The 430,950-nt window shown below is 61.3% G+C and carries 474 protein-coding genes and 11 tRNA genes (1 of these 485 running past the window's edge); 284 read left to right on the top strand and 201 right to left on the bottom strand.

Annotated elements, in window-relative coordinates; all coding sequences use genetic code 11:
- Positions 1-20 precede the first annotated feature (20 nt).
- The 3 genes from SIB46_RS11105 (at position 21) to SIB46_RS11095 (ending at position 1,705) form a co-directional block, all read left to right on the top strand.
- Positions 21-920: a phycobilisome rod-core linker polypeptide gene (locus tag SIB46_RS11105; protein ID WP_413296194.1), complete on the top strand. Its 900-nt coding sequence runs from the start codon at positions 21-23 to the stop codon at positions 918-920.
- 417 nt (positions 921-1,337) lie between these two features.
- Positions 1,338-1,607: a hypothetical protein gene (locus SIB46_RS11100; RefSeq protein ID WP_413296193.1), complete on the top strand. Its 270-nt coding sequence runs from the start codon at positions 1,338-1,340 to the stop codon at positions 1,605-1,607.
- Between the two features lie 25 nt (positions 1,608-1,632).
- Positions 1,633-1,705 (top strand) — tRNA-Phe (locus SIB46_RS11095).
- Between the two features lie 29 nt (positions 1,706-1,734).
- Here the strand turns inward: SIB46_RS11095 and SIB46_RS11090 are convergent.
- Positions 1,735-2,163 carry a hypothetical protein gene (locus SIB46_RS11090; protein ID WP_413296192.1) on the bottom strand — a complete coding sequence of 143 codons (429 nt, stop codon included), beginning with the start codon at positions 2,161-2,163 and terminating at the stop codon, positions 1,735-1,737.
- Between the two features lie 70 nt (positions 2,164-2,233).
- Here SIB46_RS11090 and SIB46_RS11085 point away from each other — a divergent pair, with 70 nt between their 5' ends.
- From SIB46_RS11085 to SIB46_RS11035, 11 genes are all read left to right on the top strand, one after another.
- Positions 2,234-2,869, top strand: coding sequence for a chromophore lyase CpcT/CpeT (locus tag SIB46_RS11085; RefSeq protein ID WP_413296191.1), 636 nt, complete (start codon positions 2,234-2,236; stop codon positions 2,867-2,869).
- 33 nt (positions 2,870-2,902) lie between these two features.
- Entirely contained in the window at positions 2,903-3,355 is a 453-nt protein-coding gene (locus tag SIB46_RS11080) for a hypothetical protein (protein WP_413296190.1), read from the top strand.
- Complete coding sequence (locus SIB46_RS11075) at positions 3,352-3,942, top strand: phycobilisome polypeptide (protein WP_413296189.1); 591 nt, start codon at positions 3,352-3,354, stop codon at positions 3,940-3,942. Before SIB46_RS11080 ends, SIB46_RS11075 begins: the two co-directional genes overlap by 4 nt.
- A 66-nt stretch (positions 3,943-4,008) precedes the next feature.
- Positions 4,009-4,782, top strand: a complete 774-nt coding sequence (locus tag SIB46_RS11070) for a phycobilisome rod-core linker polypeptide (protein ID WP_413296188.1) — start codon at positions 4,009-4,011, stop codon at positions 4,780-4,782.
- 38 nt (positions 4,783-4,820) lie between these two features.
- Positions 4,821-5,534, top strand: a complete 714-nt coding sequence (locus tag SIB46_RS11065; RefSeq protein WP_413296187.1) for a pentapeptide repeat-containing protein — start codon at positions 4,821-4,823, stop codon at positions 5,532-5,534.
- Positions 5,535-5,650: 116 nt separating this feature from the next.
- Positions 5,651-6,529, top strand: coding sequence for a phycobilisome rod-core linker polypeptide (locus SIB46_RS11060; RefSeq protein ID WP_413297782.1), 879 nt, complete (start codon positions 5,651-5,653; stop codon positions 6,527-6,529).
- Between the two features lie 73 nt (positions 6,530-6,602).
- Positions 6,603-8,252 (top strand): phycobilisome rod-core linker polypeptide, encoded by a 1,650-nt coding sequence (locus SIB46_RS11055; RefSeq protein ID WP_413296186.1) that lies wholly within the window; start codon positions 6,603-6,605, stop codon positions 8,250-8,252.
- Between the two features lie 82 nt (positions 8,253-8,334).
- Positions 8,335-9,069 (top strand): phycobilisome rod-core linker polypeptide, encoded by a 735-nt coding sequence (locus tag SIB46_RS11050; protein ID WP_413296185.1) that lies wholly within the window; start codon positions 8,335-8,337, stop codon positions 9,067-9,069.
- A 30-nt stretch (positions 9,070-9,099) separates the two neighbouring features.
- Positions 9,100-9,636 carry a phycobiliprotein lyase gene (locus tag SIB46_RS11045; protein ID WP_413296184.1) on the top strand — a complete coding sequence of 179 codons (537 nt, stop codon included), beginning with the start codon at positions 9,100-9,102 and terminating at the stop codon, positions 9,634-9,636.
- 13 nt (positions 9,637-9,649) lie between these two features.
- Complete coding sequence (locus tag SIB46_RS11040) at positions 9,650-10,270, top strand: chromophore lyase CpcT/CpeT (protein ID WP_413296183.1); 621 nt, start codon at positions 9,650-9,652, stop codon at positions 10,268-10,270.
- Positions 10,267-10,578, top strand: coding sequence for a CpeR family transcriptional regulator (locus tag SIB46_RS11035; protein WP_413296182.1), 312 nt, complete (start codon positions 10,267-10,269; stop codon positions 10,576-10,578). The genes SIB46_RS11040 and SIB46_RS11035 overlap by 4 nt, the downstream gene beginning before the upstream one ends.
- On the opposite strand, the gene SIB46_RS11030 is transcribed toward SIB46_RS11035, so the two are convergent.
- The 3 genes from SIB46_RS11030 to SIB46_RS11020 all read right to left on the bottom strand — a co-directional run bounded on the left by SIB46_RS11030 (position 10,575) and on the right by SIB46_RS11020 (position 11,477).
- Entirely contained in the window at positions 10,575-10,808 is a 234-nt protein-coding gene (locus tag SIB46_RS11030) for a Nif11-like leader peptide family natural product precursor (protein WP_413296181.1), read from the bottom strand. The genes SIB46_RS11035 and SIB46_RS11030 overlap by 4 nt on opposite strands.
- Positions 10,809-10,878: 70 nt before the next feature.
- Positions 10,879-11,154 carry a Nif11-like leader peptide family natural product precursor gene (locus tag SIB46_RS11025; RefSeq protein WP_413296180.1) on the bottom strand — a complete coding sequence of 92 codons (276 nt, stop codon included), beginning with the start codon at positions 11,152-11,154 and terminating at the stop codon, positions 10,879-10,881.
- Positions 11,155-11,156: 2 nt separating this feature from the next.
- Complete coding sequence (locus tag SIB46_RS11020; protein WP_413296179.1) at positions 11,157-11,477, bottom strand: hypothetical protein; 321 nt, start codon at positions 11,475-11,477, stop codon at positions 11,157-11,159.
- Between the two features lie 289 nt (positions 11,478-11,766).
- On the opposite strand from SIB46_RS11020, the gene SIB46_RS11015 reads away from it, so the two are divergent.
- The 7 genes from SIB46_RS11015 to SIB46_RS10985 all read left to right on the top strand — a co-directional run bounded on the left by SIB46_RS11015 (position 11,767) and on the right by SIB46_RS10985 (position 18,675).
- Positions 11,767-12,963 (top strand): HEAT repeat domain-containing protein, encoded by a 1,197-nt coding sequence (locus SIB46_RS11015; protein ID WP_413296178.1) that lies wholly within the window; start codon positions 11,767-11,769, stop codon positions 12,961-12,963.
- 178 nt (positions 12,964-13,141) lie between these two features.
- The gene (locus SIB46_RS11010; protein ID WP_413297781.1) at positions 13,142-13,678 is read left to right on the top strand and encodes a bleomycin hydrolase; all 537 of its coding nucleotides are present in this window, start codon (positions 13,142-13,144) and stop codon (positions 13,676-13,678) included.
- 45 nt (positions 13,679-13,723) lie between these two features.
- Positions 13,724-14,221: a class 2 C-phycoerythrin subunit alpha gene (gene mpeA, locus SIB46_RS11005; protein ID WP_413296177.1), complete on the top strand. Its 498-nt coding sequence runs from the start codon at positions 13,724-13,726 to the stop codon at positions 14,219-14,221.
- Between the two features lie 356 nt (positions 14,222-14,577).
- Positions 14,578-15,459, top strand: a complete 882-nt coding sequence (locus tag SIB46_RS11000; RefSeq protein WP_413296176.1) for a phycobilisome rod-core linker polypeptide — start codon at positions 14,578-14,580, stop codon at positions 15,457-15,459.
- Positions 15,460-15,628: 169 nt separating this feature from the next.
- Complete coding sequence (locus SIB46_RS10995) at positions 15,629-16,534, top strand: HEAT repeat domain-containing protein (protein WP_413296175.1); 906 nt, start codon at positions 15,629-15,631, stop codon at positions 16,532-16,534.
- Positions 16,535-16,639: 105 nt separating this feature from the next.
- Positions 16,640-17,680 carry an AraC family transcriptional regulator gene (locus tag SIB46_RS10990; RefSeq protein ID WP_413296174.1) on the top strand — a complete coding sequence of 347 codons (1,041 nt, stop codon included), beginning with the start codon at positions 16,640-16,642 and terminating at the stop codon, positions 17,678-17,680.
- The gene (locus SIB46_RS10985; RefSeq protein ID WP_413296173.1) at positions 17,677-18,675 is read left to right on the top strand and encodes a helix-turn-helix transcriptional regulator; all 999 of its coding nucleotides are present in this window, start codon (positions 17,677-17,679) and stop codon (positions 18,673-18,675) included. The genes SIB46_RS10990 and SIB46_RS10985 overlap by 4 nt, the downstream gene beginning before the upstream one ends.
- On the opposite strand, the gene SIB46_RS10980 is transcribed toward SIB46_RS10985, so the two are convergent.
- A complete protein-coding gene (locus tag SIB46_RS10980; protein ID WP_413296172.1) occupies positions 18,653-19,804 on the bottom strand; it encodes a HEAT repeat domain-containing protein in 1,152 nt (383 codons plus the stop codon). The genes SIB46_RS10985 and SIB46_RS10980 overlap by 23 nt on opposite strands.
- 172 nt (positions 19,805-19,976) lie before the next feature.
- Here SIB46_RS10980 and SIB46_RS10975 point away from each other — a divergent pair, with 172 nt between their 5' ends.
- Both SIB46_RS10975 and SIB46_RS10970 read left to right on the top strand, forming a co-directional pair.
- On the top strand, positions 19,977-20,315 hold the full coding sequence (locus SIB46_RS10975) for a Nif11-like leader peptide family natural product precursor (protein ID WP_413296171.1): 339 nt from the start codon (positions 19,977-19,979) through the stop codon (positions 20,313-20,315).
- Between the two features lie 93 nt (positions 20,316-20,408).
- A complete protein-coding gene (locus SIB46_RS10970) occupies positions 20,409-21,797 on the top strand; it encodes a HEAT repeat domain-containing protein (protein ID WP_413296170.1) in 1,389 nt (462 codons plus the stop codon).
- Here SIB46_RS10970 and SIB46_RS10965 read toward each other — a convergent pair.
- Both SIB46_RS10965 and SIB46_RS10960 read right to left on the bottom strand, forming a co-directional pair.
- A complete protein-coding gene (locus SIB46_RS10965; protein ID WP_413296169.1) occupies positions 21,787-22,431 on the bottom strand; it encodes a HEAT repeat domain-containing protein in 645 nt (214 codons plus the stop codon). The two genes, SIB46_RS10970 and SIB46_RS10965, sit on opposite strands and share 11 nt — an antisense overlap.
- A 103-nt stretch (positions 22,432-22,534) precedes the next feature.
- Positions 22,535-23,854 (bottom strand): HEAT repeat domain-containing protein, encoded by a 1,320-nt coding sequence (locus tag SIB46_RS10960; RefSeq protein ID WP_413296168.1) that lies wholly within the window; start codon positions 23,852-23,854, stop codon positions 22,535-22,537.
- A 219-nt stretch (positions 23,855-24,073) separates the two neighbouring features.
- Here SIB46_RS10960 and SIB46_RS10955 point away from each other — a divergent pair, with 219 nt between their 5' ends.
- Positions 24,074-24,307, top strand: coding sequence for a hypothetical protein (locus tag SIB46_RS10955; protein WP_413296167.1), 234 nt, complete (start codon positions 24,074-24,076; stop codon positions 24,305-24,307).
- 23 nt (positions 24,308-24,330) lie between these two features.
- Here SIB46_RS10955 and SIB46_RS10950 read toward each other — a convergent pair whose 3' ends face one another.
- The 3 genes from SIB46_RS10950 to cpeB form a co-directional block, all read right to left on the bottom strand.
- The gene (locus tag SIB46_RS10950) at positions 24,331-24,756 is read right to left on the bottom strand and encodes a DUF2656 family protein (protein ID WP_413296166.1); all 426 of its coding nucleotides are present in this window, start codon (positions 24,754-24,756) and stop codon (positions 24,331-24,333) included.
- 176 nt (positions 24,757-24,932) lie between these two features.
- Complete coding sequence (gene cpeA / locus SIB46_RS10945) at positions 24,933-25,427, bottom strand: class 1 C-phycoerythrin subunit alpha (protein ID WP_186548366.1); 495 nt, start codon at positions 25,425-25,427, stop codon at positions 24,933-24,935.
- Positions 25,428-25,480: 53 nt separating this feature from the next.
- Entirely contained in the window at positions 25,481-26,035 is a 555-nt protein-coding gene (gene cpeB, locus SIB46_RS10940) for a class 1 C-phycoerythrin subunit beta (protein ID WP_186548368.1), read from the bottom strand.
- A 362-nt stretch (positions 26,036-26,397) separates the two neighbouring features.
- Here cpeB and SIB46_RS10935 point away from each other — a divergent pair, with 362 nt between their 5' ends.
- The 6 genes from SIB46_RS10935 to cpcA all read left to right on the top strand — a co-directional run bounded on the left by SIB46_RS10935 (position 26,398) and on the right by cpcA (position 30,037).
- A complete protein-coding gene (locus SIB46_RS10935) occupies positions 26,398-26,625 on the top strand; it encodes a hypothetical protein (RefSeq protein ID WP_186548369.1) in 228 nt (75 codons plus the stop codon).
- An 85-nt stretch (positions 26,626-26,710) separates the two neighbouring features.
- Positions 26,711-27,292 (top strand): phycobiliprotein lyase, encoded by a 582-nt coding sequence (locus SIB46_RS10930; RefSeq protein ID WP_413297779.1) that lies wholly within the window; start codon positions 26,711-26,713, stop codon positions 27,290-27,292.
- Between the two features lie 2 nt (positions 27,293-27,294).
- Positions 27,295-27,999: a 15,16-dihydrobiliverdin:ferredoxin oxidoreductase gene (locus tag SIB46_RS10925; RefSeq protein ID WP_413296165.1), complete on the top strand. Its 705-nt coding sequence runs from the start codon at positions 27,295-27,297 to the stop codon at positions 27,997-27,999.
- Entirely contained in the window at positions 27,996-28,784 is a 789-nt protein-coding gene (locus SIB46_RS10920) for a phycoerythrobilin:ferredoxin oxidoreductase (protein WP_413296164.1), read from the top strand. Before SIB46_RS10925 ends, SIB46_RS10920 begins: the two co-directional genes overlap by 4 nt.
- 203 nt (positions 28,785-28,987) lie before the next feature.
- The gene (locus tag SIB46_RS10915; protein ID WP_413297778.1) at positions 28,988-29,506 is read left to right on the top strand and encodes a phycocyanin subunit beta; all 519 of its coding nucleotides are present in this window, start codon (positions 28,988-28,990) and stop codon (positions 29,504-29,506) included.
- 42 nt (positions 29,507-29,548) lie between these two features.
- Positions 29,549-30,037 carry a phycocyanin subunit alpha gene (cpcA, locus tag SIB46_RS10910; RefSeq protein ID WP_186548379.1) on the top strand — a complete coding sequence of 163 codons (489 nt, stop codon included), beginning with the start codon at positions 29,549-29,551 and terminating at the stop codon, positions 30,035-30,037.
- 92 nt (positions 30,038-30,129) lie between these two features.
- Here cpcA and SIB46_RS10905 read toward each other — a convergent pair whose 3' ends face one another.
- Positions 30,130-30,351 (bottom strand): hypothetical protein, encoded by a 222-nt coding sequence (locus SIB46_RS10905; RefSeq protein ID WP_413296163.1) that lies wholly within the window; start codon positions 30,349-30,351, stop codon positions 30,130-30,132.
- 57 nt (positions 30,352-30,408) lie between these two features.
- On the opposite strand from SIB46_RS10905, the gene SIB46_RS10900 reads away from it, so the two are divergent.
- The 3 genes from SIB46_RS10900 to SIB46_RS10890 are packed head-to-tail and all read left to right on the top strand — an operon-like array spanning position 30,409 to position 32,356.
- Entirely contained in the window at positions 30,409-31,233 is an 825-nt protein-coding gene (locus SIB46_RS10900; RefSeq protein ID WP_413296162.1) for a HEAT repeat domain-containing protein, read from the top strand.
- On the top strand, positions 31,230-31,886 hold the full coding sequence (locus SIB46_RS10895) for a HEAT repeat domain-containing protein (RefSeq protein ID WP_413296161.1): 657 nt from the start codon (positions 31,230-31,232) through the stop codon (positions 31,884-31,886). Before SIB46_RS10900 ends, SIB46_RS10895 begins: the two co-directional genes overlap by 4 nt.
- A complete protein-coding gene (locus tag SIB46_RS10890; protein WP_413296160.1) occupies positions 31,883-32,356 on the top strand; it encodes a low molecular weight protein-tyrosine-phosphatase in 474 nt (157 codons plus the stop codon). Before SIB46_RS10895 ends, SIB46_RS10890 begins: the two co-directional genes overlap by 4 nt.
- Here the strand turns inward: SIB46_RS10890 and SIB46_RS10885 are convergent.
- Complete coding sequence (locus SIB46_RS10885; protein WP_413296159.1) at positions 32,340-33,878, bottom strand: bifunctional pantoate--beta-alanine ligase/(d)CMP kinase; 1,539 nt, start codon at positions 33,876-33,878, stop codon at positions 32,340-32,342. The genes SIB46_RS10890 and SIB46_RS10885 overlap by 17 nt on opposite strands.
- Before the next feature lie 25 nt (positions 33,879-33,903).
- Complete coding sequence (locus SIB46_RS10880) at positions 33,904-34,344, bottom strand: septal ring lytic transglycosylase RlpA family protein (RefSeq protein WP_413296158.1); 441 nt, start codon at positions 34,342-34,344, stop codon at positions 33,904-33,906.
- A 325-nt stretch (positions 34,345-34,669) separates the two neighbouring features.
- Between SIB46_RS10880 and purM the strand changes: the two genes are divergently transcribed.
- Positions 34,670-35,704, top strand: a complete 1,035-nt coding sequence (gene purM, locus SIB46_RS10875) for a phosphoribosylformylglycinamidine cyclo-ligase (RefSeq protein ID WP_413296157.1) — start codon at positions 34,670-34,672, stop codon at positions 35,702-35,704.
- Positions 35,705-35,770: 66 nt separating this feature from the next.
- Positions 35,771-36,382, top strand: coding sequence for a histidine phosphotransferase (locus tag SIB46_RS10870; protein ID WP_413297776.1), 612 nt, complete (start codon positions 35,771-35,773; stop codon positions 36,380-36,382).
- Here the strand turns inward: SIB46_RS10870 and SIB46_RS10865 are convergent.
- Both SIB46_RS10865 and SIB46_RS10860 read right to left on the bottom strand, forming a co-directional pair.
- On the bottom strand, positions 36,366-36,557 hold the full coding sequence (locus SIB46_RS10865; RefSeq protein ID WP_413296156.1) for a hypothetical protein: 192 nt from the start codon (positions 36,555-36,557) through the stop codon (positions 36,366-36,368). The genes SIB46_RS10870 and SIB46_RS10865 overlap by 17 nt on opposite strands.
- The gene (locus SIB46_RS10860) at positions 36,557-37,528 is read right to left on the bottom strand and encodes an aldo/keto reductase (protein ID WP_413296155.1); all 972 of its coding nucleotides are present in this window, start codon (positions 37,526-37,528) and stop codon (positions 36,557-36,559) included. The genes SIB46_RS10865 and SIB46_RS10860 overlap by 1 nt, the downstream gene beginning before the upstream one ends.
- Here SIB46_RS10860 and SIB46_RS10855 point away from each other — a divergent pair.
- Together SIB46_RS10855 and SIB46_RS10850 are read left to right on the top strand one after the other, a co-directional pair.
- The gene (locus SIB46_RS10855) at positions 37,527-37,709 is read left to right on the top strand and encodes a hypothetical protein (protein ID WP_413296154.1); all 183 of its coding nucleotides are present in this window, start codon (positions 37,527-37,529) and stop codon (positions 37,707-37,709) included. The two genes, SIB46_RS10860 and SIB46_RS10855, sit on opposite strands and share 2 nt — an antisense overlap.
- Before the next feature lie 33 nt (positions 37,710-37,742).
- A complete protein-coding gene (locus SIB46_RS10850; RefSeq protein ID WP_413296153.1) occupies positions 37,743-38,231 on the top strand; it encodes a hypothetical protein in 489 nt (162 codons plus the stop codon).
- An 8-nt stretch (positions 38,232-38,239) separates the two neighbouring features.
- On the opposite strand, the gene SIB46_RS10845 is transcribed toward SIB46_RS10850, so the two are convergent.
- Entirely contained in the window at positions 38,240-38,575 is a 336-nt protein-coding gene (locus tag SIB46_RS10845; protein WP_413296152.1) for a hypothetical protein, read from the bottom strand.
- A gap of 98 nt (positions 38,576-38,673) precedes the next feature.
- Positions 38,674-38,744, bottom strand: a tRNA-Cys gene (locus SIB46_RS10840).
- A gap of 44 nt (positions 38,745-38,788) precedes the next feature.
- Here SIB46_RS10840 and SIB46_RS10835 point away from each other — a divergent pair.
- Entirely contained in the window at positions 38,789-40,003 is a 1,215-nt protein-coding gene (locus SIB46_RS10835) for a lipid-A-disaccharide synthase-related protein (RefSeq protein ID WP_413296151.1), read from the top strand.
- Between the two features lie 5 nt (positions 40,004-40,008).
- On the opposite strand, the gene SIB46_RS10830 is transcribed toward SIB46_RS10835, so the two are convergent.
- Positions 40,009-40,662, bottom strand: a complete 654-nt coding sequence (locus SIB46_RS10830) for a ribonuclease D (protein ID WP_413296150.1) — start codon at positions 40,660-40,662, stop codon at positions 40,009-40,011.
- Positions 40,663-40,769: 107 nt separating this feature from the next.
- On the opposite strand from SIB46_RS10830, the gene SIB46_RS10825 reads away from it, so the two are divergent.
- From SIB46_RS10825 to SIB46_RS10815, 3 genes are all read left to right on the top strand, one after another.
- A complete protein-coding gene (locus tag SIB46_RS10825) occupies positions 40,770-41,189 on the top strand; it encodes a Pex protein (protein WP_011936494.1) in 420 nt (139 codons plus the stop codon).
- Between the two features lie 25 nt (positions 41,190-41,214).
- Positions 41,215-41,769 carry a cofactor assembly of complex C subunit B gene (locus SIB46_RS10820; RefSeq protein ID WP_413296149.1) on the top strand — a complete coding sequence of 185 codons (555 nt, stop codon included), beginning with the start codon at positions 41,215-41,217 and terminating at the stop codon, positions 41,767-41,769.
- 61 nt (positions 41,770-41,830) lie between these two features.
- Positions 41,831-42,676 carry a dehydrogenase gene (locus SIB46_RS10815; RefSeq protein WP_413296148.1) on the top strand — a complete coding sequence of 282 codons (846 nt, stop codon included), beginning with the start codon at positions 41,831-41,833 and terminating at the stop codon, positions 42,674-42,676.
- On the opposite strand, the gene hemF is transcribed toward SIB46_RS10815, so the two are convergent.
- Positions 42,587-43,576: an oxygen-dependent coproporphyrinogen oxidase gene (gene hemF / locus SIB46_RS10810; RefSeq protein ID WP_413297775.1), complete on the bottom strand. Its 990-nt coding sequence runs from the start codon at positions 43,574-43,576 to the stop codon at positions 42,587-42,589. The two genes, SIB46_RS10815 and hemF, sit on opposite strands and share 90 nt — an antisense overlap.
- 144 nt (positions 43,577-43,720) lie before the next feature.
- On the opposite strand from hemF, the gene SIB46_RS10805 reads away from it, so the two are divergent.
- From SIB46_RS10805 to SIB46_RS10770, 8 genes are all read left to right on the top strand, one after another.
- Positions 43,721-44,791: a P-loop NTPase gene (locus tag SIB46_RS10805; protein ID WP_413296147.1), complete on the top strand. Its 1,071-nt coding sequence runs from the start codon at positions 43,721-43,723 to the stop codon at positions 44,789-44,791.
- 4 nt (positions 44,792-44,795) lie between these two features.
- Positions 44,796-46,076: a rod shape-determining protein RodA gene (rodA, locus tag SIB46_RS10800; protein ID WP_413296146.1), complete on the top strand. Its 1,281-nt coding sequence runs from the start codon at positions 44,796-44,798 to the stop codon at positions 46,074-46,076.
- On the top strand, positions 46,073-47,410 hold the full coding sequence (locus tag SIB46_RS10795; RefSeq protein ID WP_413296145.1) for a sensor histidine kinase: 1,338 nt from the start codon (positions 46,073-46,075) through the stop codon (positions 47,408-47,410). Before rodA ends, SIB46_RS10795 begins: the two co-directional genes overlap by 4 nt.
- A 56-nt stretch (positions 47,411-47,466) precedes the next feature.
- Positions 47,467-47,901, top strand: coding sequence for a photosystem I reaction center subunit II PsaD (locus SIB46_RS10790; protein WP_413296144.1), 435 nt, complete (start codon positions 47,467-47,469; stop codon positions 47,899-47,901).
- A gap of 74 nt (positions 47,902-47,975) precedes the next feature.
- On the top strand, positions 47,976-49,478 hold the full coding sequence (gene trpE, locus SIB46_RS10785; RefSeq protein WP_413296143.1) for an anthranilate synthase component I: 1,503 nt from the start codon (positions 47,976-47,978) through the stop codon (positions 49,476-49,478).
- The gene (gene gshA, locus SIB46_RS10780; RefSeq protein WP_413296142.1) at positions 49,475-50,608 is read left to right on the top strand and encodes a glutamate--cysteine ligase; all 1,134 of its coding nucleotides are present in this window, start codon (positions 49,475-49,477) and stop codon (positions 50,606-50,608) included. Before trpE ends, gshA begins: the two co-directional genes overlap by 4 nt.
- The gene (ppc, locus tag SIB46_RS10775; protein ID WP_413296141.1) at positions 50,605-53,580 is read left to right on the top strand and encodes a phosphoenolpyruvate carboxylase; all 2,976 of its coding nucleotides are present in this window, start codon (positions 50,605-50,607) and stop codon (positions 53,578-53,580) included. Before gshA ends, ppc begins: the two co-directional genes overlap by 4 nt.
- Positions 53,581-53,590: 10 nt before the next feature.
- A complete protein-coding gene (locus SIB46_RS10770) occupies positions 53,591-54,046 on the top strand; it encodes an N-acetyltransferase (protein WP_413296140.1) in 456 nt (151 codons plus the stop codon).
- 24 nt (positions 54,047-54,070) lie between these two features.
- On the opposite strand, the gene SIB46_RS10765 is transcribed toward SIB46_RS10770, so the two are convergent.
- Positions 54,071-54,144, bottom strand: a tRNA-Arg gene (locus SIB46_RS10765).
- Positions 54,145-54,196: 52 nt separating this feature from the next.
- Here SIB46_RS10765 and recF point away from each other — a divergent pair.
- Entirely contained in the window at positions 54,197-55,291 is a 1,095-nt protein-coding gene (recF, locus tag SIB46_RS10760; RefSeq protein ID WP_413297774.1) for a DNA replication/repair protein RecF, read from the top strand.
- Here the strand turns inward: recF and SIB46_RS10755 are convergent.
- The gene (locus SIB46_RS10755; protein ID WP_413296139.1) at positions 55,260-55,457 is read right to left on the bottom strand and encodes a hypothetical protein; all 198 of its coding nucleotides are present in this window, start codon (positions 55,455-55,457) and stop codon (positions 55,260-55,262) included. The two genes, recF and SIB46_RS10755, sit on opposite strands and share 32 nt — an antisense overlap.
- A 55-nt stretch (positions 55,458-55,512) precedes the next feature.
- On the opposite strand from SIB46_RS10755, the gene speD reads away from it, so the two are divergent.
- A complete protein-coding gene (gene speD / locus SIB46_RS10750; RefSeq protein ID WP_413296138.1) occupies positions 55,513-55,980 on the top strand; it encodes an adenosylmethionine decarboxylase in 468 nt (155 codons plus the stop codon).
- Here speD and larE read toward each other — a convergent pair.
- From larE to SIB46_RS10735, 3 genes are read right to left on the bottom strand one after another with little or no spacing between them, the layout of a single operon-like run.
- Positions 55,956-56,807: an ATP-dependent sacrificial sulfur transferase LarE gene (larE, locus tag SIB46_RS10745; protein ID WP_413296137.1), complete on the bottom strand. Its 852-nt coding sequence runs from the start codon at positions 56,805-56,807 to the stop codon at positions 55,956-55,958. The genes speD and larE overlap by 25 nt on opposite strands.
- 16 nt (positions 56,808-56,823) lie before the next feature.
- Positions 56,824-58,029 (bottom strand): cation:proton antiporter, encoded by a 1,206-nt coding sequence (locus SIB46_RS10740; RefSeq protein WP_413296136.1) that lies wholly within the window; start codon positions 58,027-58,029, stop codon positions 56,824-56,826.
- Positions 58,030-58,083: 54 nt separating this feature from the next.
- Complete coding sequence (locus SIB46_RS10735; RefSeq protein WP_413296135.1) at positions 58,084-58,395, bottom strand: hypothetical protein; 312 nt, start codon at positions 58,393-58,395, stop codon at positions 58,084-58,086.
- A 216-nt stretch (positions 58,396-58,611) separates the two neighbouring features.
- On the opposite strand from SIB46_RS10735, the gene SIB46_RS10730 reads away from it, so the two are divergent.
- The 3 genes from SIB46_RS10730 to SIB46_RS10720 are packed head-to-tail and all read left to right on the top strand — an operon-like array spanning position 58,612 to position 60,685.
- Complete coding sequence (locus tag SIB46_RS10730; protein WP_011936512.1) at positions 58,612-59,754, top strand: cob(I)yrinic acid a,c-diamide adenosyltransferase; 1,143 nt, start codon at positions 58,612-58,614, stop codon at positions 59,752-59,754.
- Positions 59,755-59,803: 49 nt separating this feature from the next.
- A complete protein-coding gene (locus SIB46_RS10725) occupies positions 59,804-60,295 on the top strand; it encodes a hypothetical protein (RefSeq protein ID WP_413296134.1) in 492 nt (163 codons plus the stop codon).
- Positions 60,296-60,304: 9 nt separating this feature from the next.
- Entirely contained in the window at positions 60,305-60,685 is a 381-nt protein-coding gene (locus tag SIB46_RS10720; protein ID WP_413296133.1) for a hypothetical protein, read from the top strand.
- Here SIB46_RS10720 and SIB46_RS10715 read toward each other — a convergent pair.
- The 3 genes from SIB46_RS10715 to SIB46_RS10705 are packed head-to-tail and all read right to left on the bottom strand — an operon-like array spanning position 60,682 to position 64,523.
- Positions 60,682-62,838 carry an ATP-binding cassette domain-containing protein gene (locus SIB46_RS10715; protein ID WP_413296132.1) on the bottom strand — a complete coding sequence of 719 codons (2,157 nt, stop codon included), beginning with the start codon at positions 62,836-62,838 and terminating at the stop codon, positions 60,682-60,684. The genes SIB46_RS10720 and SIB46_RS10715 overlap by 4 nt on opposite strands.
- A gap of 48 nt (positions 62,839-62,886) precedes the next feature.
- The gene (gene moeB / locus SIB46_RS10710) at positions 62,887-64,059 is read right to left on the bottom strand and encodes a molybdopterin-synthase adenylyltransferase MoeB (protein WP_413296131.1); all 1,173 of its coding nucleotides are present in this window, start codon (positions 64,057-64,059) and stop codon (positions 62,887-62,889) included.
- A gap of 41 nt (positions 64,060-64,100) precedes the next feature.
- Complete coding sequence (locus tag SIB46_RS10705) at positions 64,101-64,523, bottom strand: M67 family metallopeptidase (protein ID WP_413296130.1); 423 nt, start codon at positions 64,521-64,523, stop codon at positions 64,101-64,103.
- A gap of 86 nt (positions 64,524-64,609) precedes the next feature.
- On the opposite strand from SIB46_RS10705, the gene SIB46_RS10700 reads away from it, so the two are divergent.
- The gene (locus SIB46_RS10700; RefSeq protein WP_413296129.1) at positions 64,610-65,008 is read left to right on the top strand and encodes a CAAD domain-containing protein; all 399 of its coding nucleotides are present in this window, start codon (positions 64,610-64,612) and stop codon (positions 65,006-65,008) included.
- 3 nt (positions 65,009-65,011) lie between these two features.
- Here SIB46_RS10700 and SIB46_RS10695 read toward each other — a convergent pair whose 3' ends face one another.
- Positions 65,012-65,848 carry a fructosamine kinase family protein gene (locus tag SIB46_RS10695; RefSeq protein WP_413296128.1) on the bottom strand — a complete coding sequence of 279 codons (837 nt, stop codon included), beginning with the start codon at positions 65,846-65,848 and terminating at the stop codon, positions 65,012-65,014.
- 62 nt (positions 65,849-65,910) lie between these two features.
- Here SIB46_RS10695 and crtD point away from each other — a divergent pair, with 62 nt between their 5' ends.
- A complete protein-coding gene (gene crtD / locus SIB46_RS10690; protein WP_413296127.1) occupies positions 65,911-67,395 on the top strand; it encodes a C-3',4' desaturase CrtD in 1,485 nt (494 codons plus the stop codon).
- Here the strand turns inward: crtD and SIB46_RS10685 are convergent.
- Entirely contained in the window at positions 67,368-68,234 is an 867-nt protein-coding gene (locus SIB46_RS10685) for a prephenate/arogenate dehydrogenase (protein ID WP_413296126.1), read from the bottom strand. The genes crtD and SIB46_RS10685 overlap by 28 nt on opposite strands.
- Positions 68,235-68,290: 56 nt before the next feature.
- On the opposite strand from SIB46_RS10685, the gene SIB46_RS10680 reads away from it, so the two are divergent.
- The 3 genes from SIB46_RS10680 to SIB46_RS10670 all read left to right on the top strand — a co-directional run bounded on the left by SIB46_RS10680 (position 68,291) and on the right by SIB46_RS10670 (position 70,419).
- Entirely contained in the window at positions 68,291-69,736 is a 1,446-nt protein-coding gene (locus SIB46_RS10680; RefSeq protein WP_413296125.1) for a helicase, read from the top strand.
- A gap of 9 nt (positions 69,737-69,745) precedes the next feature.
- Positions 69,746-69,988: a DUF2839 domain-containing protein gene (locus tag SIB46_RS10675; RefSeq protein WP_413296124.1), complete on the top strand. Its 243-nt coding sequence runs from the start codon at positions 69,746-69,748 to the stop codon at positions 69,986-69,988.
- Between the two features lie 101 nt (positions 69,989-70,089).
- Positions 70,090-70,419, top strand: coding sequence for a DUF1815 family protein (locus SIB46_RS10670; RefSeq protein ID WP_413296123.1), 330 nt, complete (start codon positions 70,090-70,092; stop codon positions 70,417-70,419).
- A 6-nt stretch (positions 70,420-70,425) separates the two neighbouring features.
- On the opposite strand, the gene recA is transcribed toward SIB46_RS10670, so the two are convergent.
- The 6 genes from recA to SIB46_RS10640 all read right to left on the bottom strand — a co-directional run bounded on the left by recA (position 70,426) and on the right by SIB46_RS10640 (position 75,510).
- Positions 70,426-71,547, bottom strand: a complete 1,122-nt coding sequence (gene recA / locus SIB46_RS10665) for a recombinase RecA (RefSeq protein ID WP_413296122.1) — start codon at positions 71,545-71,547, stop codon at positions 70,426-70,428.
- Positions 71,548-71,674: 127 nt separating this feature from the next.
- On the bottom strand, positions 71,675-72,445 hold the full coding sequence (locus SIB46_RS10660; RefSeq protein WP_413296121.1) for an HAD family hydrolase: 771 nt from the start codon (positions 72,443-72,445) through the stop codon (positions 71,675-71,677).
- 15 nt (positions 72,446-72,460) lie between these two features.
- Positions 72,461-72,532: transfer RNA gene (locus tag SIB46_RS10655), tRNA-Gln, on the bottom strand.
- 62 nt (positions 72,533-72,594) lie between these two features.
- Entirely contained in the window at positions 72,595-74,007 is a 1,413-nt protein-coding gene (locus SIB46_RS10650; protein WP_413296120.1) for an AAA family ATPase, read from the bottom strand.
- Positions 74,008-74,036: 29 nt separating this feature from the next.
- Positions 74,037-75,059 carry an LdpA C-terminal domain-containing domain gene (locus SIB46_RS10645; RefSeq protein ID WP_413296119.1) on the bottom strand — a complete coding sequence of 341 codons (1,023 nt, stop codon included), beginning with the start codon at positions 75,057-75,059 and terminating at the stop codon, positions 74,037-74,039.
- The gene (locus tag SIB46_RS10640; RefSeq protein WP_413296118.1) at positions 75,049-75,510 is read right to left on the bottom strand and encodes an NAD(P)H-quinone oxidoreductase subunit N; all 462 of its coding nucleotides are present in this window, start codon (positions 75,508-75,510) and stop codon (positions 75,049-75,051) included. Before SIB46_RS10640 ends, SIB46_RS10645 begins: the two co-directional genes overlap by 11 nt.
- Positions 75,511-75,861: 351 nt before the next feature.
- On the opposite strand from SIB46_RS10640, the gene rplC reads away from it, so the two are divergent.
- The 30 genes from rplC (at position 75,862) to prfA (ending at position 92,245) form a co-directional block, all read left to right on the top strand.
- On the top strand, positions 75,862-76,509 hold the full coding sequence (rplC, locus tag SIB46_RS10635; protein WP_011936530.1) for a 50S ribosomal protein L3: 648 nt from the start codon (positions 75,862-75,864) through the stop codon (positions 76,507-76,509).
- Positions 76,510-76,523: 14 nt separating this feature from the next.
- Positions 76,524-77,156, top strand: coding sequence for a 50S ribosomal protein L4 (gene rplD / locus SIB46_RS10630; RefSeq protein WP_413296117.1), 633 nt, complete (start codon positions 76,524-76,526; stop codon positions 77,154-77,156).
- Complete coding sequence (locus SIB46_RS10625; protein WP_186548448.1) at positions 77,149-77,451, top strand: 50S ribosomal protein L23; 303 nt, start codon at positions 77,149-77,151, stop codon at positions 77,449-77,451. Before rplD ends, SIB46_RS10625 begins: the two co-directional genes overlap by 8 nt.
- 12 nt (positions 77,452-77,463) lie before the next feature.
- Positions 77,464-78,327: a 50S ribosomal protein L2 gene (gene rplB, locus SIB46_RS10620; protein WP_413296116.1), complete on the top strand. Its 864-nt coding sequence runs from the start codon at positions 77,464-77,466 to the stop codon at positions 78,325-78,327.
- A 35-nt stretch (positions 78,328-78,362) separates the two neighbouring features.
- The gene (gene rpsS, locus SIB46_RS10615; RefSeq protein WP_011936534.1) at positions 78,363-78,638 is read left to right on the top strand and encodes a 30S ribosomal protein S19; all 276 of its coding nucleotides are present in this window, start codon (positions 78,363-78,365) and stop codon (positions 78,636-78,638) included.
- A 1-nt stretch (position 78,639) separates the two neighbouring features.
- The gene (gene rplV, locus SIB46_RS10610; RefSeq protein WP_413296115.1) at positions 78,640-78,996 is read left to right on the top strand and encodes a 50S ribosomal protein L22; all 357 of its coding nucleotides are present in this window, start codon (positions 78,640-78,642) and stop codon (positions 78,994-78,996) included.
- A 6-nt stretch (positions 78,997-79,002) separates the two neighbouring features.
- Positions 79,003-79,731, top strand: coding sequence for a 30S ribosomal protein S3 (rpsC, locus tag SIB46_RS10605; protein ID WP_413296114.1), 729 nt, complete (start codon positions 79,003-79,005; stop codon positions 79,729-79,731).
- 14 nt (positions 79,732-79,745) lie between these two features.
- Positions 79,746-80,210, top strand: a complete 465-nt coding sequence (gene rplP, locus SIB46_RS10600; RefSeq protein WP_413296113.1) for a 50S ribosomal protein L16 — start codon at positions 79,746-79,748, stop codon at positions 80,208-80,210.
- Positions 80,211-80,213: 3 nt separating this feature from the next.
- The gene (rpmC, locus tag SIB46_RS10595) at positions 80,214-80,429 is read left to right on the top strand and encodes a 50S ribosomal protein L29 (protein WP_413296112.1); all 216 of its coding nucleotides are present in this window, start codon (positions 80,214-80,216) and stop codon (positions 80,427-80,429) included.
- Between the two features lie 14 nt (positions 80,430-80,443).
- Complete coding sequence (gene rpsQ, locus SIB46_RS10590) at positions 80,444-80,695, top strand: 30S ribosomal protein S17 (RefSeq protein WP_011936539.1); 252 nt, start codon at positions 80,444-80,446, stop codon at positions 80,693-80,695.
- Positions 80,696-80,707: 12 nt separating this feature from the next.
- Positions 80,708-81,073, top strand: coding sequence for a 50S ribosomal protein L14 (gene rplN, locus SIB46_RS10585; protein ID WP_413296111.1), 366 nt, complete (start codon positions 80,708-80,710; stop codon positions 81,071-81,073).
- 31 nt (positions 81,074-81,104) lie between these two features.
- Positions 81,105-81,416, top strand: coding sequence for a 50S ribosomal protein L24 (gene rplX, locus SIB46_RS10580; protein WP_413297773.1), 312 nt, complete (start codon positions 81,105-81,107; stop codon positions 81,414-81,416).
- A gap of 64 nt (positions 81,417-81,480) precedes the next feature.
- Positions 81,481-82,020, top strand: a complete 540-nt coding sequence (gene rplE / locus SIB46_RS10575) for a 50S ribosomal protein L5 (protein ID WP_413296110.1) — start codon at positions 81,481-81,483, stop codon at positions 82,018-82,020.
- Between the two features lie 23 nt (positions 82,021-82,043).
- Positions 82,044-82,445: a 30S ribosomal protein S8 gene (gene rpsH / locus SIB46_RS10570; protein WP_413296109.1), complete on the top strand. Its 402-nt coding sequence runs from the start codon at positions 82,044-82,046 to the stop codon at positions 82,443-82,445.
- A gap of 15 nt (positions 82,446-82,460) precedes the next feature.
- On the top strand, positions 82,461-83,000 hold the full coding sequence (rplF, locus tag SIB46_RS10565) for a 50S ribosomal protein L6 (protein WP_413296108.1): 540 nt from the start codon (positions 82,461-82,463) through the stop codon (positions 82,998-83,000).
- 30 nt (positions 83,001-83,030) lie between these two features.
- Positions 83,031-83,393 carry a 50S ribosomal protein L18 gene (gene rplR / locus SIB46_RS10560; protein ID WP_413296107.1) on the top strand — a complete coding sequence of 121 codons (363 nt, stop codon included), beginning with the start codon at positions 83,031-83,033 and terminating at the stop codon, positions 83,391-83,393.
- Positions 83,394-83,405: 12 nt separating this feature from the next.
- Positions 83,406-84,062: a 30S ribosomal protein S5 gene (gene rpsE / locus SIB46_RS10555; RefSeq protein ID WP_011936546.1), complete on the top strand. Its 657-nt coding sequence runs from the start codon at positions 83,406-83,408 to the stop codon at positions 84,060-84,062.
- Between the two features lie 8 nt (positions 84,063-84,070).
- Positions 84,071-84,523, top strand: a complete 453-nt coding sequence (gene rplO / locus SIB46_RS10550) for a 50S ribosomal protein L15 (RefSeq protein WP_413296106.1) — start codon at positions 84,071-84,073, stop codon at positions 84,521-84,523.
- A gap of 31 nt (positions 84,524-84,554) precedes the next feature.
- Complete coding sequence (gene secY / locus SIB46_RS10545) at positions 84,555-85,874, top strand: preprotein translocase subunit SecY (protein ID WP_413296105.1); 1,320 nt, start codon at positions 84,555-84,557, stop codon at positions 85,872-85,874.
- Positions 85,871-86,419, top strand: coding sequence for an adenylate kinase (locus SIB46_RS10540; RefSeq protein WP_413296104.1), 549 nt, complete (start codon positions 85,871-85,873; stop codon positions 86,417-86,419). Before secY ends, SIB46_RS10540 begins: the two co-directional genes overlap by 4 nt.
- Before the next feature lie 44 nt (positions 86,420-86,463).
- Positions 86,464-86,577 carry a 50S ribosomal protein L36 gene (rpmJ, locus tag SIB46_RS10535; RefSeq protein WP_011936550.1) on the top strand — a complete coding sequence of 38 codons (114 nt, stop codon included), beginning with the start codon at positions 86,464-86,466 and terminating at the stop codon, positions 86,575-86,577.
- Positions 86,578-86,677: 100 nt separating this feature from the next.
- Positions 86,678-87,043 (top strand): 30S ribosomal protein S13, encoded by a 366-nt coding sequence (gene rpsM / locus SIB46_RS10530; RefSeq protein ID WP_413296103.1) that lies wholly within the window; start codon positions 86,678-86,680, stop codon positions 87,041-87,043.
- A 108-nt stretch (positions 87,044-87,151) separates the two neighbouring features.
- The gene (rpsK, locus tag SIB46_RS10525) at positions 87,152-87,541 is read left to right on the top strand and encodes a 30S ribosomal protein S11 (protein WP_011936552.1); all 390 of its coding nucleotides are present in this window, start codon (positions 87,152-87,154) and stop codon (positions 87,539-87,541) included.
- 54 nt (positions 87,542-87,595) lie between these two features.
- Entirely contained in the window at positions 87,596-88,534 is a 939-nt protein-coding gene (locus SIB46_RS10520; RefSeq protein ID WP_413296102.1) for a DNA-directed RNA polymerase subunit alpha, read from the top strand.
- Between the two features lie 31 nt (positions 88,535-88,565).
- Entirely contained in the window at positions 88,566-88,916 is a 351-nt protein-coding gene (gene rplQ / locus SIB46_RS10515; protein WP_011936554.1) for a 50S ribosomal protein L17, read from the top strand.
- Between the two features lie 11 nt (positions 88,917-88,927).
- On the top strand, positions 88,928-89,803 hold the full coding sequence (truA, locus tag SIB46_RS10510; protein ID WP_413296101.1) for a tRNA pseudouridine(38-40) synthase TruA: 876 nt from the start codon (positions 88,928-88,930) through the stop codon (positions 89,801-89,803).
- Between the two features lie 113 nt (positions 89,804-89,916).
- Entirely contained in the window at positions 89,917-90,369 is a 453-nt protein-coding gene (gene rplM / locus SIB46_RS10505; protein WP_011936556.1) for a 50S ribosomal protein L13, read from the top strand.
- Entirely contained in the window at positions 90,366-90,773 is a 408-nt protein-coding gene (gene rpsI / locus SIB46_RS10500) for a 30S ribosomal protein S9 (protein ID WP_011936557.1), read from the top strand. The genes rplM and rpsI overlap by 4 nt, the downstream gene beginning before the upstream one ends.
- An 8-nt stretch (positions 90,774-90,781) precedes the next feature.
- Positions 90,782-91,060, top strand: a complete 279-nt coding sequence (rpmE, locus tag SIB46_RS10495; RefSeq protein WP_413296100.1) for a 50S ribosomal protein L31 — start codon at positions 90,782-90,784, stop codon at positions 91,058-91,060.
- A 90-nt stretch (positions 91,061-91,150) separates the two neighbouring features.
- Positions 91,151-92,245 carry a peptide chain release factor 1 gene (gene prfA / locus SIB46_RS10490; protein ID WP_413296099.1) on the top strand — a complete coding sequence of 365 codons (1,095 nt, stop codon included), beginning with the start codon at positions 91,151-91,153 and terminating at the stop codon, positions 92,243-92,245.
- Here the strand turns inward: prfA and SIB46_RS10485 are convergent.
- Entirely contained in the window at positions 92,242-92,739 is a 498-nt protein-coding gene (locus SIB46_RS10485) for an HNH endonuclease (protein ID WP_413296098.1), read from the bottom strand. The two genes, prfA and SIB46_RS10485, sit on opposite strands and share 4 nt — an antisense overlap.
- Positions 92,740-92,800: 61 nt before the next feature.
- Here SIB46_RS10485 and alr point away from each other — a divergent pair, with 61 nt between their 5' ends.
- From alr to SIB46_RS10470, 3 genes are all read left to right on the top strand, one after another.
- Entirely contained in the window at positions 92,801-93,979 is a 1,179-nt protein-coding gene (gene alr / locus SIB46_RS10480; protein WP_413296097.1) for an alanine racemase, read from the top strand.
- An 18-nt stretch (positions 93,980-93,997) separates the two neighbouring features.
- Positions 93,998-94,086, top strand: a tRNA-Ser gene (locus SIB46_RS10475).
- A 118-nt stretch (positions 94,087-94,204) separates the two neighbouring features.
- On the top strand, positions 94,205-94,390 hold the full coding sequence (locus tag SIB46_RS10470) for a hypothetical protein (protein ID WP_413296096.1): 186 nt from the start codon (positions 94,205-94,207) through the stop codon (positions 94,388-94,390).
- On the opposite strand, the gene SIB46_RS10465 is transcribed toward SIB46_RS10470, so the two are convergent.
- Positions 94,369-95,298 (bottom strand): serine hydrolase, encoded by a 930-nt coding sequence (locus SIB46_RS10465; protein ID WP_413296095.1) that lies wholly within the window; start codon positions 95,296-95,298, stop codon positions 94,369-94,371. The two genes, SIB46_RS10470 and SIB46_RS10465, sit on opposite strands and share 22 nt — an antisense overlap.
- A 17-nt stretch (positions 95,299-95,315) precedes the next feature.
- On the opposite strand from SIB46_RS10465, the gene SIB46_RS10460 reads away from it, so the two are divergent.
- Positions 95,316-96,065: an NlpC/P60 family protein gene (locus SIB46_RS10460; RefSeq protein WP_413296093.1), complete on the top strand. Its 750-nt coding sequence runs from the start codon at positions 95,316-95,318 to the stop codon at positions 96,063-96,065.
- A gap of 12 nt (positions 96,066-96,077) precedes the next feature.
- On the top strand, positions 96,078-97,055 hold the full coding sequence (locus tag SIB46_RS10455; RefSeq protein WP_413296092.1) for a glycosyltransferase family 2 protein: 978 nt from the start codon (positions 96,078-96,080) through the stop codon (positions 97,053-97,055).
- Here the strand turns inward: SIB46_RS10455 and SIB46_RS10450 are convergent.
- Positions 96,986-97,471, bottom strand: coding sequence for a hypothetical protein (locus SIB46_RS10450; RefSeq protein ID WP_413296091.1), 486 nt, complete (start codon positions 97,469-97,471; stop codon positions 96,986-96,988). The two genes, SIB46_RS10455 and SIB46_RS10450, sit on opposite strands and share 70 nt — an antisense overlap.
- A 98-nt stretch (positions 97,472-97,569) precedes the next feature.
- Between SIB46_RS10450 and SIB46_RS10445 the strand changes: the two genes are divergently transcribed.
- The 3 genes from SIB46_RS10445 to SIB46_RS10435 all read left to right on the top strand — a co-directional run bounded on the left by SIB46_RS10445 (position 97,570) and on the right by SIB46_RS10435 (position 101,446).
- Complete coding sequence (locus SIB46_RS10445) at positions 97,570-97,686, top strand: photosystem I reaction center subunit VIII (protein ID WP_011936567.1); 117 nt, start codon at positions 97,570-97,572, stop codon at positions 97,684-97,686.
- 45 nt (positions 97,687-97,731) lie between these two features.
- A complete protein-coding gene (locus SIB46_RS10440) occupies positions 97,732-98,223 on the top strand; it encodes a photosystem I reaction center protein subunit XI (protein ID WP_413296090.1) in 492 nt (163 codons plus the stop codon).
- 94 nt (positions 98,224-98,317) lie between these two features.
- Positions 98,318-101,446 carry an efflux RND transporter permease subunit gene (locus SIB46_RS10435; RefSeq protein ID WP_413296089.1) on the top strand — a complete coding sequence of 1,043 codons (3,129 nt, stop codon included), beginning with the start codon at positions 98,318-98,320 and terminating at the stop codon, positions 101,444-101,446.
- 109 nt (positions 101,447-101,555) lie between these two features.
- Here SIB46_RS10435 and SIB46_RS10430 read toward each other — a convergent pair whose 3' ends face one another.
- The 3 genes from SIB46_RS10430 to psaA all read right to left on the bottom strand — a co-directional run bounded on the left by SIB46_RS10430 (position 101,556) and on the right by psaA (position 106,395).
- A complete protein-coding gene (locus SIB46_RS10430; RefSeq protein WP_413296088.1) occupies positions 101,556-101,759 on the bottom strand; it encodes a hypothetical protein in 204 nt (67 codons plus the stop codon).
- A 96-nt stretch (positions 101,760-101,855) separates the two neighbouring features.
- Entirely contained in the window at positions 101,856-104,069 is a 2,214-nt protein-coding gene (psaB, locus tag SIB46_RS10425) for a photosystem I core protein PsaB (protein ID WP_413296087.1), read from the bottom strand.
- A 22-nt stretch (positions 104,070-104,091) separates the two neighbouring features.
- The gene (gene psaA, locus SIB46_RS10420; RefSeq protein WP_413296086.1) at positions 104,092-106,395 is read right to left on the bottom strand and encodes a photosystem I core protein PsaA; all 2,304 of its coding nucleotides are present in this window, start codon (positions 106,393-106,395) and stop codon (positions 104,092-104,094) included.
- A 355-nt stretch (positions 106,396-106,750) separates the two neighbouring features.
- Here psaA and SIB46_RS10415 point away from each other — a divergent pair, with 355 nt between their 5' ends.
- Both SIB46_RS10415 and cobJ read left to right on the top strand, forming a co-directional pair.
- Complete coding sequence (locus SIB46_RS10415) at positions 106,751-107,893, top strand: hypothetical protein (RefSeq protein WP_413296085.1); 1,143 nt, start codon at positions 106,751-106,753, stop codon at positions 107,891-107,893.
- Positions 107,890-109,692, top strand: a complete 1,803-nt coding sequence (cobJ, locus tag SIB46_RS10410; protein WP_413296084.1) for a precorrin-3B C(17)-methyltransferase — start codon at positions 107,890-107,892, stop codon at positions 109,690-109,692. The genes SIB46_RS10415 and cobJ overlap by 4 nt, the downstream gene beginning before the upstream one ends.
- 20 nt (positions 109,693-109,712) lie before the next feature.
- On the opposite strand, the gene SIB46_RS10405 is transcribed toward cobJ, so the two are convergent.
- A tRNA-Pro gene (locus SIB46_RS10405) sits at positions 109,713-109,786 on the bottom strand.
- A 24-nt stretch (positions 109,787-109,810) separates the two neighbouring features.
- On the opposite strand from SIB46_RS10405, the gene lipA reads away from it, so the two are divergent.
- Together lipA and SIB46_RS10395 are read left to right on the top strand one after the other, a co-directional pair.
- Positions 109,811-110,680, top strand: coding sequence for a lipoyl synthase (gene lipA, locus SIB46_RS10400; RefSeq protein ID WP_413296083.1), 870 nt, complete (start codon positions 109,811-109,813; stop codon positions 110,678-110,680).
- A gap of 52 nt (positions 110,681-110,732) precedes the next feature.
- The gene (locus tag SIB46_RS10395; RefSeq protein WP_413296082.1) at positions 110,733-112,397 is read left to right on the top strand and encodes a SulP family inorganic anion transporter; all 1,665 of its coding nucleotides are present in this window, start codon (positions 110,733-110,735) and stop codon (positions 112,395-112,397) included.
- Positions 112,398-112,402: 5 nt separating this feature from the next.
- Here the strand turns inward: SIB46_RS10395 and gltB are convergent, their stop codons facing one another.
- The gene (gltB, locus tag SIB46_RS10390; protein ID WP_413296081.1) at positions 112,403-116,986 is read right to left on the bottom strand and encodes a glutamate synthase large subunit; all 4,584 of its coding nucleotides are present in this window, start codon (positions 116,984-116,986) and stop codon (positions 112,403-112,405) included.
- A gap of 122 nt (positions 116,987-117,108) precedes the next feature.
- Here gltB and SIB46_RS10385 point away from each other — a divergent pair, with 122 nt between their 5' ends.
- The 9 genes from SIB46_RS10385 (at position 117,109) to SIB46_RS10345 (ending at position 125,599) form a co-directional block, all read left to right on the top strand.
- Positions 117,109-118,797, top strand: a complete 1,689-nt coding sequence (locus tag SIB46_RS10385; protein ID WP_413296080.1) for a phosphodiester glycosidase family protein — start codon at positions 117,109-117,111, stop codon at positions 118,795-118,797.
- A 5-nt stretch (positions 118,798-118,802) separates the two neighbouring features.
- Positions 118,803-119,141: an AIR synthase gene (locus SIB46_RS10380; RefSeq protein WP_011936580.1), complete on the top strand. Its 339-nt coding sequence runs from the start codon at positions 118,803-118,805 to the stop codon at positions 119,139-119,141.
- Between the two features lie 66 nt (positions 119,142-119,207).
- Positions 119,208-119,582 carry a 30S ribosomal protein S12 gene (rpsL, locus tag SIB46_RS10375; protein WP_413296079.1) on the top strand — a complete coding sequence of 125 codons (375 nt, stop codon included), beginning with the start codon at positions 119,208-119,210 and terminating at the stop codon, positions 119,580-119,582.
- 45 nt (positions 119,583-119,627) lie between these two features.
- Positions 119,628-120,098 (top strand): 30S ribosomal protein S7, encoded by a 471-nt coding sequence (gene rpsG / locus SIB46_RS10370; protein WP_011936582.1) that lies wholly within the window; start codon positions 119,628-119,630, stop codon positions 120,096-120,098.
- Between the two features lie 93 nt (positions 120,099-120,191).
- The gene (fusA, locus tag SIB46_RS10365; RefSeq protein WP_413296078.1) at positions 120,192-122,267 is read left to right on the top strand and encodes an elongation factor G; all 2,076 of its coding nucleotides are present in this window, start codon (positions 120,192-120,194) and stop codon (positions 122,265-122,267) included.
- A gap of 42 nt (positions 122,268-122,309) precedes the next feature.
- Entirely contained in the window at positions 122,310-123,509 is a 1,200-nt protein-coding gene (gene tuf / locus SIB46_RS10360) for an elongation factor Tu (protein WP_413296077.1), read from the top strand.
- Between the two features lie 122 nt (positions 123,510-123,631).
- Positions 123,632-123,952: a 30S ribosomal protein S10 gene (rpsJ, locus tag SIB46_RS10355; protein WP_011936585.1), complete on the top strand. Its 321-nt coding sequence runs from the start codon at positions 123,632-123,634 to the stop codon at positions 123,950-123,952.
- Positions 123,953-124,010: 58 nt separating this feature from the next.
- Positions 124,011-124,658, top strand: coding sequence for an LON peptidase substrate-binding domain-containing protein (locus SIB46_RS10350; RefSeq protein ID WP_413296076.1), 648 nt, complete (start codon positions 124,011-124,013; stop codon positions 124,656-124,658).
- Positions 124,655-125,599: a methyltransferase domain-containing protein gene (locus SIB46_RS10345; protein WP_413296075.1), complete on the top strand. Its 945-nt coding sequence runs from the start codon at positions 124,655-124,657 to the stop codon at positions 125,597-125,599. The genes SIB46_RS10350 and SIB46_RS10345 overlap by 4 nt, the downstream gene beginning before the upstream one ends.
- Here the strand turns inward: SIB46_RS10345 and pheA are convergent.
- On the bottom strand, positions 125,574-126,431 hold the full coding sequence (gene pheA, locus SIB46_RS10340) for a prephenate dehydratase (protein WP_413296074.1): 858 nt from the start codon (positions 126,429-126,431) through the stop codon (positions 125,574-125,576). The genes SIB46_RS10345 and pheA overlap by 26 nt on opposite strands.
- Before the next feature lie 56 nt (positions 126,432-126,487).
- Between pheA and SIB46_RS10335 the strand changes: the two genes are divergently transcribed.
- Positions 126,488-127,033, top strand: a complete 546-nt coding sequence (locus SIB46_RS10335; RefSeq protein WP_413296073.1) for a DUF1997 domain-containing protein — start codon at positions 126,488-126,490, stop codon at positions 127,031-127,033.
- Here the strand turns inward: SIB46_RS10335 and SIB46_RS10330 are convergent.
- The 3 genes from SIB46_RS10330 to SIB46_RS10320 all read right to left on the bottom strand — a co-directional run bounded on the left by SIB46_RS10330 (position 126,966) and on the right by SIB46_RS10320 (position 132,370).
- A complete protein-coding gene (locus SIB46_RS10330; RefSeq protein ID WP_413297772.1) occupies positions 126,966-127,619 on the bottom strand; it encodes a ribonuclease HII in 654 nt (217 codons plus the stop codon). The genes SIB46_RS10335 and SIB46_RS10330 overlap by 68 nt on opposite strands.
- Positions 127,571-129,487 carry an Rne/Rng family ribonuclease gene (locus SIB46_RS10325; RefSeq protein ID WP_413296072.1) on the bottom strand — a complete coding sequence of 639 codons (1,917 nt, stop codon included), beginning with the start codon at positions 129,485-129,487 and terminating at the stop codon, positions 127,571-127,573. The genes SIB46_RS10330 and SIB46_RS10325 overlap by 49 nt, the downstream gene beginning before the upstream one ends.
- Positions 129,488-129,754: 267 nt before the next feature.
- Complete coding sequence (locus tag SIB46_RS10320) at positions 129,755-132,370, bottom strand: TIGR03936 family radical SAM-associated protein (protein ID WP_413296071.1); 2,616 nt, start codon at positions 132,368-132,370, stop codon at positions 129,755-129,757.
- Positions 132,371-132,384: 14 nt separating this feature from the next.
- Between SIB46_RS10320 and SIB46_RS10315 the strand changes: the two genes are divergently transcribed.
- From SIB46_RS10315 to SIB46_RS10305, 3 genes are read left to right on the top strand one after another with little or no spacing between them, the layout of a single operon-like run.
- Entirely contained in the window at positions 132,385-133,611 is a 1,227-nt protein-coding gene (locus tag SIB46_RS10315; RefSeq protein ID WP_413296070.1) for an LL-diaminopimelate aminotransferase, read from the top strand.
- Positions 133,612-133,642: 31 nt separating this feature from the next.
- Positions 133,643-133,963, top strand: a complete 321-nt coding sequence (gene clpS / locus SIB46_RS10310; protein WP_413296069.1) for an ATP-dependent Clp protease adapter ClpS — start codon at positions 133,643-133,645, stop codon at positions 133,961-133,963.
- Entirely contained in the window at positions 133,960-134,730 is a 771-nt protein-coding gene (locus SIB46_RS10305; RefSeq protein ID WP_413296068.1) for a CPBP family intramembrane glutamic endopeptidase, read from the top strand. Before clpS ends, SIB46_RS10305 begins: the two co-directional genes overlap by 4 nt.
- A 6-nt stretch (positions 134,731-134,736) precedes the next feature.
- Here the strand turns inward: SIB46_RS10305 and SIB46_RS10300 are convergent, their stop codons facing one another.
- Positions 134,737-136,329 (bottom strand): photosystem II high light acclimation radical SAM protein, encoded by a 1,593-nt coding sequence (locus SIB46_RS10300; RefSeq protein WP_413296067.1) that lies wholly within the window; start codon positions 136,327-136,329, stop codon positions 134,737-134,739.
- A gap of 152 nt (positions 136,330-136,481) precedes the next feature.
- On the opposite strand from SIB46_RS10300, the gene psbA reads away from it, so the two are divergent.
- The 5 genes from psbA (at position 136,482) to SIB46_RS10275 (ending at position 140,441) form a co-directional block, all read left to right on the top strand.
- A complete protein-coding gene (gene psbA, locus SIB46_RS10295) occupies positions 136,482-137,561 on the top strand; it encodes a photosystem II q(b) protein (protein WP_011935857.1) in 1,080 nt (359 codons plus the stop codon).
- A 125-nt stretch (positions 137,562-137,686) separates the two neighbouring features.
- Positions 137,687-137,890: a hypothetical protein gene (locus SIB46_RS10290; protein ID WP_186548508.1), complete on the top strand. Its 204-nt coding sequence runs from the start codon at positions 137,687-137,689 to the stop codon at positions 137,888-137,890.
- A gap of 69 nt (positions 137,891-137,959) precedes the next feature.
- On the top strand, positions 137,960-138,844 hold the full coding sequence (locus SIB46_RS10285; RefSeq protein ID WP_413297771.1) for a metal ABC transporter substrate-binding protein: 885 nt from the start codon (positions 137,960-137,962) through the stop codon (positions 138,842-138,844).
- A complete protein-coding gene (locus SIB46_RS10280; RefSeq protein ID WP_413296066.1) occupies positions 138,844-139,602 on the top strand; it encodes a metal ABC transporter ATP-binding protein in 759 nt (252 codons plus the stop codon). The genes SIB46_RS10285 and SIB46_RS10280 overlap by 1 nt, the downstream gene beginning before the upstream one ends.
- A complete protein-coding gene (locus SIB46_RS10275) occupies positions 139,599-140,441 on the top strand; it encodes a metal ABC transporter permease (protein WP_011936601.1) in 843 nt (280 codons plus the stop codon). The genes SIB46_RS10280 and SIB46_RS10275 overlap by 4 nt, the downstream gene beginning before the upstream one ends.
- A 9-nt stretch (positions 140,442-140,450) precedes the next feature.
- On the opposite strand, the gene SIB46_RS10270 is transcribed toward SIB46_RS10275, so the two are convergent.
- On the bottom strand, positions 140,451-141,350 hold the full coding sequence (locus SIB46_RS10270; RefSeq protein WP_413296065.1) for an SMP-30/gluconolactonase/LRE family protein: 900 nt from the start codon (positions 141,348-141,350) through the stop codon (positions 140,451-140,453).
- A 135-nt stretch (positions 141,351-141,485) separates the two neighbouring features.
- On the opposite strand from SIB46_RS10270, the gene aroC reads away from it, so the two are divergent.
- Positions 141,486-142,568, top strand: a complete 1,083-nt coding sequence (aroC, locus tag SIB46_RS10265; RefSeq protein WP_413297770.1) for a chorismate synthase — start codon at positions 141,486-141,488, stop codon at positions 142,566-142,568.
- A gap of 11 nt (positions 142,569-142,579) precedes the next feature.
- Here aroC and SIB46_RS10260 read toward each other — a convergent pair whose 3' ends face one another.
- Genes SIB46_RS10260 through SIB46_RS10240 form a run of 5 tightly spaced genes read right to left on the bottom strand, consistent with a single transcriptional unit; the run spans position 142,580 to position 147,841 of the window.
- Positions 142,580-143,185 (bottom strand): hypothetical protein, encoded by a 606-nt coding sequence (locus SIB46_RS10260; RefSeq protein ID WP_413296064.1) that lies wholly within the window; start codon positions 143,183-143,185, stop codon positions 142,580-142,582.
- 48 nt (positions 143,186-143,233) lie between these two features.
- A complete protein-coding gene (locus tag SIB46_RS10255) occupies positions 143,234-143,893 on the bottom strand; it encodes a bifunctional 4-hydroxy-2-oxoglutarate aldolase/2-dehydro-3-deoxy-phosphogluconate aldolase (RefSeq protein WP_413296063.1) in 660 nt (219 codons plus the stop codon).
- Positions 143,893-145,749, bottom strand: coding sequence for an ATP-dependent zinc metalloprotease FtsH3 (ftsH3, locus tag SIB46_RS10250; protein WP_413296062.1), 1,857 nt, complete (start codon positions 145,747-145,749; stop codon positions 143,893-143,895). The genes SIB46_RS10255 and ftsH3 overlap by 1 nt, the downstream gene beginning before the upstream one ends.
- Before the next feature lie 44 nt (positions 145,750-145,793).
- Positions 145,794-146,951: a sulfate adenylyltransferase gene (gene sat / locus SIB46_RS10245; RefSeq protein WP_413296061.1), complete on the bottom strand. Its 1,158-nt coding sequence runs from the start codon at positions 146,949-146,951 to the stop codon at positions 145,794-145,796.
- 59 nt (positions 146,952-147,010) lie between these two features.
- Positions 147,011-147,841 (bottom strand): photosystem II manganese-stabilizing polypeptide, encoded by an 831-nt coding sequence (locus SIB46_RS10240; protein WP_413296060.1) that lies wholly within the window; start codon positions 147,839-147,841, stop codon positions 147,011-147,013.
- A gap of 83 nt (positions 147,842-147,924) precedes the next feature.
- Between SIB46_RS10240 and SIB46_RS10235 the strand changes: the two genes are divergently transcribed.
- Positions 147,925-148,248 (top strand): hypothetical protein, encoded by a 324-nt coding sequence (locus SIB46_RS10235; RefSeq protein ID WP_413296059.1) that lies wholly within the window; start codon positions 147,925-147,927, stop codon positions 148,246-148,248.
- Here SIB46_RS10235 and coaBC read toward each other — a convergent pair.
- Together coaBC and SIB46_RS10225 are read right to left on the bottom strand one after the other, a co-directional pair.
- Positions 148,227-149,504: a bifunctional phosphopantothenoylcysteine decarboxylase/phosphopantothenate--cysteine ligase CoaBC gene (gene coaBC / locus SIB46_RS10230; RefSeq protein ID WP_413296058.1), complete on the bottom strand. Its 1,278-nt coding sequence runs from the start codon at positions 149,502-149,504 to the stop codon at positions 148,227-148,229. The two genes, SIB46_RS10235 and coaBC, sit on opposite strands and share 22 nt — an antisense overlap.
- Positions 149,504-149,719 carry a DUF2555 domain-containing protein gene (locus SIB46_RS10225; RefSeq protein ID WP_413296057.1) on the bottom strand — a complete coding sequence of 72 codons (216 nt, stop codon included), beginning with the start codon at positions 149,717-149,719 and terminating at the stop codon, positions 149,504-149,506. Before SIB46_RS10225 ends, coaBC begins: the two co-directional genes overlap by 1 nt.
- A gap of 28 nt (positions 149,720-149,747) precedes the next feature.
- Here SIB46_RS10225 and SIB46_RS10220 point away from each other — a divergent pair.
- The 3 genes from SIB46_RS10220 to SIB46_RS10210 all read left to right on the top strand — a co-directional run bounded on the left by SIB46_RS10220 (position 149,748) and on the right by SIB46_RS10210 (position 150,476).
- Positions 149,748-149,820, top strand: a tRNA-Ala gene (locus tag SIB46_RS10220).
- Between the two features lie 5 nt (positions 149,821-149,825).
- Positions 149,826-150,209 carry a hypothetical protein gene (locus tag SIB46_RS10215; RefSeq protein WP_413296056.1) on the top strand — a complete coding sequence of 128 codons (384 nt, stop codon included), beginning with the start codon at positions 149,826-149,828 and terminating at the stop codon, positions 150,207-150,209.
- A 66-nt stretch (positions 150,210-150,275) separates the two neighbouring features.
- The gene (locus SIB46_RS10210; protein WP_011936613.1) at positions 150,276-150,476 is read left to right on the top strand and encodes a hypothetical protein; all 201 of its coding nucleotides are present in this window, start codon (positions 150,276-150,278) and stop codon (positions 150,474-150,476) included.
- Positions 150,477-150,595: 119 nt separating this feature from the next.
- On the opposite strand, the gene SIB46_RS10205 is transcribed toward SIB46_RS10210, so the two are convergent.
- The gene (locus tag SIB46_RS10205; protein WP_413296055.1) at positions 150,596-151,105 is read right to left on the bottom strand and encodes a hypothetical protein; all 510 of its coding nucleotides are present in this window, start codon (positions 151,103-151,105) and stop codon (positions 150,596-150,598) included.
- Between SIB46_RS10205 and SIB46_RS10200 the strand changes: the two genes are divergently transcribed.
- Together SIB46_RS10200 and SIB46_RS10195 are read left to right on the top strand one after the other, a co-directional pair.
- The gene (locus SIB46_RS10200; RefSeq protein ID WP_413296054.1) at positions 151,104-151,535 is read left to right on the top strand and encodes a DUF565 domain-containing protein; all 432 of its coding nucleotides are present in this window, start codon (positions 151,104-151,106) and stop codon (positions 151,533-151,535) included. The genes SIB46_RS10205 and SIB46_RS10200 overlap by 2 nt on opposite strands.
- A 66-nt stretch (positions 151,536-151,601) precedes the next feature.
- A complete protein-coding gene (locus SIB46_RS10195) occupies positions 151,602-153,089 on the top strand; it encodes an NAD(P)/FAD-dependent oxidoreductase (RefSeq protein ID WP_413296053.1) in 1,488 nt (495 codons plus the stop codon).
- Here the strand turns inward: SIB46_RS10195 and SIB46_RS10190 are convergent.
- Entirely contained in the window at positions 153,064-154,104 is a 1,041-nt protein-coding gene (locus SIB46_RS10190; protein WP_413297769.1) for an aspartate carbamoyltransferase catalytic subunit, read from the bottom strand. The genes SIB46_RS10195 and SIB46_RS10190 overlap by 26 nt on opposite strands.
- A 33-nt stretch (positions 154,105-154,137) precedes the next feature.
- Entirely contained in the window at positions 154,138-154,707 is a 570-nt protein-coding gene (locus SIB46_RS10185; RefSeq protein ID WP_413296052.1) for a DNA-3-methyladenine glycosylase, read from the bottom strand.
- 50 nt (positions 154,708-154,757) lie between these two features.
- Here SIB46_RS10185 and SIB46_RS10180 point away from each other — a divergent pair, with 50 nt between their 5' ends.
- The 3 genes from SIB46_RS10180 to gatC are packed head-to-tail and all read left to right on the top strand — an operon-like array spanning position 154,758 to position 155,944.
- Positions 154,758-154,880 (top strand): hypothetical protein, encoded by a 123-nt coding sequence (locus tag SIB46_RS10180; protein WP_011936619.1) that lies wholly within the window; start codon positions 154,758-154,760, stop codon positions 154,878-154,880.
- Positions 154,881-154,883: 3 nt separating this feature from the next.
- Positions 154,884-155,654 carry a creatininase family protein gene (locus SIB46_RS10175; protein WP_413296051.1) on the top strand — a complete coding sequence of 257 codons (771 nt, stop codon included), beginning with the start codon at positions 154,884-154,886 and terminating at the stop codon, positions 155,652-155,654.
- Positions 155,651-155,944: an Asp-tRNA(Asn)/Glu-tRNA(Gln) amidotransferase subunit GatC gene (gatC, locus tag SIB46_RS10170; RefSeq protein ID WP_413296050.1), complete on the top strand. Its 294-nt coding sequence runs from the start codon at positions 155,651-155,653 to the stop codon at positions 155,942-155,944. The genes SIB46_RS10175 and gatC overlap by 4 nt, the downstream gene beginning before the upstream one ends.
- A gap of 1 nt (position 155,945) precedes the next feature.
- On the opposite strand, the gene crtR is transcribed toward gatC, so the two are convergent.
- From crtR to SIB46_RS10155, 3 genes are all read right to left on the bottom strand, one after another.
- Positions 155,946-156,905 carry a beta-carotene hydroxylase gene (gene crtR / locus SIB46_RS10165; protein WP_413296049.1) on the bottom strand — a complete coding sequence of 320 codons (960 nt, stop codon included), beginning with the start codon at positions 156,903-156,905 and terminating at the stop codon, positions 155,946-155,948.
- Positions 156,906-157,018: 113 nt separating this feature from the next.
- Entirely contained in the window at positions 157,019-157,621 is a 603-nt protein-coding gene (locus SIB46_RS10160) for a hypothetical protein (protein ID WP_413296048.1), read from the bottom strand.
- A gap of 74 nt (positions 157,622-157,695) precedes the next feature.
- Positions 157,696-157,777: transfer RNA gene (locus tag SIB46_RS10155), tRNA-Leu, on the bottom strand.
- Positions 157,778-157,815: 38 nt separating this feature from the next.
- Between SIB46_RS10155 and SIB46_RS10150 the strand changes: the two genes are divergently transcribed.
- Together SIB46_RS10150 and ileS are read left to right on the top strand one after the other, a co-directional pair.
- Positions 157,816-158,715: a Ycf66 family protein gene (locus SIB46_RS10150; protein WP_413296047.1), complete on the top strand. Its 900-nt coding sequence runs from the start codon at positions 157,816-157,818 to the stop codon at positions 158,713-158,715.
- A gap of 23 nt (positions 158,716-158,738) precedes the next feature.
- Positions 158,739-161,618 carry an isoleucine--tRNA ligase gene (gene ileS / locus SIB46_RS10145; protein ID WP_413296046.1) on the top strand — a complete coding sequence of 960 codons (2,880 nt, stop codon included), beginning with the start codon at positions 158,739-158,741 and terminating at the stop codon, positions 161,616-161,618.
- Between the two features lie 4 nt (positions 161,619-161,622).
- Here the strand turns inward: ileS and SIB46_RS10140 are convergent, their stop codons facing one another.
- Positions 161,623-161,907 (bottom strand): hypothetical protein, encoded by a 285-nt coding sequence (locus SIB46_RS10140; RefSeq protein ID WP_413296045.1) that lies wholly within the window; start codon positions 161,905-161,907, stop codon positions 161,623-161,625.
- A 1-nt stretch (position 161,908) separates the two neighbouring features.
- Positions 161,909-162,523, bottom strand: coding sequence for a DUF3177 family protein (locus SIB46_RS10135; protein WP_413296044.1), 615 nt, complete (start codon positions 162,521-162,523; stop codon positions 161,909-161,911).
- A gap of 61 nt (positions 162,524-162,584) precedes the next feature.
- Here SIB46_RS10135 and SIB46_RS10130 point away from each other — a divergent pair, with 61 nt between their 5' ends.
- Genes SIB46_RS10130 through SIB46_RS10115 form a run of 4 tightly spaced genes read left to right on the top strand, consistent with a single transcriptional unit; the run spans position 162,585 to position 166,751 of the window.
- Positions 162,585-163,826, top strand: a complete 1,242-nt coding sequence (locus SIB46_RS10130) for an FIST N-terminal domain-containing protein (RefSeq protein ID WP_413296043.1) — start codon at positions 162,585-162,587, stop codon at positions 163,824-163,826.
- A 5-nt stretch (positions 163,827-163,831) separates the two neighbouring features.
- On the top strand, positions 163,832-164,503 hold the full coding sequence (gene trmB / locus SIB46_RS10125; RefSeq protein ID WP_413296042.1) for a tRNA (guanosine(46)-N7)-methyltransferase TrmB: 672 nt from the start codon (positions 163,832-163,834) through the stop codon (positions 164,501-164,503).
- Positions 164,500-165,807 carry an IctB family putative bicarbonate transporter gene (locus tag SIB46_RS10120; protein WP_413296041.1) on the top strand — a complete coding sequence of 436 codons (1,308 nt, stop codon included), beginning with the start codon at positions 164,500-164,502 and terminating at the stop codon, positions 165,805-165,807. The genes trmB and SIB46_RS10120 overlap by 4 nt, the downstream gene beginning before the upstream one ends.
- The gene (locus tag SIB46_RS10115; protein ID WP_413296040.1) at positions 165,804-166,751 is read left to right on the top strand and encodes a BadF/BadG/BcrA/BcrD ATPase family protein; all 948 of its coding nucleotides are present in this window, start codon (positions 165,804-165,806) and stop codon (positions 166,749-166,751) included. Before SIB46_RS10120 ends, SIB46_RS10115 begins: the two co-directional genes overlap by 4 nt.
- Here the strand turns inward: SIB46_RS10115 and glmM are convergent.
- Positions 166,733-168,112, bottom strand: coding sequence for a phosphoglucosamine mutase (glmM, locus tag SIB46_RS10110; protein WP_413296039.1), 1,380 nt, complete (start codon positions 168,110-168,112; stop codon positions 166,733-166,735). The two genes, SIB46_RS10115 and glmM, sit on opposite strands and share 19 nt — an antisense overlap.
- Positions 168,113-168,193: 81 nt before the next feature.
- Positions 168,194-168,418 (bottom strand): hypothetical protein, encoded by a 225-nt coding sequence (locus SIB46_RS10105; protein WP_413296038.1) that lies wholly within the window; start codon positions 168,416-168,418, stop codon positions 168,194-168,196.
- Positions 168,419-168,487: 69 nt separating this feature from the next.
- On the opposite strand from SIB46_RS10105, the gene SIB46_RS10100 reads away from it, so the two are divergent.
- Positions 168,488-170,221: a transglycosylase SLT domain-containing protein gene (locus SIB46_RS10100; protein ID WP_413296037.1), complete on the top strand. Its 1,734-nt coding sequence runs from the start codon at positions 168,488-168,490 to the stop codon at positions 170,219-170,221.
- Here the strand turns inward: SIB46_RS10100 and SIB46_RS10095 are convergent.
- Entirely contained in the window at positions 170,185-170,718 is a 534-nt protein-coding gene (locus tag SIB46_RS10095) for a hypothetical protein (protein ID WP_413296036.1), read from the bottom strand. The two genes, SIB46_RS10100 and SIB46_RS10095, sit on opposite strands and share 37 nt — an antisense overlap.
- Entirely contained in the window at positions 170,718-171,122 is a 405-nt protein-coding gene (locus SIB46_RS10090) for a 4Fe-4S binding protein (protein WP_413297768.1), read from the bottom strand. Before SIB46_RS10090 ends, SIB46_RS10095 begins: the two co-directional genes overlap by 1 nt.
- A 55-nt stretch (positions 171,123-171,177) precedes the next feature.
- Between SIB46_RS10090 and SIB46_RS10085 the strand changes: the two genes are divergently transcribed.
- A complete protein-coding gene (locus SIB46_RS10085) occupies positions 171,178-171,741 on the top strand; it encodes a thioredoxin domain-containing protein (protein WP_413296035.1) in 564 nt (187 codons plus the stop codon).
- On the opposite strand, the gene SIB46_RS10080 is transcribed toward SIB46_RS10085, so the two are convergent.
- Positions 171,738-172,820 (bottom strand): UDP-N-acetylglucosamine--N-acetylmuramyl-(pentapeptide) pyrophosphoryl-undecaprenol N-acetylglucosamine transferase, encoded by a 1,083-nt coding sequence (locus tag SIB46_RS10080; RefSeq protein ID WP_413296034.1) that lies wholly within the window; start codon positions 172,818-172,820, stop codon positions 171,738-171,740. The genes SIB46_RS10085 and SIB46_RS10080 overlap by 4 nt on opposite strands.
- 50 nt (positions 172,821-172,870) lie before the next feature.
- Between SIB46_RS10080 and SIB46_RS10075 the strand changes: the two genes are divergently transcribed.
- Positions 172,871-173,599: a hypothetical protein gene (locus SIB46_RS10075; RefSeq protein ID WP_413296033.1), complete on the top strand. Its 729-nt coding sequence runs from the start codon at positions 172,871-172,873 to the stop codon at positions 173,597-173,599.
- Here the strand turns inward: SIB46_RS10075 and SIB46_RS10070 are convergent.
- On the bottom strand, positions 173,565-174,461 hold the full coding sequence (locus SIB46_RS10070; protein WP_413296032.1) for an NAD(P)-dependent oxidoreductase: 897 nt from the start codon (positions 174,459-174,461) through the stop codon (positions 173,565-173,567). The genes SIB46_RS10075 and SIB46_RS10070 overlap by 35 nt on opposite strands.
- Positions 174,462-174,519: 58 nt before the next feature.
- Between SIB46_RS10070 and SIB46_RS10065 the strand changes: the two genes are divergently transcribed.
- A complete protein-coding gene (locus SIB46_RS10065) occupies positions 174,520-174,738 on the top strand; it encodes a hypothetical protein (RefSeq protein WP_413296031.1) in 219 nt (72 codons plus the stop codon).
- Positions 174,739-174,838: 100 nt separating this feature from the next.
- Here the strand turns inward: SIB46_RS10065 and SIB46_RS10060 are convergent, their stop codons facing one another.
- Positions 174,839-176,047 (bottom strand): phosphoglycerate kinase, encoded by a 1,209-nt coding sequence (locus SIB46_RS10060; protein WP_413296030.1) that lies wholly within the window; start codon positions 176,045-176,047, stop codon positions 174,839-174,841.
- Positions 176,048-176,150: 103 nt separating this feature from the next.
- On the opposite strand from SIB46_RS10060, the gene SIB46_RS10055 reads away from it, so the two are divergent.
- From SIB46_RS10055 to SIB46_RS10045, 3 genes are read left to right on the top strand one after another with little or no spacing between them, the layout of a single operon-like run.
- On the top strand, positions 176,151-176,534 hold the full coding sequence (locus SIB46_RS10055) for a universal stress protein (RefSeq protein WP_413296029.1): 384 nt from the start codon (positions 176,151-176,153) through the stop codon (positions 176,532-176,534).
- Positions 176,531-177,394, top strand: coding sequence for a ribosome biogenesis GTPase YlqF (ylqF, locus tag SIB46_RS10050; protein WP_413296028.1), 864 nt, complete (start codon positions 176,531-176,533; stop codon positions 177,392-177,394). Before SIB46_RS10055 ends, ylqF begins: the two co-directional genes overlap by 4 nt.
- Entirely contained in the window at positions 177,391-178,341 is a 951-nt protein-coding gene (locus SIB46_RS10045; protein ID WP_413296027.1) for an RluA family pseudouridine synthase, read from the top strand. The genes ylqF and SIB46_RS10045 overlap by 4 nt, the downstream gene beginning before the upstream one ends.
- On the opposite strand, the gene SIB46_RS10040 is transcribed toward SIB46_RS10045, so the two are convergent.
- Together SIB46_RS10040 and SIB46_RS10035 are read right to left on the bottom strand one after the other, a co-directional pair.
- Positions 178,338-180,920 carry a cellulose binding domain-containing protein gene (locus tag SIB46_RS10040; RefSeq protein ID WP_413296026.1) on the bottom strand — a complete coding sequence of 861 codons (2,583 nt, stop codon included), beginning with the start codon at positions 180,918-180,920 and terminating at the stop codon, positions 178,338-178,340. The two genes, SIB46_RS10045 and SIB46_RS10040, sit on opposite strands and share 4 nt — an antisense overlap.
- 109 nt (positions 180,921-181,029) lie before the next feature.
- Positions 181,030-182,658 carry a dipeptide ABC transporter ATP-binding protein gene (locus SIB46_RS10035; RefSeq protein WP_413296025.1) on the bottom strand — a complete coding sequence of 543 codons (1,629 nt, stop codon included), beginning with the start codon at positions 182,656-182,658 and terminating at the stop codon, positions 181,030-181,032.
- Positions 182,659-182,678: 20 nt separating this feature from the next.
- Here SIB46_RS10035 and SIB46_RS10030 point away from each other — a divergent pair, with 20 nt between their 5' ends.
- From SIB46_RS10030 to mnmE, 3 genes are read left to right on the top strand one after another with little or no spacing between them, the layout of a single operon-like run.
- Positions 182,679-185,000, top strand: a complete 2,322-nt coding sequence (locus SIB46_RS10030) for a RelA/SpoT family protein (RefSeq protein ID WP_413296024.1) — start codon at positions 182,679-182,681, stop codon at positions 184,998-185,000.
- A 42-nt stretch (positions 185,001-185,042) separates the two neighbouring features.
- A complete protein-coding gene (locus SIB46_RS10025; protein ID WP_413296023.1) occupies positions 185,043-185,438 on the top strand; it encodes a hypothetical protein in 396 nt (131 codons plus the stop codon).
- Positions 185,435-186,799: a tRNA uridine-5-carboxymethylaminomethyl(34) synthesis GTPase MnmE gene (mnmE, locus tag SIB46_RS10020; protein ID WP_413296021.1), complete on the top strand. Its 1,365-nt coding sequence runs from the start codon at positions 185,435-185,437 to the stop codon at positions 186,797-186,799. The genes SIB46_RS10025 and mnmE overlap by 4 nt, the downstream gene beginning before the upstream one ends.
- A gap of 4 nt (positions 186,800-186,803) precedes the next feature.
- On the opposite strand, the gene SIB46_RS10015 is transcribed toward mnmE, so the two are convergent.
- Positions 186,804-188,405, bottom strand: coding sequence for an NCS2 family permease (locus tag SIB46_RS10015; protein ID WP_413296020.1), 1,602 nt, complete (start codon positions 188,403-188,405; stop codon positions 186,804-186,806).
- 51 nt (positions 188,406-188,456) lie between these two features.
- Between SIB46_RS10015 and nadC the strand changes: the two genes are divergently transcribed.
- The 3 genes from nadC to SIB46_RS10000 are packed head-to-tail and all read left to right on the top strand — an operon-like array spanning position 188,457 to position 192,230.
- Positions 188,457-189,320 (top strand): carboxylating nicotinate-nucleotide diphosphorylase, encoded by an 864-nt coding sequence (gene nadC, locus SIB46_RS10010; RefSeq protein ID WP_413296019.1) that lies wholly within the window; start codon positions 188,457-188,459, stop codon positions 189,318-189,320.
- Positions 189,321-189,366: 46 nt separating this feature from the next.
- A complete protein-coding gene (gene argS, locus SIB46_RS10005; RefSeq protein ID WP_413296018.1) occupies positions 189,367-191,139 on the top strand; it encodes an arginine--tRNA ligase in 1,773 nt (590 codons plus the stop codon).
- A complete protein-coding gene (locus SIB46_RS10000) occupies positions 191,139-192,230 on the top strand; it encodes a pyridoxal phosphate-dependent aminotransferase (protein WP_413296017.1) in 1,092 nt (363 codons plus the stop codon). The genes argS and SIB46_RS10000 overlap by 1 nt, the downstream gene beginning before the upstream one ends.
- 129 nt (positions 192,231-192,359) lie before the next feature.
- Here the strand turns inward: SIB46_RS10000 and SIB46_RS09995 are convergent, their stop codons facing one another.
- From SIB46_RS09995 to prfB, 6 genes are all read right to left on the bottom strand, one after another.
- Positions 192,360-193,079: an MBL fold metallo-hydrolase gene (locus SIB46_RS09995; protein WP_413296016.1), complete on the bottom strand. Its 720-nt coding sequence runs from the start codon at positions 193,077-193,079 to the stop codon at positions 192,360-192,362.
- Positions 193,080-193,130: 51 nt separating this feature from the next.
- Positions 193,131-193,724, bottom strand: coding sequence for an anthranilate synthase component II (locus SIB46_RS09990; protein ID WP_413296015.1), 594 nt, complete (start codon positions 193,722-193,724; stop codon positions 193,131-193,133).
- Entirely contained in the window at positions 193,724-194,194 is a 471-nt protein-coding gene (locus SIB46_RS09985) for a diacylglycerol kinase family protein (protein ID WP_413296014.1), read from the bottom strand. The genes SIB46_RS09990 and SIB46_RS09985 overlap by 1 nt, the downstream gene beginning before the upstream one ends.
- Before the next feature lie 49 nt (positions 194,195-194,243).
- A complete protein-coding gene (ybeY, locus tag SIB46_RS09980; protein ID WP_413296013.1) occupies positions 194,244-194,726 on the bottom strand; it encodes an rRNA maturation RNase YbeY in 483 nt (160 codons plus the stop codon).
- Positions 194,723-194,899 (bottom strand): DUF3285 domain-containing protein, encoded by a 177-nt coding sequence (locus SIB46_RS09975; protein WP_011936660.1) that lies wholly within the window; start codon positions 194,897-194,899, stop codon positions 194,723-194,725. The genes ybeY and SIB46_RS09975 overlap by 4 nt, the downstream gene beginning before the upstream one ends.
- Positions 194,896-196,021, bottom strand: a protein-coding gene (prfB, locus tag SIB46_RS09970) for a peptide chain release factor 2 (protein ID WP_413296012.1) whose coding sequence is annotated in 2 segments (ribosomal slippage) — positions 194,896-195,945 and positions 195,947-196,021 — 1,125 coding nt in all. Because the reading frame shifts where the segments join, the coding sequence is not laid out codon by codon here. The genes SIB46_RS09975 and prfB overlap by 4 nt, the downstream gene beginning before the upstream one ends.
- Positions 196,022-196,085: 64 nt before the next feature.
- Here prfB and grxC point away from each other — a divergent pair.
- Positions 196,086-196,343: a glutaredoxin 3 gene (gene grxC / locus SIB46_RS09965; protein WP_413296011.1), complete on the top strand. Its 258-nt coding sequence runs from the start codon at positions 196,086-196,088 to the stop codon at positions 196,341-196,343.
- 18 nt (positions 196,344-196,361) lie between these two features.
- Positions 196,362-197,285 (top strand): glutathione synthase, encoded by a 924-nt coding sequence (gshB, locus tag SIB46_RS09960; RefSeq protein ID WP_413296010.1) that lies wholly within the window; start codon positions 196,362-196,364, stop codon positions 197,283-197,285.
- Here gshB and SIB46_RS09955 read toward each other — a convergent pair.
- The gene (locus tag SIB46_RS09955; RefSeq protein ID WP_413297767.1) at positions 197,257-198,639 is read right to left on the bottom strand and encodes an isochorismate synthase; all 1,383 of its coding nucleotides are present in this window, start codon (positions 198,637-198,639) and stop codon (positions 197,257-197,259) included. The genes gshB and SIB46_RS09955 overlap by 29 nt on opposite strands.
- A gap of 61 nt (positions 198,640-198,700) precedes the next feature.
- Here SIB46_RS09955 and menA point away from each other — a divergent pair, with 61 nt between their 5' ends.
- From menA to SIB46_RS09940, 3 genes are read left to right on the top strand one after another with little or no spacing between them, the layout of a single operon-like run.
- Positions 198,701-199,636, top strand: a complete 936-nt coding sequence (menA, locus tag SIB46_RS09950) for a 2-carboxy-1,4-naphthoquinone phytyltransferase (protein WP_413296009.1) — start codon at positions 198,701-198,703, stop codon at positions 199,634-199,636.
- Positions 199,621-200,592, top strand: coding sequence for an o-succinylbenzoate synthase (menC, locus tag SIB46_RS09945; RefSeq protein ID WP_413296008.1), 972 nt, complete (start codon positions 199,621-199,623; stop codon positions 200,590-200,592). The genes menA and menC overlap by 16 nt, the downstream gene beginning before the upstream one ends.
- Entirely contained in the window at positions 200,589-201,713 is a 1,125-nt protein-coding gene (locus tag SIB46_RS09940; protein ID WP_413296007.1) for an AMP-binding protein, read from the top strand. Before menC ends, SIB46_RS09940 begins: the two co-directional genes overlap by 4 nt.
- Here SIB46_RS09940 and SIB46_RS09935 read toward each other — a convergent pair.
- Together SIB46_RS09935 and SIB46_RS09930 are read right to left on the bottom strand one after the other, a co-directional pair.
- Entirely contained in the window at positions 201,704-202,135 is a 432-nt protein-coding gene (locus SIB46_RS09935; protein ID WP_413297766.1) for an acyl-CoA thioesterase, read from the bottom strand. The two genes, SIB46_RS09940 and SIB46_RS09935, sit on opposite strands and share 10 nt — an antisense overlap.
- Entirely contained in the window at positions 202,132-203,316 is a 1,185-nt protein-coding gene (locus tag SIB46_RS09930) for an NAD(P)H-quinone oxidoreductase subunit H (RefSeq protein WP_413296006.1), read from the bottom strand. Before SIB46_RS09930 ends, SIB46_RS09935 begins: the two co-directional genes overlap by 4 nt.
- Positions 203,317-203,378: 62 nt before the next feature.
- On the opposite strand from SIB46_RS09930, the gene rsmH reads away from it, so the two are divergent.
- On the top strand, positions 203,379-204,278 hold the full coding sequence (rsmH, locus tag SIB46_RS09925; RefSeq protein WP_413296005.1) for a 16S rRNA (cytosine(1402)-N(4))-methyltransferase RsmH: 900 nt from the start codon (positions 203,379-203,381) through the stop codon (positions 204,276-204,278).
- On the opposite strand, the gene SIB46_RS09920 is transcribed toward rsmH, so the two are convergent.
- Complete coding sequence (locus tag SIB46_RS09920) at positions 204,250-205,389, bottom strand: cysteine desulfurase family protein (protein ID WP_413296004.1); 1,140 nt, start codon at positions 205,387-205,389, stop codon at positions 204,250-204,252. The genes rsmH and SIB46_RS09920 overlap by 29 nt on opposite strands.
- 30 nt (positions 205,390-205,419) lie before the next feature.
- On the opposite strand from SIB46_RS09920, the gene SIB46_RS09915 reads away from it, so the two are divergent.
- From SIB46_RS09915 to SIB46_RS09905, 3 genes are read left to right on the top strand one after another with little or no spacing between them, the layout of a single operon-like run.
- Complete coding sequence (locus tag SIB46_RS09915) at positions 205,420-205,965, top strand: hypothetical protein (protein ID WP_413296003.1); 546 nt, start codon at positions 205,420-205,422, stop codon at positions 205,963-205,965.
- Between the two features lie 29 nt (positions 205,966-205,994).
- On the top strand, positions 205,995-206,729 hold the full coding sequence (locus SIB46_RS09910; protein WP_413296002.1) for a response regulator transcription factor: 735 nt from the start codon (positions 205,995-205,997) through the stop codon (positions 206,727-206,729).
- 5 nt (positions 206,730-206,734) lie between these two features.
- Entirely contained in the window at positions 206,735-207,706 is a 972-nt protein-coding gene (locus tag SIB46_RS09905; protein WP_413296001.1) for a pseudouridine synthase family protein, read from the top strand.
- Here SIB46_RS09905 and bchM read toward each other — a convergent pair.
- Positions 207,654-208,364, bottom strand: coding sequence for a magnesium protoporphyrin IX methyltransferase (bchM, locus tag SIB46_RS09900; protein ID WP_413296000.1), 711 nt, complete (start codon positions 208,362-208,364; stop codon positions 207,654-207,656). The genes SIB46_RS09905 and bchM overlap by 53 nt on opposite strands.
- A gap of 26 nt (positions 208,365-208,390) precedes the next feature.
- A complete protein-coding gene (locus tag SIB46_RS09895) occupies positions 208,391-209,539 on the bottom strand; it encodes an N-acetylglucosamine-6-phosphate deacetylase (RefSeq protein ID WP_413295999.1) in 1,149 nt (382 codons plus the stop codon).
- Positions 209,540-209,577: 38 nt separating this feature from the next.
- Between SIB46_RS09895 and purE the strand changes: the two genes are divergently transcribed.
- Complete coding sequence (purE, locus tag SIB46_RS09890) at positions 209,578-210,096, top strand: 5-(carboxyamino)imidazole ribonucleotide mutase (protein ID WP_413295998.1); 519 nt, start codon at positions 209,578-209,580, stop codon at positions 210,094-210,096.
- Complete coding sequence (locus SIB46_RS09885; protein ID WP_413295997.1) at positions 210,096-211,166, top strand: AI-2E family transporter; 1,071 nt, start codon at positions 210,096-210,098, stop codon at positions 211,164-211,166. Before purE ends, SIB46_RS09885 begins: the two co-directional genes overlap by 1 nt.
- Here SIB46_RS09885 and cysC read toward each other — a convergent pair.
- Both cysC and SIB46_RS09875 read right to left on the bottom strand, forming a co-directional pair.
- Entirely contained in the window at positions 211,123-211,746 is a 624-nt protein-coding gene (cysC, locus tag SIB46_RS09880) for an adenylyl-sulfate kinase (RefSeq protein ID WP_413295996.1), read from the bottom strand. The two genes, SIB46_RS09885 and cysC, sit on opposite strands and share 44 nt — an antisense overlap.
- Before the next feature lie 32 nt (positions 211,747-211,778).
- Positions 211,779-212,105: a translation initiation factor gene (locus SIB46_RS09875; RefSeq protein ID WP_413295995.1), complete on the bottom strand. Its 327-nt coding sequence runs from the start codon at positions 212,103-212,105 to the stop codon at positions 211,779-211,781.
- A gap of 28 nt (positions 212,106-212,133) precedes the next feature.
- Between SIB46_RS09875 and SIB46_RS09870 the strand changes: the two genes are divergently transcribed.
- Genes SIB46_RS09870 through trpB form a run of 3 tightly spaced genes read left to right on the top strand, consistent with a single transcriptional unit; the run spans position 212,134 to position 214,625 of the window.
- The gene (locus tag SIB46_RS09870; RefSeq protein WP_413297765.1) at positions 212,134-213,111 is read left to right on the top strand and encodes a class I SAM-dependent methyltransferase; all 978 of its coding nucleotides are present in this window, start codon (positions 212,134-212,136) and stop codon (positions 213,109-213,111) included.
- A gap of 41 nt (positions 213,112-213,152) precedes the next feature.
- Positions 213,153-213,344 (top strand): hypothetical protein, encoded by a 192-nt coding sequence (locus SIB46_RS09865; protein WP_413295994.1) that lies wholly within the window; start codon positions 213,153-213,155, stop codon positions 213,342-213,344.
- A 24-nt stretch (positions 213,345-213,368) separates the two neighbouring features.
- Positions 213,369-214,625 carry a tryptophan synthase subunit beta gene (gene trpB / locus SIB46_RS09860; protein ID WP_413295993.1) on the top strand — a complete coding sequence of 419 codons (1,257 nt, stop codon included), beginning with the start codon at positions 213,369-213,371 and terminating at the stop codon, positions 214,623-214,625.
- On the opposite strand, the gene SIB46_RS09855 is transcribed toward trpB, so the two are convergent.
- Positions 214,606-215,598: an HrcA family transcriptional regulator gene (locus SIB46_RS09855; RefSeq protein ID WP_413295992.1), complete on the bottom strand. Its 993-nt coding sequence runs from the start codon at positions 215,596-215,598 to the stop codon at positions 214,606-214,608. The two genes, trpB and SIB46_RS09855, sit on opposite strands and share 20 nt — an antisense overlap.
- A gap of 34 nt (positions 215,599-215,632) precedes the next feature.
- On the bottom strand, positions 215,633-215,977 hold the full coding sequence (locus SIB46_RS09850) for a rhodanese-like domain-containing protein (protein WP_413295991.1): 345 nt from the start codon (positions 215,975-215,977) through the stop codon (positions 215,633-215,635).
- A 33-nt stretch (positions 215,978-216,010) separates the two neighbouring features.
- On the opposite strand from SIB46_RS09850, the gene SIB46_RS09845 reads away from it, so the two are divergent.
- From SIB46_RS09845 to SIB46_RS09800, 10 genes are all read left to right on the top strand, one after another.
- A complete protein-coding gene (locus tag SIB46_RS09845) occupies positions 216,011-217,567 on the top strand; it encodes a DUF3352 domain-containing protein (protein WP_413295990.1) in 1,557 nt (518 codons plus the stop codon).
- 10 nt (positions 217,568-217,577) lie between these two features.
- Positions 217,578-218,081 carry a phosphohistidine phosphatase SixA gene (gene sixA, locus SIB46_RS09840; protein WP_413295989.1) on the top strand — a complete coding sequence of 168 codons (504 nt, stop codon included), beginning with the start codon at positions 217,578-217,580 and terminating at the stop codon, positions 218,079-218,081.
- 49 nt (positions 218,082-218,130) lie between these two features.
- The gene (locus SIB46_RS09835; protein ID WP_413295988.1) at positions 218,131-219,300 is read left to right on the top strand and encodes a citrate synthase; all 1,170 of its coding nucleotides are present in this window, start codon (positions 218,131-218,133) and stop codon (positions 219,298-219,300) included.
- 23 nt (positions 219,301-219,323) lie between these two features.
- Complete coding sequence (gene nuoH / locus SIB46_RS09830) at positions 219,324-220,448, top strand: NADH-quinone oxidoreductase subunit NuoH (RefSeq protein ID WP_413295987.1); 1,125 nt, start codon at positions 219,324-219,326, stop codon at positions 220,446-220,448.
- A 71-nt stretch (positions 220,449-220,519) separates the two neighbouring features.
- The gene (gene ndhI / locus SIB46_RS09825; protein WP_413295986.1) at positions 220,520-221,119 is read left to right on the top strand and encodes an NAD(P)H-quinone oxidoreductase subunit I; all 600 of its coding nucleotides are present in this window, start codon (positions 220,520-220,522) and stop codon (positions 221,117-221,119) included.
- The gene (locus SIB46_RS09820; RefSeq protein WP_413295985.1) at positions 221,119-221,718 is read left to right on the top strand and encodes an NADH-quinone oxidoreductase subunit J; all 600 of its coding nucleotides are present in this window, start codon (positions 221,119-221,121) and stop codon (positions 221,716-221,718) included. The genes ndhI and SIB46_RS09820 overlap by 1 nt, the downstream gene beginning before the upstream one ends.
- 3 nt (positions 221,719-221,721) lie before the next feature.
- Positions 221,722-222,042 carry an NADH-quinone oxidoreductase subunit NuoK gene (gene nuoK, locus SIB46_RS09815; RefSeq protein ID WP_011936692.1) on the top strand — a complete coding sequence of 107 codons (321 nt, stop codon included), beginning with the start codon at positions 221,722-221,724 and terminating at the stop codon, positions 222,040-222,042.
- A 10-nt stretch (positions 222,043-222,052) separates the two neighbouring features.
- Positions 222,053-223,000: an NAD(+) kinase gene (locus SIB46_RS09810; RefSeq protein ID WP_413295984.1), complete on the top strand. Its 948-nt coding sequence runs from the start codon at positions 222,053-222,055 to the stop codon at positions 222,998-223,000.
- Between the two features lie 3 nt (positions 223,001-223,003).
- Positions 223,004-223,501: a CYTH domain-containing protein gene (locus tag SIB46_RS09805; RefSeq protein ID WP_413295983.1), complete on the top strand. Its 498-nt coding sequence runs from the start codon at positions 223,004-223,006 to the stop codon at positions 223,499-223,501.
- Positions 223,502-223,538: 37 nt separating this feature from the next.
- Complete coding sequence (locus tag SIB46_RS09800) at positions 223,539-223,709, top strand: hypothetical protein (RefSeq protein ID WP_413295982.1); 171 nt, start codon at positions 223,539-223,541, stop codon at positions 223,707-223,709.
- Here the strand turns inward: SIB46_RS09800 and SIB46_RS09795 are convergent.
- Both SIB46_RS09795 and SIB46_RS09790 read right to left on the bottom strand, forming a co-directional pair.
- Positions 223,697-224,923, bottom strand: coding sequence for a DegT/DnrJ/EryC1/StrS family aminotransferase (locus SIB46_RS09795; protein WP_413295981.1), 1,227 nt, complete (start codon positions 224,921-224,923; stop codon positions 223,697-223,699). The two genes, SIB46_RS09800 and SIB46_RS09795, sit on opposite strands and share 13 nt — an antisense overlap.
- A 20-nt stretch (positions 224,924-224,943) precedes the next feature.
- Positions 224,944-225,471: a thioredoxin family protein gene (locus tag SIB46_RS09790; RefSeq protein WP_413295980.1), complete on the bottom strand. Its 528-nt coding sequence runs from the start codon at positions 225,469-225,471 to the stop codon at positions 224,944-224,946.
- A gap of 82 nt (positions 225,472-225,553) precedes the next feature.
- Between SIB46_RS09790 and SIB46_RS09785 the strand changes: the two genes are divergently transcribed.
- Entirely contained in the window at positions 225,554-226,087 is a 534-nt protein-coding gene (locus SIB46_RS09785) for a hypothetical protein (RefSeq protein ID WP_413295979.1), read from the top strand.
- Here SIB46_RS09785 and SIB46_RS09780 read toward each other — a convergent pair.
- Together SIB46_RS09780 and SIB46_RS09775 are read right to left on the bottom strand one after the other, a co-directional pair.
- Positions 226,077-226,511, bottom strand: a complete 435-nt coding sequence (locus SIB46_RS09780) for a hypothetical protein (RefSeq protein ID WP_413295978.1) — start codon at positions 226,509-226,511, stop codon at positions 226,077-226,079. The two genes, SIB46_RS09785 and SIB46_RS09780, sit on opposite strands and share 11 nt — an antisense overlap.
- Positions 226,511-227,419, bottom strand: a complete 909-nt coding sequence (locus tag SIB46_RS09775; RefSeq protein WP_413295977.1) for an FAD-binding domain-containing protein — start codon at positions 227,417-227,419, stop codon at positions 226,511-226,513. The genes SIB46_RS09780 and SIB46_RS09775 overlap by 1 nt, the downstream gene beginning before the upstream one ends.
- 40 nt (positions 227,420-227,459) lie before the next feature.
- On the opposite strand from SIB46_RS09775, the gene fabI reads away from it, so the two are divergent.
- Genes fabI through SIB46_RS09755 form a run of 4 tightly spaced genes read left to right on the top strand, consistent with a single transcriptional unit; the run spans position 227,460 to position 230,712 of the window.
- The gene (gene fabI, locus SIB46_RS09770; RefSeq protein ID WP_413295976.1) at positions 227,460-228,242 is read left to right on the top strand and encodes an enoyl-ACP reductase FabI; all 783 of its coding nucleotides are present in this window, start codon (positions 227,460-227,462) and stop codon (positions 228,240-228,242) included.
- 51 nt (positions 228,243-228,293) lie between these two features.
- A complete protein-coding gene (hisB, locus tag SIB46_RS09765) occupies positions 228,294-228,905 on the top strand; it encodes an imidazoleglycerol-phosphate dehydratase HisB (protein ID WP_011936702.1) in 612 nt (203 codons plus the stop codon).
- A 3-nt stretch (positions 228,906-228,908) separates the two neighbouring features.
- Complete coding sequence (locus tag SIB46_RS09760) at positions 228,909-229,229, top strand: YciI family protein (protein ID WP_413295975.1); 321 nt, start codon at positions 228,909-228,911, stop codon at positions 229,227-229,229.
- Between the two features lie 22 nt (positions 229,230-229,251).
- Entirely contained in the window at positions 229,252-230,712 is a 1,461-nt protein-coding gene (locus tag SIB46_RS09755; RefSeq protein WP_413295974.1) for a carotenoid oxygenase family protein, read from the top strand.
- Here the strand turns inward: SIB46_RS09755 and SIB46_RS09750 are convergent, their stop codons facing one another.
- From SIB46_RS09750 to SIB46_RS09720, 7 genes are all read right to left on the bottom strand, one after another.
- Positions 230,713-232,254 (bottom strand): BCCT family transporter, encoded by a 1,542-nt coding sequence (locus SIB46_RS09750; RefSeq protein ID WP_413295973.1) that lies wholly within the window; start codon positions 232,252-232,254, stop codon positions 230,713-230,715.
- Positions 232,238-233,425, bottom strand: coding sequence for an FAD-dependent oxidoreductase (locus tag SIB46_RS09745; RefSeq protein WP_413295972.1), 1,188 nt, complete (start codon positions 233,423-233,425; stop codon positions 232,238-232,240). The genes SIB46_RS09750 and SIB46_RS09745 overlap by 17 nt, the downstream gene beginning before the upstream one ends.
- Positions 233,422-234,477 carry a Glu/Leu/Phe/Val dehydrogenase dimerization domain-containing protein gene (locus SIB46_RS09740; RefSeq protein WP_413295971.1) on the bottom strand — a complete coding sequence of 352 codons (1,056 nt, stop codon included), beginning with the start codon at positions 234,475-234,477 and terminating at the stop codon, positions 233,422-233,424. Before SIB46_RS09740 ends, SIB46_RS09745 begins: the two co-directional genes overlap by 4 nt.
- Entirely contained in the window at positions 234,474-235,514 is a 1,041-nt protein-coding gene (locus SIB46_RS09735) for an SAM-dependent methyltransferase (protein WP_413297764.1), read from the bottom strand. The genes SIB46_RS09740 and SIB46_RS09735 overlap by 4 nt, the downstream gene beginning before the upstream one ends.
- Before the next feature lie 77 nt (positions 235,515-235,591).
- On the bottom strand, positions 235,592-236,194 hold the full coding sequence (gene rdgB / locus SIB46_RS09730) for an RdgB/HAM1 family non-canonical purine NTP pyrophosphatase (protein WP_413295970.1): 603 nt from the start codon (positions 236,192-236,194) through the stop codon (positions 235,592-235,594).
- Complete coding sequence (locus SIB46_RS09725; protein WP_413295968.1) at positions 236,191-237,642, bottom strand: phosphoglucomutase/phosphomannomutase family protein; 1,452 nt, start codon at positions 237,640-237,642, stop codon at positions 236,191-236,193. Before SIB46_RS09725 ends, rdgB begins: the two co-directional genes overlap by 4 nt.
- Complete coding sequence (locus tag SIB46_RS09720) at positions 237,642-238,385, bottom strand: MBL fold metallo-hydrolase (protein WP_413295967.1); 744 nt, start codon at positions 238,383-238,385, stop codon at positions 237,642-237,644. Before SIB46_RS09720 ends, SIB46_RS09725 begins: the two co-directional genes overlap by 1 nt.
- Positions 238,386-238,425: 40 nt before the next feature.
- Here SIB46_RS09720 and SIB46_RS09715 point away from each other — a divergent pair, with 40 nt between their 5' ends.
- Entirely contained in the window at positions 238,426-239,865 is a 1,440-nt protein-coding gene (locus SIB46_RS09715) for a TM0106 family RecB-like putative nuclease (RefSeq protein WP_413295966.1), read from the top strand.
- On the opposite strand, the gene SIB46_RS09710 is transcribed toward SIB46_RS09715, so the two are convergent.
- On the bottom strand, positions 239,802-240,641 hold the full coding sequence (locus tag SIB46_RS09710) for an aminomethyltransferase (RefSeq protein WP_413295965.1): 840 nt from the start codon (positions 240,639-240,641) through the stop codon (positions 239,802-239,804). The two genes, SIB46_RS09715 and SIB46_RS09710, sit on opposite strands and share 64 nt — an antisense overlap.
- Complete coding sequence (pyrE, locus tag SIB46_RS09705; RefSeq protein WP_413295964.1) at positions 240,638-241,207, bottom strand: orotate phosphoribosyltransferase; 570 nt, start codon at positions 241,205-241,207, stop codon at positions 240,638-240,640. The genes SIB46_RS09710 and pyrE overlap by 4 nt, the downstream gene beginning before the upstream one ends.
- A gap of 59 nt (positions 241,208-241,266) precedes the next feature.
- On the opposite strand from pyrE, the gene SIB46_RS09700 reads away from it, so the two are divergent.
- The gene (locus SIB46_RS09700) at positions 241,267-241,749 is read left to right on the top strand and encodes an Occludin/ELL family protein (RefSeq protein ID WP_413295963.1); all 483 of its coding nucleotides are present in this window, start codon (positions 241,267-241,269) and stop codon (positions 241,747-241,749) included.
- Between the two features lie 28 nt (positions 241,750-241,777).
- Positions 241,778-241,850 (top strand) — tRNA-Ile (locus tag SIB46_RS09695).
- A gap of 156 nt (positions 241,851-242,006) precedes the next feature.
- On the opposite strand, the gene SIB46_RS09690 is transcribed toward SIB46_RS09695, so the two are convergent.
- Entirely contained in the window at positions 242,007-242,369 is a 363-nt protein-coding gene (locus SIB46_RS09690; RefSeq protein WP_413295962.1) for a DUF3307 domain-containing protein, read from the bottom strand.
- Positions 242,370-242,446: 77 nt separating this feature from the next.
- Here SIB46_RS09690 and SIB46_RS09685 point away from each other — a divergent pair, with 77 nt between their 5' ends.
- From SIB46_RS09685 to SIB46_RS09665, 5 genes are all read left to right on the top strand, one after another.
- Positions 242,447-243,070, top strand: coding sequence for an adenylate/guanylate cyclase domain-containing protein (locus tag SIB46_RS09685; RefSeq protein ID WP_413295961.1), 624 nt, complete (start codon positions 242,447-242,449; stop codon positions 243,068-243,070).
- A 75-nt stretch (positions 243,071-243,145) separates the two neighbouring features.
- Positions 243,146-244,168 (top strand): cyclic nucleotide-binding domain-containing protein, encoded by a 1,023-nt coding sequence (locus tag SIB46_RS09680; RefSeq protein ID WP_413295960.1) that lies wholly within the window; start codon positions 243,146-243,148, stop codon positions 244,166-244,168.
- Between the two features lie 6 nt (positions 244,169-244,174).
- Positions 244,175-246,886: an ATP-binding cassette domain-containing protein gene (locus tag SIB46_RS09675; RefSeq protein WP_413295959.1), complete on the top strand. Its 2,712-nt coding sequence runs from the start codon at positions 244,175-244,177 to the stop codon at positions 246,884-246,886.
- Positions 246,883-248,004: an HlyD family efflux transporter periplasmic adaptor subunit gene (locus SIB46_RS09670; RefSeq protein WP_413295958.1), complete on the top strand. Its 1,122-nt coding sequence runs from the start codon at positions 246,883-246,885 to the stop codon at positions 248,002-248,004. Before SIB46_RS09675 ends, SIB46_RS09670 begins: the two co-directional genes overlap by 4 nt.
- Before the next feature lie 5 nt (positions 248,005-248,009).
- Positions 248,010-250,229 (top strand): NHLP family bacteriocin export ABC transporter peptidase/permease/ATPase subunit, encoded by a 2,220-nt coding sequence (locus tag SIB46_RS09665; protein ID WP_413295957.1) that lies wholly within the window; start codon positions 248,010-248,012, stop codon positions 250,227-250,229.
- 5 nt (positions 250,230-250,234) lie between these two features.
- Here SIB46_RS09665 and SIB46_RS09660 read toward each other — a convergent pair whose 3' ends face one another.
- From SIB46_RS09660 to SIB46_RS09645, 4 genes are all read right to left on the bottom strand, one after another.
- A complete protein-coding gene (locus SIB46_RS09660) occupies positions 250,235-251,026 on the bottom strand; it encodes a GNAT family N-acetyltransferase (protein WP_413295956.1) in 792 nt (263 codons plus the stop codon).
- Positions 251,027-251,383: 357 nt separating this feature from the next.
- A complete protein-coding gene (locus tag SIB46_RS09655; RefSeq protein ID WP_413295955.1) occupies positions 251,384-251,947 on the bottom strand; it encodes a hypothetical protein in 564 nt (187 codons plus the stop codon).
- Between the two features lie 215 nt (positions 251,948-252,162).
- Positions 252,163-252,759: a hypothetical protein gene (locus SIB46_RS09650; RefSeq protein WP_413295954.1), complete on the bottom strand. Its 597-nt coding sequence runs from the start codon at positions 252,757-252,759 to the stop codon at positions 252,163-252,165.
- 285 nt (positions 252,760-253,044) lie between these two features.
- The gene (locus SIB46_RS09645) at positions 253,045-253,608 is read right to left on the bottom strand and encodes a hypothetical protein (RefSeq protein ID WP_413295953.1); all 564 of its coding nucleotides are present in this window, start codon (positions 253,606-253,608) and stop codon (positions 253,045-253,047) included.
- Positions 253,609-254,018: 410 nt separating this feature from the next.
- On the opposite strand from SIB46_RS09645, the gene SIB46_RS09640 reads away from it, so the two are divergent.
- From SIB46_RS09640 to SIB46_RS09625, 4 genes are all read left to right on the top strand, one after another.
- Positions 254,019-254,597 (top strand): glutathione S-transferase family protein, encoded by a 579-nt coding sequence (locus tag SIB46_RS09640; protein WP_413295952.1) that lies wholly within the window; start codon positions 254,019-254,021, stop codon positions 254,595-254,597.
- A gap of 73 nt (positions 254,598-254,670) precedes the next feature.
- Positions 254,671-254,856 (top strand): hypothetical protein, encoded by a 186-nt coding sequence (locus SIB46_RS09635; RefSeq protein ID WP_413295951.1) that lies wholly within the window; start codon positions 254,671-254,673, stop codon positions 254,854-254,856.
- A gap of 34 nt (positions 254,857-254,890) precedes the next feature.
- Positions 254,891-256,192 (top strand): hemolysin family protein, encoded by a 1,302-nt coding sequence (locus SIB46_RS09630; protein WP_413295950.1) that lies wholly within the window; start codon positions 254,891-254,893, stop codon positions 256,190-256,192.
- A gap of 33 nt (positions 256,193-256,225) precedes the next feature.
- Positions 256,226-257,221: a Gfo/Idh/MocA family oxidoreductase gene (locus SIB46_RS09625; protein WP_413295949.1), complete on the top strand. Its 996-nt coding sequence runs from the start codon at positions 256,226-256,228 to the stop codon at positions 257,219-257,221.
- On the opposite strand, the gene SIB46_RS09620 is transcribed toward SIB46_RS09625, so the two are convergent.
- A complete protein-coding gene (locus SIB46_RS09620) occupies positions 257,218-260,409 on the bottom strand; it encodes a glycoside hydrolase family 15 protein (protein ID WP_413295948.1) in 3,192 nt (1,063 codons plus the stop codon). The two genes, SIB46_RS09625 and SIB46_RS09620, sit on opposite strands and share 4 nt — an antisense overlap.
- 33 nt (positions 260,410-260,442) lie before the next feature.
- Between SIB46_RS09620 and SIB46_RS09615 the strand changes: the two genes are divergently transcribed.
- Entirely contained in the window at positions 260,443-261,216 is a 774-nt protein-coding gene (locus SIB46_RS09615; protein ID WP_413295947.1) for a WecB/TagA/CpsF family glycosyltransferase, read from the top strand.
- On the opposite strand, the gene SIB46_RS09610 is transcribed toward SIB46_RS09615, so the two are convergent.
- Positions 261,155-261,298, bottom strand: a complete 144-nt coding sequence (locus tag SIB46_RS09610) for a photosystem II reaction center protein K (RefSeq protein WP_413295946.1) — start codon at positions 261,296-261,298, stop codon at positions 261,155-261,157. The genes SIB46_RS09615 and SIB46_RS09610 overlap by 62 nt on opposite strands.
- Positions 261,299-261,328: 30 nt before the next feature.
- The gene (gene tgt / locus SIB46_RS09605; RefSeq protein WP_413295945.1) at positions 261,329-262,462 is read right to left on the bottom strand and encodes a tRNA guanosine(34) transglycosylase Tgt; all 1,134 of its coding nucleotides are present in this window, start codon (positions 262,460-262,462) and stop codon (positions 261,329-261,331) included.
- Positions 262,463-262,528: 66 nt separating this feature from the next.
- On the opposite strand from tgt, the gene cobS reads away from it, so the two are divergent.
- Complete coding sequence (gene cobS, locus SIB46_RS09600; protein WP_413295944.1) at positions 262,529-263,284, top strand: adenosylcobinamide-GDP ribazoletransferase; 756 nt, start codon at positions 262,529-262,531, stop codon at positions 263,282-263,284.
- On the opposite strand, the gene SIB46_RS09595 is transcribed toward cobS, so the two are convergent.
- Positions 263,241-264,383, bottom strand: coding sequence for a sensor histidine kinase (locus SIB46_RS09595; RefSeq protein WP_413295943.1), 1,143 nt, complete (start codon positions 264,381-264,383; stop codon positions 263,241-263,243). The genes cobS and SIB46_RS09595 overlap by 44 nt on opposite strands.
- A gap of 399 nt (positions 264,384-264,782) precedes the next feature.
- Here SIB46_RS09595 and SIB46_RS09590 point away from each other — a divergent pair, with 399 nt between their 5' ends.
- Positions 264,783-265,151 carry a DUF3155 domain-containing protein gene (locus tag SIB46_RS09590; RefSeq protein ID WP_011936726.1) on the top strand — a complete coding sequence of 123 codons (369 nt, stop codon included), beginning with the start codon at positions 264,783-264,785 and terminating at the stop codon, positions 265,149-265,151.
- Positions 265,152-265,160: 9 nt separating this feature from the next.
- On the opposite strand, the gene SIB46_RS09585 is transcribed toward SIB46_RS09590, so the two are convergent.
- Complete coding sequence (locus SIB46_RS09585) at positions 265,161-265,730, bottom strand: alpha/beta hydrolase (protein ID WP_413295942.1); 570 nt, start codon at positions 265,728-265,730, stop codon at positions 265,161-265,163.
- A 62-nt stretch (positions 265,731-265,792) separates the two neighbouring features.
- Between SIB46_RS09585 and purH the strand changes: the two genes are divergently transcribed.
- The gene (gene purH / locus SIB46_RS09580) at positions 265,793-267,334 is read left to right on the top strand and encodes a bifunctional phosphoribosylaminoimidazolecarboxamide formyltransferase/IMP cyclohydrolase (RefSeq protein WP_413295941.1); all 1,542 of its coding nucleotides are present in this window, start codon (positions 265,793-265,795) and stop codon (positions 267,332-267,334) included.
- Between the two features lie 49 nt (positions 267,335-267,383).
- Positions 267,384-267,842, top strand: a complete 459-nt coding sequence (locus SIB46_RS09575; RefSeq protein ID WP_413295940.1) for a DUF4079 domain-containing protein — start codon at positions 267,384-267,386, stop codon at positions 267,840-267,842.
- A 3-nt stretch (positions 267,843-267,845) separates the two neighbouring features.
- Here the strand turns inward: SIB46_RS09575 and SIB46_RS09570 are convergent, their stop codons facing one another.
- From SIB46_RS09570 to SIB46_RS09560, 3 genes are all read right to left on the bottom strand, one after another.
- A complete protein-coding gene (locus SIB46_RS09570) occupies positions 267,846-268,451 on the bottom strand; it encodes a DUF1997 domain-containing protein (protein WP_413295939.1) in 606 nt (201 codons plus the stop codon).
- A 41-nt stretch (positions 268,452-268,492) separates the two neighbouring features.
- The gene (locus SIB46_RS09565; RefSeq protein ID WP_413295938.1) at positions 268,493-269,713 is read right to left on the bottom strand and encodes a 4-hydroxy-3-methylbut-2-enyl diphosphate reductase; all 1,221 of its coding nucleotides are present in this window, start codon (positions 269,711-269,713) and stop codon (positions 268,493-268,495) included.
- Positions 269,714-269,815: 102 nt separating this feature from the next.
- The gene (locus tag SIB46_RS09560) at positions 269,816-271,270 is read right to left on the bottom strand and encodes an ammonium transporter (protein WP_413295937.1); all 1,455 of its coding nucleotides are present in this window, start codon (positions 271,268-271,270) and stop codon (positions 269,816-269,818) included.
- A 351-nt stretch (positions 271,271-271,621) separates the two neighbouring features.
- Here SIB46_RS09560 and SIB46_RS09555 point away from each other — a divergent pair, with 351 nt between their 5' ends.
- Positions 271,622-271,834, top strand: a complete 213-nt coding sequence (locus SIB46_RS09555; RefSeq protein WP_413295936.1) for a DUF4278 domain-containing protein — start codon at positions 271,622-271,624, stop codon at positions 271,832-271,834.
- A gap of 271 nt (positions 271,835-272,105) precedes the next feature.
- Here the strand turns inward: SIB46_RS09555 and sfsA are convergent, their stop codons facing one another.
- Positions 272,106-272,855: a DNA/RNA nuclease SfsA gene (sfsA, locus tag SIB46_RS09550; RefSeq protein WP_413295935.1), complete on the bottom strand. Its 750-nt coding sequence runs from the start codon at positions 272,853-272,855 to the stop codon at positions 272,106-272,108.
- 84 nt (positions 272,856-272,939) lie between these two features.
- On the opposite strand from sfsA, the gene murJ reads away from it, so the two are divergent.
- Positions 272,940-274,574, top strand: a complete 1,635-nt coding sequence (gene murJ, locus SIB46_RS09545; protein WP_413295934.1) for a murein biosynthesis integral membrane protein MurJ — start codon at positions 272,940-272,942, stop codon at positions 274,572-274,574.
- Here the strand turns inward: murJ and SIB46_RS09540 are convergent.
- The 3 genes from SIB46_RS09540 to SIB46_RS09530 are packed head-to-tail and all read right to left on the bottom strand — an operon-like array spanning position 274,567 to position 275,414.
- Positions 274,567-274,818: a hypothetical protein gene (locus tag SIB46_RS09540; protein WP_011936737.1), complete on the bottom strand. Its 252-nt coding sequence runs from the start codon at positions 274,816-274,818 to the stop codon at positions 274,567-274,569. The genes murJ and SIB46_RS09540 overlap by 8 nt on opposite strands.
- A gap of 50 nt (positions 274,819-274,868) precedes the next feature.
- Positions 274,869-275,159: a DUF3181 family protein gene (locus SIB46_RS09535; protein WP_413295933.1), complete on the bottom strand. Its 291-nt coding sequence runs from the start codon at positions 275,157-275,159 to the stop codon at positions 274,869-274,871.
- A gap of 24 nt (positions 275,160-275,183) precedes the next feature.
- Positions 275,184-275,414, bottom strand: coding sequence for a hypothetical protein (locus SIB46_RS09530; protein WP_413295932.1), 231 nt, complete (start codon positions 275,412-275,414; stop codon positions 275,184-275,186).
- Between the two features lie 88 nt (positions 275,415-275,502).
- On the opposite strand from SIB46_RS09530, the gene SIB46_RS09525 reads away from it, so the two are divergent.
- From SIB46_RS09525 to SIB46_RS09495, 7 genes are all read left to right on the top strand, one after another.
- Positions 275,503-275,576, top strand: a tRNA-Arg gene (locus tag SIB46_RS09525).
- A 129-nt stretch (positions 275,577-275,705) separates the two neighbouring features.
- Positions 275,706-276,977, top strand: a complete 1,272-nt coding sequence (glyA, locus tag SIB46_RS09520; protein ID WP_413295931.1) for a serine hydroxymethyltransferase — start codon at positions 275,706-275,708, stop codon at positions 276,975-276,977.
- A gap of 35 nt (positions 276,978-277,012) precedes the next feature.
- The gene (locus SIB46_RS09515; RefSeq protein ID WP_413295930.1) at positions 277,013-278,158 is read left to right on the top strand and encodes a glycosyltransferase family 4 protein; all 1,146 of its coding nucleotides are present in this window, start codon (positions 277,013-277,015) and stop codon (positions 278,156-278,158) included.
- Complete coding sequence (locus tag SIB46_RS09510) at positions 278,155-279,408, top strand: competence/damage-inducible protein A (protein ID WP_413295929.1); 1,254 nt, start codon at positions 278,155-278,157, stop codon at positions 279,406-279,408. The genes SIB46_RS09515 and SIB46_RS09510 overlap by 4 nt, the downstream gene beginning before the upstream one ends.
- A 29-nt stretch (positions 279,409-279,437) precedes the next feature.
- Positions 279,438-280,847 (top strand): 3-isopropylmalate dehydratase large subunit, encoded by a 1,410-nt coding sequence (gene leuC, locus SIB46_RS09505; protein ID WP_413295928.1) that lies wholly within the window; start codon positions 279,438-279,440, stop codon positions 280,845-280,847.
- A gap of 4 nt (positions 280,848-280,851) precedes the next feature.
- The gene (locus SIB46_RS09500) at positions 280,852-281,475 is read left to right on the top strand and encodes a 3-isopropylmalate dehydratase small subunit (protein ID WP_413295927.1); all 624 of its coding nucleotides are present in this window, start codon (positions 280,852-280,854) and stop codon (positions 281,473-281,475) included.
- Between the two features lie 39 nt (positions 281,476-281,514).
- The gene (locus tag SIB46_RS09495) at positions 281,515-282,000 is read left to right on the top strand and encodes a pentapeptide repeat-containing protein (RefSeq protein ID WP_413295926.1); all 486 of its coding nucleotides are present in this window, start codon (positions 281,515-281,517) and stop codon (positions 281,998-282,000) included.
- Here SIB46_RS09495 and SIB46_RS09490 read toward each other — a convergent pair.
- The gene (locus SIB46_RS09490) at positions 281,997-285,200 is read right to left on the bottom strand and encodes a DUF3769 domain-containing protein (protein WP_413295925.1); all 3,204 of its coding nucleotides are present in this window, start codon (positions 285,198-285,200) and stop codon (positions 281,997-281,999) included. The two genes, SIB46_RS09495 and SIB46_RS09490, sit on opposite strands and share 4 nt — an antisense overlap.
- A gap of 94 nt (positions 285,201-285,294) precedes the next feature.
- Complete coding sequence (locus SIB46_RS09485; protein WP_011936747.1) at positions 285,295-285,414, bottom strand: photosystem II reaction center protein I; 120 nt, start codon at positions 285,412-285,414, stop codon at positions 285,295-285,297.
- 77 nt (positions 285,415-285,491) lie between these two features.
- Between SIB46_RS09485 and SIB46_RS09480 the strand changes: the two genes are divergently transcribed.
- The gene (locus SIB46_RS09480; RefSeq protein ID WP_413295924.1) at positions 285,492-288,407 is read left to right on the top strand and encodes an alpha-mannosidase; all 2,916 of its coding nucleotides are present in this window, start codon (positions 285,492-285,494) and stop codon (positions 288,405-288,407) included.
- Here SIB46_RS09480 and psbN read toward each other — a convergent pair.
- Positions 288,395-288,535: a photosystem II reaction center protein PsbN gene (psbN, locus tag SIB46_RS09475; protein ID WP_011936749.1), complete on the bottom strand. Its 141-nt coding sequence runs from the start codon at positions 288,533-288,535 to the stop codon at positions 288,395-288,397. The two genes, SIB46_RS09480 and psbN, sit on opposite strands and share 13 nt — an antisense overlap.
- 84 nt (positions 288,536-288,619) lie before the next feature.
- Here psbN and psbH point away from each other — a divergent pair, with 84 nt between their 5' ends.
- Genes psbH through SIB46_RS09455 form a run of 4 tightly spaced genes read left to right on the top strand, consistent with a single transcriptional unit; the run spans position 288,620 to position 289,914 of the window.
- Entirely contained in the window at positions 288,620-288,820 is a 201-nt protein-coding gene (psbH, locus tag SIB46_RS09470; RefSeq protein WP_011936750.1) for a photosystem II reaction center phosphoprotein PsbH, read from the top strand.
- Positions 288,821-288,825: 5 nt separating this feature from the next.
- Entirely contained in the window at positions 288,826-289,095 is a 270-nt protein-coding gene (locus SIB46_RS09465; protein ID WP_413295923.1) for a TatA/E family twin arginine-targeting protein translocase, read from the top strand.
- Positions 289,061-289,666, top strand: a complete 606-nt coding sequence (gene pth, locus SIB46_RS09460; protein WP_413295922.1) for an aminoacyl-tRNA hydrolase — start codon at positions 289,061-289,063, stop codon at positions 289,664-289,666. The genes SIB46_RS09465 and pth overlap by 35 nt, the downstream gene beginning before the upstream one ends.
- A gap of 2 nt (positions 289,667-289,668) precedes the next feature.
- On the top strand, positions 289,669-289,914 hold the full coding sequence (locus SIB46_RS09455; protein WP_413295921.1) for a DUF3146 family protein: 246 nt from the start codon (positions 289,669-289,671) through the stop codon (positions 289,912-289,914).
- Here SIB46_RS09455 and SIB46_RS09450 read toward each other — a convergent pair.
- The 3 genes from SIB46_RS09450 to ntcA form a co-directional block, all read right to left on the bottom strand.
- Positions 289,892-290,317, bottom strand: coding sequence for a resolvase (locus SIB46_RS09450; RefSeq protein ID WP_413295920.1), 426 nt, complete (start codon positions 290,315-290,317; stop codon positions 289,892-289,894). The two genes, SIB46_RS09455 and SIB46_RS09450, sit on opposite strands and share 23 nt — an antisense overlap.
- Positions 290,314-291,438, bottom strand: a complete 1,125-nt coding sequence (locus tag SIB46_RS09445) for a DUF3084 domain-containing protein (protein ID WP_413295919.1) — start codon at positions 291,436-291,438, stop codon at positions 290,314-290,316. Before SIB46_RS09445 ends, SIB46_RS09450 begins: the two co-directional genes overlap by 4 nt.
- Positions 291,439-291,500: 62 nt before the next feature.
- The gene (gene ntcA / locus SIB46_RS09440) at positions 291,501-292,175 is read right to left on the bottom strand and encodes a global nitrogen regulator NtcA (protein ID WP_011936756.1); all 675 of its coding nucleotides are present in this window, start codon (positions 292,173-292,175) and stop codon (positions 291,501-291,503) included.
- 180 nt (positions 292,176-292,355) lie between these two features.
- On the opposite strand from ntcA, the gene SIB46_RS09435 reads away from it, so the two are divergent.
- Both SIB46_RS09435 and dcd read left to right on the top strand, forming a co-directional pair.
- Entirely contained in the window at positions 292,356-292,898 is a 543-nt protein-coding gene (locus SIB46_RS09435; protein ID WP_413295918.1) for a cob(I)yrinic acid a,c-diamide adenosyltransferase, read from the top strand.
- The gene (gene dcd, locus SIB46_RS09430; protein WP_011936758.1) at positions 292,892-293,485 is read left to right on the top strand and encodes a dCTP deaminase; all 594 of its coding nucleotides are present in this window, start codon (positions 292,892-292,894) and stop codon (positions 293,483-293,485) included. Before SIB46_RS09435 ends, dcd begins: the two co-directional genes overlap by 7 nt.
- 3 nt (positions 293,486-293,488) lie before the next feature.
- Here the strand turns inward: dcd and thyX are convergent, their stop codons facing one another.
- Both thyX and cobD read right to left on the bottom strand, forming a co-directional pair.
- Positions 293,489-294,211 (bottom strand): FAD-dependent thymidylate synthase, encoded by a 723-nt coding sequence (gene thyX, locus SIB46_RS09425; RefSeq protein WP_413295917.1) that lies wholly within the window; start codon positions 294,209-294,211, stop codon positions 293,489-293,491.
- A 25-nt stretch (positions 294,212-294,236) separates the two neighbouring features.
- Positions 294,237-295,328, bottom strand: coding sequence for a threonine-phosphate decarboxylase CobD (gene cobD / locus SIB46_RS09420; protein ID WP_413295916.1), 1,092 nt, complete (start codon positions 295,326-295,328; stop codon positions 294,237-294,239).
- Positions 295,329-295,384: 56 nt separating this feature from the next.
- Here cobD and SIB46_RS09415 point away from each other — a divergent pair, with 56 nt between their 5' ends.
- A complete protein-coding gene (locus tag SIB46_RS09415; RefSeq protein WP_413295915.1) occupies positions 295,385-296,161 on the top strand; it encodes a pentapeptide repeat-containing protein in 777 nt (258 codons plus the stop codon).
- Here the strand turns inward: SIB46_RS09415 and SIB46_RS09410 are convergent.
- The 13 genes from SIB46_RS09410 to gloA all read right to left on the bottom strand — a co-directional run bounded on the left by SIB46_RS09410 (position 296,109) and on the right by gloA (position 307,129).
- Positions 296,109-296,813: a hypothetical protein gene (locus SIB46_RS09410; protein ID WP_413295914.1), complete on the bottom strand. Its 705-nt coding sequence runs from the start codon at positions 296,811-296,813 to the stop codon at positions 296,109-296,111. The genes SIB46_RS09415 and SIB46_RS09410 overlap by 53 nt on opposite strands.
- Positions 296,810-297,484 carry a PilN domain-containing protein gene (locus SIB46_RS09405; protein WP_413295913.1) on the bottom strand — a complete coding sequence of 225 codons (675 nt, stop codon included), beginning with the start codon at positions 297,482-297,484 and terminating at the stop codon, positions 296,810-296,812. Before SIB46_RS09405 ends, SIB46_RS09410 begins: the two co-directional genes overlap by 4 nt.
- Positions 297,481-298,407: a type IV pilus biogenesis protein PilM gene (pilM, locus tag SIB46_RS09400; protein WP_413295912.1), complete on the bottom strand. Its 927-nt coding sequence runs from the start codon at positions 298,405-298,407 to the stop codon at positions 297,481-297,483. The genes SIB46_RS09405 and pilM overlap by 4 nt, the downstream gene beginning before the upstream one ends.
- Before the next feature lie 38 nt (positions 298,408-298,445).
- Entirely contained in the window at positions 298,446-299,600 is a 1,155-nt protein-coding gene (locus tag SIB46_RS09395; protein ID WP_413295911.1) for a quinone-dependent dihydroorotate dehydrogenase, read from the bottom strand.
- On the bottom strand, positions 299,597-300,340 hold the full coding sequence (locus tag SIB46_RS09390) for a ribonuclease H family protein (protein WP_413295910.1): 744 nt from the start codon (positions 300,338-300,340) through the stop codon (positions 299,597-299,599). Before SIB46_RS09390 ends, SIB46_RS09395 begins: the two co-directional genes overlap by 4 nt.
- Positions 300,341-300,584: 244 nt before the next feature.
- Positions 300,585-300,977 carry a 50S ribosomal protein L7/L12 gene (rplL, locus tag SIB46_RS09385; RefSeq protein ID WP_413295909.1) on the bottom strand — a complete coding sequence of 131 codons (393 nt, stop codon included), beginning with the start codon at positions 300,975-300,977 and terminating at the stop codon, positions 300,585-300,587.
- A gap of 39 nt (positions 300,978-301,016) precedes the next feature.
- Positions 301,017-301,541 (bottom strand): 50S ribosomal protein L10, encoded by a 525-nt coding sequence (gene rplJ / locus SIB46_RS09380; RefSeq protein WP_413295908.1) that lies wholly within the window; start codon positions 301,539-301,541, stop codon positions 301,017-301,019.
- Between the two features lie 243 nt (positions 301,542-301,784).
- Positions 301,785-302,492 (bottom strand): 50S ribosomal protein L1, encoded by a 708-nt coding sequence (rplA, locus tag SIB46_RS09375; RefSeq protein ID WP_413295907.1) that lies wholly within the window; start codon positions 302,490-302,492, stop codon positions 301,785-301,787.
- A gap of 72 nt (positions 302,493-302,564) precedes the next feature.
- Positions 302,565-302,990 (bottom strand): 50S ribosomal protein L11, encoded by a 426-nt coding sequence (gene rplK / locus SIB46_RS09370; RefSeq protein WP_011936770.1) that lies wholly within the window; start codon positions 302,988-302,990, stop codon positions 302,565-302,567.
- 87 nt (positions 302,991-303,077) lie between these two features.
- A complete protein-coding gene (gene nusG, locus SIB46_RS09365; RefSeq protein WP_413295906.1) occupies positions 303,078-303,734 on the bottom strand; it encodes a transcription termination/antitermination protein NusG in 657 nt (218 codons plus the stop codon).
- Between the two features lie 5 nt (positions 303,735-303,739).
- Complete coding sequence (gene secE, locus SIB46_RS09360) at positions 303,740-304,039, bottom strand: preprotein translocase subunit SecE (protein WP_255445412.1); 300 nt, start codon at positions 304,037-304,039, stop codon at positions 303,740-303,742.
- 38 nt (positions 304,040-304,077) lie between these two features.
- Positions 304,078-306,738 (bottom strand): ATP-dependent Clp protease ATP-binding subunit, encoded by a 2,661-nt coding sequence (locus tag SIB46_RS09355; protein ID WP_413295905.1) that lies wholly within the window; start codon positions 306,736-306,738, stop codon positions 304,078-304,080.
- Positions 306,725-307,129 (bottom strand): lactoylglutathione lyase, encoded by a 405-nt coding sequence (gloA, locus tag SIB46_RS09350; RefSeq protein ID WP_413295904.1) that lies wholly within the window; start codon positions 307,127-307,129, stop codon positions 306,725-306,727. Before gloA ends, SIB46_RS09355 begins: the two co-directional genes overlap by 14 nt.
- A 74-nt stretch (positions 307,130-307,203) precedes the next feature.
- On the opposite strand from gloA, the gene eno reads away from it, so the two are divergent.
- Complete coding sequence (gene eno / locus SIB46_RS09345) at positions 307,204-308,502, top strand: phosphopyruvate hydratase (RefSeq protein ID WP_413297762.1); 1,299 nt, start codon at positions 307,204-307,206, stop codon at positions 308,500-308,502.
- Here eno and SIB46_RS09340 read toward each other — a convergent pair whose 3' ends face one another.
- From SIB46_RS09340 to argJ, 8 genes are all read right to left on the bottom strand, one after another.
- Positions 308,503-310,164 (bottom strand): ABC1 kinase family protein, encoded by a 1,662-nt coding sequence (locus SIB46_RS09340; protein WP_413295903.1) that lies wholly within the window; start codon positions 310,162-310,164, stop codon positions 308,503-308,505.
- Positions 310,164-310,463, bottom strand: a complete 300-nt coding sequence (locus tag SIB46_RS09335) for a hypothetical protein (RefSeq protein WP_413295902.1) — start codon at positions 310,461-310,463, stop codon at positions 310,164-310,166. Before SIB46_RS09335 ends, SIB46_RS09340 begins: the two co-directional genes overlap by 1 nt.
- The gene (locus SIB46_RS09330) at positions 310,460-310,996 is read right to left on the bottom strand and encodes a hypothetical protein (protein ID WP_413295901.1); all 537 of its coding nucleotides are present in this window, start codon (positions 310,994-310,996) and stop codon (positions 310,460-310,462) included. Before SIB46_RS09330 ends, SIB46_RS09335 begins: the two co-directional genes overlap by 4 nt.
- Positions 310,997-311,031: 35 nt before the next feature.
- Positions 311,032-312,078, bottom strand: coding sequence for an SGNH/GDSL hydrolase family protein (locus SIB46_RS09325; protein WP_413295900.1), 1,047 nt, complete (start codon positions 312,076-312,078; stop codon positions 311,032-311,034).
- Between the two features lie 11 nt (positions 312,079-312,089).
- Complete coding sequence (locus SIB46_RS09320) at positions 312,090-312,737, bottom strand: ParA family protein (protein ID WP_413295899.1); 648 nt, start codon at positions 312,735-312,737, stop codon at positions 312,090-312,092.
- A 67-nt stretch (positions 312,738-312,804) separates the two neighbouring features.
- Positions 312,805-313,236 carry an alternative ribosome rescue aminoacyl-tRNA hydrolase ArfB gene (gene arfB / locus SIB46_RS09315; RefSeq protein WP_413295898.1) on the bottom strand — a complete coding sequence of 144 codons (432 nt, stop codon included), beginning with the start codon at positions 313,234-313,236 and terminating at the stop codon, positions 312,805-312,807.
- Positions 313,237-313,313: 77 nt separating this feature from the next.
- Positions 313,314-314,303 carry a hypothetical protein gene (locus tag SIB46_RS09310; protein WP_413295897.1) on the bottom strand — a complete coding sequence of 330 codons (990 nt, stop codon included), beginning with the start codon at positions 314,301-314,303 and terminating at the stop codon, positions 313,314-313,316.
- Positions 314,304-314,414: 111 nt separating this feature from the next.
- Positions 314,415-315,650 carry a bifunctional glutamate N-acetyltransferase/amino-acid acetyltransferase ArgJ gene (gene argJ / locus SIB46_RS09305; protein WP_413295896.1) on the bottom strand — a complete coding sequence of 412 codons (1,236 nt, stop codon included), beginning with the start codon at positions 315,648-315,650 and terminating at the stop codon, positions 314,415-314,417.
- On the opposite strand from argJ, the gene coaE reads away from it, so the two are divergent.
- Entirely contained in the window at positions 315,628-316,284 is a 657-nt protein-coding gene (gene coaE, locus SIB46_RS09300; RefSeq protein ID WP_413295895.1) for a dephospho-CoA kinase, read from the top strand. The two genes, argJ and coaE, sit on opposite strands and share 23 nt — an antisense overlap.
- 43 nt (positions 316,285-316,327) lie before the next feature.
- Positions 316,328-317,194, top strand: a complete 867-nt coding sequence (locus SIB46_RS09295) for a hypothetical protein (protein WP_413295893.1) — start codon at positions 316,328-316,330, stop codon at positions 317,192-317,194.
- Positions 317,195-317,239: 45 nt separating this feature from the next.
- On the opposite strand, the gene gatB is transcribed toward SIB46_RS09295, so the two are convergent.
- Positions 317,240-318,706: an Asp-tRNA(Asn)/Glu-tRNA(Gln) amidotransferase subunit GatB gene (gatB, locus tag SIB46_RS09290; RefSeq protein WP_413295891.1), complete on the bottom strand. Its 1,467-nt coding sequence runs from the start codon at positions 318,704-318,706 to the stop codon at positions 317,240-317,242.
- Between the two features lie 122 nt (positions 318,707-318,828).
- On the opposite strand from gatB, the gene SIB46_RS09285 reads away from it, so the two are divergent.
- A complete protein-coding gene (locus SIB46_RS09285; protein WP_413297760.1) occupies positions 318,829-319,920 on the top strand; it encodes an FAD-dependent oxidoreductase in 1,092 nt (363 codons plus the stop codon).
- On the opposite strand, the gene ndk is transcribed toward SIB46_RS09285, so the two are convergent.
- Positions 319,896-320,354 (bottom strand): nucleoside-diphosphate kinase, encoded by a 459-nt coding sequence (ndk, locus tag SIB46_RS09280; protein ID WP_413295889.1) that lies wholly within the window; start codon positions 320,352-320,354, stop codon positions 319,896-319,898. The two genes, SIB46_RS09285 and ndk, sit on opposite strands and share 25 nt — an antisense overlap.
- Before the next feature lie 133 nt (positions 320,355-320,487).
- On the opposite strand from ndk, the gene speA reads away from it, so the two are divergent.
- Entirely contained in the window at positions 320,488-322,410 is a 1,923-nt protein-coding gene (gene speA / locus SIB46_RS09275; protein ID WP_413295887.1) for a biosynthetic arginine decarboxylase, read from the top strand.
- A 9-nt stretch (positions 322,411-322,419) separates the two neighbouring features.
- On the opposite strand, the gene SIB46_RS09270 is transcribed toward speA, so the two are convergent.
- Positions 322,420-324,999 carry a 4Fe-4S binding protein gene (locus SIB46_RS09270; protein ID WP_413295885.1) on the bottom strand — a complete coding sequence of 860 codons (2,580 nt, stop codon included), beginning with the start codon at positions 324,997-324,999 and terminating at the stop codon, positions 322,420-322,422.
- Between the two features lie 89 nt (positions 325,000-325,088).
- On the opposite strand from SIB46_RS09270, the gene SIB46_RS09265 reads away from it, so the two are divergent.
- On the top strand, positions 325,089-325,679 hold the full coding sequence (locus SIB46_RS09265) for a cyclic nucleotide-binding domain-containing protein (protein ID WP_413295883.1): 591 nt from the start codon (positions 325,089-325,091) through the stop codon (positions 325,677-325,679).
- Here SIB46_RS09265 and alaS read toward each other — a convergent pair whose 3' ends face one another.
- The gene (gene alaS, locus SIB46_RS09260; protein WP_413295881.1) at positions 325,680-328,328 is read right to left on the bottom strand and encodes an alanine--tRNA ligase; all 2,649 of its coding nucleotides are present in this window, start codon (positions 328,326-328,328) and stop codon (positions 325,680-325,682) included.
- Positions 328,329-328,425: 97 nt separating this feature from the next.
- Between alaS and SIB46_RS09255 the strand changes: the two genes are divergently transcribed.
- The 8 genes from SIB46_RS09255 (at position 328,426) to SIB46_RS09220 (ending at position 337,675) form a co-directional block, all read left to right on the top strand.
- Positions 328,426-331,476, top strand: a complete 3,051-nt coding sequence (locus SIB46_RS09255; RefSeq protein ID WP_413295879.1) for a DEAD/DEAH box helicase — start codon at positions 328,426-328,428, stop codon at positions 331,474-331,476.
- Positions 331,473-332,318: an SWIM zinc finger family protein gene (locus SIB46_RS09250; protein ID WP_413295877.1), complete on the top strand. Its 846-nt coding sequence runs from the start codon at positions 331,473-331,475 to the stop codon at positions 332,316-332,318. Before SIB46_RS09255 ends, SIB46_RS09250 begins: the two co-directional genes overlap by 4 nt.
- Positions 332,315-332,791 carry an MEKHLA domain-containing protein gene (locus SIB46_RS09245; RefSeq protein WP_413295875.1) on the top strand — a complete coding sequence of 159 codons (477 nt, stop codon included), beginning with the start codon at positions 332,315-332,317 and terminating at the stop codon, positions 332,789-332,791. Before SIB46_RS09250 ends, SIB46_RS09245 begins: the two co-directional genes overlap by 4 nt.
- A gap of 122 nt (positions 332,792-332,913) precedes the next feature.
- Positions 332,914-333,306 carry an Hsp20/alpha crystallin family protein gene (locus SIB46_RS09240; RefSeq protein ID WP_413295873.1) on the top strand — a complete coding sequence of 131 codons (393 nt, stop codon included), beginning with the start codon at positions 332,914-332,916 and terminating at the stop codon, positions 333,304-333,306.
- Between the two features lie 69 nt (positions 333,307-333,375).
- Entirely contained in the window at positions 333,376-333,729 is a 354-nt protein-coding gene (locus tag SIB46_RS09235; RefSeq protein WP_413295871.1) for a hypothetical protein, read from the top strand.
- A gap of 61 nt (positions 333,730-333,790) precedes the next feature.
- On the top strand, positions 333,791-335,533 hold the full coding sequence (locus SIB46_RS09230; RefSeq protein ID WP_413295869.1) for a diflavin flavoprotein: 1,743 nt from the start codon (positions 333,791-333,793) through the stop codon (positions 335,531-335,533).
- Positions 335,533-337,317: a flavin reductase gene (locus tag SIB46_RS09225; RefSeq protein ID WP_413295867.1), complete on the top strand. Its 1,785-nt coding sequence runs from the start codon at positions 335,533-335,535 to the stop codon at positions 337,315-337,317. The genes SIB46_RS09230 and SIB46_RS09225 overlap by 1 nt, the downstream gene beginning before the upstream one ends.
- Before the next feature lie 106 nt (positions 337,318-337,423).
- Complete coding sequence (locus SIB46_RS09220; protein WP_413297809.1) at positions 337,424-337,675, top strand: hypothetical protein; 252 nt, start codon at positions 337,424-337,426, stop codon at positions 337,673-337,675.
- Positions 337,676-337,734: 59 nt separating this feature from the next.
- Here the strand turns inward: SIB46_RS09220 and SIB46_RS09215 are convergent, their stop codons facing one another.
- The 4 genes from SIB46_RS09215 to SIB46_RS09200 all read right to left on the bottom strand — a co-directional run bounded on the left by SIB46_RS09215 (position 337,735) and on the right by SIB46_RS09200 (position 342,636).
- Positions 337,735-337,959 carry a hypothetical protein gene (locus SIB46_RS09215; protein ID WP_043737462.1) on the bottom strand — a complete coding sequence of 75 codons (225 nt, stop codon included), beginning with the start codon at positions 337,957-337,959 and terminating at the stop codon, positions 337,735-337,737.
- Positions 337,960-338,077: 118 nt separating this feature from the next.
- Positions 338,078-340,951: an aminomethyl-transferring glycine dehydrogenase gene (gene gcvP / locus SIB46_RS09210; RefSeq protein ID WP_413295865.1), complete on the bottom strand. Its 2,874-nt coding sequence runs from the start codon at positions 340,949-340,951 to the stop codon at positions 338,078-338,080.
- Entirely contained in the window at positions 340,948-341,340 is a 393-nt protein-coding gene (gene gcvH, locus SIB46_RS09205) for a glycine cleavage system protein GcvH (protein ID WP_413295863.1), read from the bottom strand. The genes gcvP and gcvH overlap by 4 nt, the downstream gene beginning before the upstream one ends.
- 24 nt (positions 341,341-341,364) lie before the next feature.
- A complete protein-coding gene (locus SIB46_RS09200) occupies positions 341,365-342,636 on the bottom strand; it encodes an aminotransferase class I/II-fold pyridoxal phosphate-dependent enzyme (RefSeq protein WP_413295861.1) in 1,272 nt (423 codons plus the stop codon).
- A gap of 164 nt (positions 342,637-342,800) precedes the next feature.
- On the opposite strand from SIB46_RS09200, the gene SIB46_RS09195 reads away from it, so the two are divergent.
- On the top strand, positions 342,801-343,664 hold the full coding sequence (locus SIB46_RS09195) for an acyl-CoA desaturase (RefSeq protein WP_050815562.1): 864 nt from the start codon (positions 342,801-342,803) through the stop codon (positions 343,662-343,664).
- Here SIB46_RS09195 and SIB46_RS09190 read toward each other — a convergent pair.
- Positions 343,652-344,344 (bottom strand): hypothetical protein, encoded by a 693-nt coding sequence (locus tag SIB46_RS09190; protein ID WP_413295859.1) that lies wholly within the window; start codon positions 344,342-344,344, stop codon positions 343,652-343,654. The two genes, SIB46_RS09195 and SIB46_RS09190, sit on opposite strands and share 13 nt — an antisense overlap.
- A gap of 236 nt (positions 344,345-344,580) precedes the next feature.
- Between SIB46_RS09190 and SIB46_RS09185 the strand changes: the two genes are divergently transcribed.
- The 7 genes from SIB46_RS09185 to SIB46_RS09155 all read left to right on the top strand — a co-directional run bounded on the left by SIB46_RS09185 (position 344,581) and on the right by SIB46_RS09155 (position 351,209).
- Positions 344,581-345,357 (top strand): acyl-CoA desaturase, encoded by a 777-nt coding sequence (locus tag SIB46_RS09185; RefSeq protein WP_413297759.1) that lies wholly within the window; start codon positions 344,581-344,583, stop codon positions 345,355-345,357.
- A 67-nt stretch (positions 345,358-345,424) separates the two neighbouring features.
- Entirely contained in the window at positions 345,425-345,883 is a 459-nt protein-coding gene (gene rplI / locus SIB46_RS09180; protein WP_011936808.1) for a 50S ribosomal protein L9, read from the top strand.
- 57 nt (positions 345,884-345,940) lie between these two features.
- Positions 345,941-347,338 (top strand): replicative DNA helicase, encoded by a 1,398-nt coding sequence (dnaB, locus tag SIB46_RS09175; protein ID WP_413295857.1) that lies wholly within the window; start codon positions 345,941-345,943, stop codon positions 347,336-347,338.
- 40 nt (positions 347,339-347,378) lie between these two features.
- Positions 347,379-349,310, top strand: a complete 1,932-nt coding sequence (mnmG, locus tag SIB46_RS09170; protein ID WP_413295855.1) for a tRNA uridine-5-carboxymethylaminomethyl(34) synthesis enzyme MnmG — start codon at positions 347,379-347,381, stop codon at positions 349,308-349,310.
- Between the two features lie 117 nt (positions 349,311-349,427).
- Positions 349,428-350,036, top strand: a complete 609-nt coding sequence (locus SIB46_RS09165) for a hypothetical protein (protein ID WP_413295853.1) — start codon at positions 349,428-349,430, stop codon at positions 350,034-350,036.
- 57 nt (positions 350,037-350,093) lie between these two features.
- Complete coding sequence (locus tag SIB46_RS09160; protein WP_413297757.1) at positions 350,094-350,690, top strand: chorismate lyase; 597 nt, start codon at positions 350,094-350,096, stop codon at positions 350,688-350,690.
- A 54-nt stretch (positions 350,691-350,744) separates the two neighbouring features.
- Entirely contained in the window at positions 350,745-351,209 is a 465-nt protein-coding gene (locus SIB46_RS09155) for a hypothetical protein (RefSeq protein ID WP_413295851.1), read from the top strand.
- Here the strand turns inward: SIB46_RS09155 and SIB46_RS09150 are convergent.
- Entirely contained in the window at positions 351,160-351,375 is a 216-nt protein-coding gene (locus SIB46_RS09150; RefSeq protein WP_413295849.1) for a hypothetical protein, read from the bottom strand. The two genes, SIB46_RS09155 and SIB46_RS09150, sit on opposite strands and share 50 nt — an antisense overlap.
- A gap of 118 nt (positions 351,376-351,493) precedes the next feature.
- Between SIB46_RS09150 and SIB46_RS09145 the strand changes: the two genes are divergently transcribed.
- A complete protein-coding gene (locus SIB46_RS09145; protein ID WP_413295847.1) occupies positions 351,494-353,608 on the top strand; it encodes a PhoX family protein in 2,115 nt (704 codons plus the stop codon).
- On the opposite strand, the gene SIB46_RS09140 is transcribed toward SIB46_RS09145, so the two are convergent.
- The 3 genes from SIB46_RS09140 to SIB46_RS09130 form a co-directional block, all read right to left on the bottom strand.
- Entirely contained in the window at positions 353,601-354,122 is a 522-nt protein-coding gene (locus tag SIB46_RS09140) for a DUF1269 domain-containing protein (RefSeq protein WP_413295845.1), read from the bottom strand. The two genes, SIB46_RS09145 and SIB46_RS09140, sit on opposite strands and share 8 nt — an antisense overlap.
- 60 nt (positions 354,123-354,182) lie before the next feature.
- Positions 354,183-354,578 carry a hypothetical protein gene (locus SIB46_RS09135; protein WP_413295843.1) on the bottom strand — a complete coding sequence of 132 codons (396 nt, stop codon included), beginning with the start codon at positions 354,576-354,578 and terminating at the stop codon, positions 354,183-354,185.
- 111 nt (positions 354,579-354,689) lie between these two features.
- A complete protein-coding gene (locus tag SIB46_RS09130) occupies positions 354,690-355,229 on the bottom strand; it encodes a SprT family zinc-dependent metalloprotease (protein WP_413295841.1) in 540 nt (179 codons plus the stop codon).
- An 81-nt stretch (positions 355,230-355,310) separates the two neighbouring features.
- Here SIB46_RS09130 and SIB46_RS09125 point away from each other — a divergent pair, with 81 nt between their 5' ends.
- Positions 355,311-355,730, top strand: a complete 420-nt coding sequence (locus SIB46_RS09125; RefSeq protein WP_413297756.1) for a hypothetical protein — start codon at positions 355,311-355,313, stop codon at positions 355,728-355,730.
- Positions 355,731-355,741: 11 nt separating this feature from the next.
- On the top strand, positions 355,742-357,787 hold the full coding sequence (gene ligA / locus SIB46_RS09120; protein WP_413295839.1) for an NAD-dependent DNA ligase LigA: 2,046 nt from the start codon (positions 355,742-355,744) through the stop codon (positions 357,785-357,787).
- Between the two features lies 1 nt (position 357,788).
- Here ligA and SIB46_RS09115 read toward each other — a convergent pair whose 3' ends face one another.
- The gene (locus SIB46_RS09115) at positions 357,789-359,174 is read right to left on the bottom strand and encodes a hypothetical protein (protein WP_413295837.1); all 1,386 of its coding nucleotides are present in this window, start codon (positions 359,172-359,174) and stop codon (positions 357,789-357,791) included.
- An 87-nt stretch (positions 359,175-359,261) separates the two neighbouring features.
- Here SIB46_RS09115 and SIB46_RS09110 point away from each other — a divergent pair, with 87 nt between their 5' ends.
- From SIB46_RS09110 to SIB46_RS09100, 3 genes are read left to right on the top strand one after another with little or no spacing between them, the layout of a single operon-like run.
- A complete protein-coding gene (locus SIB46_RS09110; protein ID WP_413295835.1) occupies positions 359,262-360,203 on the top strand; it encodes a bestrophin family ion channel in 942 nt (313 codons plus the stop codon).
- Positions 360,204-360,216: 13 nt separating this feature from the next.
- The gene (locus SIB46_RS09105; protein WP_413295833.1) at positions 360,217-360,315 is read left to right on the top strand and encodes a DNA ligase; all 99 of its coding nucleotides are present in this window, start codon (positions 360,217-360,219) and stop codon (positions 360,313-360,315) included.
- Positions 360,312-360,476: a hypothetical protein gene (locus SIB46_RS09100; protein WP_413295831.1), complete on the top strand. Its 165-nt coding sequence runs from the start codon at positions 360,312-360,314 to the stop codon at positions 360,474-360,476. Before SIB46_RS09105 ends, SIB46_RS09100 begins: the two co-directional genes overlap by 4 nt.
- A gap of 40 nt (positions 360,477-360,516) precedes the next feature.
- Here the strand turns inward: SIB46_RS09100 and SIB46_RS09095 are convergent, their stop codons facing one another.
- Positions 360,517-361,140, bottom strand: a complete 624-nt coding sequence (locus SIB46_RS09095; protein WP_413297755.1) for a TVP38/TMEM64 family protein — start codon at positions 361,138-361,140, stop codon at positions 360,517-360,519.
- Positions 361,141-361,291: 151 nt separating this feature from the next.
- Between SIB46_RS09095 and SIB46_RS09090 the strand changes: the two genes are divergently transcribed.
- Positions 361,292-362,374 carry a mechanosensitive ion channel family protein gene (locus SIB46_RS09090; protein ID WP_413295829.1) on the top strand — a complete coding sequence of 361 codons (1,083 nt, stop codon included), beginning with the start codon at positions 361,292-361,294 and terminating at the stop codon, positions 362,372-362,374.
- Here SIB46_RS09090 and SIB46_RS09085 read toward each other — a convergent pair whose 3' ends face one another.
- Together SIB46_RS09085 and SIB46_RS09080 are read right to left on the bottom strand one after the other, a co-directional pair.
- Positions 362,375-365,104: a valine--tRNA ligase gene (locus tag SIB46_RS09085; RefSeq protein WP_413295828.1), complete on the bottom strand. Its 2,730-nt coding sequence runs from the start codon at positions 365,102-365,104 to the stop codon at positions 362,375-362,377.
- 42 nt (positions 365,105-365,146) lie between these two features.
- Complete coding sequence (locus tag SIB46_RS09080) at positions 365,147-365,605, bottom strand: protein phosphatase (RefSeq protein WP_413295827.1); 459 nt, start codon at positions 365,603-365,605, stop codon at positions 365,147-365,149.
- Between the two features lie 56 nt (positions 365,606-365,661).
- Between SIB46_RS09080 and SIB46_RS09075 the strand changes: the two genes are divergently transcribed.
- Together SIB46_RS09075 and SIB46_RS09070 are read left to right on the top strand one after the other, a co-directional pair.
- Complete coding sequence (locus SIB46_RS09075) at positions 365,662-366,339, top strand: LuxR C-terminal-related transcriptional regulator (RefSeq protein ID WP_413295826.1); 678 nt, start codon at positions 365,662-365,664, stop codon at positions 366,337-366,339.
- 19 nt (positions 366,340-366,358) lie between these two features.
- Complete coding sequence (locus tag SIB46_RS09070; RefSeq protein WP_413295825.1) at positions 366,359-366,619, top strand: hypothetical protein; 261 nt, start codon at positions 366,359-366,361, stop codon at positions 366,617-366,619.
- Here SIB46_RS09070 and SIB46_RS09065 read toward each other — a convergent pair.
- Entirely contained in the window at positions 366,568-367,344 is a 777-nt protein-coding gene (locus SIB46_RS09065; RefSeq protein ID WP_413295823.1) for a dienelactone hydrolase family protein, read from the bottom strand. The two genes, SIB46_RS09070 and SIB46_RS09065, sit on opposite strands and share 52 nt — an antisense overlap.
- A 105-nt stretch (positions 367,345-367,449) precedes the next feature.
- On the opposite strand from SIB46_RS09065, the gene SIB46_RS09060 reads away from it, so the two are divergent.
- Positions 367,450-367,794, top strand: coding sequence for a hypothetical protein (locus tag SIB46_RS09060; RefSeq protein WP_413295822.1), 345 nt, complete (start codon positions 367,450-367,452; stop codon positions 367,792-367,794).
- Positions 367,795-367,805: 11 nt separating this feature from the next.
- Entirely contained in the window at positions 367,806-368,189 is a 384-nt protein-coding gene (locus tag SIB46_RS09055) for a putative quinol monooxygenase (RefSeq protein WP_413295821.1), read from the top strand.
- Positions 368,190-368,218: 29 nt separating this feature from the next.
- On the opposite strand, the gene SIB46_RS09050 is transcribed toward SIB46_RS09055, so the two are convergent.
- Positions 368,219-368,290, bottom strand: a tRNA-Val gene (locus SIB46_RS09050).
- Positions 368,291-368,337: 47 nt separating this feature from the next.
- On the opposite strand from SIB46_RS09050, the gene SIB46_RS09045 reads away from it, so the two are divergent.
- Positions 368,338-368,832 carry a metal-binding protein gene (locus SIB46_RS09045; RefSeq protein ID WP_413297753.1) on the top strand — a complete coding sequence of 165 codons (495 nt, stop codon included), beginning with the start codon at positions 368,338-368,340 and terminating at the stop codon, positions 368,830-368,832.
- Positions 368,833-368,870: 38 nt separating this feature from the next.
- Entirely contained in the window at positions 368,871-369,632 is a 762-nt protein-coding gene (gene mazG, locus SIB46_RS09040; RefSeq protein WP_413297752.1) for a nucleoside triphosphate pyrophosphohydrolase, read from the top strand.
- Here the strand turns inward: mazG and SIB46_RS09035 are convergent.
- A complete protein-coding gene (locus SIB46_RS09035; protein ID WP_413295820.1) occupies positions 369,609-370,343 on the bottom strand; it encodes a carbonic anhydrase in 735 nt (244 codons plus the stop codon). The two genes, mazG and SIB46_RS09035, sit on opposite strands and share 24 nt — an antisense overlap.
- Before the next feature lie 70 nt (positions 370,344-370,413).
- Between SIB46_RS09035 and speE the strand changes: the two genes are divergently transcribed.
- The gene (speE, locus tag SIB46_RS09030) at positions 370,414-371,262 is read left to right on the top strand and encodes a polyamine aminopropyltransferase (RefSeq protein WP_413295819.1); all 849 of its coding nucleotides are present in this window, start codon (positions 370,414-370,416) and stop codon (positions 371,260-371,262) included.
- A 3-nt stretch (positions 371,263-371,265) separates the two neighbouring features.
- Entirely contained in the window at positions 371,266-372,135 is an 870-nt protein-coding gene (speB, locus tag SIB46_RS09025) for an agmatinase (protein ID WP_413295817.1), read from the top strand.
- On the opposite strand, the gene SIB46_RS09020 is transcribed toward speB (SIB46_RS09025), so the two are convergent.
- Positions 372,116-372,271 (bottom strand): hypothetical protein, encoded by a 156-nt coding sequence (locus SIB46_RS09020; RefSeq protein ID WP_413295816.1) that lies wholly within the window; start codon positions 372,269-372,271, stop codon positions 372,116-372,118. The genes speB (SIB46_RS09025) and SIB46_RS09020 overlap by 20 nt on opposite strands.
- A gap of 193 nt (positions 372,272-372,464) precedes the next feature.
- Between SIB46_RS09020 and gcvT the strand changes: the two genes are divergently transcribed.
- The 4 genes from gcvT to SIB46_RS09000 are packed head-to-tail and all read left to right on the top strand — an operon-like array spanning position 372,465 to position 377,115.
- Positions 372,465-373,544 carry a glycine cleavage system aminomethyltransferase GcvT gene (gene gcvT / locus SIB46_RS09015; RefSeq protein ID WP_413295815.1) on the top strand — a complete coding sequence of 360 codons (1,080 nt, stop codon included), beginning with the start codon at positions 372,465-372,467 and terminating at the stop codon, positions 373,542-373,544.
- Positions 373,545-373,590: 46 nt separating this feature from the next.
- Entirely contained in the window at positions 373,591-375,405 is a 1,815-nt protein-coding gene (aspS, locus tag SIB46_RS09010; protein ID WP_413295814.1) for an aspartate--tRNA ligase, read from the top strand.
- A 60-nt stretch (positions 375,406-375,465) separates the two neighbouring features.
- Complete coding sequence (locus SIB46_RS09005) at positions 375,466-376,578, top strand: RNA polymerase sigma factor, RpoD/SigA family (protein ID WP_413295813.1); 1,113 nt, start codon at positions 375,466-375,468, stop codon at positions 376,576-376,578.
- 51 nt (positions 376,579-376,629) lie between these two features.
- Positions 376,630-377,115 (top strand): Dps family protein, encoded by a 486-nt coding sequence (locus SIB46_RS09000; protein WP_413295812.1) that lies wholly within the window; start codon positions 376,630-376,632, stop codon positions 377,113-377,115.
- A 2-nt stretch (positions 377,116-377,117) separates the two neighbouring features.
- Here SIB46_RS09000 and SIB46_RS08995 read toward each other — a convergent pair whose 3' ends face one another.
- Positions 377,118-377,825: an SDR family NAD(P)-dependent oxidoreductase gene (locus SIB46_RS08995; RefSeq protein WP_413295810.1), complete on the bottom strand. Its 708-nt coding sequence runs from the start codon at positions 377,823-377,825 to the stop codon at positions 377,118-377,120.
- A gap of 53 nt (positions 377,826-377,878) precedes the next feature.
- Between SIB46_RS08995 and SIB46_RS08990 the strand changes: the two genes are divergently transcribed.
- The 6 genes from SIB46_RS08990 (at position 377,879) to SIB46_RS08965 (ending at position 383,245) form a co-directional block, all read left to right on the top strand.
- Entirely contained in the window at positions 377,879-379,513 is a 1,635-nt protein-coding gene (locus tag SIB46_RS08990) for a CTP synthase (protein WP_413295809.1), read from the top strand.
- Complete coding sequence (locus tag SIB46_RS08985; protein WP_413295808.1) at positions 379,510-380,118, top strand: 7-carboxy-7-deazaguanine synthase QueE; 609 nt, start codon at positions 379,510-379,512, stop codon at positions 380,116-380,118. Before SIB46_RS08990 ends, SIB46_RS08985 begins: the two co-directional genes overlap by 4 nt.
- Positions 380,119-380,127: 9 nt before the next feature.
- On the top strand, positions 380,128-380,796 hold the full coding sequence (gene queC, locus SIB46_RS08980) for a 7-cyano-7-deazaguanine synthase QueC (RefSeq protein WP_413295806.1): 669 nt from the start codon (positions 380,128-380,130) through the stop codon (positions 380,794-380,796).
- On the top strand, positions 380,793-382,082 hold the full coding sequence (locus SIB46_RS08975; RefSeq protein ID WP_413295805.1) for an anthranilate synthase component I family protein: 1,290 nt from the start codon (positions 380,793-380,795) through the stop codon (positions 382,080-382,082). The genes queC and SIB46_RS08975 overlap by 4 nt, the downstream gene beginning before the upstream one ends.
- 1 nt (position 382,083) lies before the next feature.
- Positions 382,084-382,875 carry an aminotransferase class IV gene (locus SIB46_RS08970; protein WP_413295804.1) on the top strand — a complete coding sequence of 264 codons (792 nt, stop codon included), beginning with the start codon at positions 382,084-382,086 and terminating at the stop codon, positions 382,873-382,875.
- A gap of 124 nt (positions 382,876-382,999) precedes the next feature.
- A complete protein-coding gene (locus tag SIB46_RS08965) occupies positions 383,000-383,245 on the top strand; it encodes a DUF1830 domain-containing protein (protein ID WP_413295803.1) in 246 nt (81 codons plus the stop codon).
- A 9-nt stretch (positions 383,246-383,254) separates the two neighbouring features.
- Here SIB46_RS08965 and urtE read toward each other — a convergent pair whose 3' ends face one another.
- The 7 genes from urtE to SIB46_RS08930 form a co-directional block, all read right to left on the bottom strand.
- On the bottom strand, positions 383,255-383,962 hold the full coding sequence (gene urtE / locus SIB46_RS08960) for an urea ABC transporter ATP-binding subunit UrtE (protein ID WP_413295802.1): 708 nt from the start codon (positions 383,960-383,962) through the stop codon (positions 383,255-383,257).
- Positions 383,962-384,711 (bottom strand): urea ABC transporter ATP-binding protein UrtD, encoded by a 750-nt coding sequence (gene urtD / locus SIB46_RS08955; protein WP_413295801.1) that lies wholly within the window; start codon positions 384,709-384,711, stop codon positions 383,962-383,964. Before urtD ends, urtE begins: the two co-directional genes overlap by 1 nt.
- Positions 384,708-385,835 carry an urea ABC transporter permease subunit UrtC gene (gene urtC, locus SIB46_RS08950; RefSeq protein WP_413295800.1) on the bottom strand — a complete coding sequence of 376 codons (1,128 nt, stop codon included), beginning with the start codon at positions 385,833-385,835 and terminating at the stop codon, positions 384,708-384,710. The genes urtD and urtC overlap by 4 nt, the downstream gene beginning before the upstream one ends.
- A gap of 4 nt (positions 385,836-385,839) precedes the next feature.
- Complete coding sequence (locus SIB46_RS08945) at positions 385,840-386,994, bottom strand: ABC transporter permease subunit (RefSeq protein ID WP_413295799.1); 1,155 nt, start codon at positions 386,992-386,994, stop codon at positions 385,840-385,842.
- Positions 386,995-387,103: 109 nt separating this feature from the next.
- Positions 387,104-388,396, bottom strand: coding sequence for an urea ABC transporter substrate-binding protein (gene urtA / locus SIB46_RS08940; protein WP_413295797.1), 1,293 nt, complete (start codon positions 388,394-388,396; stop codon positions 387,104-387,106).
- Between the two features lie 99 nt (positions 388,397-388,495).
- Positions 388,496-389,113 (bottom strand): urease accessory protein UreG, encoded by a 618-nt coding sequence (gene ureG / locus SIB46_RS08935; protein WP_413295796.1) that lies wholly within the window; start codon positions 389,111-389,113, stop codon positions 388,496-388,498.
- A gap of 14 nt (positions 389,114-389,127) precedes the next feature.
- On the bottom strand, positions 389,128-389,286 hold the full coding sequence (locus SIB46_RS08930) for a hypothetical protein (RefSeq protein ID WP_413297808.1): 159 nt from the start codon (positions 389,284-389,286) through the stop codon (positions 389,128-389,130).
- Here SIB46_RS08930 and SIB46_RS08925 point away from each other — a divergent pair.
- A complete protein-coding gene (locus SIB46_RS08925) occupies positions 389,249-389,983 on the top strand; it encodes a sulfite exporter TauE/SafE family protein (RefSeq protein ID WP_413297751.1) in 735 nt (244 codons plus the stop codon). The two genes, SIB46_RS08930 and SIB46_RS08925, sit on opposite strands and share 38 nt — an antisense overlap.
- Before the next feature lie 5 nt (positions 389,984-389,988).
- On the opposite strand, the gene SIB46_RS08920 is transcribed toward SIB46_RS08925, so the two are convergent.
- Both SIB46_RS08920 and ureE read right to left on the bottom strand, forming a co-directional pair.
- Positions 389,989-390,666 (bottom strand): urease accessory protein UreF, encoded by a 678-nt coding sequence (locus SIB46_RS08920; RefSeq protein WP_413295795.1) that lies wholly within the window; start codon positions 390,664-390,666, stop codon positions 389,989-389,991.
- Positions 390,663-391,109 (bottom strand): urease accessory protein UreE, encoded by a 447-nt coding sequence (gene ureE, locus SIB46_RS08915; protein ID WP_413295794.1) that lies wholly within the window; start codon positions 391,107-391,109, stop codon positions 390,663-390,665. Before ureE ends, SIB46_RS08920 begins: the two co-directional genes overlap by 4 nt.
- A 93-nt stretch (positions 391,110-391,202) precedes the next feature.
- On the opposite strand from ureE, the gene SIB46_RS08910 reads away from it, so the two are divergent.
- On the top strand, positions 391,203-392,135 hold the full coding sequence (locus SIB46_RS08910; RefSeq protein WP_413295793.1) for an urease accessory protein UreD: 933 nt from the start codon (positions 391,203-391,205) through the stop codon (positions 392,133-392,135).
- Here the strand turns inward: SIB46_RS08910 and SIB46_RS08905 are convergent.
- Entirely contained in the window at positions 392,092-392,973 is an 882-nt protein-coding gene (locus SIB46_RS08905; RefSeq protein WP_413295792.1) for an AEC family transporter, read from the bottom strand. The two genes, SIB46_RS08910 and SIB46_RS08905, sit on opposite strands and share 44 nt — an antisense overlap.
- A gap of 92 nt (positions 392,974-393,065) precedes the next feature.
- Between SIB46_RS08905 and SIB46_RS08900 the strand changes: the two genes are divergently transcribed.
- Genes SIB46_RS08900 through SIB46_RS08885 form a run of 4 tightly spaced genes read left to right on the top strand, consistent with a single transcriptional unit; the run spans position 393,066 to position 396,153 of the window.
- Positions 393,066-393,368 (top strand): urease subunit gamma, encoded by a 303-nt coding sequence (locus tag SIB46_RS08900; protein WP_413295791.1) that lies wholly within the window; start codon positions 393,066-393,068, stop codon positions 393,366-393,368.
- A gap of 3 nt (positions 393,369-393,371) precedes the next feature.
- The gene (locus SIB46_RS08895; RefSeq protein WP_413295790.1) at positions 393,372-393,686 is read left to right on the top strand and encodes an urease subunit beta; all 315 of its coding nucleotides are present in this window, start codon (positions 393,372-393,374) and stop codon (positions 393,684-393,686) included.
- Complete coding sequence (gene ureC / locus SIB46_RS08890; RefSeq protein ID WP_413295789.1) at positions 393,686-395,395, top strand: urease subunit alpha; 1,710 nt, start codon at positions 393,686-393,688, stop codon at positions 395,393-395,395. Before SIB46_RS08895 ends, ureC begins: the two co-directional genes overlap by 1 nt.
- An 8-nt stretch (positions 395,396-395,403) precedes the next feature.
- A complete protein-coding gene (locus tag SIB46_RS08885) occupies positions 395,404-396,153 on the top strand; it encodes a type 1 glutamine amidotransferase (protein WP_413295788.1) in 750 nt (249 codons plus the stop codon).
- On the opposite strand, the gene SIB46_RS08880 is transcribed toward SIB46_RS08885, so the two are convergent.
- Positions 396,138-396,620 carry a hypothetical protein gene (locus tag SIB46_RS08880; RefSeq protein WP_413295787.1) on the bottom strand — a complete coding sequence of 161 codons (483 nt, stop codon included), beginning with the start codon at positions 396,618-396,620 and terminating at the stop codon, positions 396,138-396,140. The two genes, SIB46_RS08885 and SIB46_RS08880, sit on opposite strands and share 16 nt — an antisense overlap.
- Before the next feature lie 205 nt (positions 396,621-396,825).
- Between SIB46_RS08880 and SIB46_RS08875 the strand changes: the two genes are divergently transcribed.
- Genes SIB46_RS08875 through SIB46_RS08865 form a run of 3 tightly spaced genes read left to right on the top strand, consistent with a single transcriptional unit; the run spans position 396,826 to position 400,087 of the window.
- Positions 396,826-398,265, top strand: coding sequence for a circularly permuted type 2 ATP-grasp protein (locus tag SIB46_RS08875; protein WP_413297750.1), 1,440 nt, complete (start codon positions 396,826-396,828; stop codon positions 398,263-398,265).
- The gene (locus SIB46_RS08870; RefSeq protein WP_413295786.1) at positions 398,250-399,200 is read left to right on the top strand and encodes an alpha-E domain-containing protein; all 951 of its coding nucleotides are present in this window, start codon (positions 398,250-398,252) and stop codon (positions 399,198-399,200) included. The genes SIB46_RS08875 and SIB46_RS08870 overlap by 16 nt, the downstream gene beginning before the upstream one ends.
- Positions 399,191-400,087 carry a transglutaminase family protein gene (locus SIB46_RS08865; RefSeq protein WP_413295785.1) on the top strand — a complete coding sequence of 299 codons (897 nt, stop codon included), beginning with the start codon at positions 399,191-399,193 and terminating at the stop codon, positions 400,085-400,087. Before SIB46_RS08870 ends, SIB46_RS08865 begins: the two co-directional genes overlap by 10 nt.
- Here SIB46_RS08865 and SIB46_RS08860 read toward each other — a convergent pair.
- Positions 400,049-400,525, bottom strand: coding sequence for a redox protein (locus SIB46_RS08860; RefSeq protein WP_413295784.1), 477 nt, complete (start codon positions 400,523-400,525; stop codon positions 400,049-400,051). The genes SIB46_RS08865 and SIB46_RS08860 overlap by 39 nt on opposite strands.
- Before the next feature lie 64 nt (positions 400,526-400,589).
- On the opposite strand from SIB46_RS08860, the gene SIB46_RS08855 reads away from it, so the two are divergent.
- Genes SIB46_RS08855 through SIB46_RS08845 form a run of 3 tightly spaced genes read left to right on the top strand, consistent with a single transcriptional unit; the run spans position 400,590 to position 402,236 of the window.
- Positions 400,590-401,204: an alpha-ketoglutarate-dependent dioxygenase AlkB family protein gene (locus tag SIB46_RS08855; protein WP_413295783.1), complete on the top strand. Its 615-nt coding sequence runs from the start codon at positions 400,590-400,592 to the stop codon at positions 401,202-401,204.
- Between the two features lie 22 nt (positions 401,205-401,226).
- Positions 401,227-401,400 (top strand): hypothetical protein, encoded by a 174-nt coding sequence (locus SIB46_RS08850; RefSeq protein WP_186548885.1) that lies wholly within the window; start codon positions 401,227-401,229, stop codon positions 401,398-401,400.
- Positions 401,397-402,236 (top strand): sugar phosphate isomerase/epimerase family protein, encoded by an 840-nt coding sequence (locus tag SIB46_RS08845; RefSeq protein ID WP_413295782.1) that lies wholly within the window; start codon positions 401,397-401,399, stop codon positions 402,234-402,236. Before SIB46_RS08850 ends, SIB46_RS08845 begins: the two co-directional genes overlap by 4 nt.
- Here the strand turns inward: SIB46_RS08845 and SIB46_RS08840 are convergent.
- The 9 genes from SIB46_RS08840 to SIB46_RS08800 all read right to left on the bottom strand — a co-directional run bounded on the left by SIB46_RS08840 (position 402,191) and on the right by SIB46_RS08800 (position 409,821).
- Positions 402,191-403,246, bottom strand: a complete 1,056-nt coding sequence (locus SIB46_RS08840; protein ID WP_413295781.1) for an aromatic ring-hydroxylating oxygenase subunit alpha — start codon at positions 403,244-403,246, stop codon at positions 402,191-402,193. The two genes, SIB46_RS08845 and SIB46_RS08840, sit on opposite strands and share 46 nt — an antisense overlap.
- Positions 403,246-404,013: an ABC transporter ATP-binding protein gene (locus SIB46_RS08835; RefSeq protein ID WP_413295780.1), complete on the bottom strand. Its 768-nt coding sequence runs from the start codon at positions 404,011-404,013 to the stop codon at positions 403,246-403,248. Before SIB46_RS08835 ends, SIB46_RS08840 begins: the two co-directional genes overlap by 1 nt.
- 3 nt (positions 404,014-404,016) lie before the next feature.
- Positions 404,017-404,835, bottom strand: coding sequence for an ABC transporter permease (locus SIB46_RS08830; protein ID WP_413295779.1), 819 nt, complete (start codon positions 404,833-404,835; stop codon positions 404,017-404,019).
- Positions 404,835-405,833: an aliphatic sulfonate ABC transporter substrate-binding protein gene (locus SIB46_RS08825; protein WP_413295778.1), complete on the bottom strand. Its 999-nt coding sequence runs from the start codon at positions 405,831-405,833 to the stop codon at positions 404,835-404,837. The genes SIB46_RS08830 and SIB46_RS08825 overlap by 1 nt, the downstream gene beginning before the upstream one ends.
- 35 nt (positions 405,834-405,868) lie before the next feature.
- Positions 405,869-406,567, bottom strand: a complete 699-nt coding sequence (gene hypB / locus SIB46_RS08820; RefSeq protein WP_413295777.1) for a hydrogenase nickel incorporation protein HypB — start codon at positions 406,565-406,567, stop codon at positions 405,869-405,871.
- A gap of 30 nt (positions 406,568-406,597) precedes the next feature.
- The gene (locus SIB46_RS08815) at positions 406,598-406,999 is read right to left on the bottom strand and encodes a hydrogenase maturation nickel metallochaperone HypA (protein WP_413295776.1); all 402 of its coding nucleotides are present in this window, start codon (positions 406,997-406,999) and stop codon (positions 406,598-406,600) included.
- A 4-nt stretch (positions 407,000-407,003) separates the two neighbouring features.
- Positions 407,004-408,194: an agmatinase gene (gene speB, locus SIB46_RS08810; protein WP_413295775.1), complete on the bottom strand. Its 1,191-nt coding sequence runs from the start codon at positions 408,192-408,194 to the stop codon at positions 407,004-407,006.
- 191 nt (positions 408,195-408,385) lie between these two features.
- Complete coding sequence (gene cobA, locus SIB46_RS08805; protein ID WP_413295774.1) at positions 408,386-409,198, bottom strand: uroporphyrinogen-III C-methyltransferase; 813 nt, start codon at positions 409,196-409,198, stop codon at positions 408,386-408,388.
- On the bottom strand, positions 409,195-409,821 hold the full coding sequence (locus SIB46_RS08800) for a hypothetical protein (protein ID WP_413295773.1): 627 nt from the start codon (positions 409,819-409,821) through the stop codon (positions 409,195-409,197). Before SIB46_RS08800 ends, cobA begins: the two co-directional genes overlap by 4 nt.
- Positions 409,822-410,223: 402 nt before the next feature.
- On the opposite strand from SIB46_RS08800, the gene SIB46_RS08795 reads away from it, so the two are divergent.
- From SIB46_RS08795 to SIB46_RS08780, 4 genes are all read left to right on the top strand, one after another.
- Positions 410,224-411,771: a ferredoxin--nitrite reductase gene (locus tag SIB46_RS08795; protein ID WP_413295772.1), complete on the top strand. Its 1,548-nt coding sequence runs from the start codon at positions 410,224-410,226 to the stop codon at positions 411,769-411,771.
- An 81-nt stretch (positions 411,772-411,852) separates the two neighbouring features.
- Positions 411,853-411,987, top strand: a complete 135-nt coding sequence (locus tag SIB46_RS08790; protein WP_413295771.1) for a ferredoxin--nitrite reductase — start codon at positions 411,853-411,855, stop codon at positions 411,985-411,987.
- A 57-nt stretch (positions 411,988-412,044) separates the two neighbouring features.
- Entirely contained in the window at positions 412,045-412,926 is an 882-nt protein-coding gene (locus SIB46_RS08785) for a formate/nitrite transporter family protein (protein ID WP_011936895.1), read from the top strand.
- A 3-nt stretch (positions 412,927-412,929) separates the two neighbouring features.
- Complete coding sequence (locus tag SIB46_RS08780) at positions 412,930-413,673, top strand: hypothetical protein (protein WP_413295770.1); 744 nt, start codon at positions 412,930-412,932, stop codon at positions 413,671-413,673.
- A gap of 49 nt (positions 413,674-413,722) precedes the next feature.
- Here the strand turns inward: SIB46_RS08780 and cynS are convergent, their stop codons facing one another.
- Entirely contained in the window at positions 413,723-414,205 is a 483-nt protein-coding gene (gene cynS / locus SIB46_RS08775; protein WP_413295769.1) for a cyanase, read from the bottom strand.
- A gap of 194 nt (positions 414,206-414,399) precedes the next feature.
- On the opposite strand from cynS, the gene SIB46_RS08770 reads away from it, so the two are divergent.
- Positions 414,400-415,461, top strand: a complete 1,062-nt coding sequence (locus SIB46_RS08770) for an anthranilate phosphoribosyltransferase family protein (RefSeq protein WP_413295768.1) — start codon at positions 414,400-414,402, stop codon at positions 415,459-415,461.
- Here the strand turns inward: SIB46_RS08770 and SIB46_RS08765 are convergent.
- Positions 415,452-415,655 carry a hypothetical protein gene (locus SIB46_RS08765; protein WP_413295767.1) on the bottom strand — a complete coding sequence of 68 codons (204 nt, stop codon included), beginning with the start codon at positions 415,653-415,655 and terminating at the stop codon, positions 415,452-415,454. The two genes, SIB46_RS08770 and SIB46_RS08765, sit on opposite strands and share 10 nt — an antisense overlap.
- 240 nt (positions 415,656-415,895) lie before the next feature.
- On the opposite strand from SIB46_RS08765, the gene SIB46_RS08760 reads away from it, so the two are divergent.
- Complete coding sequence (locus SIB46_RS08760) at positions 415,896-416,351, top strand: nitrate reductase associated protein (RefSeq protein WP_413295766.1); 456 nt, start codon at positions 415,896-415,898, stop codon at positions 416,349-416,351.
- Here the strand turns inward: SIB46_RS08760 and SIB46_RS08755 are convergent.
- Positions 416,332-418,551, bottom strand: coding sequence for a molybdopterin oxidoreductase family protein (locus SIB46_RS08755; protein ID WP_413295765.1), 2,220 nt, complete (start codon positions 418,549-418,551; stop codon positions 416,332-416,334). The genes SIB46_RS08760 and SIB46_RS08755 overlap by 20 nt on opposite strands.
- Positions 418,552-418,616: 65 nt before the next feature.
- Positions 418,617-420,176, bottom strand: a complete 1,560-nt coding sequence (locus SIB46_RS08750) for a NarK family nitrate/nitrite MFS transporter (protein ID WP_413297748.1) — start codon at positions 420,174-420,176, stop codon at positions 418,617-418,619.
- Positions 420,177-420,385: 209 nt separating this feature from the next.
- Between SIB46_RS08750 and SIB46_RS08745 the strand changes: the two genes are divergently transcribed.
- The 3 genes from SIB46_RS08745 to SIB46_RS08735 all read left to right on the top strand — a co-directional run bounded on the left by SIB46_RS08745 (position 420,386) and on the right by SIB46_RS08735 (position 422,445).
- A complete protein-coding gene (locus SIB46_RS08745) occupies positions 420,386-420,976 on the top strand; it encodes a molybdenum cofactor guanylyltransferase (protein WP_413295764.1) in 591 nt (196 codons plus the stop codon).
- Positions 420,951-422,003, top strand: a complete 1,053-nt coding sequence (moaA, locus tag SIB46_RS08740) for a GTP 3',8-cyclase MoaA (protein ID WP_413295763.1) — start codon at positions 420,951-420,953, stop codon at positions 422,001-422,003. Before SIB46_RS08745 ends, moaA begins: the two co-directional genes overlap by 26 nt.
- A 70-nt stretch (positions 422,004-422,073) precedes the next feature.
- Complete coding sequence (locus SIB46_RS08735) at positions 422,074-422,445, top strand: hypothetical protein (protein WP_413295762.1); 372 nt, start codon at positions 422,074-422,076, stop codon at positions 422,443-422,445.
- Here SIB46_RS08735 and hrpB read toward each other — a convergent pair.
- Genes hrpB through moaB form a run of 3 tightly spaced genes read right to left on the bottom strand, consistent with a single transcriptional unit; the run spans position 422,403 to position 426,139 of the window.
- Positions 422,403-424,922: an ATP-dependent helicase HrpB gene (hrpB, locus tag SIB46_RS08730; protein ID WP_413295761.1), complete on the bottom strand. Its 2,520-nt coding sequence runs from the start codon at positions 424,920-424,922 to the stop codon at positions 422,403-422,405. The genes SIB46_RS08735 and hrpB overlap by 43 nt on opposite strands.
- Before the next feature lie 3 nt (positions 424,923-424,925).
- A complete protein-coding gene (locus tag SIB46_RS08725) occupies positions 424,926-425,639 on the bottom strand; it encodes a sulfite exporter TauE/SafE family protein (RefSeq protein ID WP_413295760.1) in 714 nt (237 codons plus the stop codon).
- Positions 425,636-426,139 carry a molybdenum cofactor biosynthesis protein B gene (gene moaB / locus SIB46_RS08720; protein WP_413295759.1) on the bottom strand — a complete coding sequence of 168 codons (504 nt, stop codon included), beginning with the start codon at positions 426,137-426,139 and terminating at the stop codon, positions 425,636-425,638. Before moaB ends, SIB46_RS08725 begins: the two co-directional genes overlap by 4 nt.
- 37 nt (positions 426,140-426,176) lie before the next feature.
- On the opposite strand from moaB, the gene SIB46_RS08715 reads away from it, so the two are divergent.
- Both SIB46_RS08715 and SIB46_RS08710 read left to right on the top strand, forming a co-directional pair.
- A complete protein-coding gene (locus SIB46_RS08715; RefSeq protein WP_186548920.1) occupies positions 426,177-426,425 on the top strand; it encodes a MoaD/ThiS family protein in 249 nt (82 codons plus the stop codon).
- 4 nt (positions 426,426-426,429) lie between these two features.
- The gene (locus SIB46_RS08710; RefSeq protein ID WP_413295758.1) at positions 426,430-426,876 is read left to right on the top strand and encodes a molybdenum cofactor biosynthesis protein MoaE; all 447 of its coding nucleotides are present in this window, start codon (positions 426,430-426,432) and stop codon (positions 426,874-426,876) included.
- 1 nt (position 426,877) lies between these two features.
- Here SIB46_RS08710 and SIB46_RS08705 read toward each other — a convergent pair whose 3' ends face one another.
- Positions 426,878-428,131 carry a molybdopterin molybdotransferase MoeA gene (locus tag SIB46_RS08705; RefSeq protein ID WP_413295757.1) on the bottom strand — a complete coding sequence of 418 codons (1,254 nt, stop codon included), beginning with the start codon at positions 428,129-428,131 and terminating at the stop codon, positions 426,878-426,880.
- Positions 428,124-428,615 carry a cyclic pyranopterin monophosphate synthase MoaC gene (moaC, locus tag SIB46_RS08700; protein WP_413295756.1) on the bottom strand — a complete coding sequence of 164 codons (492 nt, stop codon included), beginning with the start codon at positions 428,613-428,615 and terminating at the stop codon, positions 428,124-428,126. Before moaC ends, SIB46_RS08705 begins: the two co-directional genes overlap by 8 nt.
- A gap of 50 nt (positions 428,616-428,665) precedes the next feature.
- Between moaC and SIB46_RS08695 the strand changes: the two genes are divergently transcribed.
- The 3 genes in view from SIB46_RS08695 to ppk1 are tightly spaced (at most 33 nt apart) and all read left to right on the top strand, a layout consistent with a single transcriptional unit that may run on beyond the window.
- On the top strand, positions 428,666-429,157 hold the full coding sequence (locus SIB46_RS08695; protein WP_413295755.1) for a nucleoside deaminase: 492 nt from the start codon (positions 428,666-428,668) through the stop codon (positions 429,155-429,157).
- A gap of 1 nt (position 429,158) precedes the next feature.
- Entirely contained in the window at positions 429,159-430,373 is a 1,215-nt protein-coding gene (locus SIB46_RS08690; protein WP_413295754.1) for an MFS transporter, read from the top strand.
- A 33-nt stretch (positions 430,374-430,406) separates the two neighbouring features.
- Positions 430,407-430,950, top strand: partial view of a polyphosphate kinase 1 gene (ppk1, locus tag SIB46_RS08685; RefSeq protein ID WP_413295753.1) — the 5' portion only. 1,589 nt of this gene lie beyond the right edge of the window; 544 of the gene's 2,133 nt are visible here — the first part of the coding sequence; its start codon is at positions 430,407-430,409; the stop codon falls past the right edge of the window.

Genomic DNA, 430,950 nt, shown 5'->3' with positions numbered 1-430,950 from the left:
ATTCCTTTTCCGGATCAGTAATGGTTGTCATCAAACCGAAGCGCGATTTCACTAGCCAAAATCGCGTCTCGTACGCAGCGAGCAATGCCTCCAAGATCCGACTGGGTACCGCAAGCAATGTGCATAGAGAAGAGATTGGCCTAGGGCAGCTGCTTGAGCGCAATGGCCTGCCTGCTTCTAGCGTTCACCAATACAAAGAAAACCTTTGCTCAGCCATGGGCATCGGCATTGGCCCTCGCCACCATGAGGAATGCCCGTTTTCATCGGTTAACGACCAGTTCGCCGCTTCCGGCAGCACAGCGCTTGAAGGCACAATTGCGGCTGCTTACAAACAAGTTTTTGGCAACCTGGGGCCCACAGACAGCCAACGTTGCAACGAGCTTGAGTCGCAGCTCTGTAATGGTGACATCAGCGTCCGAGACTTTGTCGCTGGCCTAGCCAAGTCTGATCTTTACAAGCAGAACTACTTCTCCAAGGTCTCCCCCATCCGTGGGGTGGAGCTCAACCTGAAGCACCTTCTTGGCCGCCCGCCAGTGAATCAAGCCGAGGTCAGCGCCTGCATTGCCTTAATTGCCGAACAGGGTTTTGACGCACTGGTTGACAAGCTCACCCACTCGGGCGAGTACCTCGAAGTGTTTGGCACGGACACCGTTCCTTATGCCCGTGCCTTCAAATCAGAAGCGGGTTTCTACTGCTCCACGTTCGTGAATATGGGCGAAGTCAGCCCAGCAAACGCGGCTTCAGACACCACCATCCAAAGCCGCAGCCTGCTGGTGGTGGCACTGAACAACGCGCGGAAGATCAGCTCCGCAACTGGCTTTGACGTATCGGCCTTCGTGTACTCCAAGGCCATCAAGGATCCCAACTCCGGAGCCTTCCAGCGCATGTACCAGCCCAAAACCGCCAAAACCTGGGTCTGAACAACTTGAAGTAGGCAGGGGAAGGCTGGATTCAACAGCCCAAATGCCATGGCCTTGATTGGCTGGCCAGCCCTCTTGATCCATCCCATATGCCCGCTCTGCCATCAGGCCTGGAGCGGGTCTTCTTTTTGCCCGTCCTGCCGCGATCAACTCAAACTCAATCAGCCCAGGCCCCAGGGAAGCCAGCCCATTCCTTGGCATTCTTTAGGCCGTTATGACGCGATCTGGCGACGGCTCATCCTCAGCCTGCGCCAGCAGAGTGCCAGCCCAAACCTGATCCGCACGTTAGCCAGCGAATGTCTCGCGCTACTACCTAAGCCCAAGGCAGGAGTTGTGCTGTGTTCCATCCCGCCGCGCCAAGGACATCAGCCAGGTCCTCCACAGTGGATCGAAAAGGAGCTCAGCCGCCAAAGCAGGATGCGAGCTCAGCCGTTGCTGAATCGCCGTAGGGCTTGTCTTGGCCAACACCATCTCCGCGGCAGCCAACGCCGGCAAAACCTCCACGGTGTGTTCACAGCTGAGCCACTGAAACACCCCTCAGCCAAGGTGATGCTCTTCGATGACGTTGTGACCACAGGCGCCACCACCCAAGCAGCAGCAGAAGCGCTGAAAGCAGCTGGATATGGGGTTGTTGGAGTCCTCTGCCTGGCCCATAGCCAAAGCCTTTGCGAGGCCCCGATGGCTTAAGCTTTGCCCTTGCCCAATAGGGCTTGCCGGGATAGCTCAGTTGGTAGAGCAGGCGACTGAAAATCGCCGTGTCCCCAGTTCAAATCTGGGTCCTGGCATCGGCAATCGTTCAGGAAACTATTGGCCCTTAAGCCGATAGCAAAGGCATCTGGGAGTCGTCGTCTTCAGCTGAGAACTCCCCATCGTCGTGATGCTCTTGGTGCTCATCGATGAACGGCTCATGCTCAGCCTCGATGGGCTCAGCTTCAGGCTGAGCGAAGGCCTCAGCAGGTGATTCCACCACTTCGGATTGGGGTTCGGGCTCGGGTTCGGCACCCTCGGCCTCGGGGTTGAGCAAGAGGTGCAAGTGACGGACTTGTTGCTGACCTTCCTCGAGCAGCTGGTCCACCTCTGGTTGATGCTCACCACCACGAGCATCAGGAGCGGTCTCCAACGCCAGGAGTCGTTCCTCTGTGGCAAGCAGACGCTTGGTTAACTCGGCTGTGAGATCAATCAAGCCATGGAGCTGCTGACTGAGACGTTGCTCAACTGACGCCGCGGATTCGTTCTCAAACATTCCGGCAAGCCCCAAAGGAAGGACGCGCCGATCGTATCGATGCTGTTTGGCCTGTCCATCCCCCGAAGCCATGGCAGCATCGCCTTGGCTTCAACGGGTCATGAACGACAGCTTGGATCGCCTGACCCGCTGGTTATGCGGGAGCTTCAGCAACCAGCAACAAGCATTTGAAAATCCTCCTCTGTATGGGCACATCCATGTGCGCTATAGGCCCTTGGGGCAGCTTGCACCACGCTCGCTTCTGATTGAGCAGGCCTACGCCATTGCTCCCAAAGAGCCCTATCGCATTCGAGTGGTCAGACCCTTGCTCTGCTCAGAACAAGGGCTCAAAGTCATGAACTACACCCTGGCTGAGCCACAACGTTTTTTTGGCGCTATCGACGATGCTGAGTTGCGCGCCGAAATTCGTGAAGACGATCTCACCCACCTCGAGGGATGCAACTACCTGGTGAGCGATCAGGGCAACCATTTCAGCGGCAGCGTCGAGCCGGGATGCCGCTGCAAGGTTCGCCGTAAGGGGCGCGATTCCTACTTAGTCAGTGAGTTTGTTCTCAGTAACGGCTCGATGGAAACGATTGACCGCGGCCACGACCCTGACACCCATGAGCAGTTGTGGGGGTCTCTGCCCGGTCCGTTTCTGTTTGAGCGCAAAGAAGACTGGTCAGATGAACTTCTTCCGTTATGGGGTGGACTGATGCAGGGATAGCGGCCATAAAGTCTTGACTCTTGGGCTCACCCCATGCCGCCAGCCCTGGAAAATGAGCTCAAGGATCTGCTGAGCAGGGCAGGACAGCAGCGCGAAGTGCTGCTCGATTCCGGCGCAGGAATGGTGCGCATTGACCTCAAGGCCGACAACGTTGCGTTGTGGAGCAACACCCTCACTGACGTGGGCGCTGACACCAACCTGCTGCTGGCTTGCGAAAGCAGCACTGGGGAGCTGAGCTCCACCCGTTTGACCTGGGTTGTCGGCGCCGCCATCCGTCCCGCTGTGATCGAAGACAGCAGTCACGCTCAAAAACTGCTGCAATCCCTTGGCGCGTCGTCTGCCCAAACAGCCTTGGTTGCTCAGCAGTGCCCTGGCCTTGGGGAAGCCGTGACCTGGGCCCTTTGGCTGGACCGCCATGGCTGGCTGAGCGCCTCACCGGTGCCTCGCTCTGGTGAGCTGACCTGGCTGATGCCAGCCCAACCGTGAGCGCACCAACTAACGACACCATTCGCCAGCTGGCCGCCAAGGCACAAGTGCTGGGCTTGCCGCAACATCCCAACCTGAGCGAGAGCAGCCGCCAGCTGCTGCAACACGCTGATCAAGAGCGGCGCCTGCTCAGCAGCAGCGAAATCCAAAGCCTGTGCCAACTCAGCGGAGTGATGGCAGCACCGCTGGAGCAACTTCAAGGTAAAGCCCAGCCGTTGGTGGACCAAGCACGACGTGACCTATTGGAAGCCCAACCCCACTTGGTGAAAACGGGAGGGGCGCTCTACCCAGAGCATCGTGCTGAAGCTTGCTGGCGCGACTGCTTCCATTTCTTGCGCGTCTGCTGCTACGCCGTCGCTGTCGCCCAGCCCAAGTTCACCAATCCCCAAGGCATGGCAGCCCTGGGCGAGTTGTATGCAGTACTTGGTGTACCTGTCGATGGGCTCCTGCTAGCCCTGGCCCGTCTGCAAGAACTCGCGTGTCAGAGCTATCGCCAAGCAGCCCCATCGACGGATGCGGAGCTATTAGATGCCGCCTTCTCTGAACTGCGATCCCAGATCCACTCCTGCGTCGTTACGAGCTGCTAAGTCAAACCAGTAGCCCTCCTAGGCAGCTCCAAAATGAGCTTCCTCTAAATCACTCAAGCCAACGCCATGGCGATCCCGCTGCTGGATTATCCGCTTACCTCGCAGAACGCCAGAGTTAGCAATTTGGCCGGAGATCTTCATGACAACGGCCTAGCAACCATCAGCTATGGCGGGGCAGGGCATGACTCATACAACGCAGAAGTCGATGGATTAATCGAAAAGGCTTACAGGCAAATTTTCTTTCACGCGATGCGGAGCGATCGCGATGTTTTTCTGGAGTCACAACTACGCAACGGCAACATCACTGTTCGCGATTTCATCCGCGGCCTGTTGCTCTCCAAGCGCTTTCGCGACGACTACTACCAGTGCAGCACCAACTACCGGATGGTGGATCAGGTGGTTGGCCGGGCCCTAGGCCGCCCAGTTCATGGCGATGCGGAACGGCGGGCCTGGTCGATCGTGATTGGCGAGAAGGGCTTCAACGCCTTTATTGATCAGCTGCTCGACAGCGATGAATACATGGGCAGCTTCGGCTACGACCGCGTTCCAGAGCAGCGCTCACGCAAACTTCCTGGTCGAAGCACTGGTGAAGTGCCGATCTATCAGCGTTTTCCCCGCTATGGCGCTGACTGGAGAGACAGCATTCAAAAGCGAGCTCCTAGTGCGAACTTTCAATCAGGCAGTACTCGTCCGCTGCAAGCCTCGGCTGTATGGGTTGGAGGCAAACCTCCAGCGTGGGCCCTCAAACTTTGGCTGGGCCTGTTTGCCGTTGGTGGATTCGAATTGGGTCGAATCCTGCTGACTGTTGCCGCTGAAATGCTGAGCACGTCAGGGACGTAAGCACAATGGGTGAACAGCCCTGACAACAGAGAACGTCTTTGAGTACGAACGCCCAGCCTCTGGCTTTGCAGCAGTGGGAGCCTCCAGAGCTGACCAAGCCTGATGCAATCAAGCCTGGACCCATTGATGCCCGTGGGGCGGATTGGAGTGCTCAGGCACTGCCGGCACTGGATCTCAGCAAAGCCAAGTTATGCCGCAGCGATCTGCGAGGAAGCGACCTCAGCCAATGCAATCTTGATGGCGCTGATTTGCGGTTAGCCCGCTACGACGCAGCCACCCGCTGGCCTGAAGGTTTTAACCATTGCGAAAGCGGGGCCGTTGGTCCTGGGGCTCGACTCAGCGGGGTGTACCTGAATAACGCTGATCTACGCGGCATGGATCTACGCGGCTCAGTGCTAATGGGCACTTATCTCAGTGGATCTGACCTCAGCGGAGCCCTTTTGGATGGGGTTCGGCTCGCTGGGGCAGACCTCAGACAAGCCGTACTCAGGGGTGCTAGTTGCCTCGGGACACGCTTTGGCAATGCTCAACTGGACTTTGCAGATCTACGCGGCGCCGAACTGACCGATGCATCACTGGAAAACGTTGAGTCTCTACGTGGAGCCGATTTCACTGGAGCCCATGGGGTGGAGGCCTTCCGTGGAGCGCTGCTGCAACGGGAGCCAGAGGAGCTGGACGCCTGGAACCCTCTGACACGGTCCACAACACGTTCCAGCCTGGAGCTGCCAGAACAGGCTGGCTCTATGGATTGATCATCTCTTATCCCTGACAGCGCAAGGGAAGCGAGAGATTGAGCTTTATAAACAAATGCCTGGGGTTGCGGGCATTTGTTCGACGATACGTCGGCGCGTTGTACCGGAACACCCGTATGCCCTTTGGTCCCGCTTCGCTATTGGGTGTGGAGCGCTTCGACACCGAAGCACCCGTTGAGCTCATTCCAGGCGATGCCGACGCCGAGAAAGAGCAGATCATTCGTGCGATCTATCGACAGGTTCTCGGCAACGCCTATGTGATGGACAGCGAGCGACAGGTCGTTCTCGAGTCCCAGTTCAAGCTCGGCGAAATCAGTGTGCGGGAATTTGTCCGCCGCCTCGCCAAGAGCGATCTCTATCGCAGCCGTTTCTTTGAAAGCTGCTCCCGATATCGCTATATCGAATTAGCTTTCCGCCATCTTCTTGGTCGTGCCCCGGCTGATTTTGAAGAGATGAGAGCCCATGCCGAACGGCTCGATTCCAAGGGCTACGACGCCGATATCGACAGCTTTTTGGACTCTGGGGAATATCAGGATTACTTCGATGAGTGGACTGTTCCCTATCAGCGCGGCTGGAAAACCGAAAGCTGCGCCACGATGCAGGAATTCACGTGGAGCTTCCAACTTCTGCGTGGCAACAGCAGCAGCAGCCTGAAGGGCAGCCTCTCAGGCAATCGCTCCAAACTCGGTGGTGCGGTTTATCAAAACAACCCCATCCCAGTCATTCCGCCTTCCTCGCAAGAGGCGCAGGGATGGAGCTTCCGCCCTGCAGGCAACATGCAGGACGCCGCCACCAGACTCGGTTCCAGCGCAGGAGAAGAAGGGCGCACCTACCGCGTTGAGGTCACCTCATACAAGGCCAACAACGTTCGGCGTATTTCGCGTTATGTGAAATCCAACCGTGTGTATTACGTGCCTTTTGAAAAGCTCTCAGAGCAGTTCATCAGGATTCACCGAGAGGGAGGAAAGATCTCAAGCATCACCCCTGTTACGTAAGACCAATCCCGTCAGTTCACTCTGATCTGACCTCATCGATCCTCACCTACACCACCCCCAGCCCACTGAACCCATGTCCGGCAACCAATCCACCTCCCTCGGTTTCGGCGCCACCACCAAATGGAGCCAGCCTGTTTCATTCCAGCGCAAGGGCGCCGGAAACAAGGGTGCAGCTCTCACCATCGGTGAATTTCTGAAGCAGTCCTGCGATCAGATGCAGATCGGGGTGGGGCCGCGTAGTCATGAGGACTGCCCTCATCGCGTCACCACCGAGTGCTACAGCCCAGACGACGCGGCTGCTCTTGATCAGGTCATTGCTGCTGCATACCGCCAGGTGTACGGCAACGCTCATGTCATGGACTTTGAGCGCTCGGCAGAACTCGAGGCCCAGCTCTGCAATGGGGACCTAGATGTCCGCAACTTCATCCGCGGTCTGGCCAAGTCGAGCTTCTACAAGAGCCGCTTTTTCTCAGGCGTTGCCCCCCAACGCGGCATCGAACTGAACTTCAAGCACCTGCTGGGACGCGCGCCCCATTCCCAGGCTGAGGTCTCAGCCAAGGTGGCTCTGATGGCTGAGCACGGCCATGACGCCGTCATCGACAGCCTGGTTGATTCCGCTGAATACCTGGAAGTCTTTGGCAGCGACATCGTTCCTTACGCCCGCGCCTGGAGTTCCCCTGCTGATCTGGCAACAGCAGCTTTCCCAATGTTGGCTGCCATTCAAAGAAGTTTTGCTGGCAGCGATAGCGCCCGTGGCGGCAGCAGCTCACTGACCAAGAGCTTGGCCTCTGGATTGGCTCCCCGTATTTCCGTTCCAAGCCAAGCCGTTGGGGTCCGTCCTTCGGTCAGCTACACCACTGGCCGCTTCAGCAGCAAGGACCCAGGAGTGACCTCTGGTCAGGATTCAGCCCCAATGCGCGGCGATGCCTACGTGTTCTTTGGCTTAGGCCAGCGGGAACAAGAGACCTATCAACGCTGCCCCGGTGATGGCCCAGATCAACTGAATGCACTGATTCGTTCCACCTATAAGCAGGTGATGGGTAACCCCCACCTCATGGAGTTCGAGCGTGCCATCTCTGCTGAGAGCAAGTTCATCGATGGGTACCTGAGCACACGCGAATTGGTTCGCGCCATTGGCCTGTCAGCTGAATACAAGCGTCGTTTCTTCGAAACAAATGCGCCTTATCGCTTCATCGAGTTGAACTTCAAGCACTTCCTTGGACGTGCTCCTCAGTCCCAGGCTGAAATCAGCGAGCACACCAAGATCCTTGCTGAAGGTGGATACGAGGCTGAAATCTGCAGCTATGTGGATTCAGAGGAATATCAAACAAACTTCGGGGAGGACACGGTTCCCTTCGCCCGCATCCTCAGCGAAAACGGCCGTGCTCAAGTTGGATTCAACCGCCACCTCAGCCTTGCCGAGGGCTTTGCAGCCAGCGACACCGTGCTCAGCAGCTCCTCCTTGGTGAACTCTGTCGCTACCGGCATGGTGCCAAGCGGCTGGAGTGCAACCACCAGTCGGATCAACCGCACCGGCACCCAGTCCGGCGCTCCTGATCCCACCAAGAAGCGTTTCCGCATTGTGGTGGCTGCCCAAACAGCTCGCTCCCGTCAGCGCACGGCAAACTCCACCTATCTGGTCTCCGGCAAGGACATGAGTGCTCAGATGAAGTACATCCACTCTCGGGGCGGAAAGATCCTTTCCGTCACTGAGGTGATGTAGGCCAAGCAAGCCAATCCAAAGCCCTCTCCTCGCTATGTAGACAGGAGGGGGCTGAATCCATGCACACTCCATTCCCAGCCCAATGACTGAAATCACAACGCTGTCAGCACAAGCAAATACAGACCTTGGTCATGCCGCTGATGTGATTCGAAGGGTTTATAAGCAGGTTTTTGGCAACAAACACCTGATGGAATTGGATGTCAACGAATCACTTGAGGCCCTCTTCATCAACGGGGATCTCAGTGTGCAGGGCTTGGTAACAGCCCTGGCTCAATCTGACACCTACAAACGTTTATTTCTGGAGCCCAACAGTCCTTATCGGTTCGTCGAGCTGAACTTCAAGCATCTGCTGGGACGACCGCCCCATGACCAGGCTGAACTCATGGAGCATGTGCGTCTCTTCGCGGAAGAAGGCTACGAGGCTGAAATTACGAGTTACACCTACAGCGAAGAATATTTAGCTGCTTTTGGTCTGGACCAAGTTCCCTACAACCGTGCAATGGGAACAACTGCCGGTGGCAGAACAGTGAACTACCAGCGAGCAAGTGCACTTGACGTTGGCTTTGCTGGTTTTGACGGCAACAAGACTTCCCGCCTGTTGAAGAGCTTGGGAACTGACAGCGTTCCTGCCTTGAATGAGCGCAAAGCCATTGGCACAGCTGGTAGTTTCACGATTAGCTGGACTTCACGGGTGCAAGTTGGTGCAAACCGGCGCGCGGTCCAGAAGTCCGTCGCAAGCCAAACATCCCTCTCAGCAACGATCAGGGGAATTCAGGCTCAAGGTGGACGCATTCAGACAATCGAACCGAACACCTAAAATTCGGCATTACGGCAAGACCAGAACTGAATGGATATATCGACATTTGTCGAGCTGAGCCATGGTGAGTGGCGCTCCATGCGGAGTGGACACTCACTTGCTTTTCAATATTTCGAAGAGGTGCTCAGCGAAGTCAAAATTCAATGCCTTGACATAGATGATGAAGCCGTCAGCAAACTTGCCAACTCAGTCAAGGCACTAAAAGGAGAATTAACCGCACCATTCAGCATGGAGTGGGAAGCAGAAAGTGACTGGGAGCCAGATGACCCAACTGCTGTTTCTGCCGGTCACTGTATTTTGATTCCCTACCAAATTGATCATTCACACGGACAAATCATCCGAAGTGTTGGCTATGCCGAAGCTGAGCAAGCCATCACTGATTATTCATTTAGCTCAGACGGGACTCTAGTTTTAAGAACGGTCTACGGACAATCCATTGCTGAAGAGAGAATTTGGTTTGCCTCCGACAATGTCCGCTGCAGATCCTCAGTTTTAAAAACCTCAGAAGGAAGCGGAATACTACAAACATCCTTTGCCTCGGAAGTTAGAAAAATCAGCAAGGTATAAACCACTAACTTTAATGTTGAGCACTGCAGAACTAATCCTCTTTGCCAAAACGCTTGGAGGCATCTACGACAATCTGGAACAATCGCAGGCAAACCCAAAAGAGTTTGCCAGGATCAATATTTTTTTCCGCCCCCTCCCATGGTGTGTCTTTGAAGGGCCTGGTTTTTACTCCGAACAATGCTATGACTATGCACCGTGGGATCCATACCGGCAAGGCATACACCGACTAACACTTCGCGAAGATGTTTTTCTCGTTGAAAATTATGGCTGCACTAATTTCAGACGACTTGCAGGAGCAGGACGCGAGCAAGATCTACTAAAATCTTTAAAACAGTGTGATCTTGAAGCACGATGCGGCTGTGACATGCATTTCAAGCTAGAAAAGCCAGGCCATTACGTTGGATCAGTAGAGCCAGGCAAGAAATGCCTTGTGCCCAGAGATGGGAAAATGACCTATCTAGTTAGCGAAGTAGAAGTTGATCAAAATCGCTGGATCAGCCGAGATCGAGGGTTTGATCCCGAGACGGATGCACAATGCTGGGGTTCAGAACATGGAAAACTAAGATTCAAACGCGTTGAGTGGCTCAATGAAACCATTGAAAACGAATGGCTTTCAAAACTCCATAACGGATGACAGCCGATGACCATAAAAAGCAGATGAAATGCTGGATCAGGTCCCAACATCTGATCTGCGAAGGAAGTGATTTTATTTTTGAGACTGTCGACCAGACTCAATTGGAAAAGTTTGAGATCTGCCTTGAAGCACTTGGGGGCCGGCTTAGGAGTATCAAAGCCGTTGGCAATTGGCCTATGGGACCAAAAAGATCATTCAAAATTCTTCGCGCAACAGCTAGTGTGCCGAGACCTGGTGGCGAAGATCTTGTTACTTACTGGGCGAAAAGAGGTAGCAAATCAACCCGCTACTCTGAAATCAACAGCTAATCGCTAAACCAGCCCATCCAAGTATCCTTAGAAAAATCAGTGTGCTTGCTCCATCGCCTCAAGATCGTGAGTGAATCAAAGGCATAGCCATGTGATGTGGCAATATCAATCACCTGATCCTGGTTAAGAGCAGCTTTGATCTCATCTCTCACCTCTTGATTACCACGAGCAAAAGCAATGAAAGATTCCAAAATCGAATCTTTTTCGGCATCCGAAGCGGAAAGCGTCATGGGCTGCTGTTAAATCAGAAGCATCTGATCATCTTAGGCAAAAAATCCTGATTGCGACTGCCCGAGGCGATCATTCCATCAACATCGCTCTCCAAGTGGGTGTCTGGCGAAAAGCCCAGGACCAATGAGAAGTCTCGCACTCACGAATCTTGCTTTGCGCAGCAGGATCGAGCGTTAACCAATCAGCATCCACATGAGCCTGCCATTCACCCAAATCAACAGAAAAGCCTTGAGAGTTGGCATAAGCCACGATCTCCGCGTGCGTCGTACAGCGCTTCAGGCCCGTTGCGATGGCGTGGTCATAGACAACCGCTTTTAGAAAGACCTCTAACTGAGGAGTGTTCATCCTCAGCAGGCCTCAATCCAAAGGGCAAAGTTCACGTTCTTGCAAATCATCTGCAGAACCAAGGGTCCTCCGGGGCAACGCAGAAGGCGCCAAGGGATATCGGCAGCTAATACGCCTGAGTCAATCGTGATCTTCGGAGGACTCGTCGCTTGCTCGTAGGGAATCAAGGCTGATCCTGTGAGCGCAGGCTCAATGCGTTGCACCAGGGCTTTCAGGTCATCAATCGTGTTGAGCGCATTGAGCTGAGTTTGATTGTCAGGGCTGGCCTCAATGGCTTTGACAAATCGAGGCAACGCTTGTTCTTGCTCTGGAGATACAGGCATTGATTGACCTAATGTTGATCTCAGCAGGCGAGCATACCAGGACTAATGCACCCTCAATAATATGTAAAGATCAAATGATTAATACAGAAACAATCAAAGATACTTAGAAACCAGGACGCAGAATACTGATTGCAGATACCAAGACCCCTTGGCATGGCATTGACATGATAAAATGTGGCTACAAGGTCAGCCAACGGCTCTTGGCGCAGATTCCAGCCCGCGTCGACCCAAGATTTTGACCTCTGGCGAGTCAATCGCCAATTGGAACTATTAATCAAAAGGCTCATCAATGCCTGAACGTTTTGACAATCTTGTAGAAGGCCTTACTGAGGAACGTGCGATCAGCGTCATTCTGGCTGACCCGGACTCACTGGAGCGACCCGTTGATAAATACATGGCAGCAACACGGCTTGGTGCCAGTGACAGCGAACAGTCCCTGAACACACTGATCGAAGCCGCACAACTCAGTCCTGACAATCTGTTTGATCGGATTACCAGAAGAAAAGCCCTCGACGCCTTGGGACGGCGGCGTCACCCCAAAGCACTGCCTGTTCTGTTTGCAGCATTGAACTGCAGCGACGAATCGGCTGTGATCAACGCAGTGGACTCGATCACAAAAATCAGCTCCGAGCTGGATACCGAGCAGAAAAAGCAGCTTCTTCAGGCCCTGGGAGGAGAGGACATCCAAAAGCGGGCCGTGATCCAAGCCCATACACGGCTTGGAATTGAAGGCGCAGACCATGCCATCAAGCCGTTTGACGAAGACCCAAATCCACTGGTGTCGGGCGCAGCCAGGGCCTATGGGTCAAAAGTTCATGGCAGAACAGCAGCGTTGGATCCTTTGGTCCCCCAACTGGTGGACCAAATCGCTGGTCGACGTCGATCTGCTGTGATTGATCTTGGCGATGCAGGGGACGTCAGTCGACTCGAGTCACTAGTGACAGCGCCGGTCTCAATGTCCCTACGAGCCAGAAGTGCCTTTCAACTGGTTGACCCGGGAAAAACCTGTGTTGTCCCTCGGGAATACGAAGCACTGATCACTCAATTACTCCAGGACAATCCACAAAATTTAAAACTGAGAACGGAATGGATCTGTGATGTGAATGCCGATGAGATCGAAAATAATCTTCAACACAGGGATGAAGCACGTCAATACGGTGGCGCTGCAAGCCTGATGTCGATGGAAGAAGAGGAAAAACTCGCCCTGATTGATCGAATCAAAGACAAGTTATGGAGTGATTACGTCACGCATTACTACCTCACTGCCGTGGTCAGCCTTCAAAAGATTGATTCCAGAAGCGAACTGGTCCGACTGGCCCTGGCTGAAACCATTCCTCAGTACACCAAATCCAGGATTGCCGCTGCTTGGGGCTGCTTGGCGATGGGCCTGAACGATCAAGCTGAACTGTTGGAGCAACTCGCGGCACAGGCTCAGTGGTTACCACTGAAATGGACGTGCATGCAGGTGCTTAAAAAGTTGAAATAAGCAGGAGGAAATACTTAATCCCAGCCAGAGCAAAAAGCTCCTACTGATTTGCTTCAGGTTTTGAGTTTGTCAACTTGTGTGTCCTGACGATCTACTCGAGGCGTTGAGCTCGAAAAGCAGGGTTAAGGTCACTCGTGATGCGGATTGCATCCCCTCCCAAACACGTAATCGCTCAACCATGCTCGACGCATTCTCCAGGAAGGCCGTCTCGGCCGACTCCAGCGGCGCCTTCATTGGCGGAGGCGAGCTTGCCTCTCTGAAGTCTTTCATCGCAGACGGCAACAAGCGCCTTGACGCTGTGAACGCCATCTCCTCCAACGCCAGCTGCATCGTCTCTGACGCCGTTGCAGGCATCTGCTGCGAGAACACCGGCCTGACCGCCCCTAACGGTGGTGTGTACACCAACCGCAAGATGGCTGCTTGCCTGCGCGACGGTGAAATCGTTCTCCGTTATGTCAGCTACGCGCTGCTCGCCGGTGACGCTTCTGTGCTTCAGGACCGCTGCCTCAACGGCCTTCGCGAAACCTATGCCGCCCTGGGCGTGCCTACCGGTTCCGCTTCCCGCGCCGTCGCCATCATGAAGGCTGCTGCTGCTGCTCTGATCACCAACACCAACAGCCAGGCCAAGAAAATGGCTCTCACCTCCGGTGACTGCTCCAGCCTCGCCGGTGAAGCTGGCAGCTACTTCGACATGGTGATCAGCGCCATCAGCTGAGCCAGAGATCATTTTCTGAACACCTGAAAACCCTTCTTCAAAATCATGAAGTCCGTCATCACCACCGTTATCGGCGCTGCCGATAGCTCCTCCCGTTTCCCCTCCGCCTCCGACATGGAGTCGGTGCAGGGTTCCATCCAGCGCGCTGCTGCACGTCTGGAAGCCGCTGAGAAGCTGGCTGGCAACTACGACGCCGTGGCTCAAGAAGCTGTCGACGCTGTTTACGCTCAGTACCCCAACGGTGCCACCGGCCGTCAGCCCCGTAAGTGCGCCACCGAAGGCAAAGAGAAGTGCAAGCGTGACTTCGTTCACTACCTGCGTCTGATCAACTACTGCCTGGTCACCGGCGGCACCGGCCCCCTCGATGAGCTGGCCATCAACGGTCAAAAAGAGGTCTACAAGGCCCTCAGCATCGACGCTGGCACCTACGTTGCTGGTTTCTCCCACATCCGCTCCCGCGGTTGCGCTCCTCGCGACATGAGCGCTCAGGCTCTGACCGCCTACAACCAGCTGCTGGACTACGTGATCAACTCCCTGGGCTGATCATTTAGCTTCAAGCTGATTGATTGTGTCGATCTAATCAGCGGGGTGGGCATAGTGCCCACCCCTTTTTTTACCCTTATCAAACTGTGCAGCATAAAATGCAGCACCCATGGCTTCATTTAGTAGTCAGAGTTATGAGGGCATAAATGATTAGGTTGCAAGACATAGCTCGCATCAACGCTCGGATGAAGTGGTCAAAGAAGCCAAGGTTCAGCAATTGCTAGCCATTGAAAACTGTGACCGTCAATCCATCTGCGGATTCATCTCTCGACAGGCTAAAGATTGCCTATCAGTTCAATGATTGGGCCGGCATGTTTGAGAGGTGATTAATAGTCCACCTCACCCCTTCCCTCATCATGCTCAGCACTCAAACGAGTCCCGAAGGGCTCGCAGCTGCAAGTCGCACCAAGCCTGCGTCCTACTCCATGACGAGTAAAGCAGGAAAGAACACTGTGCACCGCACGGTCGCTGGTGCCATCGCTGAATACAAGCGCAACACCTGCGCAGCGATGGGTCTTGGTATCGGACCTCGCCTTCATGGTGAGGTGCCCTATGCAGTCACCTTCGACGAATACGCCCCTAGCAGCAGCGAAGCTCTGGAGCGGACTATCAACGCTGCCTACCGCCAAGTCTTTGGCAATCTGCCACCGACCGAAGCTGAGCGTTGCACTTCCTTGGAAGCGCGCCTAATGAACGGCGAGATCACCGTCCGTGACTTCGTCAATGGACTGGCAAAGTCACCTTTTTACAAGGACAACTACTTCCACTCCGTTGCACCTCAGCGCGGGATCGAGCTCAACTTCAAGCACATCATGGGACGCGCTCCCCTGAATCAGGCTGAAGTGCAAAACAGCATCAAGCTGCAGGCCGAGGAAGGCTTTGACGCCCTCATCGACAGCATGACTGACTGTGCTGAGTACGCCGAGGTCTTCGGTTCTGACATCGTTCCGTATACCAGAACTGCAGATTCCTACGCTGGAATGTACACCTCGTCCTTCAACTTGAGCCGGGAGTTGGGTAGCACCAAGGTGGCTATCAGTGATAACGCTCAAGGCAAAAAGGCTCGTACCACGACCCCCTTGGCAACAGCAGCGGCTAAGGCTACTCAACCTGTGACCTTCACCTACCGGTCTGTGGCCAAGACACCAGTCAGGCTGCCTGAACAGCAGTACAGCGGTCATAAGCCCCCTGCTGTAACTGACTATGTGCCCTTCCGTCCCTTTGGTGTTCACTTCTGATTTCAAGAAGCTGGAAGGATCCCATTAAATTGGGAAATCAAAAGTGCCCCTTCACTGAAGGGGCACTTTTTTATTGCATGCCGACGAAAGTAAAGAGATAGTGCCTGGAAAATGATGAGTAAATCCAAGCCACCCTCGATCAATTAGATTGGCATGCAACTCAATGGCCATGGATTTGAGTCAGGGCGTAGAAGATCTAAACACAATCAGTAACAGCAAGCTCACAGAAGAGGAAGCTTCAAAGCTGGCTGATGAACTGAGCCTAAAACTGAGTGAAGGCGTGATTCCAGGCGCCGATAGCGATTCATTAAAAAAAATGGTTGCTGGACTTGGAGATCAACGAGGAGCTCTTCGCTTAACGTTTGCAAAAAGCCTCGGGGCAGTTGGTGAGGCAGCACTTCCAATCCTGTGCAACTCCTTGCGAACTCACGAAAACGTTGTCGTCAGACGGGCATCTGCCAAAACCCTGAACCTAATAGGCAGCAAAGCAGCATTGCCATTCCTATTGGAAGCCTTTCTCGAAGATGATGATCCAGTTGTACTTGGCTCATCTGCCGGGGCAATGGCAACGATTGGCCCAGATGCATTGGAATCGTTATTAGGAATTTTAGCTAATCCGGAATGTACGCCATTTCAAGTTGGGCTAATCAATCTAGCCCTCACATTCATAGGAGCAAAAGCCCCTGAAGCATTACTAGAGGCGTGTGATTCACCCCATGCAGAAGTACGTGTAGCTGCAATCTCAGCACTGGGTGATCAAATCCAGGCATTAGGGGATGCCAAAGCAATGCAGCGACTACTGAATGCGATGGATGACGAGTGCAGTGAAGTTAGGGCAGAAGCAGCTACCTTAATTGGAAAGTCTTGTGATGCAGAGGATGTGCAACATTTACTTGTTGCGAAACTAGTTGATGACGACCCACAAGTAAGAAAGAATTCTGCTTTATCACTTATGAAGCTGACAGCCCGTGAGTCAATCGAAGGACTTTCAAAAGCGGCCGAAAGCGAACAAGACGAAGGCGTCAAGAAAGTGATTGAAGTTGCGATCAAAATACTGAAAGCGGATGACGAGTGAATAGGAAGCAGAAATCCAGGGAAGGAATGCTATCGACACCAAAGAGAAAACTAGTCAACAGAAAGCAACTGCAGTAGAGTGCAAAGAGAAGTAGTCGGTAGCTCCGTGCTGCGAAAGCCAGCTAGTCACTACAGCTTCACTGACACCTTGGAAATGGAGGAGTGCTGCAAAGCACACTTCTCAGAGTATTACCAAGGCTCGGCCTTTGACTGTAATGTGACTCAGCTGACTAGCGGCAGTCTGCTAACAAAAACAATCTGCTCTCCAGTAAAAGACATACACCTGGAGATTTTTGAGAGTAACCAGGCTCTGCTCTATGAAGAGGAAGCAAATATCAACTCAATTTCGTTCTGCTGGGTAACCCCTGAAAAGCGCAAAGAAAACAAATATGCAACCACCATGAGTGGTTACAGAATGAATAATCAGAGTGTCGCAGGATTCAATAGGATCAGCAAAACTGGAGGTAATACCTGGAATCTTTTAGCCTCAAACAACAAGCTGTATTGCATGAGCTTGAGATGGGAGCGGCTCAAGAAAAGAATCCAATCACTAAAAGCCTATGAGGCCTACGCAAGGCTTGAGAAATCAATTGGATTTGACTCCTGCAACTCCGCTACAGTCCAACTGAAAAGACTAGTCAAAGAGCATTTTAATGGGAAATTAATTACCCAGCCGGCAAAAGCCTTTGATCTTGCCATTGCATGTCTAGAAGAAGGGGCAACCGGCAAGTCAATCGAAAGAGAAAGGAGTGAGTCAAGTGAACTAGTCGAAGATTTGGTGAAGCTCATTCACGAAGACAGGAATGGATTGCCACCAATTACCCTGAGCGAAATAAGTGATTATCTGGATACTGGAAAAAATTCTCTCAATAAAGCATGCAAAGAGACATTTGGGATGAATGTCTTAGAGCTAACAAAGGTAGTTCGACTAGAACAAGCCAGAAAATCTCTATCCAATCCAACCATAAGCTCAGGGTTGCGGCTGTTCACGAAAGAGCGAATTGCTGAATACTATGGATTTTCCAAATGGACGACATTTGAAGAGCTGTACTTCAGAACCTACTTAGAAAATCCAGAAGACACAGTCGAGAAAACACGAGGTATCAACATCGGGGTCTCAGCTCTTGGTGGAGAGGAGAAAATATGAGCATCATCATTGAGTATAAGGACCCTCTCAATCTTTCAGAAGAGCTCCAAAAGCTAGGGCAGAGCACACGAATCACACAATTTGAAAATGGTGGTGGAACTTACAAGATTTCTCCTCTTCAATATAAATCAGTATCTGTGGCGGAAATAGAGTCCACTAAAACGCTGCTTTATGAGGGCTGGGGAAATGGTGAAACTATTGATTTCAACTGGATTACTCCACTTGGCAGGGAAGTAGAAGGGTTAGGCAGGTGTGATGGTTACAAAATGACGCCGAATAGCCTCGCTGGATTTGCGACAATAAGCCCACAACCAAGGAACTCATGGGGACGATATACAAACAATTGCACAAGCACAGCCTGCATGGTGAGGAAGAGTGATTTTATTGATTACCTGCACGAATGCAAAGCTTACAACGCGCTTGAAAGGATCAATGGCGACATTGGAATGGAGTGCATGCCAAAACATTTAGCACAATTAAAGAGGCTGGTTGAGAGGAATATCCGAAGGCAAGAAGAAGGTATCGATAACAAATACTTTGAAATTCTGACTGCATGTCTAGAACAGCCAATTACAGTCAGTGACTCAAGCCAATCACCCAAGAATATTGACCTGTTGCGGGAGATTGTCAAACTTGCCCATGACTCAGATGTCATGACGAAGCCTCTAACCTTGGCAGAAGTATGTAGACAAATTCATACAAGCCAAGCCTCACTCTATCGAATCTGCCAAGAAAGCTTTGGCATGGGAATCATTGAAATGATGACCCAAATCAGATTAGAGGAGTCAAGGCGAGTGCTTTTGAATTCAGAACTAAGGTATGAGCTGAAATTACGTTCTATCAGGGAGATAGCCATCCATTTTGGCTTCAAGCATCAAGGCAGATATGCCCGTCGTTACGCCACAGCATATGGCGAGTTGCCAAGTCAAACATTAGAAAGAGCTCGGTTTTATCAGATTGGGTATAGCCCTATTAAAGTCGCTTCAATACGCTAAAGCAGGTCTGTTTTAATGCATCCCAGTAAGTTTCCAAAAATAGGCGCTCAATGGTTGGCCTGGCATCTTGGAGCCCAAGACTGAGGCAAGCCCAGACCGCAGCAATTCTTGATTTAGCATATTGGGGTTCACTGTTACTTAAGGCTTCAACAACAAGGTCAGATAGAGAGTGCAAACGTAATTGTCCGATGATATTTGTGATTAAATAATGCACACCATAGTCAGATCCATGTTGGTTCCAGATATCAATAATCGCTTGGTGTTGATCAGCAGACTCTAAGTTTAGAAGAGCCTTCGCACCAAGATATTGCTTGCCTTCATCTCGATGGCGCAAATAATCACAAATGGAATCCAAAGATGATGGAGACGACAGCTCTGATGGATAAACCAACAGGCGTGGATCATCAATCAAAATGGACTGAAGGAAGGTGTTCAAATAATATTGATGGTTTTTACCAAGGATGCGGAGCGCACTTTTAGCGCGCAAAGGCATGGAAACAGCAGATGAAGATAATGCAGAAAGTGAGGCTTCATGCCCCGCATCGCCGAGATCGATCACGGCCGCACGACGAATCCCAACCGTATTGTCTGATAGGCGTTCACTCAAACTCTCTAAGCGTTCCAGTGAGCCTGTATATCGAACCGAATAGGCAAGGGCAGCCCCACTAACCAAATAATCAGAGTGGGATTCAAACGGTGAAATTTGCGCAGCACAATCGTCAACATCAAGCCTGCTAAAGCACTGGATTGACACACGCTGAATGGCTGCAGAGCGTTGGTGTAATAGGTTCAATAAAGTGGTCTTGATATCTGTTGTTAAAGGCAAGCCAATTGTTATTAGAGCATCAACAGCATTGACAACAGTGGGGTCATCATCGCTAGACAAAGCTTCCTGAATGACAGGCAATGTGGAGAGATTCTTACGCCGCCCTAATGCTTCAATAGCTTTTCTACGAGTAATGCGATCAAAAATATCCTCTCTCTCTCCAGAAGACGCTGAGATTAAGGCTTCCAGAGACTCGTGCGAGCTACAAGCACCAAGCCGAGTAGCGGCAATATATTTAACACCTGGGTTATCAAGCTCGCCAGAGGGTTGATTGAGAAGGTCAACAGCATTTGACTCAGACATGCCTGCAAAGAGCCCATCAAATCGCTGACTATTTACCATTTAATTTGAGCAATTCTTTTTAGTTGTTCTAACAGCTGGCTACACAGATCGGGTAAGCATGATAAAAAGCAAAGCCAGATTGAGGAGATGGGGATCCTGCTGATAAAATCTGGATAGAGCTTGGGCTTAGCGCATGTCGAGAGCTGAATTCATTCGCTTCATTGGCGTCCTAAGGGAGGACACCGAGCTGAGAAGCAAGTTTGCGGACGCGCAGCCTGAAGAAATACTCAGACTGGCCAAGGCCAACGGATTTGATTTCTCGGACGAAATTCAAGGGCGATTCCTAAACCGCTGGGCCGGTGTGTATTTCTGCCCATTTGCCAACGACATTGGCGAATTGTGTCCAAAACTTGTGCCACCTGGCTTTAAAACGCTGCTGGAATATTCACAAACCACTTGCAGCAAAGAGGACGAAGTTGAACGCTATGACTTTCGTGCTGGGGGCTATTACGAAGGCCTTAAACCAGTCTGAAGCGTACCTCGAAAACCAGAACATAACGGTCTTCATTCTCCCGTCTCTGAAGGGAGCACTGCGTACTAGCTCTACAGCTCTGAAAAGTTCTTTATGACTACGATTAATTCAGTGCCTGTAGCCATTGATATAATCAAAACTAGCAACGACTTAGCACTGAAATACCACGCGATCTGGTGGTTAGGCAAAAACAAAGAGCAGCAGGCAGTTGCCGTTCTCTCTGAAGTCCTCAATGAAGACAATGATCAAACGGCATTGGGTGGGTATCCATTGCGCCGGCAAGCTGCTCGATCACTAGGAATGATCGCCAACCCGCAGGCGATCGCGCCGTTAATTCAATCACTCAATTCAAATGATTTACGACTTCAAGAAGCAGCTATCCTTGCATTGAGGTCTATTAATGACCCAGTCTGTGTTCCAAGCTTAATTGAATATCTATATGGAACATCATTGTCCAAGCCTATGGAGGCTTTAATTGAAGCCTTGGCTGCATTTGAGATATGGGAAGTATCAGAAGTAATCAGAGATTATTTGAATGACAGCTCCAAACGCATCCAAGGGGCTGCTGGAATTTATTTTTACAGAATGACAAGAGAACGAAAATATCTAGCAACCATCAACAGCAATCTATCGGACCAGAATGCATTCTTGAGGCAATCAGCTGCGTTTGATCTGGCCCAATGCCATGACGCAAATCTAAGCGAAAATATAACAGCTGCCAATCTTCCCAATAATGTAAAGATGGCAGCACTAAAGCAAATTCTAGAGACGCATGCCCGTTGTATTCATTCAGGAAATTCTAAGAACTCAATCCTCGACAGCGTAGTGAAGGAACTCATCTCCAAGATTGACTCACTCGTTACAGATGCCATTCAGGGCAATCTTCCATCTTCAAATCTACTAGCAAATAACAACAGCACTGAGCTATCCCCTCTAGAACTTAGCAAGGGGCATTTAATCAAGCTCATTCAGCAAAATCCAACGAACAATGAGCAGCTATTAAAAACACTTCAGGCCAGTGAGACAGACTGCTGCATGGAGCTTTGCGCGAGCTGCATTGAGAGCGAAGATCAAGATATACGTGCTGCGATTGTGCAACTCCTCTATTTCATGAGGTGTACTCAAGCTGTCACTGTTCTACAGCATGTCATCGGCCTTGAAATTGCTAACCATTGTCAAGGCAAGCTAAGACGTGTAGCACTCTTGGCTCTAGGGAAGCTGTACCATGATTTTGAAGACTGCAGTGAGACTAAAACATCCATTCAGTCAACGCTGCATTGGGCATTAGCTAAACCCGAGGATTGGGGCCTGCGTTATTCAGCTGTAATGGCCTATGAAGAGATGGCCTTAATCAAGCCAATAGATTTTGAACTATTCTCAAAAGCCAATAAAGCCTGTCAAACTGATCTAATTATTGATTTAAGACTGGCCATAGCTGAATCCGTCCTGAAAGAATCAGCAGAGGACTTGGTCAAGACTTAGAAGTTGCAACCAGGTTTTCATGCCGGGCCAATCCGGACTCAGCGGCTTCCTTGATCAAGGGATCAGTGGATGATTCCATCAGCGATTTTAAAGAGCTCGCCACAAGGGGATGATTAATATCTGCTAATGCTTGAGTGGCACTGTAGACCAAAGCAACGTTCTCATTTGTGAGCACATTGACTAGAAGCTGAACGGCTTCATCTCCACCAAGTTGCTGTTTACCGAGCTGCCCAAGGCACATCAATCCGCCTTGGACAACAACCATGTCTGAATCGTCAATCGCATCCCTAAGTAAATCCATCACCTCATCAGGAAACGGCTGGTTAGGAAAATTTTTGAACAACTGAACAAATGCCTTTGGACAGCATCTTTTTGCCGTTTGATTTTTGGTTCGACCATAAAGCTCAATGACAGGCAGGAATGCTTCATAGCCAAAGAATCCAACACCCTTTACAGCGCCACGATAAACCTTGGGGTCTTCATGTTCAAATAAATCGAGCAGCCGAGGCAATGCTTCCGATGCATATTTCTCTGCCATTTCACGACATGCATCCTCTTGGATCCGAGGATTTGGATGCATCAAATCTTCGAATAAGGAATTAAGGTTGGTATTGCAATCCGCAGCAGCTTCCATTTAGATATCTAAATGACAAGTCCTGATGATATCACCCAGGAGTCGTACAAGGACCTTATTGAGATGATGGGAAATGAATGCTTTTCAGACCCATCTAGGCATCCTAATGCTTTAGAAGTTCTTGGGCCTTTAAACGGACGATGGGCTCAGGGTCAGAAGCGACAAGCTGCACCAAAAAAGGCTCAATGGTCTCAGGCCAACTTGATTGCGGAAGGAACCCCAATGCTTCAAGACAAGCAAAACGTTTTTGCCAAGAAAAATTCGTGTAATCCGATCGAAGAGCATCCATCTGGTCCATAAATAAATCAGGGAAACGCATAGAAAGAGATAGCAGTGCAGCTGGAGGTGATTTTTTGAATTGTGGGCGTAGGTCTTGTATGGCATCAAGAAGGAGTTCTTTGATGAAAGGCAAAGAGTCATCAGGCCAGGTATCTACAAATCTAAATAAATGCATAAAAAAGTAATGTACTCCATAATCATTATGAGCACGATCAGACCATGATTTTTGCAAGAATGGCCAGATGAGTTGGCCATCCGTAGCAACAAGATGCTGCATCGCTAAATAGCAACGACTGAAATCCGGACAAAACAGCTCGTTGACCAAAAATGCAGGGTCTTGAGCATCCTCATAGTGATGTAGAACAACAATTTCTTCTGGACGGTCAAGAATCACTCTCTTGACCAAGTCAATCCCATAGGGAGCCTCAAGCTGCTCATCATTAAGCAACAGCTTTAAAGCCCTCATTTTGAATGCAGGGGAAACAGGAGCCTTGGTGACATCAGCCAGAAGATCAACTTGCCTGGCATCAATAATGTCTTGAACAGCACTTTGCCGATCCATCTGATTTGGCAAAAACAAATTCTCTGAAAGCTTTTCAAATTCATCCTTAGAAAGTTGTCTTTGCTTTGCAAGTGCCGCAATAGCAGCACCAGCCACTGATGGTTTGTCATCTCTCTTTAGCTCTTCGAAATGTGGGATAGCTTGATCAACATCTAACGAAGAAAGAGTCTGAATTAAAACTCTCCGATTTTGACTGGGCTCTGCCAACAGCGAAATCATTTGCTCATGAAAAGCACTGTCCTGACAGATCAATTGCCCCAATGCCCAGGCAGCATTTTCAACCATGTAGATATCTTTGCTGGCAAGGCATTGGCCAATAACTGTTTGCGCCTCCTGGCAGTGCAGGCGTCCTAGGACTTCAACAGCTTTACGTTGAGCCAACAACACACTGGAATCTTGCGAACTAATTTGCAAAAAGCCAATCAACCCATTCACCGTGTCCTCACCCGGAAAATTAATTAGGTGGGAAGCCGCCATATAGAAGTCACTTTTAGAATCAAGCTCTTCTACACTGCTTTTCAGTATTTTTAGCGCACCAAGTTGGGTTAATCCTTGGTGAATATTATCAAATTCTCCTGCCATCTATCGAGGATTCATTGGATCAAAAACTAGCACTAAGTAGGCAGAAGATACCCGCCGCAATGTTGATCAATAAGAAAAGTTTGAGCAGCTTTTCTTTTGAGGTGGCCTACGGCAGAATTTACTGGCATTTGCTTCATGAGCATGGGCCCCTCTGCTGGTCGTGATATCTGCCTGACAGTGCGGAGACTAGAAGGTCCAGCGTCCCAAACCATCCATACAGTGCGCATTCCTTTTTCTCGGATGCAGCAATGGATGCAAATGGCAAGCAAATCCGGAATCACCGTTCTTGACGTTTCAGCCAGCGGATCAGCATCTGTTGTCACCAAGCAGAAGGACCAGCCTGCTGCGAAAGCACAGCCCAAGAAGAACGCACCTAAACCTGCAACAGCAGCAAAATCAGAGAGCAAGTCTTCAAATCCACCAAAGCGTCGTGGACGCAGAAAGGCTTCCTGACACAGGTCAGGATCTGGATGGATTCAAGCCGAAATCTCAAATACTGCCTCTTGAGGCCGAGTGGATTTCAGTCCATCCCAGTTAATAGCAGCAAGGAATGCTTTGGGGTCTTGAGTCTCGACAACATCTACCCCCCAAAAACCTTCTTGCAAAGGTGAGCCTGGCGCCCCTGCAGAATCTTTTCTTCCACCCAGGGCTAACACTGTATGGGAGTTAGTGTGCCCCTTTGTTTGGCGGTAAGTTTTCCAAGCTTTGACAAGTTCATGAGCGAGCTGAACAGGCTCGAGTGAGGACTCGCAGGTCAAGGCCCAGTGCGGATGATCAAGAACTTGGGCAGCAGTAATTGCTGAAGAGTTAACAACCAAAGATTCAGCAAGATCTTGCATATCTATGGCAGGAACACTGTCACTTGTTATCTGCAGATTATGAGAGAGAACAAATGTGGTCATGGATTGGTTTGTTTGGCTCAAATTAAGGGTTCTCTTTGCTAGCCAGAGGCTTCGAGCGAGTAGGGATACCCGGACCAACGACGGTGTTTGAGTCAGTCTTTTCTAAGCCACAAAAAAAGGAGGGGCGATGCCCCTCCTTTGATGAACTGATTCAGTTCAGCTAACGAATCAAGTGCTCAGGAGAGAGCGTTGATCAGATAATCAAGGTAGCTCTTGAACTCATTGAGAGCCTGAGCACTCATGTCGCGAGGAGCGCATGCGCGATCGCGGGTGTAGGTCAGAGCTTCGATGTAAGCGTTGGTCGGCAGACCCAAGGTGCGATACACCTCACGGGCGCCAGCAATACCCCACTCATCGAGGGGGCCAGTGCCACCAACGATCAGGCAGTAGTTGATGAGGCGCAGATAGTGGCCGAGGTCGCGATAGCACTTGTCAATCTTGACCTGGCTGTCACCAGCTTCACCGGGTTGCTTCAGATAGGAGTACTTGTTGAAGCAGGCATCGCCCGCTTCACGAGTGACGTTATCCAAGCCGGCAGCCAGCTTTTCAGCGGCTTCCAGGCGAGCTGCGGCACGCTGAATGTTGCCCTGAACAGCCTCAAGGTCGTTCTGGGAAGGGAAGCGACCTGCTGCATCGGCAGCGGTCACGACGGTGGTCACAACGGATTTCATTTGAGATCCTTAGGAATGGTGGTGCTGTGAGTAGGGAAAGAAGTCGGGACCGATCAGCTGATGGCGCCGATCACGCGGTCGAAGTAAGAACCAGCTTCTGCAACCAGAGCAGAGCAATCGCCCTGAGTGGTTTCCATCTTGCGGTACTTGGCACCGCCGCTGGCAGGGGAGTTGGTCTGACCAATCAGAGCAGTCGCGGCGGACTTCATGATGGCCACAGCACGGGCAGCGGACTGGGTGGGAACACCCAGAGCGATGTAGGTCTCTTTCAGGCCGTTGAGGCAACGATCATCGAGCACGGAAGCATCGCCAGCCAGAAGGGCATAGCTGATGTAACGAAGCACGATCTCGCCATCGCGCAGGCATGCAGCCATGCGGCGAGTGGGATAGCAGTTGCCACCGGCTTGAATCAGGCCGGTGTTTTCGCAAATCATGCCGGTGACTGCATCAGAAACGATGCAGTAGGCGTTGGAGGTGATGGCGTTAACAGCATCAAGGCGCTTGTTGCCATCACGCACATAGGAGCGGAGGCTAGCGAGGTCGCTACCACCCACCGGTGCAGTTTTGGCGTCAGCGCTGACGACTGTGCGGGAAAATGCGTCGAGCATTGGGGGCCAGACAGTTTTAGGGGAAAAGCTTCTAATACCGCTGGGGGTAACCACACCGAATGGAATGGAGTCCCCAAGTGGGAAGCGCTCTGCAAAGCTAAGCCCATCAACCGAGGGCCCCACTGGGATCCAAGGGTTACGCAAGAGTTTGTCACCTTGGCCCTTGGGACGACCTGGACCACAGCGTTGCCTGCAAACCACAAAGCGAGGGCAAAGCCCAGTGCTCAACGGCAGTCTGAGCTGTTGAAGCTGGGCTCTGATCACGACATCAGCCAATGCGTGCAGCTACCGACCCAAGACTGAATAATGTTTCGAGCGCCAACGCTCGAGGTTTAAGCTTCAAAAAATCGATCACCTAAAGGATGACGAACGTTCCATCTGACACGCCAACAGCTCAGGAACTTCAAGAATCGATTGATGAGCTCTCTGCCTACCGCAATCGCCTTTATCAAGATGTTGTCAATCTGGGGCAAAAGCTTCGTCTTTCCCAGAAAAAAATTGATGCAACAGTTGCTGAGCACCCTGAATTACAGAAAATTGACGCCATCCTTGATCAGCTAGCTACCCAAAAGAAGGCTACTGAATCTTGAGCTTCCAGCCGCATATACCAGCGACCTTGCATTGGATTAAAAGCAACTGGCAAACATGAAATCCATCCCCTTACCACCCATGACGATGGCTGACTTCTTTGAAGCCAGCAGGGGAACATGGCTAAACAGAAGAGCAGTCCATCATTTGGATTTCCAAGATGATGAAGCAGCCGACTCTAATTTAATTATTGAACCCTTTAATGCAGATGATCCTGCCGTAGAAAGCATCTGCGCAGCTCTCAACATCAGTTCTACTGAAAGCAGTGGCGGAGCAAGATTCTGGTGGGAAAGCAACATTAAAAAAGGAGTCAGGAATGACGACTACGCGGCTGTTGTGATTGACGTGCCAAATACAAGCAATCCAAGAAAGGGGTATTTGCTCAGAGACGTGGGATATGTTGAGAAGCAATCTGTACTTAGTACTTACGACTTTGCAGACGATGGAATTCTAACAATCACAACTCGTTATGATACCAACGTAGGGGTTGAGAGATGCTGGTTTGTCACTGACCAAGTACGCATGCGCGTCAGCTCTGTTCAGTGCCTTGACGGAGTTTCAATGACAACTTACTGCACTGAATTTCGCTGTCCAAGCGATGAAGACATCCGATCAATTGCCATGCAAGCACAAAGCTTGAAGGCCAATACTCCTGCACCCATCATCTGAAGATGTTCGACCCATTCCTGGATCAGCTACACAGCGACTTAATGGAGAAAGGTGCTACGGCCCTTGAGATTCCTTCAGGATTAGAACGCTCTGAATCCCAAAACGGCAAAAGCACAATACAAAGCTGGCTTTGGCAGCTCCCTGGATTCAGGCGCTGGCGGGTCACCAGAATGGATGCAGGCGACAGCCTCCAAGTCCTCAATTCAGTTGCCTACCCAGACCTTAATAATGATCAACCCTTGATGGGTGTGGATCTGCTGTGGTTTGGCGCCAGAAAGAAACTTGTTGCTGTTCTGGATTTTCAACCACTTACTCAGAAGCCAGATTATCTAGATCGTCACCTGGTGGAATTAAAAAATCTCCACCAGCAGTTCCCAGAACTAAGCGGGGAAGAAACGATGCGTTCCTTCGACCCAAATCAATATTTCTCCCCCTATTTACTGTTCTGTCGTGGTGGAGCAGAACAAGCTGAGCAATCACTCCCTCAAGCTTTCAATGCCTTTTTAGATAGCTACTGGCAATTGACAGCTCGATCGCAAGCTGGGCAATCAGAGATTTCTCCTGCAGAAGTCCAAGAACTCCAGTGTGCTTACAACAAGTACAGCGCTGAGCGGGATCCTGCCCATGGACTGTTCACAAGCCACTTTGGTAATGAATGGTCAGACCGCTTTCTTCACGAATTTCTCTTCCCCACATCAACGCAATGAGCCCGTCACGCCTGAGCAGCCTTGAGCCTCTCACGATCGATCACTGGCGCTGGCAACCATTTTTGGATCATGCATGCGCAGCGTTAGAACCTTTTGGGTTGCAGCCTTACCCAATTGAGCCGGAGTTTCTGCTGCAAACAAGTGAAACGGGTTCTAAAAGCAAGCCGATCCATGTGACGACAGCAACCTGGGCCTGCAGCAGCAGAAAACTGCGACAAATTCGTGCTGCTTGCGTGGAGGCAGGGTCAGCAGCCTCAGTGCTGAATTTTGTGGTCAATCCGAGCACCAGCTACGACCTGCCGTTTTTCGGTGCCGATCTGGTGACCCTGCCAGCGGGTCATCTGCTGGCCCTCGACCTTCAGCCAGCCTTGAAAACAGACGCCCAGCACACCAAGGCTGTTTGGGAAAGGCTGATGCCGATTTTCGAGCGCTGGCAACAACGCCTCCCTGGCGGCGGCCCCATCCCCGAAGAAGCGCAACCGTATTTCTCTCCTGGCTTCCTCTGGACTCGCATCCCGCTCGGGGATGAGGGCGATGCCCTGATCGAGGAAGCCGTCAAGCCAGCCTTCCGCGACTACCTCGAGCTCTACCTCCAATTGGTGCAGGAAGCGGAGGAGGTGAGCCAAGAGCGCAGCGCTGAACTCCTGGCTGGGCAAAAGCGCTACACGACCTACCGAGCCGAAAAAGATCCCGCCCGCGGCATGTTGACTCGCTTCCACGGCTCTGAATGGACCGAGGAGTACATCCATGGGGTGCTTTTCGATCTGGATAAGAACCGGACATAACGCGTCAAACGAGGCCAAAAACAAGGCCCAGACAGCAATGTTGGCTGCCGACATCAATTAAACATTGTGAACAGGCTTCCAGTGTCAGAGGAGTCATTGGTCAGAATCCCCCCTGTGACGGGATGGGTACGCCCCCCGGCCGTCCCCACCCCAAAGTCGCTAAGACTTCCTCTCCAGAAGTAGCCCCCAAGGAGTTTCCCCAAATGTTCGACGCCTTCACCAAGGTCGTTGCCCAGGCCGACGCCCGGGGCCAGTTCATCGGCACCGGTGAAATTGACGCCCTAGCCGCAATGGTTGCTGACAGCAACAAGCGCCTGGATGCAGTGAACCGCATCAGCAGCAACGCTTCCGCCATCGTCGCCAACGCTGCTCGCGATCTGTTTGCTCAGCAGCCTGCCCTGATTGCTCCTGGCGGCAATGCCTACACCTCTCGCCGCATGGCTGCTTGCCTGCGTGACATGGAGATCATTCTCCGATACGTCACCTATGCAGTCTTCTCCGGGGATGCATCCGTCCTTGAGGACCGCTGCCTCAATGGTTTGCGTGAAACCTATTTGGCCCTTGGCACTCCTGGTGCTTCGGTTGCCTCAGCCGTGAACCTGATGAAGGAAGCCGCTGTGAACCTCGTCAATGACCGCGATGGAATCACCCAGGGTGACTGCACCGCCCTCGCTAGCGAAATCGGCACCTACTTCGACCGTGCTGCCGCTGCTGTGGCCTGAGCCTGAGCTGATTCATCTCTCTCACAACGCCTTTCCCTAATCATGAAAACCCCCCTCACCGAAGCCGTCTCAGCTGCTGACTCCCAGGGCCGCTTCCTCAGCAACTCTGAAATCCAGAGTGCTTCTGGCCGCTTCAACCGTGCCAAGGCCAGCCTTGAAGCTGCCAAGGGCCTGACCGCCAAAGCTGATGCTCTGGTGAACGGTGCTGCCCAAGCGGTGTACACCAAGTTCCCCTACACGACTCAGATGCAGGGTGCGAACTATGCAGCCTCTGCTGAAGGCAAGGCCAAGTGCTCCCGCGACGTGGGCTACTACCTGCGGATGATCACCTACTGCCTGGTGGCTGGTGGCACCGGCCCCATGGACGACTACCTGATCGCTGGTCTCGACGAGATCAACCGCACCTTCGAGCTCTCCCCCTCCTGGTACGTCGAAGCCCTGAACCACATCAAGGCCAACCACGGCCTCAGTGGTGATGCCGCTACCGAAGCCAACAGCTACATCGACTACGCCATCAACGCTCTGGTCTGATCACCACAGCCCATCGGCACAACAAAGCCCCCCTCGTCGAGGGGGGCTTTTTTTTTATGGGTCGGCAGATTCAAGCGGGACCAAGCGAAGCGCTAGGCCTCCGGCACGCCATCCACCGTGGCCGAGAGCAGCGGAGCCACCTCACCACGGCCAAGGGCCATCCAATCGCCCAGCTCTTGCATCAACGCCAGGCAGTCCCCTGAGCGCCCTTGCTGCGCCAGGCTGGTCAATCGGACTTGCATGTCATCCATGCTGAGATGCAGCGCCAGGCACAAGCGCTGCTCCCGGTCCAGGGGAGTGGACCGCTTCGCCATTGGGTTACTTAACTCGTTATCTCAACCTTAAGGACATCTCCGCCTGACTTCCACCCCATGAACGACAACGCCTCAGCAGGCCAACCCATTTCGGAAGCTGAGGCACTTGAGCGGCTCGAGCAACGCGAGGATCCCAGCCAGCGCTATTACGCCGCCTGGTGGCTGGGGCGCATGCGCTGCCAAAACCCCAAGGCCATCAGCCTGCTGATCGACGCCCTGGGCAGTGTGTTGGGCCAACCTGCTAGCCCCGACGACTTGATGGTGGCCCGCAACGCCGCCCGGGCCTTGGGGAAGCTGCAATCACAAGCCGCAATGACGGGTTTGCTGCAGGCGCTGGAGCACAGCGATCACGATTTAAGGGAAGCCGCGGCCCGCTCCCTCGGTGAAAGTGGCGACGCCAAGGCGCTACCCGCCCTGCTGAGCACGCTCAATCGCAGCAGCATTGAGCCCGGTGCAGCGAGCCAGGCGCGCTTGGATCAACCCTGCGAGGCCCTACTCGAGGCGATTGGCTGCTTGGCCAAGGGCAGTCAGGATCCCAGCACCTGCCAAGCACTGCAGCGCTTTTGCCAGCATCCACGGCCGATGGTGCGGAGCGCCGCCTGCCGCGCACTGGTGCTGGTGAGTGGAGATAGCCAGTGGGCCGAGGGAATGTTGAACCTGCTCAACGATCCAGAGCCACTCATTCGCCGCGGCGTCGTAGTGGATTTAGGGGCCAGCGGCTGGCGAGAGGCGGGCGACGCCATCGCCGGCTGCGCAGCTGAAAGCAACATCAAGCTGCTGGCCCTACGGCAATTGCTGGAGCAACCGCTCCACGGCACCGCGCCCTCAGCGCTGGGCGAGCACGAGCGCCACTTGTTGAACCTGATGGATGGTTTGCTGTGAGTCAGGGCAACGCCGAAGCACTGCAAACCCAGCTGCTGGCCATTGAGCAGGCCGCCACCCGCCAGGCCTTGGCCGATGCCAGCGCCCAGCTGGTGGCCTTGATGCCGCAATTGGGCAGCGAACCGGAGCTGCAGGCGCAAGCGATCAGCTGCTGCATCGATCTGCTGAAAGCCAACAACCCCGCTGCCGCCCTGCAGGCCCTGCGCGGCTTGATCGGCTGCGGAGCAGCTGCGGTTGAACCGTTGCTCAACAGCCTGGATGAACGCAACTACGGCGCCCGCGCTTGGACGGTACGTGCCCTCTCCGCGATCCAAGACCCCCGTGGCCTTGAGGTGCTGCAACGGGCCGTGGCCAATGACATCGGCCCCAGCGTTCGCCAAGCCGCGGCCTATGGCCTGGGCCGCTTGCAAGGCCATGACGAGAACGTGCTGCGGCCATGCATGGAGAGCCTGGAGCTGGCCTGCAGCGATAGCGAGTGGTCGGTGCGCTACGCCGCGGTGGCCGCCCTTGAGCAACGGCTTCAGCAGGGCTTGCCCTCCGATCTGGAGCGCCAGGCACGTGCCCTGCTGCAGCACAGGAGCCAACAGGACATGGACGATACGCTCGTCGTTCGTTTGCGCGCGCTTCTCGCCCTCGAGCGCCTGGCTGCATGAGCTCCCAACCCACCCGCGTTCTGTTTGTTTGCCTCGGCAACATCTGCCGCTCACCGGCTGCTGAAGGGGTGTTTCTCGATTTACTGGAGCGTGAAAACCTCAGCGCTGCCTTTGAGGTGGATTCCGCTGGCACCGGGAACTGGCATGTGGGCAAACGCGCCGACCCTCGGATGCGCGCTGCGGCCGAACGCCGCGGCATCGAGCTACCGAGCCGCGCCCGTCAAATCGAGCCCGAAGACCTGAGCCGCTTTGATTGGATCATCACCATGGATGACAGCAATCTGGCCAACGTGCGGGCCCTCGATCCCAGTGGCAGCAGCCACGACCGCATCGTGCCGCTCACCAGCCACTGCAGCCGCCACGAGGCCAGCGAGGTGCCCGACCCCTACTACGGCGGTGAGCAGGGCTTTGAGCATGTACTCGATTTGCTCGAAGATGCCTGCAGCGGCCTGCTCAAGCGCCTGCGTTGAGCGCCTCCACAGGCACGCGCTCGCGGAAGAGGGCCACGATCTGAGCCACCACCTCATCAATGCTGAGGCCATCACTGAGCAACTCCACCGCGTCACTGGCTTGACGCAACGGAGCTACCTCGCGGGTTGAATCCTGGTGGTCGCGATCAGCGATCTCCTGCTCCAGCTGGCTGAGCTCCGGCACCGGTAACCCGCGGGTCGTTAGATCAGCCGCGCGCCGGCGTGCCCGCTCCGCCACGGTGGCCGTCAAATAGATCTTCAACTCGGCATCGGGGAACACGGCGGTGCCGATGTCGCGGCCTTCGGCCACCAGCCCACCTTGTTGACCCAATTGCTGCTGCTGCTGCGTCAGGGCTCCGCGCACTGAGGGCAGGGCGGCGACCGCTGACACCGAGGCCGTCACCTCGGCGGTGCGGATCGCACTGGTGGCATCGATGCCATTGACCAGCAGGGTTTGCTCCGCGCCGCTGGCAGGGCCAAAGCGCAACTCCAATTCAGCCAACAGCGCTTGCAGGGCCTCACCCTCTTGGGGCGCGACGCCCCGTTGTTGCAGCAGCCAGGTCACACCGCGATACATGGCGCCGGTGTCGAGGTAGGTGAGCCCCAACTGGCGAGCCACCTGACGGGTCACGGTGCTCTTACCGGCACCGGCGGGACCATCGATAGCAAGGATTGGCAAACGGCTCATGAGGACGCGGTGATCGATCAGGCGGGCCTCGCCGCAGCGGACAGCAGCCGCCAACAACGCAGGTCCTGTGACCTGCTCCAGCACTTGCAGCCGGGGCAGATCCACCAGCTGCAGATAATCCACAGCCAAGCCGCCATCTTCCATCAAGGCGCGCACGACCCGAAGCAAGGGCTTCGCCTGCCGCTGGCCGGCATCCAACAGTTGTTGCCCCCGCGCCAAGGCCTGCGGCAGTAGCGCGGCCTGCTGACGCTGCGCGGCGCTGAGATAGGCGTTGCGAGAACTCAAGGGCAACCCATCGCGCTCGCGCAGGGTGGGGCAGGGAACGATCTGCACTGGCCAGCGCAGATCACGCACCAAGCGGCGCAGCACCTGGAGCTGCTGCCAATCCTTTTCACCGAGATGCAGATGGCTGGGCTGCACCAGAGCCAGCAAGCGGCTCACCACGGTGCACACCCCTTCGAAATGGCCTGGACGGCTTGGACCGCAAAGATTGGCCACCAGCTCGGGCGCCGGGGCCAATTGAGTTAATCCCGCAGCCCCAGCAGGGAAGAGGTCCTCAATCTGGGGTGCCCACAGGGCATCGGCACCAGCCTCCAACGCCAGGGCATGGTCGTCCTGCAAGCGGCGCGGGTAGCGGGCGAAATCCTCGTTCGGAGCGAACTGCAGCGGGTTGACGAACACGCTGACCAACACCCGTCCGCCCTGCTTCCTGGCGGCTCGAATCAAGGCCGCATGGCCCTGGTGCAACGCCCCCATGGTGGGAACCAAATGCAGTGGGCCCGGCGCAGTCGACTGCAGCCACTGCTGCAAATCCGCTGAGGTTTGAAGCTTCAACGCTCACATCAGCGCTTGGGCGCCTCTACTGCAGCACCTCGAGTTTGACCTGGGCAATGCCGCTGTGGAACAGGCCCAACTCTTCAGCGGCGCCATGGCCTAAATCAATCACGCGCTGACCGACATAGGGACCGCGGTCATTAATCCGCACCACAGCGCTGCGGCCATTCCAGAGGTTGGTCACCCGCACACGGGTGCCAAAAGGCAAGGTGCGGTGGGCGGCCGTCATCGTGCCGGGGCGATAAATCTCACCATTGGCGGTGAGATTGCCGAAAAAGCCAGGGCCATACCAACTGGCCTCACCTTCACTGGTGGAACGCACCAGGGGCTGCTGGACAGCAGCTTCTCGCGCTGCGGTGAGCTTCAGCAGGGGCTCGGTCAGCTCCTGAGCAAGCGCAGCCGGCTGCAGCGGCAGGGCGACCAGGGCCGCTGAAACAACCAAGCGATGGAGCGTCAAGACAGTCATTACAAACGGAACCGGAGCGCATGCAGTAGCCGCCTGAAAAGGCGCATTTGCAAAACAACTTCCCTGAGCTGAATCGGTGATTCAGCGATTCCTCAAGGCGGTAAAAAGCGATCAAAACGTAATGGAGAGCAGCACACGGTTCCACACACCCAACCGAATCAGTCGTTGATCAGAAAATCCAATCTCCTCCCAGTTCCCTTGCCACCGCAGACAACTCGCCGAAAAAACGGAGCGCCTCTGATCAGCAACAGCAATCTCCCAAATCAGCCAGCCTTATCGGACAGGCCTTGCGCGACGATGGGATTAACGGCAGCAGCCTGAGGAGATGGATTACAAGAGCGCCGGCGTTGACGTTGAAGCCGGACGCCATTTCGTTGAACGCATCCGCACCAGCGTGGAGGCCACCCACCGCCCAGAAGTCCTTGGAGGACTAGGGGGCTTTGGGGGCCTCTGCCGCCTGCCGGCCGGGCTGGAACAACCCTTGCTGGTGGCTGGAACCGATGGCGTGGGCACCAAGCTGGAACTCGCCCAGGACTGCGGCCGCCACCACGGCGTGGGGATTGACCTGGTGGCGATGTGCGCCAACGACGTCATCACTTGCGGCGCCGAGCCGCTGTTTTTTCTTGACTACATCGCCACAGGCAAGCTCAGCCCGGCCGCCATGGCCGAAGTGGTGGAAGGAATCGCCAGCGGCTGCAGCCAAAGCGGTTGCAGCCTGCTGGGGGGCGAAACCGCTGAAATGCCTGGCTTCTATCCGGCCGGTCGCTACGACCTGGCGGGCTTCTGTGTGGCCGTTGTCGATGAGCCGCGACTGATTGATGGCCGCACCATTCAGGCCGGTGATCAGCTGCTGGCCATCGCCAGCAGTGGCGTTCACAGCAATGGCTTCAGCCTGGTGCGGCGCATCTTGGAAGCCAATCAGGTTCCGCTGGAAACCAGCCAAGCGGCCCTGGGTGGCCGCAGCGCAGCAGAAGCCCTGCTGGAGCCAACCCTGCTGTACGCCCCACTGGTGAAGGCCCTGCTGCAGAGATCAGAGCTGGAGCTTCGGGGCATGGCCCACATCACAGGCGGCGGATTGCCCGAGAACCTGCCGCGGGCCCTGCCCCAAGGGCTGGCCGCTCAAATCGATCCGGGCAGCTGGCAGAGGCCAGCACTGTTCCGCTGGCTGCAGGAGCTGGGATCGGTGCCGGAGCGCGACCTCTGGCACACCTTCAACCTGGGTGTTGGCTACGTGGTGGTGCTGCCTGAAAGCAGCTGCCAGCAGGCGCTTGAAGTGGTGCACAACAGTGGCTTTACAGGCTGGATTTGCGGCGAAATCGTTGCTGGTCAGGGGGTTCTTGGCCTGCCGGCAGGGGCCTAAAGAAGGCTGCAGCTCGACAGGGCTGGCAAGATGGGCGGCAAAGAGAAAAACAGTCGTCTTTGTTACGTGCCTTTTAACGAGTCCAATCGCTTAACCCGTCGCCGTAGTTCTGCTGGTCCAACCCCCCCGAATCGCCCTCAACGCTTCGGAGCCGAGGGGTATCACCGCAGCGGTCCACGCGCCACTTACCTAACGCTTCCCGACCACGGCAAAGTCTTTGTCGCTGATCTGCCGCAGATGTCGGATGGTCAGCTGCAAAACGTCGGCCGCGAAGCCGCCGATGTGTTCGAAAGCCTCGAGCGCCGCATCGCTGATCTCGAGCAACAACTCGGCAGCAACCCCAGCGACGACAGCATCATTCGGGCGCGCACCAAACGCGATGTCACCGACCGTTTTCTGCGAGCGATCAGCCAAGAGCAGGAGCGTCGCCGCGAAAACCCCCACTTGCAAGCGGCAGCTGGCGAGTCCCTGGCACGGGCCTTTCTGGAGCTGGCGCGCCACCGCCTGCCCGGCGCCACCTTTGATTCACTGCTGCAAGAAGCGCTGAACGCCTGCGAGACCCAGCCCGCTGCAGCGCCTCCCCAAGCCAGCCTGCAGAGCATCCCTTCGGAAGCCCTCAGCGAGCCCACCGGAGATGATCCGATGGTGCTGCCTGTGGTGCTTAGCCCCGATCTTTGAGATCGAGCAAACGCGATGCCAGCAGGGCATCAAGCACCGCCACGAGCGCCCCAACACACCAAATCACTCGCCAGAGCTGCTGATCAGCCATCAGTGACAACCCCAGCATCAGCAGGGTGAGCACCACATCGAGGATCAGGGCGCGGCGCAATAGGGGTGGGGGGATCGGCGCCATCAGGAACTGCTGAAGGGGTTGGCCGGCATGCTCACCTTCAGCATGGCAGCGACTTCATCGAGGCGCCGCCGCTCGTCATCGCGCAGCGAGCAGCCCAGAGCTTCACGCACCGCATCCACCTGCTCAACGCGGCGCAATCCCGGAATCGGCATGGCCCCATGGCTGCGGCACCAGCTCAGGGCCAAGGCCGTCTGTGAGATCTGATGGCGCGCAGCCAGTTCAGCCATGAGCGTTTGCAAGGGCTTCAACGCCGGCAATAAACGCCGAAACAAGGTGCCCCGCGGCCCGCTGGGCAGCGGCCCATCGAGGCTCCAGCGGCCACTCAACAGCCCCAAGGCCAAGGGGCTGTAGGCAATCAACTCAATGCCCAGCTCGCGGCACACCTCCAGCACACCACCAGGCGCCAAGGGTTCGGTGGCCAGCAGCGAAAACTGAACCTGAAGGCTGCTGATGCGCAAGCCCCGCTGCTGCAACAGGCCATGCCAGCGGCGCAAACGGCGGGGACCCATGTTGGAAATCCCCAGCTCAGGCACCACGCCCGCCTCGACAAGATCACCGAGACCTTGCAACAGCGGCCCCTCTTGCCACGGGGCATAGCGGGCGGTGCTCCAATGCAGTTGCACCCGATCCAAACGGCCCTTGAGGCGAGCGCGGGAGGCCGCCAAGCCACGGTCAAAGCCGCGACGGCCCCAGCGCCAAGGGAAGGGAGCGAGCTTGGTGGCCACCGTGAGGCCTTGGCGTTGATCGGGGGGCAAGGCAGCGATGGCTTGTCCCAACAAGCGCTCGCTGCGTCCGGCGTAGGCGCCGGTCCCATAGGAATCAGCACTATCGAAAAAACGCACGCCAGCGGCAACCGCCGCGGCCACCGTGGCCTCAATCACCGGATCGTCCCTTTGGGGTTCATACCCCCAAAGGAAGCGATTTCCCCAAGCCCAAGTCCCGGCCCCCACTCCAGGCGCTTCAACCGCCATGATCAACTCCGATCCCGGCACCACCATGCAGGAACCAGCGGGCGCCCCCTCACCAACGCAGCAACCAGCTAGCGATGCCACCGCGAGCGAAGGCGATCGCGTGCTGTGTCAGCACTGCGGACGCACGGCCAACAATGGCCTGAGCTGCATTGGGATGTGCGTCGCTGACAACGACTACTGAGGCGGCCACAATGCAGCACCTGAGCCGGTTGTTGTGAGGAACCAATGGGCCATCGCCATGGCGCTGATGGCGAGTTTGATCGGCCAACCCGCCGCCGCCAAAGGGGACGGTCAACTGGTGCTGGAACCCAAGAGCTGCCAGCGCAGTCGCATGATGAACAAGCTCAAGCGGCAACCCAACCAAGGCCCCTGCGCCCGGGTTGTGATTGAGCAGGTTGATGGCAATTACATCACCATTTCCTTCTTGGCCCGCGGCAGCGAGCGCGGCAGCAGTAACAGCCTCAGCTTGGGGGGAACCACCAGCACACCATTGAGCTGCCGGCTGAACAAATGCCGGCTCACCCAATCGCTGAAGCTGGAGCTCGATAACGCCAAAGAGGTGGCGTACGACAGCGAAGGAAGCGAGAGCTCTCTGCCCAGTGCCTGGCCGGCCGTGGGGAGCTGTCAGCTGAGCCCCACAGCCGTCAGCTGCACAGCTCGGTCCATGTTTAAGGCCAAATGGCAGGCCGAAGCGAGCTTCTAACGCCGCCCCTACTGCTGGGACAGCCCCTCGCCATACCAGGCTTCGCCGAGCTGCCAGCGCAGCAGGGGCCCATCAGAGCTGGCCACCACTTTGAGGTTTTGCCCCTGGCGGCTATAGCCATAAGCGCAATAGCCCGAACCGGTCCCACTGCAAGTGATCAAGGCGGGGATCCGCTGCTTGAGATGGCTCTGGCGAGGCGAGAGCGGCTCACTATCGTTCGCCTCGCTGGACACGCTCCAACCGGTTGTGAGCAGCTGCTGATGCACCTGAGGCATCGGCGTCCCCACCTGCAACGCAGGCGCTTGAGCCATCAACAGCGGGGCCACCAGAACGAGCAGGTCCACGGATGATCCTCATGAGACGCATCCCATTGATGGCCAGGATTTCCGCTAGCTGAAGGGAAAAACAGGTTTTTGTCGCAATTCGGGTCTCAGCTGACCCAAGGCGGCACCCAGATTCGAACTGGGGATAAAGGATTTGCAGTCCTCTGCCTTACCACTTGGCCATGCCGCCGGCCGGGGAGCAAACTCCCGAAAACGGATCGTATCAGCCGCTCCATGCCCACCAATCGCCTGCTGGTGCTGAGCAATGGCCATGGGGAAGACCTCATCGCCCGCCGCATTCTCGAGCCGCTGCAACGGCTCGAGCCCAGCTTGGCCATCGCCGTGCTGCCCCTCGTGGGCCAGGGCAGTAGCTACCGGGAGCTGGACGGCATCAGCGCCATTGGCCCTCGGCTCACCTTGCCCAGCGGCGGCTTTAGCAACCAAAGCGCTGGCGGCTTGGCGCAAGACCTCAAAGCTGGGCTGCTGGGCAACACCTGGAAGCAGTGGCAAAGCCTGCAGCAGTGGAGCCATCAAGGCGGCCGAATCCTGGCGGTGGGCGACCTGCTCCCCTTAGCCATGGCCTGGGCCAGCGGCGTGCCTTACGGCTTCATTGGCACCCCGAAAAGCGATTACACCTGGTGCAGCGGACCAGGATCCGCCTGGCCAGCGGACGCTTACCACCGCTGCAAAGCCAGCGAATGGGATCCCTGGGAATGGGCCTTGATGCAGGGCAGCCACTGCCGGCTGGTGATCTGCCGCGACCGGCTGACGGCGCGGGGCTTGCGTCGCCATGGCGTGCGCGCCCTGGCTCCTGGCAATCCAATGATGGATGGCTTCCTGCCCAGCTCGATCCCCGCTTCGCTAACAGGCCTGCGGCGCCTGCTGCTGCTGCCGGGCTCGCGGGCACCGGAGGCCCGGCGCAACCTGCGGCGCCTGCTCAAAGCGCTGCCGCCATCGAGCGAACATGTGCTGCTGCTGGCCTGCGGACAACAGCCCGATGACGCCAGCCTGCGGGCCCTGATGGAGCCCCTCGGCTACCAAACAACCGAGGTCCCCACCGGCAGCGATGCCGATGCCGCCTGGCGCGGACCCGGCGGCTTGCTGCTGCTGGGCCGCGGCCGCTTTGAAACCTGGGCCCCCTGGGCCGAGCTGGGCCTGGCCTGCGCCGGCACCGCCACCGAACAGTTGGTAGGCCTGGGCTGCCCGGCCCTCTCGCTGCCAGGCCAAGGCCCGCAGTTCAAGCGCGGCTTTGCTGAACGCCAAAGCCGCCTACTGGGCGGGGCCGTGCGGGTGTGCCAGAGCCCCGATGCCTTGGCTACCGGGATGCAGCTCTTGCTCAACGAGCCTCAGCTGCGTGAGGAGCTCGGGCGGATTGGGCGCCGCCGCATGGGGCCAGCCGGCGGCAGCCTGGCCAGCGCCCAAGCGATTCAGCGCCACCTCTTGCCCTAGGCCACTCAGGCGCGGTGCTCAAAAATTGAGCCGTACTGGAAGCGGTCAAGATCGGAGAACACCGGAATGCAGAGGAAGCAGCGCTGCGCCAAGCTCCAGCGCTCCTCGCGCACCAGCATCTGCTCGAGACGGTCACGGGCCGGCAGCAAATAACGCACGTCATTGGCGGCGTAGGCCAGCTGTTGCTCGCTGAGCTCCTCAACCCGGCCCCAATCACTGCTTTGGGCCTGCTTATCGAGGTCCACCCCCACCAGCTCACTCACCACAGCCGCCAACCCATGGCGAGGGCTGTAGGTGCGGGCCAAGCGGCTCGCCACCTTGGTGCAGAAGATCGGATTCACAGCAATCCCTAGACCACTGGCCATGGCCGCCACGTCAAAGCGGGCGTAGTGGAACACCTTCTCGATGCCGGTGGCTTCCATCAGCTCTTTGAGCAGGGGAGCGTCGCTCTGGCCACGGGCAATGCGAATGCAGCACACACGGTCCTGGTCATCGCAGATCTGAACCAGGCAGAGGCGGTCGCGGCCGTGGATGAGGCCCATGGCTTCGGTGTCCACCGCCAAAGCCTTTGCATTTTTGTAATGTGCGAACCACTCAGGGCTGAGATCCCCGTCAAAGACAGCGAAGTGGGTGGGCGAAGCGGGGATGTCTTGAGGCATCGGCAGGGCAAATCAGCCCCAATCTGCCCGATGACCCGGCTATCTCACTTGAAAATCAAAACGAGACTGAGTTAGTGCTCGTTCAGAGCAAAACCACAGGATCGGCCATGTCGCATCGGCGAGCCCAAGCCAACCATGGCTTGAACGACATCAAGCGCTTTTTTGATCAGCCCCCACTGCAGTACCTCGGCCTGGAATTGGCCGTCTGCTGGATCCTCGACTGCCTCTTGGCCGCCGATTCCTATCCAACAGCCCTAATGAATCTGCTGGCTGAGCGCCATCCGCGCCTGCGCCTGTCGGAAACCGTGCTGCAGCAAGCCATTGCCTTCCTTGATCAGCAAGGCGCCATTGGCAGCTACTCCCAGCGCTGCCCCAGCCGCGGTCGCCCCCGCCGCATGCTGCACCTGGAGGAGTCCTACCGCGCAGAAGCTGAAGAGCTCATGCCCGCCTGGCATCGCTGGCTGAAGGACACCGAGTCCACCTCGGCTGCTCCCCAGAAGGTCACAGCTGAAGTGCTGAGCCGTTGAGAATGGCGGGGCTCAAAGCCCCGCAATGGATCCTGTTCTCAGTTCCACCCTGTTGCTCACCTCGCTGATGGGCATTGGCCTGGGTTTCTTTCTCAGGGCCGCCAGCAAGGACCGCACCACCACGGTGGATGTCAACAGCTCCCGGCCTCCTGTGGAGGTTCTCGATGGCCTCAACCACTGGCTGCTAGCCCGCGGCTGGCAAGCCAGTGGCGGCGACCCAGAACGCCAGGTGATGCGCTTTGAAGGCGCTGTGGCCTCCAGCCTGCCGCTCGCTGTGCTGCTAAGCAGCCTGGGTGCCGTGGGTGCCGCGAGCCTGGGGCTTGTGTTGCGTCAGCTGCTCCCCCAACTCGGCTTTTGGCCGCTGCTTCTGGCTCTACTAGGACCCATGGCTGGCCTGCTGTATCGCCGCAAGGCCGAGCGGGTTGAAACCTTTGAACTGCGGCTGATGCCGACCCAGGACTTCTGCCCCACAACCTTGCGGCTCAGGGGGCACCGGGATGAATTGATTGCCGTTGAGCAAGAACTCGGTCGCCCACTGAATCTCCACAGCGACGGCAAGCTGCTGAGTTCACCGGTTTAGCGACACTTCCCTTTGCAAATCAGATTTAACCGGGCAGCATGGGGAACCCATTTTGATTCCCATGGGTCGCATTGCCCTGCTGTTGGGCGGCTTTCTGTTGCTAGCCACCCCTGCCCAAGCAGGACTGATGGACTTGCTCGAGAGCATCGAATCGCCACTGCAAGAAAGCCCAGAGTTGCCGCCGTTGCCGGATGAACCCGGCGAAGGCAAAAACTGGGTCGGCACGGAAATCCCCAAGCCCGATCTGCCGATCCTGGTGCTGGCCGGCCACGCTGATTCCCAGCGCATGGCGGGCTCTGGCACCCCTGGGCGCGCCGTTGGCATCGGCGGTGCCCGGCCGATGCAGCCAGGCATCACCGATGAGTTGTTCTGGAACCTGCTCACCGCCAAGGCCGTGGTGGCCGAGGGCCAGCGGCAAGGTTTGAAGATGCGCTTCTACGACCCTGGCGTGCGCACCATTCGCGATTCCGATGATCCCCGCACCAACTGGAGCGTGGGTCGTGAGCATGTCTCCAACGGCGGCTACGCCGTTGAAATTCACTACGACGCCTACTCACCCCATGGCATCGGGCCCGGCATCATCCCGGCGGTGCTCTACGGCTTCTCGGTGATGGATGAAGCCTTAGCTGAAGAATTTGGCGCCTACCCCTACGACTACCGGGGCATGCTTGGCGGCCCCCGCCGCGGCGTGGCGATGCTGGAAATTGGCCAGCTGGAGGGGGCGCTGGAACGAGGCCTCCGCAATCCCTCCACGCGCCAACAAACACTTCAAACCATTGCTCGCCGCGTGGTGCGAGCGCTGCGGCAGGGAATGGTCTTAGCCAACAGCCCCGTGGGGGGCACAACGCTGCTCAAGGGCAGCATCACCGAGCCAGTCTTGGGGCCGGGTGAAGACGTCAGTGAGTAGGGCCTCACGGCTCCCCTCTTCTGCGCTGTATCCGTATTCCCAACGCACCAGCGGGGGCAGCGACATCAAGATTGATTCGGTGCGGCCATTGGTCTGCAGACCAAAAATCGTGCCGCGGTCAAACACCAGGTTGAACTCCACGTAACGGCCGCGCCGGTAGAGCTGGAACTGGCGCTCGCGATCGCCATAGCTGAGCCCTTTTCGCCGCTCAGCAATCGGCACATAGCTGGGCAAAAAGGCGTTGCCACAAGCCGACGCCAACTGGAACAGGCTCTCCCAATCGCGCTCAGGCACCTGCTCGCTGCCCACAGCAGCTGCTGGACCCTGGGCATCAGGGCCTTTGTAAATGGCACCACCGGGGGATTGGTAGTCGTAAAAAATGCCGCCAATGCCGCGGGTTTCATTGCGGTGCTTCAAGAAGAAGTACTCGTCGCACCAGGGCTTGAACACCGGGTAGTAGGCCGGATTCACGCTGTCGCAAGCCCCCTTGAGGGTCTGGTGGAAATGCTTGGCGTCCTCCAGGAAGGGGTAATAGGGGGTGAGATCGGCGCCGCCGCCAAACCACCACACCGGACCGGCTTCGAAATAGCGGTAGTTGAGGTGAACCGTGGGGATGTAGGGGTTGCGGGGGTGCAACACCATCGACGTTCCCACCGCATACCAGGGATGGCCCGCCGCTTCAGGCCTCTGGTTGAGAATCGAGGGGGGCAGGTTTTTGCCCTGCACCTCGGAGAAATTCACGCCGCCTTGCTCGAGCAGGGCGCCTTCGCGCAGCACCCTGGAGCGGCCGCCGCCGCCTTCGGGACGAACCCAGCTCTCCTCTTGGAAGCGTCCTTCGCCATCAAGTTGCTCCAGCCCAGCACAGATGCTGTCTTGCAGCCCCATCAACAGGGCCTTCATGCGGCTGCGGGAGTCAGCAGGCGGGGTAACGGCGCTCAAAGGAACCTGCACAGCAGTAGCCCAACACCTTTTCAGTTGACCGGTGCCGCCGGCAAGTGTCTGTAAGGGGCTGTCACTAGGATCCGGCGCCAGTGAGGGAAGCCCATGGCCAGCCAGCAGGACGCGCTCAGCCAGCTCGCTGAGCTGACCGATGCCGGCAGCGGCCGCAGCTTGGTGGAGCTCGGTTGGATTCAAGGACTCCGGCTAGAGGGCAGCCGGGCGGTGTTTCGCCTCGCGCTGCCGGGCTTTGCCCAAGGTCAACGGGACAGCATTGCGTCCAAGGCGCGCAGCCGCCTGGAGGCCCTCGACGGCATTGACAGCGTTCAAATCGAGCTGGCCCAGCCCGGCGAAGGAGCGCCCATCGGAGCCGCCGGCCATGGCCAAAGTCAACCGCGCCAACCCATCGAGGGCGTCAAGCAGGTGATCGCCGTGAGCAGCGGCAAAGGCGGGGTGGGCAAAAGCACCGTGGCCGTCAACTTGGCCTGCGCCCTGGCGCAACAGGGCCTGCGCGTTGGCTTACTGGACGCCGATATCTACGGGCCCAATGCCCCCACCATGCTGGGCGTTGCCGATCGCACCCCCGAGGTGGAAGGCGAGGGCGAAAGTCAACGGCTCACACCGATCGAAAGCTGCGGCCTCGCGATGGTGTCGATGGGTCTGCTGATTGGCCCCGATCAGCCAGTGATCTGGCGCGGCCCGATGCTCAACGGGATCATCCGCCAGTTCCTTTATCAAGTGGATTGGGGCGAACGCGATGTGCTGGTGGTGGACCTGCCGCCAGGCACCGGTGATGCCCAACTGAGCCTGGCCCAGGCCGTGCCCATGGCCGGCGTTGTCGTGGTGACCACGCCCCAGCAGGTGGCGCTGCAGGATGCGCGCCGCGGCCTGGCGATGTTCCAGCAGATGGGCATTCCCGTGCTGGGGGTGGTGGAGAACATGAGCTGGTTTGCTCCCCCGGAGCAACCGGAACAGCGCTACCCGATTTTTGGCAGTGGCGGTGGGCGCCAACTGGCCGATGAAAGCCAGGTGCCCTTGCTGGGCCAAATCCCGATCGAACTACCGGTGCAACAGGGGGGAGACAGTGGCCGCCCTGTCACGATCAGCCAGCCAGACAGTGTCACTGCGGCAGTCTTCAAGGACCTGGCCAGCGGCCTGATGGCTGCGCTCAAGATCTGACCCGATGCCCACCTACCAGGGGACCCGAGCCACGCGACTGGGAGCCAAAGCGCGGGGCAAGCGGCGCCAACGGATTCAATTTGATCCGGTTCTCTGGGGCATCCCCGTCTTTTTGACCCTGCTCGCTGGTGTTCTGATCGCCAGCACCCAACGGCAATCACCGTTGGCCGACTGGGAAAACCACTGGATCACCGCCGTTGTGGCCATCGGCGCAGCCGTGGGCCTCTCCCGCGTTGCGCTCAAGCATCTGCAGCAACTGCTGCTGCCGGTTTATATCGCCACGCTGGTGAGCTTGCTGGCGGTGAAGCTGGTGGGCACCAGCGCCCTAGGTGCCCAGCGCTGGATCTCGATCGGCGGCTTCAACATCCAGCCATCGGAGTTCGCCAAGCTCGCCGCGATCCTGTTGCTGGCTGGAATCTTGGCCAAACACCCGATCGAGCGGCCCGTGGATCTGCTCCGCCCCATGGCGGTGATCTCGGTGCCCTGGGCGATGGTGTTCATCCAGCCCGATCTCGGCACATCGCTGGTTTTTGGCGCCGTGCTGCTGGCGATGCTCTATTGGGCCGGCCTGCCACTGGAGTGGCTGGTTCTATTGATCTCGCCATTGCCCACAGCCCTGATTGCAGGCCTGCTCCCCTGGGGATTGATCCCCTGGTTTGCCCTATTGGCGCTGCTGGCCTGGCGCAGCCTTCCCTGGAAAGCCATCGCCGTGGCGGTGAGCCTGGCCATCAATGGACTCTTTGCCTGGATCACTCCCCTGCTCTGGGAGCACGGCCTCAAGGACTATCAGCGCGATCGCCTCATCCTGTTTTTAGACCCCACCAAAGACCCCCTCGGCGGGGGCTATCACCTGCTGCAGAGCACCGTTGGCATCGGCTCTGGGCAAATTTTTGGCACGGGCTTGATGCAGGGTCAGCTCACCAAGCTGCAGTTCATCCCTGAGCAGCACACCGACTTCATCTTCAGCGCCCTGGGCGAAGAGGCGGGCTTCATCGGTTGCGTGGTGGTCTTGGTTGCTTACCTCGTTTGGGCCTGGCGACTGCTGCAAATCGCGGGCCAAGCCCGCAGCGATTTCGAGTCGCTGGTGGTGATCGGTGTGCTGGCGATGGTGATGTTCCAGGTGATCATCAACATCAACATGACCATCGGCCTGGGCCCTGTGACGGGAATTCCCTTGCCCTGGCTCAGCTATGGGCGCTTTGCCCTGCTGGTGAATTTCATGGGCATTGGTCTGGTGGCCTCCGTTGAGCGAGAGGCCCGGCGGGCTCGCATGCGTTTGCAGTGAGCGCCAATGATTCCCTGCAGACGCTGCGGCAACGCCTAGCGGCAGGGGTTCCCGCCTCAGGTGGCGATGACGCCAGTGCCAGGCGCCAGTGGTGGGCAGCGCTCACGGTTGTGCAGGAGCTGCTGCTGGAGCAGGGCTGCCAGCAGGGGCTGTGGCTCGCAGCCCCACTTCCGGCCTTGCATGAACCCCTGCTGATCAGCCGCTTCCATGGCTGGGTGTGGACTCCGCCGCAATGGAGTAGCCGGGCCCCTGAGCTCCCCGGCAGTGCCGCCAACCACCCAGCCAGCGAGCGCAGCCTGTGGCAGCTGCCCCTGCAAGCAGGGGACGGCACCGATCCTTTACTGCTGCTGATCACGGGCCCACTGCAGGTGGCGATGGCCCTCCATGGCAGCGGCGCCCAGCGCCAGCTCTTGGTTCGTTTTGAGCAACCCTTGATTGCCGAACTGCTGCAATCGCTGGGCAATCGCTTGGCCAGCGAGCAGGGCGACGCCGCCAGCGACCTCAAGCACCAAATCCAACAACTCGGCAGCCTCGAAAATTCGCCGCAATTGGCTGAGCAATTTTGGCCGCGCGTGGCCGCCCAATTGGCCAAGGCCACTCCGAGCCTGACCCTGGTGAGTGCCGCCAGCAACGCAACCGACGACTCCGATCAACAGCTGGGGCTCTTAGAGGCCATTGCCCATGAAGTGCGCACGCCGCTGGCAACGATCCGCACCCTGATCCGCTCACTGCAACGGCGCTCAGACCTATCGCCCCCGCTGCAAAAGCGCCTGGGACAAATCGACCACGAATGCAGTGAGCAGATCGATCGCTTTGGCTTGATTTTTCAGGCCGCCGAACTGCAGCGTCAACCCAGCCAACAGCGGGCCCTGGCGCGGACCGATCTAGGCGCCTTGCTGCCCGGGCTCGAGCAGATCTGGCAACGCCAACTGCAGCGGCGTGACTTGTCCCTGGAGCTGGAGCAACCCGAGCAGCTGCCTGCCGTGATGAGCGATCCGATCTTGCTCGAATCGATGCTGATTGGCCTGATGGATCGCTTTAGCCGCGGACTGCGCCGGGGCGAGAGCGTTCGGGTTGAGCTGGCCTCAGCCGGAGAGCAGCTCAAGCTGCGCTTCAGCGGCGGACGTGATGACGACGACAGCCCCGGCGACACCGCCAGCGTCGGTCCGGTGCTGAGCTGGGACCCAGCCACCGGCAGCCTGCAACTCAGTCAAGCCGCCACCCAGAAGCTGTTCAGCAGCCTTGGCGGGCGCCTTACCGAACGTCCTGGCAGCAGCCTGACGCTCTATCTGCCCCTCGCCAATGTTGAAGGCTGTGAAGAGAACGGCGCTTGAGGCAGGCAGATCGCAGATGAGTGCTAGCTTCCAGCCATACCTAAACAAGTGGCTGAATGTCCACGGCATCCACTCTCAGCGGCCAGCTCCCCCAGTTCATTGGCAGCACCGGCGGCCTTCTGAACGCTGCTGAAACCGAAGAGAAGTACGCCATCACCTGGAACAGCGACTCAGCTCAGGCTTTCGAGTTGCCCACCGGTGGTGCCGCGATGATGAACTCTGGCGAGAACATCATGTACTTCGCGCGCAAAGAGCAGTGCCTGGCCCTGGGCACCCAGCTGCGCACCCAGTTCAAGCCCCGGATCGAGGACTACAAGATCTACCGGATCTACCCCGGTGGCGACATGGAATTCCTGCACCCGGCCGATGGTGTGTTCCCTGAAAAGGTGAACGAAGGTCGCGCCATGGTGGGGCACAACCCCCGCCGGATCGGCCAAAACACCAATCCCGCCACCATCAAGTTCAGCGGCCGCAACACCTTCGACAGCTGAACCCACGGCGCTTAGCGCTACATCCTTTAGAAAGGCGGGTCAAACGACCCGCCTTTTTTTTGCCAAGCCCTGTGATGGCCAGCCCCGATCCGACGACCAACTTCGAGCCGCTATGGCGGCGTTGGCCGGCGGACCTGGACACACCTCTGAGCACCTGGCTGAAGGTGGGCCAGGGCCGTCCCTATGGCGTGCTGCTGGAGTCGGTCGAGGGCGGTGAGCATCTAGGCCGCTGGAGTTTTGTGGCCAGCGACCCGCTCTGGGTGCTGAGTGTGCGCGGCGATCAAGCCTGGCTGGAACACCGCGACGGGCGGCGCGAATCACTCCAAGGCGACCCCTTTGAACTGCTGCGCCAACGCCTCGCCCCCTACAAGAGCGCCCCAATCCCAGGACTTCCCCCGGTGGGTCAGCTGTTTGGCTTCTGGGGTTACGAACTCATCCATTGGGTCGAGCCCAGTGTTCCGGTGCATCCCCGCAGCGATGACGACCGGCCCGATGGCTGCTGGATGTTCTGCGACACCCTGCTGGTGTTCGACCAGGTGCGGCGGCAAGTGACGGCTGTCGCCTATGCCGATCACAGCCAAAACGACGATCCAATAGCTGCCAGAGCGGAAGCTGAACGGCGGCTGGATGAGCTGGAAACCCAATTGCAGCAGCCCCTTCCGGCGGGCCTGACGCCACTGGCCTGGAGAGAGCAAGACGCCCAATCGCTCAAGGTGGTCAGCAATACCTCCCAGAGCGCTTTTGAAGACGCTGTCCGCCAGGCCCGCAACCACATCGGCGCTGGTGATGTCTTCCAACTGGTGCTGTCGCAGCGTTTGGAAGCGGAGGTCAGCCATGACCCCTTCGATCTGTACCGCAGCCTGCGGATGGTGAACCCATCGCCCTACATGGGCTTCTTCAGCTTCAACGGCTGGCATCTGATTGGCTCCAGCCCCGAGGTGATGGTGAAAGCCGACCCCCAAGACGACGGCCGGGTGGTGGCCTCGCTGCGGCCGATCGCCGGAACTCGCCGCCGCGGCAGCACAGCCGCCGAGGATCAAGCCCTCGAAGCGGAGCTGCTCGCCGATCCCAAAGAACGGGCCGAGCACGTGATGTTGGTGGATCTCGGCCGCAACGACCTGGGCCGGGTCTGCCAGCCCGGCAGCGTTGAGGTCAAAGAGCTGATGCTGATTGAGCGCTATTCCCACGTGATGCACATCGTTTCCCAGGTGGAAGGCGATCTGCAGCCGCAGCACGATGTGTGGGATCTCCTGCGGGCGTCCTTCCCAGCAGGCACCGTCAGCGGGGCACCCAAGATTCGGGCCATGCAGCTGATCCATGAGCTTGAGCCCGATGCCCGCGGCCCCTACTCCGGGGTCTATGGCTCGATGGACCTCAGTGGTGCCCTCAACACCGCCATCACCATTCGCACGATGGTGGTGCAGCCCGGAAAGAGCGGGGGCTGGCGCGTGCAGGTGCAAGCCGGAGCCGGAGTTGTGGCCGACTCTCAGCCGACCGCCGAGCACGAGGAAACCCTCAACAAAGCCCGCGGCATGCTCAAGGCCCTGGCTTGCCTCGAGGCTGCTCCACAGCCATGAGCCACAGCTTGCTCAAGGGCTTTGAAGTGGAGATGTACACCGGCCGCCCCGACGGCACGGTGGTGGGCTGCTCCAGCGAAGCCGCCGCGGCCATCGACGGGATCGTGACCGAGCCCGACCGCCGCAACCTGGAATACATCACACCGCCTGAGGCCTCCTATGCAGCGCAGCTCCAGCACTTGCTCGAGCCTCGCCAGCGCCTACGCCAGTGGTTGCAGCAGCGCCAGCTCACCTTGCTGCCGGGGAGCAGCCTCAGCCTTGGCGATAGCCAACGCTTTGAGCGCTCCGATCCCGACAACCCTTATCACCAGTTCATCGAGGACAGCTACGGCACCCGTGTGGTGACCGCCAGCGTTCACATCAACTTCGGCCTGGAGAGCAGCGAAACGATCATGGCGGCCTGCCGCCTGCTGCGCTGCGAAGCCGCACTGCTGCTGGCCCTCAGTGCCAGCTCCCCATTTCTTGATGGCCAAGCCACAGGGGCCCACTCCCAACGCTGGCGGCAATTCCCCATCACCCCACAACAGGTGCCGCTGTTTGAAAACCATCAGCACTACATCGATTGGATGCACGCCCAGCTAAAGCAACGGCAGATGCGCAATGTGCGTCACTTCTGGGGATCGGTGCGTCCCAATGGACCGGAGCGCCCGCAGCAGCTCAATCGCGTCGAGTTGCGGGTCTGCGATTTGGTGAGTGATCCGCGCGATCTATTGGCCATCACAGCATTGGCGGAATTGCGGCTGCTGCAACTGATCGATCGGGGCCGCAGCGAAGATCCCCTGTTCAGCAGTGAGCTCAGCGCCGCTGAGCTGGCTGAGCTAGCCGACCACAACGACCAGCAGGCCGCCCTAGCCAGCCTCGATGCTGAGCTGCGCCACTGGCGCGATGGCCGCACCATCAGCGCGCGGCAGTGGATCCAAGACCAACTCCAAGACCTCAAGACCTGGGGAGACGGGCAGCCCGCCATGGCCTGGCTTGATCGCCTGCCAGCACTGCTGGCGCGCGGCAACACCGCCATGCAATGGCTGCAGCGCCAGCAGAGCGGTGAGAGCATCTCCGCCATCCTGAGGGCCGATAGTGCCGCCATGGCGGCCCTTGAGCAGGACTTGCTGAAGGGCGGTTTGGGATGATCGAAACGTCTTCCACTGCTTCGACCTCGCGCATGCCGGCTTCGCAGACCGAGACAGTCCAGCCCGTCGGTCGCCGCACCCTGCGTCAACTGAACGAACGCTTGGAGCTGGTCGAAGAGCTGTGGGGCAATGTGCTGCGCAGCGAATGCCCGCCTGAGCAGGCCGAACGGGTGCTGCAGCTCAAGCAGCTCTGCCGCGAAGACGAGACCTCCGATCAGATCATTGACCTGATCGTGGCGATGGATCTCTCGGAAGCGATCGCCGCTGCCAGGGCCTTTTCCCTTTATTTCCAGCTGGTCAACATCCTCGAGCAGCACATCGAGGAAGACCGCTACCTGGCCACGATGAGCCAGGACAACATCGCGGAAGCCGCGATCAGCGACACCCTCAATGGCCACCTGGCCAACCACGACCAGCCCGCCACCTTCCAACGGCTGTTCCAGCGGCTGCGCGCCCTCAACGTGCCCCCCGGGTTGCTCGAGCCCCTGCTGCGGGAGCTGGATGTGCGGCTGGTGTTCACCGCGCACCCCACCGAAATTGTTCGCCACACGGTGCGCCACAAGCACCGCCGCGTCGCCCATCTGATTCAGCGCCTGGAAGGGCTGAACGACGAAAACGACAGCTTTGATGATCGTCAGGGGTTGCGCCAGCAGCTGCTCGAAGAGATCCGCGTCTGGTGGCGCACCGATGAACTGCACCAGTTCAAACCGTCGGTGCTCGACGAGGTGGATTACGCCCTCCACTTCTTCCAGCAGGTGCTGTTCCAGGCGATGCCGCTGCTGCATGAGCGCATCCGCAAGGCGCTGCAGGACTCCTATCCCGATGTGACACCGCCGGAGGACGGGTTCTGCACCTTCGGCTCCTGGGTGGGCTCCGACCGCGATGGCAACCCCTCCGTGACCCCGGAGATCACCTGGCGCACCGCCTGTTATCAGCGCCAGTTGATGCTGGAGCGCTACCTCAGCTCAGTGCGCAACCTGCGCAACCAACTGAGCATTTCCATGCAATGGAGCCAGGTGAGTCCGGCACTGCTGGAGTCCCTGGAAATGGACCGGCTGCGGTTCCCGGAGATCTACGAAAAACTGGCGGCTCGTTACCGCCTTGAGCCCTACCGGCTAAAGCTCTGCTATGTGCTGCAGCGCCTGGAGCTCACGCATGAACGCAACGGGCAACTGTCTGAATTGGGCTGGGAATCTCCCCCCAGCGCCACGGAACCGGAGGAGCAGACCCTCAGCAGCCTGACCCCACAGCAGGAGCTGCACTACAGCACCTACCAGGACTTCCGCAGTGATCTGGAACTGGTTCGCACCAGCCTGGAAGCCACCGGCTTGAGCTGCGAACCGCTGAATCGCCTGCTCAGCCAGGTGCAGATTTTTGGGTTCTGCCTGGCCTCCCTCGATATTCGCCAGGAGAGCACCCGCCACAGCGAAGCCCTCGCCGAGCTCACCCGCTACCTGCAACTGCCTCAGGACTATGAGGCCATGGAGGAGCCGCAGCGGGTGGAGTGGCTGCTGGAGCAGCTGCAAACCCGGCGCCCCCTGATTCCCACCGGTCCGCTGTGGAGTGATTCCACGGCGGAAACCTTTGCCGTCTTCCAAATGCTGCGGCGGCTTCAGGAGGAATTCGGGCAGCGGATTTGCCGCACCTATGTGATCTCGATGAGTCACACGGAGTCGGATCTGCTGGAGGTGCTGCTGCTGGCCAAAGAGGCCGGCTTGGTGGATCCAGTGGAAGGCACCACACGCCTGCAGGTGATCCCCCTGTTTGAAACGGTGGAGGACTTGCGCTGCGCCCCTGAGGTGATGGGCGCTGTGATGGCTCGCCCCTTCTACAAGCGACTGCTCGCTAACGAGGAGGTGCCGCTGCAGGAGGTGATGCTCGGCTACTCCGATAGCAACAAAGACTCCGGCTTCCTCTCCAGCAACTGGGAAATCCACCGGGCCCAAATCGCCCTGCAATCGCTGTGCAGTGAGCACAACATCAGCCTGCGCATCTTCCATGGACGCGGCGGCTCGGTCAGCCGTGGTGGCGGCCCGGCCTATCAAGCGATCCTGGCCCAGCCCAGCGGCACCCTCAAAGGCCGGATCAAGATCACCGAGCAAGGGGAGGTGCTGGCCTCGAAGTACGCCCTGCCGGAACTGGCGCTCTACAACCTTGAGACGGTGACCACCGCCGTGCTGCAAAACAGCTTGCTCTCCAGTGGCGTGGACGACACCCCCAGCTGGAATGAGCTGATGGAACGGCTGGCTTCACGTTCGCGTCAGCACTACCGCGCCCTGGTGCATGAGCACCCAGATTTGGTGGCCTTCTTCGAGCAGGTCACCCCGATTGAGGAAATCAGCAAGCTGCAAATCAGCTCGAGGCCGGCGCGGCGCCGCACGGGCGCACGGGATCTGTCCTCACTGCGGGCCATTCCTTGGGTGTTCGGCTGGACCCAAAGCCGCTTCCTGCTACCGAGCTGGTTTGGTGTGGGAGCCGCCATCCGCGAGGAACTGGGTGACGACGGTGAGCAGCTCGACACCCTGCGCACCCTCTACCAGCGCTGGCCCTTCTTCCGCATGCTGATCAGCAAGGTGGAGATGACCCTGGCGAAGGTGGACCTGTCCTTGGCGAAGTACTACGTCGACTCCCTCGGCAGTGCTGACCGCGCTGATGCCTTCCAAGAGATCTTCGCCACCATTGCGGCTGAGTACAGCCTCACCAAGGAGCTGGTGCTCAAGATCACCGGCCATGAACGGCTGCTCGATGGCGACCCACCGCTGCAACTCTCGGTGGAGCTGCGCAATCGCACGATCGTGCCCCTGGGCTTTTTGCAAGTGGCCTTGCTCCGGAGGCTCCGCAACCAGAACCGCCAGCCCCCCATGAATGAATCCGATCTGAGCGATACCCGCACCTACAGCCGGGGTGAGCTGCTGCGCGGTGCCTTGCTGACCATCAACGGAATTGCCGCTGGCCTGCGCAACACCGGTTGAGGCAGCAGCGATGATGCCTTACTTCCGCAGTCAACCGCCGGCGCCTCGCCTGCCTGAGGGGTTTGTCTTGGTGATGGAAGATCAGCCCGCTGATGCCCCTGCAGTCAACCGTTTCTTGCAGCAGTGCGGCGCTCCGGTGCGCAGCGACAACACCATCGCCCGCGCCTTGGAGGCCAGTGCCTGGACCGTGCGGCTGCTGCGCAACGAGCAGCTGGTGGGATTTGTGCGCGTGACCAGTGATCAAGCCCTCAATGCCAACCTTTGGGATCTTCGCGTTGTGCCGGACGAGCCGCAGGCCAAGCGGTTGCTGGCCGTGCTGGTGCACGCCGCCTTGAGCCGCCTGCGCAAAGAGCTCCCCGGTTGCAGCATCTCGCTGGCCTCACCACCGCAAGCCATTGAGGTGCTGGAGACGTTTGACTTCATTACGGACCCCAATGGGATCCGTGCCATGGGCCTGGATCTTTAGCGAAAGATCAGAGGAAAAGGCTCACGAGCATGGAGGGACTCGAACCCCCGACATTCAGAACCGGAATCTGACGCTCTATCCAACTGAGCTACATGCCCTCATTGCTTACGTTAGCTGCTTAGTGGCCCTGCCCTCATCCTTCTCCACCGCCTGGAGCTGAGCTGTTTTCGCAACTACGCGGAGCTGCATCTGGAGCTGGATGCGCCGCGGCTGCTAGTGCTCGGCAATAACGGCGAGGGCAAGTCCAACCTGCTGGAAGCTGTTGAGCTTCTGGCCAGCCTGCGCTCTCACCGCTGCAGCCAAGATCGCGATCTGATCCAACGCGGACAGACCAGCAGCAGGCTCAAAGCCTGGGTGGGAGAGGAAGCCGGCGATGAGTTGGCGATTGAACTCAGGCGCCAGGGGGGGCGGCGGGTTCAGCGCAACGGAAAGCTGCTGGAGCGCCACGCTGATCTGATTGGGCCGCTGCGCTGCGTTGGATTTAGTGCCCTTGATCTGAGCTTGGTGCGCGGTGAACCATCGGGCCGGCGCGATTGGCTCGACCGTGTCGTGCAACAACTCGAACCCGTCTACGGCGAATTGCTGAGCCGCTATGGACGGCTCCTGCGGCAGCGCTCACAACTGCTCAAACGCCAACTCAGCAACCGCGATGAGTTGTTGGATGCCTTTGACCACCAGTTGGCGGTGATCGGAACCCGCCTGCATCGCCGCCGCCACCGCGCCCTCAAACGGCTGGAGCCCTTGGCTGCCCCTTGGCAAGAACGGCTCAGCGGCGGACGCGAACAACTACAGCTGCTCTACCAACCCGGCACCCAGCTCAACGGCGACGAAGACGAGCAGGTGTGGCAGCAATGCCTGCTGGATCAGCTGCAAGAACAACGGCCACAGGAAGCCCGTTTGGGATATTGCAGCGTTGGACCCCAACGGGATGACGTGGCCCTGCTGCTCGGGGGCGAGCCGGCACGGCGGCTCGGTTCCGCTGGCCAGCAGCGTTGCCTGGTGCTCGCGCTCAAGTTGGCCGAACTGGAGCTGGTCACCAGCCTCAGTGGGGTGCCGCCACTGCTGCTGCTCGACGATGTCTTGGCCGAACTGGATCCCCAACGGCAACAACTGCTGCTGGAAGCCGTTGGCGAAGGCCATCAATGTTTGGTGAGTGCCACGCACCTACAAAGTTGCGTCGCCGACTGGCAGCAACGGGCGCAGCTGGTGGAGGTCAGGGCTGGGGTTGTTCTTCCTGCGGCGTAAGCGCGGGGGCCGCCTGCTGCTCAGCCGGCGGCGAGGAGAAGCCAAGGAACGCCAGCACCGTGCCGCCGACAGCTACGCCTGCAACCAACAAAATCAAGAGCAGCTCCCCAACGGTCAACCCAGCGCTGGTGGCAGAGGTGCGGCGGCTGTTGGCTATTGACAACACAATTTTGCGCTGAGCTGCAGGTAAGGTTATTAGCCCTTTTGTCTGCCCGAATCAATTGGCACAACCGTCCGTTCTGCACCCTGATCCAGGACGCCTCTCCAGCACCTCCCCCAACACGCAGCCTGTCCCCATGGACATGGTGGGAAAACACTGCATTCTCGAGCTCTACGACTGCGACTCCAGCAAGCTCGACGACGAAGTCTTTCTCAGAAGCGCCATCACCCAAGCAGCCGAACGGGCTGGCGCCACACTTCTGAATCTCATCACCCACCAATTCCAGCCCCAAGGCGTCACGGGCCTGGCCCTGCTGGCGGAGTCCCACATTTCCATCCACACCTGGCCTGAAGCGGGTTATGCCGCTGTGGATGTGTTCACCTGTGGTGACCACACCATGCCGGAGAAAGCATGCTCGGTTCTCAGTGAGGAGCTGGGCTCCGGCCATCAAAGCCTGCGCAGCTTCAGGCGCCGCACTCCCGCCAGCCTGGTGGACAGTGAGCGTCAGACGTCGGTGCCAATCGGCTGAAGGGAGCGGTTGAGCTTGCCGCTCACCAACCCTTCCAAATCCAAGCTCACGGCGGTGAATCCCAGTTGCAGGAAGACTTGCACCAACTCTTGGCGCAAGTCTTCCTGCATCAGCTCGGCTAAACGCGCCGCCGGCACTTCGATGCGGGCGGTCTCCCCTTGGGAGCGAACCCGCACGCGATCAAACCCCCGCTGTTGCAACCAGCGTTCAGCCTGGGCCACCCGGCTCAGGCGCGAGGCCGTAATGCCTTCGCCGTAGGGGAAGCGGGAGGCCAAACAGGGCTGCGCTGGCTTATCCCACCAGGGAAATCCAAGCGCTTTTGAGAAGCGCCGCACCGACGCCTTATCAATCTGCAGCTCCGCAAGAGGGGAGCAAACGCCCGCTTCGCGGGCGGCATCAATGCCGGGGCGATGGTCGCCGAGATCATCGTGGTTGACACCATCGAGCACCTGCGCGCCTGCGGCCGCGCGGCTGATCTCAGCGAGGTGGCGGTGCAACTCGCGTTTGCAGGCGTAACACCGGTCCGTGGGATTGCTGGCATAGGCCGGATCCTGCAGCTCAGCGGTCAACACTTCCTGGTGGGCGATGCCGAGCCATTGGGCTTGCAGCCTGGCTTCCTCTCGCAAGTGAGGCGCCAACGCCGGTGAGATGCCCGTGACGGCAAGGGCCGCTTCAGCCAGTTGCTCCTGGGCAATGGCGGCCACCAGCGCGCTATCGACACCGCCGGAATAGGCCACACAAACGCGGCCAAATTGGCGGATCCGTTGCCTGAGCCGATCGAGCTGGCCTTGATCCGCTGCGGTCAGTGATTCCAGCTGCCGAAACACCACAGGAGCCTGCTGGTCAAATCAGGCTAGTGACTTGGGCATTGGGCTGGTCGGGCGGGGTGCAACGGGCCAACAGCGCACTCGCCAACGCCGGAAAGACGAGCACGGTGGCCATCGCCGCAGCAATCAGCAAGGTGGCAAATGACATCTCAATCACCCCCTGGCGTTCCGCCAACACCACCACAGCCAACAGCAGCGGCAACTGGGTGGCGATATCCAACCCCAGCGCGAGGCGGGCCCGGAGATCAGGCAGGTGCTTGCGGGTCATCACCACCACTGGCACCCCACGCACGAGCAGCATCAAGAGCATCAAACAGGGGATCCAAACCAAGCGCCCGGGCTCTGCCAGCACCGGGGCAAAGTCGAGGCTCATGCCGGTGACAACAAAGAAGATCGGCACCAAGAAGCCAGCGCCCACACCATCAATGCGGGCCTGCAATCTGTGCCAGATATCGGCATTGGTGCTGAAGCGAAGCAGCACCCCCGCCACCAAGGCGCCCAGCACAACATCAATATTGAGCAGATGGGCAAGGGCCACCATGGCCACCAACAAGCCAATGGCGTAGCGCATGGGCAGTTGGGCGCTGCCATCCATGGTGCGCACCAACAAACGATTGAGGCTGCCGCGGTAATACGCTGCCACCCCCATCAACGCCAAAGCAATCAGCAAATAACCCAAAAAGTGAATCAGGGTGAAGCCCATCTCGGAGCGGCGGCCCTCAAGGATGCTCAGCAAAACAATGGGCACCACCTCGCCAATTCCGGCGTGCACCATCACCAACGAGCGATAGGCCTTCGGCAACAACTCGCGATCCCGCAGCAGGGGCTGCACCATCCCCATTGAGGTGGTGATCACCGCCAGTGACACCCAAGGCAAGGCTTGGTGGGAGATCTCACCAAGCACAATCAAGAGCCCCGCAACCATCAGGGCCAGGGGAATCGACAACAGCCAACTGGTGAGACCAAGACGCAGCCCACCAGACAAAAAGGCCTTGGGATCAAGCTCAAATCCGGCCTGGAGAAATAGAAATCCCAAGCCCAAATTGGCCAGCAATTGCAATGCCGAGCCTGGTTGATCAAAGTTGAAGCCGTGGGGGCCTAACACAGCACCCAGAACAATCTCGAGCACCGAAGTTGGTAGTCGCAGCCAAGGCAATGTTGCGGAAACCCAAGCAACAACCGCAATCGCCACAAACAACAGCGCTTGGTGCTCAAGAGGCATCAAAATAACTGACCCCCGATATCAACCAAGAGCTCCCGAAGGCGAACCCTGAGGTCAATCAAGTTTCTGTAAAACAATCTCGCAATTACCGCTCATTTTAATCTTCCATTTCTGGTTCTCTTTGATCGCATCAAACTCATACAACGGCCGATCAATCTCCTTGTCAGTCACAAAAAAGCCTTGGCCGCGCAACACATCAGCGCAGGCCGAAAGTCCTTGTTTTGTGAGCTCGGCGGCTCCAGCAGTAGCTGGAGCCGGGGCGGGGGCTGGTTGAGGGGCGGGAGCCACCGCCTTGGGAGCGGGCTGATTGCAGGCCGCCAGCAAGGCCACTGGGCTCAGCAATCCCAGCAGGGTCAAGCGCTTCATCCAGGCAGCCAATCGCAGTCCAAGTAGTACGAAATCAAAGCGAAGCGCAAAGCGCTGTTAACCATCTCTGCAGGTCCTCAAGCCCACAGCTGCTGGCGCTCCGAGCGCCTGGACGTCCCGGATGTTTTTGGCGCAAGGAGAATCAAAAATCACGGCAGGCCCCAAGAGGCCCGCTTAGGCTCGCGAAGCCAACCCAGGTCATCGACAAAGGGCGCTGTGACAGCAACCACCGGCCGGGGCATCGGCATTCGCACAGCAGCCGGTGGCGACGAGCGCCTACGCGGTCAACTGCACGTCTACGACGGTGAGGGCAAAGGCAAAAGCCAAGCCGCTCTTGGCGTGGTGCTGCGCACCATCGGATTGGGCATCTGCGAGAAAAAGCGCACCCGCGTTTTGCTGCTGCGCTTTCTCAAAGGGCCAGGCCGGGCCTACGCCGAAGACTCCGCCATTGAGGCGCTGCAACAGGGTTTCCCCCACCTGATCGACCAGGTCAGAACCGGCCGCGCCGACTTCTTCACCGCCGATGAAGTCACCCGTTTTGACCGCCAAGAAGCCCAGCGGGGCTGGGATATCGCCAAAGGGGCCCTCGCCAGTGCCCTCTATTCGGTGGTGGTGCTCGATGAGCTCAACCCCCTGCTGAACCTGGGGCTGCTCGATGAAGAAGACGTGGTGCGCACCTTGGCGGCCAAGCCACCGGGCCTTGAGGTGATTGCCACCGGCCGCGGAGCTCCGCGCTCGTTGGTCAACCTGGCCGATCTGCACTCTGAGATGCGGCCCCATCTCCACGAGGGGCCCAGCCAGCTGGGCATGGAGGGCATTGAGATCTACACCGGTGAAGGCAAGGGCAAATCCACCAGTGCCCTGGGCAAAGCGCTGCAAGCCATCGGCAAAGGCATCAGCCAAGACAAGAGCCACCGCGTGCTGATCCTGCAGTGGCTCAAAGGCGGCAAGGGCTACACCGAGGACAGCGCCATTGCAGCGCTGCGCGAGAGCTATCCCCACCTCGTGGATCACCTGCGCTCTGGCCGTGATGCCATCGTCTGGCGCGGTCAGCAGCAGCCAATCGACTACGTGGAAGCCGAGCGGGCCTGGGAAATCGCCCGCGCCGCCATTGCCAGCGGGCTCTACAAAACGGTGATCCTCGACGAACTCAATCCAACGGTGGACCTGGAGCTGCTGCCGGTTGAACCGATCATGCAAACCCTGTTGCGCAAACCACGCGACACCGAGGTGATCATCACGGGCCGCTGCAAAAACCTGCCGGCCTACTTCGATCTGGCCAGCGTTCACTCCGAGATGGTGTGCCACAAGCACTACGCCGAGCGCGGCGTCGACCTCAAACGGGGCGTCGATTACTAAACGCCAAGGTTCTGTCACATCTGAGCAGCTGCCCAGTCACACCTTGGCCATGACTGTGGGCAAGGCTCTTTTGATGCGCGTTGCTCTCTCTCTGCTTGCCGTTCTCGCTGTTGGTGTCAGCTCAGCGGCACCAGCCCACAGCCGCAACTGGCAGGCCATCGATGCGCTGCGTCAACGCCTTGAGGCCAAGGGCGCTCGCGTCGTGCAGCGGGACTGCGATTCCCTGCCCAGGGTGCAGGGGCTGTATCACCGGCCCAGCGATCAAATCGTGATCTGCCGGGTGCACCAGAACCCAGCCGCAGTGTGGGACACCTTGGCCCACGAAGCCGCCCACCGCATGCAGGCCTGCTACGGGCGCTCGCTGACCCGACCAGCCCTGCATCGCCAAATGGCTCGCACCCTGGCCCGCCGCTATCCGCACGAGTTGGCCTCCCTGCAGCTCTATCCGGCCTCGCGCCGGCTCTCCGAGCTGGAGGCGCGCTACACCGCCAAGCTCGACCCGGACCAGGTGTTGAACCTCTTCCAGCGCTACTGCGGTTGACCTCGATCCATGCTCACCATGCGTTTTCTGCCCGCTCTGCTTACCCCGGCGCTGTGGCTCCCAGCCCAGGCCATGGCCATGCCCCAGGAAGCCGCCGTTGATTTAGCCCTTGGCTATTGCCTGCATTCGGTGGGACGGGCCACCCAAATGCAGTCCTACCGCTTTGTGCAGGCGTTGGGTGCCAAGCAGGGTTGGCCCAGTGGTTGGTACCAACAGATTCGGCCCAATCAAATCCAAGCCGCCATCAACAACGCCGGTGGCTGCGGCCGCTTGCTGCGGCGCGCCTCTGGCGGCCAGCCACTGCAACGGCAACCCCGGGTGGTGCAGCGGGCTCCACGATCGGGGTCGCGCAGCGCTGCCGAAGGCTTTGGCCTGGCGCCTTACCGCTAAACGCTGGCCTGCGCTGAGTGGTTAAAAAAGCGGCGGTAATCCGGATCGCGCTCCAACAGATCCAAAAAGCGGTCGCGATCGAGCCTCAGCAGCAGCCCCTCGCCGCGAGCCCGCACCGTGACCGCCCGCGGCCGGTCCTCCAGCAGCCCGGCATCGCCAAAGAAATCCCCTTCTTCCACAACCCCTTGCTTGATGGGCACGCCGCCCCAGAGATCGTCTTGCAGCACCTCAAGGATGCCCGCCACCACCACATAAAAGCTGTCGGGGGGATCGCCCTCGCGAAACACCTCCTCACCAGGCCGCACCCGCTCGCTCACAAATTCCGCGGCCAGCCAGCGCAACACCGCCTTCTCCACCCCATGGAAGAGGGGAATTGAAGCGAGCCGTTCGGCCGTGATGCGCACCCGATGGCTGGAGCTGATATCGAAGCCACTCATCTGGCGGTGCCAGAAGTTGGCGTAGAGGCCGCCTTCGGCCAGCAGCGCGTTGTGGTGGCCTAGCTCAACAACCCGGCCATCGGAGATGACGGCCACCTGATCCATCGCCGCAGCCGCCCGCAGCCGGTGCAACACCGACACCACCGTGCGCCCTTGGCCCAAGCGGGCCAAGGTGCGATTGATGGCCTCTTCCGTTCCAGGATCCAGGGCGCTTGTGGCTTCATCAAGCAGCAGCAGCTTGGGGTCGCGCACAATCGCGCGGGCAATGGCGATGCGTTGACGCTGGCCGCCTGAGAGCCGTCCGCCGCCAGGGCCAACCACGGTGTTCAGGCCCTCGGGCAAGCTCGCCACAAAGCTGCCCAACTCGGCTGCTTCGGCAGCGGCCGCCACCTCGGCATCACTGGCCTCAAGCCGCCCTAGGCGAATGTTGTCAGCAATGCTGAGATCAAACAAATCGCTCTCTTGGGGCACCAGCGCCACCTGATGCAGCCACTGCTCGCGATCGGTGCTGTGGAGATCGATGCCATCGACTTTGAGGCTCCCAAACTGGGGCTGCAGCTGGCGCAGCAACAAACGCAGAACGGTGCTTTTGCCGCCACCGCTGGGGCCTACCAGAGCTAAGGAACTGCCAGCGGGGATGGTCAAACAGAGGTCGGTCAAACCGCCACCGTCTGGGTAGCGGAACTGAACTTGATCGAGCAGCAATCCCTGGCTGAGCGGCGGCGGCGCCGGCAAGACGCTGGCGGCCTGGGCCCGTTGCGCGCTGGCCTGCTGCAACTGCTCTTGCAACAGATCCAGGGCGGTGCTGCCCGCTTGCAGCGGCAGCAGGGAGGTGCCCAGTTGCCACATGCCACTCACCATCGCTGTGGCGATGCCCATGGCCGCCACCAACTGGCCAACACTCAGTTGGCCGGCGAGCATCAACCAACAACCCAACGCAAAAACGCTGACCAAGGTCAGCAACGCCGAGGCCGTCAGGGCGGCGCTCTGCACCCCCGACACCATGCCGACGCGGCGGGCCGCGCGCATCAAGGCGCTATTACCAGCAGCAAATCCATCGCTGGTGCTGGCTTTCAAGCCAAACAAATCCACCACTTCGCGGCCACGCAGGCGCTCCGCGGCATAGGCCAGCAGCAGTGCGGCCCGGCTCACCCGCTGCTGCTCACGCCTGGCCAAGGCGGGATTAAACGCCACCTGAGAGATCAGCAGCAACGGGGTCAAGACCACCGCCACCAGGGCCAAGCGCCAGTCGGTTTGCAGCAGCAGCACCACCCCCAGCACGATCTGCGCCACGGTCCAAATGAACAGGGGCAGCTGCACCACTACAACGTTTTCCAGGGTGGGAATTTGCTGGGTCAGCAGGGCCTGTTCATCTCCAGGGGTCCAGCGGCGATCGAGCGGTTGCTCGAGCAGGTGGTTGAACAAGCGCTGACGAAAATCCGTGCCGAGGCGACTGCCCAGGGCCGCAAACAGATTCACCGACGCCCCATTGCAGGCGACCGCCACCAGCAACCAGGCGCAGGGCAACAGCAGCAGCGGCAGGATGTCGATGCCGCCTTGATCAGCCAGCACCCGATCGATCACCAGCTGCAACAGAACTGGAATCCCCACCATCAGCAAGGGATCCGGGAGCACCGTGAGCACAGCCAAGACCACCCGCCAACGCTGACGGCGCAGGTGGGGCCAAAGGCGCAGTGGCAGCAGCAGAGGAAACACAGCCGCAGGCAACCATCTCCTGCTTAACCCAACCCCGGTCCGGCTGGCTCAGTAGCGCTGGACCGAGGGATCAATCTCCTGGCTCCAGGCATCAATGCCGCCTGTGACGTTGATGCCTTCGATGCCTTCGCGCTTGAGGGCAATCAAGGCCTTGGCACTGCGGCCACCCAACTTGCAGTGGGCGTAGAGGCGTTTGCCGGCTGCCAGCTCGCGCACCTGCTCAATCGCCGTGCCATTTTCGATCTGATCGAGGGGCACCAACACCGCCCCGGGGATCGTGGCGATCTCGGCCTCCTGGGGCATGCGCACGTCCAGCAGCACGATGTCATCGCCGCCGGCATCAAGCAGTGTTTTGAGCTCACCAACGCTGATGGTTTCCACAGCACCTGCCTCCTCTTGACCGGGAGCGGTTCCACCCACCCCACAGAACTCCTGATAGTCGATCAGTTTGTCGATCACCGGCCTCTCAGGGCTGGGCCGCAACTTGAGCTCGCGGAAGCTCATCTTGAGGGCATCGAACAGCAGCAAACGACCGCTGAGGGTGGTGCCGATGCCGGTGATGATCTTGACCGCTTCAGTGGCCTGGATCACTCCAATGATTCCCGGCAACACCCCCACCACACCGCCTTCGGCGCAGGAGGGGACCAAGCCCGGCGGTGGCGGCTCAGGGAAGAGGTCCCGGTAGTTGGGGCTTTCCGCATCCAGGTTGAACACCGTGGCCTGACCTTCAAACCGGAAGATCGAGCCATAGACATTGGGCTTGCCGAGCAGCACGCAGGCGTCATTCACCAGGTAGCGCGTCGGGAAGTTATCGGTGCCGTCACAAACGATGTCGTAGGGACGAATGATCTCCAGCGCATTCTCACTGGTGAGGGCGGTCTCGTAGAGATCCACCTGACAGTGGGGATTGATCTCGTGGATGCGGGCCTTAGCCGATTCGATCTTGGGCTTACCCACCCAGCTGGTGCCATGGATCACCTGCCGCTGCAGGTTGCTGTGATCCACCACATCGAAATCCACGATGCCGAGGCGGCCGACACCAGCTGCTGCCAGATACAGCAACAGCGGTGAGCCCAGTCCACCAGTGCCGACACAAAGCACCGAGGCACCTTTGAGCCGCTTCTGACCCTCCATGCCCACTTCCGGCAGGATCAGATGCCGAGAGAAGCGGGCGATTTCGTCGGGACTGAGCTCGACGCCGCTGATATCAGGGGGAAGCATGGGGGGTGGATCTCAAGCGCTGGAGCGACCCAGCGGATCCTCTACTTTCCCAAATGCCCGTCACCGGTGAGCTGCAAGTGCAGCGCTTGGGGCTGCAAACAGCCCAGCTCACCCTGCAGAGACCAGGCGCCCCAGGCCAATGGGGCATAACCGCGAATCAACATCAGCGCCCCGGGCCAGCCCCAATGGAGGTCTTCGGCGGACGGCATGACCGGTCCGGTGGGGTGGCTATGGGCCGCCCCAAGCAGCTGCCAGTGGCGATCACGGCACCATCGCTGGGCTGTCACCAACTCGGCAGGGTCAATGCTGAAACGGTTGCGGCGGCTCAACTCTGTCGGTTCCGGCTCAACCGGCTGCCAGACATTGAGGCAGGGCCAAACCCAATGCAACCGCCCGGGCTCGCCGAGCAGCAGGGCACACCCCTCATGGGGCCAGGCGCTACGCAGATCTCTGTCAAGAACCATCAGCCAATGCCCATGGAGCACCAACAGAGGTGGTGAAACGGGTTGGGGCTCGATAACTTGGCGACCAGAATCCATTGCCCGCCTCCATGATGACGGAGACCACCGAAGTCAAAACTGAAGCGCAGGAGGTGGCCGCTGAAACGACAGCTGACAGCGGCGTTGACCTGCAAGCCAAAGCAGGCGAATTCAAGGAGCGCTACGCCGAAGTGCTCGGCAAGGTCAACTCGACCCTCGACGGCGTCGACTGGAACCAGATGGGCCGTATCGGCAAAGCAGCCGGCATCCTGATTGCGGTGATCGTGGCTCAGATCCTGATCAAGGGTGTTCTCGACACCATCAACCTGCTGCCTGTGGTTCCTGGATTGCTGGAGCTACTGGGCCTGGTGGTGGTTGGCAGCTGGAGCTGGAGCAACCTGCGCACCAGCACCAAGCGTGAGGAGCTGGTCCAGAGCATCACCAAACTGCGTCAGGAGTACCTGGGCTGAGGCTCAAAGCATCCGCAACAACGCCTCAATGCTGCGGCGGCTCTGTTCGATATAAGAGCCGCCAAAGAGATTGGCGTGGTTGAGGAGATGGAAGAGGTTGTATGCGATGAGCCGCTGTTCAGCTCCCGCTGGCAGCGGCCATTCGTCGTTGTAGGCCTCAAAAAAAGCCTCAGGCAACCCGCCAAACATCCGGGCCATGGCCAGGTCCACCTCGCGATCGCTGAAGGACACCGCCGGGTCATAGAGGCAGGGGCGACCATCACGCAGCACGCTCGCGTTGCCAGGCCAAAGGTCGCCATGGACCAAACAAGGATCCGGTTGGTGCTGCTCAAGCCAAGGCGGCAACAGCTCCAGCAGCCTCTCGCTCTGGGGGCACCGCACGCCTTGGGCCGCAAGCCGCTGGAATTGATCGGCCAAGCGCTGCTGAGCAAAGAAAGTTCCCCAGCTGCGTTGCCAGCCGCCGCGCTGGATCCCAGCGCCGATCCAACGGTCGCCCTGCCAACCAAACAATCCAGGGGCGGGGGTGAGCTCCAAGCTGCGCCGGTGCAGCTGGGCTACGCCGCGACCAAGTCGCTCCCAGCCGGCGCGATCGCCGCCAGCCAAATCGAGCCAATCGAGCACCAACAGGGCTCGCCCCTCGGCCACACCCAGGGCCAAGGGTCTTGGCAACACCACCGAGCCAGCGCAGGGGATCAAGGCATCCAGGCCTTCGGCTTCGGCTTGCAAACGCTCGAGCTGATCAGCCGCCAGCCATTTGCAAAACAAGCGACCACTGGCTTGCTGGGCACTAACCCCTTGCTGCTGCAGCCAGGACTGCAGATCAAAGCTGCTCTCGCTCAACGCCCTGAGTTCCCAGACTGTGCTGCAGCAAGCCTGACGGAACGACCCTGAGCTCAACAGATGTGGTGGTGTTAGGGGCCGGAATCGCCGGCCTCACCGCGGCAGCGCTGCTGGCCCGTCAGGGCTGTGGTGTGGTGCTGCTGGAAGCCCACCACCAAAGCGGTGGCTGCGCCGGCACCTTTCGGCGTGGCCCCTACACCTTTGATGCCGGAGCCACCCAGGTGGCTGGCTTTGAGCCTGGCGGCAGCCATCAACGCCTATTCACCGAACTGGGGGTGCCGCTGCCGCAGGCCACACCCCTCGACCCCGGCTGTGTGGTGGATCTCGCCGATGGGCACCCGCCCGTCCGGATTTGGAGGGATCCAGAACGTTGGCGGCAGGAACGGGAGCAGCACTTTCCAGGCAGTGAGCGCTTCTGGCAGCTCTGCCAGCGCTTGCACGCAAGCAACTGGGCCTTCGCCGGGAGGCGACCGGTGCTACCGCCGCGCAACGGCTGGGACCTCAGCCAGCTGCTGCGCGCCATTGGCCCCGGCAATGTGCTCAGCGGGCTGCTCTGCACGGCCACGATGGCCGACCTATTGGGGCTCTGCGGCTGCAGCGGCCCTGGGCACCAGCGGCTGCGGCGGTTTTTGGATCTGCAGCTGAGGCTGTATTCCCAAGAGCCGGCCGATCGCACCGCAGCGCTCTATGGGGTCACGGTGCTGGCGATGGTGCAGGAGCCCCTCGGGCTTTGGCACTTGCACGGCTCAATGCAAGAGCTCAGCACCAGCCTGGAAACCGCGCTGCACCAAGCCGGCGGTGAACTGCGCCTGCGGCATCGGGTGAACACGCTGCAAGCCACCAATGGCGGCTGGCATGTGCAGGGGATGGGACCCAAGGGGCAGACCTTTTCGATCGGGGCTGCCGATGTGGTGTGCAGCCTGCCGCCCCAAGGTTTGCCCCAGCTGCTGGGCGATCAAATGCCAGTAGGACTGCAGCGGCGTGTGGAAGGGCTGGATGATCCCTCTGGAGCCCTGGTGCTCTATGGCGCCGTGGCGCGCGACGCCCTGCCAGCTGACTGCCCATCGCACCTGCAATTGGATTGGCAGCAGCCCGGCTCACTGTTTATCTCCATCAGCCAGGAGGGCGATGGCCGCGCTCCAGCAGGGCAAGCAACGGTGATCGCCAGCGTGTTCACCGGCGCCAAGCGCTGGTTTGACCTTGAGCCAGCGGCTTACACAACAGCCAAAGCCGAAGCGCAACAGGGCATTGAGGCCGGCCTTCATCAACTGCTCGGCCTTCAAGAGAGCCACTGGCTGCACCGCGAGCTCGCCACACCACGGAGCTTTGCGCGCTGGACAGGTCGCCCCTTTGGCTTCGTTGGCGGCATCGGTCAGGCGCCAGATCGCTTTGGCCCCTTTGGCTTAGCGAGCCGCAGCCCCCTCGCCGGGCTCTGGCTCTGCGGTGATGCGATCTATCCCGGCGAGGGAACCGCTGGGGTGAGCCTCTCAGCGGAGATGGCGGTGCGCCAGTTGCTCGCTCAAAGAAAAGTGGGCCGAGCGGCTTGAGCTGTAGCCAACGCCTGCTGTAACCCCGTCCAGTCCTCCGCCTCCACCTGCTCAGCCAAGTGGTGCAACGCCTTGCTGTAGGCGGCCAAGGCCTGCTGAACGGCCTCACGGTTGCAGCGGGCCATCAGGCTGCCCAGCTCCGGATTGCCCCCACCGATGCGGGTGGTGTCGGCAAAACCCGATGAAGCCAACGCTTGCAGCAGTCCCTGGGGCTCGGCTGCCGCGGCGCTCTGCAACAGGGCCGCGCTCACCAAGACCGGCATGTGCGAGATGAAGGCCACCGCCCGGTCGTGATCAGCCGGGTCGCACTCGAGCACGGTGCTGCCCAGGTCTCGGCCAAGGGCGCGGGCCATCTCCAGATCAGCGGGGCTCTCCTGCCCACTGGGGGTGATCACCCAGGGGCGCCCCTGGAACAACCCAGCCACACCAGCCTCAACACCCGCTTCGGCAGTCCCGGCCATGGGATGACAACCCACAAACCGTGGCAACTGGGGCTGCCAGGCCGCCAGCACCGGCTGCTTCACCGAACCGGTATCGAGCACCAACGCCTCCGGTGGCAGCGCCTGCAGCAGGGCCGCAGCGGGCTCCACCAACTGATTGAGCGGCAACGCCAGCAACACCAAGCCGCAGCCGTTGAGGCAGCTCAAATCACTGGAGGCCTCATCCGCCAAGCCCCGTTCCAAGGCGCGCTCCACCGTGCTCTGGCGATGGGCCACTCCCACCACCCGATGGCCGCGCTGCCGCAGGTCCAGTCCCAACGAGCCACCGATCAGCCCAAGGCCCACAACACCAATGGCTTGACCAGCCAGACAGTCGGCCAAGGACCTTGCAGTTGTCATCAAGCGCACCTCCAGCTCAGATCAGCTTCCTACGATCCGGCAACCCACAGTGGCGGATGCAGGAAGCCCAGGCCCACCACAAGCTCAAGCAGCTGCTGGGCAGCCGGGCTGGCTCCGGGTGGCCCCATGGGCTGACGCTGACTCGGTTGGTTGCCCGCAGCCTGCGGCGCTCTGACCACAGCCTCTTCCCGATTCGCGAAGGGCAACGCAACGAGTGGATGCTGAGCCTGCTGCTGCCAGCGGTCCTGAGCGAAGCGCCGATCGCCCTGGTGGCCAGCAAACCGCTGCAACGCCGGTTGCTGCAGCACGAGCTGCCGCTGCTGCGCAGTGCTGGCTTGGTGCGCCCCGTTTGGCAAGGCACAACAGCTCCCGCCAGTCCCTGCCTCTGGATGCTCTCGCCTGGGGACTTGGTGCAGGTGTGGCAAAGCAACCAGCTCGGCGAGCACCAGCTGCTGTGCGCAGAAGCCGAACAACTCGAAGAACTGCTTGGGGACGGGCAAGCGGTCCGCATTGAGCCTGAGCACTGGGATCAACTCTCCGCTAGCCAACCGCCCTTGCGCGAGGCCTTGGTGCAACTGCATGAGCGCCTCAGCCGGCAACTGCTCAACCGCCCCCTGGCCCGGCAGCCCAAGCTCGCCATCAGCCGCGAGCAGGAAGCCCCCTTGCGCTTGCTGCTGCAAGGCCGAACTGATCTGCCCAGCCCCTGGCAACGCTGGCTTGATTGCGGCGATCACAGCTGGACCAGCTGGGCGATCCCCGATGCCGAGCAACTGCGCTGGAGCTTGGTGCGCCAACCGCTTCGGCCATTGCAAAGTCTCCACGGCGTGCTGGAGCAGCGCGGTGCCGTACTCGCTGGCAGCTGGGCACCGGAAGGGGTTCGTCTCGACGCCTTAGGGCTGCACGAGCCTGTGGTGATCAGCCTGGGGGACGCCCAACGGGAGGAGGCGCTGCCGCTGTTTGCTCCACGCCAACAACCCTTCCCCAACAGCGCCGACTACGCCGGCCACCTGCTCGATCAATGCCGTCGTTTGGTCTTAGGGCAGGGGGGCTTGAGCATTGTGGTGATCGACGACAACCCACTGCGGCAATGGCTCACCAGCGCCTTGGCAGCGGAATTTGGGCGGCGTGTCGACCATGAACAGACAGCGCCAGAGAGCAATGGCGTGCTCGTCTGCCGTTGGCAGTGGTGGTTGCAAAACCATGAGCAACTTCCTGTGCCATGCCAGTTGGTGGTGGGATCGCTGCCGATAGCGAGCCTGGAAGACCCACTCACCGCAGCCAGGGTGGAAGCCCTGCGCCGCGCGGGCCGCGATTGGTTCCGCGAATGGTTGTTGCCCGATGCCTGTGATCGCTTGCAGCGCAGCGTGGCGCCCTTACGCGGCCAGCAACCTCAACCTCGCCTCGCCATCCTCGATGGCCGCTTGCGCAGCCGCAGCTGGGGGCAACAGCTGCTCAGCGCACTCGAGCCCTGGGAGCGGCTCGAACAACTGAGGCCCGACTAGCCTGGTTCCATGGGAGAAGCCAAACGTCGCGCTCAGCAGGGATTGCCGCCGCGGGAGCCAAAACGCGAGAGCCCCAAAGACACCTCACCTCGGATCGTCAGCTGGTTTCCGCTGACTCGAAACCAGGCCAATCAGTTCGTCAAAGTCACCACCCGCGGCGCCTGGGTTGGCATTGGAGCCCTCGTGGTGTTTTGGATTGTGCTGCGCTTCATTGGCCCTGCAGCGGGCTGGTGGACCCTCGCTGACGGCTAACCCAATCCGTCAGCGCTCGCTAACAAGGCTCGAACCAGTAGGTATTTACACCTCCCCAAAAGGGAAGCAAACCTTAGAATCTGATCAATAGTCTTAATCCTGTGTTCCTGCGACTGGCTGCCCAGTACCAAGACCTGGTCAAGGATTTGGTGCTTACCCTCGAAGCCTTAGCCGAGGGCCTGAAACAGCAAGGCGTCGCTGCAAGCTGTTACAGCTGCGGCACCGACGGAAGCCACGGCGCTTCATTCGTCGCCGACATGACTGATGGCCATGCCGTTCGTTTCTTAGTGACTGGCCTCGGCATCTCCTGGGTTGAGATGCGCAATGGCGTTGAGCTGGTGAAGCTCGAAGGCGCTGAGGCGATCCAAGAGCTGGATCGCCTCAGCTGCCACCTACGCAGCCTTCAGCGCAACGAAGCCGTCGAAGCCTGATCCAGCTCAGCTGGCTTCAGCCAAGGGCTTGGGAGCTTCAGCCGGACGCTCAGCTCCCTGCTTGCGCTTGGCACCAACCGCCGCCAGGGGCTTCATCGAATTGGCCGTCACATCAGCGCCAGCAGTGAGCTTTTCGCGGGTGAGCTGCTCAATCTCTTGGCAGGCCTCGGGGTTTTGCTCGAGCCAAGTGATCGTGTTGTCGCGGCCTTGGCCAACGTTGTCGCCGTTGTAGCTGTACCAAGCGCCTTTACGGACCACCACGCCGGTTTCCTCAGCGAGGTCCAACAGGCATCCCAAGGTGCTGATGCCGCGGCCAAACAGGATGTCGAACTCGGCGATGCGGAACGGTGGTGCCACCTTGTTTTTGGCCACCTTGACCTTGGCCCGAATGCCGTACTCCTCCGTGGCGCGCTTGAGGGTCTGCATGCGGCGGATATCGAGACGCACCGAGGCATAGAACTTCAGTGCATTACCACCAGTGGTGGTTTCTGGATTGCCGTAGGTGACGCCGATCTTGAGCCTGAGCTGGTTGAGGAAGATCACCGTGCAACCGGACTTGCCGATGTTGCCGGTGATCTTGCGCATCGCCTGGCTCATCAGACGGGCCTGAGCGCCCACAGCCAGATCACCCATCTCCCCTTCAATCTCAGCGCGAGGAGTCAACGCCGCCACCGAGTCGACGACCACCAGATCGACAGCCGCTGAACGCACCAGCTGATCAACGATCTCGAGGGCCATTTCGCCGGTGTCGGGCTGAGACACCAATAGGTTCTCGATATCCACCCCCAACGAGGCGGCATAAACAGGATCAAGCGCGTGCTCAGCATCGACAAAGGCCGCCACACCACCACTCCGTTGCACCTCAGCAATGGCATGCAGGGTGAGCGTGGTTTTACCGGAGCTTTCCGGGCCGTAAATCTCAACAACGCGGCCTTTGGGATAACCGCCGCCCAGGGCGAGATCCAAGGTGAGCGCACCGGTGGAGATGGTTTCAACCCGCATGCGGGAGGCATCCCCCAAGCGCATGATCGAACCCTTGCCGAAGTTGCGTTCGATCTGATTCAGCACCAGACCCAGGGCCTTTTCACGCTCAGCAGCGGGAGCTTGGTTGGACTTGGGATCGGCCATGGAGAAAACGGATTAGCAGCGGTTAAAGAAGGCGCCCGAAGACGGAATTACCGGGCATCGTGCGATGACAAAAAGCAAGATGCCACGATCGTCGCCCGGTGTTTCGATCGGCGGAGCGCCAGGGAAATTAGTTCGCTTGTACTATAGCGGCTGCGGGCCATTGCGCCAGGGGTTGAGTCACCACTTCTGGATCGAGCAGCTTGATGCCAGCCGGCAAATTTTGGGCATCACCGGGGCGGAGATACCCCCAGGTGGCCAGCAAGCAGTGCACAGCATCCAGCGCTGGCAGCGCCCGAACAGCCTCCAAGGTCAGGCGCCTGTCCTCTAAGAAGCGCCACGGGCCACTGGCCGGTGCCTGGGCCAGGAGGCGCTGCAAAACCTCGGGCTTGGGGCCGTCCTCACGGCCATAGATCACCTGGGGATGCAACCGATGGCTGCTCAACAAGTCCGCCGTAAAACCAGCACTTTTGGTGGTAAGCACACCCCAAGGCACGCCTTCAGCATCAAGACGTTGCAACGCCTTCAGCATCCAGGGATAGGGGCGGTGCAGCGCCAGCCAGGCTTGACGATCCGTGGCAATGGCCTGCTGGCGAACAGTATCCAAGGCCTCTGTGAGCTGCGGCTCAGACCAGGCCAACTGCTGCAGGCTGGCGGCCAACGCTGCGGCGTAATCCACGTGGAACGCCGCTAGGGGCTGGCCATAACCAGCGATGACAGCGGCCAGCAGCGGCATCTCCCAGCCGTGGTGCACCTGGGGGCGCAGTTGGCGAAACGCCTCAGGGGCCGCCTGGGGCAACGGCACGCCAGAGGGCAGCAACTGGGCGGCAGCCCGGCGGGCAGACCACCAGTACTCCTCCATGCCATCGACGATGACGCCGTCAAAATCCGAGATCAGCACTGGGATCTAAAAAAACTGGGCCGCTAGGATTCGAACCTAGGAATGGCGGGACCAAAACCCGCTGCCTTACCACTTGGCGACGGCCCATCGAAACGCGCGCGGCCATGGCTCGCGCGAGCCCTTATCTAGCCACAACGACCCGCCAAACGTCAAACACCCTGGGCGATTTCGGCTTCTCCATGACGGCGCAGCAAGCGCTCCAAAGCGCGCTGCACCTGGGGAAGGCTGTCGGCTTTGATCACGTGAATGGGCACAGCACCATCGCGGGCACGCTTGCGCAGCTCGGGATGGCGGCCCAATTGATGGCGGCCCGCCAAAACAGCATCAGCGCGCAGCAATTCATCGGTGAGCTGAACAGGCCAACGGCGCATGCGCGCTGCCTGCAACACCAGGCGCGGCGCGATGCCGCAACAGAACACCCGCAGCGGGCGTTCAGGAGCTGTTGCTGGGGCCGGCAGCGGAACCACCTCGGCGGCCAAGGGCGGACGTTTGGGGCCGCCACGCCTGGGCCCCTGCAAGGTCGGCCGTTCCACCACCAGCACACCATCAGGGCCTACGGAGCGCACCTCTGGGGCCGATGACTGTCCGCGCAAAAGCTGATCCACCGTGGCCGCCACATCGCCATGGACCATCCAGCGGCTGCGGCTGTGCATCTCAACCGCCAAGGGGAACGTGGGTTGAGCGGCCCGTTCCAGCACAGCCTTTTGACTGCCGCGGCGCCGGGCTTCGTCGTCGCCAAGGGTGACGGCCTGCACACCGCCAACCAGATCACTCAAGGTGGGATTACGCACCAAATTGGCGAGGGCGTTGCCATGGGCTGTCGCCACCAACTGAACCCCACGCTCAGCGATGGTTCGGGCGGCATGGGCCTCCTGCTCAGTGCCGATTTCATCGATCACGATGACCTCGGGCATGTGGTTTTCCACCGCCTCGATCATCACCCGGTGTTGCAGCTGCGGCCGGGCCACCTGCAGGCGCCTGGCCCGGCCAATGGCTGGATGCGGGATGTCTCCATCTCCAGCAATTTCATTGCTGGTGTCGATCACCATCACGCGACGACCTAAGTCATCGGCCAACACCCGGGCGATCTCACGCAACGCCGTGGTCTTCCCAACCCCTGGCCGGCCCAGCAGCAGCAGGGATTCACCCGTATCCAGCAGATCTCGCACCATGGCCACGGTGCCAAACACAGCCCGCCCAACCCGGCAGGTCAGACCAATCACGCGGCCCGAGCGATTACGCACAGCACTAATGCGATGCAGGGTGCGCTCGATGCCAGCGCGGTTGTCGCCCCCAAAAGGACCCAGCCGTTCAATAACCCCTTGCAAGTCATCGCTGCTGACGGGCTGATCACCCAGATCTTCCGTGCGATCGGCATAACGGGCCGCCGGCAAACGGCCTAAATCCAGCACCACCTCCAGCAAGTCAGCCCGGCGCTCGGGCGCCGCCAAACAGACCTGCAAGCGTTCCGGCAGCAGCGCTAACAACCGGTCCAAATCGTCGGTGATGCATTGCTCACTGACGGTGATCGACGGATGCAGGGGTGGAACCTTCTCCAACAAGGTGCAACATCCAGCTCCCTGTCTGGGTTCTAGCAGTTTCCGGCCAGCTCAGGGCGGCTGAAGAGGCTCTGCAACTGCGCCAGGGCCTGGCCCCACAGATCAGGGCAGGCGCGCAACGCCTGCCCACGGGCTTGCGCCTGCTGCAAGAGCGGTTGAATCAGTTTGCGCGCACTGCCGCCATAGGCAATCCCAGCCACCGCATCAGCCAACCCCTCGCGCTCCAAGCGACGCCTGCTGTCGTGATTGGTGCCGCCCGCCAGCTGCAGTGGCCCAGGCGGCAACTGGCCCAGGCGGCGCTGCAGCAGGTTGACGGCCGCCTGGGCGGTGCCAGCGCCAATATCCCCACTCATGGGGCGGCCATCGAGCTGCCAGAGCCAGGGCCAGCGGCTGCCCTGCAGCAGCTGATGCAATTGCCAAAGATGGTGCGGCATGGCGTCGCCCGAGCCCTCAGGGCAGCTCACCGAGAGCAGCTGCAGAGCCACGCCACTGCGCTCAATTTGCTGCAGGCGCTGAGCAAAGTCAGCGGCCCGGCCTGGATGGGTGTGAAGCTCAATCGCATCGGGCTGCAACTGCTGCAACAACGCAGGCAAAGCCTGCGGCGATAGGGCCATGCTGCGCTCCTCAATCAACCCCAGGGGGCAAACCGGCAAACAGCGGCCGCAGCCATAACAACGCTCGTCCAAGACAGGCCCCTGAGCGGAGATCGCCAGCGGCGGGCAGACCTTGGCGCAGGGCCGGGGGCAGTCAGATGGACAGCGGCTGGGATCAAACCAGGCCTTACGGAAATGGGGGTCCTCGCCATCGCTCAGGCTCACCATCAGCCAGGGCCGAGTTGGGCGCCCGTGTTGCTGGGCCCAATCCATGCCACGGCGCACAGCAGCGACCACCGCCCCATCGGCTGCCACATCGAGGCAATCCGCTCCAGCCAGGGCCGCTAATGCGGCCAAATCCTCGAGGGCCGCCAGATCGTGATTGCTGGCACCACCAATCCATTTGACCCAACGGCCAGCGGCGAGAGCGCGCCGCGGCCCGGAGGGCTGGTTAGGCCGCAAGCGCAGCTCTGAGCGGAGTCCAGCGCAAGCTGCGACTACCGCCGAGTTCCACAACCATGTGAAGGCGGGGCTCCCGCTCACACAGGGCCAACAGGCTGGCTTGCTCCGCCGACGAGAGCACCTGTCCTTCCAGCATCCAGAGCACAACCGGTGCACCACTGGCCAAGGCAGGGCCGAGCTGGGGCATCACCAGCTGCACCTCTCCAACAGCGGCATCACGGCCAACGCAGTGGTGGCCTAGATGGGGCGGGCGCACACCATGAAGCCCAAGCAGAAAGGCTTCTGGATCTCCCAGCCCGCGGGCTGATGTCAGCTCTGTGCGATAGCCAGCAGCGCGCAGCCGGCGCAGCAAGCGTGTCTCAGCTCCGCCCTCGAGTGGGGCATACACCGCCAAGGCCCGTTCGCGCTCGAGGTCCCGGCGGAAAGCGCGGCCGGTGAGCAGCAGGGGCATGGAGCGACTTCAGCAGATACAGCAAAGTTTGGCAGGAACGGCGCCTGCCATTCCAGGAAAGGGTGATGAGTTAGGGTCTTTGCTTGCGCATTTATTGCTGTGCCCGACCGTCAGCCGGGCCTCCAGCGGAAATGCCAGGAGTCATCACGGTTGATGACTTCTCCTTTGGCCAGTGCCGCGACTCGCTTCGGCGAGGTGCTGCCGGGAAACTAGCGCTGCTCAGTCCACACGACCAGCGGTGATCAGTCCCAGCCAAACCTGAAACGGAACACACGTTTCGCTTCAGTCATCCACCCCCAGTTGGCCTTGTGCTGCTGCGGGGTTGTCCAGCTGGCGTCTTTCCCCTCCCCAATGTCCATCGGCATTCTCGGGAAGAAATTGGGCATGTCCCAATTCTTCGACGACGAGGGCAGGGCCGTTCCGGTCACCGTGATCGAAGCGGGCCCTTGCCGCATCACTCAAGTCAAAACTCCCACCAACGACGGCTACAGCGCTGTTCAGGTGGGTTTTGGCGACGTGCGCGAAAAGCTCGTCAATCAGCCCGCCAAGGGTCACCTCAAGAAGTCAGGTGAAGACCTGCTTCGCCACCTCAAGGAGTACCGCGTCGATTCCACCGACGGCGTCGAGCTCGGCAGCAGCGTCACCGTTGATGCCTTTGAGCCCGGCCAGAAAGTGGACGTCAGCGGCGACACCATGGGTCGTGGTTTTTCGGGTTACCAAAAGCGTCACGGCTTCAGCCGCGGTCCCATGACCCACGGCTCCAAGAACCACCGCGAACCGGGTTCGACTGGCGCCGGCACCACGCCCGGCCGCATTTACCCCGGTAAGCGCATGGCTGGTCGTTACGGCGGCACCAAAACCACGGTCAAAGGCCTGGTGGTGCTCAAGGTCGACAGCGAGCGCAATCTGCTCGTGGTCAAAGGGTCCGTACCCGGCAAGCCGGGTGCCCTGTTGAGCATTCGCCCCGCGGTGCGGGTCGGTGCCAAGGCCACGGCTTGAGGAGGGACTGAACCATGAATTGCGTCATCCAAGACTGGCAAGGCAAAGAGGCAGGCAAGGCCTCCCTCGATCTGAAAGTGGCCAAGGAGACTTCGGCCGCTGATCTCATCCATCGCGCCGTGGTGCGGCAGTTGGCGAACGCCCGTCAGGGCACCGCCAGCACGCTGACCCGCTCTGAGGTGCGCGGTGGTGGCCGCAAGCCTTACAAGCAGAAAGGCACCGGCCGGGCCCGTCAGGGTTCGATCCGCACCCCCCTGCGTCCCGGCGGCGGCATCGTTTTCGGTCCCAAGCCCCGCTCCTATGAGCTGGACATGAACCGCAAAGAGCGCCGTCTGGCCCTGCGCACGGCTCTGATGAGCCGTAGCGAGGACATGGTGGTGGTGAAGGCCTTTGGCGACAAGCTCGCCAAGCCCAAAACCAAGGAGGTGCTGTCCGCCCTTGAGCGCTGGGGGGTTCCCTCTGGCAGCAAGGTTCTGATGGTGCTCGCTGACATCAGCGACAACGTCAGGCTCTCGGTCCGCAACCTGCCCCAGCTCAAGCTGATCGCTGCCGATCAGCTCAATGTTTTCGATCTACTCAACGCCCAAAAGTTGGTGGTGAGTGAAGACGCTCTCACCAAGATTCAGGAGGTGTACGGCAATGGCTGAGCGCTTCAGCTCTCGCCTGGCGGATGTGATCCGCAGGCCCCTGATCACCGAGAAGGCCACCCGAGCCCTCGAGCTGAATCAGTACACCTTTGAGGTGGACCCTCGGGCTGCCAAGCCCGACATCAAGGCCGCCGTTGAGCATCTGTTCGACGTCAAGGTCATTGGGGTTAGCACCATGAATCCGCCCCGGCGCACCCGCCGAGTCGGTCGCTTTGCCGGACGCCGCTCCCAGGTCAAAAAGGCCGTGGTGCGTCTTGCCGAAGGCAACAGCATCCAGCTTTTCCCTGAGTCGTAAGGAGCGTTAGTCATGGGAATTCGTAGCTTCCGCCCTTACACCCCCGGCACTCGCACCCGGGTGGTCAGCGACTTCAGTGAAGTCACCCGGCGCAAGCCGGAACGCAGCCTTGTGGTGGCCAAGCACCGCCGCAAGGGCCGCAATAACCGCGGTGTGATCACCTGCCGCCACCGTGGTGGTGGCCACAAGCGGCTCTACCGGATCGTTGATTTCCGTCGCGACAAGCACGGTGTGGTGGCCCGCGTGGCTGCCATCCAGTACGACCCGCATCGCAATGCGCGGCTGGCGCTGCTCTATTACGCCGACGGCGAAAAGCGCTACATCCTTCATCCCGCCGGCGTGCAGGTGGGTCAGGAGGTGGTGGCAGGACCTGAGGCCCCCATTGAGGTGGGCAATGCCCTGCCGCTTTCAGCGATTCCTCTGGGTTCAGCAGTTCACAACGTTGAGCTCTATGCCGGACGCGGCGGCCAAATGGTTCGCACCGCTGGTGCCAGCGCCCAGGTGATGGCCAAAGAGGGGGACTACGTCGCCCTCAAGCTGCCCTCCACCGAGGTTCGCTTGGTGCGCCGCGAGTGCTACGCCACCCTCGGCGAAGTGGGCAACTCTGAAGTCCGCAACACCAGCCTGGGCAAGGCTGGTCGCAAACGCTGGCTGGGTCGCCGCCCCGAGGTGCGCGGCAGCGTGATGAACCCCTGCGATCACCCCCATGGTGGTGGCGAGGGTCGCGCTCCCATCGGCCGCTCTGGTCCTGTGACTCCCTGGGGCAAACCCGCCCTGGGCCTCAAGACCCGCAAGCGCAACAAGCCCAGCAACAAGTTCGTCCTCCGCAAGCGTCGCAAGACCTCCAAGCGGAGCCGTGGCGGACGGGATTCCTGATGAACCAACACCTCTTGCTGATCGCTTAAACCGCCATGGGACGCTCACTCAAAAAAGGACCTTTCGTCGCCGACAGCCTCCTCCGCAAGGTGGAGAAGCTGAACGCAGCCGGCGAAAAGCCCGTGATCAAGACCTGGTCTCGGGCCTCCACCATCCTGCCGATGATGATCGGCCACACCATTGCCGTGCACAACGGCAAGGCCCACGTGCCGGTCTTTGTGACCGAGCAAATGGTGGGTCACAAGCTCGGGGAGTTCGCGCCGACTCGCACCTTCAAGGGCCACATCAAAGACAAGAAAGGAGGACGCTGAGATGGCCACCACCGCATCCCCCCAGGCCCTGGCCCATGCCCGCTTCGTGCGCGGCTCGGTTTCGAAGGTTCGCCGGGTGCTCGATCAGATCCGCGGTCGCAGCTATCGCGACGCGCTGATCATGCTCGAGTTCATGCCCTACCGCTCCACAGGGCCGATCACCAAGGTTCTGCGCTCAGCTGTGGCCAACGCCGAGCACAACATGGGACTCGATCCCAGCAACCTGGTGGTCACCCTGGCCAGCGCAGACATGGGACCTGCCATGAAGCGCTATCGCCCCCGGGCCCAGGGCCGCGCCTACCAGATCAAAAAGCCCACCTGTCACATCTCCATTGGTGTGACTCCCCAAGACGCCTAACGACCGATGGGAAACAAAATCAACCCGACCGGCGTGCGCCTGGGGATCACCCAGGAACACCGCTCCCGCTGGTACGCCCCCGCCCGGACCTATCCAACCCTGCTTCAGGAGGATGAGCGGATCCGGAAGTTCGTCACCAAGAAGTACGCCTCCGCCGGCATCAGCAGCGTGCTGATCGCCCGCAAGGCCGACCAGCTTGAGGTCGAGCTCAAAACCGCCCGTCCTGGCGTCCTGGTGGGCCGTCAAGGCTCTGGCATTGAGGAGCTTCGCTCCGGCATCCAGAAGACCCTGGGCGACAAGAGCCGCCAGGTCCGCATCAACGTTGTTGAGGTGGAACGGGTCGACGCCGATGCCTTCCTGCTGGCTGAGTACATCGCTCAACAGCTGGAGAAGCGCGTTGCGTTCCGCCGCGTGATTCGCATGGCGGTGCAGCGGGCCCAACGGGCTGGCGTTCTGGGTCTCAAGATCCAGGTGGGCGGTCGCCTCAACGGCGCTGAAATCGCCCGGACGGAATGGACCCGCGAGGGCCGCGTTCCGCTCCACACCCTGCGTGCCGACATTGATTACGCCACCAAGGTGGCCAGCACCACCTACGGGGTGCTGGGCATCAAGGTCTGGGTCTTCAAAGGTGAGGTACTGCCGGGCCAGAAGCAGCAACCCCCCGTGGGTGCTGCGCCCCGTCGTCGGGCCAGCCGACGACCCCAAGAGTTCGAAGATCGCTCCAACGAGGAATGAGGGAGGCCTGAACCATGCTGAGTCCACGTCGCGTCAAATTCCGCAAACAACAGCGAGGCCGCATGCGCGGTGTCGCTACCCGCGGCAACACCATTGCCTTCGGTTCGTTTGCACTGCAGGCCCAGGAATGTGGCTGGATCACCTCCCGCCAGATCGAGGCCAGCCGCCGAGCCATGACCCGCTACACCAAGCGGGGAGGAAAGATCTGGATCCGGATCTTCCCCGACAAGCCCGTCACCATGCGGGCCGCCGAAACCCGCATGGGTTCCGGTAAGGGCAACCCGGAGTTCTGGGTCGCCGTGATCAAACCAGGTCGCATCCTGTTTGAGATCGGCGGTCCTGAGATCACTGAGGAGCTGGCCAAAGAGGCCATGCGTCTGGCCCAGTACAAGCTGCCGGTCAAGACGAAATTCCTCGTCAAAGAAGAGCAGGAGGCCGCTGTCGAGGCCACCGCGCAAACCGCAGCAGTGGAGTCCTGACCCATGGCCCTTCCTGACATCGCTGAAACCCGCAAACTCAGCGACACCGAGATCAATGAGCAGATCAGCGGCACCCGCCGCGAACTGTTCGATCTGCGTTTTCAGCAGGCCACCAGCCGGCTGGAGAACCCGCACCGCTTCCGTCATGCCCGCATCAAGCTGGCCCAGCTGCTGACGGTGCAACAGGAGCGCGAGCGCTCCGCCGCCCCCGCTAACTGACCCTAGGAATCACCATGGCAGTCAAAGAAAGGGTCGGCACCGTCGTCAGCGACAAGATGGAAAAAACAGTGGTGGTGGCGGTTGAGAACCGCTTCCCTCACCCCATCTACAAGAAGACGGTCAGCCGCACCACCCGTTACAAGGTCCACGACGAGGACAACCGTTGCCAAGTTGGCGACCGGGTCCGAATCACCGAGACCCGTCCTCTGAGTCGCAGCAAGCGCTGGGCAGTGGCCGAAATCATGACCACCAAAAGCGGTAGCTGAGGAGATCACACCATGATTCAGCAGGAAACCTTCCTCACCGTTGCCGACAACAGCGGCGCCAAGCGCATTCAGTGCATTCGCGTCCTCGGCACCAACCGTCGTTATGCCCATGTGGGCGATGTGATTGTGGCGACCGTCAAAGACGCCATGCCCAACATGGGCGTCAAGAAATCGGACATCGTCAAAGCCGTTGTGGTGCGCACGAAGCACACCATGCGGCGCGAAACCGGCAATGCCATTCGTTTTGACGACAACGCCGCCGTGATCATCAACGACGACAAAAACCCACGCGGCACCCGGGTCTTCGGCCCCGTTGCCCGTGAGCTGCGCGAGCGCAGCTTCACCAAGATCGTGTCCCTCGCTCCGGAGGTGATCTGAAATGGCTACCGCTTCACCCACCCGCACCAAGATGCGGATTCGTAAAGGCGACACCGTTCAGGTGATCGCTGGCAAAGACAAGGGCAAGACCGGCGAAGTGCTGCGCACCCTGCCCTGGGAAAACCGTGTTGTGGTGCAGGGCGTCAACCTGCGCACCCGCCACGTCAAGCCCGCCCAAGAAGGCGAGACCGGCCGCATCGTCACTGAAGAAGCATCACTGCATGCCTCCAACGTGATGGTGTATTCCACCGACAAAAAGGTGGCCAGCCGCGTTGAAATCGTTGTCGACAAAGACGGCAACAAAAAGCGCAAGCTCAAGAAAACAGGTGAATTGCTCGACTGAGCCCAATCAACCTGTTCACCCCCGTTTCTGACACCGACCAGAAACACTTCCCCCAACCCCCGCCATGTCACTCAAAAAGCGCTACCGGGAAGCGATCCAGCCAAAGCTGCTGAAGGATCTCAACTTCTCCAACCTGCACCAGGTTCCCAAGGTGATGAAAGTCACCGTGAACCGTGGTCTTGGTGAAGCAGCCCAGAACGCCAAGTCTCTGGAAGCTTCCGTTGAAGAGATCGCCACCATCACTGGCCAAAAGCCGGTGGTGACCCGAGCCAAAAAGGCCATCGCCGGCTTCAAGATCCGCCAAGGGATGCCAATCGGCGTTGCCGTGACCCTGCGCGGGGATCGCATGTACGCCTTCCTCGAGCGCCTGATCAACCTCGCCCTGCCTCGTATCCGCGACTTCCGCGGTGTGAGCGAGAAGAGCTTTGACGGCCGCGGGAACTACACCCTGGGGGTTCGCGAACAAATCATCTTCCCCGAGATTTCCTTCGACAAGATCGACGCCATCCGGGGCATGGACATCACCATCGTGACCAGCGCCCGTAACGACGAAGAGGGCCAAGCCCTGCTTCGCGAGATGGGGATGCCGTTCCGCAACAACTGATCGCTCACGTTCCGGACACCGTTATGGCCAACACAGACCCGATTTCCGACATGCTCACTCGCATCCGCAATGCGTCTGAGAAACGTCACCAAACCACCAACATCCCGCTTTCCCGGATGAACCGCAGCATCGCCAAGGTGCTGGAGCAGGAAGGCTTCATCGATCAGTTCTCCGAGGCTGGCGAAGGGGTTCAAAAGCACCTGGTGCTGTCGCTCAAGTACAGCGGCAAGCAAAAGGTGCCCACCATCCGTTCCGTGCAACGGGTGAGCAAGCCTGGCTTGCGCATCTACAGCAACCGCCGCGACCTACCCAAGGTGCTCGGCGGACTCGGAGTCGCCATCATCTCCACCTCCAAAGGTGTGATGAGCGACCGCGACGCCCGTAAAGAGGGCGTGGGCGGCGAAGTGCTCTGCTACGTCTACTGATCGGAGGTCAGAACCATGTCACGCATCGGCAAAAATCCGGTCCCCATCCCTGAGAAGGTCTCGGTGGAGATCAGCGGTCTGACCGTCAAGGTCAAGGGCCCCAAAGGGGAACTCGAGCGAGTGCTCCCCGAAGGCGTCAGCGTCAGCCAGGCCGACAACGCCGTCACCGTCAGCCCCATTGACACCAGCCGCCGTTCCCGTGAACGCCACGGCCTGTGCCGCACCCTGGTGGCCAACATGGTCGAAGGGGTCTCCAAGGGGTACAGCAAAAAGCTGGAGATCATTGGCGTGGGTTACCGCGCCCAGGTCAAAGGCAAAAAGCTGGTGGTGAGCGCCGGCTACAGCCACCCCGTTGAGATGGATGCTCCCGAAGGCGTCACCTTTGCGGTGGAGAACAACACCTTGGTCACCGTGAGCGGGGCCGATAAGGAGTTGGTGGGCAATGAAGCCGCCAAGGTGCGCGGCATCCGTCCGCCCGAGCCCTACAAGGGCAAAGGGATCAAGTACGAGGGGGAACGCATCCTCCGCAAGGCCGGAAAGACCGGCAAGAAATAAGGCCGCTCTTCAGCCCACCGCTATTCCGCTATGTCCACTCCACGCAAGGAACAAACCCAGAAGCGCCACCGGCGCCTGCGCCGTCACCTCGAGGGCACACCCGAGCGTCCGCGCTTGGCTGTGTATCGCTCCAACGAGCACATCTACGCCCAGGTCATCGACGATGCTGCCCAGCACACCCTGGCTGCGGCTTCAAGCCTCGATAAGGACCTGCGCACCAGCCTCAAGAGCGGTGCCAACTGCGATGCTTCCACCGCAGTCGGTCAGTTGGTCGCCAAGCGCGCCATCGCCAAAGGCATCCAACAGGTGGTCTTCGACCGCGGAGGCAACCTGTACCACGGTCGGGTCAAGGCCCTGGCCGAAGCTGCCCGGGAAGCGGGCCTGCAGTTCTGATCCCGAGCAACCATGACTCAAGCAACTAACCAGACTCCCGGCCAGGACGTTCCAGGCGCCGCCGATGTTCCAGCCGCTGCTGAAGGGCAGGGCCAGGGCCAAGGCGAACGCCGTGGTGGCGGTGGTGGTCGCGGCGGTGATCGCCGCGGTCGCGGAGACCGTCGTGGCCGCGGTCGCGACGAGCGTGACTCCGAGTGGCAGGAACGCGTGATTCAGATCCGCCGCGTTTCCAAGACCGTGAAAGGCGGTAAGAAGATGAGCTTCCGGGCCATCGTTGTCGTTGGCAACGAGAAGGGCCAAGTCGGCGTCGGCGTCGGCAAAGCCGGTGATGTCATCGGTGCGGTCAAAAAGGGGGTTGCCGATGGCAAAAAGCACCTGGTCAAGGTGCCCCTGACCCGCTCCAACTCCATCCCCACCATCAGCACCGGCCGCGATGGCGCTGCCAGCGTGCTGATGCGCCCAGCCGCCCCCGGTACCGGGGTAATTGCCGGCGGTTCGATCCGCACGGTGCTTGAGCTGGCTGGCATCAAGAATGTCTTGGCCAAGCGCCTGGGCAGCAAAACCCCCCTGAACAACGCTCGGGCTGCCATGGTGGCCCTGCGGGACCTGCGCACCCACCAGGACACCGCCAAGGAACGGGGTATCACCCTCGAGCAGATCTACTCCTGAGCCCTGTCATGAGCCTCACCCTGCAATCCCTCAAGCCCCAGAAGGGGGCCCGTCGTCGCAAGATGCGCAAGGGCCGCGGCATCGCCGCTGGCCAAGGCGCCAGCTGCGGCTTCGGCATGCGCGGCCAGAAGTCCCGCTCCGGCCGGCCCACCCGGCCTGGCTTTGAAGGCGGTCAGATGCCTTTGTATCGCCGCGTTCCCAAGCTGAAGCACTTCACCTTGGTGAACCCCAAGCGCTTCACCGTCGTGAACGTGGGCGAACTTGCCGAGCTCAAAGCCGGCACGGTCGTCACCCGCGATTCACTGATTGAAGCTGGCATCCTCACCTCTCCAAAGCATGCGCTTAAGGTGCTGGGCGATGGGGAGCTGAAGGTGAAGCTCACCGTTCATGCTGCGGCGTTCACCGCCTCAGCCCGCGAGAAGATCGAAGCCGCCGGCGGCAGCTGCGAACTGATCGACTGATCCCCCCGGTCCACTTTCAACTTCGCGAGTCATGCTTGTCAGTCGGGGGCGCACCCCAAGCGCCGGCGAAGTCGTCACGCAACTGTTTCAAGCCAAAGGGCTCAGGGATCGTGTGCTCACGACCCTGGGCCTTTTGGTGTTGGTGAGGCTTGGCATCTACATCCCCATTCCAGGGATTGACCGCGAAGCCTTCCAACAATTCATTCAGCAAGGCGGCCAACTAATTGGCTTCCTCGACATCTTTACCGGCGGCGGCATCTCGGCCTTGGGCATCTTTGCCCTGGGGATCCTGCCGTTCATTAACGCCTCGATCATCCTGCAGCTGCTGACCGCAGCCCTCCCGAGCTTGGAGGATCTGCAGAAGAACGAAGGCGAGGCAGGGCGGCGCAAAATTGCTCAAATCACCCGCTATGTCGCCCTGGGCTGGGGTGTTCTGCAGAGCATCGTCTTCGCGATGATCCTGCGCCCCTACGCCTTGGAATCGGTTCCCCAGGTGGTGTTTGTGATCCAAACCGCCCTGGCGCTGGTCACCGGTTCGATGGTGGTGATGTGGATCTCAGAAGTGATCACCGAACGGGGCATTGGCCAAGGCGCCTCCCTGGTGATCTTTTTGAACATCGTGGCGACCTTGCCACGGGCCTTGGGTTCCACCGTGGAATTGGCCCAGAGCGGGGACCGCGGCACCATTGCCGGCATCATCGTGCTGGTCCTCGTGTTCCTGATCACGATCCTGGGGATCGTTTGCGTGCAGGAAGGCAGCCGTCGCATTCCGATTGTGAGCGCCAAACGCCAGGTAGGCGCTGGAGCCATGCTGCCTGAGCGGCAAAGTTATTTGCCCTTAAAGCTCAATGCCGGCGGCGTGATGCCGATCATTTTTGCCTCGGCGGTGATCTTCCTACCTCTCACCATCGCCAACCTCACCAAGAGTGAGCTGCTCGTCAGGGTGGCTGGTTACCTCAACCCCAACAGCAGCACCCCCTGGCTGTATGCCCTTGTGTTCTTTGGCTTGATCTGCGGGTTCTCGTTCTTCTACGCCACCTTGACGATCAACCCTCAAGACATCGCCTCCAACCTCAAAAAAGGTGGCGTTGCCGTTCCTGGCGTGAGGCCTGGCACGGCTACAGCTAAGTACCTCAGCGGTGTGCAAAACAGGCTCACCCTGCTCGGTGGCATCTTTTTGGGCGCCGTCGCCATCATCCCGGCCGCCGTGGAAGGGGCCACCAACGTCAAGACCTTCCAAGGCCTTGGTGCCACCTCTCTACTGATCCTGGTGGGCGTTGCCATTGACACCGCCAAGCAGGTTCAGACCTATGTGATCTCCCAGCGTTACGAAGGAATGGTGCGTCAATGAGTCATCGACTGCTGTTTGTCGGCCCACCTGGTGCCGGCAAAGGAACCCAAGCCGAACGCCTGGCAGCCAGCCATGGGCTGCTGCATCTCTCCACCGGCGACCTGCTGCGCGCAGAGGTCAAAGCCGGCAGCGACCTAGGCAAAGAAGCCGAAGCGGTGATGAACCGCGGTGAACTGGTGAGCGATGCGCTGGTGCTGGCGATCGTGCGCTCACGCCTGCAAAGCCACAGCGGCGGCTGGCTGCTGGATGGATTCCCCCGCAACCTGGCCCAGGCCGAAGCCCTTGATGCCCTGCTGAGCGAGCTCGACCAACCGCTGCAAAGCGTTTTGTTGATGGAGCTGGACGACGAAGAGCTTGTGCAACGTCTGCTGGCCCGTGGCCGCGCCGATGACAACGAAGAGGTGATTCGCCATCGGCTCAGCGTTTACCGGGAGCAAACCGCGCCTTTGATCAACCACTACGAGCAGCGCGGACAGCTGAAAAGGGTGGTCAGCACTGGCACGATCGAAGCCGTCGCCGAGCGAATCACAGCGGCCTTGGCTTAAGGCGCCGTGATAAGTTGTTTGTTTGTCAATAGGAGAGCCCACCCATGAAGGTGCGCGCCTCAGTGAAGCGCATGTGCGACAAGTGCCGGGTGATTCGTCGCCACGGCCGCGTCATGGTCATCTGCGCCAACCCCAAGCACAAGCAACGCCAGGGCTGAATCGATATCGGTTTCAATCTTGGCGGGCACATTCGTGCCTCGCAACCTCATTTCCCGGTGAAGTCTGTCTTCACCTCTTGTCCCAACAACCTTTCCCTCAGTGGCTCGGATTTCCGGTGTTGATATCCCCCGCGAAAAGCGTGTGGAGATCGCACTCACCTACATCTATGGCGTCGGCCTGACCCGTTCCCAAAAGATTCTTGCCTCCACAGGCGTGAATCCCGACACCCGCGTCAAGGACCTCAGCGACGCTGATGTTCAAAAACTGCGGGCGGCCGCGGAAACTTTCACCCTCGAAGGCGACCTGCGCCGTCAGGAAGGCATGGCCATGAAGCGCCTGCAGGACATCGGCTGCCTGCGTGGTCGCCGTCACCGCATGGGCCTGCCCGTGCGCGGACAGCGCACCCGCACCAATGCCCGCACCCGTCGCGGCGCCCGTAAGACCGTGGCCGGCAAGAAGAAGTAAGTCCTGACTTGCCTTCCCTCTGCTTTGCCGCTGGCCATCGCCAGCGTCACCAAGGCAGACCCCCATTCCGTTCTTTGATCACCTCGCTGCACCTGCGGCACCTTCTCCATGGCGAAGACAGCAAAAAAAGGGCCCAAAAAGGCCAAACGCAACGTCCCCAACGGCGTTGCTCACATCCAGAGCACCTTCAACAACACCATCGTCTCGATCACCGACACCGCGGGTGAAGTGATCGCTTGGTCTTCCGCTGGTGCCAGTGGCTTCAAAGGCGCTCGCAAGGGCACCCCGTTTGCCGCCCAAACCGCTGCTGAAGCAGCAGCCCGCCGCGCGCTCGAGCAGGGCATGCGTCAGATCGAAGTTCTGGTCCGCGGTCCTGGCTCCGGCCGGGAAACCGCCATCCGCGCTCTGCAGGTGGCCGGCCTGGAAATCACCTTGATCCGCGACGTGACTCCCCTGCCCCACAACGGCTGCCGTCGCGCCAAGCGACGCCGCGTCTGATCGCCTCTTTCACCTTCCGCCTTCGGGCTTCTTCCCTTTACAGCTCTTCCGGCCGTGCTGCAGTACCAAATTGACCGCGTCGACTATCAGATCGCTGACGATCAGTCCCAATCTGGTGTCTTCGTCATCGGCCCTCTCGATCGAGGCCAGGCCACCACTCTTGGCACCGCCCTTCGGCGCGTCCTGATGAGCGGCCTTGAGGGCACCGCCGTCACGGCTGTCCGCATCGCTGGCGTCAACCACGAATACGCCACCGTTCCCGGCGTGCGTGAAGACGTCCTCGACATCCTGCTGAACTGCAAAGAACTGGTTCTCAGCAGCCGCTCCCGCGACACCGAAATTGGCCGCCTCGTGGTCAATGGCCCCGCCTCGGTGACCGCCAGCGATCTGCAGTTCTCCTCCCAGGTGTCGGTGGTCAACGCCGACTGCCCCATTGCCACCGTGGCCGATGGCCATGCCCTGGAACTCGAAGTCCATGTGGAGCGTGGCGTGGGCTACCGCCCCGTCGAGCGCACCAGCGAAGACGCTGCCGCCCTGGATTTGCTCCAAATCGACGCAGTGTTCATGCCCGTGCGTCGCGTGAACTTCACAGTGGACGAAACCGCTGTGGGTGAAGGCGGCTCAGCCCGTGAGCGTCTGCGCCTGGAGATCAACACCAACGGCTCCATCACCCCCGATGACGCCCTGGCTTATGCGGCCAACCAGCTGATCGCCCTGTTCCAGCCTCTGGCCACCGTGACCCTGGCCGAAGAGCCCGGTCAGGAGCCTGAGCCCAGCGCTGAGAGCCAGATCCCCCTGGAGGAGCTCAACCTCTCAGTGCGGGCTTACAACTGCCTCAAGCGTGCCCAGGTCAACTCCGTTTCGGATCTGATGGGCTTCAGCTACGAGGATCTGCTGGAGATCAAAAACTTCGGTGCCAAGTCGGCGGATGAAGTAATCGAAGCGCTTGAGCGCATCGGCATCTCCTTGCCCCAGAGCCGCACCACCGCCTGACGGCCACCATCCCCACACCTCCTTTCGACCCATGCGCCACCAGTGCCGAGTCCCCCAGCTGGGACGTCCCGCCGACCAACGCAAGGCCATGCTCCGTGGCCTCACCACCCAGCTCATCCGCGAAGGCCGGGTGACCACCACCAAGGCCCGTGCCAAGGCACTCCGCGATGAAACTGAGCGGATGATCAGCTTGGCCAAAGACGGCAGCCTGGCTGCCCGCCGCCGGGCCCTGGGCTACATCTACGACAAGCAGCTGGTGCATGCCCTGTTTGACAAAGCCAGCGAGCGCTACGGCGACCGCAACGGTGGCTACACCCGCATCATTCGCACCGTGCCCCGCCGCGGTGACAACGCCGAGATGGCCATCATCGAACTGGTCTGAGCTCCAGCCCATTGACCGGCCAGCGCATCGCCCTCTGTCTGCAATACGACGGGGGGCCTTTTTGTGGCTGGCAGCGGCAGCCCCAGCACCGCAGTGTTCAACAAATCCTCGATGAAGCGATTGAGGCCCTCGACCCACTCCCCGCTGGCGTTGGCGCCAAACTCAGCCGCACCATTGCCGCCGGCCGCACCGACACCGGCGTCCATGCCGCCGCCCAAGTGGTGCACTTTGATTGCCATGGGCCCATCCCGGCGCCCCGCTGGGCCCCAGCCCTCAATGGCCGGCTGCCCGGCAGCATCCGGGTGCGGGCCAGTGCAGCCGTGGCACCGGATTGGCATGCCTGCTTCAGCGCCACATATCGGCGCTACCGCTACTGCATCTACAACGCCCGGCGGCCGAATCTGTTTTTGGCCCCCATCAGCTGGCACCGCTACCAATGGCGCCTGCAAGACCACCTGATGCAGGAGCTGCTGCAGGAACTGCTCGGACACCACGACTTTTCGGCCTTTCAGCGGGCGGGCAGCCAGCGCGCCCACGCCCGCACCACCGTGCAGGAGGTGAGCCTGCAGCGGGAGGGCGACATCCTCACCCTGGAGATCCAAGCCAGTGGGTTTCTCTACGGCATGGTGCGATTGCTGGTGGGGCAACTGGTGGCCGCTGGAGAGGGCCGCATCAGCCCTGAGCAATTCCGCCAACGCTGGCGTGAGCAACGCCGTGACGAGGTCAAAGAAGCCGCTCCACCACAGGGACTTTGCCTGCTGCGTGTGGGCTACCCAGAGCCCGTATTCCCAAGGGGTGCGTGGTACGATTGCCAACCGCGGTATCGGCTGGAGACTTCCGATCCGCCCCCTGAGATCACCAGCAATCCGACAGGCGAAGTTCTCTGAACTAGCTTCGGAATTGGTGGAGATTTCAGACTTTTTGATCTGGATTCCAGCTCCAGCCAAGTCCAGTCCCTGCACATGCAGGGCCCGTCCCGTGATTCCGGCCTGCCGGCGCGATGAACAAAACAGTCGTCCCCTCTCTCAATACCGTTGAACGCCACTGGTACGTGGTGGATGCGGAAAACCAGTGCCTCGGTCGCCTCGCGACTGAAGTGGCCTCGGTTCTGCGCGGCAAGAACAAGCCGACCTACACCCCTCACCTGGACACCGGTGACTTTGTGGTGGTGATCAATGCCGACAAGGTGAAAGTCACCGGCAACAAGGCGAGCGACAAGCTCTACCGCCGTCACTCCGGCCGCCCGGGCGGGATGAAGGTGGAAACCTTTGCCGCCCTGCAGCAGCGCATTCCCGAGCGCATCGTGGAGAAGGCCATCAAGGGCATGCTTCCCCACAACGCCCTCGGTCGGCAGTTGTTCCGCAAGCTGAAGGTCTACAAGGGTGCCGAGCACCCCCATGGCGCCCAGCAGCCCCAGCCTTACCAGCTCAACCCCTCCGCCAGCATCAAATGACCAGCAGCAGCAAGCGCGTCGTCTACTGGGGCACCGGTCGTCGTAAGACCTCCGTGGCACGGGTTCGGGTGGTGCCTGGCGATGGAACGATCACCATCAATGGCCGCCCTGGCGATAACTACCTCAACTACAACCCCAGCTACCTCAACGCGGTGCGTGCACCGCTCGACACCCTGGGGCTCTCCAAGGAGTACGACATCCTTGTGAATGTCCGTGGTGGCGGGCTCACCGGCCAGGCCGATGCCATCAAGCAAGGAGCGGCACGCGCCCTGTGTGAGCTGTCCCCCGACAACCGCAAACCGCTCAAGAGCGAAGGTCACCTGAGCCGCGACCCTCGCGCCAAGGAACGCCGTAAGTACGGCCTCAAGAAAGCTCGTAAAGCTCCTCAGTTCTCCAAGCGCTGATTTTCGTCATGCCCAAGGCCGACATTCACCCCACCTGGTATCCCGACGCCAAGGTGATCTGCAATGGAGAAGTGGTCATGACCACTGGCTCCACCACCCCCGAGCTGCACGTCGATGTGTGGAGCGGCAATCACCCCTTCTTCACGGGTACCCAGAAGATCCTCGACACCGAGGGCCGCGTGGACCGCTTCATGCGCAAGTACGGCATGGGCAGTGCCAATCCCGAAGCCGATGCACCCGCGCCCAAGAAGGATGCCAAGAAATCCGACACCAAAGCCGACAGCTGAACTTCTCAGCTGCAATGACGTCTGACATGGCCGGGTGCTCCCAACGGGGCATCCGGCTTTTCTATCGGCGCTGCTCAACCCGCTGAATCTGTGGATCAGTCCTTTGTCACCGAGCGGCTAGAAGCCACTTGCCGCACCTTCAACGCCCTTGAGCGTCAGCTGGCTGACCCCAGCGTGGTGGCTGACCCTGAACAGCTGCTAACCCTGGCCAAAGAGCGCTCGAGGCTTGAGCCGCTGGTGCTCGATTACCAGCGGCTGCAACAACTCGACGCCGAGCAACAGCAAGCCCAGCAATTGCTCAAAGAGATCAAGGGTGACGCTGAACTGGAGGCGTTGGCTCAAGAGGAACTGCAGCAACTGAGCTCAGAGCAGGAGCAGCTCAACCAACGCTTGAAAGTGGCTCTGCTGCCCAGCGATCCGCGCGATGAGCGCAGCGTGATGCTGGAAATTCGCGCCGGAGCCGGCGGCGATGAAGCCTGCCTATGGGCAGGTGATCTCGCCCGCATGTATGAACGCCACGCCCAAACCTGCGGCTGGCAAGTGAATCCCGTCAGCGCTTCAGAAGCCGAGCTTGGTGGATTTAAGGAATTGATCCTGGCGATCCGCGGTGATGCGGTGTTCAGCCAACTCAAATACGAGGCCGGTGTGCACCGGGTGCAGCGGGTACCCGCCACGGAATCGCAGGGCCGCGTTCACACCTCCACAGCCACGGTGGCGGTGATGCCAGAAGCCGATCCGGTGGATGTGCAAATCGATCCCAAGGATCTGGAGATCAGCACGGCCCGCTCTGGCGGTGCTGGCGGGCAAAACGTCAACAAGGTGGAAACAGCCGTCGATCTGCTGCACAAGCCCACCGGGATTCGGGTGTTTTGCACCCAGGAGCGCTCCCAGCTGCAAAACCGCGAGCGGGCCATGGAGATTCTGCGGGCCAAGCTGCTGGCCAAAGAGGAAGAGGAAGCGGCAGCAGCCGAGAGCTCAGCGCGCAGGGCCCAAGTGGGCAGCGGTGATCGCAGCGAAAAAATCCGCACCTACAACTACAAAGACAACCGCACCACCGATCACCGCCTGGGCAAAAACTTCCCGCTGGAAACCGTGCTCAACGGCCAGCTCAGCGACCTGATCGAGGCCTGCACCCACGCGGATCAACAGCAAAAACTCGAAGAGCTGGCGGCCAGCGAGGGCTAGGCGCCGATCACGTATTTGCGCCACTCTTCGCGGCGACCGCTGCGAATCTGGCGGGTGGCTTCGAAATACAAGGTGCTTACCGGGCGTCTTGGCACCGAGTTCAAGGGCATGTCCGCTTCTTTCGGGGTGCGATTGCCCTTGCGGACATTGCAGCGAATGCAAGCGGTGGTCACGTTCTCCCAGGTGTCTTGGCCGCCGCGGCTGCGGGGAATCACATGGTCGATTGAGAGTTTGTCGCCGCGATAGCCGCAGTATTGGCAGGTGTGGTGATCGCGCTGGAACACATTGCGGCGCGTGAGCGGTAATTCCTTGAACGGAATGCGAACAAATTGCCGCAACCGAATCACGGTGGGAGCTAAAAAATCTTGACGGAGAGTACGTTCTTCGTGCTCAAGGCCTTCCGCTTTTCCCTTCAACACCATGACGACAGCACGTCGCCAGCTGGTGATATTGAGCGGCTCGTAAGACGCATTGAGAACGAGGACGTGGCCCATGCCAGCTTCCCGTATTGCAGGCATGCTATCTGGGTCAACCAGTGACTCGCCGTCGTCCCTGATGCATCACGAGTCCCTGCCAGGGCTGACGCGGGAAACAATCCCCTCGGTGCAACCGCAGCAGCGGGCTTGGCTGGAGATTGATCGCGACGCCATTCGCCACAACACAGCACAGCTGAAGGGCTCATTGAAGCCCGGGTGCGCCCTGATGGCGGTGGTCAAAGCCGATGGCTATGGCCATGGCGCGGTGACCGTTGCTGAAGCTGCACTCGATGGTGGTGCCAGCAGCTTTGGGGTGGCCACCCTCGCTGAAGGCATCGAACTGCGCCAAGCCGGAATCGAGGCACCGATCCTGGTGCTGGGGAACCTGCAGCAGCCCGAGGAATTCCGCTGCTGCCTGCACTGGCAGCTCAGCCCCACGATCAGCAGCCTCAGGCAGGGGTTGATCGGCAGCAATGTGGGCGTCGCCGGGGGCAAGCCACTGCTGGCCCATCTCAAGCTCGACACCGGCATGGCCCGGCTGGGTATCGACTGGCAGCAGGGCCCCAAGCTGCTGGAGGAGCTGCAACAGCTCGATGGCCTCACGATCGCCGGGGTGTATTCCCATCTGGCCGATGCTGACAACCCCGATGGCCTGCTCAACGCCACCCAGCAGGAGCGTTTTGAAGCGGTGCTGCGCCGCTTCCATGAGCTCGAACTGCAACCTGGCCTGCGGCATCTGGCCAACAGCGCCGGCACCCTCAGCAGCCCAGAGCTGCACTACGACATGGTGCGGGTGGGGTTGTCGCTCTATGGCCACACGCCAGCTGCACATTTGAAGCAACTGCCGCTACGGCCCGCCATGAGTGTGCACGCCAAGGTCACCCTGCTGCGTGATGTGCCCGCCGGCGCCGGAGTGAGTTACGGCCACCAGTTCCACAGCACGCGGCCGAGCCGACTGGCCGTGCTGGGCATTGGCTACGCCGATGGCGTCAGCCGCCGCCTCTCGGGGCAAATGGAGGTTCTCGCCGAGGGGCGCCGCCTGCCCCAGGTCGGCGCCATCACCATGGATCAGATCGTGATCGACGCCACGGATTTGCCGGAATTAGACATTGGCGATTCGGTGACGTTGCTGGGCAGCAGCGGCAGCGAAACCATTGGTCCGCAGGCCTGGAGCGATGTCTGCCAGAGCATTCCATGGGAGGTGCTCTGCAGCTTTAAACACCGCCTGCCACGTCTGCCCCGCCGGCCGGAGCACTGATAGGCTTGGCCGACCGCTGGAGAGGTGGCTGAGCGGTTGAAAGCGGCTCCCTGCTAAGGAGTTACAGGAGGCAACTTCTGTCGAGGGTTCGAATCCCTCCCTCTCCGTTCCAACCTTTGAGGCCCTTGGTGTCCGGCTGCTAACAGGCCGCCGAGTCGGTTACCAATGACACGTCAAGAGGCTGTGACAGACCGCAACAATTGCGGCTAGATCGCCCGAATCGCCATGGACGACATCGTCGCCACGTTTTCGTACGACATTCACGCCTTGCGGCTGGAATACAAAACCACCTGCGATGCCCTGGAGCACTGGCGCGGGGGAGATCCCACCGAACAGGAGTTTCTGATCTGGAAGAAAGATCAGCTGTTCCGCTCGCTGTTGGAGCAGTCCTATGAGAGCGCTGAAGCCTGAATCAGGCGCTGGGTTAGCTCAGGAAGCAACGATTCATCGGCAGCCCGCTCAGGCCCTTCACTGAAGGCCACCACCAAAAAGGGCAGGCAGCCTGGGGTTTCGATATACGCCGCATCGTGGCGGGCCTGGCTCATCCAGCCGGCCTTGCTCCACAGGCGGCTGCCCACCGGCAAGCCCCCGCCTAAAAAGCCATCCACCTGATTTTCAGGATCCGCTTTGCGCTCCTCCAGATCAAGGCTGCGGCTCAACAGATCACGCAGGCGCGCTGACGCCAGGGGCGAAACCCATGCACCCGTCAGTACCGCATGCAGCATGCGCGCAGTGATGTCGGTACTCAGCCGGTTGCGGTTCTCCAAGTCAGCGCCATAAAACTGCCGCTCGCGGCCATAGGGACCTTCCCCCCAGGTTTTTTGGCAGGCGTTCGAGCCCTCCCATTCAGGCCAGCCGAGGGAGGCAAACCACTGGTTAACCAACTGGCGCTGCCGCGCCCAACTGGAGAATGGATCCGGCGGCAACTCAGGGCCACTTGTGGTGCCGCTCAGCAGGTCCATCACCAGGGAGGTGGCGTCATTGCTCGAATCGCCAATCATGTCCTGCATGGCTCGCCGCAACTCAGGGCTCTCCAGCAGCAAATCCCTGGCCAGCCACTGCTCGATAGCCATGGCATAGGCCAGCTTCACCACACTGGCCGGGTAGCGCTGCTGATCACTGCGGTGCGCAGCGCCGCGAATCGGCAGTGACCACACATCATTGGACTCCAGGCCTGCGGCCAGATCGATGGGGGAGGAGTCGTAGAGCAGCCAGGTGATGCTCAGCTGCTCCTCTAAGCCAGGCCGTGTGGCCTTTAACTCGTCAAGCACCCCATGAAGGGCCTGGGTCAGGTCCGAGTCGGGGCGGTAGAACGCCATCAAGCAGGGCAACAAGCGTGGCGACCTTAAACGAGCTAAACGAAGCAACCCCGGCTGCCCTGGAGTTGTTGCAACCCCTCAGCCACTGGCGCTTGAGCCAAGGGCTTGATCTCTACAGCAGCCCCCTGGGTTCGGGCCTGGCCACCCAAGCCTGGGCCGGTCGCGAGCTGCAGCTGCTGGATCAACCCGCCCGCCATGGACGCTTGCCGATTGAACTAGCTGAAGATGGCTACCGGGCCTGGGTTGAGCCGCAGGACTTGCTGGGTCGTGCCTGGCGTTGCCGCCCCTATCAGCCGCGCTTGCTCAGCGCTGAGCTAATCCAACAGCGCCTAGCCGCGGTGTTGCGCTTCTGCCAGAGCGCGGCTGAACAGAACAACACTTACTTGTGGGGAGGCAGCCTCGGCCCCAATTACGACTGCTCAGGCCTGATGCAACGGGCCTTTGCCAGTGCCGGAATCTGGATTCCCCGGGACGCCTATCAGCAGGAACGGTTCTGCCAGAAGGTGGCGATCAGCGCTGATCAGCTGCAACTGCTGCGTCCGGCCGATCTGGTCTTCTTTGGCCGGCCCCAACGCTGCACCCATGTGGGCCTCTATCTCGGCGGTGGCAGCTATTTGCACAGCTCTGGCCAAGAGCATGGCCATAACGGCATCGCCGTTGACACGTTGCACAGCTGGGACAACAGCCCAGTGGCCACCCACTACCGCATGGAACTGCGGGGTGCTGGCAGAGTGCAGCGCTGCCACGATGGCAGCCACCTTCCTTGAGTCGAGACGGCCGTGACCCTTTCTGTGGTGATCCCCCTCTACAACGAAGAGGAGAGCCTCTCGATGCTCGTGGCTCAGCTACTCGGCAGCCTGAGGCCTTTGGGGGAACCTTTTGAATTGGTGTTGGTGGATGACGGCTCCAGCGACCGCACCGCTGAACTCCTTCAAGAGCTGAGCCGCACCACACCCGAACTGGTGGCTGTGTTGCTGCGCCGCAACTACGGCCAAACCGCCGCCATGTCCGCTGGTTTTGATGCCTGCCGCGGCGATGAGATCGTCACCCTCGATGGGGATCTCCAGAACGATCCAGCAGACATCCCAATGATCGTGGAGAAGCTGCGCCAGGGCTACGACCTAGTGAGTGGCTGGCGCCACCAGCGCCAGGACGCGGCCATCAGCCGTTTGCTGCCATCGAAGCTGGCCAATAAGTTGATTGCCCGGGTTACCGGGGTGAGGCTGCACGACTACGGCTGCTCACTCAAGGCGTACCGCCGCGAGTTAGTGGCCGACATGAACCTCTACGGAGAGCTGCATCGCTTCCTGCCAGCGCTGGCCTACATCGAAGGCGCCCGCATCAGTGAAGTGAAGGTGAACCACAAGGCGCGCCAGTTTGGGGAAAGCAAATACGGCATCGACCGCACCTTCCGGGTGCTGATGGATCTACTGACGGTGTGGTTCATGAAGCGCTTCTTGACCCGTCCCATGCACGTCTTTGGCTTCTGGGGCCTGATGGCCCTAGTGGCTGGCGGCCTGATGGGCAGCGTGTTGGTGGTGCAAAAGCTGCTGGGCGCTGATATCGGCACAAGGCCGCTCCTCACCCTCTGCGTGCTGCTGCTGCTCACCGGGGTTCAACTGTTCTGCTTCGGACTGCTGGCTGAAGTGATGATGCGCACGTATCACGAAAGCCAAGGGCGGCCGATCTACCGCATCCGCGCCACGTTGCGGGGCAGCGACGCCTTGCCCGAGCCGGTGGTGGCTGCCTTGCGGTAACCACCGAGGGGTTCACCTCGAAATGCTTCCAAAGCGCAAGCCGCCTGGCGAGCGACAGCAACCGTGGCATCGCGCTGACCGCGGCGCAGCAGCGGCAAACAAAGGCGATCTCCCCAGCGCTGGGCTTCTTGCATGGCCTGCAGGCGCTCAGCGGCAGAGCCACGGCTGAGTTGCTCAAGCCATTTGAGATGCTCCCTGGCCTGTTGCGGCGTGCTGGGCAACGCCACCAGCGCCATGGCGGCCTCTGAGTTGCGGCGCTGCGCCAATGCTTGCTTGCGATCGCGGTTCAAAGCGGCAATCGCAGCCCCATCGAGCAAATTGGCGTCCATGCCTGGCACCACGGGGCGAAACACCAGTCGCCGCCAGAGAAGAAGCGACAAAACCAGGGTGAGGAAGGCTGCGATCGGGGCGCCCATGGAGCCAGCTGGATTGAATTTTTATGTCACCGATGGCCTTCAGAACTGAGGGTCCGATCAGCGCTACCTACAGTACTGGCGGACCTTTTGGCACCGCCATGACTGGAGAATTTGCCGCCGCCTGGTTGCCCGCGGTTTTCGTGCCCATCGTCGGAATCGTCTTCCCTGCGGTGTTCATCGTTCTGGTTGGAAGCCAAATCACCGCCAGCGAGTGACGGCCCCCTGGCCTTTGACCGCCACCTGAACATTCCTTTCCACTCATGACTGTGACTCCCGCCGCCGACCCCTGCGTCGGCAACCTCGCCACACCGGTGAACAGCGGCTATTTCATCAAAGCCCTGATCAACAACCTGCCCTTCTATCGGGCTGGCATCTCCCCGAACTTCCGTGGTCTTGAGACCGGTGCCGCCTTCGGCTACCTGCTCTACGGCCCCTTCACCATCTGCGGCCCGCTGCGCAACAGCGAGTTCTCCGCAACCGCTGGCCTGCTGGCTGCGATCGGAGCGGTGCACATCCTCACGCTGCTGTTCCTGCTCTACAACCAGCCCGGTAAGCAGCCCCACATCCCCATGGCGGATGTGACCATCGACAATCCTCCCTCCGATCTGTTCACCCGCACCGGCTGGGCTGACTTCACCAGTGGCTTCTGGCTCGGCGGTTGCGGCGGCGCTGTTTTTGCGTGGTTCCTCTGCGGCACCCTGCACGTCAGCACCCTGCTGAATCTTGCCGGTGGCGTTTGGAGCGTTGGCTGAAGCCAACCGCTTTCTCTGACTTCTCAAGCCCTCGCCTCGGCGGGGGCTTTTTTAATGGCAGGATCCCCCACACCAGGGGCCATAGCAGCGCTCGATGTCGCTCAGCGATCCGTTTCTCAAACGACCGCTGCTGACGCTGGTGGTCAGCCTGCTGATTCTGTTGGCGGGCTTGCTGAGCTTGGCCAGCCTCGATGTCGAAAATTTGCCGCCGATCGCCCCCAGTCGGGTGAGCGTGAGCGCCAACTACCCCGGCGCCAGCGCCGAAGTGGTGGAGCAAGGCGTCACCAACTTGATGGAGCGGCAGCTCAACAGCTTGGAGCGGCTGGAAACCATCACCTCCAGCAGCAGTGCCAATGGGGCCCGGGTGCAGCTCGGGTTTCGCGGCAACAAGGGCGAGCTGGATCAAATCAATGTCCAGAACGAGGCGTCGTTAATCAGCAGGCAATTGCCGCAACCGGTGAGCCGTCAAGGGCTGCGGGTAAGGCGCAGCAGCAGCGATCTGTTGATGGTGCTGAGCTTCAGCGACAGCAGCAACACCTACACGCGTGCCTTCATCAGCAGCTGGGTGGACCGGCAGGTGCGCGAACCGCTGCTGCGCATCAACGGCGTTGGCGATGTGGTGCTGTTTGGCAGCAGCGATTTGGCCTACCGGCTGTGGCTGGATGCCACCCAGCTCAGCCGTTTTGAACTCACGATTGAAGATGTCAAAACCGCCCTGCGGCGGGAGAACGTGCTGGCAGCCCTCGGCCAGGTGGGGGATAGCCCAGCGCCGGAAGGCCAGCAATACACCCTGCCCCTGCGGATGGAAGGGCGACTGCGCAACCAACAAGAACTCGAGAACCTGATCATCAAACCGTTGGGCGGCGGCAACAGCGTGCGGCTGCAGGATCTCGGCACGGTGCGCCTTGGCGAAGAGCGCTACGGCTCGATTGCTCGCAATCTCGATGGCCAAGCCGCCGTCGCTGTGGGGGTCTTTCAGCGCGATGGCAGCAATGCCTTGGCGGTAAGCCGCGCAGTGGACGAGCTGCTGAATCAAGCCAGCCTCGACTTCCCTCCAGGACTTGAGGTGGAGACGATCGTTGATTACGCCAGCAATGTGCAAGAGAGCATCAACCAAGCGATCGCCGCCCTGCGTGATGCCGTGCTGCTGGTGTTTGCCGTGCTGCTGCTGGGACTCGGCAACTGGCGCCTGGCACTGATCACAGCAATTGCCATCCCCGTAGCCCTGGTGGGGAGCTTCACAGTGCTGAAGCTCAGCGGCGGCACCCTCAATGCCTTCACCTTGTTTGGCCTGGTGCTGGCCACCGGGGTCGTGGTCGATGACGCCATCGTCGTCAGCGAAGACATCGGCCGGCGGATCAGCGGAGGGGCCAAACCCTTCCGCGCCGCACGCGAGGCCATGGATGAGCTCAGTGGAGCGGTGATCGCCACCTCTCTGGTGCTGATCGTGGTGTTTCTGCCGGTTTTGGTGATGCCTGGGTCCTTGGGGCGGCTCTATCACCCCCTGGCCGTGGTGATCAGCAGCACGATCCTGTTCTCCACCATCAATGCCTTGAGCTTCACACCGGTGGCCTCAGCGGTATTACTCGGCAAGTCGTTTCGGCCCGCACCGAAGCCAATGGAACGTCTGCGGCGCGGATTAGCGAAAAGCTCGCAATGGCTCGACGCGCTGCAGCAGCCCTACCAACGCCTACTGGAGCGAGCCCTGAAGCGGCGGCGGCTGGTGTTGAGCCTGCTGGGGGCAGGGCTGCTGATCACCGCCATCGGACTACGAGCACTGCCCACCGGCTTTGTGCCCCAAGAGGATGGCGGCCAGATCCGTGGTGTTGTGGTGCTGCCGGAAGGAACCTCACTGGAGCGCACCCAAAGCGCCATGCAACGGGTGCAGCAGGCGGTCGCCGCCGAACCCTTGGTTCGCTACGGCAACTTTTATGCCGGCCGTTCCTTTGGCGATAGCGCACCCAACAAAGGAATCTTTTTCCTGAGGCTCAAGCCGCTGGAAGAACGCTCCACCAGCACCAGCGATGTGGTGGAGCGATTGAATCCAGCACTGCAGCAGGCCATGGCCGGTGATGGCCGCGTGATCTTGAGCCAACCGCAACCGGTGCGCGGCTTTGGCTCAGAAGGAGGCATCAGCCTGAATCTGCTCGATGTCAGTGGCGGGCGCTTGAGCCTGCAGCAGTTTGGCGATGAAGCCGACGACTTCATCGCTGCGGCCAAGGCCAGCGGGCGGTTTGAACGGGTCGGCACCCGCTTCAGTGCCAATGCCCCCTCGCTTGAGGTGGTTCCTGATCGCCAACAGCTCGCCGCCGTTGGCGTCAGCTTGGAGGAGGTGGTGGCCGTGATTGGCGACAGCTTTGGCAGCACCTACGTCAACGACACCTTCAGCGATGCCCGCGTCCGGCGCGTGATCGTTCAACTGCAAGGGAGTGATCGCAGCAGCCCCGGCGATGTGTTGCGCCTGCTGGTGCGCAATCGCGACGGCAGGCTGATCCCCCTGAGCAACTTGGTGCGGCTGGAGCCAACAACCGGACCCACCAGCATCAATCACAGCGAACTCAGCCGCGCGATCAGCATCCGTGCCAAACCCAAACGGGGCGTCAGCAGCGGCCAAGCCATGGCCACCCTCGAGCGGGTGCAACAGCAACGCAACACCCCCAGCACCGAGCTGGAATTCACAGGCCTGAGCCTCGAGGAGCAACGGGCAGGAGGCGGCACCTGGAAACTGTTTGGCTTGGGGCTGCTGGTGGTCTATCTGCTGCTAGCTGCCCTCTACGAAAGCCCTATTGATCCTGTGGTCATCTTGATCACGGTGCCCTTGGCCTTACTGGGGGTCGTGCTGGGGCTCGCTGCACGTGGTTTGTTTCTTGATGTCTATGGCCAGGTTGGAATTTTGGTGTTGATCAGCCTGGCGGCGAAGAACGGCATCTTGATCGTGGAATTTGCCAACCAGCGCGTCAAACGCGGCGTTGCCGTACCGGTGGCGGTCCGAGAGGCAGCCAGCCTGCGGCTGCGCCCGATCTTGCTCACCGGGGTGTCGTCGCTGGCTGGATTTTTGCCTCTGGTGCTCGCCAGTGGTGCTGGCGCTGCGCGCAGCATCAGCATCGGCACGGTGGCTTTCAGCGGTCTATTGGCCTCAACAGCCCTGAGCCTGTTGGTGTTGCCCGTGGTTTACGAGATCGTCAAAACATGGGAAGTGAAACGGACACAAAAACTTGGTTAAGAGCGGATTGCATCCCGGTTTGTCTGGTCAGGATTCTGAGGCGATATCCCATCGGTCTGCCGGCATGAAAGCCCTCTCCGAAATACCCCACACCCTGAAGTTTGAAGAATCAACCCTGCGGGCCGCCGCCGCGGTGTTGCATCGCCGCCTCATCGGCCAAGGCCTCAGCCCTCAAGCTGCCGCCGACATATTGACCAGCGAACTGGCTGCCAATCTCATTGCCGAGCACAGCAGCGATTTGGAGTGCCTTGTGGGCCGTTAGCGCCCTGCAGCAAACCAGGGAATTCAGCCCCCAATTGGGGGCTTTTTTCATGGGCCCAATCCAAATGATCCTGCAGCCATAAAAAAACCCCCGCCGAAGCGGGGGTCAGTGGAACGTCGAAGTGAAATCAACCCATTGATCGTTGGATCAACCGAACTTGCCGGAGGTCGAAGCGATCAAGAAGGCGGCGTAGGTGAGGACATAACCCACTGAGAAGTGAGCCAGACCAACCACGCGGGCCTGAACGATGGACAGAGCCACCGGCTTGTCGCGCCAGCCCATCATGTTGGCGATGGGGCTGCGCTGGTGAGCCCAAACGATGGTTTCAATCAGCTCCTGCCAGTAACCACGCCAGGAGATGAGGAACATGAAACCGGTGGCCCACACCAGGTGACCGAAGAGGAACATCCAAGCCCAAACGGCGAGGTTGTTGGTCCCCATCGGGTTGTAGCCGTTGATCAGCTGAGAGCTGTTCAGCCACAGGTAGTCACGGAACCAGCCCATCAGATAGGTGCTGGATTCGTTGAACTGAGCCACGTTGCCCTGCCAGATGGCGAGGTGCTTCCAGTGCCAGTAGAAGGTGAGCCAGCCCACGGTGTTCAAGGCCCAGAAGACAGCCAGATAGAAGGCGTCCCAGGCAGAGATGTCGCAGGTACCGCCACGGCCGGGGCCGTCGCAGGGGAAGGAGTAACCAAAGTCCTTCTTGTCAGGCATCAGCTTGGAGCCACGGGCATCCAGAGCACCTTTGACCAGGATCAAGGTGGTGGTGTGCAGACCCAGAGCGATGGCGTGGTGAACCAGGAAGTCACCAGGGCCGATCGGCAGGAACAGATCGGTGTTGCCGTTGATGGCATCGAGCCAGTAGTGCTCACCAGCGATGTTGGCGGAAGCCAAGCTGGCGGAGCTCGCCGGGTTGGAGAGCAGCACGTCCATGCCGTACATGGCCTTACCAGAGGCGGCCTGCACGAACTGGGCGAACACAGGCTCAACCAGGATTTGCTTCTCGGGCGTACCGAAGGCAACGACCACATCGTTGTGGACGTAGAGGCCCAGGGTGTGGAAACCGAGGAACAGTGACACCCAGCTCAGGTGGCTGATGATCGCTTCTTTGTGCTCGAGCATCCGAGCCAGGACGTTGTCCTTGTTGGCTTCGGGGTCGTAGTCACGGATGAAGAAGATCGCACCGTGGGCGAAGGCACCGCACATCAGGGCGATGGCGATGTACTGGTGGTGGGTGTAGAGGGCGGCCTGGGTGGTGTAGTCCTTCGCGATGAAGGCGTACGACGGCATCGAATACATGTGCTGTGCCACCAGGCTGGTGACCACGCCCAAGGAGGCGAGAGCCAGACCCAGCTGGAAGTGCAGCGAGTTGTTGATGGTGTCGTACAGACCCTTGTGACCACTGCCCAGATCACCAGGGGTGTTGCTGGGGGGGTTGTGGGTGTCGAGGATCTCGCGAATGGAGTGACCAATACCGAAGTTGGTCCGGTACATGTGGCCGGCGATCACAAAGATGCAACCGATGGCCAGGTGGTGGTGGGCAATGTCGGTCAGCCACAGGGCTTCGCTCTGGGGGTGGAAACCGCCGAGGAAGGTGAGGATCGCGGTGCCCGCGCCATCTGCACTGCCGAAAGCCTGGCTGAGGCTGTCGGGGTTCTGGGCATAAACGCCCCAATTACCAGTGAAGAAGGGAGCCAAACCTGCCGGGTGGGGCAGGGTCGTCAGGAAGTTGTCCCAACCGACGTGCTGGCCACGTGCCTCAGGAATGGCGACGTGAACAAGGTGACCGGTCCAAGCGATGGAGCTGAAACCGAACAGCACAGCCAGGTGGTGGTTCAGACGCGATTCGGCGTTCTTGAACCAGGCCAGGGAGGGACGGAACTTGGGCTGCAGGTGCAGCCAGCCGGCGAACAGGGCCCAAGCCGACAGGATCATCATGAAGATGGAGCCCTGATACAGCTCGGCGTTGCTGCGCATGCCGATCGTGTACCACCAGTGGTACAGGCCGGAATACGCAATGTTCACCGGTGATGAAGCGCCCGCTTGGGTGAAGGCGTCAATGGCGCCTTGACCGAAGTGAGGGTCCCAGATCGCGTGAGCGATGGGACGGATGTGCAGAGGGTCAGCAACCCACTGCTCGAAGTTTCCTTGCCAGGCGATGTGGAACAGGTTGCCCGACACCCACAGGCCAATGATGGCCAAATGTCCGAAATGGGTGGAGAACAGCTTTTGGTAAAGCTTCTCCTCGGTCATGCCGTCGTGGCTCTCGAAATCGTGAGCCGTGGCGATGCCGTACCAGATGCGGCGGGTGGTCGGGTCCTGGGCCAGACCCTGGCTGAACGAAGGGAATTTCGTTGCCATGAGAGAGGTCAGAGGGTTGAGATCAGCCCACCGCGATGATGCGGGCCAAGAAGAAGGACCAGGTCGTCGCGATGCCACCCAACAGATAGTGGGCAACGCCGACAGCACGACCTTGCGTGATGCTCAGGGCGCGCGGCTGGATAGCCGGAGCAACCTTGAGCTTGTTGTGAGCCCAGACGATGGACTCAATCAGCTCCTGCCAGTAGCCGCGGCCGCTGAACAGGAACATCAGGCTGAACGCCCAGATGAAGTGGGCACCCAGGAACATCAGGCCGTAGGCGCTGGTAGCAGAGCCATAGCTGTTGATCACCTGTGAAGCCTGAGCCCACAGGAAGTCACGCAGCCAGCCATTAATGGTGAGTGCACTGGTGGCGAAGTTGCCGTTGGTGATGTGCTGGACGGTGCCGTCAGCGTTGACGGTCCCCCAGATGTCGCTCTGCATCTTCCAGGAGAAGTGGAAGATGACAACCGACAGGGAGTTGTACATCCAGAACAGGCCGAGGAACACGTGGTCCCAACCCGACACCTGGCAGGTGCCGCCACGGCCGGGGCCGTCGCAAGGGAAGGCAAACCCGAGGTTGGCCTTGTCGGGGATCAGACGTGAGTTGCGGCTGTAGAGGACGCCCTTCAGCAGGATCAGCACGGTGACGTGGATCGTGAAGGCATGGATGTGGTGGACCATGAAGTCCGCCGTACCCAGGGTCATCGGAGCAGCAGCAACCTTGCCGGCAACGGCCACAACCTGACCACCAAAGACCTCGCTCACACCCGAAAGGGCGTTAGGAGCAGTGGAGCCGGAGGCTGCAGCGTGCAGACCTTGGATCCACTGGGCAAAGATCGGCTGAATTGAAATCGCCGAGTCACTGAACATGTCCTGGGGACGACCCAGGGCACGCATGGTGTCGTTGTGGATATAGAGACCGAAGCTGTGGGCGCCAAGCCAGATGCAGACCCAGTTGAGGTGACTGATGATGGCGTCGCGTGCCTTGAGCACTCGATCCAGAACGTTGTCGATGTTCTGAGCAGGGATGTAATCGCGAACCATCGCGATTGAGGCGTGAGCGCCAGCACCCACAACCAAGAAACCGCCGATCCACATGTGGTGGGTGAACAGCGACAGCTGGGTTGGGTAGTCGATCGCGATGTACGGATACGGAGGCATCGCGTACATGTGCTGGGCCACGATGATCGTGACGGAGCCACCAAGGGCGAGGTTCACAGCCAACTGGGCATGCCAGGAGTTGGTCATGAACTCGTAGAGACCGTCGTGACCACGAGTGGCAGGGAACAGCAGGGGATCACCCTTTTGACCCTCGAGGATCTCCTTGATGGAGTGACCAATGCCCCAGTTAGTGCGGTACATGTGACCGGCCACCAGGAACATGATCGCGATCGCCACGTGGTGGTGAGCGATGTCGGTCATCCAGAGGCTGCCCGTGATCGGGTTCAGACCACCTTTGAAGGTCAGGAAGTCGCTGTAGGCCGCCCAGTTACCGGAGAAGAAAGCACCGATGCCTTCTTTGATGCCGGGATAGAGCTGACCCACCAGGTCCTGATTGAAAAAGGCATGGGGCAGAGGGATGTCCGCCACAGAGGCAACGGCCTTGCCATCCAGACTCAGGGGCTTGCCAGCGTCGATGGCATCCATCAGCGCTGTGGTGGGCAAGGAGATGTGAATCAGGTGACCAGCCCAGGCGAGTGAGCCCAGACCGAACAGGCCAGCCAGGTGGTGGTTGAGCATCGACTCAACGTTCTGGAACCACTCCAGCTTTGGAGCTGCCTTGTGGTAGTGGAAGACGCCAGCGTTGAGCATCAAACCAGCCATGACGAGGGCGCCGATGGCGGTGGCGAGCAGCTGGGTCTCATTGGTGTAACCCCAGGAGCGCCACATGTGGAACAAACCTGAGGTGATCTGAATGCCGTGGAAGCCGGCACCGACATCACCGTTGAGAATTTCTTGGCCAAACACGGGCCAAACCACCTGAGCACTGGGCTTCACGTGGGTGGGGTCGGCAAGCCAACCGGAGTAGTTGGAGAAGCGAGCACCGTGATAGAAGGCGCCGCTCAGCCAAATGAAGATGACGGCCAAGTGGCCGAAGTGAGCGCTGAAGATCTTGCGCGAGACCTCTTCCAAGTCACTGGTGTGACTGTCGAAGTCATGAGCGCGGGAGTGCAGGTTCCAGATCCAGGTTGTGGTCTTGGGACCCTTGGCCAAAGCGCGATCGAAATGCCCGGGCTTACCGAGCACATCGACATCGACTGGCACCGGGTTCCGATCAACCGAGACCTTGGCCTTGCCCCCACGTTCTGGTGGGCTGATGGTCATTCGAGACGTTCCTCGAGGGTTTGGGTCGTGACCTCTGCCAAAGCCCGAAGGCCATGACAGAGACCGCTGGGGTGCTGGGCCGCATACCGGCCAGGCGAAAAGCCTTGCCAGCACTAGGCCACGGACCCCAGCTAGGGGGACCGCTGGACGGAGTATAGGGGCCAGAAATGGCAGGTTCCCAACGGAGTTACAAAGGTTCAATCCCTGTGCTGGACAGGGCTCTTAGCAGGCCTAAGTAACAACTTAAAAACAATAATTTGGCGAAAAAAATGATACTTAACCTTGACAGATGGCGATGCTGGGTGCACAGCTTTGCGCTTCACTGGAGTCATCTCCTGTGCGGCCTGCCGCCCCGATGCCCCGCGTTTTCATCCGTCGACTGTTGCGGCATGGCATGGCCATGCTGATCGGCCTTGCTCTGCTAATCGGCCCCGTCTCGCCAAGCCTGGCGGCTCCTTGGAGCAAGCAACGCGCTGAGCCCAGTAACGCCAGCGGAGCCGCGAGCGTGTTGCAAGAGGTGGCACCACCGGGGGCTGCCCAGCAACTCAGTGATCAACTGCGGGGCAAGCAGCCACAGCTCAGCGTGGTGAGCCCCAAACCTGGAAGCCAAGTCCCCACAGGGGAGTGGACCCTGCAACTGCAGCTTGACGACTGGCCAGTGCTGGAGTCCAGCGAGCTGGGGGCAGGCCCCCACGTGGTGGTGCAACTGGATCAACAGGAGCCCCAGCGGATCTTCGCTAGAGACAGCAAGGGGCTGATCAGCGTTGTGATGCCAGCCCTCACACCAGGCAGCCATCACCTCAGTGCCTTTGCCGCTTTGCCCTGGGGCGAAGCCGCCGCCGGCAAAAAAGCGCGCGTTCAATGGCAGCTGTATCGGGGCCTAGCCACCCTGGAAGCCCTGCCAGATCTAGACGCCCCGCAATTGGTGGCGGTGGCACCGCAGCAGCTGGCCGCTGGCGCCGCTGTGCCCATCAACTGGTTTTTGTTCAATGCGCCCCTGCAGCACCTGCGCGATGGCGATGAGCAATGGCGGCTCCGGCTGAGCCTTGATGGCAGCAGTGTGGTGCTCGATCGAGCCCAATCGCTTTGGCTCAAGCCGCTGAAAGCAGGCGAGCACTTCCTCAAGCTCGAGTTGCTCGATGGCGACGGCAACCCGCTGCAGCCAGCCTTTAACAGCCTTGTCCAAGAGCTCGATGTTCCCGTCTCCAGGGCGGGAGCACCGGCCCTCTTCAGCAGCCGCCTCAGCGCTGAGCAATTGGCTGAGCTCAGCGATCCCAATTACCAACCCACACCAGAACCAGAACCAGAACCCGAGCCGGAGCCCGCAGCGGAACCCGAGCCGGAGCCAACCCCCGAGCCAGCGCCTGAATCTGAACCTGAAGCGAACGTGCAGCCCGTGCCTGCGATCGAACCGCCAACGGCCGCCAGCGAGCTGGAAGCACCAATCAGAGATAACGCCGAACGCAACGCTTCCGACGTGAGCGGAGATCCTTCTTGAAACGCCTTGGTCTTTGCGCCAGCCAGGCCGGCCTCCAACTGATCGAACCGCTGCTCCAGGCGGGTGAACTCGAAGCCATCGCTGTTCCTGCTGGCCTGCTCAATCCCCAGCGGCCTGAGTTCATTCGCCATGCGGACGGGCCCAAAGGCCTGCTGCAAGAGCACTGGGGCGAATTGGAGCTGCTGGTGGGGGCACTGGCCGCCGGTGCCCTGGTGCGACTGGTGGCTCCACTGCTGCAACACAAGCTGCAAGACCCAGCCGTGCTGCTACTGGCCGCCGAGGGACCAACGCTGCTGCCCCTACTGGGGGGCCATAGCCAGCAGGCCGACACCCTGGCCGAGCAATTGGCACCTCTACTGAAAGCCAGAGTGATCCAAAGCGGCTTCAGCAGCAGTAAGGGACTGCCCGCCCTCGATGCATTTGGCGAGGCCTGGGGCTGGCGCCGCGGCCAAGGCAACTGGGATGCCCTGATGCATCGGGCGGCCCGCAGTGAGCCGCTGAACCTGGAGGTGGCTGCAGGACAACCAGAGCCAAGTGCTTGGCTGCTGGCCAGTGCCTTACCTCTGAATCGAGCCACAGCGAGCTCAGCTGATCTCTGCATCAGCAGCAGCACGGGTGCTGGTTGCCGCTGGCACCCACCGGTGCTTTGGCTGGGGGTGGGCTGCGAGCGCGGCAGCAGCCTGGAGTTGCTGCGCAAGGCCATCGATGGCGCCTTGGAAGCCGCGGAGCTGGCGGCAGAAGCCGTGGCCGGACTGGCCAGCATCGAGCTGAAAAATGATGAGCCCGCCCTGCTGGCCCTGGCGAGCGAGCGCAACTGGCCGCTGAAGTTCTTCAGTGCCGATGAGCTCAAAGCGCTATCGGTGCCCAACCCATCGGCCGTGGTGGCTGCTGAGGTGGGATGCCCGAGCGTGGCGGAAGCCGCCGCCCTTTGCGCCGCCGGATCAGGAGCTGAGCTGCGCTTGGAGAAACAAATCAGCCGCGGCCAACCGGGCGAAGGGGCCGTCACCGTGGCGATTGCTGCCGCCCCACAACCCTGGGCACCGCAACGGGGACACCTGCATCTCATTGGAGCTGGCCCAGGAGCGCTGAATCAACTCACTCCAGCGGCCCAGCAAGCGTTAGCCAGCAGCAGCGCCTGGGTGGGTTACGGCCTTTATCTCGATCTTTTGGAGCCGTTGCGCAGGGCGCATCAAGTGCGCTTTGACGGCCAGCTCACCAAAGAGAAAGAGCGCTGCCAGCAAGCCCTAGAGCTAGCCCGCCAAGGGGTTGCGGTGGCCCTGATCTCCAGCGGCGAGAGCGGGATGTATGGCATGGCCGGCCTAGCCCTTGAGCAATGGCTTGCCCTGCCAAGCGATGAGCAACCGAGCTTCAGCGTGCACCCAGGCATCTCCGCCTTCCAGATGGCCGCCGCACGGCTGGGAGCCCCTTTGATGCACGACCTCTGCACCATCAGCCTCAGCGACCGGCTGACGCCATGGGCGTTGATCGAACAGCGACTCAAAGCGGCCGCTCAAGGGGATTTTGTGGTGGCCCTCTACAACCCCCGCTCCAGGGATCGCCATTGGCAATTGGGGCGTGCCGTGGAATTGCTGCTGGAACACAGGCCCGCCAACACGCCAGCAGCCATCTGCCGCCAACTCAGCCGCAGCGATGAAGCCCTGCAGATCCATCCCTTAGCTGAGCTGCCACTCGAGGCCGTCGACATGTTCAGCCTGGTGCTGATCGGCAACAGCACCACCCGCTTTGAGGACGGCCGCATGGTGACCCCGCGCGGCTACCCCGGCGCGGAGCTCAGTTGATGCAGGATTCAATGGTCAAGTCGGGATGACAGGATTCGAACCTGCGGCCCCTTCGTCCCGAACGAAGTGCGCTACCAAGCTGCGCTACATCCCGATGGACCCAGTTTAGGAGACCAACTTGCAAAAGCCTGATTGGCTGCGTGTGAAAGCCCCCCAGCGTGAGCGGATCGGCGCGGTGGCCGATCTGCTGCTGGATCTCAAGCTCAACACGGTCTGCCAAGAGGCGAGCTGCCCCAACATCGGCGAATGCTTTGCCGGCGGCACGGCCACTTTTTTGATCATGGGCCCGGGCTGCACGCGCGCCTGCCCCTATTGCGACATCGACTTCGATAAGAGCGTGCGGGAGCTGGATCCCACCGAGCCCGAACGGCTCGGCGAGGCCACCCAGCGCTTGGGCCTCAAGCATGTGGTGATCACCTCGGTGAACCGCGATGACCTGGCCGATGGCGGGGCCAGCCAATTTGTGGCCTGTATTGAGCAGATTCGCCAGCGCTCACCAGGAACCACCATTGAGCTGCTGGTTCCAGACTTCTGCGGCGATTGGGATGCCTTGGCCGCTGTGATGGCAGGGGCACCTGATGTGCTCAACCACAACATCGAAACCGTGCCGCGGCTCTACAAGAAGGCCCGCCCCCAGGCCATCTATGAGCGCTCACTGGAGTTGCTCCAGCGCGTTCGCGAAGGCTGGCCGCGCTGCTACAGCAAATCCGGCTTGATGGTGGGGCTGGGTGAAACCGATGAAGAAGTGATGGAAGTGCTGGCTGATCTGCGCCGCCATGCCGTCGACATCGTGACGATTGGCCAATACCTCTCACCGGGCCCCAAGCATCTGCCGGTGGATCGCTTTGTCAGCCCCGAGCAATTCGATCAGTTCCGCAACCAAGGCGAATCGGAGCTGGGGTTTTTGCAGGTGGTGAGCACGCCGCTCACCCGCAGCAGCTATCACGCCGGTGAAGTGCAGCGGCTGATGCAGGAACACCCACGCTGATCAATTTTTTTTGGTCAACCGCTTAAGGTTTCGGGCCAGTCTGACCTTCTTAATGCCAGCGGCCACGGCGGTGTTCAACCGAATCAGCGCCAACAATCTGCGCGGTGACCTGTTTGGTGGCCTCACCGCCGCTGTGATCGCCTTACCGATGGCCCTGGCTTTCGGTGTAGCCAGCGGTGCTGGCGCCACGGCAGGCCTCTGGGGTGCGGTGCTGGTGGGTCTCTTTGCGGCCCTCTTTGGCGGCACGCCCACGCTGATCTCCGAGCCCACGGGCCCGATGACGGTAGTGATGACGGCAGTCATCGCTGGTCTGACAGCCCGCAACCCCGAGCACGGCCTAGCCATGGCCTTCACGGTGGTGATGCTGGCCGGGGTCTTCCAGATCGGCTTTGGCCTTTTGCGTCTGGGGCGGTACGTCACCCAGATGCCTTACACGGTGATCTCCGGCTTCATGAGCGGGATCGGCCTGATCCTGATCATCTTGCAGCTGGGTCCTTTCCTGGGGCAGGCCAGCCCCAAGGGGGGTGTAATTGGCACCTTGCAGTCGCTGCCTGAGCTGATCACAGGAGCCCGGCCCCTGGAGGTGTGCCTAGCGCTGATCACCCTGGCCATCCTCTGGTTCACCCCCAAACAACTCAAAAAAATTGCCCCGCCGCAGTTAATCGCGCTGCTGGTGGGAACCCTGGTGTCGCTGCCACTGATCAGTGGCTTTGGCTCTGACGACATTCGCCGCATTGGCGAAATTGCCTCCGGCTTTCCGCAGCTGCAGCTGCCGATGTTCAGCGCCGCTGAACTTCAGCTGATGGTGGTGGATGCCGCTGTGCTTGGCATGCTCGGCTGCATTGATGCTCTGCTCACCTCGGTGGTGGCCGACAGCCTCACCCGCACTGAGCACAACTCCAACAAAGAACTGATTGGCCAAGGCCTGGGCAACCTGGTGAGTGGCCTGTTCGGGGGCCTGCCTGGCGCAGGCGCCACGATGGGCACGGTGGTGAATATCCAGAGCGGCGGCCGCAGTGCCCTCTCCGGCATCTTCCGCGCCGTGATCCTGATGCTGGTGATCCTGGTGGGAGCACCACTGGCTGCCGAGATTCCTCAGGCGGTGCTGGCTGGCATTGCCCTGAAGGTGGGTGTCGACATCGTCGACTGGGATTTCATCAAGCGCGCCCACCGCATCTCCCTCAATGGGGCGCTGATCATGTATTTGGTGATCGCCCTCACCGTGCTGGTGGATCTGATCACCGCGGTGTTTGTTGGCGTTTTCATCGCCAATATCCTCACGATCGACAAGATGAGCGCGCTGCAAAGCGAGGCGATCCAGTCGGTGAGCACCGGCGATGGCGACTTAGAGATCAGCGACGATGAGCGCGAACTGCTGAATCAGGGCCACGGCAAGGTGCTGCTGTTCCAGCTCAATGGCGCCATGATTTTCGGCGTTGCCAAGGCCATCAACCGCGAGCACAACGCGATTAGCGACTGCAGGGCGGTGGTGTTTGATCTCTCGAAGGTCTCGCACCTGGGTGTGACCGCAGCACTCGCCGTGGAAAACGCGGTGGAAGAAGCGATTGAAGTGGGCCGGCAGGTGTTTGTCGTTGGTGCCAGCGGCACCACACGCCGGCGCTTGGAAAAGCTCGGCCTATTCAGCAAGCTGCCAGCAGAACGCACCGAAATCGACCGGCGAGAAGCCCTACGCACCGCCGTGGCTGGGATGGCCTAAATCGATCAGGCCGCCACCGCCTCCTTCTCAGCCAAGCCAACGTTGCCGCGCTCGCTGGGGGGAACCAGCAGCTTGAAGCGGCCCTTCCAGGTGTTCCAATCGGCAAGGATTGCCGAGGCTTTGGTGCTGCCGGTTTCGGCCACATAGGCCTCGAGCAATGGCTTGAGCAATGCCTCCTGCTCTGGAGTCGTCAGAGGGCAGATCGCCACGATCTCAGGATTCACCCGAGCGGTGAGGCGATCGTCTTCATCGAGCAGGAAGGCCACACCACCGGTCATGCCAGCAGCCACGTTGCGGCCAGTGCTACCCAGCACCACCACAACGCCACCGGTCATGTACTCACAGCAGTGATCGCCGGCGCCTTCAACAACGGTGCGTGCACCGCTATTGCGAACGCCGAAGCGTTCCCCAGCACGGCCGTAGGCAAACAGCTCACCGCCAGTGGCGCCATAGAGGCAGGTGTTCCCGAGAATCACCTGGCTGCCAGGGTCGTTGCCGCTGCTGGGGGGCACCACGGTGAGACGTCCACCGCATAGACCTTTACCGACGTAGTCGTTGGCCTCGCCCACCAGGCGCACATTCATGCCCTGCACGTTGAAGGCACCAAAGCTCTGACCAGCAAACCCTTCAAAGGTGAGGTTGAGCTGACCGTTGAACCCGGTGTTGCCATGGCGTTCAGCGATCTCGCCGGCCAGGCGCGCGCAGACGCTGCGATCGGTGTTGATGATCGGCACGGTGCGCGCCAACTGACCATGGCCCTCGATGGCCGCCATCAGTTCGGCATCGGCGAGGAGCTGATCCTCAAGGATCGGCCCATTGGTGTGGGCCTCAATGGCGTGCTGCAACCAGGAGCGATCTTCAGCACCAGCGATGGGAGCCAACAGGCAGGACAAATCCAGGGCCTGGGTCTTGGCCAACTGCACCTGACGGGCCTGAAGCAGCTCCGTGCGTCCAATTAACTCCTGCAGGCTGGCGACACCCAGCACGCTGAGCAGCTGGCGCACCTCTTCAGCGACATAAAGGAAGAAGTTGACCACCTGCTCCGGCAGACCGGGGAAACGCTTGCGCAGGTTTTCCTTCTGCGTTGCCACGCCCACCGGGCAGTTATTGGTGTGGCAAACGCGGGCCATGATGCAGCCCTCAGCGATCATCGCGACGGAGCCGAAGCCGTACTCCTCAGCGCCCAGCAGAGCAGCAATCACCACATCCCAACCGGTCTTGAGGCCGCCATCGGCGCGCAGCAGCACGCGATTGCGCAAACCGTTTTCCAGAAGGGAGCGATGCACCTCGGTTAAGCCCATTTCCCAGGGGCCACCGGCATGCTTGATCGAGCTCAATGGCGAGGCGCCCGTGCCGCCGTCATGGCCTGAGATCTGAATCACATCGGCATTGGCCTTGGCCACACCAGCAGCGATGGTGCCGATGCCGATCTCAGCCACCAATTTCACGCTGACGCGAGCCGCTGGGTGCACCTGGTGCAGGTCGTGAATCAGCTGCGCTAGATCCTCAATGGAATAGATGTCGTGGTGCGGCGGCGGCGAGATCAGCGCCACACCCGGCTTGCTGTTGCGCAGCCAAGCGATGTATGGATCCACCTTGGGACCAGGCAGCTGACCCCCTTCACCTGGCTTGGCGCCCTGAGCCACTTTGATCTCGAGCTGCTTGCCGCTGCGCAGGTATTCCGGTGTCACACCGAAGCGACCAGAAGCGATCTGCTTGATCGCCGAGCAGGCGGTATCGCCATTGCGCAGGCCGCCAATGCTGGGGAGCACCTTGGAGCGCCCCTCGCCATCGACATCGTTGAGCACGTTGAAGCGGGCAGGATCTTCGCCGCCCTCACCGCTGTTGCTCTTACCGCCGATGCGGTTCATGGCAACAGCCAACACCTCATGAGCCTCGCGGGAGAGCGCCCCAAGGCTCATGCCACCGGTGCAGAAGCGGGCGCAGATGCTTTCAACGCTTTCAACTTGATCAATCGGCAACGGCGTTGGGGCCTGCTTGAGCTCAAGCAGGTCGCGCAGGGTGGTGACGGGCCGGTTTTCCAGCAGCGTTTTGTAGGTGGAGAAGTGGTCATAACCGGGTCCAGCCTTCACCGCAGCGTGGAGAGCCTTGGCCATCTCCGGGCTGTTGAGGTGGTACTCACCGCCCGTGCGGTACTGCACAAAGCCCATGAACTCAAGCTTGGTGCGGTTGAGTTCGGGAAACGCCTTGGCATGCAGGCTGAGAGTTTCACTGGCCAGATCAGTGATCGAGAGACCAGCCACCCGGCTGGTGGTGCCAGCGAAGGCCAAATCGATCAGATCGGCGCCAATACCAATGGCCTCAAAGATCTGAGCACCGTGGTAACTGGCCAATAAGGAGATGCCGATCTTGGAGAGGATCTTGCGCAGCCCGTTTTCCAGCGCCACGCGCACGTTGGCCTGAACCTGATCCACGCTGAGGGCAGGCAGCTTGCCCAGCTCGATCGCCTTGCGCACCTTGGGTTGATCCAGCCAATGGCGGCTGGTTTCCCAGGTGAGCCAGGGGCAAACAGCGCTAGCGCCAAAACCGATCAAACAGGCGAGGTGGTGGGTGCTCCAGCACTGGGCTGTGTCCACAACGATGGAGGTTTGCAGGCGCAACCCCAGCCGCAGCAGATGGTGGTGCACCGCACCAACTGCGAGCAGGGCGGGGATGGTGGTGTGGCTCGCGGTAACCCCGCGATCGGAGAGCACCAGAATCGTTTTGCCCTCGCGCACGGCGGCTTCCGCAGCGCTCTGCAGGCGCGTCACCGCCTGCTGCAAGCCGGCGGGACCATCGGCCACAGCCACCAAGGTGGAGAGGGTGGTCGCTGGCAGGCCTTGGGAGGTGGCGGCAGCGAGCTCGGCTTCGTTGAGGATCGGGCTGGGCAGATGCAACATCCCAGCGGCGCTGGCCTCCGGCTTCAGGGAGGAGCCCCGGCGGCCCAAATGCATCTCCAGGCTCATCACCAGTTTTTCCCGCAGCGGATCGATCGGCGGGTTGGTGACCTGGGCGAAGCGCTGCTTGAAGTAGTCGTAGAGCAGGTGCGGCTTATCGGAGAGCACAGCCAAGGGGATGTCATCCCCCATGCAGTAGGTGGGCTCTTTGCCCGCTGAAGCCATGTCCTCAATGACCAGCTCAAAGTCTTCTGCGGTGAAGCCAAAGGCGGTCTGCTGCTGCAGCAACTCCAGATCTCCCAGCTGCTTGCTGGTGGACCACGGCTGGGGCTCAAGGTTGCGGCGATGGTCCTTCAGCCACTGGGCATAGGGGTAGCGGCTCGCCACCTCGCGCTTGACATCCCAATTGCGCAGCAAGCGGCCGTTTTCCAGATCAACGGCCAGCATTTGGCCGGGGCCAAGCCGGCCCTTTTCGATGATGCGGCTTTCATCGAGCTCCACCACACCGGTCTCTGAGCCCATCACCACAAAGCCGTCGTTGGTGAGGCAGTAGCGAGCCGGGCGCAGGCCATTGCGATCCAAGGTGGCGCCCACGCTGCGGCCATCGGCAAACACCAACAACGCCGGGCCATCCCAGGGCTCCTGGGTGCAAGCGGCATATTCGTAGAAGGCTTGAACTTCTGGCTTGTCCTCCAGCTCGGGCTGGTTACGGAAGGCCTCAGGCACCAAGGTCAGCAAGCTTTCGGTGATCGGACGACCACTGCGCACCAACAGCTCGAGGGTGGCGTCGAGGTTGGCGGAATCACTGAAGGCTGGATTGACCACGGGCTTGAGGTCAGCGGCATCGGCGCCCCAAACCGCATCGAGATTGCTCTCGGATGCTTTGGCCCAGTTGAGGTTGCCCAACAACGTGTTGATTTCACCGTTGTGCCCCAGCAGACGCATGGGCTGAGCCAGAGGCCAACGGGGCAGGGTGTTAGTGCTGAAGCGGCGGTGATACACCGCAAAGCTGACCGCAAAGCGTTCATCGCTGAGATCGCCGTAAAAGGGCGCCAGCACCTCCGAGCGCACCATTCCCTTGTAGACAACAGTCCGACCACTCAACGAGCAGAAGTAGAGGTCGCTGGCCTTGGCGCCAAAGCTGACGCGGGCACGATCACCGCAACGCCGGCGAAGGCGAAACAGCAACGCTTCCAGCGCATCACCGTCGACATCAGCGCCCAGCAGCCACTGCTCAATCTGAGGCGCATTGCTGCGTGCCAATGGGCCGAGCACCTCATGGTTGGTGGGCACCACGCGCCAACCGAGCGGACGCAAGCCGAGCTTGGTGGCCGCCTCATCACAAAAGGCCCGGGCCTGAGCCGCACGCTCAGGCTCCCTGGGCAAAAACACCATGCCCAAGCCACGGGCCTGACCGGCTGAGTCAGCCGCTTGCGGCCAAACAGCTTCTAGATAGGTCCAGGGGATACCGCTGAGCACACCAGCGCCATCGCCGGAGTCGCCATCACCACCGCAACCGCCGCGGTGTTCCATGCAACCGAGGCCTCGCAGGGCCTGCTGCATCAGCCAATGGGACTCCTGCCCCTGAAGCTGCGCCAAAAAACCAACTCCACAAGCATCCTTTTCCCCAGCAACAGCCGCCGGAGCCGGGCTGTCGAGATGGGGCCAAGTAGCAGAGAGCTGGGTAGACATGTACGGAAATTCACGACTTGGTTTGCCAGCTCAAGCCCAAAGGCTTGAAGAAGCACACCGAATAAAGATCCTAAAAGTTCGAGCCCTGGCTAAGTTGCATCGACCACGTCGGGGGGTTTGAGGTGCTGCCAGTCAGTCCGCCCCCACCGCCGAGCCCACCTGCCCTGCTGCAACTGGTTGAAAGCCCAGTCAGCGATGGCGATCAACTCTTAATCAACGGCCAGCCGCTACCGGTGCGCTGGCGCTTTGAGTCCGGCAATCCAGACCGGTTGTGGCTGCCTCTGGATCTACTGGAAGCCGAGCTGGGCGTGGAAGCCAAGCGCATCGCCGGCGGCAACCTCGAATTGAGCTGGTTTGGCCAAGAGCAAACCGTCAGCACCGGCGAGCAAATCAGCCTCGACGATGAGGTGGCCGTGGAGGTGGGCGCTCTGTTGCGGGGTGGCGGCATGCGCCTGCAGCTGGAGCCCGGCAGCGACGGCAACACACAACTGGCTCTGCAATTGCCGGCTCCACGATTTTTGCGGCTGCGGGAATCAATCCGTGAGGGCAGCCAGCGCCTGGTGCTCGATCTCAGTGGGCCAACCCTCCTGCCACGCAGCGATGGGCAACTCCAACTGCCGCTGAGCAACCCAACGGCGGCGGCCCGCGCCCTCCGGCAGCGCGGCCTGGAAGCAGGCATTGATGGCTGGCGTGTGCTGCTGCCCATTGAGGGCTGGAGCCAATTCAGCCTCGGGAGGCCCGCCCGGCTGGTGCTCGATGAGCGCAGCCATCAGCTGGCGCCGATGGCCAAGCGGCCGCAACCGTTGCTGCCAGCTGGCAGCGGCTTGCAGATGGAGCAGCGGCGGCTGGGAATCCGCCGCCAGAACTACAGGGTCAGCTTTGTGCGGTTTGATCCCACCGCCGAAACCTTCAACTTGGTGCCCCTGAGCCGCCAAAACATGGTCGGGCTTGGGTCGTTGCTGGGCCTCGCCCGCTCCCAAGGTGCCGTGGCCGCCATCAACGGCGGATTTTTCAACCGCATTCAGGCCCTGCCCTTAGGCGGCTTGCGCGACGATGGTGATTGGCTCTCGGGCCCCATCCTCGATCGCGGCGCCATCGCTTGGGCACCACAGGAACTTCCCCGCTTCAGCCGGGTGCGGCTCAACGAAACCTTGGTGAGCGATGCGGGCGAGCGCATTGCGCTCAACGCCATCAATAGCGGCTGGGTCAGCAAGGGCGTGGCCCAATACAACAGTCTCTGGGGGCCTCGCTACCAAGCGATTACGGGCAGAGAAGAGGCGGTGTTGGTGCAGGGCCAAACAGTGGCGCGCCGCTTTAATCATGCAGAACTGCGCCGCGGCGTTGGCCTGCGGCGCGGCGAGACCCTGGTTGTGGCCAGGGGCGGCGCCCCCTTGCCGCTCAAGGCAGGCGATGGCGTCAGCCTGGAGCGGGCCATGGTGCCCAAGGCCTTTGCTGATCTACCCAACTTGATCCAAGGCGGCCCCTTGCTGCTCAACCAAGGGAAGGTGGTCCTCAATGGCAAAGCCGAACGTTTCAGTTCAGCGTTTATGCGCCAAAAAGCGCCCCGCAGCGTGGTGGGCACCGATGGCGAGCTGATTTGGCTGCTCGCCGTGGAAGGCCAGGGCAACGCCGGCCCCACCTTGCGTGAAACCGCTGAACTGATGCAAAAACTGGGCCTCCAACAAGCGCTCAACCTCGATGGCGGTAGCTCAACGCGCCTGATGGTCAGAAATGGAGGGCGATCCAGTGGACGTGGCTTTGGCGCTGCCATTCACAATGGACTGGGCATCGTGCTCAGCCCCAATCGCTAAGTCCCATGGAGCCCAAGGCCGGCTTTTTGATCACTCCGCGCGCTGCAGCTGAGCTGTGCCGCCTTTCGCTGCGGGCCGGCCAGCCCGGTTTGGCCTATCTGAACTTGGTGGAAGGCAGCTGTGAAACCTGGGCGCTGCAATTGCGCGGCGGCACGGGCTCTGGTGTGGCGCTGGCACGCGCCGATGGCATCACCCTCTATGGGCGGCGCGAACAGCTGGCGCTGCTGAAAGACATGCAGCTTGATTACCAGGGGGATCTCAGCGGCGGCGGGTTCCTTTTGCGGGGCGGCGATGAGATCCGCAGTTGCGCCTGCGGTAGTGCCTTCAGCCGTCTGGAGAGCTGACGAGCGCTCAGGTACTCTGGTCGATTGTCGAATCCGGTTGGCCCAGCGGCCCGCCCCCGGTCTTAGATGCCCACCATCCAGCAACTGATCCGTAGCGAGCGGCAGACCCTCTCCCGCAAGACCAAGTCTCCTGCTCTGCGGTCCTGCCCGGAGCGCCGAGGGGTCTGCACTCGCGTGTACACCTCCACACCCAAAAAGCCGAACTCGGCCCTGCGGAAAGTGGCTCGCGTGCGCCTCACCTCTGGCTTTGAGGTCACCGCCTACATCCCTGGCATTGGCCACAACCTGCAGGAGCACTCCGTGGTGCTGATCCGCGGCGGTCGCGTGAAAGACCTCCCCGGTGTCCGCTACCACATCATTCGCGGCACGCTCGACACAGCTGGCGTGAAAGACCGCCGTCAGAGCCGCTCGAAGTACGGCGCCAAAGCTCCCAAGGAGTGATCTCCACTCCGTTCTGTACCTCCCACCCGCTGATCCCCACTCTCCATGTCACGCCGTAACGCCGCCGTCAAGCGTCCGATCCTGCCCGACCCCCAATTCAACAGTCGTCTGGCATCGATGATGGTGGCCCGGCTGATGAAGCACGGCAAAAAATCCACGGCACAGCGAATCCTGTCCGACGCCTTTGGTCTGATTGGCGAGCGCACCGGCGCTGACCCTCTGGAAGTGTTCGAAACCGCCGTGCGGAATTCCACCCCGCTGGTGGAAGTGCGTGCCCGCCGGGTGGGCGGCGCCACCTATCAGGTGCCCATGGAAGTGCGCCAGGAGCGCGGCACCGCCATGGCCCTGCGCTGGCTGGTGAACTTCTCCCGTTCCCGCGGCGGCCGCAGCATGGCCCAGAAGCTGGCCGGCGAATTGATGGACGCTGCCAACGAGGCAGGTAGTGCCGTCCGCAAGCGCGAAGAAACTCACAAGATGGCTGAAGCCAACAAGGCTTTCGCCCACTACCGCTACTAATCCAAACCTCCCTTTTGCGGGTCAACGGCTGCCTGAGGTCAGCCTGTAGAGTTGCGCCCGCTTTTTAGCAACATTCCCCCTTAGGAGCATCACGTGGCTCGCGACTTTCCCCTCGATCGCGTCAGGAATATCGGCATTGCCGCTCATATCGACGCTGGCAAAACCACGACCACGGAGCGCATCCTGTTTTATTCAGGTGTGGTGCACAAGATCGGTGAGGTGCACGATGGCGCCGCCGTGACCGACTGGATGGCCCAGGAGCGCGAGCGCGGCATCACCATCACTGCTGCGGCTATTTCAACCGCGTGGAATGACCACCGCATCAACATCATTGATACCCCTGGCCACGTGGACTTCACCATTGAGGTGGAGCGCTCCATGCGTGTGCTCGATGGCGTGATCGCCGTCTTCTGCGCCGTGGGTGGTGTCCAACCTCAGTCGGAAACTGTCTGGCGTCAGGCGGATCGTTACAGCGTTCCCCGCATGGTGTTCGTCAACAAGATGGACCGCACCGGGGCCGACTTCCTCAAGGTTCACGGGCAAATCGTTGATCGCCTGAAGGCCAAAGCTGCCCCCATTCAGCTTCCGATTGGCGCCGAAGGTGAACTAAGCGGAATTATCGATTTGGTGGCCAACAAGGCCTACATCTATAAGAACGATCTGGGCACAGATATCGAAGAAGCTGAGATCCCTGCCGACATGGCAGAGGAAGCAGCTGAATGGCGCGCCAAGCTCATGGAGAGTGTTGCTGAAAACGACGAAGAACTGATTGAAAAGTTCCTCGAAACCGGTGAACTTACAGAAGCTGAACTCAAAAAAGGCATCCGTGATGGCGTGTTGAAGCACGGCCTGGTTCCGATGCTCTGCGGTTCTGCGTTCAAGAACAAAGGTGTTCAGCTGGTACTCGACGCTGTTGTCGATTACCTGCCGGCCCCCATCGACGTGCCCCCGATCCAGGGTGTTCTTGCTGATGGCAGCGAAGCCGTTCGTCCTTCTGACGACAACGCTCCCTTCAGTGCACTGGCCTTCAAGGTCATGGCTGATCCCTACGGAAAGCTCACCTTCGTGCGGATGTATTCCGGCGTGCTGACCAAGGGCAGCTACGTGATGAACTCCACCAAGGACGTCAAAGAGCGCATCTCCCGTCTGGTGGTGCTGAAGGCAGACGATCGTGAAGAGGTCGACCAACTGCGCGCTGGTGACCTGGGCGCTGTGTTGGGTCTGAAAAACACCACCACCGGCGACACCCTCTGCGATCCCGACAACAGCATCGTTCTAGAGACCCTGTTCATTCCCGAGCCGGTGATCTCCGTGGCGGTGGAGCCCAAGACCAAGGGCGACATGGAGAAGCTCTCCAAAGCGCTGACCTCCCTGTCCGAGGAAGACCCCACCTTCCGCGTCTCCACCGATGAGGAAACCGGCCAGACCGTGATCGCCGGCATGGGCGAGCTTCACCTGGAAATCCTGGTGGACCGCATGCTGCGGGAGTTCAAGGTGGAAGCCAACATCGGCGCCCCCCAGGTGTCGTACCGCGAAACCATCCGCTCCTCCTCCAAAGGAGAAGGCAAGTTCGCTCGCCAAACCGGTGGTAAGGGCCAATACGGCCACGTGGTGATCGAAATGGAGCCTGGTGAGCCCGGCACCGGCTTCGAATTCATCAACAAAATCGTTGGTGGCGCCGTTCCCAAGGAATTCATCAAGCCCGCTGAAATGGGCATGAAGGAAACCTGCGAATCCGGCGTAATTGCCGGTTTCCCGTTGATCGACGTGAAATGCACGATGGTCGACGGTTCGTATCACGACGTCGACTCTTCGGAGATGGCGTTCAAGATCGCCGGCTCCATGGCCTTCAAAGACGGCGTCAAGAAGTGCAATCCCGTACTGCTTGAGCCGATGATGAAGGTGGAAGTCGAGGTGCCCGAGGATTTCCTCGGTTCCATCATCGGCGATCTCTCCTCCCGGAGAGGCCAGGTCGAGGGTCAATCCATCGACGATGGCATCTCAAAGGTCTCTGCAAAAGTGCCTCTGGCCGAGATGTTCGGCTACGCCACGCAGCTCCGATCCATGACCCAGGGGAGGGGTATATTTTCAATGGAATTCAGCCGTTACGAGGAGGTCCCTCGCAACGTGGCCGAAGCCATTATTTCCAAGAATCAGGGAAATTCCTGATCCTTCCACCCTCTTCATTTACCCCCCGATTCTTCCTTAACAATGGCCCGCGAGAAGTTTGAGAGGAACAAACCTCACGTCAACATCGGCACCATCGGCCACGTTGACCACGGCAAAACAACCCTGACCGCCGCGATCACCAACGTCCTGGCCAAGAAGGGGCAGGCAGAAGTTCAGAACTATGCCGATATCGACGGCGCTCCTGAAGAGCGTGAGCGCGGCATCACCATCAACACCGCTCACGTTGAGTACGAGACCGACACTCGTCACTACGCCCACGTGGACTGCCCCGGTCACGCGGACTACGTGAAGAACATGATCACCGGTGCTGCCCAGATGGACGGCGCCATCCTGGTTTGCGCCGCCACTGACGGCCCCATGGCCCAAACCAAGGAGCACATCCTGCTGGCCAAGCAGGTGGGCGTGCCCGCCCTGGTGGTGGCCCTCAACAAGTGCGACATGGTCGACGACGCCGAGCTCATCGAGCTGGTGGAAATGGAAATTCGCGAGCTGCTCTCCAGCTACGACTTCCCCGGCGACGACATCCCCGTTGTCCAAGTCTCTGGCCTTAAGGCCATCGAAGGCGAAGCTGAGTGGGAAGCCAAGATCGAAGAGCTGATGGCGGCTGTTGACGCCAACATCCCAGAGCCTGAGCGCGAGGTCGACAAGCCCTTCCTGATGGCTGTGGAGGACGTGTTCTCCATCACCGGCCGCGGCACCGTGGCCACAGGCCGTATTGAGCGCGGCATCGTCAAAGTCGGCGAAGAAATCGAAATCGTCGGCATCCGGGACACCCGCAAGAGCACCGTCACCGGCGTTGAAATGTTCCGCAAGCTGCTCGATGAGGGCATGGCTGGCGACAACGTTGGTCTGCTACTGCGCGGCATCCAGAAGGAAGACATCGAGCGCGGCATGGTGCTGGTGAAGCCCGGCTCCATCACCCCTCACACCAAGTTCGAGGGTGAGGTGTATGTGCTCAAGAAGGAAGAAGGCGGCCGCCACACCCCCTTCTTCGCCGGTTATCGCCCGCAGTTCTACATCCGTACAACTGACGTGACCGGCCAGATCACCGCTTTCACCGACCGCGAAGGCGGCAACGTGGAAATGGTGATGCCTGGTGACAACATCAAGATGACCGGTGAGCTGATCTGCCCCGTGGCTATCGAACAGGGCATGCGCTTCGCCATCCGCGAAGGCGGCCGCACCATCGGTGCTGGCGTTGTGACCAAGATCATCGAGTGATCGAACTGGGTTGGGTCCTCAGCCTCTCGGGGCTGGGGGCTCAACCTCCGTTTCATCCCCGCCACTAGTGCGGCTGCACCTCGACAACCCATCCCCCCTCAGCGTTTCGACGCTCTTTCACCATGTCCACGGCTATTGCTCAGCAGAAGATCCGCATTCGCCTGAAGGCGTTTGACCGCCGCATGCTGGATCTGTCCTGCGACAAAATCATTGAAACGGCCGACCACACCGCTGCAACAGCGATCGGCCCCATTCCGCTGCCAACCAAGCGCAAGATCTACTGCGTGCTGCGCTCGCCTCACGTCGACAAGGATTCCCGTGAGCACTTCGAGACCCGCACCCACCGCCGTTTGATCGACATCTTCAACCCCTCGTCGAAAACCATCGACGCCCTGATGAAGCTGGATCTTCCCAGTGGTGTTGATATCGAAGTGAAGCTCTGATTCAGCAGGCCCGCTGGCCCTGAATGCTTCTTAGGATGGCTTCCGTTCTCCCCACGCCATGACTGAGCTGGCCGTACGGGAGCTTCCTCTCTTCCCATTGCCAGACGTGGTGCTCTTCCCCCAGGAAGTGCTGCCACTGCATATTTTCGAGCACCGTTACCGCATGATGTTGCACACGGTGCTCGATAGTGACCGCCGCTTTGGGGTGGTGCGTTGGGATCCCGAATCCAAGCAAATGGCGCAGATCGGATGCTGCGCCGAAGTCCTCAAATGTGAAACCGGTGACGACGACCGCAGCAACATAGTCACCATGGGCCAACAGCGCTTCCGCGTGTTGGAAATCGTGCGAGAAGCCCCCTTCATGGTGGGATTGGTGAGCTGGATGGAGGACGAGCCTCCGGTGGATGACATCCAACCGCTCGCCTCTGATGTGCAAGTGGCTCTCAAGGATGTAGTGGATCTCTCCGCCAAATTGCTGGGTCACAAAACCGTGCTCCCCGATGACCTCCCAGACCTCCCTAGAGAGCTGTCGTTCTGGGTAGGTGGCCACCTCGGTGGTGCTGTTGCCGACCATCAACAGCAGCTGCTGGAACTCACCTCCACCGGCGAACGGTTGCAGCTCGAATTTGAGCTGTTGGACCACACCCGCCGCCAACTGGCTGCCCGCACGGTGCTGAAAGACACCTTCAAGGATCTGGAGGGATGAGCCTGCTTGTCACGGGGCTGGTGCTGCTCACCGGCCTGCTGATCGTGGGACTAGTGGTTTGGTATGTGCTGCCTCGGCGCTTTCGCGGCAGCGAAAGCGTGGCCTCTGCCTACGACAACTGGACCCAAGATCAATTGCTGGAACGCCTTTGGGGAGAGCACATCCACCTCGGCTACTACGGAGATCCTGCGCAAGGGCGCGATTTTCGCGGTGCCAAACAAGATTTCGTGGATGCCCTGGCCCAATGGGGCGGCCTGGAAGATTTACCCGCAGGCACCAAAGTGCTTGATGTGGGCTGCGGCATCGGTGGCAGCAGCCGGCGCTTGGCCAGCCGCTATGGCTTTGACGTGCTGGGCGTCAGCATCAGCCCTGGGCAGGTGGAGCGGGCCCGGCAGCTCACAGACCCCGATCTGTCCTGCCGCTTCGCAGTGATGGATGCCCTCAAGCTCGATCTACCCGATGCCTGCATGGATGTGGTGTGGACCGTGGAGTGCGCTCCCCACATCGCTAACAAGCAGGGCTTTGCCAATGAACTGCTGCGGGTGCTCAAGCCTGGCGGGCAGCTGGTCGCCGCTGATTGGAACCAGCGCGATCACGTCGGGCGCCCCTTCAACCAAGCTGAAAACTGGGTTCTCGAGCAGCTGCGGGTGCAATGGGCCCACCCCGCCTTCTCCTCCATCAACTCCTTCCGCCGCAATCTGGAGCAAAGCGGCGTGCCGCTTGAGCAGTTGCAAACCGGTGATTGGAGTCGCCAAACCCTGCCCTCCTGGTGGGCCTCCATCGAAGAGGGCATTCGCCGTCCGATGGCGGTGCTCAGCCTTGGACCAGGCGCAGTGCTCAAAGGGCTCAGGGAAGTGCCCACGCTGCTGCTGATGCAATGGGCCTTCAGCTGCGGACTGATGCAATTCGGCCTGTTCAGGGCGAAACGGTGTCGTCCGTAATCGGATAGGAGCCAAAACAGCTCAACCGTTCACACAACGGTTGCAGCGCAGCGCACACCTCCTCCACTGGCGGACCAGCCGCTTCGAGATCCACGAAGAACACGTACTCCCCCAGCTCGCGTTTGGAGGGCCGCGATTCGATCCGGCTCATGTTCAAACCACGGGCCGCAAAGATCTCCAGGGCCTGCAACAACGCGCCAGGGGCGTTGGCATGCAGTGAAAAGGCCAGGCTGGTGCGGCTGGCCTGGGCTTGCTTGGGCTGCGGGCCGCGCCGCAGCAGCAAAAACCGGGTGCAATTGCCAGGCTGATCATTGATGGGATAGGCCAACTCAGCGACCCCCTGCTCCTGCCCCGCCTGGCGCGATGCCACGGCAGCGCGGAAGCGAGAGCCCCGCACCAAGCGGGCGGCTTCGGCGGTGGAACTGGTGGGGAGCTGCAGCGCTTGGGGCAGGTTCTGCTGCAACCAGCCGCTGCACTGCGCCAAAGCTTGGGGGTGGGAGAGCACCTCAGTGATCTGCTCGAGGCTGCCGTCAGCAAGCAAGGCATGGCGAATCGGCAGGATCAAGGCATGCTCGATGGCCAGAGCGCCATCGCCCTGCTGGCCGGATTGCCACAGCAAATCCGAACAGCTGGTCACACCGCCTTCCACCGAGTTCTCCACCGGAACCACAGCGGCATCCACCCGCTGCTCCAACAACGCCATCACTACCGCACGGATCGTGGCCTGAGGGCAGCGCTCTGCTTCAGGCGACCCACACAGCGCTGCCAGGCGACGGCAGGCTTGCTCGCCGTAGGTACCCGCTGGCCCCAAAAAGGCCATAGAAGTCAACATCGCAGGACGGGACCAGGACACACCGATAGGATCCCACCGCGTCCAGGTCAGTGGGAATGGTTCTGGCCTTCCGTGCAACGCAAAGCCTGAATCTGGCGGTCCGCCAAGGCGCTGACGACCTGCCGGCTTACTTGCAAGAACAACAGCGTGTCGTGGGCGCGTTGCTGAGCCCTGAACAGCTGGAACCGCTGGGAGAGGGGCGCTACCGCTACAGCGTCAGCCCCTTGCAACTCTTTCAGTTGCGCATCATGCCCACCGTGGAAATCCTGGTGGAGCAACAGGCCAGCCGCCTGGAAATGCGTTCACTGCAATGCAATCTCGATGGGGTGCCGGGGCTTGACGACGATTTCCAGCTCTCGCTTAGTTCCTGGCTAGAAGCCACAGCCCATGGCCTGGTGGGAGAGGCCAAATTGGGGGTTCAAGTCACCCAGCCAGCCGTGCTGCGCCTGATTCCAACCCGCCTACTGGAGAGCACGGGGGAATCGCTGCTCAATGGCATCCTGCTCACCATCAAAGGCCGTGTGGGCCAGCAGCTCATTCAAGATTTCCAGAGCTGGCGCCAGCAGGTGAGCCGCCCTTCAGTTCTGGCGCCAGAAAGCTAAGCCGGTGTAGGGGGGTGGGCCCCCACTCCAGCAGCGCCGTGCGGTGCGCTTTGGTGCCATAGCCCTTATGCGAGGCCAGCCCATAGCCAGGCCAGCGCTGATCGAGTCGCTGCAGCAGGGCATCACGGCCCTCTTTGGCCAGGATGCTGGCGCAGGCAATCGCCAAGCAATGGCTATCGCCGGCCACCACCGTCTCCTGGGAACCAGGCCAAGGCCGCAAGGGCAGCGAACCATCCACCAGCACATGATCCGCTGACGGGCAGAGGCGCTGCAGGGCCCGACACATGGCCAGCTCGGTGGCAGCGCGGATGCCTACGGCATCAATGCAAGCCGCCGAAGCCTGACCCAGCCCATAACTCAGGCAGTAGGCATGAATCTCAGGCAACAACGCCTGCCGTCGTTTGGCGCTGAGCGCCTTGCTATCGGTGACACCGAGGGCCGGTAAACGGTCAAAGGCTTCGGCTTTCAAAATCACTGCAGCAGCCCAGACAGGGCCGAACAAGCAGCCCCGCCCCACCTCATCGACACCAGCAACGATCACCCCGCCGAACGGCGGCGGCGGCGGCGGCGGCCCTCTCCCTCGGATTCGGCCTCCGGCTCAGCAGCGGTGGGCTCAGCTTCGGTGGCAACAGCAGCTTCGGCGGGCTCGCTCTGCGGGGTATTGACGACGAGCGGTGCGATCTCCACCAACGCGGGTTCAGAAGCGGTGGGTTCTGGCTCGAGCAGCGGTGTGATCTCCACCGGGATGGATTCGCTCGTCTCTGCGGCAGGGGCCGCTTGGCCATTGCCACTGCCGCGGCCACCACGGCGGCGGCGGCGGCCACCACTGGAGGCCAGCTCTTGCTTGGCGGCTTCCAGCACCGCATCGGCGTCGTCGCCAGGACGAACAACGCGGGACACCACGTTGTCGAGATCCTCTGGGGCGGGATCAGCCAGCAGCGCTGGATTGAGGCCAAGCCAGCCGAACACCAGCTCTTGGCTTGAATCCATCGGCACAGCCACCACCTGGGGATCTTGGCGGCGTGGTTCAGCGCTGGCCTGGGCGGCCGAGCCACTGAACTCCTGATCGGAATCCACCTGATCCACAGGCTCGGTGGCAGCCCGTCCACCACCACCGCGGCGGCGGCGGCGGCCACCTCCACCGTCGCCATTGCTGGGACTGGACACCTCAGCTCGCGCGGACGCGGCAGAACGCACCAAACCAGGCAAGGACGCCAACGGCTGCAGGGTGTCTTTCCCGGGCAGGGTCACCACATGACCCAAGCCTCCGCAGCTGGGGCAGGCGCGGCCAAACAGCTCATAGATGTTTTGCCCCTGGCGCTTACGGGTGAGCTCCACCAAGCCCAATTCAGTGATCTGGGCAATCTGTGGCCGGGCCTGGTCATCCCGCATGGCCTGGGTGAAATGCTCCAGCAACATCAGCTGGTCGCGGCGCGACTCCATATCGATGAAGTCGATGATCACCACGCCGCCGATGTTGCGCAGCTTGAGCTGGCGAGCAATCTCGGTAGCGGCTTCACAGTTGGTCCAGAGCACCGTCTCGCGGGCATTGGCCGAGCGGGTGAAGGAACCGGAGTTCACATCCACCACCGTGAGGGCCTCGGTGGGTTCGATGATCACGTAGCCGCCGGAGGGCAGATCCACCCGGGGCTTGAGGGCATCACGGATGGCCGCGTTGACCTTGTAGTGCTCAAGGATTTCGCTGGCATCCTCGTGGTGCTCAACGATCAAGTTGGCTTGGTCGGGGCCAAGGAAGCGATTGACGCGCGCCACCGCGTCCTCGGAATCCACCACAACCCTCAGCACATCCGTGCTGTAGAGGTCACGCAGGACCCTATGAATGAAGTCTTCGTCCCGGTTCAACAGAACCGGCGGATGGGCTGTTTCAGCCGCCTGTTGGATCGCTTCCCACTGGCGCAGAAGGGATTCGAGGTCGTCAATGATCTGCTCTTCACTGACGCCATCGGCCTCGGTGCGCACTAGTAGGCCCGTGCCTGGGGGCTTGATCAACACGGCCAAGGCACGCAGCCGGTTGCGCTCGGTTTCACCACCGATGCGCCGTGACACATTCACCCCTTGGCCGTGGGGTTGCAGCACCAGGAAACGACCTGGCAGCGAGAGGTTGCCGGTGAGCCGCGGGCCCTTGGTGCCCGTGGGCTCCTTCATCACCTGAACCAGCACCTTCTGGCGCGGTTCCAGCAACTCGGTAATCCCAGCGCCGCCTTTCTTCAGGCGCAACGGGCCGAGGTCGGTGATGTGAATGAAACCGTTTTTTTCGCTTTCGCCGATGTTGACGAAGGCGGCATCGATGCCGGGGAGGACGTTTTCAACGGTGCCGAGATAGACATCACCGATCTGGTGACGACCTTGCGCAACGATTAATTCATCAACCCGTTCGTCGTTGAGAACTGCGGCAATGCGCAGCTGCTCAGCGATGACGATCTGCTGTGGCATGGGCTGAGGCCACCCCTGACGGGGTCACCGAAGAGGACAGGGAAAGGAACAAAAATGCTGTGCAGCAATCAGCTGTTGGGGGCTGAGGCGGCGTTTCAACGAATGAACCTGGAGATATCACGACATTGGCCTTCCAGTGGAAAGCCACACCCTGGGAAAACCGTGCTGTAGAGCCCTTGGGTCTGCTGCAGGCGCAGGGGAAGGACAGTGTTCAAAGCCCTTGGACGACTCGCATCCCGCGGGCGGATCCACCACCTTGACTTGAAACTAGCACGCAAGTTTCAGGGCCACGCGCCGCAGCTGCGTTTGCTGCAGCTCACAGCCGAGGCGTTGGCCAAGCAGCTGACGCAACTGATCCGGTTTCAAGCTGCGGCCATTGGCCTGCACCAGGGTTTCCAGCCCCAGCTCCAGCTGCTGGGGACTCCAGTGGTGCCAATGCAAATCCAGCAGCAGCGGCCGCAAATCCCGGCGACGGCGGCGACCCTGACGATCCAGCTCCTCTAAGGGAAGTGCCTCTGCACCCAGCAACTCGCCTAGCGCCTCTTGGCAGCGCCGTTCAGCAGGCAACCATTCAGCACCACTGGGCTGCAAAGACAAGCGCCAATGGGCTGAATGCAGCATTTGCGAAAGGGCTGGCGACCTCACCGGCACCCCATGGGCCTCGAGCAGCGAAAACCCCTCAGGCAGCAGGGGCGCCAAACGCTCCATCAACTGCGCAGGCTGCACCACTTCGGTGAAGCTCAAATCCAGCCAATCGGAATCGGCTTCAGCCCCCAGGGGCAAAGCCAGAGCCAATTGCAGCCGGGGCAGCGGATGGAACCCCCCGGTGAACGACACCGGCAGCTGACTGCGGCGCAAGGCCCGCTCCAGCATCCGCACCAAATCGAGATGGCTCAACAGCGCCATCTCACCGGTTTTGGCAAAGCACACCCGCAAACGCCCCACCTGCTCACTGGGGGGCTTACGCGGCGGATCGATGGCAGGAATCGCCGGCGGTGGCACCACCACGTTGTGCCCCAGCCCTTCGCCGCACACACCGCAGTGACTGCAGCCATCAAACGAGCAATCAGGAACCACCACGGCCTCCAGGGCACGCTCAAGGTCTTCCTGCAACCACTGCTTGCTCACCCCGGAATCGATGTGATCCCAGGGCAAGGGTTCAGCGCAGCGCTGCCGGCGTTGCTCGAGCGTGAGGGCCTGAAGCTCAGCCCAACTGCCAAGTTCCAGCTCGCGATAACGGCCGCCCAAGCCGGCTGCGTCAATCGCCTCACACCAGGCGCCATGGGTTCGCTCGATGTTGTCGAACCAGGCGTCCATGCCGGCGCCAGAGCGCCACGCGGCTTCGATCACCGGGGCGAGACGCTGGTCCCCACGCCCGATGAAGTCCTCCATCGCCGAGAGGCGCACATCGGTGTAGTTGACCTTTAAAAACCGCATGCCCGCAAAGCGCTGGCGCAAGATCCCCTGGCGCCGCTTGAACTCAGCGGTGGAAACGCTGTGCCACTGAAATGGTGTGTGGGGCTTGGGGGTGAAGTTGCTGATCGTCAGATTCAGCTCCAGCCGGCCGATATCGCGCATTTCAAAGCGCAACCGCTCCACGGTGTCGGCGATGCCATGCACATCGGCATCGGTTTCACCCGGCAAGCCGATCATGAAATAGAGCTTCACCTTGCGCCAGCCGTTGCGCATCGCCGTCTCGATGCCAGCGCTGAGCTCCTGATCCGTCAGGCCTTTGTTGACGATGTCGCGCATGCGCTGGGTGCCTGCTTCCGGGGCAAACGTGAGTCCGCCCTGGCGCGTGCCGCCCAGGATGTGGGCGATGTTGTTGTCAAAGCGATCGATGCGTTGGCTCGGCAGCGAGAGGCTGACGTTGTGGTCCTGCAGGCGGTTGCGCAGCTCCACCCCCACGGCGGGCAAGGCGAGGTAGTCGCTGCAACTCAGCGACAGCAACGAAAAGTCGCTGTAACCGGTGCGCACCATGCCGGTCTCCACAGCTTCCACCACCTCCTCGGGATCCACGTCGCGGGCCGGGCGGGTCAACATCCCCGGCTGACAGAAGCGGCAGCCGCGGGTGCAGCCCCGACGAATCTCCACGGTGAGCCGGTCATGCACCGTTTCCACATGGGGAACCAAGCCCATGGCGTAATGCGGCATGGGCGTCGCCACCCGGCGCACCACGCGGCGATGGCCCAACGCCGGCACGTAGACGCCGGGTACCTCCGCCAGGTCGCGCAGCAGCTCTGAGCGAGGCAGGCCAGCGGCCTTGGCCTCCTCCAACACCAAGCCAATCTCTGGCAACAGCTCTTCGCCATCGCCTAGGGCGATGAAATCGAAAAATGGCGCGTAGGGCTCTGGATTGCTGGTGGCCGTCTGGCCGCCGGCAAAGATCAAGGGCCGTGCATCTGCAGAACCAAGCGGTGCATCGCCGCGATCACGGGCGTAAAGCGGCAGCCCGATGAGATCGAGCATCTCCAGCACATTGGTGGCGCTGAGCTCGTAGCTGAGGCTGAAGCCAAGGATGTCGAAGCTGTTGAGGGGCCGGCGGCTCTCAACGGCAAACAATGGCGAGCCCGTGCTGCGCAGCCGCTCGGCCAGATCGGGGGCCGGCAAGTAAGCGCGATCGCACAACTGCCGCGGCTGGGCGTTGAGGATCGAATAGAGAATGATGTGGCCGAGATTGCTGGCGCCAACCTCGTAAACCTCGGGGTAGGTGAGGGCCCAGCGGATCGATGCCGCCTGCCAATCCCGTGGCTCCACCCCCAGTTCATTGCCGAGATAACGGCCGGGGCGGGAGATTCCGGCATTGACCAGCTCAGCGAAAGCGGTCATCGGCGCGGCAGCACTGCCTTGAGTATGGAGCTCCGCATAGGACAATCCCGCCATCGCGCTACTCCCCTATGGCCCTCGTCAACGGCAATTACCTCAAGCTCAAAGCGGGTTACCTGTTTCCTGAAATTGGTCGCCGGGTCAAGGCCTTCAGCGAAGCCAACCCCGACGCCGCCCTGATCCGCCTGGGCATTGGTGATGTCACCGAGCCTCTGCCGCAGGCTTGCCGGGACGCCATGAAAAATGCCATCGATGAGATGGGAACCCGCGACGGCTTCCACGGCTATGGGCCGGAGCAGGGCTACGCCTGGCTGCGCGAAGCCATTGCCAAACACGATTTCCAAAGCCGTGGCTGTGACATCAGCGCCGATGAGATCTTTGTCTCCGACGGCTCCAAGTGCGATAGCAGCAACATCCTCGACATCCTTGGCGAAGGCAATCGCATCGCTGTGACCGATCCGGTCTATCCGGTGTATGTCGACAGCAACGTGATGGCCGGCCGCACCGGTGATGCCAATGAGGGAGGGCAATACGGCGGCCTCAGCTACCTGCCCATCACCGCTGCCAACGATTTCACCGCGCCGCTGCCGAGCAGCCCGGTTGATCTGATCTATCTCTGTTTCCCCAACAACCCCACCGGAGCTGTCGCCAGCCGCGAGCAACTGAAGAGCTGGGTGGATTACGCCCTCGAGCACAAGGCGCTGATCCTGTTCGATGCGGCCTATGAGGCCTTCATCCAAGATCCGGCCATCCCCCACTCGATCTTTGAAATCGAGGGGGCGCGCCAATGCGCGATCGAATTCCGCTCCTTCTCCAAGAACGCCGGCTTCACGGGCACCCGCTGCGCACTCACCGTGGTTCCCAAAGGCCTGATGGGCACCAGCGCCACAGGGGAGCAGGTGGAGCTCTGGGGCCTCTGGAACCGCCGCCAAAGCACCAAGTTCAATGGCGTCAGCTACATCGTTCAGCGTGGTGCTGAAGCGGTGTACTCCGAGCAAGGCCAAGCCGAGGTGAAGGCGCTGATCAGCTTCTACATGGAGAACGCCGCGATCATTCGCAGGGAGCTGTCCGCCGCTGGGCTCACGATCTATGGCGGCGAGCATGCCCCCTACGTGTGGATCAAAACCCCTGAAGGCATGGATTCCTGGGGTTTCTTTGACCACCTGCTCAACAAAGCCAATGTTGTGGGAACCCCCGGCAGTGGCTTTGGTGCCGCAGGTGAGGGCTACTTCCGCCTCTCGGCCTTCAACAGCCGCAGCAACGTGGATGAAGCCATGCGCCGCATCCGCGCTCTCTAGATTGCCGTCGGTTCTGCGATCTGCCCCCGCCATGACGCACGCCAGTGAAACTCCGGTGCGCTCCCCAGGTGGTGCCGCCGTGATGGAGCGGCAACCCGAGACGGTGCGAAAACCATCGCCCCGCTACCGAGTGCTGCTCCACAACGATCCGGTCAACTCCATGGAATACGTGGTCACCTCCCTGCGGGAGGTGGTGCCGTCGTTGAGCGAGCAGGATGCGATGGCCGTGATGTTGGAAGCCCACAACAGTGGGGTGGGCTTGGTGATCGTCTGCGATATCGAGCCAGCTGAGTTCTATTGCGAAAGCCTTAAGGCCAAAGGTCTCACCAGCACGATCGAGCCGGAGGAGTGAGGCCCCACTGGCGCGGCACGCTCCTCTACCCCGCCTCCTTGGTGGCGTTGTTTCTGGGTTTGCAAGGCCTCCTAGGCCTGATGGGTGTTCCCGCTTCCCAGCAGGCTTCCTTGGCCGCGCTGCCCAGCGTTGCTGCACTGCTCATCTCACTGCCTTGGCGCTTGCAGCGGGCCTGGGGTGAACCCCAAGCCTGGAAACGCCTCGGTCTGCGCTGCAGCTGGGGGGAACTCATTAAGGCCTTGAGCCGTGGAGTGCTGTTGGCCGCAGCACTGCTGCTGGTCATTGTGGTGGCCTTGCTGCTCGGCGGCGCCCAGAGCGAGCTGCGTCTGACGCCGGCCCTGGTGCTCAATGCCGTGGTGCTGGGCTTGGGGGTGGGCTTTGCCGAAGAGTTGCTGTTCCGCGGCTGGTTGTTCGGCGAGCTGAGCCTGCTGCTGGGCCACCGCCGCGCCCTCTATCTGCAGGCCGTGATTTTCAGCCTTGTGCACACCCGGTTTCACCTCCCCGGCCTGGAACTGCTTCTGCTCCTTGGTGGTCTCGCTCTCTTCGGCGTACTGCTCGCTGAACAACGCGATGGCGATCGAGGGGTTCTGTGGGGTGCCGTTGGCCTGCATGGAGGAGCCGTCGGCGGCTGGTTCCTGCTCAGCCAAGGGGTTCTCAATCTGCAAAGCGCTGGACCGAACTGGCTCTTAAGCCCGGCCAATCCCATCGGCGGCGTGGCGGGCTGGATCGCCTTGATGGTTTTGCTGCTGACTTTGAAACGCTCCTAACCGGCGTCAGGCGGTTGCCGTGGCCATGGCCTTGCGGCCTTCCACTGGGGCATGCAGTGCTTCATCCAGGGGAGCGCAGCCGTAATCGCGCTCCAGCAGGTCCATCACGGTGCGGCCGAAATCGGCGGGGTTGCGCTCAAAGGCTTCCAAACACACCCGGCCGAAGGTTTGGCCCATGGGCTCGGGGTTCCACAGCAATTGGCGAGCTGTCCAAGGCAGCATGCTCATGGGGTTGTAGCCGGGCTTGATCAAGCCCTGGTCGAAGCCGTACTGCTCCAGGTGAGTGTGGGGCTGCAGGCCAATGAAGAAGATGGCGGGCTCCACCTTGTCGGCACCAAAGGCCGCCTCGAGTGCGCGGTGATAGGCAACGGTTTGGCGGATCGTCTCAGGCCGCTCGTCGATCACGTTGAACGAGTAATTGACTGAGACGTGATGGCGGAAGCCAGCTCGCGCCAGCAAGCGGCAGTTCTCCAAAACGGTGCGCAGGTTGTAGCCCATACGCATCTTGCGGACGAGCTCCTGGGATCCGGAGGTGATGCCGATCTCGAAGTACTCCATCCCTGTGGCCACCATCAGCTCAGCCAGTTCGGCATCGAGGTTGTCGGCACGGATGTAAGCCGCCCAACGGATGTCATTCCAGCCCTGCTGCTGCACCGCGCGCAGGAGCTCCTTGGCATCTTCGATGTAACGCCGCGCTGGGATGAACTGGGCATCGGTGAACCAGAAGCCGCGCACCCCGCGCTCGTAGAGCTGACGCATCTCGGCGATGACTTCATCAACGGGATTGACCCGCACCGCCTTGCCTTCAACAACGGTGTAAACGCAGTAACAGCAGTTGTGGGGACACCCTCGTTTGGTCTGCACGCCGACGTAGAAGTCACCCGCTTCGAGATACCAGTTGAGCTGCGGCCAAATCGATTCGATGTAGTCGTAATCGCAGGCGGTTTTGATCAAACCCGAGGGCTGCTCGTGAATTAAGCCAGGGCGGGGCGCTTCCCCGGCGCGGAAGCAACGCTCACCAGCGAGTGACTCCCCGCGCAGCAGCTTTTCCAGCAGCGGCTCGCCTTCGCCAACGGAGACCACCGTGCCTTTGGGCAGCAACGGCGCCAGTTGCTCGTAAAACACGCTGGTGGCACCACCACCCAAAACGGCTTGCGCCTGGGGGCAGTGGTGCCGAGCACGCTTGAGGCCTCGCCGAATCAAACGCAAGTTGCGCCAAAGCTCGCCATAGAACGAGCCCATCAACTTCACACCGCCTAAGGCACCACGCAGGCGCCTGAGTGGATTGCGGGCATAAAACACTTCAAACGAGTGCTGCAGCGGATTGCCGCCGCGCCCATCCACAGGCGCATAGATCTGAATGTCTCGCCAGGAAAACACCAACAAGGTGGGGCGAAAGGCATCGACCGTGGCCCGCAGCACCCGGTCAACATCCAGCAGGGGAACGGCAGCTAGGTCGAGCAGCCGCTGCTGCAACTGGGGAAATTGCTTGTGGAGGTGATCGGCCAGGTAAATCGGCCCGATCGGGAAGATGGGATTACAGGGAAGGCGTACCAGCAGGACGCGATCAGCCGAGGTCGGTGTTGGGGACTCAGACACCGCTCCAGCACAAGGAATCGGACCCTAACAAGGCCATTGCCGCTGCGGAGTCTTAAAGCGTTGGTTTACATCCCGCAATGTTGCTTTACAATTGGGGGACCGGACATTGATCCGGGAATTCATACCGCCTTCGGGCACACCCCAACGCACTCATGCAAACCACCATTCAGCAGCGCTCCGGCGCCTCTGCGTGGCAGCAGTTCTGCGAGTGGGTCACCAGCACCGACAACCGCCTCTATGTGGGTTGGTTCGGTGTTCTGATGATCCCGACTCTGCTGGCTGCCACCACCTGCTTCATCGTTGCCTTCATCGCCGCTCCCCCGGTTGATATCGACGGCATCCGCGAGCCTGTCGCCGGCTCCCTGCTCTACGGCAACAACATCATCTCCGGTGCTGTTGTTCCTTCCAGCAACGCCATTGGCCTGCACTTCTATCCCATCTGGGAAGCCGCTTCCCTCGATGAGTGGCTGTACAACGGCGGTCCTTTCCAGCTGGTGATCTTCCACTTCCTCATCGGCATCTATGCCTACATGGGCCGTGAGTGGGAACTCTCCTACCGCCTGGGCATGCGCCCTTGGATCTGCATTGCTTACAGCGCCCCTGTGGCTGCTGCTTCCGCAGTGTTCCTGGTCTACCCCTTCGGTCAGGGTTCTTTCTCTGACGCGATGCCCCTGGGCATCTCTGGCACCTTCAACTACATGCTGGTGTTCCAGGCCGAGCACAACATCCTGATGCACCCCTTCCACATGCTGGGTGTGGCAGGCGTCTTCGGCGGCAGCTTGTTCTCCGCCATGCACGGCTCCCTGGTGACCTCCTCCCTGGTGCGTGAAACCACCGAGAGCGAGTCCCAGAACTACGGCTACAAGTTCGGCCAAGAGGAAGAGACCTACAACATCGTGGCTGCCCACGGTTACTTCGGTCGCCTGATCTTCCAATACGCCTCGTTCAACAACAGCCGCAGCCTTCACTTCTTCCTGGCTGCCTGGCCTGTGGTTGGCATCTGGTTCACCGCCCTTGGCGTGAGCACCATGGCCTTCAACCTGAACGGCTTCAACTTCAACCAGTCCATCCTGGATTCCCAGGGTCGTGTTCTGAACACCTGGGCTGACATCCTCAACCGTGCCGGCCTCGGCATGGAAGTGATGCACGAGCGCAACGCTCACAACTTCCCCCTCGACCTGGCTGCTGCCGAGAGCGCCCCTGTGGCTCTCCAGGCTCCTGCCATCGGTTGATCTGGAATCAACAAACGGTTCAGATCAACTGAATCGGAAAGCCCCCTCCTCGGAGGGGGCTTTTTGTTGTGGATAGAGCTCCCTTACGCCACGTTTAACTAGAGCCAGAGAGGTGGACGGAATCCATGCCAGAGGAGGACCCGACGCTTCAATTTGAACTCAATGAAGAAGCCATTGGGCTAATGCTCAAGTCGGTGAGCTTCTATCTCGAGCGTTGGCCCGGCGGGCCGGATCCCAGCGAGCAAGAAGGCTTGATCAAGCTCAAATCTCTTTTTGCTGCAGCTCTCCTGGAATACAACTTCAACCGCTCAGGCGGCGAATTAACTTAATTAGCGGCTCATCGGCAGCTCTTGGCACGCGGCAAACAGCTGTTGATGGCGCTGCTGAGCTCAGCTCTGATGGCGAGCTGCACCACCAGCCCAGAGCTTGAGACAACCAAGCAAGGCAACAACAAGCCGGTGGTGCTCACCACCTTCACGGTGCTGGCCGACATGGCCCGCCAGGTGGGCGGAGATCGCCTTCAAGTGCGCTCGATCGTGAAGCCTGGAGCTGAAATCCATGGCTATGAGCCCACCCCCAGCGATCTGGAACAAGCCTCAGGCGCTGATCTGGTGGTGGAGAACGGCCTGGGACTGGAGCTATGGGCCGACCGCTTTCTACGCGCAGCAGGAGATGTGCCCCGCCTCACCCTCAGCCAGGGAATGGAGCCCCTGTTGATTGAGGGCGATGCCTACGCCGGCAAGCCCAACCCCCATGCCTGGATGTCGCCGCAACGGGCGATGGGCTACGTCGATGGCTTGGTGGCGGGGTTCAGCCAGCTCGATCCTGAGGGTGCTGCGGACTTCCGCCGCAATGGGGCGACCTACAAACAACAGCTGCAGCAACTGGATCAAGAACTGCGCAGCGCCCTTGCTGAGCTGCCTCCAGAGCAACGGTTGCTGGTCAGCTGCGAAGGAGCGTTCTCCTATTTGGCCCACGATTACGGCCTAGAGGAGGCCTATCTCTGGCCTGTCAATGCTGAAAGCCAAGTCACCCCAAGACGCATGGCGCAGCTGATCACCACCATCAAGCAGCGCCAAGTGCCGGCGATTTTTTGTGAAAGCACGGTCAGCGATAAGGCCCAACGGGAAGTCGCCAAGGCCTCAGGCGCCCGCTTTGGCGGTACGTTCTATGTGGATTCCCTTTCGGGCAGCGACGGCCCGGCCGCCAGCTTGCTTGATCTGCAACGCCACAACGTCAATCTGATCCGGCGCGGACTCGGCAGCGAAGGAGGTGAGCGCTGATGCGCATCGAAGCCGATCAGGTCTGCGTTGATTACAACGGCCGAGTGGCCCTCTATGACGCCAGCCTGCATCTCCCCGCTGGCAGCATCTGCGGCCTTGTGGGCATGAACGGGGCTGGTAAGTCGACCCTGTTCAAGGCGCTCACCGGTTTTGTGCGGCCATCCCGCGGCCGCATCCGCATCAATGGGCAGCGCGTGGCCCAAGCCCAGCGAGAGCAGGCGGTGGCCTATGTGCCGCAAAGCGAAAGCATCGACTGCGGCTTCCCCGTCTCGGTGTGGGATGTGGTGATGATGGGCCGCTATGGCGCCATGAACCTGCTGCGCATTCCGCGCCAATCTGATCGCGTCGCCGTGCGCGATGCCCTCGAGCGGGTGGAGCTGCTGGAGTTACGCCATCGGCCGATCGGCTCCCTCTCCGGCGGCCAGCGCAAGCGCGCCTTTTTGGCCAGGGCCATCGCCCAAAGGGCCTCGGTGCTGTTGCTTGATGAACCCTTCAACGGGGTGGATGTGCGCACCGAAAAGCTGATGGCTGAGCTGTTCCTGCAGCTACGCCGCGATGGGCGCACGATTTTGATCTCCACCCACGACCTCAGCCATGTGCGCGACTTCTGCGATCTGGTGGTTCTGATCAACAAAACCGTGCTCGCCTACGGCGAGACATCCGAGGTGTTCACGCCGGAGAACCTGGCACTCACCTTTGGCGGCATGCCTCCCAACCTGCTGACGGGGCCCAGTTCAGCTGAGGAACCCGAGCCATGATCACCTGGCTGCTGGAGCCCTTAAGCCACGACTTCATGGTCAGGGCCCTGTTGGTCAGCGCTCTGGTTGGCGGGGTCTGCGGCCTGCTGTCTTGTTACATGACCCTCAAAGGCTGGGCCTTGATGGGGGATGCCGTCTCCCATGCGGTGCTGCCTGGGGTGGTGTTGGCCTATGCCCTGGGGTTGCCGTTCTCGCTGGGGGCTTTTGTGTTTGGTGTTGGCTCGGTAACGGCGATCGGTTTTGTCAAACAGAAATCCAGGGTGAAAGAAGACACCGTGATTGGACTGGTGTTCACCGGATTTTTTGCCTTGGGCTTGGTGCTGGTCTCCAAAACCCGCAGCAACATCGACCTCACCCACATCCTGTTTGGCAATGTGCTCGGCATCTCCCAGGCCGACATCCAGCAAACCCTGCTGATCTCGGCGCTGGTGGTGGCTGTGCTGCTGCTACTGCGGCGCGACCTGTTGCTGTTCTGTTTTGATCCCACCCACGCGCGCTCGATCGGGATCAACACTGGGCTGTTGCACTACGTGCTGCTCTCGGTGCTGTCGCTGGCAGCGGTGGCGGGCTTGCAAAGCGTGGGAATCATCCTGGTGGTGGCGATGCTGGTGACCCCTGGCGCCACGGCCTACCTGCTCACCGACCGCTTTGATCGCATGACCCTGCTGGCCATCACCAGCAGCGTGCTCGCCAGCCTGCTGGGGGTGATCATCAGCTATTGGAGCGATAGCTCCACCGCCGGCTGCATCGTGCTGGTACAAACCGGCTTGTTCTTGTTGGCTTTCCTGTTCGCACCGCGTCACGGCATCTTTCGCCAACACCCAGAAATTGGCGCCTGAGGCCAGGCGTCACCCCGCAAACGTATGGGCTGGCAAGCCAGCCACACCCACCTCAGCCACAAACAAGCCTCCAGCTAAGGGTTGCTGCTCCAGTTGATCGGGAGCGAGCTGGTGACGGGCCGTGGTGATGAACAACTGATCAAGATCTGCTCCGCCAAAGCAGCAGGAGGTGACTTTGCTGCAGGGCATCTCCACGCTGGCCAGCTGCTCACCACTGGCTGGATCCCAACGGGTGACCGCCGAACCGTCGTGCAGGGCAATCCAGAGCATGCCCTCAGCGTCGATTGTCATGCCGTCAGGCACACAGTTCCAGGCTGCCGGGATCTCCACGCACACCGTGCCCGCATCGATGGGATCACCCTGCTGATCCAAGGCGAATCGCAACACCTGCAGCGTTGGTGAATCAATGAAATACAACCAGCGTCGATCAGCGCTCCAAGCCAACCCATTGGAGATCGTCACGCCAGAGCGCATCAGGCGTGATTGCAAGTTGGTGTCCAAACGCCAAAGCGCCGCAGCACCGGGCACGAACTCGTAGTGCATCGTTCCGGCCCAAAGCCGGCCCCAGGGGTCGCACTTGCCGTCATTGAAGCGGTTATCGAGGCAGTGGGCCTCGGGGTGGTGCAGCAGTGAGCGCTTAGCACTGGTGGGCTCCACCCGCAAAAAACCGTCTGCTGTCGCCGCCAGGAGATCGCCACTGGCTGTAGGCACCACACAGCCGACATGGCACCCCACATCGATGAAGCTGTTGTGGCCACTGCGGGGATCAAAGAGTCCGATCCGCGACGCCTCGATATCCACCCACAGCAGCTGGGAACGCTCGGCCCACCAGTGGGGCCCTTCGGCTAAGTGGGCTCCAGCCGGCAGAACACAGTGCGCCTGAAGCGGGTGGACAACGGAGACATCCATGAGCGAAGCCCGCTGGATCTCATTCCATTGTGTCCAGCCTTGGACAAGCCCTTGGAGGCTCTCCAGAAGGATTCAGGAAACAAACAAACCCATGACGCGCTCTGGCCCGTACGCTCGGTGCAGTTTCAGCTGGCCATGGGCAGCAGTTTCGGCCATCTCTTCCGCATCAGCACGTTTGGGGAATCCCACGGCGGCGGTGTTGGCGTGATCGTCGATGGGTGTCCTCCGCGCTTAGCCATCGACATCGAGGCGGTCCAAGCCGAACTGGACCGGCGTAAGCCTGGTCAGAGCAAGATCACGACCCCGCGCAAAGAGGATGACCGCGTTGAAGCGCTCAGCGGTCTGCTCGATGGGGTCAGCCTCGGCACCCCGATTGCCATGGTGGTGCGCAACAAAGACCAGCGGCCTGGCGATTACAAGGAAATGCAGGTGGCCTTTCGGCCCTCCCACGCCGATGCCACCTACCAAAGCAAGTACGGCATCCAGGCCCGCAGCGGCGGCGGCAGGGCTTCAGCGCGTGAAACCATCGGCCGCGTGGCCGCTGGAGCCATTGCCAAGCAAATGCTCCAGCAGCTGCATGGCACCGAAGTGCTGGCCTGGGTGAAACGCATCCACACCCTGGAAGCCACCATCGATCCAGCCGTGCCCACGCTGGAGGCGGTGGAGTCCAACATCGTGCGCTGCCCTGATGCCGCCATGGCAGAGCAAATGATCGAGCGCATTGAGTCCATCGGCCGTGATGGCGACTCCTGCGGCGGGGTCATCGAATGCGTGGTGCGGCGTCCGCCCACGGGACTGGGAATGCCCGTGTTCGACAAGTTGGAGGCCGATCTCGCCAAGGCCGTGATGTCACTGCCGGCCACCAAAGGCTTTGAGATTGGTTCGGGCTTTGCAGGCACCACCCTGCTGGGAAGCCAGCACAACGATGCATTCCTGCCCACCAGCGACGGCAGCTTGCACACCGCCACCAACAATTCCGGTGGGATCCAAGGCGGAATCAGTAATGGGGAGCCGATCGTGCTGCGGGTGGCTTTCAAGCCAACCGCCACGATCCGCAAGGAACAACAAACAATCAACGCCAGTGGCGAAGCCACAACACTGGCAGCGAAAGGACGCCACGATCCCTGCGTGCTGCCCAGGGCCGTTCCCATGGTGGAAGCCATGGTGGCCCTGGTGCTCGCTGATCACGCTCTACGCCAACGCGGCCAGTGCGGTTGAGCTGAACTGATTCAGCTCAGGGTTGCGGTTGCGCTGCCCACTCCATTGCTGGAGGCAGCGGCGCCAGAACCCAACTTGCTGGCTGCTTTCGCCATCCGCTTGGCAACCGAACCGGTGGAACGCTTGGCCTTTGCAGGCGATGCGGCCCGTGCGGTCTTGCGAGCCGCCGGCTTAGCGGCGGCCTTGCGGGTCACCTTGGTGGTGGTTGCCTTTTTGGCTGTTGTCTTTTTGGCTGTTGTCTTTTTGGCGGCTGCCTTTTTAGGAGCTGCTTTCTTGGCAACAGCTCGGCGGGTGGTTGTGGTTTTGGCCTTCACATTGCCGGTCTTGGCCGGACGGGTGCGATGGCTCAACACCATGGCCCATTCCTCATCGCTGAGGTTGTTGGGCTTGCTGCCGTGCTGATTGGCCAACTTGGCGGCCTTTTCGATATCAACAACAAGGTTTTTCCACGATGTGGCGAAACGCTTGTCGCTTTGAGACTTCGCGGCGGACTCCACAAGAGTCTCAACCACTCCTGAGGGGGTCACCTTCTTACGGCGACGATTGAAGATCTCTTTCTGGAGCTGAGCGATCAGAGAGAGAGCCTTGTCGCTGAGCTTGACTTTGAGCTCTGCCATGGCTCGCAGATATAGGTCATTCCCAGATGTAACACCTGAGACTCAGAACTACAACGTCTCCTGATTGGTGGTGATGCCGCGCAAGTACGGCTCAAGCTGCTCGGCATGCCCCGCATGCAGCCGGTCTTGTTGATCAAACAGCGTGGATCCCAGAGCCACGGCTTCCACCCCAGATGCAAACCAGGCACTGAGATCTGCAGGGCGAAGCCCACCGGCAGCAATACAAAACGGCATTGGTGCCATCGGCCCGCGAAGCTGACGCCAATAAGAGGGTCCCAGGCTGGCCGCGGGAAACAATTTCACCGCTCCGCGAGCGCCCGCGCGATGCACCTCAGTTGGACTGAACACCCCGGGCACCAGGGTTAACTCCAACGCATCGGCTTGCTCCCACATCAGCGGGCAGCTGATCGGCGACATCGCAAAGCGCAAACCCTGCGCGTGGGCGACCACTAACTGCTCTGCCCAACGCACGCCGGCTACGCCAAAACGCAGTTCAGGCCATTGGTTTGGCAGGGTCTGCAGCAGCTCTAACCACCAAGGCTCCTGGCTCCAAGCCAGTTCGACGTGATGAAAGCCAGCGGCGGCAACAGCATCAATCTGACGGTGCGCTTGCGCTGGTGAGCCTGGTCGCAACACCGCGAGCAAGGGCGATTGCCGCAGTGAATCACACAGGCCAGAGGGGTCGCCGCGGCGCACCCCAGCTTCCATCAGACGTAGTCGGCGACTTTGGCGTCGCGGCTGATCAACAGCTCTTGAAGCTGCTCAGCATCCACGGTTTCCATCTCAACCAGCATCTCTGCCAGTTCATCAAGAAGAGCACGGTTTTCGCTCAGCACCTGCACGGCACGGGTGTAAGCAGCATCCACCAAGGTCGACACCTCTTTGTCGATGGTGGCTGCGGTGTCTTCTGAGAAATCACGCTCAGATGCAATGTCGCGCCCGAGGAACATGCCGCCTTGGGAGCGGCCTAAAGCCACAGGCCCGAGCTTGTCGCTCATGCCGAAGCGAGTCACCATCTGGCGCGCCACACGGGCCACCTGCTGGAGGTCATTGGATGCACCGGTGGTGACTTCGTCTTCGCCGTACACCAGCTCCTCGGCAACACGGCCGCCCAAGGCCACCGCCATCTGATTTTGCAGATAGGAGCGGGAGTAAAGACCCGATTCCATGCGCTCTTCACTTGGGGTGAAGAAGGTCAAACCACCAGCCTGACCGCGGGGAATGATGCTGATCTTCTGAACGGGGTCGTAGTCAGGCATCAGGGCACCGACCAAGGCATGACCTGACTCGTGATAAGCCACCAAACGCTTGCGCTTTTCGCTCATCACGCGGTCCTTCTTCTCAGGACCAGCCATGACGCGCTCAATGGCGTCGTTGATCTCATCCATCGAGACCTCGCTGAGCTGACGGCGAGCAGCAAGGATGGCGGCCTCATTCAGCAGATTGGCCAGGTCAGCACCGGTGAAGCCAGGGGTACGCCGGGCCACTTTGTCGAGGTCAACATCTTTGGCCAGGGTCTTGCCGCGGGCGTGAACGCCAAGAACCTGGAGACGGCCGCTGTAATCAGGGCGATCCACCACCACCTGACGGTCAAAGCGACCAGGACGCATCAGGGCTTGATCCAGCACGTCGGGGCGGTTGGTGGCCGCAACGATGATGATTCCGGTGTTGCCTTCAAAACCATCCATCTCCGTGAGGAGTTGGTTCAAGGTCTGCTCACGCTCGTCGTTGCCGCCGCCAAGGCCGGCGCCGCGTTGGCGACCGACCGCATCAATCTCATCGATAAAGACGATGCAAGGCGCGTTTTTCTTGGCCTGCTCGAACAGATCGCGAACGCGGCTGGCACCCACACCGACAAACATCTCGACGAATTCCGAGCCGGAGATCGAGAAGAAGGGAACGCCAGCTTCACCAGCGACAGCTTTGGCCAGCAGGGTTTTGCCGGTACCAGGAGGGCCCACCAGGAGCACGCCTTTGGGGATCTTGGCGCCGACAGCGGTAAAGCGATCGGGGTTCTTGAGGAAGTCAACAACCTCGGTGAGCTCGAGCTTGGCGCCTTCAATGCCAGCGACATCTTCAAAGGTCACCTGGGTTTGGGGTTCCATCTGAACCCGCGCTTTGCTCTTGCCGAAGCTCATGGCGGGGTTGCCACCACCGCCCTGGGCGCGGCGCAGTAGGAAGAACAATCCACCGAGCAGCAGCAAGGGGAAGAGCAGGCTGCCCAAGGCCGATTGCCACGCCGGCGACTGGCGGCTGGGCTGCACGTCAATGTCGACGTCGTGCTCGCTGAGCAGATTCAGCAGGTTCTTGTCGGGAGCCAGGTTCACCTGGGCGCGCTGGCCATCGCTCTTAACAGCCAGTGCAGTGCCCCGATCAGGAGCAATCAGCACCTTGGAGATTTCGTTGCTCTGAACGGCCTCAACGAAGTCGCTGTAGCGGAGGTTGACCGGTGCGTTGTTGGGTGTGTTGGAGCGCCCGCCGACAAAGGCAGTGCCGAGGGCGATCAACACCACCATCAACAGGACATACAGCCCCGCATTGCGCCAACTCTTCTTTGCAGCCAAGGCTCTACCCCTCGAGATTACGGAATGTTAACTGCAGTCGCCCTTCAGGCGGCACGCAGCACGTCAACCACGCTGCGGAAGGCAAACCACTCGGGAATGTCCTCGCCACTGCGCAGCATCTTGCGGAACTGAGTGCCGCTCAGCTTTTTGACGTGCAAATTGCTGGCTTCGGCGTGCTCAGCGGTGACATAACCCTCTTCATCGGTATAGACGAGGTTGAGCGAAGGAACGGTTTGCATGCCCAGTTCGGGGGCGTTCTCGCGGGCGAAATCTTGGGCTTGATAGGGGCCGTAGAAGTCATCGCCACTCACCGACGACTTACAGCCAGCCATGTCGCGGCCAATGATGAAGTGGGTGCAGCCGTAGTTCTTGCGGATGATCATGTGCTGCAGCGCTTCGCGCGGGCCAGCCATGTGCATCGAGTAAGGCAGATAAGCCCAACGAATGCGGGAGTTGTCGACCTCCTCAGCCAGACGCTCATAGGTCTGGAAGCGAACAGCCCCGGGGATGTCATCACCTTGGGTGGGGCCGCAGGTGGGATGGACGAGCACAACGCCGTTCTCACTGACGTTCTCGGCATGCAGAGCGCGGGTGAAGAGCTCGTAGTGGGCGCGGTGAATGGGGTTGCGGCACTGGAAGGCCACCACGTCTTCGCCCGAGGGCAGGCCAGCACGCACTTCAGCTGGCGTCTTGCAGGGGAAGGGGCGCTGGGGGAGCTCCATGCCAACGATGGAACCGCCCAGATAAAAGCGGCCTCGTTCGGTGGCGATCATGCGCACGGCTGGGTGCTCCAAGGAGCTGGTGCCGTAGCAACCGAGAGCCTCACGGGCTTTATCGGGCTCCCACTTGCTCTCCACCGTCATCACGGCGAGGTTGCGGCCTTGATAAGTGAGCAGCAGGCGCTGACCAACGGCAATGTCATCCCGATCGGTGTCCATCACGATCGGCAGGCCAAACAGCAGGCCTGAGGTGGTGCGGTTGCTCTCAACAACCGAGCGGTAGTCCTCCTCGCCCATGAAGCCGCGCAGGGGGGAGAAACCTCCCACCATCAACAGCTCCACATCGCACGCGTTGCGATCACTGCACTCAACGCGGTGATCAACTCCTGCGATGGCCGCATCCCACTGGTCAGCAGGCAAGCGCAGATCCACCAGCGTGCCGCCGTGGGGTGCAATCAGTGCCTGGGGAGCGGTGCTGGTCATCGAGCCGGGGGCGAAATGCGGTGGAATTCTTCCAGATCAACGGCCCCCGGCGGGAGCCATCAGGCCTGCTCGAGGCGGCCGTAGAGCTCACCAGAGACCTGAACGTCAACCACCTCACGGCCACCCATGTCGGAGTCGGAAGGCTGAACGGCGGTGAAGACACCAGCGAATTCGCCGGTCTCGGCATCAACCCGGGTGATGGAGAAGGACATGGTGCCGGTGCCATCGATGTAGCGCTTGACGTTCTCGCTGTTGAGTTCGTCCTCCCCGATGTCCTGAGCGGCCACCAGACCCTGGGCGTAGCCAACACCGGTGGTCAGCGCACGACCTTTGGGATCGAGGAAGTTGCTAGTGCGGTAGCTGGGGGTGCGGTATTCGCCGTTGAAATCGGTGCTGGTGGTGATGGCAGCGCCATCGGCCGTGGCCAGAAGCTGCTTGCTGGAGAAGGTGAAGGGAATCTCCTCACCACCGGGGAGCAGCACGGTGATCGGCTGGAAGTCGATGCCGCCTTTCTCTTTGAACTCGAGACCGCTATCGGTGACAGCCAGATCGCCGTAAACAGAGTCGAGGCTGGAGGTGTAGCGGGTCAGGATCCGGCCTTCCACGAACTGGGCTTCCTGACGCTTGTTGGTGGGCTCACCTTTGACCGCCACGGTGCTGGGGTGGAAGCACATCTCCTGCAAGGAGTACTTGCCACCAGCAGTGAGGCTGATGCTGCCGCGGGCCGACTCCGGCAAGGAGAAACAGTCGTTGGCCAAGCCAGTGTTGTGAATGTCGTCGTAGGTCAGATCGGCGCGATCGATCGATTTGGCGTCACCACTGCAGGCGGTCAGCAGTGCCAGACAGGCCGCCAAACAAAGAGCAACGGTTGTCCGCAGCAGGGAGCGCATGGGCCAGCAGTACATCGTGAGCGCGATCGTACAACTGAAAACCACCGTCCCTCGTAGGATGTCGCGGCTCTCAACATGGTTCGATGTCTGCCCCCCAAAGCGACTGGACGGCGCGCCTCCAACGCTGGTGCACTGAAGGGGCTGAGCTCTGCGAGCAAGCCGGCAACGATCCTGAACAGCTCCTGGCGGTGCTGAGGCAGCTCGAACAGCTTCACCGCGACCTGCAGGACGGCTCGTTCCGCAACAGCCTGCCCTCCGATCGCCACCAGCTCTACAAGTTGCTACAGGCCATGGAGCAAAACGGCGGCTGGCCTTACATCCCCCGGCTTCAGCTCAAAACGTTTATGGAGCTGCTGGAACCTGGCCATGAGCCCGGCACGCCGGATCAATCAGCACTGGCCGCCTGAGGCAACCTGAGCCTCAGGCGATCCAACAGGCCATGGGCCAAGGCCAACTTGCTGCAGGGGCCCATAGCTTCTGGGCTGGCCCCTTGGCTGAGCAGCCATCCCTGATTGGCTGAGGCAGCAAAGCCAACTCCTGGTTGATCAATGGGATTAGCAAACAACAGATCACAGCCTTTGCGCTGAAATTTGGCCTCTGCTTGGGTGAGCACATCGCCGCTGTGGGCTGCAAAACCCATCAACACCTGATCGGCGGAGCGGCGCTGCACCATCTGCTGCAGCAGATCCGGAACCATTTCCCAACTCGCGGGGCTGTGCAGCACCTCCTGCAACTGCTGTTTGCTGAGCTTGCTGCTTAGGGGCTGCCGCAAACGCTGATCCGCCACAGCGGCCGCCATCACCACCGCTGCAGCCCGGGGCTGATGGCGCTCTAGAAGCTGCTCCAACTCAGCGGCCGTGCCAAACCGCTCGCTGTTCAACCCTTCAAGCAACCCAGGCTCCAGCTGCAGCGAACCGTGCAACAGGCGAACCTGCGCCCCGCGCCAGCGGGCCGCCTGGGCCAGCAGCACCCCCATCAACCCAGTGGATGGATTGCTCAGAACCCGGGCGGGATCGAGGAACTCCTGGGTAGGGCCAGCTGTGACCAGCAGCTCCAGACCCTCGAAATCGCGCTGAACGCCATGCAGCGCCAAGGAGGCAGCCGCCTGCAAGAGCAAGCTCGGCTCCACCATGCGGCCACTGCCCCGCCGGTCACAGGCCAGCAAACCTTCGCTCGCTGGAGGCAACGCCAACAGCGAGTGATCGCGCTGCAATTGCTGCCAATTGCGCTGCACCGCAGGCGATTCCCACATGTCGGTGTTCATCGCTGCCGCCGCGAGCACAGGAACCCGTGTGGCCAGCAGCGTGGAGGCCAGCAGGGTGTCAGCCAGGCCATGCACCAAGCGCGCCAGCGTGCTGGCGCTCAATGGCACCAACAACACCAGATCAGGCCATTCGGCGAGCTCAATGTGGAGCGGCCTGGGCTCGTGATGGCTCCATTGATCAGCGTCGAGATAGCAGCGGTGGCGCGACAGGCTGGCCAACGCCACAGGGCTCACCAAATCGGCAGCACTGGGTGAGAGCACACAACGCACCTCAGCCCCCTGCTTCACCAGGGCGCTCACCAGCTGCGGCAACTTCACCGCCGCGATGCTGCCGCTTCCTGCCACCAAAATGCGCCGCCCAGCGAGGGGCTCAAGCGGATCGAGAGGAGCGCTGGTCATCAGTCCTCGTCAAAGGGTTCCTGATCAACCAGATGCACATAGGGGCGAACCAGCTCAGGGCGATGGATGGCCAGGGCCCTGAGTAGGTGCCAGTCGCCAAGCCCATCAAAGGGAGAGGCGTAATCGTCGTCCTCCAGGCGCTGGGCGAGGACCGCCACGCTGGCTTCGGTCTGGGCGGCCAGCAGTTCTTCAGTGATCAGGCCGTTTGAGGACATGTTTGGTAGCTTCGAATCAAGTCCCCCAGGGGAATTAGCTCAGCTGGTAGAGCGCTGCGATCGCACCGCAGAGGTCAGGGGTTCGAATCCCCTATTCTCCATCGCCATGATGGCCTGGCCGCTGCTCCTGGCTCCCCTGCCCCTGCTGCAAACCGCGCAGGAGCGGATTGTCTTGCTGGAGGTGGGTCCGCTGCAACCGCTGCCGGCTTGGGCCCGAACCAGTAAGCAATCAACAGAGGATCGCCCGGCCACCATGCGTGTGGCTTGGACCGAACGCCAGCAAATCGACGGCCCTGGCCGCTGGGCTGTGGCCTATGGAATCGACTGCGAGGGCAGGCGCATCCGCCGCTTGAGCGCTCCGTTGGATCTCAACGCAGGCAGCTTTGCCAAACAAACTGCCATCACTGGTGAAGCGGGTTTTTGGTATCCCGAACGGCCCTTCACGCTGCTGAGCCGCCTATTGCAACGAGCGTGTGCAACCCAGCGATGAGGAGCGGGAGTTTATCCCTCAGCACCTCAATGGGGTACAAAGGGTCACCAACCTCAATGGTGAGCGATGTCGCAGTCCAAGCGTGAACAGGTCGTCAGCCACCTCCGTTACATCCGCCAAGAACTGCGCGAAATGCATCAAGGCGTGATGGATGACGGCCTGCTGCCCGAAAGCGGTGAAGTCCGTGGTGTGATGGCGCAAATGGAAGCACTACTCGAACTGCTGGAAGGCAAAGGCAGCCGCAAGGCCAAAGAAGTCAAATCCTGAGCTGGCACCACCTGTAGTGGTTGAGGCAACCACTAGGACCAGATGTTGTGTATAAAGGGCCTGGCGGAGCTCCGGGCCAGGTGATGGGGATCCCAGGCTCGCTTCGCCAGATCTTCCAATTACCCGAGCACGACCAAATAGCGGGCTCCCACCTTCTTGACCCAGCGGGTGACCTCTTCGGTTAGGGCGCGACCAGCCAGACCGATGCAGCCTGCCGTGCCATCCAGGCTGACGTCCTCATGGATGCCGAAATGGCCCCGGGTCGTGCCAAATAGAGGGTCAACAGGAATAAACCAACTGCGGCCGATCTCATAGAGATCACCGGAATGCAGCTTGATCGGAGATCCCACGCTGTAGGCGCCCGGAGGCAGTGGCGCGTGGTTGCCCGGCCTCCAGAACCGATCCAGGCGCTCAGTTTCAGGGCGCCCAGTCACCGTCGTCCAGCGGCGCAGGGGCTCCTCACCACGCCAGAGGGTGAGATCCCAAAGACGATTGCCGCGGCGATCGCGCTGCGCGGTTGGAGCCAACTCAAGCCAGGGCTCCTCGGTTTCAGCAACGTGCTTGGCAAACACAGTGGGCAGCGCTGGATCCGGCAGCTCTTGCGGTTCCCCCAAAAAGAACGGAAGCATGGGTCACGTTCGAGGTGGCGCCGAGCTTCGCGGATTTCCGCTCACCAGCGGAAAACAACAGGACAGCGCGCAAACCGAATCCCACGCGACTCAAGCGATGCAAGCGACGCGACTCAACCGGCTCAGCGGACAGCTGCTCAGCCGCCTCAGCCAATGGGCCGAGAACCCATGGCGCCGCTTCTCGCTTCTGCTGCTGGTGCTGTTGGCCGGCTTCAGTGCCGGCGTCAGCATCGGCTCGGTCGCCGGTGTGCTGATGGTGATCGACCCGGTCGGAGCCCTGGTGGTGGTGGCCGCCTCAGAACTCGCCATCAAGGCACGACGGCCCCTGCTCAAGCGCGGCGGCGACAAACTGCCACTGGGCCTGTTGGACATGGCCCGCATGGGAATCGTTTATGGCCTGCTGCTCGAAGGCGTCAAATCGAGCATTTAATCCCTACGTCGCGGCCGAAATTGAACAGCGTTCATACCTTGTGGAAGTTGATCGCTACCAGGGCCGATGACTGCCACCCGTGAGCGTTTCTTTCTTGAACTCGAGCCTCCGATGGAGGAGCTGCGCGGCAAGCCCCATGTGGTGATCGTCGGTGGTGGATTTGCCGGCATCAAGGCCTGCAAGGCCTTTAAAGGCGCTGATGTGCGCGTCACGCTGATTGACAAGCGCAACTTCAACCTGTTCCAACCGCTGCTCTATCAAGTGGCGACTGGCTTGGTCTCCCGCGGCGATGTGGCCACCCCATTGCGCCAATTGGTGGGGGCCCAGCGCAATGTGCAGGTGCTGCTTGGTGAGGTCAGCGAGATCCAAACCGAAGCCAAGCAGGTCATCTTCAACGGCAAGGCCATGGCCTATGACCACCTGATCCTGGCCACCGGATCAGGAAGCAGCTTCTTTGGCCATGACGACTGGCGCGGCATTGCCCCGCCGATGAAGATCCTCGAGCACGCCGAAGAGATTCGCCGCCGGCTGCTGATGGCTCTCGAGCAAGCCGAGCAAACCCCCAATGGCGACGAGCGCGCATTTCTACAAACGGTTGTGGTGGTTGGCGGCGGTCCCACCGGCTGCGAAATGGCCGGCGCCATCAACGAGCTGATGCGGCGCTCGATGGCTAAGGACTTCAACCAACTCGACCCAGGGGCCACACGGATCATGGTGGTGGACCCCGGCGATCGGCTGCTCAAGGCCATGCCGGAAGCCTGCTCAGCAGCTGCCGCCAAACAATTGCAAGACATGGGTGTGGAGCTCTGCTTCCACAGCCGGGTTCAGTCGATCGTGCCCGGTGAAGTGCTGATCACCACGCCTGAGGGTGAGCGCACGATCAAGGCGGCCAACGTGTTCTGGACCGCTGGTGTGCGCGCCTCCCATCTCGGCAAAAAGCTGGCCGAAGCCACCGGCTGTGAGGTGGACCGCGGCGGGCGGGTGCTGGTGGAGCCTGATTTCTCCATCGCCAATCACCCTGAAATCCGCGTGGTGGGCGATCTCTGCAGCTACAAGCACACCGCCGATGGCAAACCCTTGCCGGGCATGGCCGGTCCAGCGGTGCAGATGGGCGGCTGGGTTGCCAAAGACATTCGCGCCCAGCTGGAGGGCCGCGGCCACAAATCCTTTGCCTGGTTTGATTTCGGCAGCATGGCGGTGTTGGGTCGCCTTGGCGCCGTGGCCGACCTGCGCGGGATCAAGCTGGCGGGCCTCCCGGCCTGGGGGCTGTGGGCCGTGGCCCACCTGGCCTTCATGCCCGATGAAGAGAATCGCCTGTCACTGCTGGTGAAATGGCTCTGGGCCATCCTCACCAGGCAACGGGGATCGCTGTTGCTGACCGGGATGCCCAGCCAGCACGTGGGGCTGGAAGGGGGTTCAGCGCCCTTCCCCATGGGCCTGCACAGCGAGCCATCCATCGCTGAAATGGACGGAACCATGGAGAAGGCCATGGAGAACTTCCGCGACCTAGAAAGCCCGGCCGAGCCTGCTAGCTCAACCCAGCAGCTGAGCTAGCAGGCTCACTGGCCGCCATCAGATAGAGCAGGGCCATGCGCACCGGAATCCCGTTGCGCACCTGCTCTTCCACCAGCGAACGGCTGGGGTCATCGAGCAGCTCTCCGCTGAGCTCAACGCCGCGATTCACTGGTCCGGGATGCAGCACAGGCACCGGCTTTCCGCAGCGCTCCAGCCGGCGGTGGCTGAGTCCATAGCGCCGGTGGTAGGCCTCCAGGCTGGTGATCAACTGCTCCTTCATGCGCTCCTGCTGCAAGCGCAGGGTCATCACCGCATCAGCGCCCTCAAGGGCACGATCGAGATCGCGCTCGATGCGCAAACTGCCGCGCTGCGCCACCAAATCCTGGGCCTGGCCGGGCGGGGGAGCTTGGATGAATTGGGCAAAGGCATCCGGCAACAGGCTGGCCGGACCGCAAAGCACCACATCGACACCACAGGCGGTGAGCGACCACAGGTTGGAGCGGGCCACACGGGAATGCAGCACATCGCCAACGATCACAATCCGCTTGCCGACCAGACCCTCAAGCGTGGGGGTGTCCGGGTTGAAATGGCGCGCCAGGGTGAAGAGATCCAGCAGGGCTTGGCTGGGGTGGCTATGCAAGCCATCACCGGCATTGAGCACGGCTGTGCGGCAGCCAGCCGCCTCAAGATCTCGGGCCAACTCAGCCGGCACGCCAGCGCAGCGGTGACGCACCACCAGCACATCGGCCCCCATGGCCACATAGGTGCGGGCGGTATCGAGCAGGCTTTCGCCTTTGGCTAAGGCGCTGCTGGCTGGCGAAAAGCTCTGCACATCAGCCGACAAGCGCCGCGCCGCCAACTCAAAACTGCTGCGTGTGCGCGTGCTGGGCTCAAAAAACAGCGTTGTCACCAACCGGCCCTGCAGAGCAGGCAAACGCCGGGGGCCACTCATGGGCAAGGCCCGAAAGCGATTGGCGAGTTCCAACACGGTGGCGTAGTCCTCCTGGCTGAAGGCAGCCAGGTCGAGCACATGGCGGTAGCTCCAGCGGCTCAGGGGGGGACGGGCGATCACCTCCAAAGTAAGGGTTCAATCTGATCTGGGCTGTAGCGGCACCACCGGTTTGCTGAGACTCGGATGTCCCGCCAACATCCAGCGCCAGGGCAGATCCAGCCCCTGCTTGATGCCAACTCGGGCGCTCTCAACCAACACACCGGGTGGCCCTGACGCTTCGCTCAGCCACAAGCCGGTGTCTTCCGCCACCGGTTGAGCGTTGTGGCTCAGATCAATCCCGAATCGGCGCGCCAACAATCCAGGACCTGCCGCGATCCGCGGCGGCTCTGTGGGCAACGCGATGGCGCGCAACAACACCCCATTGGCCCAGTCATCGCGGTCTGTGACCACATTCACGCAGTGGTGGATGCCATAGGTGAGATAGACGTACCAATGGCCCGGCGGGCCAAACAAGGTGGCGTTGCGTTTGGTGCGGCTGCGGAAGCCGTGGCAAGCGGGCTCCGCTTGGGAATAGGCCTCCGTTTCCACCACCACCCCCCACAGCAGGCTGCCGCCTGTTTGGCGTTTGACCAAGCGGCAGCCGATCAGCTCAGGGCCCACTACCTCAGCGGGACGCGCAAAAAAGCTGGAAGAAAGAGCTCGCACCAGGCCAGAAGCCGCCAGACTGGTCTTATACCCATTCGGCGCACCAGCCCATGACCCTGGCCCAGCTGCTGATTCCCTTGGCCATCCTGTTCAGTGTGTCGCTGGTGTTCTTCGGCATGAGCGGTGGCTACTACGACACCGACGCCTACGACGGCAACGGCACCGCCCACTAAGCCATGACCACAACCGAAGCGATCAGGCTGCAGCTGCGCAGCTGGCCTGAGGTGGAGGCCTATTTAGACCGCTGCAAAGGGGTGATCGTGCCCCTCGGCTCCACCGAGCAGCACGGGCCAACCGGAGCCATTGGCACCGATGCCCTCACCGCTGAAGCTGTGGCGCTGGAAGTGGGTCGCCGCAGTGGAGTTCTGGTGACTCCGGCTCAAGCCTTTGGCATGGCTGAGCACCACCTCGGCTTTGCCGGCACCGTGAGCCTGCAGCCCAGCACCCTTCTGGCGGTGTTGCGGGATGTGGTGCTGTCCCTCGCCACCCATGGCTTTGAGCGGGTCTTTGTGATCAATGGCCATGGCGGCAACATCGCCACCGGGCGGGCGGCCTTTGCCGAGGCCTATGGCGAGGCGCGCCGGCGCCAACTGCCCGTGGCCCCCAAGCTCCAATGCCGCATGGCGAATTGGTTCATGGCTGGCCCGGTGATGCAGGAAGCCCGCAGCCTCTACGGAAACCGTGAGGGGCATCACGCCACCCCTAGCGAAATCGCCCTCACCCTGCATTTGGAGCCAAGCCTGCAAGATCTGCAGCGGCCCCTGCCTGAGCCAGCACCCGCTGGCCCCATCCACGGCCCCGATGATTTCCGCCGGCGCCACCCCGATGGCCGTATGGGGTCTGACCCCTATCTGGCCAAGGCCGATCACGGCGAACGCTTCTTGGACCTGGCTGCCACGGCGCTCTGCAAGGATCTGGAGCAGTTTCTGGCCAGCGACGCCCCATGAGCCACATCTCCGCCGACGACGTGCGCAAGGTGGCCCAACTGGCGCGGCTTGATCTGCCTGAGGACAGCATCGCAACCTTCACGCCGCAGCTCGAGCGCATTCTTGATTTTGTGGCTCAGCTCGAAGCCATCGACACCGAGGGCTTACCGCCCACAACCCGAGCAGTGGAAGTGGTCAATGTCACCCGCGAAGACGGGGTTGAACCCACACCAGTGCGTGAAGAGCTACTCAACCAAGCCCCTCAGCGGGAAGGTGATTTCTTCCGGGTGCCGCGAATCCTGAACAGCTGAGTCAGCGGGGGCCGACGCTGGTGCGGTGCAGCAGACCAATCACGCGCCGGCGGTTCTGAAAACCAGGCACAAAGTGGGCGACCCAACGCAGTTTGGAGCGCGTGCGGCTGTGGCTGCGGATGCCAAGCAACACGTCGTAGAAGAAGTTGCCGCAGTCGTGCAGGGTCTCGAAGATCCCTAACCGCTGAGGTGAACCCTTGCGATCCAGCAGAGGCTTGGTGGCCTGGTACGCCGCTTGGTATTGGAACCAGGGAATGGAGGGCCAGAGGTGGTGAACCAGGTGGTAGTTCTGCCCCATGATCAGCAAATTCATGGTGTTGCCCGGATACACGCGGGCATTGGTCCAGCGGTTGCGTGAATCAAACGGCCGGTGGGGCAAGTAATCGAAGAACAAGCCCAAGGTGACGCCCACCAACAGGGCAGGGGCAAACCAACAGTTGAAGATGAACGGCAGGAAGCCACCACGGGCCGCCCCCACGATGATCAGCACAAAAATGGTGCGGGCCAACGCCCACTCAAAGAGCTCATAACGGCGCCAGAGCCGGCGCTGGAAGAAGAAATACTCGTGATAGAAAAAGCGCGGGGCAATCAACCACAGCGGTCCAAAGGTGGAGACGATGTGGTCGGGATCGTGCTTGGGGTCGTTGACGTGGGCGTGGTGCTGCAGGTGCACCCGCGTGAACACCGGGTAACTGAAGCCCAGCAGCAGCGCAGCGCCATGGCCCATCACCGCATTCCAAAAGCGGTTGGGATGGGCGGCGTTATGGCAGGCATCGTGAATCACGGTGCCCTCGAGGTGCAGGGCCAAAAAGCCAATCAGCACCAGCAAGGGCAAGGGCCACTGGCCCACAAACCAGCCCCAAATGGTGAGCGCCGCCAGGGCATAACCACCCAGGAACAGGCCAACGGTGGGGTTGAGCGCCGCTGGTGGTTCAACGAAATGGCGGGGCACCGAGCTCACAGCAGGGCGCTCAGCCGCTCCTGATGCCAGAGGCGAGGTCCGGACAGGGGTTGCCGTCACTGCTGCCGAACCTCCTGACCTGAGAACCGCGCCAGCCTAGGGAAAAGCCCTGATCAGAGGTTGGTCTTGCTCAGCAACGCCGGCAGCAAACTCTGGGTGGCGGGGCGGTTGGCCGCCGCCATGCAGCTGTCCTTGAGCAGGTTGATCACCGCAGGCGGCTCGAAATTGTTGGCCACCCAGCGGGCCTCCAGCTCAAACAAACGCTGCTCAGGTGGGTAGGCCGAAAGGATGTACATCTTTTCCTGCTGCGGCGTGTCCTCGAGCATTTCGCGCTGAATGCCCTTCAAGCCCATGGAGAGAGGGCTGGCATTGCGGCACACCTGCATCACGTGGACCGACTCGTGGGCCAGGGTGTTCCAGTAGTTGGCTGATCGGTCCGGCATGGTGTTGGTGCACATCAACACCTTGTTCTGCCGCGGGTCGTAGAGGCCCTCAAGACCGGCAGGGCAGTTATCGCGGTACTCCACCGGAACACCTTGCAGGGCCAACACCTGCTCGAGCTCTTGCACCTGCCCCCAGCGCGCCGGAACGGGCGCAGCGCTGATCTGAGGGCCCCACTGGTGGAAGGCTTCCCGCGCTGTGCCTTGGGCCACCGGAACGGCCGAAACCAAAGCGCCGAACACCGCAATCGATACCGCCAGAGCCCGAAACACCATGGCTGGGTCTTACGAGTCCCAACCATGGACACAATTGGAACTGGGTCAGGCCCAGTTCCAATTGATTGCGGAAGTGCCCACCACGAGACTTGAACTCGTACAGCCGAAGCCACTGGTACCTAAAACCAGCGCGTCTACCAATTCCGCCAGGTGGGCAGACGACAACTGTAGGCAGCGCTTGAATGTGGCCAGTCATGACAGGGTCTGTGCTGGCCGTTCTGATCGGATCCCTCGCCCTTGTCGCCGGGCTGCTGCTGATGCTGCTGCCCCTGGTGGCGAGTGAACTGGCGCGGCCGCGCGACAGCTTCTGGGCCGCAGTGGTGCTGCTTCTGGGCCTGGTGCTGGTGACGGCATCGGACCGGCTCACCGGCGCTCCGATGTTGGGAGTGCTCTGCGGCGGCCTATTAATCGGCCGCCTGGGATCGGAAGTGGGGCAGCAGCGCTGGGGGGCGCTCGAGCCGGCCAAGCAGCAGCGCTTCAGCGAAACCAGCTATTGGACGCAGCAACTGGAGCAGTTGCGTGGTGCCGCGGCCAAGCTCCTGGCTGCTGGCGGAATCATTGCGAGCTGGCTGCAAGAACGGCTCAAGAAACCCGAAGTCAGCAAGCGCTGGGTGCGCGCTGATGCCACTGGCGAAGCCGCGCTCACCGAAACCGAGCCCACCACCACAGACCCCAGCGCCGATGCGGGAAGCAGCGAGGAAGCTGCAGAGATCAGTGCCGAAGTCGTTCCCGAGCCTGAAGCAGAGCCAGAGCCCGAAACCGAGCTGGAGCCTGCGCCCGAGCCAGCCGCTGAGCTCACGGTGGAGGTTGAGGCCACCAGCCAGGTTGATCCTGAGGCGGAAGCAGAACCAGAACTCACAGCCGACCCCGAACCCGAGATCGAGATCGAGATCGAGATCGAAACCAAAACAGAGGCAAACACTGAGCCGGAAAGCATCGCTGCCAGCTCAGAAGAAGAGCCCAACAGCGACGAGCTGCCCACCGTGGAAGCCGAAGTACTGGATCCAGCGCCCCAGGTTGAGCAACCGGTTGCCGCTGTGATTCAGTCGCTTGATGAGGTCGACGCGCTCCTCGCGGACGGCCGCCACGGATAATCGCCAGCAGACGTCGAACCCTGGTGAGCGCGAGCGAGACCTCTTACAAGGACACCCTCAATCTGCTCAAAACCGATTTCTCGATGCGCGCCAACTCGCGCCAACGGGAACCGGAATTGCAGGGGTTCTGGGCTGAACTGAATCTCTACAACCGGCTGAGCCGGGAGAACCCGGGGCCGGTTTTTACCCTCCACGACGGGCCTCCCTATGCCAATGGGGCCCTGCACGTGGGCCATGCCCTGAACAAGACCCTCAAAGACATCATCAACAAAGTTCAGTTGATGCAGGGCAAGAAAGCCCGCTACATCCCTGGCTGGGACTGCCATGGCCTGCCAATTGAACTCAAGGTGCTGCAGAGCCTCAAGGCTGAGGAGCGGCGCGAACTCAAACCCCTCGAGCTGCGCCGCAAAGCCCACGCCTACGCCGAGCAGCAGGTGGAAGGCCAACGCCAAGGCTTTCGCCGCTGGGGCATTTGGGGGGAATGGGACACCCCCTATCTGACCCTGCAGAAGCGCTATGAGGCGGCCCAAATCGATGTCTTCGGGCGCATGGTGCTGGCCGGCCACATCTACCGGGGGCTCAAGCCGGTGCACTGGAGCCCCAGCTCCCGCACGGCGCTGGCTGAAGCCGAACTGGAATACCCCGATGGGCACACCTCACCCAGCGTGTTTGTTGCCTTCCCGGTGGAGCAGCTCAGTCCGGCCTTGGTCGAGGCTGGAGTGAGCGCCGAAGGCTTGGCGGTTGCCATCTGGACCACCACCCCTTGGACCCTGCCGGCCAATTTGGCGGTCGCCGTCAATGGCCGGCTCGACTACAGCATTTGCCAAAGCAGCAGCGGCGGGCAGCTGATCGTCGCCAGCGACTTGGTGGCCAGCCTGAGCCAGCAGCTGGAGCTCAAGCTGGAGCCGCTGCAGCAGGTCAAAGGCGAAGCACTGGAGGGCCTGACCTATCGCCATCCACTGCTCGAGCGCAGCAGCCCGGTGGTGATTGGCGGCGATTACATCACCACCGAAGCCGGCACCGGCTTGGTGCACACGGCGCCTGGCCATGGCGTCGACGACTTCAACACCGGCCGCAAATACGACTTGCCGGTGCTCTGCCCGGTCGATGAGGGGGGATGGCTGACCGAAGAGGCCGGCCCCTTCGCTGGGCTGAACGTGCTCAAAGACGCCAACACCACGATCATCTCGGCTCTGCAGGAGGCCAAGGCGCTGCTAGCTGAAGAGCGCTATGAACACCGCTACCCCTACGACTGGCGCACCAAAAAACCGACGATCTTCCGCGCCACAGAGCAGTGGTTTGCCTCGGTGGAGGGCTTCCGCGACGACGCCCTCAGCGCCATCGACTTGGTGGAATGGCTGCCGGCCAGTGGCCGCAACCGCATTGAAGGGATGGTGCGCGAGCGGGGCGACTGGTGCATCAGCCGCCAGCGCACCTGGGGGGTGCCGATCCCGGTCTTCTATCACCGCAGCAGTGGCGAGGTGCTGCTCAACGCCGACACCCTGCAGCACATCCAGGCCTTAATCGCCGAGCACGGTGCCGACATTTGGTGGGAGCGCGACGAGGCGGATCTGTTGCCACCGGCCTATCGCGATCAGGCCGATCAATGGCGCAAGGGCACCGACACGATGGACGTGTGGTTTGACTCCGGCTCCTCCTGGGCTGGGGTTCTCGGCGGCCTAGAGGCTGCGACCGACAGCTCGCTGAACTATCCAGCTGACCTCTACCTCGAAGGCTCTGACCAACACCGGGGCTGGTTCCAAAGCAGCCTGCTCACCTCCGTGGCCGTCAACGGCAAGGCCCCCTATAAGCGGGTGCTCACCCACGGCTTCACCCTCGATGAAAAGGGCCGCAAGATGAGCAAATCCCTGGGCAACGTGGTGGATCCAGCCGTAATTGTTGAAGGGGGCAAAAACCAAAAGCAAGAGCCTCCCTACGGCGCCGATGTGCTGCGCCTCTGGGTGAGTTCTGTGGATTACTCCGCCGATGTGCCCCTCGGCCCGGGCATCGTCAAACAGCTGGCCGACGTCTACCGCAAGGTGCGCAATACGGCCCGCTACCTGCTGGGCAATCTGCACGACTTTGATCCCAGCCGTGACGCGGTTCCGCTCGCTGACTTACCGCTGCTGGATCGCTGGATGCTGCAACGCACCGCCAAGGTTCTCGAGGACGTCAGCGGCGATTTTGAGCGCTACGAGTTCTATCGCTTCTTCCAAACCCTCCAGAACTTCTGCGTGGTGGACCTCTCCAATGTCTACCTCGACATTGCCAAGGATCGTCTCTATGTCAGCGCCGCTGATTCCTTCCGCCGCCGCAGCTGCCAAACCGTGATGGCCCTGGTGCTCGAGCGTTTGGCCGGCATGATCGCGCCGGTGCTCAGCCACATGGCGGAAGACATCTGGCAACACCTGCCCTATCCCGTTGAGGAGGCCTCGGTGTTCCTGCGGGGTTGGCCCCAGGCCGATTCAAGCTGGAGTGGCCTCAGCAACGCCGAAAGCGAGGCGATCGATGCCGCTGTGCAATTGCGGGCTTTGGTGAATCGGCAATTGGAGAGCTGCCGCAGCAATGGCGACCTCGGGGCATCTCTGGAGGCTGCTGTGCAGCTGGAGCTGGGTGCTGGCCTCTTGGCAGACGCCCTGCGACAGGCTCTAGAGCAACTGCAGGCCAGCCCCCACCCAGAGGTGGACAACCTGGCGGATTGGCTGCTGATTAGCCAACTGCAGTTGGGGGGGCAGCCACCAGAAAGCCCCTTGGCTGAGATCACAGAGGAGGGGGTGACGCTGCGCATCTCCAAAGCCGCTGGCGAAAAGTGCGCCCGCTGCTGGCACTACGAAACCGACATCGGCAGCAACGCTGAACATCCTGAGATCTGCGGGCGCTGCGTCGCGGCGATCGGGGCCTAACGCTTCAGCCCCACAGGGCCCTATCGAGGAAATCTTGCGCTGGTCGCGGGCCGGCCAGCACCTGTTCAGCGGCGGGATTGAGGGGTGCCTTCAGCAGCACGGCGGATTCAATCCTCGCTTCGCTGGGCAGCAACGGCTGATCCGGATCAAAGGCGGTGGGGTGGGTGAGGCTGCTACTGAAGCCCCGAAAAATCACCACTTCCAACGCTTCGCCATCCCCCATCCGCCCTTGCAGCCGCAAGGCGCGATCGGGGCGATCACGGCTGATGCTCTCCAGCTCAGCGAGCACCTCAGAAGCCCCCGGCCAAACGACCCTGCTTGGGCAAACGCACCACCAAGAATTGGATCAGGCCAACGCCATAGGCCGCCAAGCCCAGATAGCCGAGGAAGGCGGAGATGGTGGCCGTCCAGCTGCCACCAAACAGAAAACTCAGCACCACCGCCAAACGGTCGTGGAATTGCTGCGGCGCCTCCAGCCACAGCTGGCACACCTCGCCAGCGCTCCCAGCACCTGCGCAGCCCAAGGCTGGAACTGTGAGCACCAGGCCCAAAACGCACAGCACGGTCATCGCCCAGCGCCAGCAGCGCACCGTGAGGGGCAAGGGGCGGTAGGGGGGCAAATCGGCTAACTCCTCATTGAGATCCGACCAGAACCACAGGGCAATGAGGATGAACAGGTTGGCCACAGCCGAGGTGATGTAGGCCACCGGACGGGCATCCACCATGAGCAGCACCGTGATCCCCAGCAAGCTGGCCACCTGCCAGTACAGGGTGAGCAGCCGCACCAAGGCTTGCTCACGCCGGGAGAGAGCCCAGAACAGCAACACCAGGGGCAGAGCCACGGTAAAAAGCACTGCGAGCCGGTAATCCAGCCAGATCAGACTGCGCAGCAAGGGGAGTGGCATGCCGGGGCAAAAGGGTGCCTCATTATCCGCGCTGCAGCTGTAGCGTCCAATCAGCACAGCCATGGTCATGCTGCCCTGGTTCAAGAGCAGTGGTCCTGATGCGCTCGCCCGCACGGCCCTCTCCTCTCAACCCTCCCTGGAGCAAGCCATCGATGAGGTGGCTGGCAGCCTCAAGGGCATGGGCCAGGCGAACTTGGCGCTGGTCTTTTGCAGCAGCAGCTTTGCCAGTGATTTGCCTCGCCTGCTGCCGCTGCTGCAGCAAAAGCTGCAAGCGGATCATTGGTTGGGTGCCTGCGGCGGCGGCGTGGTGGGCACCAATTCAGGAAACCAGCCCTTGGAATTGGAGCAGGGGTGCGGCCTCAGCGTCACGCTGCTGAAACTGCCGGGCGCGCAGATCAACTGCTTTGCGCTCGATGCCAACCAACTACCCGATCTCGATGGCCCGGCGTTGCCATGGCAGCAGGCCGTGGGGGCCGACCCGGCCGCCGGTGGGGCGATGTTGCTGTGGCTGGACCCCAGCATCAGCAACATCAACGATCTGATCAGCGGCCTGGATTACGCCTATCCAGCCATGGCAAAGCTCGGCGGGATCGCGGGGAACCACAGCGCGAACCATGGCTCGCTGCTGTTCGCCGATCAGGTGCACCACAGCGCCGTGGGCTGCGTAATCTCCGGGGCCTGGACGCTCGAGCCGGTGGTCGCCCAGGGCTGCCGCCCCATCGGGCCGGTCTTTGAGGTTGAGCAAGCCAAACGCAATGTGGTGCTGGAGCTGCGCCAAGGAGATGAGCTCGCCAACCCGGTCACGGCGCTGCAACAGGTGATTGAAACCCTGCCTGAACCCGATAAAGAGTTGCTGCGGCACTCCCTGTTTGTTGGCTTGGCCCGCAACAGCTTTTCACTGCAACAAGAGCGCAGCAGCAACCCCTTCTTGGTGCGCAATTTGATGGGGGTGGACCCGCGCCATGGCGCCATGGCCGTGGCCGACAGCCTCCAGGTGGGGCAGCGCTTGCAATTCCAACTGCGCGATGGGGCCACCTCACGGCAGGAACTCGATGGCCTACTGGACGCTTCTCAACAGAACTGCCAGCAGCCACCGGTTGCAGCGCTGCTCTTTGCCTGCCTCGGGCGAGGGCAAGGGCTCTATGGCGAAGCCCACGTGGATACGGGCCTCTGCCGCAAGCACTTCCCAGAGCTGCCCATCAGCGGCTTGTTCTGCAATGGTGAAATCGGCCCGGTAGACGGCAGCACCCAGCTGCACGGCTACACCGCATGCTGGGCCTTTGTGGTTCCCACCCAGTCCTGAGGTCCTTGCGGCAGCACGTCAATCCACTCAGCAGCTTCTTCCAGCAGGAGCGTCCATTACCCGGCTTAGCCGAGCTTTTCGCCACACCAGAGCAGCCGCTCCACCTCGACATCGGCTGCGCCCGCGGCAAATTCCTGCTGCAGATGGCAAGCCGCTACCCGCAGCGCAATCACTTGGGCCTGGAGATCCGCCATCCCTTGGTGAAGCAAGCGGAAGCCGAGCGCCTGCAACTGGAGCTCACCAACCTGCACTTTCTGTTCTGCAACGCCAACATCAGCCTGCGGAATTGGTTGGCGCAACTGCCCATTGGGCTGTTGGAGCTGGTCACGATTCAGTATCCCGACCCCTGGTTTAAAAAGCGGCATCAAAAACGGCGCATGGTGCAGCCCGAGCTGATCCGCTGGGTGGCTGCAGCAATGGCACCGGGGGCTCAGCTCTTTTTGCAGAGCGATGTTCCCGATGTGATCGACCAGATGCTGGAGGCCACAACCAGCGGTCCCTGGTTTGAACCCGCCGATGGCGGCCAATGGCTCAGCGACAACCCCTTGCAACAGCCCACCGAACGTGAGCTGTATGTGCAGAAACAAGGCCTGCCGGTTTACAGACGGCTCTTCGCTCGAACCACAGCAGCCATTCAAGCCCATAATCCGTGCGCCGCCGACGCTGCGACGCCATGAGTCCCTCTCCAGCCGCCCCTTGGCTGCTGTGCTGGCAGGGACTGCTGGCCAGCGAGGCAACGAGTCGCCTGCGCAAGCTGCTGCCCCAAATAGCCGGCGGCATGCTTTGCGCCCTGCTGCTGGTGCTGCCGATGGCAACCCGCACGGGCCTTGGCTTGCTGATTGCCGCCTGCGGGTTGCTGTGGCTGGTGTGGGGACTCGCCACACCACCGGTGCAACGCCCCCTGGGGGCTATTAATGGCTGGTTACTGCTGTACGTGGCCATCGCCGTGGTGGCCACGGGCCTATCACCCGTTCCAGCCGCCGCGGCCAAAGGACTGCTGAAGCTGTTGAGCTACCTCGGGGTGTATGCCCTGATGCGGCGGCTGCTGGAGGGGGCACCGCAATGGTGGAACCGACTATTGGCCGCCCTGTTGCTGGGGCAATTGATCACCGCCGTGATCGGGCTGCGGCAGCTCTATGCCCCCATCGAAGATCTTGCCCTCTGGGCTGATCCCAACTCCGTTGCCGATGGCACGCGGCGCATCTACAGCACCCTGGGCAATCCCAACTTGCTTGCGGGTTATCTGGTGCCGATCCTGCCGCTGGCGGTGATCGGCCTGCTGCGCTGGCAATGGATTTGGCCGAAACTGTTGGCCCTCAGCAGCCTGGGTTGCGGCTTGGCGGCGGCCCTACTGAGCTACAGCCGAGGCGGCTGGATTGGCTTGCTGCTTGCCCTGGGCAGCCTGGGGCTCTTGCTGCTGCTGCGGCAATCCCGCCGGCTTGGCCCTTTGTGGGGAAAACTGCTGCCGCCGCTGGTGATCACTGCCGTGGTGGTGGCACTGGTGCTGGCGGCCATCAAGGTGGAGCCGCTGCGCATTCGCCTCACCAGCATGTTGGCCGGTCGCGGCGATAGCTCCAACAACTTCCGCATCAACGTTTGGCTGGCTGCGCTGGAGATGATTCAGGCGCGGCCCTGGATTGGCATTGGCCCTGGCAACAGCGCCTTCAACCTGATCTACCCGCTCTTTCAACAACCGGGCTACACCGCCTTGAGCGCCTACTCCGTGCCCCTTGAGCTCGCTGTGGAAACCGGCATCCCTGGGCTCCTGGCGGCCACCGGACTGTTGTTCAGTTCGCTGCGGCTTGGGCTGCAGCAGCTGCAGCGGGACCTGGTTTTGAGCTTGCCGGCCCTTGGCGCGGCTGCTGCCGTGATCGGCCTGGCAGGGCATGGCGTGGTGGACACCATCTTTTTCCGCCCGGAAGTGCAGATCACGGGCTGGTTTGCCCTGGCCACCCTTGGAGCGGCTCGCCAACTGCGATGACGTTCACCAGCCCCACCGGTGGACTGCTCGCTGGTTTTGATGCCGGCCAAACCCACACCCGCTGCCGTCTGAGCCAGCGCGATGGCCGCGTGGTGGCCGAAGGCGAAGGCAGCGGCGTCAGCCACCTGGGCAGCGAGCAAGGGCCGGAGCGCTTTAGGCAGGCGCTGCAGAGCAGCCTGGAGGCTGCCAGGCGGCAGGGGGGACTAGCCCTGGAGCCTTTGGCCGCCGCGGCGATTGGGGCGAGCGGCATCGAGCAGGACAGCCCCACCCAACGCCTGGGCACCGACTTAGCCCGCCAGGCCCTGGGACTTGAGGCAGTGTTGGTGACCGGAGATGAGCGCACAGCCCTGGCCGGCGCTTTTGCCCCCGGGCAGGCGGGCATCAGCCTGATCAGCGGCACCGGTGCGATTGCCCTGGGCCAAAACGAGCAGGGCCGGCAGCATCGCTGCGCTGGTTGGGGCTGGCTGGTGGATGGGGTGGGCAGCGCCATGGACATTGGCCGCGATGGCTTGGCGATCAGCCTGCGGATGGTCGACGGACGCCTGCCCGAAACAGGTTTCAAAGCAGCGCTGTGGCAAGCCCTCGGCGTGCAGCAGGCCCACGAACTCAAGGCCCTGGTGGTGGACCCAGGCTTTGGCGCGGCGGGCTTTGCCCGCTTGGCACCGGTAGTGCATCAGCAGGCCTTGACCGGCGATGCCCATGCCCAAAGCGTGCTTGAACACGCCGGGGATGAACTGGCCGCCATGGTGATTGGCGTTGCCGAAGCACTCGAGCTGGAGGCCCCGGCCCTGTGCTGCTCAGGGGGAGCCATCAGCCATCTGAGCCTGCTGCGGCAAGCCATGGATCGTTTGCTGCTGGAACGTCTCCCCGGGCTGCGTCATGTGCAGCCCCAAGGCGATGCCTGTGATGGGGCCTTGCGCCTGGCTCAGGCGTTGAGCAACTGATCGGCGAGCTCAGAGAGGTGATCGGTCCAGTGGTCCACTTGCTCCTGGCAGGAGGCCTCCACCATCACCCGCAACAAAGGCTCGGTGCCGGAAGCGCGCACCAACACCCGGCCCTCATCGCCCATGGCGGCCTCAGCGGCAGCGATTGCCGTGGTGAGCCCATCGCATTGCTGCCAACCCTTGCGGCGGTCACGATCCGGCACACGCACATTGCGCAACCGCTGGGGGAACGAGCGGAAGCTTTGATCCACCCGATCCGACAGCATCTCGCCAGGTTGCAACAGCGCTGCCAGCTGCAAAGCAGTTAAAACCCCATCGCCACTCATGCCGTGATCGGCGCTGATGATGTGGCCGGACTGCTCGCCGCCTAGCACCGCACCAAGTTCGGCCATGGCGGCATGGACGTGTTGATCACCCACCGCGGTGCGTTCCAACTGACCGCCCCGTGCCGTCCAGGCCCGCTCAAAACCGAGGTTGCTCATCACCGTGGCCACAAGCCGTTGTTGCGGCAGGGCATCGGCATCGGCGAGGGCCGAGCCCCAGAGATAAAGGATGTGATCGCCATCCACCAAGCGGCCCTGGCCATCAACAGCCAGCACCCGGTCGGCATCCCCATCAAAGGCAAAGCCCATCTCAGCGCCGTGCTCCATCACGGCCTGGCGCAGGGGCTCGAGGTGAGTACTGCCGCAACCCACGTTGATGGCCGCACCATCAGGCTGGTTGTGCAGGGCAATCACCTCAGCCCCAAGGCGCCGGAACAGGGACTCAGCGCAGGAGGTGGCTGATCCCCAGCAGAGATCGAGCACGATCCGGCGGCCATCAAGGCGCCGGCCTTCCAGGCTGTTTTCCAGCAAGGCGGTGTAACTCTCCAAGAGCTCAGTGCGCCGCTGGGTGGGACCACAGCTGGTGAGCGCTGGCCGCACCTCACCGCGCAAGCCGGCTTCGATCGCTTGCTGCTGATCGCGGCTGAGCTTGGCCCCTGAAGGGCCAAACAATTTGATGCCGTTGTCTTCTGGGGGGTTGTGGCTGGCCGAAACCATCAAGCCGCCAGCCGCCTGGAACTGATTCACCAGCCGGGCCACCGCCGGGGTGGGGCACAGACCAAGGGTCCACACCTCACGGCCCGCAGCAGCCAGGCCAGCCTCGAGGGCGGCCACGAGCATGGGCCCACTGCTGCGGGAATCCATCCCCAACAGCACCGGGGCATCGCTAGGGAGCACCTGACCGCTCCAGTAGCCCACCTGCATGGCAAGAGCCGGGGTCATCACGGTGCCCACGCGGCCGCGAATGCCATCGGTACCGAAGCTGACGCCACCACCTCCAAGGGGTTGGCCCACCGGATGGGACGCCAGATCGGCCATGCCAGAAACTTCGTTCCTGCAGAGATTAAACGGGTTTTCCAGGCCTGCCTGGACGCAGGAGACTCATGGACAGCCGTCTGCCTAACGCCAGCGCTGGGGCCGCCATGCCAAGAGCCACAACTCAATCGCTCCCCACAGCAGCAAGCCCCCGACCACCCAACCCGGCAGCCAAACCAGAGGGGGCCAAGGCCGCAACAGCCAACTGAACAATCCCAAACCCACAGCCAGCGCAGCGCGCCGGCGTTGCAACTGCCAGGGAGGCATCTGGGCCAGAGCAGATCGAAAGCGCTCCCATCGCTTGACCATGGTTCCCGCCGGTCTGCAGCCGCGCCATTGTGACCTCCATACGATGCCGGCAAGGGACAACAGAGGTTGATGCCGCTGCGGGGTGGAGGAGTTCTGCTGATCACCATCGCCGCGGCTGGCACCGTGGTGATCAGCAGCGCCTTGCAGCAGCGCCTGCAACAGATCCGGCCTGAACTCGACCGCCACAGCTCAGCCACCCTGCTGCGGCGAACCGCTCGCTTTGATCCCGATCCAAGCCGGCGACGCCTCGCCCGGCTGATCCTGGCCAACCAGGGCGATGTCAGCGCCGCCAGGCAGCAATGGTTGCTGCGCGCTCAAGGCTGGGGCGAGAGCCCACTGAGCCCCGTGGTGCTCAAACAACAAGCGCTGGCGGCGCGGGCGCTCGGCCAACAGGAGCGATCCGAGCGCCGCTGGCAGGAGCTATTGCGGCGTTTCCCTGAAGCGGCCCCCAGCGCCGACGCCCTCTATTACCTGGGGCAGCCAGGGGATGACCAGCACCAGCAACTGCTGCAGCGCTTTGCGGCCCACCCCGCGGCTCTGGCCGCTGCGGTGGATTGGGACCGCCAAACGCAAGATCCCCGCGCCGGCTTGCATCTGGCCGCTTGGGGAGCGCGCTGGCCTGGGGCCGATACAGCACTACTGCGCGCCTGCGGTAGCGATCTGGCTGATCAACAGCGCGAGCAAGTTGCCGCAGCCCTGGCGCAACAAGGGGATCTCGATGCAGCCCTGGACTGCCTTGGTGATCTCAAGCCCACAGGGCCCAAGAGCATGGAATGGCTTGGGCTGGCCGATGAGGCGCCACTGAGCCCGGAACAACAGGCCTGGGAGCAGATCCGATCCCTGCTGCTGGAGCGCGATTGGCGTGGCGCCCAAGAGGCGCTGCAGCAACAGCTGGAGCAACCCCTCACACCGCCATTGCAAGCGCGGGTGCGCTTCTGGCTGGGTCTCAGCACCTGGGAGCTGGGGGAAACCAAGCGGGCGCAGCAAATCTGGCAGCAGCTCTTGAGCGAGCACCCTTTTGGGTACTACGGCTGGCGCGCCAGCGAACGGCTGCAGCAGGCCCCTGAGACGCTGCCGCCCGCGAACCCTCCAGCCGGCGGACTACTGCCGGAGGAATTCGATCAACTCCTTGCGCTGGGGATTCCGGTTGAGGCCTGGGAGCAGTGGCGCACGCAACGGGGCGGCCAACCACCGGAATCGCCCCGAGAGCTTTGGCAAGAAGGCCTGCTGCGCCTGGAGGTTGGTGATCGCTGGATCGCCTTGGAGCAACTGGACCGGGCCCAGCGGCTTGGCGCCGCTGAAGGCTTGAGCCAACAGGTACTGCTGGAGCAACACCGCCATCCGCGCAACTTCGAACCACTTCTCGAGGAAGCCGCAGGCAACGAGCAACTCGACCCTGACCTGCTCTTGGGCTTGGCCCGACAAGAGTCACGGCTGACGCCCACGGTGCGCTCCAGCGCTGGTGCCATCGGCCTGCTGCAGCTGCTTCCCAGCACCGCTGCTGAGCTGGATGATCCAGCCCCGAGCGAAGAGGAGTTACTGCAACCAGAGCGCAATGCCCCCTTGGGCGCCCGCTATCTCAAAGAGATGCTGAACTGGGCAGACGGCAATCCCTTTCTGGCAACTGCCAGCTACAACGCAGGACCCGGTGCTGCTGGCAGCTGGCGCAACGATGACCTCGATGCCATCCCTGAACTCTGGGTGGAAGCCATCCCCTATCCCGAGACCAGGATCTACGTAAAAAAAGTGCTGGGTAACCGCTGGACCTATGCCTTGCTCGGCGACAGGTTGACCAGCCACTGAAACCATTCCATGCCGCCCAACTGGTTGTGGATGGAGTGGCCGTAGGTCATGAACAACAGGATGTAGACGTTGAAGCCAATCAAGCCGAGCCAAGCCGGCGGCCAGACGCGCAATCGCACCAAATCAAGGCGTGCCAGCAGCAGCGCTGCGGTGAGCACCAAAAGATCAGCAAAACCAGGCATGTAGAGCAGGTACATCCCGCCCACCACCACCACCAGCAGGGTCACCACCAAGGTGAGGGCTTTGCTCGCCGCCATGAACAACGAGATCTGGCGCAGAACCAGCTCCGGCAGGGTGCAAAACGACACCACGATCACCACCTGGGAGAGCGAGAGCACCCAGTAGGCCTCATCCACCAAAGACTGATCGGCCACGCTGGAGCGGATGTCTGCCTGCAGCAGGCCCCAGTGGGCTCCCAGATAAACGCTGATCAAGGCGAGCAGGATCAACATCGGGGCCCGGGCGGGCAATGTCAGCCAACGAAGGAAGAAAGACATCAGAGCTTCAGGCTGATGGCATCCAGCGGGCAGACAGCGATGCACTGCTCGCAGACGACGCAGCGGCGCTGATCAAACTGCAGCCGCCAGTCTGGTGTGCTGCAGCTCAAGGCGCCACTGGGGCAAACGCTGGAGCAGATGCCGCAATCGACGCAGCGCTCAGGGTCAATGGCGATCTCCCCAGCCGCTGAGCTGATCGACAGCCCAAGGCTCATCAACCACTCCTGGGCGGCATCGAGCTCATCGATATCACCGGAGAGCTCCACCACCAACGTGCCGCTTTGGTTGGGAGCAACCTGGGCGCGAATGATCCGCGAAGCCACGTCGTAATCGACAGCCAACCGATAGGTGATCGGCTGGTGCACGGCTTCCCGAGGGAATTGCAGCGTCAAGCGACGCTTCACGGCACACAGGGGAGCTTCGCTGCCAGCATGGCAGCGCCCCAACAGCGCCGCAGCCATGAGCAGCACCCCAGCCGGCCCCGAATTCCCTGGGAAGAGGCTCCCTCAGCTGGTGCTGCTGCTGGTGGCCATCGTTGTAGTAGCGGTGGTTTGGCTGGAAGGCGGGCGCCCGGAGGGCGACCTGCTCGATCAGATGGCTCGGCGCTCACTGCCTTTGGAGCAAGCCCTGGGCAACGGCAAGCCAACCGTGATCGAGTTCTATGCGGACTGGTGTGAGTCGTGCCGCACCATGGCTCCCGGCATGGAGCAAATGGTCGAAGACCATCCCCAAGTCGATCTGGTTTTGCTGAATGTCGACAACCCCAGCTGGCAGCCGCAAGTGCAGCGCTGGAACGTCAATGGCATTCCCCATTTGCAGCTCTTTGATGCCAATGGCGAGAGCCGTGGGCAATCGATTGGCCTACGCCAACCGCAAGAGCTCAGCGCCATCGCCGTTGCCCTGGAAACCGGCGAACCCCTGCCCACCCTGGCGGGCATCGGCGCCATCAGCAGCTTGGATCCGACTAGTGAGCCGAGTCGGCGCGACATCAGCAGCAACGTGGGCCCGCGCAGCCACGGCTAAGCCTCAGCGGCCAGATCTTGAAGCAGCTCAGCAAGCAAGCGATCGGCATCACGAACCGCCAAGCGCTCCATGCCTTGGCGCAACAAGCGCAGCGGATCAGCCGCTGGATCACAGCCCCGCAAGCGGGGGCCCAGCAGGTTCCACAGCATGCGCCGCAGGCCGGGCTCATTCGGCCCATGCTGGGCCACGATCACAGCGGCTCCAACGGCAGCCGCAGCAGCGGCATTGGCGCTCTGATGGTCATCGGCAGCCTGCGGGAAAGGCACCAACACCGCTGGGGTTCCGCAGACAGCCAACTCGCTGAGGCTGCCGGCACCGGCCCGTGAGATCGCCAGATCCGCGTGCTGCAGCAGCGCCGGGATCTCATCACTAAACGGACGCTCGCGATAGGCGGGGTGCTGCAGCTGGCCTTGATCCGGATCGACGCTGCCGCTGAGGTGCACGATGCGGCATCCCATGGCGAGCAACGCAGGCGCTGCCTCACGCACCATCCGGTTCAACCCAACCGCGCCTTGGCTACCGCCAATCACCAGCAGCAGGGGGCCGTCACCAGCAGGCACCCAATCCGGACAGGCGGCTGGCTTGAGAAAGTTCTCCCGCACCGGAGTGCCGGTGACTTCTGGACGGCAACCACTCAGATAATCCGCCGCCTGCGGCAGCCCAAGGGCCACACGGGTGCAAAAGCGGCCAAACAGGCGGGTTACCTGGCCAGGGATTGCATTGGATTCATGCAGCACCACCGGCCGGCGGCAGAGGCGCGCCGCCAAGATCGCCGGGGCTGCGATGTAGCCGCCCGTGGTGAAGACCACCGAGCACTCCTGCTTGCGAATCAGGCGCGCCACAGGCCAAGCGCTCCAAAGCAACTGAATCAATTGCTTGAGCTTGCGCAGACCTCGGCCCTGCAACCCGCCAGCCCGCACAGTGAACAGGGGGTAACGGCTGGGGACGAGTTGGCGTTCAAGGCGATCGGGAACCCCCAACCAGCGCACACTCCAGTCGTCTGGCATGCGGTCAGCGACCGCCAAGGCCGGAAACAGATGGCCTCCAGTGCCGCTGGCTGCAATCAGAAGCCGAGGCATGGACGCACAAGACGGGGCGCCTAACTTAAGGATCCCTGCGACGGCGTGCCGTGACTGCAACACCCTGGCTCTCCCTGCTGCTCGGGGGTGTTTTGTCTTGCCAAATCCCAGCAGCCCATGCCCAGTTGAGTGGAGCGCTGTTGGACCAACTGGAGAGCGCACTGAATAACGGCGATACGAGTGCACTGGCGGACTTGGTGGCCAGCAGCGATGAAATCGGCGGCAGCGAGTTGGAAAACCGCTACAGCCAACTGCGCCGTCAGTTTCCTGATAGCCAATGGTCCTTGGCCGCGGGCCAAGACCTCGCCGATGGGCGCAACACCCTGAACGTGAGCGTGGTGGGCAACGGCAGCCAAGACGGCCGCGATTTCCGCCTGCAGGCCAGCCAAATCCTGGCGGTGCGTAGTGACGGGCTCACCCTCGGCAGCCAGGAGGTGTTGAAGGAAGAATCCATCGTGCGCAGCGGTGAACGCGATTTAGCCGTGAGTGTGCTGGCCCCCGACACGGTGCTAACCGGTCAGCGCTACGACCTCGATGTGCTCATGGATGATCCGCTTACGGATGCAACCTTGGCGGGCGGTTTAACCGAGCTCACCGAAGCCGATCTGCTGCAGGAGGAGAGCCCTGAGATTGAACTGGGCGCGCTCAATGCCGGCGGCATTTTCAAAACAATCCAGGCCCCGTACCAAGCCGGGCGCCAAGCCTGGGCAGCCCTGCTGCTGCATCCCGAAGGCACCGTCAGCATTAGCCGCACGGTGCGGGTGGTGAATCGTCTTTGAACCAGCGCAGCAACGCTGAGACATCCTCCTGGCCGTGGCCTTGCTGCATCAGGCTGTCTTCCATCGCTGCCACCTGCTCGCTGATCGGCAACTGAAGCTCACAACCCTCCGCTGCCGCCAGGGCGATGCCGAGATCCTTGCGGTGCAGCTCAAGCTTGAAACCAAGCGGGAACTGCTGCTCGAGCATCGATGGGGCGCGATGGCGCAGGGCCCAAGAGCCTGCCGCCCCCTCCTGCAGGGCAGCCACCAAATCGCGCATCGGCAAGCCCAACCGCTGACCCAACGCCAGCGCTTCAGCCACTGCTGCATAGCTACCGGCCACCAGCACTTGGTTCACAGCCTTGGCCCGCTGGCCTGAGCCCAAGGGACCCAGGTGGGTGATGGTGCCGCCCACCACCTCCAGCACAGGGCCAGCACGCTCCAGATCGCTGGCCTCACCGCCCACCAACACCGAGAGCGTGCCGCGGCGTGCGCCCTCGGTGCCGCCGGTCACCGGGGCATCCAACCAGCTCACCCCGCGCTGGGCCGCCGCGGCCGCCAGACGCTGCGTGCTGGCCGGATCAATCGTGGAGAAATCAACGATCAAGCCGCCAGGCTCAACCCCTGCCAGGAGCCCAGAAGGTCCCTGCAGAACCGCCTCCACAGCTGCTGCATCGGTGAGGCAGAGCGCATGGATCTGGGCTGAGGCGGCCGCCTCAGCTGGGCTGGCCGCAACCCGGGCTCCGGCGGCTTGCAAGGGCTGTTGCCGCTCAGGACTGCGGTTGTGAACGGTGAGCGGAACACCGGCAGCCAGGAGGTTGGCGGCCATCGGTTGGCCCAGGGCCCCAAGACCGATGAAGCAAACCGGAATGTTTGCAGCCATGGCTTGCCGGCTCCAGGCCGAATCGCGACACTGCGGCCATCGTGCTGCAGTCGGTGCCGTGGCCCCAACTTGGGTCAATAGTCCTGTGCTGATGGAGGCGCTAGAGCGCTACCAGCAAGGGCGGTTGCCGCAGCAGATGCGCCACTGGATTCGCGCCCTCCTCGAGCTTCCAGCCGACGCTCCAGAACTGGGAGCAGAACTCTTGGTTCAGCGTCCGAAGAGCAGCCACAACAGCAGCACCACAACAATGGTGATCACCCACCAGGGCAATCCCTGACGGCGGCGGCTACCGCCAGAACCAGGCCGGCGCCCATGGCGTTTGTCCCAGAACTGACGGGAAAGATCTCGCTCGCGATCGGTGACCACCGGGTCTGGCCTCAGGCGGCTTCGTCGAGGGCAGCCACACCGGGCAGCACCTTGCCCTCGAGCAGCTCGAGGCTGGCGCCACCACCGGTGGAGATGTGGGACATCTGGGCGGCCAGGCCAGCCTTCTCAACAGCAGCCACCGAGTCGCCGCCGCCAATGATGGTGCAGCAGCCCTTGGCGCTCAGGTCAGCCAGGGTGGTGGCGATGGCGTTGGTGCCAGCGGCAAATTTGTCGAACTCGAACACGCCCATGGGGCCGTTCCAGATCACGGTCTTGCAATCACCCAAAGCGTCCTGGAAAACCTTGATGGAGTCAGGACCGATGTCCAGGCCCATCCAGCCGTCGGGGATGGCATCGATGGACGCCACTTGGCTGTTGGCATCGGGCGCGAAGTTGTCAGCCAGCACCACGTCGGTGGGCAGCAGCAGCTGAACGCCCTTGGCCTTGGCCTTGGCTTCAAGCTCCTTGGCGAGCTCGAGCTTGTCTTCTTCCACCAAGCTCTTACCCACCGACAGGCCGCGGGCTTTGTAGAAGGTGAAGATCATGCCACCGCCGATCAGCACCTTGTCGCACTTGTCGATAAGGGCCTCCAGCACGCCGATCTTGCTGCTGACTTTGGAGCCACCAACGATGGCGGCCAAGGGGCGCTTGGGATCGTCAACAGCACCTTGCAGGTACTGCAGCTCCTTCTCCATCAGGTAGCCAGCCACGCTCGGGCTCAGGTACTTGGTCACGCCTTCGGTGGAGGCATGGGCGCGGTGAGCAGCGCCGAAGGCGTCGTTCACATAGACCTCAGCCAGGGCAGCCAGCTTTTCGGCGAAGCCAGATTCGTTCTTCTCTTCTTCCGCGAAAAAGCGCACGTTCTCCAGCAGCACCACATCGCCATCGGCCATGGCGGCCACCTTGGCCTCGGCATCGCTACCGATGCAGCTATCGGTCTTGGCAACCGGGGCGCCAAGCAGCTCGCTCAGGCGCGCAGCCACTGGGGTGAGGCGCATGTCCTCGTTGACTTTGCCCTTGGGACGGCCGAAGTGGGCCGAAAGGATCACCTTGGCGCCCTTGCCGGTCAGATCTTTGATGGTGGGCAGGGCTGCACGGATGCGGGTGTCATCGGTGATGGCGCCGGCATCGTTGAGGGGAACGTTGAAATCCACGCGCACCAGCACACGCTTGCCGCGCAGGGCCTCACTGTTCAGTGCCGACAAGGAGCGCTTGGCCATAGTGCGTGGGAGGTGGAAGCGCGGCGAGTTTACCCTTCAAGCCTCGAGGCATGGATCGATGCCCGCGGCGAGCTAAGACAAAGGCAGGGCCCTTGGCAACGCCATGTTCCGCACCGTTCTGTTTCCCTTCGACCAAAGCCGCGCAGCCATGGACACCGCGGCGACGGTGTTGCAGCTGGTGCAACAGCACGACAGCAAGCTGGTGCTGCTCTCGGTGGTAGAGGAAGGCAGCAGCTCCATGGGGGATGTGGATGCCGTGGCGCAGCTGCTGCAAAAAGCGCACGACACCTTTGCCGAAGCAGGCATCGAATGCGAACTGATCGAGCGGGAGGGCAAACCAGCGTTTGTGATCGGCGATGTGGCCGATGAGATCGAGGCCGACCTGATCGTGATGGGCACCCGCGGCATCAACCTGGAGCAAGCCAGTAGCAGCACGGCAGCACGGGTGATCCAGCTGGCCCCCTGCCCTGTCCTGGTGGTGCCGTGAGCGCCCCTGCGATCCAGTGGTATCCGGGCCACATTGCCAAGGCTGAACAGCAGCTCACCCAGCACCTCAGCAAGGTGGATTTGGTGATCGAGGTGCGCGATGCGCGCATCCCGATGGCCACAGGCCATCCCCACCTGCAGCGCTGGATCAAAGGCAAACAACATCTGTTGGTGATCAACCGGCGCGACATGGTGTCGGCGCAGGCGCGGCAAGCCTGGGATGAATGGTTCCGCAGCCAGGGGCAGACGCCCTGGTGGTGTGACGCCAAAGCCGGCACCGGCGTCAAGCAGGTGCAACAGGCCGCCATCCGCGCTGGCGATCAACTCAATGAGCGGCGCCGCAAACGGGGCATGCGGCCCAGGCCCGTGCGGGCCTTGACCCTGGGGTTCCCCAATGTGGGCAAATCAGCCTTGATCAACCGGCTGGTGCGCCAAAAGGTGGTCGACAGCGCCCGGCGAGCCGGGGTGACCCGCACGCTGCGCTGGGTGCGGCTGGGCCAAAGCCTGGATTTATTGGATGCACCCGGTGTGCTGCCGCCGCGGCTGGATGACCAGCAAGCCGCCTTGCATCTGGCCCTCTGCGATGACATTGGCCAGGCCGCCTACGACGGCGAAGGCGTTGCGCTGGCCTTTCTCGAGATGTTGGTGGCGCTGGAGCAGCAACCTGCCGCTGCCGTGCCGCCGCAACTGCTGGAGCAGCGCTACGGCATCGCGGTGGAGGCTGGGCCTGGGGCGGCCAACGCCTGGTTGAGCGCAGCGGCGCTGAAGCACACCTCAGGCCAGAGCGACCGCATGGCCCAACGGCTTCTCGATGACTACCGCCGTTCGGTGTTGGGGCCGATTGCCCTGGAGCTGCCATGAATGGCTTTGGCGAAGGAGAAGGCGAGTTGCTGACGCTCCACTACCCGAAGCCCCTGCCGATGCGTCTGGACCGTTGGCTGGTGAGCCAGCGGCCTGAGCAAAGCCGCGCGCGGATTCAGAAATTCATCGAAGCCGGCTATGTGCGGGTCAATGGCACCACCGGCCGAGCCAAAACGCCCCTACGCACCGGCGATGAAATCAAGCTCTGGATGCCGCCTCCAGAGCCGCTGCCCTATCTGCAGCCTGAGCCGATGGATCTCGATGTGCTCTTCGAAGACGAGCACCTGATCGTGATCAACAAACCAGCTGGCCTGACGGTGCATCCAGCCCCAGGGAATAAAGACGGAACCCTGGTGAACGGCCTCCTTCACCACTGCCCCGACTTACCGGGCATCAGCGGCAAGCTGCGGCCTGGGATCGTGCATCGCCTGGACAAAGACACCACCGGCTGCATCGTGATCGCCAAGAGCCAGCAGGCCTTGGTGAAACTACAGGTGCAAATCCAAAAACGCGTGGCCTCCCGCGAATACCTGGCCGTAGTGCATGGGGTGCCGGCCGACGAGAGCGGCACGATCGTTGGAGCCATTGGCCGCCACCCTGTCGACCGCAAGAAATATGCGGTGGTGAGTAGCGAGAACGGGCGTTACGCCTGCACCCACTGGAGCCTGCAGGAACGACTCGGCGACTACTCGCTGCTGCGCTTCAAACTCGACACCGGCCGCACCCACCAAATCCGGGTGCATTGCGCCCACCGCAACCACCCGGTGGTGGGGGATCCCACCTACAGCCGCTGCCGCAAGTTGCCAATCGAGCTGCCAGGGCAAGCCCTCCATGCCGTGCAGCTGGGCCTGGATCACCCAATCACTGGCGAGCGGATGGTGTTCGAGGCCCCACTGCCTGAGGTGCTGGAGAAACTGCTGGCGGTGCTGCGCAAGCGAACCGCTTAGAGCACGGTGAAGTCCGTTCCCGCCGCCAGCAGGGTGTCTTCGCTGAGGCTTCCGTCACGGGCCAGGTCGGTGCCCGCCAAGGCGTTGAAGCCAACGGTTCGCGATTCACCCGCTCCGATCGACTGCCCCCAGTCCGCGCCATTGAGCTGATAGCGATACAGGTCTGCCGAGAGCTGCTCGGTGACCACCTCGACGCCCCAGGCTTCGCCATAGAAACGGTGAGCGCTGGTGAAACTCAAGGCCCAATCATCCAGGGTTTGATCGCTCTGGTTAATGACGGTCAGTGAGGCCGTGAAACCACCCCACCAGAGATCACCACTGACCTCAACATCCACAGGTGCACCGACCACCGGATCAATCTCCGCAGGCCCATCGTCAGGCAGCAATGGACCGGGGAACGGCACCGGTTGTGGTTCGGGAGTGACCGCGCCGCCACCGGTCAAATCCTCCAGGTTCTGACTCAGCGGATCGCCCAAAGCCACGATGCCTTGGTAGTAGTTGATCACCGTTTGATCAGATACATCCAAGGCAGGCCATTGCGGCCAATCAAAGGTGTCATTCATGAACGGCTGGCTTTGATCCCAACCCAGCACCGTGAGGTGGTTGATGTCATGGGCAATCGCCACACCTTCAACATCTAAAAATCCGTGGGTACGCCCATGCATCCAGCCCCCGTAATGGGGTTCCATCTTCAAGGTGTTGATGAATGCATCCTGCAGGCCGCTCTGCTCGATGTAATCGGCAAATCCTTCGTGACCAAACTCACGAACCATCGCCATCACGCCGGTTTCTGAGCCAAGCCGTGCCGTGCGCTGAATGTCAGCCAGGATCTGCGGGTCGTAGGCCTCATCAGCAATCCAGCCCACCTTCGCGCCTTGCATCGCGTACCAAAGGCCAACACCTTTGGTGTCATTGCCCCAGGCTTGGGAGTTATTGGTCAAGCCCTGGGCAAAGGCCCACTCACCCACCGCCTCAATCTCCACAGCCTCGAGCCCTGCAAAGGCCCGTAGGCCGTTGTAGGCCACAAGGGCTTCAGTGGTAATCGCCGTGCGACCTCCCACCAACTCATCGTGCTCGGAGTTGTGATTGGAGCCATGAAAAGTGCCCCAACTGGTGATATCGATGTAGTCACCTGAACTCGGCGGAGCCACCATGCTGTGGTCATGCCCGCTGTGATCCATCCCGGAGTGATCCTCAGGGCTGTGGTCCATCACCGGCTCCTCCATCACGGGAGCATCAACCTCAACGATTGGGGCTGGATCCACAGCTTCAACAACCTCAATCGGCTCTAGCTCTGCAGCAATAGGCTCAGGCTCGGGGTCAATAACAGGTTCAGGAGTCACCACTCCCACACCCGCCAAATCCTCCAGGTTCTGACTCAGCGGATCGCCCAAAGCCACGATGCCTTGGTAGTAGTTGATCACCGTTTGATCAGATACATCCAAGGCAGGCCATTGCGGCCAATCAAAGGTGTCATTCATGAACGGCTGGCTTTGATCCCAACCCAGCACCGTGAGGTGGTTGATGTCATGGGCAATCGCCACACCTTCAACATCTAAAAATCCGTGGGTACGCCCATGCATCCAGCCCCCGTAATGGGGTTCCATCTTCAAGGTGTTGATGAATGCATCCTGCAGGCCGCTCTGCTCGATGTAATCGGCAAATCCTTCGTGACCAAACTCACGAACCATCGCCATCACGCCGGTTTCTGAGCCAAGCCGTGCCGTGCGCTGAATGTCAGCCAGGATCTGCGGGTCGTAGGCCTCATCAGCAATCCAGCCCACCTTCGCGCCTTGCATCGCGTACCAAAGGCCAACACCTTTGGTGTCATTGCCCCAGGCTTGGGAGTTATTGGTCAAGCCCTGGGCAAAGGCCCACTCACCCACCGCCTCAATCTCCACAGCCTCGAGCCCTGCAAAGGCCCGTAGGCCGTTGTAGGCCACAAGGGCTTCAGTGGTAATCGCCGTGCGACCTCCCACCAACTCATCGTGCTCGGAGTTGTGATTGGAGCCATGAAAAGTGCCCCAACTGGTGATATCGATGTAGTCACCTGAACTCGGCGGAGCCACCATGCTGTGGTCATGCCCGCTGTGATCCATCCCGGAGTGATCCTCAGGGCTGTGGTCCATCACCGGCTCCTCCATCACGGGAGCATCAACCTCAACGATTAGGTCCGGCTCAGGTTCATCAACAACCGGTTGTAGTTCGGGCTGGGAGGCAGCCTCCGGTGATGTTGAATCACCAGCCATTAACAGCTCTTGATTCAAGGAGCCAGTAACACCCAGATCAACGCCTTGCTGGCCATTAAATCCAACCGTGACGGAACCACCTGCTGGAATCGCAGCTCCCCAATCTGCCCCACTGAGGGTGTAACGAATCAGGCCATTATCCAGGGGCTCAGCCTGCAACGTGGCACCCCACGGAGCTGAGTTCAATTGATGCGGACTCTCAAAGCTGTAGCTCCAACCACTGAGGGCAGATCCTGTGGTGTTAGCAATCGTGATTTCAGCTGTAAATCCACCCCACCAAATCTCTCCAGCCACAGCGACACTGAGGCCTGATGGTGTTGATAGCGCCATGGCTTAAACCTGAGATTCAGCAACAACAGCAACCTAAAAATGAGCCGTTGCTGAATGAACCCGTCAGCTGAAGGGTTTCACCTGAGGATTCACTGAGTGTTGCCTGAGATCACCTGGGCTGCGGCAAGCGCGGACAGGCCTCCACCAATTCACGGGTGATGGCCGCCGCTGGTGCCTTCAACATCACATCACCCGGCCCCTCTTCCACGATGCGGCCCTGGTCGAGCACCACAACGCGGTGACAAAAACCACTGGCCACCCCAAGGTCATGGGTGACAAACAAAATCGCCACACCGAGCTGTTGCTGCAGTTGGCGCAGCAGTTGCAGTACTTCGGCCTGCACCTCGGCATCGAGCATGCTCACCGATTCATCACAAAGCAGCACTGCCGGTTGCAGCACCAACGCCCGAGCAATCGCGACCCGCTGCTGCTGACCCCCGGAGAGCTGCCGGGGTAGGCGTTGTGCCAACGACGCATCGAGCCCTACCGACGCCAACACCGTGCGGGCCTGCTCACGGGCTTGGCTCTGTGATGCCAAGCCATGGATCAACAACGGATCGGCCACCGCATCGATCACGGTCATGGCTGGATTAAGGCAAGCCAGCGGGTCCTGAAACACCATCTGCAACCGCTGGCGGGCCTGGCGTAAGTCCTGCCCCTGCAAGCGCCGCAAATCCCGGCCCTGCAGCATCACCTCACCACCGCGAACAGGGTTAAGCCCCATCAAGGCGCGGCAGAGGGTGCTCTTGCCGCAGCCCGAGGGGCCAACAATGCCCAGGGTTTCCCCGGCATGGAGGCGCAGGCTGATCCCATCAACCGAGCGCAACCACTGCGGCTGCCAGGGCCAACCACCAAGGCGATGCCAACAGCGCAGTTGATGCAACTCAAGAACCACCGGTGTAGCAGGGGCCTGAGGGGTCGCCCCTCCCTCCCGTTGCCGGGCCGCCGCCACCAAGCGTTGGGTGAGCGGTTGCTGCGGCTGAAGCAATACCTCTGAGGCCGATGCCTCCTCCAGCAAGCGTCCGTCTTGCATCACCGCCATGCGCTGACACCAGCGGCCCGCCATGGCCAAATCGTGGGTGATCAGCAACAGCGCACTGCCAGCCTCTTGGCACAACGCCGTGAGCTCAGCCATCACCTGGCCGGCCACCGCCACATCGAGGCTGGTGGTGGGCTCATCGGCGATCACCAGTGGCGGTTGCAAGGCCATGGCCAAGGCGATCGCCACCCGCTGGCGCATGCCACCGCTGAATTGGTGCGGGTAACTGTTCATCCGCTCTGGCCCAATGCCCACGCGCTGAAGCAGTTCCTCAGCCCGCGCCGCCTGAGCCCCATGGGCCGAGAGGGTGTCGCGCAGGTGGTCGCCAATGCTGATCAGTGGATTGAGGCGGGTCATCGGGTCTTGAAAGACCAGGCCAACCGCCTCACCCCGCAAACGGTTCAGCGCCCCGCGCCGCAGGCGCCGGGGATCGCTGCCCATCAATTCCAAGCGCCCCTGACTGCGGCTTCCTTCCGGCAGCAAGCCCAAAACGGCTCTAGCAACAGTGCTTTTGCCGCAACCAGAGGGCCCCACCAAGGCCAAGCGCTCACCGCGCTGGAGGCTCAAGGTCAGCCCATCGAGGGTGGGATCAGCGGAGCCTGGGTAGGCCACCACCAAATCCTCTAGCTGCAGCACGGGGGCTGACTTCATGGCGAGCTGCTGACCACGGTTGGGATTCTGCTCGCCGCTGAATACCATGGCCTCAGTCTGACGGGGCCATGCTGGACGCCGCCGACCGGTTTGCCACCTCAGCAGCGTCAACGCTGCCTGGTCGAGCCGAGTGCGATGCGCCCCAACTCAGGCAAGAGATCGCTGGCCCTGATGACTACGCCATCGATCTACCCGCATGGCTGAGGCAGTGCATCGAGCATGTGCCCCCTGGTCAGGGCGAAACCTGCCCCACCGACCCCGAGGGTCTGCTGGCGTCAGCCTTTGATTTCGCCTACCAACTCCACCGCCAGCAGGTGCGAGCCACCGGTGAGCCATACATCATTCATCCGGTGGCCGTGGCGGATTTGCTGCGCGACATCGGCGCCAGCGCTGCGGTGATCGCCGCTGGGTTCCTCCACGACGTGGTGGAAGACACCGATGTGAGCTTGGAAGAAATCGAGGGGCACTTCGGGGCTGAAGTGCGGCAACTGGTGGAGGGTGTCACCAAGCTGGGCGGCATCCATTTCACCAACCGAACCGAGGCCCAGGCTGAAAACCTGCGCAAGATGTTTTTGGCCATGGCCAGCGACATCCGCGTGGTGTTGGTGAAGCTGGCCGACCGGCTCCACAACATGCGCACCCTGGGGGCGCTGCGCCCAGAGAAACAACAGCGCATCGCCACCGAAACCCGCGACATCTACGCGCCCCTGGCCAACCGCCTTGGCATTGGCCGCTTCAAGTGGGAGCTGGAGGATCTGGCCTTCAAGGTGCTGGAACCCGATGACTTCCGTTCCATCTCCCAACAGGTGGCCAGCAAACGCAGCGACCGCGAAGAACGCTTGGGCGTCACCGTTCAGCTGCTGCGCGACCGGCTGGAGAACTCAGGCGTGCGTGAGTGCGAAGTGGTGGGGCGCCCCAAACATCTCTATGGCATCTGGAGCAAGATGCAGCGCCAGGAGAAGGAGTTCCACGAAATCTTTGATGTGGCGGCGGTGCGGATCGTGGCCCCATCGGTGGAGACCTGCTACCGCGCCTTAGCCGTGGTGCACGACACCTTCCGGCCCATCCCAGGTCGCTTCAAGGACTACATCGGCCTGCCCAAACCCAACGGCTACCAATCGCTGCACACCGCGGTGATTGGTCGGCATCGGCCGATTGAAGTGCAGATCCGCACCGGCGAGATGCATGAAGTGGCCGAGTACGGCATTGCGGCCCACTGGAAGTACAAAGAGGGCGGATCTCCAGCTGACGGAGATGAGATGGCCCGCTTCAACTGGCTCAGGCAGCTGGTTGATTGGCAAAAAGAAGAGGGGGGACAAGACCACAACGACTATTTGCGTTCGATCAAAGAAGACCTCTTTGACGACGAGGTGTTTGTGTTCACCCCCAATGGCGATGTGATCGGACTGCGCAAAGGGTCCACCGCCGTGGACTTTGCCTACCGCATTCACAGCGAGGTGGGGAACCACTGCCAGGGCGTACGCATCAACGATCGGCTCTGCCCGCTCGCCACCCCCCTGCAGAACGGCGACTTCGTTCAGATCGTGACAGCCAAAACCGCTCACCCCAGCCTGGACTGGCTGAATTTCGTCGCCACACCAACGGCGCGCGAGCGCATCCGCCAGTGGTACAAGCGCAGTCACCGCGACGACAACATCACACGCGGCCGCGAAATGCTGGAGCGGGAGCTCGGCCGTGATGGCTTCGATGCCCTGCTCAGCAGTGACCCAATCCTGCGCGTCGCCCGCCGCTGCAACCTCACCGGTGTTGATGACCTGCTGGCCTCCCTCGGATTTGGCGGCGTCACGGTGCATCAGGTCACCAATCGACTGCGCGAAGAGATGCGGCTGGAGGAGGAATCCAGCAACGAGGCCCCCAGCAATGAAGAGCTCGCTCGCAATCTCAGCGACCAAGCCAACACCAGCACCACCGACCCCAGCGGCAGCCCAATTCTTGGCGTTGAAGGACTGGAATACCGGTTGGGGGGCTGTTGCAGTCCCTTGCCGGGCGAGCCGATTGTTGGCGCCGTTGCCCTTGGCAATCACGGCATCACCATTCACCGCCAGGACTGCGCCAACGTGGCGCAAACCCCGGTGGAACGGCGCTTGCCGGTGCGCTGGAATCCGGTGGTGAGCGAACACCGCCGGCGTTATCCCGTGCTGCTTCGCATCGAGGTGCTCGATCGCGTCGGCATCCTCAAAGACATCCTCACCCGGCTCTCCGACAGCAGCATCAACGTCAGTGATGCGCGGGTTCGCACCGCCTATGGCAAACCAGCCCGCATCGATCTGAGGATCGAATTGAGCAGCGCTGATCAGCTGCAAGCCACCATGAACCAAATCCGCTCGATGGCGGATGTGCTGGACCTGGCCCGCTGCGGCAGCGCCTGAGCAGGACTCCGAGCAAACTGGAGCCACATTGCGGAATCGCCGATGAGCAGGCCTGTCTTCACGCCTCGCGACCGCTGGTTGGCTGTGGTGGGGCTGGCGGCCAATCTGCTCGGATTGATTGCAGCCTCGGTGGTCATCGGCTTGCCTGACCCTTGGCACACCGCCAATTTGGTGCTGGCCATTTCCGCCTGGATCCCCACCGCGGTTGTCGGGATCATCGCCTGCATCGCTCTCATTGGCCGGCGGGGTTGGGGCATGGTGCTGGCCTTGGTGGCGCTGAGTCTTCAGCTCTTGGTGCTAGCGCCCTACGGCATCGTTCGCCTCAGCCTGCTGGCCTCTGAGCGATCCCAGGGTCTTGTGGCCGTCATCTCCCTGGTGGTGGCCGATGTGCTGCTGATCGTCTATTGGTCGCGAGCCCTGAGGCGGCAACGTCCATGAGCCTGGCGGGGCGCGACGACACCATCGCAGCGATCGCCACGGCGGTTGCCGCCGGCGCCGGCAGTGTGGCCATCGTGAGGGTCAGCGGCCCCCAAGCCGAAGCCATTGGCCGCCAACTGTTTCAACCGGCTGGCCAGCAGAGCTGGGAGAGCCATCGGGTGCTCTACGGCCACGTCAACGATCCAGCCAATGGCGATGTGGTGGATGAGGTGCTGCTGCTGTTGATGCGCGCGCCGCGCAGCTTCACCCGCGAAACGGTGGTGGAGTTCCACGGCCACGGCGGACTCGTGGCGGTGCAACGGCTGTTGGAGTTGGTCTTGGCGGCAGGTGCTCGCCGCGCCCTGCCCGGGGAATTCAGCCAGCGGGCCTTTCTCAATGGACGCCTTGATCTCACCCGCGCTGAGGCCATCAGCGAATTGGTGAGCGCCAGGAGCCGCCGGGCCGCTGAGCTGGCCATAGCCGGGCTCGATGGCGGATTGCAGCAGCGCATCGATGCACTGCGCCATCAATTGCTCGATCAGCTCTGCGAGCTCGAAGCACGCGTGGACTTCGAAGAAGACCTCCCAAGTCTCGATGGAGCAGCGGTCTGCAACGCCTTCCAGGAGGTGCAGCAGGCGTTGGATCAGTTGGTGCGCGATGGCCAGCAAGCCCAGTTGCTGCGCGATGGCTTGCGGGTGGCGATTATCGGCCGGCCCAATGTGGGCAAAAGCAGCCTGCTCAATGCCCTCAGCGGCCAAGAGCGCGCCATCGTTACCGACCTACCGGGCACCACGCGCGACCTGTTGGACTACGACCTGGTGCTCCAAGGGGTGCCGATCACCTTGGTCGACACCGCTGGCATTCGCTCCACCGCCGATCGCGTTGAACAACTCGGCATTGAACGCAGTCGCGCTGCCCTGGCCAGCGCCGATGCGGTGGTGCTGCTCTATGACCTCAGCAGCGGCTGGAGCCCAGACGACAGCGAGCTGCGCAACGAGGTGCCAGACGGCACACCCCTGTTGTTGGTGGGCAACAAATCAGATCTTGGTGGGACTGCTGCTGAGACAGCAGGACTGGCCATCAGCGCCCGCAGCGGGCTGGGGTTAGCAGAACTCAGCAGCGCACTGCTCAAACTCTGTGGCCTCAGCGGCGAGGGGCAGGGGCTGCTGCTGGCGCTCAATCAACGTCAATGCGATCTGGCCGCCACGGCCTCAGCCGCCTTGGGCCGCAGTCAGCAGGCAGCGCGCGATGGCTGCTTGCCCTGGGATTTTTGGACCATTGATCTGCGCGAAGCGATTCGCGCTCTGGGTGAGATCACCGGTGCTGAGATCACCGAAGCCGTGCTGGATCGCGTCTTCTCACGCTTCTGCATCGGCAAATAAAGCCCTAGGGCTCACTGGCACCTTCCGCCTGACGCGGCATCACGCGTGCCACTAACAACAGCGCGGTGACCACGGCATAGGCCAGCGCCCATGGCGCCCCAGTGCCCCAGCCCAAGTGCATGACCGTGTCGGCGGTGGTGAACTGCCAGGCATTGATCACACCAAACCAAGCCAGCAGCGCCGCCAAACCGCTGCACAGCGCAGCGGCCAAAAAACGCCCCTCAATGGCGAAGACCAACAGCGCCGCGAGCAGCATCGCCGTGATGATCTGGCCTTGCTCCAAGGCAAAGGCGCCTGCCGCCCAAATGTCGGCAGCATTGAGCGCCGCCAGCAGATCAGCATTGAAGGGATTGCTGGGAGTTCCCAAACCACCGCTTCTCAGGCCTGCTTTGAGCAGCAGGGTGCCCCAGCCAGCCAACCCCGGAAGGATGCCAAGCACCACCGCCGGTGCATGGCGTGAGGGTGTGGCCTGGAAGGCCTGGGCTGTGATCGTCAAGCCTATATAAAGCAAAATCGCCATCCCCGCATCGATGGGGATCAACAGAGAGGCCAACCCAAACAGGCCAAAACAACAGGCCGCCGCCAGCACCACCCCATTCATCCAGGAGTAGCCGGAGCGGGCCCCCAAGGTCTTAAAGCCGGGATGGCCGATGTAGATCGTGGTGGGAAAGCACGAACCCAAGGCGGCCGCGCTCAACGTGCCCAGGCCATTGATCAGCAAACAACTACGGGTTGGGTAGCGATCACCGGCCGCCTCAGCGCTATCGAGGTTTTGCAGCGAACCGATCACGTTGAACAGGCCCATCGGAATGATCACTCCGAGCCAGGGCACCAACTCCCCCCGGGCCTGCCACAGCCCAGCGAGCTGAACCATCGGCGCCTGCCAACCCACCAGAGACCAGCTCTGTTGCCAGGCGCCAGGCGCCACCTCCATCAACCCACTGCCCCAAGCGAGCACCAGCCCCAGCAACAGGGCAAACAAACCCGTCGGCAGTGGCCAGCGCACTCGGCCGTAGTAGCCCAACAAAATCACCGCCAAACTCGCCAAACCCACCAGAGGGTTGGCATAGGTGCGCAGCAGAAAGCCAAGCGAGATGTAGCCCAGGGCAATCCCGGCGAGGGTGGAGAGCAACGCCGCCCGCGGCAACCACAACCGCAACTTGTGGGCGCAAAAGGCTCCGGCGGTTTCAATCAGGCCGGAGCCCAAGCAGGCCACCATGCCGGCCTGCCAGGAGCGCGTGATGGCGGTGCTCTCATCCAGCCCTGCCCCCAGAGCGGTGAGCTTGACCGGCAGCATCACCAAAAAGATGTAGGCGAACAGGCTCACGGTGTTGATGCCATAGGGCAACGCCGTGCAGTCCTGGCGCCCTTCCTGAAGCTCCAAGACACGGGCTTGGCGGGCATAAGCCAAATTGCCCAGCAGCAAGCTGATGCCGGTAGCCGGCAGGATCACCCCGAACACCAAGCTGTCGGGGTAGCCCAGCACATCCCTACAGAGGCCAATGATCAGCAGGATCGTGATCAGGTTGTTGAGGGCTAAAGCCAGGAAGCCGTCGAGATCACCTGGCCTCCAAACCAGACCAAATCCTGGTTGCTGTGTTGCCATGCCCCTGCCTGATCACGGCCCATCATGGGATTGATTTAGCCAGCTCCTGCCGTGGCAATCCCCCCTCTGGCGATGACGCCAGCGCTGCAGCAGCACTTGCAGGCCTGGCTGCAGGAAGACCTGGGCCGCGGTGATCTCAGTGCCGCGGCGCTGCAGGGCTGCCGCGGCCAAGCCCACTGGCTCAGCAAGGCCAATGGAGTGTTCTGCGGTGGGCAGCTGGCCGCAGCCGTATTTGGCCTGATGGATTCCGGGGTAACAGCGCAGGTGCTGGTGAACGACGGTGAGGCCATCAGCGCTGGAACGCGGCTGCTGGAGCTCGAAGGGCCCGCCGCGGCTTTGGTGGGAGCTGAACGCACCGCTCTCAACCTGGCGATGCGGCTCTCCGGCATCGCCACAGCAACGGCAGCGCTGGCCAGCCAACTGCAGGGCAGTGGGGTGCAGCTGGTGGATACCCGCAAAACAACCCCGGGCCTGCGGGTGCTCGAGAAATACGCCGTGCGTTGTGGTGGCGGCGGTAACCACCGCATGGGCCTCGACGATGCCGCGATGCTCAAGGAAAACCACCTGGCCTGGGCGGGTGGGGTGGCTGCCGCCGTTGCGGCCGTGCGCGCCGCAGCCCCTTGGCCCAGCCAAGTGATCGTGGAAGCAGAAACCATTGAGGAAGCCAAAGCCGCTGTGGCCGCTGGCGCCGATGGGGTGTTGCTCGATGAATTCAGCCCCGATGCACTCCAGCAACTGGTGCCCGAGCTGCGGGGCCAGGCCCAGCAGCGGGGCAAGCCCGTTGTGCTGGAAGCCAGCGGCATCCAGCCGGATCAATTGAGGCTCTATGTCAGCAGCGGCATCGATCTGATCTCCACCAGCGCCCCGATCACCCGCAGCTCCTGGCTGGATCTGAGCATGCGGTTCACCGGCTAAGAGGGATGATCAGAGGCTGTGTCCACCGCTGCGGCGGTCCCTGTTCATGCTGCGCATTGCCCAAACCCTGGAGGCTCAGCTGCGCGCAGCCATGCAGCAGGCCTTCCCTGAGGCCGACGGCGAGCTGAATCCAGCCCTGGGCCCAGCCAGCAAACCGGAGTTTGGTGATTTCCAAGCCAATGGAGCCCTCGCCTTGGCCAAGCCGCTCAAGCAGGCACCACGGCAGATCGCAGCGGCCATCGTTGAACAGCTGCAGAACAACCCAGCGTTTTCAGCACTGGCTGAGGCGCCAGAGATCGCCGGCCCGGGGTTCATCAACATCACCTTGAAGCCCTCGGTGCTAGCCGCTGAGGTGCGCCAGCGAATCGGCGATCCACGCCTGGGCGTTGCGGCGGTTGAGCAGGCCGAAGCACCGGTGATTGTTGATTTCTCCAGCCCCAACATCGCCAAAGAAATGCATGTGGGGCATCTGCGCTCCACGATCATTGGCGACTGCCTGGCCCGCGTTCTGGAATTCCGCGGCCACCAGGTGCTGCGGCTCAACCATGTGGGTGACTGGGGAACCCAGTTCGGAATGTTGATCACCCACCTCAAGCAGGTGGCCCCAGAAGCGCTCAACACCGCTGATGCCATCGATCTGGGTGATTTGGTGGCCTTCTACCGGGAGGCCAAAAAACGCTTTGACGACGATGAAGCGTTCCAAACCACCTCCCGCGAAGAAGTCGTCAAATTGCAAGGCGGCGATGCCACCTCACTGAAGGCTTGGGGCTTGCTCTGCGACCAATCGCGCCGCGAATTCCAAAAAATCTACGACCGACTTGATATCCGCTTGAGCGAGCGGGGGGAGTCGTTCTACAACCCACAGCTCGCGGCGGTTGTCGACGACCTTCGCTCCAGCGGCTTGCTGGTGACCGATGACGGGGCTGGCTGCGTCTTTTTAGAGGGCGTAGTGGGCAAAGAAGGCAAACCCCTTCCTTTGATCGTGCAAAAAAGTGATGGGGGGTTCAACTACGCCACCACCGATCTGGCGGCGATTCGCTACCGCTTGGGCTCAGCGGGCGATGGCGCAGGACGGGTGATTTACGTCACCGACGCGGGCCAGGCCGCGCACTTCGCTGGGGTGTTCCAAGTAGCCAAGCGGGCGGGCTGGGTGCCCGCGGCGGCCAGCCTGGAGCACGTGCCCTTCGGCTTGGTGCAAGGGGACGACGGCAAAAAACTCAAAACCCGCGCTGGCGACACCGTGCGGCTCAAAGATCTGCTGGATGAAGCCGTTGAGCGGGCCCAGGCTGATCTGCGCCGCCGCCTGAAAGAAGAGGAGCGCCAAGAAAGCGACAGCTTCATTGATCAGGTGGCGACCACCGTTGGTTTAGCGGCGGTGAAGTACGCCGATCTGAGCACCAACCGGATCACCAACTACCAGTTCAGCTTTGAGCGGATGCTGGCCTTAACGGGCAACACAGCCCCCTACCTGCTCTACGCGGTGGTGCGCATCAGCGGCATCGCCCGCAAGGGGGGCGCCCTCGATGGTGAACTGCCCGAGCACTTGGTGTTTGAAGAACCTCAAGAATGGGCCTTGATCCGCCAGCTGCTGCAACTCGATGCGGTGATCAGCGAAGTCGAGAGCGATCTGCTGCCCAACAGGCTCTGCACCTACCTGTTTGAACTGAGCCAGAGCTTCAACCGCTTCTACGACCAGGTGCCTGTGCTCAAAGCTGATGAGCCGATGCGCAGCTCGAGGCTGGCCCTCTGCCGTTTAGCGGCTGACACCCTCAAGCTGGGTCTAAGCCTGCTGGGCATTCCCAGCCTGGAGCGGATGTGATGCCGGATCCACGCCCCCAGTTCCCCCCGGCCCGCAGCGAGGTGGAGCAATTGCAGAGCTACAGCGCCCCGCTGGAGGGACGCCGGGGCCTGCTGCGCTTGGACTTCAACGAGAACAGCGTCGGCCCGAGCCCCAAGGTGGTGGAGGCGATTCGCGGCATCCCAGCCGAGCACTACGCGATCTATCCCGAATACGACGGCCTACGCGAGGCCTTCAGCCAATCCCTCGGCGGCCTGCCGTGCAAGCAGATCGGACTGTTCAACGGCGTTGACGCAGCCCTCCACGCCATCTGCCAGGCCTACGGCAACCCAGGCGATGTGATGCTCACCACCAGCCCCACCTTTGGCTACTACCAGCCGTGCGCCCGCATGCAGGGCATGGTCGTCAACGCCATTCCCTATGAAGGCGACGACTACCGCTTCCCTTTGCAAGACATGCAGCGGGCCTTGGCGCAACTCAACCCGCGCCTGCTGCTGCTCTGCAACCCCAACAACCCCACAGGCACCCGGCTAGAGGCTGAGGCGATCTGCCAGCTGGCGGCCGGCGCACCCAGCACGCTGGTGGTGGTGGATGAGCTCTATGAGGCCTTCACCGGAGACAGCGTTCTGCCGCAAGCCGATTTCAGCCAAATGCCCAACTTGGTGGTGCTGCGCTCACTATCTAAAACAGCTGGCATCGCTGGGCTGCGCCTTGGCATTGCCGTGGGATCAGCTGCAGTGGTGGATCGCATCAGCCGGGTCACCGGCCCCTACGACATCAACAGCTTCGCGGTGATCGCTGGCATGGCGGCACTGCAGGACCAGGCCTATGTCGATGACTACGTCCAAGAGGTTCTCAAAGCCAAAGCATGGCTTGTGAACAAGCTCAACAAACACCAAGTCCGCCACCACAGCGCCGGCGGCAACTACCTCCTGATTTGGCCCAGCCAAGGGGCCGCCAGCTGTGAGGCTGCGCTGCGGCAGGACGGAATCCTGGTGCGTTCGATGGCAGGCAAAGCCCTGATCGATGGGTCCCTACGGGTGAGTATCGGAACCAGCAAACAAATGAAGCGGTTCTGGAAAGCGTTCAGCGCGCAGCAGGAGTTGAGCTGAACGCGCATCAGTGCCGATCAGGCCCACGCAGGCCAAGGTCAGCGCCCCTTGCAGGGCAAGGCAAACGCCGATGGCTCGCCGTTGATGCCAAATCATGCCCATGACAGCCCCTGCGAAGGAGCCGGATTGTCATGGCATCAGGTCGATTCGGGTTGTATCGCCCAGAGGGGGTGTCAGCTTCAACACACGACCCACCGGTTTGGACGGCACGCCAGGTAGGGCCTCCAGAAAATCCTTGGCGCCGGTCTGATCGCAGTCGGCAGGGGGTTCGCCGCTACGGACGTACTGCACAGGGATCACCACTTTCGGGTTGAGCTGCTTGACCACCTCAGCAGCTTCCGCACCGTCGTAAACCTTGGCACCACCACCAACGCCGAGGATCAACACATCAGGCCGGCCCAGCAAGACCTTGTCTTCCGGTTGGAGTGTTGCGGCGGTGCCGCCAAGGTGGGCGAAGTCCAAACCACCTTGCTGCCAGCGCCAAATCACGCCATTGCCAAAACGGCGGCCACCAAGGCGGTCGTGGGGAGCGGCAAAGCCCTCAAAGCGCAGGCCTTTGATGCTGTAGCCACCCGGGCTGGCCAGAAAACGGCCCTTGGCCACAGGCGCACCCTCATCGAGCAGGAGGCTGCTGGCCAAGACCACATCGGCCTTGATCCGGGGCTCCTTCAGACCAGCCGCGCAAGCCACGGCTTTGAACGGATTCACCAACACGCTGGCGCCACCGCCATTGATTAGCAGGGCGCTATGGCCATAGCTGGTGATCGTGACCCCATCAGCCAAAGCCGCCGCGGGCAGCGCAAATGCAGCCGTCGCCGCAGCCAAAGGCAGCAGAGAAGAACGCAGCATGGGGGTGGCCCAGATCAGAGCCGGGAACCTAGCAGTGAAACCCAGCCGAACTCAGGCCGAGGCACTGGTGAGGAAATTGGCCAAAAGCGCATGGCCGTGCTGCGTCAGCACGCTCTCGGGGTGGAATTGCACGCCCTGGAGATGGGGATGATCGCGATGCCGCAGCCCCATCACCATGCCGCTATCCAACCAGGCGGTGATCTCCAGACAATCCGGCAGTGAATCCCGTTCGGCGATCAGCGAGTGATAGCGGGTGGCCGTGAAGGGATCAGGCAGCCCAGCGAACACCCCAGATCCGGTGTGATGCACCGGCGAGGTTTTGCCATGCATCAACTCAGGTGCCCGCACCACCTTGCCGCCAAACACTTCGGCAATGGCTTGATGACCGAGGCAAACGCCAAGGGTGGGGACCTTTGGGCCCAACTCGCGGATCACCTCACGGCACACGCCGGAATCAGCTGGTGTTCCAGGTCCAGGTGAGATCAACACAGCCGCAGGGTTGATCTCCTTGATCTGCTCGAGGTTCAAGGCGTCATTGCGCTCCACCCGCAAGCTGGCTGCCAAGGGGTGATCAGCAGCCAACTCGCCCAAATACTGCACCAAGTTGAAGGTGAAGCTGTCGTAGTTATCGAGGACCAGCAGCATCAGCTTCCCAAGCGCGCCATCAGCGGTGGCAGCAGCAACAGCAAAGCGATCATCAGCGATGAGAGTGCTGCCACCAGCACCGCCGCCGCCGCACAGTCTTTGGCAATGCGGGCCAAGGGGTGAAACCGCCGGCCCACCGACAAATCCACCACCGCTTCGGTGGCCGTATTCAGCAGCTCCAGCACCAACACCGCTGCCACGGTGAGCACCAGCACCGCCAAGCGATCAACTGAGAGCTGTAACCACAGCCCCAGGGCGAAGACCACCACCCCGGTGAAGACATGGATGCGGAAATTGCGCTGGCTCGCGAAGGCATAGACCAGCCCCTGGGCCGCATAGCGAAAGCTGGCCGGCAGATCACGGGCCACTTGCCAAGCTCCAACCCGCAGGCGACGGGCGCGGCCGTCGACCGGGAAGCCCACGGGAGTGGATTCACTGGAATCGAGCTCTGAGGTCACCAGAGGCGCCATCCGCGGGAGCTCTGAGGCTCTCATGAAGGTTTCCGGAACCCTACCGCCATCAGTGGGCAGCAGCACCCTGCACCAAGGCGTCCTGCCGGCTGAGCATGGCGGCCAAGGAGGCCTCATCGGGGTGGTCCCAGCCCAGCAAATGCAGCAGCCCATGGCTGGCCAAAAACATCAATTCCTGCTGCAGCGAATGGCCCTGCTCCGGGGCTTGGCGCTCAGCGGTGGGAATGGAAATCACGATGTCGCCCAACTCAATGGGCATGCCCTGCAGGGGCTCAGGGGAATCTTCTTGGGCCGCAAACGAGAGCACATCGGTGGGCTTGGGTTGCTGACGCCATTGGCCGTTGAGCTCAGCGATTGCAGCGTCATCGCAGAACTGCAGGCCCAGGCTGTAGGCATCGGCCTTTAAAGGGCTGGGTAATTCGGCCTGGAGTTGCGCCAACCAGCTACTCAGCAACTCAACCCAGCGGTCTTCCCCCAGCGGGTCAGGGCCGGCGTAGGCCAGATCCAGCTCAATCTCCGCCAAGGGGTTCACGCCCCCGGCACGGAGGGGCGACCAAACCAGGCCAGCAACAGCAACACACCGGTGAAACCAACCGCGGTCAGGCCGAAGTGGAACAGGCTCTGGCGACCTTTGCGCACCATGTTGCGCATCGCCAGCTTGACGAAACTCGGCTTGGCTTCAGCCGGTGCAGGGGAGTCGCTCATGCGGCCTCGTCGGAAACAGCGTCCACACCCTGGCGCAAAAGCGACTGGATGAAGGGGTCGAGATCGCCATCCATCACCCCCTGCACATCGGTGGTCTCCTCATTGGTGCGCAGATCTTTGACCATCTGGTACGGGTGAAACACGTAATTGCGGATCTGATTCCCCCAGGCCGCCTCAACGATGTCGCCGCGGATGTCGGCGATCTCAGCAGCACGCTGTTCCTGGGCAATCACCAGCAACTTGGATTTGAGCAGTGCCATGGCTTTCTCTTTGTTCTGCAGCTGCGAGCGCTCCTGGGTGCAGCGCACCGCCAAGCCGGTCGGGATGTGCAAAATCCGCACGGCGGTCTCCACCTTGTTGACGTTCTGACCGCCAGCACCGCCTGATCGGCTGGTGGTGACCTCCAAGTCCTTATCGGGGATCTCGAGATCGACCTCCTCCTCGAGCTTGGGCATCACCTCAACACCGGCAAAGCTGGTTTGACGCTTGTCGTTGGCATTGAACGGTGAAATGCGCACCAAACGGTGGGTGCCCTTCTCATTGCGCAGGTAGCCATAGGCGTAGCGGCCCTCCACCTCGATGGTGCAGCTCTTGATGCCCGCTTCTTCCCCTTCTGAAAGCTCATCCACGGTCACCTTCATGCCGCGGTCTTCCGCCCAGCGGGTGTACATGCGCATCAACATCAAGGCCCAGTCCTGGGCATCGGTGCCACCGGCACCGGCATTGATGGAGATCACCGCACCTTCTTGGTCGTAGGTGCCGCTCAGGAGCCGCTCCAGCTCCCAGCGATCGAGCGCCAGGCGCAACTCCTGCAAGCCGCCATTGGCTTCTGCCAAGAGCGCGTCATCGGGCTCGAGGTCGTAGAGCTCCAGGGTGGCGGCAGCGTCATCAACACTGGCGCGCCAAGTCCGGAGCTGCTCGAGCTGGGCTTTGACGTCATCCAACTGCCGCATCTGCTTGCGGGCATTGTTCTGGTCATCCCAGAAATCAGGCTGGGCCGCAAGTTGCTCGAGATCCTGCTGCCGTGCTGTCAGTGCAGGGACGTCAAAGACAGTCCTGGGCTTGGCCCAGGCGGTCAGTGAGCTCGGAGAGATCGCGCTTGAAGTCGGTGAGATCCAGCACAGCGAAAGGACTTGATCGTTTGACCGTAGCCACCCGTAAGATCCATCCAACCAAGATCAATCGGATGGCCGCCAGCGTCGAGATCTACACCTGGCGGGCCTGCCCGTTCTGCATCCGGGCCAAGGACCTCTTGAACCGCAAAGGGGTGAGCTACACCGATCACGCCATCGATGGCGATGAGGCGGCCCGCGACCAGATGGCGACCAAAACAGGCGGACGCCGCAGCGTTCCCCAGGTGTTCATCAACGGGCAACACGTGGGTGGCTGCGATGACCTCTATGCCCTTGAACGCAGCGGCCAACTGGATGGCCTGCTGGCCTGATCACGGAGCCAGATCAGCGTGGGGCGCCAACTCTTTCTGATTGATCCGATTGGGCGCCTGCGCCCTGAAAAAGACAGCAGCGTTGCACTGATGCAGGCCGGACAGCGCGCCGGCGAGGAGATCTGGGCTGCTCAACCCAGCGATCTGGCAGGCGGGGAAGGCGGCCCCCGCGTGCTGGCCGCGCCGATCACTGCCGAGCCTTGGTACAGCGCAGGGGAAGCCCGCTGGCAGCCCCTCAGCCAGTTCCAGCGGGTGTGGATGCGCAAAGACCCACCGGTGGATGAGGCCTACCTCTATGCCACCCACTTGCTTGAGCTGGCGGAGCGCCAGGCCGTGCAGGTGCTCAACCGCCCAGCCAGCCTGCGGGCCTGGAACGAAAAGCTGGGGGCGCTGCAGTTCCCAGAGCTGATGGCCCCCACCCTGGTGGCCAGCGATGTGGAGCTGTTGCGTCAATTTGCCGCCACCCATGGAGAGGTGGTGCTCAAGCCCCTCGGTGGGCGGGCTGGTCAGGGGGTAATCCGCTCCAGTGGCGAGGCTCCAGGGCTAGGAGCCCTGCTGGAGCTGGTCACGCAGCAGCAGCAACTGCCAGTGATGATTCAGGCGTTTTTGCCCCAGGTCAGTGAGGGCGATAAGCGCATCTTGCTGGTGAACGGCGAGCCGCTGGGCGCCGTCAACCGCAAACCGAAGGCGGGCGAATTCCGCAGCAACCTGGCTGTGGGCGGCCAACCGGAAGCCACCGACCTCAGCCCCCGCGAGCGGCAGATCTGCGATGTGTTGCGGCCCGCCTTAATTGAGGCCGGACTGTTCTTTGTCGGCATCGATGTGATCGCTGGTCACCTCAGCGAGATCAATGTCACCAGCCCCACCGGCATCCGCGAAGTGGAGCAGCTCGGGAAGATTCCCCTGGCTGATCTCACCCAGCAGCGTTTACTGCGGGGCTGACGGTGAGCTGCTGCTGCAGCACCTCAAGCTTGAGGGCCACCTCCTGCAATTCCCGCTCAGGCACCGAGCCCTTGACCAAACCAGCTCCTGCGGTGAGCTCAAGCCGAGAGCCCCGCAGCACGCCGCTGCGAATCGCCACCCGCAGCTCCGCATCACCGGCGCTGTCGATCCAACCAATCGGAGCGGCATAGGCGCCCCGCTCAAAGGGCTCGAGCTGCCGCAACCAGGCCATCGCTTCGCGGCGGGGCAAGCCAGCAACCGCCGGGGTGGGATGCAACGCCGCTGCCAATGCCAGAGGGTCTTGGCCGGCTAACGATGCCGTGATCGGGGTGTGCAGGTGATGCAGGGGGCCATGGCTGGCCAAGCGGGGATGACGCGGCTGGCGGGGCACCAGCCCCTGCTGTTGCAGCACGGCTGTGATTGCTTCCACCACCAGCTCATGCTCATGGCGATCCTTGCTGGATTGCAGCAACTGCTCGGGCGGCTGATGCTGCGACGCCGTGCCAGCCAGGGCATCACAACGGAGCTGCCCCTGGCGCACAGCCAACAACCTCTCTGGGGAGGCCCCCACCAGATCGCCGCCATCGGCCAGCCCCCAGAGGAAGCGGCAGCTGCCGCGATGGCGTTGGCGCAAGCCCTTGAGCAGCAACTGGGGATCCAGAGGCGCCTCCAGCTGCAGCTGCTGACGCACCGCCAGCACCAATTTGCGTAGCTGGTTGTCGCCCACCAGATGCAGGGCCTGATCCATGGCCTGGCGGTAGGCCCCATGCCAAGGGCTACGGCTCAGCAAACGGGGAAACGCTGGTGCTGGCGCAGGGGGCTCAGCCTGCTGAAGCGCGCGCGCCTGCTCCCAAAGCTCTTCGGCCACCAAGCGCGGGGTGATCTCACCGCCGAGGCTGCGCGACAAGCGCAACCAGCACTGGCGGCCCTGACGGCTGAGCTGCCAGCGTGGCAGCACCGCCCGCACCCCAGGCAGGGGCTCAGAGGCCTCGAGCAGCGGCGCATCAAAAAACGAAAACCCGAGAAGCACGCGCGGGCGCGCCAACGCAGGAGCCTCAGGCGCGCCGTCCTGCAGGCGCGAGAGGCTCAGCTGACAGAAGCGCTGGGCCAGCTCAAAGCGGCGCGGACCACTGAGCTCCAGCTGCTGAGACACCCCCGTGGCGGCAAAACAGAGGCCCGGCTGGCTATCCCACAACGCCCGGAAGCGATCACCCCCTGGAAGCAGCGGCATGGCCTGGAGCGGGTCCAATGGCGCCAGGGGCAGCGCCAGGCTGAGCACAGCACCGTCCTCCAGGGACTGCCCATGGGCGGCAGCCTGGCTAAGCAAGTCGGTGAAGCGGGGGGCCTGGTGCACCACACAACCGGGGGACTGCTCAAATGTATGGGTCTCTCGTGGCCCGTAGTGCCGGGCAGCCATGGCTGAGCCCCAGGTCGTCGCAAGCCGTTACGCGCTCTGGAAGGCGGCCATGAAATGGCCGATGTACTCCGTGGCAGTGATGCCAGCGCTTTTGGCCAGTGGCTGGCTGCAAAGTCAGGGGTTAGACCCCCGCTGGGGCCAGCTCGGCCTCTTTCTGCTCGCAGCGGTGCTGCTGCTGGGGTGGGAAAACCTCAGCAACGACGTTTTTGACGACGACACCGGTGTCGACACCATCGGCAAACCCCATTCCTTGGTGGCCCTAACCGGCCGCCGCGATCGCATCGCCTGGATAGCCAACAGCCTGCTGGCGGGCGGCCTGCTGCTGATGGCGCTGGTGGCCCTGCGCAGCCAACCGGTGGTGCTGCTGCTGGTGCTGATCTGCTGCGCCCTGGGATACCTCTACCAAGGTCCGCCCTTTCGTTTGGGCTACCGCGGCCTCGGCGAACCGCTGTGCTGGCTGGCCTTTGGCCCCTTCGCCACGGCCGCTGCGCTGATGGCGCTGCAGCCACCAACGAGCCTGCCGGCTGCTGTTCCTTGGCAGGTGGCACTGAGCCTGGGCTCCGGCCCGGCGCTGGCCACCACCTTGGTGTTGTTCTGCTCCCACTTTCATCAGGTTGAGGAGGACGCTGCCCACGGCAAACGCTCCCCGGTGGTGAAGCTGGGCACAGCCAAAGCCGCGGCCGTAGTGCCCTGGCTTGTGGCGGCGAGCTTGGCCTTGCAGTGGCTGCCGGTGCTGGAGCGACAGTGGCCCTCCACCGCGCTGCTGAGCGTGATCGGTTTGCCCGCTGCAGCGCAGTTGATCCGGCTGCTGAGAGAGCATCACCACCAGCCTGAGCGAGTTAGCGGCAGCAAGTTTTTGGCCTTGCGCTTTCAAGCCCTCAGCGGCCTTGGGCTGGCCATCGGCCTGGGCATTGCCCCTTGGCTGGGACGTTGATGCGCCTGCACTGGCGCCCATACCGCTGGGTGCTGCACCCACCTTTGATCACCGCCAGCGGCCCTTGGAGTGAACGGCGCGGCTGGCTGTTGCGGCTCGAGGAGCCCGCCAGCGGTGCTGTGGGCTGGGGAGAAGCCGCACCCTTGCCGGCTCACCACGGCCGGTGCGCCGACGCGCTCGCTGCCCTGCCGGCTGAATGCAGCGCCGAACACCTGGAGCCAACGCTCAGGACACTGCCTGGACCAGTGGCCTTTGCCATCGGACTGGCCTTAGCCGAGCTGGAAGGACTGCATGGCGGGCCATGGCTGCCGGCCCCGGCTTCAGCGGCCTTGCTCCCCGCCGGCAGCGAGGCCATCGCAGCGCTGCAGAGCGCGCTCAATCAATCCACAGGCCAGCCAGCGGAGTTTGCTGCCAAATGGAAGGTGGGGGTGCTGGATCCAGACACCGAACTGCAGCTGCTGGAGCCGCTCTTGGAGCAACTGCCCAGCTGCGCCCAGCTGCGCCTCGATGCCAATGGCGGCTGGGATCGCGCCACCGCGGGGCGCTGGGCCATGCGATTGCAAACCGAAAGCAAGCTGCAATGGCTCGAGCAACCCTTGCCGCCCAGCGACCATGCCGGCTTGCTAGCCCTCGCCCGCCGGCTGCCGGTGGCCCTCGATGAATCGCTCCGCCATCCCAGCGGCATCCCCAGCGGATGGAGCGGCTGGCTAGTGCACAAACCAGCTCTCGAAGGTGATCCTCGGCCAATGCTGCAGCGGCTCAAGCAAGGAGCCCCAAAACAGATGGTGAGCAGTGCCTTGGAGAGCGGCATAGGAGCCCGAGCGGTAGCCCACATGGCGGCCTTAGCGAGCCGCGGGCCAACACCATGCGCCGCTGGACTAGCCCCAGGCTGGGGTGCCTCGGGGGATCTCGCCAGCGCAATCCCCCAGCAGGTCTGGGAGGCTGCCGGCCCATGAACCGCTGGGAGCTACGGGCCAGTGCGCTGGAGCACGAAGCGGGCCGCCAAGCGATGGCCTGCTGCCAGCAGTGGCCAGAAGGCAGTGGCGTGGTGATCGGCAGCGGCGGCAGCAGCGGCGGGCGCAAGTGGTGCTTGCAGAGCTGGGAGAACCTCGAGCAGTCGGCCAGGAGCTGCGCGAACTGGCTGCAAGCCATTGGAGTTGATCCCAGCAGCGTGCGGCTGGTGAATCCGCTGCCCAGCCATCACATGGGGGGGCTGATGCCCCAGATCAGGGCGCAGCACTGGCAAGCACCGCTGGTGGCCATCGCACCTGAGCTGATGAAATCCGCATCTGCGCTGCTGGAGCAACACGGCCACCTCACCCGCAGCGGCCGCGATGCGGTGATCTCGCTGGTGCCCACCCAATTGCAGCGGCTGCTGAGCGATCCCTCAGGCCGCAGCTGGCTGCAGCAATTCCGGCTGCTTTGGATCGGCGGCGGCCCCCTCAGCCAAGAGCTCGCTGATCAAGCCCGCCAGCTGCAGCTGCCGCTGAGCCCCTGTTACGGCAGCACCGAAACAGCCGCGATGGTCTGCTCCGCAGATCCAGCCCAATTTCTGGTAGGGCACAACAGTTGCGGTGAACCGTTGAGCGATGTGGAGCTGCAGCTCGAACCAACCAGCGGCGCCGTGGCCATCAAAACCAAGCGGCTGAGCCCCGGCTGGCTGAAGGGAGAGCAGGTGCAGCCCTTCGCCGATGCCGGCGGCTGGTGGCAAAGCGGTGATGCAGGCCGCCTCGGGCCAGCGGGCCTGGAACTGCTCGGGCGGCTCGATGGCGCCCTCAACAGCGGCGGGGCCACGGTGTTTCCAGAGCAAATTGAAGCGGCCTTGGCCGGCCTTGCAGGAGTCGAAGCGCTCCTGGTGGTGGGCCTACCGGATCCGCAATGGGGCCAGCGGCTGATTGGCCTGATCAAGCCCTCACCAGGCGCCAATGCTGATGAGGTGATGGCGCAGCTACTGCAGCGCAGCGCCGGCCTGCCGCCAGCGCAACGGCCCAAGCAATGGCAGCTTTGCCCTGAGCTGGCGCCCAACACCCAGGGCAAGTGGGAGCGGCAACGCTGGCAGCGCTGGGCTCAAGACTGAGCTGAGGCATCCAGCCAACGCTGCACCCCCTCCGGCAGCGGCGCGCGGCGGCGATCCGCAGCGGCGATGCACTGATGCCGCGTCAATCCGCGGGCCACCGGACGCCCCGCAGAAGAAAAGTCGTAGCCCACCTCAAAAGAGGTGGAGTCCAACGGCTCGGGCTTCAACGCAATCGCCAGCGGATCACCGCAGATCAAAGGCGCTAAAAAATCAGCGCTGCAATGGGTGATGGGCAGCAACAGATCGAGCTGCTGACCTGGAGTTGGAAACAGCGCGGCCGGCTCAAGCCCAAAGCGCTCGAGGCTCTCTTCATAGGCCTCATGGCACCAGCGCAGCAGCTGCTGAAAATGCATCACACCAGCAGCGTCCGTTTCACCGAAACGCACGCTGCGGCACAGCACTAGCCAATCGCTGGAGTTCAGCGGTCGACAGAACCCATGATCACGTCGATCGAACCCAGGATCGCCATGATGTCGGCCACCTTCACACCCTTTAAAAGGTGAGGAAGGATCTGCAGATTGTTGAAATCAGCAGCGCGAATTTTCCAACGCCAAGGGGTGACGTCGTTGTTGCCCATTAGGAACACGCCAAGCTCGCCTTTGCCGGATTCCACACGGGTGTAGAGCTGCCCGTTGGGGATCTTGAAGGTGGGGGCAACTTTCTTGGCGACGATTTGATAATCGAAGCCATAAAACTCGCTGTCTTTTCCTTCCAGCTGACGCTTGGCTTCCAGATTTTCGGTGGGCCCGCCAGGAATCTGCTGGGCGGCTTGTCGCAAAATCTTCAGCGATTCGCGCATCTCCTGCAAACGCACGCGATAGCGGGCGAAGCAGCAGCCCTCTTGGGCCGTGGCCACCTCCCAATCGAAATCGTCGTAGCACTCGTAGTGGTCAACCTTGCGCAGATCCCAGGCCACGCCTGAGGCCCTCAGCATCGGACCCGACAAACTCCAGTTTATGGCTTGCTCGCGGGTGATCGTGCCAAGGCCCTCAATCCGCCGGCGGAAGATGGGGTTGTTGGTGATCAGCTTTTCGTATTCATCGATCTTGGGGCCAAACCAATTGCAGAAGTCGTCCAACTTCTCCAGCCAGCCATAGGGAAGATCCGCGGCAACACCACCAATGCGGAAATAGTTGTTGTTGACCATCCGCTGACCGGTGGCCGCTTCCCAGAGGTCGTAAATCATCTCCCGTTCACGGAAGATGTAGAAGAACGGCGTTTGAGCGCCCACATCCGCCAAAAATGGGCCCAGCCACAGCAGGTGATTGGCGATGCGATTGAGCTCCAGCATCAACACGCGGATGTAGCTGGCGCGGCGCGGAACTTTCACATCAGCCAGCCGCTCCGGTGCATTCACCGTGATGGCTTCGTTGAACATGCCAGCGGCGTAATCCCAGCGGCTGACATACGGCACGAACATCACATTCGTGCGGTTCTCGGCGATCTTCTCCATGCCGCGGTGGAGGTAACCGATCACCGGTTCGCAATCCACCACGTCTTCCCCATCCAGGGTCACCACCAGACGCAACACCCCATGCATGGAGGGGTGATGGGGCCCAAAATTGAGCACCATCGGCTCGGTGCGCGTTTCCAGCTGCGTCATGGGGGCCGGGGGCCGAAGCTGCGCTGATCCTAGGAAGGACCCTGTGCCATCCCCGTGCGGACTTGAGCAGTTCCTTTCATCACCAGCCGGTGTTGCCGCAACAGGTGCTGGAAGCCCTGGCCGAATTGCCCGAAAAAGGCGTGCTGCTCGATGCCACCGTGGGCGGCGGAGGCCACAGCAGCCTGCTGCTCGATGCCCACCCGGGCTGGCAGCTGATTGGACTGGATCAAGACCCCGCTGCCCGCGCTGCAGCGGCCCAACAGCTAGAGCGTTTTGGTGAACGGGCGGAGCTGGTAGCCAGCAACTTCGCGGCCTACACCCCAGCCCAGCCGGTGCTTGCGGTGCTGGCTGATCTAGGTGTCAGCAGCCATCAGCTCGATGTGCCCGAGCGCGGCTTCAGCTTCCGCGCCGACGGCCCCTTGGACATGCGCATGAACACCGAAGGCGGCGGAGAAACCGCCGCAGCGCTGATCGACCGCCTCGAGGAAAACGCCCTGGCTGATCTGCTCTTTCACTACGGCGAGGAGCGGCTTTCACGGCGGATTGCACGCCGGCTCAAAACCGAAGGCCCATGGGATGACGGCAAGCGGGGCACCGCCGCTCTGGCCTATGCGATCGCCGGCTGCTACCCGCCCAAACAACGCCATGGCCGCATCCATGCCGCCACCCGCAGCTTCCAGGCCTTACGGATTGCCGTGAACGATGAGCTGGGCGTGCTGGAAACCCTGCTCAACGACGCTCCCAACTGGCTCGAACCTGGCGGGCGGATCGCCGTGATCAGCTTTCACTCACTCGAAGATCGGCTGGTCAAAAACCGCTTCAAGGCTGACGAACGTCTTCGGGTGATCAGCCGCAAGCCCTTGATCGCCTCAGAGCAGGAAGCCGAGGCCAACCCCAGGGCCCGCTCCGCCAAGTTGCGCGTTGCCCAGCGCCTCAGCGCAGAGCCTGGACCTGCTCAGTGAACCAAGCCAAGGCCTGATCCACCTGCTCGGCCGTGTTGGCGCGCCCCAAACCAAACCGCACCGACGCTGCGGCCTGCTGCCGGCTGCGGCCCAAGGCGAGCAACACATGGGAGGGCTCACCGCTGGAGCTGCTGCAGGCTGAGCCGCCACTCACGGCCAACCGACGCCGCAGGGCGCTGTGCAGGCGCGCGCCATCAACCCCGCCCACGCTGACGTTGAGATTGTGGGCCAAGCGCTGATCCAGGCAGCCGTTGAGCACCACTCCCTCCACCAGTTGCAATCCCTTCCAGAGGCGATCGCGCAAGCCCGCAAGCTGCTGGGCGCGCTGGGGGGCATCGGCGAGCGCCCGCTCCAGGGCTTCGGCCAGACCAACGGCCAAAGGCAGCGGAACACTGCCGCTGCGCAGCCCCCCCTCCTGGCCGCCGCCATGGAGCTGGGGCTTGAGCTCCACACCCGGTGCCACCAGCAGAGCGCCAACACCCTTAGGGCCATAGAACTTGTGGCCGCTGAGGCTGAGCAGATCAATGCCCATAGCCAAGGGCTCAAGGCGTTGATGACCCACCAACTGGGCGCCATCGACATGCACCGCGATCCCCTGAGGCCGGCACAGGGCAGCAATGTCGGCGATTGGCTGCAGCACGCCGATCTCGTTGTTGGCGGCCATCACGCTCACCACCACCGTGTCAGGCCTTAGGGCGGCGGCCAGGGCCTCCAGATCGAGCAAACCATTGGGCTGCACTGGCAGCACCGTGAGCTCAAAGCCGAGGCTTTGCAGATAACGGCAGGGGTCGAGCACCGCCCGGTGCTCGGTGGCCACCGTGACGATGTGGCGCCCCCGCGTGAGTCGCGCCTCACACAGGCCCTTAATGGCCAAGTTGTTGGCTTCAGTGGCGCCGCTGGTGAACACCACCGCATCGGCAGGAACCGCCAAGCAACGCGCCAAGCGTTCTCGGGCGAGGGTCAGCTGGGCTGCCGCCTCCAGGCCAGGGCGATGGCTGCGGCTGGAGGGATTGGCAAAGGCATCACTCCACCAAGGCGCCATCGCCTCCACCACCGCCGGATCACAGGGCGTGGTGGCCTGATGGTCGAGGTAGATCGGCGCAGCGGCCACGGAGGCTCCTCACCCAACGCAATTCATCCCATGCTGGCGGGACTCCGCTGGATTTCAGTGATGGTGCGCCCCACCTGGCTGCTGGCAGCACTCGCCGGCCTGTTGAGCTCGAGTGCGGCAGTGGCTCAGGGCTTTGTGTTTGAAACCAAGCAACAAAACCCAGCCAACTACCGCCCCCCTGGCCTGAAGATCCTCACCCAGCGCGCCGTTCCCTACGGCGAAGAGGTGGTGGGCATCTATGCCATTCGCGATGCCGAGGACATCCCCGATGGCAAGCGCATCAAGATTTGGCGGGAGCGCGCCAATGACGTCAAGGTCGCCAACGAAACCATCCGCTGCGACACCACTGCGCCGATGCGGATCACTGGCCGTGGCGACCAGATGCTGATGCTGGAACTCAACCCCGGTGGAGCTGTTGGGCCCCACAACGAGGAATCCCATCTGATCTGGTGGGCCGCCTGCGTGCCCGAGCAGACCGGCAACGACCCCAACACCCTTCAAGCGATTGCCCAAGAGCTGGGTTTCAGCGGACTGCTGATCGAACGTCAGCATGTCTTGCCTGGACGGCCTCGATAAAGTCCAGGCGCTGCGTGAGATCTCTGCCCATGGATGGCTCTCAGGAGAAGGACCACGCCGAAGAACTGCTGAATGCTCCACCGCGGGTGTTGCTGGTGGACGACGAGCCCGGCCTGCGCACAGCGGTGCAGGCCTACTTCGAAGATGAAGGCTTCATCGTTAGCACCGCCGCCGATGGCGAAGAGGGCTGGGAAAAGGCCCAAAGCCAACTGCCCGATGTGGTGCTCAGCGACGTGATGATGCCGCGGGTCGATGGCTTCGGGCTGCTCAAGCTGTTGCGCGAAGACGAACGCCTCGGCGGAACCCCGGTGATCTTCCTTACCGCCAAGGGCATGACCGCCGATCGCATCGCCGGCTTCCGCGCCGGGGTGGACGACTACATCCCCAAACCGTTTGACCCCGACGAGCTGGTGGTGCGGGTGCGCAACGTGGTGCAGCGCCAGGAACGTCTGCTCAAAGAAGCCGCCCGCTACGCCGATACCGACCTGGGCCAAATGGCCAAACAGATCGGCGAAATTCGCACGATGTTGCAAGGCGGTGGCGGCAGAACCGCGGGGCAAAGCGTGGAGCATTCCTTCACGCCGCGAGAAGCCAGCGTGCTGCAGCTGGTGGCCGAAGGCTTGATGAACAAAGAAATCGCCCGGCAGCTCGAGACATCGATTCGCAACGTCGAAAAGTATGTGAGCCGTTTGTTTGCCAAGACCGGCACCGCAAGCCGCACGGAGCTGGTGCGCTACGCCCTTGAGCACGGCTTGGTGCAGTAGCTGCGGTGCAGGGCTGGCGCGCGGCCGCGCTCAACCAAGGCTGGACCTACCGCCATCGGGTGCAGCCAGCCGAAGCTGGCCAAGCCGCCCTGGAGCTGCTGGGGCAACGCTGGCAGCACTCCGATCGGGGCACCTGGGAGCAGCGGCTTCTGGCCGGTGAATGCCAACTGAATGGCACACCCCTGCGGGCCGATCAGGTACTGCAACGGGGCGATGAGGTGATCTGGCAGCGGCCTCCTTGGCTTGAACCCGCCATCCCCGACCAGTGGGAGACGATCGCTGATGACGGCGACCTGCTGGTCATCAACAAGCCCTCAGGACTGCCGGTGATGGCCGGCGGTGGGTTTCTGCAGCACACGCTCACGGCTCTGCTGGAGCCCACAGGGGCCAAGCCCGTGCACCGCTTAGGCCGCTTCACCTCAGGGCTGCAGGTGTGTGCTCGCACTCCCGAAATGCGGGCGCAGCTCAGCAGGCAAATGCAGCCACAGGGCAGCTGCCGCAAGCTTTACCAAGCCTGGGCGCAGCGCGTGCCCGCTCTGAATGCAGGGCAATGCCTTGCGATCACAACCCCTGTTGTGGAACGCCAACATCCCCTGCTGGGCTGGATCTGGGGACCGCAACCCCAAAGCCCGGAATTGCTGCGCCGTCAGCTCAGCGCCCACTCAGAGATCCGCCTGGGGGAGCGCACCGCCATCGGCGACCGGCTGGACGTGGTGATCCACACCGGCCGGCCTCACCAGATCCGCATCCATTTGGCTCAAATCGGCAGCCCCCTGCTGGGCGACCCGCTGTATCTGGCCGAGCAACGCATCGCCGAAAACGCCACCCCAGGCGATGGGGGCTACCGGCTGCATGCCCATCAGCTCAGCGGGCTTGAGCACAACGGGGAGCAGCTGAACCTGATGGCAAGCACGCCGCAGGACTTCAGCCCCGCACGAACTCAATCAGACGCGAGAAATAGAAGGGAGCTTGGTTGAGCTGCCGCCGCTTGGGCACAAAGCCATGGGCCTTGGCCGCCGCCACGATGCCGCTCTCTTTGAGCGTGTAAGCACGCGTGGTTTTGCTGGGGCCGGGGAACAACTGGCCAATGCCCTTGAGCAGGGCCAGCAGCGGCGTGTAAGGAGCAAAACTCACGATCAAGCGCTGCTCAGCCATGGCGGCCAAATGGGCCACCATCAGCTCGGCCTGGGGCTGCGGGTAGTGGATGAACACATCAAGGCAGATCACCGTGTCGAAGCGGCCTTCCAAGCGCTCCAGATCACTGGCCTGAAACTGCAGCCGGCCATCGTTTAAGCCAGCACTCTGGGCCCGGCGTGCAGCCTCAGACACCATCGCTTCTGAGAGGTCACTGGCAGCGATCGATGCCGCGCCAAGCTCAGCCAACGGCAGGCTCAAGCTGCCCACACCACAGCCGGCATCACAGAAGCTGCGGCTGGCCACATCACCGTCATCGCGGAGCCAAGCCAGCACGTTATCCACCGTTTTTTGGTGGCCGATGCGGATGTTGCGCTGCACCCGGTTGACGTCGTCGCTTTCGCTGTAGATGCGATTCCAGCGATCAAAGCCCGTGGTCTCGAAATAGCCCTTGACCTCGCTCTTCTCCTGCGCGGCGTCTTGGCTCGGGGCAGCACTCATCGCTTGCAGCGAAACAGGAGCGGACCTTACCCGTTCCGCTGCCAGGCCAATGGCGCACCTGGGCTCTGGTGCCAGCGCAGCGTGTGCTGGAAGTCCACACCCAACAGCTGCTGCGTGAGAGAGCGTTGATCCCCAAGCACCTGACGCGGCAGCACGGTGGCCGAACGGATGGCAGCACCAACGGCACCGGTCCATCCAGCCAGACGAACCACGCCATCCAGCAGCGTCAGCGTGGTGCCCGCCAAGGTGCCGTCTTCCAAACGGCAGGTGCCATCCGCCACCGCGATGCTGCGCTGATCCCAGGGGTAGGTGCCTGGCGGCAGGCCGTAAGGAGCCAGCGCATCACTCACCAACACCACCTGTTCAGGGAACAACCGCTGCAACAAAGCCGCCATGGCCGGAGCGATGTGGATGCCATCGGCGATCACACCCAGGGCCACCGGCGGGCTTCCCAACAAAGCTCCAACCGGACCCGGTGCCCGGTGGTGCAAGCCAGCCATGGCGTTAAAGCAGTGGGTGATCATCCCCACGCCCTGCTGATAGGCCAGGCGCGCCGCCCGTTCATCGGCAGCGCTGTGGCCGAGGCTCACCACCACGCCGCGCTGGCGTAACGCCGCAATCACCTCCTCAGCGCCCGGCAACTCCGGCGCCAAGGTGACCAGCGCAATGCCGTCTTCAAAGCCGCTGATGCGGCGCTCCAATTCAGCGAGCGAGGGCGCACACAAATGCTCACGGGGGTGGGCACCGCGTTTTTCAGGAGCCAAAAACGGGCCTTCCAAATGGGCCCCCAACAGGCGGCAGCGCCCAGGCCGATGCTGCCGGCCCGCTTCAGCCAACACAGCCAACGACTGCCGCAAGGACTCGACGCCGCAGGTCACCAGCGTTGGGGCAATCGCCTCCACCCCATCACGCCAGAGCAGATCCAACAGCTCAAGCAAACGCGGCAGCTGCGCGAGCTGCAGTTCAGGAAACGGCAGCCCCAAACCACCATTGATCTGCAAATCAACGCCCGCTGGAGAGAGCCAATCCCCCTGCCAGTTGTGGCCACTAGCACTGGTCCCAGCGGCCAAAGGCTCCAGTGCCGCAATGCGGCCATCGTCATCAATAGCCAGGCGCCAGTGGCGCTCCGGCACACCGATCGGTTCGGGCAAGCGCAGATTCGTGTGCCACTGCATGCCGATGTGGTGAAAATGCCCGCAGTTGCAGTCTGCCGATGACAGCCCCGGCACGGGTGGGAGTGGTGATGGGAAGCGATTCCGACCTGCCCTGCATGCACAAGGCTGTGGAGATACTGGAGACCTTCGGCGTGGCCCATGAAGTGCGGGTGCTCTCGGCCCACCGCACGCCACTCGCCATGACGGAATACGCCCAACAAGCCGAAGCGCGTGGCCTTCAGGTGTTGATCGCTGGCGCCGGCGGCGCCGCCCATCTGCCCGGGATGGTGGCGGCCCTCACCACCCTGCCGGTGATTGGCGTGCCGGTGAGCAGCAAAGCGCTCTCCGGGGTGGATTCGCTGTATTCGATCGTGCAGATGCCGGCCGGCATCCCGGTGGCCACCGTGGCCATCGGCAATGCGGCCAATGCGGGGCTCTTGGCCCTGCAAATCCTGGCCATCAGTGATCCAGCCCTGCGCGAACAATTGCACAGCTATCGCCAGGGCCTGGCCGAGATGGTGACCGCCAAAGATGCCCGCCTACAGGAGTTGGGCAGCAGCAACTACCTGGCGCAGTGATGAACCTGCCGCGCTGGTTACGCCTGAGCCTGATCCTGCCCTTACTGGGCTTGAACCTGTTTGTGTTGCGCCAGGCGCTGCTCCGCCTAGCGCCTTTTCCGGCTCTGTTCATCAGCGCGGCTCTGATTGCCTTCCTGCTGGATATTCCGCGCCGCTGGTTGCAGCACCGGGGCGTGCCGAGGCCGCTGACGATGGTGCTGGTGCTGGGCGTCACCATTGGGGTGGTGGTGCTCAGCGGCCTGTGGCTGGTGCCGCGGCTAATTGAACAGCTCGGCGAACTGATCAACGCCGCTCCCGGCTGGCTAGAGCAAGCCCAAAACCAGCTCGATCTTCTACAAGAGAAGGCCTTGGAGCGGGGCATCCCCACCGACCTCAGCCCCCTGACCGACGATCTGCTCGCCCGCAGCACTCGCCTGGCACGCAGCCTGAGTCAGCAGCTGCTGGGCCTACTCAGCGCCACCTTGGGCCTCACGGTGAACAGCATCATCGTGCTGGTCTTGGCGGTGTTCCTACTGCTGGGCGGTGAAACCATCTCTGCCGGTCTGGCGCGCTGGATCCCGGATGACTGGCGCGAGTTGGTGGTGGGCAGCTTGAACCGCACCTTCCGCGGCTATTTCGCCGGCCAGGTGCTGCTGGCGCTGATCCTCAGCGGCCTGCAGGTGGTGGTCTTCACGCTGCTGCAGATCCCCTACGGAATTTTGTTTGCCCTGCTGATTGGCTTCACAACGCTGATCCCCTACGCCAGCGCCCTGACGATCACTCTGATCAGCATGGTGTTGACCGTGGAAGATCCACGCACTGGGCTGGAGGTGCTGGCGGCAGCCATCTCCGTGGGCCAGGTGGTGGATCAGGTGATCGCCCCACGCTTGGTGGGCACGATCGTGGGACTGCATCCAGCCTGGGTGCTGTTCAGCCTGCCGGTGGGCTCACGGCTGGGCGCGCTGCTGGGCTGCGGGCAACTGCTGGGATTGCTGCTAGCCGTGCCGCTGGCCAGCGTGCTCAAGACCATCCTCGATGAGCTTTACCTCAGGCTGCAGCCTTCAGAACCCCCCGCTCCTCCAGCAGATTGATCACAGCAGCAACGCACTGCTCCAGGTTTTGGGCGCCAGTGTCGAGGCAGAGCTCGGGCTTCTCCGGTGCCTCATAGGGGCTGGAAATACCTGTGAACTCCTTGATCTGCCCAGCGCGGGCCTTGGCGTAGAGCCCCTTGGGATCGCGGGATTCACACACCGCCAGATCAGCAGCGCAGTGAATCTCGAGGAAATCACCATCTGCCACCAGGGCGCGCGCCTTGTCACGGTCAGCGCGGAAGGGAGAGACGAAGGCGGTGAGCACGATCACTCCCGCATCGAGGAACAGCTTGGCCACCTCCCCGATGCGGCGAATGTTTTCCTCGCGGTCGGCATCCGAGAAGCCCAAGTCTTTGCAGAGGCCATGGCGGATGTTGTCGCCATCGAGCACGTAGGTAGCAAGGCCACGCTCAAACAAGGCCGCGTTCACCGCGTTGGCCAACGTGCTTTTGCCTGATCCCGACAGGCCGGTGAACCACAGGATGGAGCTGCTATGACCGCGCTTGCTGGCCCGGGCCTGACGATCCACCGAGGCTTCATGCCAAACGATGTTGGTGGCCTTGGGGGTGGTTGCGGTCATGACCACGGGGTGAAGTGGGGGCCCATTGTCCCCTAGCCGCCGGCCCGCTTCGGGCGATACCCCTCACTGGCCAATAACTCCAGGGCCAGATCCACCTGATCACCCTGCAGCTCAATCACACCGTCTTTGGCCGTGCCGCCACTGCCGATACGTGTTTTGAGCTTTTTGAGCAGTGCCTTGAAGCCAGCCCCATCAAGCTCCAAGCCGCGGATCACCGTCACGGTCTTCCCGCCCTTGCCGCCCCGGGTGGGCTGCACCCGCACCACTTGCTGGGCCTTGGGCAACGGCTCGGAGGCAGCGGCCGCTGGGCGCTGCAAACTGGCGTCGCTACTGAATTCCTGCCAGCCCCCCTTGGGCATGGACCTCCCGCAATCCCCTGCATTGTCGATGAACACCGCCTCCCAGGCGCCCCAGTGGGCGGACTCCAGCCGCGGACTGGGCCGGCTGATCGAGTCGCTGATCAGCATTGGGCTGCTGCGGCGTCCGCTGTTTTTTCAGGCGCGGCAACTGATCATTCGCACCGCCGAGCGCAACGGCATTCCCTGGCGTGCACGGCGCCAAGAGCTTCAGCAAGCCGCCGAACTACTGCTCGAGCAAAGCCGCACAACGGATCTGAGCATTCCGGAGTACTACCGGGTTCGCTTCCATGCCTACGAGCAGGGCAATCTCTGCTGGCAAGCCGCTGCTGAAGCTGAGCAGGCCACCGATGCCATGGCGCTGCGGGTGTGGCCCGATGAGCAACTCAACCCGCAGCAAGCCCAAGAGCGGCTGCGTCTGGCGATCCACCGCTGCGCCGAGCCGCTGCTGGAGCAACCGATTGCGCGGGTGCTCGACATCGGCTGTTCCGTCGGCGTGAGCACCCAAGCGCTGGCCCAGTGGCTGAATGCCCGCGCTGAAGCGCACGGTGTGGCCAAACCGGAAGTGATGGGCCTCGACCTCTCGGCGGAGATGTTGGCGGTGGCGCGGGTGCGCGATCAGCAAGGGCTCGTGAGCCAGTGGCGCCATGGCGCTGCCGAGGCCACCGGGCTGGGGCCCCTGAGCCTGGATCTGATCAGCCTGCAATTTGTTTGCCATGAGCTGCCGCAAACCGCCACGGCAAACGTGCTGAGCGAAGCAGCGCGGCTGCTGCGCCCAGGCGGGGTGCTGTTGATGGTGGATCAAGACCCCGGCTCAGCGGTGCTGCAGCGATTGCCTGCGGCGGTGGCAACGTTGCTGAAGAGCACCGAGCCCTACATCGAGCAGTATTTCGCCCTCGACATGCCCGCAGCCCTCAGAGCTGCCGGTTTTGAGGAGTTGCAGATTGCGGCCTGCGACCCCAGGCACCGGGTGATTGCCTGCAAGCGCTCCACTCCCCCTTGCCCCTAGGGCACCAAGCGCTTAGCTGAGTGGGACCGGCTGCCGCTGCCTTGGACGCCTCACCACCACTGAATGTGAAGATGCTGGAGGTGCGCTTCAGCGATCCCCATAACCAGCAAACCTGCGCCGAGGTGGGGCTGAACCTGGCTGACGCAAGCGCCAACCGCTGCCGGGGCGAGCAGGGCCGCATCCAAATCCTTGAGCCCTATGGCTGGCCTCCCTTAATCCCACCGGCTCCCTAGGCTGACGCCAACTTGATTGCGCCGGTGACCAGCACGCTGCCCAACTCTGCGGCCCTGGATGCCGCCTCTCGCCCTGACGGTTTGGGCCGCTTCGGCCGTTTTGGCGGTCAATACGTTCCTGAAACGCTGATGCCAGCGCTGGCTGAGCTGGAGACTGCCGCCGCTGAAGCCTGGCAAGACAAGGCCTTCACCGATCGCCTCAACGCGCTGCTGCGCGATTACGTGGGCCGGCCCAGCCCCCTCTATGAAGCCGAGCGCCTCAGCGAGCACTACCGCCGCGCTGACGGCGGCCCGCGCATCTGGCTCAAGCGCGAGGACCTGAACCACACCGGCGCCCACAAGATCAACAACGCCCTGGGCCAAGCGCTACTAGCCCTGCGCATGGGCAAAAAGCGGATCATTGCTGAAACCGGCGCTGGCCAGCATGGCGTGGCTACCGCCACCGTCTGCGCCCGCTTCGGCCTGCAGTGCGTCATCTACATGGGCGCTGAAGACATGCGCCGTCAGGCTCTCAACGTCTTCCGCATGCGTCTGTTGGGCGCCACCGTTCAACCGGTAACGGCCGGCACCGCCACCTTGAAAGACGCCACCAGCGAAGCGATTCGCGATTGGGTCACCAACGTCGAGAGCACCCACTACATCCTCGGCTCGGTGGCTGGCCCGCATCCCTACCCGATGCTGGTGCGCGACTTCCACGCCTGCATTGGCCGGGAAACCCGCCAGCAATGCCACGACGCCTTTGGCCGGCTTCCCGATGTGTTGTTGGCCTGTGTGGGTGGCGGCTCCAATGCCATGGGCCTATTTCACCCATTTGTCGGCGACACCAGCGTTCGCCTGATCGGCGTTGAAGCTGCCGGTGAAGGGGTCGCCAGTGGTCGCCATGCCGCCACGATCACCGAAGGGCGAACGGGCGTTCTGCATGGGGCCATGAGCCTGCTGCTGCAGGACGGCGATGGCCAGGTGATGGAAGCCCATTCCATCAGCGCAGGCCTTGATTACCCCGGCGTTGGCCCGGAGCACAGCTACCTGCGGGAGATCGGCCGCGCCGAATACGCCGCGGTAACTGATGCGCAAGCCCTCGAGGCCCTGCAGCGCCTCAGCCAACTGGAAGGGATCATCCCGGCCCTAGAGACCGCCCATGCCTTCGCTTGGCTCGAAAGCCTTTGCCCAACTCTGGCTCCAGGCACCGAGGTGGTGATCAACCTCTCCGGCCGCGGGGATAAAGACGTGAACACCGTGGCTGAACGCCTCGGCGATCAACTCAAGCCAGCAGACGGCTGAGGGTGCCAGCCACCGCCTCAACGGCAGCCAAAGCCGTGGCATAAGCCATCCGCATCGGCCCCACCAACGCCACGCTTCCCTCACCACCTGAGGCGGTCGCATAGGAGGCTTGCACCACAGCGCAGCCGCTTAAGGCGGGGTGGGGATGTTCCTGGCCAATCCAAACGCCACCACTGGCTGTGGCGGCCGCAGGGTTGAGCAATTCATAGGGCTGCTGCTCCACCAGTTGCAGCAGGGGCCTCAAGCTGGTGGTGAGCTGAAATTCGGGCTGGCACAGCAAGCCCGCCAGGCCCGTGGTTAAGGCTCCTTCGGCCTGACGATTGCGGCCACGATTGTGGCTGGCCAAGGCCTGCTTCAGCGGAGCCCCCACGCTCTGCAACTGGGGCGGCAGGCCACTCCAATTGATGGCGCTCTTGGAAAGCTGATCGTTGAGCCAATGCTCCAGCGCCTGCAATTGGGCGCTGCTGTCTGGCGGCAAACGCAAATTGAGGCTGCTGCTCGCCGCCGAACTCTCCACCAAAAACACCAGCAAACGATCCCCACTGCGCACCAAGCGCAGGGCCTTGAGCCGGGGTTCCTGCCGTTGCGGGCGCGTGATGATGCTCATCAGCCCGGTGAGATCGGCCAAGCGGCGGGCCAAGTGGTGCAGCAAATCATCGAGAGCCGCCCACTGCAGGCTCAGTTCGGCCAGCTCCCGCTGCAGCTGCAGCACCGCCCCGCCAGGCTCAGGCAGCAGGGCATCCACAAACTGGCGATAGCCCTTCGGGCTTGGCACACGCCCGGCGGAGGTGTGCGGCTGGGTCAACAGTCCCTTCTGCTCCAGCGCTCCCATGGCCGAGCGCACCGTGGCGGGTGAGGCATCGAGGCCAAATCGCCGCACCAAGGTGCGACTGCCAACCGGCTCCACCGTGTCGACGTAGTGCTGCACCGTGGCCTGCAACACCTGCTGCTGGCGGCGGGGCAGAGGAAGCACATCCCTGGGCCGAAGACTTCGATCGTACGCAAGCTCAGTAGCGGGGCACGGCCGGATCCACCAACACGCTCCAGGCATCAATGCCGCCTTCAAGGTTCCAAACCTGAGGCACGTCTTGGGTTTCCATCAGCCAAGTCGCGAACTGCCAACTGCGGATGCCGGCATGGCAGAGCACCACCAGATCGCGGCCCCTGTCCAAGCGATCCCAGAGCTGCGGCAGCCACTGCTGTGAACCGCTCAGCGGCAGATGAACCACGCCAGGCATGGCGGCCAGCTCCAGCTCCTGCTGCTCGCGCACATCCACTAGTTGCGGCGGCTGCGTGGAGGACATCCAGCGCTGCAACTCGGGCGCAGAGATCGACGTTGGTGCGTTTGCCATGGATGATTTGTAAATCACGGCAGGGAGTGCTGGGTGCAGAAGCTTCTGCAGCAATCGATGGCAGCGGTGCTGGCGATCGCCATCAGCTTGGTGGGGCTTGGTGCCGCTGGCTGGTGGTGGCTGCAAAGCCAAAGCCCGCTGAAGCTGCAACACCAGAGCCTCACAACACCTGCCACCACACGCTTTCTGCCCGCCGATGCCAACTTGACGCTGATCCTGGAAGCTGACCCAGGGCGTCTGCCGGATTACGGGCGAGCGGTGGCCCCCATGCGCCAGCGCCGTCAGGCGGCCGAACAGTTGGAGCATCTGCGTGATGCCCTGTTCGCAGCGGCAGGACTGGACTACGCCACCGAATTGGCCGACTGGCTGGGCGATGAAAGTGCTTTGGCGCTCAGCAGCGGCGATACCCCGGGCTGGGTGCTGGCCCTCTCCAGCCGCGATGCCGACGGCGGCCGGCAGTTCCTGCAGCGTTTCTGGCAATCCCGCAGCCTGGCCGGTGGCGACCTCGACATCACCCGCTACCGCGGCCTCGGCGTGATCAGCAGCCGCGGCCAACAAAGCCAGGGCCGGCCCTCCACCACGAGCCCACAAGCGGAACACCCGCCGCTGGCCTCAGCGCTGATCAACGATCAGCTGGTGCTGCTGGCCTCCAGCCGCGGCCAACTCGAAGATGCCCTCGATGCCTCCCAGGAAGAGGCCCGCAACCTGGCGGGGGATCCCTTGCTGGAGGAGTGGCTGGGCTCAAGCCGCCAGGGCATTGCGCTGCTGCGCGGTGATCGCCAGGGGATCGAACAGCTGCTGGGGTTGCCAGCCAGCTGGAGCACCGATCAACCGATCGAGCAATTTGTTGGCAGCTTGCAAGTCGATGGCGCTGGGGTTCGCCTGGCGGCTCAGCTGCAAAACAGCTCTGGGGAGTCGATCGCCCCACTGAGTCGCCGGGATCAGCAACTGCTTGGCAACCTCAACCAGCCGGTCCAGCTGCTCAGCCTCAGCCGCCCCAACGGCCCCCTGGCCAGGCTGTTCAACCTGACAGCCGCGAGCGACGACATCCTGCTGCCCGCGCTGCTGGAAGGCGAGCAGCCCCTGCTGGAGGCGCAACTGCAGGACAGCAAAGCCTGGTTGATCGGCAGCAGTGACAGCGCTCCGCCGGCCGCAAACCTCAATGAAGCGCTGGCCAAGCAAGGCTTTGATGCCAACAACCTCGATGGTTTGCAGGTGTGGAGCCATCTGACAGGCCAGAGCGATCGCCAGGGACAACTGCAAGCCACCGTGGCCGGCGCCACCGGAGTGGCGCAGTCGAATCGTTGGTGGAGCAACAGCCTCGATGGCTTGCGCGCCCAGTTGCAGGGCCATGGCTCAGGTGGAGTGCCCAGCGAACTCTTGGAGCGGCTCAATGCCCCCAGTGGGGCCATTGCCCTGTTGGGTGCCGATGGCCGCAGCACCGCCGAGTTGCTCAAACCCTGGCCCCTGTGGCGCGGGCTGCAGCTGCTCGCTGGCCAACGCCTCGGTCCCTCGCTCCAAGGGGCGGCCTTGGCGCTATCACAGGATCAGAGCAGCGCTGAGCTCGATGCGCTGCTGACGTTCCGCTGACAATGGGCCCATGGCTCGAGAACTGCTGCTGATCCGCCACGGCATTGCTGTCGAGCGCGGCAGCACCGCCACCGATGAGGAACGCGCCCTCACCACCGAAGGGCGTGCGCGCACCAGACAAGTGTTGAAGCGGCTGCTGCGCCTGGAGTTGAACTGCGACAGCCTGCTCAGCAGCCCATTCATCCGCGCCCGACAAACCGCTGAGTTAGCCCTGCAACTGGGCCTAGGGGACACCCTCAACGTGCGCGATGAGCTGGCGCCAAGCCAAGACCCCCTGCCCTTGCTGCAGGAACTGCTGGCGGAGGAGTGGAAACGGGTAGCGCTCTTCGGCCATGAGCCCGATCTCAGTCAACTGGCGAGCCATCTGCTGGGTTGCAGCACCAACAGCCTGCAGCTCAAGAAAGCGGGGGTTGCCCTGGTGGAGCTAGAGCCAGGACTGCCGCAGCTGGAGCCCGGCAACGGCCAGCTGAAGCTGCTGCTCAGCCCCAAAGTGCTGCTGGAGGGCAAAAAGTGACTGAAGCTCGCCGCGTAGCCTCGATCTGGTGTGCAATACCGGCAAAGCGATGAGCGAGGCTCCCACCGGTTTTCGCCCTGGATTGGAGGGGGTTCCTGCCACCCAATCGGCGATCAGCAACATCGACGGTCAGCAGGGAATTCTCAGCTACCGCGGCTATCGCATTGAGGATTTGGCCGCCCACAGCACCTTCCTGGAAACGGCCTATTTGCTGATTTGGGGTGAACTGCCCAGCGCAGAGGCGCTACGCGAGTTCCAGCACGACGTGCAGATGCACCGGCGGGTCAGTTTCCGCATCCGCGACATGCTCAAGTGCTTCCCCTCGGGGGGGCACCCCATGGATGCTCTGCAGTCGAGCGCTGCATCGCTGGGGCTCTTCTATTCCAACCGCGCCCTGGACGACGAGAACTACATCCGCGGCGCCGTGATGCGCGTGCTGGCCAAGATCCCCACGATGCTGGCCGCGTTCCACATGATTCGCCGCGGACAGGACCCCATCCAGCCACGGGATGACCTGCCCTACGCCTCCAATTTCCTCTACATGCTCACCGAGCGGGAGCCCGACCCACTGGCGGCCCGCATCTTTGATGCCTGCCTAGTGCTCCATGCCGAGCACACCCTCAACGCCAGCACCTTCAGCGCCCGGGTCACCGCGAGCACCCTCACCGACCCCTACGCCGTGGTGGCATCGGCCGTGGGCACCTTGGCTGGTCCCTTGCATGGCGGGGCCAATGAGGATGTGCTGCTGATGCTCGAGGAGATCGGCAGCGAAGAGCGCGTTGAGGCCTACCTCGATGAAGCCATCGCCTCCAAGCGCAAGATCATGGGCTTCGGCCACAGGGAATACAAGGTCAAAGACCCCCGCGCCACGATCCTGCAGGGCTTAGCCGAAACCCTGTTCAGCCGCTTTGGCCACGACCGCATGTACGACGTGGCGCGCCGCCTGGAGACCCTGGCCGCCGAAAAGCTTGGCCCCAAGGGGATCTACCCCAATGTGGATTTCTATTCCGGGCTGGTGTATCGCAAGCTCGGCATCCCCACCGACCTGTTCACGCCAGTGTTTGCGCTCTCCAGGGCCGCCGGCTGGCTGGCCCACTGGAAGGAGCAGCTGGGCGCCAACCGGATTTATAGGCCAACGCAGATCTACACGGGTCTCGAAACCAGAAACTGGCTTCCCACTGAGCAGAGAAGCGGGCACAATGGCGAGCCGACTGGGTAGGTTGCCTGCAACGGTCTGCGCTGATGAGCACCGCGTTCACCCTCGATTTAGAAACCGGCTTCAGGGGCCTGCTGGAATCTGGCGGCGTTAGCCCTGGGATCAGCCGGCTGATCTGGCTGCCCCTGCCAATGCTGCTGGTGCTGGTGGCTGCCGTGGTTGGCGTGCTGGTGACGGTGTGGCTGGAGCGCAAGATTTCCGCTGCCGTTCAGCAGCGCATTGGCCCTGAATACGCCGGCGCCCTGGGCATCCTGCAGCCCCTGGCCGATGGTTTGAAGCTGCTGGTCAAGGAAGACATCGTCCCGGCCCGGGCCGATGGCCTCCTGTTCACCCTCGGACCCGTACTGGTGGTCGTGCCAGTGATCCTGTCCTGGCTGATCGTGCCCTTCGGCCAGAACCTGCTGATCAGCAATGTGGGGGTTGGAATTTTTCTTTGGGTGGCCCTCAGCAGCATTCAGCCCATCGGCCTGCTGATGAGTGGCTACTCAAGCAACAACAAGTATTCGCTGCTGGGCGGCCTGCGGGCTGCAGCCCAGTCGATCAGCTACGAAATACCCCTGGCCCTGGCGGTGCTGGCGGTGGTGATGATGACCAATTCGCTCAGCACCGTCGACATCGTCGATCAGCAAACCGGCGCCGGAATTTTGAGTTGGAACATCTGGCGCCAACCGGTGGGCTTTTTGATCTTCTGGATCTGCGCCCTGGCCGAATGCGAACGCCTCCCCTTCGACTTGCCAGAAGCGGAAGAAGAGCTGGTGGCCGGCTATCAGACCGAGTACGCGGGCATGAAATTCGCCCTCTTCTACCTGGGCAGCTACATCAACTTGGTGCTCTCCGCCCTGTTGGTAGCCGTGCTCTACCTCGGTGGCTGGGGCTTCCCCCTGCCGGTGGAAACCCTGGCCGGCTGGCTGGGTCAGCCGATTGATGCCCCATTGGTGCAAGTCATCACCGGATCGGTTGGCATTGTGATGACGGTGCTCAAGGCCTATGTCCTGGTCTTCACTGCGATCCTGCTGCGTTGGACCGTGCCCCGCGTGCGGATCGACCAACTGCTGGATTTCGGCTGGAAGTTCCTGCTGCCGATCGCCCTGGTCAATCTGCTGGTGACCGCAGCCTTGAAACTTGCGTTCCCTGCCGTCTTTGGCGGCTAAGCGCCCTCAAGCCAGCCCAAAGCGGGTCATGATTGACCCGACGCCTTTCCGCTCCGCCCCTTCTCGCCTCCATGTTCGGCTTTCTTAAGCAGGTCGGTGATTACACCAAAGACGCGGTCAGCGCGAGCCAGAACATCGCGCGCGGTCTTTCGGTCACCTTTGACCACCTGCGGCGCCGACCGGTCACGGTCCAGTACCCCTACGAGAAGCTGATTCCCTCGGAGCGGTACCGCGGCCGGATCCACTACGAATTCGATAAGTGCATCGCCTGCGAGGTTTGCGTACGGGTCTGCCCCATCAACCTGCCCGTGGTGGATTGGGTGATGAACAAAGCCACCAAGAAGAAAGAGCTGCGCAACTACTCGATTGACTTTGGGGTGTGCATCTTCTGCGGCAACTGCGTGGAGTACTGCCCCACCAACTGCCTCTCGATGACAGAGGAATACGAGCTGGCGGCTTTTGATCGCCACAGCCTGAACTTCGACAACGTGGCCCTGGGCCGTTTGCCCACCAACGTCACCACCGACCCTGCTGTGGTGGCGCTGCGGGAGTTGGCCTACCTGCCGAAAGGCGAAATGGACCCCCATGGTGTGGACCCCAATCGTCCGCGGGCCGGCAAACTGCCTGAGCAAGTTGCGGCGGAGCTGCCCAAAAAGGAGGAGACCAACTGATGCCCCCCCTTGCTGAACTCACCCAGCTGATCGTGTTTGGGGTGCTAGCCACCGCTGTTGTGGTGGGTGCCCTTGGTGTGGTCATGCTGCCCAACATCGTCTATGCCGCCTTCCTGTTGGGCGGGGTATTCCTCTCTGTGGCAGGGCTCTACTTGATGCTCAACGCCAGCTTCATCGCAGCAGCCCAGATCCTGATCTACGTGGGAGCGGTCAACGTCTTGATCCTCTTCGCGATCATGCTGGTCAACAAGAAAGAAGCCATGGGGGCCTCCCCCGGCATCGGGCTGCGCCGGGTGCTCTCGACCGGGGTCTGCCTGGGCTTGTTTGCTCTGCTGCTGCGTGTGGCCTTCAGCACCCCCTGGGCCACCCCTGGGCCCTCCGCCATCGGCGAAGACGCCGTGATTCGCCTGGGCGAGCACTTCTTCAGTGATTACCTGCTGCCCTTTGAGCTGGCGTCGGTGCTGCTGTTGATGGCGATGATCGGCGCCATTGTTCTGGCCCGGCGCGATGTTCTGGCCACCGACATCGGCACCGGTGAAAGCGTTGATCAGGGCCTGATCGAAAAAGCCCGCACTCCCCTACTGATGGAGAAGCCCTAAGCCATGTCGTCGATTGATATCCCCCTCGAGGCTTACCTCACCATCGCTGCCGCCCTGTTTTGTATCGGGGTTTGGGGTCTGATCAACAGCCGCAACGCAGTGCGGGTGTTGATGAGCATTGAGCTGATGCTCAATGGCGTGAACATCAACCTGATGGCCTTCTCCAGCTATCTCGATGGCACTGAAATCCGCGGCCAGGTGTACGCCATTTTTGTGATCACCGTTGCCGCTGCGGAAGCCGCCGTTGGCCTGGCAATCTTGTTGTCGCTCTACCGCAACCGCGACACAGTGGATATGGAGCGTTTCAACCTGCTGCGCTGGTAGCCAATCACCCATGGACTTGCGGCGGGTATGGGTGATTGTCCGTAGCGGCAGCCAAACCGCCCAGCGGATTGCCAACCGCTGCCGCGAGCAGCTCGAAGCCCGTGGATGCGCAGTGATCTGCGCCACCAGCGGACTCACAACCAACCCCTATCCAGGCCTGCTCGCCGATGACCGGCTTCCTGATTTGGTGTTGGTGCTCGGGGGGGATGGCACGGTCCTCAGCGCTGCGCGGTATTTGGCGGCGCTTGATGTGCCGATTTTGAGCTTCAACGTGGGAGGCCACTTGGGCTTTCTCACCCACGAATTCCTGTTGCTGGAATCGCTGTTGAGTGGGGATGGTTCCGGGCTATGGCAGCGCCTGGAAGATCACCATTACGCACTCACCCAACGGCTGATGCTGCAAGCCAGCATTGACCGCGGCGATGGCGTCCCCGACAGCGGCGATCACCACGACAAGCAAGGCCAGCTCTGCCATTTGGCGCTGAACGACTTCTATCTGCGGCCCGCCCAGGAAGAAGCCACGCCCACCTGCCGGCTGGAGGTGGAGATCGATGGCGAAGTGGTGGGGCAATACCAAGGCGATGGCTTGATCGTGGCCTCGCCAACGGGCTCCACCGGTTACGCCATGGCAGCTGGCGGGCCCATCCTGCACCCAGCCATCGATGCCATCGTCGTCAATCCGATCTGCCCGATGAGCCTCTCCAGCCGGCCGGTGGTGGTGCCGCCCAGGTCGATCCTGGCGATCTGGCCGGTGGGCGATAGCGCCAGGCGGGTGAAGCTATGGAAAGACGGAGCCCTGGCCGGCGAACTGGAACCCGGTGATCGCTGCATCGTGCAGCAGGCCGACCACCATGCCCGGTTGGTGGCTTTGGAGCAGCAACCCTCCTACTTCAGCAATTTGAGCCGCAAGCTGCACTGGGCTGGCAGCCTCACCGATGCCATGCCATCACAGAACTAAGCCATGGGCCTTGAGATCGAACGGCGCTTTTTGGTGGTCTCAGAGGCCTGGCAGGAGCTGAGCATCAGGCATGAGCAACTCGACCAGGGCTATCTCAGCGAAGGCCAAGAGGCGGTGGTGGTGCGGGTGCGCCGCAGCCAAGAGCACGCCTGGCTGACCTTGAAAGCACCCACTAGCAACCCGGAAATTCGCCAGGAGTTCGAGTACACGATTCCGGCCGCTGATGCCGAGGCCTTGCTCGCCCTCACTCCCAGGCGGGTGCAGAAAACCCGGCACCATCTGAACTGCCCAGGCGGTGACTGGGTCGTGGATGTCTTCGCCGGAGCCAATGCACCGCTGGTGATCGCCGAGGTGGAACGCTCCGACCCCGAAGCGCCGCTGACGATCCCGCCCTGGTGCGGCGAGGAAATCACCGGTCGCGGCGAGCTCAGCAATGCCGCCTTGGCCATGCGGCCATGGAGCCAGCTGGAGGCCTATTCAAGAGGCAACAGATTCTCTTAAGATTGTGTGGTTCATGTGATCTTGCTGAGCAACGGCTGTGACCACCGGTCTCTACGACAACCAGGGGGTCCTGCGCTACGCCGGCAGCGATCCTTCCGCTTGCCTGGCCTACGCCGAGTTGTTTGGCCTCGAAGAAAACGACTTCACCCTGGTCACCCTGGTGGATGAAGCCGATAGCAGTGGCAGCGGAACGGCTCAGGCCGCCTGAGCTGCGTCTTCCGTTGCACCCAACGGAATCACGCGGCTGACACCACCAAGGGCTTGAATCACCTGCTCCTGCTGGGTTGCGGTGATCTCCGGAAAGATCGGCAGACTCAGCACTTCAGCAGCGAGTTGTTCAGTGATCGGCAAGCTGCCGGGCCCATAACCCAGATCCGCATAGGCGGGCTGACGATGGATGGGAATTGGGTAATAGATGATCGTGTTGACCCCGCGCTCGCGCAGATCGCTCTGCAGCCAGTTGCGGCAACGGCCTTCTGGCAAGCCATGCTCAGCGCTAGCTGGACATGGCGCACAACTTCCCCCGCAGGCAACGGAGCTGGCATCACACGCTGGCACCCGAACCACAAACTGATTCCAGCTGTGGCCAGCGGGGCCAGCATCAGGCAGCTGCACGCCCTGCCGGGTTGCCAGGGCGTCTTGGTAGCGCGCAGCCACAGCGCGGCGACGCTCGAGCCAACCGTTCAAACGCGGCAATTTGATGGTCAACACCGCTGCCTGCAGGGCATCCAGGCGGCTGTTGTAGCCAAGGTTGGTGTGGAGATAGCGGCGGGGCATGCCATGGACGGCCAGCTCACGGATGCGCTGAGCTAGATCGGCGTCTTGGCAGGTCACAGCACCACCATCACCAGCGGCGCCAAGGTTCTTGGTGGGGAAGAAGCTGAAGCAACCGGCATCACCCCAGCTGCCCACGGGCCGGCCCGCCCAGCTCGCGCCTGTGGCTTGGGCGCAATCCTCAATCACCAGCAACTGATGGCGCCGGGCGATGGCGCTGAGCGCCTCCATGTCCACCGGACGACCAAACAAATGCACCGGCAGTAGCGCCTTTGTAGCCGGTGTGATGGCCGCCTCCATCTGCTCCAGGTCGATCAGATAGGTCTGTGGATCAACATCCACAAACACCGGCTTGGCGCCAACAGCACTGATGGCTTCTGCTGTGGCAAAGAAGCTGAAGGAGGCGGTGATGACCTCATCGCCGGGGCCAACGCCAAGGCCCCTGAGGGCCAAGATCAGCGCATCGGTGCCGCTGTTGCAGCCAATGGCATGCTCGCTGCTGCAGAAACTGGCGAAGGCCTTCTCAAAGCCTTGAATCACTGGACCGCCGATGTACTGGCCGCTGCGCAGGACATCGATTACGGCGTGTTCGAGGTCATCCCCCAGATCTGACAGCTGGACGCTGAGGTCAAAGGGGGGGACAGTCATGCAGGAAAGCTTAAGCGGCTTTAGGGCTGCCACTTGATATTGCAGCCCATGGCTGGATGCTGCTGCAGCAACGGCGGCTGTCCAGCCTTCCAGGCCGCCAGAGCGGTCCGCAGATCCGCACAATCGCTGGGGTGGCCCGAACTGGGGCGGCTGGCATCCAGCTGACCGCGATAGATCAGGCGCTGGTCGCCATCGAACAGATAAGGATCAGGGGTGCAGGCCGCCTGGAACGAGCGCGCCACCTGCTGATCCACATCGTGCAAGTAGGGGAAATCCCAGCCGCAGCGCTGCTTTTGAGCCAGCAAATGCTCGGGTGCATCCTGCGGATGGGTGATCACGCTGTTGCTGCTGATGGCCAACATCTGCAACTCAGAGCTGAAGTCCTGCGCCAAGGCGCTGAGGCTGGCTTCCACATGTTTGACGTAAGGGCAGTGGGCGCAGATGAACAGCACCAGCAGCGGCCGGGGCTCGAGCTGCTGCGTTGACCAGGAGCCTCCTTCGACGGTGGGAAGCGTGAACAGCGGCAACGGCGTTCCCAGCGGCAGCATAGTCGAAGCGGTGAGTGCCACAAGCAAAATCGCCAGATCTCGGCAAGCTAGAGGAACCCTCCAGCCGCTTGGTTACTCCCGCATGGTCCCCCTGCGGCTGCTCCGCCCGCTCACCACCACTGGCCTGATGCTCGCGTTGGTGAGCTGCCAAACCAACATCAGCCAAGGGATGCGGGTTTATCCCCTCAGCCGCACTCAGCCCCACGACGGGCTGGCGGTGGTGAACCAACCCGATGGCTATGGGGTGCACATCTGGCTTGATACCGACACCCGCCAAACAGGGGTCTGCAGGCCGCTCTGGAATGCCGACCCGGCCCGCCTGTTCAACGGCAATGGCAGCGCCCCCTTCAGCTCCGGCCTGGCCAGCCGAGACGAATTTTTTGATGTGGTCAGCAACGGCGAAGTGATGCGCCAATTGCGCCGCGAAACAGAAGCCCTCTGCAAAACGCGGGCTCCCAAGGCCACCTTCCAGTGGCGTGAACCGCCCAAGCAAGCCGATCAAGTGGTGATGGAGGAACTACCGCCGCTGGGGGCCAGAGACCTCTGGCCCAATCCCAGCCAGGTCCGCAGGGATGAACAACAGATGCTGCAAAACGCGCCGCCGGCTACCCCCTGAACCCCTCCCAAACCAGAGGCTCGGCCTCACGCCAGTAGCGGCTGAAGCGGCCCAGCCGCGGCGGGCGAGGCAGCTCCACAAACGGATCCCCATCAAGGATCCAAAGCGGCAGTTCGCGATTGATCCGGGTGGCGTAACGGTTCAAGCGCGGGTCCACAGGACCACTAGTGACCACCCCGTCGGCGCCGTGACGCTGGGCAAACGCCAACACCTCCTGCACCACATCCCCTTTGCGCAGGGTGAGTGGCAACTCGAGCGCGCATTCATAGAGAAAGCCAAGGCGTTTGCGGGTGATGTTCTGGGCCTCAATCCAGGCCTGATCAAACACAAACAGGGCCGGGGCTTTGGGGTGGTCTTGCAGGGCGGGGTTAGCCGGGCCAAGGGCCTCCTCGTGAACCCAAACCACCGGGTTGGTGAGATCCATCAGCGTCTCCTTTTGCTTTTGCCCTTGCCGCGGGCGGGCACCGCTCGCACCGGTTGGCTCACGGCGAACAACTGCGATTCGAGTGCGTCGTAGCTGCCCTCTAAGGGGCAGCGGTCGGCACAACTGCAGCTGCGGCAATAGCGGCCATTGCTGTAGCGCTCAAGGTTGTCGCGGTTGAAGAAATAGGGCTTATGGCTGAAACAGCTGGCCACCCATTGCCAACTCAGGTGGTTGCTGGCGGGATCACCATCGAGCAAATGCTCGAGGAACCAATCCGCTCCAGCGCGCCAATGCACCCGGCGCCAGTGCACCACATAGGCGGCCAGCCACATGCGGGCGTGGTTGTGCAGCCAACCGGTCGTGACCAACTGCTCGCGAAAGCCATCCATGCAGGCCAGCCCGGTGCAGCCATCGCGCACGTCTTGGGGCAATGCGTTGCTGTAGCTGGAAGCCGGATGGCCGGTTTTGTACTCCTCTTGGTCCTCAGCGATGGCATCACCGAGCTCGAGCCACATGCGCTGCCAAAAATCACGCCAGCCCAATTCATTGATCAGCTTGCCGCCCTCATCGCGGTGACGAATCCGCCGGAACACCGCATTACGCACCTCCGCCAGGCTCAACACCCCATGGCGGATGTAGGGCGAGAGGCCGGTGACCATGCCGTCTAAGTGGTTGCGGCTGCGGGCATAACGGGCCGGGTCCACCTTGCTGAGCCGGATCTCCGCAGCTTTACGGCCACCGCGAATCGGGCTGAGCTCCCCTGAGGCTTCAGGAAATTCCTGCTGCAGCAGGCTGTTAAGCGCCTCCCGATTGGCTAATTGGCGCGGCAGATCACCAGGATCCGGAGAAGAAGAAGCAGCGGGCACCGGAGCGAGCTGGTCGACTGAACGCCGATCTTGGCGGGGCATGGGGGAGAATCGCGCGATTCCGCCCTGCAGGACCGCCCCGATGCTGCTCGATCTCACCGGCAAGAAGATCCTCGTTACCGGCATCGCCAATAACCGCTCCATCGCTTGGGGCATTGCCCAGCAACTCAAGGCCGCTGGCGCTGAGCTGGGTATCACCTACCTGCCCGATGACAAAGGCCGCTTTGAGGCCAAGGTGCGTGAACTCACCGAGCCCCTCGAGCCCAGCCTGTTTCTGCCACTCAACGTGCAAGACCCCGCCCAAATGGAGGCGGTGTTCAACGAGATCAAGGAGAAGTGGGGCGTGCTCGATGGCCTGGTGCACTGCCTGGCCTTTGCTGGCAAAGAGGAATTGATTGGCGACTACAGCGCCACCACCGCCGCCGGCTTTGCCCGGGCACTGGAGATCAGCGCCTATTCCTTGGCGCCGCTATGCGCCTACGCCAAGCCGCTGTTCAGCGAGAAGGCTGGCGTGATCACGCTCTCCTACCTGGGCGCCGAACGGGCCATCCCCAACTACAACGTCATGGGCGTGGCCAAGGCCGCCCTGGAAGCATCGGTCCGTTATCTGGCCGCCGAACTGGGCCCTGAGAAGCAGGTGCGTGTCAACGCCATCAGCGCCGGCCCGATCCGCACCCTGGCGAGCTCTGCCATCGGCGGCATCCTCGACATGATCCACAACGTGGAAGAGAAAGCGCCCCTGCGCCGCACCGTGACCCAGATGGAAGTGGGCGGCACCGCGGCCTTCCTGCTGAGTGATCTGGCCAGCGGCATCTCCGGCCAAACCATCTATGTAGATGCCGGTTACTGCGTCAACGGCATGTGAGCCTGGACCGATCGCCCAGGCCTGTCAGCATGGGGTGAATGGCGATCGGGCATGGGCCGGCAAGGAAACATCCATCGCGTCACCGGAGAAACCGAGGTTCGTGTGGCCATCGGTCTCGACGGCAGTGGCCAATGCGAGGTGAGCACTGGCGTGCCCTTCCTCGATCACATGCTGCATCAGCTGGCCAGCCATGGGCTGTTTGATCTGACGATCAGCGCCACTGGTGACACCCATATCGACGACCACCACACCAATGAGGATGTGGGCATTGCCTTGGGCCAAGCGCTCGGGCAAGCCCTCGCCGATCGCCGCGGCATCCACCGTTTTGGCCACTTTGTGGCGCCCCTCGATGAGGCCTTGGTGCAGGTGGCGCTCGACTGCTCCGGGCGGCCACACGTGAGTTACTCCCTGGCGATCCCAGCCCAAAAAATTGGCAGCTACGACACCGAACTGGTCAAAGAGTTCTTTGTTGCCGTGGCCAACAACGCTGGGCTGACCCTGCACATCCGCCAGCTCGATGGGGTGAATTCACACCACATCGTTGAAGCCTGCTTCAAGGCCTTCGCCCGCGCGTTGCGCATGGCCACCGAAATCGATCCGCGCCGCGCCAGCGCGATCCCCAGCAGCAAAGGGGTGCTCGAGCAGGCCGGCACTACAGGTTGAGGCGTGCGCTGGTTCATCAAACGGGAAACCTTTCGGCGGCCAGCTGCTGAGCTGAAGCCGGCGATCGCAGCCCACAAGCGCTGGGTGGCGGACTGCCGGCAACAGGGGCTGGTGATCAGCAGCGGCTTTTTGGTCGATGGCGAGGGGAAGCCAGGCGGTGGGGGCTTGCTGCTGCTGCAGGCCAGTGACTACGCCGCCGCGTTGGCTTTGATCCAGAAGGACCCGATGCTGCTCAGTGGTGGGGTGGAGTGGGAGCTACAGGAATGGATCAGCAGCGTGGGGCAATTGGCCACCGACGCACCTTCACAGTCCTTCACGAGATGATGGGGGCCACCGCCGGCCCGTCATGACCGCTGCCCCTGCAGCACCGAGCTACACCCGCAGCGACTGGTCCAGTGCCTTTCGCAATGTGGGGCAAGAGCTCAGCGATGTGGTGCTGGAGCCCACGCGCGGCCAGATCCCCGATGCGCTGGCCGGGGTGCTCTACCGCAATGGCCCTGGCCGCCTGGAGCGCGGCGGCCAATGGCTGCATCACCCCTTTGATGGCGACGGCATGATCACGGCGCTGCAACTGGCCGGTGGCCGGCTGCAGCTGAGCAACCGCTTTGTGCGCACCGAAGGTTGGCTAGCCGAAGAAGCCGCCGGCAAGGTGCTCTACCGCGGCGTGTTTGGCAGCCAAAAGCCTGGCGGGGTGATGGCCAATGCCTTTGATCTGCGCCTGAAGAACATTGCCAACACCGGTGTGGTGCGGTTGGGCGATGACCTGTTGGCCCTCTGGGAAGCCGCCGAACCCCACGCTCTCGATCCAGACAGCCTGGAAACCCGCGGCCTCAGCCGGCTCAACGGGGTGCTGAAACCCGGTGAAGCCTTCAGTGCCCACCCCCGCTTTGATCCCGGCCACCACGGCGATCCGCGCATGGTGACCTTCGGCGTCAAAACCGGCCCGCGCAGCACGGTGCGGCTGATGGAATTCGCGGCCGACGGCAGCCTCCTGCATGACCGCCGCGACAGCTTCAACGGCTTTGCCTTTTTGCATGACTTCGCCATCACGCCCAACTGGGCGGTGTTCTGGCAAAACGCGATCAACTTCAACCCGCTGCCGTTTGTGTTGGGGCAAAAAGGTGCTGCCCAGTGCCTGGAATCCAACCCCAAAGGGCAGGCCAAGTTCTGGTTGATCCCCCGCGATAGCGGCGCCTTCGCTGGCCAAAGCGCCAAGGTCATCGATGCGCCTGAAGGCTTTGTCTTCCATCACCTCAACGCCTGGGAAGAGGGCAAGACGGTGGTGCTCGAAAGCATCGTCTACGACGATTTCCCCTCAATCGGCCCTGGCGTCGACTTCCGCGAGGTCGACTTTGAGCAGATCCCCGAAGGCCTGCTGGAGCGTTGCCGCATCGACACCGAAACAGCGACAGCCCAGCGGGAGCGGGTCAGCGAGCGCTGCTGCGAATTCGCGATGGTGAATCCCAACCGGGTGGGGCTCAAGGCCCGCTACAGCTGGATGGCCGTGGCCGAGCGCGAGCAGGGCAATGATCCGCTGCAAGCCATTCGCAAGCTGGATTTGAGCAGCGGCGAGAGCCGGGTGTGGAGCGCTGCTCCGCGGGGCTTTGTCAGTGAGCCGGTGATGGTGGCCAAACCTGGATCTTCCGCAGAAGACGATGGCTGGGTGCTGTGCCTGGTTTGGAACGGGGCACGCTGCGCCAGCGATCTGGTGATCCTTGATGCCAGCACCCTGAACGAGCAGGCGGTCTTCGAGCTGCCCCTAGCGATTCCCCACGGCCTTCACGGCAGCTGGGTGCAGGCCAGCTGATCAGCCCTGCTGCCGCTGCCATTCGCGCCAAGCCAGGCGCGGTGCTGTCCACAGCGTGGTGAGCACGAGCGGGGTGACGGGAACCGCCGCAATCACGATGAAGGCCTGCAAGGCATTGATGCTGGTGCTGTCGCCCAGGCTGGTGCCAATGCGCAGCAACACCAAGGTGAGGCTGCCGATCATCAGCGCCCAAAACAAACGCAACACTGCAGGTGGCTGGCTCTGGCCGCTCACCACCATCGCGGCGGCGTAGCTCATCGAATCGGCGCTGGTGGCCATGAACAGCACCACCAGCAGCAACCCGGCTGGAATCAGCAACCAGGCCAGGGGCAACTGGGTGAGGATCGCCAGCAGCGCTGCAGCAGCGCCGCTCTCCGCCAAGGGCCCAGTGACCGAACCTTGATTGGCCAGCTCCAGATAGAGGCCGCTCCCCCCCAGCAGGGTGAACCAGATGTTGGTGACCAGCGGGCACAAAATCGCCACCGCCAGCACCAGCTCGCGCACGCTGCGCCCGCGGCTCACCCCAGCGGTGAACAGGCCCATCAGCGGGGCGTAGCCCAAAAACCAGCCCCAGTAGAAGACCGTCCAACCATTGACCCAATTGCCGCTGGCGTCATTGGAGGCCAGGGCCATCTGGGGCAAACGGCTGAGGTACAGCCCAAACGAACTGAAGAAGTGCTGAGCCAGCCACAACCCAGGACCAAGCACCAACAACGCTGCACCCAAACCGAGGGTGAGCCAAACATTGAGCTCCGAGAGCCATTTGATGCCCTTTTGGATGCCGCTCACCGTTGAGGTGGCAAACACTGCCGTCAGCAGCACCACCACAAGCGACTGCAAGCCAGCACTATCGGCCAAGCCCGGCAACTGCCCTGCGGCATTGCTGAGCTGCAGCGAGAGGAACCCCAAGGGACCCACCGTGCCTGCAATCGCAGCCACCACCGAGAGACCATCACTGAGATGACCCAGGGGGCCATCCACCCAACTGCGAGGCACCAACGGCACCAGCAAACTGCGGGGCCGCAGGGGTTCACCGCGACGCTCCAGCACCGAAAACGTGATGGTGACCGTGGTGGCCACCAGCGCCCAGGCCAAAAAGCCCCAGTGCAAAAAGCTGACCGCCAAAGCTGGATCAACGGCGGCTTCAGTGCTGCCGCTCACGCCTTCGAAATAGGGGGCCGGGGATTGGAAATGGAACAGCGGTTCAGCGGCCGACCAAAACACGCCGCCACCAGCCAGCAGCGTGCAGATCAGCACGGCGCACCAATCAAACAACTTGAGGCTTGGCTTGGCCTCAGCTCCGCCGAGCTTGAGCCGGCCGACTGGGCTAATGGCCAGAGCCGCTGCAATCAGGAACAGCAGCGCCACCATCCATTGCCAGGTGCTGCCCAGCCAATTGCTGATGATGGCCTTACCGCCTTCGGTGAAGGCGGTGGCCAGCTTGAGATCCACCGCGGCCATCACCAGAAACACCAGCAGGGGGCCAGCGCCCACCCACAGCGGCGGCTGCTTCAGCCAATGGCGATCAGATTCGGACGGCATCACGCTCTCGGCTCCAGCAGGACAGATCAACGGTGGGGGCCAAGCCCATGGCCAGGCGGGCGAGGGAGGTGCCAATCAGGGGCGCAAACTTGAACGCCTGACCGGATCCGCCACTGAACAAACTCAGCCGCGGCCCCAAACGATCAAGGACGAAATTCACATCCGACGCCATCGAATAGGGGCTGATGACCGTTTCAACGCGCTCCTGCACACCGCTGAGGTTGTTGAACAGGAAGTCATCCAGAAGCTGCACCAACCGCGGCGGCGGATCTTTGCGCATGGCATTGGGTTCGGCGACCCGCAGCTCTTCGGGAGCCCAATCGATGCCGGCCTTGATCTTGGGGCGGCCGTCCTCGGTGCGGCTCAATGCTGGGAAGCCGTAATACAAGCCTCCGTCGTCGCCTTGAGCCTGCTGGAAGCAGAACCACTGAGGATAGCGATCGGCCTGAGCAGGATCCACGGTGTAGTGAGCCCACAACATGGGCCACACCTCCAGCTTGGGGGCCAAGCCATGGGGAGCAAGCAGCAGCTGGCTCCAAATGCCGCAGGCCACCACCACCTGGTCAGCCTCGATCTGTTCACCGCTCTGCAGGCTGACCCGCCCTGAGCTGGGATCGACAGCCTGAACAGGGCAATGCTCGATCAGCTGATGACCTGCGGCTCGCGCTGTCCGCGTCCAGTGGGCAATCACCCGGTCACTGCGAACAGCTCCGGCTGTGGGTTCAAACAAACCACTGAAATCAGCCCGGGGCTTGAGCGGGAAGCGATCAGCAATCTGCTCAGACGTGAGGGCTTCGTAGGGAATGCCCTGGTCATCCATCACCCGGCGTGCCCCCGGGATTGAACCTTCGATCGTCTCCTCATCCCAGCTTTCGCCGTAGAAGAGCAGACCATGGGTCTGGCGCAGGATTTCGCCTGAACGCTGTTCCTCTTCGCGCCAAAGGCGATTGGCCTCTTGGGCCAGCCGGCAAAGCACCGGATCGGAATACATCTCCCGGAACATGCGGGATTCGCCGAAACTGCTAGCTCCGGCGTGGGCCAGGGTTTTGGCCTCCAGCAACACCACATCGCTGACCCCCTGCTGGGCCAGGGACGAGGCGCAGCTGAGACCTGCCATGCCGCCACCAACGATGACGACCGCAGCGCGGCTGGGAATGGAGACGTTGCTCATGCCGAAAGAACAAAACTCAGGCCAATGGGGTCCTGGCTACTGCCGGCAGCCACATGCATCAACGCTTCACCAACGCTGAGGCCCCGATCCCGCTGGGCCAGGAAATCGCCGGCGCGATCGCGAACAGCCTGGCGCACAAAGGCGTACACCTGCTCTGGGCTGGCCTGTTTCCAAGCCTCCGGGGCAAAGCGCTCAATGGAGTCAGCGATCACCGCCCCGGCATTGACCAAAGGGTCGGGCAGCACCCGAACCCCGCGCTGCCGCATCTGCTCAGCCAAGACCGGGTCAGCGAAGGGGGCATTAGCGGCCGGGACCACCGACTTGACCTGAAGTGCTGCGGTGATCTCCTCTGTCAGCAGACCGGAGATCGAGCACGGCAACAGCAAGTCGAGCTCCTGGGTCCACCACGGCGAGCCTGGATCCAAGGGGGTCGCGCCACTGATCTGGGCCCGGGCCGGGTCCATATCCACCGTGAAAACCTGCCAGCCATTGGCCACCAGGGCCTTCGCCACCGGTCCGCCAACGGCGCCACAGCCATGCACCAACGCCCGACCAGCAGGTGCCTGATCCAGGCTGTTCTGCAGCACCGCTTCCACGGCGCCAATCGTGCCGAATGCAGTGGCACTGCTGGCATCCACCGGGCTGCCAACCGCGGCCAACACATGGGGCGTTAGAGCGGTGAGCCGCTCCATGTCCTCAAGGCTGGTGTTGAGATCGCAGCCAGTGATCATGGCTCCGCCGAGCGACTCCAGCAGCTCCGCGGTGACATTGATCAGCTCGTCTTTCACCGCCGCCGGATTGGCAGCGCGAGCCACCACTTTGCCGCCGGCAAAGCCGGTGCCATAGAGGGAATGCTTGTTGGTCATCAAGCTGGCCAAGCGATGGCCATCGGCTTTGCAGGTGGCGTCGCTGTCGTAGGAGAGCAGCCTCAGGCCGCCATTGGCCGGCCGCTCAGCATCGGTGTTCTCGGCCACCACAAAAACCGAGAGGTGATCCGAGATGTGCTCCGCCAGCACGCGCACCTGTGGACTGCTGGAATCGGCACTCCTCATGCAGCCACCTTTTCCATCATTTGATGGTGCTCGACGTAATCGAGGCTCCACTCATCAGGAGCTGCAGCAATGCGCTTCTCCAGGCGTCCGTAGAGCTCATCGGCGGCGGCATCGCCAGCGGTTGACGCAAAGCTGTGCCGACTCCAGCTACGGATCGTGGCCATCAAGCCAGAGGCGAAGGAGGCCGTATCGCCATTCTCCTTCCAGCGGCGGCGGTAGGGGCACTCCACGTACACCGTGCGCTGATCAATCAAACGCAGGCCGTTGCGGTAGGCCGCTGAAGTGGTGTCCTTCAGCGGAGCCATGAACTCATCGGGTGACTTGTAGAAGTTCATCACAGTGGCAGCGCGGTAGTGATCGGCGCTGATGCGCCCTTCATCGGCCATCTCTCGCCAGATCTGGTGCAACTGGTCGTGCACATTGCGGGTGCGGCCACCGTTGTGGCCCAAGTAGAGGCCGGCCTCGTCGCGGGAGAGGTTCACCGTCAACAAACGACCACCCACCTGCAGTTCCTTGGAGCGCAACTCCAACAGGGCATTCCAGTCGCGCATGGCCTGCGCCGTGAAGCGACTCAAGGCCTCAGCATCGCCAGAGGCCTGAACGTGGGTGTGGGTATCGAGAGCGCCTGCCGACTGACTCAACCAGTGCATGGCGGTGGCGGTAAAGCCAAAGCTGACCGAACCCGGGGCCATCAGCGGCTCGTAAAAGCTGCGGCAACTCACCAGCACCGTTGGGCTGGGAGGACGCGACAACTGCAGCGCCACATTGGCGGCCAGAGCGAGGTTGTCGTTGCTGGGCAAGTCATTGCCCACCAGCGTGTAGTGGGCCTGAGGTTGGCGCTCGTGGAGGCGGTCCAACACGGAGTTCCACAACCCAACAGCCGTACCGCCGTCGGCAGCGCCGTAATCAATCAAGGTGTAAGCGCTCTGCTGCGGCAGAGCGTCAACACAAGCGATGGCCCAGTCCGAAGCAGCTTCGATACAGCGCAAGGCGCCTTCGGTCTGCGCGCTGTAACCAGTCGTCATGGCGATGGCCATGATCTCCTCGGCGTCAGCGGCCAACCTAAAGATTGGCCCTCAATCCCGCCGCCGACTGTCTTGTTTTGTGATCAGCGCTACTGATCATTTAGAAGTTTGTGCAGCTCGGGCTGGAGCAGCGCAAAGGCGCGGCCGCGGTGACCAACGGCTTGCTTTTGCTCAGGCGCCATTTCGGCAAAGGTCAACGCGGTGCCCTGAACTTCAAAAATCGGGTCGTAGCCAAAGCCTGAATCACCCCGAGGGGCCGTGGTGATCACACCCGCGCAGCAACCCTCTACTTCAAGCAACACCTGCCCCGATGGATCAGCGAGGCAGAGCGCAGCGCGAAATTCGGCGCGGCGATCGTCCCGGCCGCCCAGCTCGCCCAACAGCCGCGCAATCCGTTCTGAATCACTGGCGGCGTAGCGGGCGGAATGCACACCTGGGGCGCCCCCCAGAGCCATCACGCACAGACCGGAATCATCGGCCAAAGCCCATGACTCACTCGCCGCGGCGACTGCTAGCGCTTTGAGCCGAGCATTCTCAGCAAAGGTGAGTCCTGTTTCCTCAACCTCCATGCCATCGGGTTGGGGCAGCAGCTCCAATGGCAGCTGCTGCAGGAGCTCCCGAAATTCACGCACCTTGCCAGCATTGCCGCTGGCAATCACCAGCGTTCGCCTGGGGCCATGAGGAATGCTCATGCGGCTTCGGCCAACTCGCGGGCCCAGGCCAAGACTTCGCTCACACGCTCGGCGTTGGGGGCTTCGCAGTAGAGGCGTAGCAGTGGCTCAGTGCCCGAGAACCGCAGCATCAGCCAATGGCTGGATCCCAACCGCAGCTTGACGCCATCGGTGCGAATCACCTCCTGCACCGCCAAACCAGCAACGCTGCTGGGCGGCGCTTCAGCCAACTGCTGCTCGAGGCGCTGGCGGCTGTCCATGCCGGACAAGCGCAAATCCAAGCGGTCATAAGAGCTGCCGCCACCGCAACGCTGCTGCAATGCCTCGAGGCGCACACCCAAAGGCTGGCCGCCCTCCACCAATGCCTCCAGCAGCAGCAGTGCCGCAAAGGCAGCATCACGCTCGGGCAAGTGCATGCCAAAGCCAACACCCCCTGATTCCTCACCACCCACCAGCACCTGGCCGCTGAGCATTTCGCTGGCGATGTACTTGAAACCAACCGGCTTTTCAACCACCTCACGGCCAAGGTCTTCGGCGACGCGCCGCATCAAATCCGACCCACTCACGGTCTTGATCACCTTGCCGGGCAGATTCCTGGCCCGGGCCAAATGATCAATGAGCAGCGGCATCAGCAATTGCGTGCTGCAGTAACGCCCCTGCTCGTCGATGGCGGCAATGCGATCGCCATCGCCATCAAAAACAATCCCCACAGCAGGTTGACCAGCGGCTGTGCTGGCTTTCACCTGGGCAATCAACTCGCCGAGGTAAGGGGCAAGCGGCTCCGGTGGATGGCCTCCAAAGAGGGGGTCCCGCTGGGAGCGAATTTCGCTCACCGCCTCCCCGAGCAGCGCCGGCAGGCCGCCAGCGGCCGAGCCATGCATTGGATCCACGATCACCTTGAGCCCCAAGCTCTGCAGCCCATGGCGCAGCGCATTGGTGTCCATCGCACCGCGCAGGCCTTGGAGGTACTCCGCCCAGCCGTCAAAGCATTCGGTTTCCCCGGGTTCCGGAACGGTGATGCCGCCGGCCTGGAGGCGCCGCTCAACGCGCTTGGTGAAATCGCCTTCCACCGAGCCGCCGAAGTGGCCCTTGATCTTGAGGCCAAGCCACTCAGGAGGGTTATGGCTGGCGGTGATCACCAGCGCGCCGAGGGCACGCCGCTCCACCACCACCCAGCTGCAGGCCGGCGTGGGCAAGGGTTCTTGCGCCAACAGTGGTTCCAAGCCAACGCCGCGCACCGCCGCAGCAATGGCGGCTGCCAATTCCGGCGCCAAAAAGCGGCGGTCGTAGCCGATCACCACGGTGCGGCTCTCCAGCTCCGGCGGGGCGGAATGGGCTAGCTCCGCGGCGGCAGCAGCGGCCACCGGCAACAGGCGCTCGATGGTGATGTCGACCCCGAGCACACCACGCCAACCATCAGTGCCAAAGGCGATGGCTGCAGGCTCCAGGTGCAGGGGTGAGGAAGACATCAGTCGGCGCTGAGTTGATAGCAGTGTCCTGGATCGGGATCAATGAAGCGGGTATGCGGGTGCCGGCCAGCCAGCTGCGCTTGCTCCTCATCGCTGATGGCCTGGGCCTGCAGCACCTGCTGCAACAGTCCGCTGTAGGCCACATCGCCGCCAGCCGTGCTGGCGAGCAGGTGGGCCGGTGTAAAGCGCTCCAGCAGCTGCGGCACCACCGCACGACCCTTCACAAAAGCCCCTGCCACAGGCAGACCTAAATCCATCACCGGTGTGATCACCGCCGTGAGGGGCTCGGCCGGCAAGGCCGGATCCAAGAAGCCATGGGGCTCGACATAGAGGCTTTCCCCGGAGCCGCGCAGCAGATAGCCATTTTCCACCTGGGGCACTGGTGCACCAGCGGTGGCCTGAATCTCGAGCGAACCGCGCTGCAGGCGTTCGCCAGGGCGCAGGGTGTCGGTCTGAATGAAACCAAAGCGGCGGGCTTGCTGCACCGCTGCCGCAGAACCCACCACCGGCAGCGCCTTGGGCAAGCGCTCCAAGGTGGCGGGATGGGCATGGTCTGGCAGGCCCTGGGTCAGCAGCAAACCATCGAGATCGCCTGGAATCGGCCACTCCCGGGGCAGCGTGCCTTCAAACAACCAACTCGCCCCACCAAAACGCAGCGGACCCACCAACCAGGGATCCAGCAACAAGCGCTGGCCAGCGAGCTCAAGCAACCAGCCATTGGCGCCGAAATAGGTGAGCTGCATGGCAAGTGGCCCAGGCGGAGCACCCTTCTAGCTTGAATCGATGGTGCATCCGCTCAGTGACCGCTTGCTGCGCAGCTGGCTGCGTTGCCGGCGCAAAGCCTGGCTGGATCGCCATGGGGATCCAGCCGAGCGGCTCTGGAACCCGCACCGCGCCCTGCAGCTGGCCGATCGCGAAAAGCGTTTGCAGCAATGCATTGATCAGCCACTCGAGCGCTGCACTGGCTTGGGGGCTCTGCAACGGGGCGAACCAGCGGTGCGTTTATTGCTGCTGCGGCGCGATGGCATTTGCGGCCGGCCCACCTTGCTTCTGCGCAAACCGCAGCCCAGCCAGCTGGGCAGCTTCAGCTACCAGCCAGCACTGCTGCAACCCGGTCGTCACGGCACCCGGGAGCACCGCCTCACCCTGGCGCTCTGGGGCTGGCTGCTGGAGCCGGTGCAAGGCACAGCGGCCAGCCAGGGTTGGCTGATCAATCCCCGCGGACAACGCCAACGGCTCAACCTCCACAGCGGCCTCAACCAGCAAATGCAAACCGCCTTGACGCGGCTGCAGCAGGACCTCAAACGCCGCAACCCGCCGCCACTGACCCACGACCGGCGCAAATGCACGCTCTGCAGTTGGCGCCGCAGCTGTGATGCGGTGGCCGAAGCACAAGGCGAACTGAGCACCGTGAGCGGCATTGGCGGCAAACGCCAGGAACTGCTGCAGGAGTTGGGAATCGCGAACCGCCAAGCCCTCGCCGATGCCCCAGGCGACTGGTTGCTGCAACAGCTGGAGGAGCGCGGCATCCAACAACCGGAGCTGGCCACCGAACTGATCGCCCAAGCGACTGTTCAGCAGCGCGGCATCGCCGAGCCGCTGCAGGCTGGCAACCCCGACCCCTTACCCGAGCTACATGGGGCACCCGGGGTGCTGCTCTACGACATCGAATCGGACCCTGATGCTCGAGACGATTTCCTGCATGGCTTTCTGCCCTTGAGCCGCGGGGCAGATGGCCGCTTTGAAGATGCTGACAGCGCTCCTTACCGGCCGATCCTGGCCTTGCGGGAGCACGGCGAAGATCGCCTCTGGCAGCGGCTGCAACGCCTGCTCGCAGCACACCCGGGCTGGCCGGTGCTGCACTACGGCGAAACCGAAGCGATCGCCTTAAAGCGGATGGCCGAGCGCCAAAACAGCGAAGCGCCTCATGGCTTGGTGGATTTGCACCAGCGCGTTCGCCAGCACTGGCGGCTGCCAGTCGACAGCTATGGCCTCAAAGCCGTGGCCAGCTGGCGGGGCTTTCGCTGGAGCCAACCCACCGCCGAAGGGGCTCGCTGCGTGTTGTGGTGGCGCCAATGGCGTGAACGCCACCAGCGACACCAACTCGATCAAATCCTTCGCTATAACCGCGACGACTGCCTGGCCACCTGGGCGGTGGCTCAGTGGCTATCGAACGCTGCCGCCTCCGGCAACGACAACTCCAGCCCAGCAAGTTCCGATTGATCCCAGCAGCGGCGATGCAGCAGCAGCAGCCCGCGATCCCCTTGGACTGAGGTCACCAGGGCGCCGCGCTCCCCGCTGGTGGTGCGCAGCTGCTGCCCGGCCTCAGGTGCATCCGATCCAGGCGCCACCACAAAACGCCGCAGTTGCTGCTTAAGGCCATCGCGTGAGTGCAGCTTGGCCAGGGTTTCCTGGCCCAAGTAGCAGCCCTTCTCAAGGCTCACCCACCGGCGCAACCCCAGCTCAAACGGGTTGAACTCTTCGCTGAGCTCCGCACCTGGGGCGGGGATGCCCTGATGGATCCGCAGCTGCTCCTGCTGCTCGGAGCTCAAGGCCGCCGCGGCCGCGAGCGGTTCGGGCAACGCCTCCTCTTCAACCAGCAGCCAGTGCTGCCCCGGCAGCGACCAACCAGCACCGCCAGGCTCCCCGCCGGGCTGCACCAGCCCATGCCAAAGCAGCGCTTGCGGCTCACCCAGGGCCACACGATCGGCGGGGAACAAGACCCGATCGAGGGATTGGTGCACCTGAGCCGCTGAGCCAGCGGTGACGAGCAAGTCGGCGCCATCACTCAGCACTGCAACGGCCGCCAGGGCCACCAATCGGGCCGTGGGGGTAACGCAGCAGGTTTCGATCAAGCTGCCGGGGGCCGCCCCTTCGATGGCCTGGGTGGTTTGACCATGAAGCACCCGCAAACTGCCCTCACCGCGCAGGGGAATTCGGGCAACCGGAAGCGTGAAACGGAAGGGGGACGCCGGCAGCGCCCAAACGCTCGCACTCATGACTGAGCCGCCTGACTGCGCTGATGCTCGGCCGCCACAGCACTGAGCTGGTAGAGGGCTTTGAGCTCCAGCCCTTCAGCCGCTAAGGCCGCCGCACCCCCTTCCTCGCGATCAACAATCGCCACCACCCGCTCCAGTTGGTAGCCAGCAGCGCGCAGTTGCTTGACGGCCTTCAGCGCCGAGCCCCCGCTTGTGACCACGTCTTCCAACAGCGTGATCCGCGCACCGGGTTCAGGCAGTGGCCCTTCCAACCAAGCGCCGGTGCCATGGCCTTTGGCCTCCTTGCGCACGATCAAGGCATCCAACTCGCGGCCACCCAGGGCGGCGGCATGGGCCACCCAGCTGACCATCGGATCGGCGCCGAGGGTGAGCCCCGCCACGGCCGCCGCATTGGGCTCCACCAAGGCCAACAACTTGGGAGCCAGCAGCTGGGCGCCACGGCCACTGAGGGTGACTGGCTTGCAGTTGACGTAGTGCTCGCTGCTGCGGCCTGAGGCCAGGGTGAATTGACCGCGCCGGTAAGCCCGCGAGGCCAGCAGCTCAAGAAGGGGATCGGCAGCGGTCATGAACTCTGGCGCGGAGGCTTCATCGTTTTTACCTTGAGCCCGGACTCCGTTACGCCTCCATGGTCCGCCAAGCCCTCCTGAGCGCCTGCGTTGCCTTGCTGGCCACGCCGGCTGCCGCTGGCCCCATGGTCTGCACCACCACCTTCGAAGCCCCGCTCGGCAGCGCCCCCGATGAGCAGCCTGGTCAACCCGTGGAGGTGACCCGCTGCGGCGCCATCGAAACCACATCCGAGCTGATCGATCGACGGGCCTTCTCCTACACAGCTCCCTTCGCCCGCGGCATCGACATCACCCACCAGATCACCGACCTGCTGGGGATATCGATGGGTGGCGGCGATGGCACCAAGGTGATGGGCTTCGGCTTCCCCGACCAAACCATCGTGTGGGATGGCTCAGCAATAGAGAACACCTACCGCTCGCTGCTCGATGAGCAGAGCAGCCCGCTGCCGCGCCGGGTGGCGGACCTGGAAACGCCTTACACCGGCAGCATGCGCAAGATTGAACCGCTAATCGAAATTGAGCCTGTACGGGGGCTCTGGTAGAAAAAGGAAGACGGTGGGATCAACCGCCGGGGGTCTAGCAATCTGGTGAATGCAGCGAACTCATAATTCGCCTTAGGCGAGTTCGATCCTCGCGACCCCCATCAGAAGCGAAATCAAGGCAAAACAGCAGACGCTGTCGCTGGGAAGCAATGACAGGCTGATTTATGCAAGAGCTGAACGAAGCATGAGGTAACACGCGGTCCAAAAAAAGTAATACAAATAGCGATCAGAAGTGGCAACAAACTGCTGGACAAGCATCAGAGAAGCCGCAACCCAACAAGCAAGGACACCCACAAAAACTTACACAAAACATGCCCAGCCTGATCAAACGCTAACGAGAGGCGAAAACGACACTTTGAGTAATCAAGCAAAAAATGCATACCCATTTCCAAAATTCCAAACAAAGGAATTCCAGTAATGAGAGAAACAGCTAAACCATGGGTCGCAGAATGAGCCGTTAGCCACCAATACCAAGGCAAAGTGACATCACGTCCTGGACATTTTTCAACAGCCATCTTGTCGTTTTGAAGCGCAAAATCACAGAGAAAATGCGCAAAAACAAGATTGAGGAAAATCGAAATTGGCCAGCCGTTAATTGTGTCCAAAGCTACAAAATTCATAGCAGCAAAAATCTGTTAACGAACGATGGCGAATCAATGCACGATAACCAGAAATCGCTAGCTTGCATTGAGAGTCAATGTTGAAATTGCTTACCACCTGGCTGGAGAAATTTGACAGCGAGCTCATGAGCAACTTAATTAAAGCCAAGACGGCTGCCGACATCGAAGACTTAGCATCAAAGAATTCAAAATACATAAAAAACTACTGCATCATATTCCTAGACCTAAGTGGATTTGGCAAAATAACAGAGTCAAGCAGGGACTTTGAAGCCCTACGTCTTATTCTTACAGCCGAAACAACAATTTCAGAATTATCTGTAAGCCACAACGGAACTTTGCTTAAATCAATCGGAGATTCGTGGCTACTAAAATTTGCCAAAACAAGCAATGGCGTCGATTTTCTACAGGCTCTTTACCAAAGCCTCAATGCAAGAAATAATTCAGCCCCAGAGCAAACAGCTGTAATTCCGTGCGGAGGCATTGCCTACGGGCCGTTATTAGAATTTGGTGACTATGACATCATTGGAAGGACAGTAAATGTAGCCGCAAAGGCTGGAGAGGACACAGCAGGCCCCTGGGAAGTACTTGTTGCTCAAAGCGCGCTGGATGAAGCCAGTATTCCTGGGGAAGCAAAGATTACCGATCACGTCATCAGCGGAGAAAAACTGTATAGCTGGTTACCAGTTAATCAGACCTCGTAAATTCAAGCATAAACAACAAATAACTTGAAAGGCGTCATCTCTTTCCTAGAATAAAAGAGGATCGGCGCAAGATGAATGTCCGGAACCAGGCTTGAGGCGTTCAACGCCTTCAATGAAATCAGCCCCGGCCTAGAAAATTGGATGAAAAATAATGGGAAATTGATTGAATTCAAGCGAGATCAAAAATTAATTACTGAAGGCGAAATAAGTGACAGTATCTTCATGGCCATTGATGGAAAGCTCGCTGTCAATACAACTGACCAGAACGGAAACGAAAAATGCTTAGCCGAATTACAAGAGGGGGCAATCGTTGGAGAAATGACCTGGTTAGAGCAACGGCCTGCTGTAGCAAGTGTCAAAGCAATTGAATCAACAAATACACTTGTCATCAATTTTGAAAAGCTGGACGATTTAATCAATACAGATCCAACCCACGCTGCAGAGTTACAGCGTGTCCTAGCGAAAAAATTGGCATTACAGATTAATTCTCAAAATGCATGGATTCATAGGTTTAGTAATGAAGGAATAGAGGTTGAGCCACTACGTAAGGTGTTGATCTTTTTTGCTGGTCTTAGTGATCAAGATGTCAATGCAATAGCCAGCATTGGATCACTCAATCGAGTTCATGCCGGAGAAGATTTGATTCGTCAAGGCGAAGAAGTCAGCTCTCTTTATTTAATCCTCGCAGGTGAAGCAGAGATTATTGTTGACATTGGAGGTGTAAGCAAACAAGTTGGCTCATCTCGAAGAGGTGAACTTCTTGGAGAACTTACACTGCTAATTAGTAGTGAAGGAGGAGCTACGGCAACAGTTACAAGTTCAGAAGGTATGGAATTATTAGAAATTGACAAGACAAAGTTGAACCAGTTACTCAACGCAGATCCAAACCTAGCGGAACATTTTTATAGAAGCCTGAGTTGCATGCTCTCACAGAGAAGTCGTGACCAACTTCTGAGTCAACGCCTGGCTTCACTCAGTAAAAATGCAGAGCTTGAGGACGGAGACGATGATGAAGAATTAGACATGGCACAGCTAGGAGGAATCAATCGAGCAGGGCAGCGCTTCAACAGGATCTGTGAAAAGTTTCAGGGAAGTTAGATAACTATGAAACTAGCTGCTGGAGAAGTTATTGATTGGCCACTCCATCCGTTTGTATGTGATGGGTCAGATATTTTTACCATCGTGAATGGGACATCGGTATTCAGATTAAAAGAGGACCTTCTATTACCTGGATTCACTGAAGAAGTTGGGAAAGAGCTTCAACTCCAGCTGAGAGCCACGCAATCAGTTAACGTTATCCTCTATGAAGAAGCAACAGAAAAGGTCAATAGAGCATGGCTAGTCAAGCAGCTGTACCTATCACTAGAGAAAGCAGCAATAGCAGATGATTATGGGGACGAACAAGAAGTTCAACTGTTTCGTGAACTTAGAGACAAAATTGCCGACAAAGACAATGCAAGCATTCAAAGTTATACACCGATCAACAAATCCACAGAGAGCCAACTATTTTGTTGGCTAGAAAGCAAAGAAAAAGCAGTACAGCAGCAAAAACAAATTTTTGAACATGGTACAAACCAAGACCATGCATTAAAAAGCTGCCTAGCTGAAGTACTAAGTTGCTCGGTATCAGACGTAAAGGCTGTAGGGATTAGAAGCAATGATCCGAGACAGCGACTGCAACAGATGCTTGATCAGAATGATTTGATCGGACGAGAAGTCGTCATTAATTCACAAAATCTAAATAAAGAATGCGGAGATTTGATCGCATTTAATCAAGAGGAAGATAATTCACCGGTCCTTTTGAAAACAAACAATGATGGATATCGATTATGGGACCCCAAAAGTAATAATAAACCAAGCCCGATCAAAAATTCTGAGTCTGAATTAGAACAGCTCAGTCAACGGATGATCGGCATAACACCTGCCTTAAAGAAAAAGGACCTCACAACAGTGGGGCTATGGCACTTCACTTTCGGAAAATCAGAGAGTTTCATTCAGTTTGTATCAGCTGGATTACTTGTTGGTGCAGCAATAGGCTTCATGCTCTCCATTGGCAGAGAAGTTGGGGCAGCACGGTGGATTTTTAGCATGGCAACGACTGGAACAATATTGGGTGGGGCCTTAGGACTGGTAACGGGTGGATTACGGAGTGGTACTGCGGCAATGCTAATCGTGACATTGCTAGGAATGCTGACACCAGCATTCAATACTGTCATTACAAACCAAGCTTTACCGGATCAAGACTTAGGGCTTCTGCTACAAATTAGTGTCGTTTTACTGGCTGCTGGTCTGACAAGTATTGGATTGGAATGGGTACAAAGCCGAGATATTCTTATCAGTCAGCAAAAAGGAGCTGCAAAGATGCAGCTAGCCAGTATGAAAAGGGCATTAGATCTTCCAACAGAATTTTATAGACAACGGGGTGTTGGTGAATTGCAGTCTCGATTGGGCGCAATCGATGAAATTCGTGAGGAAATTCAGGATTTGTTAGGGGGTGGAATCGTTGAGTCCCTTCTAATTAGTTTATATATTCTTTTCATGCTCCGAATAAGCGTGAAGCTAACACTGCTGGCAGTTTTTGTATCGTTTTTAATGCTGATACCAACAATCATTGTTGCCATTCAATCCAGGCCGCTACAAAGGCACCAAGAGAAAGAGGAAGCAGATGCAGAGGGTAGGAATCTTGAACTAATCAATTCAGTGAGTAAATTAAGGTTAGCTGGAGCTGAGGCAGCTGCAGCAAGGTGGTGGGCTCAGCCATACAAAAGAGTTGTCAACCTGGAAACAGCACTGGATGTAAAGGGTGCAGTTTCTGATTTACTCGAAGATGTGATTCCCAATTTAGGGACACTCCTGCTTTATATTGTAGTAACTAAGTTAATAGCTGAAGCTGCAGCAACACCAAGGATTTCAGCACCAAATATTGGCCAACTTCTTGGCTTTTTCTCAGCTTTTGGAACGTTCATAGGCGGCATCTCTGGGCTAACAGGCTTGATTTCTGAAGCCTTTGAATTGCCAATTTACTATGAACGAGCAAAACCATTTTTTGACTCTGATACAGAGTCTCAAAGTGACCAACTGGAATCATTAGAAATAACCGGAGATATTGAACTTGATAGGGTTAGTTATCGATATGACGATGAGCTGCCATTAGTTCTGGATTCAGTTAGTTTTCACATCAAGCAGGGGGAATACGTAGCCATTGTTGGTCCCTCTGGTTCTGGAAAATCAACTCTCATTAGATTGCTGTTGGGCTTTGACAGCCCTGAAGATGGAAGCGTTCGATTTGATGGGCGCCCGATCAGTGGATTAAACCTAAAAAGTCTGCGTAAACAGATCGGAACTGTTCTGCAAAGCAGCACTCTCTTCAGTGGTTCTCTCATGGAAGCCATTGCTGGAGGTACTTTCCTTCAGGAGGAAGATGTATGGGAGGCGGTTGAACAAGCTGGCCTGGCAGAAGACATCCGGAAAATGCCGATGGGTCTACAAACAGTGCTACCTGATGGAGGTGGAACATTATCCGGTGGTCAAAGGCAGCGAGTTGCTATTGCTCGTGCACTTGCTCGGAAACCACGGTTACTAATCTTTGATGAAGCTACAAGCGCTTTGGACAACCGAACCCAAGCGATTGTCACTAAAAGCCTAGACAAACTACCCATGACTCGTATCATGATTGCACACAGACTAAGCACAATTCGAAAGGCAGACAGGATCATCGTGATAGAAAATGGCCAACTAATTGAAGAAGGTAACTACGAAGCACTTATGAGTAATAACGGTCTATTTACTCGATTGATGAAACAGCAAATCAAATGAGTTTATTTCGCAAAAAGGCACTGGATGCCCTATCGACTCCAGAACAATTAGACAAGCCTCTGGAATTAATTAGGCCAAGTCAATGGATCTTATTGCTATCTCTTGGGGGTTTTACATTAACCATACTGTTGTGGTCGATCTTCGGACGAATCCCAGTCCGAGTAAGTGGACTAGGAGTTTTAGTCAATCCCAATAGCCTTACAGATGTACACAGCCAAACAACCGGTGTCATTACTGATATACCGGTCAAAGTAGGCGATTGCATCCGTAAAGGATCCAAAGTTGGTCATATTGAGCCTGTGAGCAGAGAAGTTGAAATTAAAGCTGCCAAGGTACAGCTCAACCAGGCCCTCACCGAAGACAGAGGGATGGATGCGTTGGCCTACATGAGACTGGAACAAATGAAGAACGACGTAGACCGCATCAAACCGCTCGTAGATATGGGCGCCATATCAATCGACAAATTGTCAGAGCGTCAACGCCAATTAAGTGAGCTGGAATATTCGATTAAGCATGGAAATAGTGTGCGTGAGCAAAGAATCACAGAGCAAATGAATAGGATCAGATCAAAACAAGAAGAAATTGCTCGTATGAGCGTCTTACGTGCACCAATTACTGGGTGCATTGTCGACCTTGGTGTCCACACGGGGGAGGTGGTTCAAAGCGGGAAGACCATATTCACAATGCAGGCAGGACAAGATCAATCAGGACTCAAAAGTTTGGTATTCTTTGCCGCCAAAGATGGCAAACGTCTCAAAATAGGTCAACGAGTCAGAGTCACACCAACCACCGCCAAACAACAACGTCATGGAGGAATCGAAGGAGAAGTCATCAGTATTCAGCCGCTACCCGTTAGAGATGAAGCGGTTATCAAACGTTTAGGTGTGAAATCTCTTCTTGGTGCTGTCAGTTCCAAAAACAACAGTCCTCTGATCGAGGTCGAAACAACACTCAAGAAGAACCCCAATACCGAAAGTGGGTACGACTGGGGCGGAAATAAAGGACCCTCATTAAAGCTAACAGCTGGCACAACGACAAAAGTTCGGGTGTTAGTTGAAGAGCGGCGACCAATCAGCTACATCATTCCAATCCTGAGAGATCTGACTGGTATTTACTGAAGAAGATGATAAAAGCAGTTCTTGAAAGTATTCGGGGTAACCTCCGGCAAATACAAGCTAAGGCTGATGGAAGGCGGGTCAAAACCCCAACGCGTCTACAAATGGAGTTCACGGAATGTGGCGCTGCATCATTGGGCATTGTTTTGCAATACTACGGAAGGTATGTCCCACTCACACAACTTCGAGAAAGCTGTGGGGTATCTAGAGATGGTAGTGATGCAGCCAATCTTGTTCTCGCAGCAGCTAAATATGGACTCAAAGCCAAAGGCTACAAAAAAGGGATCAAAGCACTAAAGCAAATCAAACCACCAGCAATTCTGTTCTGGGAATTTAATCATTTTCTGGTATTGGAAGGTTTTGTAGGCGATGAGGTTTATCTCAATGACCCAGCACTAGGCCCACGCACTGTAAGCATCGAAGAATTTGAAACCAGCTATACAGGAATTGTTCTCACCTTACAGCCAGAAAAAGGTTTCCAACGTGGAGGCAAAGCACCATCTGTATGGCCCATAGTTTGGCGTCGATTATTTAGTGAGCCCCTGGGAGCTCTTTTCATACTTCTTGTTGGCTTGTTATTAATAATCCCGCAGCTCACGATGCCAATTTTTGCGCAACTTTATTTGGATGAAATCATTGGCAATAGCATGCAAAGCTGGCTGAAGCCAATGCTATGGGCAATGGCTTTGACTATTGTTGTTCAATCAATCTTTCAATACCTACAGCTGTTGGGGAGTCGTCAGCTGGAGAGACGCTTAACTCGGCGCTTTTCTGCCCATTTTGAGCATAAGATGCTCTCACTTCCAGAAAGCTATTACAAACAAAGATATGCCTCAGATATTGCTATTCGCATGGAATCAAATGGCAGCATTTCAGAATTTATTGCCGAAAAGTTAATCCCAATGGCTTCTGGGATTGTGTCTCTCTTTTTCTACTTAATACTCACATTAGTTTACAGCCCATTACTTGGTTTGCTGGTATTTATTACAACTGGAATCAATGCTGCTGTTATCCAAGCAAACCTAAGAGTGCAAAAAGATGACAGCTTGAAGCTTCAAAAAGATGATGCCAAGTCTGATGGCGTCATTGTCGCAGCAATGAGCAATATGGAAACCATCAAAGCAGGTGCACTTGAAGATGATATTTATCGCAGGTTTAGTGGGTATCACAGTCGACTACTGAATACACAGCAAGGTATTCAGTTGCGCAACATGCGCATTAAGGTGTTTCCGAGCGCACTGACTACCATCAATGAGATCGCGATATTTGTTCTTGGCTTCTTCTTAGTTCTCAAAGGGCAACTAACTCTAGGTATGTTACTGGCAGCCCAAACAATTGCGGGCTCATTGAAATCAAGTATCGAAGAAATTATTGGTTTTGTCCAAGAGCTACCAGAATTTCAAGCTGAGCTGTTGAGATTGGAGGATGTGCTCGAACAACCCAATGATCCGTTAATCGAAAATCAATTTGCAACTACAACATCAGCTGAACCTGTTCGGAGACTAAGCGGAGAAGTCACACTGCAAAGCGTTGATTTCGGATTTGTTAGCATCAAAGAGAACCTAATTAATGATTTTAGTTTAACCATTCATCCTGGCCAGCGGATCGCTTTTGTAGGCGGAAGTGGAAGCGGAAAGAGTACATTGGCAAAGCTCATTGCCGGACTTTACCAACCTACTAGTGGGCAAATTTTGTTTGATGGTGTACCTCTTCTCGCAGTACCACGTGCCGTAATGACCGGCTCTTTGGCGATGGTGCAACAAGACATCGCCTTGTATGGATGTTCCGTCAGAGAGAACCTAACCCTCTGGAATCCATCGATTAGCTCTACAGATTTGAAGCGGGCTTGTCGAGACGCTGAAATTGAAGATGTGATTAACGATCTACCGGAAGGTATGGACACCAAGCTGAGTGAAGGCGGCAGCAACCTGTCAGGTGGCCAGAGACAGCGGATGGAGATTGCCCGTGCTTTGGTCTGTGATCCAACCATCTTAATTATGGATGAGGCAACGTCAGCACTTGATGCTGAGACAGAAAGTAAGCTATTAAAAAATCTAAGTCTACGCGGATGTACTCAAATCATCGTCGCACATCGACTGAGTACGATACGAAATGCAGACTTAATACTGGTGATGCAAGATGGGGAACTTGTTCAACAAGGAAGACACGAGTCAATGATTTTGGATGAAAACAGCCCCTATTGCCAACTCCTCAATGAAAGCGCTTAATCAGCTCAGAAGAGTAGGTCATGGTTGGCAATTTCCATCCACCTATCACAAACAGGTCTAACCTTTTGCATCATCCAATGATGATGCCGATAATTATCGACAAATGAGATAAAGCGAGCATTTTTGATCCTATCTTGTGGATCACTAAAATGCGCTGATCGAACAACTTCAGCCAGAAGTGCAAAGGGTGCTCCAGATTTCTCCCAGCCAGGGTCGATCCAAAATTTTGCGTAATGCAATGAATTGGAGTCCACCAGGTTGGTAATCATCCAGCCAATAATCTCCCCATCGCATAATGCCAATCGACTGTGCTTCTGACATGGAGTCCAGCGATGATCTCCTGAAGCGGGATCCCACGGCACCTGCCAGCCTCTTTCCTTCGCATAGAGAATTCGATCTTGTAAGGCTTTATTAGGCAGGTCAGGGAAGCTAGTAATTTCCCAATTTGCGTTTCTAGAACGAAGTTTTGCTGAGCGCTCCAATCTCTGGAGTAACTCATTAGCAGAGTCAGAGTCCGAGAAATTAGCAACAACTTGACCAGCGGAAGCTATCCATCCTGCATCTAATGGCGTCAAACTTCGTAAGGCCTCAAGGTACTTGGACTCCAAAGGAACAGGCAGCCGAACGCCATCCAAGCCAACGTTTTTTGCCCAGGTAATCACGTGACCTAGCAAATGTTTTGCGAAACCAAAGCGCCTGAATTTCTTGGCAACAATAATGCTGTAGATAGACAGGACGTCAATCAGCTCATCTGTTTCGTTGGTGACCTCATCACAATCAGCCAGTACAAGCGCCACCTTGACTGGTCTGTCTAGATTTTTTGACTTAATCGTCAGGCCCCAGGCCAACAGTGAAGAATCTGGATCAGCCTGTGAGGTTGCCGCTGATGTGAGATGAGTTCGCAGCAACGCTGGTGCTAGATGCAACCATCCAGAAATGGAGTCTGAGCTGACTTTTAGACATTCAATGTCGAAAGACACATGTGTCAGGGCACTGTCTTATCTATGGTAGAAAGGCATAGACATGTGGCAACATGATCAGGGCCAATATTCAAGCAAGGGGATACTCAAATCATCCAATCCACTATTACACTAATATCTATTAATGACACCGAAGACATTAGAGTAATAGGGAAACTTGCTGGCTTGGCCTTCTCAATATCCTCTTCTACCTCTGCGTCGTTGGCTATTCCTCAGGCTTCTATAGCGGGCACCTGCTCCTCGCCTTCTACGGTAACCTCCGCGCCTGCTCGCACCCTTGCCACCTGCTACAGCAGTTAATGCAACAGCATCCAACTCAATATTCTCATCTTCATTCTCTTCAGCTTCATCTTCTAGTTGATCAAGCAAAACATCCACTTCTTCTAGTGATATTGTCACGCCCTTAGAAGATGCAACCTCAACAATGCGGTCAACACCAGAGTCATAATCAGTCAGAATCAGGCCTGTAATCTCTTGCTCAATCTCTGGCGAGATTGATTGCTTCAATGTTTTGAACTGATCCAGGGAAACACTGGTTTCTGGATCTGGCAACTGATCCAGAAATGAATTCACATCATCAGTCGTCACTTGAATATCTTGCTGAGCTGCAAGTTCAACCAGACGCTTGACCCCAAGATCTGAATCGCTTTCGAACAAGTCTGAAAGCTGATTCTCGGTGTCTGGAGGTAGAGACTCTAAGTAGTCTTTGAGCTGTTTGGCTGAAGCAGAAGAAATCATGGTGATCAAAAAACTGCCAAAGAAAGGGGCTCGTTGGTTCCCCTATTAAATTAGTAGCGCCAATAGAGATCTGGGATACAGAATCGAGATAAATGGAAACCAAGCAGGAGATTCAGAAGCGCGAATGCCTATAAAGCACCTCAAAACCTGGGAAGCAACGTAGCATCAACAACTGAATGAATAAGGTGTTAATTAATTAAATCCAACTGAAGCGATCAATACCTTCTTCCAGGCCCCCTTCTTGGCATGGAAGCTCTTCGTGCATACATAGCCCTACGTGAAGCATGTCGACGTCCACTGCGGCGAGTCGCTTGGCGATGATATTGACCACTGGCATAGCGACGACGACGGCCCCTACGACTCTTACGCCTACCACCTGCTACAGCAGTTAACGCAACAGCATCCAACTCAATATTCTCATCTTCGCTCTCTTCCGCTTCATCCTCTAGTTGATCAAGCAAAATATCTACTTCTTCTAGAGGTATTGTCACGCCCTTAGAAGATGCAACCTCAACAATGCGGTCAACACCAGCATCGTAATCAATCAGAATCAGGCCTGTAATCTCTTGCTCAATCTCTGGCGAGATTGATTGTTTCAATGTTTTGAACTGATCCAAGGAGACAGTGGTTTCTGGATCTGGCAACTGCTCCAAAAATGCATTCACATCATCAGATGTCACCTGCATACCTTGTGCAGCCGCAAGTTCAACTACACGGTTAATAGCAAGGTCTGCATCACTATCAAACAAATCTGCTAAGTCTTCATCTTGCTCAGGAGTTAAAGCTTCAAAGAGTTCCTTGAGCTGTTGCATGGCAGTGGATAGCAGAGGAAAGAATATGATATAAACATATTAATGCAATCAAACTGATTAATCTGTGCTGGTGAAGACCATATAGCCAATATATTTAAAAAGACTCAAGGCCATGAATTTTCTGATTTTCATGGCAATTAGTGTGCCCTGAGTTTTACAGGGCTTTTCAACCAACTTCCACTAAATTTCGGTTGGCACTTACCTTACAAGAAGTAAGTACCAACCGAAAGAAGTCAACCGAGGATCAATAATTCTGGGATAATATCTTCCTGTGCTGACTTAAGCTTAGAACCAAGATTTAGCCGTTTTGTACATATACTTGCCAGTTCTCTTAGTATTTTTCCAAGCGGCTTTGAACGAGCGTTTTGTTCGCTTTTTCGTGCTGGCTTTTCTTCTTCCTCCTGCAACTGCTGTCAGGGCAACTGCATCAAGCTCAACATCTTCGTCTTCATTATCATCCGATTCTGCATTCAGCTGGTCGAGAAGAATGTCCACTTCATCCAGCTGAATTGTAACTCCTTGAGCAGATGCGACCTCGACAATTTTCTCGGCCCCTGCATCATAATCGGTCATGATCAAGGTCGTGATTTCTTGCTCAACCTCTGGAGTAATTGATTGACGCAAGCTCTTGAATTGATCTAGCGATACCGTAGTTTCTGGATCTGGCAATTGGCTCAGAAACTCTTGAATTTCATCAGTTGATGCTTGTATGCCCTTCTGAGCTGCAAGCTCAGCTAATCGCTTGATACCAAGATCTGGGTTGTCATTAAACAAACCTTCAAGCTCTTCATCAACCTCAGGGGTCAAAGACCCGAAAAGCCCTTGAAGCTGTTCGACGGAGGAGGTCATGCTCGTTGGAAAGCAAAGTGCTACAGAAGATGAATTCCTAGCTGAAGGCTGGCTAAATTCGCCAGGCAAAGGCAGCTGACAGCAGAAATTCATACTGCATTTAAAACCTAGCCAAAGGACAGCAGAGCAAAGCGGCTCTTCAAAAAAATTGACTAATTATCATTTTAGCTTATTAAATTGTAAAATCTGATACGCGATAAGGCCAAAAAAGGGCTGGAGCTCGACTTTTCTTAAACGAGCCACCATCAGATCAAAGCTATTCCTGCTTAAGGAAGGATTAAAGAAGGTTCACTCTCGTCATCTAATTAACAACAGAAGCAGGGGCAACACTCCAGGCCAACCCTGGCTCAACTTCATAACAATGATTGCCATCATCCAAGAACAAGCCCTCTAGTGGAGGAACCAAGCCTGTGGGACTCGCTCTTTACGGAGGACAAAGGACAAGAGCCTCCATGCCCCGCTGGTACATGGAGGAAAAAGGCATCGCTTACGACTGGCGCATGCTCGACATGCAAGCAGGCGAGCACAAACAGGAGCCTTTTCTAAGCATCAACCCCTTCGGCAAGTTGCCGGCCCTGGTGCACGAAGACCCAGCGCTGCCAAGCGGCCGCCTGCAAATGTTCGAAAGCGGCGCAATTTTGCTCTATCTGGCGGAGCTCAGCGGTGAATGCGGCAGCAGCGCCGAGCGCAGCCTGGCGGCCCAATGGGTGCTGTTTGCCAACGCCACCCTGGCGACGGCGTTGTTTGTTCCCACCAATCGCGAGAAGGAGTTTCCGCGGCTGATGGGCGTGCTCAACAGGCTCCTCGATGGCGGCAAGCCGCTGATGGGCGGCAGCTGGGGGGTGGCTGACTGCGCCGTGAACGCGTATTTGGCCTATCTACCGATGTTTTTCCCCGATCTAGACCTGAGCCCTTATCCAGCCGTTCAGGCCACCATCGCCGCGACCCAGGCGCGGCCGGCCTACCGCAAGGTGATGGGACTGGCCTGACGCGAGCCCTGTGGATTGTTCGGTGAGGGAAGGAAAATAAGTCGTTGCAGAATGGTGGCCCAAGCCCGCAAGGATGCACTCCCCGTCTGCCGATCGACGCCTTCAGCAGCTTTGGCGCCGCATGAAAGCAGGGGAACGTATTCGCCGGCGCTGGCCTGATCCTGCGGCGGCTGCGCCCGATTCGATGACGGCCGACCCGTTAGCGCCCCTGCTGCAGCATCTGCACCGCAGCTGGCACAGCGCCACCGGCGACTCATAATTCAGCCATTCGCCAGCTGGCATCCACAGAGTTCATGGGGCTTTCCCTGCGGTTGCTGACTCTGGTGTTGCTGTTGGCCTTGGTGGCCTTCTTTGCCGCCAGTGAATTTGCCTTGATGCGGCTGCGGCCCACCCGGGTGCAGGAACTTGCCGAGCGCGGCAATGCGGCGGCATTAGCGATTGCACGCCTGCAGCGGCACCTGCGCCGGGCCTTGCTGGCCACGCAACTGGGCTTGAGCCTGGCCCTGTTGGCCCTCGGCTGGGGCAGCCACAGCCTGCTCACCCTGCTGCATGGGCCCACACCTCCGGCCTGGCTGCAGCTGGTGGTGTTTGCGCTGCTCGCCCTGCTGGCCACCCTGCTGGGCGGATTGCTACCCAAAGCCTGGGTGCTCGATGACCCGGAGAACGCAGCGCTGCGGCTTGGCCCGCTGCTGGAATCGGTCAACCAAGCCCTGGCCCCGCTGCTGAGCGCCATTGAGGCCGTCGCCAATGTGCTGTTGCGCGCCTCAGGGTTGCCGCTGCAATGGGACCGGCTGGTGCCATCGCTCTCAGCCAGTGAGCTCGAGAGCCTGATTGAGAACGACGCTGTCATTGGCCTGGAGCCGGATGAGCGCAACATCCTTGAGGGGGTGTTCTCCCTGCGCGACACCCAAGTGCGCGAAGTGATGGTGCCCCGCTCCGGGATGGTGACCTTGCCGCTGGAGGCCTGCCTTAGCGACCTGATGGAGGCGGTGGTCTCCACCCGCCATGCCCGCTTCCCGGTGATTGGCGAATCACTCGATGATGTGCGCGGCCTGCTGGATCTCCGCCTACTGGCCGCACCGCTGGCCCGTGGTGAGCTGACCCTCGACTCCCCCTTGAGCCCGTACATCTCTGCGGTGGCACGGATTCAAGAGAGTGCCTCCCTGGCCGATCTGCTGCCCCAAATCCGCAGCGGTGAGCCGGTGCTGGTGGTGGTGGATGAACACGGCGGCACCGAAGGCCTGGTGACTATCGCTGATCTCACCAGCGAAATCGTGGGCGAAGAACTCGAAGACGACGGCAACGAAGCCGATTTGATTCCGCTGGGCGGCAACTGCTGGCGCGTGGCCGGTGATCTGGAGATTTTTGAGCTCAATCGCCAACTCGGGCTCAAGCTGCCGGAATCCGATGAACACCACACCCTGGCTGGCTTTCTGCTGGAGCGGCTGCAGCACATCCCCGCCGCTGGCGAGGCCCTCAACTGGGATGGTGACCAATTCACGGTGCTGACGATGGACGGGCCCCGCATCGAGGACGTGAAGATCTGCCTCGGAGAACGCAGCGATGCGTTGATAATGAGCCCCCAGCAGGACTAGTCCCCTGCCTGCAACACCGCCCAGCTCACCAGGATGAAACCAGTCAAGGTGGGCGTCATCGGCATCGGCAACATGGGCTGGAACCACGCCCGTGTGCTGAGCCTGTTGCGCGATGCCGAACTGGTGGGCGTTGCTGACCCCGATGCCGCCCGCGGCGCCTTAGCCACCGAACAGTTCGGTTGCCGCTGGTTTGCTGACTACAACGACCTCATCGAGGAAGTGGAAGCGGTTTGTATTGCTGTGCCGACCCTGCTGCACCACCCCGTGGGCATGGCCTGCCTCAAGGCTGGTGTGCATGTGCTGATCGAAAAGCCGATTGCGGCCAATGAGCAGGAAGCCGGTGAACTGATCGCTGCGGCTGAACAAGCAGGCCGCCTACTGCAAGTGGGCCACATTGAGCGCTTCAACCCGGCCTTCCGGGAGCTGCTCAACGTGGTGGCCAATGAGGAAGTGGTGGTGCTGGAAGGCCGGCGCCACAGCCCTCACGCCGATCGCGCCAACGATGTGTCGGTGGTGCTGGATCTGATGATCCACGACATCGACTTGGCGTTGGAACTCGCTGGAGCTCCGGTGGTGGGATTCGCCGCAGCGGGTGGCCGCAGCAGCGACGGCCCCATCGACTACGTCACCGCCACCTTGAATTTCGCCAATGGTGTTGCCGCCAGCCTCACCGCCAGCAAGATGAGCCACCGCAAGGAGCGCTGCCTCACGGCCCACTGCCGCGACAGCCTGGTGGAGGCGGACTTCCTCAACCGCAACCTGCGCATCCACAGGCGTGCCCATGAGTCCTATTCCGCCACCCGGGGGGAACTGCTCTACCGCCACGACGGCTTCATTGAAGAGGTGAGCATCTCCCCCACCGAACCGCTCTATGCCGAGCTCGAGCATTTCCTGCAGTGCGTGCGCGGTGCGGCCAAACCAGCCGTGGATGGTCTGCAAGCGTCCCGGGCTCTACGGCTGGCCGACCTGATTGAGCAGGCGGTTGAGCAGCCGCAGCAAAGCCTGCTGCAGCTCGACACACCGCTCTAAGCCGCAATCGCGCTGTCCACCAATTGGTGCAAGGCCCCAACGCAAAGCTCACGGCAGCGGGTTGGTGAGGCCCGGTAGAAGCTGTCCCAAGCAGCGGCCTTGTGGGAGCCGTAGTCTCTGAGCCGGTGGCTGGGGTCCTGCTCCAACCAACCCAGCCGCACAGCATGGCCAATCACCACATCCAGAGCGATGTGGTCGTCAAAGCAGACATCGGGGTTGGCCTCAAAAAAGGCCATCAACGACAAAAGTGCTTCGATCGAGAGTTGGCGGTATTCCGGCGCCTCGATCTTGCTAAGCAGGTGCTCCACCAACACCGCAAAGTTCTGCTCATCGGGCGTTTTCTCAGCCAACAGCGCGCTATCCAAGCGATTGCGGCGCTCCAACTTGTCGCCAATCAACAGCCCGCGGCAGTGCTGCAGCAGCCCCCACACACCGGGATAAAAATTGCGCGGCACCCACTGCAAGGCCCCGCGGCGCACCCGGTGCTGCAGCCAGCAGCCCCCGGTGGGTTTCTCCGCCACCGGCGCTGGGGCTTGCCACAGCGCTTTGCCGCGCAGATGCAGCTGCTCGCAGCGTTGCAAGGCCGCTCGCGCTCGGGTGAGATCAGCCAGCACCACCCCCAAACGCCGGAAAATGCCGTGGGGAGGCAAGGCGCACAACGCTTCAAACGCTTCGGCTGAGCCAAGTTTGCGCTCGGTGGCCAATTCGCTGGTGAGCAGCAGCAGCAGTTGCCCGAGCTGGAAGGTCAAGGTGCCCTGAAGCAGGGCCGGACGCTGGCGGGCCAAACCCTCAAGGGCCAGCAGCAACTCCTGCTGCAGGATCGTCTCGCGACTGTCTTCGCCGCTGAATTGGCGCATCCGCTGGGCGATGGCGGCGCTATCGAGGGGCTCACTGATGCGCGAGCGACTGGTGTAGTTGCGGCCCACCACCAGTTGGCGGTTGCGGGCGAGCAAATCATCGAGGGCATCTTCGAGATGGGGGTGCACCAACCCCAGCAGCCCAGCGCAGCGGCGCACCGGCTCCCAATCACCAGCCTCCAGGCTGCGCCGATAGACGGCCTCCACCATCTGCGTCAGGGGCACCGGCAAGGCCTGATCGGGTGCCTGCAGCTGGGCTGCAGCACCCAAACGCAACTGCAACTGCTCCAGCAATTCCGCCTGCTCCCGCAGGGAGGTGCTGCCCCACAGCTGGGCGGCCAAATCAAGGGGCGTGGTGGATTCCAGCTCCAGCTCCTGTTCGCGGTCGACCGTGAGCGAGCGGTAGCCGCTGGCTTGCGCGAGCTGCAGCGGAATCGCCGGGAGGGGAACGGCTGGGGGAAGCGCCGGCAAGGCCACCGCCTCACAGGCGGCCGCCGAAATGTGATCAGCCAGGGTGCCCAACTGCACCTCCACACCGCCCAACGATCCAGACGCCAAGGTGCGGGCCAGCTCCAACACCTGCTCACGGCGGCGGGCAAAAGGGGCTGCCGCGATCGGAACGAGCAGCAGCGGCTCACCATCGGCCAGCCAATGGCGTTGCAGCAGCCGCAGCTCCCCCAGCAGGGCATCGGCCAGCTGCTCGGGGTCATCGGCCAGATAAAAGGTGCTCTCCTCGAGCACAGGGGGCAAGAACGCTGTCAGCTGCTCACCGCAGCGGTAGAGCCGGGCCACCGCCAAGGTGGCCGTGGCCCCTTCCGGCGGACCGCTGAGCCCCAAGCTCTCGCAACGCCCCAACGGAGCCAAGGCCTGGGCCAATCGGTGCGATGACTCAATGGCCACATCGCCATCGCCTGGGGTGACGATCGGCAGACCTTCACGGCTCAAACCAGCCGCCACCGCCGCATCGCCAGGCACCAGCGCCAGCCTCACCCGTTGGCAGCCAGGACGGCGCGCCAAACGCCGGCCGCAGGGATCCAACTCCTGCGGCGTGATCCAGCGGGCGATCAGCAGCTGACCCAGCAACCACAGGCTCTGACTCCAGAGCAAGGGCACGTTGTCGTTGGGTTCACGCACCTGGCTACCGGGCGCTTGGCGCTCAGCTGCCACCGCCGCAGCCGGCACCCGATACAGCTCAGGCAGCAACGAATCCTCGCCGCGCTGAACGGCCAGCTGCTGCAGCCGCTGATCCAAGTCCTCGGCCTGCTGCCACCGCTCCTCCATGCAGGCGGTCACCAACTCAAAGGCCAAAAACAGAGGCCATTGGCATTCGATACCTTCAAAGCAAGCCAGCTCTTCGGGCTCGTAATGCAGCCGCGTGCTGTCCTCCACCACGGTCTGATGGCCATCGCGGCGGAAGCGGCTGAAGCCGTAGCGGCCGCCGAGCTCCCGGTGGATGGAGGCTTGGGTGCGGGCGCGCAACTCCTCTCCCTCGACACCCCAGGAGGGATAGCCGATCACCGCTAGGCAACCGCTATCGACCTCTTTGCTGGCCGATTCCCGCGGCAGCAGTGCCTCCAAGGCGCGCCTGAGGCGCAGCACCGCATCGGGCGGCACCCACAGGGTGTGGCGGCCATCGCCATGGGGGCCGAAAGGATCCAAGCCAGTACTGGCCTCCAGGGCCGCTTTCACCAAGCCAATCGAACTGGCATTGCGCTCGGGGGCCCCGTTGTTTCCCTTATCGCCGCGCTCCCAAATGCCGTAATCCGCCACTCGGTAGGCGCGGCAGAGGTAATAGATCAGGTTTTGCACAAAGGCGGCCTGGGCCGCATTGGCCACCACCACCAGGCCGGAGCGCGTCAGCTGCACCAGCTGCAACACAAATAGGGAGGTGGCATCGAGCTGCAGGTGCCCCCAGGCGTTGTCGGCCACCACCGGCTGGCCGGTCGCGGTGTCGTACTTGGCATGCAAGGCATCGAGCAGCTCCTGGCTCGCCTTGAAGCGTTCCACCTTGGCCGCCTGAGCCATCATCGAGCGCATCAAACCGCGCATCAGCGCCAGCACGCTCTGCTCCAGCGCATAGACGCGAGCAGGCCGTTGCCCTTGTCGCCGCCAGGCCAGAGCCAGACCCCAGATGGCCTGAACGGTGTACACGTTGTCGCGCACCCAGGCATCGCCGTAGTTGCCGTGCACCGTGTTGGCGGTACTAGCCGGCATCAGACCCGTGATCGGGTGCTGCCTGGCCAGGAACACCCGATCCACATGGGCATCGAGGCGTTCCAGTTGTTCCAGTGCCGGGCCAGCACTGGTGTTCGTTGTCAGGCTGGTCATCATCGATCAGATTCTCACGCGTCAGCGGCTCTGCCCATGCCCCCAGCCCCCAGTCCCTGTGATCGCCAGCAGGTGCTCGGGATGCCGGTGGACGCCTGCCCCGATGTGCTGGCGGCAGCTGTGGAGCTGCACCGCAGCGGTGGCGGGCAACTGGTCACCCTCAATGCCGAAATGACGATGACGGCCCTGGCCCAGCCAGAGCTTGGGCAGGCGATTCGAGCCGCTGACCTGGTGATTCCTGATGGTGCCGGTGTGGTTTGGGCCTTGCGGCGCCAGGGCATTCGGGTGCGCCGCAGCCCTGGCATCGAACTGGCCCATAACCTGCTCGCCCATGCCGCCCAACACCACTGGCGCGTTGCTCTGGTGGGGGCGAGCCCGGCTGTGATGGATGCGCTCAGGGAGCAGCTCCCCCAACACCACCCCGGCCTCCAACTGGTGATCGCCGTGCATGGCTTTCAAGCGCCCGAGGCCTGGCCTGGGCTGGAACAGCAACTGCTGGCCCTCAAGCCTGACCTGGTGCTGGCGGCGTTGGGGGTGCCGCGGCAGGAAACCTGGATCGGGCGCCTGCATCACAACCAAGCAGGTCTATGGATGGGCGTTGGCGGCAGTTTTGATGTGTGGTCAGGGCAAAAGAAAAGGGCCCCCCAATGGATGGGAGCCCTTCAAATCGAATGGCTGTACCGATTGATTCAGGAACCCAGCCGCTGGCGCCGCATGCTGTCGTTGCCTCAATTCGCCTGGGCTGTGATCAGCGGAAACCCACCGAGGCCTGCCACACAAAAGCCAGAAGCAGGAAAAACACCGGAATAAGCGGAAGGATGTCCACGAGCGGGCCAAAGGCTCGATAGGCCTCAGGAAGCTGGGCCAACAGAGGCAGTGCAGCGGTCACCATCGTGGTTGCAAACCAAGCAGTCGCTGGACGCTACCACGTGTGGGCCGCCGGTGAGTTCGGCTCCCATGGAGCGAAATGCTCTGAAAAACAACCCTCCTCAATGGCCTGGGCCATCGCTTTGGTGTAGCGGATCAACTGCGTGAGGTTGTGCAGGCTCAGCAGCGTCAGGCCGAGGATTTCGTCGCTCTTGATCAGGTGATGCAGGTAAGCCCGGCTGTGCTGTTGGCAGCAGGCGCAGGGGCAACTGGGATCCAGGGGGGTGTGATCGTCGCGGAAGCGCGCGTTTTTGAGATTCCAGCGCTCACCGTTCACCAGCGCCGCTCCATGGCGGCCCAGACGCGTTGGCAGCACGCAATCAAATAAATCGACGCCATGGGCCACGGCTTGCGCCATCTCCGGCAGGGTGCCCACCCCCATCAGGTAGCGGGGCTTGTGCTCAGGCAGCAGCGGTGTGCACCAGCGCACCACCTCATGCATAGCCGCCGCAGGCTCCCCCACACTGACCCCGCCAATGGCACACCCCGGCAGATCAAAGCTGGCGATCACCCGGGCCGATTCCTCGCGCAGATCTTGGAAAACACCCCCTTGCACGATTCCAAACAGCGCCTGATCCGGTCGCTGATGGGCCGTGACACAGCGCTCTAACCAGCGGTGCGTGCGGCCGCAGGCCTCGCGCACATCCTCATGACTGGCGGGATAAGGAGGGCACTGATCGAAGGCCATGGCCACATCAGCCCCAAGCTGCTCCTGGATCGCCATCGAGCGTTCGGGGGTGAGCTCAACCACTGAGCCATCGCGCGGGGACTGGAAGGTGACACCGCGCTCTTTGATCGCATTGAGGCTCGCCAGGCTGAACACCTGGAACCCGCCGGAGTCGGTGAGCATCGGCCCAGACCAACCCATAAAACGGTGCAGCCCGCCGGCGGCCGCCACGATCGACTCCCCCGGTTGCAGATGCAGATGGAAGGTGTTGGAGAGCACCATCTGCGCGTCGGTGCTGCGCAGTTGCTCAGCACTAATGCCCTTCACCGTGGCCGCGGTGCCCACGGGCATAAACCGTGGGGTCTCCACCACGCCATGGGGGGTGTGGAAGCGACCCGTGCGGGCCTGGGTGTGGGGGCAGCGATGCAGCAGCTCGAATTGGAACGGAGCAGCAGTGCTCAACACCCAGAGGCAGCGCAGCTCTCACCCTATGGCGAGGCGCAGGATGGAGGCAGCACCCAACCGCTGATGCTCAGGTGGTGGCCGGATCTGGCTGGAAGCTGGATCTTCTACACAACGCTCCCGCTCTGGCCCGGGGTGACCCCGCGCTTTGAGCGGATTGCCCGGTTTGCTCCTGTGGTCGGCGTTTTCATTGGCGGCGCCCAAGCTGGCCTCTGGCTGCTGGGCCGCGAATTGGGGATGCCCAGCGCCAGCTGCGCCCTACTGGTGCTGGCCCTGGGGCTTTGGCTCACCGGCGGCTTGCACCTCGATGGGGTGATGGACACCGGTGATGGTTTGGCCGCCGGCCCCCGTTGCCTGGCCGCCATGGCCGACAGCCGCATCGGCGCCAGCGGCTTGGTGGCTGGAGTGATGGTGCTGCTGCTCAAGCTCGGCGCCCTGCTGAGCCTGGCTGCATTGGCACCCACCTTGTTGATTTGGAGTGCGGTGTGGGGCCGCATTGCACCACTGCTGGCCATCGCCTGGTTCCCCTATCTCAGGGCCGAAGGCAGTGGTGGCTTCCACCGGCTCAACCGTCAACCCCTGCTGCAAGAGCTGCTACCGGCGGCGGTTGTGTTGGGGCTGCTGATGGGGCTCAGCCTCAGCCCCCCCGGCACGCGCACGGTGCTCGCTGGAGTGTGCGGTGTGATCCCAACGCTGCTGGTGCCTCGCCTGCTGGGCCAACGCCTGGGAGGACACACCGGCGATAGCTATGGCGCCTGCGTGGAGTGGACCGAAGCCTTCACGCTCTGGAGCGGCTGGCTGATGCTGCGGCTGCTGAGCTGAGCGGCAGCGTCAACACAAACGCGTTCCCCGCTGCCGGCAAACCAGGCGCCAAACCACTGGCAGGGCAATGCAGCTGCAGGCTGCCGCCGCTGGCTTCGGCTTGATCGCGGGCCAAGGCCAAACCCAGCCCCGTGCCGCTGAGCTTGGCTCCGTGGCGGCCGCGCTCACCGCGCTGAAAGATGCGTTCACGCTCATCGACGTCGATCAAGGGGCCGCTGTCCCAAACCGCCAACTGCAGCTGATCAGACTCCAACGTGATCCAAAGCCCCAAATCGCCGCCTGGATCGCTGTAGCGAAAGGCGTTTTCGAGCAAATTGGCCAGAATTTCACCCACCGTGGCCGCCGGCACTGGAACCTCCGGCGCAGGCCCCGGGGGATGCCAGCGCCGGCCTTGAAGCTTGGCCGTTGCTGCAGCGCGGGCCAACAGCGGCTCCAAACACGCGCTGAGCGAACGCGGCTGCTCGGGCGCCAGCACCGGCGGCAGCAGCAGCGGCGCTTCAGTGCCGCTGGCCTGGGGCAACGCCAAACCGGCCTCCGAGCTGCTCAAGGCATCGAGGTAGCCCGCCAACGACTGCTGCTCATCGAGCAGATGCTCCACCAGCTCGCGGCGTTCATCACTGGCTTCAACCCGGCGCAGCAACAGCTGCGTGAAGGTGCGAAGAGCTGCCAGAGGGTTGCGCATCTGATGCACCAGCAGATCGCGCTGGCGCCGCTCCCGTTGCAGCTCGCCTTGCCAGCGTTGTTGCTCCAGGTCCAACAGCAAGGCTTGAGCCAACACCTGGGCCGCGCTCTGCAAGCGCTGATTGAGGAGCTCTGGCCACTGCCCCAACGCGCTATCGACCCGCAGCGCACCAATCACAGCGGCCTCCTGCCGCAACGGCAGCCACCGGCGTGATTGCTGGGGAGTTAATAGAGGCGCCGCCTCAGCGGCCGGCTCCAACCGGGTTTCCGTGCGCGGCCAGGCCTGCACCAATTGCAGCTGCAGCTCACCGTCGGCCGCGGGCATGGCCACATAAACACCGAGGCCCACCAGCTCTTGACAATCACAAAACTGGTCAAGCTGCTGAGCGACCAGCTGGCGGAACCGCTCAGAAATCATGGCGCCACCAGGTCGTCAGCGCCTCGACAGGGCAACGACAAGGGGCTTGCCAAATTCAGAGAAAGTCTTAAGATTGTATCTACGACCACTACTTCCCAGTCCCGGAACCCTGGTGCTGAGGAACAGGTCCCATCACACAACGGAGCTTTTCTGGCGTTTCCCCGCTGGAAAGGTTACAGCAGAGGTTGTTCGTACCCCTGCGCCCTTCCCCATAGCCGAATGGTGAAGACCGGTGGGGCCATCCCAGTCATGGATCTTTCCCGATCCCAGTTCCGGTCGACAGACGTATGGGCGCTGCAGGTTTACCTGCGCCTCTAAGAGCCGGCTCCGGTGTCGTTTTGCGGCCCCGGTCGACTTGTTTTGTCCGATCCACAGCCCACCCCATAAGGGGTTCTTTCCATGTCGAAAAAGCGCAAGCGCATCAGCCGTCGTCGGCTGGCTGGCCAACGGGTTCTGGCCCACGTTCCCACCCACAACCTCGATACCGGCGAGCACAAGCCTGTGACCGCTGCCCGTCGCTACATCGCCAAGTCCAATCTCGTGCCGCCGGCTCTGGTGAATGTGCGCCGCAATGAGCACACCACCGACCGCTTCTTCTGGGGCGAGAAAGGTCTGTTCAGCGCTCAATACGCCGAAGAAAACCACTTCCTCTTCCCATCCCTGCGCACGATCGTTGATTCCGTGGGCGAAGACACCATCTTTGCTGGCCTGGAAGCCACCTCCGACGACTGGGAGGAGATGGAGGAGTACGAGTACGCCTTCGTTTAAGCGACTGGCTTACAGGGCCGCCAGAAACTCGGCGGCCCGCTCGATGGCTTCGATTGGAATCGTGTGACCGTCCGCGAAGGTGAACACCTCCACCTGGCCCCCCACGCGAGAAATTTCAGCGGCGAGTGCTGCTTGAGCGGCCACGGGCACCACGACATCCTCTGAGCCGTGCATCAAGAGCGTTGGGGCCTGGGGAGCTTGCGTCAGGCTCCAATTGGGATGGGGATAACCACTGCAAGCAATCACACCGGCCAGGGGCCTGCTGAGCCCCACCTCAATGGCCATGGCGGCTCCCTGAGAAAACCCAAACAGCACCACAGGTTCTGAGCCAGCCGCCAACAATTCACCATCCAGCCTGGCTGCCAAATCCCGCACAGCCTGCGGACGCTGCGGCCAGCCTGGGGTGTTGAGGTCGTACCACTGCCTCGCTCCACCACCGGCTGGGTGCGGATCGGGCGCATCCCACGACTGCAGCTGCAACGCTGCGGATCCCGGGGACAGCTGAGCCTGCAAGGCCTCACCCAAGGGGAGCAGATCAGCGGCATTGGCCCCCCAGCCGTGCAGAAAGATCAGGCGCATCAACCAGCAGCAGCGTCAGGACCACCCCATACCATCAGAGATTGGCTGTCCCTGCGATCTCCATGGCCCGTCTGGCTCTGCTGAGTGTGTCGAACAAAGAGGGGATTGAACCTCTGGCCCGCGCCCTGGTGGAACGCCATGGCTTCCAGCTGCTCTCCAGCGGCGGCACCGCGAAATGCCTGGCCGATGCAGGGCTCCCCGTCACCAAGGTGGCGGAACACACCGGTGCCCCTGAAATCCTGGGGGGCCGGGTCAAAACCCTGCACCCACGCATCCACGGCGGCATCTTGGGCCGCCCCAGCGACGCGGCCGACCAGGCCGACATGGAGGCCCAGAACATCCCCGCGATCGAGCTGGTGGTGGTGAATCTCTACCCGTTTGAGGCCACCATCGCCAAGGCCGATGTGAGCTGGGATGAGGCCATCGAGAAGATCGACATCGGCGGACCAGCCATGGTGCGGGCGGCCGCCAAAAACCATGCCCACGTCAGCGTTTTAACCAGCCCAACCCAATACGAGCGAATTCTTGGCGCCCTCGACGCCGGGCCGATCCCTGCCGAGCTGCGGCGTCAGCTCGCACTGGAAGCCTTCCAGCACACCGCCGCCTACGACAGCGCCATCAGCACTTGGCTGGGCACCCAGTTGGAAGCCAGTGCCACAAACCCCCACACCTTGGCGGTGACGCTGCCGCAGCGGCAAACCTTGCGCTACGGAGAAAACCCCCATCAAGCGGCGGCTTGGTACAGCAGCACAGCGGGATGGGGCGGAGCCCAGCAACTGCAGGGCAAAGAGCTCAGCTACAACAACCTGCTCGATCTCGATGCGGCCCAAGCCACGGTGGAGCGCTTCCCCGCCAGCGAAGGCGCAGCCGCTGTGGTGATCAAACACACCAACCCCTGCGGCGTCGCCACTGGGCGCGATGCCAGCGATGCCCTAGCCAGGGCCATTGCCGCTGATCCCGTTTCAGCCTTCGGCGGCATCGTGGCCCTCAATCAACCCCTCGATGGGGCGGCCTGCGCCAGCCTGCAGGGCCTCTTCCTCGAATGCATCGTGGCGCCGGAGATCAGCGCCGAAGCCCGCGAGATCCTCTCCAGTAAAAGCAATCTCAGGCTGCTGGAGCTGCCAGCCGCGGCCTCAGCCGCCGCCACGCGGCAGCAACTGCGCTCGGTCTTAGGCGGCGTGCTGCTGCAAGCACGCGACCAGATCAGCGACGACGACAGCGCCTGGCAGGTGGTGAGCCAACGCCAACCCGATGCCGAGGAGATGGCTGATCTGCGCTTTGCTTGGCGCGTGGTGCGCCATGTGCGCTCCAACGCGATTGTGGTGGCCAAAGCCGGCCAAAGCCTGGGCGTTGGCGCCGGTCAGATGAATCGTGTGGGCTCAGCAGGCATTGCCCTCGATGCCGCGGGCGATCAAGCCAAAGGTGCCGTTCTCGCCAGCGATGGCTTCTTCCCCTTCGATGACACCGTCAAGCTGGCCGCTGAGCGGGGCATCCGGGCAGTGATCCAACCCGGAGGCAGCAAGCGCGACAGCGACTCGATTGCCGCCTGTGATGCCGCTGGGCTGGTGATGGTCACCACGGGCCGCCGTCATTTCCTGCACTGAAGCGGAATCAGGCGACCCAGTAGCGTCGCTCCCATCGCACGCTGAGCCGATGCCCGAGGCCCTGCTTTTCAATCTGAACTTCCTGCATCCCTTGCTGATGTGGGGTCTGCTGGCCGGTTCTGGCTACGCGCTGTTCCTTGGCATCAAGGCCAAGAAAACCCGCACAGCCACAGCGGAAGACCGCAAGGAACTGATCAAAGGCAAATTCGCCCAGCGCCACTACCTGATCGGCAGCGGTGTGCTGGCGGTGATGGTGCTCGGCACCTTGGGTGGGATGGCCGTCACCTACCTCAATAACGGCAAGCTGTTTGTCAGCCCGCACCTGCTGGTGGGCTTGGGCATGACTGGGCTGATTGCCATGGCCGCATCCCTGTCTCCGCTGATGCAGCGCGGCAATCTGATCGCCCGCAAAGCCCACGTGGGCCTGAACATGCTGGTGATGACCCTGTTCCTGTGGCAGGCCGTCAGCGGACTGCAGATCCTCAACAAGATCTGGACGAATCGCTGAGGCTCAGAACAGAGCCCGGCGGCGCGGCGGGCAGGCCAGCCCGGCATGGGCGTGGAAGTCCTCTTGCACCTTCCAGGTCAAACGACGTGAAATCTGGCGAACGATCTGCCGCAGCAGGTGGTCGCCACTGGATTGGACCAGGGCCTCAGGCAGCACGCCAATGAAAGCGGGCAAACGAATGCCCACGGAGAGATCCAACTCCCACTGCACCAGGGTGTGTTGCTCCTGGGGGCAGAGCTCGAGGCTGGCCTGAAAATCAACGCTGTAGCCCTCATCCACTGGCTGGGAGGGAGCCAGCGTCTCGATGCGGTACACCCCCTGTTGCTGGGGCAGGAGCACCAAATCGATCTTGGGCTCAACTTCAAAGCCAAAGTTGCCGAACTTGCCGAGCTGCAGCCGGTACGCGTTCACATCGAGGGGCTGCACTGTCATCGGTGCGGCGCAACGGGTGAACCACTCCTGATGCGCATCGAGGTAGTCCGACACCGAGGCCACAGGCGCCAGCATCTCCATCACATCGGAGAAATGGCTGCTGTAAGTCCGTAGGCAGGCCTCATCCACGTGGGGCTTTGACCTCTTGCTTTGGCGCCAAGAGAACGTGGCCGTCATCCAGCTGAATAAGACCCATCACCGGCCAATGTAACGGAGCATTAAGCAATCTCAGCGGCAATTTGCCCAGCCTCTGCCAACTGCAGCAGGCGGTCGATCACCCCCTCCACCACACGATCGGGCGTGGAGGCTCCAGAGGTGATGCCAATGCGCAGGTCACCCTCGAGCAAGAACGGCTCGAGGCGCTCGAGATCCTGGCCGAGGGGTTTGTGTTCCACCACGTTGCCGGGGCCAATGCGCTCAGGGGCATCGATATGCACTGAAGGAATGCCGCGGCTCACGGCGATCTCCTGCAGGTGGGTGGTGTTGGAGGAGTTGTATCCGCCAATCACCACCATCAGATCAAGCGGCTCATCCACCAGGGAGAACATCGCGTCCTGACGCTCTTGGGTGGCATCGCAGATGGTGTTGAAAGCCAAGAAGTGGTCGTTGAGCTCAGTGGGCCCATAACGGCGCAGCAAGGTGCGCTCAAACAAGCGACCGATGTCTTCGGTTTCGCTTTTCAGCATCGTGGTCTGGTTGGCAACACCAATGCGCGACAGATCTCGGTCGGGGTCAAACCCAGGTGAGGTGGCCCCAGCAAATCGCTTCAAGAAGGCCTCGCGATTGCCATTACCAAGGATGTAGTCACACACCAGCTGGGCCTCCTCGAGGTCCAGCACCACCAAATACGTGCCAGCAAAGGAGCTCGTGGCCAAGGTCTCCTCGTGCTTCACCTTGCCGTGAATCACCGAGGTGAACGAATTTTTCTTGTGCCGCTCGACGCTGTTCCACACCTTGGACACCCAAGGGCAGGTGGTGTCGACGATGTGGCAGCCACGCTCATTAAGCAGCTGCATCTCCTGCACCGTGGCGCCAAAGGCCGGCAGGATCACCACATCACCACTCTCCACACCCGAAAAATCCTTGACCCCCTCTTCCACGGGGATGAACAGCACGTTCATCTCCACCAAGTGGGCATTCACCGAAGGGTTGTGGATGATCTCATTGGTGATCCAGATGCGCTCGGTGGGGTAGTGGCGGCGGGTCTCATAGGCAATCGCCACCGCGCGCTCCACCCCCCAGCAGAACCCAAAGGCCTCCGCCAAGCGAATCGTGACGCGCCCCTCGCGTAGCTCATAACCGTTCTCACGGATGCTTTGGATCAGCTCGCTTTGGTAGGCCTGCTCAAGGCTTCCGGCCACCTCATCGGCACGGCCAAAACCGCGGCGGTTGTAGCGATCGGAATGATGCAGCGATCGCTTGAAGGCGCGAGTGTCCATGGCAGGGCGAAAACAGCACCGAGACGCCCAATCTATGGGCTGATCCCGGACAAAAAAAAAGCACCCGCCGCAGCGGGTGCGATGCAATGGGAGCTCAGAGGCTCACTTGGCCGAGGCGAAATCGGGATACGCCTCCATGCCGTGCTCACCGATATCGAGACCTTCGATCTCTTCGGATTCAGTCACGCGGATGCCACCAAAGAGGGCGCCGATGATCTTCCAAACGATCCAGCAGGTGATGATCGTCCAGATGGCATAAGCAGCACAACCCACGGCCTGAATACCGAGTTGGCTGATGCCGCCACCGTTGAACAGGCCCAGACCGGCAGCGCCGGGATCCATGCCATCAACACCCCACAGGCCGATCACCAGGGTGCCCCAAACGCCGCACACACCGTGCACGGAGAAGGCGCCCACGGGATCATCGATGCCAGAGGCATCCAGGGCGGAAACAGCGAAGACAACGATGATTCCGCCGACAGCTCCAGCGATCCAAGAACCAACCAGAGTCATGTTGCCGCAACCTGCGGTGATGCTCACCAGACCGGCCAGGATGCCGTTGATGATCATCGTCAGGTCGGGCTTGCCGGAGGTCAGGGTGGAGACGATGGTGGCGGCAATGGCGCCACCAGCAGCGGCCAACGTGGTGGTCACAGCCACATAGGGCACGTACTGGTCCATGGCCAGCTCGGAACCGGGGTTGAAGCCGTACCAGCCGATCCACAGGATCAGAGCACCAAGAGTGGCGATGGCCATGTTGTGGCCAGGGATGGCTTGAGGACGACCATCGACAAATTTGCCGAGGCGTGGGCCAAGCAGCATGGCGCCGACAAGACCGGCCCAAGCTCCAACGGAGTGAACGATGGAGGAACCGGCGAAGTCGATGAAGCCGAGCTCGCTAAGCCAACCGCCGTTCCACTGCCAGGAACCTGAGATGGGATAGATGAAGGCGGTGAGCACCAGGGCGAACACCACGAACTCGCCGAACTTGACGCGCTCAGCCACCAGACCAGAAACGATGGTGGCGGCGGTGCCAGCGAAGGCAGCCTGGAAGAGGAAATCAACGGTCGGGACGAGGGACGCCTCGGTGATCATTTCCGGAGTGACCGCTGGGTCAAAGAACAGACCAGCGAAGTAGAACCAGCCGTTGTCGCCATTGCCGTACATCAGCGAATAGCCGATGACCCAATAGGCCGTCACGGCCAGGGCGAACACGAACAGGTTCTTAGCCAAGATGTTGACCGCGTTTTTCTGACGGCACATCCCTGCTTCGACCATGGCGAAGCCGGCGTTCATGAAGATCACCAGGATCGTTGCAATGAACAGCCACAGGTTGTTGGCCAGAAATGCAGCGTTGAGTTCAGGCATCTCGGCGGCTTTGGCCGAGAGGTTGAACAGGCCCAAGCCAAACAGCGCCACAGGGACGCAGGCGAGCCAGGTCAAAGAACGGTTGGAGGACAGGCCACGGAACTGATTGAGCATCACCTGGGGTGCTTCAAGCAGGGTTGCCTCCCTCAGAGTCCGCGGCACAGACCGCGGCAGAGGAGATGCAGTCATAAAGAACGCAAGCAGTCAGAAGGGCGGAAATCCGCCATAAACCAAATGTTGCGGCGCGAACAGTCCACTCACTGTTTGCGTTGATACAAAACAAGATTTTTACAATTCAATGACCACTGCGCCCGAAGGATTGTCGCCGGCTGAGGTTTATCCAGATACACAAAATCAGGGGTCTAACACGCAATCCCCCAAAATGTTCACCATGAACATCGTTTTTACGATATACATGTACGTGGAAAGACAAAACGTTGGAAGTGCCGGCTCGGGCCGCAGCACTTGGAAGTAGCCCCCCGCATGGCGAAGCAACGCTCTTTCCCCTGAAGCGGATACCCCCACTTCGAGGCCCGATCCATGACCAAACTCCAATTCCACGGCGTCGCTTACGACTCCGCCCGCCACGAGCAACCCTCCGGCAACCCTGTTCAGCACACCTACCGCGGCCAGCGCTTTGAGGCACCTCTGCGCCATGACGCTGCCCCCGTGGAGCCCACAAAGCTTTCCTACCGGGGGCAGGTGTACCAGCGCCGCAGCGCCGAAGCTGCTGCCCAGGTGAACGCCAGCTGAGACAGCCAATTCGGCCATTTGTACTTGTTGTTACTACAAGGTTGCGCTCCTGAGACCTGAATGGGTCCAGGAGCTTTTTTATGCGTGGACCTTCTCCTGGCCCCCATGGAATCCACCAATCGCCTGGTTCCAGCGTCGGCGATGGGCATGCTTTGGCTGCAAACCCACTTCGAGGATGAGCATTGGGATGAGCTCAGCCGCGGGCTGGTTGCTCTCTCTCCAAGCTGCAGCGAAAGCCTGATTGCTGATGCCCTTGAAGCCGGCTTGAAGGTCAACCGGATTCCGTCCTTTGCACAGGCAGCACTCCCTCAAAGCGAACAGCGTCAAGCGCAAAGCTGAACTGACAGGGCAGCACTTCCACGCCGGCATCGATGGCTTGGCGGAACAGCTCCCCGTAACGGGGATCAGCGCTATCGCCGGGCGCAAAACGCTTCACATCAGAGCGGCTAACGCAGGGAATCAATACCGCCCTGGCATCGGGCAAAACATGCATCAATTCCTCGAGGTGCTTCTGACCGCGCTCGGTCACCGTGTCGGGGAATAGGGCCAGATCAGCGGCACTCCAGGTGGTGTTTTTGATCTCCACATAGATCGGCCGTTGGTCGTCGGCCTCGGGCGCCGGCTGCAGCAATAGATCAATGCGGCTGCGCCGCTCTCGGCCGTAGGTGACCTCAGCGCGGACCCCAGCAATGGGCCCCAGCCACTGCTCAAGCAGCCCGGCTTCGATCGTGGCGCGCAACAGACGGTTGGGCAGGGCCGTGTTAACGCCAACCCAGCCACCCTCTCCCGGCATTTCAGCCTGCTCCCAGGTGTAAGCCAATTTGCGCTTGGGGGAGGGGTCATGCCGCACCCGCACCCGGCCGCCGGGGTGCAACACCCCGGTCATGGGACCAGTGTTGGCGCAATGGGCGGTGACCAGCTCCCCGCCAGCGAGCTCCACCTCTGAAAGGAATCGCTTCCAGCGACGCTGCAGCACCCCCTCGAGCAAGGGCTCAAAGCGCAAGACCTCGACAGATGGCATCAGGGCAGGCAAGCGACCGGGCCATGGTGACTGATCAACAGCGGCGAGTTCCCCCACAATCAGCTCTGCATGCCGCAACCATCGATGGCTGAAGCCTCCCGCGGCAGCGGGCGCAATCTGCGCCGCATCGCCATGCTGGTGGCGATCGCCACGGCCTTGAGCAAGCTGGCGGGACTGTTTCGTCAGCAGGCCATTGCGGCGGCCTTTGGCGTTGGCGCCGCCTACGACGCGTTCAATTACGCCTATGTGCTGCCAGGGTTTTTGCTGATCCTGCTGGGCGGCATCAATGGCCCGTTCCACAGCGCCATGGTCAGCGTCATGGCCAAACGGGAGCGGAAAGACAGCGCGCAACTTTTAGCGGCCATCAACACCTTGGTGGGTCTTGGGCTGCTGGTGGTCACGCTGCTGCTGGTGCTGCTGGCCAATCCATTGATCACCCTGGTGGGCCCAGGGCTCGATCCTGAATTGCATGCCTTGGCCGTGCTGCAGCTGCGGCTGATGGCCCCCATGGCCTTGCTGGCCGGCCTAATTGGCCTGGGCTTTGGTGCCCTCAATGCAGCCGATGTCTACTGGCTGCCAGCGATCAGCCCACTGCTCTCCAGCCTGGCGGTGCTGATTGGTTTGGGGCTGCTGTGGCTGCAGGCTGGCGCAGCCATCGGCACAGCCACCTGGGCGTGGGCGGGGGCGGCCGTGCTGGCGATCAGCACCTTGGCGGGCGCCCTGCTGCAGTGGCTGGTGCAACTGCCGGCCCTGGCGAAGCAGGGATTGGGGCAGCTGCGGCTGAACTTTCGCTGGCGGCAGGCTGGCGTTCGCGAGGTGCTGCAGGTGATGTGGCCCGCCACGCTCTCCTCGGGGATGCTGCAAATCAATGTCTACACCGACCTGTTTTTCGCCAGTGGCATCGCTGGAGCAGCTGCTGGTTTGGGGTATGCCGGGCTGCTGGTGCAAACCCCTCTCGGGATTCTCTCCAACATGCTCTTGGTGCCGTTGCTGCCGGTATTCGCGCGGCTGAGCGCACCGGAGCAGCGCAACGAACTGATTGCTCGCATCCGCCAGGGGGTAATGCTCAGCAACGCCAGCATGTTGCCGCTGGGGGCGCTGATGATCGCGCTGGCAGCTCCGATCGTGGCGCTGATTTATGAGCGCGGCAGCTTTGATGCCGATGCTGCCCAATTGGTCGTCGGGATCCTGATGGCCTACGGCCTAGGCATGCCGGCCTATTTGGCGCGTGATGTGTTGGTGCGGGTGTTTTACGCCTTGGGTGACGGGCAAACCCCGTTCCGCATCTCCGTGGCCGGGATTGGCCTAAATGTGGGTTTCGACTGGCTGTTAGTGGGCGGGCCCAGCCCCAGCGGGCTGATGGTGCCCGCTTTAAACGCAGGTGCACCTGGCCTGGTGCTGGCCACCGTGGCCGTCAATGTGATCACCTGCCTGGTGCTGCTGCTGGCCCTGCAACACAAGCTGGGGCAGCTGCCCCTGCAGATCTGGGGCCGCGACAGCCTGCTGCTCAGCCTCGCTGCACTCGCCGCCGGCGTGATCGCCTGGGCCATGGCGCAATGGATTCAGTGGCCCAGCGATCTACTGGGCTTGGCGCTGCAGGTGGCGATCTGCGGTGGTGTGGGCGCTGGGCTCTACGGACTACTGGCCAGCAGTTTTGGGGTTCCAGAAGCGCGCCAACTCAGCCGTCAGCTTTTAGCCAAGCTGCCAGGAGTCAGTTGACGGTGCGTTGATCACGCACATGCACCGGCACCTCCACATGGCTGCGCCCCACCATCGCTGGGCCATCCACCGAAAAGATCCGCGCCTCGATGCCGAACTCGCGGAAGTTTTTTTCCAGCTCTTGCAGCAGAGCTTTCTCCACTTGAGCTTCGGCGTCCACCACGGTGCCAATCAGTCGCTCACCAAGACGACCCACCCGTTGACGCACGACCTCGCGCGAGTTGGTGACCTCAATCACGATCATCCGAGGCCAGCGCAGCGGTGGCCCCAGTATCGCCTGTTCCTGCAGCGGATTCAGGAACTGAAAGATTCGAGGATCTCCTCCAGGTCAACCAGTTGGCCCGGAGAAATCAACCGAGAGAGCGGCAACTTGGTGCTGCCTCCGCCCAGCGGCACCTGCAACCGCTCCAAACCCTGACGCGCGGCCACCGCGGGCCCTTGATCCAGCAGGCCCGCCAGCTCTTCGGCCAAGGGTCGCGCCAACTTGGCATCACCGAGGTAGAGATGCCAGCCAGCCACTTGCACATACAGCCGGTCCGCCAGGGCTTGGCTCAACTCATCCAGCTGCGCCGATGACAACGACATCAGGAAACTTGCTCTGCTGAAGTTTTAGCGGCGCCGGGCCAACACCCAAACCACATGCCCCGCTAGGGCCACAGCCCACAGGCCAGTCAGCCAGGGGAGCTGGGGGAAAAAGTTCGGCTTCAGCCCATGCCACACCCAAAGGCCGCTGTTGAACGCCGCAAAGGCAGACGTGTGCACAGCCAAGTTGATCAGCTGCTCAAGCTTTTGGTAGTCCGGATCGCTTGGATCCGGCGGCCGCGTGATCACCAGGGGCATGAGCCCGTCTTCGCAGAACCTTCATTCTGTGGCTCAGGCGGCAGGCTTGACGGATGCGCAGTTGAGCTGGGCAGAATGGATGGCTCAAGCGCTTGTAGCTCAGCGGATTAGAGCATCTGACTACGGATCAGAGGGTCGGGAGTTCGAATCTCTCCAGGCGCGCCTTCTTCAGAAACCAAGAACCGCCCCCGGGCGGTTTTTTTTTTGGTTCCATCAACTGGAACCACCGGTTCTTACGATTCAAGGACCGCCCACGTCCCTTTTTCTGCATCGCCAGTGACTGAGCCGACCATGCGAGCCCCCCAAGCACTTCTGCAGGGCGATCCAGAGATTGCCGGACTGATCAATAAAGAGCTGGAACGGCAACAGAGCCACCTGGAGCTGATTGCCAGTGAAAACTTCGCCTCTCCAGCGGTGATGGCCGCCCAGGGCTCGGTGCTCACCAATAAGTACGCCGAAGGCTTGCCCAATCGCCGCTATTACGGCGGCTGTGAGCACGTCGATGCCATCGAGGAGCTGGCGATTGAGCGCGCCAAGCAACTCTTTGGTGCCGCCTGGGCCAACGTGCAGCCCCACAGCGGCGCTCAAGCCAACTTCGCTGTGTTTCTGGCCCTGCTGAAACCGGGCGACACGATCCTGGGCATGGATCTCTCCCACGGCGGCCACCTCACCCACGGCTCACCAGTGAATGTGAGCGGTAAGTGGTTCAAGGCTGTTCACTACGGCGTGGACCCTGAGACCCAACAGCTCAATTTGGAGAGCATTCGCCAGCTGGCCCTTGAGCACAAGCCCAAGCTGATCGTTTGCGGCTACTCCGCCTATCCCCGCAGCATCGATTTCGCTGGCTTCCGGGCGATCGCTGATGAAGTGGGCGCTTACCTACTGGCCGACATGGCCCACATCGCTGGGCTGGTGGCTGCTGGCGTGCACCCCAACCCCGTGCCCCATTGCCACGTGGTGACCACCACCACCCACAAAACCCTGCGCGGTCCCCGTGGCGGCCTGATCCTCTGCAACGACGCCGACTTCGCCAAGCAGTTCGACAAAGCGGTGTTCCCTGGAACCCAGGGCGGACCGCTTGAGCACGTTGTTGCCGCCAAAGCCGTGGCATTCGGCGAGGCGCTCCAACCGAGCTTCACGCAGTACAGCCAGCAGGTGGTGGCCAATGCTCAGGCCCTGGCCAAGCGCCTGCAGGAGCGGGGCATTGCCGTGGTCAGCGGCGGCACAGACAACCATGTGGTGTTGTTGGATCTGCGCGGGATTGGCATGACCGGCAAGGTGGCTGATCTGCTGGTGAGCGAGGTGAACATCACCGCCAACAAAAACACTGTTCCCTTTGATCCGGAGTCGCCGTTTGTGACCAGCGGCCTGCGCCTGGGCACTGCAGCACTCACCACCCGCGGCTTCGATGAAGCGGCCTTCAGCGAGGTGGCTGATGTGATTGCCGACCGGCTGCTGAATCCCGAGGACGCCGCCATCGAACAGCGCTGCCGTGATCGCGTGGCAAGCCTCTGCCAGCGTCACCCGCTTTATGGGCCGGCATCCCCTGTGCTGGCGACCTAGCCCAATTAGACTCGGGGGGAAGGCTTGTTCGCCCCGTGGATTCCAGCCCGCTGATTCCTGCGCTGGCCACCTTGGGTGGGGCCTGTTTTTTGACGGCTGCGATCGTTCCGCAGGTCCGAACAATTGGCTTGAGGCTGGGTCTCACCGATCAACCGGATCCTCGTAAACAGCACCTCACCCCGATGGTGCGCTTGGGGGGCATTGGCATTGTTTTGGGCTTCAGCTTGGCCCTGCTGATCACCTGGCTTGCTGGGGGCTTTGGTGTGTTGCCCGCCAGCCGCGATCAACTGGTGTGGGCCACCTTGATTGGCGCCATTGGCTATTTCCTCATTGGCCTCAGCGACGATTTGCTGCAGCTGCCGCCACTCCCCAGGCTCGCGCTTCAGATCGGCATAGCGATGGGGGTGTGGAGCCAAGGGGTCAAGATCGGCACCATCACCCTGCCGTTTGACAGCAGCCTCTCGCTGACCTTCCCCGATTGGCTCAGCTTGATCGCCACTGTGATTTGGCTGGTCGGTATCACCAATGCCATCAACTGGCTTGATGGCCTCGATGGGCTGGCTGCTGGGGTCAGCGCCATTGCAGCCATGGCCTTGCTGTCGGTCAGCTTCAGCTTGCATCAGCCCGGAGCGGGGCTGCTCGCTGCCGCCTTGGCTGGCTCGTCCATCGGCTTTTTGCGCGACAACTTCAATCCAGCCCGGATCTTCATGGGCGATGGAGGCTCCTATTTCCTGGGCTTTTCGCTGGCGGCCATCAGCGTGATTGGCCCGGCCAAGGAGCTCACCACCGTCAGCTTGTTGTTGCCGCTGCTGATCTTGTCGCTGCCGCTCGCCGACATGTCGGCGGTGATCATGGGCCGCGTTAGCGATGGCCGCTCGCCCTTCTATCCCGATCGCCGCCATCTCCACCACCGCCTGCTGCGTGCTGGCTACAGCCACCGCCGCACGGTGCTGTTGATCTATGCCGTTACCCAGTGGCTGGCGGCCTTGGCCCTGGTGGCGGCCAACGCTGAAATGCGCTTCCTCTGGCTTGGCCTGGCTACAGCTGTTCTGGTGTGGGTGGTGTTGCGCAGCCGCCGCTACCCCAGCCGCGATGCCCAGCGCTTAGCCGATACAGCCGATCAAGAGGAGGGTTCTGAGACCATGCCAGTGCTGCAAAACAGTTCCAACGATCGATCTTGAGCACATCCCGCAGCGGCTGCGAGATCCTCTGCATCGGCACCGAACTGCTGCTTGGCAACATCCTCAACGGCAATGCCCGCTGGCTGGCTGAATCACTGGCATCACTGGGCATTCCCCATTTCCGCCAAGGCGTGGTGGGCGATAACCCCGAGCGCTTGCGCGAGGCCGTGCTCGAAGCAGCCGGCCGCAGCCGGCTGCTGATCTGCACCGGTGGTTTGGGTCCCACCCCCGACGACCTCACCACCGAAACCTTGGCCGCCTGCTTTGGCGTTGCCTTAGAAGAGCGCGCTGATGTGCTCGAAGACCTCGAGGCCAAACTGCGCGCGCGCGGCCGCAGCCTGGGAGTCAGCAACCGCAAGCAAGCCCTGCTACCGCAGGGGGCTGAGGTCTTGCCCAACCCCACCGGCACGGCTCCAGGAATCATCTGGACGCCGCAACCGGACTTCACCGTGTTGACCTTCCCCGGCGTGCCCAGCGAAATGCGGGCCATGTGGCAGCAAACGGCGGTGCCTTGGCTTGAGGCTCAGCATCTGGTGGCAGGCACCTTCCGCAGCCGGCTGCTGCATTTCTGGGGCATTTCGGAATCCAGCCTGGCCGAGTCAGTGGCCCCGCTGCTGGAGCTCAGCAATCCCACCGTGGCCCCCTACGCCGGCCAAGGCGAGGTGAAGCTCAGGATCACGGCCAAAGGAGCAACGGCCAGCGAGGCCGAAGCCGCCATTACCCCGGTGGAGCAGGAGCTGCGGCGCATTGGCGGCGAGCACTGTTTTGGCGCTGATGACGACAGCCTCGCCTCGGTGGTGCTGCAGCAGTTGCGCTCGCGCAACCAAACCCTGGCCGTGGCCGAGAGCTGCACCGGCGGTGGCGTTGGCAGTGCCCTCACAGCGATCAGCGGTAGCTCCGATGTATTTCTCGGCGGCGTGATCGCCTACGCCAACCGCATCAAACAAGACCTGCTGCAGGTGCCCAGCGAGCTGCTTGAGCGGGAAGGCGCCGTGAGCGCTGCTGTGGCGCAAGCCATGGCGAAAGGCGCCCGGCGCCAGCTTGGGAGCGACTGGGGTGTTGCCGTCACAGGCGTGGCTGGCCCAGGCGGCGGCAGCGACAGTAAACCGGTGGGCCTGGTGCACTTTGCGGTGGCTGGCCCCGATGGCAGCAGCCATTTGGAGCGCCGCTATGGCGATCGCCGCGGCCGCGATTGGATCCGCGGGCTGAGCGTGGGGGACGCGTTGAATCTGTTGCGGCTGCAGCTTTAGGCTGCTCTGTTTGGCGAAGGTAAAAGCGCTTGAGCACAGCCACCCTCTACGACAAGGTCTGGGCCCTGCATCAGGTGGCTGAGCTGCCCAGCGGGGCGACGCAGCTGTTCATTGGCCTGCACCTGATCCATGAGGTCACCAGTCCGCAAGCCTTTGCTGCCTTAAAGGATCTGGGGCTGAACGTGCGCCACCCCGAACGCACGGTGGCCACGGTGGACCACATCGTGCCCACCACGAGCCAAGCGCGGCCCTTCGCCGATGGACTGGCCGAAGAAATGCTCAGCACGCTGGAGCGCAACTGCCAGGAGAACGGCATCCATCTCAATGGCCTGGGCAGTGGCCGCCAAGGAATCGTGCATGTGATGGCCCCGGAGCTGGGCTTGACCCAGCCGGGCATGACCGTGGCCTGCGGTGATTCCCACACCTCCACCCACGGCGCCTTTGGTGCCATTGCCTTTGGCATTGGCACCAGCCAAGTGCGCGATGTCTTGGCCAGCCAAAGCTTGACGATGAACAAGCTCAAGGTGCGGCGCCTTTGGGTGGATGGAGCGCTGCAACCCGGCGTCTTCGCCAAGGACCTGGTGCTGCACATCATCCGCACCCTGGGCGTCAAAGGTGGCGTGGGCTACGCCTACGAATTTGCCGGCCCAGCCATCGAGGCCCTCTCGATGGAGGAGCGGATGACCCTCTGCAACATGGCGATCGAAGGCGGCGCCCGTTGCGGCTACGTCAATCCCGATCAAACCACCTTTGACTACCTCCATGGCCGCCCCCACGCGCCCAGCGGTGAGGCATGGGATCGCGCTGTGAGCTGGTGGCAGAGCCTGGCCAGCGGAGCTGATGCGTCCTTCGACGATGAGGTGAAGCTTGATGCCGCCGCCATCGCCCCCACCATCACCTGGGGGATCACTCCAGGCCAGGGCATTGGTGTGGATGAGGCGGTGCCCACCTTGGAGCAGACCCCCGAGGAAGACCGGCCCCTGGCCCAAGAGGCCTATCGGTACATGGATTTGCAGCCAGGCCAAGCGATTGTCGGGCTGCCTGTGGATGTCTGTTTCATTGGCAGCTGCACCAATGGCCGCCTCAGCGATCTGCGCGCAGCAGCCGCTGTTGCCGCTGGCCGCCAGGTGGCCTCAGGCATCAAAGCCTTTGTGGTGCCGGGATCAGAGCAAGTGGCCGCCGCCGCCGAAGCTGAAGGCCTCGATGCCGTGTTCCGCCAAGCGGGCTTCGAATGGCGCGAGCCGGGCTGCTCAATGTGCCTGGCGATGAACCCCGACCGCCTGGAAGGCCGCCAAATCAGCGCCAGCTCCAGCAACCGCAACTTCAAAGGCCGGCAAGGCTCAGCCAGCGGCCGCACACTGCTGATGAGCCCGGCGATGGTGGCTGCCGCGGCCATCACCGGCCATGTCACCGACGTTCGGTCCCTGCCGCCTGCTTAAAGCCATGACATCAACTCCTTTTCCCAGCGGTGCCATCACCAGCGTGAGCGGACGCACCGTGGTGCTGCGCGGCAACGACATCGACACCGACCGAATCATCCCGGCGCGCTTTCTCAAATGCGTGACCTTCGATGGCCTCGGCGCGCAGGTGTTCGCCGACGACCGCAGTGAGCAAAACGGCGAGCACCCCTTTGATCGGCCCGAACACCAAGGGGCCACTGTCTTGATCGTGAACCGCAACTTTGGCTGCGGCTCTAGCCGTGAACACGCTCCCCAAGCGCTGCTGCGCTGGGGGATCCGGGCGGTGGTGGGCGAAAGCTTCGCCGAAATCTTTTATGGCAACTGCCTGGCCTTAGGCATTCCCTGCCTGCAGGCCAGCAGCGAGGAGATCGACGCGCTGCAATCCGCTGCTGAGGCCGCTCCGCAAAGCAGCGCCCGCATCATCCTGGAGCCGGTGGCAATCGAGATCGACTGCCACAGCTGGAATCTGACCATGGCGGCCGATGCCAAAAATCGCCTGCTGAACGGCCAGTGGGATGCCACCAGCCAGCTGCTGCAACAGGAGCAAGCGCTTCAAGACACGGCAGCACGCTTGCCCTACATGCAGGGGTTCACGGCCAGCCGCTGATTTTTTGTCTACAAAAGAGATAGCGATGAGACAAATGAGATGGACTCTGCGTCTGCCCCCCGCCATCGCTCCCGCTGGAGCTTGTTGAGCCTGCTGGTGCTGGCGGCTCCTCTCGCCATCCTCAATCCCAGCCTGGCGGACCCGCTCAAGCAACTGGAAACAGGTTTTTGCTCGGGCTGCGCTCTTAGTGGCGCTGATCTGCGCGGCCGTGACCTCCGCGGCTTCTACCTCATCGGCGCGGATCTACGCGGCGCCGACCTAATCGGCGCCGACCTCAGCGGCGCCAACCTCGAAGGCGCCGATCTCAGCGGTGCCAATTTGGAAGGGGCGCAGCTGCAGGGCAGCCGCCTCAGTAATGCCGACCTACGCGGCGCCAATCTGCGCTTCGCCGACCTCACCGATGCCATCGCCATCCAAGCGATCACCGAAGGCGCTCAAATCGAAGGACTGGAGTTCAGCGGCGCTGAGCTCTACCGCAGCAACCTGATCGTCGGCGGAGAGAGCCAGCCGAGCGACAACCGTTAATCAACGGGTGCCTTCCCGCCAGGAATTCGCCCTGGAAGCGGGGAATAGTCATACGGAACAAAGGGAATTCCCGTTCCTTTGAAGCCAAAGTCGTTCAACCGAACACGCAAACCACCCATACCCGTGTACGGGCTGAAGTAGGCCTCAACTTGATAAGCGCGGCGCAACCAACGCAAGGCAAACAACGCATTGGTGACTTCACCGTAGTAACCAGAATCGCCAGCCACGTTATATCCGATGGAGCTCTGCAGAACCAAAGGTCCAACCAATTGCTGGGTCCAATTCACACCCAAGGTGCCCACATCAACAAACTCATCAAATGAGAACGGACTATCACCCGTTTTGGCCGTTGCGCTTCCGTAAAGAGACAGGCGGGTGAAATCCAAGAAGGGACGGTTGAAATGGCCCAGCGTCAAACTTGGGCCACCCGAGATGCCAAGCAGGTTCTGGTTATCCCCATCGGAATAACTGGCCAGACTTGCATAAGGAACAACGTCAAACCTCAGGCCGGGAACAACAGGAACAGGTGAATATCGATAGGCACCTTCAGGACTAAGCTCAAGGGTTTCACCCTCCCAAATCTGCCAAGACAGGCGAACAGTTCCATACGCAGTCCCCCTGAATTGCTCGGTGAAGTTGGTTGTCTTAAAAGAATTGCTCTGGTAGTTACCGGCCTCAACACGCCAGAAATACACAGCCTGGAGTCCTGCTAAATCAGGTAGTCTCGCGGTCTTCTCAATGGACCCGCCAAAGGCAGAATAAATATCTTGCAGGCCTAGGGAGCCATTCCAAACGCGGTAGCGATACGCGCTAAACCCTCGAGCCTGAACATCGCCCAAGAAGGGCATTTTTAAGGGCTGCGAGTAAATGCCAGAGGCCCTTAATGCATTAGGCAAGTGGCTTGGATTAAAACTTGAGAAACTCGACCGCAGCCTGTAATTGCCACCACCCAAATAACCATCAATGCGAGCATCCAAGCCAAAGAGATCAGCCGAGTCAATTGGCTGATTGATATCTCGAGAGCCCGGCCTAGAACCAGGCTCAGGATAACTATCTGTTTCTCCTTCGAAAGCCCTCTGGATCATGAATTGGGGCTTTAAAGAAAGAATGGCTCGATCCCAAACTTTTCGCTTTGCCAAGGAATATTGAACATAAAAGCCATCACGATCCCTCTCGTCGACCAATACCGCCCAGCGGTTGCCAACGCTGTCTTGATCCTCAGAAGGGCTGAATCGGACTTGATTCGAAATAGGGATTGATAACTTATTTTCCAAGAGCAGGCGATTACGCCGAGCTTTGATCAAGGTGGAACCATCAGGCTCTTGGGTTGCCGTCACAGCCTCAGCATCAATCCAGGCCTGGGCTGGCGTGAATGGATCACTTGTGAAACTCAACCGATCTGCCGACCACCCCTCTGGAGTGATGAGCAACTGGGGGGCCTGGAAGCGCCAGTGGGTGATTTTGCCTGAAACAAGATTGGCTTTTTGACCTAACTCCCTAATTTGGTTCTGGGGAGTGGCGACACTAAACTGCCGCTCTCGTGCACTCAGCCGGTCGAGTTCAGAAGAACCCAAGCTTGTTGAGATCTCAAGCCCCAAACGCGGCTGGACGTCGGTGACGCGCTGATCCAAATCAGCAATCGCTGAGCGGCGCTGATCCAATTGCTCTTGCGGGGTAAGGGTTGGCTCGTTCTGTTCAATCTGCTGTGTTGGTTCATCAGCAGCCTCCTGAGCAGAAGGACCATCAAAAACCACAGCTTCTAACTGTTGCTCCAAGGGCAACGAAGGCTGACGCCGATCACGATTGGGATCCTCACAGCCCAATGGCGGAGGCATGCCTTCTTGTTCGCGCGGCTTCGGTGACTCTCCAAAGTTGTAGCGAACTCCGAGCAAATAACCGTTACTGCCTTCTTCGGCTCCGTCATAGGTGCCATAGGCGCCTGAGCGATGGTGAATCCTGCCAACCACAGACCATTGCGGATTGATCTGCACTGCAATCTCCGCAGCTAAATAGTTGAGAAATACGCTTGAGTATTGCCAGGACGCCGCTTCGTAATTACTGAGCTCACTATTAAGACTGACACCTTCAACAACCCCAAAACTCAGCCAGGGCTGGATCCACCAACGCAGGCCAATACCAATGGTTCCTTCCCAAAAACTTTGAGCCTTCGTCTCTGCATTGTCCTTTTCATTATCAGGAATGCCGCCTACGTAGCGAAGGTTCCTGTTGGTCGCCGAGTTGTGATAAAGCGCATTGCCATCTAGCTCAATCGAAAAAGGGTCGGCATCCAGCAAACGCCGATTAAAGCCAAGGCCAAAGACACCCTCAGGACGCGGCGTCCCACTAAAGATGAAGGTTTCACCAAAGGTGGCATCGGTCATCTGACCGCCCCAAGCAGTCACCGCCCAAGGGCCTGGAAGCCGCGAGCGCAAAGCTGGCAGATCGGGAGGGCAGGCCAAGGGCTCAGGTAGCCCCAAAGGCTGCACCGAGCTCGGCGCCACCAATGGATCGTCGACTATTTCATCCGGATCAGGAACAGCAATGTCTTCTTGCAGTTCACGTCTGCGCCTTTCACGCTGCGCGCGAGTCAAGGTGCTTTCGTCTTCAATATCAATCAGCCGTCTTTCAACAGACGTCGCCTCAGCAACTGGAGCATCCGGATCAAGATCCAAGGTGCTGGTTCTGAGATCCAGAACGCCATACACATCCTGGAGTTCACCTTCACCTTGAAGAAGGTTGTATCTCAGCAAACTGGCTTGAAGGTATTGATTACCCCGCTGGAACTGAACGGCCCCGCGGGCCCAGATCACACGGTTGAGGGCGTCATATTCGAGGCGATCGGCTTTTAACCGCCCGCCCGCCAGAAGCAAGGTGACATCGCCAACAGCCACAAATCGCTGCAGGCCACTATCAAACCGTTGTTGGTTGGCCTCGAGCTCCAGCTCGATAGGAACACCAAACGATTGAGCCGGCGCAGGATCCGGACTGAAAAGCTCTTGCTCAGGGTTCTGCTCCTGTTCAAGCAGACGCTCTTCGGTTTCCTGCTCCGGTGCGAAGGGGTCTTCCTCGAGCTCCTGCTGGAACAGAAAAGGCTCCTGCTCATCGACACCCGACTCGATCGGTGGTTCGCCTGGACCGAGCGGGAAGTTCTGAGCCTGGCTCGCCAATGGCTGGAGAACCCCAGCCGGGCCGGCGAGCAAGGAGGCAACGACAGCCAGGACTGGGGCAGTGGATTGTGGCCTCAAACCTGGCGGAGATCAGGAGCGCGGATATTGCCACGCCCAACCGGTCAAATCACTCCTCGAGGTCCTTTCTGCTAGGCGTCCTGCTGGGGTCGCTGGCCAGGAAGCCAAACATGAAAATCCCGATAAAGAAGAAGACGACCGAGTAAACGGAAATCTTGAGAGCGAGCATGGTCGAGCCGAGGGTCGGGGGTTGGCGCCGCACCCGTAGCGGCGCGACCATCCTATGGGGCACCTGGACGTCGCGGGATGAATGCGGGCCTAGATCGACAGCTTCTTGGGTGGATTGAAACGTTTTCCGCTCGCCAGCAGCACGATCTGCTGCCGCAACTGCAGCGCCCCGATGGCTCGCCAGCCCTGCACCACCCCTGGGGTCAACGCAACCGCCCGGACTGGGATGCCCGCGGATTGGTGATCTGGCCGCGGGGCGGCCAACGCCTGCATCTGAGCCATTCGCTGCACTGGCCGCAGGCTTGGGGCCAGTGCCAAAGCGGCGAAACCATCCGCCTGGCCCTGCGCTGGTGGGCCGAAGCCGCTGAGTGCCGCATCAACGGAAAAACCGTTCACCGAGGCGATCTCTTTGACACCGCCTGCCGCTGGCCACTTCCTGAGTGGTTCGGTCCTGGAGAGGTGCTGGAGGTGGAGCTGCTGCTGCAGAGCCCGCGCCATGACGATGGCGCTTTGTTATTGGCGCAGCTGGAACGGGAACCCAGCGAGCCCAGCGACCCATACGGCCTCCTGCTAGCCAGCCAGCTGAGGTTGCTGCAGCAGCACCTGCCCGCAGCAGACGAGGAATTGGCAGCCCTGCTGCAAGGCGATCCCAACAACAGCGGCGCGGTCGCCAACCTGCGCCACTGGCTAAGGCAGCGCCAGCGGCCGGCTGGGCTCACGCTGCTGAGCCATGCCCATCTCGATCTGGCCTGGCTATGGCCCGTGGCTGACACCTGGCAAGCCGCCGAACGCACCTTCCGCTCGGTGTTGGGCTTGATGCAGCGGCACCCGGAGCTGCAGTTCGGACATTCCACCCCTGCGCTGTATGCCTGGCTGCAGCAGCACCGCCCAGCGCTGTTTGCCGAGATCAGCCAAGCGATGCAGCAGGGTCGCTGGGAGCCACTCAATGGACCTTGGGTGGAGAGCGATTGCACCTTGGTGGCCAGTGCATCGCTGCTGCGGCAATTCCAGGAGGGGCAGGCCTACAGCCAGCAGCAGCTGCCGGGCTGGGAGCACGCCCTGGCCTGGCTGCCGGACAGCTTTGGTTTCAGCAGCGGAGTGCCGGCGATCTGCCGCGCCAGCGGCGTGCATTGGTTCTGCACCCACAAGCTGTTTTGGAACAGCACCAACCCCTTCCCCCACCGCCTCTTTCGCTGGCGGCACTGCAGTGGAGAGGAGGTCTTAGCGCTGATGAGCGCCCCGATTGGCACTGGGGGGGACCCATTGGCTATGGCGGCCTACAGCCAGCAATGGCAGCAATCCACAGGCATCCCCCAGGGCCTATGGCTTCCCGGTGTGGGTGATCACGGCGGCGGACCCAGCCAAGAAATGCTGGAGCAGCTTCAGCTATGGCAAGAGCAGCCCCTCAGCGCACCCACTGAATTTGGAACCGTGCGCAGCTATCTGAACCAACTTGAAGCGCACCAGGGGCAGCTGCCGCTATGGCGCGACGAGCTGTATTTGGAGCTGCATCGCGGGTGCGCCACCAGCCGCCCAGACCAAAAGCGCCACAACCGCACCCTGGAGCGGTTGCTGCTGGAGGCCGATCTAGCGCAAGCCCTCAGCGGCCAGCAGCCCAGCGGCCAAGAGCAATGGCGCACGCTGCTGTTTCAGCAGTTTCACGACATCCTTCCTGGCACCTCAGTGCCCGAGGTGTTTGAACAGGCCAAGCCGCAATGGCGCCACGCGCGGCGCCTCAGCCGCCAGCGGCGCGATCAGGCGCTATCGGCCTTGCTCCCCCTGGAATCCAAACAGCAGCCGCAGTGGTGGGTGGCCAACCTGCTGCCAACGATTCCAGGATCGACTGTGGTGCGCCTGCCCAGCCCGCCGGCCGGGCAGAGCTGGTGTGACCACACCGGCGCTGTACCAATCCAACCGGCCCGCAGCGGTGGCTGCTGGCTGCAAATCCACAGCTCTGCAGGTGTTGGAGCCCAGCGCCTGGTGCTGGCCTCAGCCGCCGAAATATCAGCCAAGGCCGAAGGTGCGGTGAGCCTTGATCGCGATGACAACGGCGCGCTTTGGCTCTCGAATAGTCACCTGCAAGCCAAGCTCAGCCCTAAGGGCGTGGAGCAACTGCAGCAACGCCGCGGCCAGGGGTGGGGAGAGCCCCTGCTGGCCAAACCGATGGCCCTACGGCGCTACGACGATCGCGGTGAGTTCTGGGATGCCTGGGACATCGCCAGTGACTACAGCAGCCATGCCTTGCCAATGCGCTGGGAGCCCGAGGAGGAGTTGCTGGAGTCGGGGCCCCTGTGCACGCAGCTGCGCTGGCGCGGCCACTGCGGCCAAAGCCCACTGCAACTCTCGATGCGCCTCCAAGCGGATCGTCCCTGGCTTGAGCTGATCATCACGGCGCAATGGCGCCAGCTGCATGAGCTGCTGCGCTGTGAATGGGCGCTGAACCATCCAGGGGCCTTTTGGTGTGCGGACACACCCGGTGGCGTTCAAGAGCGCAGCAGCAGCCCCCGAACCCCAAGGGAGCAGGCCCGCTGGGAAGCCACCGCCATCAGCTGGCTGTGGGGCGGCAGCAACCAAGCGGGATTAGCGGTGCTGCTCGATGGCCCGCAAGGGGTCAGCGGCAACAGCCAAGGCCTGGGAGTGTCGTTATTAAGGGGTCCCACCTGGCCCGATCCCAGCGCCGATCAGGGCTGGCACCGCTTGCGCTTGGCTCTGATGCCAACCAGAGGCAGCTGGCATCGAGCTGCCGTTGCCGCACAAGCGCGCCGCTTCCGCCAACCGCTTTGGCGCCATCCAGCGGCCGCGGGGCCAGCGGAGGCGAGGTCATGGCTGGCCTGGCCAGACCCGCATCAGCAGTGGCTGGGTTTTGAGCCCGCCACCGATGACGGGTTGCAGTGGCAAACCCAAAACCTCAGCCCCTGCCGCAGCCTGTGGCCAGCAGCCTCAGGCCCTTGGCAAATCAAACGCTGGCCCTGGTGGATGGCTCAGTCGTCGTGATCATCAAACGGATCATCCAGCTGGCGCGATGGCGGCCCAAAGGCGGTGTAAATGCCAAAACCGGTTAAACCCAGCAGAGCTGTTAGCACCGCAATCGACACAGAAAGGGCTGGCGAGGTGCTTTCCATCAAGACTCCCAACAGGGGCCGCCGTCACAGCGGTCAGGGCCATTAGAGTAACGGCCCAAATCTTCGCAGGAGAGATTGCACCCCATGGCCCAACGCACCCGCCTGGGAGACCTGCTGCGTCCTCTGAACTCTGAGTACGGCAAAGTCGTGCCTGGCTGGGGAACCACCCCTGTGATGGGCATCTTCATGGCCCTGTTCCTGGTCTTCCTGCTCGTGATCCTGCAGCTCTACAACCGTTCGCTGCTGCTGGACGGCATCACCGTGAACTGGAACGGCCTCGGCTAAAGCCAATGAACATTTTTGGGGTTGGTCTTCCAGAGATGGCGGTGATTGCCGTCATCGGCTTACTGGTGTTCGGCCCCAAAAAATTGCCTGAATTGGGACGCAGCCTTGGTAAAACCTTGAAGGGTTTTCAGGCCGCTTCCTCGGAATTTGAGCAGGAGTTCCGCAAGGCCGTTGATTCGGTCGAACTCCCCGCAGGTCAAACTGACTCCACTTCCAGCCAGGAGGCCACCACGCCTGCCGATGACGCCACTGATGCTGCTGGTCGGCCTGGGTAATCCTGGATCCAAATACGACGGCACGCGCCACAACGTGGGTTTCATGGCGCTCGACAGGCTCGCCGCGGCGGCGGGCGGAAGCTTTCGTGCCAACGCCAAATTGCATGGCGATCTTGCAGATATCGGCCAAGGCGAGCGCCGCTTACGGCTACTCAAACCACAGACCTATATGAACGACAGCGGCCGGGCGATCCGGGCCAGCCTGGATTGGTTTGGTTGGACGCCTGAGCAACTGCTGGTGATCGTTGATGACATGGACCTTCCCCTCGGCCGGCTGCGGCTGAGGCTCAGCGGTGGAGCCGGAGGGCACAACGGCCTGCGCAGCACCATCGCCCACCTGGGCGGTGAGGCCTTTGCCCGTCTGAGGATTGGCATCGGCGCTCCCGGCACCAGCAGCGAAGAGCGCAAGCAACGCACGGTGGGGCACGTCCTGGGCAACTTCCACACGGCGGAACGTCCCTTACTCGATGAGGTGCTGCAGGAGGTGGAGCACGGCATCGGCCTGATCCAACGCCAAGGCTTTGAGCGCGCGGGCAACCGGATCAACAGCTTTCGGCCCGACGCCGCCTGACCATGGCCCGCCTGCCCAGCACCACAGCCCACTTGCGGGTTCTGCAGCAGAGCTTCAGCGAGCAGATGGTGGAAGGGGAAGTGGCCGCTGGTGGTTTTCGCTGGCACTTCGACCGCGGCGAACTGGTGGTGGAGCCATCCCTGGGGCGAGCGCTGATTCAAGACGCCCTGCTGCGGTTTTTGGTCAAAAGCGACTACACGCTGGAAGCCGGCGGTGATTACTGCTTCACGGTGCGGGCAGCCTTTTAAAGCGTGCCCCCAGGTGGGCCTCGAGCAACACCAAGGCCGCCAAATCATCCACCGGTCTGGGCGGCAACCGCAGCCCGCGAGGCAGCAGCCGCTGCCAACCCCTGGCAGGCAACAACTGCCAATAGCGCTCACGCGCCGCCAAGGTGCTGCCCGCCTCCGGCTGCAACACCACCGGCACAGCCGGCTCCAGCTCAGCCAAGGCCTGCTGCCATGGGCCGCTGGCGGTGCCATCGCCGAGCACCACAGCTTGCAAGGGGGCTTGGTGTTGCCAGTGCTGCAACCAATCCCAGGCCTCCCTGGGGGAGCAGATCAGTAGATCAACCAGCTCTGCTCCAGTGGCATCGGTGCGCACCAGCCCGCATTTCTGGCGCCCTGGATCCAGCGCTGCCCAGCCGCCACTCATGAAGGGGCCAAACCCTTGGCGCGCACGGTTACAGCAATGGGATCGAGGCTGTCGGTATCGCGCGCAGCCACCACCTCCAGGCGCACCGGCTGGTTGCCTTGACGCTCTACCAATTGGGCGGCCAGAGCGTTGAGGGCGTCTTGATCCACCTGCAGCCGTGGGTTCAGGGCGCCACGGCGCTGGCTTTCGTTGCGGGCCGCGGCCAAAAGCAGATTGAGCCGTGCAAACACCTGTTTTTGAGCCCGTTGCTCAGGGTCCAAGCTGAGGCTGGCCAGCACTTGGCCCGCTTCCAGCACCTGCCGGCTGCGGCGCACATCGGCAAAGGCGAGCACCTGCTTCTCACCACGCAGCACATTGCCCGCCGAGTGAATGCTGATCACCCAGGGGCCGCCGCTGCGCAAGGCCTTCTCCACCTTGATCACCTCACTGCGGGGGATCAACAGCAATTGCTGCTCAGGCTTTTGCCCAGGGAGAACCCGCTGATACGCCTGCACATTGGCCTGACGCAACACATCTTCGGTGGCCTGGCGCGCCAACTCAGGATTAGGGATCGCCACCTTGGCCATGGTGAGCGGCTGGCCGGTGCTGAGCACCACATCACCGCTGCGCAAATCCAAAACATTGCGCTCCAGCTGGCGCAATTCCTGTTGGCTGCGGCGGGTGCGTTGCTGCAACTGGCGCAGCTCCTCATCGCGGGCCGCCACGTCTTGGCCCAGCCGGTCGCGCTCAGCCTCTAACTCTTGGCGCTGCTTTTTTAAAGGCGCCAGCTGCTGCTCGGCCGCAGCCCGCTCCGATCGCGCCTGGGCTAGTTCGGCTTGATTTTGATCGAGCTGCTTAAGGCTCAGCTGCAGCGACTTGCGGGAAGAACGCAAACGCGTTTCCAGCTCATCGAGCTGAAAAAGGCCCACCCGCAGGCGTTCACTGACGGCCACCATCAACCCCAGGGTGAGGGCACTAATCAAGCTGCCGGTGAGCACCGTGATCACCACAGCCGTGCGGCGTGGCCTCATCTGAAACAAGCTCAGCCGCGCTTTGCCGATGCGGCTGCCAAGGCGGTCGCCAAGCGTCGACAGCACTCCCCCGAGTACCAGAACGGCCAGGATCAGCAGCCAGCCGCTCACAGCGCCAGAAGAACAGTGGGGTCAGTATCGCTGAGGCCTTAGGCGAGCGTTTCCAGCAACGGTCAGCTGAACCGTTTGGCCAAGGCAATGGGGTCGAACACGGTGATGCGCTTGCGCTCAATCTCCAGCAAACCAGCAGAGCGCAAATCCCCCAGCAAACGGGTGATCGTGACCCGCGTGGAGCCAATCGCTTCAGCGATCGCCTGGTGCGAGAGCTTCAAGTCGATGGTGATGCCCTGACTAGAGGGCACCCCAAAGTCGCGGCAGAGCACCAGTAGAAAACTCACCAAGCGCGATGACATGTCGCGGTGGGTAAGCGTTTCGATCATGGTTTCGGTCTGCAGGATTCGCGAGGACAGGCCCTGCAAGAGCAACAAACCAACCCGTGCGTCCTGCTCAATGGCCCGGCGCACGGAGCTGGCCGGAGCGCTGAGCATCTCAACGCGCGTGAAGGCAACCGAGTGATAGAAGCGATCGGACTTCTGGCCGGTTAACAGGGACAGCACACCAAAAATGCTGTTCTCCCGCAACAAGGCCACGGTGATCTCTTCACCGGATTCATAAACGCGGGAAAGGCGCACAGCCCCGCGGCGCAGCAGATACATGCGCTCGGCGGGATCACCTGGGAAAAAGATTGTCTTACCGCGCTCAACCGACTCAGCAGCACTGCCAGCAAGCGAGCGCATCACCTCTTGCAAGGTGGGCTGGGGATTGGGCGCTGGCGAAACGCTGACCATGAAGCGCGTACCGGTTCATGGAAGGTAAAGAGCCGGCTTGACAGTGCTTGTAGCAATAAACACCGTCCGGGCTGGACGGGATCACCAGTAGTACAGACATTCACACTACTGGTGGTGCCAGTCACTTGATTCGCCGTTTTTCGCCGCTACATTCAGGAGCAACCCCGCTTTGGACGGCCCATGCTCAGCCGCGTTGCTGAACGACACCACAGGCCGTCCACAGCACCATTGCGGCTGCTGGTTCGCGAGCCGGAAGGGCTGCTGCAGGTGCACACCGCCAGCTTTCGCGGCAGTTTTGCCAGCGTGTTCAGCGAAGCTCTGCGCTCAGCGGGCTTGGGCAGCCGCGTGCTGATTTGCCAATTCCTGCGCGGCGGCGTTGATCAAGGTCCCCACCAACCCGTGCAGATGTGCGGACGCTTGAGCTGGCTGCGCCCAGCGGTGAACAGCTGCCTGCAGGCCGACCACAGCGACGAAGACAAGCAAGCTGTACGAGAGCTGTGGCAAGAAACCCAGCGCCAAATCCTCGAAGAAGCTCCCGATCTTGTGGTTCTTGATGAGCTGGGGCTGGCGTTGGATTACGGCTTATTGGATGCCAATGCTGTGATCAGCACTCTGGAGACCCGCCCGGGACGAATGGATGTGATCCTGACCGGACCTGCCGTGCCCGAGCCTGTGATGGCGATGGCCGATCAAGTCACCGAATTGCGCCGCGACCGATGCTGAAAAACGATCGCTGGATCAACGAACAGGCTGAGCATGGGCTGCTGGAACCATTCCAGCCCACCTTGGTGCGCCATCTCGATCCTGAAAACCGCAGCGGCGCGGTGCTCAGTTTTGGTTGCTCGTCCTATGGCTACGACCTGCGCCTATCGCCCCAGGAATTTCTGATCTTCCGCCACGTGCCCGGCACGGTGATGAACCCCAAGCGGTTTAATCCCGCCAATCTTGAGCCCGCTCCCATGCAGAGCGATGAGGACGGCAGTTACTTCATCCTCCCGGCCCATTCCTATGGGCTTGGTGTTGCCCTCGAAAAGATGAAGGTGCCCGAGAACATCACCGTGATCTGCCTGGGCAAGAGCACCTATGCCCGCCTCGGCATCATCGTGAACACCACCCCGGCTGAAGCCGGTTGGGAAGGCCACCTCACCTTGGAGTTCAGCAACAGCTCCGGTGCTGACTGCCGCATCTATGCCAACGAAGGCATCTGCCAGCTGCTGTTCTTTGAAGGTGATCCCTGCGACACCACCTACAAAGACCGCTCCGGCAAATACCAGCACCAACCCGAGCGCGTCACCTTGGCGCGGATCTGATCCTTAGGGCGCCAATCGCGCCTTGTGAAGGCGACTCTTCTCATACCAAGCGGCAATCTCAGGGGCCCACTGCACCATGTGGGGCCACATCAGATCGCACATCTGGCGAATCTCTTCTTGGGCGTCGAGCTTGGCGCGTAGATCCATGAAATGCAGGAACGCCCGAAGGGTGAAGCTCACCACAAAGTGCTGGCGGTAGTCGAACGGCAAGATGCCGCGGGCGTGCTCTTCGGCAAAACCCGCTTCCAGCATTTCGGCATACCGCTGGGCTGAGCGGCGGCAATGCTCGAGGTCTTTGGCCCGTTCCGCCTCGGTGTATTGATACTTCTTGCCCTGGCGATCGCTATAGCTGCCAACAGGGCGCAGATAGAACACGTCTTCCAAATCCAGCTCACCTTTGGCCGCACGGCAAATCCGATCGCCGGTGTAACGCATCGATTGCACATCAAAGCTGACGCCAACCCGGTGGGTGCGGGCCTGTTGCATCACCGAATGGGGGAACCAACCCACGTTCAAAACGATCTGCGCATGCTCCAGCGGTCCGTAATGGCCGCGCTCGCCAGAGAGCAGGCGCTTGACGCAAACCTCACCAGCCCTCGCCTCATCAGGCCACTGAGCTTGATCGGCCACCACATAGCCCTCGGAATAGTCCTGGTGCATCGCCGCGTAAATGCAGCGCTGAGGATTCGGAGTGGCAGCGATTAAATCAACCCGAAAGCGGTCCATGCCATGGCACGTGCTGGCAGGGACCCTAAGCGCGATCGGTCGCTTGCACCTGATCTAGGGCGCGCAGCAATCGCCGGTTCCGGGGCCGGTCCAGCAGGGCCAGACGCCACCAACGCTCATCGAGGCCAGTAAAGCTGCGGCAATCGCGCACCAAGATGCGGTGCTGCTGCTCGAGTTGCTGGCGCCAGTTCTCCAATGGGTGGCCGCGCTGCACCAAGAGGAAATTGCAACTGCTGGGGCTCACCTGCCAACCACGCCGCACCAATTGATCGGCCAACCACGGCCGTTCTGTCGCGACCCAGGCCTGCACCTTTTTGGTCCAAGCGGCATCGGCCATCAACCGTTCACCGGCGGCAGCGGCCAAGCCATTGACGGGCCAAGGATCGCGCCACTGGCTCCAGCGCTGCAGACGTTGGGGCTCAGCAATGGCATAGCCCAGGCGCAGCCCAGCGATTCCAAACAACTTGGTGAGGCTGCGAATCACCACCAGGCGGGGGTGCTGGCTAGCCAGTTGCACTAAGGAGTGCTGCTCGCCACCAGGAACCAGAGGCAAAAAAGCCTCGTCAACAACCAACAGCGGCACGCGCTCCAACAACGCCAACAACGACTCCTGGCTCCAGAGCTGACCGGTTGGGTTATGGGGATTGGTGAGCCATAGGGGGCCCTGCAAATCCGCCAACTGCGATTGAAACGCCGCGGGTAGCGCTTGTGGACCTGCCTGTTGATGGGGGAGCTGCAGGTGCTCGTGCCGCCAGCGGCCTTGCCAACAACGCAAGGCGCGCTCGTAATCGGCAAATCCCGGGGCTGGCAGATGATTGAGCCCCAAGGCAGCAGCATCTCTGGCTGCCCAGGTGAACAACTCAGCGGCCCCATTGCCGGGCAGCACCGCAGCGGCCGGCAGCTGATGCCTCAGAGCAATGGCCTGGCGCAAGACGCTGTAGCTGCGATCGGGATACACCTGCAAGGCCAGGGCCTGGCGCAGGCCGCGCCGAACGGCCGCCGGTGGGGCAAAGGGCACCAACGAGGCACTGAAATCCAACAACTGCTCTGGGGCGCAGCCCAGGCGCAACGCTGCTTGCTGCAGGTTGCCGCCATGGCGGGGCGGGACTTGTGCCATCGCCCCATGGTGACCCAGCCCTCGGACCGATAAAACGGAGCAGCAACACAACCTCCATGCTGCGGCCCCTGGCCACACTGTTGCTGCTGGCAACCCCCGTCGCCGCAGCCGAGCTGCAGGATCTGCAGCAGCTCCTCGAAGACAAGAGCTGCCAAGGCTGCGCGCTCAACGATGCCGATTTGGTGCACGCCGAGCTCAATGGTGCGCATTTGCAACAGGCCCAACTGCAGGGAGCCAACTTGAGCCGGGCCAAGCTGCGCGGGGCCGATCTGCGGGATGCCGATTTGCGCCAGGCGGTGTTGCTTGGGGCCGACCTGAGCCGGGCTGATCTACGCGGCGCCCAACTGAGCGGCAGCGACCTACGCCAGAGCGATCTCACTGGCGCCAAGCTGGATCCTGGTGCCCTGAGCAGCAGCCACTGGCAAGGCGCACAAGGGGTTCCAGCGGGGGCCAATAGCTATGCCGATCTCCACAACAGTGGCGTGGAAGCTGCCCTGAAAGGTCGTCATCCAGAAGCGGAACAGCGCTTTAGTGCCGCCATCGCTCGCCGGCCCGAAGCGGCCATCAGCTGGCTGGCCCGCGGCATCGCCCGCGGCGAACAAGGCCGTGAACTAGAGGCAGCCGCTGATCTGCAGCAAGCCGGCCGTCTCTACCGCCAAGGCGGCATCGACGATCTCGCTGATCAGTTGGACAAGGCGTCCAAGCAGCTGCGCGACAACCCCAAAAAGCCCAATGGCAACGGCTGGGGCAGCGCCATCTTGGGCGGTGCGGCGGGACTGTTTAAGCAGCTGGCTCCTTACGCCCTGAAGTTGATGGGGCCGGGTCTTCTTTAGGGGCGCGGCTGTAAACGCTCAAATTGAACTTGAGCACGGTGGGCTCGGCCGAATCCTCACCGTCTCCAGCGGGGGCGGGGTGCGAGAGATTGAGATCCCTGAGCACCGCCAGGGGCGACAGGCTCTCGATGCGGCGCAAAAACATCAACAGTTGCGGGAATGCCCCGGAGGCCATCACCAGCTGCTCGCGTTTGACCAACGCGCCATCAACCAGCAACGGATCACTCGGGGGCGCATCGTTGCCTTTGGCTTTGCTGCGCTTGGAGCTGGGAGCTGGCGGCGGCACCTGAGGCTGATAGCTCTCCAGGGTGACGCCAGCAGCAGCGGCTTCCACCGCCAGTTGGGCCAGCAGGGTATCGAGCTGATCGGTGCCCGCAACAATCTGCAGCAGCTTGCGCTGATCAGCCTCAGCTTGTTGCAGACCCTGGCGCGTGCGGCCAAGCCGGGCGCGGTTGGCTACTAGTGCTTCCCCTTGGCTCTGCAGCAGCTGGCGTTGCTGCTCAAGAGCGCTGTTGCGCTGCCAAGCCGGCAACAACCAAGCCAGCGCCAGTCCTGCGGCCAGCAAGCCTCCAGCCAAGGCCGGCAAGGCCAACACCAGGCGCTCGGGTGTGATGGCAAAGCGGCTCGGCGGTTGAGCCTGAAAGTTCGTCATGGCAGCACCCCCAACTGTTCAATCACCGCCAGCCGGTAGGCCATGCCTTGGGCCTGCAGGGCCTGCAACTGGGGCCCATCGAGCAACGGAATCCTGCTGCCGAACTGCGCTCCCAAGCGAAAGCGAATGCTGCTAGAGGGCTCCGCTTGGCCGGCATCCCTGCGCTTGGCCTCTTGCACCTGAATGCTGGATGGCACAAACAGCGGCGACTGCTGCAGGCCCAACTGCAACCCATTGATGCGCACAAAGCCATTGGGATCGGTGGCTTCGCCCTCGAGCTTGAGCAGGCGGTCTTCAGAAACAGCACTGGTGAGCTGCAGCCCGGCTGGAACCTCTTGGGCCAAAGCCGTGAGCCAAGCCGAACTGGAGGGAACCGAGACCAAGGCTTCGGCTAATTGCGTGTTGACGGCTTTCAGGCGCCGCGCCTGGCGCCCCACCCCATCGGCTTGTTGACGCAAGGCTTCACTGGCCGACGCCGCCGGCTGCAACTGGCTGACCTGCTGCTGCAGCTGGGACTGGCGCCAGCCCAGCCACCCACCGGCCAGGGCCACCACACCAACGCAGGCCAAGCCGACCACGCCACCGCGAATCAGCAGTGGCCGAACCGCAATCCTTCGATCAGGCGGGACCCCCAGCTGGGCGCGCCTCTGCTCGAGCAAATCAATAGTCATCGAAGCAGCCCCCCTAGGGCCAAGCCGATCAAACGATCAACCACTGCCGGCGCAGGGCTCACCCAGGCGCCGGCGTCACTCACCGCGGCCTGGCTCAGGCCATCGATCCACTGCAGCCGGCAGCCCAACTGCTGGCTCCAACTCTCCAGTGGAGGAGTCAGCTCAGGATCTGCCAACACCCATAGGGTTGGCGGCTGACCATCCAATTCCGCAATCAAAGCTTGCAGTTCATCCAGCCCGGAGGCTGACGCCAAGCTGAGCTGTCGCAGCGGCACAGCTCCCCGCCACAGCATGAGCTGCCAAGACTCTCCGCGCACATCGAGGCTGCCGGTCCACTGCTGTGGATCCTGCTGCTCGAGAGCCGCTGGCAACAGGCGCTCAACAGCCAGGACTGATGGCTCAAGGCCATGGAGATCAAGACCAGCAATCGCACAGGTATCGATCCAACGATCGAGCTGATCGTTGGGCATGCAGGCCAACAGCCAGTGATCGCCGCGCTGCTGCCAACTGACTGCCGCCTCAGCCAGCGGGAAGGGCAAGGCCAAGGCGGCCTCTTGCCCCATCAGCCACGGCATGATCTCGGCATCGGGTTGCCGGCCAGCCGGCAGCTTCAGCGAGCGCAACACCACAGCTTCTGGCGGCAATAAGCCGCGAGCACCCGGTGCCTGCAGACCCCCTTGAAGCAGCACATCACCAATCAGATCTCCCAAGGCCTCGCTGAGCAGAGGCACGCCAGCCTCCACCACCCCACTGGGCAGCGGCGCTTGCTGCCAGCTCTGCAGCTGCAACTGACCACCGTTGGTCTGATAAGCCAGCAGCGTGAGCGCATCCGCCTCCATGGCAACGGCAACACGGCCTGTGCACAGCGGCCTGAGCAGTTGCTCACGCAGGGGGGCCAGCTGCTCGGTGACTCCCGAGAACACGCCACATCACTGGCAACTGGGCAGAAACTAGATCGCCCTTAGCTCTCCTGCCAGGGCAAACCACTACCCACCGCTGCAGCGATGTTGGGCAAGCCGTGATGCTCCAGCTGTTGCAGCAGGCCATCAAGGATGCAGGGCACCAGCTCCGGGCCGCGATAAATCCAACCGGTGTAGAGCTGCACCAGCGAGGCCCCTGCGGCGATGCGCTCCCAGGCCGCCTGGGGGCTATCGATGCCGCCCACACCAATCAAAGGCAACTGCGGGCCAGCGCTGACGCGCAAACGCCTGAGCACCTCGAGGGCGCGAGCGCGCAAGGGCGCGCCACTGAGGCCACCGGCCTCCTCCGCCAAGGTGCGGCCGGTTTGCAGCAAGCGCCGCTGGCCCAACCCCAAACGATCCAGGCTGGTGTTGGTGGCAATCACCCCAGCGAGGCCCTCGGCATAGGCCAGCCGGGCCAAGGCATCAATCGCTTCATCGGCTAGGTCCGGGGCAATTTTGACCAGCAGCGGCGGGCAACCGCTCTGACCGCGCAAGCGTTCCACCAGCTGGCGCAGCAGGGTTTCATCCTGCAGCTCCCGCAATCCCGGCGTGTTGGGTGAGGACACATTGATCACCACATAGTCCGCCAGCGGAGCCAAGGCCTCCAGGGAGCTGGCGTAGTCATCCGCTGCCTGCTCAAGCGGTGTGACTTTGGATTTGCCCAAATTCAACCCCAGCACCAACGGGCGCTGGCCCACCGGCGGCAAGCCCTGGGCCTGCAGGATCCGCTGCACCGCTGCCACCCCTTTGTTGTTGAAGCCCATGCGGTTGAGGGCTGCTTGCTCCTTAGCCAAGCGAAACAGCCGCGGCTTGGGGTTCCCCGGCTGCGCCTGGGCCGTGATCGTGCCGAGTTCGGCAAAACCAAAGCCAAAGGCCTGCCAGATGCCAGCCGCCACGGCGTTTTTATCGAACCCAGCCGCCAAGCCCACCGGATTGGCAAAGCGGCAGCCAAACACCGTCTGGGCCAAACGAGAGTCGTGACGCTGCAGCGCTTTGGCGGTGGCCTCAAGCGTCGCGCGCACCGGCGGCAGAGCGCGCCAGCGGCTGGCCTGACCGAGGGCGCTCAGCGTGAACTGGCTCATCCACTCGGCATCAGCGCCGTCATCGGCGGAGAGCAAAGGCCCCAGCCAGCGCTGCCAAGGATCGGAATTCATGGCATCACCTCCGGCTTGGAGCGCTGCAACTGCCAACGGCCATCGCCCAGCGGTTGCACCTGAAAATCGCGCCACTGCCAGGGGCCATCACGGCTTTCCAGCTGACGCAAGGGTTGCTCCACCAACTGCGCCAGTTCCACCAAGGTGAGGCCATAGCCGCCGCTGGCGAGGCGATCGGCCACCTCCAGCCGCGTCAGCACATCCCGCAGCGAAGCGGGCGCCGGATCGGCAGGTTGCTCGGGCGCAGCTGTGCTCTCAGCTGGCTGCTGGCCGTGGGAATGGGCCACGGCAATGGCATCGCAGCGCTCGTTATCGGGGTCACCGCTATGGCCTTTGACATGGGCCAAGGCCACATCAGGCAGGCGGGCGGCATCGAGCGCCTCCCAGAGATCACGGTTGAGCACCGCCCCGCCAGAAGCGGTGCGCCAGCCCTTGCGCTTCCAGCCGTTGATCCAACGGGTGTAGCCATCGATCAAATACTTGCTGTCGGTGCGGATGGCCAAGCCTTGGGCCCGCGGCAACCGCTGCAGGCGCTCGAGTAAGGCCAAACAAGCGCTGAGCTCCATGCGGTTGTTGGTGGTCTGCGCCTCTGAGCCACCCAGCTCCTCAACGCGGCCATCACTGAAGCGCAGCAGAGCTCCCCAACCTCCAGGCCCGGGGTTGCCCCGGCAAGCGCCATCACAGGCAGCGGCCACCACCACCGGAGCGTCGTCAACAGCAGCGGAAGCGTTGGCAGGCATCACTGGAACCTAATCAACGGGGCAGACCACTCGGAAAACCGTCTCGCCAGGGGGTGGCATGTTTTCCTCTGAGGAAATAGTTTTATGACGTGTGAGGAGTGCGGACGCTTCTCAGGGTCGAAACAAGGACAGACTCCTGAGCTCGTCCGATTCCTGCCCCGCTTCGGCGGGGCTTTTTTCTTGGCAAAAAAAAACCCTCCGCCGGAGCGGAGGGCATGAAGGTGGTCCGAGAGGACCGGGGCGATCACTTGAGGGTGACCTTGCCGCCGGCTTCTTCGATGGCCTTCTTCATTTCTTCGGCGGCTTCCTTGGCAATGCCTTCCTTGACAGGGGTCGGAGCCTTTTCGACAAGGCCCTTGGCATCGGCCAGGCCGAGACCAGTGGCTTCGCGAACAGCCTTCAGCACCTTGATCTTGGCGGCGGCATCGAAGCTTTCGAGGATGACGTCGAATTCGGTCTTTTCCTCGGCGGCTTCACCACCACCAGCAGCGGCGCCAGGGGCGGCCATCACCACAGCGCCAGCAGAGGCGGCGGCGGACACACCAAAGGCTTCCTCGATCTGCTTAACAAGCTCAGAGGCTTCTAGCAGCGAGAGAGTCTTCAACGACTCGAGAATTTCGTCGGTTTTTGCGGACATGGTTGAGAAGAGAGCAACAGAACGGGAGATCGGTGGAACTCAGCTGTTTTCGCTTTCGGCGTGCTGCTTGAGCGCGCGGGCGAGACCAGAGGGAACCTCGTTGACGCCGACGGCCAGCTTGGTGGCCACAGCATTGATGGACCCGGCGATCTGAGCCATGAGCACCTCTTTGGAGGGCAGGTCTCCGATGGCCTTGATGTCGTCCTGGCTGAGGAAGCGGCCTTCAAACAGGCCTCCCTTCAGCTCCGACTTCTTGCTGTCCTTCTGGAAGGACTGCACGGCCTTCACGGCACCACCCACATCCCCTTTGATGAGGACGAAGGCGTTGGTACCAGTGAGCAGGGGGTCGAGGTCGGACCAGGTGTCGTTGCCATCGATGGCGCGACGCATCAAGGTGTTTTTGGTCACCTTGCAAATGCCGTTCGCAGCCAAGCGACCGCGGAGGTCGCTCATCTCCTTGATGGAGAGGCCTTTGTAATCGAGCACCAGGGCCATTTCGGCCTCGCCGAGCAACTGCTTGAGCTCCTCGACGATCTGTTGCTTGTTCTCCAGCGTGCGGCCCATAGGTTGAGGATCGGATCAGGGGAACAAGCCGGGTTGTGCGGACCGGTGGAGGTCGCAACAACCGATCCGCACCACAAGGGGTGAAACCGATGCGCAAACCTCGGCAGGACTTATGGCTGCGGAAACCGCCTCCACCTGCTGTCTTCGGTTGCGAGTGGCCGTTGAGACAAAGCTCTCAGGCCGAACGCTGGGTGCAAAACCCGATTCCGGCGAAATACCGGAGTCATTTACCGTATCAGGCCGTCACTCAGCGTTGCTGAGGTCCTGCAGGGCGGAGAAGTCCACTTCCACCGAAGGGCCCATGGTGGAGGTGATGTAGAGGCTCTTCCAGTAACGGCCCTTGGCGCCGCTGGGCTTGTTGCGATCCACCGTCTCTTGCACGGACTTGAGGTTCTCCAGCAGGTCCTCAGCGCTGAAGCTGGCCTTACCGAACTGAACGTGCACGATGCCGCTGCGGTCGGCGCGGAACTCCAGCTTGCCGGCTTTGAATTCGTTGATGGCGCTAGTCACATCGGTGGTGACGGTGCCGGTCTTGGGGTTGGGCATCAAGCCGCGGGGACCCAGGACCCGGCCGAGCTTGGCCACCTTGGGCATCATGTCGGGGGTGGCGATCAGCAGATCGAAGTCCATCTGGCCACCAGCGATGGTGTCGACGAGCTCCTCGTCGCCCACCAGCTCAGCGCCAGCGGCTTTGGCTTCCGCCACCTTCTCGCCGCGGGTGATCACAGCAATGCGGATGCTGCGGCCAGTGCCCTTCGGCAGGGCCACGGTGGTGCGCAGCTGTTGGTCGGTGTATTTGGGGTCGATGCCCAGACGCACGTGGGCTTCGATGGTTTCGTCGAACTTGGCCGTGGCGTTGGTCTTGACCAGCGACACCGCCTCCAGCGGGGCGTAGGCGCGGGGCTCAACGGTGGCCTGGGCGGCCTTGAAGCGTTTGGAAATGGATTTCATAGCGAGATGGGGTGCAAGCGACAGTGATCAACCGTCTCCCCCGGTAAGGGTGTGCAAAAGGCTGAGCGGAGCTCAGTCCTTAACGGCGACGCCCATGTTGCGGGCGGTGCCTTCGATGATCCGCATGGCGGATTCAACGCTGCTGCAGTTGAGGTCAGGAAGCTTGGTGTTGGCGATCTCCTCGAGCTGAGCCCGGGTGATGGAACCAACGCTGCCCTTGGCGGATTCGCCGGAACCCTTCTCGATGCCGGCTGCCTTAACGATCAGCACGGACGCGGGAGGGGTCTTGGTGATGAAGGTGAAACTGCGGTCTTCAAAGACCGAGATCTCCACCGGGATCACAAAACCGGCTTTGTCCTGGGTACGGGCGTTGTACTCCTTACAGAAGGCCATGATGTTGACCCCGTGCTGACCGAGGGCAGGACCCACGGGAGGCGCCGGGTTGGCCTTGCCAGCCTGCAGGGCCAGCTTGATGACGGCGGTGACTTTTTTAGCCATCGATTTGACGGACGGGACAGTGCTGCGGTGCACCCGACGAGGGGCGCTGGACAAAAGGCCGACCCCCGCAGCGGGACGGCCCTGAGATCAGCTGTCTTTGCTGATCTGGGAGAACTCGAGCTCCACCGGGGTTTCCCGGCCAAAGATCGACAGCAGAGCTTTGAGTTTGCTGCGATCGCCGGAGATCTCGATGACCTCACCGGAGAAGTCCTTGAAGGGACCAGCGGTGACGGTGATCCGATCGCCTTCGGACAAATCGACCTTGACGACAGGTTTCTTCTCTTGAGCCCGCTTGAAGATGCGGTTCACCTCCGAGCGACTCAGGGGACGGGGCTTGATGCGGCCGCGCACACGGCCAGTGGTGCGGCGCTCCTCATGACCAACGAAGTTGATCACGTTGGGGGTACTGCGCACCGCTTGCTCAGTGTCCTCATCCATGACCATGCGAATCAGCACATAGCCGGGGAACACCTTTTCTTCGGTGCTTTGACGGGAACCGTCTTTTTTGATCTTGACCGCCGGGGTCTGGGGGATCTCGATCTCCAAGATGCGATTGGAGACCCCCAAAGTCACCGCCCGCTGCTCAAGGGTGGCTTTGACCTTCTTCTCGCAGCTCGAGGCCACCTGAACGGCATACCAGCGAGCAACCTGCGGTTTGCTCTCGGCCTGCTCCTCGCCGGCTACAGCTGAATCAGCCGCCTCAAGGGCGTCTTGATCGTTAAGGGGTTCGGTGAGCTCTGACAAGGCGATCAACGGAAAACGAGCTGGGACATCCAGCGGAAGAAGCGATCCAATGACGCGATCGCAGCAGCCGAGAGGGTGACCATCAACAGAACAGCGACGGACTCACTGATCAGTTGCTGGCGGCTTGGCCAAACCACGCGACGCAGCTCAGCCAAGGTGGACTCAATGGGCCCACGGGGCTCCCGAGGGGCACCAGGGGGCTGAGAAGCTGCAGCGTTGCCGTTCTCAGGCTTGGCTTCAGCCTCAATCACCGCCCCCTCAGGGGCCGTGGGATCACCAGATTTGTTCGGCTGGCTGAAAACCACACTCCTCCGTCGCGGGGGATGAACCGCAAACAAACAGCCTACAGAACTGGGCTGAAGCTCAGGCTGCCCTCCTCGAGGCTCACCTGGACCCCGGCGGCGCCTTGGTAGCGCTCTGCGAGCAACTCAGTCGCCAGGGGGTTTTCCAAACGCCGGCGCAGCAGTCGCCGCAGGGGCCGGGCCCCGTATTCCGGGTCGTAGCTCTCGGTGGCCAGCCACTGGATGACCGCCTCATCCACCTGCAAGGGCAGCTCTTGCTCGGCCAGCAGGGCGGCCAATTCGGCGAGCTGCAAGCGCAGGATTGGCACCAGGTCGTCTGGTTGCAGCGGACGGAAGCGAATCACTTCATCGATGCGATTGAGGAATTCCGGCCGGAACTGGGCCGCCAAGCTGCTGTCGATCTCCGCTTCCAGCGCCGCCGTATCGCCATCGCGGGCGTGGCTGAGGATGGCGCGGCTGGCGAGATTGCTGGTCATCACCACCACGGTGTGGCGGAAATCCACGCTGCGGCCCTGGGAATCGCTGAGGCGGCCGTCATCGAGCACCTGCAGCAGCAGGTTGAACACCTCGGGGTGCGCCTTCTCAACTTCATCGAGCAGCACCACCGCATAGGGCCGGCTACGCACCGCTTCGGTGAGCTGGCCACCTTCCTCGTAGCCCACATAGCCCGGCGGTGCCCCGATCAAGCGGGCCACGGCATTGCGCTCCATGAACTCGCTCATATCGAGCCGCACCAGCGCCTCGTCTTCATCGAAGAGGTTCGCGGCCAAGGTGCGGGCCAGCTCGGTTTTACCCACACCGGTGGGGCCCAAGAACAGAAAGGAGCCAACGGGCCGCCGCGAATCTTTCATGCCAGCGCGGGCGCGGCGAATCGCCGCTGCCACAGCAGCGACGGCATCGGGCTGGCCGAGCACCTTCTCGCCGAGGCGGTTTTCCAGTTCCAGCAGCTTCTGGCGCTCACCGGCCATCAAGCGCTGCACAGGGATGCCGGTGGTGCGGGCCACCACATCGGCAATGTCTTGGGCCGCCACCAAGTCCCGCAACAGGCGGCCGGGCTGCTGCAGCTCCACCTCCAGCTCCTGCCGGCGACGCTGCACGTCTTGCTCCAGCTCCACCTGCAAGCGAGCCATGTCTTCCCACTCCGTGAGCCGCTCGGCCTCAGCGATGCCGTGGCGCAGCTCCTCCTCACGCTGTTGCAGCTGACGCAAATCCTGAAGCTGCTGACGCTCGTGCTGCCAGCGGTCTTGCAGTTGCTCGAGTTTGTCGAGGGCGTCGCTGCGGCGCTGCTGGTGCTGCACCCGCTCCTCCATGGGCGCCTGCTCAGCGGCCAACAGCGAGCGTTCGATGCGGCGCAATTCGGCCTCGGCCGCTTCCACCACCGCCGGCTTGGAGGTGGCCTCCATCTTCAAATCAGCGGCCGCTTCATCAATCAGATCGATCGCCTTATCGGGCAGGCAACGATCGCTGATGTAGCGATCTGCCAGACGCACCGCCGCCTCGAGGGCGTCATCGCCAATGCTGACGCCGTGGTGCAGCTCGTAGCGCTCGCGCACACCACGCAGGATCTCCAGCGACACATCCAGGGCTGGTTCCTTGATCAACAGCTGCTGGAAGCGCCGGTTCAGCACAGGATCTTTCTCCAGCGTGCGGCGGTATTCCTCGATGGTGGTGGCCCCGATGCAGCGCAACTCACCTCTGGCCAAGGCTGGTTTGAGCACGCTGCCGGCATCGGCGCCCGCACGATCACCGTTCACCAGGGTGTGGATTTCATCGATGAACAGCACCACCCCTTCACTGCCTTCATCACAGGCGGCGATCTCCTCCAGAACGCTGCGTAAGCGCTCTTCGAACTGACCGCGGTATTTGGCACCAGCGATCAAAGCGCCGAGATCCAACGAGATCAAACGGCGGCCTTTGAGGGAATCGGGCACTTCACCGGCCACCATCCGCTGGGCCAACAGCTCCGCAATGGCGGTCTTGCCAACGCCGGCCTCGCCAATCAACACGGGATTGTTCTTGTTGCGGCGCGAGAGCACCTGAATCAGCCGCCGAATGTCAGCGCTGCGGCCAATCACCGGATCCAGGCTGCCGGCCTTGGCCAAGGCGGTGAGGTCGCGGCCGTATTGGGCTAAGGCGCCAGCGTCGGCACTGGGGTGGGCGGGCTGCTGAACGCTGGGCTGATCGATGGCGACCGGGCGTGGAGCGGCTGCCGCTGGCACCGGAGGTGCCACGGGTTCGGCCATGGCCACGCCCAAAGGCTGCAATTGCTCATCGAGCTGGGAACGGCTCAGGCCCTGGCGCTGCAACAGGGCGCCGCCGAGACGCTCATCATTGGCGAGGGCCAGCAACAGATGCCGTTCATCGATGGTGGCAGCTCCCTGCTGCTGGCGTTCCTGCTCGGCGACATCCAACAGCAGCTCCAGGTCATCGCCCACATAGAGCGTGTTGCTGCTGCGGGTGGGCTGGCGGGCACAAAAGTCTTCGAGATCGTCGCGCAGCTCTGCGCCCTGCAGGCGCAAGGTGTTCAGCAGCGGCCGCAGCCGTTGCTCATCGAGCAAGGCCAGCACCAGGTGCTCGACATCCATCTCACCGTGACGCCAGCGGCGGGCTTCCTCCTGGGCGCCGAGGAGCAGATCCCATGCGAGATCGTTGAAACGTTCTGGCTCGGTGGTGAGGCTGAAACGGGAATCAGGCAGCCGCATCGGCTCGAGAGCTCAACTGGATCAGTTCCACCTTGTAGCCATCCGGATCCTCCACAAAGGCGATGACGGTGGAGCCGTGCTTCATCGGACCGGGTTCACGCACCACCTTGCCGCCCTGCTGGCGAATTTGCTCGCAGGTGCCATAGATGTCATCCACGCCCAAGGCGATGTGGCCATAGCCCTCACCCAGCGCGTAGCTGCTGGTGTCCCAGTTGTGGGTGAGCTCCAGCACCGTTTGATCAGACTCAGGGCCATAGCCCACAAATGCAAGGGTGAAGCGCCCGCTGGGGTAATCCTTGCGACGCAGCAGGCTCATCTTGAGCACCTCGGTGTAGAAGGCGAGGGAGCGCTCCAGATCGCCCACCCGAAGCATGGTGTGCAGCAAACGCATGGTGCGTTGATGGCTCTAGCTGAGCTCATTGTGCAGGGCCCATCTGCATAATGAGCCCGCCAGATGAGACCGCTGTGTTCGACTCTCTCGACCTTGTGATCGACACCGTGGTGGCACGGGAAGTGTTGGACTCCCGCGGCACCCCAACCGTCGAAGCCGAGGTGTTGCTCGAGGGGGGCGCCAGCGGCCGGGCGATCGTGCCCAGCGGCGCCAGCACCGGTGCCCACGAAGCCCATGAGCTGCGCGATGGCGATGCCACGCGTTATTTCGGCAAAGGGGTCAACCAAGCCGTCAGCAATGTGGAAGAGCGGCTCGCCCCAGCCCTCTGCGGACTGAGCGCCCTCGATCAGGTGGCCGTTGATGGCGCCATGAACGAACTCGATGGCAGCGCCAATAAATCCAGCCTTGGTGCCAATGCAATCTTGGCGGTGAGCATGGCCGTGGCCCGCGCAGCCGCCAACGGGGTTGGCCTGCCCCTGTACCGCTACCTGGGTGGCCCATCGGCAACGGTGCTGCCGGTGCCGCTGATGAACGTGATCAATGGCGGCGAGCACGCCACCAATAACCTGGATTTCCAGGAATTCATGATCGTGCCCCACGGCGCCGGCAGCTTCCGCGAAGCGCTGCGCTGGGGTGCTGAGGTGTTCCACACCCTCAAAGGCCTACTGAACGAACAAGGCCTCTCCACAGCCGTTGGCGATGAGGGCGGCTTTGCCCCCAACCTCGATGGCAACGATGCCGCTGGCGACTTGCTCGTGCGCGCCATCGAGAAAGCCGGGTACAAGCCCGGTGAGCAAATTGCCTTGGCCCTCGATGTGGCCAGCACCGAGTTCTACAAAGACGGCCGCTACAGCTTTGGCGGCGGCAACTACAGCAGCGCCGAGATGGTTGATCAGCTGGCCCAGCTGGTCAGCCGTTACCCGATCGTGTCGATCGAAGACGGCCTGGCTGAAGACGACTGGGATGGCTGGAAGCTGTTGACCGAGCGCCTCGGCGGTTCGGTGCAGCTGGTGGGCGATGACCTGTTCGTCACCAACAGCACCCGCCTGCAGCGGGGCATCGATCTGGGCGTCGCCAATTCAATCCTGATCAAGGTGAATCAGATCGGTTCACTGAGCGAAACGCTGCAAGCGATCGACCTGGGCGGCCGCAATGGGTACACCAGCGTGATCAGCCACCGCAGCGGCGAAACCGAAGACACCACCATCGCCGATCTGGCTGTGGCCACCGGCGCTGGTCAAATCAAGACCGGATCCCTCAGCCGCTCGGAGCGCATAGCCAAGTACAACCAGCTGCTGCGCATCGAAGACGAGCTGGGCAGCCAAGCGGTGTATGCCGGCACCCAAGGCCGCGGCCCACGCGGGCGCCGCTGATCAGCGCTGCTGGCCGGGAAGCTGCTCGAGCCGTTGATCACGCTGCAGCCTCAACTGCAGCTTGAGCCAACTCAAACCAACGGGTACCCCTGCCACCAGAGGCGCAACAGCCCATACCGGACGACTACTGGCTCCGAGCAGAGCGGCCGCTAAAGCCAAACAGCCCAGCAGCACGGACTGGCCAATGGCGTGCTGAGCAGTCGCCATGCGGCGGAATTGCCGATCGGATTCACCCAGGCGAATCTGCAGTTGCAGATCACCCTGCTCCAGGCGCTCCAGGCTGGAATCCAGACGCCGCGGCAGGGTTACAGCTCGCGTGCCCAAGGCACCCACTTGACGACCCAGCTCATTGATCAGCTCGTTGGGGCCATTACCGCTGGCAGTCATGAGGGGAAGAAGCTTGGGCTTGGCGATCGCCACCAAGCTAAAGCCGGGATCCAAGGCGCGGCCGACACCTTCAAAAGTGGAGAGGGCCCGCATCACAAAAATCAGATCGACCGGCAGCTGAAACGGCTGCCCGTAGACCAAGGCATAGAGATCACCTGAGAGGCGATCGAGCACATTGCTCGGGAAGGGCGGCGTCAAGGCGTCATCGAGCATCACGCGCACCAAGCGGCGCACCGGACCGGCATCGATGGTGGTACTGATCACCCCAGCGGCCTGCAACTCCTCCACCAAACCGCCGGCATCGCGCGCCGCGGCCGCCGTCACCATCGAGCCAAAACGACTGCGCAGGCGGGGAGGGATCTGCCCCATCATCCCGAAGTCGTAGTAGATGAGTGCTCCGTCATCAGCAACCGCCAAGTTGCCGGGATGGGGATCAGCATGGAAAAAGCCGTAGAGCACGAGCTGCTGCAGGTAGCTAGCGGCTCCTTTTTCAGCGACAGCGACCGGATCGATACCGCGCTGCAGCAAAGCCTCGCGATCGGTGATCTTGGTCCCAGGCACATAGTCCAGGCAGAGCACGCGCCTTGTAGTGAGCTCCCAGATGACCGCGGGAATGCGCACATCGGGATCATCCAAAAACTGTTGGCGAAAGCGGGCCGCATGCTCGGCTTCCAAGCGGAAATCCAACTCGCGCAGCAGCACGCGCCGGCATTCACGGGCCATCGCCACCCAATCGCGCCCACGACCCCAATTGGGATGACGCTGCAGCACTGCAGCCACCTGCTCCATCACTTGCAAGTCGAGGCGGAAGAGCTTCTCCAACCCCGGCCGCTGCAGCTTCAACACCACATCGCGCCCGCTGTGCAAGGTGGCGCGATGCACCTGGGCCAAGCTCGCGGAACCCAATGGCCTGGGCTCGATCCGCATAATCTCGCTGCGGCGCGGTCCCAACTCAGCTTCCAGCAGAGCCTCCGCCTGCGGGAACGGAAACGACGGCACCCGATCTTGCAGTTGCGCTAACTGCTCCACCCAGGGGGCCGGCAGCAGATCAGGTCTGGCCGAGAGCAGCTGGCCAAGCTTGATGAAGGCCGAACCTAAACCCAGAAGTTCATGCAGCAGCCAGCGGGCCAAACGGCGCTGACGTCGCTCAATGGCTTCGTCGCTAGCCGCGCTCAGATAGGTCCAGCGCCGACCATCCCACCAGAGGCGGCTGAGCAGCACCACCACGACCGACCAGATGCGCAAGGAGCGCAGCACACTGCGCAATCGCGCCATTAGCTGGGCTCCTCTAGGCGCCGCGAAAAGTTGGCCACTTGAGCGCGCAAACCGTCGAGCTGATCCTGCAGATTCTCCGGGGCCGCTTCACTGGATTCAGCCGCTGGGGTCTGGGGTTGTTCGATGCGCTCAGCTTCCTGCTGCACCTCCTGCCAAAACAGTTCCAGTTCTTGCTGCAGCTTTTGCGGAGCGTCCTGCGCCATCACGCTGAACTGTGCAGCCGCATCCATGGCGCTGCTGCCAAGACGGGCAGCCAAACGATTCAAGGCGGCTTGCACCAAAGTTTCCGGGGTGCTCATCGCCAAACAGGAGGCGGCGCTCCGACTGTGGCAGAAGACGACGGTGGTTGTGGCAGCGGCCGCGGCCAAGGGGGCAGATCCTGGAGCGGATCCACCAGGGGCAACTCAGGACTCTCGACAATCTCAGGTGCTGGAAGCACCGAAGAATCAACCGCTTCAGGCTGTGGGAACAACTCCGGGACTGGAAGCGCTGAACGATCGACAGGCTCAGGATCCACAAACAACTCCGGAGCGGGAAGCACAGCGGCATCAATCGGCTCCGGTTCGGGAAGCAACTGCGGTGATGGCCCGAGCAAATTGACCCGTTCGGCGCCATAGCGCATGCGCAAACTCTCCAGCGTCAAGCCGGGCACAGGCTTGCTGGAAAAACGCCGGCCCAACGGAACCAGGCCGCCAAGGCGATCTTCCAAGAGGCGGCCCGTGACCACATAGGCCAAGCCAAAACACAGACCCACCATCAACGGCCCCATGGGATTCCAAGGGTTGGGGCGCCGCGCTGGCCGGCGCCGCTTCTGAGCTGGTTGTGCAGCCACAGGCCGTGGAGTGCGCTTCTTCGAACTCATCATCGTCATGACCTCACCTCCCCGGGCAGGGCCTGCAGCAGTTGCTCAGCCGCGTAGCGATTGCCCTGGGGGTTGAGGTGTATGTCATGGGTGAAATAAAACGCCTGGGGCTGGCGCAGCAACTCTGGCGCCATGGGCACATAGGGCACATCAAGCTCTTGGGCCAATTGGGCAAAGCAGGGCTCAAGGTGTGGGCCCTTGCGGGGATCGCTGGGCACCGCGGAGATCAGGTAGCGGCCGCCACCGGCTGCCACGCGATCCCGGATGGCAGCCAAGGCACGGCGGGTGGGCTCCAGCTCGGCTGCTGAGCGCTGGCATTGATCTCCCGCAATGGCAGCAGCTGGGCTCTTCTGGGCTGTGGTGATCTCCTGGCGGTGCCCCAGCTCAATCACGGTGAGCTGAGCGCGGCGCAGCAAGCGCGCCAAATACGAAACCCGTGCCAACCGCTCCAAAGGCGAGAGCTGAGTTTCACTAGAAACCACCAACTCTCCATTGGAATCAGTCTTGAGCTGACTTCCATAGCCCTGGTCACCACCGATGTCGTTGTCATAAAGCAGATGAACCACCACACCACCCGCTAGAAGCTCCGGTCCCTGGGGGTGTTGCTGCTGGTATTCACGCAGCTGAATCTCTGAGAGCACGGGTGAGTAGCTGCTCACCCCCAGGTTGTGAACGGCCACACCCTCCCGGCAGAGTTGCTGCTGCAACTGGCCAGCGATGCTGTCGGCATCACTGACCTGAAAGCCTTCAACAAACGAGTCCCCCAACAGCAGCAGATGCCGCTTGGGCCCTGCAGCTGGGAACTCACAGAGGCCCTTGAGGGAACGGTTGCCAAAGCGATCGGTTTGGATTTCAAAGCCGCCCCATTCGTCCTGCAGCGAATAGGCCTGAAAGGTGTAATTGGTTGGATGCTGGTGGTGTCGGGTAGCGCTGGGGTTCAGCGGCGCATTGTTAAAACCAAGCCGGAGGAACCTCAAGGCCAGCTCAGCACCCACCAAGCAGAACACCAAGCTGAACAGCAGCAGCAGCAGATTGGCGCGCAGCGCTTGCATTCAGCCTGGGATCAGGCGGCCAGGTTATCGGCTGAATCGGTTTTCAAAATGGCCTGCAATTGATTGGCGGCAGCGCAATAGGCCGCCCAGCCCGTCATGCGGCGCGGGTCGGAACGGCCTTTGTCATCCACGGCCTCCCGCACGGTGACGCCCTGAACTTCGGCTTTGTCAAAAGCGGCGAGCAAAGGAATGGAGCCATCCAGCACCTCAAGGCCAAAACCCTCGAGGGTGTCGCGCGCCTCATCAGCGAAACGCTGCTTGCGCGTATCAACCTTCACCAGCAAGGCCGCATGGCGGATGCCGTAGCCCCGCAAAATCGCCGACATTTCAATCGTGAGCTCCACCGAGCGCGCTTGCGACGTGGTGGGCAGCACAACGATGTCGGAGCCAGCTGAGAGGTTCTTCAATTCATCCTCATGGCTACTGGCCTGGCCATCGGTGATCACGATCTGAGCCGAACGGGTGGCTTTGGCGGCAGCCTCAACAGGCACAACGTCAAAACCCAGAAGGCCTCTGGCTGCATAGGCGGTTGCCGAGCGGTTGCGGTCCGCATCAACAACGCAGACGGCGTAACCCTGCTGAGCCCAAACACTGGCTAGGTGGATGCTGGTGCAGGTTTTGGCTACACCGCCTTTCTGACCAAAAACAGTTACGAACACTTTTTGGCAGAGAGTAAGCAGCAAAAAATGAAACGCAAGGGGCTGCTGCTGGTGTGCTGACAGAGCCTCAGTCGTCGCTGTGATGGCGTCGTTGACGCTGCTGCTTGAGCTGACCGCGCTGTTTCTTGGCATCCAAGCGGCGACGCTGCGAACCGCGCGTGGGCTTGGTGGCGCGGCGTGGCTTCGGCGGCGGCTTCAGGCCTTCGCGCAACAACTGCGCCAGCCGCTCGAGGGCCAACTCCCGATTGCGCCATTGGGAGCGATGCTCAGCGGCCACAACCCGCAACACCCCGCCACTGAGCTTGGAGCCCAAACGCTCTTGCAGGCGCTGACGGCGAACCTCTCCCAAGACCACGGAAGCCTGCAGGTCAAACAGCAGCTCAACAGCGGTTTCCAACTTGTTGACGTTCTGCCCGCCTGGGCCGGAGGAACGCGTGAAGCGCCATTGCAGCTCAGCGGCGGGGACAACAAAAGATTTAGTTACTGGCAGATCAGCCATAAACAACAACTAAGAGCCAACAAAAACACAGGCAAAGCTCAGCCACATAAAACAAATACAAAGTGCCAAACACAAGATCAGCCTGCAAATCTGCGAAACAAGGACCGGGATCTATAAAAGAGAAAGCGAGCAACAGCGACGACCAAATCTACACAGTAGCTACGAAGGCTTTTCCCCAAAGAATCGGCTAACTTCACGCACACGGATGCACAGCCAAGCCTCTCTGAGGCGATCCATGCATAAACATCAGTACTGACCCAACTGCAATTAATAGTGGCGAATTCATAGATAGATCCATCCATCTGCTGACAACAAATGCGGCCGTTTTTGTCACTATAAAAATTTTTAATTTTTTTTCCAAGCCTTGGAGCATTCACAAATTGAAAACCGTGATCCTGACACATGCAATCATCAAACCAAATATTCCGATCCGAGAAGAAAGAGGATAACTGCGTGGTGCTGACAGAACACTTCTCACGGTATCGACAGAAAGCCTCCATCTCGGTATAAGCATGAGTGGGCCTAAGGCTTCGAAAATTTTGCAAAGAAGTGCGAATAAAATTTCTATCCTCATAATCTTCGATCATGCTCTTACAAAATTCAGAAATTAATGCTGTTTGAATATATCCAGATGGGCATGCGTCATTGCATAGCGTAAATGCATCAAAGCCCGAATCAGCCAACTCTCTCTCATAAATACTAAGATCATGCAAAATCATCGTATCTGAATCAAAATGCCAAAATGATTCAATTCTCTCATTAACTAGGAAAGCCTCTAAGCAAAAAAACCTCTCAGAAACAAATCTGAGCCAATCCTCTCCTCCCTTGACAGGATTATGACTAATGCCCTGTATCCAAAAAAATCTTGCATTAAAAGTATCTCTCTTGCTAGAGCAAAGTTCGCGATACTCGATATGCTCCCATCCAGCAGAGCGAGCAGTCTCTTGATTTAAATCATCTCCAAGAAGAATGCACCTTCGCTCAGGATTTGACGCCTTAGCTTGCGCGAGCGTGAACGCAAGATAATCAGGGTCACCATAATGAGTAAACACCAGAGGCGCTGGCATCACAGCAATAAAAACAGGCCCTAGCCTTGTTGAAATTCACACCAAACCTAGCACTAATTAATTTTCAGACTAATCAACAAAAGCATCTGACTTACAAGAACATCAATTTTTTCAGGTGGTGTAGTCCGCATTGATGCGCACGTACTGATCGGAAAGATCACATCCCCAGGCTGTGGCCGTGCCAGAACCCTGACCAACCACCAGGCGAATCACAACGGTGTCATCGAGCAGGTATGTGCTGGCTGAGCGCTCGCGCATGTAGACGCTGGCCGCTGCGCGATCAAACGCCAAAGGCTGACCAGCAGCCATGAGCTGATGCTCACCGAGCCACAGGGCCACGGCATCAGGATCCACTGTCACTCCAGCGCGGCCAGCCGCTGCAACGATGCGGCCCCAGTTCGGATCCCGGCCATGCACGGCGGTTTTCACCAGCGAAGAGCCACACACCGTGCGGGCAATGGCCTGGGCTGCGGCTTCATCAGCAGCGCCCTCCACCTGCACTTCCAACAGCAACGTGGCCCCTTCCCCATCACGGGCAATGGCTCGGGCCAGCTGCTGCATCGCCGTGGTCAGCCCTTGCTCGAGCGCGTTGTGGTGTTCAACCGCTAACGGCTCTCCGGCGGAGTAGGCCAGCACGGTGTCGTTGGTGCTGGTGTCGCCATCAACGGTGATGCTGTTGAACGAGCGCTGCACCGCACGGCGCACCATCACTTGCCAGATATCAGCTGGCACGGCGGCATCACAACTGAAGAACCCCAGCATCGTTGCCATGTCGGGATGAATCATTCCCGAGCCTTTGGCCATGCCACCGATGCGTACGGTGCGGCCACCCAGCTCAGCCTCCAGGGCCACCTGCTTATCAATCAGGTCGGTGGTGAGGATCGCGTCAGCCGCCGCCGCTGCTGCTTCTGGAGTTGAGCCCAAGGCCGACACCAGAGGCGCAACGCCGGCCAGCAGCGTGTCCATCGGAATCGGCACGCCGATCACCCCGGTGGAGCAGATCAGCACCTCGTCTTGGCTCAGCCCCAGCTGATCAGCCACCGCCTGGGTGGCCCTATGGCTATCAATCAAACCCAAATCCCCGGTGCAGGCATTGGCCTGGCCAGAGTTGATCAGCACCGCTTGCGCCTTCCCGCCTGTGTCCTCGAGCCGCTCCGCGCAAAGATCCACGCAAGCCGCGCGCACGCGGTTGGTGGTGAAACTGCCCCCGCAAACCGCTCCGGCTGGTGCCAGCACCAACGCCAAATCAGAGCGGCCACTGGCCTTCAAACCGGCGGTGATGCCAGCAGCCTGAAATCCAGCCGGTGCTGTGATCCCACCCTCGATGGCACGCCAGGGGTGCGTCATCATCCAACCCAACACACTGCTCCATTCTCCCGTGGCCCAGCGCCGCATTGGCCTCACTGGCGGCATTGCCACCGGCAAGAGCAGTGCCGCGCGGCTGCTCGAGCAACGCCATGGGCTGCCGGTGCTCGACGCTGACCTCTACGCGCGCCAAGCCTTGGAACCCGGCCAACCCGCCACAGAGGCGGTGCTTGAGCGCTTTGGCACTGGGGTAGTGGACAGCAACGGGGTGGTGGATCGCCGCGCCTTGGGAGCGATTGTGTTCAGCAACCCAGACCAGCGCCGCTGGCTGGAGCAACTGTTACATCCAATCGTGCGCCAGCGCTTTGATCAGGAGCTCATGCGCCTGGACGCTAAGCCTGCGGTGGTGCTGATGATTCCGCTGCTGTTTGAGAGCGAGCTGGAAGCTCTCTGCAGTGAAACCTGGCTGGTGGATTGCGATGAAAGCCAGCAACTGCAGCGGCTGATGGCCCGCGACCAACTCAGCGAAGAGGAAGCACAAGCACGAATCAACGCCCAGTGGCCCCTAGCCAAGAAGCGCGAGCTGGCGGATGTTTTAATTCGCAACCACACATCAGCAGACGCCCTTCAAATCGAACTCACCAAAGCCCTTAAGCATCTAATTAGTGATTATTAGATTTATCAAATCATGATATAGATAGTCAAAACGAAGCATCGCCATGAATAGTCCAGGATGGGCCACGAGAGAGTTTTTCTTAAATAATCTCGACACATTCCGAGCTATATACGAAGCAAGGCCAATAAGGGATAACGCAGGGGGGATGCTCTCAACCCATATGTTTTACAGCTGGCTCACTGCCAAAACTCTCAATCCTGAATTAATCATTGATAGTGGAACATACAAAGGACAAAGCGCTTGGCTCTTCAAGCAGGCCTGCCCGAACGCAAAAGTAATCTCTTTTGACGTTGACACCTCTCAGCGAAAAATAACCTGCGAAGGAGTCGAATATGTAGATGGTGATTTTTCACAATATGACTGGAGCGGGATCCCAGGCAAATCACTAGCCTTCTTTGATGATCATCAAAATGCCTACAATCGCATACAGCAATGCAATTGGTTTGGCATTAAAACCATAATGTTTGAAGATAATTATCCGCCACAACAGGGCGACTGCTACAGCCCGAAAAAAATACTTTCATGCTCAGGATTCAGAGATGCAGAAGCAAGCCAAAGCAAGAACAAACCCGAGAAAATATCAATGCGAAGAAAGATCGCCCAAAAACTTACCCGCAAACTGCAAGACCCCAACTCCCAACAATCGCAAATGGAGCAATTCCAAGCTATACATATCAAGAGAAATGACTGGGATAAAAAAATTCTTGAAAGCAAATTAGAAGCCTATATCGAATTTCCTCCTATTTACCAGTGTGATTTCACCAGATGGGGAGACGCCTGGGACAGAAACTATCCCACTCCCACGCCCTTAAAAGGATTTATAAGCTCTCAAGAGGCTATTAATTCTACAGACATTTATGCCAATGAGTGCAAAGCCTACACATGGATATGCCTTTGCAAACTAAAGTAGTACCCTTGCTTTAACTGGCCAAAAACTCCACAACGAAGCAAAAATTCAGCCCTTGAGCTTCTGGCTGAGGATTTGGTTGGCCAACTTGGGATCGGCCTTACCACCGGTCTTCTTCATCAGTTGACCAACGAAGAAGCCCTGGAGTTTGTTCTTGCCGCCACGGAACGCCTCCACCTCATCGGGATGGGCCGCCAAAAGCTCATCGACGATGGCGGTGATGGCAGCAGGATCGCTGATCATCCCCAAACCGCGCTCATCAACGATCGCTTTGGGAGAGCCACCTTTTTCGAGCAGCTCCGGCAGGATTTCCTTAGCAATCTTGCCGCTGATCTTGCCGCCATCAATCAGCTGCACCATCTCCGAAAGCTGCTCGGGGCGGAAGGGCAATTCGCTGTAGCTCAAGCGCTGAGAATTCACATAGGCAGCGATGTCTCCAGTGATCCAGTTGGCCGCCAACTTGGCGTCAGCTCCAGAGGCCACCACAGCCTCGAAGTATTCCGCCATCGGCCGCTCATCAGTGAGCACGCGGGCGTCATATTGCGAAAGCCCCAGGGCATCGGCGTAGCGGTGGCGCTTGGCGGCCGGGAGTTCCGGCAGCTCATTAAGCCAGGCTTGGCGCTGATCGGCTTTCACCTCAATCGGTCCGAGATCCGGTTCCGGGAAATAGCGGTAATCGCTGGATCCTTCCTTGCTGCGCATGCTCTTGGTGAGCTGCTTGCCCTCATCCCACAGGCGCGTTTCTTGCACCACCGGCTCGCCAGTTTCATAGGCCTTGATTTGCCGCTGAATCTCGTGCTCGCAAGCCTTCTGGATCGCCGAGAACGAGTTCATATTCTTGATCTCCACCTTCGTGCCGAAGGGGGCATCCGGTCCCCGGCGCACGGAAATGTTCACGTCACAACGCAGCGAGCCCTCCTGCATGTTTCCGTCTGAAACCCCGAGATAGCGCATGATGCGGCGAATCTCAGAGGCGTATTCGGCTGCCTCACGGCCGGTGCGCAGATCGGGCTTGCTGACGATCTCCGCCAGGGCCACACCGGCGCGGTTGTAGTCCACCAGGGAGTGGGTGGAGCCAACCAAGCGGTCGCTACCGGCATGCACGAGCTTGCCGGCGTCTTCTTCCATATGGAGGCGCTCGATGCCGATGCGCTTGAGGTAGGTGTCTTTGCCTTTCTCGGCGACTTCCACCTCAATCCAGCCGTTTTCCGCAATGGGCTCATCGAACTGGGAGATCTGATAGTTCTTCGGCAGATCGGGGTAGAAGTACTGCTTGCGATCGAACTTGCTGTGCTCGGCGATCTCAAGGTTGAGAGCCAGAGCCGCCTTCACTGCATACTCGAGCACCTTTTTATTCAGCACCGGCAAGGTGCCAGGCAGACCGCACACCACCGGATCGATGTGGGTGTTGGGGTCATCGCCAAAGGCCGTTGAGGCGGCAGTAAAAATCTTGCTCTCCGTTCCCAGCTGCACGTGGGTCTCCAGGCCAATGACGGCTTCCCAATCCGCTGCCATCTGCTGCACTTGCTCAAAGGCTGGGGGGATCCTATGGACCCGCAGGAGCCTCTACGGTCAGCTGGGGAGCATTGAGTGCATTGGCGGCTGCTGAGCCTGTATTGATTCTTGGTGGTGGCTTGATGGGCCTGGCCCTGGCCCATCAGCTGGCCAGGCGTGGCCAAAACGTTCAAGTGATCAGCCGGCGCCGCAGCGAAGCAGCAGGGTTTGTCGCCGCCGGCATGCTGGCCCCCCACGCTGAAGGCCTCAGCGGACACCTGCTGGCCTTGGGCCAACGCAGCTTGGAACTGGTGCCCAGCTGGCTGCAGCAGGTGGAAGCTGACAGTGACCTGGATTGTGGGCACCGGCCCTGCGGCATCGTTGTGCCGTTCCGCAGCGAGCAGGAACGGGACGCCTACCCCACAGCCAGCTGCGGCGTCGCGCTCAACAGAGCTGAACTGGAGCGTGAAATTCCTGGCATTGCCGCAGGCTGGCGCACCGGCCTGCTGTTTGAGCAGGACGGCCAAATCGATAACCGCCGGCGGCTGATGCGGGCCCTTGAGCGGGCGTGCTCGCGGCTGGGGGTGCAGTTCGAAGAAGGGGCCGAAGTGCAGAGCCTGCAAGCCAGTGGCCATGGCGCCCTAGAGGCGGTCAGCCTGCGGCGGGCTGACGGCGAACTCCAGCATCTCCCCTGCCAGCAGGCGGTGCTCTGCAGTGGCGCTTGGAGCGGCCAACTGCTGCCGGAGCTGCCGGTGTTTCCGGTTAAAGGCCAAATGCTCTCGCTGCAAGCACCGCGGCAAGCACTGCGCCGAGTGCTGTTTGGCCCGGGCACGTATCTGGTGCCCAGGGAAGACGGGCTGTTGGTGGTGGGCGCCACCAGCGAACCAGAGGCCGGCTTCAGCGAAGGGCTCACGCCTGAAGGGCAAAAGCAACTGCAAGCCGGCATCACCGCCTTGCTACCTGAAGCCAGCCAATGGCCACCGATGGAGCGCTGGTGGGGCTTTCGCCCCTGCACACCCGATGAAGGGCCCCTCCTGGGGGCAAGCCCACTGACTGGGCTGTGGCTGGCCTGCGGCCACCACCGCAATGGGGTCTTGCTGGCCGCGATCACCGCAGAGCTGCTGGCGGGGGCCATCACGCAAGAAACCCCCAGCAGCGCCGATGCAGCTCTGCTGAGGGCCTTTAGCTGGAAGCGTTTTAAACGAGACGCTCAGCCCTCGACGCGCCAACCCTGATCAGAAGGAGTCCAATCATTCAGTTCGGACGGCTGGAACCACAGGCCGATTTCGAACTGGGCGGTTTCGGGAGCATCAGAGCCGTGGATCACGTTGCGGCCGATGTTGACGGCTAGATCACCGCGGATCGTGCCGGGCTCGGCTTCCAGAGGCTTGGTGGCACCGATCAGCTTGCGGGCGCTGGCGATCACGCCATCGCCTTCCCAAACCATGGCCACCACAGGGCCTGAGGTGATGAAATCCACCAAACCAGCAAAAAACGGACGCTCCTTGTGAACGCCGTAGTGCTGCTCAGCCAGCTCACGGCTCGGGGTGATCTGCTTAAGGCCCACCAACTTGAAGCCCTTGCGCTCGAAGCGGCCAAGGATCTCGCCGACGAGACCGCGCTGGACGCCATCGGGCTTGATGGCAATGAAAGTCCGTTCGGTGGACATGGTTTGGCTGGTAAGACGGGCGCCATCGTCCGTGGCCGCCCTACCGCTTGGCAAGCACACCCACATCAGTGGGAGCGCAGATGGCCGAGCCTTCCTACATTTCGTTCATCAGATGAATTGATGGGCGGCGTCGATGGTGGTGGCCCCAAGCCAGGTGGAACAGCAGAACTGGACGCCAGCCGCTAGCGCTCAGCTCTATGGGCTCGATCAATGGGGTGATCCCTATTTCAGCGTCAATGCCCGCGGCCATGTGCTGGTGCAGCCCCGCGGTGATCGCGGTGGATCGTTGGATCTGGTGGAGCTAGTCGAGGGATTGCAAAGCCGCGATCTGCAATTGCCGCTGCTGATCCGCTTTGAAGACATCCTCGAAGACCGCCTCGAGCGGCTGCATGGCGCCTTTGAGCGGGCTATTGCCCAGTACGGCTATGGCGGTCACTACCAAGGCGTTTTCCCAGTGAAGTGCAACCAGCAGCGCCATGTGGTGGAGCAGCTGGTGGAGAGCGGCCGTCGCTGGCACTTCGGCCTGGAGGCCGGCAGCAAAGCCGAACTGCTGATTGCGCTCTCACTTCTGGATGACCCCAAAGCCTTGCTGATCTGCAATGGCTACAAAGACCAGCGCTACATCGAAACGGCGATCCTGGCGCGCCAACTGGGGCGACAGCCGGTGGTGGTGATCGAGCAAGCCGATGAGGTGCCGCGCATCATCGAAGCCAGCCGCAACCTCGGGGCAGCGCCTTTGATCGGCGTAAGGGCCAAGTTGTCGACCCGCAGCACCGGCCGCTGGGGCAGTTCGGTGGGAGAGAAAGCCAAATTTGGCCTTTCGATTCCCGATCTACTGGCCACGGTGGAGGCCCTGCGCGAAGCCGATCTGCTCGGTGACCTGCGCCTGCTGCACTTTCACATCGGCAGCCAGATCTGCGATATCGCCGTGCTGAAAGACGCCTTGCAGGAAGCCGGTCAGCTGTATGTGCAACTGGCATCGCTGGGCGCACCAATGGGCTTCCTCGATGTGGGCGGCGGCCTTGGCGTCGACTACGACGGCAGCCGCAGCGCCACAGCGGCATCAACGAACTACTCGCTGCAGAACTACGCCAACGACGTGGTCGCCACCATTCGCGAGTGCTGCGAACCCCAGGGCGTCACCGTTCCCACCCTGGTAAGCGAAAGCGGCCGTGCCATCGCCAGTCATTTCTCGGTGCTGGTGTTCAACGTGCTGGGGCAAAGCGGCGTCAACCATCCATCCATCCCCGAGGCGGTGGATGGTGAGGCCTTGATCGTGCGCAACCTGCGCGAAACCCTCGCCGGCATCGGGCCCGACAACCTGCAGGAAGCCTGGAACGACGCGCTCAAGTTCAAAGATGACGCCCTGGCCGCATTCCGTCTGGGCTACTTGAGCCTGACCGAACGGGGCAAAGCCGAGCAGCTCTATTGGGCCTGCTGCAGCGCCATTGCTGATCTCCTGCCTGGCGATGAGGAATTGCCCGATGAGCTCAAGGGCCTCAAGGCCGCCTTTGCCAGCACCTATTACGCCAACCTCTCGGTCTTCCGCTCGGCCCCCGACACCTGGGCCATTGACCAACTGTTTCCGGTGATGCCGATTCACCGGCTCCAAGAGCAACCCCGAGAGCTCGGCAGCTTCGCCGACCTCACCTGCGACTCCGACGGCAAGCTGGCGCGCTTCATTGCCAGCGGCAGCGCCAAGCCGTTGCTGGAGCTCCACGAGCTCAAAGAGGGTGAGCCCTATTGGATTGGTTTGTTTCTCGGGGGCGCCTATCAGGAAGTGATGGGCAACCTGCACAACCTCTTTGGCAGCACCAATGCAGTCTCCATTCGCCTCAGCCCGGGCGGGCCCTACCGGGTTGAGCATGTGGTGCGCGGCCAAACCAACTCCGATGTGCTCGAAGCCATGGAGCACAACCCCGAAGCTCTGCTCGAACGGCTGCGCCAGGCCAGCGAAGAGGCGATTGGCGGCGGTGATCTATCGATCAGTGCAGCCAGGCGCTTGATGCAACACCTGGAAGGCAGCCTGCGGCAAACCACCTACCTCGAGGAATAGCTCCGCTGCTTAAACAGGCGCTCCCATTGGAGTTTCACCTGATCGCTTCAGGCGCTTGGCCAGTTGACGCAGCAAGCCATGGGAGAAATGGCTGGAGCGTTGCAACAGCTCATCAAAGGCATGAACGGGGAAAGCAAAGACATTGAGGCCATCGGGGGAGGCCTGAAGCTTGCTCATGGACGGCTCGCCGGAGATCACCTCCATCGCACCCATTACAGAGCCAACGTCGTGCTGTACGAGCTGACCACCATCAGTGGTTTCAGTTGCACCACCACGAAGAATCAAAAAGATTAAATTCTTCCTGTTCACTGCTTCACCAGCTGACCACGATTTCAACCAGCCGTGTTCAGCAACCCATAGCAATCCAGACGGCAGCAAGTCACGGAATAAGCTCGATTTAGCCAAATGAGGGAATTCATCATGATCACGATGCTTTTGCCCCTTGAGCTGACTATCTAAAAACATTGATGACCCCAAGCCAGGTCGACCAGACTGCAATCTTGAGGCAACAATTTCCGGTCTGATCAATCGCTCGACCATCAAGACCCAACCAGCTGTATCGGGGTCAGGATCCATCCATAACATATCAAGCGCCTCATCCAAAGAAGAGCTCTGATCTGGAGTTTGCTCCAACTCGCTCTCCAAAACATCTGGCGGAAGAAGGTCGGCAATTCCGTTCAAACGCTGTTCCATTGCCAACGCCAATGGATTCAACAGAACCTGATCTGAGGCGTGATCTTGCAAAACCAACAAGCATGCGCGCTCTTGCATGAATTGCTGCAGGCGTGTCTGCAACCTCAGCCGTGCCAAATCACCGGTGCTATGGAAACGACTGAGCACACGCTCGGCATCAGCCTCCTCCAAACCTGAATCCAACTTCAAACGTTCCAGACGAGTCTGCAACGGCGCAGGCAAAGAAGCAGCATCGAGGGTTTGCAAACCAGATGTGGCCAGAAAATCCTCAACGACTTCAGCAAACGCTTCTTCACGTAATTGCTGGAGTTGCAGGGTTCGCTCATCTAACTGCAACAGAGATGGCTCATCGGCCGCAAGGAAGCGAATGGCCGCATGGTGATCCTCTTCAGACAGTTGCAAGCTTTGACGCAGCTCCTCTAAATCCACCAAAGCAGCGGCGCGATCAAGAGAGCCATTCCGAATCAAATCGCGAATCACTCCTTGATAAATCTCACTGGCCCGTCCGCGAACAGCAGCAGGAAGTGCTTTAGCCAAAGTAAAGACCTCTTGGGCCGACAAGTCCTGCAACCGTCTGCCATCCAACGCCGCATCAAGGTCTGGCAGTTGCTGCAACTGTCGCCTCAAACTATCGGTTGTGCTCTCACGGCGATACGTGGACTGATCGCGCGCCCAAGACCGGAACAAAACAATTGCCGAAATAGCTAAAACCAGTGAGCGCATCCACTGGGCGCCATGGGGACCGAAGGCACCCTGACTGGGATCAACGAACCAGAAGAAGAAATTGATGGAGAAAAAAGTAGCCAGCAAGCGAGTGCGACTGACCGCCAAATCTGCAGCTCCAGGCAACCCCAATTTTTGATATTGATGCACAAAAGCGCGCTCAAGCCCCTGAAATAGAGCAACAGAAATCCAGCCAGCCAAAACCAGCAACAGAGGGATTACAACCAGCCTTGGGAACGGAAGCCAGCTGTGCAGAGGATCCAAAGCTCGCGCTGGCAATGTGGCATCAAAAGCCCAGCGGCCATCGCGCAAATAAGTCAACTCTGAATCTTGAGGCGCCATATGCGCCTCAACAGCCATCATCAACTCAAAGAACATCAGGATCAAACCTGGATAGGAATACCAGGCCCAAGCCAATCCACGCTTCCCCCTAAGAAACTGCCAATAATGGCGCTCAGAATCAATATCAATACAAGAGGCCTGGCAAGCCACACAGGCACTTTGCTCCTTACCCGAATCAGCAATTGAGCGACACATTGATTGTGTGATTTTGCTCGTGCTACCAATGTGGGCGGCTCCCCCTAGAGCACTTCGCTGACCAGTCAAGATGGTTTGAACCGGGCCCATTGGACAGATGTATTGACACCAGGCTTTTCCTGCATAAAACCAACCGACCAATGCAGCTGCTGCCAAGGTGAGAATCAGCAGCAATGCCAGGCCTATTGGGCTCGAATTAACAACCAATAGGCGAAGACAAAGGCCGGCAATCAGAAGCGTCCACTGCAACTGCACATGATGGCGTCCGAGCCATGAATCAGGTTTGACTTTGACGGGCTCAAGACGACCCTTTTTGTTCGCAACTTTGCGCTGGATCCCGAGTGAACGAGCAGCCTGGGAGACAAAAGCCAATGGACAAATTCGGCGCCAAAATTCATGACTGCCAACAACCAAAATCAACAACCCCGTTGGAACAACAACCCCCCAAAACAAACGATTGCCTGGCTGTCGATGCAGGAGGCACTCGACAGCATTGGGTTCACAACCTGGAGCCAATGACGTTGGCAAAGTCAGCGCTGGAATCAGCAGTGACAGGATTAACAAGCACCAACCCGTCAATAAAACCCAGCGCACCACCCGCACCTGTTGTTCTGGCCATTGACTGAACCAACGCATGCTTTATCGCGTTTGAACGTCACCTCAACCTGGCCAGAGCGCCCTGCTGTCGTCAATGAGCCGGTCACCTCCCTCTGACGAAGCTATGAATGAATAAATACAAGGTGCCCATGTGGGGCGACGAACCACAACTGGAGGCCTTCCGCGAGCGGCTCAAGGTGCTGCTGGAGGCCCATGAGCAGGATCTCAACCCGCAGGTGATCACGGCCGAGGAAGGCACGGTGCTCTGCCGCCAAGGCGAGCCGGTCGACACCCTGATGCTGCTGAGGAAAGGGCGTGTGGCCGTTGATCTCCATCAGGGGCCACTGGTGCACACACTCGCCGAGATTGATGCGGTGGAGCTGCTCGGTGAGGTGGGATTTTTCGCCAATGGGCAGCACTACGCCGACATGCGGGTGGTGAATGGCCCAGCAGAGCTGGCCACGATGAGGGGTGAGGAGCTGCTCAAGGCCATGCTCTACGACACCGATCTGGTGGTGGAGCTGCTGTCGCTAGTGAGTGAGCGCTGCCGCCGCGGCAACCGCGTGATTGGACTCCTGCTCAACGGCATCGAAGCGGTGCACAAGAGCCAAAGCGACCGGCTGCAGCACACCAGCGATCAACTCGGCGGCATCCATTTCTGCGTGGGCAAAGCCAGTGATCAGCTCCAGGAGCTGCACGACAAGCTGCAGGGCACTTAGTTAGCCCTGCAGCTCCTGCTGCAAGGAACTTTTGGCCTGCTCCAGGGCTCCGTCTAAGGCCGCACCATCACGGCCGCCTGCTTGAGCCAGGTTGGGGCGACCGCCGCCGCCACCGCCGCAGAGCTTGGCCACACCACCAATGAATTGGCCGGCCTTTTGGCCCTTGGCGACCACCGCTTTGCCAAATGCGGCCACCAGGATCACCTTGCCCAGATCGCTTGGATCGGGCAGCCCCCCCAGCACAACAGCAGCACCATCACCCAGCTGATCGGCCAAGCCTTGGGCAGCGCTTTGCAGCCCGCCGCCATCAACACCATCGAGGCGTGCCACCAACAGCTGATACTCACCAATCGCCTCGGCTTGGGCCGCCAAAGCTGCGGCTTTAGCAATGGCGAGTTCTGAGCGGGCTGCGGCCAGGGCCTTGGTGGCACTTTTGAGCTCTTCCTGCAAACCGGCCACGCGAGCGGTGATCTCAGCAGGCTGCACCTTGAAGCGCTCACTGAGCTGCTTCACCACAACATCACGCTCATTGAGGTAAGCCAGCACCGCCGGCCCGGCGACCGCCTCAATGCGGCGAATCCCAGAGGCCACGCCGGCTTCACTAACGATCTTGAACAGCCCGATCTCAGCGGTGTTGGCCACATGGGTGCCGCCGCAGAGCTCCATCGACACCCCGGGCACATCCACCACGCGCACCACATCGGCGTACTTCTCGCCAAACATCGCCACGGCCCCCGCGGCCTTGGCCGCCTCTATCGCCATTTCCTGCACCTCAAGGCTGTGGGCCTCGGCGATCCAGCCATTGATCAGGGCCTCCAGCTGCTCAAGCTCAGCGGCGGTCACAGCGCGGGGGCAGTGGAAATCGAAACGCAAGCGATCGAAATCCACCAACGAGCCGGCCTGGCTGATGCTGGAATCCACCACCTGCTTGAGGGCCGCTTGCAGCAGGTGCGTGGCGGTGTGATGGGCCTGGGCCCGGCGCCGGCAGGTGCGATCCACCTGGGCGGTCACCAGATCTCCCACCGACAGCTGACCGCGCTCGATGCTGCCGGCATGGACGAACACATCGCGCTGACGGTTCACCGACTCAATCGAGACAATCAGGTCTTGACCGCTCAAGCTGCCGCGATCACCCACTTGTCCGCCGCCTTCTCCGTAAAAAGGCGTGGAGTCGAGAACCAGCTGAACGGCATCACCAGCGCTCGCTGTTTGGGCCGGTTCACCGTTGACCACCAAAGCCACCACACAACTGGGGTGCTCTAAAGCCTCATAGCCCTTAAAAGCAGTGGCCTCCAGTTCCGCCGCCATCTGCTCAATGGCCCCTTGCAGGGTGAGGTCGATGCTCACCGCCGCGGCCTTGGCCCGCTGACGCTGAGCCTCCATGGCCGCCTCAAAGCCAGCCAAATCAACACTTAAGCCGTGCTCTTCGGCGATTTCTTCGGTGAGCTCCAGCGGGAAGCCATAGGTGTCATAGAGCTCAAAGGCCTGCTCGCCGCTGATCTGCTTGGGCTTGGCCGCCAGCACATCGGCCAGCAACTTCTCGCCGCGCTCCAGGGTTTCTAAAAAGCGCGCTTCTTCGCGCTGCAGCTCTGCCAGGATCAGCTCGCGGCGCTCATTGAGCTGCGGGTAGGCCGCCTGCATCAAGGCAATGGCCGCCTCACCCATGGCCACCAGAAAAGGCTTGTTGATGCCCAACAGGCGCCCATGGCGCACAACCCGGCGCAGCAGCCGCCGCAGGATGTAGCCGCGGCCGAGGTTCGAGGCGGTCACGCCATCACAGATCAGCTGGGTCACCGCGCGGCTGTGATCACCAATCACCTTCAGTGACGTTTGCCCTTTGACATCGAGCTGGCGGTAGTCGACATCAGCCAGGCCGGCGGCCGTTTCGATCAGCGGATAAATGAGATCGGTTTCGTAGTTGTTGGGCACCCCCTGCAGGATCTGGGCCATGCGCTCGAGGCCCAAACCGGTATCGATGTTCTTGTTGGCCAGCGGCGTGAGCGTGCCTTCCGCATCACGGCTGTATTGCATGAACACCAAGTTGTAGAACTCGATGAAGCGGCTGTCGTCCTCAAGATCGATGCCCTCATCGCCCAGTTCGGGCTTGAAGTCGTAATAGATCTCGGAACAGGGACCGCAGGGGCCAGTTGGGCCTGAAGCCCAGAAGTTGTCAGCCTCATCCATGCGGATGATGCGCTTGGGGTTCACCCCCACCACATCACGCCAAATCGCCTCGGCTTCGTCGTCTTCGCGGAAGACACTCACCACCAAGTTCTTGGGATCAAGGCCAAACACCTCGGTGCTGAGCTCCCACGCCCATTCGATGGCCTGCTGCTTGAAGTAATCCCCAAAGGAGAAGTTGCCGAGCATCTCGAAAAACGTGTGATGCCGGGCCGTGCGGCCCACGTTTTCGATGTCGTTGGTGCGAATGCACTTTTGGCTGCTGGTGGCCCGCGGCGCTGGACGCTCCTGCTGGCCCAAGAACACCGGCTTAAACGGCAGCATCCCGGCGATGGTGAGCAGCACCGTGGGGTCCTCAGGAATCAGCGAGGCACTGGGGATGGACGTGTGACCGCGGGATTTGTAGAACTCCAAGAACGCTGCACGGATCTCGGCACCACGGCGGGGACGGGCGACGGCAGGGGCCATGGTGAAAGGGTTGCAAGCCAGCGGCCATGATCCCGCAACACCTGCACGCCCATAGTGTGGAGATGGCTTCCCGTGCCGTTTCTCCGCTGCCGCAGCCATGAGCCTGCTGCACGCCGTTTGGCTGCCCAACCCCGGAGCGCCCCATCTGGCCCTCTGGGCGGATACCTGGCGCGTGGCCAAACCACGCAAATTGGACGACCTTGAGGCACCACTGCTGCATCCCTTGGCGCTGGAGGCAGGCGACCTCAAAGCTTGGCTGGAAGAGATCGACCGGCTGCCAGCTGAAGCGCAGGCCATCGAAGTGCAGCTGACCCTGCCCAGCCGCAGCAATGGCCTGCCGCTGATGGCTGGTGAAGCGATCCCGAAAACCGTGCAGTGGTGGCCCTGGCGCGTGCCCGCCCTGGCCATGGCCCCAGCCGATGCCGCCAGTTGGTTGGGGCAACTGCCACTGGCGAGTAGCCCAGCTGAGCTTGGGGATGATCTGAGCTGGTGGGCTCACCTGCAGCGCTGGAGCCTGAGCCTGGTCGCCCGCGGCCGCTGGTTGCCGGTGGTGCGGCGGCTGGAACCCGGCCATGTGCAAGCCAGCTGGCAGCCCCTGCTCAATCACGAAGAAGACCGCCGCCGCCTTGAGGATCTCGCCAGCCAGATGCCGCTGGTGGTCAGCGCAGCGGACACCCCAGGCGCGCTGGGCTGCCGGCGGCCCAGCGCCAAGCGTTTGCAAGTGGCCCAAATCGCTGGGGCGCTGCTCGATGGTCAGCTGCGCCAGGGCTTTCAAACCTCATCAGAGGGATTGGATCCACTGCTGGCGGGCTGGCAGAAGGCCTTGGGTCCTGGCGATGGAATCCTGGCCCTCTCAGACGACGACAGCGCCCGCCTGATTAGTGCCACCTCCCGCTGGCGCGAGACCGTGGCCGGCCAGGTGGCACCGGCGCGGGCCCTGCTGGAGCTCGACACACCACCGGAGGGCAGTGAGCTCTGGCCCTTGCGCTTTGGCCTGCAAGCCGAAGCCGACGCCAACCTGCGCCAGAGCGCGGCAGCTGTTTGGAATGCCGGTGATGGCGTGCTGCAACTGGGCGAAATCCAGGTGGAGCAGCCCGGTGAACTGCTCTTAGAGGGCCTGGGCCGGGCCCTGGTGGCCTTTGAGCCCCTGGCCCGCGGGCTGGATGCAGCAGCCCCAGAAGCGATGGAGCTGGCACCAGCGGAAGCGTTTGTGTTGGTGCGAACCGCCGCGGCCAAGCTGCGGGATGTGGGCGTTGGGGTGGTGCTGCCCCCCAGCCTCAGCGGGGGCCTCGCCAGCCGGCTGGGCCTGGCGATCAAGGCCGAGCTGCCCGAACAGGGCCGTGGCTTCAGCCTCGGCGAAAACCTGGAGTGGTCGTGGCAGCTGATGATCGGCGGCGTCACCTTGACGCTCAAGGAGCTCGAGCGGCTGGCCGGCAAGCGCAGCCCCTTGGTGCAACACAAAGGCGCGTGGATCGAGCTGCGGCCCAGCGATCTGAAAAACGCCGAGAAGTTCTGCGCGGCTGATCCACCGCTCAGCCTCGATGACGCCTTAAGGCTCACCGCCAGCGAAGGCGACACGCTGATGCGGCTGCCGGTGCACCGCTTTGAAGCGGGCCCCAGGCTCCAGGCGGTGCTGGAGCAATACCACCAGCAAAAAGCGCCCGATCCGCTGGCGGCACCGGAAGGCTTTGAAGGGCAATTGCGGCCCTATCAAGAGCGCGGCCTCGGCTGGCTGGCCTTCCTGCACCGCTTTGATCAAGGCGCCTGCCTAGCCGATGACATGGGCCTGGGCAAAACGATCCAGCTGCTGGCCTTCCTGCAACACCTCAAAGCCGAGCAAGAGCTCAAACGGCCGGTGCTGCTGGTGGCGCCCACCTCCGTGCTGACCAACTGGAAGCGGGAGGCGGCCCAGTTCACCCCGGAGCTGCAGGTGCTGGAGCACTACGGCCCCAAACGCGCCAGCACCGATGCAGCGCTGAAAAAAGCGCTTAAGAGCACTGATCTGGTGCTCACCAGCTACGGGCTGCTGCAACGGGACAGCGAATTGCTGGGCAACTTCGATTGGCAAGGACTGGTGATCGATGAAGCCCAAGCGATCAAAAACCCTGGCTCCAAGCAGAGCAAAGCGGCCCGGAGCTTGGCGCGGCCCAGCCGCCAGAGCCGCTTCCGCATCGCCCTGACCGGCACACCGGTGGAGAACCGGGTCAGTGAGCTGTGGGCCCTGATGGATTTCCTCAACCCGCGGGTGCTGGGCGAAGAGGACTTCTTCCGCCAGCGCTACCGCTTACCGATTGAGCGCTATGGCGACACCTCCTCGCTCAAGGACCTCAAAGCCCGCGTCGGCCCCTTCATCCTTAGGCGCCTGAAAAGCGACAAATCGATCATTGCCGATCTGCCTGAAAAGCTGGAGCTGCCTGAATGGGTGGAGCTCAGCGGCGAGCAGGCCAAGCTCTATCGCAAGACCGTCGACGACACGCTGGAGGCGATCCAACGGGCACCGCTCGGCCAACGCCACGGCCAGGTGCTGGGGCTGCTCACCAAGCTCAAACAGATCTGCAACCACCCCGCGTTGCTGCTGGGGGAAGAGGAGGTGGGCGCCGATTTCGCCAGCCGTTCGGCGAAGTTGCAACGGCTTGAGGAGATTCTCGAAGAGGTGATGGAGGCGGGGGATCGCGCCCTGCTGTTCACCCAATTCGCCAGCTGGGGGCATCTGCTCAAAAACCATTTGCAGCAGCGTTGGCGCCAGGAGGTGCCGTTCTTGCACGGGGGCAGCAGCAAAAACGAACGCCAAGCGATGGTGGATCGCTTCCAGCAGGACCCCCGCGGCCCGCAACTGTTCTTGCTTTCGCTCAAAGCCGGCGGCGTGGGCCTCAACCTCACCCGCGCCAGCCATGTCTTCCACATCGATCGCTGGTGGAATCCCGCCGTGGAGAACCAGGCCACCGACCGGGCCTACCGCATCGGCCAAACCCAGCGGGTGCTGGTGCACAAATTCATCACCACCGGCTCGCTGGAAGAAAAAATTGATCGCATGATTCAGGAGAAAGCCTCCCTGGCCGCTGACATCGTGGGCAGTGGTGAGGAATGGCTGGGCGGGCTGGAGCTCAGCCAATTGCGCGATCTCGTATCCCTGGAGGCCACACCATGACCAACACCACCCTGGGCAAGGAAGGACTGGGGCAACAGCCCTGGTGGGTTGTCGAGTGGATGGAGCTGATCAACTCCTACCGCTACAAAAAACGGCTGGAGCGCGCCTGGATCTATGCCCGCGAGGGCAACGTGCTCTCGATTCGTTTTGAAGGCCGGCGCGTGCAGGCAAGGGTGCAAGGCACTGAGCCTGAGCCCTACAAGCTCAAGCTATGGCTTGATGTGCTCAACGACGAGGACTGGGATTTTGTGCTCGAGGCGCTGCTGCAAAAAGCACGCTGGACCTGTCAGCTGTTGGCCGGGGTGATGCCCGATGACATCGAGCGGGCCTTTGCCGCCAGCGGCAAGCGGCTGTTCCCGTTCAAGTTGCAGGAGGTGCGCAGCGAATGCAGCTGCCCCGATAAGGCCAACCCCTGCAAACACATCAGCGCCGTCTACTACTTGATGGGTGATCGCTTCAGCGAAGACCCCTTCGTGCTGTTCCAGCTGCGTGGCCGCAGCCGCAGCCAACTACTCAAAGAACTCGCCGAACGGCGCAAACAGCGGCTGCAAGAGCAACGGGAGAGCGGTGAAGCACCCGCCGCCTTGACCCCAACGGTGGCACCGCCGCCGGATCCAACGCGCTGGTGGAGCTACAGCGCTGCCCTCGATCCCGACCTGGTGGTGATCACCCCAGCGATGGAAGGCAGCACCGGCCTGGATGAGGCGGGCGACCTACCGCTGGCCGCTGAACCCCGCTTTCCCGAGGCCAACCAACGCTTCCTTGATCAACTGCGGCAGCACGGAACCATGGTGGGGCAGATGGCGATGATGGAAGCGATGGCAGCTGGCGCGGAGCCATGAGCGAAGCGGCGGAGGCTCCTTGGCTCTCCCCGCAGCTTTTGGGGCTCACGGCACTGCTACTGGAATCACACCAACGGCTGTTCCAACGCCCCCTGGTTCGCAGCAATGGCATCCGGCTGGCGGCCCAGGAGCTGTTTGTGCTCGATCAGGTGGTGCTCTGCCATGACGGCAGTGAAGACCCCCGCTTTCTCTATGCCAACCGGGCGGCCCTGCAGCTGTTCAGCCGCAACTGGGAGCAGATGGTGGGCATGCCCTCACGGCTGAGCGCCAGCGCCAATCAGCGCCTCAGCCGGCGCGAGCAACTGGAGCTGGCCAGACGCCAAGACAAGCTCGAGAACTACAGCGGCGTACGGGTGAATAGCCAGGGCCGGCGCTTTCAAATCCGAGGGGCACGGATCTGGAGCCTGATCGATCAAGAGCGCCACTACAGCGGCCAGGCGGCCTGTTTCGGCCAATGGTGGTGGGAACCGTAATGGGTGTGGTGGACCGCACCGCAAACGCCGGTTCTCCTCATCGCCGCAGCGGAGTAGGCGTCGAACACTGAGGTCAACGGGGCGGCGATCAGCCAGCCCCACCACCCCGTGAGGACACCACCATGCTTTCCCGTCACGCCACCCCTTTCGATCTGTTTGAAAAGCTCGAGCAGCAGTTGGCCCAGGCCGAACGCGTGCCTGCCGCCGAAGTGCTCGAAACCGACGCCGCCTTCCAGATCGCCGTTGAACTGCCTGGCGCTGCCAAGGACTCCATTGATGTCAAAGCCACCGACCGCAGCCTGGTGATCAGCGCTGAGCGGGTCCAACCGGAGGGCGAGCGCGATGGCGAAGCCCTCGTCAGCGAGTTTCGCTATGGCAGCTGGAGCCGCAGTTTCCGCTTCCCCAAGGGGATTCAACGCGATGAACTCAAGGCCAGCTACCGCGATGGCCTGCTGCGCATCACCGCCCCCAAAGCGGAGAGCAACGCAGCTGTGAGCATCACGGTTGAGGCCTGAAGTCGCGGAGCACACAGACAAAACGGGCTGCGACACCTGAGGCTCATTCCGAGTCATCGCAGCCCTGCCATGGAACTGGTCCGCGTCCGCACCACCTCAGCCCCTGGTCTGGGCCTCTGGTTGAAGACACTGCGCAAGGGTTTAAGCGGCCAGGGCTACCGCGTTGAGGTGATCGATAACGGACCGGTTCAGGTGTCGCTCAAGTCCACCCACCCCGACATCGACGGGGTGCTGTGCCTGGATGCGACCCTGCAAGCCGATCGCGAAGCCGGCGGGCTAGAGCTGCTCACCCGCTTGCAATGGCGCGGCGAGCCCGGCACCGATGAGACCCTGCAACAGATGCGCGATGTGGTCGCCGCTTTGGTGCCCAACGACAGCATCTTGAGCCTCAGGGACGAAGCCGCCGAATTGGTGGCCGCCTGAACCAGCCGCCAGCCACCTGAGTTCGGTCCTAGGTTTTATTGCCAGGAGCCATGAAACGGCAATGGTGGCGATCCAACCCAGGCTGACGCTGCAGCAGCAGGAGATTGCAGCTGATACCAAGACCTTGCGGTCCCTCGATTGGGACCGCAGCCGCTTTGATATCGAGTTCGGGCTGCGCAATGGCACCACCTACAACTCGTTTTTGGTGCGCGGTGAGCGCACCGCACTGATCGATTCGAGCCACGCCAAATTCCGCAGCAGCTGGATCCCGGCGCTGCAGGAGATGGTTGATCCCTCAACGATCGATGTGCTGATCGTTTCCCACACCGAACCCGATCACTCGGGCCTGATTGGCGATCTGCTGGAACTCAACCCCGAGATTGAGGTGGTGGGTTCGAAGGTGGCGATTAACTACCTGCAAAGCCAGGTGCACCGGCCCTTCAACAGCCGGGCGGTGAAAAGCGGCGAAACCCTGGATCTGGGCACCAACCCCGAGAGCGGTATCGAGCACCGCTTTGAGTTCCTCAGTGCCCCCAACCTGCACTGGCCCGACACGATCTTCAGCTTTGATCACGGCACCGGGGTGCTCTACACCTGTGATGCCTTTGGCCTGCATTACTGCAGTGATGAGGTCTTCGATACCGACCCGGGCTCGATCGCACCGGACTTTCGGTATTACTACGACTGCCTGATGGGCCCCAACGCCCGAAGCGTGTTGCAGGCCCTCAAACGCATGGAAGGGCTGCCGGAGATCACGATGATCGCCACCGGCCATGGGCCGCTGCTGCGCGATCACCTCAACCTCTGGATCACCGACTACGGCGACTGGAGCCGCGAGCGCAGCAAAGGCGATCGCTACGCCGCGGTGGTCTACGTGAGCCAATACGGCTTCTGTGATCGGCTCAGCCAGGCCATTGCCCGTGGCATCAGCAAAACCGAACTGCCGGTGCAGCTGGTGGATCTACGCGGCACCGATCCCCAGGAGCTCACCGCCTTGATCAGTGAAGCCACCGCCTTGGTGCTGCCCACCCCACCGGCTGATCGCGACAGCGATTTGCAAGCCAACTGGGGCACCCTGCTGGCAGCGCTGAAAGCCAAACAAGCGGTCGGCCTTTACGACGCCTATGGCGGCAACGACGAGCCGATTGATGCGGTCGCCAACCAACTGCGCGAGCTGGGCCACCGCGAGGGTTTTGCACCGCTGCGCATCCGCAGCGTTCCCGATGCCGCGGCCTATCAACTCTGCGAAGAAGCCGGCACCGACCTCGGCCAACTGGTGCAACGGGCCAAAACCATCCAGGCGATGAAGTCGCTCGATGGTGATCTCGATAAGGCCCTGGGCCGCCTCAGCGGCGGGCTCTATGTGGTGACCGCCCAGCAAGGAGAAGGCAGCGAGCTGCGCACTGGCGCCATGGTGGCCAGCTGGGTGAGCCAGGCCAGCTTTGAACCGCCCGGACTCACGGTGGCGGTGGCCAAAGACCGGGCCATCGAAGCCTTGATGCAGGTGGGTGATCGCTTTGTGTTGAACGTGCTGGCTGAAGAAAACCATCAGCCGCTGCTGCGTCATTTCCTGAAGCGTTTCCCACCTGGAGCCGACCGCTTTGCTGGTGTGGCCACCTTGGAGGGGACTGCCGCGGGGGGACCTGTGTTGAGTGAGGCTCTGGCCTATCTCGATTGCCAGGTGCAGCAGCGCATGGAGTGCGCCGACCACTGGTTGATCTATGCGGTCGTCAATGGCGGCAATGTGGCTGATCAGCAAGCCAGCACCGCCGTGCACCACCGCAAAGTGGGGAATCACTACTGATGGGCGATCAGCGCTCGGTGCTGCAGCTGCCGATCGACGGGGGACTGACCTGCCTGCGCGGCCTCAGCCCGCAGCGCACCCGCTTTGAAGTGGAGTACGCCCTCGAGCGGGGCAGCTGCCACAACAGCTTCCTGTTCAACAGCAGCGATCCGGCCAAGCCCGCGGTGCTGGTGCACCCGCCTGGGGCCACCTTCAGCGAACCCTTCCTCGCCAGCCTCAAGGAACTGCTGAAGCCAGAGCAACCACTGCAGGTGGTGCAAGGCAACGTCAACCCCGATCGGGTGGCGCTGCTGCATGCCCTGGTGCGCCAACACCCACAGGTTGAGCTGGTGGTCTCCAATGCCGGCGCCAAATTGCTCGATGAGCTTTGGAGCCGGCAAAAGCCCGGCAGTGATGCTCCGCCGCCGCCGCCCCAGGCGCAGCGCACGGTGATCAAACAAGACAGCAACCTGGCGCTGCCTGATGGCCGCGAACTAGAGGTGCTGGCGGTGCCAACACCTCGCTGGCCTGGAGGCCTGGTGGCGTTTTTGCCCGATAACGGCCTGCTGATGAGCGGCCGCTTTTTTGCCGCTCACCTCTGCAGCGACAGCTACGCCGAAACCAACCGCAGCAGCACCGAAGAAGACCGCCGCTACTACTACGACTGCCTGATGGCACCGATGGCCAGCCAAGTGGAAGCGGTGGTGAGCCGGCTTGAGGAGCTGCCGATCCGCAGCATCGCGCCGGGCTATGGGCCCGCCATCGATGACAGCTGGCGCAGCCTGCTGGCGGACTACGGCCGCTGGGGAGAAGCCCAGCAGCGCTCGAAGCTGGAAGTGGCTCTGCTCTATGCCAGCGCCTACGGCAACACCGCCTCCATCGCCGATGCCATTGGCCAGGGCATTGCCCGCACCGGCGTGCGCGTCAACAGCCTCAACTGCGAGTTCAGCGAGCCAGTGGCGCTGCTGAAGGCGATTCAGGGTTGCGATGCCCTGCTAATTGGCTCCCCCACTCTCGGCGGCCATGCGCCAACGCCAATCGTTTCGGCCCTCGGCACTGTGCTGGCTGAAGGCGACCGCAGCAAACCGGTGGGGGTGTTCGGCAGCTTTGGCTGGAGCGGAGAAGCGCTGGATCTACTGGAAACCAAACTCACTGACGGCGGCTTCAGCCAAGCCTTTGAACCAATCCGGGTGAAGTTCAGCCCTGATGCCCCCACGCTGAAGCGCTGCGAAGAAACCGGCATGGGCCTGGCCCGCAAGCTGCAGCAACAGCAGAAGCGCCAGCAAAAACGCGCTGGTGGCGGACTGAGCGAAAGCCGCAGCGATCCCGGCGTGCTGGCCCTTGGACGCGTGGTGGGGTCTCTCTGCGTGCTGACCGCCAGCAAAGGAGAAGGCGAGCAAGCCCTCAGTGGCGCCATGGTGGCCAGCTGGGTGAGCCAGGCCAGCTTCACGCCTCCGGGCATCACGGTCGCGGTGGCCCGCGACCGTGCCGTGGAAGCGCTGCTGCATGTGGGCGACCGCTTTGCCCTCAACGTGCTGGCCGAAGGCCGCGAAACCGGCCCGATGAAGCAATTCCTGCAGCCGTTCAATCCCGGCGACGATCGCTTTGCCGGTTTGGAGCTCGAACGCAGCCCCGGCGGGCAGCCGCTGTTGCCGGAAGCGCTGGCCTGGCTGGAGGGAACGGTCAAGCAGCGCATGGACGTTGGTGACCACTGGGTGGTGTACGCCGAAGTCAGTGCTGGCGGGCTATTTGATGAAGAGGGAGTGACGGCGCTACATCACCGCCGCAGCGGCAGCAACTACTGATGGGCCCATTTGTGCACACCCAAAAAAGTCATGCAGGCCGCCTCAACTGCGGCTCTAATGCAGTCAGGCGGATCGTTCGCAATTGGAGAGCCAAACTCCCGGGCAGGTGGAGCGTTACCGCGGTTTTGTACTCATCCCAGAAGAGGACCTGAGCTGGCAGGTGCGCCCCGAGCGCAGCCCGATGCACGTGTTGCCGTTTCGCGCGCCGGCCTGCTCGATCGCCGATGTGAAAGCCCTGGTGGATTGGCGCCTGGCCCGCTTGGGCCGCGACCGCAGGCCCAAGGCGGAGCTGCTGCCTCAAACCAAAGGCAACGGTTGGCGGCTGGCTGAGATGCAAGACCAACAAAAAACCGCCTGAGCTAGCAGGCTCAAGCGGTTGATCACAAGCTAAAAATCAGTCTTCCCAATGCCGCCAGCTCAAGCTGCGCGGGGCGGAGGTGTGGGATCAAAGCGCTGCAGAGGCAGCACCAGGGTGTGCCAATTGTCGGGACGCTCGGGGCGATCGCGGCGGCTACGGCGAACACCGAAGGGAACCCGCACCACATTGGTGCCTGAGACATTGACCGTTTCACCGCGTGCCAACCGGTCTTGGAAGGGAAGGTTGGGGCCGCTGGTGTGAGAGCCGTGATCGTTGGTGCTCATGGTCTCGCTCAGTAACGGAATCAGGCTTTGTGAGCCCTCGACCGCAGTTGCAACAGATGATGCCGGAAAGGCAAGACGTAAATCAAGAGGAAAACCTTAAATTTACTCTTGTCAAGACTTAACCGGCCGCTCCAGCCAGCTCCTCCACTGAGGGGCAGGTGCAGATCAAATTGCGATCGCCGAAAGCATTGTCGATGCGCGAGACCGCAGGCCAGAGCTTGTTAGTCCGCAGCCCCTGAACCGGATAGGCCGCTTGTTCGCGGCTGTAGGGCCGCTCCCAAACATCAGCTGTCACCGCCGCCAGGGTGTGGGGAGCCCGGCGCAGGGGATTGTCATCGCGATCACACAGGCCGGCCTCGATGGCAGCGGCCTCAGCGCGGATCGCCATCATCGCTTCGACAAAGCGATCGAGCTCCAGCAACGACTCACTTTCAGTGGGCTCCACCATCACGGTGCCGGCCACCGGCCAGGACACGGTTGGGGCATGGAAGCCGTAGTCCATCAAGCGCTTGGCCAGATCATCAACCTCCAAACCAGCGCTGCGCTTGAGCGGGCGCAGATCAAGGATGCACTCGTGGGCGACACGGCCATTGGCGCCGCGGTAGAGCACCGGGAAATGGGGTTCGAGTCGTTCAGCCAAGTCATTGGCAGCCAGCAGAGCCACCGCCGTGGCTTGCCGCAGGCCGGCGCCACCCATCAAGCGGATATACATCCAGCTGATCGGCAGGATGCTGGCGCTGCCCCAAGGGGCTGCTGAAACAGGGCCAATGGCCTGCTCACCGCCGCAGGGCACCAGGGGATGGCCGGGCAGGAAAGGCGCCAAGTGGGCCGCCACAGCAATGGGGCCTACGCCGGGGCCGCCGCCGCCATGGGGGATGCAAAAGGTCTTGTGCAGGTTGAGGTGGCAGACATCAGCGCCAAAGCGACCGGGCTGGCAAACACCCACCTGAGCATTGAGGTTGGCGCCATCGAGATAAACCTGGCCGCCGTGGCGATGGATTAGCGCGCAGATGTCGCTGATGCCCTGCTCAAACACCCCATGGGTGGAGGGGTAGGTGACCATCAAGGCCGCCAACTGATCGGCGTGCTGCTCGGCCTTGGCGGCCAAATCGGCCTGATCGATGTTGCCCGCTTCATCGCATTGCACCGCCACCACCTGCATGCCCGCCATCACCGCACTGGCGGGATTGGTGCCATGGGCACTGGTGGGAATCAGGCAGATGTTGCGGTGGCCTTCACCGCGCTGGCGATGCCAAGCGCGAATCACCAGCAAACCGGCGTACTCGCCTTGGGAGCCGGCATTGGGCTGCAGCGACACCGCCGCAAAACCGGTGATCGTGGCGAGCCACGCCTCCAGCTCGTTGATCAGCTGGTCGTAGCCCTGGCGCTGCGCTGCCGGAACAAACGGATGCAGGCGGTTGAACGCAGCCCAGCTCACCGGCTGCAGCTCAGCAGCGGCATTGAGCTTCATGGTGCAGCTACCCAGCGGGATCATCCCGTGCACCAAGGAGAAGTCCTTGGAAACCAGCCGCTGGATGTAGCGCAGCAGCTCGGTTTCTGAGCGGTAGAGCTGGAACACTTCCTGGGGCAGCCAACCAGCCGGACGCACAGGCAACTCGCCAACGCTCTTGGCCTGCGGTGTGGCGGCCAGCAGCTCGCTAATGGCCGGGGCTGTGCGGCTGCAACCAGCGGCAAAACACTCCAGCAGCGCCTGAACTTCCGCCTCATCGCTGCATTCATCGAGGCTGATGCCAACGCCATCGGGCAGGGGCAGCAGGTTGAAGCCAGCAGCTTCCAAACGCTCGATCCAGCTACCTGGCTGATCCAGCTGCAGGCGCAGGGTGTCAAAGGCGGGAGCGGCAGCCAGCTCAAGGCCCAACTGCTGCAGGCCAGCGGCCAGGGCTGCTGTCAGGCGCTGCACGCGGCGGGCGATGGCGGTGAGGCCATCGGGGCCGTGGTGCACGGCATAAAAACCAGCCATCACAGCCAGCAGCACCTGGGCGGTGCAGATGTTGCTGGTGGCCTTATCGCGGCGGATGTGCTGCTCGCGGGTTTGCAGCGCCAAGCGCAGGGCGGGCTCACCAGCCGCATCGCGGGACATGCCAACTAGCCGGCCTGGGATCTGCCGCTTGTAGGCCTCGGTCGTGGCAAAGAAAGCCGCGTGGGGTCCGCCGAAACCAAGGGGCACACCAAAGCGTTGGGCACTGCCCACCGCGATCTGCACACCCAGCTGCGCGACCGGTGGCATCAGCACCTGGGCAAGGGGATCAACCGCTGCAATCACCAGCACATCAGCGGCCTTGGCGCGGGCAATCACCGCGGTTGGATCCGGGCAGGCGCCACTGGCCGTTGGCAGCTGCAACAGCAGACCAAAGCTGTCGTCGCCGAACTCCATCTCAGCGGGGTCAGCCACCACCAGCTCAATGCCGAGGGGCTCAGCGCGGGTCTGCAGCACCGCCAGGGTCTGGGGGAACAGATCGGCTTGCACATGGAAACGGCGGGCCTGCTTGCGGCGGCAGGCGCCATAGGCCAAGGTCATCGCCTCAGCGGCAGCGGTGGCCTCGTCCAGCAGCGAAGCATTGGCGATCGGCAGGCCGGTGAGCTCGCTGATCAGGGTTTGGAAATTCAGCAGGGCTTCCAAACGGCCCTGGGCAATCTCCGCTTGATAGGGGGTGTAGGCGGTGTACCAAGCCGGGTTTTCCAGCACGTGGCGCTGGATCAACGCTGGGGTGGCGGTGTCGTAGTAACCAAGGCCAATCAGGTTGCGAAGCACCGTGTTGGCTGCGGCGCGCTGTTCAAGCTCGCGCAGGGCTTGGCGCTCATCGCACTCCTGCGGCAAGGCATCACGCGCCTGCTCGGCATCGATCAGGATTTCGGCAGGAACACACTCCTGCAGCAGCTGCTCGAGGTCGCGGCACCCCAAACGCTCCAGCATCTGGGCCTGCTCAGCAGGCGAAGGCCCGAGATGGCGTTGAACAAACCCAGCGCTCAAGAGCCCCCCTCCACTTTGGCGCTGTAGCTGGTGGCATCCATCAGCTGATCCATCTGGGCGGGATCAGCGGGGGTGATCTTCAGCAGCCAACCCTCTTGATAGGGGTCGTTCTGCAGTAGCTCAGGGGTATCGATCACGGCCTGGTTGGCGGCCACCACGGTGCCGGAGACCGGCGCATACATCTCTTCCACCGCCTTGACCGATTCGACGGTGCCAAAGCTGCTGCCCTTCTCGATGCTGGCGCCCACCTCGGGAAGCTCAACAAAGACGATGTCGCCGAGCTGATCAACAGCGAAAGCGCTGATGCCGACTTTGATCCCGTCATCACTGGGGCCGGCGTATTCGTGGCTATCGGCGTAACGCAGCTCGGCCGGGAAGGAGAGGCCCATCGGCTGTTGGCTTTAAAAGTGCGCTCAGTCTGTCGGACAACCCTCCAATCTCGTGAGTGCGGCGGCCAATGCCAAAGCCGCATGAGCGCGGTGGGTGCCCCCCTGGCTGTAGAGCACGTAGGGCTCCCGCAGGGGTCCATCGGCGGAGAACTCACTGGTGCTGCCATCAATAAACGTGCCGCCAGCCATCACCAACTCACTGGCGTAACCAGGCATCGGCGCCGGCACCGGATCGACATAACCGCCGATCGGTGAGCAGGCCTGAAACGCCCGGCACACCTCCTGCAGCGGCTGCGGGGCGCCGAACTTCACCGCCTGGATCACATCGCTGCGCTCTGCGCCGGGCAGCGGTTGCACCGGCAACCCCCGGTTGGCAAACACCTGGGCTACCAGATCGGCACTGATCAAGGCCTCAGCCACCATCTGCGGCGCCAAAAACAGCCCTTGAAACAGCAGCCGGTTGAGATCAAAGCCGGTGCCGCCTTCAGCGCCAATACCTGGAGCGGTGAGCCGGCAGCAGGCCTGCTCCACCAAATCAGCACGGCCGGCCACATAGCCGCCTGTGGGAGCAATGGTGCCGCCGAGGTTTTTGATCAACGAGCCGGCGATTAGATCAGCTCCCACCTCGGTGGGCTCGGTGGCTTCCACCAGCTCGCCGTAGCAGTTATCGACGAACACCAAGCTGGCTGGGCTGTGCTGACGCACCTGCTCCACCAGCCGGCCGATCTGGGCCACCGCCAGCGACGGCCGCCAGCTGTAGCCGCAGCTGCGCTGAATCAGCACCATCCGCGTGGCCGGGCTGAGGGCATCGGCCAAAGCCGGCTCATCAACGCAGCCAGCGGCGGTGAGCTCCAGCTCGTCGTAGTGGATGCCGAACTCAGCCAGGGACCCCTGGCCGCTGCCGCGCAGACCGATCACCTCCTCGAGGGTGTCGTAGGGGCGGCCGGTGATCGAGAGCAACCGGTCGCCTGGACGCAAGACGCCAAACAAGGCAGCGGTGATGGCGTGGGTGCCGCTGACGAACTGCAGCCGCACCGCCGCAGCTTCCGCGCCCAGCACCCGGGCAAAAACGCGATCGAGCGTGTCGCGGCCCAAATCGTTGTGGCCGTAACCACTCACCGAGGCGAAGTGATGGGTGCCCACCCGCTCGGCTTGAAAGGCCGCCAGCACCTTGGCCAGCTGGGGCTGCACCGCAGCGGTGCGCGCTGCCGCAGCAGCGCTGAGTTGCTGCTGGGCGGCGGCAACGGCCTCCCAGGCCTGGGGAGAAGCAGCGGGCCAGGAAGGCACCAAAGCCATCGGGCAACTGAAGGCCAGCCTGCTTCAGCAACGGTTTTCTCTAGCGGGAGCTAAGTTCATCCGGCTTATGCGTCGCAACTGCGACACGGCATCCGCCGTTTACGGAGTCTCTTTTGGTCGTAGCCCCTACAACCGCGCCGACAGCCGCACCCGTTGCAGATGATCTGCACGAGCGGCTCTACGGCCGCCGGCCTCCACTGCCGGCCAGTCAGCGCAAGCTGAAAGTGGGCACGACCCTGTTCATGCTGGCGATGCATGTGGGCGCCGTCTTTGCGCTGCTGCCGCGCTTCTGGAGCTGGCAGGGCCTGGTGGCCTTTGGCGTCCTGTATTGGATGACCGTGCTGGGGGTGACCCTGGGCCTGCACCGGCTGATGGCCCACCGCAGCTTTGAAGCCCCGAAATGGCTCGAACGGGTGCTGGTGGTGATGGGCACCCTTGGCTGCCAAGGCGGGCCTGTGGAGTGGGTGGGTCTGCACCGCCACCACCACAAGTTTTCCGATCAACCCAACGATCACCACGACGCCGGCCGAGGCCTGTGGTGGTCCCACAGCGAATGGATGCTCCACTCCATTCCTGCTCTGAAGCACCTGGATCGTTTCGCTGGCGACATGCGCCGCGATCCCTTCTACAACTGGCTTGATCGCTTTTTCCTGCTGCTGCAGCTGCCCCTGGGCGCGGCTCTCTATTGGATCGGCGAGAACACCGGCGTGCATGGCGGCGGCTTGGGCCTGGTGCTGTGGGCCATCCCCCTGCGCCTCACCGTCGTGTATCACGTGACTTGGCTGGTGAACTCCGCCACCCACGTTTGGGGTTACCGCAACTTCGATTGCCCCGATCGCTCCACCAACTGCTGGTGGGTGGCGATCTTGAGCTTTGGCGAGGGCTGGCACAACAACCACCACGCCTTCCCCCACTCAGCCCGCCACGGTCTGCGCTGGTTTGAGTTCGACATCACCTGGCAGCACATCCGCGCCCTCAAGAGCCTGGGTTTGGCCAAGCGCATTCGCCTGGCCCACTACCGGCCCTGACGCAGGCGCTCCAGCAGCGCCTCAGGCCCTGAGGCCACCAGCTCTTGCATGCCAAGGGCTTCGGTGGTGATCAACAGATCGCCGAGCTCGCTGTCGAACTCGGCGGCGCCGTAATCCCGCAGGCCAGCCATCACTTCAGCAAAACGCTCCCGGCGTTGCCGCTTTTGGGCTGGATAGGCCTCAAGCACCGCTTCGCGGCACTGGCGCCAGGGCTTACCGCCACTGAGCAGTTCCGCCAACGCAGCGCTGAGGGCCGGGGCTTCCTCATCGCTGATGCGCAGATCAAAGCCAGGTGGCAACGGACGCAAACCAATGAAAATCTCCAGCAACTCGCCCGCCGTCAGCGGTGCCCCTGAGGCATCCAGCAACGGCAACGCTGAGATTTTCAGCGCTGCCAGCAACTCCTCTTGGCCTTCCAATTGCTCCAGGCCATCACCGCCTTTGGCCGCTTCGGCGAGCCAGCGGTTGCAGCTGCCCAAGGCCAAAAACACCTCAGGGCCTGGAGAAGAAAGTTTCTGGTTGCGCAGGTTGGAGAGCTGGGAGCTGTGCAACCGGCCGAAATCAAGCTGCTCGGCTAGGGCCGGCAACACCCGGTGCGACCAGCTGTTGCGCTCATGCCAGGCCTTGAGCATGGCGGCAAAGGCGCCGTGTCCGGCTTCGAGCTGTTCGCGGTAGCCCATGGGGCTGGCAATTCACTTTGCCCAGAGTAAGGGCGGTAATCCCAACCCGCATAGCTATGCAATATGGATTCGTATTGTTATTGTTGGCTCATTGATACGGAATCAGTCCAATGACCGTCGCTATTCCAGCGGCAACCATCTCAGCACCAGCCCGCTCGGCTGTGTTGAGTGCGCCGCACCCTGACAAGTCCACCCACTGCGATGGTCCCGGCCGCCGTTGGGGCACTGTTGGCTTTATGGCCGGCATCCACATCCTCGCTGCGGTGGCACTTCTGCCCATGTTCTGGAGCTGGCAGGCCGTCACCAGCCTGGCGGTTCTCTACTGGGTCACCGCCTGCCTGGGCGTGACCATCGGCTACCACCGCCTGCTCTGCCACCGCTCCTTCCGCCTACCCCAATGGCTGGAGCGCTTCTTTGCCACCTGCGGCGCCCTGAGCTGCCAGCACGGCCCGATCGACTGGGTTGGCCTGCACCGCCACCACCACAAGTTCTCCGATACGGATGCTGATCATCACAACAGCAACCGCGGCTTCTGGTGGAGCCACATGGGCTGGATGTTCGAGGAAATCCCCGCCATGGGCGCCGTGCCCCGCTTCTCAGCCGATCTGGCCAAAGACCCCTACTACCGCTGGTTGAACAACAACTTCCTGCTGCTTCAACTGCCCTTGGCTGGCCTGCTGTTCTTAATCGGCAGCCTCACCGGTGCCGGCGGCTGGGCCCTGGTGCTCTGGGGCATCCCCCTGCGCCTGGTGCTCGTCTATCACGTGACCTGGCTGGTGAACTCGGCCACCCACTGCTGGGGCGAAGCCGTCCATGAGAGCGGCGACAAGTCACGCAACAACCCCTGGGTGGCGGCTTTGACCTTCGGTGAGGGCTGGCACAACAACCACCACGCCTTCCCCCACTCGGCCAAGCACGGCCTGGAGCCCGGCCAGATCGATCTCACCTGGCAACACATCCGGCTGATGCGCGCCCTCGGCTTAGCCACACAAGTCCGCCTGCCGGCGGGCTGAGGCTCAGGCCAGGAAGGTAAGATCAACGGCTGGCCTTTTGGCAGTCGAATAGCACCCGGATTCACCCATGGCGAAGCGCGTACAAGTTGTTCTCAGCGAAGACATCCTGAGCCTGGGCAAGGACGGTGATCTTGTGGAGGTGGCTCCGGGTTATGCCCGGAACTTCCTCCTTCCCCATGGCAAAGCACTGCCTGTGACCCCAGCGGTGCTCAAGCAGGTGGAGCACCGCCGCGCCAAGGAAGCTGAGCGGCTGGCGGCCCTGAAAGCTGATGCGGTGGCCTTCCGCACGGCGCTCGACACCATCGGCCGCTTCACCGTTAAGAAGCAAACCGGCGGCGACGACGTGTTGTTTGGCACCGTGACCAACGTCGATGTGGCTGAGGCGATCGAATCGGCCACCAAGAAGCTGGTGGACAAGCGCGACATCACCGTTCCTGAGGTGCACCGCACCGGCAACTACAAGGTTCAGGTCAAGCTGCACCCTGAAGTGGTCGCCGAGATCAATCTGGAAGTGGTCAGCCACTAAGGCCAAACCGCCCGAAACGGGGCAGCATGGTTGTCCCTTTAACGATGGAACGGCGCGATGGTTTCTGTTCCCTTGAATGAACCAGAGAGGGAACGCTCGCGCCGCAAAGATGCGGAACTGTTTGAGGCGACGCCCGAGCAGATTCCGCCGCAGAACTTAGAAGCCGAGGAGATGATCCTCGGCGGCATCCTGCTCGACCCCGATGCCATCGGCCGGGTCGCTGATGTGCTGCAGCCGGAAGCCTTCTACACCGGTGCCCACCGGGAGATCTTCCGCACCGCCTTGATGCTGCACGGCCAGGGCAAGCCCACCGACCTGACGGCGATGGTGGCCTGGCTCGCCGACACCGGCCAACTCGAGAAGGTGGGCGGCAGCAGCCGGCTCAGTGAGCTGGTGGACCGCACCCTCAGCACCGCCTCGATTGAAGAGGTGGCCAAGCTGGTGATGGACAAGCACCTGCGCCGCCAGCTGATCCGCTCTGGCAACGAAGTGATCGGCCTTGGCTTTGATCAGGGCAAGCCGATGGATCAGGTGCTCGATGAAGCCGAGCAGAAGATCTTTGCAATCAGCCAGTCCAAACCCAGCCTGGGGCTGACACCCACCGCGGAAATCCTCACCCGCACCTTTGAAGAAATTGAAACCCGCTCTCTGGGCACCTCAGTGGCGGGCATCCCGGTCAACTTCTACGACCTCGATGCGATGACCCAGGGGCTGCAGCGCAGCGACCTGATCATCGTGGCCGGACGCCCAGCCATGGGGAAAACCTCAATCGTGCTGAACATCGCCAAGAACGTGGCGCAACTGCACGACCTACCGGTGTGCGTGTTCAGCTTGGAGATGAGCAAAGAGCAGCTCACCTACCGGCTGTTGTCGATGGAGGTGGGCATTGAAAGCGGGCGGCTGCGCACCGGCCGGCTCAATCAAGAGGAATGGCCGCTGCTGGGCCAAGGCATCAGCACGCTCGGGCGGCTGCCGATCTTCATCGACGACAAACCCAATGCCGGCGTTTTGGAGATGCGCTCACTCTGCCGGCGCCTGATGGCTGAACAGAGCCGCGAGCTGGGCTTGATCGTGATCGACTACCTGCAGTTGATGGAAGGCTCCGGCTCCGACAACCGGGTGCAGGAGCTCTCGCGCATCACCCGAGGCCTCAAGCAAATGGCGCGCGAACTGAATGTGCCGGTGATCGCCCTTTCCCAGCTCAGCCGCGGCGTGGAAGCGCGCACCAACAAGCGGCCGATGCTCAGCGACCTGCGGGAATCCGGCTCGATTGAGCAGGACGCCGACATCGTGATGATGATTTACCGCGATGAGTACTACAACCCCGAAACTCCCGATCGCGGCATCACCGAAGTGATCGTCACCAAGCACCGCAACGGGCCAGTCGGCACCGTGAAGTTGCTGTTCGAATCGCAGTTCACCCGCTTCCGCAACCTGGCGGCACCTGGGGGCTAGGCGAACACCCAGACGGAATGCAAGCTCCGATAATGAAGCGATGGAGCCAGCTGCGCTGCCCACCGAATCCTTTCAGCTGATCGTTGTCGGCGGTGGTCATGCCGGCTGCGAAGCAGCGCTCACGGCCGCGCGGCTGGGCATCTCCACGGCCCTATTCAGCCTGAACCTCGATCGCATTGCCTGGCAGCCCTGCAACCCAGCCGTGGGCGGGCCAGCCAAAAGCCAGCTGGTGCATGAAGTGGATGCCCTTGGCGGGGTGATTGGCCGCTTGGCCGATGCCACCGCCCTGCAAAAGCGGGTGCTCAATGCCAGCCGCGGCCCAGCGGTGTGGGCCCTGCGCGCCCAAACCGATAAACGCCAATACGCGCGCCAGATGCTGCAGCTGCTGCAGCACACCCCCAACCTCGCCCTGCGCGAAGCGATGGTCACGGGGCTGGAAACCAGCGGTAGCGCCGAGGGCGGTGATCTGTGGATCACCGGCGTGCGCACCTATTTCGGCAGCATCTACAACGCCCAAGCGGTGGTGCTCACCACCGGCACCTTCCTGGGCGGGCGCATCTGGGTGGGCAACCAATCGATGCCAGCAGGCAGAGCCGGCGAGCAACCCGCTGAAGGCCTCACCGAAGCGCTTCAGGCCTTGGGGTTTACAACTGATCGGCTCAAAACCGGCACTCCCGCGCGGGTGGATCGCCGCAGCGTGGCGCTCGAGACCCTCGAAGAGCAGCCCAGCGATGCCCATGAGCGCTGGTTCTCCTTTGACCCCGAAGCCTGGGTGAGCAGCGAACCGATGAGCTGCCACATCACCCGCACCACTGCGGCCACCCATCAACTGATCAAAGACAACCTGCACCTCACCCCGATCTACGGCGGCTTCATCGACAGCAAAGGGCCCCGCTACTGCCCCTCGATCGAAGACAAGATCGTGCGCTTTGCCGATAAGGACTCCCACCAAATTTTTCTCGAGCCCGAGGGGCGCGACACCCCCGAGCTCTACATCCAAGGCTTCTCAACCGGCCTGCCGGAGCGGCTGCAACTGGAGCTGCTGCGCACCCTGCCCGGGCTGGAGCAGTGCGTGATGTTGCGGCCGGCGTACAACGTCGAATACGACTACCTGCCCGCCACCCAACTGCTGCCCTCGCTGCAAACCAAACGCGTGGCAGGCCTATTCAGCGCCGGGCAGCTCAATGGCACCACTGGCTACGAGGAAGCCGCTGCCCAAGGCTTGGTGGCTGGGCTCAATGCGGTGCGCTTGATCCGCGGCCAAGAGCCCGTGCACTTCCCCCGCGAAGGCAGCTACATCGGCACCTTGATCGATGATCTGGTCACCAAGGATCTGCGTGAGCCCTACCGGGTGCTCACCAGCCGCAGTGAATACCGCCTGGTCCTGCGCGGCGATAACGCCGACCGGCGGCTGACGCCATTAGCCCGCGAGCTGGGCCTGATCGATGCGCGGCGCTGGCAGATCTATGAGCGCAAGCAGGAGGGGATTGCAGCGGAAACAAAGCGCCTAGAAACTGTGCGGCTCAAGGTCAGCGATCCTGTTGCGCCAGCGGTGGTGGAGCAAACCGGCGCGGCGATCAAAGGATCCATCACCCTCGCTGATCTGCTGCGCAGGCCCGGCTTTCACAGCAACGATCTGGTGAGCCACGGTCTTGCTGATGGCGAGCTGCCAATCGACGTGCGTGAAGGCGCTGAGATCGATGTGAAGTACAGCGGCTATCTCGCCCGCCAAACCCAGCAGATCGAGCGGGTGCAACGCCAAGGCCAGCGCCCCATCCCCAGCGGCATCGACTTTCACAGCATCACCACCCTCTCCCGCGAAGCCCGCGAACGGCTCAGCGCTGCTCAGCCGCTCAACTTGGGCCAAGCCTCTCGTCTGCCAGGGGTGAGCCCAGCTGATGTCACGGCGCTGCTGCTGTGGCTGGAGTTGCAGGATCGCCAAGCGGCTACCACCACCCTCGCCAGACCTTGAGCTGATCGATAAGTTGGTGCGTTCGCGCCCCAATCCCTGACCAGCTCGACCCTGCCAGATCTGCACCAACGGCATTGCCGCCATCTGGCCTACTGGGATTTGCGCGCCGAGGAAGTCATGGACCGGGTGTTTGCCGCTGTGAATCCCCTAAACGGCACGGCCTTGGTAGCCATTGCTGAGCCAACCCCTCCTGCAACAGCTCCAATTCAAGAGGAGGCCGAAGTGGCTTCACCCCCCTCGCCGTGGCGTCAGCGGCGTTGGTGGCTCCTATTGGGCGCCCTATGCCTATTGAGCAGCAGCGCGGCTGTGACCGCGGGGTTGCTGTGGCGCGGCTGGATGCAAGCCCGCGATGAGCTGCAGCATCAGCGCCAACTGCAATTGATTGAGCGGCTCAAGCCCGCCAGCGAGCCAGCCGCCGCTCCGGCGCCGATGCCGCCACTGCGCGTTGAAATTCCGCCGGTGATTCCGCCAGCCGCAACGCTGGATCCGGCTGGTGAGCCTCCTGCTTCACCCGCAACCAGCGGCACTGTGGCGCCCGAACTGCTGGGTGTGGTGAAAGTGCCCGGCCGCAGCGGCAGCGCGATCTTCACAACAGGCGGAAATTCACTGAGTACAGGCGTTGGCGAACCGATTGGCAGCAGCGGCTGGATCCTGGAGCAGGTACAAGCCGATCGGGTGGTAATCCGCCAAGGCAGCGACAAGCTGCAACTGAGCCTGGGCCGTTAGCGTCAAAACAGCTGGCCAGGCATCAACGCTTTGCCGTCCACATCCCAAACAGGGCTGCTGCGCTCCTCCCCAGAGGTGCTGTGGCGTGATCCAACCCTCAGCGGCACGTTGCTCCGGGGGCCTTGGCGCCTGTGGTTGCTGGGTGATGGCAGCCCCACGCGCCACCTGCAGCTGCTCACCGGCGATCCCGTGGCCATTGATCTGGCGGCCATGGCTCCAGACACAGGCAGCGATTTGCATACCCCCCGGGAGGTGCAGGAGCTGCAAGCCCCATTGCTGCGCCGGCAGGTGTGGCTCACCTGCGGCGGTGAAACCTTGGCCTGGGCCGAGAGCTGGTGGAACCAGCAGCAAGCCGAAGAACACCTCAAGGAAAAGGATCAACCGATCTGGCGCAGCCTCACCAGCAACCGCGCCGAGCTGTTTCGCGAGGTAGATGGCGTGGCCTTGGTGCAAGCCGATTGGTTACACGAACGCCTGCAAGGAGAGGGGCCGTTTTGGAGCCGCCATTACCGCTTCTTCCGCCAAAGCAAGCCCCTGACTGTGATTCGCGAGGTGTTTTCGCCAAAAATCGAGCAATGGCTGGGGCCAGCCATCGACGCAGAAAACAATGAAGTTTTTATAAATATGTTCGGTAATGCTGCGAAACCCTGTTGACAGGTTGCGCGCTTTTTCCCTCGCGTCAGCATTAAGTCATCCGACGAGGGTCTGATGGAATCCCAAGTCAATTGGCTCACACTCACCGACCTGGGTCGCCGCTTTGGCCTCTCAGCGGTGAGCTGCGGCCGCATGCTCAGCACCGCTGGCATGCGCGATGACGACGGCATGCCCAGCGATGTCGCCCTTGATGGCGGCTACGCCTACCGGCGCCCCGACCAAAACGCCAACCGCTCGGTGCTTTGGCATGAAGAGCGCTGCACCGAACTGCTGCAAAGCCTGGGCTTGCACGCCATTGATGAACAGCAGCTGGTCAGCCAGTGGGCGGATCTGCTCTCAGCCCTCGATGAAGGCTCACCCTCGATCAGCGCCTCAGCCGAGCAAATGGCTGAGGACATGCCCAAGCATCTGGTGGCTGCGGTCAATGCCCGACTGCAATTGCTGGGCTGCGGCTTTCAGGTGAGCCCGCTCAAAACAGCGGCACAGGGCAGCTCTGGTAGCCGTACTGCTCCAAGGTGAAGCTGCCGAAGTCGTGCAGGAACTCAACGCCCTGATCACAGGGGTTAGCCACCTCAATCACGATCGGCTGCATCAGAACCGGATCAGCCGCCGCAGCGATCTGAGCAGGATCAGCGGCGGTCATCCCAACACCCATGGCCAACAGGCCGAGCACAGAAGGGTCCACGAGTCTTACCTGAGTCTCATTTTTCTTTAGCCAAGGAACCTGCTTCCGCGCCACCGTTTGCGGGAATGCTCAAGTTCCATTCCCCCTAGGGTTGAAGGGCTGCTTGAGCGCCTCCGCCATGGCCCTGCAACGCCGGCAGTTTCTGCTCCTGTTAGGTGCTGCCGCCGGCGGTTTGAGCCTGCCCAGCCGGGCGAGCAGCGCACGTCAGCAAGCCCTGCCGCCCTTTAAGCCGGTGCGAACGCCGCTGCCGCTGCCCACCGATGGCCTCAGCCCCCAGCAGCAACGCCAGGCCTACCGGATGGTGCGCATCAACGATGCCCTCAGCCTCCCGGAGGGATATGAGCAAGAGCTCTTGGCCAGCTGGGGAGATCCTGTGGGAAGCAGCCGCTTTGGCTTCAACAACGACTTCCTCGCCTTTCGCCCCCTCAGCGCTGATGCCGCACTTCTAACGGTCAATTACGAATACATCAGCCCGCTTCCCTGGCGCCAAGGCTTCAGCGCCGTCACCGGACAACCCCTGCCCTACGACGCTGTCGTGGCGGCACTGGCCAGCAGTGGCGGCAAGCGCGATGTCTGGGGCGATGCCCCCGATGCCGAACTCCAAGCAAACATCACAACCGTGGCCACTGAAGCCATGCGCGATCAAGGCATTGGCGTGCTGCGGCTCAAGCGCGATGGCCAAGGCCACTGGCAGCGTGCAGCCGGCCCAGAAGATCGCCGCATTGATGGACTCGCCGGCCTCGATGAACCAGTGCAGCGCCTACGCAGCAGCGGCCCAGCCAGCTCGGTGTTCCGCTTGAGCGAGCGCCAGGGCTACGACGATGGCCTGGGTGATCGCATCATCGGCACCTTTGCCAACTGCGCCGGTGGCACCACCCCCTGGGGCACGGTGCTCAGCGCTGAAGAGAACTTCCAAAGCCAGGTTCCAGAAGCGGTCTACGCCGATGGCAGCGCCATGGCTCCCTCAGCAATGCCATTCCGCTGCCAGGAGAAGCGCCTCTACGGCCTGGGTAATCCATTTGGCCTAGCTGGCAACAAATACGGCTGGATGGTGGAGATTGATCCGGCCAATCCGAATGATCCCGGCACCAAACACACCAGCCTCGGCCGCTTCCGCCATGAGGCCGTTGCCGTGAAGGCCCGCGCCGGCGAACCACTGCACGTCTACTCCGGCTGCGATCGCCGCGGTGGCCACCTCTACCGCTTCCTCAGCGATGGCGTCGTCAGCAACCCCAGCGATCCAGCCAACAGCCGGCTCTTTGAGACAGGCACCCTTTATGGAGCCGTGTTCAATCCCGATGGCAGCGGCAGCTGGGTAGCGCTCACCGCTGGCACCCCGGTGAACCCACTGGCGGCCCCCGTGAAGGTGCCCCACAGCGACCGGAACCAAGCCGGCGCCGAAAGCCTCGATAGCCCCGCTGCCATTGCCGCCTACCGCCAGCGCTACCCCACCCTTGGCGATCTCTACAGAGGCGAAGGCGAAGCCCAACTCGGCGCTCTATTGATCGATGCCCATCTAGCCGCCAATGCCGCTGGCATCACTGCCACCGCCAGGCCGGAAGACACCGTGCTTGATCCAGCCAGCGGTGATCTGCTGGTGAGCTTCACCTCAGGGATGCCCGGCAGCGATGGCACGCCTGATCCGGCGATCTTCAAGGGCCCCCAAGATCAAAGCCCCTGGAATGAGGGCTGGATCATGCGCCTCAGCGAGCAGGGCAACAATCGCTTCCGCTGGCAGATGGTGGCCACCGGCGGTGAACCCACTGATGGCGGCCTGGGGTTTGCCAATCCCGACAACCTTGCGGTGGATCCCACAGGGGCACTGTGGATGGTGACCGACATCGGCACCGGCAGCCAAAACAACCCCGAATTCAATGGCGGCACCTTTGGCAATAACAGCTGCTGGGTGATCCCCAGCAGCGGGCCTCAAGCCGGCCAAGCCTTCTGCTTTGCCACCGGCCCAATGGAATGCGAGCTCACGGGGCTGGCCCTCACCCCAGAGGGTGAGCAGCTGTTTTTAGCCGTGCAGCATCCCGGCGAACGCCATGGCAGCCGCAACGACAATGCCGAGGAGGCGCGCCGCTTCCAACTGCAACTCAGCAATGGCGAATCACTCAGCCAGCAGCGCTGGGTACCGCTGGGCTCCAACTGGCCAAGCAACCGCAGTGGCGCGCTGCCCAAACCCAGCGTGGTGCTGATTCGCCGCCGCGACGGCCAGGCGCTGCTCAGCTAAGCCGCAGGGCTTCGGCTTGCTGCTTGGCCTGATCCAGCAGCTCCTTGAGATGGTCTTCGTCGGTGTGGCTGAGGTTGGTTTGCAGCAGCTGGGTGTGGCCAGCGTGGCGGCGCAATTTCTCAATCACCCGATCGGTGGTGGCTTCTTTGACCAGCAGGCAAAGGGCGGCCTTGCCGGGGCCAAGGGCCTCGCCCACCTCCTTGAGAAAGCCGTCATTGATGCCCAGATCCGTCATGGCGCCAGACGCTGCACCCACCCCAGCGCCCACCGCCGCACCCACCAGCGGGTTGAGAAACAGCAAGCCCACCAAGGTGCCCCAAAAACCACCACTCACCGCACCAGCGGCCGTGAGGTTGAGGGCTTGGCGCAGCTCCACCTTGCCTTCGCTGTGGTGCACCACCACCACGGCATCTTCGAGAGCAATCAGATGGTCTTGCTGCAAGCCCACCAGCTCGCGGCGCACCTCTTCGGCTTCGGCGGCATCGGGGTACCCGAGCACGATCAGCTGACCCATGAGCAACACAGCGTTGTCCCTTGAGCCTTTGGCCGCTGGGTTAAGCCCGCGTGATCAGCCCTAGCCCTGGCTGCGGCGCCGAGACGAACGGGGCAAGGGGCGCTGGTTGCTGGGCTGACGCCGCGGCGGCGCACTGTTTAAAGGATCAGGAGCAGGCTGGCGTGTGGGTTCCGGACGCTGCCAGCGGGGCAGGCTGAAGACATCGTCATCAGGCCACTCACTATCGGCATCACTCCAGCCCGGCACCGGATCGCTGGGGGCTGCGGAGCGTTGGCCGCGCCTGGAGATGGCATCGAGGGGCCGCCGGCGGGCATTGCTCGAGCTGCCAGAAAAGCTCGAGCGGGGCTGATTGCTGGCTGCTGCGTTGGCAGCCACCCCATCAACAAACTCGCGACCGCGATCGATCCAACCTTCGAGGCGCTCCTCCAGACCACCGTCGAAGAACCGATCCACCATCAACCATTCATCCGTTGAGGCACCTTAGGCAGGCGCGGCCGCAAGGTCGCCTCACGGCGCAGGCCTAGCCAGCTGATCACCCAGCCGCTCACCACCAAGCCCGCCAGAAATTCAGCCACTGCACACCTCCTGAGGCCGCTCAAAGCGCAGCAGAAAGCGCGCATCCCAGCGGCCGCCATTGTGCTGCTCGCAGCAGTACCGGCAGGCCAACCCCTGGCGCCGGCGCCGGTAGGCCGCCGTGCGACCGCAGACCGGACAAACAGCAATCCAGCCAGCCACAACCGCTGGCAAGGGATAGCTGTGGCGCAGGCTCACCTCAAAGTCCTGCTGGGCCCCATTGATCTGGGCCATGCGAGAGCGAAATTGAGGGCCATGCACCTCCTTAACCCGCTGCACCCGGTCCACCCAGGCATGGATCATTTCGTGGCAGAGCGTGCTGAGGGTGGCCTCAGGCGGCAACGGCGCCAGCACTGGCCGTGACAACACGATTTCGCAGATGCCTGGACCGCGCCGGTACAGGCCGGCGGTGCGGGTCATACGGCCATCACTCCAGCGCAATTTCAGCGCTGGCCGCCCGAGCTCTCCCAGGCAACCTGAGAAGTGCTCCCGGTCGAGCCGGTGGAACAACGGCGGTAGCGGCGCGAGGGGCATCGCAGCGATTGTGCGCGCAATCGTGGCCGCAGTCCTGCAGACTCGTGCCAGCCCAGCTGATGCCCCGCCCCTGCCATGGAAATGGATTGGTCACTCGCCCGTGATCTCGGCACCAAACTGCTGCTCGCTGGCGCCGGCGCGCTGCTGCTCTATTGGACCGTTAGCGCGGTGCGCCTGGTCATCAGCGCCCGAGGCATCAACCCACTGATCAAGCAGTTCTTCACCAAGGTGGCCTCCGGTCAAATCGACGGGGCCTACCTGCTCACCACCAAGACCTACCGGCAACACGTCAACCGCCAGCAGTTCATCCGCTTCCTGGCTGGTCTCAAGCTGAACAAGTACCGCAACCTGCGTTCCGGCCGCCCCCGCATCCAAGAGGGTCAGATCATGCTGACCGTGAAGCTCAAAAGCGAAGGCGGTGAGGAGCTGCCCTTGGACTTCACCTTCGTCAAAGCCGAGGACAACTGGCGCGTTGAGCGCATCAGCCCCGTCAGCGACTGAGCCCGCAAGCGATGGCGTCCACGGCCCAGCAGCAGCTGCGGGCTGCCGAACTGCGGCAGCTACTGAACCGGGCTGCCCACGCCTATTACGTGCTGGATGCCCCTGAATTTGAAGATGCCGTCTACGACCGGCTCTACCGGGAGTTGTTGGACCTTGAGCAGCAACACCCTGAGCTGCTGAGCGCTGACAGCCCCACCCAGCGGGTGGGCGGCCCGCCCGCTGAGGGGTTCAGCAGCGTTGAGCACCGCATCGGCATGCTCAGCCTTGATAACGCCTTCAACGCTGAAGAGTTGCAGGCCTGGGATGGACGCCTGGGGCGCCAGCTGGAGGACAACCCTGAGCGTCAGCGCGAGTACGTCTGCGAACTCAAGATCGATGGCAATGCCTTGGCCTTGAGCTACGCCGATGGGGTGCTGGTGCGCGCTGCCACCCGCGGTGATGGCAGCCGCGGTGAGGAGATCACCGCCAATGTGCGCACCATCCAAGCGGTGCCGCTGCGGTTGCAGCTCGAGCAGCCACCGGCCTGGGTGGAGGTGCGGGGCGAAGCCTTCATCCCCGACGACACCTTTGAAGCCATCAACGCCGAGCGCCAGCAGCGCGGCGAGGCCCTCTTTGCCAATCCCCGCAATGCCTGCGCGGGCACCCTGCGTCAGCTCGACCCGAAGGTGGTGGCCGCCAGACGGCTGGACTTCTTCGCTTACACCGTTCACCTACCAGCGGATGCCGCAGGACCCAAGAGTCAATGGGAGGCCCTGCAATGGCTGGAAACCGCGGGATTCCGCGTCAATCCCCACCGCGAGCGCGCCAGCGGAGCCAATGGGGTGGTGGCTTTCTATGACCGCTGGGAGGAGCAGCGCCATCAGTTGCCCTACGCCACCGATGGGGTGGTGGTGAAGCTCGATGCGCTCGAGCGTCAGCAGCTCGCTGGCTTCACGCAAAAGGCGCCGCGCTGGGCGATCGCCCTGAAATACGCCGCCGAAGAAGCGCCCAGCCGGCTGCTGCGCCTGGTGGCCCAGGTGGGCCGCACCGGGGTGGTGACGCCGGTGGCGGAATTTGAAGCCGTGCCGCTAGCCGGCACCAGCGTCAGCCGCGCCACCTTGCACAACGCTGATCGCCTCGAGGAACTCGATCTCCACAGCGGCGACACGATTGTGGTGCGCAAAGCCGGCGAGATCATCCCGGAAGTGCTGCGGGTGCTGCCTGAACTGAGGCCCGAGGGAGCCGAGCGGCTAGAGCTGCCGAGCCACTGCCCTGAATGTGGTTCGGTGCTGGTGCGCGAAAGCGGAGAAGCAGCTACCCGCTGCGTGAACAGCAGCTGCCCCGCGATCTTGCGCGGTGCCTTGCGCCATTGGGTGAGCCGTCAAGCGATGGATGTCGATGGCTTGGGAGGCAAGTTGATTGAGCAGCTCGTTGATCGCGGCTTGGTGCGCTCCATCGCCGACCTCTACAGGCTGGATGCAGCCCTGCTGGCCAGCCTCGAGCGCATGGGCGAGCAGTCCGCCAGCAACTTGATCGAAGCGCTGGCGGCTTCCCGGCAACGGCCATGGCACCGCTTGCTGTTTGCCTTGGGCATTCACCACATCGGCAGCGTGAATGCCAAAATATTGGCCACCGCCTTCCCCAGCTGGGAGGTGCTTCAAGGCGCCAGTGAAGAAGCGCTGAACGGGCTCTATGGCATTGGCCCCGAGATCAGCCAATGCATGCAGCAATGGTGCAGCACGGAAGCCAACCAACACCTGATGGCTCAGCTGGCTTCCTTGGACCTGCCGCTGGCCAGCGACGGCAACGGTGCTGAAGCCGAAGGTGGAGCAGGCCCTCTAACGGGTCAAACGCTGGTGCTCACAGGCACATTGCCCAGCCTCAGCCGCGTGCAAGCGCAAGCCATCATCGAGGCCGCTGGAGGCAAGGTGACAGGTTCGGTCAGCAAAAAAACCAACTACGTGGTGGCCGGCAGCGAAGCAGGCAGCAAATTGCAGAAAGCTGAAAAACTCGGTGTTGCCGTGATTGATGAAGCCGAATTGCAGCGACTCATCGGCCAGGCAGGCGATGCGAAATGAATCAACCCGCAGAGGCCATAGCCGCATTCAAGATTCGGAAACCAAACCAAATAACCACCGGGCCGACCGTGGCAACAGCCAGGGTGAGGACACGCACAAAACGGTTGTAAGTCACAAGCCATGTCCAGGAACTACTGCGCTTCAACGAGGTAAGCAGCAAATCCATGAACATCAACAACGTGACCACATAAGCCATCAAATAAAAGTAATCAAGTAGGATCGGATAACCAAGATCTGGAAGCCCTGAATAGGCACCTTGTTGCATAAAGACCAAGGAAACCAAGATTGTTGGCGGCACAGCCAACTTCACATCGGTGAAGCGATAAGGGATATAGCTTGATAGCACCAGAAGCAATAGAGCAAGCGAAACTGGAAACATCGAGCGCATCAATGTTGTGGAGAACTGCCTGCGCAGATCAAGTGTGATTCCTGCTACCGAACGGGGACCAACAGGCCCACCGAAGTAGCGGCTTTGCAACGCTCCAAGACGCTGCTTAAACCCACCCTCTTGCTTGGAGTTGGCGCGAACGTCAGCTTCAGCACGCTTAAAATGTTGCACCGCTTGCTGGGGAGATGCAGATGGGGTCAACAACACTTTCTTCAAGGAAGGGTCGTAAAGAGCCTCAATTGAGGGAGGCAGCGCTTGAACCTGATCAATTCGATATTGGCCAACAAAGAAATCAGGCCTTTCAAAGGCAAGGTCGGGCTTCAGCGATTGAAACTTCAACATGTATGACGGGAGAATCTTATGGCGCACCTGCAAGGGAATGCGCTGAATATCCAATGGATATTCCCGAAGATTCAAAGGAAAGCGAATATTTCCCGAGAAGTTATACTCAGAGACAAAAACAGTCTTATCGCCTTTTTGGATTTGCCTTAAAACTAAAGGGTCATAGGTGTAAAAATCATCTTTAACCAAATCAGGCATTTCCAAATCCTTCAACAGATCCTGCTCTTCATAGCCAGCAATGCGCGCAGCCTGGTAGCGATCCGTGGTAATAATTTGCTGCCCAAGTGATTCAGGTGACCAAACAGCCGACACCTTTCCAGATACAAACACCGTGCGACGAGCCAGATCAAGATCAGCCACCTTGTCAATCGTGAACTTCAACATCAGGTCGCGCTGAACAGGGGTAAATCCCTGAATTCCATTATCTAACGCAAACGCTTGCTCGAGATATTTCTCCGTGCCGCGATTCACCTCATAAACATGGGCTGCCGGAGCAGAATCGCGGGAGCCAAAATAAAAGGAAGCCTCGTAAAAAGACCAAACAACAGGAGTTAAAATGACAACAACAACAGCCCCAACTGCAACCAGAGGCAGAAATAAATCTAAGCGCAACAAACGATCGATAAAGCTGCGCAGCCAAGTAACAGGAGAACCCACGGCTTGAAACTAAAAATTGAATACTGCGCAGTTGACGCAATTACTCGATCACTTTATCATAAGTAAATTAATTCAATCAGCGCAAAGTTGTCCCGCAAACAAGTACCCAATCACTACGTGAGCGGCCACTACGGCGATCCTCCAGCGACATTGCCTCAGGACTACCTATTGGTCCTGATTCAAATCGGGCGACGCATGTGGAAAGACATTGGTGTCGTTTTGGTGCTCAGCTTTCTCATTGCCATTGCTCCGATTCCCAAAAGCTGGCTCTTGAGCGGTAAAGCAGTGTCGATTCTCGGCATTGCGGTCTCAATCTTCATCGGCTTTCGTAACACCGAAGCCATCAACCGCTGGTGGGAGGCAAGAAAATTGTGGGGCGAGCTGGTTAACCACAGTCGCTGCTGGAAAGACAATCTCTATACCTACATTGACGTCAAGGAAGCCAGGGCGAGCATCAAACGCCTGGTCAGGCTTCAAGTGGCGATGATTTGGCAAAACAACTTTGAATTGCGCAACTTCTGGCATCCATCAGACTCAGTTGTGCTGAAGCAAATTTGTGAGCAAATCAAGCTCAAGCCAGGAACCAGCGTGCGGCGCATGAGCGAAATTCGAGCGCTGGATATTCAGAAACTGCACCAAAAAGCCATCATTGATGATTGGGGCCGCAACCAACTCGTGCAAACTGCAGATGCCACGATGGTGGCCATTGGTGGATTGCAGCGCATTCGCAACACGCCAATCCCGCCTCCCTATGACGTATTTGTGCGACTTCTGACGTGGGTTTTTGGCTCCCAGCTGCTATTGGCTTTCAAGCACGACAACTCGTTGGCAACTGGAATCGCCTTGATGATTGGATTTCTATTTGCTGAGCGAATTGGCGCTTATATCGAAGGCCCATTCGATCAAGATGGCAGCAGCTTCTCCATGCCCCAAAATGTCATCTGCATGACGATCACCGAAGACCTGCTACCGGAAGAATTTGAGCATCGCTTCAGCTTCAGTAGCCATCGCCCGATTCAGTGGGATTAAGACCAACTAAGTGGTGGCCGGCAGTAAAGCAGGCAGCAAATTGCAGAAAGCCGAAAAGCTCGGCGTGGCCATCATCGACGAGTCGGCATTGCAAGACCTGATCAACCCATGAGCCGCCCTGCTATTCACCGCTGGATCAAAACCGACTGCGGCCGTGCCAAGTACGCCGAGTTAGCAACTCGAGAAGGCATCACCGCCAAGCTGAGGCTGGGTTGGTTTGTGCTGATCGCCTCTCTGCGCGATCTTCCGATCAAGAACCAAGAGAGCACCTGAGTGATCAGGCTGCACTGACCGAATACGTCTGGCCCACCCCCTAATCAGCCTCTGAAGCATCGCTCTGCAAAGCCCGCTGAGCCGCACGCCCCACGAGCCAGACCACAGCGAAGGTGGCGAGCACACCCACGATCCGCAACGCCCAGGTGACGCCATCGGCCTCGCCAGAGAGCACCTCGCCAAAGCGGGCCACATCCCCAGCCAATGCACCAAGGGCGCAGAACAGCACCGTGCCGGGGAGAATCCCGATCAAGCCAAGGCTGTAGTCGCGCAGCGACACAGCACTGAGCCCATAGGCCAAGTTCAACAGGCTGAAAGGAAAAGCCGGCGAGAGCCGAGTGAGCAATACCAAGCGCAACCCTTCACGGCTCACGGCCGTTTCAATCGCCTGCAGCCGCGGCCAGCGGGCCAGCCGCTGGCTAGCCCAATCGCGCAGCCAATGGCGGCCCAGCAAAAACGTGGCCACCGCGCCGAAGCAGGCCCCAAAAAACACCAAGGCACTGCCGCCCCAGGTGCCATAGAGCACCCCAGCCAACATCGATGCCCACACCCCTGGAAGCAGCAGCGTCACCCACAGGGCATAGAGCGGCACAAACAACACAGCCCCAAGGGGGCTGCGCAGCAGCTCCAACACCGTGTCCAGCGCGGGGATCAGCTCGGCCATCGCCAGAACCGCCAACACAGAAGATGCCGCCATGGTGACCGGTTCTGCAGTGAGGCGCGTTCCGCAGCCGGCTGGATAGGACAGCCGGAATTAACTTGCATTAATCAATAAGATTGTTGAGACTGGCGGGCTTGTTACCGGACCCCGCCGGATGTCGCAGCCGCTCTTTGGCGAACTGGATCTGTTGCACAGCAACCAGGGTGTGCTGATTGGTACCGCCGGCTTGGTGGTCCTGTGGATCACGCTCACGCTGCTGGAGCGCCGCGGCCGCCGGGTGGGTGCCCTGGTCTCCCGCACGGTGAAGCGCCCGCTCACCCTGGGCCTGGCTGTTGCGCTCTACGCCGGCTGGATCACGCAGCTGTTGGAGCCGGCCACTAGCAAGCTCAATGGCCTGGCCAGCGCGCGGCTGTCGGCCAGCTTGATGATCGTGGCCATCAGCTGGGCCGCCATTCGCCTGGGCCATGCCGTGCTGCGCTCGCGCAGCTTTGAAGAGTGGCTGAAGGTGGAGGATCCAAAAGATGAGGCGATGTTGATCAGCCTCTTGGACCGGCTTTATGTGATTGGCGTGCTGGTGGTAGCCAGCGCTGCGCTGATGGTCACCTTTGGGGTGTCCACCACCGCCGTGGCCACGCTGCTGGGCGGCGCGGGCATCGGCATCGGCTTTGGCACCCAACACATCTCCCAGAACTTCCTCTCAGGATTCATGTTGTTTTTCAATCGTCCCTTCAAAGAAGGCGATTGGATCAGCACCACCGGCCTGGAGGGCACGGTTGAGAGCATCGGTTGGTATCACACGCGTTTGCGCACCTTTGATCGCCGCCCGCTTTACATCCCCAATGCGGTGTTTGCCACCAACCCGATCGAGAACCCGGGGCAGATGTACAACCGCCGCATCAAAACCAGCCTGAGCCTTCGCTACGAAGACATCACCCGGGTTCAAGACGTCACCGAGCAGATCCGCACGATGCTGGAAAACCATCCCGAGATAGACCAGAGCCAAACGATTCTGGTGAACTTCAACGAGTGGGATAGCTCGTCGGTAAACGTGATGATCTACTGCTTCACCCACACCACCGTGTGGAAGGAATGGCTGGATGTGCAGCAGCAGGTGTTCCTCGATATCGCCGAGATCGTCAAAGGCGCAGGCGCTGATTTCGCCTTCCCCGCCACCACCTTCTACCCAGCACCCCAACTGCCGGAGGACAACGCCATCCGCAAGCTCAACGTGGCTTGATCAGCTCAGATCAGCCAAGCGTTTGCGGGCCAGTTGGGCTTGGGTTTCAGCCTCGGCCAAGTTGGCGCGGCACTCAGCCACCACAGCCGCTGGTGCCTTATCGGCGAAGTTGGGATTATCGAGCCGCTTTTGCAGCCCAGCGATCTCCTTCTCCGCCTTGGAGAGGTCTTTGGATAGGCGGCCTTTGAGGGCCTCAAGATCCACCAGGCCATCGATGGGGAGCAGTACCTGCAGCTCACCACTGACGCCAGCCAAGGCGCGGCCAGCTGGGGCATCCGCCAGCACCCCCACTGATTCAGCGCGGGTGAGGGCCGCGATATCAACGCTGGCGTGCCTCAGGCTTTCGGCCAAATCAGAGCGGGTGGTGATGAAGCGCACCGGCGCGGCCTGCGATGGCTTTAACCCGGCCACCGCGCGCAGGTTGCGCACCACGCGAATGGCTTCAAACAGCTCGGCAAAGGAGCGCTCGAGGGCCTCATCCAAGGCGGCTTCATTGAGCTCAGGCCAGCTCTGCAGCGCCAGATAAGTGGCGTCATCTGCGCCGGTGAGCGCGTGCCAGAGCTCTTCGCTGAGGTGGGGCATCAGCGGGTGCAACATCCGTTGCAACTCCTCCATCACTTGAGCCAGCACCTGCCGGGCCGTGCGCTGATCCGCCAAGGCCTCGGCGCTGGGGTTCTCGCCAGGGTTGAGCCTCCGCTTGCTGAGCTCTAGATACCAATCGCAAACCTCGTTCCAGGCGAACTCATAGAGGCCTTTGGCCGCTTCACCCAAGCCATAGCTGCTGTAGCGGGCGGCCGTCTCGCGGTTGACGCGAGCCAAGCGGGAGAGGATCCAGCGATCGGCCAGCTGCAGCGCTGCAGGGTCCGGCTTGCCAAGGCTCGCTGGGGTCTCGCCGCCCAAATTCATCAGGGCAAAGCGGGTGGCATTCCAGAGCTTGTTGGCGAAGTTGCGAGACGCCTCCACCGTGCCGGAGGTGTCGCTCTTGCGGTCGTAATCCAGGCGGATGTCTTGCCCGGCCCCGGCCACTTCGCGCACCAGGGCAAAGCGCAGGGCATCAGCTCCATAGCGATCAATCAGCAGCAATGGGTCGATGCCATTGCCGGCTGATTTGCTCATCTTGCGGTTGTTCTCATCGCGCACCAAGCCGTGGATGTAGACGTCGGCAAACGGCGTCTCGCCGGTAAATGCACCGGCCATCATCGTCATCCGGGCCACCCAGAAAAAGATGATGTCGAAGCCCGTCACCAGCAGGCTGGTGGGATACCAACGCTGCAGATCAGGCGCGTTCTGATCGGGCCAACCCAGGGTCGAGAAGGGCCACAGGCCGCTGGAAAACCAGGTGTCGAGGGCGTCTTCATCCTGCTCAATCTGGGCCTCAGCGCCGAACTGGGTGCGCGCTTTCTCCAGCGCCTCGGCTTGATTGCGCGCCACCACATAGGGCGTGGTGTCGGTGTAGCGGCCACCGCTTTCGCTGATCACAAACCAGGCCGGGATGCGATGGCCCCACCACAGCTGGCGGCTGATGCACCAATCGCGAATGTCGGTGAGCCAATCGCGGTAGACCTTGCTCCAACGCTCCGGCACGAACTGTGGCTTGGCTTGATCGAGGGCCTCACGGCAGCGGGCCGCTAACGGCTCAGCTTTGACAAACCACTGGGTGGAGAGCAACGGCTCCACCGGCACCTTGCCGCGATCGGAATAGGGAACGCTGTGGCGATGGGGCTCCACCTTCACCAGCAAGCCCTGCTCCTCCATCGCCGCCACGACGGCTTTACGCGCTTCAAAGCGATCCAAGCCGGCAAAGCGGCCGGCTTCACTGTTCATACTGCCGTCCTTGGCCATCACCGTGATCAACGGCAATCCATGGCGCTGGCCAATGGCGAAGTCGTTGGGGTCATGGGCGGGCGTCACCTTGACGCAACCGGTGCCGAACTCCGCATCAACGTGCTCATCGGCCACGATCGGAATCTGGCGCCCCACCAAGGGCAGTGTGAGGGTTTGGCCCACCAGAGCGCTATAGCGCCCATCGCTGGGGTTCACCGCCACACCGGTATCGCCCAGCATCGTTTCCGGGCGCGTGGTGGCGACTTCCAGATGGCCACTGCCATCGCTGAGGGGGTAGCGGAAATGCCAGAGGTGACCATCCACCTCTTTCATCTCCACTTCCAGATCACTCACGGCCGAGCCGGAAGCCGGGCACCAATTCACCAGGTATTCGCCCCGGTAAATCAGGCCTTGCTCATGCAGGCTGACGAAGGCTTCGATCACCGCCTGGCTGCAACCGGCATCGAGGGTGAAGCGCTCCCGCTGCCAATCCACCGAGAAACCAAGGCGGCGCAGCTGGCTAACGATGCGCCCGCCGCTTTCTCCCTTCCAGGCCCAGCAGCGCTCTAAAAATCCTTCGCGGCCCAGCTCCTCTTTGCTGCTGCCCTCAGCCTTGAGCTGTTTTTCCAGAATTGTCTGAACCGCAATCGAGGCGTGGTCCGTGCCCGGCAGACAGAGCACGTTTTTGCCCTGCATCCGCTGAAACCGAACAATCGTGTCGATCAGCGCCGTGTTGAAGGCATGGCCCATGTGCAGGCTGCCGGTCACGTTCGGTGGCGGCGTCACCAGCGAAAACGGTTCGCCAGGGGCCTCAGGATCTGGGTGAAACGCCCCTGACTCTTCCCAGGCCTGCTGCCAGCGCTCCTCAGTGGCCTGGGGGTCGTAGGTCTTGGCCAGTTCGATCACTGCAGCGGCGCGCGCGAAGCGGCCATGCTCGCAAAAAGCAGCTCAGGCTTCCGGGGCGCCGCGCCAAGGAATCGCCACCAACGCCTCCAGCTGCTGCCAGCTGCTCGGCTCGGCCAGCACCAGCTCCGTGAGCTTGACCTGCCCCAGAGCAGCTTGCACATCAGCTTCAGCCAAGGGCCGCGCTGGGCCCAGCGGCATCACCAGCACTTGTGCTTCTGCAGGATCGGCCATCACTTTGAGATCGAGATCGCCGAGTTCGCGCTCAAAAAACAAACGCCGCAAGCGGCCGGTCAACACTGGACCCAAAGCATGGGCAAAAGCTTCCAGCTCCTGCTGCTGAACGCCAGCGCCGCACTGCAAAGCCAACCAGATCAAAAACTTGGCCCAGCTTTCACGGGTCCACAGCGGCGGGAATTCCTCGCGCTGATGGCGCACCAATTCCTGCACTGCAAAGTGCAGCAGCGCCCCCTGCAGATCGTTATTGGATTGCGCTTCCACCACTGGCTAACCGCACCACAATCCATATCTCCTACCAGCTGATCAGAAGCGCGCCTGCCATGGACTGCACGACCCAACTGGGGATGCTGCGGGAGAGGCGCCAGCGGGGAGAAGCCCTGCTCGCCGGCCAACGGGTGGTGCTGTGCAGCCCAAGCTGGCCGCTGTTGGTCAGCCAATCCACCGCGCTGCAAGGGAGCGCCGATGTGGTGGCGGCCTGCACCACCGAAGCAGAAGCCGCCAGGCACGTGCAACAGCGCCGCCCGCAGCTGCTGATCAGCCACGACCAGCTGCAGCAGGGATCCGGGCTCCAGTTGGTGAGCCGCAGCAAGCAGATCCAACCGCAGCTGCAGACGCTTTTGATCGTGAGCCGGCCGCAGCATTTCCCATGGCAGCAAATGCTGAGCCTTGGCGTGGATGCTGCCTGCAGCAGCGAGCAACTGGGCCGTGGTGTGCTGCTGCGGGCCTTGGAACATCTCCAAGAGGAGGGCACCTGCTTTGTCGATCCAGCGTTGAAACAAGTGAATGCCCAGCGCCATCCCCACCTGTCCCCGAGGCAGCAAGAGGTGCTTGAAGGCCTGCAAAGCCAGCACTCCTTGGCGGAATTAGCTCACGAATTAGGCCTCGCCCACAGCACCTTGAAGGGCTATGTACGGGAGCTCTACGAGAAGTTGGAGGTACCCAGCCGCCATCTCGCTGTGCGCAAGGGCCGGCAATTGGGCCTGCTGCAGGCAGACTGAAGGTGTTGCACGCCTTCCCATGGCCCTCGACCTCAACGATCCCGATCTCGAGCTGTCTGATCTGCTGTTCGCTTATCAAACCTGGGTACTGGCGGTCCTCAACGACGAGAAGCTCAATCCAGAAGGAGAAAAGCTCGCCACCGACGAGATCTCAGAAGACGCCATGAACGCCTTGAGGTTCTTGCCGTCGGAGGTGACCTCCACGGTGGAAAGCACCTTGGCGTTGGCCTACGACGTGGATGCCGACGAGCTCACCAACTTGCTGTTCCCCGAAGGCTGATCAGCCAAGAACTGCATAGCCGCTGACCACGCCTGATCAGCGGCTTGGGGATCCCAGCGGGGGCCGTCATCACGCATGAACGTGTGATCGGCCTCAAAAAGCTTGCTGCGGTGATTGAGGCCGCTGGCCTCAAACGCTGCGAGCACCTGCTGCAACGCCTCAGGTGGCACGTGGGGATCGAGGCTGCCGAACACGGTGAACACCGAGGCTTGAATCTCGCTCAAACGCTCAAGCGTGTCGGCGCGATCAGCGCCCAACACCCCGTTCTGCAAACCGGTTGGGTAGCAGCAAACAGCAGCCTTGATGCGCTCATCCAAGGCCGCCCGCAAAGCCAGATGGCCGCCTAAGCAAAAGCCAAAGCTGATGAGCCGCTGGCCATCAACACTGCCTTGCTCGCCAAGCCAATCGAGAACGGCGCTGGCATCGGCGTCGTAGGCCGCAACAGGCGTGGCCTTGGCATCGGCATTGCCACGCAGACGGCCCACACCACCAGGCTCCATCACCGTGCCGGGCCGCTCCAACCGATGAAAGATCTCTGGTGCGGCTACCACGTAGCCGTATCCCGCCAAACGGTTCGCCAAGCGCAGCATCGGCTCACCGAGTTGGTAGATGTCGGAGAAGAACACCACCCCTGGATAGCAGCCTTCGGCTTTGGGCTGGGCAACATGCAGCCGCATCAGCGAGCCATCCACCATCAAGCCCTGCTGCTGCTGGGTGATCTGCACAGCTCTTACCCCTAGGTATCTGAACCCTAAAAACGATCGTTTGCAGCGTCAGGAGTTCACCGCGCAACGCCGTGGCTACCAAAGGTATGGAGTGCCGCATCAACCATGCTCAAACCCTTACTCACTGCTGGACTTCTGCTGGTTGCCACAGCCAGTTCGGCCTTGGCACAAGTTCCCGCCAGCCAAGTGCGAGCAGCCAACTTGGCCCGCATGGAAGCCGAGCGCCTCAACGGCGGCCTCAGCAACTACTTCACCGCTAGCTGCATGCACCGCTCAGGCGGTGGTGATTGCCTCGTCGAAGACAGCGCGAATGGCTACCTGTTCAATTTCCTCGGTGGTGCTCCGGGCTGGGAAGTGAATCAAAAACCGGCCACGGTGCAAACCAAGATCCTGATCGACCCTGAAGGCAACCGGGTCAAACAGGTCATCTACAACGGCGCCCCCCAATAGGAGCAGCACCCATGGCTTTTCTGCTCAAGGTCCGCTGGGAGATCAAGCCCGGCATGCAAAACCAGTTCTGCCAAAGCGAGAAAGCACTGGCTGAGGTGATGCTCAACCACCCTGGTGTGATCTGCTATCACGCCGATTACCCCGAGCCGAATCTGAGCGAATGGGTGGAGATCTACGCCAACGACGACACCTTTGCCTCCCACCTCGATGACCCCGGCGCCAGCAAACCCCTCGGTGAGCTGATTAACTGCTGCAGCAAGGTGTCGTGCCGTTGTTGGGGCGATCCCAACCCCGCCTCCAAAGAACGGCTCAAAGCCTTCGCCGCTGAGTACCAGAGCACTGGCAAGGGCTCCTTTGTGCTCAATCCCAACGCCGATCCCGCCTCACCGATCTGAATCAAACGGTGAAGGGTGGGAATTGGTGATGCCCGGTGCCGGGTTCGAACCAGCGACATCCTCTTTGTAAGAGAGGCGCTCTACCGCTGAGCTAACCGGGCGGTTTGACCATTGTGCCAACTGACTTGAGCCTGGATCCTGGGCTCAGCTGGAACCCCGCACCCTGGCTAGCGGCCGCCGCCACGATCAAGCCACCTGGGCCATCAGCTGGCTGCTGGGGCTGGTCATGGCGCTGCTGCTGGGTTGGCCCACAGGGCTCACGGCCGGGCTGGCTTTTCTGGTTGGTGGGCTGTGGCTCTCCCCCGATCTCGACACCCGCAGCCGCCCAAGTCAGCGCTGGGGATGGCTCAGCGGGCTGTGGTGGCCCTACCGCCGCCTGGTGCGCCATCGCGGCTGGATGTCCCACACCCCACTGCTGGGCAGCGCCAGCCGGCTGCTGCTGCTGCTGGGCTGGTTGCTGCTGGCCCTGGTTGGGCTGCAAACCATCGGCGGGCCAGGGCCGCTGTGGGGCATTCAACAAATCGAAACGCTGTGGCGGGCTTATCCACAGCAACTGATCACAGCCCTGGTGGCGATTGAAGCCAGCGCCTGGCTGCATCTGCTGCAGGATGGCGACCCGATGCCACCCCCGTTGCGCCGGTGACTGATCCCTCCCCCAGCAGCGCCGCCATCGACAAGTTGATGGCCGTGGTGGCCCAACTGCGCAACCCCAAAGGCGGCTGCCCCTGGGATTTGGCGCAAACCCATCAATCCCTGCTGCCCTACGTGCTGGAGGAGGCCCACGAGGTGGCCGATGCCCTGCGCACAGGTGATGACACAGAGCTCAGCGATGAACTCGGTGATCTGCTGCTGCAGGTGGTGCTGCATGCCCAGATCGCTGCCGAGCGGCAGGCCTTTGATTTGGCCCAGATCGCCGAAGGCATCAGCGCCAAGTTGGTGCGCCGCCATCCCCATGTCTTTGGCGGCGAAGCCCGCAGCTGGGAGGAGATCAAGGCTGAAGAGCGCGCCGCCCGCGGCCAGAGCGACGCCAGCCTCAGCGATCGCCTGCGCCGCAAAGTGCGCGGCTTGGGGCCCTTAGCTGGGGCCATGGCGATCTCCCGCAAAGCCGCCGCTGCTGGCTTCGAGTGGGACTCGATGGAGGGGGTCTGGGAGAAGGTGCATGAGGAGCTCGATGAGCTCAAAGAAGCGGTGGCCAGCGGCGATCAGGGCCACGCCGAAAGCGAGCTGGGCGATCTGCTGTTCACGCTGGTGAACGTGGCGCGCTGGTGTGAACTCAGCCCGCAGGAAGGCCTCAACGGCACCAACCAGCGCTTCCTGCAGCGCTTCGCCAAGGTGGAAGCCGCCCTCGGTGGCGACCTCTCCGGCCGCAACATCGAAGAACTCGAAGGCCTCTGGCAGCAGGCCAAAGCTGAGCTGCGCTCAGAGCAAAGTGACGGCGCCTGAGGCGATATCGAAATAACTGGGTTGGATCTTGAGCCGGCCTTCAGCGACGGCCTGCTGCAGCACCGCACTGCGCTCAGCGAGCTGGGCAGCGGCATACACCGCGTTGTGCTGAATCCCGCGAGGCAGGTCATCGCGCGGTTCCAAGGCCGCACGGATCGGCGTCACCAACTCCTCCAAAAGCGGCGTTAAGGGGTCTTTGCCCAAGGCTGCCGTCACGGCCCCGCAGCCGCTGTGGCCCATCACCAAGATCAGCGGCACCTGCAGCAGCTCAACGGCGTATTCCAGCGAGGCCACCCCTTCGTTGAAGGCGGTATTGCCAGCACTGCGCACACCAAATAATTCCCCCGCACCAGCGCAAAAAATCCACTCCACCGGAATGCGCGAATCGGCGCAGGTGAGCACGGCTGCCCAGGGGTGTTGGCCTTTGGCCAGGGCCTTGGGATCCACCTGGCAGTGTTCCCCCAGCAGAGCCTGCAGCACGGTCATCCGCAGCTGCGGGTCGTCTTCTTGGGCCGCCCGGCTCCAGGCCGCCGCAAAGCGGGCATTGCCCGTCTGCAAGGCCTTCAGTGGGTCGTCGTGGGGGCTGCACACATCCAGCCGCTCCAACAGCGAGGGAGCCGCAGCGCCGGCGATCGCCGGCTGCGGCCGCCAAGCCAACCCCAAACCTGCCAGTCCCAAGGTCTGCAAAAGCTGCCTGCGGCTGCTGCCCATCGAGGTCCCTCCTGACAAGGGTGCTTGGTCCGTTCTTAGCTGGAGTGATCGGCCGCCACCACAACCCGCCATGACCAGCCCCGGTTGGATCGATGAACACCACAACGGGGTGCGCTATGGCCTTGCCGGTGCGGTGCTGCATGAGGAGCAAAGCCCGTTTCAGCGCGTCACGATCATCGACAGCGAGCGCTACGGCAAAGGGCTGCTGCTCGATGGCTGCTGGATGACCGCAGAGCAGCAAGAACGGCACTACCACGAGGCCTTGGTGCATCCGGCCCTCTGCAGCGCTGAGCGCATTGAACGGGTGCTGGTGATCGGCGGCGGTGATGGCGGAACCGCCCGCGAGTGCCTGCGCCATGGGGAGGTGCAGCAGCTGGATTTGGTGGAAATCGATGGCCGCGTGGTGGAGCTCAGCCAGCAGCACCTGCCCAGCATCGGCGGCAGTGCCTGGAGCGATCGGCGGCTGCAGCTCACGATCGGCGATGGCATTGCCTGGGCCGCTAATGCCGCTGACGCGAGCTACGACGTGGTGCTAGTGGATGGCTCCGATCCAGCCGGCCCCGCCGAAGGGCTGTTCAACCGCGCCTTTTTCGAGCATTGCCGCCGCCTGCTGAGGCCTGGCGGTGTGTTCGGCACCCAAAGCGAATCACCGGAAGCCTTCCGCCAGGTGCACCTCGACACGGTTCAACTACTGCGCGAGGTGTTCGGCCATGCCGATCCGCTCTACGGCTGGGTGCCCATGTATCCCAGCGGCTGGTGGAGCTGGACCTTTGCCGCCAATGATTGCGCCCGCTACCGCCAAGCCAAACCAGAACGCGCTGCTGCTGTGGCCGCCAGCTGTGAGATCTGGAGCCCCCGCTGGCAGCGGGGAGGTTTTGATGCAATCCCCGCCGGCATCGAGCGGGCCTTGGAGGCGTAAACGATGACGGCGATCCCCGAGGAGCTGTTCAACCGCGATGGCGCCATCTACATGGGGGCCCAGCGCGATCCAAGCGGCTGCCAGGTGGGCCTGTTTGGAGTGCCCTACGACGGCACCACCTCCTTTCGCCCCGGCACCCGCTTTGGCCCAGCCGCCATTCGCCAAGTAAGCGATGGCCTGGAGACCTACGACCCCCAATTGGATGCGGATCTCGAGGAGATCGCCTTCGCTGATCTCGGCGCTGTTGAGATCTCCTTTGGGGCGCCCGAACCGGTGGTGGAGGCCGTGAAGCAAGCCACCACAGCCGTGCTGGATCTTGGACTCAAACCATTGATGCTGGGCGGCGAGCACTCGATCAGCAGCGGCGCTGTGGCCGCTGTGGCTGAGCGCTACCCGGATCTCGTGCTGCTGCAGCTCGATGCCCATGCCGATCTGCGCGAGAGCTGGCTGGGTGGCCGCCATAGCCATGCCTGCGCCATGCGGCGCTGCTTGGAGGTGTTACCCAGCGGTGAGCTCCTGCAACTCGCCATCCGCAGCGGCACCAAGGAGGAATTTCGGGAATTGTGGCGCGAACAACGGCTGGTGGGGTTACAGCAACTGGCCGCGCGATTGCAGGCCATCCAAGGCCGGCCGCTGTACTTAACCGTGGATCTGGATTGGTTTGATCCCTCGGTGATGCCCGGCACCGGCACTCCCGAGCCGGGCGGCTACCTGTGGGCTGATTTCGCTGAGCTAACGGCTCTGCTGCAGGGGCAAAACCTGGTGGCCGCTGATGTGGTGGAGCTAGCGCCCGGACTCGATGCCAGCGGCTGCAGCAGCGTGCTGGCCGCCAAGGTGGTGCGCAGCCTGCTGATCAGCCTCGCGGCGCCGTAAGGCCGGAGAGCCGCAGCTGCTGGCTATCGGCGGGTTTGACGCCTTGATGCTCGTGATGGCCCCAGTCCGGCAGCTCTGGCGGCTTGGCGGTCCAGTGATGGCAGCTCAAATCCGCCGTCAGATCGGGATGCAGCATCACCCCGCGCAGCCGGCACCAGGAAGCATCCGCTGCCGGATGGCAGTGGCGACAACTGCGGCAGCAGGGCCTAGCTGACATCCACCCATTTGAAGTGGTTTCAACGTAATGACGTCATCAGTGGCGCCAATGGGCCGCACCACAATCCCCAGGTTGTCTACGGGAGACTGAAGCAAATCTGTGGCCCGCCGCGATGCTGCACACCCCCCTATTTGAGCTCTGCCGTGAAGCCGGTGGCCGCATGGTGCCGTTTGCCGGCTGGGAGATGGCGGTGCAATTCGAGGGCCTGATGGCCGAGCACCGGGCTGTGCGGCAACGCTGCGGTGTGTTCGATATCTCCCACATGGGCGTGCTGACCCTCACGGGCTCAAGCGTCAAAGACAAACTCCAGGGTCTGGTGCCCAGCGATCTGCAGCGCATTGGCCCCGGCGAAGCCCAATACACGGTGCTGCTGAATGAAGCCGGTGGCATCCGCGACGACCTGATCGTTTACGACCGCAGCGACACCGAAGTGGTGGTGGTAATCAACGCCGCCTGCGCCGGCAGCGACACCGCCTGGATCAAACAACAACTCGAACCCCAAGGGGTAAGCGTCAGCGACCGCAAGGCGGGTGGCGTGCTGCTGGCACTACAGGGCCCTGAAGCGGTGGGCCGGCTGGAGCAGCTTTGCGGCGAAAGCCTGGCCGGTGTGCCCCGGTTTGGCCACCGCGACCTGACCATCAATGGAGAAACCGTGTTTGCCGCCCGCACCGGCTACACCGGCGAAGACGGCTTTGAGCTGTTGCTTACAGCCAGCGCCGGCCAAGCCCTGTGGCGCCAGCTGCTCGATGGCGGCGTGGCCCCTTGCGGCCTGGGCGCCCGCGACAGCCTGCGCCTGGAGGCGGCCATGCACCTCTATGGCAACGACATGGATGCCAACACCAGCCCGCTGGAATGTGGCCTCGGCTGGCTGGTGCACCTGGAGATGCCGATCGAGTTTGTGGGCCGCGAAGCGCTCGAGCGCCAAACCGCTAAAGGCGTCAGCCGCAAGCTGGTGGGGCTGCAGCTGCAAGGCCGGGCCATCGCCCGCCACGACTACCCGGTGCTGCACAACGGTGAGCCCGTAGGGGTCGTCACCAGCGGCACCTTCTCGCCAACCCTGGAGCACCCGGTCGCCCTGGCTTCGGTGCGGGCGGATCTGGCCAAGCTCGGCAACGAACTGATGGTGGAAATCCGCGGCCGCCAAGAACCAGCGATGGTGGTGAGGCGACCCTTCTACCGGCGGCAGGGGTAGGCACCCGCCGCGTGGGATCATCCGGGGTTACTGACGTTCCCCCACCATGCGCAGCCACTCCTGCGGCGATCTGCGCAGCGATGCCATCGACAGCACCGTTCTGCTCAGCGGCTGGGTGGATCGCCGCCGCGACCATGGCGGGGTGATCTTTATCGACCTGCGTGATCGCAGTGGCACCGTTCAGATCACGGTGGACCCCGATCTGGGCGCCGAGGCCTTCGCCGTTGCTGAACACCTGCGCAATGAAACGGTGCTGCAGGTGGAAGGGCGGGTGCGCGCCCGCCCCGATGAATCCCGCAACGAGCGCTTGGCCACTGGCGAGGTGGAAGTGCTGGCCCAGCGCCTGAAGGTGCTCAATGCCCCCAGCCGCAACCTGCCCTTTGCGGTTTCAGTGCACGACGACGAGCAGGTGCGCGAGGAGCTGCGCCTGCGCCACCGCTACCTGGATCTGCGCCGCGAGCGCATGCGCCGCAACCTCAGCCTGCGGCACCAAACGGTGCAAACCGCCCGCCGCTTCCTCGAAGACGAGGGCTTCATCGAAGTGGAAACCCCGGTGCTGACCCGCTCCACCCCGGAGGGCGCCCGCGACTACTTGGTGCCATCGCGCGTTTGCGGTGGCGAATGGTTTGCCCTGCCCCAATCACCGCAGCTGTTCAAGCAGCTGCTGATGGTGGGCGGACTGGAGCGCTACTACCAAGTGGCCCGCTGCTTCCGCGACGAAGACCTCAGGGCCGATCGCCAGCCGGAATTCACCCAGCTGGACATGGAGATGAGCTTCCTGGATCAAGAGCAGATCCTCGATCTCAATGAGCGCCTGATCGCCCGCATCTGGAAGGTGGTGAAAGGGGTGGAGCTGCCGCTGCCACTGCCGCGCATGACCTGGCATGAGGCCATGGAGCGCTACGGCACCGATCGCCCCGACACCCGCTACGGCATGGAGCTGGTGAGCGTCAGCGACATCGTTGCCGACATGGGCTTCAAGGTGTTCTCCGGCGCGGTTGCCGCTGGTGGCTCGGTCAAGTGCATCACCGTGCCCGGCGGCAATGACAAGGTCAGCAATGTGCGCATCAAGCCCGGTGGTGATGTGTTCAGCGAAGCGCAAAAAGCTGGAGCCGGCGGCTTGGCGTTTATCCGCGTGCGCGACGGCGGTGAGATCGACACCATCGGCGCCATCAAAGACAACCTCAGCGATGAGAAAAAAGCCGAGCTGCTGCAGCGCACCGGCGCCGAGCCGGGGAGCTTGATCCTGTTTGGCGCTGGCGATACCGCCACGGTGAACAAGGCCCTTGATCGGGTGCGCCAATACCTGGCCAAAGAGCTGGAGCTGGTGCCGGCTGAGGCCTGGAACTTCCTCTGGGTGGTGGATTTCCCGATGTTCGAATTCAACGCCGACGAAAACCGGCTCGAAGCGCTGCACCACCCCTTCTGCGCCGCCAATCCCGAGGACCTGGGCGACGATCCAGCCCAATGGAGCGAGCGGCTGCCTCAGGCCCGCGCCCAGGCCTACGACCTGGTGCTCAATGGCCTGGAGCTGGGCGGCGGTTCGCTGCGCATCCACGATGCAGCCCTGCAAAACCAGGTGCTGCAGACCATTGGCCTGGCCCAAGAGGAAGCCCAAGAGCAATTTGGCTTCCTGCTCGAAGCGCTGGAGATGGGCGCCCCGCCCCACGGCGGCATTGCTTTTGGCCTGGATCGGATGGTGATGCTGCTGGCGGGCGAGGAATCGATCCGCGACACCATCGCCTTCCCCAAGACGCAACAGGCCCGCTGCCTGATGACATCAGCCCCAGGCGGTGCCAGCGACAAGCAACTGGAGGAATTGCATGTGGCGAGCACCTGGGTGGAACCGGAAGAAAACTGAATCAGAATTTTCCCCTTGTCGCAGATAAGTCCAAGTTGAGACTGTCCTATGGGAGCGGCCATGACAAACCGTCAGGCCAGTTCCAAACGCCGCTCGACAGCGGACCTCGTGCGCCTGTATCTGCAGGACATCGGCCGCGTCGACCTGCTCAGCCATGAAGAAGAGCTCACCCTCGCCCGGCTTGTCCAAAAGCGAGAGCAGCTTGTGGTGGAGCGCCGCGGCCTTTGCTCAAAACACCCCGACGTCGCCCGCCTGGAGGCTCTTGAGGAGCAACGGCTGCGGGAAACCTCAAAGCTGGGCCATCAACCTTCCCAGAGCCAATGGGCTCAGGCCTGTGGGCTAAGCGCGGCCGAACTACGCGCCCAGGTGCAGGCGGGCAACAAGGCCTGGGCCGAACTGCTGAACATGAGCGCCGGCGATCTGCAGCGGCAACTGCTGCATGGGCGCCGCGCCAAGGAGCGCATGATCCAGGCCAACTTGCGCCTGGTGGTAGCCGTTGCCAAGAAATATCAGCACCGCGGCATGGAGCTGCTCGATCTGGTGCAAGAGGGCACCCTCGGCCTGGAGCGGGGCGTTGAGAAGTACGACCCCACCCGCGGATTCCGCTTCAGCACCTACGCCTACTGGTGGATCCGCCAGGGGATCACCCGCGCCATCGCCACCCAGAGCCGCACGATTCGCTTACCGGTGCACATCACCGAAAAGCTCAACCGCATCAAAAAAGCCCAACGCGACATCGCCAGCCGCCTGGGCCGCACCGCCACCCTCAAGGATCTATCGACAGAACTTCAGCTCTCTGAAGAGGTGGTGCGCCAAACCCTGATGCGGGTGCCGCGCTCGGTGTCCCTCGACACCCGCGTTGGCCGTGACATGGACACCGAACTGGGCGACCTGCTCGAAGACGGCATGCCCACCCCCGAGCAGCGGCTCACCCGCGAAAAGCTCCACGACGATTTGCTCGTGCTGCTCAATGAACTCAGCGGCCGCGAAGCCCGCGTGATCCGGCTGCGCTTCGGGCTCGATGACGACACGCCCCAAACCCTGGCGGAAATTGGCAAAACCCTTGATCTCTCCCGCGAGCGGGTGCGCCAAATCGAATCGCGGGCGCTGCACAAATTGCGCCTGCCCGAACGCCGCGGCCGCGTCCGCGACTACATGGAAGACCTCGATTAGGTCTCCCAGTCCTCCCGCCAACCCACTGCTTCATCTCCAGCCCCAGCCGTCATGGCCCATCTCGCTCCCCCCATCGACATCGGCATCCCCACCAACCAACGCCTGGACATTGCCGAGGGCTTAGGCCGCCTCTTGGCCGACAGCTACGTGCTCTATCTCAAGACCCACGGCTTCCACTGGAACGTGACCGGGCCGATGTTCACCTCGCTGCACACGCTGTTCATGGAGCAGTACACCGAGCTGTGGACAGCTCTCGATGAAATCGCCGAGCGGATTCGCGCCCTCGGCCAGCTGGCTCCAACGGGAGGCCGCCGCTACGCCGAGCTCTCCAGCATTGAGGAGTGCAACGAATCACCGGAAGCCATGGCCATGGTGGCTGAGCTGGTGCGAGGCCATGAAGCCGTGGCCCGCACCGCCCGCGGCGTGCTGCCTCTAGCGGAGGCCGCTGGTGATGGCCCCACCGCTGACCTGCTCAATGCGCGGCTGCAGATCCACGAAAAGACCGCCTGGATGCTGCGGGCACTGCTCGAGGGCTGAGCTCAGCGCTCCAGGGTGCAGTTGATCGCCAGCTCAAACGGCACCGCTGTGTTGGGCAGGCGCAGCAAGTCCGCCGAAAGATCGGCGATGTCTTGCGGTTGGGTCATCGCCTCTGCGGGGATGGCCTGAACGGCCGCGGCCATATCGGTGTTCACCCAGCCCGGGCAAATGGCGGTCACACGGATGCCCGCCTCCCAGCCTTCGTTACGCATGGTTTGGCAGAGCCCAAGCAGGGCAAATTTGCTGGCGGTGTAGGCCGCTAAACGCCCCTTGCTGCGTTTGCCACTCATCGACACCAACAGCTGCAAGCGCCCTTCACCATGGGCCGCCAGCTGCGGCCAGGCCGCCCGCGTCAGCCACCAGGGCCCCATCAAATTCACCGCCATGGTGCGGTTGATCTCCTCTTCTTGACCCGCCTCAAACAGCACTCCAGCCCGGCTGAAGATCCCAGCGCTATGGATCACGCTGTCGAACCCGCCGAAATGGGCGGTGCTGGCTTGCACCCAGGCATTAGCGGCCGCCGGATCCTCGGCGTCATAGGGATGCAGCAGCACCCGATCAGCGCCAGCAACGGCTGGATCCAAGGAGGTGCCAGCTAGGGCTTGCTGGTTTCTGAGCCCCAAGCTGAGCCGGTGGCCATCAGCCAGCAGGCGCTCAGCGATGGCCCGGCCAATCCCGCGGCTGGCGCCACTGATCAAGAGGGTGCGCACGGCGACAAAGCTGGTGGACTGCAGCGGTAAATTGGCATGTTGCCGATCAGCCCATGGCCAAGTTCGTCTTTGTCACCGGCGGAGTTGTCTCCAGCATCGGCAAAGGAATCGTGGCTGCCAGCTTGGGCCGGCTGCTGAAAAGCCGCGGCTACCGGGTGTCCATCCTGAAGCTGGATCCTTACTTGAACGTGGATCCGGGCACCATGAGCCCCTTCCAACACGGTGAGGTATTCGTCACCGAAGACGGCGCCGAGACCGACCTCGACCTGGGCCACTACGAACGTTTCACCGACACCGCCATGTCGCGCTTGAACAGCGTGACCACCGGTTCGGTGTATCAATCGGTCATCAACAAAGAGCGCCGCGGTGACTACAACGGCGGCACCGTGCAGGTGATCCCCCACATCACCGGTGAGATTCGCGATCGCATCCACCGCGTGGCCGCCAACAGCAATGCCGATGTGGTGATCACCGAGATCGGCGGCACCGTCGGTGACATCGAATCGCTGCCCTACCTCGAAGCCATCCGTGAATTCCGCGGCGATGTGGGCCGCAACGACCTGGCCTATGTGCACGTCACCCTGCTGCCGTTCATCGGCACCTCTGGTGAGCTGAAAACCAAGCCAACCCAGCACTCGGTGAAGGAGCTGCGCTCGATCGGCATCCAGCCAGACATCCTCGTGTGCCGCAGCGATCGGCCGATCGATGACGAACTCAAGGCCAAGATCGGCGGCTTCTGCGGCGTGCCCACCCGAGCGGTGGTGCCCTCCCTGGATGCCGACAGCATCTATGCCGTGCCCATCGCCCTGGAGAAAGGCGGGCTCTGCCGCCAGGTGCTCGATGCCCTGAACCTGCAGGACCACGAGAGCGACATGGCCTCCTGGGAAGCGTTGGTGCAGAAGCTGCGCAATCCCGGGCCCGCCGTGAAGGTGGCCCTGGTGGGTAAATACGTGCAACTCAACGACGCCTACCTCTCGGTTGTTGAAGCGCTGCGCCATGCCTGCATCCATTGCGATAGCGCCCTGGATCTGCACTGGATCTGCGCCGAGCAGATCGAAGAAGACGGTGCCGATGGCCTGCTCAAAGGCATGGACGCGGTGGTGGTGCCCGGCGGCTTTGGCAATCGCGGCGTCGACGGCAAGATCGCTGCCATCCGCTGGGCCCGCGAACAGCGTGTGCCCTTCCTGGGCCTTTGCCTGGGCATGCAAACAGCGGTGATCGAGTGGGCCCGCAACACCGCCGGACTGGCGGGGGCCACCAGCGCCGAGCTGGAACCAGCCACCACCCATCCGGTGATTCACCTGCTGCCCGAGCAGCAAGACGTGGTTGATCTGGGCGGCACCATGCGCCTGGGCGTCTACCCCTGCCGGCTCTCACCGGGCACCAAGGCCCATGAGCTCTATGGCGAAGAGGTGGTCTACGAGCGCCACCGCCACCGCTACGAGTTCAACAACGCCTACCGCAATCTGTTCCTGGAATCGGGCTATGAAATCTCCGGCGTTTCGCCCGATGGCCGCTTGGTGGAACTGATCGAACTCAAAGGCCATCCCTATTTCCTCGCCTGCCAGTACCACCCCGAATTCCTCTCGCGGCCGGGCCGACCCCATCCGCTGTTCACCGGCTTGATCCAAGCCGCCAGCCAGCGGCTGCCCCAGTCCCCCAGCGAAGCCATCAGCCAGCGCGCGTGAGCAGCCTGCCGGTGGTGGAAACCTTCCATTCCCTGCAGGGGGAAGGTCTGCATGCCGGCCGCAGCGCCTTCTTCATCCGCCTGGGCGGATGCACGGTGGGCTGCAGCTGGTGCGACACCAAACACTCCTGGCCGCAAACGGCCCACCCGGCCTTAGAGACCCAAGCCCTCGCCGCTGAAGCCGCGGCGGCCCAACAGCAAGGGGCGGCCTTTGTGGTGATCACCGGTGGTGAGCCCCTGCATCACAACCTCGATGGCTTCTGCCAAACCCTCACGGAAATGGCGCCAACATTGCCGCGCCATCTGGAAACCAGCGGTGTGGATCCCTTCAGCGGAAGCTTCAGCTGGATCACCCTGTCTCCCAAAGCCCACAAACCGCCAACGCAAGAGCTGCTGGCTCGCTGCAATGAACTCAAAGCGGTGGTGCATGGGCCCGAGGATTTGGCCTTTGCCGAGGCCATGGCCGCTCAGGCACCGCAAGCGCAATGGTTGCTGCAGCCCGGTTGGGACAGCCCCCAAGGACAGCAGCTGGCCGTTGAGTTTGTGCGCAACCACCCGCTCTGGCGCCTAAGCCTGCAAAGCCACAAATGGCTGGGGGTGCGCTAAGCCGTTGCTATGAGCAGCACCACCATTGCCCTGCTGTCGGGCGGGCTGGATTCCGCCACCGCCGCAGCCTTGGCCAGAGAAGCCGGCCAGCGTGTCATTGGCCTCTCGTTTGACTACGGCCAGCGCCATCAACGGGAGCTCAGGGCGGCCATTGAGGTGGCGCAAGCCCTGGGCCTCGCTGAGCACCACACAATCAATGTCAACTTGGCGGCCTGGGGTGGCTCCTCCCTCACCGACCTGGATCAACCCGTGCCCGATCAAGGCGTGCAAGACGGTGTGATCCCCAGCACCTACGTGCCCGGCCGCAACACGGTGTTCATTGCCCTTGGGCTGAGCCTGGCGGAAGCCAAAGGCGCCGAGCGCCTGGTGCTGGGGGTCAACGCCATCGACTACTCCGGCTATCCCGACTGCCGGCCGGACTACCTCGAGGCCTATCAACGCCTGGCAAATCTTGCGAGCCGCAGCGGCCGCGAAGGCCATGGCACCCAGCTCTGGGCACCGCTGGTGGAGTGGAGCAAAACCAAGATCGTGGAGGAGGCCCTGCGGCTCAACGTGCCAATTGCCAGCACCTGGAGCTGTTACGCCGGCGGGGAGCAGCCCTGCGGCGTCTGCGACAGCTGCCGCATTCGTGATGCCGCCTTACGCGAAGCCGGGCGGCCTGATCTGGCCAGCCGATGAACCCGCTGCCCTGGTGGGAACCCCTGCAGCTCGCAGCGGCCCTGCAGCAGCGCTACGGCCACCAGGGCTTGGTGTGGCTTGATGGCGATGGCACCCAGCGCGGCCGTTATGCCGTGCTGGCGGCTGGCCCCAGCGAGCAGGTGCGCTGCGATGGCTTGCCGAATGATCCGGGAGCCAGCGATCCGTTTGCCACCTTGCAGCAGGCCTTCGCCTGCGGGCCCGGGCACTGGCTCGGCTGGCTCAGCTATGAGGCCGCCGCCTGGAGTGAGCTAGGAACGCACTGGCACCGCCCGCAGATGGCTCAGCTCTGGGCCGGCCATTACGAGGTGGTGATCGAACTAGATCTGCAGCAACGGCAACTGCAGCTGCGCGGTGAAGGCCCGCAACACTTGGAACTGGAGCAATTGCTGCTGGAACCACAACCCAGCCTGGAGGGATGCGATGCAGCGATCCCATTAGCGCGGTGGCAATGGCTCACCAGCAGTGCCGATTACGGCCGCCAAGTGCAGCAGGTGCGCGATTGGATCAGTGCTGGTGATCTGTTCCAGGCCAACCTCACGGCCTGCGCCGAGCAGCAGCTCAACGGCCCAGTGGACCCCCTGGCCCTCTACCGGCGCCTACGCCAGCAGTGCCCAGCTCCCTTTGGTGGGCTGATGCTGGCCAGCCGCGATGAAGGCGTGCTGAGCACATCGCCAGAGCGGTTCCTGCAAGTGAGCGCTGATGGGCTGGTGGAAACCAGACCAATCAAAGGCACCCGGCCCCGCCACAACGATCCGAGCCGCGATGCCGATGCAGCAGCTGAACTTGTGTGCAGCGCCAAAGACCGCGCCGAGAACGTGATGATTGTCGATCTGATGCGCAACGATCTGGGCCGCGTCTGCCGCAGCGGCAGCATCGAGGTTCCCCAATTGGTGGGGCTCGAGAGCTACCGGCAAGTGCATCACCTCACCTCCGTTGTCACGGGCCAACTCAGCGATCCCAATGATCTAGCCGGACTGCTGCGGGCCTGCTGGCCCGGCGGCTCGATCACCGGCGCCCCCAAAATCCGCACCTGCCAGCAACTCAATGCCTTGGAACCTGTAGCGCGCGGTCCCTATTGCGGCAGCTTTTTCCATCGCCGCCCCGATGGCAGCTTCGACAGCAACATCTTGATTCGCAGCCTGTTGCTCAAAGGCTCAACCGTGCGCGTCCACGGCGGTTGCGGCATCGTGGCCGACTCCGACCCAGCACTTGAAACCGAAGAACTGGGATGGAAAGTGCAACCACTGCTGCGGGCCTTGAGTTGAGATGAGCCGCGCCATCGCCTGGGTTGAGCAGCAATGGGGCCATCCCGACAGCTTGGGGGTGCCGGTGAGTGATCGCGGCCTGGGCCTAGCCGATGGGGTGTTTGAAACCCTGCTGATTCGAACAGGAAGACCTCAACTGCTCGAGCAGCATCTGCAGCGCTGGCGGGATGGGGCCGCTTGGCTGCAGCTGCCAAAAACACCGAATCAGGAGCAGGTGGAGCAGTGGATAAATGAAGCCATCAGCCGCAGCGGCATCCGCGATGGAGCCCTGCGAATCAACTGGAGCCGGGGCAGCGGCGGCCGCGGCCTGCAGCCTCCTGCACAAGCACAAGGGCGCTGCTGGGGCAGCTTGTATCCGCACCAACCAAGCTTCCAGCGTGAACAGGTGGTGATCAGCGAGCGGGTGCAGCGCTGGGCCGAGGATCCATTGAAGAGATGCAAAACCCTGGACTACAGCGCCATGGTGCTGGCCCGACTGGAAGCCAGCCAAGCCGGAGCGGGCGATGTGCTGCTGCGCAGCAGCCAAGGCGGTCTTTGCTGCAGCAGTAGCGCCAATCTGCTGGTGCAAGAGGGAGGGCAATGGCTGACGCCGCCGCTGAGTAGCGGCGCCCTACCCGGGGTGATGCGCGCCCGGGGTGTGGCGATGGGGCTGATCCAAGAAGCACGCCTGGGCGACTCGCTGGCTGTTGAGCAACCCGCGCTGCTGCTCAACAGCCTGGATTGCCGTCCCTTGAATCAGATCGCTGAGCCGCTCGCAGAGCCTCTGTTTGTGCAACTTTTGGGTTCAAATTGAACCAATTGATTTATTCAATTTGGAAGAAAAAAGAAAATCAACACTGAAATCAACAGGGCGTGACGATTGACACGGTTTCCCATGGATGCTTGTGCATTGATGGTGGTCCAACAGGTCTTGATCCATGTCTCTGGGCTGCTGCAGCTACAGGAACAACGACGATCGGATGGTGATCCTGCGCTGTTTTGGCAGTGATGGTTTTTATCTCGAGCGCGTCATCTTCCCATTTGAAGTTCTGAACTTTGTGGCTCCACCAGAAGCTGAAGTTGAGATTTGGAGCCATTCGATCGGCAGCCCCGAACTGGTGGCGACCCATCCCATTCGAGAACTCGTCGCCCCAGAACCAGCTGAGTTAGTGAGCAGCAACTAACGCTGCTGCTCAAACGCTGAGGAACTTCTCCACCACGTCTTGGCTGAGCTCGCTGGTGGGGCCACTAGCCACAATTCCGCCGCGCTGCATCGCGTAGTAGCGATCAGCCTGGCGCACGAAATGCAGGTGCTGCTCCACCAGCAGCACACTGATTCCCTGCTCGCGAATGATGCGCCGCACCGCCTGCTCAATGTCTTGAACGATGTTGGGCTGAATGCCTTCGGTGGGTTCATCGAGCAGCAACAGCGACGGCTTGCCCATCAAGGCCCTGGCAATCGCCAATTGCTGCTGTTGCCCGCCACTAAGGTCGCCTCCTTTGCGGGGTAAGAAGTCACGCAAAATTGGAAACAGCTCATAGACAAACGGATCAATCCGTTTCTGACGACCCATCCCACCCGGCCGCGCCTCGAGGCCCAACAGCAGATTTTCCTCAACGGTGAGCTGGGGAATGATTTCGCGCCCCTGGGGCACATAGCCCACACCGGCGCGGGCCCGTTGGTGGGGTGGCTGGCGGTCGAGACACTGCTCAGCAAAGTTGATCTGACCCCTGCGGGGCTTGAGCAAGCCAATGATGCTTTTCAGCAAGGTGGTTTTGCCAACGCCATTGCGGCCGATCAGGCACACCATCTCCCCGGAATTCACGGTGAGGTCGACATCCCGCAGGATGTGGCTCTCGCCGTAGTAGGTGTTCAAAGCGCGAATCTCGAGCTGTTCCATCACATCTCCTCCTGGGTGCCGAGATAAACCTCAATCACTTGGGGGTCCTGCTGGATCTGATCCATGGACCCCTCACACAACACATGGCCTTGATGCAGCACCGTGACCGGGCTGTTGAGCCGGCGAATGAACTCCATGTCGTGCTCAATCACCAACACGGTGTGCTCACCAGCTAACGACTTCAGCAAGTCAGCCGTTAGGTCGGTTTCCTCATCGGTGAGGCCAGCCACCGGTTCATCCACCAGCAGCAAGTCGGGGTCTTGGCCCACCAACATGGCGATCTCGAGCCACTGCTTTTGGCCGTGGGAGAGGGAGCCCGCCAGCCAATCAGCGCGGTTCTGCAGATTGACGATCTCCATCAAGTGATGCACCTGATCACGCTGCTCAGCCGTGAGCCGGCCCAACAACAAACCCAGTGGCTGCTTCGGGCGACTGACCGCCAGAGCCAAGTTCTCTTGAACGCTGAGCTTTTCAAACACCCGCGGGCTTTGAAACTTGCGGCCAATGCCAAGTCGGGCGATGCGGTGCTCACGGGTGCCCACCAACGAGCGCCCCTTGAACACCACCTGACCTTCGGTGGGCTTGGTCTTGCCGGTGATCACATCCAAGAAGGTGGTTTTGCCGGCGCCATTGGGGCCGATCACCGCCCTGAGCTCGCCGCTCTGCAAGCTGAGGTTGAGATCCCGCAGGGCCAGAAAGCCGTCGAAGCTGACGGTGATCTGGCGCAACTCCAACAGAGGAGTCGTCATGGCTGCACCTCCTCATTGCCATCAATTTCAAGCTTGGGATAGGTCGCCAGCCGGCGAACCCAGCCCAACTTTGCGAGCAGATTTTGCGGGCCATCGGTTTTGAACCAACCGATAACGCCCTCCGGCAGCACCGTGACCACCAGGATGAACAAACCGCCCTGGATGAACAGCCAGCCCTGGGGCCAGGCCTCAGACACCAGGCTCTTGGCATACATGATCACAACGGCGCCGAAGATCGCCCCCACGAGCGTGCCGCGGCCGCCCACGGCCACCCAAATCACCATCTCAATGGAGAAGGGAACCGCCATGTATTGCGGCGAAACGATGCCGGACTGCACAGTGAACAGCGCCCCGCCAATGCCGGCCAAACCACCGGCAATGGCAAACACGATGGTCTTGAACAGGGTGGGATTGAAGCCGGTGAAGCGCAGCCGTGGTTCGTCATCACGAATGGCGATCAGCACATCGCCGAAGCGGCCCCGCACCACCCAGCGCACAAACAGCCAAACCAGAAACACCAGCACGCAGGTGAACCAGAAGAAGTACCGCTGCATCTCTGGGGACCCCACCATCTGACCAAACAGCTGGGTCACATCGGTTTTGAGGCCATTGGTGCCATTGATCAGCTTCTGCTGCCCGTTGAAGAAGTTGAAAAACACCAGCAACGCAGCCTGGGTGAGGATCGAGAAGTAGACCCCCTTGATGCGGTTGCGGAACACCATGTTCCCCAGCAGCGCAGCCAACAGTGCTGGCACCAGCCAGATGGCAATCAGCGTGAACAACGGGTTGTGAAACGGCTCCCAGAAAAACGGCAACTGATCAACGCCGTACAAGCTGAAGAACTCAGGGATGCCGTTCGGTTGGCCTGAGGAGCTATTGAGCTGCAAAAACATTGCCGCGCCGTAGCCACCGAGGGCAAAAAAGATCCCCTGACCGAGGCTGAGCAATCCGGTGAAGCCCCAAATCAGGTCAATCCCCAAGGCAACGATGGCCAGCGAGAGGAAGCGGCCAAGCAGGTTGAGGCGAAACACCGGCAAAACCGCCGGAGCAGCAATCACCACCGCCACGATCACCACCCAAAACACCAGCCAGCGCCAGCGCCGTTGTTGAAAGGCTTGGAACATCAGCTCAGGCCTCCACCATGCGTCCCTTCTGCGGGAACAAGCCCGCGGGACGGAACTGCAGGAACACCACGATCAAGGCAAAGACCATCACCTGGGCCATGCTCGTGGTGGCAAAAAACTGAACGGTGCTTTCCAGCGGAGCTGGCATGTCAGGCCAGATCGTGAGCAAGCGTCCAGCGCCGATCAGGTCGGTGAGCAAGCCGATCGCAAAGGAGGCGATCACGGTGCCAAGCAAATTGCCCACACCGCCGAGCACCACCACCATGAAGCAGCCAACGATGTAGGAGGTGCCCACATTCGGGCCCACCGATCCCAGCAACGACACGGCCACGCCAGCGATCCCAGCCAGGCCAGAACCGATGCCAAAGGTCAGCACGTCCACCGTGTCGGTGGGGATGCCGAGGCAGTCACTCATCTGGCGGTTTTGAGTCACCGCGCGAATCCGCATCCCCCAGACGCTGCGATTCAGAAACCAGGTGACCCCCACCACTGCAAGGATCGTGATCACGATGATCACCAGGCGCGGCACCGGGAACGTGAGGTCCATGAATTCGATGCCGCCACGCATCCATTTCGGTGCGGTCACATCCACGTTCCGGGATGTGGCACGGGCAATCTTGCTGATCTGCGAAGCCAGCACGCTGCCGAACAGCACACCAGCAAGAGCCGAAACGCCCCAGCTACCGGCGCGCACCCAACGGCTGCGCGGACCCTGCAAGAGATCCTGGGGCAGCACCAACGGCAGCGAGAAGCCCAGCACCAAGGCCAGCACCACGCCCGCGGCTTGAGCCAAGGGCACGCTGCGCACAAACTGCTGCAGGATCAAGCTCACACCCCAAGTGGCCAACAGGGTTTCGAGGGGATTGCCGTAGAGACGGCGAATCACGGTGCGCTCGAGCAGGATCCCCACCACACCGCTGGTGATGAAGGCAAGCGGGATCGCGACTAAGACGTAGAGGTTGTAAACCGGCTGCAGCGCAGGCAGTTTGAAGATCAGCTGAACCACATAGGTGGTGTAGGCGCCGAGCATGATCAGCTCGCCATGGGCGAGGTTGATCACACCCATCAGGCCGAAGACGATCGCCAGTCCAAGTGCTGCCACCAGCAAAACCGAGCCGATGGCAACCCCGTTGAACAGGCTTTCAAAAAGCAGTTGCACAGAAGTGGGGGGAGACGAGAGCAGCCAATGAAAAGACGAAAGGAGGAGCCCCAACGGGGACTCCTCCAGAGGAATCACTCAAAGGAGTGAGTCAGCCTGAATCAAAGGATCAGAGCTTGTACTTCTCGCCCTTGCTGGGATCGGTCCAGTCGCAAGCAAAGCCTTTGGAGGTGGGCTCGAACTGGTTCCAGGTCTGGGGATCGATGGGGTTGTCGGACTCCTCGATGATTTCGAACTGACCATCCGAGGTGATCTTGCCGATCCGCACGATCTGAGAGATGTGGTGGTTCGGACGCACTTCGATCGGACCTTGGGGAGCGTCGAACTTGACGCCAACCAGGGCTTCACGAACTTTGTCGTCGTCGAAGGTGCCGGCCTTCTCGACCGCCTTCTTCCACAGGTAAACCATGTTGTAGGCGGACTCCTGAGGGTCAGCCACCACACGGTCAGCGCCGTACTTGGCCTTGAAGTCAGCAGCGAACTTCTTGGAGGCCGGGGTGTCGATGGACATCATGTAATTCCAAGCGCCGTAGTGGCCCTCAAGGAACTCAGGTCCAATGGTGCTGATCTCTTCTTCCGCGATGGAGTAGCTCATCACGTAGTAGCCATTGGCAGGGGTGATGCCTGCGTCCTGGATCTGCTTGAAGAAGGCGACGTTCTGGTCACCGTTGAGGGTGTTGATGATCACACCGCCATCGGGCAGAGCCTTCTTGATCTTGGCGATGATCGGAGCCACCTCGGTGTTGCCCAGGGGCAGGTAGTCCTCACCCACCACTTCGCCGCCAAGCGACTTGAGCTGCTCTTTGGTGATGGTGTTGGAGGTACGGGGGAAGACGTAGTCCGAACCGACCAGGAAGAAGGGCTTACCAGCGGCAGGCGAGTTCTTGTACATGAAGAACGTCGCAGGCTCCGACTGCTGGTTCGGAGTTGCACCGGTGTAGAAGATGTTGTTGGAGCACTCCTGGCCCTCGTACTGAATCGGGTAGTAGAGGAAGGCGTTCTTCGACTCGTAGACCGGCAGCATCGCCTTACGGCTCGCCGAGGTCCAACCACCGAAGACCACAGGCACCTGGTCCTGATCGATCAGCTTTTTGGACTTCTCAGCGAAGGTGGGCCAATCAGAGGCACCGTCTTCGACGATGTACTCGATCTTGTACTTTTTGCCGTCGACTTCAACGCCGCCAGCGGCGTTGATCTCATCGATCGCCATTTTCTCGGTATCCACCAGGGTGGACTCAGAGATGGCCATCGTGCCGGTGAGGGAGTGGAGGATACCCACCGTCACGGTGTCGTCGTACTCGACGTTGGAGGCTTGATCACCACCACCGCAAGCGGTAACGCTCAGGCCCAGTGCCGAAGCCGCAGCAGCGGCCATCAGGCGCCGGGAAAGGGAGAACTTCATGAGTCAATCCGAACGGAATGAAGCGGAACGCCGATTGGGCGAATTTCGACAATACGGATCACAAACGGCCTTCTTGTATTGACAGCTACCGTTTTGCTCTTAGTGAGCAAAAGTTGACGCGCCAGGTAGTTGTTGCAACAAAAATCCTTGAACTTCTGCTACGCCTTTCCCGCTGCGCAGGTTGGTGAAACACCAGGGGCGATCGCCTCGCATCGTCACGGTGTCGCGCTCCATCACAGCCAAATCAGCACCCACCAGGGGAGCCAAATCGATCTTGTTGATGACCAATAGATCGGAGCGCGTGATTCCTGGCCCCCCTTTGCGCGGGATCTTGTCGCCGGCGGCCACATCAATCACATAGATGCAAAGGTCCACCAGCTCCGGACTGAAGCTGGCCGCCAAGTTGTCGCCGCCGCTCTCCACCAAAACCAGATCCAAGCCAGGGAAGGCCTGCTCGAGTTCTTCCACCGCAGCGCGGTTTATGGAGCAGTCCTCACGGATAGCGGTATGGGGGCAGCCGCCGGTTTCCACCCCGCGAATGCGCTGCGGCTCCAACGCACCAGCGCGGGTCAAAAACTGGGCATCTTCTTGCGTGTAGATGTCGTTGGTGACCACAGCCAGCTGCAACTGATCCCGCAGGCGGCGGCAGAGCACCTCAACCAGCGCTGTTTTGCCAGACCCCACGGGGCCAGCCACCCCAACCCGCAAACGACTCATGGCGCAGCGTGCACTCACTGCATGTTGGCAAGCCAACGAGGCTCGTAATCTGAATTTCTTCGCTGCGAGGTCATCGACGCCATCACCCTGCTGGCGTTGATCATCTGCGGCCTGGCAGGCGGCTTCATCAACACGGTGGCTGCCAGTGGGGCCACGGTGGTGGTGCCTTCCATGATTGGGCTGGGTTTAGAAGCTGGAGTGGCCAATGGCACCAGCCGGCTGGCCGCCGTGGCAGGCCTGGCCACCGCCACCTGGCGCTTCCATCAAGCCGGTGCCATCCCTTGGCTGCTCACGCTGAAAGCCACCGTGCCGATGGTGGCTGGAGCAATCGCAGGCTCCCTGTTGGCCACAGCCCTCAGCGATCAGTGGATCACCCTGGCCATTGCAGGCTCACTGCTGTTTGTGCTGATCTGCCTGATCACCCAGCCCACCCGGCTGCTGCTGCAAGAGGAGCCCAGCTCCGAGGAAACCGACACCCAGCTCGGGCCGCTCTTCTATTTATTGATGGCTGCCACAGGCTTTTGGGCCGGCTTCATCGCCCTGGGCTCAGGGGTGATGACGCTGCTGGTGTTGGTGCTCGCAGGCGGCATCCCGCTAAAGACCGCCAACATCCTCAAATGCTTTGTGCGCCTGAGCTCCAGCCTGGTGGCCCTGCTGATTTTTGGGCTCAGGGGCGACATCAATTGGCTTTGGGCCCTGCCCCTGGCCCTATCCGGCATGGCCGGAGCCCATCTCGGCGCGAGGCTCGCCCTGGGGGATGGGGCCACGCAATTGATCTTCCGCGCCCTGATTGCCGTGGTGAGTTTGGAAGTGCTGAGCTTCCTCTGGCGCCTTGGACTGCCGCAAAACCTGATGGGGGCGCTGGCCTAAACGGCTCAACTGCGAAACAGGCGGCTGTAAAGCTCAGCGTGTTGGAGCTGGGCCACCCCTGCCCCAACCCCAGAACTCCACAGCTGATGGGGATCCACCCCTGCCAACGCCTTGGCCTGGCCATCAATCACTGGAGCCAGCGCCAGCTGCAAGCGCTGACCTTGGGTGGGGCCTAACGGCACCAAGCGCACAGCAGCGCTGATCTGATTAGCCACCCAACTGAACAGATAGCCCTGGCGCAGGGCCTGAGGCTCAACACCCAAACAACAGCCAGCCCAGCACCAGGCCGCCGGCCAGCTCAAATCCAAGGCGCCATCGGGCAAGGGCCAGCCCAACTCAGCCAGCAGTTGCAACAACGAGCGGCCCATCTGCCGCTGTTGCTGGCGCAACTCCAAGGCTTCGCGCTGCGCCAGCAGCCAACCATCGAGATCGCGCAGCTGCGCCTCAGCTGCGGCATCAGCACCGGTTGGCCACTGCTGCAAGCACTGCTGCATGGGTTCCAGCGCGGCGGTCTCCAGCCGCACCACGCCCAGGCGCAACTCAGCCTCAAGCCAATCGCCCACATCCTGCGGCGATGCGAGCTGGCCCCGTTGCACCAGCACCTCAAGGCCTTCGGAGTAGCTGAACGCGCCCACCGGCAAAGCCGGACTGACCAACTGCAGCAGCGCTAAAGGAGCACTCATGGGTGGTGGTGGTGATCAGCTGAGCCGTAGGCGCCACCCTCGGGGCAAAAGGGCGCCTCTTGCTTCTCGAGTTGCAGCCCCCGTTGGTGCAACATCTGCTCCAACACCGAATCCGCCAGCAAACGCAATTCCTGGGGATGCACCTCCAGGGCCACATGGCGGTTACCCAGGTGATACGCCGCCTGCAGCAGAGCCAACGGCTGAGACGCTCTGACCACCACCACTGGTTCTGGCGCCGCGGCCACCACCACCTGTGGTGTGCCACCGGCATCGGCGAGGCCGCATCCAGGAATCAGCTGCTGACCGCGCGGCAACTGAAGCAACACGGCGCGGCCGTCCTCCAAGTAGCGGCGACCTCGGCAGACACGGCGTTCAGCAGCGCTGAGCGGCAAGCGCGGCAATGTGGCCGATGCAGCACCATCCAACTGCTGCGTCAGCACCATGGGAGTGTCGCCTTGGGCCAAAAGCACGTCCTCTTTGGGTCAGCTTTGCGGCGCGATGGCGCCAATCCGGTCATAACCGCTACCAACCAGACCATGGCCGACACCCCAGACCAAATGCAGCCCTGGCGTGGGTCGGTGAGCTTGCGCTTTGCACCAGCGGCCGATGGCACCACCCAATGGCAGGGGGGAGCCCGTTCACCGCTCAAGCTGCTGCGTCATTTCACAGCCGGCGATGGCCGCTGCGTGATGCCGCTGCTGCACACCGCTGGCGGACTGGTGGGGGGCGATCAGCTCGAGATTGGCCTGCATGCCGCCGCCGGCAGCCGCAGCTTCCTCACCAGCGTGGCGGCCCAAAAGATCTATGGCAGTCGCGGCCGCTCCAGGGTGCAACCGCAGGGACGCTGGGCCCAAATCGCCTTGCAAGCCGAGCTCGAAGCCGGAGCCGATCTGGAATGGCTACCGCAGGAAACCGTGGTGTTTGCAGGAGCCTTGCTGGAGCAACAGCAACGGATCACCCTGGCGCCGGGTGCCAGTTGGCTGGGGGCTGATGTGGTGCGCTTGGGCCGCACAGCCCGCGGCGAAGACCTGGGCGCCGGGCGCTTTTGCAACAGCCTCAGCATTCGCCGCGGTGAGCAGTGGGCTGTGGTGGAGCGGCTCTCCCTGGAGCAAGAGCAACTGCGCCATCCCCATGGCATGGGCGGCGAGCCAGTACTGGGAACGCTGATCTGGATCGCTCCAGAACCCCTGGCCAGTGAGCAGCTCACTGAGCTGTTGGAGGGCGGCAGAGCCGACCGCGGGGGACTCAGCGGCACCATGGCCATCGGGGCACTCGAGCCTGGCCTGATCGCGCGTTACCGCGGCAGCTCCAGCCAAGCGGCCCGCCTCTGGTTCTTTCGCCTGTGGCGTCGCATTCGCGCCGTGCAGGGCCTGAGTGAACCGAGCTGGCCGCGCACCTGGCCCTTTCAAGAAGCCGAGCTTGCCCTCAACCCAGAGCCTGCAACAACAGCCACCACAGCGGCACGCTGAATAGCGCCAGCAGCGTGCTGGCAAACACCAAACCCGCTGCTTCGCTCACATCACGCGACGATGCCTCAGCGATCAGCAACACCGAGATCGCCGTTGGGGTCGCCGCCTGCAACACCAACACATCACGCACCAACAGCGGCTGAGCCGTGATCGCCGCCAGCGTCCACATCACAGCCGGCAGCAACAGCAATTTGACCAGCAGCGCAGGACGCAACACCTGCAGCGCACGAGCGTTGACCTCACCGCTGCGCAGCATCACGCCAAGCCGCATGCCCAGCAGCAACAGGGCCAGCACAATCACGACCCGAGCTGGCCACCACAACCAACTCGCCATCACTGGTGCCAGGGGCGTGAGCTGCAGCAGCACAGCCAAAGCCATGCCTTGCACCGAGGGGCTGCAGGCCAGATGAGCCACCAGGCTGCGGCCTGAGATGCGGGCACCACTGATCAAGGGAGGTCCCAGCGTCCAGGTGATGAGGCTGCCGATGATGTCGTAAATGACGGCAAAGGCCAGGCCAGCCGGCGGCAACAGCGCCAGCACCACCGGCACTCCGAAATAACCGGTGTTCCCCGTAACCGCTCCCAGGCGCGTCACCCCCCAAGGCAACCAGCGATGCCACAGAGACCAGAGCAACAGCAGCAGGCTGCCGCCGATCAAGCCCAAGGTGAGCAGGGCCGCACCAAGCACATCCCAATGCACGCCGGAGCGCAGCACCAACCCGGCAATGCTCAAAGGCACACCGAAGCGCACCAAGGGCGGCGCCAAGCGCTCGGGCCACATCGGGCGGTGCCAACCAAAAAGCAGGCCAAAACCCATGCAGGGCAACAGTTCCAGCATCAGTTGCAGCACTGGGCCTTGGCAAAAAAGTTCAGCGCAAACCTTTACGACTCACGCTTCTTTGCCAGCGTGTCAGAAGCAGCCGCTCTGTGATGCATCTCTCTCCCCAGGAGAAAGACAAACTCTTGGTGGTGACCGCCGCCCTGCTGGCTGAGCGACGCTTGCAGCGGGGACTGAAGTTGAACCATCCCGAAGCGGTGGCCTTCCTCAGCCTGCAAATCCTGGAAGGGGCCCGCGACGGCAAAACCGTGGCGGAACTCATGCAGGTGGGCAGCACCTGGCTCAGCCGTGATCAAGTGATGGAAGGGGTGGCTGAACTGGTCAGTGAGGTTCAGATGGAAGCCACCTTCCCCGACGGCACCAAGCTCGTGACCCTGCACCAACCCATCCGCTGAACCATGGCAGCAATGATTCCCGGCGAATTGCTTCCCGAACCCGGCGAGCTGGAGCTCAACGCCGGCCGGCCCGTGACCACCGTGCTGGTGGCCAACACCGGTGATCGCCCGGTGCAGGTGGGTTCCCACTTCCACTTCGCAGAAGCCAACGCCGCCCTGCGCTTCGATCGCGATGCGGCCCGCGGCCAACGGCTCGATATCGCCGCTGGCACGGCGATCCGCTTTGAGCCTGGTGATGAACGCCAGGTGCAACTCGTGCCCTTCAGCGGCGCCCGCCGCGTTGTGGGGTTTAACGCCCAGATCAACGGAGACCTCTGATGCCGTATCGGATTGATCGTCGGACCTACGCCGAGACCTACGGCCCCACCACGGGCGACCGGGTTCGGCTCGCCGATACCGAGCTGATCCTCGAAGTCGAGAAGGACTACACCGTCTATGGCGATGAGGTGAAGTTCGGCGGCGGCAAGGTCATCCGTGATGGCATGGGCCAAGGCCAAACCAGCCGCGCCGCTGGTGCCGTCGACACGGTGATCACCAACGCCCTGATCCTGGATTGGTGGGGCATCGTCAAAGCCGATGTGGGCCTCAAGGACGGCCGCATCTGCGCCATCGGCAAAGCGGGCAATCCCGACATCAGCGATGGGGTCACGATCCCCATCGGACCTGGCACCGAAGCCATCGCTGGTGAGGGGCACATCCTCACCGCTGGCGGCATCGACACCCACATCCACTTCATCTGCCCGCAGCAGATCGAAACAGCGATCGCCAGCGGGGTCACCACGCTGCTGGGCGGTGGCACCGGCCCAGCCACGGGCACCAACGCCACCACCTGCACGCCAGGTGCTTTTCACATCAGCCGCATGCTGCAGGCCGCCGATGGCCTACCGGTGAATCTGGGCTTTTTCGGCAAGGGCAATGCCAGCACCCCTGAGGCCCTTGATGAGCAGGTGCGTGCCGGCGCCTGCGGCCTCAAATTGCATGAGGACTGGGGCACAACACCAGCGGCGATCGATTGCTGTTTAAGCGTGGCCGATCGCTTCGATGTGCAGGTCTGCATCCACACCGACACCCTCAATGAGGCGGGGTTTGTGGAAGACACCATCGCCGCCATCAAAGGCCGCACGATTCACACCTTCCACACCGAAGGGGCTGGCGGCGGCCATGCCCCCGACATCATCCGCATCTGCGGTGAAACCAATGTGCTGCCCAGCAGCACCAACCCCACTAGGCCCTACACACGCAACACGCTCGAGGAGCATCTCGACATGTTGATGGTGTGCCACCACCTGGATTCCTCGATTCCCGAGGACGTGGCCTTTGCTGAATCGCGGATTCGCCGCGAAACCATCGCCGCCGAAGACATCCTTCACGACCTGGGCGCTTTCAGCATCATTGCCAGCGACTCCCAGGCCATGGGCCGCGTGGGTGAAGTGATCACCCGCACCTTCCAAACCGCCCACAAGATGAAGGTGCAACGGGGCGTGCTCGAGGGCGACAACAGCCGCAACGACAACACCCGCCTGAAGCGCTACATCGCCAAGGTGACGATCAACCCCGCCATCGCCCATGGCCTCGACCATCAGGTGGGCTCAGTGGAAGTGGGCAAGTTGGCGGATCTGGTGCTGTGGAAGCCGGGATTCTTTGGCGTGAAACCCGAGCTGGTGCTCAAAGGCGGCTCGATCGCCTGGGCCCAGATGGGCGATGCCAATGCCTCGATTCCCACGCCCGGGCCGGTGCATGGCCGGCCGATGTTCGCCAGCTTTGGCGGCGCCATGGCCCCCTCGTGCCTCACCTTCCTGAGCCAAGCGGGTCTCGATGCCGGCGTTCCCGAGGCCTTAGGGCTGCGCACGCCGTGTGTGCCGGTGCAGAACACCCGCGGCATCGACAAAGCGCAGATGAAAAACAACATCGCCCTACCCAAGGTGGAGGTAGATCCAGAGACCTATGAGGTGTTCGCCGACGGCGAACTGCTCACCTGCGAACCGGCTGAGGTGCTGCCGATGGCCCAGCGCTACTTCCTGCTCTAAGCCCAGCAATGCCGCCTGAGCTGCTGGTGGTCCAGCACGTGGATCGCGAGGGGCCCGATCGCATCGCCGACTGGGCCGACGCCAAAAGAATCACGGTCCAACGGATACGCCCCGATCAAGGCGAGGCCCTACCTGCCGTTGAAACCCATCAACCCGCCGTGGCCGTGCTGATGGGCGGGCCCATGGGGGTCAATGAGCGCCAACAGCCAGGGCTGCATTGGCTCGAGCAGGAGTTGGCCTGGCTGAAGCAATGGCTGGCTCAGGGGCGGCCCGCCCTTGGCATCTGCCTGGGTGCCCAACTGCTCTGCGTGGCGAGCGGCGGCCGCATCGAACCACTCAACGCTGGTGATCCTGCCCATCCCCTCAAAGAAGTGGGCTTTGGCCCGATCAGCTGGCAGAAGACAGCAGCGGAGGTGCCATGGCTACAAGGCATCCCCACCCACCAGTTGGTGCTGCATTGGCACGGCGATCGTTGCCGTTTAAGCCAGCACGCCGAACTATTGGCCTCCACGCTTCACTGCCCGGAGCAGGCCTTTCAAATCGGCCAACACGCTGTGGGGTTGCAATTCCATGTGGAAGCCTCCCCAGCCAGCGTTGAGCAATGGATTGAGGCTGATCAAGCCTTCATTGGCAGCGCTGGCACCTCAGCTGCACGCATCCGGCGCGATCAAGACCTCTTCCAAGTCAGTCTTGATCGCGAAGGCAACCAGCTGCTCGACCAGCTGCTGAACCACTTGATGGCTCAAGCCGGAAGCTGACAACAGTCGCGCAGCCCCAAGGCCTGGCGAATCTCGCCCAAGCGCTCACCCAGGCGCAGGAAATCTTGTGGGGTGAATTGCATCAAAGGCAGGGTGCGCTGACCGAGCCAAACACCACGCCAGAACTGCCAGAGGTCGCGGCGGCTATGGCGATAGACAGGCGGATAAAAGTGATGGGAGACCAGGGCCAGCAATCGCTGATGCCAGCGGCGGCAACGGCGGTCATTGCCCATGGAAAAGCCCACCACGAAGGCCTCATCGGCTGTGGAGTAGCCGCGGTTCAACAGGATGTGCAGGCAGTCGTGCAGGTCCAGGCACGCGGCACCCGGCAGGGCCACAGGGCTATCAGGATCTTCAAACAACCAGAGCGAGAGCGGCAGCTTCGACTCTTCATCGAGGCCGGTGCTGACCCGCTCAAAGAGCTCTAAAAACGACAGCTCATCATCGAATGGCGGACCGATGCCCACAGCGGAAGCAAGCGCGAGGAAGACGCACGGTCTCACTTGGACCCACGCGTCTGATGTTGCAACCGCAACCGTTGTGGTGTTTTTGGTGTTGCCCGTAACAAACCCGAAAACTGCCGTCTAGACAGGTCCTGGCTCGGTAGCAAGCGTGACCTTGAGGGGGGTTCGCCTAACGGAACAATCCAGGCAATACCCCCTGCACCGTTCTGTGTTTGAGAGCTACGCCGCCTCCAGCGGCTTTGACGAATACCTGCACCAACCCCGGGCATCAGGTTCCTCACTCGGTGAATTGATGACCCGGCTGAGCGCCATCGGGCTGGAGCAGCTCAACCAGGACCATCGCGGCGCCGAACAACTCCTCAAACGCCTGGGCGCCACCTTTCGCCTCTACAACAACGACAGCCAAGCCAGTGAACGGATCCTGCCGTTTGATCCGCTGCCGCGGCTGATTGATCAACAGGACTGGCAGCGGCTCGATCAAGGGCTCAAGCAGCGGCTCGAAGCGATCGATTGCTTCCTCGCCGACATCTACGGCAAGCGGCAGATCCTGAGCGACGGGGTGATCCCGCTGGAGGCGATCGAATCCAGCCTCGGTTGGCGGCCACAAATGCAAGGGCTTGAACCTCCCCAACAGCGCTGGTGCCACATCTCAGGCCTGGATCTGATCCGTGATGGTGAAGGCACCTGGCGGGTGCTGGAAGACAACCTGCGTTGCCCCTCCGGCGTGGCCTACTTCCTGGAAAACAGGCGGGTCATGAAACAGCTGTTTGGTGATCTGTTCGAGCGGCAGCGGGTGGCCCCCATTGATGACTACCCCTCCAAGTTGCTGCGCATGCTCAAGGGCCTCGCACCCTGGAGCCCGGAACCCTATGTGGTGATCCTTACGCCCGGGGTTCATAACAGCGCCTACTTCGAGCACAGCTACTTGGCCCGCCTAATGGGGGTGCAGCTGGTGGAAGGCAGCGATCTCACTTGTGAAGGCGGCAAGGTTTGGCTGCGCAGCACCTCAGGGCTAAGCCGGGTTGATGTGATCTACCGCCGCATCGACGACGACTTCCTCGATCCCCAATGCTTCCGCCCTGATTCCATGCTGGGTGTTCCAGGGCTTATGGAGTGTTACGCCGCAGGCCAAGTGGCCATTGCCAATGCCCCTGGCACCGGCGTAGCCGACGACAAGCTGATCTACACCTACATCCCCGAGATCATTCGCTACTACCTCGGCGAAGAGGCGATCATTCCCAACGTCGAAACTTACCGCTGCTCTGAACCCTCTGATCGCGCCTTTGTGCTCGACAACTTGGAGCAGCTGGTGGTGAAGGCGGTGTCGGAAGCCGGTGGCTACGGCATGTTGATCGGCCCAGCCTCCAGCTCCGAGCAGCGCACCCAGTTCCGCGAAGAGATCCTTGGCAATCCCCGCAATTTCATTGCACAGCCAACGCTGCAACTCTCCACGGTGCCGGCACTCAGCGAAGGGGAGCTCTATCCCTGCCATGTGGACCTGCGCCCCTATGTGCTGCGCGGGCAATCCACTTGGGTGACCCCAGGCGGGCTCACCCGTGTGGCCCTCAAACGCAATTCCTTGGTGGTGAATTCATCCCAGGGCGGCGGCAGCAAAGACACCTGGGTGGTTCCATGCTCTGCCGTGTAGCCGACAGCCTCTACTGGATTTTCCGCTACATCGAGCGCGCCGAAAATCTGGTGCGTTTTCTCGAGGTGGGCTGGAGCGTCTCGCTCGACAACCCCTCTGGCAATCCCAGCCAGTGGACCTCACTGATTGATGCCTGCGCCGACCGGCGTCTATTTGAAAAGCTGCATCCAACAGCTAGCCCAGCCGATGTGATCACCTTCATCACCCGGCAACCGGAGAACCCCAACGCGATCAGCAATTGCATCGCGATTGCCCGCGAAAACGCACGCCAAATCCGCGACACCCTGCCCACAGATCTGTTTGAAGAGCTCAATGCGCTGCACCTGCTGCTGCAGGACGATCCGCTGTTCTGGCACCAACGCCTCCCCGAACAACTGCAACAGATTCGGCGCAGCTGCCAAACCCTCTATGGCCTGCAAAACAGCACGATGCAACGGGACCAAAGCTGGCTATTCGCCAACCTCGGCAGCCTGATAGAGCGGGCCGACAAAACGGCCCGCATGCTGGATGTGAAGTACTTCCTCCTGCTGCCAAGCCCAGAAGACGTGGGCGGGCCGCTCGATGAATTGCAATGGATCGCCCTGCTGCGCTCTCTCAGCGGCTATCAGATGTTTCGGCGCAAGCAGTCGCTGGAGATCACACCAGCGCGCGTGGCCGGATTTGTACTGCTCAACCGTCAATTCCCCCGCTCGGTGAGCTACTGCATTGAGGAAATCATCAACACGGTGGATCGCATCGAACGCAGCACCGCCAACCCAGTTCAAGCTGACTTGCGCCAGGCCCTTGAGGCGTTGCGAATCACCTGGACGACGATGCCAATTGAGGACCTCATCAACACAGGCCTGCACCAAGGCATCGATCATCTGCAAAGCCAGCTCAATGCCGTGCATGGCCAGTTGCAGCAGACCTACTTCACCACCTCCCCATGCACGTAAGGATCCGGCATCAACTGAGTTATTCCTACGAGCATCCGATCCAGTTGGGACCCCATCGGCTCTGCTTGCAACCGCGGCCTTTGGGCTTTCAGGCGCTGCGTAGCCACAGCCTGCGCTTCAACCCCGAGCCGTGCCATCGCTTTTCGCTGTTATGCGCCAGTGGCGATCAAATCGAAAAGGTGCGCTTCGTTGGCAACACCGACCGGCTTGATGTGATTGCTGAATCCGAGGTGATCACCACAGAGCCGCCACTGCTGCATCTCTGCCTGGAGGATCAACCACCGCAACTGCCCTACCGAATCGGTGAGCTGAATAGCGACCTGAACAGCCATCTGCAGGGTTGGCTGCCCAATGGCCAGCACGATCCGCTCGCGATTGCCCTGGCCCAAGACGCTTTGATCGGCAGCGACAACCACTGCCTGCGCTTTCTGCAGCAACTGATCGAGATCATCCAAGAACGGGTGAGTTACACCCAGCGCAACCACGGGCCGGCCTGGTCGGCTGGACGCACCCTGCGCGAACGGGTCGGTTCCTGCCGCGACCTGGCGGTGGTGATGATCGAATGCTGCCGCTGCATCGGACTGCCAGCCCGCTTTGTCAGCGGCTATCACTTCGCCATTCCCAAGCCGGAGCACTACGACCTGCACGCTTGGGCTGAGGTGTATCTCCCTGGGGCTGGTTGGCGCGGCTTTGATCCCAGCGGCCAAGGGGCCATTGATGAGCGCTATGTGCCGCTGGTGAGTTCCTCCAAACCCGAGCTCACCGCCGCGATCTACGGCAGTTTCAGCGGGCCGGCCAACACCCCAAGCGAGTTGACCTGGAGCATCGAAGCCACTGAGCTGGAGAGCTCACCAACTAACGCCGTGGAGCTTGGGAAGCGGAGCTGAGTTAGCCGTGATGGCCTTCAACCGCGGAATGCGGCCGCTGTTGTAGACGCGAAATTCCCGTGCCACCGAGGCATCGGCATCACGCACGGCCTGATTCATCACCACCGAGCCTTCTTCATCGGAAATCGAGCGATGAAAGGTGCCCGGTGGGATGCGCAGGATGTCGCCTCCAGCCTCCAGCCGCACGATGTGGAACGGATAGTTCCAAAGGAAGTTGATCAGATAGAAGGTGCGGCCGCCCTGGGCCGCCAGCAGGTTGTCCTCTTGATGAGGATGCAAATAAAACTGCCAAGCACCGGTTTCCTTGTCATCGGGAGGACTCACCGCCGGTCCGGAATGCACCACCAAATCGCGGGCATTGGAATCGGCGATGGTGACGTCGAAAAACCGCACCGCTGGAGTATCACGGAAGCGCTGATAAGGAATCAGCTCGAACATGGGCACAGGACCCATCAGATCACCCGGTTATTTCTTTCATTCAGACAAAACTGATCAGGGCGCGATGCAGGCATTGATACAACCCGAGCAACTTGTCATCGCCGATTCACCCAAGCTGCAGCTGCGGCATGCTCCCGCGTGGGTGGATCCCGCCACCGCAACGCTGTGGTTGGAGCAGTTGCAGCACGAAGTTCCCTGGAAGCAGGAATCAATCCAGCTCTACGGCAAGCGCCATCCCCTGCCGCGCCTGACCTGCTGGATGGCCGATCCGGGCTGCGGCTATCGCTACTCCGGCCTCGACAACGTGGTGGAGCCTTGGTCGCCAACAGCGCAACGGATCCGCGAGCAGCTCAATAAACTCAGCGGCTGGCCATTCAATTCACTGCTGTTGAACCTGTACCGGGATGGTCGCGACGCCATGGGGTTCCATGCCGACGATGAACCAGAGCTGGATCCCACAGCGCCCATCGCCTCGGTCTCACTGGGCATCAACCGCACCTTTCGCTTCAAGCCCAAGAAGGGACATCAGGGCAGTGATTTCGATCTCGAGCTGGGCCATGGAGCCCTGTTGCTGATGGATCCACCAACCCAGCTGCATTGGCTGCATGGCTTACCCAAACGCCTACGCGTGAGCCAGTGCCGACTGAATCTCACCTTTCGGGTGGTGCAGCAAGCATGATGGTGTCGTGATCATCCCTGTCATGGCCCGCCACAGCAGCCATCAATCACCAGCGCGGCTCACAAGCCTGATCGCATCGTTGCGGCTTCGCTACGCCGAAGCTGATCACCGCGGCGATGCCCAAGCCAAGCAAGCCCTGTTCCAAGAAGCCATCTATCTCGGGATCCAGCCGGAGCTGTTCACTCAACCGCAGTGACAGCGCTGCTGTTTCACACTCTCTGGGGTTGGCAGGCCAGCCTGGAAGCCGCCAGTCGCTACGCCCAGCAAGCCGGCTTTGATGGCCTCGAAGCCAACCTTGAGCATCCCTGCTTCAAGGGCTGGCGAGCCGAGGAGGTGCAAACCCTGCTGAAGCAGCAGAACCAGCCACTCGTCGTTGAAATCACCACCGGTGGTGGTTACACCCCCAGGCTCGAACTCAGCCCAGAGCACCACCTCGCCGAGCTGGAAACCAAGTTGGAGCAAGCCTGTGAGCTGGCGCCGCTGCGCATCAACTTGATCACGGGCAGCGACTGCTGGCCGATGGCTCAGCAGCACAGCTTTCTCGAGCGCTGCTTGCAATTGCTCAACCACACTCCGGTGCCGGTGAGTTTGGAAACGCACCGCAGCCGCAGCCTGTTCAATCCCTGGGCCATCGAGGACATTCTCAAGGCCCATCCCAGCTTGCGGCTCACCGCCGATGTGAGCCATTGGTGCGTGGTCGCCGAGCGCTTAATGAGCCCGGAACTCCAGGCCATCCAGGCGATGGCCAGCCACGTGGATCACATTCATGCCCGGGTGGGCCATGAGCAGGGCGCTGGCGTTCCCCACCCCTTTGCCGCGAACTGGCAGGAGGCTCTCGTGGCCCATGCCCAGTGCTGGGCGCTGTTTGCTGAGCAACGTCTCCAATCAGGGCAACCGCTCACGCTCACACCGGAATTTGGACCCGATGGCTACATGCCCGTTCACCCAGAGAGCGAAGAGCCACTGGTGGATGTCGCCACGATCAATCACTTGATGGCGGACTGGCTGCGCAGTGAGGCCTGGCTGAGCTGAGCCTCAGCCAGCAAGCGCTGATAAAGCTGCTGCCACTGCACAATCCGCTGCTCGAGTTGATGCACTGGTCCTGGCACCCAATCGGCGCGATAACCCAGCTGCACCGATTCGACCAGACGGCGGTCCTCCTGCAAAAACTCCAGCAACTGCTGCTTCCAGATCTCAACATCCAAGGGATGGTTGGAACTGGCAAACAAGCGCAGTTGCAGCTGACACGAGCTCAGCTCCAGGGGCAGAAACTCCAGCAGGGCCATCCGCCCATCGGGCCACAGCAAAACATGGGTCCAGGGGGGCAAACCAAAAGTGAAAAATGATCCGCCTTCGGGATGGGGAGTGACCAAGGCGTTGGCCAGGTCCGTGATGAGGTGGCGATAGTCCCGCACTGGGCCCTGTTCACGGTGCAGCGTCGTGGGATGGGCAATGGCGACGTGATAGTCGTCAAGGGTGTTGTCGTGCGCCACTTTCCAATTGCACTGCAGGCGGAGGCGGCTGCTGGCCTGCTGCTGCAACGGCGACTGCCACGGCCCGCTGGCCTGCTGATGGATCAGCTGCAGCTGCTGGGCCAGGGGGATGGGCGAGTCAGCCAACGCCACCCAGATCAGCGGCCCGTCCTGCTGAGCTGGCAACGCTTCAAGGGGCCAATCAGCCCGGCTCAGGGCAGCAACAAAGCCGTCTTCCCGGGCCGCCGCCAACAGCTCACCTTCGAGGTTGTAAGTCCAGCCGTGATACGGGCAAACCAACTTGCGGCAAGACAGGGCGGCTCCATCAGCGGGCAACAGCTCAACGCCGCGGTGGGGGCAACGGTTGCGAAAACAGCGCACCACCCCATTCAGCTCACGGGTAAGCAGCAGCGATTCACCCAACAACGGCAGCGCCACGGCTTGGCCCGGCTGCAGTTGCGAAACAGCTGCCAACGGGTGCCACCACTGCTTGGCATAGCCATCGCGCTCCCACTGGGCGATGGCTGGATCTTGATAAAGCCAGCCCGGAAGAAACGCCACTTCAGGCATCAGACCAGCGCAGGCTCCAGTTGCCGCAACACCCCAGCCAAGGTGCGGCGCTTCTCCAAAAATGCGGAGCTCAAACGCAATTGATTCAGGTCACTCTTGTCGAGATCCACCTCCACCGTGCTGACAATCCGGCCGGGGTGAGGCGCCAACACATGCACCCGCTGGGCCAGCACCAAGGCCTCCTCCACATCGTGGGTGATCAACAACACCGTGAGGCCAGTGCGCTGCCAGAGCTGCAGCAGAAAATCCTGCATGGCCTCGCGAATCTGCAAATCCAAGGCGCCAAAGGGCTCATCGAGGAGCAACACCTTTGGATTGGTTGCCAAAGTGCGGGCGATGGCAACCCGCTGTTGCATCCCGCCCGAGAGTTCGCGGGGCAGCTTTCTGGCTGCATCCTGCAAACCCACCACCTCGAGGAAGTAGGCGGTCCGCTCGTTGATGTCGCGCTGCGGCAAGCCCTGCAAGCGCATGCCAAAGGCAACGTTCTCAGCAGCACTCAGCCACGGGTAGAGGCTGTATTTCTGAAACACCATGCCGCGATCAGGGCCAGGACCCTGAACCACTTCACCATCGACGAGCACCTGTCCTGAACTGGGCTGCTCGAGGCCCGCGATCAAGCGCAGGATCGTGCTCTTCCCCGAACCAGAACTCCCCACCAGCGAAAGAAACTCGCCAGAGCGCAGAGCAAAGCTGATATTGCGCAACACCTCTTTGCTGTGCTGGCCAGAGCCAAAGGTTTTGCTGAGATGGCGAACCTGCAATTCCATCGCTTACAGGGCCCAGCGGCACGACAACCGCAACAACAGCCGGAAGCCCATGTCGATGGCAAAGCCGATCAACCCCAACACGATCAGCTCAGCAAAGATCTGATCGGTGCGGAAAAAACGCTGCGCGAGCTGGATTCGTTTGCCCAACCCCACCTCAGCGGCCACCAATTCGGCCACAACCACCAAGTTCCAGGAGGTGGCGATGTTGATGCGCAGGGTGTCGATGATGCTGGGCAGGCTGTAGCGCGCCACCACCTGCACCAACACCTGGCGGCCGCGGCCACCCAGGGTGAGGGTGGTTTCAATCAGCTCTTTGGGAACGAATTTGACGGCATCCATCACCATCAAGACGTTGAAGTAAACAGTGCCCAGGAAAATCAGCGCAATCTTGGGCTCTTCGCCAATCCCCAAATAGATGATCAGCAGGGGGATGAACGCCGCCGCTGGCATGTAGCGCAGCATCGCGATCAAGGGCTCACACAGGGCGCAGATCGCGGGATACACACCCATGCAGATTCCCAAGGGCACCGCCACGAGGGTGGCCAGAAAAAAGCCGGCAAAGACCCGGCCGGTGCTGGCCACGATGTCCTGGAACAGGATCCCCTCCCGTGCCATCGAGGCCAGCGACTCCAGCACCGCCGCTGGAGACGGCAAAAATTTGCCGTCCACCAGTTCCAGGGCACTGATCACCGTCCACAGCAACAGCGGGATCAACAGGGAAGACACCTGCAAACCGCTGCGCAGCAATGGAGATGGAGTGGCTCCAATCGACAGCAATGGCAGGGGCTTGACGCCCCCGCCATCCGTTGCTGACGCAACCATCAGGACGCCGCGATGGTCTTGATGAAGGAAGGATCAAACAGGTTGCTCATGTCGGGCTTTTCGGGGATGAAGCCCACGGAGACCATGAAATCAGCCATCTTCTGAGCGGCATAAGGCATGAACTGCATGCCTTGGCCATCACTAAACGCCTCGATGTTTTGCTCCACCGTGAAGAAGGTGGTGCCAGCCTTGTACTGCTCATATTCGGCGGTGGGAATACCAGCTCGCTTCGCCATGATCTGCTCCGATTTCTCGGGGTTGGCAGCCATGAACTCGCGCACATCCCACCAGGTATCAACGATTTTCTGAACATCATCAGGGCGACTTTCGATGAGGTCGCCACTGACAGCCAAAAGATCAGGGATGGCACCGGGGTACTCCTTGGAGCTGGCGATGACATGGGCACCATCACGCTGCATGGCGGTGCCGGTGTAAGGAGGGAATGCGCCCACGGCATCCACCTTGCCGGCAGCAAATGCCGTCGCAGCCTGATCGGTCGGCATGCCCTTGATGATCACGTCATCACGGCTGAGGCCAACATCACGCAGAGCCAGGCTCAGCAAAAAGTCATCCACAACACCTTCTTCAACAGCAACTGTTTTTCCTTTCAAATCACTAATAGTTTCAATCGCCTCATCAGCAATGATTTGATCATTACCAGCTGAGTTGTCATTAACCAAAACAACAACTTGACCACCATTCTCACCGGGCAAGAAGGAGATGGTGTCGTTCAGAGTTTGAGAGTTTCCATCGATTTTGCCAGCGGCGAATGTTTCCATCGATTGCACATAGCCGTCAAACCATTTCATCTCAACGTTGACGCCATTTTTTTCAAACAGCTTCTCCTCAACGGCGATGGCCCAAGGCCACCAACCAGCCCAATTGCTGTAACCCAAAACAATGGGCTCACCGCCAATGGTTGTGGAAGGCTTGGAGCAGGCCACAGCCAGCACCACCGCCAAACTGGCGAATAAGAGATTTCGAAGTTGTTTGGTCATGACATTGCAATAAGGACAACACGCAAGAACGCTGCTCAGGCCATGGCCAGAGCAGGTTGCAAGGTGTTTTGGCGAGCCGAGCGCAGCCAGGCATGCCACACATCAATCCCTTCACCAGTGAGAGCAGACACCGGAATCACGCTGGCTTTGGGATTGATGCTGTTGATGTTGCGGCGAAACTGCTCAAGCTCAACGGGCAGATAGGGCAGCAGATCAATCTTGGTGATGAGCACCACATCAGCCTGGCGAAACATCAGCGGGTACTTCAACGGCTTGTCTTCCCCTTCAGTGACACTGAGAAGTGCCACTTTGTGATGTTCACCCACTTCAAATTCAGCAGGGCAAACCAGATTCCCCACGTTTTCAACCCAGAGCAGATCCAGCTGATTTGGGTTGAGCCGCTCACACAACAACTTCAGGCCACCACTGACCATGGCGGCATCGAGATGGCAGGAGCGCCCGGTGGTAATCGGCACCACCGGAATGCCCACAGCCTCCAAGCGCTCCGCATCCAATTGGGTGGTCATGTCGCCTTCCAAGACGGCCATCGACCACTCCTGAGCCAACTGAGGCAAGGAGCGCTCAAGCAAGGCTGTTTTGCCCGCCCCGGGGCTACTCATCACATTGAGGGCCAGCAGCTGCCAAGCCTCAAAGTGCTCACGGTTGTGCTCGGCTTGGTGCTGATTGGCCGCCAGCAAATTCATGCCGAGGCGATCTTCTAAAGGCAAATGCATGGCAAGAGAGGGTGGAGAACTGTTTTGCCTTCAGACGCGCTGGAGCGAGAGAGGTTGTGACTCAACAGCGCTCTGAAGGGACGTGCGGTAGTCGATGCTGCGAATTCGCAATTCACGGCCGCTGACGATCTCCTCGAGTGGGTGATCGCAGCAAGGAGAGCGGTAAGCGCCCTCAGGAGTTGGGCTGTAGGTGCCGTTGCAGACCAAGCAGCGACCCACAAAGGGGATCTCTTCGATCTGCAGCTGCGCGCCATCGAGCCAGCTGCCAGCGATAGCGGCTTGAAAGGTGAAGCGCAGCTGCTCCGGCTCAACGCAGGTGAAGCGGCCCACCTCCAAATGAATGGTGTCCACCATCGCCTGGGGTGCTGCCTGCTCTTCGCGCCATTGCTGCAGAGCCAGAAGCAGGCACTTGGTCATGTCGACCTCATGCATGGGATCACCTCCAGGCCTGATCCACTTGCATGTTGCAAGTGGGATTGATCCAACTGGGCTTCTCTTTGCGGGGCAGCTGGCCGCTCACCACCAGGTGGGCCATGGTGTCGCAGATCACCCGCGTGGCCATCAGCGATGTCATGTCACTGATGTCATAGGGAGGCGAAACCTCCACCAACTCCAGGCCACAGACCGGCACGTTGCGAACAATCAGCTCGAGCAACTTCAAGGCTTCGCGGGGTAACAACCCGCCAGGCTCTGGCCAACCGGTGCCTGGAACAAAGCCGGCATCGATGCAGTCAATGTCAAAGGAGATGTAGACGCAATCGGTGCCATCGGTAGCCCGTTCAATGGCATAACGGGCGGCAGCCTCCAGACCCATCTCGGTGATATCGGTGACGGTGAGCACGTTGGTGCCGCGCTCACGGCAAACCTTCACCCCCTCGCGAGGCACTTGCCAACCACCAATCCCCAGTTGCACCAGGTTCTGAGCCGGTGCATTGGCCATGTTCGTGGCATGGAACCACGGACAGGTATGCATCCGTTCATCGAGATCGATCTCTTGGGTATCAACGTGGCGATCGAAATGGATGATCCCCACCTTCTTGTCGCCGAGGTGGCGGCAAACACCACGGACCGTTGGAAATCCAATGGAGTGATCGCCACCCAACAGGATCGGAAAGGCCCCGCTGGCAAAGACGTGGGCTACCCCCTTGGAGATCTGGTCGAAGCTTTTCTCGTTGTTGGCAGGAATGGTGAAGACATCACCCACATCACAGAGGGTGATTTGCTCGCGCAGATCCACACCCATCTCGTAGTTGTAAGGGGTGTAAAGAGCTGAAATCCTGCGAATTCCCTGGGGCCCAAAGCGCGTACCGGGGCGATAGGTGGTGCCGCAATCGTGGGGAATGCCCACCACCGCAACGTCAAAGTCGCCGACGCGGTTCACATCCTCGAGATAGGGCGCCTTCATGAAGGTGTTGATGCCCGCGTAATGGGGCAACTCACCGCGAGAAAAGGTGGAGATGTTGCGGTCCACGATGCTGTGGGCCGCTTCCAGGCCCAAGCGCTTGGCCTGATCCACCTCTTGCTGCCATCCGGTGAGGGGCAAACGTTGCTCTTTCTCAAGGGCCGCCATCCCCTCACTGGGATGGCTGCGCTCGAAGCCCCCGGGGGAGCCACTGGTCGACGTCATTGCAGGGGAGTGCGAGTGAGTGCGGTCTCCCAGGCTTTTGTTCCACCGATGAACCGGAAAAGCTGGTTGGAAACGGTTGGCTCACTCACCCAAACGGGGTGGTGGAAGCGTTGGTTTCCACAAACCGCCTATCCAATCTCCGCTCGCGATCGACCCCAATGGGGTAACAGGCGATACCTGTTTTTCAGTGTTTAAGCAGGGGCGTTTTGAGGACTGCGAGCTATGGGTTGCGGCATGGTGACGGGGGCTGGCATGGGCGCGCAACCAGGGATTCGCTGCTCCACCACCTCGCCAATCACAACGATCGCCGGGGCACTGAAACCCTGCTCATCGGCGGCATCAGCGAGATCCTCCAGCGTGGCAATCAGATGCTTTTGGCCATTCACGCTGCCCTGCTGAATGATGGCCGCCGGCGTGGTTCCCACCAATCCGCCGGCCTGCAACTCCTCGCAAATCCGAGCCAAGTTGTGCAGGCCCATGTAAATGACGAGGCCATCACTGCAAGCAGCCAAAGCGCGCCAATCCACCGCTGGCCGGCCTTTATCGATTTCTTCATGGCCAGTGACAAACGTCACTGATGAACCGGCCCGGCGATGGGTCACCGGAATCCCGACATAGGCCGGCGCCGCAATGCCAGAGGTGACCCCGGGAACCACCTCAACAGGCACACCACGCTTGGCCAAATAAGCGGCTTCCTCGCCACCCCGGCCAAACAGAAAAGGATCGCCCCCTTTCAGCCGCACCACACAACGGCAACGCCCTGCCAGCTGCTGCAACAACGCATTGGTGCTGGGTTGCGGAACGGAATGGTGGCCGCGCCGTTTACCAACCGGATGAATCTCGCAGCCCTCAGGCACCAACTCCAGGAGCTCCATCGGCACCAAGGAGTCATGCACCAAGGCATCACAACGCTGCAGAAGACGATGGGCCCGCAACGTCAACAATTCGGGGTCTCCAGGACCTGCTCCCACCAAATAAACGATGCCGGGCATGTCAGTGGTCATGGCAAGTCCAACAACAGCTCGAAAAGAAATTGACGCGTGGCAGGGTGCTCTAGAAGAGCCAGACCACCCTCCTGCTGAGCACTGAGGTGGGCTGTCATGCGATTGGGGGCCAAAGCAAGCGGCAACACCCGATCAAACTCTGCATCACAGGTGTCAGCACTCCGCAAAGGAAGGCCGAGCACCTGGCTAAGAACGTGCAGATAGCGCTCAGCAATCCCCGGACGAAGGGGGTGATGAACAACCACTTGGCTTTCAGCATCGCATCCCAACTGGCGCAAATGCTGCAGCCAGGGCTGCCAGGCCCCCAAAAACGGCAAAGCCATCACCTGATGGCCAAGCCCGCGCAATCGCTGGCGAATCGCCGGCACATCAACGCGCACATGGCTGCCTGGCGTTAACAACAACGGCACCAACAAAAGCTTTTGCCGCGGCGGTAATTCAACGGGTTCAGCTGTTAGCGCCTGCACCCACACCGCAGCGCCCCTGGCTTGAGCGAGCTCATCGAGCAGGGATTGCAACACAGCAGGAACAGCCCCACCGCCATGGCCATGCACCACCACCAACAGGGGCCAAGGACCAGCCGCAGCCTGGCCCTGTAACAACGGCCACCACTGAAGGGCCACCTCAGCTGATGAACTCCTGGTTCGTTGCGCCATCCCATCACGATGCCATCGCCACGAGCGCTGCCACGGTCACGACGCTCCAGCCGGGTCAGACCGGCTGATCGACGGACCAGCTACTCCCGCCCACCAGAGCGACGCCTTGAGCGTCGAGCTCATCGCAGTGATTGGCAGAGCGAACTTGACGCCGATTTCGCTGCCATGTCCAAGGTGTGGCAAATGCTGCGCCATGGAGCTGTGCGGATGCTGGGAGAAATCGGCCGCCAGTACTAAACGAAGTTTCGTAACAACGGTTACTTCCTCCGGCCTACTCAATCCATTAAGTAGTCACAACATCAAGCCGTGCCTTTCATTCTGAAGCGGCCTGAGAGTTGAACTCCAACACTCACATTTCGCTTCAGAACTATGGTGGCAACACCGGCAAAGCCCCTGCCGAGTTGGCTTGAGGGCAAAAAACTCAACAAGATCGAGCAAAACAAAGCCAACAAAGATGGCTTGCTCGTTGGTAGTGAAATCGAAGAATTTGCCCGTGTCGGCTGGGAGAACGTCGACGAAACCGATCTTCAGTTGCGGCTGAAGTGGTACGGCATGTTCTGGCGCCCCAAAACTCCAGGACTGTTCATGCTGCGCCTGAGGGTTCCCAATGGGGTCCTCAATGCTGAGCAGTTGCGCGCCATCGGCAGCATCGTTGCCCGTTACGGCGATAGCGGCAGTGCCGACATCACCACCCGCCAGAACATCCAATTGCGTGGTGTTCTGCTGGAAGACCTGCCCGACATCCTTGAGCGCTTGAAGGCTGTTGGCCTCAACACGATCCAATCGGCCTTCGATAACCCCCGCAACGTCACGGGCAACCCGATCGCTGGTATCGATCCTGAGGAAATTGTCGATACGCGCCCGTACACCCTGGAGTTGCAGAACTTCCTAACCAGCAACGGCGAAGGCAACCCTGAATTCTCGAATCTGCCGCGCAAGTGGAATACGGCCGTTGCCGGCTCCCGCGACAACTTCCTGCTGCACAACGACATCGTCTTCCACCCGGTGGAACGCGATGGCGTGATGGGTTTCGGCGTCTGGATTGGCGGGATTCTTTCCTCACAGATGAACGCCTATGCCATCCCCCTCAATGCCTGGGTGAAGCCCGATGAGATCTGCCGGATGACGGCAGCGGTCCTAACCCTGTGGCGCGATAACGGTGAACGGGACAAGCGCCCCAAAGGCCGGTTCCGTTTGTACCTGGATTCCGTTGGCCTGGAGGCCTTCCGCGAGCTGGTCGCCGAGCGTTTTGGCCCACTCACCCCCGACCCAGGCTCGGTGTTTGATGCAACGCCGCGCTCCCACTACGGCATCCATCCGCAAAAACAATCCGAACTCAATTACGCCGGCCTGCATGTGCCTGTTGGCCGGCTCAAGGCCGAAGACTTCCAAGATCTCGCCTCCCTTTCAGAGGGTTATGGCAGCGGGGATGTGCGCCTAACTGAAGATCAAAACGTGATCATCACCGGCATTCCCAGCGGTCAGCTCGATCACTTCAAGAGCGAGTCACTGTTGCAGAAATTCCCGCTCGAGCCCAGCCACCTGGCGGCAGGCACCGTGAGCTGCACCGGCAACACCTATTGCAGCTTTGCCCTAACCAACACCAAAGACCAAGCCCTGGCAGCAGCCGCTGAGCTGGATCAAGAGCTGCACCTGCCAGAGGAGATCAAGATCCACTGGACCGGCTGCCCCAACACCTGCGGCCAGGCCTACATGGGCGCCATTGGCCTCACTGGCACCAAAACCCGTGGTGAATCAGGGATGGTTGAGGGCTACGACATCACCATCGGCGGCTCCCAAGGGGCCAACCCGCAAGTTGGTGAGCTGCATCGCAAAGGTGTGCCCGCCAGCGAAGTGCGCTCGGCACTCAAGGAAATCCTGATTGAACAATTCGGAGCCAAACCCAAGGCTGCTTGATCAGATCGAAATCAGTGGCGGCGCTGATCTTTTGAAGCCCCGCTGAGTTTTGATCACCCGCCAACCTCAACCTCACTCACCATGGCTCAAAAAGCTGACTTCTTCAGTCGTTTGGTCAACTGGTTCAGCACCAGTGGCAAAGACAAACCTGCCATCAACAAACCGGATGGAGGCAAGGATGCCTTCTCCAAGCTCATGAACAGCATCAGCGGCTGATTAGAGAGCCACGACTAACCATCTGACTTCAACACCATGAGCGTTACAGCCTCACAAATGGACTACGTCCTACCCAATGAGCTCGTCGACGGCATGATTGCCGCCGGCGGCAAAAAAGCCACCGTTAGTGTCAAGAACCTGCTGCTCCGCGGCTTCTATTCCGGAGCCATTCTTGGCCTGGCCGTGATCTTGGCCCTGACCGTTGGCATTCAGAGCAAGATGCCGTTCCTCGGCTCCGTGCTCTTCCCCTTTGGCTTCGTCAGCATCGTGCTGTTCGGCATGGAGCTGGTCACCGGCAACTTCGCGCTGCTGCCCATGGCCACCTGGGCCGGCAAAAGCACCTGGGGTGCCACCTTCCGCAACTGGAGTTGGGTTTGGATCGGCAACTTCATCGGCACCCTGGTGGTGGCGATCATCATGGCCATCAGCCTCACCAGTGGCGGCACGATTGACCCTGCCGCTGATGGCGGCATGTGGCAAAAAGTGGCCCAAAAGATCATCAGCCTCAACATCCTCAACGTTGAGAAGAAGTACGAAGCCCTCGGCAGCCTCGGATTTTTCCTCGCCTTCCTGCGCGGTCTTGTGGCCAACTGGTTGGTCTGCCTCGGCGTGACCCTGGCCCTGGTGAGCAAAAGCGTTCCCGGCAAACTGCTGGCCTGCTGGCTGCCCATCACCGCGTTCCAAACGATGGGCATGGAGCACATCGTTGTGAATCAGTTCCTGCACACCGCTGGTCCGATTCTTGGCTCTGGGGTTCCTTTCACCAAGGTGATTTTCTGGAACTTCCTGCCTGTCACCCTGGGCAACATCGTGGGCGGCATGGTGTTCATCGGGATGCTCTTCTACAGCACCCACCGCACCAAGCTGGACAACGTGCTGCCTCGTGAAAAAGACGAGAAGCTCGAGCGCGAGCTGGCCGCTGAACTCGGCGCCCGCTGATCGATGCTCACTGTTGTCGCCCCTGCTGAGCAGTTGACGCCTGACCAGGAACTGGAACTGTCCAAGCGTCTTGCTCAGTGGAGGCGCCAACCACTCAGCCCTGAGGAACTGGCAGCCCTGCTGCCCAAGGTTTCCGACCCTGCCCTTGCACTCGCGATCGGCGAGCGCTTGGGCATGGCAGGGCCTCAAGCTTTTGAGCTGATCGGACCCCTCTGCCAACAACTGGGACTCCGATCAGCGCTGATTCGAGCCCTCAGCATTTGCCATCACCCCAACGCCAAAGAGCAGCTGCTGCAATGGCTGCCTCAAGCGGGTGAGTTAGAGCCGGAGGTGCTGCGTGCCCTGGGGTGCTGGGGCAATGGGATTGATCTATCAATCATCACCAACGCCTTAGAGGCGCCAGGCCAGCAACACCGCCTGGCTGGAATCGAATTGCTGACATTCCGCTGCCGCAGGATCTCCACCGAGCAGCTGCTGAGCTTGTGCGAACCCCTGCTCGACGATCTACGAGCCGAAGTTGTGATCGCCACCTTGCGGCTGCTGCAAAGGCGCGATGAACCCGAAATCCTGCAGCGGATCGCCGCCTGCGCAACGGTGGATGCCCTGCCTGGCGTTGCTGAGATGGCGATCCAAGCCCTGGGCTGCATTCAAAGTGAGTCCAGCCGCCAATTGCTGGCGCAATTGACCCAAGACTTGCAACAAACGCGCCTTGAAGAAGCCTTGCAACGCCAACTAGGCGCCCAATAAAAAAGCGGCCATGATTTGGCCGCTTACTTTGCTATCTAAGCTGAGATAGTCACCACTTTTTGTAAGGCAAGAACTTGCCGCACATGGTGACCTTGACACGGTCACCAGCAGGATCTTCCACCTTGTCGATGTTGAGGGTGAAATCAATGGCGCTCATGATGCCATCACCAAACTTTTCTTGGATCACATCTTTCATCGGCATGCCATAGACCTGCATGATCTCGTAGAAGCGGTAGATCAGCGGATCGGTTGGGATCACAGGCTCCAGCGAGCCTTTGGTGGGGTAGCTCTGCAGCGCTTCGGTGATCGCAGGATCAAGATTCAAGGCTTCAGCCAGTTGCTGAGCTTCTGCAGCTGAGGCTGTGGATTGACCATAAAACAGAGAGGCAACCCAAACCTCATCACGGCCCAGCAACGAACCAAGCGCAGCAAATGTGAGTCCTTTCGCCTTTTTGGCAGCCAAGAGTGTGGCCGTGACAGTGTCAGCTGATGGCGCCGCCAGGCTGGGCGTCAGCGAAGGGGTCAACGTCATAACGGAAAGGGCAAATTAGATGTTTTAAGAGAAAAAGCGTTCTAAAAAGTTGCCGCTTTTCAGCCATCAATCTCGGGTAATTCTTTGATCCCAACAGCAACGCTTGCTACCCGGCAAAGAAGCCGTTGGTAGCGGTTGATACTCAAAAGGGCCCCCTCGGCTCTTCAGGATCCCTGCAGCGCGGAGGAGCAGTCATGGCCGCAGAGCCAAGCTCGCCGGTCAGTGGGCGGGAGACGTTTAAGGCCTACCTGCGCAAAGTTGGCAGCGGTGAGCACACCAGCAAAGGGCTCAGCCGCGAAGAAGCCAGGCATGCTCTCGAACTGATCCTCGATGAGGAAGCCACACCAGCCCAAATCGGTGCCTTTTTAATCGCCCACCGCATCCGCCGGCCTGAGCCCCAAGAGCTCACCGGCATGCTCGATGTGTATCGGCAGCGCGGACCCAAGCTCAGCACCACCACCAAGGCGATCAGCTTTGGCATGCCATTTGATGGCCGCAGCCGCACCGCACCGATCTATCCCCTCACGGCTCTTGTCTTAGCGGCCGCAGGCCTGCCAGTTGTGCTGCAGGGCGCTGGGCGCATGCCTGTGAAATATGGCGTCAGCAGCGCAGAACTCTTCAGCTCCCTGGGAGTGAGCTGGACTGGCCGCAGCTTGGAAGCGCTGCAGGGCTGTCTCGATGCCACCAATTTGGCCCTGGTGCATCAACCGGATCACTTTCCAGCCGCTGAAACGCTGATCCCGTACCGGGAAGATCTCGGCAAACGGCCACCTGTTGCCAGCCTTGAACTGCTGTGGACCTCCCACCAGGGTGAGCACCTGCTGGTAAGCGGTTTTGTTCATCCCCCAACCGAAGCCAGGGCCTGGGAAGCACTCAAGCTCGCCGATGAACCCGATGTGTTGACCGTCAAAGGCTTGGAGGGCAGCACCGATCTACCGATCAGCAGGGCCTGCGTCACCGCCCGCTGCAGCAACAACCAGCAGCAGCGGCAAATCCTTCACCCCCGTGACCATGGCTGTTACGGCCATGACCAACTGTGGGAAGGGCTTGAGGTCTGGAGCGATCAGGCCAGAGCAGCTCTGGGCGGGCAAGGCGAGCTGGCCACCGCCTTGCGCTGGAATGCCGGCACCTATCTCTGGCAGGCGGGCTGTGAAGACAGCCTGGAGCAAGGGCTTGAGCACGCCAGAGAATTGCTGAACTCAGGCCAAGCCCTCAACCACTTGGGCGCCGTTCAGGCTGCCTTGGCTCAGGGCTGAGCGAGGGGCTGCCACAGGCTGGCGGCATGGGCAGTCACCGGAGCCACCACCTGGGCTGGCGAAACAGCCACTGGATCAGCCGTTCTCAGCAGTTGAACCGCCAAAGAACCCACGACAAAGGCTCCAAGAAAGCCAGCGGCGATGGTGATGGGATGACGGCCTGAACCGACCGACGCTGCACTTTGACCTGCCATCAAAATCAAATCTTGATGGCTTCACTATGAAACCGTTCTTCAGTTCACCCAAGAGTCGGTATAAATCGACACAAAAGCAGGCTCTGCCTGAACCATGCGTTGATCAACGGCAAACCAACCGTGGGAAGCTCCAAGAAGAAGACCCATGGCGATGGCCAAACGCATGAATGATGCTCCAACGAGGAGCTAAAACTGCCAGGAAACGGAGCATCAATAAGCCACAACCGACACCAAATTGCGATGAATCAAGCCAGCCACTGTTTTGCTTTTGAGCACGATTTCATCGGTAGCTGGCGCTGCATCCCTCTCTGTGTTCGCCGCAAACTCGATCTCATCGGCCTCAAGCTGAAGTTGAACCATTGGTTGGCCCTGAGTCAGGAGCAACGCCAACAACTTGTGGATTGGCCTGATGAGCACCAGCAGCTCAATGCACTGCGTGATCATCTGCGTGATTGCACCAGCTCAATGGCTGATGGCATAGCCAAAAACCTGCCTCCAGCTTGCGCTGAGCCATGGCAACAGCCCAACCGCATTCCTGCTGAGTTGATTGATGCGGCTCAACAGCAGGGCGTTGAGCTCGATGCCAACGCCTGGTCAAAGCTCGATGAACTGGAGCGCTTTGCCCTCTGCAAGCTGGCCCGACCAGGCCACGATCACCACAACCTGCCGGCCGCCTTCAGCGAAGTGCTGGGCTAAGCAAGCGCCGCAACGACTCGAGCCGATTGCCGGTCTGCTCTTGCGGACGAATCACCGACACCGCCGGCGCCACCACCACGGCTGTGGCCTTGAGCTCTGGCTGCTTGGAAATCGGACAGGCCTCACCGTGCATCAAGGCATTGGCTTCACAGGCATGCTCCTGGGTGAATCCCCAGTGCATGGGCAAAAACACCGAACCCGGGCGAATGCGGTCGGTGATGGTGATGCGAGCTGTGAGCGTGCCGCGGCGCGAGGTGATCGCCGCAATGCCATCGGCCTCAAGGGAAAAACGCTTGGCATCGTCGGGATGCACCTCAAGGCGCGGTTCGGCATGCATCGACTGAATGCGCTCAACCTTGGCCGTTCGCGTCATGGTGTGCCAATGGCCCAAATAGCGGCCCACCGTGAGCACCAAGGGATAAGCCTCACAAGGTGGTTCGGCCAAGCCCAGTGGCTGCTCGGCCATGAAACGGGCCCGCCGCGACGGCGTGGCAAAGCGGTGATCGCTGTACAGCCGCTTGGATTCTGTGGTGGGTTCACTGCCACTGGGGAACGGCCACTGCTGGGGTCCGTGCTCGGCCAGCAAGGCATGGCTGAGGCCAGAGACATCGCATAAACGGCCAGCGCTCAGAGCCGCAAATTCGGCATACACCTCAGCTGCGGAGTCGTAGCTGAACTGCTGCTCAAAGCCGAGCCGGCGTCCGAGTTCTGCGAACACCTGCCAATCGGCGCGGCTCTCGCCATGGGGTTGGCGGAAGGCCGGGCAATAGGTGATGCGCCGCTCGGAATTGGTCATCGCTCCGGCTTTCTCGCTCCATTGCGCCGCTGGCAAGAGCAAGTGGGCGTAATGGGAGGTTTCGGTATCGGCGTAGGCATCACTGACCACCACCAAAGGACAGTTGCGCAGCGCTGCCTTAAGCCGGTCCAACTCCGGCATGCTCACCAAGGGATTGGTGGCCGCCACCCACCAAAGATCGAGCTCACCGCGCTCCATCGCCTCCACCTGCTCACCAGCAGCCAAACCAGGCTGAGCCGCAATCGATCCAGGCTGAAAACCCCAGGCCCGCTCAACCTCAGCGCGGTGGTCGGCATTGCCCACCAGCCGATAACCGGGCAGCAGATGGGCCAAGCCGCCGGCTTCGCGGCCACCCATGGCGTTGGGTTGGCCGGTCAAGGAAAACGGTCCAGCTCCGGCATGGCCGATCTGACCGGTGAGCAGATGCAGGTTGATTAAACCGCCAACGACTGCCGTGCCCTCACGGCGCTGGTTGACGCCCATCGACCACAAACTCAGAACCGCTGGTTTGCGGCACCACAACCGGGCCACCGCCCTGAGTTGCTTTTCAGTGATGCCGCAGGCCTCAGCCACCCGCCGCGGGGTCCAGGACTCCACCGCCTGAGAGAACGCGGCAAAGCCCTCGGTGGCCTCATCGATGAAGTCGGCATTGAAGCCAGCATCTTTGAGGATCAAGCGCGCCAATCCGTGCAGCAGCATCAGGTCTGTCCCTGGTGCAATCGCCAAGTGATGGTCAGCGATCTTGGCTGTTTCCGTCGCCCTTGGATCCACCACCACAATCGTGAGGCCCTTGGGATCTTTCTTTTTGCGCTTCAACAAGCGCTGGAACAGCACTGGATGGCATTCAGCTGTGTTGGTGCCAATCAGAAAGGCCACCGAACAGTGATCGAGATCCTCGTAACAGCACGGCGGGCCATCAGAACCAAGGCTGCGGGTGTAGCCAGCCACCGCGGAACTCATGCACAAGCGCGAGTTCGCATCGAAATTGTTGGAACCAATGGCGCCTTTTAAGAGCTTCTGCGCCAGGTAATAGTCCTCAGTGTGGAACTGGCCGGAGCCATACATCGCAATCGCCCCAGGACCTTTGCTCGCCAGGGTGCTGCGGATACGTCCAGCCAAGAGATCAAAGGCGTTGTCCCAGGTGATGGGCTCGAACGGATCCTCCAGTGAGGAGCGATACAGGGGCTGACTGAGTCGTCCACCCGCCAAGGTCTCGCCAACCGTGGCCCCTTTGATGCAGACCTGGCCCTGGCTTGAGGGATGGGCACGATCACCACGGGCGGACCACATGGGATGGCCCTCGCCATCACGACGAACGGGCCTGCCCGGTTGCGCGGGAGGCAGCAATTCCAAACCGCAGCCAACCCCGCAGTAGGGACACTGACTGGTTACCGAATCAGCCACGGCAAGCGCTTTTAAAAAACAAAAAGCCCAGGATCTTTCGACCCTGGGCACGAACTAGCAACTGCTTAGGAAGCAGGCTGAACTTGAGCAGCCTCACCTTCATGCAGTTCCGCAAAGGAACCCTTGGGCTCTTTGAGGAAGAAGAAGCAGAAGAAGGCCACAACCAGACCAGCCACACCGAGCACCTGGAAGAAGGCACTGTTGGAGGAAGCAATGATCTCAGGTGTGGGCTCAGCGCCACCACCCATCCACATGGGCAGCAAGCTGAAGATGGTGAGGTATGTCACGGCGCCAACGTTGCCGTAGGCGCCCACCAAACCAGCCACCTGGCCGGTGACGCGACGCTTCACCAGAGGCACCAAAGCAAAGGTGGCTCCTTCACCGGCCTGAACAAAGAAGGAGGCCAGCATCGTGATCAACACAGCAACAGCAATGCCGGTGGAACCGGTGAAGGTGCCGGGCTTGATCATGCTCATGATCAGATAACCAACACCTAAGCCGAAGGTGAGGAAGCCCATGGTGTTTTTACGGGACCCCAGGCGATCGGAGATCAAGCCACCTGCAGGGCGGGCCACCAGATTCACAAAAGCAAAGCAAGAGGCCAGAATTCCAGCGGTGGCCTTGGGCAGGTCAAAGGTGGTTTCAAAGAAGGTGGGCAGCATCGAGACCACCGCCAGTTCAGAACCAAAGTTGACGATGTAGGTGAGCTCAAGGATCGCCACCTGTTTGAACTCGTAGCGATCTTCCTTGGGATATTCCTTGGTGCCCATGATCAGCTCACGGTTGGTGCGAACGATCCCCCAGGTCTGGAAGGCAAACCACACCAAAACTGCCAAGAGAGCCAATGGATAGGTGGAAGCATTGAGGAATCCAACCTTCTGAAGGCGCCAGCAGAGAACACAAAGAATGGCCGCGAAAGGCACATTCATGCCAAGCAAACCCCAGAAATCACGCATGGAGGTGACTTCAAGACCAGCTGTTTTTTCGGGACGCTGATACACCTTCCCAGGCGGAGTATCACTGACGTTGCAGTAATAAATAACGCCATAAACAGCCGAGATGATGCCGGTTAGGGCAATGGCACCGCGCCAGTTCAAGACCGCACCGGTGGGCAGCTCAAAACCACCTGAGAAGGACAGCCAACCGGCCACACCAACCAGAGCCAAGGCAGAGAATGCGGAGCCAAAGTTGCCCCAACCGCCATAGATGCCCTCAGCCAAACCGATTTCTTTGGGCGGGAACCATTCGGCCACCATGCGGATGCCGATCACAAAGCCAGCACCAACGATGGAAAGCAGCAGGCGAGACACCACCAACTGGTTGAAATCTTGCGCGGACGCAAACATCAAACAAGGGATGACCGAAAACACCAGCAAGGTGGAGTAGGTCAGCCGTGGACCGAATTTGTCGAGAAGCATCCCGATCAGCACACGCGCCGGGATAGTGAGCGCAACGTTGCAGATCGCCACGGTGCGGATTTGGCCAACGGTCAAACCCAGGTCAGCCTTCACCGTGGTGGCGAGGGGAGCCAGGTTGAACCAAACAACAAATGTGAGAAAAAAGGCGAACCAGGTGAGATGCAGCGTGCGATATCTCCCCTGGAACGACCAAATGTCGCCAAGCATGAGAGTCAAGGTGAATAAACAGACCCTGAGCTCAAAATGGAACGCTCGGGCAGCGGATTTAGGGCGTTACCAAAACAAGTCGCCCACCCCGCTATTGGATCAGCTTGGGGGTCTCTTAAAAGTACTTAATGATACAAAGTAAACATCAAGCAGTTCATGCCGAACGTTTTCACCAGGACCCGCGAAGTGTTGACCATCAAACTGTTGTGATGGCTACCAAAATCGCACTGCAGGCTGTTGTTCTTAGCGGTGGGGTCAGCCGGCGCATGGGCCGCGACAAGGCCTTACTTCCCCATGCCGCTGGTGGCACCTGGTTGGAGCACATCACGGGCCTGCTCAACAGCCTGGATCTCCCGGTGCTGGTGCTCACCATCCACCCCAGCCATGAACAGCTACTGCAAACAAGCCAAGGGGTCAGCGTGCAGCGCGATGCCACACCAGGGGCAGGCCCGCTTCAAGCCATTGCACCGGTGTTTCCCGCCGATCAGCAGCAAGCCCTGCTGATCGCACCAGTGGACATGCCCGATCTGCAGGCTGATGGCTTACAGCAACTCATCAGCAGCTGGCAGCAGCAACCCACTGCAGCAGCCGTAGCCCACGACGGCGAACGCCTGCAGCCCCTGCTGGGCATTTATCCGGGCGGAAGCAAACAACGCCAATCCATGCTGGAAACACTCGCCGCCGGTCAGAACAGTTGGATGGCCTGGCTCGAGCAAATCCCCTACCGAGCCGTGAGCCTGCCGCCAGGGCAACTGCGCAACTGCAATCACCCCAATGACGACTCCAGGGCGATTGATTGATCAACACAACAGGCCCTTGGGGGTGTTGCGGCTGTCGCTGACGGCCCGCTGCAATTTGTCTTGTCCCTACTGCCAACCCGATGGCGGCGAAGACAGCCGTCTTTCGCTGCACCAACGGCTGCAGCTGATCCGTGCCTGCTGCGAACTGGGCCTGACCACCCTGCGGCTCACGGGCGGAGAACCGCTACTCGCCCCTGAATTGGATGAGCTGCTGCAAACGATTCAGCAGGGCCGCAACAGCCGCCACGACCCGTTGCATCATCTGCAGGAGGTGGCCCTAACCACCAATGGCACGCTGCTGGACGGTTGCCGAGCCGAGCAACTCAAACAAGCGGGCCTGGATCGCATCACCATCAGCCTCGATGGGGCCACCGGGGCCAGCGTGAGCCGCATGGCCGGCCTGCAAGGGGGCGAGCGCCATGGCGAACAGCTACTGCAACGCGTGCTGCAAGGCATTGCTGCAGCCAAAGCCGCTGGCTTCCACGCCGAATCCGGCGCCATCAAGATCAACAGCGTCATCCAGCGCGGCCGCAACGACGATCAGCTACTTCCCCTGGCCGAATTGGCGCGCCAGCAGAACGTGGAGCTGCGGCTAATCGAATACATGGATGTGGGCAACCGCAACGGCTGGTCAGCAGCAGAGGTGGTGCCGGCGAGCGAACTCCTCAGCCAACTGCAACAGCGCTGGCCACTAGAACCGTTAGGCCGGCCCCAACACGGCACCGCCAGCCGCTGGCGTTACCGCGATGGCGCAGGGCACGTGGCGGCAGTGGCTTCAATAAGCCAACCCTTCTGCGGCGACTGCAACCGCCTACGGATCACCGCTGAAGGCATGGCCTACACCTGCCTGTTTGCCGAGCAGGGCCATGACCTGCGCCCATTCCTCGCCCCAGACAGCAGCACTTACGAACTGCAAGACGCTCTGAAGGCCATCTGGCAGCAGCGCACCGATCGCTACAGCGAAGAGCGCGACCAACGCCAAGGGGAAATCAGACAGCCAGCTGAGATGGCTTATTTAGGCGGCTGAGGGATTTAGGTGAGAACACCGATGCCAGTTGGCACTTGAGCCGATCAAGCTGTAGCAAAAGATACGGTTGATGATTCCCTCCTCCCTCTGCCGCGGCAGCAGCACCTCTCAGCAACGCAAGGAACAGCAACTGGTCATGCGGCTGTGCAAAGACATTGCCCGCGCGCAATTCGTCTTTGCCAATCCCAAGCGGAGCAAGCGGCTTTGGGATGAGGCAGCCGCCCTCGAGATCGAGCCCGATCGTTTGCTGAATCTTCTCTATGGGGGCGTGGATCTCGACGATCCTGCTGATTTGATCGCCGCCGACGAGCGCTATTTGAGCCAGCGCCGGGGCTATCGCCGCAGCCCTTGGGTCAGCCGCATCCTTCCAGTGCGGCGGCGCCTGCCTTCACGGCCGGCTCAAGCCTGCGTCGGATCCTCCGGCCAGCGGTGCTTGGGATAACGGCCCCGCAGGTCTTTGCGCACCAACGGATAGCCCTGCTGCCAAAAACTCTCCAGATCGCGGGTCACAGCAGCCGGACGACCCGCCGGTGAGAGCAAATGCACCAGCACGGCATGGCGTCCACCCGCCAGACGCGGCGTCTGCTGCAGGCCAAAAAAGTCTTGGAGCCGGCTGCTGAGCACCGGCTCTTCGCCGCTGTAATCAATGCGCCCATTTCGGCCACTGGGCAAGGTCCAACGCAACGGGGCCAGGGCATCGAGTTGGCTGCGAGCACGCCAATCCAAGCGATCCAGCAAGGCCCCCTGCAGATCAATGGCCTGCAGCTGCGCCGCGCTGCGTACGCCCTCCAAATGCGGGCCAAGCCAGAGCTCCAGCTCAGCCAGCAGGCTCGCCTCATCCACCGCTGGCCAGAGCTCAGGCTCGAGCTGATGCAGAAAAGCCAGCCGGCCGCGCAACTGCAGCTGTGCTGGCGTCCAACCAAGCCACTGCAAACCGCGGCGCTGCAGCTGCTCCAGCAGCACGGCCTGCACAGCCGCTGCATCCGGCTGGGGCTGGGGGGCATCACTAAGCAGCAACGCACCCAGGCGGCGCTGCCGGCGGGCCATCACCTGCTGACGCTCGTCATCCCACTCCACAACGTCGTGATCAAGGAGCTGTTCGGGCTGCAACAGCTCCAAGGCCGCGCGGGGCAGCGGTGCTGCCAACCAGATGCGGGCCTGACGGCGGTCGCCATCGAGATGGGCCGCCACCAAGGCTTCGCTGGCGGCCAGGGGATCCTGCGGCTCCAGAGCTGCACCACGGCCAGAGCTGAGCACCATCACGCCAGGGCGCTCCTGAGCCCGCGGCAACGCCAAGCGATCGGGATAGGCCAAGGCCAACACAATCCCCACCCACGCTGCCCAGCCCTCAGGCAGCAAAGGAATGCTTTTGGGCAAACGCAGCTGACGGCGGAGTTGCAGCGCCAGCTGACGGATGGGTGCCACCGCACCAGCTCGGCCTCGCTGCTCCAGCAAATCAAGCCGCAGGCAAAGGTCGGCACCAACGGCGTCTTGGCGCAAGGGATCCCGTTCGCCAAGCAGCGCCGCCATCACACAGGCCAAGGCCTGCCGCTGATCCGCGGACAACGGCGGCAGGTTCAAAGCAGTGGCCGGCAGCTCCAAATCAGCGGCGCGCAACACCATGGCCCCCAAGCGCGGGTGCAAGCCCAAGGCCGCCATGGCGCGGCCGCGAGGGGTGGGTTGGCCATTGGGCAGCAAGGCACCCAGCTCCTGCAACAACACCCGGGCCTGCTGCAGAGGTCCTGAAGGCGGCGGATCAAGGAACGCCAACTCCTCCCCCTCAGCTGCCCCCCAAAGGGCCAACTCCAAGGCCAATGGAGCGGGATCACTGCTGAGAATTTCGGGCTGGGGCTGCAGCGGCCGGCGCTGTTGATCCACAGCAGTCCACAGCCGCCAACAAACACCTGGGCCCAAGCGACCCGCGCGGCCGCGGCGCTGATCGGCTTGGGCCACGGCAGCTTTTTCGGTCAACAACCGCGCCAAACCGGTGCTGGGGTCAAACCGCGACACCCGGCTCCAGCCCGCATCAATCACCACCTCAATGCCATCGATGGTGAGGCTGCTTTCCGCCAGGGCCGTGGCCAGCACCACCTTGCGGCGACCTGGCACCGCGGCGGCCACCGCCGCGTCCTGGGCGCGCGCATCGAGATCACCAAACAGGGGCGTGAGCTCCACGTCAGCCGGCAAGGCGTCCTGCAGCTGTTCCATCAGACGACGGATCTCCGCCTGACCAGGCAGAAACACCAAAACGCTGCCTTGCTGCATCGCCAAGGCCTCCCGGATCGCCGGGCGCACCTGATCCGCAATCGCTCGCGGACTGGGTTGATCCGGAGCTGGCCGCTCGGCATAAATGGTTTCCACCGGGAAAGCCCGACCCTCACTGCTGAGCACCGGGGCGTTATCGAGCAACCGCGCCAACGGCTCGGCAGCCAGGGTGGCTGACATCGCCACAACCGCGAGATCTGGCACCAGCAGCTGGCGGGCCTGCCAGGTGAGCGCCAAGGCCAGATCACTGCCAATGCCCCGCTCATGCACTTCATCGAACAGAACTGCACTGACACCGCTCAGGGCTGGGTCCTCCTGCAACAGGCGCAAAAAGAGCCCATCAGTCACCAACTCCACGCGGGTGTTGGGACCAACGCAGCTATCGAGCCGCACGCGATAACCCACCGTTTCACCAACGGCTTCCCCCAGGCTGCGGGCCATCTGGCGCGCGGCCAACTTGGCGGCCAAACGCCGCGGTTCCAGCACCAGCACCCGGCCTTGGCTCCAAGGTTCAGCCGCGGCCAAGGCCAACGGCACCCGCGTGGTTTTGCCCGCTCCAGGCGGGGCCTGCAGCACCAGCCGGCCATGGACGCGCAACGTCTCCAGCAGCTGCGGCAACAACGGCTCAATCGGCAGCGAAGCAGAAGAAGCCATGGCTCAACCCAGCAGCAACTTGCTGCCCGCAAACCCGGTGACTAGGGCCAGCAAACGGCGAATGGTGGGAACGGCCCAGCGATGACTACCCACGTAGGCACCGGCCCCTCCAGCTAGCAGCACGATCAGCAACCACGCCCAAGGCACAGACGGCAGCGGTTGGCCTGAGCGCCAAAAACCCAAGAGCCCTGCGATCGAGTTCATCAAGATGAATACGGCCGATGCCGCCGCGGCTTGGCGGGTGCCGCACCAGCGCCGCAACACCATCCAAGGGCTGAGAAACACACCACCTCCAGTGCCGGTCAGGCCAGCCATGAACCCCAAACCACCACCAGTAGCCAACAGGCTGAAGCGATCGGGAGGAGCGAGCTGCTCGGGATCCTGCGGACGCAGCAGAAAACGAACGGCGGCCGACAGCAGCACCACACCCAACAGCACCCGCAAACCTCGGGTTGGCACATCCAGCCATCCCCCCAAAAAAGCCGCAGGCACCGCCAGGGGCAGCAGCGGCCAAAACTGTCGCCACTGCAGATGACCAGCACGCCAAAACTGCCAACTTCCCAAGCTCGCCACCACCACGTTGAGCAGCAAAGCCGTGGGCCGGATCTGCTCAGGGGCGAGGCCGGCCAACGCAAACACAGCGATGTAACCGGTGGCACCGGCATGGCCAACGGCGCCATAGAGAAAGGCCACCACCGCCAGCGCCAAGGCGATCACGACGGTTCCCGCAGGCGGGGCAACAGCTGCACCAAATTGCAGGGGCGGGTGTCTGGATTCAGCTGAGCAGCAATCAAACGCTCCCAGGCCGTGGTCACCGCATCGAGGGAACCCGGCAACACAAAAATGATCGTGCCGTTGGCTGTCCCCGCCAAACAACGGCTTTGCAAGCTGCTGGTGCCGATGGTCTCGAAGGACAGGACCCGGAACAGCTCACCAAAGCCATCAATGGTTTTATCGAGCAGCGGAGCGACCGCTTCTGGCGTGCCATCGCGACCGGTGAGCCCGGTACCACCAGAGCTGATCACCACCTGCACCGCTGGATCAGCAATCCAAGCGCTCAATACCGCCCGAATCGCATAACGGTCATCGGGCACCAGCTCGCGCTCCTGCAACTGATGGCCTGCGGCGAGTAGGGCCTGCTGCAGGGCATCGCCGCTGGAATCGTCGGCCAAGCTGCGCGTATCGGACACCGTCAGCAGTGCGATTGCAAGTCCCATCGCCAGGGGGTGCTTTACCCATTCCTAGGCTGCCGTGATGCAGCAAAGCTCAGGCAGCATCACCGTGCGGTTGTTTGCCGCTCTGCGAGAACAGGCGGGCTGGGACCAGCGATCATGGCCGCTCACCAGTGGCGCCGATGCCCTAAGCGTGTGGCAAGCCTTGGGCTTTGGAGACGCCATTCCCGACGGCACACGCGTCGCAATCAATCAAGAATTTGAAAGTCCGCGCCAACAGCTTCAACAAGGCGATGAGCTGGCCTTCCTGCCGCCGATCAGTGGTGGCTGACGCCATGGTCAGCAGCATCCCGATCGATGTGGCGCTCTGCAGCAACGCTTTCGAGCCACTGGCTGAGCTGCAGCAATGGCCGCACCACCAGAGCAACGCGGCCACCGGGATTTTCATTGGCCGCATGCGCAGCCAAGGCAGCAGCACTGAGGAGCTCGAAGCCATGCAGCTGGAACACTATCCAGGCATGACCGAACGCCAGCTGCAGCACTTAGCCAGCGATGCAGCCGCTAGCCACGGCGTACGCGCCGTGCTGATTCGCCATCGCATTGGCCGGGTGACACCCAATCAAGCCCTGGTGCTGGTGGCCGTGAGCGCTGATCGCCGCGGTCCAGCCCAGCGCTGCTGCCAAGCGCTGCTGGAGGCCATCAAGCACGACGCGCCGTTCTGGAAACAGGAGATCAGCCGCTCTGGCAAACACCGCTGGATCGAGGGCAACACGCCGCTTTGATTCAAAAAATCGGCAGCCGCAGCAGTTGAGCCCACACCAACGTTCCCGACACCAACTGTGTGGCTTCAGCAGGCAACTCCAACAGCAGATCCGCCTCCTGCAACGAGCCAATGCGGGAGGAGGCCTGACTGCCCTCCAGCCAAGCCATCGGCACGCCAGAACCATCCACGTGCAAGCGAGCCCGAGCTAACTCCGGCCGGCCGGCGCGGCGGCGCAGGTCCTGGGCCAACGGCAGCTGAAAACGGGGCAGCAGCTGGGGCTTGGCTCCCTCCAGCTGTTGCAGGGCGGGCCACAGCAATTGCAAGGCTGTGATCGCTGCGGCCACGGGATTGCCAGGCAAACCAAAGAAGGGGATGGCTTGGCCGCTGGGCCCTTGCAGCGAGCCAAAGGCAAACGGGCGGCCTGGCTTGAGAAACAACTTCCAAAACGCCACCTCACCGAGCTCGGCCAGCAGGGGGCGAATCCAATCACTGTCACCGGCGGAAACCCCACCGGTGCTCACCACCACATCCGAGCCAGCGGCCAGCTCCTGCAAGGCCAACCGCAACGCTGCCGGATCGTCGGCCACCACCCGGCGCTGAGCCACGTGATAACCCAGCCGAATCAATAACGACTCCAGCAGGGTGCCGTTGCTCTCCCAAATGGCTCCCGGGGGCCGGCGTTCACCCGGGGGAATCAACTCATCCCCGGTAATCAACAGCCCTAGCCGCGGCCGCACGGTCACCGCAAGCTGGCTGATTCCACACGATGCCAAGCGAGCCAGTTCCGCTGCGCCCAAACGGGTGCCGGCAGCCAATAGCTGCTGGCCTGCACTGGCCTCCTCATCAGCCGCGCGAATCCAGGGCTGATCTGACACCACTTCAATCAGCTCGAGCGTGGAGGCAGTAGGGCACTGCACCTGCTCCTGGGGCAACACCCGCTGAGCCCCGGGTGGCAAGGGTGCACCGGTGAGGATGCGAATCGCTTCACCGGCGCCAAGCTCAGCGCCATAGGGGGCCCCGGGCGCTGAACGGCCCACCAGCTGCCAACGCGTTCCAGACGCTGGCGGCTCCGGTGTGCTGATGGCGTAGCCATCGAGGATCGAAGCACGAAATCCAGGCACCGACTCAACGGCCAACACCGGTGCAGCGCTCAAGCGCCCCAACGCCTCCTGCAGAGGCACCGGCTCCACCAATGGCGAGGCCGACAATGCTGCGAGCACGGCCTGGCGAGCCTGCTCTAAGGGCAAGCCTTCGGCTGGAAAGGGTTCAGCCATCACTCGAACATTGCCAGCGGCCGTTGCGGCCTCCCTCCTTTCTGAGCAGGCGCACAGAGGTGATGGTCATGGCCGGATCAGCACTTTTGAGCATGTCGTAGAGGGTCAACAAACCCACCTGCACCGCCGTGAGCGCCTCCATCTCAACGCCGGTTTGACCAACGGTGCGAGCCGATGCCTCCAGCCGCAAACCACTGCCATCCGCCAGCGGTTCAATGCTGACTTCAAGACCGGTCAATGCAATCGGATGACAGAGAGGGATCAATTCCCAGGTGCGCTTGGCCGCCTGAATGGCAGCAATGCGAGCCACCGCCAAGACATCGCCCTTGGGCGCACGCCGCTGCACCACCAACTCCAGCACCTCGGGCTGCATGCCAATGCAGCCTTCTGCGGTGGCGCATCGTTCGGTGCTGGCTCGATCACCCACCTCCACCATGTGCACCTCACCGCTGGCGTTGAGGTGGCTCAAGCTGGGCTCGACCATCCGATTGAGCTGCTGATGCACCAAGCTTGCGTCATTCCTGAGCCCAGGTGATGTCGAGCGCCGAGCAGCACGAACAGTTCATGGCCCTGGCCATCGAGATCTCACGGCAAACCGCCCTGGAAGAACGCAGCGGCGAACCCTTCGGTGCTGTGATCGTGCGCGATGGGGTTGTGATTGCTGCCGAAGGCAACAGCGTCAACGGCGATAGCGACCCCACTGCGCACGCTGAAATCAACGCCATTCGTGCCGCCGGTCGCGCACTGGGAACCTGGGACCTCAGTGGCTGCGTGCTCTATGCCAGCAGCCGCTGCTGCCCCATGTGTTACGGCGCAGCCCATTGGGCTGGCATCCGCAAGATCTATTACGGCGCCGGCTGGGAGGACTACAGCGACTTCTACGACGACTCGGAAGCCATCAACGAAATGAACCTGCCGCCGGAGCAGCAAGCCATGGCACCGGAGCAACTGCTGCGCCAGCAAGCGGTTGATGTTTGGCAAACGGTGCGCAAAGAGCGCGGCATGGCTCAACCGGAGAGCGCCTGAGTTGAAGCGTCCCTCCACCCTGCTGTGCGTTTTCGTCACCCTGCTCAATGACCGGGTCAGCGAAAGCCTGGTTTTCCCATTGCTGCCGTTTTTGCTGGCGAGCTTCACCAGCAGCGGCACCACCTTGGGTTTGCTGGCCGGCAGTTACGCCTTGGCCCAGTTCATCGCCACGCCCCTCATCGGCGCCTTCAGTGACCGCTTTGGCCGGCGCCCGGTCATTGCCACCTGTGTGGCGGGAACCGTTGTTGGGCTTGGGGTGTTTGGGCTGACCTTGGAACTGCCGTGGCCCGATGGCAGCCTCTGGCCGCTGCTGCTGCTGTTTGGCGGACGCCTGCTCGATGGCTTCAGTGGCGGCACCGCGGCCACCGCAGGTGCGGTGCTGGCTGATATCAGCACCCCAGAAAACCGGGCCAAAGCCTTTGGCTTGATCGGTGTGGCCTTTGGCTTGGGATTCATCCTCGGGCCGGCCTTTGCAGGAATCTTGAGCCAGTGGAGCGTCACGCTGCCGGTTTGGATCGCGCTGCTGATCGCTGTTGTAAACCTGCTGTTGGTGTTGCGGCTGCTGCCAGAAACGCACCCGCTGGATCAACGCCAACCGCTGCCGCGCAAACGGGCCCTCAACCCCTTCACCCAACTCTCGGGGGTCTTCAGCAACCCGCGGGTGAGCCAGCTGTGTTTGGGCTTTTTCCTCTTCTTCTTGGCCTTCAACGGCTTCACGGCCGTGCTGGTGCTGTTCTTCAAACAGAAATTCGGCTGGGGACCTGGCCCGGCCACCACGGCGTTTTTGATCGTGGGGGTTGTGGCCACCGTGGTGCAGGGGGGCTTGATTGGCCCGCTGGTCAAACGCTTCGGCGAGCAGCGTTTAACCCTGGCGGGCCTGGGCCTGGTGCTGGTGGGTTGCCTGATGATTCCGCTGGCCCCGGTGGAGCGCAGTCAAAGCGTCGTGTTCCCAGCGGTGGCCCTGCTGGCCTTCGGCACTGGTTTGGTCACGCCATCGCTGCGCAGCCTGGTGTCGCGCCGGCTCAGCAGTGGCGGCCAAGGTGCTGCGCTTGGCAGCCTGCAAGGTCTGCAGAGCCTCGGCAGTTTCCTGGGCCCGCCACTGATGGGATTCAGCTACGAGCTCTTGGGTCACAGCAGTCCGTTCCTGCTGGCTGCTGCCTTCCTGATCGGCGTGGCTGCCTTGAGCGCTAACGGAAGCTTTAAACAAGCTGGCTAGCTTCCGGGCCAGAAGCATTCCTGCAGCAACCCCATGACGTCGGTTGAACTCGCCCCCGAGCTCTACCTCAACCGGGAACTGGCCTGGATTGATTTCAACCAGCGGGTATTGGCCCAGGCCATGGACCCCCGCACGCCACTGCTGGAGCAGGCCAAATTCAGCGCGATCTTCAGCAACAACCTCGACGAATTCTTCATGGTGCGGGTGGCTTCGCTGAAGTCACAGGTGGAAGCCGGCATCGAGACCCCAAGCGTCGATGGCCTCACCCCGCTGGAGCAATTGACGGCGATCCAAGCCAAGTTGCGACCACTGTTGGAGCAGCAACAACAGCACTACCGCGACACCCTGCGGCCGCAACTGGCTGAACACGGTGTGCAGGTACTCGATTACGAGCAGCTCAATGGCGAGCAGCGCGCCTGGATCAACCAGCACTTCCGCAGCGCCATCTTTCCGGTGCTGACGCCGCTGGCGGTGGATCCGGCCCACCCGTTCCCCTTCATCAGCAACCTCAGCTTCAACATTGCTGCCTTAATTCGGGACCCCGACACCGGGGAGCAGCAATTTGCGCGGGTGAAGG

Source organism: Synechococcus sp. MIT S9452 (genome assembly GCF_047304245.1).
Taxonomy (GTDB): domain Bacteria; phylum Cyanobacteriota; class Cyanobacteriia; order PCC-6307; family Cyanobiaceae; genus RCC307.
The sequence above is the reverse complement of the archived record's forward strand: the minus strand, read 5'-3'. Positions and strand labels throughout refer to the sequence as shown.

What these genes read in the sequence shown, in the direction of transcription:
- SIB46_RS11105 (WP_413296194.1), top strand. Translation starts at nt 21, where the DNA reads ATGGTTGTCATCAAACCGAAGCGCGATTTCACTAGCCAAAATCGCGTC.
- SIB46_RS11100 (WP_413296193.1), top strand. Translation starts at nt 1,338, where the DNA reads ATGCGAGCTCAGCCGTTGCTGAATCGCCGTAGGGCTTGTCTTGGCCAA.
- SIB46_RS11090 (WP_413296192.1), bottom strand. Translation starts at nt 2,163, where the DNA reads ATGTTTGAGAACGAATCCGCGGCGTCAGTTGAGCAACGTCTCAGTCAG.
- SIB46_RS11085 (WP_413296191.1), top strand. Translation starts at nt 2,234, where the DNA reads ATGGCAGCATCGCCTTGGCTTCAACGGGTCATGAACGACAGCTTGGAT.
- SIB46_RS11080 (WP_413296190.1), top strand. Translation starts at nt 2,903, where the DNA reads ATGCCGCCAGCCCTGGAAAATGAGCTCAAGGATCTGCTGAGCAGGGCA.
- SIB46_RS11070 (WP_413296188.1), top strand. Translation starts at nt 4,009, where the DNA reads ATGGCGATCCCGCTGCTGGATTATCCGCTTACCTCGCAGAACGCCAGA.
- SIB46_RS11060 (WP_413297782.1), top strand. Translation starts at nt 5,651, where the DNA reads ATGCCCTTTGGTCCCGCTTCGCTATTGGGTGTGGAGCGCTTCGACACC.
- SIB46_RS11055 (WP_413296186.1), top strand. Translation starts at nt 6,603, where the DNA reads ATGTCCGGCAACCAATCCACCTCCCTCGGTTTCGGCGCCACCACCAAA.
- SIB46_RS11050 (WP_413296185.1), top strand. Translation starts at nt 8,335, where the DNA reads ATGACTGAAATCACAACGCTGTCAGCACAAGCAAATACAGACCTTGGT.
- SIB46_RS11045 (WP_413296184.1), top strand. Translation starts at nt 9,100, where the DNA reads ATGGATATATCGACATTTGTCGAGCTGAGCCATGGTGAGTGGCGCTCC.
- SIB46_RS11040 (WP_413296183.1), top strand. Translation starts at nt 9,650, where the DNA reads ATGTTGAGCACTGCAGAACTAATCCTCTTTGCCAAAACGCTTGGAGGC.
- SIB46_RS11035 (WP_413296182.1), top strand. Translation starts at nt 10,267, where the DNA reads ATGACAGCCGATGACCATAAAAAGCAGATGAAATGCTGGATCAGGTCC.
- SIB46_RS11030 (WP_413296181.1), bottom strand. Translation starts at nt 10,808, where the DNA reads ATGACGCTTTCCGCTTCGGATGCCGAAAAAGATTCGATTTTGGAATCT.
- SIB46_RS11025 (WP_413296180.1), bottom strand. Translation starts at nt 11,154, where the DNA reads ATGAACACTCCTCAGTTAGAGGTCTTTCTAAAAGCGGTTGTCTATGAC.
- SIB46_RS11020 (WP_413296179.1), bottom strand. Translation starts at nt 11,477, where the DNA reads ATGCCTGTATCTCCAGAGCAAGAACAAGCGTTGCCTCGATTTGTCAAA.
- SIB46_RS11015 (WP_413296178.1), top strand. Translation starts at nt 11,767, where the DNA reads ATGCCTGAACGTTTTGACAATCTTGTAGAAGGCCTTACTGAGGAACGT.
- SIB46_RS11010 (WP_413297781.1), top strand. Translation starts at nt 13,142, where the DNA reads ATGCTCGACGCATTCTCCAGGAAGGCCGTCTCGGCCGACTCCAGCGGC.
- mpeA (WP_413296177.1), top strand. Translation starts at nt 13,724, where the DNA reads ATGAAGTCCGTCATCACCACCGTTATCGGCGCTGCCGATAGCTCCTCC.
- SIB46_RS11000 (WP_413296176.1), top strand. Translation starts at nt 14,578, where the DNA reads ATGCTCAGCACTCAAACGAGTCCCGAAGGGCTCGCAGCTGCAAGTCGC.
- SIB46_RS10995 (WP_413296175.1), top strand. Translation starts at nt 15,629, where the DNA reads ATGGATTTGAGTCAGGGCGTAGAAGATCTAAACACAATCAGTAACAGC.
- SIB46_RS10985 (WP_413296173.1), top strand. Translation starts at nt 17,677, where the DNA reads ATGAGCATCATCATTGAGTATAAGGACCCTCTCAATCTTTCAGAAGAG.
- SIB46_RS10980 (WP_413296172.1), bottom strand. Translation starts at nt 19,804, where the DNA reads ATGTCTGAGTCAAATGCTGTTGACCTTCTCAATCAACCCTCTGGCGAG.
- SIB46_RS10975 (WP_413296171.1), top strand. Translation starts at nt 19,977, where the DNA reads ATGTCGAGAGCTGAATTCATTCGCTTCATTGGCGTCCTAAGGGAGGAC.
- SIB46_RS10970 (WP_413296170.1), top strand. Translation starts at nt 20,409, where the DNA reads ATGACTACGATTAATTCAGTGCCTGTAGCCATTGATATAATCAAAACT.
- SIB46_RS10965 (WP_413296169.1), bottom strand. Translation starts at nt 22,431, where the DNA reads ATGGAAGCTGCTGCGGATTGCAATACCAACCTTAATTCCTTATTCGAA.
- SIB46_RS10960 (WP_413296168.1), bottom strand. Translation starts at nt 23,854, where the DNA reads ATGGCAGGAGAATTTGATAATATTCACCAAGGATTAACCCAACTTGGT.
- SIB46_RS10950 (WP_413296166.1), bottom strand. Translation starts at nt 24,756, where the DNA reads ATGACCACATTTGTTCTCTCTCATAATCTGCAGATAACAAGTGACAGT.
- cpeA (WP_186548366.1), bottom strand. Translation starts at nt 25,427, where the DNA reads ATGAAATCCGTTGTGACCACCGTCGTGACCGCTGCCGATGCAGCAGGT.
- cpeB (WP_186548368.1), bottom strand. Translation starts at nt 26,035, where the DNA reads ATGCTCGACGCATTTTCCCGCACAGTCGTCAGCGCTGACGCCAAAACT.
- SIB46_RS10935 (WP_186548369.1), top strand. Translation starts at nt 26,398, where the DNA reads ATGACGAACGTTCCATCTGACACGCCAACAGCTCAGGAACTTCAAGAA.
- SIB46_RS10930 (WP_413297779.1), top strand. Translation starts at nt 26,711, where the DNA reads ATGGCTGACTTCTTTGAAGCCAGCAGGGGAACATGGCTAAACAGAAGA.
- SIB46_RS10925 (WP_413296165.1), top strand. Translation starts at nt 27,295, where the DNA reads ATGTTCGACCCATTCCTGGATCAGCTACACAGCGACTTAATGGAGAAA.
- SIB46_RS10920 (WP_413296164.1), top strand. Translation starts at nt 27,996, where the DNA reads ATGAGCCCGTCACGCCTGAGCAGCCTTGAGCCTCTCACGATCGATCAC.
- SIB46_RS10915 (WP_413297778.1), top strand. Translation starts at nt 28,988, where the DNA reads ATGTTCGACGCCTTCACCAAGGTCGTTGCCCAGGCCGACGCCCGGGGC.
- cpcA (WP_186548379.1), top strand. Translation starts at nt 29,549, where the DNA reads ATGAAAACCCCCCTCACCGAAGCCGTCTCAGCTGCTGACTCCCAGGGC.
- SIB46_RS10905 (WP_413296163.1), bottom strand. Translation starts at nt 30,351, where the DNA reads ATGGCGAAGCGGTCCACTCCCCTGGACCGGGAGCAGCGCTTGTGCCTG.
- SIB46_RS10900 (WP_413296162.1), top strand. Translation starts at nt 30,409, where the DNA reads ATGAACGACAACGCCTCAGCAGGCCAACCCATTTCGGAAGCTGAGGCA.
- SIB46_RS10890 (WP_413296160.1), top strand. Translation starts at nt 31,883, where the DNA reads ATGAGCTCCCAACCCACCCGCGTTCTGTTTGTTTGCCTCGGCAACATC.
- SIB46_RS10880 (WP_413296158.1), bottom strand. Translation starts at nt 34,344, where the DNA reads ATGACTGTCTTGACGCTCCATCGCTTGGTTGTTTCAGCGGCCCTGGTC.
- purM (WP_413296157.1), top strand. Translation starts at nt 34,670, where the DNA reads ATGGATTACAAGAGCGCCGGCGTTGACGTTGAAGCCGGACGCCATTTC.
- SIB46_RS10865 (WP_413296156.1), bottom strand. Translation starts at nt 36,557, where the DNA reads ATGGCGCCGATCCCCCCACCCCTATTGCGCCGCGCCCTGATCCTCGAT.
- SIB46_RS10855 (WP_413296154.1), top strand. Translation starts at nt 37,527, where the DNA reads ATGATCAACTCCGATCCCGGCACCACCATGCAGGAACCAGCGGGCGCC.
- SIB46_RS10860 (WP_413296155.1), bottom strand. Translation starts at nt 37,528, where the DNA reads ATGGCGGTTGAAGCGCCTGGAGTGGGGGCCGGGACTTGGGCTTGGGGA.
- SIB46_RS10835 (WP_413296151.1), top strand. Translation starts at nt 38,789, where the DNA reads ATGCCCACCAATCGCCTGCTGGTGCTGAGCAATGGCCATGGGGAAGAC.
- SIB46_RS10830 (WP_413296150.1), bottom strand. Translation starts at nt 40,662, where the DNA reads ATGCCTCAAGACATCCCCGCTTCGCCCACCCACTTCGCTGTCTTTGAC.
- SIB46_RS10825 (WP_011936494.1), top strand. Translation starts at nt 40,770, where the DNA reads ATGTCGCATCGGCGAGCCCAAGCCAACCATGGCTTGAACGACATCAAG.
- SIB46_RS10820 (WP_413296149.1), top strand. Translation starts at nt 41,215, where the DNA reads ATGGATCCTGTTCTCAGTTCCACCCTGTTGCTCACCTCGCTGATGGGC.
- SIB46_RS10815 (WP_413296148.1), top strand. Translation starts at nt 41,831, where the DNA reads ATGGGTCGCATTGCCCTGCTGTTGGGCGGCTTTCTGTTGCTAGCCACC.
- hemF (WP_413297775.1), bottom strand. Translation starts at nt 43,576, where the DNA reads ATGAAGGCCCTGTTGATGGGGCTGCAAGACAGCATCTGTGCTGGGCTG.
- SIB46_RS10805 (WP_413296147.1), top strand. Translation starts at nt 43,721, where the DNA reads ATGGCCAGCCAGCAGGACGCGCTCAGCCAGCTCGCTGAGCTGACCGAT.
- rodA (WP_413296146.1), top strand. Translation starts at nt 44,796, where the DNA reads ATGCCCACCTACCAGGGGACCCGAGCCACGCGACTGGGAGCCAAAGCG.
- SIB46_RS10790 (WP_413296144.1), top strand. Translation starts at nt 47,467, where the DNA reads ATGTCCACGGCATCCACTCTCAGCGGCCAGCTCCCCCAGTTCATTGGC.
- trpE (WP_413296143.1), top strand. Translation starts at nt 47,976, where the DNA reads ATGGCCAGCCCCGATCCGACGACCAACTTCGAGCCGCTATGGCGGCGT.
- gshA (WP_413296142.1), top strand. Translation starts at nt 49,475, where the DNA reads ATGAGCCACAGCTTGCTCAAGGGCTTTGAAGTGGAGATGTACACCGGC.
- ppc (WP_413296141.1), top strand. Translation starts at nt 50,605, where the DNA reads ATGATCGAAACGTCTTCCACTGCTTCGACCTCGCGCATGCCGGCTTCG.
- SIB46_RS10770 (WP_413296140.1), top strand. Translation starts at nt 53,591, where the DNA reads ATGATGCCTTACTTCCGCAGTCAACCGCCGGCGCCTCGCCTGCCTGAG.
- SIB46_RS10740 (WP_413296136.1), bottom strand. Translation starts at nt 58,029, where the DNA reads ATGCCTCTTGAGCACCAAGCGCTGTTGTTTGTGGCGATTGCGGTTGTT.
- SIB46_RS10735 (WP_413296135.1), bottom strand. Translation starts at nt 58,395, where the DNA reads ATGAAGCGCTTGACCCTGCTGGGATTGCTGAGCCCAGTGGCCTTGCTG.
- SIB46_RS10725 (WP_413296134.1), top strand. Translation starts at nt 59,804, where the DNA reads ATGACTGTGGGCAAGGCTCTTTTGATGCGCGTTGCTCTCTCTCTGCTT.
- SIB46_RS10720 (WP_413296133.1), top strand. Translation starts at nt 60,305, where the DNA reads ATGCTCACCATGCGTTTTCTGCCCGCTCTGCTTACCCCGGCGCTGTGG.
- moeB (WP_413296131.1), bottom strand. Translation starts at nt 64,059, where the DNA reads ATGCTTCCCCCTGATATCAGCGGCGTCGAGCTCAGTCCCGACGAAATC.
- SIB46_RS10705 (WP_413296130.1), bottom strand. Translation starts at nt 64,523, where the DNA reads ATGGTTCTTGACAGAGATCTGCGTAGCGCCTGGCCCCATGAGGGGTGT.
- SIB46_RS10700 (WP_413296129.1), top strand. Translation starts at nt 64,610, where the DNA reads ATGATGACGGAGACCACCGAAGTCAAAACTGAAGCGCAGGAGGTGGCC.
- SIB46_RS10685 (WP_413296126.1), bottom strand. Translation starts at nt 68,234, where the DNA reads ATGACAACTGCAAGGTCCTTGGCCGACTGTCTGGCTGGTCAAGCCATT.
- SIB46_RS10680 (WP_413296125.1), top strand. Translation starts at nt 68,291, where the DNA reads ATGCAGGAAGCCCAGGCCCACCACAAGCTCAAGCAGCTGCTGGGCAGC.
- SIB46_RS10675 (WP_413296124.1), top strand. Translation starts at nt 69,746, where the DNA reads ATGGGAGAAGCCAAACGTCGCGCTCAGCAGGGATTGCCGCCGCGGGAG.
- recA (WP_413296122.1), bottom strand. Translation starts at nt 71,547, where the DNA reads ATGGCCGATCCCAAGTCCAACCAAGCTCCCGCTGCTGAGCGTGAAAAG.
- SIB46_RS10640 (WP_413296118.1), bottom strand. Translation starts at nt 75,510, where the DNA reads ATGCCCCTGCTGCTCACCGGCCGCGCTTTCCGCCGGGACCTCGAGCGC.
- rplC (WP_011936530.1), top strand. Translation starts at nt 75,862, where the DNA reads ATGTCCATCGGCATTCTCGGGAAGAAATTGGGCATGTCCCAATTCTTC.
- rplD (WP_413296117.1), top strand. Translation starts at nt 76,524, where the DNA reads ATGAATTGCGTCATCCAAGACTGGCAAGGCAAAGAGGCAGGCAAGGCC.
- SIB46_RS10625 (WP_186548448.1), top strand. Translation starts at nt 77,149, where the DNA reads ATGGCTGAGCGCTTCAGCTCTCGCCTGGCGGATGTGATCCGCAGGCCC.
- rplB (WP_413296116.1), top strand. Translation starts at nt 77,464, where the DNA reads ATGGGAATTCGTAGCTTCCGCCCTTACACCCCCGGCACTCGCACCCGG.
- rpsS (WP_011936534.1), top strand. Translation starts at nt 78,363, where the DNA reads ATGGGACGCTCACTCAAAAAAGGACCTTTCGTCGCCGACAGCCTCCTC.
- rplV (WP_413296115.1), top strand. Translation starts at nt 78,640, where the DNA reads ATGGCCACCACCGCATCCCCCCAGGCCCTGGCCCATGCCCGCTTCGTG.
- rpsC (WP_413296114.1), top strand. Translation starts at nt 79,003, where the DNA reads ATGGGAAACAAAATCAACCCGACCGGCGTGCGCCTGGGGATCACCCAG.
- rplP (WP_413296113.1), top strand. Translation starts at nt 79,746, where the DNA reads ATGCTGAGTCCACGTCGCGTCAAATTCCGCAAACAACAGCGAGGCCGC.
- rpmC (WP_413296112.1), top strand. Translation starts at nt 80,214, where the DNA reads ATGGCCCTTCCTGACATCGCTGAAACCCGCAAACTCAGCGACACCGAG.
- rpsQ (WP_011936539.1), top strand. Translation starts at nt 80,444, where the DNA reads ATGGCAGTCAAAGAAAGGGTCGGCACCGTCGTCAGCGACAAGATGGAA.
- rplN (WP_413296111.1), top strand. Translation starts at nt 80,708, where the DNA reads ATGATTCAGCAGGAAACCTTCCTCACCGTTGCCGACAACAGCGGCGCC.
- rplX (WP_413297773.1), top strand. Translation starts at nt 81,105, where the DNA reads ATGCGGATTCGTAAAGGCGACACCGTTCAGGTGATCGCTGGCAAAGAC.
- rplE (WP_413296110.1), top strand. Translation starts at nt 81,481, where the DNA reads ATGTCACTCAAAAAGCGCTACCGGGAAGCGATCCAGCCAAAGCTGCTG.
- rpsH (WP_413296109.1), top strand. Translation starts at nt 82,044, where the DNA reads ATGGCCAACACAGACCCGATTTCCGACATGCTCACTCGCATCCGCAAT.
- rplF (WP_413296108.1), top strand. Translation starts at nt 82,461, where the DNA reads ATGTCACGCATCGGCAAAAATCCGGTCCCCATCCCTGAGAAGGTCTCG.
- rplR (WP_413296107.1), top strand. Translation starts at nt 83,031, where the DNA reads ATGTCCACTCCACGCAAGGAACAAACCCAGAAGCGCCACCGGCGCCTG.
- rpsE (WP_011936546.1), top strand. Translation starts at nt 83,406, where the DNA reads ATGACTCAAGCAACTAACCAGACTCCCGGCCAGGACGTTCCAGGCGCC.
- rplO (WP_413296106.1), top strand. Translation starts at nt 84,071, where the DNA reads ATGAGCCTCACCCTGCAATCCCTCAAGCCCCAGAAGGGGGCCCGTCGT.
- secY (WP_413296105.1), top strand. Translation starts at nt 84,555, where the DNA reads ATGCTTGTCAGTCGGGGGCGCACCCCAAGCGCCGGCGAAGTCGTCACG.
- SIB46_RS10540 (WP_413296104.1), top strand. Translation starts at nt 85,871, where the DNA reads ATGAGTCATCGACTGCTGTTTGTCGGCCCACCTGGTGCCGGCAAAGGA.
- rpmJ (WP_011936550.1), top strand. Translation starts at nt 86,464, where the DNA reads ATGAAGGTGCGCGCCTCAGTGAAGCGCATGTGCGACAAGTGCCGGGTG.
- rpsK (WP_011936552.1), top strand. Translation starts at nt 87,152, where the DNA reads ATGGCGAAGACAGCAAAAAAAGGGCCCAAAAAGGCCAAACGCAACGTC.
- rplQ (WP_011936554.1), top strand. Translation starts at nt 88,566, where the DNA reads ATGCGCCACCAGTGCCGAGTCCCCCAGCTGGGACGTCCCGCCGACCAA.
- rplM (WP_011936556.1), top strand. Translation starts at nt 89,917, where the DNA reads ATGAACAAAACAGTCGTCCCCTCTCTCAATACCGTTGAACGCCACTGG.
- rpsI (WP_011936557.1), top strand. Translation starts at nt 90,366, where the DNA reads ATGACCAGCAGCAGCAAGCGCGTCGTCTACTGGGGCACCGGTCGTCGT.
- rpmE (WP_413296100.1), top strand. Translation starts at nt 90,782, where the DNA reads ATGCCCAAGGCCGACATTCACCCCACCTGGTATCCCGACGCCAAGGTG.
- SIB46_RS10485 (WP_413296098.1), bottom strand. Translation starts at nt 92,739, where the DNA reads ATGGGCCACGTCCTCGTTCTCAATGCGTCTTACGAGCCGCTCAATATC.
- alr (WP_413296097.1), top strand. Translation starts at nt 92,801, where the DNA reads ATGCATCACGAGTCCCTGCCAGGGCTGACGCGGGAAACAATCCCCTCG.
- SIB46_RS10470 (WP_413296096.1), top strand. Translation starts at nt 94,205, where the DNA reads ATGGACGACATCGTCGCCACGTTTTCGTACGACATTCACGCCTTGCGG.
- SIB46_RS10465 (WP_413296095.1), bottom strand. Translation starts at nt 95,298, where the DNA reads ATGGCGTTCTACCGCCCCGACTCGGACCTGACCCAGGCCCTTCATGGG.
- SIB46_RS10450 (WP_413296091.1), bottom strand. Translation starts at nt 97,471, where the DNA reads ATGGGCGCCCCGATCGCAGCCTTCCTCACCCTGGTTTTGTCGCTTCTT.
- SIB46_RS10445 (WP_011936567.1), top strand. Translation starts at nt 97,570, where the DNA reads ATGACTGGAGAATTTGCCGCCGCCTGGTTGCCCGCGGTTTTCGTGCCC.
- SIB46_RS10440 (WP_413296090.1), top strand. Translation starts at nt 97,732, where the DNA reads ATGACTGTGACTCCCGCCGCCGACCCCTGCGTCGGCAACCTCGCCACA.
- SIB46_RS10435 (WP_413296089.1), top strand. Translation starts at nt 98,318, where the DNA reads ATGTCGCTCAGCGATCCGTTTCTCAAACGACCGCTGCTGACGCTGGTG.
- SIB46_RS10430 (WP_413296088.1), bottom strand. Translation starts at nt 101,759, where the DNA reads ATGAAAAAAGCCCCCAATTGGGGGCTGAATTCCCTGGTTTGCTGCAGG.
- psaB (WP_413296087.1), bottom strand. Translation starts at nt 104,069, where the DNA reads ATGGCAACGAAATTCCCTTCGTTCAGCCAGGGTCTGGCCCAGGACCCG.
- psaA (WP_413296086.1), bottom strand. Translation starts at nt 106,395, where the DNA reads ATGACCATCAGCCCACCAGAACGTGGGGGCAAGGCCAAGGTCTCGGTT.
- SIB46_RS10415 (WP_413296085.1), top strand. Translation starts at nt 106,751, where the DNA reads ATGCCCCGCGTTTTCATCCGTCGACTGTTGCGGCATGGCATGGCCATG.
- SIB46_RS10395 (WP_413296082.1), top strand. Translation starts at nt 110,733, where the DNA reads ATGCCAGCGGCCACGGCGGTGTTCAACCGAATCAGCGCCAACAATCTG.
- gltB (WP_413296081.1), bottom strand. Translation starts at nt 116,986, where the DNA reads ATGTCTACCCAGCTCTCTGCTACTTGGCCCCATCTCGACAGCCCGGCT.
- SIB46_RS10380 (WP_011936580.1), top strand. Translation starts at nt 118,803, where the DNA reads ATGGAGCCCAAGGCCGGCTTTTTGATCACTCCGCGCGCTGCAGCTGAG.
- rpsL (WP_413296079.1), top strand. Translation starts at nt 119,208, where the DNA reads ATGCCCACCATCCAGCAACTGATCCGTAGCGAGCGGCAGACCCTCTCC.
- rpsG (WP_011936582.1), top strand. Translation starts at nt 119,628, where the DNA reads ATGTCACGCCGTAACGCCGCCGTCAAGCGTCCGATCCTGCCCGACCCC.
- tuf (WP_413296077.1), top strand. Translation starts at nt 122,310, where the DNA reads ATGGCCCGCGAGAAGTTTGAGAGGAACAAACCTCACGTCAACATCGGC.
- rpsJ (WP_011936585.1), top strand. Translation starts at nt 123,632, where the DNA reads ATGTCCACGGCTATTGCTCAGCAGAAGATCCGCATTCGCCTGAAGGCG.
- SIB46_RS10350 (WP_413296076.1), top strand. Translation starts at nt 124,011, where the DNA reads ATGACTGAGCTGGCCGTACGGGAGCTTCCTCTCTTCCCATTGCCAGAC.
- SIB46_RS10345 (WP_413296075.1), top strand. Translation starts at nt 124,655, where the DNA reads ATGAGCCTGCTTGTCACGGGGCTGGTGCTGCTCACCGGCCTGCTGATC.
- pheA (WP_413296074.1), bottom strand. Translation starts at nt 126,431, where the DNA reads ATGTTGACTTCTATGGCCTTTTTGGGGCCAGCGGGTACCTACGGCGAG.
- SIB46_RS10335 (WP_413296073.1), top strand. Translation starts at nt 126,488, where the DNA reads ATGGTTCTGGCCTTCCGTGCAACGCAAAGCCTGAATCTGGCGGTCCGC.
- SIB46_RS10325 (WP_413296072.1), bottom strand. Translation starts at nt 129,487, where the DNA reads ATGCCACAGCAGATCGTCATCGCTGAGCAGCTGCGCATTGCCGCAGTT.
- SIB46_RS10320 (WP_413296071.1), bottom strand. Translation starts at nt 132,370, where the DNA reads ATGGCGGGATTGTCCTATGCGGAGCTCCATACTCAAGGCAGTGCTGCC.
- SIB46_RS10315 (WP_413296070.1), top strand. Translation starts at nt 132,385, where the DNA reads ATGGCCCTCGTCAACGGCAATTACCTCAAGCTCAAAGCGGGTTACCTG.
- clpS (WP_413296069.1), top strand. Translation starts at nt 133,643, where the DNA reads ATGACGCACGCCAGTGAAACTCCGGTGCGCTCCCCAGGTGGTGCCGCC.
- psbA (WP_011935857.1), top strand. Translation starts at nt 136,482, where the DNA reads ATGCAAACCACCATTCAGCAGCGCTCCGGCGCCTCTGCGTGGCAGCAG.
- SIB46_RS10290 (WP_186548508.1), top strand. Translation starts at nt 137,687, where the DNA reads ATGCCAGAGGAGGACCCGACGCTTCAATTTGAACTCAATGAAGAAGCC.
- SIB46_RS10285 (WP_413297771.1), top strand. Translation starts at nt 137,960, where the DNA reads ATGGCGAGCTGCACCACCAGCCCAGAGCTTGAGACAACCAAGCAAGGC.
- SIB46_RS10280 (WP_413296066.1), top strand. Translation starts at nt 138,844, where the DNA reads ATGCGCATCGAAGCCGATCAGGTCTGCGTTGATTACAACGGCCGAGTG.
- SIB46_RS10275 (WP_011936601.1), top strand. Translation starts at nt 139,599, where the DNA reads ATGATCACCTGGCTGCTGGAGCCCTTAAGCCACGACTTCATGGTCAGG.
- SIB46_RS10270 (WP_413296065.1), bottom strand. Translation starts at nt 141,350, where the DNA reads ATGGATGTCTCCGTTGTCCACCCGCTTCAGGCGCACTGTGTTCTGCCG.
- aroC (WP_413297770.1), top strand. Translation starts at nt 141,486, where the DNA reads ATGGGCAGCAGTTTCGGCCATCTCTTCCGCATCAGCACGTTTGGGGAA.
- SIB46_RS10260 (WP_413296064.1), bottom strand. Translation starts at nt 143,185, where the DNA reads ATGGCAGAGCTCAAAGTCAAGCTCAGCGACAAGGCTCTCTCTCTGATC.
- SIB46_RS10255 (WP_413296063.1), bottom strand. Translation starts at nt 143,893, where the DNA reads ATGGAAGCTGGGGTGCGCCGCGGCGACCCCTCTGGCCTGTGTGATTCA.
- sat (WP_413296061.1), bottom strand. Translation starts at nt 146,951, where the DNA reads ATGACCAGCACCGCTCCCCAGGCACTGATTGCACCCCACGGCGGCACG.
- SIB46_RS10240 (WP_413296060.1), bottom strand. Translation starts at nt 147,841, where the DNA reads ATGCGCTCCCTGCTGCGGACAACCGTTGCTCTTTGTTTGGCGGCCTGT.
- SIB46_RS10235 (WP_413296059.1), top strand. Translation starts at nt 147,925, where the DNA reads ATGTCTGCCCCCCAAAGCGACTGGACGGCGCGCCTCCAACGCTGGTGC.
- coaBC (WP_413296058.1), bottom strand. Translation starts at nt 149,504, where the DNA reads ATGACCAGCGCTCCTCTCGATCCGCTTGAGCCCCTCGCTGGGCGGCGC.
- SIB46_RS10225 (WP_413296057.1), bottom strand. Translation starts at nt 149,719, where the DNA reads ATGTCCTCAAACGGCCTGATCACTGAAGAACTGCTGGCCGCCCAGACC.
- SIB46_RS10215 (WP_413296056.1), top strand. Translation starts at nt 149,826, where the DNA reads ATGATGGCCTGGCCGCTGCTCCTGGCTCCCCTGCCCCTGCTGCAAACC.
- SIB46_RS10210 (WP_011936613.1), top strand. Translation starts at nt 150,276, where the DNA reads ATGTCGCAGTCCAAGCGTGAACAGGTCGTCAGCCACCTCCGTTACATC.
- SIB46_RS10200 (WP_413296054.1), top strand. Translation starts at nt 151,104, where the DNA reads ATGGGTCACGTTCGAGGTGGCGCCGAGCTTCGCGGATTTCCGCTCACC.
- SIB46_RS10205 (WP_413296055.1), bottom strand. Translation starts at nt 151,105, where the DNA reads ATGCTTCCGTTCTTTTTGGGGGAACCGCAAGAGCTGCCGGATCCAGCG.
- SIB46_RS10195 (WP_413296053.1), top strand. Translation starts at nt 151,602, where the DNA reads ATGACTGCCACCCGTGAGCGTTTCTTTCTTGAACTCGAGCCTCCGATG.
- SIB46_RS10180 (WP_011936619.1), top strand. Translation starts at nt 154,758, where the DNA reads ATGACCCTGGCCCAGCTGCTGATTCCCTTGGCCATCCTGTTCAGTGTG.
- SIB46_RS10175 (WP_413296051.1), top strand. Translation starts at nt 154,884, where the DNA reads ATGACCACAACCGAAGCGATCAGGCTGCAGCTGCGCAGCTGGCCTGAG.
- gatC (WP_413296050.1), top strand. Translation starts at nt 155,651, where the DNA reads ATGAGCCACATCTCCGCCGACGACGTGCGCAAGGTGGCCCAACTGGCG.
- SIB46_RS10160 (WP_413296048.1), bottom strand. Translation starts at nt 157,621, where the DNA reads ATGGTGTTTCGGGCTCTGGCGGTATCGATTGCGGTGTTCGGCGCTTTG.
- SIB46_RS10150 (WP_413296047.1), top strand. Translation starts at nt 157,816, where the DNA reads ATGACAGGGTCTGTGCTGGCCGTTCTGATCGGATCCCTCGCCCTTGTC.
- SIB46_RS10135 (WP_413296044.1), bottom strand. Translation starts at nt 162,523, where the DNA reads ATGCCACTCCCCTTGCTGCGCAGTCTGATCTGGCTGGATTACCGGCTC.
- SIB46_RS10130 (WP_413296043.1), top strand. Translation starts at nt 162,585, where the DNA reads ATGGTCATGCTGCCCTGGTTCAAGAGCAGTGGTCCTGATGCGCTCGCC.
- SIB46_RS10120 (WP_413296041.1), top strand. Translation starts at nt 164,500, where the DNA reads ATGAGTCCCTCTCCAGCCGCCCCTTGGCTGCTGTGCTGGCAGGGACTG.
- SIB46_RS10115 (WP_413296040.1), top strand. Translation starts at nt 165,804, where the DNA reads ATGACGTTCACCAGCCCCACCGGTGGACTGCTCGCTGGTTTTGATGCC.
- glmM (WP_413296039.1), bottom strand. Translation starts at nt 168,112, where the DNA reads ATGGCCGATCTGGCGTCCCATCCGGTGGGCCAACCCCTTGGAGGTGGT.
- SIB46_RS10105 (WP_413296038.1), bottom strand. Translation starts at nt 168,418, where the DNA reads ATGGTCAAGCGATGGGAGCGCTTTCGATCTGCTCTGGCCCAGATGCCT.
- SIB46_RS10100 (WP_413296037.1), top strand. Translation starts at nt 168,488, where the DNA reads ATGCCGCTGCGGGGTGGAGGAGTTCTGCTGATCACCATCGCCGCGGCT.
- SIB46_RS10095 (WP_413296036.1), bottom strand. Translation starts at nt 170,718, where the DNA reads ATGTCTTTCTTCCTTCGTTGGCTGACATTGCCCGCCCGGGCCCCGATG.
- SIB46_RS10085 (WP_413296035.1), top strand. Translation starts at nt 171,178, where the DNA reads ATGAGCAGCACCCCAGCCGGCCCCGAATTCCCTGGGAAGAGGCTCCCT.
- SIB46_RS10080 (WP_413296034.1), bottom strand. Translation starts at nt 172,820, where the DNA reads ATGCCTCGGCTTCTGATTGCAGCCAGCGGCACTGGAGGCCATCTGTTT.
- SIB46_RS10070 (WP_413296032.1), bottom strand. Translation starts at nt 174,461, where the DNA reads ATGGCTGCAAACATTCCGGTTTGCTTCATCGGTCTTGGGGCCCTGGGC.
- SIB46_RS10060 (WP_413296030.1), bottom strand. Translation starts at nt 176,047, where the DNA reads ATGGCCAAGCGCTCCTTGTCGGCACTGAACAGTGAGGCCCTGCGCGGC.
- SIB46_RS10055 (WP_413296029.1), top strand. Translation starts at nt 176,151, where the DNA reads ATGTTCCGCACCGTTCTGTTTCCCTTCGACCAAAGCCGCGCAGCCATG.
- SIB46_RS10045 (WP_413296027.1), top strand. Translation starts at nt 177,391, where the DNA reads ATGAATGGCTTTGGCGAAGGAGAAGGCGAGTTGCTGACGCTCCACTAC.
- SIB46_RS10040 (WP_413296026.1), bottom strand. Translation starts at nt 180,920, where the DNA reads ATGGCGCTATCAACACCATCAGGCCTCAGTGTCGCTGTGGCTGGAGAG.
- SIB46_RS10035 (WP_413296025.1), bottom strand. Translation starts at nt 182,658, where the DNA reads ATGGTATTCAGCGGCGAGCAGAATCCCAACCGTGGTCAGCAGCTCGCC.
- SIB46_RS10030 (WP_413296024.1), top strand. Translation starts at nt 182,679, where the DNA reads ATGCTGGACGCCGCCGACCGGTTTGCCACCTCAGCAGCGTCAACGCTG.
- SIB46_RS10025 (WP_413296023.1), top strand. Translation starts at nt 185,043, where the DNA reads ATGAGCAGGCCTGTCTTCACGCCTCGCGACCGCTGGTTGGCTGTGGTG.
- mnmE (WP_413296021.1), top strand. Translation starts at nt 185,435, where the DNA reads ATGAGCCTGGCGGGGCGCGACGACACCATCGCAGCGATCGCCACGGCG.
- SIB46_RS10015 (WP_413296020.1), bottom strand. Translation starts at nt 188,405, where the DNA reads ATGGCAACACAGCAACCAGGATTTGGTCTGGTTTGGAGGCCAGGTGAT.
- argS (WP_413296018.1), top strand. Translation starts at nt 189,367, where the DNA reads ATGCTGCGCATTGCCCAAACCCTGGAGGCTCAGCTGCGCGCAGCCATG.
- SIB46_RS10000 (WP_413296017.1), top strand. Translation starts at nt 191,139, where the DNA reads ATGCCGGATCCACGCCCCCAGTTCCCCCCGGCCCGCAGCGAGGTGGAG.
- SIB46_RS09995 (WP_413296016.1), bottom strand. Translation starts at nt 193,079, where the DNA reads ATGCTGCGTTCTTCTCTGCTGCCTTTGGCTGCGGCGACGGCTGCATTT.
- SIB46_RS09990 (WP_413296015.1), bottom strand. Translation starts at nt 193,724, where the DNA reads ATGCTGCTGGTCCTCGATAACTACGACAGCTTCACCTTCAACTTGGTG.
- SIB46_RS09985 (WP_413296014.1), bottom strand. Translation starts at nt 194,194, where the DNA reads ATGGCGCCTCTGGTGACCTCAGAGCTCGATTCCAGTGAATCCACTCCC.
- SIB46_RS09975 (WP_011936660.1), bottom strand. Translation starts at nt 194,899, where the DNA reads ATGAGCGACTCCCCTGCACCGGCTGAAGCCAAGCCGAGTTTCGTCAAG.
- grxC (WP_413296011.1), top strand. Translation starts at nt 196,086, where the DNA reads ATGGCCGCCAGCGTCGAGATCTACACCTGGCGGGCCTGCCCGTTCTGC.
- menA (WP_413296009.1), top strand. Translation starts at nt 198,701, where the DNA reads ATGGCTGAGCCCCAGGTCGTCGCAAGCCGTTACGCGCTCTGGAAGGCG.
- SIB46_RS09940 (WP_413296007.1), top strand. Translation starts at nt 200,589, where the DNA reads ATGAACCGCTGGGAGCTACGGGCCAGTGCGCTGGAGCACGAAGCGGGC.
- SIB46_RS09930 (WP_413296006.1), bottom strand. Translation starts at nt 203,316, where the DNA reads ATGACGCAGCTGGAAACGCGCACCGAGCCGATGGTGCTCAATTTTGGG.
- SIB46_RS09915 (WP_413296003.1), top strand. Translation starts at nt 205,420, where the DNA reads ATGCTGGCGGGACTCCGCTGGATTTCAGTGATGGTGCGCCCCACCTGG.
- SIB46_RS09910 (WP_413296002.1), top strand. Translation starts at nt 205,995, where the DNA reads ATGGATGGCTCTCAGGAGAAGGACCACGCCGAAGAACTGCTGAATGCT.
- bchM (WP_413296000.1), bottom strand. Translation starts at nt 208,364, where the DNA reads ATGAGTGCTGCCCCGAGCCAAGACGCCGCGCAGGAGAAGAGCGAGGTC.
- SIB46_RS09895 (WP_413295999.1), bottom strand. Translation starts at nt 209,539, where the DNA reads ATGCAGTGGCACACGAATCTGCGCTTGCCCGAACCGATCGGTGTGCCG.
- purE (WP_413295998.1), top strand. Translation starts at nt 209,578, where the DNA reads ATGACAGCCCCGGCACGGGTGGGAGTGGTGATGGGAAGCGATTCCGAC.
- SIB46_RS09885 (WP_413295997.1), top strand. Translation starts at nt 210,096, where the DNA reads ATGAACCTGCCGCGCTGGTTACGCCTGAGCCTGATCCTGCCCTTACTG.
- cysC (WP_413295996.1), bottom strand. Translation starts at nt 211,746, where the DNA reads ATGACCGCAACCACCCCCAAGGCCACCAACATCGTTTGGCATGAAGCC.
- SIB46_RS09875 (WP_413295995.1), bottom strand. Translation starts at nt 212,105, where the DNA reads ATGCCCAAGGGGGGCTGGCAGGAATTCAGTAGCGACGCCAGTTTGCAG.
- SIB46_RS09870 (WP_413297765.1), top strand. Translation starts at nt 212,134, where the DNA reads ATGAACACCGCCTCCCAGGCGCCCCAGTGGGCGGACTCCAGCCGCGGA.
- SIB46_RS09850 (WP_413295991.1), bottom strand. Translation starts at nt 215,977, where the DNA reads ATGGCAAACGCACCAACGTCGATCTCTGCGCCCGAGTTGCAGCGCTGG.
- sixA (WP_413295989.1), top strand. Translation starts at nt 217,578, where the DNA reads ATGGCTCGAGAACTGCTGCTGATCCGCCACGGCATTGCTGTCGAGCGC.
- SIB46_RS09835 (WP_413295988.1), top strand. Translation starts at nt 218,131, where the DNA reads ATGAGCGAGGCTCCCACCGGTTTTCGCCCTGGATTGGAGGGGGTTCCT.
- nuoH (WP_413295987.1), top strand. Translation starts at nt 219,324, where the DNA reads ATGAGCACCGCGTTCACCCTCGATTTAGAAACCGGCTTCAGGGGCCTG.
- ndhI (WP_413295986.1), top strand. Translation starts at nt 220,520, where the DNA reads ATGTTCGGCTTTCTTAAGCAGGTCGGTGATTACACCAAAGACGCGGTC.
- SIB46_RS09820 (WP_413295985.1), top strand. Translation starts at nt 221,119, where the DNA reads ATGCCCCCCCTTGCTGAACTCACCCAGCTGATCGTGTTTGGGGTGCTA.
- nuoK (WP_011936692.1), top strand. Translation starts at nt 221,722, where the DNA reads ATGTCGTCGATTGATATCCCCCTCGAGGCTTACCTCACCATCGCTGCC.
- SIB46_RS09810 (WP_413295984.1), top strand. Translation starts at nt 222,053, where the DNA reads ATGGACTTGCGGCGGGTATGGGTGATTGTCCGTAGCGGCAGCCAAACC.
- SIB46_RS09805 (WP_413295983.1), top strand. Translation starts at nt 223,004, where the DNA reads ATGGGCCTTGAGATCGAACGGCGCTTTTTGGTGGTCTCAGAGGCCTGG.
- SIB46_RS09795 (WP_413295981.1), bottom strand. Translation starts at nt 224,923, where the DNA reads ATGACTGTCCCCCCCTTTGACCTCAGCGTCCAGCTGTCAGATCTGGGG.
- SIB46_RS09790 (WP_413295980.1), bottom strand. Translation starts at nt 225,471, where the DNA reads ATGCTGCCGCTGGGAACGCCGTTGCCGCTGTTCACGCTTCCCACCGTC.
- SIB46_RS09785 (WP_413295979.1), top strand. Translation starts at nt 225,554, where the DNA reads ATGGTCCCCCTGCGGCTGCTCCGCCCGCTCACCACCACTGGCCTGATG.
- SIB46_RS09780 (WP_413295978.1), bottom strand. Translation starts at nt 226,511, where the DNA reads ATGGATCTCACCAACCCGGTGGTTTGGGTTCACGAGGAGGCCCTTGGC.
- SIB46_RS09775 (WP_413295977.1), bottom strand. Translation starts at nt 227,419, where the DNA reads ATGCCCCGCCAAGATCGGCGTTCAGTCGACCAGCTCGCTCCGGTGCCC.
- fabI (WP_413295976.1), top strand. Translation starts at nt 227,460, where the DNA reads ATGCTGCTCGATCTCACCGGCAAGAAGATCCTCGTTACCGGCATCGCC.
- hisB (WP_011936702.1), top strand. Translation starts at nt 228,294, where the DNA reads ATGGGCCGGCAAGGAAACATCCATCGCGTCACCGGAGAAACCGAGGTT.
- SIB46_RS09755 (WP_413295974.1), top strand. Translation starts at nt 229,252, where the DNA reads ATGACCGCTGCCCCTGCAGCACCGAGCTACACCCGCAGCGACTGGTCC.
- SIB46_RS09750 (WP_413295973.1), bottom strand. Translation starts at nt 232,254, where the DNA reads ATGCCGTCCGAATCTGATCGCCATTGGCTGAAGCAGCCGCCGCTGTGG.
- SIB46_RS09745 (WP_413295972.1), bottom strand. Translation starts at nt 233,425, where the DNA reads ATGAGCAACGTCTCCATTCCCAGCCGCGCTGCGGTCGTCATCGTTGGT.
- SIB46_RS09740 (WP_413295971.1), bottom strand. Translation starts at nt 234,477, where the DNA reads ATGAGGAGTGCCGATTCCAGCAGTCCACAGGTGCGCGTGCTGGCGGAG.
- SIB46_RS09735 (WP_413297764.1), bottom strand. Translation starts at nt 235,514, where the DNA reads ATGGCCATCGCCATGACGACTGGTTACAGCGCGCAGACCGAAGGCGCC.
- rdgB (WP_413295970.1), bottom strand. Translation starts at nt 236,194, where the DNA reads ATGAGCATTCCTCATGGCCCCAGGCGAACGCTGGTGATTGCCAGCGGC.
- SIB46_RS09725 (WP_413295968.1), bottom strand. Translation starts at nt 237,642, where the DNA reads ATGTCTTCCTCACCCCTGCACCTGGAGCCTGCAGCCATCGCCTTTGGC.
- SIB46_RS09720 (WP_413295967.1), bottom strand. Translation starts at nt 238,385, where the DNA reads ATGCAGCTCACCTATTTCGGCGCCAATGGCTGGTTGCTTGAGCTCGCT.
- SIB46_RS09715 (WP_413295966.1), top strand. Translation starts at nt 238,426, where the DNA reads ATGGTGCATCCGCTCAGTGACCGCTTGCTGCGCAGCTGGCTGCGTTGC.
- SIB46_RS09710 (WP_413295965.1), bottom strand. Translation starts at nt 240,641, where the DNA reads ATGAGTGCGAGCGTTTGGGCGCTGCCGGCGTCCCCCTTCCGTTTCACG.
- pyrE (WP_413295964.1), bottom strand. Translation starts at nt 241,207, where the DNA reads ATGACCGCTGCCGATCCCCTTCTTGAGCTGCTGGCCTCGCGGGCTTAC.
- SIB46_RS09700 (WP_413295963.1), top strand. Translation starts at nt 241,267, where the DNA reads ATGGTCCGCCAAGCCCTCCTGAGCGCCTGCGTTGCCTTGCTGGCCACG.
- SIB46_RS09690 (WP_413295962.1), bottom strand. Translation starts at nt 242,369, where the DNA reads ATGAATTTTGTAGCTTTGGACACAATTAACGGCTGGCCAATTTCGATT.
- SIB46_RS09685 (WP_413295961.1), top strand. Translation starts at nt 242,447, where the DNA reads ATGTTGAAATTGCTTACCACCTGGCTGGAGAAATTTGACAGCGAGCTC.
- SIB46_RS09680 (WP_413295960.1), top strand. Translation starts at nt 243,146, where the DNA reads ATGTCCGGAACCAGGCTTGAGGCGTTCAACGCCTTCAATGAAATCAGC.
- SIB46_RS09675 (WP_413295959.1), top strand. Translation starts at nt 244,175, where the DNA reads ATGAAACTAGCTGCTGGAGAAGTTATTGATTGGCCACTCCATCCGTTT.
- SIB46_RS09670 (WP_413295958.1), top strand. Translation starts at nt 246,883, where the DNA reads ATGAGTTTATTTCGCAAAAAGGCACTGGATGCCCTATCGACTCCAGAA.
- SIB46_RS09665 (WP_413295957.1), top strand. Translation starts at nt 248,010, where the DNA reads ATGATAAAAGCAGTTCTTGAAAGTATTCGGGGTAACCTCCGGCAAATA.
- SIB46_RS09655 (WP_413295955.1), bottom strand. Translation starts at nt 251,947, where the DNA reads ATGATTTCTTCTGCTTCAGCCAAACAGCTCAAAGACTACTTAGAGTCT.
- SIB46_RS09650 (WP_413295954.1), bottom strand. Translation starts at nt 252,759, where the DNA reads ATGCAACAGCTCAAGGAACTCTTTGAAGCTTTAACTCCTGAGCAAGAT.
- SIB46_RS09645 (WP_413295953.1), bottom strand. Translation starts at nt 253,608, where the DNA reads ATGACCTCCTCCGTCGAACAGCTTCAAGGGCTTTTCGGGTCTTTGACC.
- SIB46_RS09635 (WP_413295951.1), top strand. Translation starts at nt 254,671, where the DNA reads ATGCACTCCCCGTCTGCCGATCGACGCCTTCAGCAGCTTTGGCGCCGC.
- SIB46_RS09630 (WP_413295950.1), top strand. Translation starts at nt 254,891, where the DNA reads ATGGGGCTTTCCCTGCGGTTGCTGACTCTGGTGTTGCTGTTGGCCTTG.
- SIB46_RS09625 (WP_413295949.1), top strand. Translation starts at nt 256,226, where the DNA reads ATGAAACCAGTCAAGGTGGGCGTCATCGGCATCGGCAACATGGGCTGG.
- SIB46_RS09620 (WP_413295948.1), bottom strand. Translation starts at nt 260,409, where the DNA reads ATGATGACCAGCCTGACAACGAACACCAGTGCTGGCCCGGCACTGGAA.
- SIB46_RS09615 (WP_413295947.1), top strand. Translation starts at nt 260,443, where the DNA reads ATGCCCCCAGCCCCCAGTCCCTGTGATCGCCAGCAGGTGCTCGGGATG.
- SIB46_RS09610 (WP_413295946.1), bottom strand. Translation starts at nt 261,298, where the DNA reads ATGGTGACCGCTGCACTGCCTCTGTTGGCCCAGCTTCCTGAGGCCTAT.
- cobS (WP_413295944.1), top strand. Translation starts at nt 262,529, where the DNA reads ATGCTCAGGTGGTGGCCGGATCTGGCTGGAAGCTGGATCTTCTACACA.
- SIB46_RS09595 (WP_413295943.1), bottom strand. Translation starts at nt 264,383, where the DNA reads ATGATTTCTGAGCGGTTCCGCCAGCTGGTCGCTCAGCAGCTTGACCAG.
- SIB46_RS09590 (WP_011936726.1), top strand. Translation starts at nt 264,783, where the DNA reads ATGTCGAAAAAGCGCAAGCGCATCAGCCGTCGTCGGCTGGCTGGCCAA.
- SIB46_RS09585 (WP_413295942.1), bottom strand. Translation starts at nt 265,730, where the DNA reads ATGCGCCTGATCTTTCTGCACGGCTGGGGGGCCAATGCCGCTGATCTG.
- purH (WP_413295941.1), top strand. Translation starts at nt 265,793, where the DNA reads ATGGCCCGTCTGGCTCTGCTGAGTGTGTCGAACAAAGAGGGGATTGAA.
- SIB46_RS09575 (WP_413295940.1), top strand. Translation starts at nt 267,384, where the DNA reads ATGCCCGAGGCCCTGCTTTTCAATCTGAACTTCCTGCATCCCTTGCTG.
- SIB46_RS09570 (WP_413295939.1), bottom strand. Translation starts at nt 268,451, where the DNA reads ATGACGGCCACGTTCTCTTGGCGCCAAAGCAAGAGGTCAAAGCCCCAC.
- SIB46_RS09565 (WP_413295938.1), bottom strand. Translation starts at nt 269,713, where the DNA reads ATGGACACTCGCGCCTTCAAGCGATCGCTGCATCATTCCGATCGCTAC.
- SIB46_RS09560 (WP_413295937.1), bottom strand. Translation starts at nt 271,270, where the DNA reads ATGACTGCATCTCCTCTGCCGCGGTCTGTGCCGCGGACTCTGAGGGAG.
- SIB46_RS09555 (WP_413295936.1), top strand. Translation starts at nt 271,622, where the DNA reads ATGACCAAACTCCAATTCCACGGCGTCGCTTACGACTCCGCCCGCCAC.
- sfsA (WP_413295935.1), bottom strand. Translation starts at nt 272,855, where the DNA reads ATGCCATCTGTCGAGGTCTTGCGCTTTGAGCCCTTGCTCGAGGGGGTG.
- murJ (WP_413295934.1), top strand. Translation starts at nt 272,940, where the DNA reads ATGGCTGAAGCCTCCCGCGGCAGCGGGCGCAATCTGCGCCGCATCGCC.
- SIB46_RS09540 (WP_011936737.1), bottom strand. Translation starts at nt 274,818, where the DNA reads ATGATCGTGATTGAGGTCACCAACTCGCGCGAGGTCGTGCGTCAACGG.
- SIB46_RS09535 (WP_413295933.1), bottom strand. Translation starts at nt 275,159, where the DNA reads ATGTCGTTGTCATCGGCGCAGCTGGATGAGTTGAGCCAAGCCCTGGCG.
- SIB46_RS09530 (WP_413295932.1), bottom strand. Translation starts at nt 275,414, where the DNA reads ATGCCCCTGGTGATCACGCGGCCGCCGGATCCAAGCGATCCGGACTAC.
- glyA (WP_413295931.1), top strand. Translation starts at nt 275,706, where the DNA reads ATGCGAGCCCCCCAAGCACTTCTGCAGGGCGATCCAGAGATTGCCGGA.
- SIB46_RS09500 (WP_413295927.1), top strand. Translation starts at nt 280,852, where the DNA reads ATGACATCAACTCCTTTTCCCAGCGGTGCCATCACCAGCGTGAGCGGA.
- SIB46_RS09495 (WP_413295926.1), top strand. Translation starts at nt 281,515, where the DNA reads ATGGACTCTGCGTCTGCCCCCCGCCATCGCTCCCGCTGGAGCTTGTTG.
- SIB46_RS09485 (WP_011936747.1), bottom strand. Translation starts at nt 285,414, where the DNA reads ATGCTCGCTCTCAAGATTTCCGTTTACTCGGTCGTCTTCTTCTTTATC.
- SIB46_RS09480 (WP_413295924.1), top strand. Translation starts at nt 285,492, where the DNA reads ATGAATGCGGGCCTAGATCGACAGCTTCTTGGGTGGATTGAAACGTTT.
- psbN (WP_011936749.1), bottom strand. Translation starts at nt 288,535, where the DNA reads ATGGAAAGCACCTCGCCAGCCCTTTCTGTGTCGATTGCGGTGCTAACA.
- psbH (WP_011936750.1), top strand. Translation starts at nt 288,620, where the DNA reads ATGGCCCAACGCACCCGCCTGGGAGACCTGCTGCGTCCTCTGAACTCT.
- SIB46_RS09465 (WP_413295923.1), top strand. Translation starts at nt 288,826, where the DNA reads ATGAACATTTTTGGGGTTGGTCTTCCAGAGATGGCGGTGATTGCCGTC.
- pth (WP_413295922.1), top strand. Translation starts at nt 289,061, where the DNA reads ATGACGCCACTGATGCTGCTGGTCGGCCTGGGTAATCCTGGATCCAAA.
- SIB46_RS09455 (WP_413295921.1), top strand. Translation starts at nt 289,669, where the DNA reads ATGGCCCGCCTGCCCAGCACCACAGCCCACTTGCGGGTTCTGCAGCAG.
- SIB46_RS09450 (WP_413295920.1), bottom strand. Translation starts at nt 290,317, where the DNA reads ATGAGTGGCGGCTGGGCAGCGCTGGATCCAGGGCGCCAGAAATGCGGG.
- ntcA (WP_011936756.1), bottom strand. Translation starts at nt 292,175, where the DNA reads ATGGTCAGCGTTTCGCCAGCGCCCAATCCCCAGCCCACCTTGCAAGAG.
- SIB46_RS09435 (WP_413295918.1), top strand. Translation starts at nt 292,356, where the DNA reads ATGCTCAGCCGCGTTGCTGAACGACACCACAGGCCGTCCACAGCACCA.
- dcd (WP_011936758.1), top strand. Translation starts at nt 292,892, where the DNA reads ATGCTGAAAAACGATCGCTGGATCAACGAACAGGCTGAGCATGGGCTG.
- thyX (WP_413295917.1), bottom strand. Translation starts at nt 294,211, where the DNA reads ATGGACCGCTTTCGGGTTGATTTAATCGCTGCCACTCCGAATCCTCAG.
- cobD (WP_413295916.1), bottom strand. Translation starts at nt 295,328, where the DNA reads ATGGCACAAGTCCCGCCCCGCCATGGCGGCAACCTGCAGCAAGCAGCG.
- SIB46_RS09415 (WP_413295915.1), top strand. Translation starts at nt 295,385, where the DNA reads ATGCTGCGGCCCCTGGCCACACTGTTGCTGCTGGCAACCCCCGTCGCC.
- SIB46_RS09410 (WP_413295914.1), bottom strand. Translation starts at nt 296,813, where the DNA reads ATGACGAACTTTCAGGCTCAACCGCCGAGCCGCTTTGCCATCACACCC.
- SIB46_RS09405 (WP_413295913.1), bottom strand. Translation starts at nt 297,484, where the DNA reads ATGACTATTGATTTGCTCGAGCAGAGGCGCGCCCAGCTGGGGGTCCCG.
- SIB46_RS09395 (WP_413295911.1), bottom strand. Translation starts at nt 299,600, where the DNA reads ATGAATTCCGATCCTTGGCAGCGCTGGCTGGGGCCTTTGCTCTCCGCC.
- SIB46_RS09390 (WP_413295910.1), bottom strand. Translation starts at nt 300,340, where the DNA reads ATGCCTGCCAACGCTTCCGCTGCTGTTGACGACGCTCCGGTGGTGGTG.
- rplL (WP_413295909.1), bottom strand. Translation starts at nt 300,977, where the DNA reads ATGTCCGCAAAAACCGACGAAATTCTCGAGTCGTTGAAGACTCTCTCG.
- rplJ (WP_413295908.1), bottom strand. Translation starts at nt 301,541, where the DNA reads ATGGGCCGCACGCTGGAGAACAAGCAACAGATCGTCGAGGAGCTCAAG.
- rplA (WP_413295907.1), bottom strand. Translation starts at nt 302,492, where the DNA reads ATGAAATCCATTTCCAAACGCTTCAAGGCCGCCCAGGCCACCGTTGAG.
- rplK (WP_011936770.1), bottom strand. Translation starts at nt 302,990, where the DNA reads ATGGCTAAAAAAGTCACCGCCGTCATCAAGCTGGCCCTGCAGGCTGGC.
- SIB46_RS09355 (WP_413295905.1), bottom strand. Translation starts at nt 306,738, where the DNA reads ATGCGGCTGCCTGATTCCCGTTTCAGCCTCACCACCGAGCCAGAACGT.
- gloA (WP_413295904.1), bottom strand. Translation starts at nt 307,129, where the DNA reads ATGCGTTTGCTGCACACCATGCTTCGGGTGGGCGATCTGGAGCGCTCC.
- SIB46_RS09340 (WP_413295903.1), bottom strand. Translation starts at nt 310,164, where the DNA reads ATGGCGCGATTGCGCAGTGTGCTGCGCTCCTTGCGCATCTGGTCGGTC.
- SIB46_RS09335 (WP_413295902.1), bottom strand. Translation starts at nt 310,463, where the DNA reads ATGAGCACCCCGGAAACTTTGGTGCAAGCCGCCTTGAATCGTTTGGCT.
- SIB46_RS09325 (WP_413295900.1), bottom strand. Translation starts at nt 312,078, where the DNA reads ATGCAAGCGCTGCGCGCCAATCTGCTGCTGCTGCTGTTCAGCTTGGTG.
- arfB (WP_413295898.1), bottom strand. Translation starts at nt 313,236, where the DNA reads ATGGCTGATCTGCCAGTAACTAAATCTTTTGTTGTCCCCGCCGCTGAG.
- SIB46_RS09310 (WP_413295897.1), bottom strand. Translation starts at nt 314,303, where the DNA reads ATGCCAGCGCCTCTGGTGTTTACTCATTATGGTGACCCTGATTATCTT.
- coaE (WP_413295895.1), top strand. Translation starts at nt 315,628, where the DNA reads ATGGCACGCCAGGGGTGCGTCATCATCCAACCCAACACACTGCTCCAT.
- argJ (WP_413295896.1), bottom strand. Translation starts at nt 315,650, where the DNA reads ATGACGCACCCCTGGCGTGCCATCGAGGGTGGGATCACAGCACCGGCT.
- SIB46_RS09295 (WP_413295893.1), top strand. Translation starts at nt 316,328, where the DNA reads ATGAATAGTCCAGGATGGGCCACGAGAGAGTTTTTCTTAAATAATCTC.
- gatB (WP_413295891.1), bottom strand. Translation starts at nt 318,706, where the DNA reads ATGGCAGCGGATTGGGAAGCCGTCATTGGCCTGGAGACCCACGTGCAG.
- SIB46_RS09285 (WP_413297760.1), top strand. Translation starts at nt 318,829, where the DNA reads ATGGGCCTGGCCCTGGCCCATCAGCTGGCCAGGCGTGGCCAAAACGTT.
- ndk (WP_413295889.1), bottom strand. Translation starts at nt 320,354, where the DNA reads ATGTCCACCGAACGGACTTTCATTGCCATCAAGCCCGATGGCGTCCAG.
- speA (WP_413295887.1), top strand. Translation starts at nt 320,488, where the DNA reads ATGGTGGTGGCCCCAAGCCAGGTGGAACAGCAGAACTGGACGCCAGCC.
- SIB46_RS09270 (WP_413295885.1), bottom strand. Translation starts at nt 324,999, where the DNA reads ATGCGTTGGTTCAGTCAATGGCCAGAACAACAGGTGCGGGTGGTGCGC.
- SIB46_RS09265 (WP_413295883.1), top strand. Translation starts at nt 325,089, where the DNA reads ATGAATAAATACAAGGTGCCCATGTGGGGCGACGAACCACAACTGGAG.
- alaS (WP_413295881.1), bottom strand. Translation starts at nt 328,328, where the DNA reads ATGGCCCCTGCCGTCGCCCGTCCCCGCCGTGGTGCCGAGATCCGTGCA.
- SIB46_RS09255 (WP_413295879.1), top strand. Translation starts at nt 328,426, where the DNA reads ATGAGCCTGCTGCACGCCGTTTGGCTGCCCAACCCCGGAGCGCCCCAT.
- SIB46_RS09250 (WP_413295877.1), top strand. Translation starts at nt 331,473, where the DNA reads ATGACCAACACCACCCTGGGCAAGGAAGGACTGGGGCAACAGCCCTGG.
- SIB46_RS09245 (WP_413295875.1), top strand. Translation starts at nt 332,315, where the DNA reads ATGAGCGAAGCGGCGGAGGCTCCTTGGCTCTCCCCGCAGCTTTTGGGG.
- SIB46_RS09240 (WP_413295873.1), top strand. Translation starts at nt 332,914, where the DNA reads ATGCTTTCCCGTCACGCCACCCCTTTCGATCTGTTTGAAAAGCTCGAG.
- SIB46_RS09235 (WP_413295871.1), top strand. Translation starts at nt 333,376, where the DNA reads ATGGAACTGGTCCGCGTCCGCACCACCTCAGCCCCTGGTCTGGGCCTC.
- SIB46_RS09230 (WP_413295869.1), top strand. Translation starts at nt 333,791, where the DNA reads ATGGTGGCGATCCAACCCAGGCTGACGCTGCAGCAGCAGGAGATTGCA.
- SIB46_RS09225 (WP_413295867.1), top strand. Translation starts at nt 335,533, where the DNA reads ATGGGCGATCAGCGCTCGGTGCTGCAGCTGCCGATCGACGGGGGACTG.
- SIB46_RS09215 (WP_043737462.1), bottom strand. Translation starts at nt 337,959, where the DNA reads ATGAGCACCAACGATCACGGCTCTCACACCAGCGGCCCCAACCTTCCC.
- gcvH (WP_413295863.1), bottom strand. Translation starts at nt 341,340, where the DNA reads ATGGGCCTCTCCTTCCCGGCCGAGCTGCGTTACGCCGATAGCCACGAA.
- SIB46_RS09200 (WP_413295861.1), bottom strand. Translation starts at nt 342,636, where the DNA reads ATGGCTTTGGTGCCTTCCTGGCCCGCTGCTTCTCCCCAGGCCTGGGAG.
- SIB46_RS09190 (WP_413295859.1), bottom strand. Translation starts at nt 344,344, where the DNA reads ATGGGCTACCGCGAACAGCTCGAAGCCGGACACGGCGCCTTTGCCGCC.
- SIB46_RS09185 (WP_413297759.1), top strand. Translation starts at nt 344,581, where the DNA reads ATGGCCGGCATCCACATCCTCGCTGCGGTGGCACTTCTGCCCATGTTC.
- rplI (WP_011936808.1), top strand. Translation starts at nt 345,425, where the DNA reads ATGGCGAAGCGCGTACAAGTTGTTCTCAGCGAAGACATCCTGAGCCTG.
- dnaB (WP_413295857.1), top strand. Translation starts at nt 345,941, where the DNA reads ATGGTTTCTGTTCCCTTGAATGAACCAGAGAGGGAACGCTCGCGCCGC.
- mnmG (WP_413295855.1), top strand. Translation starts at nt 347,379, where the DNA reads ATGGAGCCAGCTGCGCTGCCCACCGAATCCTTTCAGCTGATCGTTGTC.
- SIB46_RS09165 (WP_413295853.1), top strand. Translation starts at nt 349,428, where the DNA reads ATGGACCGGGTGTTTGCCGCTGTGAATCCCCTAAACGGCACGGCCTTG.
- SIB46_RS09155 (WP_413295851.1), top strand. Translation starts at nt 350,745, where the DNA reads ATGGAATCCCAAGTCAATTGGCTCACACTCACCGACCTGGGTCGCCGC.
- SIB46_RS09145 (WP_413295847.1), top strand. Translation starts at nt 351,494, where the DNA reads ATGGCCCTGCAACGCCGGCAGTTTCTGCTCCTGTTAGGTGCTGCCGCC.
- SIB46_RS09140 (WP_413295845.1), bottom strand. Translation starts at nt 354,122, where the DNA reads ATGGGTCAGCTGATCGTGCTCGGGTACCCCGATGCCGCCGAAGCCGAA.
- SIB46_RS09135 (WP_413295843.1), bottom strand. Translation starts at nt 354,578, where the DNA reads ATGGTGGATCGGTTCTTCGACGGTGGTCTGGAGGAGCGCCTCGAAGGT.
- SIB46_RS09130 (WP_413295841.1), bottom strand. Translation starts at nt 355,229, where the DNA reads ATGCCCCTCGCGCCGCTACCGCCGTTGTTCCACCGGCTCGACCGGGAG.
- SIB46_RS09125 (WP_413297756.1), top strand. Translation starts at nt 355,311, where the DNA reads ATGGATTGGTCACTCGCCCGTGATCTCGGCACCAAACTGCTGCTCGCT.
- ligA (WP_413295839.1), top strand. Translation starts at nt 355,742, where the DNA reads ATGGCGTCCACGGCCCAGCAGCAGCTGCGGGCTGCCGAACTGCGGCAG.
- SIB46_RS09100 (WP_413295831.1), top strand. Translation starts at nt 360,312, where the DNA reads ATGAGCCGCCCTGCTATTCACCGCTGGATCAAAACCGACTGCGGCCGT.
- SIB46_RS09095 (WP_413297755.1), bottom strand. Translation starts at nt 361,140, where the DNA reads ATGGCCGAGCTGATCCCCGCGCTGGACACGGTGTTGGAGCTGCTGCGC.
- SIB46_RS09090 (WP_413295829.1), top strand. Translation starts at nt 361,292, where the DNA reads ATGTCGCAGCCGCTCTTTGGCGAACTGGATCTGTTGCACAGCAACCAG.
- SIB46_RS09075 (WP_413295826.1), top strand. Translation starts at nt 365,662, where the DNA reads ATGGACTGCACGACCCAACTGGGGATGCTGCGGGAGAGGCGCCAGCGG.
- SIB46_RS09070 (WP_413295825.1), top strand. Translation starts at nt 366,359, where the DNA reads ATGGCCCTCGACCTCAACGATCCCGATCTCGAGCTGTCTGATCTGCTG.
- SIB46_RS09060 (WP_413295822.1), top strand. Translation starts at nt 367,450, where the DNA reads ATGCTCAAACCCTTACTCACTGCTGGACTTCTGCTGGTTGCCACAGCC.
- SIB46_RS09055 (WP_413295821.1), top strand. Translation starts at nt 367,806, where the DNA reads ATGGCTTTTCTGCTCAAGGTCCGCTGGGAGATCAAGCCCGGCATGCAA.
- mazG (WP_413297752.1), top strand. Translation starts at nt 368,871, where the DNA reads ATGGCCGTGGTGGCCCAACTGCGCAACCCCAAAGGCGGCTGCCCCTGG.
- SIB46_RS09035 (WP_413295820.1), bottom strand. Translation starts at nt 370,343, where the DNA reads ATGGGCAGCAGCCGCAGGCAGCTTTTGCAGACCTTGGGACTGGCAGGT.
- speE (WP_413295819.1), top strand. Translation starts at nt 370,414, where the DNA reads ATGACCAGCCCCGGTTGGATCGATGAACACCACAACGGGGTGCGCTAT.
- speB (WP_413295817.1), top strand. Translation starts at nt 371,266, where the DNA reads ATGACGGCGATCCCCGAGGAGCTGTTCAACCGCGATGGCGCCATCTAC.
- SIB46_RS09020 (WP_413295816.1), bottom strand. Translation starts at nt 372,271, where the DNA reads ATGCTGCATCCCGATCTGACGGCGGATTTGAGCTGCCATCACTGGACC.
- gcvT (WP_413295815.1), top strand. Translation starts at nt 372,465, where the DNA reads ATGCTGCACACCCCCCTATTTGAGCTCTGCCGTGAAGCCGGTGGCCGC.
- aspS (WP_413295814.1), top strand. Translation starts at nt 373,591, where the DNA reads ATGCGCAGCCACTCCTGCGGCGATCTGCGCAGCGATGCCATCGACAGC.
- SIB46_RS09005 (WP_413295813.1), top strand. Translation starts at nt 375,466, where the DNA reads ATGACAAACCGTCAGGCCAGTTCCAAACGCCGCTCGACAGCGGACCTC.
- SIB46_RS09000 (WP_413295812.1), top strand. Translation starts at nt 376,630, where the DNA reads ATGGCCCATCTCGCTCCCCCCATCGACATCGGCATCCCCACCAACCAA.
- SIB46_RS08990 (WP_413295809.1), top strand. Translation starts at nt 377,879, where the DNA reads ATGGCCAAGTTCGTCTTTGTCACCGGCGGAGTTGTCTCCAGCATCGGC.
- queC (WP_413295806.1), top strand. Translation starts at nt 380,128, where the DNA reads ATGAGCAGCACCACCATTGCCCTGCTGTCGGGCGGGCTGGATTCCGCC.
- SIB46_RS08975 (WP_413295805.1), top strand. Translation starts at nt 380,793, where the DNA reads ATGAACCCGCTGCCCTGGTGGGAACCCCTGCAGCTCGCAGCGGCCCTG.
- SIB46_RS08970 (WP_413295804.1), top strand. Translation starts at nt 382,084, where the DNA reads ATGAGCCGCGCCATCGCCTGGGTTGAGCAGCAATGGGGCCATCCCGAC.
- SIB46_RS08965 (WP_413295803.1), top strand. Translation starts at nt 383,000, where the DNA reads ATGTCTCTGGGCTGCTGCAGCTACAGGAACAACGACGATCGGATGGTG.
- urtE (WP_413295802.1), bottom strand. Translation starts at nt 383,962, where the DNA reads ATGGAACAGCTCGAGATTCGCGCTTTGAACACCTACTACGGCGAGAGC.
- urtD (WP_413295801.1), bottom strand. Translation starts at nt 384,711, where the DNA reads ATGACGACTCCTCTGTTGGAGTTGCGCCAGATCACCGTCAGCTTCGAC.
- urtC (WP_413295800.1), bottom strand. Translation starts at nt 385,835, where the DNA reads ATGTTCCAAGCCTTTCAACAACGGCGCTGGCGCTGGCTGGTGTTTTGG.
- urtA (WP_413295797.1), bottom strand. Translation starts at nt 388,396, where the DNA reads ATGAAGTTCTCCCTTTCCCGGCGCCTGATGGCCGCTGCTGCGGCTTCG.
- ureG (WP_413295796.1), bottom strand. Translation starts at nt 389,113, where the DNA reads ATGAGTCGTTTGCGGGTTGGGGTGGCTGGCCCCGTGGGGTCTGGCAAA.
- SIB46_RS08930 (WP_413297808.1), bottom strand. Translation starts at nt 389,286, where the DNA reads ATGGAAGGCACCACCACCGTGGCCCCACTGGCAGCCACCGTGTTGATG.
- SIB46_RS08920 (WP_413295795.1), bottom strand. Translation starts at nt 390,666, where the DNA reads ATGAGTGCTCCTTTAGCGCTGCTGCAGTTGGTCAGTCCGGCTTTGCCG.
- ureE (WP_413295794.1), bottom strand. Translation starts at nt 391,109, where the DNA reads ATGGTGCTGACGCAGCAGTTGGATGGTGCTGCATCGGCCACATTGCCG.
- SIB46_RS08910 (WP_413295793.1), top strand. Translation starts at nt 391,203, where the DNA reads ATGGCCGACACCCCAGACCAAATGCAGCCCTGGCGTGGGTCGGTGAGC.
- SIB46_RS08905 (WP_413295792.1), bottom strand. Translation starts at nt 392,973, where the DNA reads ATGCTGGAACTGTTGCCCTGCATGGGTTTTGGCCTGCTTTTTGGTTGG.
- SIB46_RS08900 (WP_413295791.1), top strand. Translation starts at nt 393,066, where the DNA reads ATGCATCTCTCTCCCCAGGAGAAAGACAAACTCTTGGTGGTGACCGCC.
- SIB46_RS08895 (WP_413295790.1), top strand. Translation starts at nt 393,372, where the DNA reads ATGGCAGCAATGATTCCCGGCGAATTGCTTCCCGAACCCGGCGAGCTG.
- ureC (WP_413295789.1), top strand. Translation starts at nt 393,686, where the DNA reads ATGCCGTATCGGATTGATCGTCGGACCTACGCCGAGACCTACGGCCCC.
- SIB46_RS08885 (WP_413295788.1), top strand. Translation starts at nt 395,404, where the DNA reads ATGCCGCCTGAGCTGCTGGTGGTCCAGCACGTGGATCGCGAGGGGCCC.
- SIB46_RS08870 (WP_413295786.1), top strand. Translation starts at nt 398,250, where the DNA reads ATGCTCTGCCGTGTAGCCGACAGCCTCTACTGGATTTTCCGCTACATC.
- SIB46_RS08865 (WP_413295785.1), top strand. Translation starts at nt 399,191, where the DNA reads ATGCACGTAAGGATCCGGCATCAACTGAGTTATTCCTACGAGCATCCG.
- SIB46_RS08860 (WP_413295784.1), bottom strand. Translation starts at nt 400,525, where the DNA reads ATGTTCGAGCTGATTCCTTATCAGCGCTTCCGTGATACTCCAGCGGTG.
- SIB46_RS08855 (WP_413295783.1), top strand. Translation starts at nt 400,590, where the DNA reads ATGCAGGCATTGATACAACCCGAGCAACTTGTCATCGCCGATTCACCC.
- SIB46_RS08850 (WP_186548885.1), top strand. Translation starts at nt 401,227, where the DNA reads ATGGCCCGCCACAGCAGCCATCAATCACCAGCGCGGCTCACAAGCCTG.
- SIB46_RS08840 (WP_413295781.1), bottom strand. Translation starts at nt 403,246, where the DNA reads ATGCCTGAAGTGGCGTTTCTTCCGGGCTGGCTTTATCAAGATCCAGCC.
- SIB46_RS08835 (WP_413295780.1), bottom strand. Translation starts at nt 404,013, where the DNA reads ATGGAATTGCAGGTTCGCCATCTCAGCAAAACCTTTGGCTCTGGCCAG.
- SIB46_RS08830 (WP_413295779.1), bottom strand. Translation starts at nt 404,835, where the DNA reads ATGGTTGCGTCAGCAACGGATGGCGGGGGCGTCAAGCCCCTGCCATTG.
- SIB46_RS08825 (WP_413295778.1), bottom strand. Translation starts at nt 405,833, where the DNA reads ATGACCAAACAACTTCGAAATCTCTTATTCGCCAGTTTGGCGGTGGTG.
- hypB (WP_413295777.1), bottom strand. Translation starts at nt 406,567, where the DNA reads ATGCATTTGCCTTTAGAAGATCGCCTCGGCATGAATTTGCTGGCGGCC.
- SIB46_RS08815 (WP_413295776.1), bottom strand. Translation starts at nt 406,999, where the DNA reads ATGCATGAGGTCGACATGACCAAGTGCCTGCTTCTGGCTCTGCAGCAA.
- speB (WP_413295775.1), bottom strand. Translation starts at nt 408,194, where the DNA reads ATGACGTCGACCAGTGGCTCCCCCGGGGGCTTCGAGCGCAGCCATCCC.
- cobA (WP_413295774.1), bottom strand. Translation starts at nt 409,198, where the DNA reads ATGACCACTGACATGCCCGGCATCGTTTATTTGGTGGGAGCAGGTCCT.
- SIB46_RS08795 (WP_413295772.1), top strand. Translation starts at nt 410,224, where the DNA reads ATGGTGGCAACACCGGCAAAGCCCCTGCCGAGTTGGCTTGAGGGCAAA.
- SIB46_RS08790 (WP_413295771.1), top strand. Translation starts at nt 411,853, where the DNA reads ATGGCTCAAAAAGCTGACTTCTTCAGTCGTTTGGTCAACTGGTTCAGC.
- SIB46_RS08785 (WP_011936895.1), top strand. Translation starts at nt 412,045, where the DNA reads ATGGACTACGTCCTACCCAATGAGCTCGTCGACGGCATGATTGCCGCC.
- SIB46_RS08780 (WP_413295770.1), top strand. Translation starts at nt 412,930, where the DNA reads ATGCTCACTGTTGTCGCCCCTGCTGAGCAGTTGACGCCTGACCAGGAA.
- cynS (WP_413295769.1), bottom strand. Translation starts at nt 414,205, where the DNA reads ATGACGTTGACCCCTTCGCTGACGCCCAGCCTGGCGGCGCCATCAGCT.
- SIB46_RS08770 (WP_413295768.1), top strand. Translation starts at nt 414,400, where the DNA reads ATGGCCGCAGAGCCAAGCTCGCCGGTCAGTGGGCGGGAGACGTTTAAG.
- SIB46_RS08765 (WP_413295767.1), bottom strand. Translation starts at nt 415,655, where the DNA reads ATGGCAGGTCAAAGTGCAGCGTCGGTCGGTTCAGGCCGTCATCCCATC.
- SIB46_RS08760 (WP_413295766.1), top strand. Translation starts at nt 415,896, where the DNA reads ATGAATCAAGCCAGCCACTGTTTTGCTTTTGAGCACGATTTCATCGGT.
- SIB46_RS08750 (WP_413297748.1), bottom strand. Translation starts at nt 420,176, where the DNA reads ATGCTTGGCGACATTTGGTCGTTCCAGGGGAGATATCGCACGCTGCAT.
- SIB46_RS08745 (WP_413295764.1), top strand. Translation starts at nt 420,386, where the DNA reads ATGGCTACCAAAATCGCACTGCAGGCTGTTGTTCTTAGCGGTGGGGTC.
- moaA (WP_413295763.1), top strand. Translation starts at nt 420,951, where the DNA reads ATGACGACTCCAGGGCGATTGATTGATCAACACAACAGGCCCTTGGGG.
- SIB46_RS08735 (WP_413295762.1), top strand. Translation starts at nt 422,074, where the DNA reads ATGATTCCCTCCTCCCTCTGCCGCGGCAGCAGCACCTCTCAGCAACGC.
- hrpB (WP_413295761.1), bottom strand. Translation starts at nt 424,922, where the DNA reads ATGGCTTCTTCTGCTTCGCTGCCGATTGAGCCGTTGTTGCCGCAGCTG.
- moaB (WP_413295759.1), bottom strand. Translation starts at nt 426,139, where the DNA reads ATGGGACTTGCAATCGCACTGCTGACGGTGTCCGATACGCGCAGCTTG.
- SIB46_RS08715 (WP_186548920.1), top strand. Translation starts at nt 426,177, where the DNA reads ATGCAGCAAAGCTCAGGCAGCATCACCGTGCGGTTGTTTGCCGCTCTG.
- SIB46_RS08710 (WP_413295758.1), top strand. Translation starts at nt 426,430, where the DNA reads ATGGTCAGCAGCATCCCGATCGATGTGGCGCTCTGCAGCAACGCTTTC.
- SIB46_RS08705 (WP_413295757.1), bottom strand. Translation starts at nt 428,131, where the DNA reads ATGGCTGAACCCTTTCCAGCCGAAGGCTTGCCCTTAGAGCAGGCTCGC.
- moaC (WP_413295756.1), bottom strand. Translation starts at nt 428,615, where the DNA reads ATGGTCGAGCCCAGCTTGAGCCACCTCAACGCCAGCGGTGAGGTGCAC.
- SIB46_RS08695 (WP_413295755.1), top strand. Translation starts at nt 428,666, where the DNA reads ATGTCGAGCGCCGAGCAGCACGAACAGTTCATGGCCCTGGCCATCGAG.